The sequence below is a fragment of the Flagellimonas beolgyonensis genome (assembly GCF_003992615.1).
Taxonomy (GTDB): domain Bacteria; phylum Bacteroidota; class Bacteroidia; order Flavobacteriales; family Flavobacteriaceae; genus Flagellimonas; species Flagellimonas beolgyonensis.
In genome coordinates this window covers 57,672-481,654 of the sequence record NZ_RZMY01000006.1, presented here as the reverse complement: position 1 = coordinate 481,654, position 423,983 = coordinate 57,672, and the positions used below count along the sequence as shown (strand labels likewise).

The following is a 423,983-nucleotide window of genomic DNA, read 5'->3' as shown; positions in this document are numbered from 1 at the left end:
CCCCCCCGCTACCGCTAGTCTTTTTGTGCTGAGCCTGTCGAAGCTGGATTATTCGTGGCAATTTAGGGTACCAAATTGATTTAGTTGAAACAGAGCCATGGTAAGGTGCCATGGCTTTTGTTTTGGTAAAAGAATTGGTATCAATTAATGAGGTGTGATTAAAAGTTTTGTTGAGAGAATAACCATGATCATTATAAATTACGTTCCAAAAACATAGGTGGATTAACTATGCATCAAATTTTAATAAGTAAGATATTGCTTCAAATTAATAGATATTAATATTTATTAAAAATAAGTATGTTTTTTATCGAAAAAGCAGAAAAATAGTATTAAATTTTTAAAAAAATAAATATGTTTGAGAAGCCATCCCAAATTGGCTACCAATAAACATTAACCTTAACCTACATTTATGGAGTTCCGTAATTATCTCCGATTGGTAAATGAATTGATTCAAAAATCAGCTTTTACCTTTTTCAGCATCTCATTTTTTTATTTCACATTGCCGCTACACCATATCTAGGTAGTCCTACGGTTTTAAAATTTTTATTCCCTGTTTCACCTTACAACTTAATCCACTAAGCACATTTAAATAAGTTGGAGTTTAAACAAGGATTGCTATCAAGCAATTTCAGTATAATCACAACATTCTAAATCTAATATTCTTCAATAGACAAGTGATGAAAAAACTATATCATTTAGCATTGCTATTTATTTTTTTACAAAGCAATAAGTTTTATTCCCAAGAAGGAAATCACGGAGGGTTTATAAACCCTATTCCAGACAATTCCATAACAGCATCTCCTGATGTAATGGCATTTCAGAAGTTCAATGCACTCCCTGTAAACCTATATACAGGTAAGATAGATTTGAGCATACCCATTTATGTAATCAAATCAGGCAATATTACCGTACCTATAACTTTAACCTACAACTCAGGGGGGGTTAAAGTGGATGACATTGCCTCTTCTGTTGGAACGGGTTGGAACATCAATGCAGGTGGGAGCATTGTTAGAAATATAAAAGACCTCCCTGATAATGAGGCAGGTTTTTCGCTCAATGCAGAAAATGATTGGGACCTCGGAATGATTTTACAGGGTTGGATTGCTTCCTTGGGTTATAATCGAAAAGCGGGGTGTGCATCTCCAAGAGAAATAGTTACTGAATGGTCATCACAGAACAGACATGCAGTATATTATGAGGACGTTGTTAACTCTAGCAACAATGTACCTGGAGGTAACCCGGCTGGCTTTGGTTTTCAGGTAGATGATTTGTCACCGGACGTATTTATGGTCAATGCTCCGGGACTGAGTACTGAATTTACATCTATCAACACTTCCAGTTTGTGTATTTATCCAAACAACAATGATGGGTTTACTACCACTTTTTTGGACAATAGCGGAGCTAGAATGGATGCTTTGGAAGTTGATGTTAGAAATGTCGATGGATTTGGATTTTATGCGCCAGGGAATCCTGGGAGTCACTATGGGAGAATGACTTATCCCATTATGGATTTCTTTAATTTTTTGATTTCAGATGCCAATGGACTGCAATATAAGTTCGATGAGATAGAAGTAAGTGAAAGCTTTTACTCTCCCTTGGAACCCCAGCCGTCCGGGACTTTAAATAGTTGGAAAAATACCTGGGCTACGATGGAAGCACTGAATTATAGGAAACAGATCCATACATGGAATGTCTCAGAAATTAAGGATAAAAAAACAAATCGTATTGTAAATTTTTTATACGAAAGCTATGCTAACAGTGAGGTGGTCGAAAACACGTTTGTCAATGACCATGTTATGGCCAGTAACGGCCCTACTTCTTTGAACCAAAACAATTCCTGTTTTTTTGCTCACAATACATTTAGTATAGGAAGGTCTGCAGAAGATCCCTATCTCGGAGCTTTTGAAAATTGGGAAAAGCATCCATTGCGAAAAAGATTGCAAACCATTCAATTTGATGGGGGATTGGTTGAGTTTATTTATGCCCAGAATAGGACTGACTATCTGGGAGAAAAGGCATTGACCGAGATAAGGGTAAAAGATTTCAACAATAAGCTGATAAAAACAGTAAAGTTCCGATATGGTTATTTTGATTCCAAGGAAAACTGCAGTGGACCCGAGTGCAAAAGGCTGCGATTGGATGGTGTTGACATTGAGGATGGATTGGGAAACAAGAACAGTTATGGCTTTGAATATGACTATGTCAACAAACTTCCTAAGAGAGGTTCGTTACAACAAGATTATTTAGGCTTTTACAACAACAATGGGGTTACAGGAAATTCCAACTCAACAACGACCTACACACCAAAGCTTTATTTCTACCCAAATCAAGGGCAACATTCCATATTGCCGTTTCAACGCACGAACGCTCCAAATTATCAATTGATTCCCGGTAGTGTCGATCTAACGCCAAATTCCTATTCTTTGACCGGCCTGTTGAAAAAAGTGGTCTATCCTACTGGTGGATCCTCTGAGTTTATATATGAAAACAATACGTTCAAATTCATGGGAGAGGAATATGTTGGTGGAGGTGCAAGAATTGCTTCCCAAACCCTTAAGGACGGTGCCAACATTGTGAAGAAAATTGATTATGAATATGAAGAAGCAGATGGCAGTTCGTCGGGTTACATCAATAACATACCAATTTATGGTTATCCCCATCAGTTTCAACTTTCTCCATTCTCTCTCTATGAAGCGGCTGTCTATGACAAACCAAAGGGAGGTGTCGAACTTACAACGGGAAGTTTTGTGGGATACTCAAAGGTGGTAGAAAAGGAAGTGGGAAATGGGTTTACAGAATACCATTTTACTTCTTCAAAAAACAATGGAAATATTCCTGAGGGTAGAACCCCTACCAATGGACATCAAATCTTTAGTGTACAAAATAGTTATCAGTGTAGCGATGCAATAATAAATAATAGTGGTTATCCATCCATTACGTATCAAAACAATGATTACCAAAGGGGTAAACCGATATATAAGAAAGTCTATTCAGAATCCAACGTACTATTAAAGAGTGAAGATTTTGGGTATTTGGACAAAGTTTATGCAACACAAAATCTCCAAAAAAATGTAAGAATCCGGGCCACGGAATATAGTACTGGCATTGATGCCTATGATGTACAGTCGCACATGCTCACGGTAACCAGTCAACTTAAAGTGGCCAAACAATTGGGTACCTCTTTGACCGAATCGTTGTTTAACTCCGGAAACCAATTGGTAACCCAGCAATTAATGGAATATAAGACCTCTTTTCCTATTTTGGATAAAAGAACCATTATCGATAGTAAAGGGGACAATTATGTAACCAACTATACCTATGTTCTGGACAAAAATCCAACGGAGTCATCGGTGATACAGGGACTTTATGACCAAAATAGGATTTTTGAACTGCTGGAAACTGAGAACAGGAAGAATGTTGCTTTGCTTAGCAAAGAAACGATGGTCTACAACAATTTTTCAAACCTTATTCTGCCCGCCGAAATAAAAAAACTGAAACAAAATGGAACAGAGTTTACCGCTTTTCAATTTTTGGATTACGATTTAAAAGGGAATCTGGTTGAAATGACCCAAACCTCAGAAGGCCCCCATGTATACTATGTTTGGGGATATTACCATCAATATCCAATTGCCAAGATCGAAAATCTGGATTCAAGCAATATTGATGCAAATATTCAAAATTTGATCAATGCTGCTGTTACAGCTTCCAATGCAGATGATTCAGTCGCGGATGAGAACATTTTAAGAACTGCCTTAAATAATCTCAGATCCAATCTACCTACCTCAATGGTAACCTCATATACGTATGACCCCTTGGTTGGTGTGACAAGCATAACAAATCCTAACGGTTTAACGACCTATTATGAGTACGATTCTTTTAATAGGCTTAAGAATGTTAAGGACAACGACCAAAAGCTGTTAAACGATTATCAGTACCACTACAAAGGACAGAACTAAAATACATGACCATGAAAATTTTCAATACTACCATAAAAGTATTGTCGACAAAAACGATGATACTTTTGACACTATTCCTCTATATCCACACAATCAATGCACAGGACAATAATTATATCTATGGTACTTGGACCTTTTCCGATGGGCCCTCATTCTCACGGATGTCCTTAGATATCAAGCAGCACACTGATACCATACCTGGTCTAAAAGCTGAAATCTTATCTGCATACACAGGTAGGCGTATGACTTTTTCACCCAATGGTGATTTTGAGCAGAGCATGGCAAGTGGGGAGCGATTGTTCGGGAAATGGGCAATTATTGGCAATGTACTCGAATTGTACGACCCACAGGGAAACTCATACAGTTTGTTGATTGGTGAGATCAAATCGAACAGATTGGTATTGATACCGCCAACTTCAAATGATGCCAGGCCCATTTTACCCGAACTATATTTCACCAAAAACTGATCATGTTATGAATATTATTCTAATAAAAAATCTTTTTAAGTTGGTACTGGGTACCACGCTCTTGTTAATGATCAGCACGGTACATGCCCAATTTACCATGTACGGCCCGACCAGCATGTATCAGGGAGAATCAGGATATTTTAGTATAAGCGGCCCATATGCCATCTCCTCTACACAATGGAGTGTTTCTAGCGGTGGCACCATAAATTACAGTTCATCCAATAGTGCTGCGATAACTTTCTCGAGCACTGGATCCAAAACGGTTTCTGCTACGGTTCGGGATACGTATTATAACTATTATTATTTGAGCAAATCCGTGTCTATTGGGGTGAGGAACCCTAATAACCCTACAATTTCCAGCAATGGTTGCGGTACAGCAACATTGACTAGATCTGGATCTCCACCAAGTGGTATAACCTGGTATTGGCAGGGCAAGAACAGCTCCGGGACAAGTACAACTAAGGGCAGCGGATCGACCTATACCCCAAATGAGGGTAACGGCACCTACTATATCAGGGCTAGAAGTAATTCAACTGGCCAATGGAGCACCGGATCAGGCTCGGTATCAGTCACCATTGCAAACTATACTGCCGGTACAATCGGAAGCGCACATACCATATGTTATGGCGGCAACCCTTCAAATTTGACTAATTCATCCAGCGCTTCCGGCGGCAGTGGTGGCTACAGCTATCAATGGCAATATTCAAGTACAGGAACTTCAGGGTGGACAAACATAAGTGGTGCAACTGGAACTTCTTATGACCCCCCATCGGGACTAACAGCAAATAGATGGTATCGACGAAGTGTGGTTTCATGTTCTGGTCAGACCAAATATTCGAACACTATCATGGTAACTGTTTGGCCCGATTTATCAGCAGGGGCTATTTCTTCACCCTCACCGATATGTTATGGTGGCGATCCAGAAAACATAACCGTACTATCTTCAGGTGGGGGGAATGGAACCTATAACTACCAATGGCAATATTCCAGTGATGGCAGTACGGGTTGGACAGATATATCTGGAGCAACCGGAGCCTCTTATAATCCTCCAAGCGGTTTGACCTCTACACGGTGGTATAGAAGACGGGTCCAATCCTGTTCGCAGACCAAATACACCTTGGGTACAGAAGTAGTGGTTCGAGATGAAATTCTGGAACCAGCAGCGCCTTCTATATCAAGTGTTTGCGGAAGTGTCACATTGACCAGGTCCAACCCACCTAGTGGTATAACTTGGTACTGGCAGGCCACGGAAAATGGTGAGAGCACAAACAATTCTAATGTTACCCTTACCTTATACAATGGACCATCCTATTATCTAAGGGGAAGGAACAGTTTTGGGTGCTGGGGCCCCGCACGTACGATTACATTTACAGTGGACCAACCAGTTACTTGGTATGCGGACATCGATGGGGATGGATTTGGAAATCCTTCTTCAACGCTTTCCGATTGCACTCAACCTGCCGGTTATGTCTCGAACAATTCCGACTATGACGATTCCACAAATAGGATCACCAATCTGCCACCCCAGACCTTTTATCTGGACAAAGATGGGGATGGATTCGGCGAAGCCGCACCGACCATTTATGCAAGCTTTAAGCCCCTCGGCTATGCCAACAACACGTTGGATCAATGTCCAGATGTTCCGGGAGCGACCAACGGCTGTGATTACCAGTCTCCGGTCTTTAGCGATGAAAATTATATTTATTCCAGGACATATCAATCTGAAATGGCTTCATCTGTGGATATAAAGACCAACAGGGATGTGTTGGAGGGTATAAGCTATTATGATGGTCTCGGCCGTTCTAAACAGCAGATAGCAATTAAAGGTTCCATATCGAAAGCCAGTACGATCAGCCCTAATTATCCAGCAGGATGGGTCATGGACTGGACCGAAGGGGCCACAGCAACACCATTCTTCAACAGAAATGGGAATGCTGCTGAGAACAATATAATTACTGGTCCCGATCCTTTCGGGAAAAGTGCCCTGATCTGGGCCTGTGGAAACGATCCGGCGAACAATGGTGATGGTGGGTGGAACACGGACTATATCACCGTGGACAAGACCAAGACCTATCGCTATACGGTTTGGGTCCGCAGGGATTTTTCGCAAGACGGAAGAACTTACCATGGAACCCAAAATGTGGACAATCTGGGCGGAGGTGCCAATACAAACCCTTATTTTTTTTATGGTGATCTTCCCCAATTGGGAGAATGGTATCTTTTGGTGGGTATTGTACATCCCTACACCTATTCTGGATCTGTGAATGGATCTGGCATAAGCGGGGTGTACGATATGCAGGGGAATAAAGTATTGGACGGTACCGAGTTCAAATGGGGATCGTCGACCACCACATCACGGTTCAGGAGCTATCTGTATTATGCCACGGATGTCAATGTACGGCAGTATTTCTATCAGCCCATTTTGGAAATTGTGGATGGCAACGAAGTGCCTTTGGCGGACATGTTTGATAATGGGGGTTCCTCAGATTTAATTTCCCATGTATCATATGACAGTTTTGGACGGCAGGACAAGGAATGGTTGCCCTATCCGGAAACCTCTGGTTCATTGGGCAGTTATCGAGGGGATGTTTCCGCAACCACCCAACAATACTATCAGGGCAAATTTGCACAGGACTTTACAGGTTTGGCCACCAACCAGGTGAACGCCTATTCCGAAAAGGACTTCGAAGCGTCTCCCCTGAGCCGGATTCTAGAACAGGCGGCACCGGGCAAGGATTGGCAATTGGGCGGCGGACATGGCATCAAGTTTGACTATGAAACCAATACCACCAGCGAGGTACGTCTGTACAATGTTACCCACACGGTGTCCAATAACACCTATACCCCTAGTTTGGTGGCCAACGGCCATTACGCTGCGGGAGAATTGACCAAGAATGTCATCAAGGATGAAAACCACGATGGTACCGCCAACAAGCTGCATACCACGGAAGAATTTACCGATAAGCTCGGCAGGGTGGTGCTCAAACGGACCTATGCAATGGTGGACAATGTCGTAACGCAACATGATACCTACTATGTATACGATGACTATGGCAACCTAACCTATGTATTGCCACCTTTGGTAGATACCTCCGATGGGGTGTCGGCCCCTGAACTCAGTGAGCTTTGCTACCAATATAAGTACGACCACCGTAACCGCTTGGTGGAAAAGAAGATACCGGGCAAGGGATGGGAGTACATCGTTTATAACACCTTGGACCAGCCTGTACTTACCCAGGATGCGGTGCAACGTCCGAACAAACAATGGCTCTTCACCAAATATGATGCCTTTGGCAGGGTGGCCTACACTGGGCTGCATACCCAGGCAAATGTTATTAGCAGGGAAACCATGCAGGGCTATGCTGACAACACAACAACATACGACCAATATGAGAGCAAACAAGGTAGCTCAACCACTTTGGCGGGAACCACGATATATTATTCCAACAACACGATTCCACAAACCATTACGGAAATCCATACCATAAACTACTATGATGACTATGTGTTTGACAGACCGGGGCTGAGCCTTCCGGTTACGGTTTTGGGACAAAATACCACATTGGAGGTAAAAGGCTTGGCCACTGGGACAAAAGTGCGGGTGTTGGGCTCCAATGATTGGATAACCACGATGCTGGGCTATGATGATAAACGAAGACCCATTTGGAACAAAAGCACCAATGATTATTTGAACACCTCCGATCTAGTGGAAACCAAATTGGATTTTATCGGCAAGGTATTGGAGACCAAGACCACCCACCAACGTACAGGGTATACCGATATCGTCATAGTGGATACCTTCACCTACGATGATCTGGGCAGGTTATTGACACAGAAGCAGACCATTACCGGGCAACCAGAGGAAACCTTGGTGAACAACGGTTATGATGAACTCGGCCAGTTGGCCACCAAACAAGTGGGTGGCGGCCTGCAAACGGTGGACTATACCTATAATGTGCGGAGCTGGCTGAAACAGATCAACGACCCGAACGCGTTGGGCAATGACCTCTTTGCCTTTGGGATCAATTACAACACCCAGGACCATGGAGGTGCAACCCTGTACAATGGCAATATTGCTGAGACCGAATGGAAAACCGCCAATGACAACACCTTGCGTTGGTACAAGTATGGTTATGATGCTTTAAACCGATTGGATAATGCCCAAAACTGGAATAACAGTTATAATCTATCCTATGTTACATATGATAAAAATGGCAATATCATGTCGTTGAAGCGTCATGGTTGGCAAAACAGCAGTAATTATTGGGATATGGATGTTTTGGATTATGATTACGACAGTGGCAATAAACTGTTGAAAGTTACCGATACTGGCAATAAAACGTACGGTTTCAAGGAACCAATCTCCACAACAGGTAACGATTACCGTTATGATGCCAACGGAAACTTGGTGATGGATAAAAATAAGGGGATAGGTGCCGACTTGGTCGATGGCATAACCTATAACCATCTGAATCTTCCTACAAATATTGATACGGGATCCGGAACTATTTCGTATGTTTATGATGCTATAGGCACCAAATTGAAAAAGGAGGTGTCTGGAGGAGGTTCTCTGACAGAATATGCAGGCGGCTTTATTTACCAGGACAATGTATTGCAGTTTTTTGGCCAACCAGAAGGCTATGTAACCCCTAATGGTATGGGCGGGTACGACTACGTGTACCAGTACAAAGATCATTTGGGCAACATACGCTTAAGCTATGTGGACAATGGTGGCACATTGGAAATTGTGGAGGAAAGCAACTACTACCCTTTCGGGCTTACGCACAAAGGGTATAATAGCCTTCCTATTTCTCCATTGGGCAACAGCGTGGCACAGAAGTGGAAGTTCGGCGGGAAGGAGTATGATGATAGTTTCAACGAGGCCCTGGCCACCTACTACTTTGGTGCAAGGAACTATGACCCGGCATTGGGAAGGTGGATGAATTTAGATCCCTTGGCGGAGCAGATGAGAAGGCACAGTCCGTATAATTATGCGTTTGATAATCCAGTATTCTTCATTGATCCGGATGGTATGGCTCCCTACGGTTATGCCGAGTATTCAGGTAATTTTAGTTTTGGTTTTGATGCCCAAGGGAATTTTTCGGCTGGAGGAGAAACGGGTGGTTCTCAAAGTCAACAAGGGTCTAAAAGTGGCGAAAATTGTTGTGGAGGTGATGACGGTAGTGGTATTTTTAAATGGTTGGTTGGCTCAATAAATCGATTGTTCAGCGGTATAGGTTCAGATGAAAGTCTTGTTCAAGAGAGTAAGAAGGATATAGATCGTGTTACGGAAGGAATGAAGGATGGAGCCAGAAACATGAATCAAGTGTTTGAAGCTTCCGATTTGGCGGGTGTATCCTCTCCAGCGAGATTAGCTGCTGCGGTTTCAAATGGTGAAATGTCAGTTTCCGAGTATTATGCAACAATGAATGAATATTTGGGGACCGATAATAGTGTTGGTGGAGATGTTGCAATGTCAGCATTGTTTTTTACTGGTACTGGGGGAGAAGGTAAGGCAGGTGTATCAGTTATTTCGCAGATTGGAGAAAGATTTCCTGGATTTGTGCCATTAGTGAGTAGAATCGGAGGATCTGCCAGTAAGAGTGAAATTTATCCAGCATTACAGAAAATAGCACAGGGAGAATGGATTAAAGTTTATCAAGGTGGACATATTAATGGAAAGGCAACAGAGATACATTTTTATATTCATAAGGCAACAGGTCTGATTGCCAATCCGAAAACAAAATATTCACGACAAGTTCAAAAAGTTTTAAAAGATTTGGGATATTATTAATTATGAAAACAAGTAGCATATTTGAAAAGTTGGAAGAGTTAGGATTTTCAGACTTTGAACTGGAGATTTTCAATTTGTTAGAAGAATCATTTACTGACTTAACTCCAGAAAAAAGCAATGATTATTTAACCATAGATGAATATTTTGGTCTCGTAAGAAAAATTTATCCAGCTAAAGAGCAAATAACAAGTCATAAATTGACTAATTATATACGGCAATCAAGGGAACGAGGAGAAGACTTGTTGTTTTTAGATGGCCTAAGTTCACTTGCTAAATGCTTAAAGTGCTATGGTGGCAAAGATAATTTGAAAGCATTCGAAGATTGGTTTCTTAATAAAATAAACAAAATTGAAGACCTTCCTCACCACCACTAGTCCCCCCTCGCTCCCGCTAGTCTGAGACTAGTGGTTGGAGTATAAGTGAACAATATAAAAAGCCATGGCTGTGAATATGGTCATGGCTTTTTAATGACCAAAAGTTATAATCTTGAAGTAGCATTAGGTGACATTTACAGTTGTTTCAGAATTGCAGATTTTTCACACAACACTTTTGGGAAAAAAGCGTTATAATCTTACCAGAATCTGAGTTAATGAGACCTACACTGACCATTTTGCTGTTGGCCTTGACGCTGAATGCCTGTGGCCCCATGCGCCAACTGCAACAGGTGGCTTCCCAATTACCGATGATTGGTTCCGTCGGGAAACACCAATCCCAATTGTTTAAAAAGGAATTTCAAAAAATGGGGGAACCTACTTTGGTGTCGCCTATAGCTGTATCCGTTCAATCGGTTCCTTTTACATCGAGTATGCTGGGCAAATATGCCAAGAACCGTGAAAAGCAAGGTTTGGAGCCTTTGGCTATGGAAAGGGATACGACCAAAAATACAATGCCCAAGTATTTTAAAATGATAATTACGGATGTTGTCGGCCTTGTGGAACAATTGAACCAATCTGATAACGCCCCATTAAAAAAGTATTTGAAGGAGGACACCGATTTGGTACTGTTGTCCCAAATTTCATTTGTGGCCCAAGTGGAGGTGTCCGATAAAATAAAGGCTTCCGATCGCTTTGTTTTGACTACGGATCGGGACGGAGCACTAAGCCTGCAATTTGAATCGGGAGCTACCCTTAAAATAGCCGATTTGGAGGTCTTCGATTTTGAAACGGCCAATTTCTGCTGGAATAAGGACAACAAGGCCCGACTACAAATAGCCCACATCTTGATGGACGGGAAAACCTGTCCGGGAGATACCGAGGCCAATCCCAAAAAACTGGACAGAACACCGGATTATTTAAAACTATGATCAAGAAAAGAACCTTTTTAGCCATGGCCCTTTTGGTCGGGCTGGCAAGCTGTGACGATATTCTGGTGGTGCCGGACATTTCGGAACAATCTGTGATCATCCTCGCACCAATGGATGGCAGTGCATTGACGGCCAATAGCGTAAACTTTAATTGGGAAACCGTGGATGAAGCCACAGGGTATCGCATTCAAATTGCATCGCCCAATTTCCCCCCGCTCCCGCTAGTCTTCGACTAGTGGCAGTGAGAGTGAGTGACAATAACAATAAATATAAAAACAAAAGCTACGGCCGTTAGTTCGGTTGTGGCTTTTGTATGACCAAAACAGGCATTTGTCAATTAGCGATTCAGGAAAAGGGGGTAATGGTTATCTTTTTTGGATGAGCCGTAACTATAAATTCCATAATCCAAATGGCATCTATTTTGTTTCTTTTGCCACGGTACATTGGGTGGATGTCTTTGTAAGGGAAGCATATTTTAAAGTGCTAGCGGAAAGCGTGGAACATTGCAGAAAGGAGAAGGGCATGGAACTCTTTGCCTATTGCTTTATGCCCAGCCATGTGCATTTTATTTTTCGTTCCAAATTGGGTGACCCTTCGGGATTGTTGCGCGATATTAAAAAGTATACTTCAAAAGTGTTGGTGAATGCCATACAACAACATCCAAAGGAAAGCAGAAAAGAGTGGTTGCTTCCCATGTTTCAACAAGCTGGAACCGATAAGGAAAACAGTGTCAATTATCAATTTTGGCAACGCCACAATAAACCAATCGAGCTTTGGAGCCCTTCCGTTATCAAACAAAAACGAGACTATATACACAACAATCCTATAGTGAGCGGTTTTGTGACAAGTCCGGAAGACTGGAAGTACAGCAGTGCAAGAAATTTAAATGGGGATTATACTGTTTTGGATTTGGATGAACTAGGTTTTTTGGAATAGTCTAATTTAGTACCACAAGATGCAATCTTGCGGTAGCGGGGGAGAATTAAAGGTTTTGGACGCAAATAGAGGTAGAGACGAAACAATACACTCTAGGGTTCCTAGAAGAAATTGATTTTAATTTAAAACTTCAATAATGATGAGAAGATTCATTTTAATGGTTTTGCTTTTAAGTTTTATTGGTTGTCAAAACAAGGATACTCCATTGTATACTGCAATAGAGAGTATAGAAAAATCTTGGTCAACGGAAGAGCTTAAAGATTTTGCACAAAAACCAGATAGCATAGCTTTATTAGATGAGCATTTTGATAAAGCAATGGTTTTTAGAAATCAAGAATTGCATAGTCCAAATGACTCAACTTTGCTTAATTATTTTCATTCTTTGGGTATTTATCATGAAGATTATATGTCGAGTATCGTATTTGCTTCTTTACATAAAAAATTGAATGGCAAACCTATTGATATAGATGCACAAATAGCCAATATACATTCTATCATGGCTGACGAGAAGCAACGGAATGACAAAAATATCTCAAGGGCAAATGGTTATTTTTCTAAATATAATGTTGGAGACACAATAGTTATCAGAATGCCTATTGAGAAAGGTTCTGCATATAGTCATAACTATCCGCAAGAGAGCAACTGGGTTTATAACGATAGCTTGGATTTATTGGTAATAGGGCAGATACTTTCAAAACATGAAGAAAACGATATCTCCGATAAGTCGTTTGAGATAAAAGTTCTGTCCAAAAATAAGGATAGTGTCAAAATATTAATGGAAGAAATTCATGTAGGTGACGAGATGAAAGTAAATCTTCTTAGAAATATAATTGAGAATGTCGATTAATTGATGGGTAATGTGGTAAAATAGTTGTTTTTCCGATTATTTAATTTAAACTATTAAAAGCCAGTATTTTGGATGCTCCCCAGCTACCGCTAGTCTTCCTGTGCTGAGCCTGTCGAAGCATGACTAGTGGCGGTAAGAGTGAGCAAAATAGAGTTAGAAAAAAGCCATGGCCGTTAGTTCGGTTGTGGCTTTTCTTTTTTGACCAAGTTGTATTGTAAAGTACATGAAGGTTAGTGGAAAGATTTTTGATTTTGAATCAAAACCGTTTTTGGAATGATTAATTTACCACAAGATACAATCTTGCGGTAGCGGAGGCTTTATGAATTAGTTTAATTTATTACCATATGATGCAATCTTGCGGTAGCAGGGTATTTGACAACAAAAATGGGGCAGTTCGTAGAAAAAATGCTAGGTGTTGCAGGAAAAATCCTATTTTAGTCCTTTAACACAATGTAGCCCTAACTTGAACCTACGCAGCCTAATCATATGCTTTGCACTTTATGTATGGAGTGGCACAGGAGCCTATGCCCAACTAGAGGCATCCATATGGTATTTTGGCAATAATGCAGGTCTCGATTTTCGCAGTGGTGCCCCGGTGCCGCTGTTCGATGGTCAGCTATCCACCAAAGAGGGCTGTTCCGTTATTTCCGATGCTAATGGCAGTTTGCTGTTCTATACCGATGGTAGCGATGTATGGAACAAAAACCATGCGATCATGGACAACGGCACCGGATTATTGGGGTATTTTTCATCTACCCAGTCCGCCATTATTGTTCCAAAGCCCCAAAATCCCAACAGTCATTATATTTTTACATGTTGGCAGTTCAATGGGGTCAATTATTCCGAAGTGGATATGACGGCAGCCGGTGGTCTGGGTTCGGTAGTGAACAAAAATGTGCCGTTACTGCCGGTAGATGCCGATGGAAAACCCACTTTTGCTGCAGAAAAGCTCACAGCGGTAAAGCATGCCAATGGCACGGATATTTGGGTGATCGGGCATGGGTATTACAATGACCTTTTTTATGCCTGGCGTGTTTCCCCAACTGGTGTGGACCCCAATCCCGTGGTGAGCGCGGTCGATAATGGCCTTGCTACACAACCGGGATTAAGAGATCCCATTGGGTATCTGAAAGCTTCACCGGATGGCACCAAATTGGCCATATCGTATTATAGGGTTTCCGTAGAATTGTTGGATTTCGACAATGCAACCGGTATGGTGTCCAATCCGGTAGTCCTTGGGGGAAACCGTTTCTTTTATGGAACAGAATTTTCTCCCTCGGGCAAGTTGCTCTATATCGCCGAAGAGAGAGGCAATGTTTACCAGTATGATCTTACAGCACCGGATATTCGTGCAACGGAGCTCAACATCAGTGGTGATGTAACGGATAGCGGTGCATTGCAGTTGGCCATCGATGGCAAGATCTATTGCACCAATAACGAGAAACAGTATTTAAGCGTAATTCATAATCCCGACATTCCGGGTATGGGCTGCCAGTATGAACTCAATGCGTTGGATCTAGGAGATCGAGAGGGATATTTGGGCCTTCCCCCTTTCATTCAATCGTATTTTTATTCCGGGGGCATTTTGGCAGAAATTGCCTGTTTTGGGCAACCCACGCAATTCGAAATGGGAATCGAAGACCCCATCCTTTCCATTTTATGGGATTTTGGTGACGGAAATACCTCTACCGATGAAACTCCGGCCCATACCTATACTGCAACCGGCAATTATATGGTTAGCGCAACGGTGACCACCGCATCGGGAACCTCGATAAGCACAAAGGATATTATTGTCAACGATATGCCCGTAGCCCATGAACCAACCGATATTGTGTATTGTTCCATGGAAGGGCAGGCCGAAACCAATTATTCCCTTTCCCAAAAAGATGCGGAGATTCTCAATGGGCAAGATCCCAATCTGTATCAGGTCAGTTATTATGCCACTGAAACAGATGCCGAAAATGATACCAATCCATTGTCCTCGAGCTTGGTGCTCGATGGCACGGACAAATCTCTATTTGCTAGGGTCTATAACGTACTTAAAACAGAATGCTATGCGGTGGTAGGGTTCGATGTGATTGCAGTTCCTCCACCACAAATTGAGCTGGAAGATAGATATGTTATTTGTCCCGATGCCCCGGAATTGGTATTGGATGCCGGTGATTTTGAAAGCTATGTTTGGGAAGATAGTGATGGTAATACAGTTGGTAGCGAGCGGATTTTCAATGTACAAAGCTTGGGAGTCTATACCCTGACAGTCACAGAAACCAAGTATGGCGTGACCTGTTCAAGTGCCAAACAATTTGAAGTGTTTTCTTCTGGAGCTCCTGAGGAGATGAACATAGAATTGGGCGGTTTTTCGGACTATGTCGATCTTACCATAAATGCCACTGGTGTTGGGTATTTCGAATATTCGATTGATGGAACAAACTATCAGGGTTCCAATAATTTTAAAGTGCTTCCCGGAAAATATACGGTTTTCGTAAGAGACCCCCTGGGTTGCAGGGAGCTGAGTGAAGAAGTGGTGGCGATAGGGTACCAACGGTTTTTTACCCCGAATGGCGATACTGTGAACGAAACTTGGAACATTGTGGGCGGGGAACTGTTCCCAGAGTCACAACTGTTCATTTATGACCGCTACGGCAAATTGCTAGTGCAGTTTTCACCTTTGTCACCAGGTTGGGATGGTCGTTTTTTGGGCAAACCCATGCCTTCATCAGATTATTGGTTCAAATATATTTATGATAATGGTAAAATTTTCACAGGTCATTTTACCCTACGACGATAATTTGCTTAAATAAAGGTTTTTCATACAACACTGGGGTGAAAATTACGTTAACTAAGTACCAGAATCTTAGTTAATGAGACCTATACTAACCATTTTGCTGTTGGCCTTGACGCTGAACGCCTGTGGCCCCATGCGCCAAATGCAACAGGTGGCTTCCCAATTACCGATGATCGGTTCCGTTGGGAAACACCAATCCCAATTGTTTAAAAAGGAATTTCAAAAAATGGGGGAGCCTACTTTGGTGTCGCCTATAGCTGTATCCGTTCAATCGGTTCCTTTTACATCGAACATGCTGGGCAAATATTCCAAGAACCGTGAAAAGCAAGGTTTGGAGCCTTTGGCTATGGAAAGGGATACAACCAAAAATACAATGCCCAAGTATTTTAAAATGACTATTACGGATGTTATCAGGCTTGTGGAACAATTGAACCAATCTGATAACGCCCCGTTAAAAAAGTATTTGAAGGAAGACTCCGATTTGGTGCTATTGTCCCAAATTTCATTCGTTGCCCAAGTGGAGGTATCCGAAAAAATAGAAGCCACCGATCGCTTTTTTTTGACTACGGATCGGGACGGTACACTCAGCTTGGTATTTGAATCAGGAACTATCCTAAATATGGCCGATTTGGAGGTCTTCGATTTTGAAACGGCCAATTTCTGCTGGAATAAGGACAACAAGGGCCAACTACAAATAGCCCACATATTGATGGACGGGAAAACCAGTCCGGGAGATACCGCGGCCAATCCCAAAAAACTGGACAGAACACCGGATTATTTAAAACTATGATCAAGAAAAGAACCTTTTTAGCCATGGCCCTTTTGGTCGGGCTGGCAAGCTGTGACGATATTCTGGTGGTGCCGGACATTTCGGAACAATCTGTGATCATCCTCGCACCAATGGATGGCAGTGCATTGACGGCCAATAGCGTAAACTTTAATTGGGAAACCATGGATGAAGCCACCGGGTATCGAATCCAGATTGCCAGCCCCAATTTTGAGAATGCCGCCCAGTTTGTTCTGGACAGTGTGGTGGAAGTGGATTCCCTGGGATATGTGGACCCGAGGTTGGGGCAAAACCTATTGAACGGAACCTATGAATGGCGTATTAAAGCCTTCAATAGCGCTTATGAAACCAGTTATACCACCAGTGCATTTTCAGTAAACGGGGATGCCAATTTTGACGCAACCCCACCCAATACACCACAATTGGTAGCACCGGCCAACGGGACCTCCCAAGCAGAAACAACAGTCAATTTTTCGTGGACCCGCGAAGATGTGCCGGGAACCACCGAGCGCGACAGCATTTTTATTTATGAGGATGAAAGTTTATCCGTGTTATCCTCCAAGGCTATTGGCGCCAACAAAACGTACGGGACCAACTTGACCACAGGTACTTATTATTGGAATGTAAAGGCTTATGATACAGCAGGTAACGAGAGTAATCCATCCAACATATTTAATGTGACTGTGAATTGAGCAAAAACGTAAAGACATATGTGCTTCTGGGCCTCGTATTGATCATCTGGGGCATCATCGGTTATAAGGTGGTAAAGACCCTGTCGCCGGATGAAGATCCATTGCCAACATCCAAGCCATTTGCATTTACTCCGAAGCCTTTAGCTGAAAAGGATACCTTTCGTTTAATGGCCAATTATCGAGATCCTTTTTTAGGCACCCTGCCCCAGAGTGAACGAAAACCAGTAAAACAACAAGTTGCAAAGCAACCGGTCCAAAAAAAGAATATTGTGTATTCCGGTTCGGTTGCCCAAACAGGCGACTCAAAAACCTTGTTTTTTGTCACCATTGACGGGCAGCAACACCTGATGTCCAAAAATGAACAGGCTGATGGTGTAAAATTGGTTACTGGAAATGGGGAAGAGATCAAAGTACGCTATGGCGGCATAACGGAAACCATTTTACGTTCCCAATGATTGGAATAAAGAAAATAAAGGCCGGAGCATTGCAGTTTGTCCTCTTTATCGGGGCCATTATTGCCGTCCTGTTGATGGCATTTGTGATGCTCAGTCACAGCCATACCCTTTTTAACAAGAAAACGGACATCACCATAGATTTGATCCAGACAACGGACAGGGGAATGACCCAATCCTTTGAACAACCACTGGAAACAGGCAAAACCTGGACATTGCTGGAGGAAAGCACCATAGGAATCCATACCTCGGTCCAAAAATCCTTTTGGGGTATGCTGGAAAAACGAACAGTTGTTTCCAAAAAGGGAAAATTAAAGTTTACCAAAACCGGCTTGGTCGGCCATAAAGAGGAAAATCGAGCGGCCCTTTACCTGCAAGATGACAACCGGCCCATGGTCATTGCTGGGGATGCCAAGATCAATGGGAATGCCTATTTGCCCGAACGGGGCATTAAAATAGGGAATATACAAGGGTTTGGCTATTCCAAACCACAATTGGTTTACGGGCATCAAAGGCAAAGCAAATCAAGGCTTCCGGAACTGGAAAAAGGGATGGTAGGACAATTGAAGCAATTGACGGCATCAGGGTTTATACTTGCAGGCAATGATCTCAGGTTAAAGACGGGAGCAATGGTAAAAAATGGCTTTCAACAAGAGACCCAGATCATTCAAGGTGTTAATGTTGATTTGGAAAGCATATCCTTGACCGGAAACATTATGGTTTGGGCTTCCCGCCAAATCAAGGTATTCGATACAGCAGTGCTTCAAGATGTTGTTTTGATTGCGCCAGAAATACATATTGCTGATGGAGTCAATGGTAATTTTCAGGCATTGGCGAGCGAACAGATTACAGTGGGCAATAACTGTAATTTGGTGTATCCAACCATCTTGGCGGTGCAGGAGACCGGAAGATTCAAGAGGAATATGGATATGTCTTCGGAACCGTCATTGGTCATAAATTCGGGGTCTAGAATATCCGGAACCATGCTCTTTCTAACTGGTAACGATGCCCAAGAATTCACCCCTGACATTAAAATAGATACGGATACCGTGGTATTTGGAGAATTATTTTGTGAAGGGTATTTGGAGTTAAAAGGTGAAGTTTTCGGGAGTGTTTATACCACAGCTTTCATCGCTATGGCAAACGGAAACCTGTACCTAAACCATTTGTACAATGGCCGAATTGATGCCAGTTTGTTGCCCATGGCCTATGGGGGATTGGTGTTTTCTGAAAAATCAGCAAATCAAGTGATGAAATGGCTCTATTGAAAAAGATAAAGGCATCCACATTAATGGAAACATTGGTGGCCACGGTCTTGATCGTCATTGTTTTTATGATGGCGAGCATTACGTTGAATGCCCTTTTTGCCAACACAGTAACAAACAATACCCATGAGGTGGAACAAGAGTTGTTGTTCTTGAGGTACCGATATGAAAATGGGCAATTGCAACTGCCTTATTATGATGAATTGGGAGATTGGGAGATTATAGTGGAGGCCCGTGAATGGAACTCCAAAAACCAAGTGTTTTTTTCAGCAAAACACCTTGAAACAAAAAAGAAGGTCTCGATCAAGTTGTAAAATGAATTGGAAACCCCATAAAATAAAAGCCTTTACCTTGAACGAAATGCTCGTGGTTTTGTTGATCACCAGTCTTGTGGTGGGCATGGCATATAGCGTGCTCCGATTGGTGCAGATTCAAATGCAGGGGATAGCATCCAATTATGAACAGAACACCGAGTTGAATTTGTTACGCCAAAGCCTTTGGATCGATTTTAACCAAAGCGACCGAATTTGGTTCGACAGTTCCAAAAATGAGCTGTTGTTGGCCAATGGGTTGAAGGAGACCCATTATATGTTCAAAGAAGAAGCAATAATCAAGGGTAAGGATACTTTTTTTATAAATATTGCTGCAATGGAAAGGTATTTCAATGGTAAAGAAAGCATCTCGGGTGAAATTGATGCCCTGGATTTGTACACCACCAAAGATCAAGGTAATCAACGGGTATTTGTTTCCAAAAGAAATGCAGCAACCAGTTATGTAAACCGATAAGATGGGATTTAAACTTGAACAAACCTTGGATAAAAAAGCGCCTGTTTCTATGGAAAATCAGGGGTTGGACCGATGGTTGAAGAAAGAAATCACACTTTTTGGTTCCTTTTTTAATAACAAGCGCAAGGAAGAATTTTACAGCGAAATGGCCATTTTGTTGAAAGCTGGGGTACAGCTTCGTGAGGCGTTGGAGTTGCTCAAGGAAAATCACAAAAAGGAGAAGTTTCAGGTGTTTTTTGGCCAAATGGTATCCGAACTGGACAAGGGATCAAGTTTTTCAGAAGTACTTAAAACCAGAAAGGAGTTTACCGAATACGAGTTCCATTCGGTACAAATAGGAGAGGAGAGCGGCACGTTGCCAACCGTGTTCCAAGAACTGGCCGCTTTTTTTCGACAAAAGAACGAACAGCGCCGAAATTTGGTCAACGCGTTGACCTATCCCCTGATCATTTTGAGTACGGCCATATTGGTGGTCGTTTTCATGCTTCGCATGGTGGTCCCCATGTTTGAGGATATTTTTAAGCAAAACAAAGTGGAGCTGCCCACCATAACCCAATGGATCATCGCGGTGTCCAATTTCATCAAGGACTATGGCGCACTTGTTGTTTTAGTTGTTGGTATTCTTTTATTGCTGAGGAAACCCTTGTTGAAAAATGAGCAGATAAAAAGGAGGAGGGACTATTTGCTGTTGAAAGTTCCATATGTGGGCAATTTTGTACGTTCGGTCTATTTGACCCAGTTTACCCAAGCCGTTGCGCTGTTGACCTCTTCCAAAGTACCCATGTTGAACGGCATCCAACTGGTGAAACGGATGATAGGTTTTGTGCCATTGCAGGATGCATTGGATAATATGGAAACCAGGATAATGAAGGGTGTGGCGCTACATGAGAGTTTGAAGGGCAACAGGATGTTCGATAACAAGATGGTATCGTTGATCAAAGTGGCTGAGGAGACCAATCAAACGGAATACATCTTTGAGAAACTGCACCAGCAATACGCTATTGAGGTGCAACAAAAATCCAAAATGCTGTCGACCATTATGGAGCCTTTGATCATTGTGGTCATCGGGATATTTGTGGGGGTGATTTTGGTGTCCATGTATTTGCCTATGTTCCAACTGAGCACGGTTTTGGGTGGATAAAGGTTTGGTTAATTTTATTTGGTACTGTTTGAATTCGAAAGAGATATATTTGAATATGGAAAGCCTACAATGTTTAAAAAGAGACCAAAAAGGTGACCAATAATTGACTCTTTGATAGAAGTAATTGGTTTACAGCGGGATATGCAATAATTTAACTTTCTGCCACCATCCCCAACTTAACTTATTTAAGTGAAATCAAAACACTGTTAATCTTATGATTTTCAGTATTTTGTGTTTTTAAGCATATCGTTTGAATTCATTTAAAACCATTTAAAATCATATCAAGCGTGTTCCCATCGGGAGCAAACACTTACAGTTCTTGTTGTAACTTTAAATGACCTTTAGAACCATTTTTCTTGTGTTTTGACTTTCACAGTATTTACACTCTAAAAGGTTACAACATGCAGAAAAAAAATCATTTAACAATCAATTCCTTTACAAGGAAGCACAAGGTGCAATCCGAGAACCGGATTGTCTATTGTAGGATGACCATTGATGGCGAGCGCACCGATTTTAGCATAAATCGGGAAATCAAAACCAATTTATGGGATAATAGCCGTAAAAGGGGCAAGGGATTTTCCAATTACGTTGTCTCCCTTAACAAGTACCTAGATCAAATATATACTGGCTTACATGAGGCCCATAGTCTATTGATGGCAGAAGATAAGGTAATTTCCCCTTTGGCCATCAAAGCAAGGTTCTTTGGGGAAGATGAGGGGGGGCAAAACATTGAAACAATTGATTGCCTACCACAATGGAACCATGCACACTTCTTTGCGCCCTGAAACCACAAAGAACTACCATATTACCGAACGGTGGATAAGCCTATTTTTAAAAAGAGGAATATGGGGTGGAGGACATAAAACAACATTGCGTAAAAACCATAGTTTTTTTAAGGTTTTTATGTAGTGGAAAGTCTTTGGATTTATCTACCTTCCATCATTCCCCTCCCAAAGCTTTTTTAAAGAAAGAAATTCTAATCAAAATTTATCATGGATCCATTCATGGTAAATACCAGGAATTTACAATGAAAAGTCCAACCTAATTCTGACTAGTTGTAAGTTCTGTAATGTTTATAGCGATAATAAAATCAAAAGGATTTTTCGTTGGTTCCAACAAAGAGGCTTTCAATGAGTGGCGTCAAGTTGGTGCTAACACCAATCACCCAAATCTATAAGGTAGATAACCTAAACAAAATCATTAAAGAAGGTCATTTAATTGACTCTTTTGTGATAAAACCAAAAAATGTTATGGCCGACCAATAAATCGCATCCATCCCATTTCTAATTGAATGAGAAATGAAACAACCTTTTAATAACTAAAGATTCAAAAATTATGAGTACGAAAAATCAATTCATTCCAGAGCATCCCAATGGTAAGATTTTACACATTAAAACCGAGCAAGACTTTCTAAAGTATCTCGAAAAAGAGGATTTACAGACATTGGGCAATTCATTGCCGGATGATCAAAAAGTACAAGACCTGTTCCCTTTTTATATAGAATATGTTGAAGAAAAGACTATTCAAATAACCAAAGACGAAGTATTTGATACAACGGCAAAAATTTTCAAATGTGACCGGCTTTCTTTTGATGGCGGCAGTATAACTTCCTATGTGCATTTAGTGATAGATGCAGGCACTACTGAATTGATAAAGCCTAGTGATAAAAATGACTATCAAATCATGGTTACTGGAACCAATGGCAATGATGGAATAACAGTTACCGGGGATGGGCCTCCAGGAAAGAAAGGGCCAGATGGAGACAACGAGACGAATAAAAAGGGTGGTGATGCCCATGATGGAAAGGCACCTACAGGAAAAGGCGGCACTGGTGGGGATGCATACGATGGGGGCGATACACCGCTATCCAAGTTGACTTTGGGTACCATTTCATTGAAAGGTACGGATGTGCTCACCGTAATCGCTCAAGGTGGTAGTGGGGGAAATGGCGGCAAAGGCGGCAAAGGCGGCAAAGGTGGAAAAGGGGGCAAAGGAGGTAATGCAAGTTCTACCAGTTGTTCGGGTTATAACGGTGGTAAAGGAGGCGATGGTGGCGATGGTGGTATTGGTGGCGATGGTGGGGCGGCCGGAAGTGGAAGCAAGGCAAATAACGAGATGACAATTTTGATCAACACCAATGCCGATAAGGACAATTTGTCTGCTATCCAAAATTATGGTAAAAAAGGAAAAGTCGGGGTAGGCGGGGACCCGGGTGATCCGGGAGATTTGGGGCATGGTGGCACAGGATCGGCATGTGGTGGAAACAAAGGGCCCGATGGAGTTGATGGAGGTAGCGGAACCAAAGGAACCGATGGTGCTATTGGTAGTGATGGAACACCGCCCCCTCTTAGTGTTAAAATTAAAAACCCCTCTTAGAATAATTCAAAAACTTTGAGACCCTATGGAACGTTTTAGTGCTTGTGAAACATTGTCCAAAAATCAGGTATCTGGAAATAACCGATTTAGTATCGAATACCTGAAAGTTTCTTCATTTGAAGAAGCCAAAATATTGTTTGGCAAGATCTCAAAACAAGAGCGTTCATGGCGAGGGGAAAAGTATTTCAATGCCATACTCAAATCATCGCGGTCGCGACTTGGAATTGGAGAGCACGATAGGGCGGAAAGCTACATTTTTGGCAATGGAGCTTTTCCCGAAGGCGATAAAAAATCACATGAACGCCATTTTCCGATACCTGTAAAGGTAATGACCATAGATGAGTTATACCTATCGCCGTTTGAAGTACTCGATCTCAGTACAACTGCAGATGAGTTTCCCTGGGATGTTGGTCATAGGGAAACCTATGTGTACTTAGTGGTTAAAAAATTGATAATCAGTCCCGAATGCAAGCTTTTGGTCAAGGATAATGTGTTTGTGATGGATTGCTTGCAAGCAATGGGAAACCATTTAAACGGAAAGCAGGCCATTATCGAACTTCGAGGAACCAATTCAAAACAACACGGTACATCAGAAATTGAAACCTCCATGAACAGGACTAAAAAAAATGGTGAAAATGGAAGGGATGCTGACCCATTGAAACAAGAATCGACACCGCTTGGTACAAGATGGGTTCGGGGTACCATTGAAAACAAAGGTCAAAATGGGACGGATGGGGAAAAAGGCTTTGATGGTACCAAAGGAGCCAATGGAGGGATGCTTTTATTGTCGGATATCCGGTTTGGACAGTTGAATGGATTTTTAAACAACAGCATTAAAATATTGGCAGGGGCCGCATCGGGATTGCCGGGAACCAGTGGAGGATCTGGTTCGAACGGAGGAAATGGAGGTGATGGAGCCTCGGGAGCCTTGACAACGTTTGGTTTGGTTGAAGGTTGTGAAGGCGGTTCCGGAGGCCATGGCGGTGATGGGGGTAAGGGAGGAAAAGGAGGTAATGGGGGACTTTGCAGCGACATTTTTGTTTCAGTTCCACACCGAAAATCCCACATTTTCGACATCCAAACTTTTGACTCACTTGGAGGCAAGGGAGGAATTGGGGGAATGGGAGGAAAAGGAGGTAAAATAGGAAGGAATGGAGACTTTTACAAGGACAAAAATGACCCTTCACTATCCAAAGACGGTAAAGATGGGGCAAAAGGTATGAGTGGTTCAAACGGGAAAACGAGGTCTGCTCCAAAGGTCCATATATATGAAAACAACTAATTAAATTAACCAAGTAAACTGAGAATTATGATAAACGATTTTTTTACACTCGAAGTTGTAGAGGACATAAACGATGAAAATGATAACAAAGTTGGAATAGATATCATTACCTACAGGTATCTGAAATTGCGCAACACTAAGAATTTACAGGATTCCAACACCTATTCGGTGACCGTGAAGCACCGCATTTTCGTCAATGGTTCCGGGTGGAAACCCAATGCAGATTACCAAAGTAAGGGATTTACCAATTATCCAATTATGTTGACCGTTAAATCCGGAATATTGGGTATTAGCGATACCAAATCCAAAATATTCATCAAGAGAATATTTCCAAAGACCATTAATGCCACTGTTGAACAAAGCAATAACCTTTCAACGGGAGATTCAAAATCACAAACAAAAGAAATCTCCTCCGGTTCCAGTTCATCGAACGTGAACACATTTGGAATCAATGTGACCGGAGGTTGGTTCGGTGATGGGCCTGTGGCCACAATTTCCCTGGACTACTCCCATAGTTGGGAGAACAGTCATAGTCATGGCTCGAGTGTTTCCAATGCCAATGCAAGGGACATCCAGGCCGCATCGGGGGATGAAATGAGCGTGAAAGATTGGTCTGCCTACTCATCCATACTCAATATTGACAATTCGGATACCAATTATATCGGTGAAGTGGTCCAATGGAATTGGGGACAAACCTTTCCATGGAATATATTTGATTACAATGAACCATCCTCAGGAACTGATATACTCTTACCCCAGGACGTTGAGGCGCGTTTGCTTTATTCCAAAGAAATAGCGGACAATCAATATGAGAACATTTTGCTGCCACCCAGTGAACTCGCTCTTTTTGGCCTCGATTTTACCATGGCCGCTGAATGGCAAGTAACTTTCCCCTCACCACTAACATCCATCGAACAATTGAAATTTCAACACGAGGTGCAAATAGTTCGTGGCAATCATCAAATGACAAACGGAGGTTCAAACAGTCCGGCATCACTTGTCACATTAATAAAGCCGGACAATCTGAATACCTTTCAACAAACAGATCCAGTGGATATTGGAAAATATTCCCTGATTCCTTTATTGGAAGGTCAGCGTACGGGGAGAGGATTGGGTTTTCAAAAAAACCTTTTTGATATAGCCCCGGCCAATCCCGCAACAGAGTTCAAAATAAGATCTAGGGGAAATGATTTATTGGTTACTGGTTCAGGTTTTGGTCCTTCTATGTCTGCTTCGTTCAAAAAGGGCTATACAGGTTCCGGAGCAATTTTAAAAATTGCATTTAAAGTTGCGGATTTGCGAACTCAGTATGTGTTGAACCTTAAACATTGGATGGGTCCGGCCGGAGGTGGTGTTGTTTTGGAATGTAAAATCAATGGGAATACAACAAAAATCAATGATCTGGATTTGGAAGGACAGGGTTCATCAAACAACCTCAGTCAATTGGATCTTCGAAATTTTGATTTGAAGTCACCGAATTTTCATGACTATTTGGTCTTGGGATGGAATGAAGCGGTAATCACAATCTTACCTCAGGATTCGGCTGTTGAATCTGAATATGTAATCTCCGCTTTGTCCATTGAAGGATAAGAAGTCAGGTCTATTGTCATGCATTCCAAAAAGAAAACGGATAACAGATGTGTTTGGGAAAGAAAAAGAAGCAAAAATTAGATGAAGATGAAAGTTTGGTAAAACCCAAGCTGAAACGTTCCGCAAGCCAGGCAGAACTTGTACGTTCCAATAGTTATGTTGGTCTGGATGAACTAATGACAAATTCTTCAAGGAAGATCGTAAGTACCGGAGATACAAGTCTTGCAGAAAAAAAACAAAAAAAAATTAAAGTTGCTGGAGAGGAGGAAGACGAAGAGTTAAATGATGAGGGTTTAGTGGATGTAAAAGCGGTGGATTTCAGTGTTATTGGGGTATTTTCACGCGAAAATAGTAAACAACATGGTGTTGAATGGTATAAGAAAATGCAACCAGACACCAAAAATCATCCCACTAAGTCTTCAAGGCTAAGAGTCGACGAAAATGAACATGACAGTCTCCTTGATCGTCAGGCCAGAACTGAAGTGACAACTGGTTTTTCAGATCAGGTAAATGAATTGTTTAGGGACAAATGGATACCTCATGTTATCGTAGTTCTTGAAGGGGAAACCAAAGATGAGCCCATTACTCTCAGTACAAGGGTGCAAGATAAGGATATAGATCTTTCATATACCCGATCCAGGTTTTTTGAAGGTAAAATAAACAGTGGTAAGCGTAAAGAGCATAGAAGGGACATGACCGTTTATATTAGGGACGATTTGAAAGGAGTTTATACGGTTACAATTGAAGAAATTCCTATTGGAAAAGGAGTCCAACAGGCCTTCGGAATCAATTATCGGACGGAAGAAGGTACAAACTACAGAACACTTGTTGTTCATATGAAAAATGAATTTGCTTCTCAAAGTGATGTTAAAACTACCCATCAAGCATTTGAGGATTATGCAAAGGAGGCGCTAAAAGGAGACAATCCCATTGTGGTCACTGGTTATATTGGGGATACAAATTTTAATGATCCAATGTACCCCAATTCAGTCGCTTCAATGGGTGGACATTCGTCAAAAGGAGAAACGCTCAATCCAGAAGGTAGTGGTTCAGTTAACGAAACAAATTTTATGCAACACATTCCTTTGGGTGAAGGAAGTATTAAACACAGTGTTCGACAGCCGTCTACTTTGAATTATGTTTTCCCGGACACCAATCCCGCAGTTGATCATCCGAGTATAGTTGGATATACAGCTCACTCTAGTAAAATTCACGGCAGGGATTCAAAATTTAATACCGCTTACTATGACTAGTGTTTTCTTTTTTGAAAAACCACTAAACGGTATTGCTCAACTGGTGGCCAAACATCTTCAACGGGCAAAGGTTATGGTGAAGGTGGTCCCTTGGTTGACCTTGCTTTCCACCGCAATGGTGCCCCCCAGTCCGGTGATTTGGTTGTGGACCAGATAGAGACCCACACCATGGCTGTCTGCTTTGTCATGAAATCGTTCGTTCAACTTAAAAATATTGCGCCCGACTTTCTCCATGTCCATACCCAGGCCATTGTCCGAAAAGTGGAGTGTTTGGATCCCGTCCCGCACTTCCGTCCTTATGATAATCCGTGGGGGTATTCCTGGCCTAGCATATTTTAGGGCATTGGTCATGAGGTTCAAAAAGATACTCTCCAAATAGTCAGTTTTGAATCGAACACTTGGGAGGGCGGAGAAATCTGTGGTACACTGTGCGCCCGCTCGTAGTATCATCGCGGAGATGGAGTTCAGTACCTTTTTGAAGACGACCTCGAAATCCACGGTTTCCAAGGGCTCACCGACCAGTTCTTCCATTTTATAGGTATCGAGTTGACCGGTCATGGTATTTTTCAAGCCCTCTGCCGATTGCTTGATCAAATCGAGTATTTCCAAGGTCTGCGAGTCATGCACCTTTTCCTTGTCGATCAAATGCACTAGGGACAGCATATTGTTCAGAGGAGCCCTGAGATCATGGGAGGTGGTGTAGTTTTGTCGTTTGAGCCTTTCATTTGACCTGGAAAGCCTATGCAAGTGGATGGCCCTTTCTTGTTCCAACTTCTTGATATGGGTAATGTCCTTGGCGATGGCATAAATCAGCTTTTCCTCTTGAACCGGAATGGAGGTCCAATACAACCAGACCACTTGCCCGGATTTGGAAAGGTAACGGTTCTCAAAATTGACCAAGGGCTGGCCGTCCATCAATTTTTCCCGGTGTTCCGAGGTGAGTTCAAGGTCTTCCGGATGGATGAAACTAAAGATGGGCCTTGATTTTAGTTCCACTTCGGAATAGCCCAAAAGTTGGGAAAAGGCTGGGTTTACCTTGACAAAATGGCCGGTGTGGTCCGCAATGCAAAGCCCGTCCACGGACTGGTTGAAGAAGGGTTCAAGACTGGGTTCTTTTTGTTTCATGATCCAAGTTTTTGCGCTTTTTTATTTGGTCGGTTGTGCTGATACACCCTTATCATTCATGGGACCCTTGTATCGGGCCATCACTCTCGTTGGTCGATCTTGTCGGAGATGAACCGATCCAATACGTTTTCATCCAAGGGTTTTTCCAAGAACGATCGGACAAAGGGCATGGCATCAGTGATCTGATGGTCACGTGGATCGATTGAAGAGGTCAGAACATGGATATTGACCTGTAAGGTATCTATTTTTGGCGCAATGGCCTCCAGAAATTCCCAACCATTCATTATTGGCATGTTCAGGTCTAGGAAAACAAGGAATTTGGTTTCGGGATGTGCACAAATGTGGTCCAATGCTGTTTGGCCGTTGTAAAAAATTTTGATCGGCATACCGGGCAACTTGGACTCAATGATGTTTTGGTGTACAAAATTGGTAATGGCGTCGTCATCAATCAATAGAATTTCCATGGTCATGGTTATTATGGGTTATGGCAATAATTTTATGAATTTCGGAGTCGATTTCCGTTACGGAATCTGATATCAACCTAAGCAGTTCCGCATTGGAGATGGCGCTTTCTCCCTTGGTTTGGTAGAGTTTCAGCAGTGCCATGATGCGGGTGAGGGGGGAACGGATCGCATGGGACTGTAACCAAGCAATCTCGGCAAGTGCCTTGTTCTGCAATTTGATCTGTTCCAGTTGGTTTTTAACCACGGTGACGTCCATGACAGATCCGATGGTGCGAATGGGCCTGCCTTCACTGTCACGCTGAGTATGGAAGGTGTCGGTCACATACCCTATTGTTCCATCGGAACCCACAGTTCGATAGTCCAGTGAACCGCGGCGTCCGTTCTTGGTGTCCAAGTGCTGGACAAGTGCTGTCCATACCAGGTCCTTGTCATCGGGGTGCACTCTTTTGAACCAGGAACTTTCCTTTAGGAATTCTTCCTTGGCCAATTGCTCTTGATTGTCTTCTGTCATATGGCTGTAGGTCAGCACTTTGTTTGTATGGTCCACTTCCCAGATGGTTTGGTTGCTGGCCAACATGGCCAGAAGGAAACGGTCGTTGCTCATCTTCAGCTGCAGTTCGTACTCCTTGCGTGCGGTGATGTCCTGTATGGTACCTTCCAGATGGGTCGGGTTGTTCGCATCGTCCACCATCAGTTGGATTTCCTGTTGGACCCATCGCGTCTCACCATGGGCCGTGATGATGCGGTGTTCGAAGCGCATGACCTTCCCCGGTTCCAAATGGTCCTTGGGGTCGTCGATAAGCAGAAAACGGTCTTCGGGATGGAATGTGTCGATCAAATTTGCCATGGTCGGGATAAACTCATCAGGGGTGTAGCCGTGAATGGCATAAGTTTCCCGGCTCCATTCCGAGATATCGGAGGACAGGTCTCTACGCCAATAACCCAATTTGGCGATGCGCTGGGCCTGTTGCAACCGTTCATTGGCGCGTTGGAGTGATAGTTCTGCCCGTTTTTGTTCCGTTATGTCCTTGGCCACGGCCAACACCAGTTTTTCCCCTCGGTTGATGGTGCTGGACCATACAAACCAACGCTCTTCCTCAGTGGTGGTGACCATACGGACCTCATTGCCATAATCGATATCATCGCTCACCCCATTCTGGAACTTTTTCGCCAGTTTGGGCCTATCGTCCTCATGGATAAAGGTTTGATAATGTTGGCCCACAAGCATTTCCATGGAAACACCAAGTATCGTTGCCAAGGCTTTGTTGGCTTGCTTGATGGTGCCGTCAAAACCGAGGATACAGAACGGGTCTGGGGAGATTTCAAAAAACTCCCGGTATTCGTCTTCAAGGATCTTTTGTTTTAGGATGCCACCCAAATCCGTTCCCAGCCCATCAAAAAGGAAGGAATGGTCTTCCAGGACTGTCTTGTCCATATCGGTAAACAGTAAAAAGCAGCCCAAAAAATCATCTCCAGTGATTAGGGGCACGCCAATGGCGGTACGCAGACCCGACTCCCTGGCGGCTTTGGAGCGGATGAAACTCGGATGGCTGTCGATGTTTTCCCATATGATGGGCTCCTTGGTTTTCCAGATTATGCCGGGCAAACCCAACCCGATGACCAGGAAATCCCGAAGTGTCGATTTTTGGAGGAATAGCTGTCCCTTTTTTCCATGATGGAAATAGGAAGCCCGGGTGAGTTGGTCACCGTCCTTGGAACGCAGCCAAATCTCCCCCAAGGTCACATTGGAGGCCAGTACCAGCTTTTTTAAGGTCCGGCGAAGACCGACCTTAAGGTTTTTGGCATTGGCCAGTGTCTTGGTCAGATCCAGTGCAAGTTCACGCTTCCTCTTTAGATGTACTTGTTGCGTCACGTCGGAGGTATTGGCAACGAGCCCTTCAATGGTGGGTTCCTTCAAGTGGTTGGTTAATTTGGTCTCCATCCATCGCCAAGTGCCCTTGGCATGCCTGACCCTATAAGGGCCGGTTTCGACATGGGTTTCCCGCTTGGCCCTTTGCAGGGTCGCGAGCAGTACACCCTGATGTTCCGGGCAGACTATGGTGGTGAAATGTTGGCCCAGTAAAGTATCCTTGGCATAGGCCAATTGGTTATTATAGGTAGGGGAGGTATATTTGTACCTTCCCTCCGAATCGATGATGGCGATCAGATCGGTCCCCTTTTGTACCAAATTCCGGAATCTTTTCTCATTGGCCCTTATATTTTCGATTGCATCGGTCTGGGCGATCAAATGGGAGAGGTTGGATACCAGGCTGTCCAGCAGTTGTTTTTCCGCCGAATGCCATTTACGTGTTTTGACCAGGTCTTCCAAGCCGATAACCCCCCTGAACCTGTTATTCACAAATATGGGCAGTACCAAAATGGATTTGAGGTTTCTCCCTGTAAAAAGCTCACGAAGAACCACATCCTCAAGATTTTCTATGGACTGTTCGTACTTTCTACCTTTTCGTACGGGTCCCAAAATTTGTTGTAACAAGGGGTAGGGTAAGTGTTGCCCCTGTAGTGCTTCGTCCCCCATATCCATCCCTTCCAACGATCTATAGGCCTTTAAGGTTATCGTTGCATCCGCGGGGTCACTTTGATAGAAGTAGGCCCGGTGCACCTGAAGGGCCGTACAGATAATGGTAAAGCAGCCTTCAAGGGCTTCCATCCAATTGGAATTACGAATCAGATGGGTATTTATTTCAGAAATGGCCTGGAATATGCGTTTTTGGAACAACAACCGTTTCTCGGAAGCAATGGTTTCGGAAATGTCAGTGGCCATGACCAGTTCCGCTTTGCGACCGTCGTAGGTGACCAGATTGCCACGCAATTGGACCGGAAAAACGGTCCCATCTTTTTTAAGGTGTCTATAAAAACCCTCTTTGAAGCTTTCCGAATCCCGACGATCGATCAGTTCCATGGCAGCTGATAGTTTGGTAAGGTCCTCAATAGGACTGATATCGGCCAGGGTCAGGGTGAGGAACTCCTTTTCGCCATACCCATAGTGCCGAATGGCTTCCCTGTTCACCTTTAGGAACTTCAGGGTCTCAACATCGTAAATCCATAAGGGATTGGGACAGAAATCAAAGAGATCGTCCGCAGAAAAATCTGTTGGGGTTTGGTCGGGGAACATTCTATCGTTTTGGGCTTGGGTCAAATCGCTATTTGGGGTCCGGTACAAGGTCTTATAGTACATGCCGGGGGGCTATTGCCCAAAACTGCAAATTGATCAACCATGTTTTTTTGGGCTTCCATGAAAGGAGTAGCCAAAACGATGATGTCCGAATCGGACCCAATGACGACAGGGGGGAACAATGTCATTAGTTTTTTTGGTTTGGATATGTATTCAAATATACATCTTTTGATAGGTTTTGTGGTTTGGTCGTTTCCAAATGTTGTAAATGATCGCCTACAGGTTGTGTATGGCTCCGAATCCATTGTCCAGGGCATTGCAAGACCATACGGATAAGACGCATCAATTGTACAGTTTTCCCTTGTGGTCCATGTAAAAACGATTTTCTTCTTTGTTCCGAACAATGGTCGATCCATAGAAGCAACCTTTTAAACCTAAAAGTATTGTGTAAAGAATATCTGTCAGTGCACTACCCATTATTATTACCATTATTTCATACTGTTCGTCCGTCAGATTAAGTAATCTAATTGACCAATTTCTGATTCAGGATTTTTTGATAGGTATTCTTTAAAAATATCCTGTTTTTCGGTGTAAAATGGCTTTACAAATCCCTCTATGTTCATCGTTTAATAGAGCTTTAGTAACGGCCTGGGCCATGTTTACGATGTGGGATATCCCTTTTTGGGAAATCTGACACCATGAATTATTGCTGTTTTTTGATGAGTTGATCCTGAGATAAACTTGATATGGATTACTTTCGTTGATCGTATAACCATTCCATCATCATAGTGTCGTTATAGGCTGCAATCCAGGCAAAATGTCCTGTTCTGGGATATTGTGTATACCCTGGATGTCCCCCTGCTTTTGTCAAGCCTTCAACCATATTTCGGGATAGAACGGGATCAACGGCTCCATCAAGCGCCCCATGGAATATCCAGATAGGGATATGTGAGATGGTTTCTGATTTGGACGGGTCACCCCCACCGCAAACGGGTACTGCTGCAGCAAACAAATCAGGATATCGGGAAATAGCATCAAAAGTACCAAACCCGCCCATGGAAAGCCCAGTGATGTAGATTCGGTTGGTATCCACGGGCATTGTCTCGATTGCATGGTCAATGAGTTCCTTTAAAAGTTTCATTGGTTTGCTGGGGGTGGGCAGAAGTGACATATCCTCCCGGGAAAAATTTCCCCATTGCATATCCGTTGGACATTGAGGGGCAATTACTATGGAAGGATGCATTTTCATATGTTGGTCCGATGCAAAATTTAGCACACCCCATTTCAATTGGGCCTCATTATCATTGCCCCGTTCACCGGAACCATGTAAAAAAATCACTAGGGGATATTTGCTTATTGGGTCATAATCTGACATCAGCTGTCTATATTGTAATGTATCCCCATTTGCACTGATATATTTCTCATAACTGAAAAGTGAGGATTGTGAAAAGGATTTGGCACTATTTAACAAGCAAAATAGAATTATCAATAAAGTGGTTGGTTTTGATTTTAATAATTTCATTTTTAGTGTTTTAGATAATGATTTATAGTATGGCCGCCAACAATATCGCGTAAGATTAGAGGCTGGCTTCTTTTTACATGCTTTGCGGTTTTAAACTGACCTTTGTTCGTGTTCAAAAGCTAGTATTGATTTTTAAGCTGCAATGGTTTATAAGCTGTGTTGTATCTAAGATATTCATTTTTAGTTACCCATTCCTAAGTAAAGTCATTGACTTCGCCCAAATGGTCGATCCATTCTTTTTTATGCCGGAGTTATCCGTTATGGTCTACATAAAAAAATGTTCGCAGCTTGGAAATGCTTTGTAGGTCAAGTTGTCCTTGCCTTTCCTTAAGAACTTGAGTTTTGCATAATCCATGGGAATCGTGCGGTAACAGGGGTATCTGCCACTGCCCCTATCATTTACCGTTTTTAACAGGCCAACTGGATCATTGGTATTTCTCCGCTCTTTTCAACAATTTTTCCAACCCGGGTTCATTCGGGTCGTGTGGCAAACCCGGATGGATGCACATGGCCGGGCATTTCTCCGCTGCAGCAACGATCTTTGCGAAAGTGTCGCCTTTGGGATTGTGCACATGGGCTTGTTTGTCACTATTGTATTTAAAAACATTGGGTACCGCATTGATACAATCGTTGCAAGAAGTACATTCATCGCTTTCCACCCAGGCCACTTTACTCACCGATACTTCTTCTTGTGGTGTTTCCTTCGGAGCCGGCACTGTTTCAACTGATTCCTTATCCGCTTCCAATGTTACGCTCACGGGCACCGGAGCGGTTGAATTGACCGCAAGGCTGGCCAAGTCAGTTTTTCCCTCCACGAGTGCAAAGAGTATATTGTGAATGGCTTTTTCTATGTCACCGGATCTTTGGGTTTCAAACTCCTCGGATAATCGCGCTTCCAGTTCTTTTAATTCTACTTCCTTGGCCTGTGTCCACTCAGCTTTGGACCTCGACAACTTGTTTTCAAAATGCTGGCTCTTGATACCCCCGAGTTCCTGTAAAAAACGCCAATACTCCAGCCTACTTCTGATCCGTTGAAGCCAGGATGCAGGAATGGCCGCCCTATGCAGTTTGTAGTCCTCATCCACTACCTGAATGATGGGTATCTTTCCAATCTGGGACTCCGGATCGGCTGAAAGATAGTCTACTACAGATACCAGATTTTCGTTTTGATACCAGTCGGGAATTATCTCAAGGGCTTGCATATTGTGCGTTTCCATTGCAAGAAAATCCGCTGAGCTCAGACTAATTTGTTCCGTATGCTTTCCACCGGGAATTTTGATTTCCAGCACTTGATTTGGATATAAGAGATCGCATTGCGGATTGTCCTCCAAATTGAAATGGCTTCCAAAATCCATTCCAGCCTCGATATCGTAAGTCAGGCGTGGAAACTGCCGGCTTTCGATTGCCCTATGGATCTTGATGTGACAACCGGGGGCATCTTCCGATCCGGCATTCGGTAGCAATACGTTCCAGAGTACCGGTGCGGTGGCGTTCAGACCATCACGTATGGCATTTTCAAAAGCATGGGGATCTTCAATACTTCCCTGGTACACATAGGCATTTCTGCGAAAGATGGCCAGTGATGCAATTTCTAGTGCGCTTTCTTCCAACTCAGAAGCTACGACAGGTAAATTGATGTCGTTCAATGTATTGATGGCGAAAACCTTAACAAAGGCACCGTCTGACAACATGGAAAGAAAATCCTTTGGCTGGTCGGCAATATTGCGACTCTCGTCAATGACTAGGACAGGGGGAAAATATTTGATATCCCCAGAATTCAGATAGGACGGCGCGAATCCTGCAAAATAGGCATCGTGCAAAGATGCATCGTAGGCCTGTCCTATCTCAAGCTCCGCCAAACGCATCGCCCGGATCAGTGCTACAAAGTTTGCCAATTCCTTTTTTAAATAGACTTTGGCGTGCGATATGGCGTCAGATTCCACAACTTCAATAGTTGCCTGACCAAACACCTCATTAAGGTGGTAGCTTTCCAGTAGTTTTTTTGTAATAAAGATTTTATTGGGATGCTCTGAATAAGATTTCACAGCGTTGGAAAGTACTTTTATGCTATCCCGAATTTGCTTGAGTCTCGCCTTTGGCAGATTTGAACTAACCTTGCGAGGTGCCACATCCTGTACTTCGTCTAAAGACAAAAGGTCCTTGGCAAACTCAAAATGCGTACTGTCTTTTTCCTGGCCCTTATCCTGAAGGTCGACAATTTCATCCAATCCGGATAGTTTCCGTTGCATATCAACAATGAACTCTGAAAAGGTGGCAATTCGCGCTTTCAAATGAATATGGAGCAGTTGAAAAGGTGTCCGTGCACCAAAATCCATGATGGGCCCTTGGTAGGATAAGAGCTTTTGTTTTATTAGATCTAATTGTTTTTGCAAATCCTTGGGCGTATCGTCTCCCAAAGCATTGCCCAATATTTCCATCAATTCATGTACCTGGGGGCCATAATTAAGTTCCGGTTCAGCCACTTGCAATTTCCCTTGCAGTGACAAGAGGATGGAGGGGAGTTTCTCGATTAAGACTTTACTGATGTCCGCAGCACAATGATCTGAGATCAATACTTCGAGTCGCTCTTGAAGGCTGCAGAGATTGCTTTTTTCCTGATCGAATAGTACCGGATAGCGCGTGGCAGGTACTATGCCCCGCAAACAAGGGGCGGACAAAATCGGAGCCACGTTACTATTTTGGCAAAAGTCCGTTTTTACGCCCTGTACAAAGTACTTGTGCAATTGATCGCGATAGCTTTTCAATTCCTCATGCTGAGGTGCGGGTTCTTGCTCTCTTGCAACCACGACGTTCCTATCGGCATAACAGTCGAGGATCCGATCCGCATATGAATTATTTATTTCGTTCATTCCACTGAATTACTAGTACTATATTGGTCCAATAAGGATTCCAGATTCTTCTTTTTTTCTTCAACGCCCATTCCGAGATTGTGAGCTCCATATTCATCATAGCGGGCGTTGTTGGTATTTTGATATAGCAAACCGATTGGAATGCCATTATTGATCTCTGCGTGTTCCCTAGCCTTGTGAATATTGGAAGGGTCGTGCTCGATCACTCGACCAAAGGCTTCCCGTGCCTTTGGTTTCAGATTGATTCCATTTTCGTGTGAGAGCAGAATAAGGTTTTTCGGGTCGACAGCAATATCACCATACAGATCGCGCATAAATGCAGGGCACCGTTGAACGATGCGCACAAAGGCGAGGCCGGGATGCTCTGCCGCTTTTCGTATGGTCGCATAGAGGTGGGCAGAATTCCAATCCACGGTCTGCGCCACGAAGGAGACATTGGCCAATCCCAAGGTAGTTTGTATCGGGTTAATCGGAGGAAGGATGGAACCCCTAGGGTGCGTATTGGAATGGGTGCCCAAGGGGCTGGTGGGTGAAGTTTGTTTTTTGGTCAAACCATAAATGCCATTATCAAAGAGCAATGCCACCATTTTCATATTGTACCGAATGGCATGTACCCAGTGTGCTGCACCAATTGAGCAACAATCCCCATCTCCGGTAACAACAAAAACGTTGAGGTCCGGTCGTCTGAATTTCACACCACTGGCTACCGGGAATGCTCTTCCATGAAGGCCGTGAAACCCATAGGTTCCCATGTAATGTGGAAATCGACCGCTGCATCCGATCCCGGAGACCACCACTGTTTTTTCAGGTTCATATTGCATGTCCTTGCAGACGCGCTGTACCGTGGTGAGTATGGAGTGGCCCCCACAACCCGGACACCAGCGGGCTACGCCTTTGCCATAATCCTCCATACCATAATCATGGTCAAGGGAGGGGATAGAACATAATTCATGAGTTTGTACAAGCATACCATTACAAGTTTTTATACGTTGACTTCAGAGTTTTCAATTTTCAATTCGCGCTTGATCATTTTCAATACCTTTTCAGGGTTCAGGGGTTGCCCGTAGACATTGCTGAAACAATCGATATCCATGAGTGTTTTTGCCCTAAGGAGCCATGCCAACTGGGCATAGCGGCGATTCTCCTGAGTGACCATCGGGTTGCCCAGCGTATCGCTATAATTGATCTCAACAGTGATGACCTTTTTGAATCTTTTGAAGATATCAACCAACCCAGGAACGATTGGAAAGAGAAATCGCAAGTGCAGACTGCTTACCTTTAGTCCTTCGGCACGGGCATCGGCTACGGCTTCCTCTATGGCACCAAGTGTAGATCCCCAACCAACCAGCAGAATATCACCTTCCGGGTCACCGTTGATCTTTGGTGGTTTAAGGCTTTTTTGGAAAGAGGCGATCTTTCGGCTTCGGCTTTCGACGCTGGCCTGATTAATCTCGGGGTCGTATGCCACCTTTCCCGTCTGTCCATGGGCCAGTCCCGTTACGGTATACATACCGCCTTTCTGCCCCGGAATCGGTCTTTTACTGGTTCCTGTATTTTCATCCCATTCAAATGGCATGGCCCCATCCTTCCAAGGGCTCTGATCGATGGGATTGGTCAGCCACAAGGGGTCGATTTTTGGCCGCGGGAAGGGTTGTACCCCTGTTGCCAGGTTCGCATCACTCAATAATATGACGGGCGTGCGGAACGATTCGGCAAGCTTGCGCGCCAAAACAACAAAGTGAAAGCACTCTTCGATAGTAGCGGCTGCAAGCACGATTTTTGGGGCATCCCCTGCCTCCCCGTAGATCGCTGCCAACAAGTCGCTCTGTTCAACCTTCGTTGGCAATCCGGTAGAGGGCCCCCCTCGCTGAACATCAATGATCACGAGTGGGATTTCAGCCATGACGGCCAAACCGATAAACTCGGTCTTGAGCGCCAATCCCGGTCCCGAGGTAACCGTTACTGCCGGTTTTCCTGCGAAGGAAGCACCGATCGCAAATCCGATCGCAGCAATCTCATCTTCTGCCTGATGCACGATACCCCCGACCCTTTCAAAATTTTCGGCAAGGTGATGGGATACGGATGTCGCAGGTGTAATCGGATACATCGAACACAGTTCAATACCCGATGCCATGACGCCCATACTGAGGGCTTCATTTCCGTTCATGACCACCATATCATCATCCACATCCATCGGCGTCACCTCGTAACGTAAGGGAAGATGTTCCCTGGCCCAATCATATCCCGCATGCAACAACTTGATATTCAAATCGATTACCGCATCGGTTTTCTTTTTAAAGATTCTTCGGATCTGATTCTCGGCCTTGGGGATGTCACGATCGTACATATAGCAGAGCAGGCCCAATATCCACATGTTTTTACCTTTGCGGGGATCGGGCATTAGTTTCAGACATTCCTCTTCCATGGGAATCTCGACCACCTGAATGCCCAATTCCTTAAATTCCAGTAGTGCTTGCGAGTATTGCTGTCTTATGGATTCCTGTTCGCTTTTGGCCCATTTATTCTCGATAAACATTAGGGTATTCCCATTATAGGCATCTTGACGGATCCGACCGTACAGCACCTGCTCATTGAGGGCAATCACTAGATCGGCGTAATTTCCCATATTGCTCACTTTATCGGAACCGATACGCACCCGGATTCCGGAGGCGCCTTCTCGGGAACGTGCGGGTGGTTGTATTTCTGCCGGAATAATCTCAACGGTCCAAACGCCATTTCCCATTTTTGCGGAAATTGCCCCGAAGCTCTGTCCACATTTTTGGGCTCCTTCGCCTGAATCGCTTACAATTTCAACAATCGCTTGTTTGATTTTTCTGGGTTTAATCCGGTCGCCCTCGTTCAAGATATCACCGCTTACAATGTGATCCATATTGTCTTGGCTTTTTGATTATAAACAGCTTCAAAGTAGCAAAAACCAAATTTGCATTTAATGATATATATCAACATTTAAAATTATGGATCTAAAGAACTCCTCGACCCTATGGGTAGGAGTAGTTTATAAACTTATGGAATGACCTTAGTTCGGTTATCCCGACAAAATGAGGTAACATGCTTTCCTTTTTTAATATGCTTGTGCCACCTGGACCCACTGCATTTGACCGGACAATTCTTAAGAGCATTAAAGTTTTTCAATGACAGCCCTAATTCAAAATGATTGGATTCAACAAATCAAAGTTCAAATGAACAATGGAAGTGGAAAGAATATCACAATTGATTGAAGGTGTAATAGAATCAGATTTATTTAAAAAAACTTGAAAAAGTAAATTGTAATTATCCCAATCTGAAACATGAAAATCACATTTGGAATTTAATTTTAGAGGAACTTAATAAAGGGTTCTAAGGAACAGATGCAAAAGCTTTTGCTGAGCATCCTAGGGAAAAAAAACTAGAGTTGACCTCAGTATCGTCAATAAGAATAATGCTAAAACTCCAATCAAGATCGAGTTTGAATTTCAATTTAGTGGAGATTTTAAAAATTTGGCTGACTGTAAATCTTCAACTAAAAGTGGAACCTATCGGCACGCTCCATTTGTCTTTTGGTCTCTTCCTCGACATCTTGGATCTGCTTTTATTCCATTAAGCCCCCAACCGCTAGACTTACATTGTTGAGCAAAGTACGTTCATCTTCCAAAAAAATCGCTTTCTGAATACTTTTGGCGGGGATACCCTAAGGCAATGTAACCTTCCACCGTATTGAACATTTTGACCTTGGCCGTCAATAATATCTTGCGTAGTTTAATAATACAATATATTATTATTGTTTTACAATAATTTATTATATGTTTGCAGAAACATTATAGTTGTAATCAATAATGAAAAAAACAAAAATCCTATCCAAGATTTTATATGCCGTTACCAAGGGGCTTGCTTGGATCTATTTGGTAATCGGGCTTTACGGGAGTTTCGCTTGGATGACCAAAACCAATATCCAGACCGTTGATACCACAACGATAATCAATTATCCTTTTACCGATAGATCTTTTTTGATATTGGACAACGATCAGTCGTATTTTCTCTTTGCTTTTTTGCTACCTGTTTTATCCTATACGCTGTTTTTTTGGCTGCTTTCCAAGGTATTTAGGGTCTTTTTTCAACAAAAGCTTTTTACCCAAACCAACATTAAACATTTAAAGCGATTCTATTTGGCCAACATTATATTGCCCATAGTTGTGGTTGCCTTTTCATCGTTCTTTATCCAAATTGAGAAAGGCATATTCGTCATGATCGCGTTACACCTTTTTTTGGGCATTTTTATATTCATCATTTCAGAGATTTTCAACCAAGGGCTATCCTTACAGAACGAACAGGACCTATACATTTAAGCCATGCCAATTATTATAAATATTGATGTTATGCTTGCCAAGCGAAAAATAAAGAGCAAGGATCTAGCGGAAGAAATTGGCATTACCCCTGCCAATTTGTCCATCCTCAAAAATGGAAAGGCGAAGGGTGTCCGTTTTGAGACCCTTGAGGCCATCTGCAAGGCCTTGGACTGTAAACCAGGGGACATCATTGACTATGTAGCGTAGTTCCTTCAACATATTTAAATCATGAATACATTAAAAATCAATAATGTATCCCTTGTGTACAGCAATGGGTACAAGGCACTTACTGCCTTAAATCTAGAGATCAACAATGGCATATTTGGGTTATTGGGACCCAATGGTGCCGGTAAATCCTCCCTTATGAAAACCATTGTTGGAATGCAAAAACCAACAGAAGGCACTATCCATTTTAATGGTGTGGATGTGGTCAAAAACCCAATTGATATTCAAAAACATCTAGGTTTTTTACCTCAATATTTTGGAGTGTACCCTAAAGTATCCGCTTATAATCTATTGGAACATTTGGCCAAATTGAAAGGTGTCGGCAATGCCAAACAACGGCATGGTCAAATCATGAATTTATTGGAACAAGTGAATTTGACCGATGTTAGGAACAAAACGGTACATACGTTTTCCGGTGGAATGAAACAACGTTTTGGGGTGGCACAAGCGTTATTGGGAAACCCCAAGATTGTAATTGTGGATGAACCCACTGCTGGCTTGGATCCCGAGGAAAGAAACCGCTTCAATATGATGCTCAGTGCCATTGGCGAGGACATCATCGTTATCCTATCGACCCATTTAGTGGAAGACGTGAGAAATTTATGCTCACAGATGGCCATCATTAAAAATGGACAGGTTGTTTCGCAAGGATCGCCGAGAGCCTATCTACGTGAGCTTTCCGGTAAATTATGGAGCAAAGCGGTCACTCAAAAGGAGTTGGAACAAGTGGAATCCAATCATCAGATCATACACAGCCGTTTGGTTGAACGGGTGATGAAGGTTACCGTTTTTTCCGACGATTGCCCTGCCGGTTTTACGCCCACAGACCCTAGTTTGGAACATGCCTACTTTGCCCATTTAAACACTGCTGTACTGTGAGAACCATTTTTTTGAACGACATACACGCCATTGGCAACCAAAAGGCGACTTACATTGTTTTACTGGTTTTGTTGGGTATCGGTTTCATGGCCGGTTTTAAATTCCATATTTCGGTGGGCGATGGGCTGGCTGCCAATGCATCCTATTCAGTGGGGTTTATGATAGGGCTGCTGAGCCTTACCAATATTTTAATCGCGACCATTCTGGCTTTTTCATTGCTGTTCAAGGAACAGGATGCTAATTTCGGTCTGATAGTTTTCTCCACCCCCATCAAGAAGAAAGCATTTGCGCTAGCTCGTTTCTGCTCCTTTTATCTATTTACGCTGTCTGGTTTTTTTATGCTGATCGTAGGTTATGCACTAGGGCTTCATCTTACGGAAGATACCGATTTGATGCCAGGTTTTCGATTGTGGCATTTTGGCTACCCCTTCTTGTTATTCGGGGCTGTGAATGCTTTGGCAGTCTGCAGCATCCTGTTTTTTGTGGCACAAAGATTTAAAACCAAATTATTGGTGGCCATTTCCGGGGTATTGCTCTATGTGCTTTACATGGTCGCCCTTATGTTTTCCAATGCACCGTTCATGGCACAAGCGTTGCCACAATCCATAGGGGTACAATGTGTTTCTGCCTTGGTCGATCTATTTGGGCTTTCCGGATACTTTTTTGAAGCTAGGAACCTTGATGTCCATCAACGGAATAATCAAGTCGTACCGCTAACCAATCTATGGCTCATCAACAGGTCGGCTTTAACACTTTTCTCCTTGGGCGTGGTATATTTTGGGATACGTGCCTTTTCATTCCAACCTCGATTTAAAGGGAAATCAAAAAAAAAGATAAGTAGCGTAAAACGAAGCTATCTGGCGCACTCTTATTACACCGTGTCGACGGTATTCGGAAAAACATCAAAATGGCAAGCAATACTGTCTTTTATGAAAATGGATTCGATCCATGTATTCAAAAGCATTGCTTTTGTGTCCGTATCCCTATTGTTGCTGTTTTATGTCGGTGTGGAAATGTTTGATGATATCAACAAGGGAGTTCGTTTACCACAACTCTATGCCAGTTCCGGTCTTTTGGCACAAACCATCAACAGCACCTTTTTTGCTATGGGAAGTTTGGTCCTGGTTTATTTTGTGAACGATATCTTTTGGAGGAGCGAGGCCAGCGGGTTTTCCATGATCGAGAGAACGACCTTCCATGCGATGGAAAAGCGTGTTGGACATTTGGGAAGTATTATGCTCTTGCTGTTTTCCCTTACTTCACTAATGCTTTTAGAAGCCATTACTTTTCAATGGGTGTTCCGGTTCCCTTTTTTTGATGGGGAAGCCTATTTAGGGGTATTCGTTTTTAACACCCTACCTTTGTTGCTCTTTGCACTTTTCTTACTTTTTATAAATACCATTTGCAACAGTAAATCCATGGCTTTGGGTATTTCCATGATATGTTTTTTACTCCTCGCCACCCCTGTTTCCAAAAGTATAATTGCCAATTCGTTGTTTCGGTTTATCTCCGGCTACCGGGGAACGTACAGCGACTTCTTGGGCTATGGGGCTTACCTATATCCCTTCCTTTGGCGATTGGCCTTTGGCTTTTCGTTGATCGGAGCTGTATTCCTGCTCCACAACCTTGTCAAACTTCGTTCCAACAGATTGGCCACCGGTTTTGGGATTGCCCTATGTGCATGCCTTGCATTGATCAGTAGCATGCAGTACCTGGAAAATCACATTCCCAAAAAGGGAAAGGAGGAATTGGTTGCCGAGCAGGTATCCTATGAAAAAAAGTATAGGAAATATCAACACATACATCAACCCACCATCAAAAAAGTAACTACCCAAATCGATCTATATCCGGAGGAACAATCCTATACGGTTGCAGGGGAATATGTCTTAAAAAACACACACCGTAAACCAATCGATTCCATGTTGATTACTGTTCCCGAAGAAATGGAGATTGTATCCCTTGTTTATGCCTACGGAAATGAAAAAGTCAAAATTGAAAATCACGTATCGGAGTTGATCGTTAATCGGCCCATTCAGCCACAAGATTCCGCAACACTGATGTTTGAAATCGCTTATAAATGGCAGGCCATAAATGGCCACCATCCCTTTAATGCCATTGTTGAAGATGGATCGTTTTTGCGAATCAGCCGATACTTTCCACGATTTGGATACGATGAAGCAAGGGAACTATCCGATGTCCATTTACGAAAAACACATGGTTTGGGAAAATCCACCGAACTGCGGAAACTGGAAGCACTCAAGGAAATAAAGGATGATGCCGTTGATCTTACAATGCAAATTTCCACACCTGAAAATCAAATCGCGATAGGTACCGGGGCATTGACAAAACAGTGGCATGTTGATGGAAGGGGGTATTATGATTACACCGCCAAATCCATTCCGTTCCGTTTTGCACTTTCTTCTGGAGCCTATAAAAGGAAAAGTGTTGAGCATAACAACATCAACATTACGGTATATCATCATCCATTGCACAAAAACAATGTTGAACATCTATTGGAAAACACCAAACTTACCTTGGACTACTGTGCTGAAAATTTTGGTCCCTACCCTTTTAAGTCCATCACGTATTCAGAGGTCTCATCGTTTACCCAGGGTTTTGCCGGGACTGCTTATCCCGGAACCATTTTTATGACTGAGCACATGACGTTCAATGCCAATCTCAACGCCGCGGACAATCAAGATGTAGTGAATGAACTTGCAGGCCACGAGGTTGCCCATTTTTGGTGGGGCACCAATCAGATTGTACCCGACCTCAGGGAAGGGTATTCCATGCTAACGGAAAGTTTGGCCATGTACACCGAAATGATGATCTATAAAAAGATGTACGGAAAGGAAAAAATGAAGGAACGCCTGGCCATACATCAACAAATTTATGATGCAGAAAAAGGCCTCCATGTAAAAAAATCCTTGCTAGAGGTGGCTCCGGGCGATACCTATTTGGCCTACTCCAAAGGAGCTTTGGTATTTGTAAGGTTGAGTGAACTGATCGGGGAACACCAATTGAACAGGGCCTTGAAATCCTTCCTTGAAAAAAACAAGTATCCGAATGCACGTCCGATTTCCTTGGACTTATTGGAGGAGATACTGGCCGTGAGCGATACTGCTGATCATGCACAAATAAAATCACTTTTTGGCCGGAACTAAAGTTGTATCCAGTAGAGTGCAAATAGGAAGTGGCGGCCCTAACGATTTGTATAATTTGTATCCAACGATTAAAACGGTTGGTAGCTACCACCATAGTGTACCATGCTCTCGCCCGAGCTTCTTGCCTTTTCAAAGTAATCTTATCATCTTTACTTTCGCCGTATGGTTATTGGCAGGTATACTGGGGGCATTGCGCTCTATAAAACATGAATAGTTGCATTTAGAGCTGTCCATAAAGGGTTACACTATCACTGGACTTGCCCAAGAACTGCAATCAAATATTTCCTTGTGGATACCCCAAGTCCTCAATTTCAACAGCAATCAAAATGAAATCAATTATAACCCCATAATCTAAATGGGTTCCGGGATTTTCAAAAGTGGAGGGCTGTAATTTCAACGACATAAAAATGATTTAAATCTTCCCACAACCGAACTACCCAACCTAGGTTTATGAAAACTATTGACACTGATCTGTAAACTTAAAAGGGTAGTTATCATTAAATTTTAGTTGTTGTGAAGACATTGTTATACAGACAAGGTCCAAACGCAACCTATTCATAGTGGTTGTTGGTTTTAAGTTCCTTTTATTCGGTTGTACGACAGATGAAATCACAACGTCCCAAGAAATTCCAACTTGTTTATACTCACAATTGCGCATTGGAACATAACGGACAAACAGCAATTTGATGATACTTGGAAAATAACTCCGAGTTAGGATTGGTATATTGCCAAATCTGAAAATTCGAGATCGAATATTTAAGAAAGTTTCCAAGGCTTTGAAGATGCAAAATTAAAGTCCTTTGGTATCATTGCTGTCCCACTCCCTTTTTTAGTGGCATATCATTTTTATATGTTGCAATGTATTCAAGACGCAAAAAGGTTCTGATCAACGAAAGTCGTATCCTTGCCTTTTTGCTTTCAAATAATTGGTTTTAGACTTCAGATAAAGCTTTTTGCTCAAAGATTAATTACTTATTGGTCGCAAATCGGTCAGCAATTCTATTTACAAGGGTTTTTTGTTTTTTGTACACTTATTTGATTTCATTTAAAACCAAATAATAGGTGTGCAATTAGGCGTGCAGGTTCTTAAATTTCAGTGCTTGTTTCTGATTTACAATGACCTATAGTCATAAGGATGGTTCAGTCATAATTATTTTTCGTCAGCCATTTTAATTCACATTTCTTTAGTTACTCAATAACCACAATTTCACAGAATTTTTTAATAGCATTTAGGACTCAAGACTTTCGTGGAGCATGGAGATCAGTTTGGATTTGGTCAATGGTTTGATGATATAATCCGTAACCTCACTGATTGATTTTGCACGCTGCATATCCCGAGGGTCGATTGATGAGGACACCACAAAGATCACCACCTTTTTGCCAATTCTTGGTCTAAAGCGCAAATACTGCTCCAAGAATTGCCAACCATCCATTATGGGCATGGTCAGATCCAACAGAATCACATCGGGAATCTGTTCAATATCATGGAGTGTCGCCTCCAAAAAATCAATGGCTGCCTTTCCATTGGAAAAAAGCTTTATGGAATTGACCAGGTTCAAACTGTTCAAGGTCCTTTGGACTATAAATTGATAGGTATCGTCGTCATCTATCAAGTAAAGTGTATCTATTGTTTTCATAGGGTCATTTGGCATTAAATTTTATAAAAAAAGTGGTCCCCCTTCCTTGTGTGCTCTCCGCATATATCATACCGCCAACGGCTTCAATTTGGGATTTGGTAATGAAGAGCCCAAATCCCTTGGCATCAGGATTATCGTGAAATGTCTTTCGAAGACCGAACAATTTATGGCCTTGGACCTTCATATTGATTCCAAGTCCATTATCGGCAAACTCTAGCCAGGTACTCCCTTCCCTTAGGTAGCTTTTTATCCGTATCTGTAATTTTCTCTTTGGAGACTGATATTTTATGGCGTTGCTGAGCAGGTTTTGAAAAATGCTGTCAAGGTATTTCTTGGGGTACTTTAAGTCCGGCACCTCATTAAAATCATGGTGAACCTCAATGTCTGGATAGAGCACTGCGACGTTCAAAGCTTCCATGGCATTTTCCAAACAGTCCTTGAAACTAAGGTTCACCTTCTCTATATCAGTATCCTGCCTAATTTGCAGGGATTCCACAAGTTCATTGAAGGTTTCATTTAAAAGGTGGACCGGTTTCACCAGTCTTCCTATCAACTCTTTCTGCTCTTCGGAATCATCACTCTCCTGAATCATTGAGGTCAATAACAGTAAATTGGATAGGGGTGCCCGTAGATTGTGGGATACGATAAAACAGAAATCCTCCAATTGTTTGCTTCTGCGCACCAACTCCAGTTCTTGATTCTTTTGTTTGGTAATGTCAAACCGAATGGAGACGTATTGGTAGGGTTTGCCCGAAGCATCGAGATAGGGAACAATCGTTGTGGCGACCCAGTAATAGGATCCATCTTTGGCCCGGTTCCTGATATCGTCGCTCCAAATATTTCCACGGGCTATCGTCTTCCAAAGATTACGGAAAAACTTGGGCTCGTGGTAACCAGAGTTGATAATACGATGGTTTTGACCCAAAAGTTCTTCCCTTGAATATTGTGATATTTCGCAGAACTTGTCGTTGACATAAGTAATGTTCCCCTTGATATCGGTAAAGGCCACGATCGCAGATTTGTCCAAAGCAATCTTTTGCTGTTCCAATTCAGTGAAAATTCCTTCGAGATACTTGAACAATTGTATTTTGTCTGAATTCTCTGAAAGCATATCAAAAAAGTAGATTTAATCCAATTGGGGCAACCTTTAATCCCACAATTTACGAAAATACTTACAAAAAAACCTGTATAAAATACATAGTAGTAGACTTTTACCTATCCATAACTGTATGCAACCCGATATTTGGGAAAGTTTATAGCCTTTCCTAAATTGGGGCTATATGAATTTACAGTTCAGAATGTTGAACAATTAATTTTTGTTTTTAATGAGTGCGTTCGAAATACTCTTAAACAATTTTAAAAGTATACTTTCCGAAGTCAGTTTGATATTAGTCGATCAATTTGTATCCAAAACCAGGGCCATCACATAGGAGGTAGCTCCCATTGAATATTTCGTTGTTGTTCAAAATGGAAAAATGCTCCTTGAGGGAACCTGTACAATTTTGAATTAAATAGCTATCTTTTTCATATTCAAGTTCATAGTACTTCGAGTCTTTTGATTGGGTCAAAAGGTAATTGCCTTTGGCAATACTGGTACTGTCTGGGTACACCCTTCTTTTGACAAATTGATTGTCGGATGAAAATTCAATGAATTCATTAAATTCTAAATTCTTCTTTTCGATAATTTTCCCCGATAAACCCGTATTTATGTATTGAAGCTCAAAAAGTAGGTTACCTTGATTGTCCATACCTTCATCTGAACTATCACAAGATTGATTGATGATTAAAGAAGACAATAGAACAAGTAAGGCTAACTTTTTCATGAAGAAAAGGAATTGATTTAATATCTATAAGATACATTGAAAATCAAATCGTTGCTTGTCTAATAAATGTCTTAATTAGGGGTGTTAAACTCCCATAAGTTTTGCCTCTGAATGTGCCGATTTGAACACGGTACAGGGTTGGGTTAACTGGTCCAAATCAAAAATGTAAAATACTAAAAATCCACTATTTATGTTATAAGGGATTGGTCTGCCACCCTGACTTGAAAATTAAAGAGTTGCACTTTTACAATTGCAACTCTTTTTTAAGTACAAATTCTGCACAAAATCGCGTTTTGGGCAATTTTGTAATACAGGTTATATCTGGAACACTGTTTTAGTTTCGTAGTGAAACCATCCCAATGCCTTCAACTTTCCATTATATTGATAGTACCCCGTTTATCGGCTGATCAATTGCTGATTGCAAAAAAAAATTGATTTTTTCATTAAGAAATTTGTTTGCCTTACGACCATTACCTCATAATCGGACCTTAAAGATTGGGCAAGGTTCTCAGGGTAATCTCAATCACATAATCTCCAATGAGACAACGTTCATTGGGATTTCAATCCAAAATTTGGCCTTTGAATTTCAGTAGCTCATAATTAATGTCCTTACTAATTAACCCATAAATAACAATCTATGAAAAAATTATTTTCGATTAATCTCACTTCAATTTTTATTTTGCTGTTCGCGGTAAGCAATACCGTCACCGCCCAACTTAATTTTTTGCCCCGAGGCAGTCAAGCTGCAACGGTTATCCAACGTGTCGGCATCACCGATATCACAATTTCATATTCAAGACCCAGTGTAAATGGAAGGGAAGTTTGGGGCACTTTGGTTCCTTACGGAATGAACAATCTTGGAGGAACTGCTCCGGAGTCTCCTTGGAGAGCAGGCGCCAATGAAAATACTGTTTTTACCACCACACATGATATTATGATCGAGGGTAAGCCCCTGCCTGCAGGTAAGTATGGTCTTCATATGGTAATTCATGAAAATAACACAGCGACCATCATTTTTTCCAATAATTACTGGTCTTGGGGAAGCTATGCCTATGATCCTACAGAAGATGCCTTACGGGTCGATGTTGAGACCAAAAAAATACCACATGTTGAACAGCTTGCCTACACATTTGAAAATGTCGCGGCAGATTCGGTTGTTGCATCGTTGAACTGGGCCGAAAAACAGGTTCCTTTTAAAATAGGGGTGAATAGCACCCAAATTGTTCTGACCGAAATCCGCCATCAATTGGAGGATGTGGTCGGTTTTAGTAGACAGAGTTGGGAACAGGCCGCCAATTTCGCCCTAAACAATGGGGGAGACCTCGAGGAGGCCCTGGATTGGGTCAACATAGCCATAGAGGGACGCTTTTTTAGCGAGAGAAACTTCAATAATTTACAGATCAAATCGCAGATATTGGAGAAGCAAGGAAAATTAAAGGAGTCGAAAGAACTGATGGAGGAAGCAATACCATTGGGAACCGTAATGCAAGTGCACAATTACGGTAGGCGCTTGACAGCCCAAAACAAGCATGAGGAGGCTCTGGAGATTTTTAAATGGAATGCCAAAAAGCACAAAGGGGTTTGGCCAGTAGATTATGGTTTGGCCAGTGGGTACTCTGGCGTTGGAAACTATAAAAGTGCACTTAAGCACTTGAAAATAGCCAAAGACAAAGCGCCCAATGAATTTGTTAAGAATGCCATAAAGAAAAGCATAACCAAGCTGGAAGAAGATTTGGGTGCCAACTAAGAACAACACAACAAAGCCCAGTTTTAAACTGGGCTTAATTTAATTTTTGTAGTTCCAACAAGATGGCTGTCCATACTTCAATGCATTAGATGTAACAACCCGTTTGAACATAGTTTGATTCGTACAATGTTAAGTCCAACCAAATATAAACTTAAGCGATTCTTATGGAGGCTATTGTTCTCTTTTGTTTTTGGTTGTTTACTGGTTTTAGCGACCCTATTCTTGTCTGAAGAAATTTCCTGGGATCAGTTCAAGAATACCATTTGGAATATCTTGTCAGCGTTGATCAGGGCTTGGCAGTTTTGGGTGTTTATCATGCTGCTAATGGGCATGGTGGAGGCTATTGCATACTTTGTCAACGTGTACAAAAATGGAGGAATTGTAAGGTTGGTCTATCGTTTCACAGGGTTGGTTATCGCACCAGTAGTGGTTTTGATGGTTCTTTTCAACTTGTCCCAATCCTATGTGAACGGAGAGGATTATGAGTACACTTGGAACCATACAGTGGAAAACATTTCGGAATGTGCCAGCAGTGCCTATGAAAACGATTATAAACAACGTGGTATCCATGTTTTTGGTAAGATCGATGACCTAACCTTACGACCTTTGATCCAAAACAATATTGAATGGATTACCCTAGCCCCCTTTATCGGACAAAACCATGTTGAGGGTAGTTTGAACAACTTATCATTGGATCCAAGGCAACGGAATAAGGATTCCATACTTATAGAAAAAATCACGTTGGCCCATAATCGTGGACTTAGCGTTTTTTTAAAACCCCATATCTGGTTATCCGAAGGGGATGGCAAATGGAGATCGGACATCTTTCCAAAAAATGATAATGTGTGGAAATCATGGTCGGCCAATTACCAAGAACACTTGTTGCATTTTGCCAAAATAGCGGAGCAAAATGGAGTTGAGTTGTTATGTGTCGGAACCGAATTAGCCCGTCTCTCTACCCAAAAACCTGACTTTTGGAAACAGTTGATCGCCAAAATCAGAACGGTGTATTCCGGGCAATTGACCTATGCGGCCAACTGGGACCAAGAATATGATATCATATCCTTTTGGGAGGATTTGGATTTCATCGGAATTCAGGCTTATTTCCCTTTGGTTGGAAATGGAAAAACCAACTTAAAGGATATGGAAAATAGTTGGAAAAAGTACTCGAAGAATATAAAAACGGTATCCCAAAAATTCGACAAACCGGTGATTTTCACGGAACTGGGATATAAAAGTACCGAAGATGCTGCTGCCAGACCCTGGAGATGGGTCACGATCTATGATCGATTGTTCACCAAAGTTTCCTTTAAGACCCAAGCCATTGCATACAGGGCATTTTTTAATACCATCTGGAAGGAGGATTGGTTTTATGGGGTCCACATTTGGAAATGGCAAGCAAAAGCGTCCAATGGAATTTTTGAAAAGAATCACGATTTTACCCCGCAAAATAAACCTGCCCAAAATATCATTGCAGCAGGATTTGCCACGAAAATTGAAAAGTGAACTTTCAAGTTAGGAAAGTAAAAATTCCTTATCTCCAAAATCTATGGCCAAACCTTTTTGTTTCTTCTCGGTTTCCGGGAGAATTTCCATGTTATCCCAAATACCGGTGGACAAAGTTTCGGCATAACTTTTTGGCAACCCGTTGTCCAACATCAACTGTTGGGTTGTCCTATAATCATATTGAAAATGATGGTGTGTATATTCCAAACACCCATTGCTATCGTCAAGGATCATGTACCAAACCCTAGGGGTGCCGTCGTTGGCAGGCATACCGATTACTCCTGGATTCAACCAAACACCATTTTGTGATATATTACTAAAGGGCAAACCGCAATGTCCGGCAATAATGATATCACTCGCCGTATCCTTAAACTGTGATTCTTTTTTGGCCAATGGAGTGGACTTGAAGATATATTTGGAAATGTTTCCATAGGAGCCATGGACTACCATAATTGTCTTTTCTCCATAGGTAAATGTCAAATAATCAGGAAGTTCGGCAATCCATTCCATTGAATTGGTGGATAATTGGTTTTTGGCATAGGGATACCACATTTTTGAAAAAATATCGCAACGCCCTCCGGTTTCAAAATCACATCCGCAGTCTTCTTTGTCGTGGGCCAATTGGAACTCCACGTTACCTGCTATGCTATTGGCTCCCCATTTCTTGAACCTTTGGATGGTTTCTTCCGGTTGTGCACAATACCCAACAATGTCGCCAGTGCAGATACAGTTTGAAGGGTCTATTTTTTCACGCTCCGCAATCGAAATCAAGGTTTCCAACGCTTGCAGATTGCTGTAAACACCCCCGAAAAGAAGCATTTTTCCCGTTTTTTTGCCCAAATGCGCTATTTTTTTATCCATAGTGGTAACAAATACATAATTGTACAACTCAATATTCCCCAAAAATTCACCCACAACAAATCTGCATATTTTCCCGAGGAAAAGATCAAACTTTCTGGAAATACATCAAAAACCAACACGATACCAAAGAGAATTCCACTAATGACGCTGAGATAAAAGCTCATTTTTGGCGGTTGTTGCTTCCAAAACATAAAAATTGGGGTTAAACCTATCACCATGGTGCCGCTTATTGTAGTAGCTGATAGAATTTCAGCATTTAAAAAAACAGGAATGGTTCCCAGAATAGCGATCACGATCATGGCCAACCTACCGAAGGAAATACTGTTTCCCAGATTCAGGTCCACTGCCAATAACTTGGAAAAAGAGGAAAATGTGGAGTCCAAGGTGGAAGCAGCGGAAGTGATCATGATCAAGTTGATGATCAACAATGTAAAAATACCAAACGATTTTCCAACCGCGACCGCTGCTTGGCCTGTAAGTCCACTATGTTGGGCATAAATACCTATAATGCTGAACAGTACAATACACAACCCCCCAACTATACTTGCCCAAAGAAAACTTTTCAGGGTAACCTTTGGAGAACTCAAAAAGCCCCGGTCCGTGAGCACAGGGTCATGAAAAGGATAACTGAAGGATTGAAGAACGGCAGCAAGCAACAAATTCAGTCCCGTATCAAAAGACCATGCTCCCGAATTAAGAACGGTCTGGGCGGAAAATGAAATGTCCGCACTAAAAACATTCCACAATATGATGATCAACAAGACGGTGAACAACACCATTTGAACACCATCTGTAAATATGGAACTACTAAGGCCACCTTTCAGCGCATAGGCGAGGGTGAGCACGGTAAAGACCATGATGGACAAGTAATAAGAAGTGGATCCCGTATTTCCAAAATAGGAACCGATGACCATGGTGTTACTCCAGATTTCGTTGAACAGGCGAATAGTGATCAAAACGGAAAATAGGGCAACTGCCCCTTTCCCGAACCGAGAGGTCAGAAAATGATGGATGCTGGTAAAGCCCCCCAATTTTCGCATTCGATAGATAATAATTCCGGCTACGGCAAATGAAAGGTAGTAGGCGGCATAGGCCATACCTCCCACCAAACCAAACTCCAACCCTAAATTAGCCGCATTCGTGATGCTTTTGGCAAAGATCCATGAAATAACCAAAGACCCCATCAGCATAAGGCTGTTCGGGGTCTTCCTGTGGTTTACGGCATTAAAAAATTGATCCGTGTTTTTGGCCATGGGCGAAACAAAAAACAGCGCCATACTGGATATGATTACCAAGGTCCATTGCCAAAATAGTACATCAATCATGAGTAGTGATTTCAATTTTCATCCCACCAAACAGGGATATTGATGCTGTTGCCATCGGTCCGTGAAGCGGCATCCTGATAATTGACACTGTTGAGTGCCTCTTCCTCCGCAGGGTAGGGCATACGGACAGGTATCAAATCGTTGTTCAAACTGGCAGAGAGTGTTTTGAGTTGGGGAAAACCTGTACGGCGATATTCGATCCAACCTTCATATCCATTGATCATGTTCGCAATCCATTTTTGGGTGATTATTTGTTCAATGGATGCATCTCCCCCCGAACCATAAGGTGCGCTGACAGTCAAATAATCGGTAGGGAGTTCCACTTGCCAATATTCAAAGGCTTGGGCAACCCCGGTTTCATAAAGCTGCTGCGCGCTTGCGGTTATCAATCCACGTTCCGCGGCTTCCGCCAGCAAAAAATGCGCTTCCCAGCTCGTCATAAAATTAGCATCCAGATCACCTGTGTTTTCCCTGAAAATGGTTCCGGCCAATGAATAATCTGCCAATGCCACTGTGGTCTGGGATGCATCGATACCGTTCAGCAATCCGTTGAATTCCCCAGAATCACTATTGGAAAATGGTCGAAAAAGAACGGAAATTCTTGGATCGTTCAGGTTTTTTAATTGCTCTTCCATGGTTTCGGACAGCACAAAATTATTAAAGTCCCCGATCCTTAGTCTGGCCAATCGGAAGTTATTGGGCTCCCCATCGGTAAAATTGAAAATGGCATTTTCTGAATTCCCTTGGATATACTTCCCGGAATCATAAATGGTCTGCAATTTGGTTGAAACATCCAATTTATTGGAAATTCGGAGCAGTGCTTTTATCTTTAGTGAGTTGGCAAAACGAATCCAACCTTGTAAATCTCCGCTAAAAAGAATATCACCCTCCAAAGCAATACTTCCTGTATAGTTTTCCAATGCAGCAATGCCCTTGTCCAAGTTATCCAGGATTCCCTCTTCACCCGTATATATCAGTTCTTGATCGTCATATTTTGGGGTAACCGTGCCATTTTTCCCCTGAAAAGCTTCAAAATAGGGGACATCACCGAACAAGTCCGTCAAGGCTGCTGCCATGTACGCTTTCATGATTCTGGCAGGACCTTCATAAACCGAAAGGGTTTCATTCTGTAGGGAAAGCTGTAAAATGGTTTCATTGTCCCTTAGGTTTTGATAAAAAATGGGCCATGGATTTCCGCCCAATTGGGGCGACTTCAGATCATGCCGATCAAAAAGATTAAAATCGAGGGCCGTGGTATACTGTCCCAACAGGTTGCCCGCGGTGAATCCTTCGTAAGACATTTGCTCTCCATAATCATAAATTACCTGACGTAGCAGCAGGCTGGGTTGCACGGATAAGGGTTGGTTGGGATTGGTGTTGATTTCTTCAAAGTCTTTTGTGCAAGAAACCAGCAATACCGTGATCAGTACTATATAAATGTTTTTCATCTTTTTCACTTTAAAAATTAAACCCTGCTTTAATTCCAATACTACGGGAAGTTGCGTAGGACAGGTCTTCGACCCCTCCAACAAAAGTGTTGCCTTGAACGGCAAACTGCTCTGGATCAAAATGCGGGTTTTCGGTAATGGCAAATAGGTTTCTTCCGATGAGGGACAGTCTCAAACTTGCGCTTGACCCCAACAAAGGGAAACGATCGAACGTATAACCAACCGACAATTGTCTCAATTTTAGAAATGAAGCATCATAGATATTGTTCTCTTCATGGTTGCGGTCATAATATTGGCGGTAATAGCTTTCTGCAGAAACTGCAACGGTATTAGCCTCATAAACCGGGCTGGATTCTGTTCCCACATTGACCACCCCTTGGGGTACAATCCCTTCTACTGGACGAAAGGCCGTTTCTGCCAATTGCCCTCCCACATTACCCAAGGACCTGGTCCGGGAAACGATGATACCGCCTTGTCGCCAATCCAATAGAAAGCCCAAGTCCCAATTTTTGTATCGGAATTGGTTGTTGAACCCTAAAATAAAGTCTGGGTTATAGTTGCCCAGTTTTTTGAGGTTGTTGTCCGGGATGAACCGGCCTTCCTCCGTTAGGATAAAATCGCCATTTTCATTTTTGAGGTAACCCGTGCCATACAAATCCCCAATTCGGCCTCCTTCTTCCACCTGTATGAAAACGGTTTGATTTTGGCTGTCATAAATTCTTGAGAAAGCCAATGTCAAGCGTCCTGCCTCTTGGGGCAAATCCTCTACGGTAGCCCGGTTCCTGCTAAAATTGAATGTACTGTTCCAACTAAAGTTTTCATTGCTGAAGGGTGTAATACCTGCAATGATTTCCACTCCTTTGGACCTGACTTTACCGCCATTTACAACCTGTTGGGTATATCCGGATGATATACCTATCGGGAGTGAAATGATTTGATCTTTTGTAACAGCATTGTAATAGGAAACATCAAAATTGAGACGATCGCCAAAAAAACGGACGTCTGCCCCCACTTCAAAAGAAGAGGTTTGTTCGGGTTTCAGGTTTGGGTTGGCAATTATCTCCTGCTCACTAAATGTGGGTTGTCCATTATAAGGGGTACGAGCCACAAAAGCCCCCGAGGTTTGGTATGGATCGGTATCATTTCCCACTTGCGCCCAACTGGCCCGAAGTTTTGCAAAAGAAATGGCCTTGGGTAAATCCATGACATTGGACAGGATGAAACTTGAAGAAACGGATGGATAAAAGAAGGAGGCATTATCCACAGAAAAGGGTGTGGCCAAGGCACTGGACCAATCATTCCGTCCGGTAATGTCCAAGAATAGAAAATCCTTGTAGCCAAATTTGGCCAATCCATAAAAGCTATTGATGCGTTTGTTGGACTCAAACTCAAACACCTCAATAGGGGAGGCCGCATTGGACAATCTAAAAATTCCCGGTTGTGCCAAACTGGTGGTCTGGGATTGTGAGGTAATCGCTTTTTGATCCAAACGATTTCCGCCAAGGGAAACATCGACATTTATGTTCCCAAAGGTGTTTTTATAGTTGAGTAAAAAGTCGGTATTGATTTCCCGATAAAATACGTCATGTTCGGCATAGGCCCCGTTCGCAAATCTGTTGGAACTGAAGGAACGCCTAAATTGCCGGAGCTCGTTGGAATAATCCATTCCTGTTCTGAGCGTTGCGGAAAGGTGGTCGGAAATGTCATAGGAAGCAGAGACATTTCCAAATACCCTATCACGGTTAAAGGAGTTTCTGTTTTCATACAGGATAAAGAAAGGATTGTCAAAGAAGGTGTAATTGAAGGAATACTGTTGTAGTCCTTCCAACCCCGGTTGCCAATAATCCCTCAGACTGTCAATATTGAGTGAGCGAGGGCCCCAGGCCACCAAAGAATAGTTCACATTTTCAGAACCATACCCGTTGGAGGGTCTGTTGTCACTATTGGAATTTACATAACTAATGGACGAATTGATGCGCAACCGATCTACCGGTTCAAATGTTAACCGCGTAGCAATGGTCTGTCGGTCTAGATTAACCCCTGGGATGATCGACTCACTTCGCAAATCGGTGAAGGAAAGTCTGAGATTTCCTTTATTGAACCCGGAGGAGATGGCCAGATTATTGATGAAAGTGGTTCCGGTTTTATAAAAATCCTTAAGGTTGTCGGGGTGTGATCTAAACTCGGTTGGTTCAATGGGAAGCCCATTATATAGTGAGGTATCGCCCCCTCTTACCACGGTGCCATCTGCCAAGGTCACAGGACTATCAAACTGGGGGATGAGGTTCCCGACATCCAATCGTGGTCCCCAACTATAGGTGATGTTGTCACTGACTCCGCCGCCAAGACCATCCACATATTCAAAAGCTCCGGATTGACCTTGACCGTATTCATTCTGGAAATCGGGCAATTTAAAGGCCGAATCCACAAAAAAACTGGTATTGTAACTTATGCCCAACCCTTTTGTGTTTTTTCCACTTTTTGTTTCAATGACAATGACCCCGTTGGAGGCCCTTGTTCCGTAGAGTGCCGCCGCACTTGGACCTTTTAGTACTGAAACTTCGGCTATGTCATCAGGGTTTACTTCCATGGCCCCGTTTCCAAAATCCACCTCCTGAAATCCGGCCGCAGCTTCGTTGGTGAAATTGAAAACCGAGTTGTTGTTTATGGGGACTCCATCCACTACGAACAATGGATTATTATTGGAAAAGGAAGCTTCGCCCCTAATGCTTATGCGAGAAGTGGATCCCACCCCAGTGGGACCTTGGCTAATGGTAACCCCGGCCAATTTGCCGGCCAAGTTGTCCAAGAAATTCACAGATTTGACTTCCGTGATTTCCTGGGCATCAATACTTTGTACCACATATCCGAGCTCTTTGGTTTCGCGTTTCAAGCCCAATGCAGTCAGTACAACTTCATCCAATTCTTCCGAATCTTCGATCATTTGTACATCGATTGTTGTTCTATTTCCAATGGTTATGACTTGGGTTTGGTAGCCCAAAGAGGAAAATTGCAGCATTCCCCCATCATTTGATAGGGTGATACTATAGTTTCCCGATTCGTTTGTTATTGCCCCTATTTCTGTATCTAAAACGGTAATGTTAACATAGGGAATCGGGTTTTTGTTGACATCTGTCACCGTCCCGACAACGGTTTTTTGCGCATGTACGTATGCTGTAGCCAGCAACGCAATGGCGAATGCAATTTTTTTCATTCAGTTATTGTAATGATTGTTATGATGGGAGATCTTTCCCGTTGGTTTCTAAAATCTGGTTAAAGGTTTAGAAACGGCGAACCTTTGTTGTAGTGGAATGCAGGAAAGGATTGTGATCTAAAAACAACCTTTTTTAGGCTCAACCTGCGTTTTCCCACTCTAAGTCGATTCAATATCCTTACAATGGCAAAAGGAATTTCTTTGTGATGTTCCAGTAGCTGATTAATGTCTTCTACCGAATCGATGTCATGTAGCCAAGGGAGTAAATGAATACTGGAACCCAGATTGTGCAATACCCCAAGAATTTTACGGAACAGGCCAAACTGTTGCCAGGGAAGTCTTATAAAAAGCTCGGCGCTGAATTTGGAGCGGTGCAATCCCATTACGTAGAACCCGCCATCAGAGCTGGGACCCAAAACGATTTTCCCTTTTTGCAGCTGTCTGTAAACTTCCAGTAAATGGGATGATTTTAACTGGGGGCTGTCGTTTCCAATGGCTATGACATTGTCAAAACCTTTATCGTAAATAGATTGGATGGCATTGGCAAAACGTTCTCCGAAACTAGCTCCCTGTTGCTCTTTTTCTGAAAAGTGATAAAAAGGAAGCCCGGTTTTTTTTACCGTACGCAAAGTGTGCGAGGTAAGTTCTTCGAAAAGTTTGGACTCGTGTATTGATTTCTTCCTGCTAATTTCTTCTTCTGCAGAATTTGCAAAAATCAATATGGCCGTGTCTCTAAAAGTCATGTTACCTGGTTGCATCACATACAATAAGTCAGGAAAACGGTAAAAACTTACATGAAATGGCATCAATTAGGTAAAGAAAGTCCACCATATTCATCCACCAATATTCATTTTATTTTAGGGATTTTTGAACAGTTTCCTGGGCATTATTGAAGTTGAGTTCCTGTAATTGGTCAGTATGGATGCCGAATAGAAAGGCCGATGGAAATTGCTCCCCATCGGCCTTTGCAAAACATGGTTATTTAGTTTTTGAAAACGTATCAATCCAAATCCCAGAACAATGGACTGTCCAAGGTATCGCCATTGCTCAATTTTGAAACAGCCGCGGCTCTATTGGCACTGTTCAAGGTTTGAAGGGACACTGGGTACCTCAATCTTTTGGGTAGATCATCAATGTCGACCCCAGCAATGAACGTATAGCTACTTTCTCCTGCAAATCCAGCTTGGATACTCGGCAAGGTATAGGTCTGGTTCGGTAAAAACAGAAAATCGGGGAAACCGGTTCTTCTGTATTCGGCCCATGCTTGGTGGGACTGCATATATAGCGCTATGTATTTTTGGGTGAGCACATTGGCTTCCGATGCGGGCGGTAGGTTCGCCATATAGTTGTCAACAAGATTTTGCGGTGCCCCCCATTTTTCCATTGATGCCCGTACACCGGCTTCGTATGCTTCCTGTGAAAAGCCTTGGTATTCGGAGATTAGGAAGGCAACCTCCGCATATTCCATTAAAACTTCACCGAAATCGGGTCGAATGACCTTGCTGCTGGCAAACGAATAAGTGGTGAATGGAAGGGAGTTTACATTTTGATAAGCATAAGGTACTCCAATATAATCATCCGGGTTTTCACTTCGACCATAAGAATTTTCCTGTATACTTTCAATGGATGCTCCAATAGGCGCGGCCATTTCAAACAGCCTAGGATCCATAGGGAAAGTCCCAGCGTTTCCTTTCAAAATATCAATAAATGGTGCAGCTACAGCAAAATCCGTTCTACCAATAAAGGCATTCCACCAAGGAGCTGCATTTACATCGGCTGTCTCGTACTGTTGAACGGCATTGTCATCATTGGAAGTAAAGACGCCATCCGCCAAAGCAGTATCAATGGCACTGGACGCGGTGGATGGGTCTACTTCCATGAGGTACGTGGCAACCCTTAAGATCAATGAGTTGGCAAATTTCTTCCATTTGGAGGCATCGCCATTGTAAATATTGTCCCCAGAAGTGAATACTGGTTTGGATTCGTCCAACATATCCGCCGCTTGTCGTAGTTCATTCAGGATATCCCTATAAATCTTTTCTTGGTCTGCCAAAACAGGGGATAGGACATTGTCGATTTGAAGGGCTTGAAAATCCTCATCATCCGAACCAAAAGAGTAATAGGGCACATCTCCAAAGGTATTGGTCAGTTGATGAAATAAATAGGACAACATGATCCGTGCGGCGGCAATTTGGTTGTCATTATCACCGACTGCTGCTGCCAATTCCCTTGTTTCCTCGTCAAGGTTTAATTCGATGATGCTTTTAAGGTCGGTAGCAACCCTATAACTATTGGTGTAAATGGATTCAGAAGAAGTTTCCCGATAAAGGTATCTGTCCTCATCGGCATAACTGTTTTGTCCCCAATATTCCACCCAATTTAAAGTTAAACGACCGGAATTAAAGGCACTTCGGCTAAAATCCATGAACTCTTTGGTTGCACTGTTGAAAATAGTGTTGGTAGGCACAATCTCCGGATCGTTGGGATTGATGTTGATCTCGTCCAGGGAATCATTGTCGCAAGAGGATATGAGCATCGCAACAAATGTCATTCCCATTAGAATATGGGTTTTAATGATATTTTTCATTATAGTTGTTTAAAATTTAAGTTGTAAGTTCAGACCATAGGTTCTAGTGGATGGCAATGATCCCCCTTCGGTTCCTTGAATGTTTCCACTTCCACCTGAGGCTACCTCTGGATCAAAATTGTCATTGTCCAACCCCCAGATGAATAGGTTTCTTCCAAATGCGGTTAATCTTAACGAATTCGCTCCAATTGGTTCAGTCCATTTTTTTGGCAATGTATAGCCCAAGGTTACCTCACGAAGTTTAAAATAGTCGGCATCAAATACGTTTTGTGCTGCAGGTCCAAAAAAATGATCTTGCCCCCATTGTTGTGCGGATATAACCTGGGTGTTCTCAGAGGTATTTGATACGGTATAGGAACCATCATCATTAAAGACCACATCTCCTTGAACAGCATCAATAACAATTCCTTCTTCTCGTATATTGTTGGCCGCTGTATCTTCCAAGATACCAGAATAATGGCCAAATACGTTGGTCAACGAACGATATTTACCACCTTTTTGGACATCGATCAGAACACTTAGATCAAAATTCTTGTAGCGAAATGAGTTTCTGAAGCCCATGTTATAATCAGGCAAGATAGATCCAAGATTTTGGACGGTATTGGTTTGTAGGTATCGGCCGTTGCTCCCGACAACCCTTCTACCATTGTCATCGTAAATAAAATCCGTTCCCCGAAGAACGCCATAAGGTTCACCCACAACGGCATTTAGTGTTATCCCCTGAAATGGCAGTGATGCAAGTTGAAGGGTTTCCACCCCGGGCAGCAATTCCAATAGCTTGTTTCTGTTCCTCGAAAAGTTCCAAGTAAAATTCCAATCAAAATTATCCGATTGGATAGGAGTGATGTTTACCAGTGCTTCAATACCCTTATTCTCAAGTTTTCCCGCATTGGAAACGGTGGAGCGGTATCCGGTACTGGCATCCACTTGGACCGGGGTGATCAAATCCTCCGTAGTTTCGTTATAATAAGTGAAATCGAAAGAAATGCGGTTGTTCAACAGTGCCATTTCCAATCCGACTTCCCATGTGGTTTTTTCCTCAGGTTTCAAATTCGGATTCAGATTGCTGTCAGGTTGGCTGTAACGAATGGTGCCCAAGAATGGCTGACGGCTTGAGTATACATTTGCCAGTTGATAAGGATCCGCGTCACTTCCTACTTGGGCATAACCTCCACGGATTTTACCAAGGGACAGCCAATCCAGATTTAGTAATTGGGAAAATACGATACTACCATTTATTGATGGATAAAAGTAGGAGTTGTTATCCTCTGGCAGGGTAGAGGACCAATCATTTCTACCGGTAACCGTTAAATAGGCAAAGCTATTATAGCCGAACGATACCGAACCAAAAACTGAGTTGACCCGTTTGCGCTCATCGTAATCCTGTATGGTGGCATTTCCGTTGGAATTTTCCAGATTATAGATGTTGGGAACGGCCAAGCCCCCATTGGTATTACCTAAGAGACTATTGAACCGGTTATCCCTTCTGTTGGCACCAATAAAAGTATCCAAAGAAAGCTTGTTGCCAAAAAAGGTATTGCTGTAATTTAAAATGAATTCATAGTTCAATTCCAAAAAATCACGATTGGCTTCCCCGTAGCCAGACTGGGATTGCGAACCTTCGGCTATTTGTGTACTTATGCGGGAGTCGTAAGAATCCCCATAAACCTTTGCTGTGAAGTACAAATCATCCCTAAGGTTGTATTTTAACCCAATGTTTCCATAAAATCGGGTTCTGCGGTCCTTGGCAATATTATTGTTCAATACCCAATAAGGGTTATCGGTAAAACGAGGAGTGGGATTATCATAGGCTGTTCGGTTCCAAGTTCGTTGGGTACCATCGGAGAGGACATAATTCTTTAATCGGTCCACATCCAGTTGGGTTTGACCAAATTGTAAAAATTGAAGTGCTACACTATTGGATGAATAACCCACAGCTGGCCTGTTAAAACCATCGGTAACGGTAAAATTGGCACTGGAACTGATTTCCAGTTTTTCCGAAGGTTTGATGGAACCGTTAAAGTTCAAAGTAGTTTTGTCCAGTTCACTATTGGGAACAATACCTTTTGACTGAGTGTTGTTCACTGAAAATCGGGTTTTTGCTTTCTCGTTTCCATAAGAGAAGGCTACACCATTGTTGACGCTTACACCGGTATTGAAAAAATCTTCTTTGTCCGCTTTGGGATAAACCCATGGTCTAGGGGTCAAATAATCATCGGCAAATTCCGGGTCAAAGGCATCCCAATGCAACACCAAACGATTGGGATCGAAACGGGGTCCCCAGCTTTCATCGGTGGCATAGTCCACAATATCATACGTGACACCGTTTATGGTTGCTTGTCTGAAATCGGACTGACCTATTGTATTTGGGTTTCCGGCACCCCCTCCGTACAGTTTCTGCACTTTTGGGAAAATGTTTACATCATCAAAGCTGACACCGGAATTGATCACAATCTCGGATTTTCCGTTTTTTCCAGACTTTGTGGTGATGATAATGGCTCCATTGTTGGCCCGTGCGCCATACAATGCAGCGGCGGCACCTCCTTTCAAGATGTTCATGCTCTCAATGTCGTCCGGATTGATATCGAAACCGGTATCGCCAAAGTCATAACCTCCACTTCCGGTTTGTGTTGCCGTGGTGTTGTAGTTACTGTTATCCAAGGGAAGCCCATCAACCACAATGAGGGGCTTGTTATTTTGGGTTATCGATCCAGCACCTCTCAACAATATGCGGGTGGATCCTCCCAAATTTCCACTAGGTGTCGTAATCTGGGCTCCAGCAACGCGGCCGCTTAGGGCACTAAGGGCATTGGACTGCCTACTTTGGGAAACATCGTCCCCACCAACCACCTGCGTGGCATACCCGAGGGATTTTTTCTCCCGAGAAATACCAAGGGCGGTGACCACAATCTCATCCAAAGCCTGTGCATCCTCGAACATTTGAACATCGATTCGGTTGGGAGCACCAATTGTTCTTAGGACATTCTTTAATCCCAAATAGGAAAACATTAGTACTTGGCCCTCCTGGGCGGTTATTTGATAGTTTCCATCAAAATCGGTTTGGGTTCCACTTTGGGTTCCCTGTACAATAACATTAACACCGGGAAGTGGCACGCCGAATTCGTCCGTTACCACCCCTGAAACGGTCTTTTGCTGGGCATTCAATGAAGCCCAAAGCCCGAAAATCAAAATAAATAGCGTTTTTTTCAAAGTAGTTCGTTTTAATTTGTATTAAAGTGAACTTGGCAAGGGCCATTGTAAAATGTTGTTAGTACTAGTTCAAAACGAGAAATTTTTAGTGCTAATTAAAAAAAGTAGTACAGTTATAATTTAATGACCCTTTTCCAAGATTGGGACGCAAAGTAGGAGTGCGGAATTATTTTAGAGTAAATGTTTGTCTAAGCAAACGATGTCTGATAAAAATTAACCTTTACTTTGAAAAATTTTAGTATTGCTCCTTAAATAAACTGAGTCTTCTTACGTGCTGATATTCATTTGATTGTGTGTTCACTTTTGTGTCGGGCCCGTTTGGATCATAATGTGCGTAAGGGTGGTTTGTTCACGTTTTTTTATGATTTTGATTTACCATAGATGTTGGAAAGTACGCGACAAATAATGAGCTGTCAAGGTGTGTCTTCTTGGGTTTTGTCGTTTGGTCAACCATTGTCTGTAGAACAATTTCCATCCTCAATTTGAAAGTTGTCCACGAAAATACCTACTAATATTTTAGCGAAAACCATCCTATAAAAAAGGATGCTCAACACAGATTTGAACACTATTCCTTTATTCGTTTCTTGAAGCAGGGAACCAAAAAAAGAACTATGGAACAACTATATAGATACATTGAACAGTACGTGGAATTGTCTTTGGAAGATAAATGGCTTTTGTTGTCCCACACTTCCAAGCGTACCTATTTAAAGGGTCAATATATTGTACAGCAGGGTGATGTGTGCAATTATGAAAACTTTGTTTTGAATGGGTGTACGCGCACATTTTATTTGGACAAGTATGGCAATGAACATGTGGTAATGTTTGCCATACGGAATTGGTGGACAGGGGATATGGGCAGTTTTACAACAAGGACACCTGCATCGTACCATGTACAATGTCTTGATGATACCGAAGTGATCCAGTTTACACATGAAGGGCTGGAACTGTTGTACCAAAAAATTCCCCAGTTGGAACGTTTTTTCAGATTGATTGTTCAAAAGGCATTTGTTGCTTCAGAAAAAAGGGTCATTGCCAATTTCTCTAAGACCGCACGTGAAAGATATTTGGAATTCTTGGCCAAATATCCTGAAATTGAACAGTTGGTGCCCCAATATATGATCGCTTCCTACCTTGGTATTACCAAAGAGTTTCTTAGTAAAATCAGAAGCGAACTCAGAAATGAACACGTACACCATGTTAATCTAGATTAATCTTATTTTTTAAACTAGGTTGTTTTTCCATTAAGCAGTTTGGAACAATTTTGTCTTTAGCGAATTATAAAAAAATTACTAAAGATGAAAAAAAACGCACTTAAAGGATGGGGACTGTTCCTCATGCTACAGGTAGCAGCAATTGGATTTGGTCAAAACACGGTTTGGAAAGTTGATCCATCACATTCCACCATAGGATTCTCTATTGACCATTTGGTGGTTTCTGAAACGGTAGGGGCATTTAAAGACTATACACTGCAGGTTGTTGCAAATAAACAGGACTTCTCTGATGCCAAGATCGACTTGGTGATACAGGCAAACAGCATAGACACCCATGATCCCAAAAGAGATGAACATTTAAGGAGCTCTGATTTTTTTAATGTGGAAGAGTTTCCCAAAATAACATTTAGTGCGGATGGTTTTGACATATCCGATAAGAAAACCTATAAATTGATCGGTACACTTCAAATGCATGGGGTTACCAAACAGATTACCTTGAATGCCAAATTTGGGGGCATAGTGAAAGATCCGTGGGGAGGTACCCGAGCCGGACTTAAAATTTGGGGTGAGTTGGATCGCTATGATTTTGGGTTGAAGTATAATTCCTTATTGGAGGCCGGAGGTTTGTCCATTGGAAGAGAGGTTCGGATCGAATGCCGTGTGGAGTTGATCAAGAGCTAAGGGAAATGGTCAAGCTTTAATTTTGATAGATGGTGTGGCCTTGACGGTTCGAAGTCGTGATTTCTTCGGGCCGTCACCCTTTATTGTGGACCCCATTTTCCTTAAATCTAAATTTGGTCGGTTCATGTCCTAATTGGACAAAACTAAAGTTACAGCTTTTTCGATTTAAAATTTCCAATTTCAATTCTTCTGCCCAAAAGGGCATGGGAAGAATAAGTAATCGCAAGTGATGTGTGGTGGCCGCTTGCTTGGTAATGCTCCACCTTACACTAACTAAGTATAGCAATTATAAAAATGAACTGTTTCATGGTGATTGCAAATCAAGATGTATTAGATCTTGGGACCAACATGGCTATCCGGTTTTCTATTAATAACTTGATCATTGGATGTACTGGATTGTTAGGTGTTTTGTATTCCTTTTATCTATTGATCAAGGATAAAGGGTATAAACGGCCCATTGGTTTTCTTGGTTTTTTTCTATTGGGATTGTCTGTTTCACTTTTCGAGATTTACTTATTATGGACAACTCCGTTGGATTATCATCCCATGGTGTTGTTTTCCAAGGTGCTATTTTTTATTTGGGCTCCAAGTTATTACTTGTATGTTCAGAGTGCACTGGGTAAACTGTCTAACAGGACCTTTATACACTACTTCCATTACACACCTTTTATAGTGCTGTTTCTCGGAATTATATTTTTTGGTAATTACCATACCCAAAATGAAAGTGGAAGGATTCTTTTATTTGACTTGGTGAACAGTTTGGAATTAAAGGGGATTTATACATTTCTCTATGTGCTGTTTACCGGTAGAACCATATTAAGAGGCAAAAAAGGATTGGACTTTTTGCAATCGATATCCTTGGGTGGGCTTTCCTTTTTTATGGTTTGCATTACCATTATTTTGTCGGCAAGGTCACTTTTGGTCGATAGTGGAAATATGAATCAGTTATTGATCTATGTTTTGGTTTTATTGGTTATGGGATGTGTCTTTCTAATTATTTTCATACATCAATATCCATTTGGCAATCAAGATTCTTATTCCGGTGATACCAAAGAAGAAACAAAATATAAGCACTCCCCATTGACTCAGGATATGGTCAATGTTATAGGTGCAAATTTGTTGGACTTATTGAAGAGAGAACAGGTGTTCTTGGATCATTCAATTTCGTTGGAGAAGGTTTCCGAACTGGTGGATACAAATCGGTATGCTGTGTCACAGGTGATCAACCAGAAATTTGGCAAAAGTTTTTATGAACTTATCAATGATCATCGGATAACTTATGCCACAAAAGTGATGAAACAACAGGCCAATCGGAATCCAGGCCCTTCAAAACTAAAAATCATCGACCTTGTTTACGACTCGGGTTTCAATAATAAGGTATCATTTTACAAGGCATTCAAAAAAAGGAAAGGGGTAACCCCAAAAGTCTATTTGGAAATGGTTCTTGAAAAGGAGGAGATTTGTTGAAAAAGGTTCTATTTTCTCCCAGTAATTCATTTCTCACTACTTTAGGTGCCACAATCGAATAATTAAAGTAGGGCAATGGGCATAAAATTGTGTTTTAAGGCAAAATGAGAGCTCACAACACTAATGAAATAACCATATTGAAATATTGGTTTGCCTATTGATATCTGCAGTTTACATTTTTAAAATGGCTGTAAAATCACTGCTGATAGCATAGCGTCTTTATTTACCGGCCCCCAAGCAGAATTGAAGGTTTAAAAACAATGTATCATGGTACCATCGGATCTTTTTTCTCCTGTTCAGAAAGTACTCACTGACTATACCGATTTTTCTACAGAACAACTTCTTCGGATCAGGAAAGCATTTAAGGTAAATTTTCTCAAAAAAAAGGAATATTTGCTTCAACCGGGTTCCAAGGCAGATTCCCTTTACTTTGTGGTTGAAGGATGTGTTAGGGTTTACAGGCTTGTGAGTGATCGTGAGGTAATCATGCAGTTCGGTATCAAAGGTACTTGTGTCAGTGACCTTCAAGGATATATCGGGGAAAAACCATCCGAACAGTTTATACAAGCAATAGAACCATCTGTGGTGCTCCAGATCCATAAGGATAAATTGGAAAGGTTATTTGATGAGATACCTCCATTGGAACGTTTCTTTAGAATAAAGTTTCAAAATGCACACAGTGAATTACAGGAGCGTCACCACCTAAATTTAAGTATGGGGGCCAAGGAACGTTATGAAGAATTTCGTAAACGTTTCAAGAATTTGGAGCAACGTGTACCGCAATACATGATCGCTTCTTATTTGGGTATGACCAAAGAGTTCCTCAGCTACATTCGAAGGTCAAATTAGTTTTTTAAGATATCTTCTTTTTTTTCGGTTTTGGCGGAGCAAAATTTGCCGTTCAAATCGAAAATATAAATCATGAGAAGAAAAATTTTGACTTTTACAGCAATCGCGGCTTTATCCGCCAATTTGTCCGTGGGACAAGAAAAAGTTGGGAAGAGTCCGTGGGGGAGCAATGACCAGATTGGGACTTTGAACATGATGACAGATGCATCCAAGTTGCAAGCATTAAAATCTGTTGGTACGGGAAAAACCTATGATTTGGGGGTGGAATACTTTGTTGGAATGCCTGGTTTCAATTATTTGGGCGACCCTGAGTATCAATTTTGGAATACCCATACACCCCATGGCACCTTGGTGGACAATCCCAATTATCAAGGAGATGCCATGAATAAAAAGGTGAGTTATACATCGGATGCCATTTCCATGCTGACCCATTCTGGCACACACATTGATGCCTTGAACCATTTCGGGCTCAACGGCCAAATTTATAACGGTTTCTCCGCAGAGCAATATTTGGGAGACAAGGGTTGGAAAAAGGCCGGAGCCGAAACCATACCACCTATTATTGCACGGGGCGTATTGATCGATGTGGCCGGGTATAAGAACAAGTCGGTGTTGGATAAAAACTATAGGATAAGCAAGGAAGATCTAAAGGGGGCTCTAAAAAAACAAAAAGTGACCTTGAAAAAAGGGGATGTGGTTTTGATTCGTACCGGTCAAGCCTCCCATTACAATGATGCGAAGAAATATTTAGATCAGTATCCGGGAGTTAGCCTTGATGCCGTAAAATGGTTGGTAGAGGATCAACATATCATGATCTTGGGAGCGGATAATTTAGGTCTTGAAGCTTTCCCTTCGGTTCAACCAGGGAACTGGGTGCCTGTACATTGTTACTTACTTGCCGAAAAAGGGGTTATGTTCATGGAACAATTGAACTTGGAGGAAATTGCTTTGGACGGCATTTATGAATTTGCATTTGTAGCATCTTCCATAAAATTGCGAGGTGCAAGTGGTTCACCAATGAGGCCAATCGCATTGCCTTTCAATAGAAGGGCCGAATGACATATGTAAATTTAGTCATGGTAGTGAAGATCCATTGTTCAAGGGGCAATCGATCTTCACTCCTTTTATTCTTGTTAGTATTCTTTTGCGCTGCCGACTTAAACAAGTATGGGTATCTTTAAAATGGAAATTGTATGTCCACGGTCCATTTAACAAGGAAAAGATCGGTAATTATATTGTTTTTTATTTTGGTCAATTCGTTTGTACATGCGCAGGAGCCATTGAATTCCGGTTCAATAAATGTTAATGGCAAAAGCATTTATTACGAGACCTATGGATCGGGGGAGCCCTTGGTGTTTTTGCATGGCTATGGTCTGTCTTCCCAATCGTGGAAATCTTATGTAGCCAGTTTTGAAAAGGACTATAGGGTGTACCTGATTGATTTGCCGGGACATGGGAAGTCGAGTAGGTTTATGGAAGATTTGTCCTTCCGAGATATGGCCGCAGATGTAAACCAAGTGTTGGTTCAATTAGGACTATCCAACGTTAAGGCCATTGGATTTAGCTTTGGCGCCGATATACTTTTCCAATTGGCCTTGATCAATCCGAAAATGGTCGATTCGATGGTCAGCGTTGGTTCCACAGGGTCTTGGGATATTAATGATTTTCCGGAACTCAAAAAGACTTTTACCTATGCGAATAGGGATAAATTCCCTTGGCTGGTGGATTCCCAATCCAATGAGGAACAAGTGAAATTGGTTTTGGAACAGTTCCAAAACTATACCGTCTATCTTACCGATGAACAACTGCAACACATTCGGGCACGGGTGTTGATCGTATCGGGTGATAACGATCCGGGAGTGGATTTACAAGAAGTGGCAAGACTCAAAGCATACCTTCCCCAATGTGATATATGGATATTGCCCCATGTGGGGCATAGTGCCCATACCGGAGAAAACAAATCTGATTTTGTTGAAAAATCCTTGGCATTCTTGGCAGGGAAGTAAAGATATCGCCTTTCTTCCTAAGAAGACTACTGTCTACAAATTGTCTTTGCCCCCCCCTTTTTTTAATGTTCATTCAAAAACACAAATAAAAGTTAAATAATACATACAGACTTGTCTGAATAAATAAGATCAATTTTCTTTGGACCAAGATTCTGGTGCTTGATGATTTAGCGAAATGGCCATCTGGAATCTGGGGGCATAATAATAGTCCAATACAGCCCAAAAATTTGTGACTCACAGATCTAATCAATTAAAATTCTAAACAGATGCTAAGACGATTAATACTTAATAACATATTTTTTCTAACCATTGGCCTAATGGTGTCATGGCAAGGCCAAAGTGCATATACCAACAATAATAAAACCGTAAATATGGGCGAACCAACCAAGTACAAAAAGAAAAGAATCAATGGAATCAATATTTTTTACCGAGAGGCAGGGAACCCTAAAAATCCAGCCATTATTCTCTTGCATGGTTTTCCAACCTCGTCCCACATGTATCGAAAGCTGCTAGATGAACTTGCGGATGACTTCTATTTGATTGCTCCTGATTATCCAGGATTTGGGGAAAGTGATTTTCCCTCACAGGATACCTTCTTGTATACTTTCGACAATATAGCAACAATCATGGGTAAGTTTGTCAAATGCTTTGATTTGCAAGAGTACGTGTTGATGATCCAAGACTATGGCGCGCCCATAGGATTTAGGATTGTCACGGCTGATCCGGGAAAGGTAAAGGGTATCATCAATCAGAACGGAAATGCCTACGAAGTTGGATTGGGCAAGGCTTGGCAAGGTATTCGAAAACTCTGGGCCAAAAACAGCCCAGAAAATAGGGCGGCCCTTTTGGCTGCGTTTTCCTTGGAAGGCTTAAAATGGCAATATACCCACGGCACCAGAAACCCGGAAAACATCAACCCCGATACATGGCAACTGGATTTTTTAAGACTGTCTCGTCCAGGTGCACATGAAATGAATCTGGATTTGTTTTATGATTACCAAAATAATGTAAAACTGTATCCCCAGTGGCAAGAATACCTTAGAAAGTATCAACCCCCAATGTTAATTGTGTGGGGAAAGAATGATGAATTTTTTCCAGAATCCGGGGCGAAGGCCTATACCAAAGACTTAAGAGATGTTGATTACAATGTGTATGATACCGGGCATTTTGCCCTTGAGGAAGAAGGGGAAGCCATTATCGAGAAAATACGTTCATTTATGGCCAAATTGTAACTAGTTATGGCACATCAAAAACAGGAAGTTAGGGATAGGATACTTTTGACGGCGGATAGATTGTTCCAGGAACAAGGATTCAACGAAACGGGTATCAATCAGATCATAAATGAGGCCAAAATTGCAAAGGCCAGTTTATACTATCATTTTAAGTCCAAGGAAGAATTATGCGTCGCCTACTTGGAACAACGCAACCGCATTTGGAACGAAGCTTTTTATGAATTTTTGAAGAACAAAACGAACAAGGTCTTGGCTGCATTTGACTTTTTGATCGATCGTAATTTAGCGGATGATTTCAAGGGTTGTAGTTTTCTAAATATGCTGTCCGAAACAAGTCCCGAAAAGAAGCAGATCTACGACCTGATCCAAAGCCATAAGAGTGGGCTGCTGCTTTTTTTCGAATACGAACTTAATGATAAGGAGTTGGCTTATGTTATATATTCGCTATTTGAAAATGCCATTATTGAAAGTAAGCTGTACAGAAGTCAAGATCCTATATATCGGTTAAAAAAATATGCCCAAAAATTATTGGAACGATAAAACACATTGGGGAGGCTGATGACCGATCTGCCCACCATCGGTTTTAAAGTTCCAATTCATAGGCCAAATTACTTTTCTTTTTAAACCCCAATCTTTGATATAGTTTTTTGGCCCTTTGGTTGTCCGGGGTAACTTCAAGTTGTAAGCAGACCACTTCTTCCATTTTTGTTGCGATAACATATTGAACAAACCCTGTCCCTATTCCTTTAGAACGATAGGGTTCAGTTACGTAAAGCTCGTCAATATGTATCACAACACCACCATATTCATTGCTCCAAAAGTTGACCAATATCGCATACCCGATAATTTCGATACCTTCTTCCATCACAACCACTTTGCCCAGATCGGGTTTTTGGGAAAGGTGCATAAGGGTGGCCATGGCCTTTTGCATGCTCATGGCCTTGGGTCCTGGGTCTTCCGAATATAGCTGTATCATAAGTTTACAGATATTCGTATAATCCGCAGGTTTACTGGTTCTAAATCGGATTGGCATGGAACAGGTCGTTCAAAATAATCATTAACCCTAGGTCGTTGGATAGGAATTGGCATTACTAAAAATCACTTGGAAAAATTGATGACGAATGCCACGTAACACCATCAAATTTCGTTCAATTTTCCGAGGAAGTTAGATAGAGCATTCCAATATTCATCGGCCCCTTTTTGACCGATCCAAACGGCCCTAGATCCATGAAAACCCTCAGATTCCGGTATGTATTGCATTTGATCATCGTTCGTTTGACTTTTTTCCAACAATTCTTTCAAGTCTGTGGACTCCTCTTTCGATGAGGTAACCAAAAAAGGCTGTTTAATTTTAGGAAAAACAGTTCTCAATGAAGGCAATTTATCGCCAAAATAATCTCCAGGACTGAAGGCTATCACTCCCTTTACCTTGTTGTTATGGGAAGCAATATGAAGGACCAGCCCAGCTGAATAGGAACTGCCCCAAAGAATGATTTTCTGCCCGTACTTTTTGGAAAGATAATCGATTGCCGCTTCAATATCCTGAAGGGCATCGGTAAAGCCTACCTTGGTCTTATTTTCATTCTTTGCCAATTCATGTGTCTCATTCATTTTACCTGCAAAGCTTCCGCCCGATCGTTGGTCCAATGCCATTGCATTATATCCCATTTTGTTGAGGCGTGGGGCAATATCCGCATATTCAAATTTGTTGTAACCTGCTTGGTGGCATAACAGAATCACTGGCTTTTCAGATCCGATGTGATAAAGATTGCCAGTAACCATTAGTCCATCATTGGCCTTAAAGGTGACCGTCTCCTTATTATAGGAAAAAGTAACCTTGCCAGGGTCCGGTACCTTTACGCTGGATTGCATCTTTTTTTGCTGTTCCAGTTGTTGTTTGACCAAGTTGTCCACAAAATCAATTTTCCAAATTTTGCCGTCCGCATCTAAATGGATATTGGATTCACTTACGCCCAATTGTTCAAAATCATACCTCAATTTAGTTTTTCCTTTTTCGGATGCAATGATTTCCAAACTATTGAGTTTTGGCAGCTTGGTTACTATATTGGTCAGGATGGGCAGGGTGTTTTTGGGTGGAAGCGGGGCAAAACGCAACGAATCACTTAAAAAAGGTTGTACTGAAGTAAGACTTTTTTGGTGAAAACTGTTCTCAAAAGCCCGTACCTGAGGCTTGTAGTCTTGTGCGTTTATATTGGATGCGATGAAAAATACGACCAAAAGCATTCCAAGTCCGAGAAATAGTTTCGATTTTTTAGGTTTGGAATCGGAAAGATAAAGGATACACCCCACCACAAAGCCAATTTGCAACATATCATGGAGCCATGTTCCGTTGTCCAGGGGTAAACTCCCGATTCCGGCCAAAATCAATACGGCACCAATTCCTTTTAACCATTTACTTGTTTTATTTTTTTCCATTATTTATTGGTTTTACCCAGTAAGTTTGTTTTGGTAGTCAAGAATTACACTTTTGGACTATTTTTTTTTAAGGTCTCCGCATATTGGTTCAATCGGTCCAAATAGGGTCCAAATTTCAGACGATGAATCAGCTTGTTTATAAAATAGGACACCATACCAATTCCTATCGGCAGAAAAAACAATGATATGGTTTTCATATTTATCCCTAAATCGTAATTCCTAAAAGCAAAACCATAATAAACCCATGTGCCGATTAAAGGCGTTGCCAGCGTATCAGAGAGCAGGTTGAACCGGAGTGCTTTGTTCATTGCAGCAATAAACGTTTTAAGATTTTGCGCCAAACTTTCCGAAGATTGCTCTAAAGCTGCAATTCTTGAAAATGCCAGAACATTGAAATAGAGCATGGCCAAGATCAATAGTACTAGTAGCCCAAAAAGAATGATGGATTCTTGAATGGAAAAAATGGGATGCAGGGGATTGTTAACTGGATTGTATATAGCAATGAGCAACAGAATGATTGAGGCACAAAGGGAGAGTGCCCCAACTGAAAACTTGATTATGAGACCGTTCTTGATTTTGGAAATTTCCGATTTTGACTTCCCGTGTATCAGATTAAATAACTTGTCCTTTGGTACCGTATCGTGTTCGTAAATATCCTTTTGATAAATACTCCATGCCAATTTTAAGGTTGTCATTTCCATATTACTCATTTTTAAAAGTCTTAGCAATTTTCTTTCGTATCCTTGTCATTTTTACGCGAACGTGGTTCTGCGTGATTCCCACTATTTTTGCGATTTCCTCATTGGGTAGTTCATCCAAGTGGAGCAGCATTATGGCTTTTTCCACCTTGTCGAGTTTTGCAATGGCCTGGTGTAATCGTTGTACCATTTCATTGTCAAATTCCTTGTTATTGGATGGTTGTGGTTCTTTGAATTCGTACGCTTGCAAGAAAAAATATTTTCGTTTTTTCTCCTTTTGAAAATCTTGGATGGCAATGTTTAAGGCCACCCGGTACATCCATGAGGAAAATTTGGATTTTCCCTTAAAGGAGGGGTAAGACCTCCATAATTGCAGCATAATTTCCTGAAACAGGTCTTGTCTGTGGATTTCGTCATCACAATACAACCGACAAACCTTGTGGATGATTCCTTGGGACTCATTCACACGATTCATGAATTCCATTTTGTTTGTTTTCGACTTGGTCAAGAAAAGATTGCGTTTTAGAGGGTACCCTGTCTATAGTGTTAGTTGAAAAATGAGGGGTATAATTACAGAACATTCGAACTTTTTCAACATACGTTTGTTCCCAATTAAACGATTCGGGCATTGGTTTTATAGCGCTCCTGTGGCGTCCAATTCACCTGTTGTTGTTCGTCTAGAGGATTTTTAAAAACTAAAAACCTCCAAAAGAACTCTGGGCTCCTTGGAGGTTTAAAGGGTAGTTGGTCATTATTTCCCCTTACATATTCTTTCCTTACCTAGGTATGGATTGGTCTAAATTGATAGCTTGTCTTCGAAAAGATCAATATTCAAAGGAAATACCCAAGGAAAAAGTTGGACCATCATATACATTTCTCCGTTCTACGATGAACCCGGCATAATCGGAATAGGCAGCGATCAAGCTCATGTGCTTGCCTGTTTTGTAGATGGCATTGAATCCGTAAGACGTAAAGGTAGTACCCTCCCCGTAAAGAAACGATCCCCCTTGGTTACCTTCCCCTGATGAAAGTTTTTCCAGTATTCGGAGCTTTCCGATCAAATAAAGTTTTTCAAAGAAAAGATGCCCGATTTCTCCACCAGCTTGAAACTGGTTACTAAAGGATTCGGTCCTAAAATTGATTCCGGTGTAAAGACTTGCATACGTTTTGCCCTGCCCAAAGGAATGGGAGCCCACAAGCGTGGTCCAAACATTGAACTCACCATCCGAAGTGGGTAAATTGATACGGTCAAAAGTGCCCAAAGCGTTGGGCTGCTTTGATCTTGCAAAATTGGTCCCATCATCTGTCGGTATTTCGAAATCGGCCTGTATGGCAATGGGCAGCTCATTGAACAATTTATATTTTAGACCTGCTTTTAAGCTACCAACACCCGCTACGGTTTCTGTGGAATTGAAACTGTTCAAGATAAGTGCAGGCAAATCCACTAGAGCGGTTAGGCGGTTTGTTATCCCATATTCACCATACAAAATAAGGGCGCTGCTGTTGAACCGGCTCCCACTGTTGAACAAGGTCCCTTCGGTCGAATAGTAGTCTCTGGAAGAGTAATGGGATATGGAACTTTGTACATAAAAACTTTTTGCTTTCCGTGTCCATCCGCTTTGCGCTTGGAGCTGGGGAATAATGCTTACCAACACTACGATGGCATACCAGTATTTTTTCATTAGAGTCCTGTTTTTGGAATTAAAAAAAGCCTCCAGAAACATGGCCAAATGTTTGAGATTGCTCTCGGGCCATGTTTGTGAAGGCATTAAAATTTTTTACTTTATTGGAGTTCGGCGTTACCAAACGGAATGTTAGCCGTGGCGCACCATAAAATAACGTGCGTAAATTTTGCTTCCGGTGCTCCATTCAACCGGATGAACATTTCACCATTGTTTTCCACGTTACCGATCAATCTCAGGTCAGGATTTCCATTGGCAGGATCTGCAGTGTAGGTATCCGAGGTGGAGAAATAAATGGCTACTGTACCTGTGCCCAACTCAGTGGTAAAGTTTTCGGCAAAGCGCAAAAAGTTGGTTCCTTGTGAATCAACACCCAGTTGTACGGTTCCTTGGGTTGGCGTTCCGCTTTCGGCCACCAATGATCCCTCACGACTCACCTGAAACGTGCCGACGGGTACGGAAGTGTCAATAGTGATTGTTTCACCGTCGTCATCTGAACAGCTTACCAATACAAAGGCAAATACTGACAAAATACCCGATAACATTGCAAATTTTCTTTTCATCAATTTAATTTTTAAATAGTTAGGATTTAGATTTTGAAAAATCAGTTGGATCATTTTGATCCCTGTTTTATTTCGAGATCAAACCTACAGGTAACCTATCACAAAAATTTCACGGTTATGTAACAAAAGAATTTCTGGGTGAACGACTAAACTTCAATGAAAGGGAACACTACGCAAAGTGTGAATCACATAAAATGGCTGCAGTTCGAGAAGAATTGCAGCCATTTAATGGTTTTAGGATGATTTTTAAATCGAATCGTTGGGTTCGTTGTAGATTTCTTGGGCAGGTTTCAAGGCAATGCGTTCAACGACCAATCGTAAGGATAGAAAGTGATAGGTGTGTCTGATGGTATTTTCTTTTTTCTATACGGATTGATGAAATCCAGAAAACCTTTGCCATTTTTTTTAAAATCACCCTCGTACCATTCAAAAATTTGGGATAGTCCCACATTACCATCCTGGAGCCTTATAAACTGTGGATTGTTTAGGGAATACGCTGTTTGTTGCTGTAATTGGCTATCCAGTGTCTCAGGCAAATAAGCCTTGTTTATAATAGGGGGACAACCCTTTCCGGCACAGACCAGGGCAAAATGAAAACGAGGTTCGTTAGGAAATGTCGCCCGTAAAAGTTTGTTTTCAATATCGTTCAAAGTAAGGTTCCTTCCACCAACAAAGTGGGTCTTGGCATCAAAAAAGCCCGGGACATCCAACGGGGAGTTGATAGGGTACGCCTCCACAACACTTTTAATCACCAGTAAATTATAGGCGTTGATCCAGAAGGCCTGGTAGGTTTTTGGATTTTTTGTGCTAACCGATACTTCTCGTGCTATCTCCAACAAATCGGTCATTGAATCGGGATGCTTTTTGATCTTCTGGTACGCTACCTTACCATCCTGTACATATTGACCAAAAAAAGTATCGGCCTTTTTAAAGAATTGGGAAGTATCCTGTGCCTTCCCCAATGTTGAAATCAACAGTAGGAAAAGAAGAATTATTGGTTTGTTGGTTCTCATGTAATTTGTTTTTGTTATGCGTGTTTTCATTATCCTTCTAAACTTTCATTGCTGTTTTGGTTATAGGTCGCTTTGTTTTGATAAGTGATTACAAATGAAATGGTAATATGTTTCAAAAAAGTCACAAAACCTTCAAATTATAGGGCATTGAAGATTTTCGGAAAGTACATGGCCACTATTGGCAACGGCGTAGCCATTTTAAACTTTATGGTGAGGATTCCGTGATAATTAACCCGTTACTTCGTGGAAACTAAAAACAAAGGAAATGGAAAGTGCACCCAATAGGTGTCCTTTTCCAATACTCCTTTTAAAAAAATCAAGTTTGAAGACAGTGCAATTATTGCTTTTACTTTTTTTGGGAAGTTCAATTTCCACAATTCATATATCAGATGTATCAAAGGAGTATGTAAGGAACTATTATGGGAACGGCACGCTTAAATCGGAAGGATGGCTAGATGTCCAAGGGAAACAAGATTATTGGAAGTTTTATTATGAGAATGGAGAGGTGATGCAAATGGGACACTTCAATAACAATTTAAAGCGTGGGTACTGGTATTTCTATACCTCCAATGGTATTTTGGAAAAGGAAGGCCATTTTATAGATGGAAAGATGAATCTTTGGTGGCTGTTTTATGACGTAAATGGTCAGATCGATCATAAATGTCAACTCAAAAATGGTCAAAAGAATGGTTATTGTTTAAAATATGACCATGAAGAGATCACCTCTGCTGAAAAATATAGGAATGGAACAAAAATTAAGGAGTGGTTTGATTTCGATAGTTTTCGCAAGGAGAATAAGCTTTCCGATCTTAGGTAATGCCCAGTACGGAATACAGGAAGTTGGAACAAACCCATTTTTTGCCAGAAGCCAGCATTGCATACATACTTGGAATTCTGAACAGAGTGCACAGCTAGATATTTGAGCGATAATTTGTTAGGGTTGTCCATAAATGGGCAAGGCAAAACTGAATGCCGTTCCTTCGTTGGGATTGCTGATCACCGTAATGGCACTATCATGTATATCCATTATTTTTTTTACAATGGCCAGTCCCAAACCTGAACCTTCATGCTCTTTGCCTGTTTTGGTCTGTCGGTAACGCTCAAATATCAAAGGCTGGTTTATCTTATCGATCCCTGGGCCCGAATCTTGGATAATTACCCTAACATGGTTGTTTGTTGTCTCGACCTTAACTTCAATTTCACCATTGTTGGGGGTGAACTTGATGGCGTTGTCCATCAAGTTTTGTATGGCCCGTTCCACTAAAGAAATATCTGCAAAGACCAATGGCACCTTATCCGGGATATTTATTTTAAAATTGATATTCTTTTCCTCGGCCAAAAGGGAATATTCCCTGTGTATATCATTGGCTAGCTCGCTGAGCAGAAATGGTTCTTTTTCAGGCTGGATCTGATTGGATTCCAATTTGGAATACTCGAATAACTGAGCGATCAATTTGGAAAGACGCTCGCTACCGGAGGATATGATCTTAATATAATTTTGTTGCTCTTCCTCGGACAGGGTATTCCCCTTCATATGCAAAGTTTCAATATACCCTTGTATAATGGCAAGGGGAGTACGGAGGTCATGGGAAATATTGGCTATCAATTCTTGCCTTAATTGCTCCACCGATTTTATTTTTTCTATATCTGCAAGGATGGTATCGGCCATATTGTTATAGGTTGTTGCTACATTGGCCAAGTCCGTTTTATCCGCATTCTGGATGCGATATGTCAAGTCACCTTCTTTAAACCGCCTTGCGGCAAAAATGATTTCACGGAGGCTTCGGGTAAGATACCAAATGGCCAAAACCCCCAGAAGCGTGGCAAAGAAAAGAGTTAGCAAGGATCCTCCAAGGCCGATATGGACCAGGTAACCGTTGTATAGGTCGTTTCGAATGGCCCAATAATCGTTTCCGGCCAGTAAAATGTAGATATAGCCTTCGTGTCCATTTTTATGGAATTTGGCTGCGGAGAAAATGGTCTGCCTCCCTAAATTTTTTGGATCATCGCCCAAAACATATTTTTTTCCATCGTTACGGATAAATGTATGAATGGGTTCCAAATCCACTTGTATTTGGTCTGTATTCGGCATATTATGATCCAGTACCACAGAATACTGCACATGCCCTTCGGAGTCCAGCAAGTACACCTCAATGGCCCTGTTAACGGCCATCATATTGTGCATAATATCACCGAATAGCGCCTTATTAACAGCTCCGGTCGAATCGAAAGGTTGGTTGTTGTTGAATTTTTCCGTTATCAGATCTTGGGCAAGACTGGCGTTCAACCGCTGCGTGGTTTGGTAGTAGTACTGATTTGAAAAATAGATTGAAGTAACGGTATAACCAATTCCCGCCATCAAAATAATGGTAAAAAAGGATAGGATCAGTTTTACAACAAATTTTGTGGTAAGAACATCGCTTCTCATATACAAAGGTTCAGGATTGGACCAATTCTTCGTTGAACTTATACCCAACTCCCCAAGTGGTTAAAATGAATTTTGGCTTTCCCATATCCGGTTCAATTTTGGAACGAAGGCGATTAATATGGGAATTCACCGTATGTTCGTATCCATGAAAATCATAACCCCAAATCATGTTCAACAATTTTGAGCGATCATAACTTTTACCCGGGTTGGAGGACAACAAGACCAATAATTCAAATTCCTTGGGCGAAAGATCAACGCGCCGACCTTCCAAGAGCACTTTCCGCATTTCAATATCTATGATCAAGGAATCAAATTGCAGCGTTTTGCTATTTTCGGTGGGATCCTCCAGTTTGTCCATTTGCTGTCGCCTAAAAATGGCCTTAATACGAGCGATAAATTCACGCACACTGAAAGGTTTGGTAAGGTAATCGTCTGCGCCTACCTCCAGTCCCAGAACTTTATCGATTTCTTCGGAACGTGAGGTTAACATCATAATGGGGGAATGTATTTCGTTGGCCCTCAGTTGTTTGCAAACTTCTATTCCATCCATCTCAGGCATCATAATATCGAGTATGATCAGGTCTGGATTTAGTTCCATTGCCTTTTGGAGGCCCTTGGATCCATTTTGCTCCGAAACCACGTTGCAATCCAAGTCTTGGAGATGGATCTTTAATAGTTGCACGATTGCCAAATCATCTTCAATGATCAATACATTCTTCATTACAGGCGAATTAAAAGGTTTGTTCGGATGAAGGGTAACCACGTTCTAAATGTTTCAAATCCTACAGTAAGTCCACCCAATTGGATAATCTTTACAGGAATTTTACATTTTAACAGAATGCCGTGGTGATCACTTGGTTTTGGCTGGCAAACGGTAATCCCTGCCATTGACAGTACCCTTGGCCCCAGAATATCCATTGAAGCTGATGGCTTAATCGATTCCGGGAAGTCAGTCGATCAGGATCAGTTTTGCTATTTGGGTTATGATCTCTTGTCTGAAATCTTCATTGTAATCACAGTTGGCCAGCAAAACTAGACCGATGTTTTCATTGGGAAACATGATAAGGAAACTTCTAAATCCCTTGTCGCCACCATAGTGCCCCACTGCAAGGCGTCCCAAAAAATCATAGCGTTGAAAGCCTAGACCTATATGTATTTGTTGGTCGAAGGAAGGTTCAAGCATCTTATGGTAAATGGAGTTGGATTTTTTTGGGCTGACGGTTTCAAGAAACCAAAGCATCCAACGACTCAGATCTTTGCTTGATGCGTTCAAGGTACTGCTCGGGGCATGCTCCCTGGTATAGGGATACACCTTTCTGACAAATGGTTTACCCGTGATTATTGATTTGGAATGGGGATAGGTTCTTAACGAGTCGGGAATCTTGTCATATCGAAAGTCACTATAGGACATCCCACTTGGATCCAGGATGTTTTCTTTAACATATTGCTCAAAATTGATTCCAGAGACTTTTTCCACAATATACCCAAGGAGATCGTAACCCAAATTGCTGTAATGGTATTCAGAATAAGGTTCTGAGCGGAGCTTAAGGTTTAATCCTTGCACGTACAGGGCTAAGCTTTCCTCTGAAGTATGATGGTTTTTCCATTGGTAATTTTTAATGTCAGGTAGTCCTGATGTATGGTTCAATAAGGTACCTATGGTTATATTCCTTATTTGTTCATCCTTGATCCTTAATCCCGGGACAATGTCTACAAGCTTGCTTTGCAAGGAGATTGCATTTTTTTCAACAAGCTGGGCAATTGCAGTTGCTGTGAAAAGCTTACTGATGGAAGCCGTGTGGAAAATGGAATTCTCGTTTACGCGAATGTTGCTATCGAGTTTGCCAACACCGTAACCTTTTGCGTATAGTAGGGAATCATTTTTGACCAGGCCAATGGACAGTCCCGGAATATGATATTTGTCCATCGTATGGACAATGATTGAATCAACTTTGTAATTCAGGGCGTGACCATTGGGAGAGGGGTCTTTTACTTGTCCGAAAGAAGCAAATACTTGAATAAAGAAATATAGCGGTAATGTTATGGTACGTAGTTTCATCAAACTTAACTATTTGGTAAAATTCTTTCGTTTACAAAAGTTTTTAATTGGTATAAGCTTTAAAAAATATATCCATTTCCAAAGTTGGAAATGGATATACTATCAAGGGAATTTAATTTAGATATGAACAACCATAAATCACAATACTATACATTACCCACATGTACAAAAAGTTTGTTCACAATTTTCCATTCCCCATCAATCTCTGTCAATGACAGAAAATCATAATAATTATAACCCAGCATGGGCACATGTAATTTGGCAATGGCCACGTGGCCCAATACTTCAATGGCCAAAATCTCCATTTTAAAGGTCTCTTTCAACTCACTTGGACTTTTTCTGTTTTTAACGCCCGCAAGGTAATCTTCCAAGGATTTCCGATAAGATTCCCCATTAATGTCACCAAACAGGACGCATTCTGCGTCAAAAGCCTTTTTGAGTTTGTCGATATCTCCAAAGAAGAGCCCATCAAAATATATTCTGATGGTCTCTTCTATCTTTCTTACACTTTTGTCGAACATAAAGCTATAAACTAACCTATGGCATGTCCAACAGAATGTCCACCACCCACATTCAAGGTATCTCCGGTAACAAAATCGGCGTAAGCCAGATAATATGCAGCGTGCGCAATTTCCTCTGGTTCGCCAATTCGGTTCAAAAGATGCAATCCTGCCAAGCTATCGGCATCCTCAACACCTATTTTTCCTTGAAGGGGGCTTCTAATGATACCGGGTGCAATGGTGTTCACACGAATGTTGTCCTTTCCAAATTCCGCGGCCAAGTGCCGGGTCAAGGTATGTATGGCAGCCTTACTTGCCAAAGGGGCGGAGCATGGGAAACCGGCTATGGCATGATCCACAAGTACAGTTCCGTTGTTGATGATTGTTCCTCCGTGTCCTTGTTTCAACATTTGTTTTATGGCTGCTTGGGAAGTAAAATAAGTGCCCTTAAAATTGATGTCCATGTACCTGTCAATATCCGATTCCTCCACTTCAAGGAACGGCTTTGGTGCAAAGACCCCCGCATTGTTGATCAACACATCCAATGTGCCAAAATTGGAAATCGCTTCTTGAACCAGTTTTTCTCCAACTTCTTTGTCACTCACATCACCAGGAACCATTACTGCATTTTCGGGAGCCCCGAATTCTTCGTAGGTGGCCCTTAATCTGGATTCGTTCGCTGAGTTCATCACAACATTGTTACCTTTCTCAATGAACAGTTGGGCAATGGCCTTGCCAATACCGGTCGAAGCACCGGTTATGATTACCGTTTTGTTTTTCATGTTATATCATTTTTAATTTGGGACAAAGTTCTTATCCAACCGATAAGATGAAAAGGAGGCAAATCACAAATTCGATGTGACCTCCATCACTTTGAAACGATAGAACAAAGGAGTATTAGCTATGTAGTCGACTGAGTGTTTCCCGAGAAACACCGAGATAGGAAGCAATGAGCCTTTTAGGGATACGTTGCAGGAGTTGAGGGTACTGTTCAAGAAACAGATCATAACGTTCCTTCACAGAATTTTTCAGAAGGGACAATATCCTATTTTGAAGTGCAATCCGGCCCAATTTGCTTTTTTTGGCCCAGAATCGTTCCATTTTATGCATCTTGGTGGTCAGTATTTCCCGATTTTCGTATGTGATATAGAGCAATTCACAATCTTCCAAACAATCTATTGAGGTTTTGGATTTGGTTTTTTTTACAAACGATTCATAATCGGTGATCCACCAATTTTCCAGACCAAATTGAAGGATATGCTCCTTTCCCGTTTCATCTAAAAAATAACTTTTTAAGCAACCTTTTATGACCCAGTATTCCTTGTCTACAAATTCCCCTTCTTGGACGATGTATTGGTGCTTACGTCTTTTGATATGCCCAAAATGGCTCAACACAAAGTCAAATTCCTCATCTGTGAGCGGAACAATCTCCTCGATATGTGTCCTCAATGGGTGTTTCATTATATATCAAAAAATTGAAATACAGCCTGCATACAAATATAGACAAGAGTTGGCCAAGTTGCGATTTCAAACCTTGATGATGATACCGGTTTGATTCTGCAGATGGGATCCCAAAAGTCGTAAGTATGGATTTGTCAATTCAAAATTAACAAGTCCAATTGCCCTCTCGCCCCTCAATTCAGTTTTATTGCAACTGTATAAAGAGTGCTCCTCATTCACGCTTAAGAATCAAAAAAGGGGGAAGGCTGCCATGTTGCCCAAAGTAGCATCGCTTTTGTACGCGTGGAGCTTTCTTGCCAAAGTTGGTTGTAGGCAATTGATATTTATATGTGTCCGGGAACAAGTCTTATCAAAGGAAAAATTCGCCTTTGAGGATAATTTTGGCCGTACTCTCGATAATGAGTCTGTGGCCATCAATGAGTTCCAATTTCATCTTTCCCGTTCTTTTGGAGCATTGAAAACAATTCAAGATTTTCTTTCCCAATCGTTCACTCCAATAGTTGGCCAGGAAAGTTTGAACGGCACCCGTTACCGGGTCTTCATTAGTACCGCTCCAGGGCCAAAAATAGCGGTATTCATAATCAAACCCTGCTGTCATTGATGGAGCGGTTACAAGGACCCCGTTGATGGAATCGTGCGATTGATATAAAGCAGTAAAATCCGGCTGTAATGCCCTGAGTTGACCAACATCTTCAATGTGGATCATCAGAATCTTCATTTCCCTGTTGTATCGTACGTTGATGGTATGATTCAATCCAAGGGAATTGAGCAGGGAATTTGATGCCTTTTCAGGTTCGGTCCCGTATACCGGAAATTCCATTTGGATCTGGTCACTGGCCCATTGGATGAACAAATCCACCTGGTCAATGTTTATCAAATGGAGATGGTCGGTTTGGGTGTTTTTTTCAAAAAGTACCTTTGCAGCCGCTAGGGTGGCATGGCCACATAATGGGATTTCCATTTTGGGAGAAAAAAAGCGTATCGCAAAATGGTCCGTCCTGTCCCTTTTATGTACGAATGCGGTTTCGGAAAATCCCAACTCCGCGGCAATCGAGAGCATATTCGAGTCACCCAACGGCCTTTCGACCAAACAAACACCTGCCGGATTTCCACTGAAGGCAAGGTCGGTAAAGGCATTTACAATATATATTTCCATTTTTTGAACATTACTTTGTGGACTAACGAGGGTCGCCACAAACCCTGATAAAGCCATACGGATACCCGTGACAATCCTACCTTTTCTGTGTGGCGAAGTTGCGGGCCAATGCGGTTACCGATTTATGCCACTGAATGCATGAAGTTACGAATGTCCACTATGATGCTCGACCCCTCTTCCTCCAGGGCGAAATGTCCTGTGTCATATATATGACACTCCACGTTCTTCACGTCTTTCTTGAAAGCTTGTGCACCCGATTCCGGGAAGAACATATCATTTTTGCCCCAAACCACCAACACCGGTGGCTGGTACTCCCTCAAATATTGCTGCCATTGGGGATAGGCAGTCAGGTTGTTTCGATAATCATAGAAAAGATCCAAATGCGCCCTATGGGCTTGGGGCCTGGATAACTTCAATAGATCCAGGTTCCAACAATCGGGGTTTACCAGTTCAGGATTCCGGGTACCATGGGTATAGATCCATTTCAACCCTTCAACACCAAAATAGGACAATAGAGCATTTTCAGTTTCTTCATTTTGGTTGGCCCAAAGTTCCCTGATTCCGGCCCATCCTTCTCCCAATCCTTCCTCGTAGGCATTGCCGTTCTGTGTAATAATGGCTTTGATCTTTTCAGGGTGGGCGGTAGCAATCCTAAAACCGATCGGGGCCCCGTAATCCTGCATCATAATGGAAAATTTGTCCAGGCCAAAACTTTCGATGAAGGCATCCGTGACCCTTGCCAAATTATCAAAGGAGTAGGTAAAAGTACTTGGATCGGGAAAATCACTCTCACCAAAGCCTGGATAATCCGGAGCGATCAAATAATAGGCATCCGCAAGTCCATCCAACACTTTTCTGTACATGTGGGATGAGGTCGGAAAACCATGTAAGAGTACAATGGCAGGATTGTTAGGGTTCCCTGCTTCCCGATAGGCGATTTTCATACCCGCTATGACCTTGCTTCTGTATGCTATTTGCTGAACCATTTTTCAAAACTTTTCAATTGTACTTATGCTTGATTTCAGAATATAGCTCTCCCTGTACTCCCCAATTGTCGATCGGTACTTCATCGATGACCACGTGGGTCGTTTCGGGTCTTTTGTTCAAAATGTCCACAAGTAACTGTGTTACCCCTTTGATTAATTCCTTTTTTTGGGTTATTGTCACGTTTTCGTCGGTAATCTTGATATTGACGTATGGCATGATTTTTAATTTTTAGATTTTACACAAAATTCCGTTTCTATATTTCACTGGGAAAGGAGATGGATCACAAAATAAATGTGATTTGCATCACACTTTTCCAGCTGAAATTTGTTTGGAAATGTTTCATAACGTGGTAATTGGTTTTTGCTGTAAAGAAGGAGATTTGTATTGTTCAACTATTGGTCTTTTTTGTTCATGACATCAGTAAGTAACACCCAAAGAACAAGAAGAAACGCAACTCCGAAACCTAAAATACCAATGTTAATGCCGATCAGGGTTTTCTCACTTCCATCCAAATATTTCATGGAACCACCATAGCTTTCTTTCAGTACAAAGGCCAAGAGAAATCCACCCATGACGATCAAACTTAAAAGGCAGCTGAAGCGGGTGTCATTTTTGACCCAAACAAGCCATAAACACAGTATTCCGATACTTGAATTGGTCAACAGTTGCCATACCTCATGTATTTTGGCATGGGGTGTCCAATCCGGATTAAAGACATGGGATGAGTTGATTTCCAAAATGGGAACAACCAGGGCAAAAAGTACAATACCGAAAGTGATCAGGATTTTTTTCATTTACCTTAAAGTTTTAACGGTTGGCTAATTCCTTCCGGCCATGACACCTCCATCCACATCCCATACGGCACCGGTAACCCATGAGGCTTGTTCGGACAATAAAAACAGAATGCAGTTTGCAATGTCTTCGGGGGAACCGTTTCTTCCAACGGGGTGAAAGCCATTGAAGTTTTCCAATGCCTTTTCCGCTTCGTCCTTTCCGCCAAACACGGCATAATATACCGGAGTTTTTACCACTGCTGGGGAAATGGCGTTCACCCTTATGCCGTGATCTGCCAATTCCATGGCCAAATGCTGGGTCAAAGAGTGCAATCCCGCTTTTTGCATGGAATACGCCGAAGAAGGGGTTGCCTTTACCGCTTGTTTAGCCCACATAGAACCGACATTTACGATTGAACCACCATTGTTGTCCTTCATTTTTGAAGCCACTGCTTGGGTCAGAAAAAAGAATCCTTTGTTCAGATTCAAATACGAGTTATAATCCTCCTTGGTGTGTTCCAGGAACGGTTTTGGGAAAAATATGCCCGAAGCATTCACCAAATAATCGATTTTGTCCAATGAACCTATCTTTTTTATCAGACCATCCAATTGATCACTGTTAGTGATATCAAATTGATGTTTAATAAGATTTGGATGATCTTGGACCTTATCAGTATTGCGGCCCACAATGTGGACTATGGCACCTTTTGAAAGTAATTGTTCACTTGTGGCCATTCCTATACCACTGGTTCCACCAACAACGATGGCCACTTTGTCCTTGAAGTTTTCCATTATCTTTTTCTATTGTTTGTTATTTTATGCTGTTTTTTTGAACTAAAAGTGGGTTTGAAATGACGGGAATTACCATGAGTTTTTGGATACCCTAAGCGATATCGGCCATTTCATTAAAAACACTTTCAGTTTCTATTTTTAGCGTGGTAAAAAGTTCTTTGGCGGTTTTGTTCTTGATCAGGGGAGCAGATTGGCCGCACCAAAATGAAATTAATTCCAGCTTATTTTGTTGAAGTGCAGCGTTGCGAAGTGGTCGCATGAATAATCCTTGAATGGGATAGGGTGCTATCCTCGATGCATCTTGCAATGTTTCTTGCGCCACTATACTATCCGTTCCCCTAGCCAGGCGACCCGTAAAAGATTTGGTCAGCACGGTTTTTTCCGCTTTTTGCGAAAACAATACATTTTTATGTGCATGGGAAGCATTTGATTCCTCACAGGCCAAAAATGCAGTTCCGATTTGCGCCCCTTTTGCACCAAGAACCAAGGCAGCAGCAATTCCTCTTCCATCTGCAATCCCTCCGGCGGCAATAACCGGGATTTTAACGGCATCCACCACCCGGGGTATCAACGAAAGACCACCGATCAAGTTGTTTTCAGGTTCATCTGCAAAAGCGACCCTGTGTCCTCCTGCCTCAAATCCCGTGGCCACTATGGCATCAACCTTGGCATCCTCCAGCAAAACTGCCTCTTCCACAGTGGTGGCCGTCCCCAAGCTTAAAATGCCACGCTTTTTACATTCCTTGAGCACGGATTCGTCAGGAACACCATATACGAAACTGAAAACAGGAGGTTTTGCTTTTAAAATCGCTTCCAACTGGCGACCATAAGAATGGTCTTCGGTCAAAACAGGTTTCTCTGGAACGGGGATATTCAATTCATCAAAGTAAGGTTTGAAAACTGCCTTTGTCTTTTCAAAATCTTGATTGGAAAAATCGTTATAACTATCGTTTTTAATCCAAAGATTAATGGAGTAGGTTCCTTTGCATTTTGACTTTAGCTGATTGTTCAAGGTTAAAATTTCATCATGGCTCAAATGGTGTGCCCCAAAAGAACCCATGCCCCCTAAATTGGTTACCGTGGCCGACAATGTTATGGATGAATACCCACCACCAAAGGGCCCTTGTATTATGGGGTAGTGGATTTTCAATGTACGGGTCAAATCATTTTTCCAATTCATTTGTGTCGAGTATTTGGTAGAAGATGCTTTTTAGATAGAAAGTTGATCAGCGTTTTGCTTCAACGACCATGTTGTAAAGTAGTGCTACGGCTTCCTCGGATGATTGGGGATTTTGACCCGTGATCAGATTCCCTTCCTTTACTACAAAGGAAGACCAGTCCGGACCCTTTTGGTAGATGCCCCCGTTATCCGTCAACATGTCTTCCACCAAGAAGGGAATAACCTTGGTAAGCTTAACGGCTTCTTCCTCCGAATTGCTGAAACCCGCCACTTTTTTTCCTTTAACAAGGGGATTCCCATTTTCATCCTTTACGTATTTTAGGGCACTTGGAGCGTGACAAATCAACGCCATGGGCTTTTTACTCTTATTGAAAGATTCCAAAAGGGCGATGGAGTGCCTGTCATTGGCCAGGTCCCAGAGTGGACCGTGTCCACCCGGGTAAAATACAGCATCATATTGTTCTTCTTTCACAGATGATAGTTTCAAGGTGTTTTTTATCTTGTTTTGAGTTTCATTGTCTTTGAAATAACGTTTGGTAGATTCTGTTTGGAAGGATGGATCGTTACTTTTTGGGTCAATTGGCGCTTGGCCTCCTTTTGGGGTAGCTATCGTAATATCAACCCCTTTGTCTTTAAGGAAGTAGTAGGGAGTGGCAAATTCTTCTATCCAAAAACCTGTTTTCTTGCCCGTTGTACCAAGTTCGTCATGTGAAGTAAGGACCATCAATACTTTTATGTTCTCTTGTGCAGGAACCTTGGCCATACAGAAAACCAATAATGCCAGAACGGTAGTCAAATTTTTCATGTGTGCTATACTTTTTGTTTAAAAAATATAGACACAAAGATTGGAGGAAGTTGTTGGAATGGGAAGGACGCAAGTCACGTTTTAAAAGTGATTTGGGTCACATAAATTGGGATAATACCAAGATTAAAACTACTTTTTTTACAAAAAGGTGGGGCGGAAACCGCGGAAATTTAGCTGGCGCCAAATGCCCGTACTCCAGTTTTATAAACCCAGCTTGTCCATTTTTTCTTTTTCATATGTGGAATCTTCAGCCGGATAGCGAAGCAACCGATCATATTTCCCTGAATCTTTAGCCAAAGCATAAATTAAACTCTCACCCGCATAATTGGGTTTGCTGGAATATATGGGGTCCGTAAAGGCTTCTTTTGTGGAAATAACCATCCAACCTTTTTGTTTGAACATATCAATCAAATCATCGATGAAAAGGGCCGACAATAAATTATGGTGCAACAAGAGATTGTGTTTGATGTGCCTCCCGTTGATTTGATAGGAAAGATTTTCATAAAACTGGGCGCGTTCCCAAATGTGGGCTAGATAGAAATCCCTGTATGGGGCTAGATCCGTGTTGCTGTCTTGTTTTAATTTTTGGATAAGGCGACTATCAATATACCAGTCAGATGCATCAATGGTTACGTAGCCGATGCCATAACAAAGGGAATCCAAAAATTGACGCATGGCCGTAACTTTTTCTGGCGAGTTTCCTTCTTTCAAATAGGGAAACCGGAACAGTTTTTTATAGTTGATATACGAGTTGATCAAGGAATCGGTACGCAGGATTTCCTGTTTGAACCCGGTAATGGTCATCTTGGGGTCGTTGTAGTTGGGATGGTTCCAGGTATGGTTGGCAATTAAGTGTCCGTTATTGTCCCAGGTCTTCAATAAATACTGTCCTCTATCCGTGTCTTTTCGATTGCCGGCAACAAAAAGGGCGGCGGTTATATTTGCCTTGTCCAATTTTTGTAACAACATCCCGTTCCAATCCTCGAACTTATGGCCCGGCCTATGGGCCAGGGAACCATCGTCAAATGTAAAACTGATGGTTGGCCGCGTTTGTGCATATATCAGTTCAGGGGTAATACTGAAAATGAAAATTAGAAAGAGAAGGGGTTTAATCCAATTTGTCATATTGCTGTCCTTTTTTTCCTTTGTATTTCTTTTGATTGAACAAATAGCTGAAGGCCACATTCAATTGTGGGGTTCTGATCTGCGTGATCAATGATTGCTGAAAATCTTTACCCTTCGTCGTGATGTTGAATTTCCAGGTATTGAAAACATCCTTCGCATTTATGGTGAGCAATCCTTTGTTGTTGAACATTTTCTTACTTAGGGCAGCATCCATTCTATATACGGCTTTTCGTTTAAATTGCCCACGTTCATTACCTCCCCTAAAACGATGTTGTAACTGCAATTTTAAGGATTCCGAAATATCGAAATTAAAATGGAGTCTTCCTATTGAAGCAATCCCCTTACTATTGAAGTTTTTGTCTTGATATTGCCCTACCTGTTCAAAATAGGATGCCGAAAATGCCGTGTACAGATTGAACCAAGTCAATGGTTTGTGCGAAGCGCTCAACTCCAGTCCCAAGGTTTTACTTTTTCCAATGTTTACCTTGGTGCTCCTATATACTTCGTGGGGTTCTCTGTCTATGTCAATGGTCACTTTTTCAATAAAATAATCCTGGATATCATCCGAATGTCGGTAAAAAAGAGTCGGTGTAACAGAAAATGAATCACTAAAGTTGCCATTGTACCCCAATTCCGAAACAATGGCATAGGTTGGATTCACCGTTGGATTGCCCACTCGTATATTCCGCGAATCATCAAAAGATGAAAAGGGTATTAAGGTATTTTGACTGGGACGACTTATTCTTCGGGAAATCGATAATCTCACACTGTGCCTATCGTTAAAACCAAAATCCAAATACCCAGATGGAAACAGGTCGGTATAACTGATTTTTTCGTTGGAATCACTGGTGGCGACGACAATATTGGTGGTTTCCGAACGCAGTCCCAATTGAAAGGAAAGTTTGTCGAAACGTTTTGCGTACTGGGAGTAGAAAGCCAATATGTTTTCTTCATAAACCGTATTGTCCGTAAACTCAGGAATGATAAACATGCGATCCATGTCCTTTCGGGAAACTTCAAAATCATTTTCAATTTTTATATTTCCGTTGCGCATCCCCATTTCCAATTGAGAAGTTTTGGAGAATGGATGGATCCAATCCAGGGAAAATATATGTCTTCTTTCCTCAACATTATTAAGAACACGGTCTTTGTTCAGAATGGATGCATCGGGAAAGATGATGCTGTCCAAAATGGTAGAGCTACCCTTCTCGTTGGACAACTGTTCACTAAGACCAAAATCGATTACTGAACCCTTGTTGTTCAGCTGAAGTTCATAATTCCCTCGTATTTGAACAAAGTTATTCCGATATGCCTCTGCACCATTTCGGGTTGAAATTGCGGTAATGGCTCCATTGGACAAATCGGTATATTGAATGTCGTTGCGATTGTCCAATTCTGCAATGCGGTATGTGAGGTCCACCGTAAAGGTGTGCTTTTCATTCAAGCGCCATTTTCCGCCTAGGTTGTTCAATACATAAAACTGCTCCAAAATACGCTCGGAAGTTTGTTCGAAGTCCGGTGCGGATGCCACAAAATTATCAACTTCAAGCTCGCTCCATGCCCTGGGCTCCGAGTAACCGAAACCACCATTGTAGTACCAACTTGTTTTTTCGCCACCTTGATTCAGATTGACATTCAACCCCGAATTGATACGGATTCCGGAGAAAACCTCGGCACTTCCGGTAAATTGTTTCTTTTTCCCTTTTTTTAGCACCACATTAATGATGCCTCCTGTGCCATTTGCATTATACCTGGAAGAAGGGTTGGTGATCACTTCAATCCTATCTATCGAGCCGGTCGGGATTGTGCGTAAAAATGCCGCGGTACTTGTAAGTCCGCTCACATGGCCATCAATGAGTATCTGAACATTTCCATCGCCCCGTATACTCACGGCCCCATCCACCTCCACTTGCACCGAGGGAAGGTTCTGCATCACATCTACCAAGCTCCCCCCACTTACTTGCAAGTCTTTTGCAACATTATAGACCTTTTTGTCCAGTGCAATTCGTTGAAGACCATCAGCTTTCACGATCACTTCATCCAGGGCAATATCGGTTGAAATGACTATGGGGCCAAGATCGGTATTTGCGGCTGTCTGTGTCAAATCGACCTCTTTTGCATAGGATTTAAGGCCAACTACGGAAACTTCCATGTTATACAACCCCTTATTCAAATATATTTTGAACTTGCCATCTTCGCCTCCCAAAACTCCTACAATGGTACTATCAGCGGTTTTGGTCTTGAAAATTACACTGGCATATGGCACCGATATGCCCTGTGTATCCAATATGTGCCCGGTTACTTCAATTTGCTGGCCCCATAGCATTGAGGATGTCAGTAAAAATAGGAGATGAATCAAAAAGGGGAGGGGAGATTGTCTTTCCATTTTGGGCAAAGGAATTCCTGGCGGCACAAAAACCGCTTAAGAAGGTTACTACTATTTTTGGGAAACTTAACTTATGGTAGCCCCGTCAACTTACTTTTTAAAGAAATCAGAGGGATCCAGATGTTGTTGGTTTTTCCGCACCTCATAATGCAAATGGTAACCAGAAGAGAGGCCGGTTGTGCCAACATACCCAATTACATCTCCTTTTTTGATAGAAAAATTGGCTTCAGTCGCAAAACCATCGAGATGGGCATACCAAGTTTGAAAACCATCTGCATGATTGATGATGACCAAATTTCCCCAATTTCCATCAAGTTCTGCTTTGGCTATGGTACCGTCGGCTGTGGCCAGAACAGGAGTGCCCTTCGGCGCTCTGATGTCAACACCTTGGTGTACTATAATTTTACTGGTTTTCGGTTGCCTTACCTGTTGCCCAAAAACACCCGTAATAGTATTGGGATCATATTTTTGCAAAGGAAATATGGAAGGCGGCTCAACTTGGATCATTTCTGTTCCGCTTTGGACATTCGGCAGTTGTGGTGGAGCGGCATCAGGAACATTAAAGCCAAGGATAATGGCAACTACGCCAAATAGTAGGAAGGCATAAGCCAATGAATAATGCTTTTTCGATTGGTTCTTTGTAATCATGTCGATTCGTTTTTTGATTATTAAATTGTTGAAATAACTCAAGGAATGATATTCTTTTGCTCGGTTGATGTTATCTAGGATCAGACCAAGGTAATCGGACTTTTTTATCTCCATTTTAAGCACATGTGCATCAGCTTGGTATTCGTGTAAGGCCTTAAGGGTCTTGCGATACGTAGCTGCTATGGGATTGAACCAAAACATTGCCGTATAGAGTTGGGTGAACACAAGATCAAGGGTATGCCGGTGCTTGATGTGGGCCACCTCATGCTGTAACACCATATGGTTTATATTTTCAATTTCACTTTCTGGAACAAAAATCCAATGGAAATAAGAAAAGGTTGATGATAAATTGGTCAATAACAACTCATGACCATTATAACGGTGCTTCTTTGCCTTATGCTTTATTCCCAATATTTGTTTTGTTGCTACAAGCGACCGTACCAACACGAATACAACCCCGGCTAGATAAATTGAAAGCAACAATTGAACAAAATCAAGGTGGTGCAGCCATGACCCGGCTTCCGAAATTTCATGGTTTGTTACAATTTCAAAAAATGGGGCCCCTTCTGGTTCCAACATCAATTGGGGCAATGGTGAGACCAAGGATTGGGTATTGATTTGTTGGATCAGTCCGGTGATATCGATAAGAGGAAGCAGTAGGGACAACAGAGGTAGGGACAAAAGAATGGCCCTATTGACCTTATGGAAAGTAAGCCCACTCACAAAGATTCGGTACATACCGAATAATAGCGTAAAAACCACAGAAGACTGTAGTAGATATAATAGAAAATTACTGGCCATCCTTTTTCAGTTTGTCTATTTTCTGTTCCAACAATGACTTGATTTCTTCCAACTGGCTCAAGTCAAGATCTTCATTCTCGGTGAAAAAGTTGACGAATTTCACCTTAGATCCGTTAAAGAAATTGGTGACCACCGTGTTCAATTGCCCCTTAAAATAACGTTCCTTTGAAAACACCGGGGCATATTGCCTTATTTTACCAAAACTTTCATATTTCAGAAAACCTTTCTTCACCAAAACCCGCACCACTGTTGAGATTGTGGTATAGGCAGGGCGCGGTTCGGGAAATTGTTCCACAATATCTTTTAGGAAAGCTTTTTCCAGCTTCCACATGTATTGCATAACCTGTTCTTCAGCTTTTGTCAGTTCGTTCATGAGGTAAATATAATTCAAATTTTTAAATACGACTATAAATATAGTAATATAACTATAAATATAGTAATATATCGATTTTCATTTTTTTAAAGGATGTTTAAATGGTCTTAGCTATACCATCACGTTTGGACAATTTGGAAGCAATGATACTTATGATGAACAGCTGCGTGACATGAAACAGCATCAGTGGCAATAGCATAATACCGATAGAGAATGAGGCTGGGAAAAGGATGCTGGAGAAAACTGTGCCATGCACCAAGGATTTTTTGGTGCCACAAAACTGGGCGGTAATAGTGTCCTCAATAGAAAATTGTAGTTTTTTGGACAACCAGCCAATGGAGAAATAGACCAAAAAGAAGAGCAGTAGCACCGCCGCATAGATCAAAATGAGTTGCTGTATCTCCACCGAATCAAATACACCGTCCTCAAAGGAGTGTACAAAACTTTTGTAGATGATCAACAAGATGACCAGTTTGTCGAATGTGGTTAGAAAAGTACTGTAGCGCGACGCAAAGGCACCCAAATAACGATGCAGCAAAAGACCAACGGCAACCGGAAAAAGAATTTGCAGGGTTAAGTTGGTGTATACCTCCAAAAAACTAAAATCGCCCGATTGCTGTTCCAAAAAAATACCCATCCAAAGTGGTGTTACCAGAATACCGATCAAACCCGAAATACTCGCATTGAAAATGGCGGCCGGAATGTTGCCTTTGGCAATGGACACCATCACCACGGAGGAGGATACCGTTGATGGGAGGGAAGCCATAAATAAAAACGCCAACCAAATATCAAAATATGCCCCTGACTTGAAAAGTGGGTAAAAGGTAAGAACAAGCAAAGGGAAAAAAATAAAGACAATGGATTGCACCAATAGGTGTAATCGCCAATTTTTTAAGCCTTGTCGTATTTTTTCCGGATTGAGTTTTAGCCCATAAAAAAAGAAAATCAATGATATGCCCACCTTGGAAATGGTATCCAACGGAACCGTACTATTCCGGCTTGCAGGACCTGGAAGAAAGTAGGCCAAAAGTATTGCTATGATAATGCCTACAACAAATCTGTCGATTTTAATCGATCTCTTCATGCTTTTACTTTGGTGATGGCACTGCTATATGGATTTTTCACAACAAATACAGTTTGAAATCTAACTCGGGCCAATCCTGCCAAGTCACAAAGTAAAACCATATAAAGGTTAATGTTATTGCTTTTGAAAAGAATTTGGAAAGACTTGGTGGAAAAAGGAATAGTCTCTTTCCAGAGTTGTCTCGTTGAATAATCTGATGTGCGCCATTAACTTCTCTGATGATTAGGAATTTCCCATAGATCTGCTGCCTTTTCGAATGATTTTTTTACTTGCTTCCCCTTTTGTCACCGTTCCATTATCTTCCAACCAAACGATGGCACCGGTGGGACACCGCTGAATGGGCACTTTGGTATTATGGTTTTCGGCATAATTGATAACCGGGAGATTGTTTTTCATGGTAATCAATTCACCAGGTGCGTCCATGGCACATCTGCCGCAGGCCGTACAGCCCACCTGACAATCCTCGAGGATGGCCTCGCCGTGTTCGAGGTTTTTACAGGCCACCCAAAGGTGACGGCTAATAGGTTGAAGTGAAAATAGGTCTTTGGGGCAAACTTCCACGCAATCGCCACAGGCGGTACATTTGGATGGATCAACTACGGGTAACCCATGTTCGTTCATGGTAATGGCATCAAAATCACACACCGTTTCACAATCCCCATGACCCAAACAACCCCAAAAGCAACCCTTGCCACCACCCGAAACCAAGGCGGCAGCTTGGCAACTTTTAACGCCCACATACTGGGCACGATTGATGGCCACGTTCGTTCCGCCGGCACAAGCGAGACGTGCGACCCTTTTTTCTTCGGCACCCATAGCCACACCGAGAAAGTTCGCAATGGCCAGTCTACCCTCATCTGAACTCACCGTACATTTTCCGGGCAGTGCTTTGTTGTGAACCAATGCTTCAGCGAAAGGCCGGCAACCGGGAAAACCACAAGCACCACAATTGGCATGGGGCAGCATGTCCTCAACAGTGTCAATGCGGGGATCTTCATTGACAAAGAGCTTCTTGTTTGCAACAATGAGCATTATTGCAAGCAATAGGGTTAACCCTCCGAGTGCGGCCACTGCAATGATCACGGACATATCAATTCTTGTTTAAATTCATTTAGTTCTCCTTTTCAACCTAGCGCAATAATGGTTAAAAAATAATTTCGGCCCATTTTCTTCCGGCAATCAACTCCGCTTTGCGAAGTCTCCATTTTTCTTCGGAACCCAAAATGTTGGCAAAGGCCTTATTGAGTTTGTCCAAAATGGTTTCATATCCGGCAACATACACATAGGTATTGGTCTGGTTGAGCAATTTCTTCAATTCCTTGGTTTGTCCTTCCAGTGCTTTTTCAAGTTCAATGGGGTCTGCCCAATGGGGACGTGGACTCAATGCATGAAATGCTTGGAATGTAGCCTCATCATAATAATTGGTAAGGTCACCATCCTTGTCGTTGAGGTACAGCAATTCCAAACCGCTGCGTGCCCCATAAAATAGCCGGATTTGCCCTTTCCAGTCCTTCACATTTTTATAAATGTGTTTAATAAAAGCGCGGAAGGGGGCAATGCCCGTACCCATGCCGATGAGAATCAAATTGGCGGTTTTGTCCTCTGGTACCCTAAAAGGCAATTGGAACGGACCGGTAACTGTGATTTCATCCCCTTTTTTTCTGTCGCATAAATAGTTCGAGGAGACACCTTCATATTCTTCACCGCTGAATTCATCCACATAGGAGCAGCGTTTCACGAGCATGGTAATTTGTGGGTTGCCATTGGCATGCTTGGGTAAATCGGCCACACTGTATAGCCTATGGTGCAGCTCGTTTCCAAATTCACCATTGGATTTCACCAATACGCCGAAACTTTGGTCGACTTCGCAGTCGAATTTCGGGTCTTTAACTTCAAGTACGATCTCACGCACTTCATCGGTGTCCAAGGGCGTTAACCGCACCGTGTTCTTAACCACCGCCTTATACCTTTTTTCGGTATCAAAATCTGATAAATGTGCCATTTTAGTATGTATTGTGTTAGGTATATTTTTAGTTGCCCATCTTTTTTAATACGCCTTTTCAGGCTCCGTGTGTTCGTTGTCCTTTCGTTCGCATATGCCTGTGCAGCCACAATTGGAACAGCTCCTTCTGCCCGCCAAAACATCGTCTTCAAAATATTCTTCACGGAAGGTCTTTTTCCACAAGGTCTGCACCAGTGCCCAAACCAGTACAATGGTTACCGTTAAGCCAATTCCTATAACAAGTGATTTGATCATCTGTATCTAATTTAAGCGCCGAGACCTGCAAAGCCCATGAAACAAAGTGATAATATGCCAGCGATGAACAAGGTCAATGCCGTTCCTTTCGAAATACTCGGTACTTCGGCAAAATTCAGTTGTTCCCGTATGCCTGCGATCAATACCAAGGCCAACATAAATCCTGCGCCAGCACCAAGGGAATAGACCACGCTCTGTAAAAATCCGTAGCCCTTGCTCGTTTGGAACAACGCCACAGCAAGTATGGCACAGTTGGTGGTGATCAATGGGAGAAATATGCCCAGTGATTTGAACAATGCCGGACTTATTTTCTTAATGAACATTTCCACCAATTGAACCGTGGAGGCAATCACAACGATGTAACTGATCAATTGGAGAAACGGTGCATTGATACTAACCAAAAATGCATGGATGCCATAAGCACTCATGGAACTGATCAACATCACGAACATGACGGCGCCACCCATTTTGGTGGCCGTTTCCATTTTGCCCGATACGCCCAAGAATGGACAAATGCCCAAGAAATAGGCCAGAACAAAGTTGTTGACCAAGGCAGCATTGAGAAATATGGTTCCTAAGGATTCTGTATTCATGATTTGGCTTTTTTTGTTTGTACCTTATTTATGACCAACAACCAAGCTGCCAAGGTGAAAAATCCACCGGCGGGCAATATCATCACTATCCAACTTTGATAGCCTTCTGGGAAAATGGACATGTCGAAAATTGAGCCATTGCCGAGTATTTCCCGGACGGCCCCGAGACAAAAAAGTGCGAATGTGAACCCCAAACCCATGCCCAAAGCATCCAAAATAGATCTGCCAACTGAATTTTTCGAAGCAAATGCTTCGGCCCTGCTCAAAATCAAACAGTTGACCACGATAAGGGAAATAAAGGCACCCAAGCTTTTGTGCAGCTCCACACTGATGGCCTGTATGGCATAATCGGTTACCGTAACAAAAGTGGCAATGATGAGTATGTAGGAGGCGATCCGAACTTGTTTGGGCACAAAATTTCGTAACAGGGAAACCAAAATGTTCGACATCAACAAAACAAAAGCAGTGGCCAAACCCATGGCGAGGGCATTTTCGGCTGTATTGGTGACCGCCAAGGTTGGGCACATGCCCAATACCTGTACAAATACAGGATTGTCGCGCCAGAGTCCTTTGATGAACTCATCGGTGGAGGTCACTTTTTGTTTTTCATTGCTCATTGCTTTCCTTTTTATAGTTTTCGTATAGCACAGGAACAACATTTGATGTGCTTTCGCCCAGGATATTCCCTACAGCCCGGGAAGAAATGGTGGCTCCTGTTATGCCATCGATCTCCCAATCATTTTGTTTTTGGCCTTGCTTCACGGTTATTATTTTGTTCCGAAGCTGGCCGTCTTTAGAAATACGCACGTCCAATGCCTTAAAATTGTTTTGAAACTGTTCGTCCTTTGCGATTTTATCACCAAGTCCTGGGGTTTCCTTGCTTTCCAACACCTGAAATCCTATAATGGTTTGTTTAGCAGGATCGTATCCGTACAAAACCCGGATGAGGTCAGCATAACCTTGACCGGATGCTTCCACGGCATATCCCACCAATTTTCCATCGGAATCATGGCCAGCATAAAGGGTGGTTTCGGGTTTGTCACCTTCTTGAATTTCGAAGAGTTTTCCATCGGCAGCCACACCAAAAGCCTGGGTGTTGACCGTTCCTGGAAGTACTTCAAAAATGGCTTTTTCCAAGGCCTCGGCTTTTAATCGCGTTACCCGGGGCAACGTCAACTCAAATGACATCACGATTAGAAAAGCGCTGATGACACCAATCCCGACCATGGCCAGCAGCATTTTTTTACTGTTCGCAGGGTTTTGCATTTTTATGTTGGAAGCTTCACTCATGCGGCTTTCATTTTTTGTTGGGTTCCATAAACCCGATTTTTTATGACCGAATCAATATGCGGTGATATGGCATTTGTCAAAAGGATGGAGTACATGACCCCTTCCGATAAACCGCCCCAAACCCGGATTACAATGGTCAAAATGCCTATGATGCCACCATAGATCCATAGACCGATCGGCGTAATTGGAGACGAGACCATATCAGTTGCCATAAAGACGGCCCCCAGCATCAGACCCCCGGAAAACAACATGAACCAAGGGGAGGGATAGACTTCACTGTTGATCAGATAAAGGATGCCACTCAACACAAAGGCGCTGGTCAATACAGCTACTGGAATCCGCCAGTTCATCATGTTTCTGGCAATCAGGTACAGACCGCCCAAGATGATGATCACTGCACTGGTTTCACCAGCGGAGCCACTGATTTGGCCAAAGGCCAATTCTGCTGTTGAAGTAGTGATGCCATCAAACTTAAAGGCCGCTAACGGGGTTGCACCGGAAATGGCATCAAATTTCGGTTCCATGAAGGGTAAAGTCAATATCGAACTGGCAACGGATGAAAATCGATCGGGCAGAAAGGCGGGATGCCAAGTGGTAATAGCCACGGGAAAGGCAGCTTGCAAAACAGCCCTAGCAACCAAGGCCGGATTGAACACATTATAGCCCAATCCACCGAAGATATACTTACCCAATGCTATGCCAATTACACCGCCAATAAAAGCCATCCACAAGGGAAAACTTGGAGGCAAAGTGAGTCCCAATAAAATCCCGGTGATAACTGCTGAATAATCGCCAACAGTGGTCTCTTTTTTGGAAATTTTGCACAACACATGTTCGGTCAAAACACTGGCGAACGTTGCTGTGGCAATGACCAACAAGGCGTTTATTCCAAAGGAATACACAGAGAAAAACACTACGGGTAACAAGGCCCAAACCACATTTTTCATGATTTGGTTTGTGCTTCGCCCTTTAAAGATGTGTGGCGATGTGCTGATATCCAAGGTTTTTTTAAGCATGGGCTTTCTCTTTTTTTTCGGCTTCCCGTTTTCGAACTATCCGTTTTGCCTGTCTGAAATACTGTACCAATGGAATGTGGGACGGACAGACATAGGTGCAGGAACCACATTCAAAGCAATCCATGAGGTTAAAATCCGATACCATTTCGTCATACGCCTCAAATTTTGCCAAAATCCCCAGTTTTGAAGGATTCAATAAAATGGGACAGGCATCTACACAAGCACCACATTTGATGCAGGGGTAAATGGTGGTTGGTCGGTTGACCTCTTTTTTGGTGAATACCAAAATACCGGAGGTACCCTTCACGATGGAAATGTCCAAATTGGAAACGGCCATCCCCATCATCGGGCCACCCATATACACCTCACTGATTTCCTCATCAACACCTACTTGTTCCAAAACAAATCGCAAAGGCGTTCCTACAGGAATCAGATAGTTGCCCTTCTTTTTTACCCCGGGTCCAGTAATGGTAATCACACGTTCCTGAATACCGCGACCATGGGGCAACAATCGACCTATTTCAGCCGTGGTGGCCACATTGACCACCACAGCTCCCACTTCTATGGGCAGTTTGCCCGAAGGGATTTCTGTTCCCAGAATGGAGGTGATCAACATTTTTTCGGCCCCTTGCGGATATTTTACCGGTAGCACCTGCACCGTAACGGGCAAATCCTTGGGGAGATGTTTCGTCAAATGATCGGCGGCATCTTGCTTGTTGGCCTCAATACCGATAATAGCCCTTTCCGCTCCCGTCACTTTCAACAAGTATTTGATACCCATAAAAATGTCGGCTTCCTGCTCAAGCATAACCCGGTGGTCCGTGGTTAGATAGGGCTCACATTCCACACCGTTGATGATCAGGGTTTCGCATGTTTTCCCTTCCGGAATTTTCAATTTGACATGGGTCGGAAAGGCGGCACCACCCAACCCTACAATTCCGGCATCCTGGATGCCTTGCAAAATTTCTTCGGGTGTGGCCGTATCTGGATCTATCGGATTTCCTTCCAATACTTCTTGGGTTGAAAAAGGAAAAGCTTCCAGATAAATACCGGTTGACATCTTACCCGATATCGTCGGAACATTGGCAATTTTCCGCACTTTTCCCGAAACAGGGGCATGCAGGGGAACTGACACAAAGCCATTGGCCTTGGCCAATAATTGGCCCCGCTGCACTTCCTGACCCTCCCTTACCACTATTTCCGAAGGAGCACCAATATGCTGGGCCATCGGTAAAATAATGACTGGAGCAAAAGCAAACTGTCTTATGGGCAGTCCACTTGTTTCGTCCTTACTTTCGGGAGGATGTATTCCGTGCTTGAACGTGTTCTTATGAAGATTGAAAAGCGCCATTATGCTATAGGTATATCAATTATACTTTTCAGCTCGACTTATCCATTTCTCAATATCTTTTGCAGAACGTTCGGCCGGTAATCCTGGATGAATAACCCCAGCTGTACATTTTTCCGCGGCTTTTACCAAGTCCTCATAAGGTCCGGCCTTCGGATTTTTGATATAGGCCTTATTGTTTTCGTTGTATGCAAAAATGTTTGCGTTGAGTTTAATGCACTCATCACAAGAGCTGCATTCATCGGTTTCCAACCACGGTGCCATATATTCCCCATTCGATGGTTTTTCAGCAACGTCCACGTCTTCGGTCTTGGCTGGTTGGGACAATGCCATTTTCAATAAGCCGTTGCCATTGCCTCCTGCCAATTGTATCAATCCTTGGGCGATATTACTGACCACCTCGGTCCGTATTTTTTCTTCGAGGTTTTCTTCTTCTTGTTTTTCGGGTTCGGCTCCTGCAATGTCTCGCAGCATCAACCAGAAATCCCTGCGTTCCTCACAGGATTCCACTATGGGTTTGGCCACCAAAACCCGGCTGAGTTTCTGACTTCTGTCCACAGCCCAGATGTAGGGGAACTTGCCTTCACGTCCGTTTTCATCCAACTCCAAAAAGTCCACCAAAGGCATCATATTATCATTCCAAGCGCTGCGAGGCACTTTTCTGAAGTGTTTTCTGAATCGTGCTTCTGTCAACGCAAAGTCCGCAAAGGTCATCGGCAATTGCATGGTGCGTTCCTGGCCGTACTCCAAATATTTCAAATCATAAGTGGGCCAGATTTGGTCTATGGCAGGGTTTCCTGATAGATCAAATGCTTCACGTGCTTTTATACCATTGTCGGGATTGTATCTGAAAAGGGGATAGGCCCTGGATTCGACCGCCAATTTGGCTTGGTTGGCCCCTTTATCGTCAGCTACACCATGTTCGGGTTGACAAGTGGTGTATAGGTTGAACAATGCAGGTCGCTTGGTCATCAATCCGTCGATGAATCCTTCGATCATTTGGCTGGTGTTCGCCAAGGTGGCCTGCATCACATAGGTGTTTCGGTGTGCCATGGCAATAAGACCTATTTCTTTTCGAGGCTCGCTTTTGCCTTTCCACACCTTGCCGTATTGGGCCATATCGGAAACTTGACCGATAAATCCGGATGTACAGGCTTGTCCACCCGTATTGGAATACACCTGGGTATCCAAAATGATGACTTTGATCGGTTTGCCCGAAGCCATCATACGGGATAGGTTTTGGAAGCCGATATCGTACATGGCACCATCACCGCCCAAGGTTACCACGGGAGGACAGAGTAACCATTCTTCATCCGTAAATTGTTTCCAAGTAAAATAGGTGAAGAAATCGTCATGTTCCGATGGATTGTATTTGCCTGCCAGTTCCAATTCCGCCTTACGGATGGTTCTAAAACCATCGGCCATTTTGGCCATATGTCCTTCAAATACACCCATCGCCATGGAAGGTGAATCTTGGAACAAATGGTTGGCCCAAGGGAAGGGATAGGGGTTGAACGGCCAGGTACTGCCCCAAACAGAGGAACAACCTGTTGAATTGAGAATACCCATGTTGGAACGACCCTTTCCGGTGGTGCCATTGGTGTATTTCCATTTCAATCTGTTCAATTGAGCCAGTAGTTGGGTCACGTTGCGCAACCATTCTTGATCAATGGGTTCGCCTCCATGTTCAGATTCCAGTCTTCGGGTGATTTCCGACATGGTCAAATCCGAATTTTGCATTTCGGAAACGATTTTGGCCATGGTATCCGAATCGGCCAAGTTCACACGCTCCATCAATTTTCCTTGGATGTGTTTTTCCAGTTTGTCGGTCAACTCTTCCAAGTAGGCCATATGTTTTTCTATGCGTGGTTGCATAAGGGATTCCACGGTAGCAGTAAAAATATGCACCACGGATTTTTCGGAACAACCCAAACAGGCACCATCGCCACTGGCAAAATTCAAGTAGGCATCTTTGTTCAACAGGATGGTTTCCAGCGGACCTATTTTTTCTTCAAGGTCATCGATGCGATTGAATTTTTGTGGGGTATTGGGCAAGTCCAACCAGAAATCCCATTCTTTGTTCAGTTTGGCAATAGATCCTTCGGTCTGTGGTATTTTGATCAATGCATCATCGTTACAAACGTCTACACATTCCATACATCCCTTACAAGTGTTCGGATTGATGGTGATACTGAATAATCCGCCACTGTTTGCTTCTTTTTTCTCGTGCAGATCGTAGTAAGGCCGGGTCAATGCAAAATTGAATTCGCCCAACTCTTCCTTGAACCAATCAAATTCCTGGGTCATTTCCTTGCTGTTGCCCAGTTCGTCCAAGGTCATATCTATGGCATGTTGCATAAAGTCATTTACTGTGGCTCCATTTTTGGAGGAAGCAAACAATTTTCTAACATGCCCTTCCATTTTACGGACTGCTTTGGGCAAATGTTCCACCTTACCGTGGTTGTTTTTGACACGTTTCACGATGGTGTCGAAAACATCGGATACTTCACTCACCAATCCTGGAATGGCCGTATCGGGACAAATGGTATAGCAATTTCCACACGCGGTACAATTGTTTGGAATCCATTGGGGATGTTCAAACCGAATTCCGGTCATGTTTCGGAACACGGAGGTTACAGCGGGCATCACACTTAAACCGATAAATGGATCGGTAAGGTTGTCGTTGCCCATTCCTTGCAAGTAGAAATTACCGGTCTGCTCCCAAAAACGATGGATATCACTGAGCTGTGATTCACTTTGTGGGATTTCTTTCATCAGCCTTGGAATGGGAAGGGTTTCTTTTACACTGCCATTGGCCTTGTGTCCGGCACCCAAAACTTTGTTGGTAATTTCATGGACTTCATCAAAGCCACGTTTGACCACGCGCATGTTGTCATCAACCACGCGTTGGCCCTTCGATCCAAACTTATGCTGTAATTGGTCTTCAATGGCCTTCAATAATTTTTCATCGGACAAACCGGATTTTTCCATTAAAGGAGAGGCGGCGAAAAATGCCCCTTGGAAGGCAATGCCTTGCATACGTAACTGCAATTCGGGGTCGGTGGCCTCTTCACGGGCAATTTTAAAGCCATCGATATAGAACACATGAATATCATTGTTGATGATCATTTTTTGGTAGTGTTCTGGAATATCGGCCCAAACTTCGTCAGGTGTTTGTTTATCACTTTGAATAATGAAGTTTCCTCCCTTTTTCAAACCGGCCAGTGCATTGGTGTGTTTAAATACATTGGGGTCGGGGGAAAGCACTACATCCACAAAATAATACTCGCAATTTATCCGAATGGGCTCAGCGGAAGCCGCCAAATAATAAGTGGTGGGTTGTCCTTTTTTCTCCGAACCGTATTTTGGGTTGGCCTTAATGTTATAGCCCAATAATTCATACAAGGTCATGGCAAGGTTCTTACCTGTTGTGATAGCGCCCCATCCGCCAATGGAGTGGAAGCGGACCGTAATGGCATCTTTAGGCATCAGGTTGGGGTTTTCGGAACCCCTGACGGACAATTCCTTTACCTTGGGATACGATTCTTGAATGGACTCCTGATAGGCTTTTTGTTTGGGGGAGTGGGGGATTTCCCGAATAAAATCTATGGAGAGGTAGAACTGTTTTTTGTGTTTGCCATCGGGCAACATATTTTCTATGGCCCCAATAATACCCTCGGGTTGCAAATCCCGGCTACCCATTCCGAAGGATCCCGAATAAATGGCGGGCATTTCGGAAATGGAATAGGAGGTCAATTCCGGATAGGCTTTATTTTTTTTGTCCCTACCATTTTCAACACACTTGTTCAAAACAGAACGGACTTCTCGAGTGATGGGAGAATCCACGGCCAATGGTTGGTCCAAACGTTCCAAAATGGTGACCGCTTTTTTGCCTTTCAAGATCTCACCAAGCATATCGGATGGGAATGGGCGGAACATGACAAGGTCCACCACACCCACTTTTATGCCGCGAGTTTCACGCAAATAGTCAACAACGGCTTCGGCACTGGGCACCAAACTTCCCTGACCCAAAATCAGGTAATCGGCGTCATCGGCCTTATAGGTCATCACTCGTTGGTATTTCCTTCCGGTCAGCTCAAAATATTCATCAAAAGCGCGATCGGTCAACTCTTGGATGTGATCGAAGAAGAACGGACGTTGGGCGGCAACGCTCTGCATGTAGGAATCCTGGTTTTGTACAATGCCGGCCATCACAGGGTTGTCCACATCCCACAATTCGGGAATTCGGCGACGTGTCTCGCCGTATATGATGCGTTGGGCCGGAGTAGGAGTTTTGATGATATCGTCCGGTCTGCCCAAATATTCTTTGATCAATTCGCGTTCGGGCAAAAGGAAGGATTCGATCAAGTGTGTGGTCAAGAACCCATCCTGCGCGATGATGCCGGGGGTAAGTGCCAGTTCAGCAATGCGGTGTGCTATAATATTAAGGTCGGCAACATGCTGTGCCTTTTTTGCAAACATTTGGAAAAACCCGGTGTCATCAATGGCATGGTAATCGTCATGGCCCGCGTGTACGTTCAGTGTCGATTTGGTCATGGCACGTGCTCCGATGTTCAAGACGTAGGTTAGGCGTTTACCCACGGCGGCATAAAGGGATTCGTGCATGTAGGCAATACCTTGCCCAGATGAGAAGTTGGAAGCCCGCAACCCTGTCATGGAAAGACCAGCCGTGACCGCTGCTGCGGCGTGCTCCCCTTCGGGTTCAATAAAAATCAGCGGTTTTCCGGAAATGTTCAAATGGCCTTTGGCAGCCGCATCTGCCCAATACTCACCCATCTGTGTGGATGGGGTAATGGGAAATGCCCCCGCCGCATCTGTGGATTCACGTTCGCACATAATGGCGGCCGTGTTTCCGTCCATCGCAACCGGTTTTCCGGGATATTTATATTTGGATGATTTTTTGTCTTTGCTCTTTGTTACGTCTTTTTGAATTCCAATTTTCTGCAGGACTGACTGGCTCATAATATGAGGATTAATGTTGTGGTATATAAGTGAGGTACGCTTTCAAAATTTTTGGTTTGGGACTCCTGCCAGTTGTTTGGCATAGGAGGCCAGGTCAATGCAGCTTTTCATACGACTGTATTCTGCACTGTATTCATCGTCCCTAGAAAATGTGATGGGGCCCAAATCAAAACTGTGGAATGTGCTGCTGATGGTTCGGCATTTGTCCAATAAGTTTTCCACGGTATCTTCCTCGTTGAAATTATTCCCGTGTTTTAATAGAAACCCTTTTAAATAATGGGATATGGATTTTCGGGCACTTCTGCATACCATATATGGTACCACATCTTCTGCTGGTCGATTCAATTCACTTTGGGCCGCCTCAAGAAATTGATCAGCCTGCTCGAACTTGGTATTGATTTGATCGGTGTCCATTGTAATAAATTTTGTCTAACAATTGGGAACCATGGAATTGTTAGGAAATTTTCTTAAAATTATTGAAACTAAGATGTTCATTTAATGACATTTATCAGGAAGCATTTAAAAATCAAAGTGGAGAAGGGAATGGTAAAGCCCAATGGGATTTCTTACCTAAAATTATTTTGCTTTGTTTTGCTGCTGACTCTGGTAATTTTGGCTTGTAAGCAAAACAAAAGGGAGACCGAATCTTTTATGGAAACCGAAAACACCCAACAACACAGCAATTTTTTCAGCAAAAGCATTTTTGGGAAAATGCCCGATGGATCCATAGTGGAAAAATTCACCTTGATTAATGCCCAAGGCATGGAGGTGGACGTGATTACCTATGGCGGCATCATTACTCGTTGGACCGCTCCCGACAAGAATGGACAATACCAGGATGTGGTTCTTGGTTTTGAAGATTTGGAATCCTACGTGGAGGGCAACCCATTTTTTGGTGCATTGGTGGGCAGGTATGCCAATCGAATTGCCAAGGGCACCTTCACTTTGGAGGGAGAAACCTATACATTGGCCCTAAACGATGGTGAAAACCACCTGCATGGCGGTAATAAGGGGTTCGACAAGGTAGTGTGGAAAGCTACACCCAAGGTCACCAAAACAGGTGCAGTTTTGGAACTGACCTATACCAGCCCAGATGGGGAGGAAGGTTATCCGGGTAATTTGGAAGTAAAGGTAACCTACGCCTTGACTCCTGAAAATGCACTGGACATTCAATATGAGGCCAGCACCGATAAACCAACCATTGTAAATCTTACTCAACACAGCTATTTCAATCTTTCCGGGGATTTTTCCCAAAGCATTGAAGACCACGAACTGGTTTTGCATGCCGATGCCTATTTGCCCGTGGACGACGGTTTGATCCCGACCGGGGAAATTGCTCCGGTTGCAGGGACCCCATTTGATTTTAAGCAACCCAAACCCATTGGAAAAGATATCCAATTGGACAACGATCAATTGAAATTGGGAAAGGGTTACGATCATTGTTGGGTGTTAAATGAAAGGGAAGATGGCTTTGGACGGATTGGTTATGTGCACCACCCAGAGTCGGGACGGTTCTTGGAAGTGTATTCGAACGAACCCGGTGTCCAGCTGTATAGCGGTAACTTTTTGGATGGCACGTTTTCGGGTAAAAAAGGCAATGTTTTTGGAAAACGGGCGGGATTTTGTTTGGAAACTCAACACTTTCCGGATAGCCCGAATCAACCCAGTTTCCCCAGTGTTCGCTTGAATCCGGGCGAAACCTATTTTTCAAGGACCCTTTTTAAATTTTCTGCAAAACCCTGAATGCAGTATACGATGATTGGATTGGAAATGTCGTTCCAAATCTGTTTATAAAGGTTATAAATCCAACTATTCATTCCCTTTGATATAGGTTTGGGAAGAAATGTTACCAATAAAATCATATCATGATTTGTCATGGCCCGTGCTGGGTATTTTAGAAAATAAGTCTTGTCTTGTCCTTTTGTGAAGATGGGAAAAAACTGATTTTTATTCCGTAAGTTGCAGGTAGCAATCAACTAAACAAACATAAAAATGGCAAAAAATGCGCTTGCTCACCAGCCGGTGGGAGTTGCCCAGTTATGGATTTTCATGCGCAGGTATTTCCTATTCCTATTTAGTACCACACTTTTTTTTCAAGGGTATGGTCAAATTCAAAATGATTCCTTGGCTATCGTCCAATTACTGGAAAGGGAATCGTTGACCTGGCGAATGGGCGATATTGAAGGCCATGCAGCTTGTTGGCAAGAACGGCCATATGGTCGCATTTTGGTGGCAACAGCAGATGGCAGGGCTATCGATGTTCCGGTTTCCACGATCATCGACCTGCCACCCACCATGTTCGGCAATGGCGGCTTAGCCATCCATTCCAACTATAAGTTGAGCATCGGAGCGGATCGAGCTTGGGTAAGCCATGATGAATTGTCGATAGATAAATTTGGCAAGGAGACCTCGACCTATGAAATGCGGATGTTGGAAAAGGTGGACGGGAATTGGAAATTGGTAGGACAGTCCATTATCGCTTTTGACCCCATCAAAAAAGACTCCAAAATAGATACAACAAGTCACATACAAACTGTGGATATTACAACAGGTCGCATTGAGACAATTCTATCCTTAAAAGAGCATTTTGAGGCGCCCAATTGGCACCCTGATGATTATTTGATCGTAAATAGCAGGGGAAAATTATTTACGCTCGATCTTGCCACCAAAGCTTTAAAGGTATTGGATTCGGATTTTGCCGATAAATGCAATAACGACCATGGCATTTCGCCAGACAGCCAATGGTTGGCCATCAGCCACAATGATACTTCCGACCCATCACCAAAATTGTATAAATCGGCCATGTATGTCATGCCCATTTCTGGAGGTACCCCTAGAAAAATTACCGATCAGGTGCCTTCCTATTGGCACGGATGGTCGCCCGATGGAAAGACACTGTCCTATTGTGCGGAACGCATCGGCAATTACGATGTTTACACCATCGATATTAATGGCGGCAAAGAAAAAAGACTGACCAAAACCCTCGGACTGGATGATGGACCTGAATATTCACCCGACGGAAAGTATATCTATTTCAACTCCTATCGCACAGGACATATGCAAATCTGGCGTATGCGGGCCAATGGGTCCAAACCAGAACAATTGACTTTTGATGAAAACTCCAACTGGTTTCCACATCCTTCACCTGACGGGAAATGGATCGTTTACATTGCTTATACCTCCGATCAAAAAGAAGCCCATTTATTCGGAAAGCAGGTCAAACTTCGTTTGATGAATTTGGAGACCAAGGAAATCAAGGATTTAACCCCTGAATTTTTCGGTGGACAAGGAACCATCAATGTTCCGTCTTGGAGTCCAGACAGTAAGAAAATTGCATTTGTCAGCTACTCAATTAACTAAACATCATAAAACAAATCACTTAACAATGAAGAACAATAAAAATGCCAGAAGGCGGTTTTTGCGTCAAATAGGGGCGACTACCTTAGCTTCTGCAGCCACTCCCTTTGCATCTTTTGCTGCCGAGGAAAAAGCGGAGGAACGCATTTTACGCTACGAAAGAAATTTTACAGCCAATGATACGATTCGTATTGGGGTCATTGGTTATGGGGTGCAGGGACATTTTGATTTGAACTCCGCCCTTAAGGTTCCTGGGGTCGAATTGGCGGGTATTTGCGATCTATATACGGGAAGGGTCGAAAAGGCCAAGGAACAATTTGGCAAGGATATGTTTACCACCAGAAACTACAAGAATCTTTTGGACAAGGAAGACATTGATGCCGTTTTGATCTGTACCACTGATATTTGGCATGCACGCATTGCCCTTGATGCCTTGGCAAAAGGCAAGCACGTATACATTGAAAAGCCCATGATCTATAAAATAGACGAAGGCTACCCGATTATGGAAGCGGCCAAAAACTCGGGCAAAGTATTTCAGGTGGGCAGCCAGCGGGTGAGCAGTGTGGGTTATGCCAAGGCGAAAGAACTACTTGCATCGGGTGAAATTGGGGCGTTGAACATGGTGAATGCCGCATGGGACAGACAGAGTTCCATAGGTGCGTGGGAATACACCATCCCCAACGATGCCGACCCATCGACCACGGATTGGGAAACCTTTATCGAAATCACCGATAAAATACCATTCGATGCCAAAAAATTCTTTTGGTGGAGGGCCTACAAGGAATTGGGTACCGGTGTGGCAGGCGACCTGTACATCCATTTGCTGAGCGGCACCCATTTTATGACCAATTCCAAAGGACCAGAGACTATTTTCAGTACCGGCCAATTAAGCTATTGGAAGGATGGCCGTAACCTGCCCGACGTTATGTCCGGGGTGATGCAGTATCCCGATAGTGAGGAACACCCAGCGTTTCAATTGAACCTCAGGGTGAATTTCATCAGTGGAACAGGTGGACAGGAAGTCATCGAATTGATCGGCTCCGAAGGGGTCATTACCATAAATGGCGACGATATTACCCTAAAGCGTAGTGTGATGCCCGAAGCACCAGGTTTTGGCGGCTACGACTCCCTGTTTACGTTCCCCAAAAGCATGCAAGAGGAACTGACAAAGGCGTACAATGCCAAATGGAGCCCTGAACAGACCAAGCGTAAGCCGATTGGGGACATCATCTATAAAGCCCCGGAGGGCTATAGTTCCCACGTGGACCATTTTACGAACTTCTTTGATGCCATCCGAAACGGAACCCAAGTAGTGGAAGATGCCGAATTCGGTTTCAGGGCGGCAGCCCCGGCTTTGTCGTGCAACGAAAGTTATTTCAGCAAGAAAATTGTGGAATGGGATCCACAGACCATGAAATTACGTTGACAATTAAAATTAAAGTAGTGGGCCCAGAATATCCCAAACATTTTGGGCCACTATTTTTTGGCCCTCTACCGTGGGGTGTATCCCATCACCTTGATTGAGTTCGGGAATACCGGCCACATCTTCCAAAAGAAAGGGAATGAGGTGTACTTTTTCCGCCGATGCAAGATTTGGGAAGATGCCTTCAAATTCGGCTGTGTATTCCGGTCCCATATTCGGCGGAATCTTCATACCGGCCAAAATTATTTCAGCATTGGGCAGTTTGGTCCGGACCATTTCGACCATAGTTTCTAAATTGGATTTTGTTTCAGCCAAGGGAATACCCCGCAATCCATCATTGGCGCCGAGTTCTATGATAATGATGTCGATATCGTCCTCCAATACCCAGTCCAATCGATTTTTGCCACTTGCCGTGGTCTCTCCACTGAGTCCGGCATTGATCACAGTGTAATCCAATCCAAGGGAATCCAATTTTTGTTGTATCAATGCAGGAAAAGCTTGGCTCACTTCCAAGCCATATCCCGCGGTAAGACTGTCACCGAAAAAGAGAATTTTTTTTGTGGATACGGTGGGTTCATCCACCTGAATCACGCTATCGGTCTTGTCCGTGGAATTCTTCGTTGTGTTGTTTTTTTCACCACAACCCCAAAAAAGGACGAACAAAAAATAACAAAACATTAACGGCCTATGAGGGTATGGGGCTTTCTTGGTCATGATCTAATTTAGTATTTTGAAAAATTCAACCAAACGCGTGTTATGTCAAAGATATTAAAAGTTGAAAACCTCTCTAAAACCTATCGGAGTGGCGACCATGACCTCCATGTTCTCAATAAAGTTTCCTTTGAAGTAAACAGTGGTGAAACCTTTGCCATTGTGGGTCCTTCGGGCAGCGGCAAGACCACCTTGCTTGGGCTTTGTGCAGGTTTGGATACCACCGATGAAGGTGCAATATGGTTGTGTGGTCAAAATTTGGTCGATTTGGATGAAGATGGCAGGGCGCTTTTGCGAAATCAAAATGTAGGTTTTGTTTTTCAGGACTTTCAATTGCTGCCAACCTTAACCGCCGTGGAAAATGTTGTTGTGCCCTTGGAATTACGAGGGGTTAAAAAAGCGATGGATCAAGGAAAGGAGTTATTGGCAAAGGTGGGGTTGGCCGATCGGGCCAGTCATTACCCATCCCAATTATCCGGTGGGGAGCAACAACGTGTGGCTTTGGCCCGTGCGTTTGCCAACCAACCATCCATCCTTTTTGCTGATGAACCCACGGGTAACCTCGATGATGAAACCGGGACGAAAATAGAACAGTTGCTTTTTGATCTCAACAAAGAACAAGGTACGGCCCTGGTAATCGTGACCCATGATCTGGAACTGGCCCAAAAAACGGACAAAAGCATACGATTAAGATCCGGGAAAATCGAAGAAACCATAGGTTGATCATGGACAAGGAAAACAAAGCAGGGTTTTTGTGGCTATTGAAAATGGCATGGCGCGATGGCAAGGCGAGTTACGGTAAACTTTTATTGTTCGTTTTCTCCATAACTCTTGGCGTGGCCGCTGTGGTAAGTGTACAATCGTTTAGCCGATTGTTGAAAGAAAATATAGCCCAACAATCGAAAGAACTTTTAGGCGCCGATTTTCTTATTGAAAGTGATAAGCCCGTGAACGAAAAAGTGCAAGGCATTATCGATTCTTTGGGTGGGGCCGATGCCAGGGAAATCAATTTTTTGTCCATGGCCTCCTTTCCAGGTAATGAGGGCACCAAACTATTGGAAGTTAGGGGAGTGGAAACCGGTTTTCCCTTTTATGGGGATTTGGAAACCGAACCAACAGCTGCGGTAAATAGTTTCCGAAAAGGAGAAGCCTTGGTGGATGCCACCACCATGCTCCAATTTGGTTTAAAAGCAGGGGATAGCATTAAATTGGGGGCCATTACGCTGCCCATAGCTGGAGCTTTGGAAACCGTACCAGGCAGCACATCAGTATTCGGAGCCATTGCACCACCTGTGCTTATTCCTTTGGAATATATTGATGCCACTGGATTGATCCAGACAGGAAGCCGAATTGACTACAAATACTATTTTCAATCGGACGAAAACCAAGACTTGGAAATGCTGAATGATGAGCTTGGGCCTATTTTGGATGCAGAACAAGCGGATTTGGACACGCACCTTTCCGAGGCCAGACGCATGGGAAGGCGCTACGAAAACTTTGGAAAGTTTCTTAATTTGGTCGGGTTTATAGCCCTGTTGTTGGGTTGTGTTGGTATTGCCAGTGGTATGGGCATCTATGTGCAGATGAAATTGAAATCCATTGCAGTGCTCAAGTGTTTGGGAGCCTCCAAAAAACAGAGTTACCTCATCTTTTTTATTCAGATTGCCTGTATGGGCATCGTGGGAGGCCTATTGGGCACCCTTTTCGGTTATCTGCTCCAACAATTGTTCCCAGTGTTGCTAGGTGACCTAATTCCGGTGGAAGTGGGCATCACCTTGTCCCTGCAAAGTATTTTATTGGGACTTTCACTTGGTCTTGCCATGTCAGTACTTTTTGCATTGTACCCCCTAATGAAGACGTTGTATGTTTCACCCCTTGAGGCGTTGCGGGTGGTACAAGAAAACAGGTCGCGCTCCAAATTGGCGATCACGGCAGTGGGATTTGGCATTGTACTATTTGTATTCAGCTTTTCATTTTGGCTATTGGGTAATTTTCAACGCTCCTTATTTTTTGTGGTGGGACTTTTATTGGTTTATTTGATCCTTACCGGTATAGCGAATTTGTTCATGTGGCTATTGAAAAAGTTTTTCCCTCATTCCTGGGGATTCATTGCACGCCAGAGTTTGAAGAACTTATTCAGACCACAAAACCAAACATTGGTGTTGGTATTGGCCATCGGCATTGGCACCTTTCTGATCAGCACGCTCTACTTTACAAAAGATATGCTTTTGGAGAAAGCGGCCATTGAAGATCGGGCCAATAGCGCCAATATGATTTTGATGGACATCCAGACCCAACAGGTGGATGCTGTGGCAAAGACCATCGAATCTTCGGGAATTCCCGTTATCGATAAGATTCCCATTGTTACCATGCGGGTGGAATCCATTAAGGGTAGACCGGTAAACGAAATTCGCTCAGATTCCACGTCGCAAGTGAATCGTTGGATCTTGAACCATGAATTCCGAGTCACCTATCGCGATAGTATGATCAATTCGGAGCGTTTGTTGCATGGGGAATGGGTTTCCAATGTGGAAAAGAATGCCGACATCCCAATTTCGATAAGCAATGATTTTGCAAATATGGCCAAGGTCACCGTTGGTGATCCAGTGGCCTTCAATGTTCAGGGCAGGATCATGAATACGGAAGTTCGTAGTATCCGTGAAGTGGATTGGAGTAGGTTGCAGCCCAATTTTTCCATTGTGTTCCCAGCAGGAGTACTGGAAAATGCACCGCAATTTGGGGTAATGACCACCCGAACAAATAGCGATGAAGGCTCGGCCAAACTGCAACAACAATTGGTTCGGGAATTTCCCAATGTTTCCATCCTGGACCTGAAACGGATCCTTAGTCTTTTGGAGGAAATTTTGGGAAAGATTGGCTGGGTGATCAATTTTATGGCCTTCTTCAGCATATTTGTGGGTGTAGCGGTGCTCATGGGCGCCATTTATAGCAGTAAGCACCAACGTGTAAAACAAGGCGCACTGTTGCGGACCTTGGGAGCTAAAGGGGCACAGATTTTAAAAATGATTGCTATCGAATATGCCATTCTTGGCTTTTTAGGCGCTTTTATGGGTGTGTTGTTGGCAGTATTGGGCAGTTCCCTTTTGGCCTGGATGCTTTTTGAGACCACTTTTGCCCCATCATCCATACCATTTTTGATCATTCTTCCGGCAATTACGCTGTTGGTATTTGCGTTGGGAGTAGGGAACAGTATTGGTATTGTTCGCAATTCACCGTTGGCGGTCTTAAAAAAGGAGAAGGAGTAAAACGGGATCAAACCTCTATATTTTTCAATTTACCTTTTTCATTAAATTTTGGACCTATTTGGTGTAAACGTAGGGCTTGTGGTCCTAGAATACAATTCATTAAAAGAGTTTCAATTTTCAGGAACGGGAGATAACAGCCAATGTTCTCAGTTAACGAAAACGTTTTCATTTTTTCCGTAAAAACGTCATATGTAAAGTTTTTTTTATAATTTGTTGATGTTTTTTGGTAATACTTCTATTGGTTTTTTCAAATCGACACCTCAATAAAATGGTCTTTTGCCACCTTATTGAAGGGAATTCGGTCCGTTGGACCATTAAGGTACTTTCTTATAAATCATAGGTATTGTACAAATCAATTTGTACTATCTCTATGCTGAATGTGTAGAACGCGAATGGCAATGTCAACATTCTTTGATCGATCATGTTTTGTTGATGTTTCATTCTAAAAGAAAGGCTAAAAATGAACCGAAAACTAATTTTCGATGAGGATCTGCTGATTGGACAATTGAAAGAAGGAAACTCCAATGCCTTTAAACAAGTGTTCAAACTATACCATAAAGACCTTTGTAATTACATCCAGGCAATTTCAGGGAATGCCAAGTTGGCCGAGGATATCGCCCAACAAACCTTCATAAAGTTATGGGACAACAGGGAAAATCTGAATTTGCAGGAGGGTAAGCTTAAGCAATACATTTTCAGGATAGCCTACAATCAATTTGTGGATACCAAGCGAAAAAAGAAAAAGGAGTTTGAACTCCTTGAAAACCTCAAACATGCCGCCTATTTGGATTTAGTGGATACGGATGCCTCACTCTTTGAGGAAAAACTTAAAATGGTGGAACAAGAAATTGAAAATTTGCCTGAACAATGTAAGAAGGTCTTTATTATGAGTAAAAAGGAAGGGCTCAAATATCAGGAAATCTCCGACCGTCTCCATATTTCCATCAAAACAGTTGAGGTGCACATGGCCAAGGCGTTAAAACGATTACGTGCACAATTGACCATTTTCTTCTAATAGCCTCATTGTCTACAATGCACAATTCTAGACGTAAAGTCGACCTATCATCATTTTTTTTGTTAAAATTTTCAATTTGAGTAAGGGTTTTTGTAAAAACCTACGTCTGTTGGTTGTAGAGTTAAATTAATTCGAATGACCAAGCTCGATATCAGAAGAATAATTATCAGGTATATCAACCATGAAGCGACCCAAGAGGAACTTTCCATTCTTTATGAATGGGTAAAGAAGGGAAACAATGATGAAGTGTTCAAAAAGTTTGTTCAGGCCGATTTTTTGGTCAATTACCAAGATAAGAGCTGGGATTCCGAAGCGGCTTTCGAAGATTTTTTAAGATCTATTAAAAAGAACGAATCCAAAGGAGTGCGATCCATTATTGCCAGACCACATGTTTGGAAATATGCCGCAGCCGTTGTGGTGATCGTTGCGTCTTCCTTGTTTTTCTTTACCCAAAAGAATGTACAGGATAACATTGCCCCTCCAATTGACCCCAACATGATCACGCTGCAACTGGAGAACGGTGAAGTGATCAGTTTGGACCCGGATACCGATGTTACCCTAAAAAGCAAAACAGGGAATGCAGTGATATCCTTGGTTCATGGAGTTTTGAGTCAAGAAAGTGTTACCGACGAAAAAGAAATAGGTAAGGAAAACATTTTGCGGGTGCCCTACGGTAAGAAACTGTCGGTAACGCTTCAAGATGGATCGGTGGTGATGCTGAATTCTGGATCATCGCTGGTTTATCCCAATAGTTTTGAAGGTATGGACCAAAGAGTGGTCCAACTCAACGGAGAAGCTTTTTTCGAAGTGGCAAAAAATCCTGAGCAGCCATTTATAGTTCGAACTAAAGGTATGTATACCCAAGTTTTTGGAACCGTGTTCAATGTTGCCGCTTACGAAGAGGATGGTACGGAAGAAGTGGTCCTTGTTGAAGGATCTGTTGGGGTGGGCAAGCCAAATTCAGATGAAAAAGCAGGTCTTCAGATGATGGAGCCTTCCCAAAAACTTGCCAAAAGCGCGGAATCCGATACTGGCTTTGTATTGGAAAACGTAGACGTAACCCCATACATTTCTTGGACCAAGGGCATTTTGGCCTTCGAAAACGAAGCAATGACCAAGATCATAAAAAGGTTGGAGCGACAATATAACATTCAGATTGTCAATCAAAATGAAACATTGGGTGAGCGAAGGTTTACCGGTATGTTCGATGTGGAGGATATAGATCATGTGTTGAGGACAATCCAGGCCCACACCAACTTTAGTTACGAGAAACAAGGAAAGATAATAATGATAAAACCTAATAAACAATAGAGTGCCTATGATTTGAACTTAAACCAATGGACCAAAAAACAAATACTAACTAACTAGACTAATTCATTATGAGAAAAACCAATTTTAGCTGCTGTAAAGCACATAAGCTGTGCTTTGCGATGCTCTACAGTATGGTGCTGTTGCTGACCTGTAATTTTGGGTACGCCGCGGAAATGTCATGCGAACAGAATGATGTTGTTGCATTGACCATCAAAAACCAAGAGATGGGCACTGTGTTCGATAAAATCACGGAGTACACGGGTTACAAGTTTTTTTATGAAGCCACAGAGGTGGACCTAAACCGCAAGGTGACCGTTAACAAGTCCAATCTTTGTATAGAAGATTTTTTAAAAGAAGTATTTAAAGGAACAGATCTCACCTTCGAGGTCATAGCCCGACAGATTGTGGTTAAAAAACAGACCGAAGGAGCGCTTCCGTCGTTGACCCCGAAAAGTAAGATTGAACCTGACAATCCACAATCCAACCTTTCGGGCACTGTTTTGGATGAAGCTGGGGTTCCATTGCCAGGAGCAACAATTATTGCCAAAGGCACTTCAGTTGGCGCCACCACCGATTTCGACGGAAATTTTGAAATGACATTGCCCGCAGGGGTTACGGTGATACAGGTGACCTATATTGGGTACAGACCAAAAGAGGTAAACGTTGCTGGACTTACAACCGTAACCGTAACCATGCAACAAGATGCGGCAGCTTTGGAAGAGGTTGTTGTAGTGGGGTATGGTACCTTGGCAAAGACCAAAGTTACCGGTTCGGTAGTTTCCATTACACCTGAGACCATTGTTGAAGTACCGGCACTTACACCAGAAGGTGCCCTTATCGGGCAAGTTTCCGGGGTGCAGGTACAGGAGGTTTCCGGAGAACCGGGTGCTGCCCCAAACATTCGGGTAAGGGGTTCCGGATCTATCTCGGCAGGTAACGATCCGTTGTTCGTGGTCGATGGTATTCCAATTTCAAGGAATTTGACCTCGTCAAGTCAATTGGGGGGTGTTTCCAATAGACGTGCCGCTTTTCAGCCACCGACCATTAACCCTTTGGCGACGTTGAACCCCAACGATATCGAATCCATTCAGGTGTTGAAAGATGCCAGTGCTGCGGCCATTTATGGCTCCAGGGGTGGTAACGGGGTATTGTTGATCACCACCAAAAAGGGATCTAATTCTGAAGAAGGTATCTTTTCTTTTGATTCCTATGTAAGTATGCAATCCGTGGCCAATAAATTGGATCTGATGAATGCACAGGAGCTTATTGACTTTACCAGGGATGCACGGAACAATAACTACTTGGCTTCAGTGCCCGGTGCTTCCATAGATGATCCCATAGGACCAGGGGATAGGGGCAACGCTAACTATGAATTGCCCGAATCCTTTGTAAACTGGGATGGTACGGACACCGATTGGCAAGATTTGATCTTCAAGACCGGAATCGTTCAGAGCTATAATTTCTCCTATGCCTCGCCTGTGCGTAACAAAACAAGCTTTTATGCTTCCACGGGTTATTTTTCCCAAACAGGAATCATTGAAAAATCGAAGTTTGAAAGATATTCGGTGTTGTTGAACCTAAATTCGCAGCTCACTGAAAAATTGAACTTGGATCTGCGATTGGCGCCGACGGTGACCGAAAACCAAAGGGTACCGGCTTCGGCCCCTTATTTTGCGACACCCCCGGGTATCGTATACTCGGCCATTGTGCATTCTCCAACAGTGAGTCCATACAATCCGGATGGCACCATTAACCAGTTGAACAACCAATCCTACTTGGGAGGTGGTACCACAACGGCCAGTAATCCATTGGCGATCATTGAAGCGGTGGACGATCAAATTTTTCAGTTTCAGACTAGGGGAACATTGGGCTTGACCTATGATATCTTACCAGAACTGAGCTTCAAAACATTTGGAGGTGTCTACATCAACCTTTTCAACCAAGATTTTTACAGGGCCAACACCCTGTTATTCCGAAATTCTGCGGATGGAAACCCATATGGTCAGGCATCTTCATCAACAGAGACCAACTGGCTTTGGGAAAATACATTGAGCTGGAAAAAAGAATTCGGTGATCACTACATCGATGCCGTTTTGGGATATACCGCCCAAAAAGACAATTTGGCACTGAAAAGTGTGCTTGCCAACAATTATCCTGATGATCTTGTTCCAACCATAAGTGGTGGACAGGTGTTCGGTGGTACTTCGGTAAAAGAGCAATGGTCGTTGTTGTCTTCCCTTTTTAGGGTCAATTATAGCTTCAAGGACAAATACCTTTTTACAGGAACCATTCGATCTGACAAATCTTCAAGGTTCGGTAAAAATAACCAAACAGGTTACTTTCCCTCTTTTTCTGTGGGATGGCGTTTGAACGAGGAAGATTTCTTGGCCGATTCCGAGACCATTTCAGAACTGAAGCTGCGAATGAGCTGGGGCCAGACAGGGAACTTTGAAATCCCTAACTATGGTGCAGTGGGATTGTTGTCCCCACAAAACTACAACCTTGGCGGTAACGAAATCAATGGTTTGGTGCAAAGTACCATTCCCAATCCGAACTTGACTTGGGAAAAATCAGAGCAAGTGGATATAGGGGTTGAGCTTGGTTTGTTCAATAACAGGGTATTCCTTTTGGCCGATTATTACGATACCAAAACGAGGGACCTATTGTTGAACGTGGCTATTTCCTCCGTTTCTGGTTTTGAAACCACGCTCCGTAATTTGGGTGAGGTTCAAAACAGAGGATTTGAAATTGCATTGAGCACCAAAAACTTTGTTGGTGACTTTACGTGGAATACCGATATCAATTTTGCCACCAACAAAAATGAAGTACTTTCCCTGAACGAGGACAACGAGCCCATCTATTCATCGGGAAGTGCCGGTGTGCGCCACGTAACCCGTGTTGGCGATCCGATTGGTAGTTATTACGGTTATGTGGTGGATGGCATCTACCAAACTCAGGCCGATTTGGACAATGCACCTGTAGACACACAGGCACCGAACCCCGGTTTGGGAGATTTTAGGTTCAAGGACATTAATGGTGATGGCCAGATCACTCCGGATGATAGGACGGTAACAGGTAGTTATTTTCCTGATTTCACTTGGGGGGTGAACAACAGGCTTACGTACAAGAACATCGATTTTAGTTTCTTGATCCAAGGCGTGGAGGGCAATGAGATATTGAACCTAACATCGCGCCACATGAAAAATGGTGAAGCGAATTTTAATTCCTATGCCATTTTCAATGAACGATGGAGATCACCATCAGATCCAGGGAATGGCAGTGTACCAAGGGCAGATCGGGAATCCGGTAACCATGGCAACAATAACAGACCTTCATCTTTTCAGGTAGAAGATGGTTCCTATGTGCGTTTGCGTAACGTGACCCTGGGTTATACGTTGCCCACCGATAACTTGTTTGGAAACAAGATTCAAAGACTGCGTTTTTATGTAACAGGGACCAATCTTTTTACCATCACCGATTATCTGGGATACAACCCAGAGGTTAGTAATATAACCACCAGCAGTTTAACACCTGGGGAGGATTATGGTGCATTTCCATTGACCAAGTCCTTCACCGTCGGCTTAAACCTAAAGTTCTAACCTAAAAAAACGGAAAAATGAAACGAATTCTATATATAATGCTTTGTACCTCCATGATCATGGGGTGTAGTGAAGATTTTACCGATTTGGCACCCATTTCCAATAGAAATGAGGCGGACTTTTACAATTCATCCGATGATTTTGAGGTAGCCATAAATGCAAGTTATGCAGGCCTTCAGAGCACGGGCGTATATGGTCGTGGGTATTGGACCATGTTTGAAATGCGGAGCGACAATACCGACCAAGGTCCCGACGCAACAGGTTTGGCCAGGCAATACACCGAAATCAATTCCTTTACCGAAGATGCTTTGAACGAACAGGTAACCTCAGCTTGGAGCGAATCCTATAAAGTGATTGCCAATTGTAATGTGATTCTAAGCCGCATTCCAAACGTTGAAATGGAAACAGCTGCCAAGAACCGGGTTACGGGCGAGGCTTTGTTCATTAGGTCTTTGGTGTATTACCACATGGCCATTGCTTTTGGAAACATTCCTTTGCAATTGGAGCCATTTGTATCTGGTGACGAATTGGTACAGGTAAACGAGGATACCGTATTGCAACAGCTGGTAACTGACCTCATGCAAGCCGAAGAACTGCTTCCTGTTTCGTATTCGGGCAGTCTGGTAGGTAAGGCCACCAAAGGTGCAGCGGCAACTTTGCTTGCAAAAGTATTGTTGACCCTGGGCGATAATTCGGCAGCAGAAACCGTATTGCGACGCATCATTGCCAACTACGGTTATGAATTGTTGCCCGATTATGCCAATTTATGGGGTGTTTCCAACGAAAACAACGCCGAGTCCATATTTGAGGTACAGTACATCAGCGGAGGTATTGGACAGGGAAGTCTGTTTACCAACGATTTTTCACCCAGTACCGATTTGCAGACCGGTTCCGGTTTTGGCAGAAACCGTCCTACCGTTTCCATGTTGGAAGCCTATGAGGCGGGCGATTTGAGGTACGATGCCTCCATGGGCGATTCCTATGTGAATCTTGAAGGCGAAGTGGTAGAGGCCAGGTATATCAAAAAATACCAATCCGACCTTGCCATTGAAAACGACTCGGACATCAACTTTGTCGTGTTCAGGTATGCCGATGTATTGTTGATGTTGGCCGAAGCTTTGGGTGAGACCGCCGAAAGTTATGATCTGATCAATGAAGTAAGGAACAGGGCTGGATTGGCAGATATTGATGCTGCCACACCTGGCACTTTCGAGGAAAAACTGCTCCATGAAAGAAGGGTGGAATTGGCATTTGAGAACCATAGATGGCCAGATTTAAAGCGTTTTGGCGCAGTTGGCAAGATCATCGAGGCCGAACCTTTCATTACCGGTACCAGGGAATACTTTTTTATTCCGCAACGGGAAATGGACATCAATCCAAATTTTGTACAGAATTAATAATCGCGCAAAAGGCGACCAAAGATTGTTTTCATAATTGTGATTGTTTGATTGACGAGGTCCCATACCATACGCCTACTTATGAATCTATGGGCATTTTAAGAGGCTGATCACAACTGATAATGAAACAGAAAGACGGTGGTGTCCAAAGACACGGCCAGGTAACCAATTGCCATAAAACAATGAATAAATCCATTTATAAAATGAGAAAATTACTATTGACATTTTGCCTATGCTTTGCCGTTGCAATAGTGGGGGCGCAAGAAAAAAAAGTACTCAACATCATTGCCATCGGGGCGCACCCTGATGATTGTGATTCCAAGTTTGGGGGAACGGCGGCTTTGTTTGCCAAAATGGGCCATAATGTTAAGTTTTTGGCCCTTACCAATGGCGATGCAGGCCATCAGAGTATGGGCGGAGGCCCGTTGGCAAAAAAACGTAGACAAGAGGCCAAGGATGCCGCAAAGGCCCTGGGCATTGCGGAATATGAAGTGTTGGACAACCACGATGGTGAATTGTTTCCAACTTTGAACGTGAGGTTGGAGGTAATCCGAAGAATACGTGATTGGAACGCCGATATCGTGTTGGGTCTTAGACCAAACGATTATCATCCAGACCATAGAAATGCAGGGTCCGTTGTTCAGGATGCCGCCTATATGAACATTGTGCCCAACGTGGCACCGGATACCCCACCTTTGAAAAAGAACCCGGTATTTCTCTATATGAGTGATCACTTTAAAAAGCCCTATCCGTTCCAAAAGGATATTGCCGTGATAGTTGACGATGTTATCGACACCAAGGTTAAGGGACTGGCCGCCCACGATTCCCAAATGTTCGAATGGTTGCCTTGGACCAATGGCACCGATCTATCCACCATACCCACCGGTGAGCAGGAAAGGTTGGCCTGGTTAAAAGATAAATGGATGAACAGAAAACCAGATGCCAGCACCTTGGAAGTGGTGAAAAAATGGTATCCCAATGCCGATATTTCAAAGGTGAAGCAAGTGGAGTTTTTCGAAATCTGTGAATATGGAAAACAACCCACCGAAGCTGAGATCAAAGAATTGTTCCCCATGTTGGGGTCAAAATAAAATACACTGACCACCCAGGAAAATCCAAACAAATATAACCGACCACTAAATGGAGACCAGCAAGCCCAAGACCAAAAGATATATCCACCTGATTGCCTTGGTAATGATCGTGTTCTTTGTGATATCGTTCATTACCAATATTCTGAATTCGATCATTGTGGATGTAAAGGATAGTTTTGATCTGAGCCTAACATTAACAGGACTCTTGCCTTTCACTTTCTTTATTGCGTATGGAATTATGTCCATTCCCGCTGGATTCCTAACCGAAAAGTATAGTGAGAGAACCCTACTTTCCTTGTCTTTTTTGGTCATGGCGCTTGCTTCCCTGGGTTTTGCCCTATTTCCACAATACGGAGTGTTCAGTATAACCCTGTTTACCTTGGGGTGTTGTATGGCCGTTTTACAGGTCATCATCAATCCCATGCTTCGGGTGGCCGGGGGAGAAGAGCACTTTGCGTTCAATTCGGTGCTGGCACAATTGGTATTTGGGGCTGCCTCGTTCTTAAGTCCTTACCTCTATAAATATTTGGTCAATAATAAGCCTTCAACAAGTGGAACAATCGCAGAAGTATTACGTGGTTGGGTGCCTCAAAATTTGCCATGGGCATCTCTTTATATCGTTTTTGCGGCTATTTCCATGCTGCTCTTTGTTTATGTACTTGTCACCAAATATCCCAAGTTTGAAAAGAAAGAAGATGAACAGGCTGGTGATAAGAGATCCTATTGGGACTTGTTGAAGAACAAATGGACCATTCTATATTTCTTGGGCATCTTTTGCTATGTGGGAACAGAGCAGGGAGTGGGCAATTGGATTTCACAGTTCCTTTATCAGTATCATGATCTAGATCCACAGACTATTGGCGCGGACACTGTATCCTACTTTTGGGCCATGTTAACAGTAGGATGTCTGCTGGGCCTGCTGCTGTTGAAGTTTATGGACAGCCGAAAACTACTGATTTTGGCTACGGCCATTACCATTGGCAGTCTTGTTTTGGCATTGACGGGATCGCCCCAAATGGCTCTCATCGGTTTTCCCATGGTAGGATTCTTTATATCCGTCATGTACTCCATCATTTTTTCATTGGCGCTCAATTCGGTAAAGGAACATCACGGTTCGCTATCCGGCATTCTTTGTACGGGTATAGCGGGCGGAGCTGTTATTCCTTTCATAGTGGGAGGACTGGGCGAGCTGTTAACATTACGATCCGGTATGTTCTTTTTGCTGATTCCCTTGGCTTTCATTTTTACCATAGGATTTTGGGCCAAGCCATTGGTCAACAATAAGACAATAAGTCTAAAAAAAGAAAAGTGATCATGGAGAAGGAAATATTGGGGATTGACATTGGTGGGACCAAGATAAAATTGGGCAAGGTTAAGGGAAGAGAGGTCCTTAAGAGCCATATTATCGACGTTGATCCCAGCGACTCTGTGGAAGTTTCCTTGGAAAAGCTTTACGATGCAATCGATACAATAATAACCGATTCCATTGAAGCCATTGGCATAGGTGTCCCCGCCGTGGTGGATCCGGAGTCCGGTGTAGTGTATGATGTACAGAACATTCCGTCTTGGAAAGAAGTTCCAATGAAGGATTTGATTCAGGACAGATATCAAATACCCGCACACATAAACAACGACGCCAATTGCTTTGCGTTGGGTGAAAAATATTTTGGAAAGGCCATGGACCATGCAAACTGTGTGGCCCTTTCCTTGGGTACTGGACTCGGTATGGGCATTATCATTAACAACGAGCTCTACAATGGGGTTTTGTGTGGAGCAGGAGAGGTGGGCATGCTCCCGTACAAAGACAAAATTTTGGAGCATTATGCAGGTAGCTTCTTTTTTGATGGGAAGTATGGGCAATCTGCCAAGGAGTTGTATAAAAAGGCCTTGATGAATGATTCCACCGCCTTAATGGCCTTTGGAGAGTATGGTGTGCATTTGGGAGAGGCCATCAAGGCCATCCTATACATGTTTGCGCCCGAAGCCATAATTCTTGGTGGATCCATAAGTCGTGCCTACACTTTTTTTGAAAAGTCGTTGCAATCCGCATTGGACACTTTCGCCTATCAAAAACAATTGGAACATTTTAAAATTGAAACATCAGATTTGGTGGATTCGCCCGAGTTGGGTGCAGCTGCACTTTGTCTGTAATTGAATAACCTAAGTTATAAAATGAGAATAGTAACACTAATATTGCTGGCATGTTTCATATTGAAATCTTGTACACCAGCCAAACCTGGTAAACAAGTTGCCATCACCATTGAGAATAACAAGCTCGGTGCTCCTGTTACCTTGGGCATACCTTTCCCCAAAGGGGAACTACAATCGGTAGACCATGTACGGTTACTTACGTCAGACGGTAAAGAAATTCCCTGCCAGACCACAGAGGTGACCAATTGGGGACCATTGGATAACAGTATCAAATGGGCTTGGGTCTTCTTTTTCGCTGAAGAAGGTTCCGATTATATTTTGGAATACGGCGAAGATGTAGTACCCATGTTGCCCACAGAAAAGATTGTTTCAATGAACAATATGAGGCCCCAAGGAGGTATCGATGTCAATACAGGACCGATTTCCTTCTCCATTCATAAAAAGGGTAATGGATTTTTGGATGAGGTATATCTGGATTCCAATAATGACAGGGAATTTCAAGAAGATGAATTGATAGCCACCTCGCCAGAAAAGAACAGGGGCTCGTTTTTAGATCTATTGGACGATGCTGGGGTAGATTCGTCAAAAGCAGTGATCAATGAGGTCTTTCGTGAAAAAGGTTCCGGACCAATGCATTCCATATTTAGGGTGGAAGGTACCTATACCTATGATCGTCCCGATAACAATCTTTCTCCCTTTACCCTTTGGTTACATGCCTATGCCGGAAAAAGCTACATCAAGGTGTTGCATACCATGACCTATACCGGTGTACCGGATAAGCACAAACAGCAGGAGGGGCAACATGCCAACATAGCCACACAGAACAAAAAAATAATATCGGAAGATACTGAGGACGATATGGGTTGGACACAGCCAAATGATCAAATTGCAGCCTGTGGACTACAGTTCAAGTACCATTTGGATGATGATGTCAGCGTTACCATGCCTATGTTCAAAGGAAGCTGGTTGGATTCCGACTCAGGTGCTGTAATGCAAGAAGTGGCAATAAACGGACAAACTCCGGTGGAATTGCTACAGCAGGGCCCCGATAGAAAGGAAAGCACAAGTTTACGAAGCCTTTATCGGAACGGGTTTAAAACAGAGGATAACAAGGAAAGTAAGGGAGATACCCCCACATTCAGAGCAACTATTACAAAAGGAGACGAAAAAGTCGCCGAATCCCAGAGGGCCAAAGGATGGCTTAACGTCTCTGATGGAAAGCGTGGAGTTGGGGTAGGTATCAAGAATTTTTTGAAGGAATATCCAAAAGGAATTGAGATGGATCCAACAACCAAAACGTTGGTGGGAAGCATTTGGCCCAAAAACAATGGCCCCATGAGTTTTGCAAGGCACAATACTGAACCCGACGGAGAAATGTTGGATAATTTTGCCCAAGGAATCACCAAGACCACGGAGTTCATTTACTATTTCCATAACAGTGAGGAAGCTGATTCGGTAGGTCAAAAAATGGATTATGTTTTGGATGCCCCGGTCGCCCATGCATCTCCGGAATGGTATACAGGTTCCAAAGTTTATGGCAATATGGCGCCCTTTTCAACGCAGTACCCTGAGTTTGAAAATGCAATGCAGTATAAATTCGAGTGGTGGGCTTACAATCAAAAACACGAACCGTGGTACGGAATGTTCGATTATGGCGATGGTAAGACCTATTTTTTCAATGGAAACTGGGTACAATGGACCAATAACGAGCCTACTGTGGACTTTATGCTTTGGACCAATTTTATGAGGACAGGAGACCCAAAGTATTTTAATCTGGCACAGGCCATGAGCCGGCATACGATGGATGTGGACAACATACATTGGCCCAAAAAACGTACATATTTTGGAGAGATCAACGATGCCATTGACTTTTGGAACTACGAAGATGAACCAGAATCAACGCCTTATCTGGGTATAGGGCGACGACATGCAAACGAGCATTGGTATGCCTTGCTTAGTGCCCATGTTTGGATACAGGGTTGGATTGCCTCTTACTACCTGTCTGCCGATCATCGGGCGCTGGAAGTCGCCAAAATGACCGGCGATACCTATCTGAAACGAATTTGGGGTGAGCATGATCTTCGAGGAAGGCGATTATACCTCTCAGTGTTGAATTTGGTGGAACTGTATGATGCCACCAAACTTGAAAAATACAAGAAGGAATTGGATGAGCGAGTACGATTGATGTTGGAGTTCCAGGAACGTCAGGGCGGTAACCTTTTGCTCGATAGGTATGGCTATGCCCAAACCTATGTGGCCCAAGGTTTGTACAAGTACCAGCAGATTACGGGAGATGAGAAAGTTCGTAAAGCCCTTTTGGACCATGCCAGATGGGTCAGGGATGTTCCTCCACTAAACCATGAAATGGAATCCTATTTGGCCACCATTTATCCGTTATTGCTCGGCTATGAGATAAGTGGGGAAATGGTCTACTTCAATGAAGCATTGGCTCGGGCCAATGTCCTTAAAATTGGAGTGTTGCCCAAAAATCCGCAGGATTATGCCAATGCACAGGAATTCAGCGATGATTTGGTGAAGATTTCCAATTTGCCTAAAAGTGAAAAGAGATTTACCAATTGGGAAACAAATCAAGGCCTTCGCGTTTTTGGTTGGACCCACGCGTACAATATTCCTTATCTGCTGTATTGGATGGAAAATATGCATAAGAATTAGAAAATGTAATCTTCGAGGTTGGGGCGATCGGATGTTTGTTCGGCGCCCCTTTTTTTATTGTAATTACATAACCAAACCAACTGATTAAAAATGACATATAAACGTATAGGTTTTGTACTCGGACCACTTCTATTTGTGCTTGTCCATGTTTTTTTTAAAGGCGAAGGTTTATCGGAGCAAGGCCGGGATATATTGGCGGCGACAGTATGGATAGGTGTTTGGTGGATTTTGGAAGTGTTGCCCATTGCGGCAACGGCCTTACTTCCCATAGTTCTCTTCCCGCTAATGGGTACAGTGGGACTTGGTGAGACAACGGCCAGTTATGGGCACAAATACGTTTTTTTATATATGGGGGGCTTCATGTTGGCCATGGCCATTGAAAAATGGGGACTGCATAAGCGAATTGCTCTATACATTATCAAGGCTATTGGTACGAATATGTACACCATTGTACTGGGATTCATGGTGGCCACTGCCTTTTTATCCATGTGGATTTCCAATACGGCAACCACGGTAATGGTACTTCCAATGGCAATTTCCATTGTTAAACAACTCAAGGACAATCCTGCAACTCCTGAAGATGAGAATGCCATCTTTAGTAAATTGTTGATGCTCGCCATTGCGTATGCGGCTTCCATCGGGGGCATTGCAACGTTGATTGGAACCCCACCCAATCTTGTTTTTGCCGGTTTTGTGCAAAAAACATATGGAGTGGATATTACCTTCTGGCAATGGATGAAGTTTGGCCTTCCTGTATCCATTTTACTATTGGTTCTGGCATGGTTATATCTCACGCGGTTAGCCTATCCGCTAAAACAGGGACAATTTCCTGGCGGAAAAAAGGAAATTGAACGTTTGATTCGGGAATTGGGGCCCATGAAACATGAAGAAAAACTCGTTTTAACGGTGTTTGTGCTCACGGCCATCTGTTGGATTACCCGATCATTTGTCCTGCAAAAATTCATGCCGAATATTGACGATACCATCATTGCCATAGGAGCTGCACTTGTTTTGTTCATGTTGCCTACAGGTAAGGGAAGGACAGTATTGAATTGGGAAGAAGCCGTAAAGATTCCCTGGGGCATCATATTGTTGTTTGGTGGGGGCATGGCCATTGCCAACGGTTTTGAAGAAACAGGCCTGGCCAGTTACTTGGGCAGTCAAATGGCATTTTTTGAAGGCTTGCCATTGCTGCTACTATTGCTTTTGATCATTACAAGCATTAACTTTTTAACAGAGGTGACCTCCAATTTGGCAACAACGGCGATGATGCTACCCGTTTTGGCCCCTTTGGCACTTACCTTGCAAATTGATCCATTTCTGTTATTGGTGGCTTGTACTTCCGCTGCTTCTTGCGCATTTATGCTACCTGTGGCAACACCGCCCAATGCGGTGGTTTTTGGTTCTGGTTATCTTAGGATACCGGATATGGTCCGTTCAGGTATTTTGATGAATCTAATATCGATTATAGTTGTCGCCTTGGCCGTTTATCTGCTGCTACCGATGCTATGGTAATCGCAATGAAAGTTAGGGTATAGCATTTTTTGGGAAACTATTGCTAAAGACTGATTGTTCTTTCTTTGGCTTTCATTTTCAATTTAATCCCCTATTTTTATTAGCTGCAAACAGTGCTTCTGTAGCTATTTTATTAATAATTGATTGATACTAAATGAACTACCAACCCAATTCCGATCGATACAACAAGATGACCTATAACCGCTGTGGTAATAGCGGACTTCTATTACCTGCTTTTTCATTGGGTCTGTGGCATAATTTTGGCCATATGGACGACTTTGACAATGCACGGACCATCGTTCGTAAAGCATTTGATGCTGGCATTACCCACTTTGACCTGGCCAATAATTATGGTCCACCGGCTGGATCGGCCGAGACCAACTTCGGGAAAATCTTCAAATCGGATTTGGCAGCTTATCGAGATGAGGTCATCATCAGTACCAAAGCGGGCTGGAAAATGTGGGATGGGCCTTATGGCGATTTCGGTTCCAAAAAATACCTAGTCGCCAGTTTAGATCAGAGTTTAAAACGAATGGGTCTGGATTATGTGGATATTTTCTATCACCATCGACCCGATCCAGCAACGCCCTTGGAAGAAACCATTGGGACCTTGGACCTAATGGTTCGGCAAGGGAAAGCACTTTATGTGGGTATTTCCAGTTATTCTGCGGAGGAAACAACAGAAGCCCTAAAAATGTTCAAGGAATTGGGAACCCCGTGTTTGATCCATCAACCGAGATATTCCATGTTCGATAGGTGGATAGAAGATGGCTTGCTGGATGTACTGGGACAAGAGGGTGTGGGATGCATTGTTTTTTCACCTTTGGAGCAAGGCCTGTTGACCAATAAATACCTGAAGGGAATCCCAGCATCTTCCCGAGCGGCTTCAGGTCGCGGCAATGGAGCCATCGAAGCGGACCAAATAACACCGGAAAAATTGGAAACTGTCCGTAAACTTAATGAAGTGGCCCAAAAAAGAGGACAATCGCTGGCGCAAATGGCCCTCTCATGGGCAAAGCGTGATCCACGTGTCACTTCTGTTTTGTTGGGGGTCAGTCGTCCGGAACAGCTGGAAGACTCATTGGAGGCGTTGAAAAATCCAGATTTTGACGAGGCTGAATTGAATACATTGGAAAATATTCTTTCAGGAAAATCCAATTAAAAACAAGAATATTTCTAAATAAAAGTTATGTATCGTTTCCTATGGTTGTTTGGGCTTTTCGTTATCATCAATAGTACTTCATGCGGTAAAAAGGAAACGATTTCCCCACCATCGGCTTTTGGACCAATACCAACTGAGGATCAAATGGCTTGGCACCACATGGAGCTCAATGCGTTTGTGCATTTCAGCATCAACACCTTCACCGATAAAGAATGGGGCTATGGAGACGAATCCCCGAATCTGTTCAATCCTTCCGATTTTAATGTGGAACAATGGATTAGATCTTTAAAGGATGCCGGATTTAAAGGGGTGATTCTGACAGCGAAGCACCATGATGGGTTTGCCCTTTGGCCTTCGAAATTTACCGAGCATTCCGTCAAGAACAGTCCATTTATGAATGGTGAAGGGGATGTTGTGAAAGCTGTTGCCGATGCAGCCAAGAAACATGGGCTTAAATTCGGGGTCTATGTTTCGCCTTGGGATAGAAATCGAGCGGATTATGGGCAATCTTCCTATGTGGACTATTATCGAGATCAACTCAAGGAATTGTTTACAGGTTACGGACCCATTTTTGAAATGTGGTTCGATGGAGCCAATGGTGGCGATGGCTATTATGGGGGAGCCAATGAAACCCGAACCATTGATAGGCAACGTTATTACGATTGGCCCACAACCCTCAAAATGGTCGATTCCATGCAGCCCCAAGTAGTGTTCTTCAGCGATGCCGGTCCGGATTTACGTTGGGTGGGCAACGAGAGGGGAGTGGCAGGGGAAACCAATTGGAATACAATCACTCCAGATACCCTGTATGCGGGCAAAGCAGGAATTGAGAACCTTTTGCAACATGGCACCCAAGGTGGTAGCAAATGGATACCTGCTGAGGTGGATGTTTCCATAAGGCCGGGTTGGTTTTATCACGAGTCCCAAGATACCCTGGTCAAATCTCCGGAAAAGCTTTTTGAAATTTATATGACTTCAGTAGGGAGAGGATCCAATCTTTTGTTGAACATTCCACCCGATCAAACAGGACAGTTTCATGAAAACGATGTGGCTTCCCTGCAGGGATTGAGAAAAATTCTGGATAGTGTGTTCCAAACGAATTATGCAAGTACGGCAAAAATAATGGCCACCAACTTCCGCGGCAATGACGGTGATTATGCCCCTCAAAATGTCTTGGATGCTGATTTTGAAACCTATTGGGCCACCGATGATGATATAACCCAAGCTTCCATTGAACTTGAGCTGTCTTCACCCCAAAAATTGAATTACCTGATTCTTCAAGAATATATACCCCTTGGGCAGCGTATCGCAGCTTTTAAGGTACATGTGTGGCAAAATGGGGTTTGGACCGAAGTTGCACATGCAACCACTATAGGTTACAAACGCATTCTGCCATTGGGTGGGGTCGAATCTTCCAAGGTCAAAGTATCCATTACCAATGCGCTGGGATGTCCTATTCTTTCCAATATAGAGTTGTATTGATGTGAAATAGCAGCTTTGTGAGATGTGAGGTCTTTTCTATTTTCAACATTTGAGACTTCGCAAAGTTTGCAAATGGATTACTGTAATTTTGCTACCTTTAAAATCTATGGTCAGGCTAATAGAATTGAGGACAATACTGCTACTTCTTACGCTGTTTCCCTTTTTTTGTGCTTCACAAGAGTTGCCGCCTATTCAGGTTTATACACCATCGGAGTATATTGGAGAAAACCAAAATTGGGACATTTCCCAGGCCAGTTCCAAATTCATTTATGTTGCCAACAATCACAGTTTATTGGAATTTGATGGTGAACTGTGGCGAAAGTACCCTTCTCCCAATGGATCTGTGATACGATCCGTAACCACAGTAGAGGAGGTAATCTATACCGGATGCTACATGGAATTTGGCTTTTGGCAGAAAAATGGTCTCGGAAATCTGGAGTACACGTCCATATCGGCCAATTTAAAGGAGCCTTTGTTGGATGATGAGGAGTTTTGGAACATAGAAGTTATAGATGGTTCCATTATGTTCCAATCGCTCAACAGAATCTATATCTACAACACAGCTACCCAAGATGTACGCATCATTGAAGCGGAAACCGTGAAACCATTGGTCTTCTATCTGAAGAACCAAGGCATTTATTTTCAGCGAAAGGATCAAGGAGTTTTCAAGATAGCCAATAACGAAATCGAAACGGTCTCCGTACAAGAAGCTGTTCAAAATACTCCCTTGGTGGGAATTTATGAGCTACAAAACAGGTTGGTATTTATAAGGGATGATGGCCGATTTCTCACTGAAGGGCCAAACGGGACCTTGGTTCCTTGGCGAGCTGTTGAAGTTGGGGATATAGAGGGATTGAGTTTGTACAGTAGCCTGCAACTTACCGATGGAAGTTTGATTTTGGGTTCCATATCGGACGGAATCTATCATATTTCTGAACAAGGGGAACTGATTCGAAAGATCAATCAACAACAAGGGTTGAACAACAACACTATCCTGAATATGTACCAAGACCGGGACGCCAACCTTTGGTTGGCGCATGATAACGGACTTAGCGTGCTCAACCTTACCTCCCCATTCAATGAATTCAATGATACCGCAGGAAAGATAGGGGTGGTCTATACCTCGGCCCAACATAAGGGCAGACTTTATTTGGGGACCAACCAAGGATTGTTTGTACAGCAAGGCGATGATTCAGAATTTGAACTCATCGAAGGAACTGAAGGACAAGTTTGGAGTTTACAAGTTATCGATGACACTCTGTTTTGTGGTCATAATAATGGAACCTATATCGTTCGTGGAAATCAGGCCGATTTAATGGCCAATAACAGTGGCACATGGGGTATCAAAAGGATTGCAAGAGATTCCAATCGACTGCTACAGGGTAATTACAATGGAATCAGCCTATTGATCAAAAGGGATGATCAATGGGAATTGGAAGGTAAACTTGAGGGGTTCAACATATCCAGTCGATTCTTTGAGATAATGGAGGACAACAAGGTAATCGTCAGTCACGAATATAAAGGCCTTTTCACCCTTACATTGGACGATGGTTTTCAAAAAATACAAACTGTGGAACATCAAGACGGTATGGGGTACGCAACCAGTTTGGTCACATTTAACGATCAGCTTTTGTATGCGACCAACAATGGTGTTTTTTCCTGGAACCAATCCGATCAGAAATTTGAATGGAACAATGTGTTTTCCAATGTTTTCAATACGGATGGCGAAGGACCGATGAGCATTTTGATCACGGATACACAAAAAGAAAGACTCTGGCGCTTTGCTGATTATGATATTTTGTACGTTGAACCAGGTGAATTGGATGGTGTTCCGAAGCTTGCCAAAATAGCCATCCCCAGTTTTTTTAGAAGCAATTTGGGTGTATCTGGCTTTGAAAACATCAATGCCATTGCAGATGATCGGTATTTGATCGGAACCTCAAATGGTTATGTTACCCTCGACCTTGACAAGGTTACCACAAGTGATCACCAGATTCATTTGAATAAGATATCCAAGGAGTTCTATGATAGGCCTTCCGTTGAAGTGCCCTTGGATTCCATAGTCGATTTTACCTTTAAGGAGAACAACCTGCTCTTTACCTATAGTGTGCCCGAATACGATAAGTATACCGAGGTGCGCTATCAATACCAATTGGTGGGACTATACGATAAATGGAGCAACTGGTCCTTTGATGCGTTCACGAGTTTTGAAAACCTACCGTTTGGTGATTATGAATTCAAAGTGAGAGCAATGGTAGGAGGGGAGCTCACGGAAAATGTGGCAACTTATGCCTTTAACATAGATAGGCCATGGTATTGGTCCATCTTGGCCATAGTATTATATGGGCTGTCGTTTGTCGCTTTATTGTTTTTGACCCATAAGTTGTATAAGCGCTATTACAGAAAACAGCAAGAGCGGATTTTAAAGGAAAACCAGCGGAAGCTAAAACGGAAGAAGATCAAGAACCAGAAAAAGATCGTACAGATTCGAAATGAAAAGCTGGAACAGGAAATAGAGGCCAAAAATAGGGAACTGGCCGTTTCAACGATGAGCCTGATCAAAAAGAACGAATTCCTTAATGCCATTAAGGATCAATTGAAACAGGCGGAAGGACAGCAAGCCATACGGTCCGTCATTCGTACCATCGACCGAAATATCAATAATGAAGACGATTGGAAGTTTTTTGAAGAAGCCTTCAATAATGCGGATAAGCACTTTTTGAAAAAGATAAAGGAGTTGCATCCCGAACTTACCGCAAACGACCTAAGGTTGTGCGCATACCTCAGACTAAATTTATCATCCAAAGAAATAGCACCACTACTTAATATCTCCACTCGAAGTGTGGAAGTTAAACGTTATCGATTACGGAAAAAGATGGATTTACCACATGAAGATGGTTTGGTTGAATATATACTTTCTATTTAAACCCTATATAACGTCCTATTTCACCACAACATTACCTATACAATTAACAAATTTGACTCGTATCAGCGGTTAATTTTCCTCAACAGAACTTTCTGAAAGTCATTGATTTTACAGGGGTTCATTAACGATATGATAAAAATAGCTTCATTTTTTTGAGAATGTATATTTTTTGTTGAGGTTCTTTTTATGGTTTCCTAATTAGTATGGAATAGTTTGCAAATTCAAAACTAACTGCACATGAAGCGCAAACTAAGCATACTCATATTCCTTTTGGGAGTAGGTGTAATGTCCGCCCAAAATTTCACAGTTTCGGGTACTGTGTACGATCAAACAACCAACGAACCCCTGCCAGGAGTAAACGTGCTGGTAAAGAACAAGACCGTTGGTACCACAACGGATTTTGACGGAATCTTCAGTATAGAAAATATAGCTGTGGGAGACATTTTAGTTTTTTCCTATATCAGTTTTAAGTCACAGGAAATTACGGTTACGGGCTCTGATGATTTAACTGTCTACTTGCAAGAAGATGTTAGCAAATTGGATGAAGTGGTCGTTATAGGTTATGGTACCCAGACCAAAAAAGAAATTACAGGTGCCGTTACCGTTGTAGGTTCAGAAACCATTGAAGAATTGAACCCGACCCAAATAGAGCAAGCGCTGCAAGGGCAGGTGGCCGGTGTAAACATCACATCAGGTTCCGGATCGCCAGGTAGTGGATTGAACATTCGAATTCGTGGAATCTCGACCAATGGTGATAACCGTCCTTTGATCTTGGTCGATGGCAACGTAATCGAAGACCTAAGTGTCCTAAATCCTGGAGATATAGAAAGTATTAACGTGCTGAAAGATGCCACCGCTGGTATTTATGGGGTAAGGGCCGCAAACGGCGTTGTACTCATAACGACCAAAACCGGTCGTAAAAATTCGGATCTTAAGTTTAGTTATGATGCCTTCGGTGGTTTTCAGCAAACCTCACGAACTATTCCGGTATTAAATGCCACCGAATATGCCTTGATTGTCAACGAAGCCTTCGCTGCCGGTGGACAATCGGTCCCTTATCCAAATCTTTCAAGACTGGGAACTGGCACCAATTGGCAGGATGAAGTTTTTCAAAATGCACCCATAATCAACCACAACCTAACAGTTAATGGCGGTAGTGAAAAGTCTACCTATTCGTTTGGTTCCTCATTACTAACCCAAGACGGTATCGTTGGTGGAAACAAAGCAAATTTTAAACGGTACACCACACGGGTCAACTTTAATACAGATTTACTTCAAAATCTTAAGCTCACCACCAATTTGTTGTATACAGGTACCGAACGTAAAACATTGGCTGAGAACGCCATTGGATCCGTTCTTTTTAATGCATTGAACAACGCACCCACATTTGCGGTAAAGGATGCCAATGGTGAATTCACGCTCGCCGAAGGATTGGGCAACGAGGTTATCAACCCTTTGGCTCAAATTGAAAACACCTTCAACAAGACCAAAGTGGATAGACTTAGTGGTAAAGTAGCGCTCAATTATGGTTTTCTTGATCATTTTACGGCCGAAACCAGTCTTCAGTTCAACTACTCGGAGGTTCAGGGAAGAAGTTTCAATCCAACCATTTTCTATGGGTCTGGTAAAGTGTTCAACAATGTGGGGCGCAATACCCTATTCGTAAACAAGGACATTTTTAAGGATTATACGTTCGACGCCTTCGTGAACTATTCCAACACATTTGGTGAAAAGCACAATCTACAGGGAACCCTTGGTATGTCGGTATTTAGGACCCAAGGCCAGTTCTCAGGAACAACGCAGGGTTTCTTTGAAAATGAGACCACTTTTCCCGAAGCTGATATCGAGGACACAGTAGATCGAAGAAACGGTTTGGTGGATAGTGGCCTCAGCGGAAAATTTGACGAACGGCTCCTATCCTATTTTGCCCGTGTGCAATACGATTATGATGGAAAGTATTTAATTTCTGGGGTTATTCGTAGGGATGGCTCTACCAAGTTTGGTCCCAATAACCGATTCGGATATTTCCCATCCGGTTCCGTGGGATGGATCGTTTCCGAAGAAGAGTTTATGCAACAAAGCGATTTCTTGAATTTTTTGAAATTGAGGGGAAGCTATGGGATCCTGGGTAACGATCGTATTCCTTCCAACGGATTTAGAGGGGTGCTCAATGGGGAAGGCGCCTACGTCTGGAATGGAAATTTGGTGTTCGGGCAGGCTGTAGGAGTGCTTTCAAATCCAGAAATTCAATGGGAGGAACAGAAAACGTACGATATAGGGGTTGATTTGCGATTGTTCAATAATGCAGTGGACATCACGGCTGATTATTTTGACAAGACCACCGAAGGCCTGTTGTTGCAACCACAAGTATCTGGAATTTTGGGGGCTTCGGCACCCGGCGCACAACCCCCAGTAGTAAATGGTGGTACGGTTAAAAACCGCGGTTTTGAATTTGCCATCGGGTACAATTACAACCCTTCAGACGATTTTTCATTATCCATTAACTATAATGCCACTTTCTTGGACAATGAAGTGACCGAGGTAAATAATGAGGCAGGTTTCTTGCAGGGAGGGTCTTTTGGCGTTGGTCAGGACCCGCCGGCAAGGATGGAGGCCGGAAAACCCATCGGATACTTTTATGGATTGGAAACAGATGGATTGTTCCAAAACCAAACCGAAGTGGACAATCATGCCACCCAAGCCAATGCTGCCCCAGGAGAAATTCGCTTTGTGGATCAAAACAATGATGGGGTAATTGATTCCGATGACCGGGTGGATATCGGCAATCCGATTCCTGATGCAACCATGGGATTGAACCTGTCCATTACCTATAAGAACTTCGATTTTGGCGCCTATACTTTTGCTTCCATTGGCAACGAGATTGTCCGAAACTATGAAAGAAACCAACCTTTGGTCAACCGTTCTGTTTATACCTTAAACCGTTGGATTGGCGAAGGTACTTCAACCACACAACCAAGGGTGACCACAGGCGCAACATCCAATACCTTGTTCTCGGACTTTTTTGTTGAGGACGGTTCTTTTGTGCGGATTCAAAATGCGCAATTGGGGTATTCCTTTCCACAAGAAATGCTGAACAGTGTTGGCATAGACAAATTAAGGGTGTACGTATCCGCAAACAATATCTACACATTTACCAAGTATAGGGGTTACGACCCAAGTGCCAGCTCCGGCACACCGATCGGAGCAGGAATAGATCCAGGATTTTATCCAGTACCAAGAACTTATTTATTGGGCGTAAACCTCAAATTTTAGAAAGATGAAAACGAATAAAAACACATTTGAAATTATGCGTAAAGCAGCATTGTTTGTATTGGCAGGCCTTGTTCTTTGGGCATGTACTGACGATTTTGTGGATGTTGAATCGTTTGATGAGGATACCGAAAATTTCTTCAACTCCGAAGAGGACTATGAATCTGCACTTATTGCAGCCTACGATATGCTTCAATCCACCTATTTGAATGTAATGCTGGGTGAAATTGCATCGGACAACACATTGGCAGGTGGAGAAAGTGCCACCGATGTACCCGGAATTCAGGAAATTGACGATATGCAACACACACCCGTAAATGCACAATTACGGGACATTTGGAACTGGATGTTTGCAGGGGTCAACCGGGCCAACTACATCCTTGAGTTTAAGGATAAAACAGATTTTCCAAACAAGAACATCATCTTGGCCGAAGCAACATTTCTGAGGGCCTATTATTATTTTGAGTTGGTTAAATGGTTCGGGGATGTGCCACTGGCTGTGGATCAACGCTTACTTTTTGGGGCACAGAACACAGTGGACAGAACCCCGGCCGCACAAGTGTACGAACAGATTGAAAGAGATTTGATTTTTGCCTCGGATAATCTGCCGGTTACACAGGCTCAAGTGGGGCGTGTAACCAAGGGAGCGGCCCAAGCGCTATTGGGTAAGGTTTATCTGTTTCAGAATAAATTTCCAGAATCCGCAAACTATTTGGAGCAGGTAATCAACTCGGGTACCTATGACCTGTTGGAAGATTACAGCACCATGTTTGAGAACGATAATGAAAACAATATCGAATCGGTTTTCGAAGTACAATATACCGATGTGGAAGGTGCAGGGTTCGGCTGTTTGCAATGTAGTGAAGGAAACGTTGCCGTAGGGTTTAATGGTATCCGTAACTATTCGGGGCCGGTGTTCGAGTCTGGGTTTAGTTTCAATGTGCCCACCCAAGAAGCCTTTGATGCTTTTGAACCCAGCGATGTTCGCAGGGATGTAGCGATTTTGGATATTGAAGCATGGGCAGCTGCCAATTCGGATGTCTCCTATGTGGAAGGCCATGAACATACCGGTTATTACAACAGAAAATATATAGCGAGACAAGGTGACCTCAATACGGGGGATGCCAATTTGACCAACCCCAACAATTACAGGGCCATTCGCTTTGCCGATGTGCTGTTGATGGCCGCAGAAGCCTTGAACCGCGGAGATATTGACGATGCCAAAGCCAGGCAGTACCTAAATAGGGTACGCGAAAGAGCTGGTTTGATTCCTGTTTCAACTGATTTGGCAGACAATAACTTGACCAATGCCATTTATCAAGAACGTAGAGTGGAATTGGTGGGCGAAGGCCATCGCTTTTTCGACTTGGTGCGAACAGGCCGCGCAGCAGCGGAGATAGAAGGATTTCAAACACAAAAACACGAACTGTTTCCCATTCCTTCCATCGAAATAGAATTGGCGGGCAACCGCTGGGAACAAAATCCAGGGTACTAACTAAACAAAAAATCGACACATGAAATATTTAAGACTCTTATTAGTAGTTACATTGGCGGTCAATGTGTTCCAATCCTGTAAGGACGATGACGAAACCTCCTATGTATTGCAAGACATATCAGCGCCTACGAATTTGTCTGCAGTTTTTGACATTGCAGATGATGACTCTGGCGAGGTTTCGGTGACACCGACCGGTGTTGGTGCAGCCTCTTTCGAAGTATATTTTGGTGATGTGGAGAACGAAACCCCCGTGGATGTAAATCCGGGAGAAACTGTTAACCATGTTTACGGAGAAGGTGAATATACCCTACGAATTGTGGCCATAGGTACCACAGGATTGACCAGTGAGTTGAGCCGGATCGTGACCATTTCTTTTACACCTCCCTCCAACTTGAATGTGGAGGTTACCATTTCAAGCACGAATCCTTTTGAGATTACGGTTGATCCCTCCGCCGAAAACGCCACGGTATTCGATGTGTATTTTGGTGATGCCGAAAATGAGACACCTACGACTATTATGAGTGGGGAGACCATTAATCACACCTATGCCGAAGTTGGCTCCTATGAAGTACGTGTAGTAGCAAGAGGAGCTGGTGCCGCTACCATAGAATCTACCCAGACAGTCGAAATATCAGGGGCAATGGAGTCTATAACGTTGCCGATTACTTTTGATTTGGCTACAGTGAATTATGCCTTCTCAACTTTTAACGGAGCCAGTTTTGAAGTGGTGGACAACCCTGATAATACAGGGGCCCATACCATAGCTACCAAAGTAGGGGCCATTACCAATTCTGGTGCTGCCTATGAGGGGGGAGCGTTCAATTTGGGAACACCTGTCGATTTTAGTGGTTCCAATAAGACCATTACCATGAAATTATGGTCCAGCACAGCAGTGCCTGTCCTGTTGAAGTTTGAAGGCGGCGTGAACGGTGACGAACGCCAGTGCGAAGTAACGGCCAACCACAGCGGATCGGGTTGGGAGATATTGTCTTTTGATTTTGCAACGGATGCCGTTAAAAGCTATATCGATGGATCCCAGGGTGTAGGCGAGTCTTTTGTGCCCACAGGCCAATATGCGACCATGGTTATTTTTATTGATGGTCCTGGAACAACCGCAGGTACTTTCTATATTGATGATATTGCACAAGAGGGTGGGGTGGCATTGCAGGCACCCAACCTACCATTGGATTTTGAATCCGGCGATATATACGATTACACTTGGAACGGATTTGGTGCTTCAGATTTTGGCCCCATTCCAGCTGCCGTTATTGCCAATCCCGATGCCTCCGGTATCAACACCAGTGGCAATGTGGTGGAGATCAACAAGACCGCAGGCGCACAGGTTTGGGCAGGTGCCAGTCTAAATCTGGATGGTGCGATTGATTGGACAAATGGAACCACTATTGGTGTCAAAGTATGGTCACCCAGAGTGGGAACCCCAATATTGTTGAAAATAGAAGATTCCACCTCCCCTGCAGATGGCAATGGCAACCCAACAATTTTTGCAGAGGTGAGCGCGACGAGTACTGTGGCCTCGGCATGGGAAGAACTCACTTTTGACATGACAACATTTGGAGCTTTTAGCACCTCGGAATCGTATGATAGGGTAATCCTGTTCCCTGATTTTGGCAATGCGGGCAGCGATGAACTCTTTTATTTTGATGATATTACTTTGGGAGATGGTTCAGCAGGTGGTTCAGAACCTACAGCGGCTGCACCAACACCATCAGAAGGTGCCGCGAATGTGATTTCCATGTTCAGCGATACCTATACCGATGATCCCGTGGATACGTGGCGTACAGATTGGTCCAGCGCTACGTTGGAAGACATCACTGTGGCATCCAATGCGGTGAAAAAATACAGTGCCCTGAACTTTGTGGGCATTGAAACCGTTGCCAACCAGATTGATGCAACGTCCATGACCCATTTCCGTACCGATATCTGGACAGCAGATGCAACAGAATTCCGTATCAAGTTGGTGGATTTCGGGGCCGACGGTGCCTTTGGTGGTGGGGATGACGTGGAGCACGAAATCGCTATTTCCAATCCAGTTCAAGGCGAATGGGTTAGCTTGGACATTCCGTTAAGCGACTTTACCGGATTGACCACAAAGGCCAATATAGCCCAATTGATTTATTCTGCCGATCCTTCAGGAGCAACAACCGTTTATGTGGATAACGTATATTTTTACGCGGAACTACCAACAGCACCGACCAGTGCGGCACCAACTCCAACACTGAATGCTGCCAACGTGATTTCCATGTTCAGTGACGCATATACCGATGTTCCTGTGGATACCTGGCGAACCGATTGGTCCAATGCTACGTTGGAAGACGTAACTGTGGCGTCGGATGCTGTAAAAAAATACAGTGCCTTGAGCTTTGTGGGAGTAGAGACTGTGGCCAATCAGATCGATGCAACTTCCATGACCCACTTCCATACAGATATCTGGACAGCGGATGCGACTACGTTTCGAATCAAGCTAGTGGATTTTGGCGCTGATGGTGCCTTTGGTGGCGGTGATGACGTGGAACACGAAATCTCCATAACCAGCCCTGCACAAGGTGAATGGGTAAGCTTGGATATCCCATTGACAGACTTTACCGGGTTGACCACAAGGGCAAATATTGCCCAGCTGATTTATTCCGGCGACCCTTCGGGAGCGATAACCGTATATGTGGATAACGTGTACTTTCATAACTAATTAGAAAAATAGTACCGAAATGAAACAAATGATATCAAGGTTCTATAGTGTGCTGCTCCTAAGTATGTTGCTTTTGGGTTGCCAAGAAGATGAACCTACACTCCAAGCCGTAACAATACCGACCAATGTGGCATTGAACGCCCAAGTGGCCAATGACCAATCAGGAAACGTAACTGTAAGTCCATCGGCCGATGATGCCTTATATTTTCATGTGTACTTCACGCCTGGATCCGATCCAGTGGTGATTTCCAAAGGGGAATCCCACACCTTCAGATTTACAAAGTCGGGTCAATATGATACACCCATTACATTGGTGGCATTTGGAGTTGGAGGGGTAAGTTCGAGTATAACAGAGGCCGTAGCACTTGATGTTCGTTTGTTCATCAATGCAGAGACCTTGCAATTGATCGCTGGTGACGGAACCAAACGTTGGGTTTGGGACCAAACAGTGGGTGGTCATTTTGGTGTTGGTCCATTAACGAACGATTTTCCTGAGTTTTTCAGTGCCGGACCCAATCAATTGAACCCATGTCTCTATGACGATGTATTGGTGTTCAGCTATGATGCCAATGATAACTACAGCTTCACTTTGGAGCCTGGTGCCAATAATGAGACATTCATGAATTGGACGGAAATCAATCGCTTTTTCCCCGATGCTACACCACAACAGTTCAATGACGAATGTAGGGATATAACCGATCAAGCCACCTTTGCCGACAATTTTGTAATCATAGACAATGGTGACGGTACTTCCACTTTGGATGTTGGAGATGGCTTTTTGAGCTATTGGGCCGTTATTTCTGGTCAGTATCAAATAACCGAGTTAACTGCCAACCGATTGACAGTTCGAGGAATTAGTCAGCCATTTAATGGAGATGATCCATTGGCATGGTACTACAGTTTTGTTCCAGAGGATGGTGGCACTACGGGAAGTGGAGGAGACGCCTTGGAAACCATTTTTACCAACTTGGTGTGGTCGGATGAGTTCAATACCGATGGTGCGCCCGATCCGGCCAACTGGACCTATGATTTGGGAACAGGTGATAATGGGTGGGGCAACGCTGAATTACAGAGCTATACCAATTTGCCTGAAAACGTTTTGGTGGAAGGTGGTAATTTGAAGATTACAGCTAAAACAAGCTCTACCGATCCAACCTTGTATTATTTGGATGATGTGCAATTGGCCGATGCTGGTGGCAATCCTCAGACGACCATTGAGGATTTTGAAGGAACTGCGCCAGCATTTGAAAATTTCGGTGGCGGTGTAAGTCAGGTAATCGCAAATCCGGATGCATCGGGCGTGAATACTTCGTCCAATGTGGTGGAATTTACCCGATCAACGACAGCTGAATCCTTTGCGGGCTCTTATTTTGATTTAGGTTCAGCCCTGGATTTATCAGTAAACAATCGGATCAGCATAAAAACATGGTCGCCCAAAGTTGGGGCCGTGGTGAAACTAAAATTGGAAAACTCCGCCAATACATCCGAATCCTTCGAGGTGGATTTGACCACCACTGTGGCCAACACATGGGAAACACTGGTCTATGATTTCAGTGCCGCACCCAATTTCAATTACGATCGTGTCGTCTTCTTCTTTGATTTTGGTACAACAGGTAATGGTGCTTCCTATACTTCGGCACGTATCAAAACAGAAGGTCTGCAAGAGTTTACCTATGGTAGGGTGGAGGCTAGGGCCAAATTGCCCATAGGTGGAGGTACGTGGCCTGCCATTTGGATGTTGGGCAGCGATTATTTGACCAATCCGTGGCCCGCAGCGGGAGAAATGGATGTAATGGAACATGTGGGTAATCAGCAGGATATCATTTTTGGAACAACCCACGATCCAACAGCATTCGGGGGTAATGCCAATACAGGTTCAACCTTGGTGAGTGGTGTTTCCGATGAGTTCCATATTTACGAAATGGAGTGGACGGCTACTGAGATCAAGTTCGCTGTGGATGGTATAGTCTACCACACGGTACCTAACGATCCATCGTTACCCTTCAACAAGGATTTCTTTTTCATCATCAATGTGGCCATGGGAGGTACCTTTGGAGGCACTGTAGATCCCGCATTTACACAATCCACACTGGAGGTGGATTATATCAGAATGTATCAATAGAAATAAAGGTTGTCCCAGCCCTGGCAGATTTGCAAAATCGAGACTAATGTTCAGGCCGGGACAATCTTGTTCAATACCAAAATACCAGTTTAAAATTTTGTGCCCAATGAGATTATTGCCATTAATGTTGTTAGTTGCCTTGTTACTGGGTTGTAAGGATGCAACCGATGAAACCGCTGTAACTTCCCAGTCAGCTAAAAAAGTGGAATTGGTGCAGACGGATGGCAAGTATTCCTTGTTGGTGGATAAAAAGCCATTCTACATTAAAGGTGCTGGCTTGGAATTCGGAAACGTTGAAGCCCTGGCTAAGCATGGGGGCAATAGCTTTAGAACTTGGCGGACAAACAATGGTCGAAGACAGGGGCAAGAAGTGCTTGATGAGGCCCTTAAAAATGGGTTGATGGTCACCATGGGCATTGAAATGGGCAGTGAGCGTCACGGTTTTGATTATAACGATGTTGCACAGGTCCAGGCGCAAAAAGAACGGGTTCGGGAAGAGGTATTGGCACTCAAGGACCATCCCGCCCTCCTGATTTGGAGTATAGGCAACGAATTGAACCTAAATTATACCAATCCCAAAGTGTGGGACGCTGTGAACGATATCGCCAAAATGATCCATGAGTTGGATGGCAACCATCCTACAACGACCACTTTGGCCGGCATCTCCCAAAAGGAAGTGGATTACATCAAATCCAAGTGTCCCGATCTCGATATCCTATCGATTCAGATGTATGGGGATTTACCCAATTTACCCGTATTGATCCAGGAATTTGGATGGGAAGGTCCTTATATGGTCACAGAATGGGGAGCTACGGGCCATTGGGAAGTGCCCACCACCAGTTGGGGCGCACCTATTGAGGAAAACAGTACGGTAAAGGCCAATAATTACTTGAAGCGATTTGAGGGAGGTATAGCCAAAGATACCATGCAATGTTTGGGATCTTATGTTTTCTTGTGGGGAAACAAGCAGGAACGAACCCCGACCTGGTATGGTATTTTTATGGAAAATGGCAACGAAACCGCAGCAGTGGATGTGATGCATTTTCTTTGGAACGGAACTTGGCCGGAAAATCGCTCGCCGAAAATAGAAGAATTTGTTTTGGATGGGAAATCGGCATATCAAAATGTATCCTTGAAACCCGGTCAAACCTATACGTCGCTTGCAAGTATAAGTGATGGTAATGGCGATTCGTTGGAATACATTTGGGACATAATGCCGGAAAGTACCGATCTTAAAGAAGGTGGCGACCACGAAGAGCGACCAGAATCATTGATGGGACTGATCCAAGAAAGCAACAACGGACAGCTACTTTTTAAAGCTCCGGAGAAGGAAGGCGCTTACCGACTTTTTGTATATGTGAACGATGGTAATGGCCATACCGCTACAGGTAACATTCCTTTTTTTGTGAACAAATAGGACTACGCTTTCAATTTTACCTTAAGTTTTACTGATTTATCTCATTTAGCATCCCTTTCATCTCATTTTGTCATGATATAAATCATTGGATTTCAATAATTATAAGATTACATTCAGTACGAATTTTAAAGTAATATCCCGGGATTGACGAATGGATTAATTTAAATCATAAAGTGATGAAAAAGCTATTGTTTGGCCTTTTGGCCATGGGTCTGGTTTTTCCGTTGCAATCCCAAATCATTAAAACGGAAGAACTTTCTGAAGTAGTGGTGTATGCCACCAACTACAAGTATTTGAACAGCATTGACGCCAAGGAGGAAGCCTCCATACCGGTAGAAATGCTAAGGAGAAAAGTGGCAGCTTTCGATGTAAAGGAATCAGAGTTTTATCAAGATGACTATGATTTTTACAACATCAGTTTCTACATACCTGAGGGTAAGATATTGGCTGCTTACGACAAGGATGGTAAAATCATCCGTACTGTGGAACGATTCAAAGACATCAACCTTCCAAATTCTGTTAAAGTTTCAGTATTGGACAGGTATCCTGGATGGACCATTTCCAAAGATGTGTATTATGTTACCTATCACGATAAAAGTGGAGTAAACAAAAAGTACAAATTGAAATTGGAAAATGGCAGTAAGACCATTCGAGTCAAATTGGATGAAAACGGAGTCTTTTATTAAGGAATGAATCAACCTATTTGAGTTTAACCCTAAAAATTAACGAGTATGGCTGTGTTGAAAGTGATAGAGATTTTGGGGAACTCACCAGTGAGTTTTGAAGATGCAGTTCAGAACATTATCAATGAGTCCGCCAAAACAGTAAGAAACATAAAATCAGTATATGTGCAGGATATGCAGGTTTTGGTAAAAGACAACAAAATAAATGAATACCGAGTCAACGCCAAGGTTACTTTTGGTATCGAGGAGGATTAGCAATTTTGTTGAGATTTAATGTTCGGGTCCAATAGGTTCAAGCCTTTTGGGCCCGTTTTGTATTTCTCTGTTTCTTTATTGGAAATGAGTGGGTCGAGAATTTAAATTCTTTGTATATTCGGATATGTAAGCTTGTACATAACGCTAAATTGTCGACGGATAACAAAATATATTTGGATCATAATGCCACCACACCGGTAGAACCAACGGTACTGGAAGCGATGCTGCCCTATTTTACCGAGCACTTTGGTAATGCTGGCAGCGATCACGCCTTTGGATGGTATGCCGAAGATGGGGTGGAAACGGCAAGAATGCAGGTAGCCAAATTGGTGAATTGTAGACCTGTCGAAATTTATTTTACTTCTGGAGCCACAGAAGCAGCCAATTTGGCCCTATTTGGGTTTTGTGAAAATCAAAAAGTCAAGGGAAACCATATCATTACCTGTAAAACGGAGCATAAGGCCATTCTCGAACCGATGGAGGAGTTGGAAAGAAGGGGTTTTGCGGTGACGTATTTGAATGTGGACGGAGAAGGAAATATCGATTTGCACCAATTGGAGGAAGCGTTTACACCAAAGACCATTTTGGTAAGCTTGATGTATGCCAATAACGAAACAGGATTGATTCATCCCATAAAAACCATTGCTGATATTGTTCATAACAGAAATGCCGCATTGATGGTGGACATGACCCAAGCCGTGGGTAAGATCCCCGTGGATCTAAAAAACCTGGATATTGATCTCGGCGTATTTTCGGCGCACAAAATGTATGGCCCAAAAGGCGTGGGAGCCCTTTATGTCAGCAAGAAAAAACAACTAACATTGAGAAAAACCCTTTTTGGGGGCAATCAGGAAAAGGGCATGCGGCCCGGTACACTCAATGTGCCCGGTATCGTGGGGTTTGGTGCGGCAGCTGCCCTGGCCACCAATGAAATAATAGAGGAGGGCAATAGACTCCTAAAGTTACGGAACAGGTTGGAAAACCAACTTTCCAAAGTGGATGGTCTGCAAATCAATGGTCAGAAACAGGATCGCCTGCCAAATACCACCAATATTTCGATTCATGGCATTGACGGTTCAAAATTGTTGCGCCAATTCAAAAATTTAGCAGTTTCGAGGGGTTCTGCTTGCAACGCCAACTTGGTCAGTCCTTCACACGTCCTCAAAGCCATGGGCCATAGTGATGAACTTGCATTGTCGAGTATACGTATCAGTTTGGGAAGACAGACCACGGAACAAGATATTGACAATGCCATTGAGGAAATAAGTAGCGTTGTAGATCGGTTAAAAACAGTGTCCCTATGAGAGAGCTGGAAACCATACTTTCGAATTATTCGGATTTGAAATCCAAAAACATCAAATGTGTGCTGGCAACCGTAGTGCATGTGGAAGGATCATCATACCGCAGGGCTGGAGCAAGGATGTTGGTGGATGAATATGGAAATATCACTGGAGCCATCAGTGGTGGTTGTTTGGAAGGCGACGCGCTCAAGAAAGCCCTTTTTGCCCTGGAAAAGCAAGAGAATAAATTGATTACCTACGATACCAGCGATGAAGATGATGCGGTGATTGGAGCGCAATTGGGCTGCAATGGAGTTATTCAAGTGCTATTTGAGCCCGTGGATTACGGGAACAACAACAATGTTTGTGAACTATTGAAAACAGTTGTGGACTTAGAGGTCCCCTCAGTAACTTCAATCGGTTTTAATCTGGACAACACCCAAAAGCAATTGGGAACAGTACTGGTTTCCAATGGTCAAGAAGTGTTTGCGCATAAAAATTTGGGAAAAGCAACACTAAAAGTCTTGCATGAAAAAAGCCGCGAAGTCATCGAAAATGAAAGATCCAGTTTCTTGGAAATGGATGCAAATGAGGGTATGTCGCACATTTTCATGGAATTTCACCCATCACCGGTCCAGTTGGTGTTGGTAGGCGCAGGGAACGATGCCCAAATCCTTGCCCAACAGGCAGAACTTTTAGGATGGAAGGTCATTGTAACGGATGGCCGACCCACACATGCCAACAAATCGCGTTTTCTGGGATCTTGCCAAGTGATTGTGACAAAACCCGAAGCAACTTTGGAAAGTGTTCGGTTGGATGAACGGACCTGTTTCGTTTTAATGAGCCATAATTATAATTATGACCTCTCGGTTTTAAAGCTTTTGTTGGGCAAACCCGAACTCTCCTATATCGGTATTTTGGGGCCATTGAAGAAATACCAACGAATGCTCGATGAACTTGCCGATGAAGGTGTGGAGGTAAGTGAAAACGACTTATCCAAGATACATGCTCCAATTGGATTGGAAATGGGAGCGGAGACCCCTGCCGAAATCGGGTTATCCATTTTGGCAGAAATACAAAGTGTGCTCACCAATAAAACACCCATGCCGCTAAAACAGAAAAAGGCCCCCATACACGACCATCACAATTCGCAATTTCAAAAAATATCCATTTGAAACCGACAAACAACATAGGTGTGGTTATTTTGGCCGCGGGAGGCTCTACACGCTTGGGACGACCCAAGCAGTTGGTTCAGTTCAAAGGAAAGGCTATGTTGCAACATGCAATAGACCAGGTGGTTCAATTGGAAGTTGGTCCAAGTGTCGTGGTATTGGGAGGGAGCAAAGAACAAATTTCGTCAAGAATTGACCCCAAAGGTTTGCAAGTGGTGCTAAACTCCGATTGGCAACATGGCATTGCTAGCAGCATGCAGGTGGGGTTTGAACAGATATTGTCCAATGAAAGGAAGATAGACCATATCATGTTTGTATTGTCCGATCAGCCTTTTTTGGAGGTTTCCCAACTAAAACGATTGGTAAAAACGCACCTGTCGGGAAACAGGATGGCGACCTATTCCGAGTATGATGGAGTTTTGGGCGTTCCCGCCATATTTTCCCAAGCCGCATTTCCATTCTTAAAAACGCTGAAAGGAGATCAAGGTGCTAAAAAATTGACAACGATGAAAGGTTTTGAATTTGAAACCGAACCTTTTGAAAAAGGACTTTTTGATATCGACACCGAAGAAGATGTGGCCAAATTAAAAACAATTGAACAATGAAAGTAACCATCAAATATTTTGGATTGGTGGCAGAGGCTGCCGGTAAAAATGAGGAGGTTTTCAATTTTGAAGGTACGCTGACCTCCGGAGAACTAAAAAATAAATGTTTGGATCAACTGTCCATTCTGGATAGGGATTCCGTTCAAGTTGCCGTAAACCAAAATTTGGATGATACCATAGAAATAAAAGAAGGAGACGAAGTGGCATTGTTGCCACCATTTGCAGGAGGATGAACCGATACGATAGACAAATACAACTGGACGAAGTGGGCCCAATGGGTCAGGACAAATTGCGCAATGCCAAAGTGTTGATCGTGGGCGTTGGTGGCTTGGGTTGTCCGGCAGCTTTGTATTTGGTGGGTGCCGGTGTCGGTAAAATAGGACTGATGGACCACGACAAGGTTGATCTGACCAATTTGCACCGCCAAGTGTTGTTTCAGGAATCCGATGTAGGAAAACCCAAAGCAAGGGCGGCCAAAGAACATTTGTCAGCTAGAAATAGCAATGTGGTGTTTGAGGTGATTAAAGAAGCATTGACCGTTTCCAATGCATTGTCAATCTTTAAAAATTACGACATCATTTTGGATGGAACCGACAACTTTGAGACCAAATACCTGATCAACGATGCCTGTGTGTTATCCAATAAACCATGGATCTATGCATCCATTTATAAAAATGAAGGGCAATTGTCCGTATTCAATTATAAGAATGGACCGTCATATCGCTGTCTGTTCCCCAAAACGACCCGGCAAAACATCAGTTGCGAGGCAACCGGCGTACTTGGTGTGCTTCCGGGCATACTGGGAACGCTTCAGGCTGCTGAGGCACTTAAGTTGATTTTGGAAAGGGGCGAAGTGCTGTCAGGAACACTAAAACTCTTCAACATAATGTTGGGAACCGAGCAAACCATCAACATCAAAAAGAGACCTGAAGAAATTGAAGCCATACAGCAAAACGGAATTCTGCCCATCAAAATAGAGTGCGCCCTGAAAAATGAACAACAGTGGTATTTGGATGTTAGGGAAATATTTGAACAACCTAAGCCCAAAGGGAATAATGTCATCCACATTCCTTTGGGAGACATTTTATCGCGATATCGGGAAATACCAGAAGACATAGAGGTGTTGGTATTTTGCCAATCCGGAAAACGAAGTAAAAATGCCGTAGACCTATTGAAACGAGAATTTGGTTTCAACAACCTGAAAAATGTGGAAGGCGGTATAGAATCGATCATTGAAGTAGAAAAATAACATGAAAAAAGTATTTGTACAGGGGGCCATACCCCCCGAAAAAATCGCACAATCGGTGGCCAACCACCAAAGCAAGACCAACATTGGTGCCCACAGTATCTTTCTAGGGCAGATACGTGCCGATGTGGTGGATGGTAAAACCGTTGCGGCCATTGAATATACCGCCTACGAAGAAATGGCGGAAAAAGTGTTCCATGAAATTCGTGAGGCTGCATTCAGCAAATTTGATATCACCTGCGCCCACATCTATCATAGTTTGGGAACAGTAAAAATAGGGGAACTTTGTATGTTCGTCTTTACCTCTTCGGCGCACCGAAAAATAGCCATTGAGGCCACCAATTATTTTGTGCAGGAGATCAAGTCCAAAGTGCCCGTTTTCGGAAAGGAGATTTTTGAGGATGAAACCCATCAATGGAAAGTGAACAATTGATATGGTAGACATAACCCATAAAGTGAACACATTGCGCGAAGCCACTGCGGAGGCAATTGTGCGTACCAGTAGTCAGGATACCATCGATGCCCTGAAAAACAATCAGGTGCCCAAGGGCAATGTTTTTGAAATGGCAAAGGCCGCTGGCCTGTTGGGCGTAAAAAAAACACCTGATTTGCTGCCCGATTGCCATCCGCTGCCCATAGAATACACAGGAATCGACTATGTAATCAATGGGTTGGAAATTACCATTACCATGACGGTGAAAACCATTTACAAAACAGGCGTTGAGGTGGAAGCCATGCATGGCGCCAGTGTGGTGGCCCTTACCATGTACGATATGTTAAAGCCTATTGACAAGGGCGTTGAAATTGGCACTATTCGTCTCAAAACCAAGAAAGGGGGCAAGTCCTCCTTCCATATAAACACCGAAGGACTGAAAGCCCATGTGGTAGTGTGTTCCGATACCATTTCCAAAGGAAAAGGCGAGGATAAGGCAGGTGAGGCCATCATGGAAAAGTTGAAAGAATTGGGCATGACATCCGAAAAGACCATCATTCCTGACGAATCGGAACAGATTAAAAATATAGTGGAATCCAATCAGTCCGACCTGATTATATTTACAGGTGGAACGGGTGTGGGTCCCCGGGATGTAACCCCCCAGACTTTGGAGCCCTTGTTGGACATCAAATTGAAAGGCGTGGAAGAACAAATGCGAAGCTATGGACAGGAGCGCATGCCCTTTGCCATGTTTTCACGTTCCATTGCAGGGATTAAGGATGGTAAGTTGATTTTGGCACTGCCAGGTTCCACCCGGGGAGCCGTGGAATCGATGGAAGCCATATTCCCGCACGTGTTGCATGCATTTAAAGTGATAGAAGGAAAAAGACATGATTGAACATACCCCAAAAATAATTGACAATTTCGGCAGGCCACACACCTACTTAAGGATTTCCTTGACGGATCGCTGCAACCTCCGCTGTTTTTATTGCATGCCAGAGGAAGGCATCGAACTCATAGAAAAGCCCAATGTGATGACCTTGGAGGAAATCATTGAAATGACCCGAACGTTTCGTGATTTGGGGGTGCATACGGTCCGGTTGACCGGCGGCGAACCTTTGGTTCGAAAAAACTTTGGTTTCTTGGTGGAGGAATTGGCCAAATTGGGAGTTAAGTTAAAATTAACCACCAATGGCATTGTACTGGACAAGTACCTGGACCTCTTTGACAAAATAGGGTTGCGTAACATCAATTTCAGCTTGGATACCTTGGACAAGGCCAAATCGGTGTTCATTACCAAACGGGATTACTACGATCGCATCATGCAAAATTTGGACAAGGCGCTTGGGATGGACATGAATATCAAACTCAACATGGTGCTTATTAAAGGCGTAAATGACAATGAGATCAATGATTTTATTGCCTTGACAAAGGATAAGGACTTAGTGGTGAAGTTCATTGAATTTATGCCATTTAAAGGCAATAAATGGGATTGGAACAAAGGTGTGGGTAGGGAAGAAATTCTTCAAACCATAGAATCGAAATTTGGTCATATCGAGGAGCTTCAAAACCCGAAACACAGTACGTCATCCAACTTTAAGGTGAAGGGCCACAAAGGAAGTTTTGGCATCGTGAGCACTATCACCAATCCATTTTGTGATGATTGCAATCGCATTCGCCTCACGGCCGATGGCAAAATGAAAAACTGCCTTTTCGCTACTTCAGAAACGGATTTGTTGACACCAATGCGGAATGGAACACAGCTGGATGAATTGATTATCAATGCGATTAAGTCCAAAAAACACGCACGGGATGGTATGGAGGTGAAAATGGAAGCAGAACATTACGAGCAAAACCGATCCATGATTTCAATAGGAGGCTGATGGTAACTATAGAGGAAGCACTTAAAATAGTTCAACAACAGGGAGTTGCACTTCAAACTGTGCACAAACCTTTGTTGGATGCCATGGGTTATGCTTTGGTCGATGAGGTCAAGGCTCCTTTTGATATGCCAGCATTTGACAATTCCGCCATGGATGGGTATGCGCTTTGCGGCATTTTTCAGGAATATAACATTGTTGGTGAAGTGGCGGCAGGTGACACAAATTCAATCGCGTTGAAAGCAGGTGAAGCCGTACGAATTTTCACGGGAGCCAGAGTTCCGGAAAGTGCATCGGCGGTGATGATGCAGGAAAAAACCAAGGTGGAAGGAAATATCCTTTTATTGGAGGAATTGCCCAAAATGGGACAGAATATCCGTAAAAAAGGAGGCGAATTGAAGGAAGGTCAACGCGTCTTTGAAGCGGGCCATGTTTTGAACCCGAGATCTATGGGACTTTTGGGCAGTTTGGGCCTGGAACAGGTTCTGGTATTTTCCAAACCGACCATCAATTTGATTACCACGGGCAATGAATTGGTGCAACCGGGTCAACCCAAATCCGAAGGTCAGATCTATGAATCCAACAGTTTTGCTTTAACGGGTGCCATGAAGCAATTCGGATTTGAATGTCAGCAAACCAAACAGGTTGCAGACGATTTTGAAGCCACCAAAAGAAGTATCGGTGAGGCATTGCAAACTTGTGATGTGCTTTTGCTCTCAGGGGGCATTTCCGTGGGGGATTATGATTTTGTAAAACAGGCGCTGGAGGAAAACGGGGTTGAGGAGTTGTTTTATAAAGTGTTTCAAAAACCGGGAAAACCTTTGTTTTTTGGAAGAAAGGCCAATCAATTTGTGTTTGCCCTGCCCGGTAATCCTGCATCTTCCCTGACTTGTTTTTATATCTATGTGTTGCCAATGCTTCAAAAATTGAGTGGTTATTCGGAGCTTGGGCTACCAAGCTATCATTTTCCCATGAAACATCCCTACGAAAGTCGATTTGACCGTCCCTCTTTTTTAAAAGCGGGAATTGTGGACGGATTGGTAGAAATTTTGGATGGTCAGGGCTCTTCCATGATCCAATCCATGGCATTGGGTAATGCCTTGGCCTTTGTGGAAGCAGGAGGGAAAAGGGCAGCTGGGGATTTGGTGGAATGCAAATTGATTTCCTGATATGTCCGTGGAATACCTACCCATTGTTTTCTTTTTGATAGCCCTTTTTTATAGTTCCGTTGGTTTTGGTGGGGGATCTAGCTATTTGGCCATTCTCAGTTTGTTTCTGACGGATTTCTATGAAATTCGTTCCACTGCTCTAATCTTGAACATTTGTGTGGTTACCATTGGCACCCTTGTTTTTATAAAAAATAAAGTGTTCAATTTGAAAATGTTCTGGCCCTTCTTGGTCTTCAGTATTCCCTTTGCGTATTTGGGTGCTCAGGTGCGGCTTTCCCAAAAGGCATTTTTCATGGTTTTAGGCGGTGCATTGATTTTGGCCGGGGTTTTTATGCTGCTTCGCTTTATCAAGAAAAAATTCGATTCCAAGGAATTTTCCAACTCCAAAAAAATTATTTTGGGCGGTAGTATTGGCCTCCTTTCCGGGATTTCCGGAATTGGTGGCGGTATTTTTTTATCCCCCGTGCTCAATTTATTGAAGTGGGCCAACCCCAGGGTTGTGGCTTCCCTTGCATCCGTTTTTATTTTGGTGAATTCCATCTCAGGCCTCATCGGATTGCATGTGGCCGGCACTTTTAAACTGAATCAAGGTCTAATGGTGCAATTGATCATTGCAGTGGTTGTTGGAGGTAGTATAGGATCCTATCTGTCCAATAAAAAATTCAACCTGAAATTTTTGGGCATCTTGACCAGTATTTTGGTGTTGTACGTGGGATTACGGTTGATTTTGCTACACGGGTTTGCCATCAAAATTTAATGTCCTTTATCACTTTTAAATAAGTTTCATGAGTTGCTGTTGTTCGGAGCTCAACGTTTGGGATAGTTTATGACTCAAATCGTTGAATGCGTTCAATACAGCTTTACCGGTTTCCGTCAATTCGGCACCGCCACCACTAGTTCCTCCTTTGTGCAGCACCACGTAGGGTTGTTTTCCTTTATGGTTCATATCATCGACCATGGCCCAGGCCTTTTTGTAGGACATGCCCATGACCTTGGCCGCTTTGGAAATGGAACCTTGCTCATGGATGTGTTGTAGCAGGACAGCACGCCCCGGCCCAAAAAACTTTTGTCCATCAACATCGATCCAACAGCGTAGCTTAATGTCTGTTTTTCTTTCCATTTCAGAGGGTTTTGGTGCAAACGGGGTGTTCTACACTAAATTACGGATTAATTCAGTCTTGAGTCAATAGGTTTCTAATTATAGAAATAAACAGGGCAATGCCCGTCTCTATTATTTCATCGGGGAAATCATAATCGGCGTTATGCAGCGCAGGGGTGTTGATGCCTGCTCCCAAGCCAAACATGGCACATTTGTAGGTCTTGGCGTACCAACCAAAATCTTCCCCAAATTTAAAGGGGTGGGGCTTTTCGATAAGGTTTAGATTTAGTTCTTTCGCCGCTTTTTTTATCGTAGTGCAACATTCCGGGGCGTTGTTGCTTGCCGGGAAATATTCGATCCATTTCGATGTATGGTTCAACCCATATTGGGCACAAATCCTTTGCACGATATCCAAAACATTTGTTTTCAACAGCTCCATCTGTTTGTTGTTCCATGTTCGTAGCGTATAATGCAGTTCGGCATCCGCCGGTGAAATGCCATATGCTTTTTCGCCCATGCTTAGGTGAACAGGGGTGAGGAGGGCAAAATGATCATAGGTGGGATCCGTGACCTTCAATCGTTCCATATCCTGTATGATTTGTGATAAGGCCAAAGCAGGATTTATCCCGTTTTCCGGTTCAGAGGCATGGGATTCCTTCCCTTTGAGGGCAATGATCAGACTGATGACTTCTGCCGAAAATCCTTTGGAAGGCAATATGATACTGTGCAAAGGTTCTTTGGGGATGTTGTGCAGTGCAAACAGGTAATCGATATTCAATGCTTTGAACGTTTCATTAGTAACGATGTTTTCGGCACCCTTTCCGGTTTCTTCGGCCGGTTGAAAAAGCAAGACTACCTTACCATGAAGGTTTGGCCGTGATTCCAACCAAAACAATAATCCGGAAACGATGGCCATATGGCCATCATGGCCACATTTATGGGATACTCCATTAGTTTGTGATTTATGGGAAAATGTATTGGTTTCCAGAATGGGCAGTGCATCCAACTCACACCGAATCGCAATGGTTTTTCCTTTTTCGGCGAATTCATAAACCACAGCAAAACCCGTTTCTCCCAAATTCTGGATTTGGGCTGAAGGTCCATGTTCCGCAACAAACTTTTGAATGCGCTTTTTTGTGCTATGTTCCAAACCCGACAGTTCCGGGTGGGCATGAAGCTCTTTTCGTAAAATAAAAATTTCGGGACGGACCATGGTGGCATCTTTGGACATTGTCAACTTTTGGGAGCAGGTCTTGGGTTGAAATTTGCTTGAACTTACCCTGCTTTTTGCATAAATATAAATGAAATTGGGCCTAGTGGCCTTTGTTTTTTACAACATTTACTTCAGGGATAAATTGATTATTATCAGGTGTGGCAAAAGCTGAAAATTGTAGTTTTATCAGTAGTATTCCTAACCAAAATGATGGACACCACCTTTCCGTTGACCGCGGGCTTGATAGCCTCCATACTGCATGTTATTGCCGGTCCGGACCATTTGGCGGCAGTTGCCCCCTTCGCCATTGAATCCAAGCGGAAAGCATGGAAAATCGGACTTTTTTGGGGCATCGGCCATTTGGTCGGGATGATTGCCATCGGACTTTTGTTTGCGGTTTTTAAAGAGGTGATTCCTGTGGATGCCATTTCCAAATACAGTGAGCAATTGGTCGGGTTCGTTTTGGTCGGGATAGGCTTTTGGGCCATGTACCGTATCTTCAAAAAGCGAAAAAAGCACAAGCATTTGCATGTTCATGCGGAAAACACACCTGTGATCCATACCCATGAGCACAAACATGATCAATCAACCTCACATCACCATTCGCATAGCGAAAAATTGAAACAGAATAATCTTGCGTCCTTCTCCATTGGTATTTTACACGGTTTGGCCGGTATTTCACATTTTTTGTTGTTCCTTCCCGTTTTGGGTTTTGAAACACAAGCCAATTCGATTGCCTATATTATTGGTTTCGCAGCGGGAATACTTGTGGCCATGATCACCTTTGCCTTTGTAATAGGTAAAGTATCATCCATCGCAAAGAACGGGCATAGTGAAATGTTCTTCAATGGTATTCGAATGGCGGGTGGACTTTTCGCCATTGTAATTGGAGTTTATTGGATTTTCAGTTCCTAACAGATTCGTGGCAGTTGTTCGCCCAGCAAAGGCGTTACCATCCGTTTGCCACCAATGATGCTATGCATGACAACTTTTTTGGGATGCTCGTTGGTAAATTCACCGATACAGGCCGCCCTTGGGCTTTTCTCATGATTTTTCATGAGCGCCAAAACATCCTCAGCGATTGCTGCAGCGACGATGGTGACAAATATGCCTTCATTGGCCACAAATAGAGGGTCGAGACCCAAAATTTCACAGGCTGCGGCCACTTGGTCATCCAACGGTATCTCCGTTTCCTTGATGGAAACGCCCATAGTGGTGTCGTTTGCAATTTCAGATAGTACACTGGCCAATCCTCCTCGGGTTGGGTCACGGAACAAATGGATCTGATCCCCAAAGGCATCCAACAGATCGTTCACCAAAAAGTTAAGGTTGGTGGTATCACTCAAAATAGTGGATTCAAATTCCAGCCCATCGCGTTGCGACATGATGGCCATGCCATGTTGGGCCACTGGGCCACTGATGATGATTTTATCCCCTGCTTTTATTTTACCGACTGATATATGCGCTTTGGGATGCACTTTGCCAAAGCCAGTGGTGTTGATAAAGATTTTATCGCCCTTACCACGTTCCACGACCTTCGTGTCTCCCGTAATGATCTGTACTCCGGCAGTATCGGCCGTTTTTTTGATGGATTCCACGATTTTTACAAAATCATCCATGGGCAAACCTTCTTCCACGACAAACGCCAGGGATAGAAATTTGGGGTCTGCGCCGCACATGGCCACATCGTTCACCGTACCGTTCACGGCCAGTTCCCCTATGTTCCCTCCTTTGAAAAAGATGGGGGACACCACAAAGCTATCGGTGGAAATGGCAAGTTCCCCATCCACTTTAATGATCGAACCATCGTGTTTTTGGTCCAGATAAGGGTTGCTGAAGGTTTCAAAAATGATTTGATCCAAAAGGTCACGGGTCATAAGGCCTCCGCTTCCATGACCCAAGTTGATGGTTTCGTATCCTATATCTTTTCGGCCCATGGTTAAGATGGTATTAAATTGTTTGAAAAATGGTAATAGGCCGCACAAGCACCTTCAGAAGATACCATGGGTGCTCCCATGGGATTGGCGGGTGTGCATGCTTTTCCAAATTGTTCACATTGGTGTGGCTTTTTAATACCCTTTAGGATTTGGCCCGCAATACAGGCCGAATTTTCGGGGGTAGTAATGGAACTAATTTGGAACTTGGTTTCGGCATCATAGGCCAGAAATTCCTTTTTTAGTCGGTACCCGCTGTTGGGTATGGTTCCAATGCCCCGCCATTCCCGATCGGCTATTTCAAAAACGGAGGCCATCATGCTTTTGGCTTCCACATTTCCTTCCTCCTTCACCACACGGGAATATTGGTTTTCCAATTTGAATTCCCCTTTTTCCAGTTGTAACAACGCCATGTAAATGCCCTGAACCAAATCAAGGGGTTCAAAACCTGTGATCACAATAGGTATTTTGTACTTTTCAACCAAAGGGTAGTATTCTTCCATGCCCATAATGGCGCAAACGTGACCAGCTCCCAAAAAAGCATCGATAGTGCTGAGCTCATCGTCCAAAATTCCTTCCATGGCAGGGGGAACAAGTACATGTGAAACCAAAATGGAGTAATTGGTGACCTGTTCTTTTTGCGCATGCAATATAGAAAGTGCATTGGCCGGTGCCGTGGTTTCAAACCCAACGGCAAAGAATACCACCTCCTTATCGGGATTTTGTTTGGCAATATTTACTGCCTCCAATGGCGAATACAGAATACGTAGGTCACCTCCATTGGCTTTGGCTTCCAACAGACTTTTTTTGCTTCCTGGTACACGCACCATATCCCCAAAAGAGCATACAATTACCCTGTTTTCCAACAATTCAATGGCCTTGTCAATAAGGTTGAGGGGGGTAACGCAAACCGGACAACCTGGACCATGAATCATACGTACATTTTCTGGCAACAGGTTAATGATGCCATTTTTTACCAAGCCGTGGGTTTGCCCCCCACAAATTTCCATGATGTTCCAAGTTTGTGTGGCTGTTTTCTCAATAAGGTCCAAGTATTTTTTGGTGGCCTCCAAGTTGCGATATTCACTCAAATACTTCATGGGTCAAAGTTTTACGTTTTGGTAGTACATCAATTGCCCGAAAGAGATGTTTTCATCGTTTGGACTTAAGTTACGATTAAAATATAGCTTGTATTCGGTGCCGGCCAATTCTTTTAGCATATCCACCAAAACAGTATTCTGAAAAACACCACCGCTTACTGCAATTACCTTGACGTTGGATTGCACTGCCATTTTAAGGATAATGTTTGCCAAGGTGAACAAAAAATTCGCAATGACTTGCTCTTTTTGGGTTCCATTTTTAAAATCAACGTACAAATTATTGAAGAGTTCCTGGGTAGGAACAATTCCATTTACCATTTCCGAGGCATAGACTTGGCAATTTTCAAGCCTATAATCGATGATTTGATTTTCCAGAATAATGGCAGCTTCTCCTTCATATGTATTATAGTCGCAAAGGCCCAAAAGGGAAGCCACGGCATCAAAAAGGCGACCTACCGATGAGGTTTTAAGAGATGCCTTTTGCTTTAATTGATTGTAAATGGAGATTTCTTCTTTGGTAAACTTTTGTTTGATTTCATTCTGCATGGCATCATTGGCCAATGAAAAAAATGACATTCTGGGTTCCTTGGCCATTTTATCGCCTGCAAGCCAATCATAATATTCAAAATGCCCAATACGTTCCATGACCGCGTCTTGGTATGTAAAAAATTCTCCGCCCCAAATTTGTGCGTCGTCACCATAGCCCGTTCCATCCCAAACCACCCCAAGTATGGGTGATTTTTTATCATAAAGTTTATGTTCCCCCAAAACCGAGGCAAAGTGGGCCTTGTGGTGTTGGATCTGATAAAGTTTTACATCGAATTTTTTTGCAAGCTCCATGCCGTATCGGGTGCTGTTGTAGTCAGGATGTTTGTCCACCAATACAACTTCGGGTTGCTCTTCAAACAGATTGATGAATTTTTGGGTGGTCTGCATATAACGATCAAAGACATCAAAATGATCTAAGTTACCGAGATATTGACTGATATAGAGGTAGTCGTTGGGCAGAAAGGCAACTGTACCTTTCAAATGCCCGCCCATGGCCAGGATTTTTTGGCCTGTTTTCACGTCCGCATCAAAGTTGGGGCTGAGTCCCCTTGATCGCCTGAATATGATTTTTTCTTGGTAACGGTCACTGTATTTGACCACGGAATCATCTTGGGGATTGCTGATTTTTAGGTCATGGTCCAAAAAGTAATCGGCAACTTTGGCCAATTCCTTATGCGCATCTGCAGCATCACTGATAATGGGAGAAGCATGAATGTTGCCGCTGGTTGCCACAATGGGGATTTGCAGTTCGTTGGCCAATAGATATAGGATACCGGAGTAGGGGAGCATTACCCCCAATTGGTTCAGGTGGGGAGCCAGTTCAACTAGGGCAAGCGCACCGCGAAAACCTGTTCTTTGAAGGATTACAATTGGACTTTCAGGGGATGTTAAGCAGTTTTCTTGATCCGTATTGATTTCTACTTGCTGTTTTAAAAGTTCCAGCGATGGATACAGAATGGCAAAGGGCTTCGTGGGTCTTTTTTTTCTTTCCCTAAGTTTTTTAATGACTTCCGTATTGTTGGCATCGCAGCACAACAGGTAACCACTGGTATTTTTGATGGCAACGATTTTTCCCTGTTTTATGAGGTCTGAGGTCTTTTTAATCGGGTGATCTGTTGCAACAACCTCCCCATTGGCAGTGGATAATTGAAGCGTAATACCACAATCCGAACAGGAGTTCGTTTGCGAATGGAACCGTCTGTCTGATGGATTGCCATACTCTTTGGCACACGAGTCACACATGTCATAAGTGGCCAAATTGGTATGATCCCTTTCGAACGGGAATGTATTGGTGATGGCCCATCGGGGACCACAATTGACACAGGTGGTGAAGGGGTAGTGGTACCGTCGGTTGTGCTTGTCGACAATTTCAGATTTGCATTCGTCGCAAATGGCAAAATCCGGAGTTAACTGTAGGTTCAGTTTTCCTGCTGTTTTTGAGGGAACAATGGAAAATCCATCAAATGCCTTGTACGTTGTTTCAGTAAGTTGGTGTTCCTTGATCTTGGAGGCCTTTGGAGGTTGAGTTACCAATATGCGATAAAAGGAATGTACCAGATCTTTATCGCCGGTGAGGTCAATGATTACCCCTTCCTCATTATTGGAAACGGTGCCGTCCAATTGGAAAGTTGTGGCCAAATTGAAGACATGGGGTCGAAAACCAACCCCTTGGACACGGCCGGTCAGTACTATTTTATACGTTTTTGGCACCTTATGTGAATTGATCGTGCAAGGTTGCTGCCAGCGACAATATTTGGGTTATGGTCGCAGGTATTGCCTTTTCAACTTTTGGCGCCAATTGGGTGGTCATGGGTTCAACCTTTGCAATCGATATGGTAAACAGATGCAGATCAGGAGTGTTCTCCATCAGGTACACTGCTTCGATCATATCTTTCAGACCTACATCGTGAACGCTCAAAGCCGAGGGAAAATCACAGGCGAATTTTGGGCGGATCAACGATATGGTGCCTTCTTCCTTGCCATCCATGGTGGCATCAACAAATATGATTTTAGAATAGCATTCAAAGCAATTGAGCAACAGAAATCCACCTGTGCCGCCATCCAGAATGTCAATATAGGAGGGTAGTTCCATGGTATCCATCGATTGGATCAAATGTACACCGACTCCTTCATCGCCCATGAGGAAGTTGCCTACCCCCAGAACCAAAATACTCTTTGACTTGTCTTTTTCAAAGAAAAAGGCATCACTGCTGACGGCAACAGGTTTTTTGTCCAGTTCGGACAATGTGTTTACGGATTTTGTCATTTTCAATTATTAATCAATGATCTCAACGGGTTCCTCATCCAACAATTCCTCAATTTCTTCTTCATCCATAACCTTGTTGAGTCGCTCTTCACAAACAAATTTATAGCCTCCGAACATGGAGGATACTTCGCCACGTCCTTCAAGCCAATCGTGGTAAAACACCAGATATACATGGATCAAAGTGAACAATATAAAGAGCCAGGTTGCAGTATGGTGAATGGTTCGCACAATAAAATCCCCGCCCATAAAGGGCACCACCCAACTGAACATTTTGGGCAGCCACCAACCGGCAGTGTCGGAATAGAGCCCAAAGCCTGTGAAGACCTGCACCAGTGCCAATAAAAATAGCATTGCATAGGAGAAGGCAGCTACACTGTTATGTCCGATACTGATGTCCTTGATATCCGGTTTTTTCTCATTGGCAAGGAATACATCCACTTTTATGACATGCAAAAAGTTATGCCACATTTTTTTGCTGAAGGGCCAAAAGGCGCGCCAACTGGAAAATTTATTGCCCACAAACGACCAATACACCCTTAGGATCATATTGAAAAAAAAGACATAGGCCGTGGCAAAGTGAATGAACCGTACTGTTCCGAACCAATAACTGGTACTGGCCTCTGCGCTTGACATGATGGCGGGCGGATTCGCAATGATGAAACCCGTAGTGGCCAAAATGATGATTGAAAGCACATTGATCCAGTGAAAAACCCGTACCGGGAGCTCCCAAACATAAACCCTTTTAAAACTTCGTGTTTTCATGGTTCCTTGTTTTTCTATATTTCGCAGCTCGAAACGTTCTGTACTTGTGAAAGATGCTTACCATGCTCATCGTACAAATGGACGGCACAGGCGATACAGGGATCAAAGGAATGTATGGTCCTGATGATTTCCAAAGGCAATTCTGGGTCGGCAACCGGCGTTCCCAAAAGCGTGGATTCATAGGCTGATCGTTGGCCCAAGGGATCCCGTGGCGATGCATTCCATGTGGAAGGGACCACCAATTGGTAATTTTCCGTTTTGGCATCCTTGATCTTGATCCAGTGCGCCAAAGCTCCCCGTGGTGCCTCGGTAAAGCCTACTCCCTTGGATTCGCTTTCCCAAAGAGCTGGATCACGTTTAGCGGCATTGGCCATTCGGGTATCCCCATTTTTGATGTTTTGTAACAAGGTGTCATAAAACTCCATGGTCCAATTGGCCACTAATTGGGTTTCTATACCCCTGGCTGCTGTTCTTCCCAAGGTGGAGAACAAAGCGTCAACCGGTACATCCAAGTGGCTCAAGGCACCGTTCACGGCCTCTTGGATTTCCTTGTTGCCTCTGGCATAACCTACCAAAAGTCGGGCAAGTGGTCCAACTTCCATCGGTTTGCCTTTCCAACGAGGCGTTTTTATGAAACTGTATTTTTGGCTGACATCCAATTGGTCATAGGGTGGTTTTGGACCAGAGTACTTGATGTTGGTCTCGCCATCCCATGGGTGTTTTCCCTGATCTCTTCCTTCAGCATAATCATCATACCAGGAATTGTTCACAAATTCGGCGATGTCATCATTTCTGTGATCGACATCGTATACTTTGGAGAGGTCCCTATCCAGAATAACCCCTTGTTGAAACTTAAAGGAGGAGATATCGCCATAACCATTGGTTGGAAAATCACCATAGGCCATATAATTGCCAAATCCCTTGCCAATGGCTCCCCAATCTTTATAGAAGGAAGCGATGGCCAACAAATCGGGAATATACACTTGTTCTATAAACTGTTTGCCTTCTTCCAGCAATCGTCCTACATAGGCCAGTCTTTCCGCATTGAGCCCACCCGGACTCTCGGTGTTAATGGCACAGGCCATACCACCCACCAAATAATTGGGGTGGGGGTTTTTACCACCAAAAATGGTATGCACTTTCACAATTTCCTTTTGCCATTCCAAAGCTTCCAGATAATGTGCCACGGCCAACAAGTTGACTTCGGCCGGTAATTTCATTTGGGGGTGGCCCCAATAGCCATTCGCGAAAATGCCCAATTGGCCACTTTCCACAAACTTGGTTATCCGTTTTTTGATGTCCGAAAAGTAGCCCGGTGAGCTTTTGGGCCAGTTGGAAATACTTTGGGCTATTCGGGATGTTTCAACAGGGTCTGCCTTTAAGGCATTCACCACATCAACCCAATCCAGGGCATGCAGGTGATAAAAGTGTACGGTGTGGTCGTGCATATACAAGGCACCTTCCATAATGTTCCGTACCATTTCTGCATTGGGAGGTACTTCTATGCCCAAGGAATCTTCAACGGCCCTAACGGATGCCAGTGCGTGTACGGTGGTGCACACGCCGCATGCACGCTGTACAAATGCCCATACATCCTTGGGGTCCCGTCCTTTGACAACATTTTCAAGTCCCCGTACCATGGGGCTGGAACTATAGGCATCGGTAATGATGCCATCTTTTACCTCCACCTCTATTCTTAAATGTCCTTCAATCCGGGTAATGGGATCTACTACAATTCTATTCGCCATGATATTTTTATTAAGAATCCAATTTCTTTTCGTTTTGTTTAGCACGAGTGGTTCTGCTACGCAGCTCTTTTCGTTTGGAAATATTGGCGGCTACGGCATGAACTGCCAAACCACCTGTCACCACTCCGGCAGCTACCTTGCCGATGGTATCGGCGGAGCTTTCAATGCCAAAGCCGGCAAGTCCGGTCAAACGCTCATAAAATGGGCCGTTATCCCAGAAATTTTCTTCACTACAACCAATGCATCCGTGACCGGACTGTATGGGATAACTCACCCCATTGTTCCATTTGATGGTACCACAGGAGTTATAGGTCATCGGTCCTCTACAACCTACTTTGTACAAGCAGTAGCCATCCTTCGCATTTTGATCGTCGAAGGTCTCGGCAAACAATCCTGCATCATAATAAGGTCTTCTATAACAGGAATCGTGAACCCGTTTGGAGTAAAATGCTTTGGGTCGGCCCAATCCGTCCAATTCGGGCAAGCGGTCAAAAGTGATCAGGTGTACAATGATACCTGCCATGACCTCACCGATGGGCGGACATCCGGGAACCCGGATAATGGGTTTGTTCTTGATGATCTTGTGAATGGGAGTAGCATCTGTTGGATTGGGATAGGCTGCCTGTACACAACCATTGGATGCGCAACTGCCCCAAGCAATAATGGCCTTGGCCCCCTCGGCCGCTTCCAACAACAGTTCTTTTGCAGAACGACCGGCAATACAGCAATAATTGCCATCGTCACCCAAGGGAACGGAACCCTCCACACAAAGAATGTAATCGCCCTTGTATTTTTCCATGGTGGCATGTTTGGCTGCTTCGGCCTGATAACCCGAGGCCGCCATCAAGGTTAAGGTGTAGTCTAGGGAAATTTTGTCAAGGATAATGTCCGACACAATAGGATGGTCCGATCTAATGAATGATTCACTACAACAGGTACATTCCTGGTAATGCTCCCAAATAACTGGTATTCGGAAAGTGTTCTCAAGGGACTTTGCCACCTGACCGATCATAGAAGTTTCCAAGCCCATATAGGCTGCAATGTAGGTGGCGAACTTCATGAAATCGCGTCTGCTGTATCCCTGCTTAATAATACTTTCGTAATAGGTTTCTTTTACTGATTTTTCTGTAGCCATGGCCCAAATGTTTTAAACCTGAAGAAATTTTTTTAAAGGGTTAACGCTAAAAGTACCTATAAATCAGCGCCTTAAATATGACGAAAGTCATGTTGTCCAAAATTGATTTTGAATAATATTGTTAATTGTAAAATCCCTAAAGGGGCAGTAAAGTTGTTTTGAAATGCACGAGTTGTCGGTTGCTATGGGCATAGTGAAAATAGCTGAGGATGAAACCAAAAAGGCCAAGGCCCAAAAGGTAACCTTGATAGAGCTCGAAATTGGCACTTTGGCCGGCGTCGAATTTGAATCCTTGGATTTTGTTTGGCCCTCGGCCGTGAAGAATACCGTGTTGGAGCATGCAGAACGAAAGATCGATGTAAAGAAAGGATTGGCCCTTTGTGCAGACTGCGATACCGTTTTTGAGGTCCAACATTTTTATGATTCCTGCACTCATTGTGGTAGTAATCTTAAAGGGATTCTACAAGGAAAGGAACTGAGGGTAAAAGCCCTGGAAGTCATATAAAACATAAAACCAAAACCTATGTGCGGTACTTGCGGATGCGGAAGCGAAGAAGGCGGGGCTAAGATTGTAATGCCCAATACCGGAAAGAAACACCAACACGGCGATCATATCCACTCACATGGTCACAATCACAGTCATGACGATCACCACCATGATCATGAGGGACATCATCACCATCACCATGCCCATAGCCATGACGGCCACCATCATCATCATCACGAACACGACCACAGCCATAGCCATAAAACGGTGCTGGAAGTGGAACGTGACATTTTGCAACAAAATGAGATCATGGCAGCCAGGAACAGGGGGTATTTTGATGCCAAGGACGTTTTTGCCCTAAACCTGGTAAGCTCACCGGGTTCAGGTAAGACATCCCTTTTGGAACGCACCTTGAAGGACCTTAAGGACAAAATTCCGTTTTATGTGATCGAGGGCGATCAACAGACATTGAACGATGCCAATCGGATAGCAGCCCTTAATGTGCCCGTTATCCAAATCAATACAGGAAAAGGATGCCACTTGGAAAGCGATATGATCCATGATGCCGTAAAAAAGTTGCACATTCAAAACAATTCGGTTTTGATGATTGAAAACGTGGGCAACCTGGTGTGCCCGTCCATGTTCAATTTGGGCGAGCATAAACGGGTGGTTATCGTTAGTACCACTGAGGGTGACGACAAGCCCATAAAGTATCCGGATATGTTCCATACTTCGGATATCTGCATCATCAATAAAATTGATCTTGCGCCATATTTGGATACCAATGTAGAAACGCTTAGAAATAATGCCCTGCAGGTAAACCCAAACCTCAAATTCTTTGAAGTATCCGCTACCAAGGGAACGGGTATGGAACAATGGTACGATTGGCTGGAACAGCAAGTACAAGTGACATCCGAAAATCATTAAAAAAGCAAAATCATGTGTTTGGCAATACCCGGAAAACTATTGGAAATAACGGCTACTTTGGATGAAACCTTTCGAGTGGGAAAAGTTTCTTTTGGAGGTGTAAAGAAAGACGTGAGCCTGGCCTTGGTGCCGGAAGCAAAGGTGGATGATTATGTGATGGTCCATGTGGGCGCGGCCATTAGCGTGGTTGATGAAGAAGAAGCAAAAAAAACATTCGAGATACTAACCCAATTGGGAGAATTGGACGAATTGAACCAACTGCCGGACCCTACCGGCTAAAACATAAAAAGGTGCCTTACTTTGAGCTTAAAAAGGATGAAATTACTTTTCCACCTGCCTATTTTGCTGATATAGATGGGCTGTTGGCCGTTGGGGGCACCATGTCGGTTGAGCGTATGTTGCTGGCCTATAACAACGGAATTTTTTATTGGCACTATCCGCTCAAACACATCAAGTGGTGGTCACCCGACCCCAGGATCGTTGTACGTCCCGAATCCTTTGAAATTCCCCAAAAAAGATGGGAAATGTTGAACCAAGAGTTCACGGTTACCGTTGATACGGATTTTGAGCAGGTGTTACGTGGTTGTCAGCAAGTATATAACCTTGAAGGGCAAATGGACAACAGCTGGCTATCGGAACGGATGGTGCGCATATTTATGGAATTGCATACGATGGGTAAAGCACATTCCATAGCTATTTGGAAAGATGGAAATCTTGCCGGGGGACTCTTTGGGGTCGCCATTGGCAAACTCTTTTTCGGCGAATATTTGTTTACCACCATGGCGGGTGCCGATGAGTTGGCCGTTTTGTGTTTGATAGATAAATTGAAACATCAAGGCTATCGGTTACTCGATATGCAAAAACAGACTTTTTTCTTTCCGGGTATTGAATATGACGAAATGCCCCGATTGGAGTATGTGGACATCTGTAAGGAAAATGCCAAGAAGTACAAGGATGTCCCCAATGAATTCTAATTAAAAAACAAACCGTTATGAGACTTTCCTTTGCAGAACACATTCAAAACGCCAATGTACTCTTACATGAAAACGAGGTGGAAAAGTCCATTGAAAATTATCGTGAGGCATTGCAGTCCGCCACAACTCCAGAACAACAACTTCATTTGAACAGTGTTTTGGGCCGGCTGTACCAAAGAACAAAAAAACCTACGAAGGCCATTGAAGCATTTACAACCGCACTTGATCTGTTAGAAAGAAACCCCTCATTGGGCAGCTTGGCGGATAAGGCAGCCATCTTGAACAATATTGCAGCCATTCAGGCTGAATCGGATAGGGTAAATGCCATTGCAAATTACAAGAAGGCATTGGAAGTTTATGCCGAAATGGTAGACAAAGGGGAAACAGAATTTCTTCCACATTTGGCAAATACCCAATTTGCCCTGGCTGAAGTGTATGCCAAGAAAAAGGAGTATTACTTCGCCAAGAAACAGTACAAAGAGGCCATTAAAATTTACGAGGGATTAAAAGACCCGGCCTATTTGCGGTTGCGCGCCAGTGCCCATTATCAGTTGGGCAATATTTATACGGAAGAATTCAATCTTTTTGATGCCAAGGTCCAATATGGAAAGGCACAGCAACTTTTTGAACATTTGATAGGGGATGGGGATGAAGCTTTAAAACCCTATTTGGCGGCCGTTCTCAATAATTTGGCCGTTACCTTCAACGCAATGGAAGAGCCCAAAAAGGCGGTGCAGTATTATGAATTGGCACTTGTGGCCTATCAGGAACTGTCCGATCTCAACTTCGACATCTTCCAACCTTACGTGGCTTCGACCTTTAACAATTTGGGCATCGTGCATTCCGAAATGCAACAATTGGAACAAGCCATTGCTTACATGAATCAGGCCGTTGACCGTTACAATGAATTGGCAGATGTAAAGCCTGAAGCCTATACACACTATTTGGCCACGGGCCTGCATAACTTGGGGTTGTTCCATTTTGAGTTGGGACATATGCAACAAGCAAATGACTATTTTGGCCAAGCATTGGAGATAAGAAGACATTTGGCTATGGCACAGCCCATGGATTTTGATGCCGATTTTTGTGCAACGGCCATGAATTTGGTTGAACTCTATCAAGCCCAGCTCGAAAACACCCTAGATTTTGGGTATAAGTCCAAAGCGTTGGCCCTTTTGAATGAAGTTCAGATACGATTGCAAAAATATGGGGATGATCTGCCAGTGATCAAAACCATGAAAAATGATAGCAAGCACTATTTGGAGTACTTTTCCGGTATTTGTGAAGAAAATCTATCGCTTCATCACGTTTTAAGGAAGGTGAATCATTTGAAAGAACAAATCGATGAGACCATCGATCTCAAGGAAAAAATGGCTTTTCAAGAGGAAATAATGCACATACTGGACGAAAATCTCAAGAAATATCCCCATAACGATCGCTTGCAATATGAACTCGTATTGTCACATGTGAACATAAGTTGGCTTCAGCTGCGACTTCAAGATTACCAGAAAGCGGAGCAAACCATACTTGATGCAATAACTTTTAATATTCCCTTACAATCCCTAACCTGTAATTTGGCGCATTGTCATTTGTTACAGGATGATTTGGATAAGGCTTTGGAGCTTTATCTGGAATTATCGCAACAAGTGAATACAGCGAATGAAAAATACAGCGAGGTCATCATCAAGGATTTCGAAATCTTAAGGAGGGATGGTATTGAACACCGTGGTTTTGATCTAGTGATTGAGCGTTTGAAATAACCCCAATTGTATCTATAAAAAGAACCGACCAAAAAGTGTTGAGGTTTGTTGTAACAAATCTGCACCTTTTGGCCGGTCCCCGTTAGATATGAAAAAGGTATCGTTATGTAATTTTAGATGAACAATAGATGGGTTCCTTCTTGATCGGCCCTATTGTAAAAATCGCCTATGGTCAAGATACCATCCAAATCATCGATCAGGTCTTCTTTTTCCAAGTGGAACATGTCCACTGCCAACTTACAGGCCCATAGTTTGCATCCGGAATCCGAAAGGATTTCCAAGAATTCGCCAACGGGTGGCATGTCCAATTTCTCCATTTCCTTCTTCATCATTTTGGTCGCCAAGGCTTCCACACCAGGCAATCCGCCCAACATGGTGGGCATGTGCATGGCAGGGTTACCCACTGTGGCCACATGAAGGTGCTCCAATTTTTTCTTTTGGATGGCTTCCAAGCCAAAGAACGTGAAGAATATTTCGGATTCAATGCCTTCCATTCGTGCCCCATTGGCCATCACAAAAGCGGCGTATACATTTTCTAGGGTGGCTTTGGAGAGTATAAAAAGCATCTTTTTTACTTTAGTATCGCTCATTACCGTATGTTTAAAATTGTTTTGTATTCAGTTTTTTGTTCAACCACGGCCGTAATTAGATACAGCTCTTTGGTTTTGGGATACCGGCAATCATGGTTGCTTTTTTCAAAGGTCCACCGGGAAATAGGGCGTAAAACTCCTTGATGTCGAGTACACCACTCTTTTTGATGCCTCGAATGGAAAGGGGTTCTTCGTTTTTGAACTGTTGTTGGATGTAATCGATTACTTCCCAGTGTTTATCGGTCATATCGATGCCCTGTTCTTTTGCTATCTCTGTTCCAATCTCTTTGTTCCATTGGGAAAAATCGGTTAAATATCCTTCTTGGTCCACTGAAATTGTTGCTTGTCCTATTGTCTTGTCCATTTTTGTATGTATTTAGGTTTTTTATTATGCTTTGGAATCTTCAAATTTTTTGCCCTTTTCGCTCATAGTCGCAGATACGAAGGGGATATGGATGCCTTTGATCAGCATGTTCCAGTAGATCCACCTGAAGGCCATTTTGCCCATGTGGTTTGTTCTACTTTCCTTCAACAGGTTCAAAGGTCCCACACCAGGGAAGGGGAATGTTCCTTCAACAGGTTCGTGGGTATAATTGAAGTCGATCAAAAGTGCTTTTCCACCACCGGTTTCAATGAAACAGTTGGCATGGCCATCGAACTCTTCTTTTAAAGGTTCTCCTTTGATGTACCTCAAGATGTTCTCTGTCAATATTTCGGCTTCAAAGTGTGCCACGGAACCGGCTTTGGAAGCGGGTAGGTTGGTGGCATCGCCCAAGGCGAAAATATTTTCATAATCTTCGGTCTGCAACGTGGCCTTATTGGTGGGCACATAGTTGAGGTCATCACCCATTCCGGAACGTTCGATCAAGGCATCGCCCATGTTGGTGGGCACGGTGACCAAGATGTCGTATGGCACCTCAGTTTCGGCATAGTCGATTATTTTGTTGTTCTCATAATCCACTCGTTCAATGTTGAAGTCGGTAACTTCCTTAATGCCTTTATCGGTCAACAAATGGTGGAGTGCTTCGGTAGCTTTTGGCTTAGTAAAGGCTCCGCCAAGAGGGGTTACAAAAGTGATGTCCACTTTGTCCCGCATGCCTTTGTTCTTAAAGTAGGAATCGGCCAAGAAGGCAAATTCCAAGGGAGCTACTGGACACTTGATGGGCATTTCGGTGATGTGGACCACCAATTTACCACCTTCCCACTCACGGAATTTGTCACGAAGGGCCTTGGCACCTTCGTAGGTATAGAAATCAAAAACACTTTTGTGCCATTCAGGACCTTTCATACCCTCAATTTCTTCGGGTGCGATTTTGGTACCCGTGGCAATGATCAAAATATCGTAATGAAGTTCAGTGCCATCGTCAAGAAGAACCTTATTTTCCTCGGGTTTAATGATCTCGATTTTCTCATTGATGTAATTGACACCTTTGGGAATAAATTTGGCACCTTTTTTCTTTACTTGTTTGGTAGTGTAAATATCAAAGGGGAGAAACAAAAAACCCGGTTGGTAATAGTGGGTTTTATATTGGTCCACAACGGTGATTTGCCATTCGTTTTTTGGAAGCTTGGAAACAAGATGGTTGGACATCATTGTTCCGGCTGTTCCTGCTCCCAATATGACTAAATTTTTCATGATTTCTGGTTTCTAAGAATTACAATGTAAAAGTACTTAAAGGGGGTAATCGCTAATATGACAAATGTCAGTTTTCGAGGTTTTTTAATGTAACCTAGGTTACATAACCTATTGTTTTTTAATTAAATAGGTTCATTTTAAGGGCTTTAGGTCCAAATGGGGGTTAATGGTTTGGACGAATGTCCATTAATACTTTTTCATGAAAGTTTGGTGCATATTTAAATAAACCTGGAATTAAAATGACATAATGGGGCCTTCACCAGGATGTTTTCAATACCACCTATCCGACCGTTACTCCGAAAAAGTAGCCGACCAAGGCGGTTACCCCCATGGCGACCGTTCCCCAAAACGTAATTCGAAGTACAGCTTTCCACACGCTGGATCCCCCGGCTTTGGCCGCCATGGCTCCCAACGTGACCAGAAATATGATTCCGAAAACATACAGGTAATACTCCAAATTTTTAAGCGGCAACAACATGGCAACAAACAAGGGCAATAATGCTCCGAAGGTAAAGGAAGCTCCCGATGCCAAAGCCGCCTGTATCGGTTTGGCCTGATTAATGTCATTGATGCCCAATTCATCCCGTATGTGGGCGCCCAAAGCGTCTTTTTCGGTAAGTTCCTTGGCGACCAACTCTGCTGTTTGCCGTTTAAGTCCACGTTCCTCATAAATACGGGTCAACATTTCCAATTCCATCTCGGGCATTTCTTCCAATTCCATTTTTTCCCGTTCAACATCCGACTTTTCAACATCGGTTTGGGAACTTACCGAAACATATTCGCCAGCTGCCATGGATAGGGCTCCGGCAACCAAACCGGCCAATGTGGCCAATATAATGGGCTCTTTACTGGTACTGGCCGCAGCCACACCTATGGCAATACTGGTGGTGGACAAAATACCGTCGTTGGCCCCCAAAACCGCTGCCCGTAGCCAATTGCTACGTGTAATGTAATGGGGGCTCAGATATTCGTCGAATTCCGTTGTGTTATTTTCCATTTAATTCCAATTATATATCCCTAAAGGAATTTTTACTACATAGGATATTGTCAAAAATCGATTTCCAACGAAATGGGGCAATGGTCAGAGCCCATGATCTCCGAATGAATTTTGAATCCTGTGATTTTATCCATCAATTCGGAACTGACCAAGAAATAATCGATTCGCCATCCCGTATTGCGTTCCCGCGCCTTAAAACGATAGCTCCAATACGTATAGGCAACTTCATCGGGATGCAAATGCCTGAAAACATCCACGAACCCGGCGTTTAAAAAGTTGTCCATACCATCAATTTCCACCTGGGTATAGCCGGCCGTTTTGTTGTAATTGGATTTATCATTCTTTAAATCGATAGCTTGATGGGCCACATTCAAATCGCCACATACGATCACGGGTTTTTTGGTTTCCAATTTTTTGAGGTAATCCAAAAAATCCGCATCCCATGTTTTTCGATAATCCAAGCGATCCAATTGCTGTCCCGAATTGGGCACATAGACATTAACCAAATAAAAGGCATCAAATTCCGCACATTGTATGCGGCCCTCGGTATCGTGTTCGGCTACGCCCATATCATTTTGAACGGTTATCGGCTTTGGTTTGCTCAATAATGCCGTACCAGAATACCCTTTTTTTTCGGCGGAGTTGAAGAATGCCTCATAACCGGTCATCTTGGCCAGTTCATTTTCAACCTCGTGGTCCTGTGCCTTGGTCTCTTGAAGACAGAGTACATCGGGCCCAAGCGCATCGATGTTCTTAAAAAAATCCTTTTTGGCCACTGCCCTGATACCATTGACGTTCCAAGAAACTATTCGCATAGGTTATTTTTTATTGAATTGGATTACCTTTTAAAGATAGGCAAACCAATGGTGCTTGCGAAATGAAAATATCGAATGCCTAGTTCCAATATTTGGTCAGAAACTGATAAAATTCCTTTTTAAGGTCGGTATAGATCCATCGTTCATCTTCCATGCTGGTCCTGATTTCCAGATGTTTTTTAACAAAAGGGACATCCAAGGATACCATGCCCATTTGACTGTGTCCAGCGATATTGGTCTCGTGTTCTTCAATAGTTTCCTTCAGTTCTTCAATCACGTTTTGGTGCAATATGAATTCGTTTTGATAGTGTTCCAATTTCTCCAATACGTCCTTGTCATCATGGAATGTTACCAAATCTTCCAATCTGTTGTTGAACGATTTTAATTCATCTTCCCAAAATTCAAGCTCATTTTGCCATTGTTTGTGTTCAAAATGCAGATCTGAATCATAAATTACTGCTATTTTCATGGTATTTGTTTTTAGGGAACAGGAAATTGGTGTTCCCTGTTCAAGTTTTATTATATCAATTTGTACTGATGTGCTGCCGCACATAGTTAAGATCGATGGGGTTTCGGCTTTCCTTTGAAAGGATTTTTTCACCCCTTTTGCCCAAAAGTTTTTCCAGGTCATCTTTCTCGACCACCTCTTTTTTCAAAAGCAATTTTGCCAGTTTTTCCAATTCTGTTTTATGGATCAGCAAAAGATTTTTGGTGCGTTCATAGGATGTGGTAACCAAATTTTGAACTTCCTTGTCAATCAATTTGGCCATGTCCTCACTATAGGGTTTGCCCAATAAGCGTTCGTTGTTGCCAGTGGAATCGTAAAAGCTTATCGGCCCAACTTTTTCATTCAATCCATAATAGGCAACCATGGTATAGGCCTGTTTGGTCACCTTTTCAAGGTCATCGAGTGCACCGGAAGATATTTCATTAAAAATGACTTCTTCGGCCGCCCTGCCGCCAAGGGAAGCACATAATTGATCAATAAACTGGGCCTTGGTCACAATTTGCCGCTCCTCGGGAAGGTACCATGCAGCACCGAGCGATTTTCCGCGGGGTATGATCGATACCTTGACCAAGGCGTCCACATGCTCCAAATACCAACTGGATACCGCATGTCCGGCTTCATGATAGGCAACGATTTCCTTTTCCTTGGGTGAAATAATCTTGCTCTTGCGTTCCAATCCACCAATTACCCGGTCCCTAGCGGTCATAAAATCTACGTGTTCCACTTTCTTTTTTTTCTTGCGGGCAGCGATCAGTGCGGCCTCATTACAGATATTGGCAATGTCTGCTCCAGAAAAACCAGGGCTCAGTTTGGCCAATACTTCCACATCCACATCCTTTGCCAATTTCAAGGGGCGCAAATGCACTTTAAAGATTTCCATCCGTTCGGCTTGGCTCGGAAGCTCGAGATAAATATGGCGATCAAACCGACCGGGACGAAGCAATGCTTTATCCAACATATCGGGCCGGTTGGTAGCGGCCAGGACAATGACGCCTGTATTATCTCCAAAACCATCCAGCTCGGTGAGCAATTGGTTAAGGGTACTTTCCCTTTCGTCGTTGGCCTGCAGGGCGTTGAGTCGACCACGCGATCGGCCAACAGCATCGATTTCATCAATAAAAATGATACTGGGCGCTTTTTCCTTGGCCCGTTTGAACAGGTCACGGACGCGGGAGGCTCCCACCCCCACAAACATTTCCACAAACTCTGAACCCGACATATTGAAAAAAGGCACCTGTGCTTCACCCGCTACAGCCTTGGCCATTAATGTTTTTCCAGTTCCCGGTGGGCCTACCAATAAAACTCCTTTGGGTATTTTGGCGCCCAATCGTGTGTATTCTTCGGGATGTTTCAAAAAATCCACGACCTCCATAACCTCCGCCTTGGCTTCTTTCAATCCAGCAATATCTTCGAAGGTAACAGAACTTTTACCTGGCTTTTCGGTTAGTCTTGCCGTGGACTTACCAAAATTGAACAACGAACCGCCACCTCGGCCACCACCTCCCATGCGCCGGAGCATGAACACCCAAAAAATAACAAACAAAATCAATGGGAACAGCCAAGAAAAGACGGTGGTCCAGTTGGTGCGGTTTTCATAACGCACATCAATTTTTTCGGTCTGTCCCAAACTTTTCTGGGCACTTTGCAGCTTGTTCTCAAAACTTTCCACAGACCCAATGGTCATGAAGTAGTGTGGGCCGGTTTCTGAAGCGAACAAACGATTTTTGGAATCCTTGAACTCTGGTTTGTCCAGAAATTCTTTTTTCAAGTAGATTTCGGCGGTTTCCTTATTGACCACAACAATTTTGGCAACAGCATTTTCAGAAAGTAGGGTTTCTTCAAATTTGGTCCACCCAATTTCTTCGGCAGTTCCCATTTGATTACTGAAAAAAGGAAAGAACAAAATGATTATCAGTACAATCCAGTAGATCCACCCCACACCTTTACTTCCAAACGGAGGCCGGGGACCGTTATCCGGCTTTTGGACATTTTTTCCAGATTCTTCGATTTGGGGGTCGGTATCCATCTTTCTCAATTTAATTCAATCCGCAACGTATCAAATCTAGGCAACCCATGGATTACCTAAAATGATAAGGATCATGTGAAAGATTTCCAGTTATGGCAGAATAGTATGTCCAATGCCATCTCGGAATCGGAGAAAAACTTACAGTTTGTCAATGGCCCTGGCCAACATTTCCCGTACTTCATTTGCAATTTGCCCAAGCGCTTCATTTTTTATGGCCATCATGGATGCCGTTGGATCTACAGCTGCTACCTCGATGCTCCCATCCTCATTTTCCCTGACAATCACATTGCAGGGCAGCATGGTACCGATCTTGTTTTCGGCTTGTAACGCCTTATGGGCAAAGTTGGGGTTGCAGGCTCCCAATATTTTGTAGTTTGGAAAGTCCACATCCAATTTCTTTTTAAAGGTGGCCTTCAAATCAATTTCCGTCAAAATTCCAAAACCTTCTTCCTTCAAGGCTTGGGTTATTTTTTCCACAGCCTCTTCCATTGAGGTATGTTGTAGCGTGGTGCTGAAATAGTAATCCATGTTGATGTATTTTAAGTTTATTGGGGTTGGTTGTTGCAATTGCCATCCAATACCCCTTGTTCATTTTATTCAGTGTACACAAATTTCATGGGTTGGGCAAAACTTCCCAATGATTTCCATCAGAAAGCAAGACAAAGACGGTATTAGGACTGATCTATATCATTAATAGCCTTGCCGATGCATTGTAAATTTAGGGATACAGTGTAAAAATGTGATGGATCATGGAAACAATGCAAGACCAAAAGTTTGTGGAATTGGACACCAGCATGCCCATTTGGGACCACATGTTTACTGTTGCGCCATTGATCGTGGTGGGCACCAAGGAACAAGATGGGTATGATCTGGCTCCAAAACATATGGCTACACCAATGGGTTTCGACAACTTCTTTGGTTTTGTGTGTACGCCCCGTCATGGCACGTATCAAAATGTGAAGGTGACCGGTGAATTTACGGTCAGTTTTCCGACGCCTCATCAAATTGTCACAGCTTCATTGAGTGCTTTGCCAAGAACAGATGGTATTTCCAAATCCCAACAGATTATTGAGTCCCTACCGTTGATCAAAGCCACCTCCATGGATGCCCCGTTGATCAAGGATGCCTACTTGTATTTGGAATGCGAACTGTTCAAGATCATTGATGGTTTTGCTGAAAACAGCCTGATTACAGGAAGGGTAAAAAAGGCCTATGTACATCACGATTATATGCGGCTTTCTGAACTCGATGAACAGGACCAGATCAGGGACAATCCCCTTTTGGCCTACATTGCTTACGGACGCTTCGCAGAAATTCACAAGACCTTCGCGTTTCCCTTCCCCAAAGATTTTAAACGATGAAGACCGGCACTGCTCATATTGCCCAAGAAATTTTGGACCATTTAAATGGCCACCAAAATGAGATGAATTCCTTTTTGATGGAATTGGTTCGTATGGAAACGCCCTCCAAGCAGCCTGAAACGCAATCATCGATTCTGAATTTTATCGGGAAAAGATTAAAGGAATTGGGATTTTACGTACTGATTATGCCCGGCAAAAAAACTGGGGGCTACCTGTTTGCTAGACCTTTGGTAAGGAACAAGGATAAGCCCTTGCAATTGATAATTGGGCATTCCGATACCGTTTGGAAGCTAGGTACACTCGAAAAAATGCCGATAAAGTCGGAAGGGAATACTATGTATGGTCCAGGTGTGTATGACATGAAAGCTGGACTGGCCCAAATGATCTTTGCCCTAAAAGCCATTAAAGATTTACAGTTGGCCACCACCCATACACCAGTGGTTTTGATCAATTCCGATGAAGAAATTGGAAGTTGGGAATCCCGTTCGGCGATTAAACGATTGGCCAAGATCAGTGAACGCGCCTATATTTTGGAGCCACCACTTGGTTTGCACGGCAAACTGAAAACAGCCAGAAAGGGCCTTGGCCGTTTTACCCTAAAAGTAACGGGGAAGGCAGCCCATGCGGGGTTGGACCCACAAAAGGGAGTCAATGCGATTGTAGAGTTATCCTATCAAGTGCAAAAGTTGTATGCCATGAACGATTTCGATCGTGGAATAACGGTTAACGTAGGCATGATCCAAGGCGGTGTCTCGGCCAATGTTGTAGCACCCCAAAGTACCGCCGTTGTGGATGTTCGCGTGCTTAACAGGGCAGATGGGGAGCACATTACCAAAGAAATATTGGCCTTGGAACCCATGCTCCCGGATGTTAAATTAAAAGTGGAAGGAGGAATGGGCAGACCGCCCATGGAACGCACCGAAGGCAATCAAATACTCTGGAAATTGGCAAAGGCAAAAGGGGCACTATTGGGGCTTGATTTGGAAGAGGCCACCGCTGGAGGAGGTTCTGATGGCAATACAACCAGCATGTACACGGCAACTTTGGATGGATTGGGTACTACTGGCGATGGTGCCCACGCCGATCATGAGCACATTTTACTGAAAGATTTTCCAGTCCGGACAGCATTGTTGACCCTATTGTTGTTGGCAGACGAAGAATACAATTAAAAAAACAGCATCATGGACCACAAGTATATTTATGCATCCCTGACGCGGATTTCAGATTTGGCCGAAAAGGGCTTTGAAACCAAAGCATTGCCCAGAAAAAAATGGGAGACAGGGGATTATGTGGTCAGTGAAATAGTGAACGAAGGGGGGGAAAGCCTCCAAATAGAACTGCCCAATGGTCGAATGCGGGGGGTGATTGCCGGTGAACGAATAGTAGGGGCATTGGGTGAACGTTTTGCAACTTTGGAAGCTACAGGAAGCTGGCGCAATGTGGCCGATGATTTTAAAATGACCGTTTTAACGGGTGCTGGGCTCATGGGTAAATTGACCTCCAAATCCATGTTCATCCCGAAAATGATTCAAGTAATATATCGGGGCCATGCCTTTAGGAATGGTGAAAAATTGACCATGAACGATTTTGTGGAAACCATCCCCGACATTCCGTATAACACTCCCATTGTGCTGTTTGTGGGTACTTCAATGTCGGCCGGAAAGACTACCTCAGCCCGTATTGTCACCAATATTTTCAAGCAGGCAGGGTATAAAGTAGTTGGAGCCAAACTTTCAGGGGCGGGCCGTTACAAGGATATTTTGGCCTTTAAGGATGTGGGTGCCGATACGATTCTGGATTTTGTGGATGTTGGGCTTCCTTCGTCCATTTGTCCAAAAGAGATCTATCAGGAAAAGTTTCAACAGATGCTCAACCGGATGGCCCGGATAAACGCGGATATAGCCATCGTTGAAATTGGAGCCTCTCCTTTGGAACCGTACAATGGCGACATAGCCATCGATGGTCTGCGGGATCATATCAAATGTACTGTACTGAGTGCGTCCGATCCCTATGCCGTTTACGGATTGATGAAGGCCTTTGACATTGTTCCCGATATTGTGACCGGGGTTGCCTCCAACACGCTTGGAGGGGTGCACATGGTAGAAAAATTATGTGGAGTCAAGGCACTGAATCTCATTGATTCCACCACCACCAATGAATTAAAGAAAATCTTGACAGTCAAAACAGGCCTGTCGCTCAAACCAAAATGAAACCGACCGCCAACGCACAACAATTGTTGAATGCCAGGTACCTTTTAAAGGATGCCGAAGGAAGGATTGTGGAAACACCAAACCAACTTTTTAGAAGGGTGGCCAATTTTATTGCCAGCGCAGAATCGTTGGAGCAAGAGGTATGGGCCAACCGGTTTTATCAAATCATGTCCGACTTTCTATTTTTACCAAATTCCCCGACCTTGATGAATGCCGGGCTGCCCAATGGACAACTCAGTGCATGCTTTGTACTGCCGGTTGAAGATAGCTTGGGCAGTATTTTCACCACGTTGAAAGACATGGCACTGATTCATCAAAGTGGTGGGGGAACAGGCTATAATTTTTCCAAACTGCGGCCGCATGGCGATTTGATCAAGATGTCGGGCGGCGTTTCTTCAGGACCTCTGGCATTCATCAAAATATATGATACAGCGACCGAGCACGTGCGGCAGGGTGGGAAGAGAAGAGGTGCAAACATGGGCATTTTAAATGTCGACCATCCAGACATCGAGGATTTTGTCAAGGCCAAATCGGTAGGGAACAACCTTCAAAACTTTAACCTTTCTGTGGGCATTTCCGATGAATTTATGAAAGCTGTTAAAACGGACGAGAATTGGGAACTGATCAATCCGAGAACCAAAAAAGTGACCAAAACCATCAAAGCGAAGGGGCTTTGGGATTTGATCGTGGCCCAAGCTTGGGCCACTGGTGACCCTGGACTCATCCTCTTGGACACCATCAACCGATACAATCCGGTACCGAAGGAAGGTCCAATTCAAAGTACCAATCCGTGTGGGGAGGTTCCCTTGTTTGAATATGAAAGTTGCAATTTGGGCTCCATTAATCTTTTCAAAATGGCACGCCAAGAAAACGGGATTTGGGGAATCGATTGGATCATTTTGGAAACAACGGTAAAAACCGCCATCCGTTTTTTGGACAATGTAATCTCCGTAAACCACTACATGTTGCCACGAATAGAGAAGGCGACTAAGAATAACCGAAAAGTGGGCTTGGGAGTTATGGGATGGGCGGAACTTTTGGCTCTTTTGAACCTTCCTTATGCTTCGGATGAAGCGGTGGCCCTTGCCGAAAAGGTGATGCAGTTTGTACAAGCCAAAAGTTATGAAGCTTCAAAGGAACTTGCGGAGGACCGAGGGGTTTTTCCGAATTGGGAAAAAAGTGTCCATTACCCGAATAGCTGCCTTCGCAACGCCACTTGCAACAGTATTGCCCCCACCGGGAGCATTTCCGTGATTGCGGATACCTCCTATTCCATTGAACCGCTGTATGCCTTGGCCTACGAAAGGGTGGGCATTTTGGAAAATGAAACGCAGATGGAGATCAATCCTGTTTTTGTGATGAAGATGAAGCAACTGGGTCTGTGGGATGAAAAATTAAAAAATGAAGTGATGGCTCAGGGTAGTATTCAGCATCTGGGAACTCTTCCAATTACATTGAAGAAAGTGTTCGAAACGAGCCTAGAAATCCCTTGGGAATACCATTTGTTGCACCAAAAAGCATTTCAAAAATATACGGACAATGCCGTGTCCAAAACCATCAATCTGAGCCAAGGAACCAACAAGGAAACCATTTCGGAAATATACTGGACCGCTTGGGAATATGGTCTGAAAGGCATTACGGTATACAGGGATGGCAGCAAGGCCAACCAGGTTTTACAGGCCTGTGGTCTCAACAAAAGCCCCAATTGTTGAATACTATTTAAAGGATGAACCATTTTTAAAGACAAAGAATGTATCGGAACAAGAAAATAAAATTACTGTTGCCCCTTTGGGGCATGGGATTTTTTGTGTTGTTCTATGTGTTGGCCTCATTGAATTATCCTGGTGGTTCACGAACCAATCCCGATGCGGTGGGGTTCAGTTTTTGGAACAATTACCTGTGCGATCTGTTGGATATCCAAACCTTGAATGGAGATTTTAATCCGGGGAGAACATTCACATTGGTGGCTTTGTTCATGCTCTGTGTAGGTTTGATGGTGTTATGGCTGCATTTGCCCAAGTTGTTCAATACCAATGTTGGTAACAACCATTTGGTTCGAGCAACGGGGATATTGGCTTTGGTGTTGACCATGGCCATGCCATTGGGCAATCATGATCTAATGGTTCGCGTAGCCGGGGTAGCCGGGTTGATTGCTTTGATATTGGTAATGTACGGCCTGTTTAAATCTGGCCAAACTTTTTTGGTACGGTTTGGCACCCTTTGTTTGGTCGTTTTTTTGGCCAATTATCTTATCTATGAAACCGGTGCCTATTTGGAGGCATTGCCGGTTATCCAAAAATTCACCTTTGTGTTTTTTATGGCCTGGTTTGCCTGGATGAATTTGACCCTTTACCAACAGGAAAAGTCCCGTTGACTAGGAAATGGCCGCAGCCAAGGCAATTTCCACCATATCCCGAAACGTGGTTTCACGTTCACGGGCGCTCAAGCTCTCTTCAGTGACCAAGGAATCCGAAATGGTAAGAATGGAAAGCGCTTTTACATTGTATTTGGCCGCTATGGTGTACAATCCGGCTGTTTCCATTTCCACACATAATACCCCATAATCGGCCCAAAGTTTGTATTCGTCCGGGTTGTCCCCATAAAATTCATCCGAAGAAAGTATATTGCCTGCTTTTATGGGAATGTTATGGGTTCGGGCATAGTCCACCGCTTTTTGGAACAGCTCAAAGTCGGCTGTTGGGGAGTAGTCCGAATTAATGAACCTCGAATTGTTGATTCCCGAAGTGGTGGAAGCCGACATGGCCAAGACCACATCATTGAGTTTTACATCTTTTTGATACGATCCCGCAGAGCCTACTCGAATTATGTTCTTTACGCCATAATCGTTGATAAGCTCATGAAAGTAGATCATGGAAGAGGGCATGCCCATACCGCTACCTTGCACAGATACCCGTTTTCCTTTGTAGGTGCCGGTATAACCGAGCATCCCGCGGATTTTATTGTAACAGAAGGCATCTTCCAAAAAGGTTTCCGCAATCCATTTGGCGCGCAAGGGATCTCCTGGCATTAGTACCGTTTCGGCAATTTCTCCTTGTTTTGCTTCAATGTGTATGCTCATCGGTTTGTTTTAGTTCAACAAATTTGGTCCGGAAGAAGTTCCGATTCGGGAAACCCCCAATTCAATATATTTCAGTGCGGTAGCTTTATCCTTAACCCCTCCCGAAGCTTTGATTTTTGCTTTTTCGCCAACGGCTTTCTTCATCAAAATAACATCTTCGAAAGTGGTACCCCCCGAGCCAAAACCCGTAGAAGTTTTTACATAATCGGCACCCGCTTCGACGGCCATATTGCAGGCGGTCACTTTTTCGTCATCGGTAAGGTAACACGTTTCGATGATGACCTTCAAGATCTTGGTTCCAATGGCATTTTTTATGGCTTGGATCTCTTCCCGAACCTCATCCAATTTTCCAGATTTTAACCACCCCACATTGATGACCATATCGATTTCATCCGCTCCATTTTTAATGCAGTCCTTCGCTTCAAAAATTTTCGCCTCCATGGACATGGCACCCAAGGGAAAACCAATCACGGCAGCTAGTTTTACATCGGATTCCTTAAGTTCTTGTTGAGCCAAGGGTACATGGCAACCGTTCACACAAACCGCATAAAAACCAAATTCCTTGGCCTCCTCACAGAGTTTTTTGATGTCGGTCAAAGTAGCGGTGGGCTTTAAATTGGTGTGGTCGATATAATCGGATAGGTTCATTTTAAGCCTTTAACAACAGTTTGAGGTTAAATATAGTCATCATCTCCGATCTGTTGGTGCCTGCGAAGGAACTTGCAATGGATTCCGCTGTATCCAAGATCAATTTCTTTAATTCTGGTGTGAACTTTTCCGGATGTTCCTTGTAAAACTCCTTGAACTCCTTAAAATATTCCTGTGCCTCTTTTTCTTCCGCTTCCAACCAATCAAAAACAATTTCTATTTGAAAGGCGGCATCGGTGTCGTATTCGTCTTCAAAATTATCCACCTCCAACCATTTTTGCCTGACAAACTTTCGCAATCTTTTCGTTTCAACGGGCCGCACATTGTCATCGGCCATGGCCACGGCATAGAACAATTTGCCTAGATTTTGGTAAAATTCGTTTCCTATTTTTTGAGAATTGAGCATGATTTTAAAATTTAGGTTCAACAGCGTAAGACCCGCCAACTTGATGGTAAAGTTGGCGGGTTTTCATGGTTTAATTGCTTCTTCTTTTTACCGTGGCATTGCTTCGCCCCCTGTTCGCATTGTTGTTTTGGTGGTACCGTTGAATGTCATCGTCATAATAATTGCGTACCCTTTCATAGCGGTACCTATTCAGGTCTTGGTTACGATATTGGGCAGGCAATACATTTCTGCGTACCCATACACCTCCATCCAAATACACATACATTCGGGTATTCAAATCATAATAAATACTGATTTCAGGGAAGAATACATAACGCACGGTCTGGACCCTGTGGGGATAAAACCATGGTGGGGGAGGATCGGCCAATCGATGGGAAACAATAACAGGGCCACAAGCCTGTGTCCCCAATAAGGCGATAAATAGTCCGAGGTAAAATATGATCCTTTTCATGATACATAGATTTTGAAAGGGAAAGGTACTTTAACATCCCTTGCGAATAAATGACTTGTATCAGTGTGCATCATTTACGGTGTGTTAGGGATGGTGGTAATAAAAACAAGAAATCAGACCGTTATTGCGATGATATTGGTCATTTTTAGGCTAGATCAAGGGTGGTATATTTGATAAAAGGCCAGAAAACAGTGCGGTTAGGGTATAAGCAATAGATATGATCGACAAAATAAAACGGTTCTTTATCGAAATAGGAGATGTATCCTATTTCTCGGCCCGTTTCTTCAAACAGGCCATAAATCCCCCTTTTGAATTCAAGGAACTCTTGCGCCAATGTTACCAAGTGGGCAACCGATCGTTGCTATTGGTGGCGACCACGGGTTTCATCATCGGATTGGTGTTGACCCTACAAACACGCCCCACTTTAATTGAGTTTGGAGCCGTTTCCTGGATGCCGAACATGGTTGGAATATCCATAGTTCGGGAGGTAGGACCCGTAATCACCGCTTTGATCTGTTCCGGAAAAATCGCTTCAGGATTTGGGGCCGAATTGGGCTCCATGCGGGTCACCGAGCAGATAGATGCCATGGAGGTTTCAGGGACCAATCCGTTCAAATATTTGGTGGTGACCCGAGTATTGGCAGCAACCTTAATGTTGCCCCTTTTGGTCATTTTTGGTGATCTGATTGCACTTTATGGTTCTTCCTTGGTCGAGTATTTTAAAGGGGACGTCTCCTTTCGATTGTACTTTAACACCGTTTTCGATGCCTTGTCCTTTGGGGACTTGATACCGGCCACAATCAAATCCTTTTTCTTTGGGTTTGTAATTGGTATAACCGGTTGTTATAAGGGATATACCACGGGAAGGGGCACTGCCGGTGTGGGCATTGCGGCCAATACAGCAGTTGTTATGGCCTCGCTACTTTTATTTGTGGTGGATTTTATTGCGGTGTTCGTTTCGGATATTTTTTATGAATTGTGATGAAGGAACAGGAAAACATAGGGAACACTGAACTGGATACCACCAATGAAGAAGTGGTAATCAAAATCCAGGATCTCCGCAAGAGTTTTGGGGACAACCAAGTATTGCGGGGTTTTGATATGGAGCTACGGAAAGGGGAGAACTTGGTGGTGATGGGCAAGTCCGGTTCTGGCAAGTCCGTTATGATCAAATGTTTGGTGGGCCTAATGTCACCGGATAGTGGTTATGTCGAGGTCTTGGGAAAGGACATCAACACGTTGGATCAAGTGGCTTTGGATGAACTGCGGTCCGATATCGGCTTTTTGTTCCAAGGCAGTGCACTATACGATTCAATGACGGTTCGGGAAAATTTGGAATTTCCCATGCGGAGGCACCGTAAAAAGTTTGAGGGTATTCAAGATACCTTGCCCTTGGTGAAGGAAGCGCTGGAAAATGTAGGTTTGGGACATACCATGGATTTAATGCCCGCAGAGCTTTCAGGGGGTATGAAAAGGAGAGTGGCACTGGCAAGGGCCATTATTTTAAAACCCAAATTGATCCTTTACGATGAGCCCACAAGTGGATTGGATCCCATAACTTCGAAAGAAATCATCGAATTGATGCGGAGCATCCAGAAAAAATATGGCACATCGGCATTGATCATTACCCACGATGTGGATTGTGCAAGGGTAATTTCGGAACGAATGATCTTATTGGTGGATGGTGTCAATTATGCAGAGGGCACCTATGCCGAACTGATTCAATCCGAAGATCCAAAAGTGAACGCTTTTTTTAAAAAATGATATGACAGCAAAATCTTCCATACAAAACTTGAAACTGGGCATTTTTGTGGTCATCGGCACCATTTTGATTCTCATTGCCTCCTACTTGATCGGAAACCGCCAGAATATGTTTACGCGGAACTTTACCATAAGTGCGGTGTTCAATAACGTGAACGGCCTTCAGGTGGGCAATAACGTGCGTTTTTCGGGTATCAATATCGGTACGGTAGATCGCCTGCAAATGGAAAATGACACCACGATATATGTGTTCATGAAGGTAGAGGAAAAGATGCAAAAATTCATCAAGCGCAATGCCATAGCCACTATTGGTTCCGATGGATTGGTGGGCAGTATGTTGGTCAACATTGTACCCGGAACAGGTGAGGCACCCATGGTGGAGGATGGCGATCAATTGGAATCCTACAGTAAAATAGGAACCCAAGACATGCTCAAAACCTTGAACGTGACCAACGAAAATGCCGCTCTGTTGACTTCGGATCTACTACAGGTTACTCAATCCCTCACACAAGGGAAAGGAACGCTGGGACGCTTGCTGAATGATACCATTATGGCCAACGATCTAAGCAAGACCATCAAAAACCTGAAATATAGCAGCCAAAAGGTCAATACTACGTTGGATGAATTGCAAAAGGCTGTACAGGCCTTGGAAACCAATGACAATATTGCCGGAGTTTTGTTATCGGACAGTATTTCTGCGTCCAAATTGAGGCATATCATCGAAAATTTGGAAATTTCAAGTGAACAGATCAACAAAGTCACAGAGGATTTAAGTAGTGTGGTGGGCAATATGAAGGAAGGTGAGGGTATGCTGAATCTGGTGGCCAAGGATACCGCCATGGCCAACCAATTGATGCGGACCATGCAAAATATTGAGGAAGGCACGGCCAAGTTCAACGAGAACATGGAAGCACTCAAACATAATTTTCTCACAAGGAGGTATTTTAAAAAATTAGAGAAAGAATCAAACTAAGGTATTTTGGAGAAACAATATTTCGAGATCACCAAATCGACCGGTGAAAAGGTCAGGTTTTCAATGGCAAAACTGGAAAAATCACTTAAACATAGTGGTGCCAACGATGCCTTGGTCGAGGAAATCGTACAGCGGGTGCAGGAGGAGCTTTATCCTGGCATTACCACACGGGAAATACATAATCGGGCATTTTCCATGTTGAAGAAAAAAAAGTCCGTTTATGCCTCCAAATACAAATTGAAAAAGGCCATTTATGAACTGGGACCTTCAGGTTTTCCGTTTGAACGGTTCATTAGTGGTATACTGCACTATTCGGGATATGAGACCAAGGTGGGCGAAGTACTGCAAGGAACTTGTGTGCCCCATGAAATAGATGTTTTGGCCTATAAAAATGGAACCCTCAATATTATCGAATGCAAGTTCCATGGGGAGGACGGGCTCAAGTGCAACGTAAAAATTCCGTTGTACATCAACTCAAGGTATAACGACGTGAAAGGACCCTTGGAATCTAAAAAAGATAAGCATTTTGAGAATACTTTGGGATGGGTGGTCACCAATACGAGGTTTAGCATAGATGCACATGATTATGGGAAATGTGCGGGCCTGTACCTGCTCAGTTGGGACCATCCAAAGGATGATGGTCTGAAGGAGCGAATCGACCGATTACGTCTATACCCCATTACGGTTTCCACCTTGTTGAGCAATCGGGAAAAACAATTTTTGTTGAATAGGGATGTCGTTTTGTGCCGCCAGTTGGTACACGATAGTTTTTATCTGGACCACCTTGGTGTTTCCAATGGCCGAAAACAACGCATATTGAATGAGATGAAATCCTTGTGCAACCTTTAAAATATGATGAGAAAACTGCAAGTACACTTTTTGGGGGCTTCGGGCACCGTTACAGGATCCAAGTTCTATTTGCATACCGATGAAATCAAAATCTTGGTGGATTGTGGCGTGTTTCAAGGTATTAAGGAACTGCGGCAACAAAACAGGGAGTCATTGCCCATCAATGTGGCCGAAGTGGAATATGTGCTGCTTACCCACGGCCATTTGGACCACTGTGGTTACTTGCCCTTACTCGTAAAACAAGGGTTCAAGGGAACCATTTTGGGTACCGCGCCCACTCTGGAAATCGCAAAAATTATTTTGGAGGATAGCGCCAAAATACATGAAGAGGAAGCGGAACGGGCCAATAAGGAAGGGTATAGCAAGCACGACCCAGCTTTACCTTTGTACACCCAAGAAGATGTAGTGGCCACCTTGCCCTTGTTTAAAAGTATTGATGAAGGGGAAAAAATCCAGCTTTCCGAGCATTGCACCGTCAGCTTTCATTTTAACGGACACATTATTGGCTCCACCTATATCGAAATTGACCTTTTTGGTAAGATTTTGGTCTTTTCAGGGGATGTGGGCAGGCAGCACGACGACCTCTTGGACCCACCCAAAAAGCCCCAATGGGCCGATTACTTGTTTGTGGAGAGTACCTACGGCGACAAATTGCATCCCCAAGAGGATGTGGAAGGAATATTGAAAAACTTAATTGATAGGACCATAAGGGAAAGGGGCATATTGATCATCCCTTCCTTTGCTGTGGAACGCCTGCAGTCGCTCATGTACTTTTTGTGGCGATTGTACAGTAAGAACAAAATACCCAACATTCCCATTTTTGTGGATAGCCCAATGGGCATCAATGTGTTGGAGGTCTTTGCCCAATTTCCGGATTGGCACAAACTTTCCATGGCCGATTATCACAATATGTGCTCGCATGTAACCTTGGTAAGTTCGTATCGCGAGACATGGGAAACCATTGATGATCCAAGGCCAAAAATTGTAATTGCGGGCAGTGGCATGGTCACTGGGGGACGGGTGCTCACCTACATCAAACAATTGGGCGATTTAAGGTCTTCCACGATTCTGTTGGTGGGTTTCCAAGCGGAAGAAACCCGGGGTCGTAGACTTTTGGAGGGTGCCGCCGAATTGAAGATGTTCGGTAAGTATGTCCCTATAAATGCAAAAATCGAACATTTGGAAAGCTTGTCTGCCCATGCCGATCAGGCCGAATTATTGCAATGGATGGGCTCCATAAAAAATATTCCGGAAAAGGTGTTTCTCATCCATGGGGAAAAGCCGTCTATGGAGGTGTATAAAACCAAAATTCAGGAGAAATTTGGGTGGCATTGCCAGATTCCGGAGTTGCGTGAAGTGGTCGAAATTATGCTCTAACCGTCTAATGGATCATAATTTGATGCCGTAGCTCAGGTCACCGGCATCCCCAAGTCCAGGAATAATGTAGCCTTTGTTGGAAAGTGTGTCATCCACTGCTGCAATCCACAAATGCGTATTGCTCGGAAAATCCCGTTCCACCTTTTCAACACCTGCCCTCGATCCAATCACCGAAATGATATGTATCTGTTTTGGGGTTCCATGACTTTTTAGCGCTTTCAGCACATTTTCCAATGTTTTACCCGTGGCCAGCATGGGGTCGGTCAACACCAAAATTTTCCCATCCAAAGGTGGGGCGGCAAAATACTTCACTACCACCTTAAAATCATCATCATTGTTGGCATGGTACCTGTAAGCAGAAATAAAGGCATTTTCGGCACCATCAAAATAATTCAATATGCCGTGGTGCAATGGCAATCCCGCTCGTAACACAGAACAGAGCACTAATTTATCTTGGCTCAAACTGGTTTTTTTGGTACCCAAGGGCGTGGTTACCACCGCAGGTTTGTACTCCAAAGTTTTACTGACTTCATAGGCCATTACCTCACCAATGCGTTCGATGTTTCTTCTAAATCGCATGGCATCCTTTTGTATCTCCACATCCCGTATTTCTGCGATAAAGGTGTTCAAAATGGAATTGGTCTGGTCGAATTGGTGTATGATCATTTCCTTTGGTTTTGGTCCTTAAAACACATAAAGGTAATGTTTCGAAAAGAAGTATCCATATCAAGTTCTCCTGATAAAGATCATTGGAAAACTTCCTCATCTTTTTTTTACTTTGAAGTAGATTTAACGGAATGGAAAATCGCGAAAATGTCGCGATTACGATGCATTAAATTCTTATACTGTTATGGAATTTATTGATTATTACAAGGTTTTGGGGGTCGACAAAAAGGCCAGTACGGACGATATCAAAAAAGCGTATCGGAAATTGGCCAGGAAATACCACCCTGATTTGAACCCAAACGATAAAGAGGCCGAACTCAACTTTAAAAAGGTGAATGAGGCTAATGAGGTGTTGTCCGACCCGGACAAACGTAAAAAATACGATCAATACGGAAAGGATTGGCAACATGCCGAGGAATTTGAAAAGGCAAAACGTTCCCGGTCCCAAGGTCGGCAACAGGATTTTTCGGGGTATACCTATTCCCAATCCGGGGGTTCCGCCCAGGATTTTTCCGATTTTTTTGAATCCATGTTCGGAGGTTCCGGTGGATTTAGCTCACGTCGACAAAAAGTACGGTATAGGGGAGAGGATTATCATGCGCAACTACAGCTATCCTTAACCGATGTGCTAATGACCCAGAAACAGACCATTACGGTCAATGGCAAGAACATCCGATTGACCATTCCAGCCGGGATAGAAGATGGCCAGACCATAAAAATTAATGGACATGGAGGACCTGGTTTGGAAGGTGGTCCTGCAGGCGATTTGTATATCACCTTTTCCATTGTGAACAATACCGCTTTTAAACGCGACGGTGCCGATTTGTTCAAAACAGTGGAAATACCATTGACAAAGGCCGTACTTGGCGGCGAGATTTTTGTGGAAACCCTTTCCGGAAAAGTCAAGTTGAAGGTGGCTCCGGGCACCAACAACGGTACCAAGGTAAAACTGAAGGGAAAAGGATTTCCGAGGTACAAAAAGGATGGGCAATTTGGGGACTTGATATTGACCTATTCTGTCAATATTCCTAAAAATTTGACCCAAGAGCAAAAATCGCTTTTTGAAGCGCTGGAAAAAACCAATTTAACCTAGGACCATGGAAAAAGAAAACTACATCTCAATACGGACGTTTTGCCAATTACACGGCGTTAGGGAATCGTTTGTGCATTCCATGTGTGAATTTGAAATAGTGCGTGTCGATCAAAAGAAGGGCGAGGCCATGCTCCCCACGGAGGAACTTCCACTTTTGGAGAAAATGGTGCGATTACACAACGAGTTGGACATCAATGAAGCGGGAGTACAAGCAGTGTTCCATTTGTTGCAGCAGGTAGAAGACCTTCAGAATGAGGTGGCCATGCTCAAGCGAAAACTGGATAGACTCGATTTCTGAATCAGTATTTTATTATGGCACCATCCTCCATTTCAATGATGCGGTCCGTACGCTTGGCAAAATCCTCATCGTGGGTGACGACCAAAAGTGACAACCCCTGATCTTCCTTCAATCTTTTAAAGATATTGAAAACGTTCTCTGAATTGTGACTGTCCAAATTTCCAGTGGGTTCGTCTCCCATCAAAATAGCGGGTTCGTTGATCAGGGCCCGGGCAATGGCCACCCGTTGTTTTTCCCCTCCCGATATCCGATACGCTTTTTGATGTGCCAAATGTTCAATGTGCAGCATCTTCAATTTGTCATGTGCATCCTGTTCAATCTCTGCCAAAGTTTTTTTGGCCAATTTTTTGGCAGGAAGCATCACATTTTCCAATACACTGAACTCGGTCAATAAATAATGAAACTGAAAAACAAAACCAATCGATTCACTACGAATCCGGGAAAGTTCTTTATGGGACTTGCCCGTTACCAACTCATTTTTCAAAAACAGTTCCCCGGAATAATCGGTATCCATCGTCGAAAGTATATAAAGAAGTGTGGACTTTCCACAGCCGGATTTGCCCATGATCGTTGTAAATTCACCCTTCTTTATCCCAAAGGATATGTTTTTGAGCACATGGAAATCCTTGGGCTTATGAAAATGCTTGTTGATATTTTTTGCTTCCAGTACAAAACTCATGTTCCTCTCAAAATTGCTACGGGATCTATTTTTTTGGCCCTGTTGGAGGGAAGGTAACCGGCAACAAAGGTCGAAATCAATGCAAAGCTGATACCGATGCCATAATAGGCAATATTGTAATTTACCGGAAAGGTGGTTATGGTTGGTAACGCTTCGGTTTCAAAGGGGGTTTGATCTATCAATTTGGATAGCACAAAACCGATGATGAGTCCCAAAACACCACCGATCAATCCAATGATCATGGCCTGGCTCATGAAAATATGCTGTACATCATTCCCGGAAAATCCGGTGGCCTTGAGAATGGCAATATCCTTCATTTTTTCATAGATGAGCATGTTCAGAATATTGTAAATGCCAAATCCGGCAACAATGAGCAGCGTAATGGAAACGGCATAGGTGATCATATTTCGGATATCGGAACCGGTTTCGAACTGGGCGTTTGCCTCATTGATGTCCACCGCCTTGGTTTTGAACTGTTTTTCGAGCTTTCTGGCCAAGGGTTCCGCGTCGGCAATGTTGTTGAGCTTAATATTGATGTCGGTCACATAATTTTCCGCCTTTCCCAAAATACGTTGCACCGTTTTTAGGTTGGCAAAGCTTTGTACATTATCGATTTCTGCAATGCCACTCTGATAGATGCCTACGATCTTTAAGGGGAAAATGGTTCCGTCCACCGTACTGATCTGCACCCTATCACCAACGGCAAGCGACATTTTATCGGCCAAACCAGACCCAAGCAATATACCGTTGTCATTATTTTCCAAGGCTTCCGGGGTACCTGCAACAATATTGTCCTGAATATTGGAAAGTCGTACTTCCTCCATGATATCTACACCGACCAAATTGCCTCCCAACTCTATTGGGCCGGACAGGTAGAAAATCTGTGCCCTCAGTTGTGGGGTGGCCCCTTTTACCTGTGGGTTTTTCTTCAGGTAATCCAAAATGGGGAGCGCATTGTGGATTTTTTTCTGGCTCTGCTTCGGTTTAATGGAGTGGACCACATTCAACGGATTGGCCACATTGCCCAATAAATCCACGGGTTGTTTGTCCGAAGGCCTGATCTCATTGTACAAATGAATGTGCGGTGTCTGGTTCAATACAAGGTCGTCCAGCATGGCATTCAGTCCGGTCATGAAACTTACCAGGGTAATATAGGCACCGATACCAAAGGTAACACCCAAGGTTGCGGTTACCGTGGACTTCATCTTGGTCAAAAGATGCGTTTTGGCAATGCCCAATATAACTTTCCAATTGATCATTGTTCCGGTTTGTAAATGGCAGTTTGTTCGGAAAGTCCATCTAATACTTCGACCAGGTCCAAATTATGTAGGCCAATCGTAATTTCCCGTTCCCCTTCATCCGTCAGCACTTTGGAATCATCGATAAGATATTCCTTTGGAATGGTCAGTGTTTCTTTCTTTTCCTGTATTACGATATTGCCCTCTCCCGATAGCCCGGGATAGAGCACATCTGGTGGCGAAACAAAAACAGCCTCCACTTTAAACGTCTGTGAACTTGGGTCCTTTCGGGGGTAGATTTTGTCCACTTTCGCCTCAAACACTTGGGAGTTGTACGAATCCAAGGTCAGGTACACTTTTTGGCCCAATCGAACTTTCACAATGTCCACTTCGTCCACCAACAATTCGATGATAAAGGTATCGCTTCGGCCTATGGCCGCCACAGGCTCTACCGTGTTGATGATTTCACCGGGATTTTTATTGATGGCGTAGACCTTGCCGTCAATTTTGCTAACAATGGTAAAATCCTTGGTGTTGGTCATGGATGTTTTATAGTTGTTCTCCGCTTGTTGCAATTGGGTGGCCAGTTCATTTTTGGTTCTATTGAATTTTTGTTTCAAGAGGCCGTAGTTGTTCTGGGCAAGTTCATAGGCCAATTTTCGGTTATCAAATTCCACTTTGGAACCTATGTTCTGGTCCCAAAGATTTTTTTGCCGGTAATAATTGATGGAGTCGTTCAGCAATTGTAGTTCCGCGGCTCGAATTTCGTCTTCTATACCTTTGAGCACCGCTGCACTGCCACTATAATTCTCACGGGCCAATTGAAGGGCCAATTGAGCGTTTTTGAGGTTCAGTTCGGGAGAAGTGTTGGTGATCTGGAGCAGTTGCTGCCCTTTGGTGACCGTGTCTCCTTCCTCTACCCAAACCTTGTCCAAAATACCCATAACAATGGAATAGGCTTGGTATAGGCTATCCGGTTGCACGGTGGCCGAGGCGTACACCGATTCGGTCAAAGGTCGTTTTTGAGGAAAAATTTTATCCTTGGAATCCTTACAGGAAAGGAAGGCGACAAAACTGAACACAAAAACAAATGTTTTTTTCATTGGATGTCGATTGTGACATCAAATTACTAAATAAATCAGGTTTCTATCCTATGAGATAGATCAGTATTGCTGTTGACAGTTTAGCTTTTCGATCTTCTTCATTTTTGAATTCGGGACAAACAGAAGGGCAACCTGACCTAAGTCATGGCATACTTTGATGCATTGGGTTACATTTAAAATCAAATTGGTAATCATGGCAACGGTAACTGGCATCGGTATTTTAGATCCCTCTTTTTCGTATCAATGGCAGGCACCCATTGCGTTAACCGCTGACATCATGAAAAAAATATTGGTACCCATCGATTTTTCGGAGTTTTCGGCCTATGCTTTGGAAATGGCCGCCCAACTGGCAAAACAACATGAGGCAGGTATCCTAATTCTGCACATGATTGGTCTGTCGGATTCCGTTCTGGCCAATTCAGAAATAGCCGAAGAGCAAGAAGCCAAATATTACTTGAAACTGGCCAAGACGAAAATCAAGGAGTTCACTGAAAAGGAATATCTAAAAGATGTACCCGTGGATGCCATCATCCAAAACTACAAGGATTTTGCCGAAGTCAATGAAGTGGCCAAGGAACAAAATTGCGATTTGATCGTGATGGGGTCACACGGTACCAGTGGTTTGAGTGATTTATTTTTGGGTTCCAATGCCGAAAAGGTGATCAGGACTGCAGAGGTCCCCGTGCTGGTGGTCAAACAACATCATAAAGATTACCAATTCAAAAAAATTGTTTTTGCCTGTGATCTAAGAACAGAAAATGTCCCTGCATACATTAAGGCCAAGGCATTTGCAGATATGGTATCGGCCAAATTGGAAATTGTTTATGTGAATACGGCCGGCGCCAACTTCTTGGGGTACGATGATATCGACCAAAGGGCTGCACAATTCAGCGCTGCTGTAAATCAAAAAGTAGCGGTACATTATTATAACTACATTACCGTAGAAAAGGGAATATTCAACTATTGCATTGAAAATAAAGCCGATCTTTTGGTCATCCCTACCCACGGACGCAAGGGATTGGCCCATTTTGTGGTGGGCAGTCTGGCCGAAAATGTGGCCAACCATGCCAAATTTCCGGTGATGACGGTTAAGATCTAATCAAGGATTGAACAAAAGCGAAAGTCTGCCCAACAGTACCAATTCCGATTTGTTACTGCCCGCAAAAGAAGCGGCAATGGCTCTTGCGGTCGACATTGCGAGTTGTTTGATGTTCGGCGTGAACAACACGTCATTTTCTGTATAAAAGGCTTCAAACTCTTCATAAATTTCTTCAGCATCCTTTTCATATTCCAACAACCAGTCAAACACCGTTTGAATTTGGAAAGCAGCATCCGAACCAAATTCGTCCTCGATATCATCGACATCCAGCCAGTGATCTCGAACCACCTCGTTCAACTTTTCCAACTCTTTCATGTGAACACTATGGTCGGCCATGGCAATTGCATAGAACAGTTTTCCCAAATTTTGGTACATCTCATTGCCTAGCTTTTTCTTGGAATACAACATGGTGTAAATTTTTACTGCTAATATCGCATAAATATACTCAGCCAAAAGGTTTTTGGCCATGATCAAAATCAGTATTTTTATAGAGGATCATGGAACTGTTTAAAGAAATAGATGTACTTGAATTGTTGTCGGAAGTGATTTCCGAGGGCATCTTGGTGGTGGATACTGATCATAACATCATTGCAAGCAATGCCAGGGCCAATGGTATGTTCGGCTACCCATCCAATGCATTGAACGGTCAACCTTTGGAGATGCTCATTCCCATTACAACAAGGGAACGGCATAGCTCATTGGCATCCCATTTTTTTGCCAAGGGGACTCCTAAATTAATGGCCGATGGGGTCGCGCTGGTCGGTTTGCGTAAGGATGGTGGGGAATTTCCTGTGGAAATTAGTTTAAATCCATTTGAGCTATCGGGAAAGAAATATGTGATGGCCTTGATCATGGACGTTACCGAGAAACGCAAGGCCGAGCAGACCATCGATTATTGGTTCCAGATTTTTGACGAATCCCTTAATGAAATTTACGTCTTTGATGCTGAGACCTTTGTTTTCATCAATGTAAACAGGGGAGCGCAGCTCAATTTGGGTTATAGTCTTCGGGAGATGAACCAAATGACGGTTTTGGATATAAAACCAGACCTTACCCGAGAAGTCATGCAGCGGTTGGTATCCCCTTTGATATCCAAACGTAAGGAAAAGGTGATTTTTGAAACCGTCCATCGGCGAAAGGATAGCTCCATTTATCCTGTTGAGGTCCATTTGCAATTGTCCAGTATTGGCAAAAGAAAGGTTTGTGTGGCCATTGTATTGGATATCACCGAACGAAAAAATTATACCCAACAACTGGAAAACAAAGTTGAGGAACGGACCTTGCAGCTACAATCGGCCCTTCAAGCGGAAAAAAAACTCAACGAACTGAAGACCAAGTTCCTTTCCCTGGTTTCTCACGAGTTTAAGACGCCTTTGGCCAGTATATTGACCTCTACCTCCTTATTGTCGAAATATACGGAGACGCATCAACAGGAAAATAGGGACAAACATATTGCTACCATCAAGTCCAAAGTGAAGCATCTGGATAATATTCTATCCGATTTCCTATCGATTGAACACTTGGATACCGGAAAGGTCAATTACAACATTACGTTGTTTCCCTTGAGCAAAGTGGTGAACGAAGTACTGTACGACGCCAATATGTTACTGAAAGAAGGCCAGCGCATACAATATCCACAGGACATTGACGGGTTTATGGTCGAGTTTGATGAAAAAATCATGGCCTTGTCCCTTTCCAACCTGATCCACAATGCGATCAAGTACTCCCCCGAAGGTGCCGGAATTTCCCTGCAAGTGAACCATGTGGATGGTTATCTCAGAATTGATATCCACGATGCTGGGTTTGGTATACCGCCAGAGGACCAACCCTTCATTTTTGATCGGTATTTTAGGGCCAGTAACGTGTTGACGGTTCAAGGGACCGGAATTGGGCTCAATATCGTGAGGCAGCACATGCACAATTTGGACGGGAATGTTACCTTTAAGAGCGAATACGGTAAAGGTTCAACGTTTACCTTGTATATTCCAACAAAAATCAAGGAAGGATGAAAAAAATACTCTTGGTCGAAGATGATACCTCTTTGCGGGAAAATGTCGAGGAACTACTATCGCTTTCTGGGTTTAGGGTTATAGCGGCTTCCAATGGTAAACTTGCCATTGAAATGGCCAAGAAAGAACTTCCGGACCTGGTATTGTGCGACATAATGATGCCCGAAATGGATGGCTACGAAGTATTGCAACAGCTTTCATCGTACGAGCACACCAAATACATTCCCTTCATTTTTATTTCTGCAAAAACGGAGCGGCATGAAGTAAGAAAAGGGATGAACTTGGGAGCCGATGATTATTTGACCAAACCGTTTGAGGAAGAGGAATTGCTGTCCGCTATTCAGGCCCGTTTGGGAAAGGCCGAGGATATGAAACATGTTTTGGGCGGTGTTCGAAAAGGACAAAATGGGGAAAATGACATTAGAAACCTGAACGAGCTTAAGAATTTCTTCGACGACCATGGCCAATTGTTCAACTACAAAAAAGATGAGACCATTTATACCCGAGGGGATCATTCCAACATGGTGTTTCTTATATTAAAAGGTGCCGTGAAAAGTTGTGGTTTGGATGAAGAAGGTAAGGAGCTGATTACTTCGCTGTATTCGGAAGATGATTTTTTGGGATTCACTTCACTTACCGAGCACTTGCCCTATCAGGAATATGCCATCGCTTTGGAAGAAACCGAATTGGCCGGGATTTCCAAAGATCGGGTCCGATCCATTTTGGAAGGCAACAAGAATGTTTCCCTCGAACTGATGGATGTCATTGCAGGCGACCTTGTAAATATTAAGAAACAGTTGTTGCAAATGGCTTACAGCTCGGTTCGAAAGAAAACTGCCCAAACCCTTTTGTTGTATTCCAAGGCCATGAACAGGGGTAAGGAAGCCCCATTGAAGATTGCTCGCAGTGATTTGGCAGGTGTTGCTGGCATTGCCACGGAAAGCCTTATACGTACTTTATCAGACTTTAAGAACGAAGGGCTCATCGCCATAGAAAACCGGAATATCCTTGTGTTGGATTGTGAAGCCTTGGAACGGGTGCACTAAGTTCCGGTAAACCATCCTTTGCTCCTGATAATTATCATTCCATGTGTTTAACGGAATCATAAACTTGTGGTCCTATTCACGTGTAGGATGAAGAATATTTTGATTCCAACGGATTTTTCGGAAAATTCCATAAATGCTTTAAAGTATGCCCGAGAATTATATTCGGATATATCGTGCAACTTTTATGTCTTGTATGTGGGTACAATTTTGGACCAAAATAAAGATGCGGGAAACCCAATTGAACTCGAAAATAATGAGGGGCCAAACACGAAGGACCAGCTGATAGACCTGGTTGACGAAACCCGTAATCAAAATACAACCGTTGGTCATCATTTTTACACACTTCACGAATATGGCTTTTTTGTGCCCACTATAAAAAAATATGTGGAGGGACATCGCATCGACTTAATTGTTATGGGCACAAAAGGAGCATCGGGGCTGAAGGAAAAAGTAGTGGGCAGCCATGCCGGTGATGTGATCACCAAAATTCAGTGCAATACGCTGGTGATACCGAACAACGCCCCGATAAAAAAACCAATCGAAATTGCGTTTCCTTCGGATTTCAATATGTTCTATTCCCATCCGATCTTACGGTCCATGACAGAATTATTGGAGTTGGGCAATGGTTCGCTTCGGGTAATGAACGTAGTCCAAAACGGAGACGAACTCACAACCGAACAAGAGGCGAACAAGGAATTTTTGTTGGATTATTTGGAAGTATCCTTTCCCAACCGATACAGTGTGCACTCCCTGAGCAACCAAAGCGTGAAATCGGCCATTCAATGTTTTGTGGAAAGTAGGGATGTGGATATGATGGTGATGGTGGCCAAGAACCTGAATTTCATCCAACAAATACTTTTTGATTCCCTTGTGGAACAGATAAGTTTCCATACTAAGATTCCCTTCTTTGTGATCCACAAATAAGGTTGGACCTAGGATAGATTCGCTCGTAAGGTGATGTAAGTCATGGTTTACATTCAGGGTCTTTCATAGCTTTGTTGGAGTTGGAACGGTTAAATTGTAATACCATGATGCGAGTCCTTTTGCCCACCGATTTTTCCGAAAATGCGTTCCATGCGATTTCGTATGCCGCCAAGTTTTTCGAAAATTCAACCTGTATATTTTATTTGGTGCACACCTATACACCACCTGTTTATCGGGTCGACTATGCTATGGGAAGTCCAGGCGAGTTGGGTCTCCCCGACGAGTTCAGGTATCTGGCCGAGGAACAATTGGAAAATACCCGAAAAAGAATCAAAAAGGCATTTGACAATCCCAAGCATTCCTATGTCACTCACGCTGCGTTCAATAGGTTGGAAGATGAGATTTTGGACGTGGTTCAAAAAGAGAACATCGATTTGGTGATCATGGGTACACAAGGGGCAACGGGTGCCAAGGAAATTCTTTTCGGTTCCAATACAGTACATGTGATGAACAAGAGCAACGTGCCCGTTATTGCCATTCCGGCCGACTATGGCCTTCATGCTCCCGAACGCATCCTGTTTCCAACAGATTTTGAGATTGATTTTGATCGGGCCAATCTTAATTTCTTATTACAATTTGCCAAAATCGGACATTCCAAGGTCTATGTGCTACATGTTTCTGCACCGCAAGGGCCTACAGAGGACCAAGAGAACAACCGAGCCAAAATGGAAGGAATGATGTTGGAACAAAACCATGAATTCTTCAACCTTCCGGACCAAGGATTGATTGAGGCCATCAACGCCTTTCAGCAAGAACATGCAATCGACCTAATTGCGATGGTACGCAACAAGCATTCGTTTATGGAACGATTGTTCGTGGAGCCTATCATTAAAAATATGGGGCTGCATAGCAGTATTCCATTTATGGTCCTTCCTTATAACCTTTAAAATAAATGCCATGTTGCACGTATTGGTACCCACCGATTTTTCGAACAATTCCTATAATGCCCTGTTTTATGCTACTAAATTTCTAAGGGACAAGGAAGTAACATTTCATTTGGTAAACGTATGCGGATCTTCCGATACAACGGATGAAGAACGGGTTAAAATCGCATCTTCCGAAGGATTGGATGCCATGGAGCACCGACTGGTAAGGGATGTGGGCAATAACCCCCACCATTTTTTTGATAAAGTGTCCCTCTGTTCCGACATGACCAAAGGGGTTGCGGACTACGCCAAGGAACATGATGTTGATGTTATGGTGATCGGCAATAAGGCCAAAGAAGAACTAAAGCACATACTTTTTGGAACCAATGCCATGCAATTGGTGCGGGAGGTGAATAACTGCCCCATTCTGATTGTTCCCTTGGAAATCGATTTCAAGATCGTGGACAAGATTGCCTTCGTGTCCAACTTTAATCAACCCATTTCCAAACCAAATGTGGATGCACTGCTTTTTTTCCGGTCCATTATGGACAGTTCAATTGTGCCCATGGGCATTGAGGAAGATAAAGGAACCGAAGAAATGGATAAGAACAAATCGATGTTTCTCGAATCGATTGAACACTACGCCAATAAAGAGGTAAAACTGCCCATCTTCAAGGACAAAGTCAACACCATTCAGGAATTTGTGGAACTTTGGAACATTGATATGCTGGCCATGGTCTACTACCCTCACCACTTCTTTTTAGAGTTTATAGGCAAGGGCATGATCAAGGAACTGAACACAAAGCTCTCGGTCCCATTTTTAATACTTCCAGGTACGGCAAGTTGACCTAAATCATAGTTTTTTTCTTTTTACGGGTTTAGTTTTAAGATAAACATTTGTAGCCATGGACAAGCGCGTATTGTTACCCACCGATTTTTCGAAAAATGCTTGGAACGCCATCAAGTATGCCTTGGCATTATATGGTGATGTACCATGTGATTTTTTTATTCTTCACGCATTTAACGTTTCTGGGTACACATTGGAAAACATGAGTGTTCCGGAACCGGGTGAACCCTATTTTGAAGCTGCCAAAAATGAATCGGAAGAAGGTTTGCAGCGCACATTGGATATGTTGAAATTGTTGCCGGAGAACCCAAAACATCGTTTCCATACCATCAGTACGTTCAATAGTGTGTCCGAAGCAGTACGGTATGCAATCGACACCAAGGATATCGATATCATTGTTATGGGCACAAAGGGCATCACTGAGTCCAAGGCCCGAATTTTCGGCACCAATACGGTCAATATCATGGAACGCATTAGGCAATGTCCCGTAATTGCCGTTCCAGCCGATTATACCTATGTGCCGCCCAAGGATATTGCTTTTCCAACAGATTACAAGTCCAATTTTAAAAAGAAAGAAATTGGATACTTGATGGAGATTGCCAAAATGCACGACGCCAAGATCAATGTGGTACATATCGATAAAAACAAGGATGGCAAGTTGAATGCCGTGGAGAAAGCCAACCAAAAATTGTTGCAGGATATTTTGGAGGGCACCGATTACGAATTGCATTTTCTTCCTGCAGTAAAAATCAGCAAGGGTATCAACCTTTTTATTGAAAGCAGGCATTGCGATATGATCGTATTCTTGAACCGTAAACACCTGTTCTTTGGTAGTATACTCTCCAATCCATTGGTCAAGGAAATCGGTTATGATCCCCAAATACCGATTTTGGAACTGAATGATAACTGAAAAATTATAGTAAGATGAAACAGATAGGAATTTGGTTGGATAAGCAAGAGGCCCTTGTGGTTGTCTTGCAGGACGGAGCGGACAAAATGGAACGTATTCCTTCCGAATTGGAATTCTTTAACCCCAAAGGCGGCTCCCGTTCCAAAACAAGATGGGGCCCACAACAAGTGGTGCACGATAGCAAATATTTGGAGCGTGAAAAACACCAGCTTAAAAGATACTTCGACAAATTGGCAGAAGCCGTTGAAGATGCAGATCAATTGGCGCTGTTCGGGCCTGCGGAAGCACCGGAGAAGTTCAAGGCCGAACTGGACGAAAATTATCCTGAACTGGCTGCTAAGGTCATTGCGGTTGAAAAAGCCGATAGTCAGACCGATAATCAAATCAAAGTATTGGTCAAGGAGGCTTTCGGTATTGATGCCAGGTACCAATGAACCATTTTTGAAGCTGATTTAAATCATTGCCAAAGATTGTTTCCCATCGTAATTTAGAAGCTGCCCTGTACTAAAGGCATTATCATGATCAAGGAGAAAAAAATAGGGGAAATGCACGATAGGTTGCTAAAATGGCGATCCTATCTTCATTTTATCAACGATGAGATGGCCTTTATTGAAAAGTTGCTCAACTCCTATGTTTTTGAACCCCGAACGCCCAACCTGTTCGAGAAATTGGAACATTTTAAGCAGGGATTTGAGCAGTCCAAAAAGGAAAAGGACAATTTGCTCGAGACCATTAAGGAGCACGAAAGACATTTAGGTGGTATTGTGGAATGCACCCCACACAACCACGATACAGGTTACCATGAAAAGCACAGGGACCTGGAAACATTGATGCACAAATACCTTGAGGACTATCTTAAGCTCAAGGGTGAAGTGTACCACTATGCAGGTTCCGTATTAAAACGGAAAAAACCGTTGAATTGACCCCAAGCGATTGGCGATGTAAAATAGCTTCGCCAACACGAGAGCACTATAGTATTAATTAAAAAACATATTGGTTATGTCACTTGTTAAGTTGAACAAAAAGCGATTCCCATGGAATGAAAGCTTGACCGATTTCTTTAATCGCGAACTGTTCGTGGATGATGATTTTTTCAATTTGGAAAAATCCCATCCCAGCATGAACGTAAAAGAACACGACAAGGATTTTGAAATCGAATTTGCGGCCCCAGGGTTCGACAAAAAAGATTTCGATATCACCATGAAGGATGATGTCTTGGAGGTTTCTGCCCATAAGAGCAAAGAGGAGACCGAGGAAGACGAAAACTACACCCGAAGGGAGTTCAATTACAGTGCGTTTACCCGCACTGTACAATTGCCCAACACAGTAGATCGCACCAAAGAAGTAAAAGCGGTCTACAAAAATGGCATCCTTAAGCTGAACCTATTAAAAATGGAAGAAGCCAAGGAGAACAAGAAAAAGGTGATCGAAGTAGTTTAAAAAATTGTGCGGCAGATGGCAGCCACCTGCCGCACACAAATGCAGTAGCTATGAAAACAAAAACGCACAAGGGCACTTTTCGGGAATGGCTAAGTCCCGAAGAGCTTCACGAAGAATCCAAGAAATGGATGTCCGAGCTCAATTTCTCCAAAGATGAACAGGACTTCTTGAACGATATGGTGAAGGATTATACGCTGGATATCATTGATTCGGATATGTTCAACATTGTGCAACCTGTGGTCGAAACCTTGAACAAATCGGAAAAGGAAGTTGAGGACATGTTGAAGAAGGTCCGGTTGCATGAAAATCAGTTGCAGATCATGGTCGACGAAGTGAACCAAAATAGAATGGAAAATGCCTATTTGGATACCCATGCAGACCTTGAAAAGGAACTGGGCCGTTACTTTGAAAAATATAGGGAGGCAAAGACCAAAATATTTGACATCATTTCGCAGGTCATTAAACGAAAAAAACAAAAGAGATTACTCAATTAGTTTCTATTAGAAGTAATGCTAAAATGAAAGTACTGGTTTACAGCGCGAAGGACTTTGAGATTGACTATCTCAAGAAGGCCAATGGAAACAGGCACAAACTCAGATTTGTGCCCGAGGCACTCGATGCCACCACGGCTGTGATGGCCGCGGGGTACGATGCTGTTTCCATTTTCTCGAACGACGATGCCTCTTTGGTGGTACTCGAAATCTTAAGGGAATTGGGAGTTAAGTATCTTGCCTTAAGATCTACCGGCTACAACAATGTCAGTATCAAGTCTGCCAAGCGCATTGGGCTTAAGGTGGCCTATGCCCCAGAATACTCCCCACATGGTATTGCGGAGCATACTGTCGGCCTTTTATTGGCCCTGAACCGAAAATTGGTACAGGCCAATGCCCAAGTAAACCAGTACAATTTTTTGATTGATGATTTGGTGGGATTTGATCTCTATGGTAAAACAGTGGGTATTTTTGGCACCGGTAAAATTGGTTCCATTTTGGTAAAGGTTTTCCATGCTTTTGGATGTCGTGTTCTGGCCAACGATCTAATGCGGAACCATTATTTGGAAAGCCACTACGACGTGGAATATCTTCCCTTGAAGGAGATGTGCAAACAATCAGATATCATCAGTATCAATGTGCCTTTGACGCACGAGACCCACCATATTTTCAATGCGGAACTTTTAGGTTTATTAAAGAAAAATGCATTTCTCATCAACACGGCAAGAGGGGCGATCGTAAAAACGAAAGACCTTCTAAAAGTATTGAGAAATGGTCAAATACAAGGCTATGCTGCTGACGTTTACGAATTTGAAAGGGGCATATACTTTAAAGATCTTAGCCAAAATGGCATCAAAGACGAACTGTTGATAGAACTTTTAGCAATGCCCAATGTGCTTTTGACACCACACCAGGCATTCGCAACACATGAGGCCTTGGAGCGAATAGCGAATACCACAATCGATAACATTGATTGTTGGGAAGAGGGGAGAAGTTGCAAAAACGAGTTGGGTTATGAAACCTTTGTGTCATAACAAAGGACTCAACAACTTGGCAAACCCTTCGATCAGCTTATTGGTCCAGGGCCTTTGTTTGAATTGCTCATAATCGGCGAGCATTTTAGATTTGGCGCAATCCTCCAAAAAATCCGATTTCATCTGTTGGCACAGCTGTTGATCGTACACAAAAGCTTGGGCCTCATAATTTTGCTGCAGACTTCTATTATCGAGGTTGGCCGTGCCAATGCTCGCGATTTCATCATCGCATAACATTACCTTGCTGTGCAGGAAACCTTCTGGGTGCAAATAAATCTTTATCCCAGCCTTTAAATAGCTTTCATAATAGGCCCGAACACACCAGTCCACCAGTTTAATGTCAGTAGTAGTGGACATCAACAAACGCACGTCCACCCCACTTAAGGCGGCTGTGACCAATCCCTGTAAAATGGCATGGTTGGGGATAATGTAGGGGTTCACGATGTACAGATACTTTTCCGCACTGTTGATGATGGAAAAATAGACCTGCTCCATTACGTCGAAATCATCATCGGGGCCGCTGGGGACAATTTGAAGGGCTGTTTTTGGTCCTTCATCCATGGTAATGTTGAAGGAAGAGATATCCACTTCCTTCCCGCTGGCCAAATACCAGTCGATAATGAAGGTTCGGTTCAGAAAATCCACGGCCTCACCTTCTACCTTTAAATGGGTATCGTGCCATTTGCCCAAAGAGGGATCTCCCTTTAGGTATTTGTCGGAAATATTGATACCGCCTGTAAAACCCACTTTGTTGTCCACCACAATGATCTTTCTGTGGTTTCTATAGTTGAGCGAAGAGAGGAACCGACCAAATCGAAAGGGGAGAAATTGTGCAGTTTCGACCCCCATTTTTTTAAGGGATTTCAAATACTTCCTGCTCAAGGAATAACTGCCAATGCCATCATACAACAACCGAATGGTTACGTTCTCGGCAATTTTCCGTTCAAAAATCTTGAGCAATTTATCGGCCAAAACACCCTCTTCGAAAATATAGTATTGGAGATGAATGTGATCTTCGGCAGCTTCCAACGCCTGAAATATGCTCTCAAAAGTGATCTTACCATCCTTCAACAGAGTGAGGTTGTTGGCGCAGGTAACAGGACACTTGGCCGTGTTGGTGATCAATCGGGCTATTTTTCGTTTGTTTTGGGTAAGTTCTGGCCTGCAGGACGCATAGTTCAATGCATCGCGGAAACTGAACTTGAGTTTTTGGGAAAACAACTTGCTTTTTCTGCGGTTTCTTCCAAAGAGTAAATAGAGCAAAACACCACCTACTGGAATCGTAAAAATGGCCAAAAGCCAAGCCAATGTTTTACTGGGCCGTACACCGTTCAATAACAGGCTCACCACCATGATCAAGGCAATCAAAATGTAAATGGCGATAATTATGGGTATGACCATCTTTTTTACTTTGACATTTTAACAAAGATAGGATACTTCGTTTTTAGAAATTATGACATAAATCCATAGACCTCTTCGTGTAATTATGGTATTGTTGAAAAGAAAAAGAAAGTCAGGTGTTGCTTTGCAGTTGATATATTTTTGACTGGAACTTCTATATTTCATAGTACATTTAAACTTTAAATCCCTCAGGCCGATGCGTGCAATTGTGTATGAAAAATTTCAAGGTCCGGTAACAGTACAAAATGTGGCCGACCCGATCCCAAAAAGCCATGGTGTGGTTGTACAGGTAACAGCAACCGGACTTTGCCGAAGCGATTGGCATGGTTGGATGGGTCATGACCCAGATATCGAACTTCCACATGTGCCCGGGCATGAACTCGCGGGCATTGTGGCCGCTGTGGGCAAAGATGTCAAAAATTTTAAAGTAGGCGATCGGGTCACCGTTCCTTTTGTATGTGGCTGTGGGACCTGCCCACAATGCCATTCGGGCAACCATCAGGTCTGTGACCATCAAACCCAACCGGGTTTTACACATTGGGGCTCCTTTGCCGAATATGTGGCCTTGGATCATGCCGATATCAATTTGGTCAAGCTTCCCGATGCTATCAGCGATGTGGCCGCTGCGATTTTGGGATGTCGGTTTGTAACTTCTTTTAGGGCCGTGGTAGATCAGGGAATGGTACAAGGGGGTCAATTTGTAGCCGTGCACGGTTGTGGGGGTGTGGGTTTGTCCGCGATTATGATTGCCAATGCCCAGGGAGCTCAGGTGATTGCGGTGGACATCAATGATGAAACCCTTAAAATGGCTTCGGATTTGGGAGCCATGGCGACCATTAATGCCGCTTCATCCAAAGATGTGGTTGGGCAGGTTCGAGAGCTCACCAATGGTGGTGCACACGTGTCCTTGGATGCATTGGGCAGTCAGGCCACCTGTTTCAATTCCATTGCCAACCTCAGAAAACGGGGTAAACATGTCCAGGTCGGTCTCATGACAGGTGACCATCAACACCCAAAGGTTCCTATGGACAAGGTGTTGGCCAATGAACTGGAAATTATCGGCAGTCACGGCATGCAAGCGTTTAGATACGAAGCGCTCCTTCAAATGATCCAAGAAGGAAAACTCCAACCTGAAAAATTGGTGGAGCGGACCATTTCCTTGGAAGACATTTGTTCTGAATTGCCCATTATGGACAGTTTCAAGAACAGAGGAGTATTGGTGGTGGATACCTTCAACTAAAGCTACAACTTGTCAAAAATAAAGTCGACGCCCATTTGTGCATGAAGATCGGTCGTGGCCAAAGTGGGGATATTCACATCATCCGATTTAAAGAGCAAGGGCAGTTCGGTACAACCTAAAATAATACCATCGGCGCCCCGGGCTTGCAATAAGTTGATTTGCTCCTTAAAAAAGGATTTGGCTTCTTCCGAAAAGATGCCCTGGGTCAGTTCTTTGGAAACATATTGATGCGCTTGTGGAATATACTTCTCATCCGGAATAATAGTCTCAATTTGATAGTTTTTCGAAAGCACTTTGGGAATGAAGTTGCCCGTCATGGTAGGTTTGTTTCCCAAAAGACCCAATTTTTTCAGCCCTATTTTTTTTGCCGCTTTCCCGGTAGCATCGGCGATATGGAGGATGGGAATTTCAATTTTGGGCTGCACAAAATCGTACACCATGTGCGGGGTATTGGCACAGATGATGATGGCATCGGCACCCACTTCCTGTAATTTCAAGGAAGTCTCCAGGTATTTTGCATTGATCTTTTCCCGGTTTTGTTCCCGCATCAACTCGATATTGATGCTGTGGATGATCAATGGTGGATTGGCCTGTTCACCAATCACCTTTGCAGCCAATTGGTTGATCAAACGATAATATTCAATAGTGGAGTGCCAAGACGTGCCCCCAATCATTCCTAAGGTTTTCATGGTATTTCTGCTATTTTCAACATAATTGAATCTGTAACAAAATACATAAAATCAATACAAATCAAATGATCGAACTCATTGTTGGATGAGGAATTACGCTATGGACATTTGATACACTGGCCTAGTGGAAAAAATCGGGGTTTGATTTCATTTGGTCAATAATTGAAGGATGTTGTTTAGGGAATTTAAGTAGTCGTTCAGGGATTTTAGGTTAAAATTAACATAAAACCTGAAGGGCACTGTTTATTTTTAGGAACCCTTGAAAATTGAAGGTGTGACTTTTAAGCCAATGAACTGCACCGTCAATCAAAAAACAAGTAAATCAGATAACCGAAACATATGAAAAGAAGAAGCTTTGTGCAGTATGCCGGTTTGGGAGCGGGGGCATTGATGATGCCTTCCCTGATGTTGGGAAATGAGATCCCGACAGAAGCACTCCTCGAACCAGGCATGGATGTTGTACTTAAGAAAAAAATGGCCGATGTTGCCCTTAACACCGCAAAATCATTGGGTGCTACCTATGCGGATGCACGAATTGGCCGTTATTTGAACCAATATGTCTTCACCCGTGAGGACAAAGTCCAGAATGTGGTGAACACCGAATCCTTTGGGATTGGTATCCGGGTAATCGCCAACGGAACATGGGGATTTGCCTCTACCAATGATGTTACCGAAGACGGAATCAAAAATGCAACCCAACAGGCGGTGGCCATAGCCAAGGCCAATGCCAGGATTCAAAAGGAGCCAGTTGTGTTGGCACCTGTGGAGGCTTACGGAGAGGTTTCTTGGAAAACCCCCATCCAAAAAGATTTTAAGGAAGTACCCATTTCCGAAAAAGTCGATTTGTTGTTGAGTGCCAATGCGGCCGCCATTGATAATGGCGCCAATTTTGTGAATTCGGCCCTCTTCATGGTCAATGAACAAAAGTATTTTGCGTCTACCGATGGATCTTATATCGATCAGGACGTTCACCGAATTTGGCCCACCTTCAATGTAACAGCTATCGATCGTGCCGCTGGCAAGTTCAAGACCCGTCAGGCCATGAGTGCCCCAATGGGTATGGGTTATGAGTATATGGATGGTTTGGCCTCTGAAAAACTTGAAGGTCCAGAGGGCATCAAGCTATACAGAAAGAGCTATGATATTGTGGAGGACGCTACCATGGCAGCCATCCAGGCCAAACAGAAGCTGACCGCTAAATCTGTTGAGGCCGGTAAATATGACTTGGTACTGGAACCCAACCACCTTGGTTTGACCATCCACGAATCGGTGGGTCACCCCTTGGAGTTGGATAGGGTACTGGGTTACGAAGCCAATTACGCGGGAACCAGTTTCGCTACCTTGGATAAATGGGAAACCAAGAAATTCAATTATGGCAGCGACATCGTAAATATTGTGGCCGACAAGACCCAAGAGGGATCTTTGGGTGCCGTGGGTTACGATGATGAAGGCGTTAAGACCAAAAAATGGGATTTGATCCGCAACGGTATCCTTGTGAATTATGAGGCCATCCGTGATCAAGTACACATGATCGGTCAAAACGAATCCCATGGTTGTTGCTATGCCCAAAGCTGGGAAGATGTCCAGTTCCAACGTATGCCCAACGTATCCTTGGAGCCGGGAACCGAAAAGTATTCCTTGCAGGATATGATCAAGGATGTGGAAAAAGGAATTTACATTTTGGGCCGTGGATCGTATTCGATTGACCAACAGCGTTACAACTTCCAATTTGGTGGAACCATGTTCTACGAGATCAAAAATGGGGAAGTAGTGGGTATGCTCGAAGACGTGGCCTACCAATCGAACACCCAGGAGTTCTGGAATTCCTGTGCCAAAATCTGTGATAAGGACGATTACCGATTGTTCGGTTCTTTCTTCGACGGAAAAGGACAACCTTCACAGATCAGTGCGGTTTCCCACGGAAGCTCCACGACAAGGTTCAATGGAATCAATGTAATCAATACAGGTAGGACCATTTAAGGTTTATTCATTATAAATACGAAGACAATGGCTATATATACAGAAGAAGAAGCAAAAAAGATCTTGGAAAAAGCATTGAGTTTTTCCAAAGCCGATGCCTGTGAAATAAACCTAAGTGGAAGTAATAGGGGAAACATCAGGTATGCACGAAATACGGTTTCCACGGCAGGATACCAGTCCACCCAAAGTTTGGTGGTACAGGCCAGTTATGGAAAAAAGGTGGGAACTGCGACCATCGATGAATTTGATGATGCCTCCCTTGAAAAAGTGGTGGGCAGAGCAGAGGAGTTGGCCAAATTAGCGCCGGAGAATCCCGAATTCATGCCACCTTTGGGCCCACAGCAATACGATGCCTCCATTACGTACAAGGAAGCCACGGCAAAAGTGACTCCTGAATACCGTGCCGAAGTGGCCAGCAAGAGTATTGTGCCCGCGGCCGCCAAGGACGTTACCGCTGCTGGGTTCTTGAATGATGGGGAATCGTTCTCCGCCATGATCAATTCCAACGGATTGTTCGCCTACAACAAATCCACCAATGTGGACTTTACGGTGACCATGCGTACCAACGATGGTACTGGTTCCGGTTGGGTGACGCGAGATTTCAATGATATCAATAAGTTTGATGCGGCAGAGGCCTCCAACGTTGCCATAAACAAGGCTGTGATGTCACGGGAAGCCCGTGCCATTGAGCCCGGTAAATATACTGTGATCTTGGAACCTGCGGCTGCTTCAGATTTGTTGCGAAACATGATTTTTTCCTTCAACGCACGTTCTGCCGATGAGGGACGAAGCTTTATGTCCGCTCCGGATGGAGGCAATAAATTGGGACAAAAGATAGTGGACGAAAGGGTCAATCTTTGGTCCGATCCATTGCATCCTGATGTACCTACCTCCACTTGGAACGGTGAAGGTATGCCGTTGAAGAAGACCCATTGGATCGAGAACGGCGTGGTTAAAAATTTGGCCTATGACCGCTATTGGGCTGGACAAAAAGGAGTAGATCCTGTTCCTTTCCCAAGCAATGGCATTATGGAAGGTGGCGATGAAAGCCTTGAGGATATGATCGCCGGTACCAAAAAAGGTATTTTGGTGACCCGTTTTTGGTATATCCGAAGTGTGGATCCACAGACCTTGCTCTATACTGGTTTGACCAGGGATGGAACGTTTTATATTGAAAACGGACAGATCAAATATCCCATTAAGAACTTTAGGTTCAATGAGAGTCCGATCATCATGTTGAACAATTTGGAGTCCCTCGGACAACAAGTGCGAGTGGATGGTAACTTGATACCGTATATGAAGATTCGTGACTTTACGTTCACCAGTCTTTCGGATGCGGTGTAAAAATCCGAATAAACTGAAACTGGTGGTGCGGCATAAAAGCCCTCCGCCAGTTTTTATTTTGGAACTGGTTTAGCCAATACCCTTTATGGCCCTGAACAACGAATTCTTTTTTACACGATTGCAATACGAATCCGGCGATTGGGACGTGGATCAACGGATGCCTTCCAATCTGCTCAATTCTTTGGTGGAGTATACCACCTTAAAGGTGGACACCCAGGAAAAGATCATCACACTGTCCAGCGATGACATCTTCAAAAGCCCATTTTGTTATATCTCGGGCCATAAATTGGTCCAGTTTACCAAAAAGGAACGGGAGAATTTTGAAAAATATGTCCGCAATGGCGGTTTTGTATTTGCCGACGATTGCAATCACGATATTGATGGTCTCTTTGCCAAATCCTTTGAACGGCAAATGGAAGAAATCTTTGGACCGGGCGAACTGAAAAAGATTCCCAACGACCACGAGATCTATTCCATCTTTTTCGAGTTTGAGGATGGGCCACCGACCACCTCCCAAGAATTGAACGGCTGGGGCGACGATTTGGTACATGACTATCTCAAGGCCATTATGATCAATGGTCGAATAGGGGTTTTGTACAGTAACAAGGATTACGGTTGCGAATGGGATTACGACTTTAGAAACAAACGATGGTATAAAATAGACAATACCCGATTCGGGGTCAATATTGTGCTCTATGCCCTAACCTCATAACCACTGAAGCATTGGACAAAGAATTACAACAAATTGCTACTGAAGTTGAAGTGCTCTCCGATAAGCTGAAAGCACTCAAAAAAGAAATTGGAAAGGTGATCATCGGACAGGATGAAACCGTTTCACAGCTGCTCATCACGTTTTTGGCGGGCGGACATGCCCTGCTGGAAGGTGTTCCGGGTCTTGCCAAGACCTTGATGATTCGTACCTTGGCCAACGCCATCGACCTAAAATTCAAACGGATACAGTTTACGCCCGATCTTATGCCTTCGGATATTATCGGGACCGAAATTTTGGAAGAGGACCATACCACGGGCAAAAAGTTCTTCAAGTTCAACAAAGGACCCATTTTTTCCAATATCATTTTGGCGGATGAGATCAATAGGACCCCGCCCAAAACCCAGGCGGCCCTTTTGGAGGCCATGCAGGAATTTGAGGTCACGTACGGGGACAATACCTATGCCTTGGATCGACCTTTTTTCATATTGGCGACCCAAAACCCCATTGAACAATCGGGAACCTTTGTGTTGCCGGAAGCCCAACAAGACCGTTTCCTATTGTACATCAAGATCGGTTACCCTTCCGATCAGGAGGAAACCGCCATTTTGAAAGCCACGACCGGAACGGCCAAAGCCCAATTGAACAAGGTCATTTCCGGAGCGGATATTGTTCGGTTGCAACAATTGGTTCGTGAGGTATCCATCAGCGATAATCTGATCCAATACGTAAGCGATGTCATTCGGGCCACCAGACCCGACACCACCACGGTGGAGTATATGAAACAATGGGTGGATTGGGGAGCTGGACCCCGAGCTGGCCAGGCGATGATCTTGACCGCCAAGGCCAATGCCTTGTTGGAAGGTAGGTTGGCCGTTACCTTGGACGACTTGAAAGCGGTGGCACTGCCTGTGCTGCGCCATCGGGTGTTGGTCAATTTTAGAGCTGAGGCCGAAGGCATTACTTCGGATGAGGTCACGCGTCAGATCTTAAAAGCGGTTCGCGTGAATGATGGCAATTAATTGTTTATCAAAATAAGGGTTTATACAAGGGATTTACATGAGTAGCAAAAGTTTAATTTTTATTGTTGTTCTAATCATTGGAATTCATTCTTATGGACAGAGCCCTAATGTCATAATTCAGGTTAATGATGAATTAATTATTTCTGGAATTGCACAAACAAAGATTAATATAAGCGAGGGAGGTTTTAATAAGAGTTTCTGGGTTGATTATTTCCCTGGTAAGTTGATTTTAAGTCAAAGTGCATGGGAAATGATAAGAAAGGATTCTATTGGGACTTTTGAATTTCAATTTGATTATTACACTTTCAAAGGTCAAAAATCGGAAATCAAAAATTTCAAAATAGTTTTATCAAAAAGTCTGTTATGGGGGGATTATTTAATTATCAATATATATGACTTTCGAGATAGAAAATATCGCAAATGGTATGGTCCCTATACTGAGAAAGATTACTTAGTGGAATTAAAGTATCCTAATGGACCTATTTATGCTAGATATAAATAATTAATAAGTTTAAAATGGCCTCACGAGACTACCACGACTTATTGAAACCTGAAGTCATCAACACGGTGTCGGGACTTTCCCTGATTTCCCGTATCGTGGTGGAAGGTTTTCTTTCCGGCTTGCACCGGAGTCGTAGTGTGGGCCCGGGCATGGAGTTCAGTCAGTACCGTGGCTATGAACCGGGGGATGACCCGCGATTGCTCGATTGGAAAATGTTGGCCCGATCGGGAAGGTACTACATCAAACAATCGGAAGTGGAAAGCCAGGTCAGCGTAAAGTTCATTGTGGACGCCAGTGCATCCATGGAACACGAGGAAAACGGAATATCCAAATTTGAATTTGCCCGGGTGCTGGTCGCCTGTTTGGCACATTTGGCCCAAAAGCAGGGCGATCCCGTTGGACTTTTTGCCTTGAATGAAAACGATTTTGTGAGCATTTATCCCAAAGCCAACCAAAAACATTACAACAGGTTGTTGTTGGAGTTGTTGCAATTGTCCACCAAAGGCAAATGGCCCCAATTAGCGGTGGCTTCCAAAAAAATCCATTCCCAGAATACCCGCGAACTCATTTTCTTTTTGACGGATATGTACGAGGAGGACACCGAAATTTCCGGTTTCGTGAAAAACCTAAAAACCAAGAACAACGACGTGGTGGTTTTGCAGCTCATGTCGGGCTCCGAAATGGATTTTACCTACCAACGGTCGGTGACCTTCGAGGATTTGGAAACGGGTACCAAGGTGAAAGTGGATGTGGATCGCGCCAAGGAAACGTATTTGGCCACCTTGCATCAACGGATTGCCGATATCAAGGAATTTCTGCTTTCCCAGGGTATCCATCATTATCTGTTCCGAATGGACGATCATTTGGGCAATGCTTTGCAGTTATTTTTAAAAGAACGCGCACGATTGAATTAATATGGTTTTCAGCAATCCATCATATTTATGGGCTTTATTGGGACTTTTGGTCCCCTTGGCCATTCATTTATGGAGCAAAAAGGAAGCGAAAACCGTAAAAATCGGCAGTGTGCAGTTGTTGGAGGAATCCAACTCCAGACAGTCGAGCAGCATTCAATTGAACGAGTGGCTGCTGCTCTTGTTGCGCATGTTGATCGTATCCTTGGTGGTCTTTGTAATGGCAGGGCCCCAATGGTCATCGAACCATACCAAACAGCAACTGGCCTATGTGGTGGAGCCTTCGCTTTTGGAGCGTACTGAAGTAAAAAAGGTCATGGATAGCTTGGCTTTGGATTTTCCCGTGTATGTGCTGCAACCCGGATTTTCAGCTTGGGAAGGTGATGCCGACGCAATCAATACTTCCGAAACTCCCGATTATTGGCAATTGGTGCAGCAGATGGATTCCTTGCCATCGGATAGTCTGGTCATTTTTACCAAAACAAGTGTACAGGGATTCAAATCCAAGCGACCTTCAACCCAAAAGAAACTGCATTGGGTGGTGATGGCGTCCGATAGCGTCCAAAATACTCCGATTGGAGCTATCGAACATGCGGATGGCATACAGCTGATCACACAATTGGGCAACAGCGAACAAACGTACTTTAAGAAGGAAGCGCTGACCGATGCTGAAATGGTTCAACAAGCGAATGACAGTCTTCAAGGGACTAGGAACGGGGAAAATTTCCGGGTGCCTTTGATGAAAAGCGATACCATCAAGATTCAAATCGTTGCCGATGAAGGATTTGAAAATGACAAAAAGTTTATTGAAGCTTCATTTTCAGCAATTTCAGGCTATTTGAAGCAGCCTATTAGCATTAAGGACAATAACGGCGACAGCAACCAGAATGTGCCGGATTTGGGTATTTGGCTTAGTGAATCCATCTGTGATAAAGATGGACGTTGGTTGGTATTTCAGCCAGATTCCTTCGCGAGTCAATTGATAGCACCAGATCCAATAGCCAATCACTACTACTTGACCGCCCGATTGAACACCCAGAATACCCTCGATGGACATTTAACGGAACAACTGTTGGACCTGCTAGATCTGGATTCGGAATGGAAATCGATAGTATCCAAACATGATATGCGACAACTGGCTGTGGACGAGCTTCGCCCGAAATATGTACAGGCGACCTCCAAAAAAGAACGGGCTTCCTTTACCGACGTTACCCCTTGGTTATTGGTGTGTTTGGCCGTATTGATGATAGTGGAACGTTTAATGGCTTATGTAAAGAAACAATAATGGCAGCGCAGCAATTGATACGGTTCAAGCAACGATGGCAACAACTCCTGTATGTGGAGGGGGTGTTGTATGCCTTGGGTGCAGCCGGATTGGTTTACTTAGTGCTACATTCTTTGGGTTATGGTTTGTTGACCTTTGCCTTGACCATGATCATCTTTGTGGTCGTGCGAAAACCATGGAAAATTTCTTTGGACAATACCATTGCCTATGTGGACGCCCATGTGCCCCAAGCAGGTTTCAGCAGTGGTTTGTTGACCGTGCCACAAGAGCAATTGAACAATCTTTCCAAATTACAGCGCTATCGGGTGGAAACCGCGTTGCAGCCTGTTTTTGCAACGTTACGTCCGCCCCAAAACCTTAAAAGTGCGGCCATGGTGTTTGTTGCTTTGGTTTTGACAGGTTTGGCGGCCCGATTGGTGATTGAGGATATGGCCGCTAAAAAGGAGGGTTCCGGTCGGCCCCAGGAAATCACATTTGCACCTGTAGATTCGATGGAGACTGGTGTTAAAGCGCCAACTTTGATTTCCACACAGATCAAAGTCGTGCAGCCCTCCTATACGGGCATTCCAAATCGAACCACCAAAGATCCCAACATTAAAGCGGTGCAGGGCTCCCAAATTGCTTGGCAATTACAATTCGAAGGTGAAGTGTTGGAAGTCCGATTGGATCGGATGGGAGAAATTTCGGCCTTTTCAAAAACAACGAATGGCTATGCATTGACCCAAAAGTTGGAGAGTTCGGCATTTTATAGTATTTCCTACAAGGATGAAAATGGCAATTCGTATGTGACCGATCTGTATTCGATGGAGGCCATTAAGGATGAAGCCCCCTATGTGGCTTTGGAAGGACTTGACCAATACAACTATTTTGATTTTGACGATGATAAAAAACTGTTGCTGGATACCCGAATTGCCGATGATTTCGGTATTTCGGATGCTTATATCGTGGCCACGGTGAGCAAGGGATCGGGAGAGTCTGTAAAGTTTCGGGAAGAAACAGTCCGATTTGAGGAATCGTTTACCAAAGGAAAAAAGCAATTACAATTGAACAAGACCTTGGACCTCGACCAACTCCGCATGGACCCGGGAGATGAACTGTACTTTTATGTGGAAGCCATCGACAATAAAATGCCCTCGTCCAACATTTCGCGCAGCGAAACCTATTTTGCGGTGATAAGGGACACGGTATCCGATGCCTTTGGAGTGGAGGGGACCTTGGGTGTGGATTTGATGCCGGATTACTTTAGGAGTCAGCGCCAATTGATCATCGATACCGAAAAATTGATAAAGGACAAGCCCAAACTTTCCGAATACGATTTTAAGTTTACCAGTAATGAGTTGGGCTTTGACCAAAAATCCCTTCGCTTGAAATACGGACAGTTTATGGGGGATGAAACCGAAATGCAAGCAGCCCCGGGCCAAGTGAGCAGTACAGAGGAAGATCATGCAGATGAAGGAGGGGAGGAGGATCTGTTGGAGGGGTATAGCCATCGGCATGATAGCGATAATGAGCACAATCTGGTGGAGGAACACGATGAAGAAGCCGAAGGGGAGGAGGCAGAGGACCCTTTGCACGACTACCTGCACAACCATGAAGATCCTGAGGCCTCCACCCTGTTTGAAAAATCGTTGAAAGCAAAGCTTCGGGATGCCCTCAACATTATGTGGGACGCGGAACTCTACCTGCGACTGTACCAACCGGAAAAATCGTTGCCTTACCAGTACGAGGCATTGAAACTGATTCAAGAGATAAAAAATAGCGCACGGATCTATGTGCACCGCATCGGTTTTGACCCGCCACCGATCAAGGAAGAAAAACGGTTGACCGGGGATATCAAATCGATTTCCAATTTTGATAAAAAGGAAACGTTCGATTATGAACTATCCTTTCAATCTACAAGACAAACGGTTGCCCGATTGGAACAGCTCATACAAGAACAGAGCAGCATCACGAATCAGGACCAAATTCTTTTTCAGGAGGCGGGCAATGAATTGGCTGCGCAAGCCGTCGACAACCCATTGAAATATGTGAAGGTACTCCAGGGATTACGAGACCTTTCCAAAGTATCCCATCAAAATGTGGAGCATTACCGATTGGTGCGTAAAAATGTGTTGGCTGTTTTACCGATGGTCGAGAACAACCCGGGCCATGTGCCGCAGTATCAAGATGAAATCAACAAGTTGTATCTAAAAGCATTGGAAGCCAATGATTGATGGACTTACTTTTCTCAACCAAAAGCTACTGCTTCCGATTTTACTTGGTGGGATACTGGTATTTGGTTTTTTCGTTTGGAAGGAGTGGCCGCAAAAGGGGGAGCGCAGGTTTTGGATCAAACTGGCGATTGGCTTTATTGGATTGGTAGCCTTGGCCTTGCTCGTTTTGAAACCTGCCGTGCCGCAAATGGTTTCAGGTAAAAAATCCATCATTCTGACTGAAGGTTATCGCCAAGCACAATTGGATAGCCTCACCAAACTGTACAAACGTATCTCCATTGAATCGTATCAACCGGGCAAACTATTTTCCAAGATCAATCCCAACGACACCTTGTTTGTGCTGGGCTATGGTCTGGAACCTTTTGATTTTTGGTTGGTGGAGCAAAATAAGGTTGATTTTCTGGGTGCTGAGCCATTAGTGGGTTGGACGGCCATCCATTACAAACCGGTCATTGAATTGGGTGATATATTGAGCTTACAAACGGAATATACCCAAAGCAAGGAGGGGCATTGGGCCCTCTTGTACGATAACGGGGGCAATGCATTGGATTCGGTGGAGTTTTCAGGAGAGACCCTTCAGAAACTCACTTTTAAAGTGGAACCCAAAGCCAGTGGTCGATTTGAATTTGCGTTGGTGGAAAAGGATGCCCAAGGCGAGGTGATTTCCCAAGAACCGATTCCTTTTCAAGTGCTGGAGCCGGATCCGTTGCAGGTTTTGATCATCAATACCTTTCCCACCTTTGAGACCAAATACCTGAAAAACTTTTTGGCCGAAAATGGCCATGGGGTGGTGGTCCGCTCCCAATTGACCAAGGGCAGGTACAAATTTGAATATTTCAATACAGAGGCTGTGCCCGTTTACCAATTGTCGGAAAATGAATTGCAATCGTTTGATTTGGTCATCATCGATGCAGATTCGTATTTGGAATTGAACAAGAATTCTAGGGAAGCATTAGATAAAAATGTTAAGGATGAAGGACTGGGATTGTATGTTCAGCCCAGTGGGCCACTTTTTAATCAAGCCGGTCGCAAATTCCCGTTGTCTTTTGAGCGGGATGGGGTTCAAGAGCTACGAATTGAAGGAACGCAACAAACATTGGAAAAATTCCCATTTCGTTTAAAGGAAGAAATACTGGTGGAACCGATTCAGTGGGATGCAGCCATGGTTGGTGCTTTGGCAAGACAGGGAATGGGAAAAGTAGGAACTATTTTGTTACAGGATAGTTATCAGCTTATTTTGGACGGAAAGCAGGAAATGTACAGTGCACTTTGGTCCACAATCGTTGATGCAATGGCGAAAACCAAAGTTGTCGGCACAGCTTGGGAAACAAAAACCCCATTTCCCAGCGTGGATCAACCCTTTCAATTTATCCTAAAAACAGATAGGCTGGAGCCGGAGGTATCATCTGGACGGGGCACTGTACCCCTGTTGCAGGATTTGCAAATACCCACCCATTGGAAGGGTACCACTTATCCCACGACTGCTGGATGGAATGCACTTGCAATGGCCCAAGACTCGTTACCCGCGTTTTATTATTATGTCTTCCAAAAGGATAGCCGCAAAGCGGAACATCAAAAGTGGGTCCAGCAGCTCAACCAACGTCAATTTGGTAAGATGGGTACTAAGGCAGATACTAGGGATTTGGTAAAAAAGAGGGCACCGTTAAACTCCATTTGGTTCTTTATAGTGTTTCTTTTGTGCATGGGATGGTTATGGCTTGAGCCCAAATTGCACTATTGAGTTTACGATCAAGCATCAATCTGTATCCTTCTCGCTTCTTTTTTTCTTGCTCATCCCAACGATAAAGAGCAATCCACCAATGGCAACCAAAACATTGCCAAAGTAACCTGCCGTTTCCCTCAAGGAAGTGGTGAAGACGATTCCAAGAGCGATCACCACAATTCCGAGGTAAATAAATTTCTGGTATTCGGCTAATTTTTTCATTTGAATCTGATTTAATATTTCACTGCCTTCAGTTTGATTCTTATTCTGCAAATTTTTATTTCTCAGAGGTCCTTACTGCACTTTTGAACTGGGAATCCATAAATAATCAAGCGCATCGTTCTTTACAATCAGGAAAACCGCCAATGCCCCGATCAGGGTGGCCGGAAATCCGGAACCAATACCGAGGGGAGCTATGGCCAAGAAAAATAGGATGGCTCCGATACAGGCCAGTTTCACCCACCAACCGCGCAATAACATTCCAATGGCGATCAAGGCTTGCCCCATTGCAATTCCGGTCACCATGGGTACGATATTAGCTTTGAACGTAGTGTTGATGAAATTCGAATAGAGATCCACCGGCGTTAATGTGGCATAGATCAAATAGTCACTCGGGCTATTATGTGCCGTGGTATAATTGAACCAGCTTGCCCAAGCAAAAAGAATGAAAATGAGCAGCCTGGCCAGTCTTGTTTTTTTTAGGGCGGCAATCAATACGAGGATGGCAAGGCCATTGCTTACACTCCAGAGAATCCAATATTCTTTCAACAATTCCATTTTTGTGTTACTTGATATGGGCCAGATTTTGGATGAGTTGTGCACACCCAGCATTTTGGATGTACCTCGTATGCGCTGAAATGGTTTCAAACTTTCTTCCAGTAATTTTAGAACATAATAGTTCTGAATGGGTCAGCTGATAAAACGTGCTTAGGGTTTCTTGGGCATGGGGATTGTTCATGGCCATTTTTTTGGGTACATCGTTGCACCATTTCAATGACTTTAACCATATAGCGGCTGCCAAGGCACCACATCCACCACCGCTCAAGCCCAATCCTCCTGCAAACCCGGCCACCATGATGGATTCTTCCTCACTGGCTCCCATTTTTTTTGCCACTTCGGTAGCACAGCTCAAACAAGTATCGGATGGGTATGTGGAATCATCTGAAAGCCCTTTTAGAGCGGCATTCACGGCTTCGGGAGCCCAGTGCTGTGCCAGATTGTAACAATGTAAAAAGCGACCAGATACAAAGTATTTGGCCATGCTCAGATTGTTTGAAAAGTCGCAATGTGTAATCTCGTGGCAGTTGATGGTGCCTTCCCTTTCTTTGAAAGATTCCATCATTTTTTGCGTGGACAAAATGGCAACCGCAATGGCCTGATCAGGGTTTTCAAATCTGCGATGGGCCTCAGCTCCAACAGCCAAGGAAGCTCCCCAAAGCATCCCACATTGATGGCCCTCTTGCATAATTCCACCGGCCAAGGTATCGGAGGCACGTTCCTCTATAGGTTTGATGTTACCAAATTCACGATTTAGTATATGGAAAAACGTACGGGAGCAGGTACCCGATTTAAGGAATACCTTTCTGCCGTCCCTTGGGCCATCCCTAGTACTGGTTTTCTCTAAATCCATGACCTATAATTTTGAATTTCTTAAAAAGGTAAGAGCCTTTTGTATGGAATCCTATGACATGGATTAGTTTTCTAAAATCGAATAATGGTTCATGGCAATAAACTGGTCAACCTCAGTAAAAAATCAGGTGGCATCCTGTTTTTCCAGACATTGGTTTGAGCCAAAAATTTTGATTACCTATTGGTATCTCCAACTGGTTAAATCGGCTCCTGCAGGCGCACTTTTCCAAATGCGTTCCATGATTTTGGGCAAATACATCGTGTTGTACCGCAGTCGGCTGATGGCATTGGGCTGGTCAGGGTCGCCGTTCCAGCAATGTTCCGCACGGTCACCGTACAAAACCTCACCTTCATAATATGGTTCCGTGGTGCTTTCCAAAAAGTCCTCCATCAAATACACCGCATTGTTCAAATAGTAATTGTCCATATCCCCACAATAAATATGGATCTTGCCCCGTAGGTTTTCGCCCAATTTGTCCCAATCGCGTTCCAAAATATAGCGCAAATCATAATTTTCCTTCCAATATTCGGCCACCTCGTGATCGATTTCCCCGGTCATTTTATCCCAGATTCGAACCGGATAGCCATCCTCACCCTGTGGCGAATAGGTGGCTTCCCAAATGTCCCATTGCTGGCCGGAACGCGATTTGTCGCCCAATACCAGCTCTAAATGGTTACCCTGCCGAAGTGTGGATTGAATATCGCCCAAATAATTACGATGGGAGGGGACCTCCAGTTTTTTGTGTGCGGAATCGTAGTAATAGGCATTGTCATCCTCATAAATATTGGTAAGGCAGTAGGCCCTAAAGTCGATGGGGTCGGGGCAAGCGGCAAAACAACCGTTGTATTCCTCAGGATATTTTACCTGAACGGCTAGTGCTTCCCATCCGCCGGTTGAACCGCCATATAAAAAGCGGGACCAACCCTCTCCAATACCTCGGAACTGTTCTTCGATATAAGGAATGAGCTCGTAGGTGATGGCATCGCCGTAAGGCCCCTGACTGGCAGAGTTGACCGCGTAGGAGTCATCATAATAAGGGGTGGGATGCTGAATTTCAATGATTAAAAAACGGGGGAAATCGGGTTCGTTCCAACGTTGGTAAAAATCAAAGGCTTCTTGTTGCTGAATGATGTTGTATCCGTCCAGATCAAACCGTGCCGAGTATTCCGGTTCCAGATTCGGGTCGGGTGGCGTGGTCCGGAATCCACCAAAATCACTGGGAAAATGTCCATGAAAAACCATCAACGGATATTTGGCTTCGGGATGTTTGTCGAAATCCTTCGGCAACAAAACATGGGCACCCAAATACATGTCCCGTCCATAAAACTCGGATAGTTTTTCTGATTTTATTTTGATGTGTTTGATCCATTCGGTATCCTCTGGCTCAGGGATGGGTGGAATTTCTTGATCCATGACCACGGAAACATTTTCAATCCCTTTTTCACCTACGGTAATTTTGAAAGGTTTACTGTATAAATTCCCGGGCGATCGGTTCCATTGTTGGCCCTCTCCGTTGTCCATGGGCAATTTTACGGTGTGACCTGTGGAAAGGTTGAAGGTTTCGTAGACATGCAACAGGGCTTGAACATTGTATTCACCAGGCGGTACTTCGGCCAGACTGGGGTAGGGATATCCAAAAATACTCTCGTCAAACGAAATGGATTGCCCCGGTGCCATGTTGTCCACATTCATTCCAAAAATGAGTTGGGTGGACAGGCCATCGTTGATTTGAAATCGAGGCTCTTTACTATCATCCGAAGAGAGCATCAACAATAGGCGGCCATCCTTCTTTTCTGCGCTAATGTTTGTATCGAAGGATACATTGATGCTATAGTTGGATTTGGTGGATTGTTCGCAGGAAAGCAATAGCAAGGCGGAACCGCATGCTGTAATCAATAAATGTTTCATAGTGGTTGGTATTGTATTGTAAAAGATACTCCATTTCAACCATAAATCAATAAGTGCCAGGGTATTTGTTGGAAAGTTGGGAGCGCAGATGGTTCAATCCACATCGTAGGTATACTCATCCGGTTCGATATGGATGAGTACATGCCCTAGGTTCGGAATTTCTTTTCGGAGATAATCTTTAAGATTATGTGCAATCCAATGACCTTCCTCCACCGAAATTTTGCCATCGACGATCGCGTGTAGATCCACATGGTATTTCATCCCGGATTTTCTGATAAAGCATTTTTCCGTGCCGATAATGCCATCAACCTCCATTGAGGTATCCCTGATTTCTTGGATAAGATCGTCGTATTGGTGTTCATCCATAATTTCACCCAAAGCAGGTCTAAAAATCAGGAAGGAATTATATAGGATAAAGGCGGAAGCCAACAATGCCGCCCAATCATCGGCAGTCTCATAACCTTCCCCAAAAATTAGGGCAATTGAAATACCAATAAAAGCCATTATCGAGGTGATGGCGTCACTGCGATGGTGCCAAGCATCCGCTTTTAGGGATGAGCTATGGGTTTGGGTACTCTTTCGGATCACGATTTGATAGGAGACCTCTTTCCATAAAATGATGGCACCTAGAACATACAAGGTCCAGGATTCAGGGGTTTTGTGGGGTGTCCGTATGTGTTGGATGCTCTCGTAGGCAATAATAGTAGCCGAGGTCACCAAAAAGGCCACTACAATGAAGGTAATCAGGGGTTCAATTTTTCCGTGGCCATAGGGGTGGTTTTCATCGGCCGGTTTTTTGGCGTATTTCAAACCGACCAAGACCAAAAGGGACGAGAATATATCCGTGGTGGATTCCATGGCATCGGCGATAAGGGCGTAGGAATTACCGAAAAAACCTGCAAGACCCTTGATCAGCGCCAGACTTGCATTTCCAAAAATACTGAAGTAGGTGGTGCGGATAGCGGTCTGTTCGTTGGATCTTTCTTTCACTATGGCCAGGGTTTACTAGGGCTTGGGAACGCAAATTATGTATTTTCCCGAAGATACTATGGTAATATGTCCTATAAAAAATCCCGGCGCTTACAACTTGGCAAGGCCGGGATTTATAAAAAAACAGAATGGTTAGGTATTATGTTATTTCTGAGCTATTGCAGCCTGGGCAGCAGCTACCCTGGCAATAGGTACTCGGTATGGAGAACAGCTCACATAGTTCATGTCAACGGTTTGACAGAATCCAACAGAACTGGGTTCCCCACCGTGCTCGCCACAGATGCCCACTTTTAGATCTGGACGGGTGGATCTTCCGCGTTTGGTACCCAATTCGATCAATTGGCCAACGCCTTTTTGATCCAACACTTCAAAGGGATCAGCTTTCAAAATGCCTTTTTCCAAATAAATGGGCAGGAATTTTCCGGAATCGTCCCTAGAGTATCCAAAGGTCATTTGGGTAAGGTCGTTGGTACCGAAGGAGAAGAAATCCGCAATTTCTGCTATCTCATCGGCAACCAAGGCGGCCCGGGGTACTTCAATCATCGTACCCACTGAATATTCCACGGTATCCTTGCGTTTTTTGAACACTTCTTGAGCAGTGTTGTCGATTACCTCTTTTTGTTGCCTGAACTCTTCTACGGTTCCTACCAAGGGCACCATAATTTCCGGTTTGGTGATGATGCCTTCCTTCTTCAGGTTCAATGCGGCTTCCAAGATGGCTTGGGCCTGCATTTCAGTGATTTCGGGATAGGTATTGCCCAATCGACAGCCACGGTGACCCAACATGGGGTTGAACTCTTCCAATTCGGCCACTTTGCTTTTAACTGATGCCAAGGAAATATGAAGATCATCGGCAAGTTCCTTTTGTGTGGCCAATTGGTGGGGCACAAACTCGTGTAATGGGGGATCCAACAACCGCACGGTTACGGGATAGCCTTTCATGGCTCTGAAGATGCCTTCAAAATCGCCACGCTGCATGGGTAAAAGTTCTTTCAAAGCTTGTTTACGACCTTTAACGGTATCGGCCAAGATCATTTCGCGCATGGCCTTGATACGGTCCACCTCGAAGAACATGTGTTCCGTACGGGTCAATCCGATGCCTTTTGCGCCAAAGTTACGGGCAATTTCAGCATCTTTTGGGGTGTCCGCATTGGTGCGTACCTCCATTTCGGCATACCCATCGGAAAGTTTCATGAGTTCGGCAAATTCACCGCTCAATTCAGGTTCTTTGGTGGCCACTTTTCCTTCCAAGATGTTACCGGTAGATCCGTTGATTGAAATCCAGTCCCCTTCGTGGTACTCATGGTCGCCCACTTTTAAGGTTCGGGTTTTGTAATTGATTTTCAATGCACCGGCACCGGAAACGCAGCATTTACCAATTCCCCGTGCAACAACAGCAGCGTGGGAGGTCATACCACCGCGGGCAGTGACAATACCTTTGGCCACGTTCATGCCTTCCACATCTTCAGGGGAAGTTTCTATACGAACCAAAATGCTGTTCTTGAATTTACTGGCCTCATCGGCAAAGAAAACGATCTGACCTGTTGCAGCTCCCGGTGAAGCGGGAAGTCCTTGGGCAATGACATCGGCTTCTGCAAGTGCATCGGGGTCGAAGATGGGGTGCAATAATTCGTTCAGTTTATTTGGCTCTATGCGCATTAGGGCCGTTTTTTCATCAATCAATCCTTCTTTTAAAAGGTCCATGGCAATTTTGACCATGGCTGCTCCCGTACGTTTACCATTTCGTGTCTGCAAGATCCAAAGTTTACCTTGTTGAATGGTGAACTCCATGTCTTGCATATCCTGATAGTGGGTTTCCAGTTTGTTTTGGTATTCGAACAGTTCTTTATAGATATTGGGCATCAATTCTTCCAAGGATGGGTATTTTTCCACGCGTTCCTCTTCGGAAACCTGGGCCAATTCTGCCCATCGCTGTGAACCCAATAAGGTAATTTGTTGAGGGGTACGTACACCGGCAACCACATCTTCCCCTTGGGCATTGATGAGGTATTCCCCGTTGAATTTGTTTTCACCAGTACCTGCATCCCGGGTAAAGCATACCCCAGTTCCAGAATCCTCGCCCATATTACCGAACACCATGGCCTGAACGTTTACGGCAGTACCCCAATCTTCTGGGTAGCCATGCATTTTTCTGTAATAAATGGCCCGATCCCCATTCCAGCTATCGAATACTGCAAGAATGGCGCCCCATAACTGGTCCCATGGGTTGGAAGGGAAAGGTTTGCCTGTTCTTTTCTTTACAATATCCTTAAAGTCGTAGACCAGGTCTTGCAAATCTTGCACGGTAAATTGGGTATCGTGTTCAATACGTCGTTTATCCTTTAAATGATCGATTATTTCCTCAAAGGGATCCAAATCGTCCTTGGATTCAGGTTTAAGACCCATAACCACACTACTGTACATTTGGATGAACCTTCGGTAGGAATCCCATGCAAAGCGGTCGTTGCCCGTCATTTTGATCACACCTTTGATCGATTCGTCGTTTAGACCAAGATTCAATACGGTATCCATCATGCCGGGCATGGATACCCGGGCACCGGAGCGTACCGAAATCAGTAATGGGTTTTCGTCATCACCAAAGGTGGCGCCCATGGTTTCCTCGATGCGTGTAATGGCATCGCGAACTTCGGGCTCGATACGTTCAATGACTGCTTCTTTACCATCCTGATTGTATTGTGTGCAGACCTCAGTGGTAATGGTGAAGCCGGGGGGAACGGGTATTCCGATTCGACTCATTTCGGCCAAATTGGCTCCCTTGCCACCGAGCAGGTTCTTCATGTCACGGCTTCCATCGGCCTTTTTATTGCCAAAAGAATAGACACTGAGTTGGTTTTCTGTAAGTGTTTCCATCTTGATTACCTATTAGAAGTTGATAAGTGCTAAAATTCTTCTGTAAAATTAGCCGCTTACCTTGGGGCAGAACATGATAAAAATCAGGGTTTTACCGTAAGGCGATAGGATTGGGGCAGAATGCTTCGTATAGTCCCATAACAAAGGAACCCCTGTCATTTTTAGCGGTTTGATGGAGTCAAAAAAAGCAAAAATTAGGGTGTTAGATGGTTAAAAATCAATGAAATATAAAAATTATGTAACTTTAGTTACTTAAATATCAAGTAGTTGCGAAAATACTGACAATTATCATCTTTTAGGATTCTTCCCTGTATGAACTTTGTCGCAACAAAACCAAAATACTATGCAATCACAAGTCACAAAAAAGAAATTATCCTTCAAGGCGGTCATTCTCCTGATGACCATGGGCCTCATCCCGATAGCTCTTTCCGCCCAAAGCTATCAGATCAGTAAAAGTGAAGGGGAAGTTACGGTAACCGGAACCTCGACCCTGCACGATTGGGAAGAAGTGGCGGAACAGAAATCCGGAACCATTGCAATCGATCCCTCCGGTGAACTTCCAAGCATCAGTTCCTTAAAATTCACTGTTATGGCCGAAAGCCTAAAAAGCGGTAAGGATGCCATGGACAAAAACACCTATAAGGCGCTTAACACTGGTAAGTACAAGGAGATCGTTTTTCAAATGGATGCCGTAAAAAGCATTTCACCTGTTGTTTCTACAAGTAACAAATACAAGGTGGTGGCAACCGGAAAGTTGACCATTGCGGGCAAGACAAACACAGTAGATCTACCTTTTGATCTTACCCTAAACAATGGTAAGGTACTGTTGAATGGAAAAAAACCATTAAAAATGACCGATTTCGGTATTGAACCGCCCAAGGCACTATTGGGAACCATTAAAACCGGTGACGAAATCGAGGTGCACTATAAAACAGTTTGGCAATAAAACAATCACGTAAATCAATAAATAAATCAAATACTCAACTAAAAAATCGATAACAATGAGAAAATATGTAAAACACGGACTATTGGCTGCTGCATTTCTTGCCGGCCTTATGGGCTATTCGCAGAATAGACAACTGGACAACTTTCGTTCTCCCGACAAAAATGGCATAAACGTTTTTGAAAGCCCAAAAGATACAATGCTCACCTTTGATGGTGTGAAAGTTAGGGTAGGTGGTTCGTCCACACTACAGTTCCAAGCATTGGACCATGAAAACTCCGGTGCAGTGGATTTGATCGAAATTGGCGATAACTTCAACTTGGCAACCGCCAACTTGGATTTGGATGTTGCATTGGCCAAAGGTGTTCGTATGCACCTAAGAACCTACTTGTCATCCAGGCACCACCCAGAGCCATATGTAAAAGGTGGTTATTTACAAGTGGACAACTTGGATTTCATCAGCCCCGGATTCTTGGAAGAAGCGATGAAATACTTGACCATTAAGGTTGGGCACATGGAAAACAACTATGGTGATGCCCACTTTAGAAGATCGGACAACTCCCAAGCCATATACAACCCATTTGTGGGCAACTTGATCATGGATGCCTTTACCACTGAGGTTGGTGGTGAGGTGTACTTCAGGAAAAATGGTTTCATCGGTATGTTCGGTCTATCCAATGGTAAATTGAACCAAGCGGTTACCAATCCCGATCAAACAGGTGCTTCCATCTTGGCCAAATTAGGTTACGACAAGCAATTGAACGATGATTTCAGGCTTCGCTTGACCGGTTCCTTGTACAGCACAGGAAAAGCAAGTAGGGTGTATTTGTACAGCGCTGACCGTGCAGGTTCCAGATACTATTTGGTTATGGAAAATACAGAGGCTTCTGCTACCAGTAACTTCCGATCTGGCCGTTACGACCCAGGAATGCGAAATGAGATCACTGCTTTCATGATCAATCCATTCGTAAAATACAAAGGATTGGAATTCTTCGGAACTTTTGAAACCGCAAAAGGTAAAGCTGATGCCGAGACCGACAAAAGAACTGCCACCCAATTGGCCGGTGAGTTGATCTACCGTTTCGGAAACAATGAAAACTTCTACATAGGAGGTCGATACAATACCGTGGATTCAGAAGATCCTTCTGGTTCCGATATCACCATCAATAGGACCCAATTGGGCTTCGGTGCCTTCTTGACCAAGAACATCTTGACCAAGATAGAGTACGTGAACCAAACCTATGATGGCTACGATACCACCAGTATTTTCCACGACGGAAAATTCAATGGGGTTTTATTGGAAGCTGTGATAAGTTTCTAAGGAGATTGGTTTTATGACGAAGACCTGGGGCAAATCTTGCCCTGGGTCTTTAAATCGTAAAAATTCCTATATTTAACTGAACCATGTTATCCACAATTTCACATATCACCAAAACATTCTGGATAGTTACTATCCTTTTTATTGGGTTGGGCCTTACCGAACCCGAGCGGGAAACCACGGTTCGTGTTGCTCCCGAAAGTGAAGTGGTCATATCCGGTACCACCAACGTGAACCAGTTTACCTGCACGTACAACTTGGAAGAATTGGAACTGCCCATTCGGTTGGTTTATGACGACAAGAAAGAACAGATCCAATTTAAAAATGCCAGGTTAAAACTGGCCAATGACTGTTTTGATTGTGGCGGCAAGAACATCAACAAAGATTTTAGGGCCTTGCTGAAATCGGAACAATATCCCGAAGTGGAGCTTAAATTGCTCCATGTCGATCCCCCTAACAACGACCAACAAAAAATAGGAGTGGGCATGGAAATAAAAATAGCTGGCGTTTCCCGAGTTTATGAAACCAAATTGGATTGTGAATTGGAAGGGAATATTTGTGTGAAAGGTACCTTGCCCTTAAAATTGACCGATTTTGGTCTTGAACCACCCAAAAAAGTACTTGGTATGATCAAGGTGGATAATGAAATAAAGGTGAATATTTCTCTCCAATTGGACGAAGTGTAAAATAATAGGTACTCATGTATTAAATCCGTTGTGATGTTTGCATCCAACGGATTTTTTAATTTGATGGTTTTCAATTGGGGTTTTATAACAATGTCGATTAATTTAATTACGGTTAATGGACTATCTTGTAAGCCATTTGAAACATAAATTAACTACAAACATTAATGATGGATACACTTTTAAAAACTAAGGGCAAAGCCCTTTTTACCACAGCTATTTTTGTGTTTTTCGCCATGGCGATGCAAGCCCAGGAACATTTTGGTGGTTTGGCCCTGTATACAGTTAGGGACAATATGGGGGAAGACGCCAAAGCTACTTTGGAAAAGGTTGCCGAAGTCGGGTATGCCTATGTGGAAGCGGCCGGTTACAACGAAGGTAAGTTTTATGGGATGGAGCCCGCCGAGTTCAAAGCCTATTTGGAGAGCCAAGGTTTAAAACCTGTGAGCACCCACATGGGCATGGTGACTTTGGACAATGCCGATCAGCTGATTGCAGATGTGAAGGCTGCAGGTTTTGAATATTTTACCATTCCGGTTCCACCAATGGGCATGTTTACCTTTGATCGTGAAACCCGGACCATGGGTATGAAAGGCACTATGGAGAATTTTGTGAGTGTATTGACCACAATTGGTAAAAAGTGTGAAGCCGCTGGGCTCAAATTGCTGTACCATAACCACGATTTTGAATTTAAAGCAAATGAGGATGGTGTAGTGCCAATCGATTATCTTTTGGAGAATACAGACCCCAAATATGTCAATTTCCAAATGGACCTGTATTGGGTAACCCGAGCCGGGGCAGATCCCGTGGCCTATTTTGAAAAATACCCTGGAAGGTTCAAGTCATGGCATGTAAAAGATATGGATGAGGAAGGTAAATTTGCTCCTGTGGGTGAAGGAACCATCGATTTTAAGCGGATCTTGGATCAAAAGGAAACTTCTGGGATGATGAAATATTTTGTTGAACAGGATCAGTCATGGGACAAAAAGCCCTTGGATGTGATCAAGATCAGTCATGAAGGCCTAAAGGAAATCGGATTTCATTAAAAATGGTGTTGACGGTTGATGGCCCATGGGGCCAAAATAGTCAAGAATTAAAAAAAAATATTTTTTACAACCGTTCACATTAGTATCTTTGCACCCGCAAAGTGGGTCGCGTAGCTCAGCTGGATAGAGCATCTGCCTTCTAAGCAGACGGTCGAAGGTTCGAATCCTTCCGCGATCACAAACAAAAAGCCCCGGGAATACCGGGGTTTTTATTTTAGGGCCATTTAATTGTACAAGCCTGATTTATCTAAATGATTTAATCCATACAGAGATTTCCAGTACTCAATCATTCATTTTCAACAGCCAAAATAGTCCTAAACCCCAAATGTTCCATGCCAGAATCGGGGCTAGTGGCCATTCGGGCACTTATTCGGTAACTGGCACAATAGGAGGCACTGCATAAAAAGGACCCCCCTTTGATCACTTTCTCTTTTACATAAGGATTACTTGAATTGAAAGCCTTGTCGGCTCCTCTTGGATTGACTGCGGCTTCTCCTTTTGCCTCCAATTCCTTATAATAGTTGGTGTTGTACCAGTCGTTGGTCCATTCCCATACATTGCCTGCCATGTCATAAAGTCCAAATTCGTTCTTTGGATAGCTCATTACCGGTGCTCTGCGTTCGAAACCATCGGCCTTGGTATTATTCACGGGGAATTCCCCCTCCCAGGTATTTGCTTGGGCACTCAACAATACAATATCGTTCCCCCAAAAAAAACGATGGTCGTTGTTTCCTCCGCGGGCTGCGAACTCCCATTCAGCCTCAGTGGGCAACCTTCTTCCAGCCCATTCGCAATAGGTGATTGCATCTTCCAGGGCAATATGCACCACCGGATGGTCTCCCTTGTCCTCTATGTCGCTCTCAGGGCCATTTGGGTGTTTCCAGTTGGCTCCTATTTTCCATTCCCACCATTGGGAATAGTCATTCAGATTGGGAACGCTGGATTTAGTTTTTTTGAACACCAGCGAGCCGGGCTGTAAAATGGAATCGTGAGGCTTTGGTGTTCCCACAGGTAATTGCTTTTTCATTTCTTCCCAGTCGATTTCGCGCTCCGCCACCGTCTTATAACCCGTTTCCTTCACAAACTTGGCAAATTGGTCATTGGTCACTTCGTGAATATCCATAAAAAAACCATCAACATGTACCTTATGGGCCGGCTTTTCGTGCATCATGGCCATTTTATCCTGTGGTACAGATCCTTGCATAAAATCACCGCCCGGTATCCAAACCATATCTTCGGGTGCTTCAAATGGTGGTTGTCTCAACCTGCTTTTTTCAAGCAAATCGTTGTTGTTTTTCCGATTATGTGTTTCATCTACCGGTTGGTGCTTGCAATTTGATAGGGCGAACAAAAGGACCGCAAAAAGCACTATATTTTTTTTCATGGCAATTTTAAATGTAATCAATATTCCCCATTATGCTCATTATCTCCACAACGCTTTATATCGGAGGGTTTTAATTGAATCTCCATACCACTTGTTGTTTTGAGCCATTGATAAAAGAATTTCAACATCACTTGGATAGTTTCTGGCATTTCCGACCTTTTCACTAAAATAATATTTTAAAAATTTAATAATCAGACATATATAAAGATACTTTCACTGCCTTCCAAGCAGACGGTCAAAGGTTCGAATTCTTCCGATACCTCGAAAAAGGCACGCTTAATTAATCTTGTTTTTTTGGTGGGCTATTCGATTTTAAAGACGCAATGGATGCCATACTAGATTTCCCATCTCTTTTTAAACCTTCAGATAGCTGGAAGTATTTATGAATATAATTTGTACTGTTATGGCAGAACTTGTTAGAATCGTTGTTTCCACATTTGAACATTTGGATACTTGCAAATGAATTGCTCTCTTTCAAACCTTTTTTAAACGCGTTATTACATATTCCATTCTTTGTTTGTGCAACTAAATCAGTCGTTTACAGAATTATTCCATGGTTCAATTGATTTTTGAATTATCTTTTAAATCGGATTGATTTTGATTTTATCGAAAGAGGGTTTCAAGCAGATATGTGAACATTAAGCTCTTTCAACCAATCCCATGATAAAATGAATAAACGCTACAAACACCATACGATATGAAAAAATTGACCAAAGCAGACATTAAACAAGAGGTATTCGACCTATATGATGATTATGCCCACAACAAACTTCAGCGAAGGGAATTCATAGAAAAATTGGGCCTGTACGCCGTTGGTGGCATAACGGTGGCCTCCTTGATGAGCTTTTTGATGCCAAATTATGTGGATACGATGTTGGTGGACAAGAACGACCCCAATTTGGATTCTGGCTATATCACCTATAATTCTCCAAAAGGGGCAGGTGAAATGAAGGCTCTATTATCCAAACCCAAAAATGCAGAGGGAAAACTTCCTGGTATTGTTGTGGTGCATGAGAACCGAGGATTGAATCCTTATATAGAGGATACTGCCAGAAGGGCTGCCCTGGAAGGGTTCATCACCATTGCCCCCGATGCGCTTACGCCCTTTGGTGGGTATCCAGGTAACGATGATGAGGGCAGGACCATGCAACGCGAACGGGACCGCAACGAAATGTTGGAGGATTTTATAGCGGCATTCGACTATTTGAAGGCCCACGAAGGTTGTACGGGTAAAATTGGCGTGGTCGGATTTTGTTTTGGGGGATGGATTTCGAACATGATGGCAGTAAAGGTCCCTGATTTGGCCGCAGCCGTTCCTTTTTATGGCGGTCAACCCACGGAGGATATCGATAAGATCAATGCCCCACTCATGTTACAATATGCAGGCTTGGACGAACGCGTAAATGTAGGCTGGCCAGCTTATGAGGAAGCCCTAAAAAAATACGGCAAGGAATATTCGGCCTTCATGTACCCGGATGTCAACCATGGATTCCACAATACCACCACCCCAAGATACGATAAGGATGCAGCGGAACTGGCATGGCAACGCACCATGGATTTCTTTAAGGAGAAATTGAGCTGAAAGTAGTTCTTAATTCCTAAGATTAGTGCTGCATATCAAAAATCGCAGCGGCTTTTTGGGCTACTTTAATGCGAACATCCGATGAGTTTCGCCGTTGGTAGGCAGCTTTGGTCTTAAAGGCCAAAACGGTCTCGATGGCTGGATATACGGTTATGTTCTGTCCCATGGCACCTTTGGCAGAATAGGCTCCTTCATAACGTTTATCCTCCACATTTTGCCAAAGCCACCACATGTAGCCGTAACCATAATATACACCGGTGCCTTGGAACACGGGCACATTGTTATTCAATTCTTGATAGGTGGTGCGTGTCTTCAACATTTCATCCACCCAAGAGGTACTTATGACCTGGGTGTTCTTCCATTTTCCTTTGTTGAGCATCAACAGGCCCAAACGGGCCATATCGCGGGTGGAAAACCACATGGGGTACGCCAAATATTTTGATACGGAAGTGTTGCCTTGTTTCTGTTGCAGGGAACGGTCCCAATCTTGCATACCGAGTGGATTGGCCAATTGCCGTTCCACTTCGTCATAGATGTTTTTGCCAGTTTCCTGCTCAAAAATGTATCCGGCCACATTAAAGTCCCAATTGCTGTACAGCCAATGGGTGCCAGGTTTCACCGAGCCACGCTCAGGGGCATATTCCTGCATGCCGCCAGGATATCCTTCGGGATGGTAAACGCCCGATCTGGCCGAGATGATGTCCTGTACCGTAGCTGTTTCTTCTATGGGCAGAATACCTTCCACATCGTCAATGCCCAATTCCTTGATGGTCTTATTCAGTTTGATGGTACCATCTTCCACATACTGTCCATACAGCATGGAAAGCACACTTTTTCTGATGGACGCGATATAGCTCAATTCTTCCACGTCCCCAAAATCAAAAACCACTTTGCCCTTGTGTACGATCATTAGCCCTGTGATCACTGTGCTATCCGTCAGGTATCTCCGGAAGGCCCTGGATTTTTCATTTTGCCACGGCTTGGCTTCTTCTTCGTTTGCCTGGTGCCAAACCCTGTCTGGGAAGGTTTGGGCCATCCCGGGCACCATGGACCCCATAAAAAGGGAAATATAAAGGAGGTGTCGTAGTTTCATAGGAATCAGTTTAGCTATTTTGTTTTTACAAACCAAAGGTTGCGCACCCTGCCGTTGGAAATCCAAACACCGTTTATTTCACCATTTTCTCGATTGAACTTCAAGTGCGATAGCGGAAATCCCCCTTCCAATAGATCTTGTCTTCGTTGTATCAAGGGTATTTGGCCATGCCGAATGTGATGCGCGTATAATTTCTCCTTTTCAAAATGGATGGTATAGGTGGTTGCAATTTCAGGACTGTAATAGGTGCCCATATAGCTTTCGGCGAGTTGAGGGGTTAGGGGTTCTTCCTTAAATTTTGAAAATACCATGGGCTTCCCACTTTCTGGTCGAAAGGTCAATTTGCCATTATTGAATTCAATGGTGGATGCATTTTCTGGATCTGTGTTGACAAATACAGTTTCTTTTATAGGTAGATAGGCTGAATTCCCGTTGCCAAAATATAAGGTATCTCCCTCAAAGACCACTTCCCGCTCGGTATAGGTGTCGCCATCTAAATACAATCCTGCATAAGATTGCATTTTACCTTCTGAAACTGGAACAACCTTTACAGCTTTGGTGTCTGGTCCTCCAAAAAGTACCTTGGCAATTTGGTTGGACTTTCCAGCGGGCCCTGAAGAAGAGAAATTCGTGGTAATGGCTATGCTGGTTTTTTCATCGGGAAATACAGCAATATTTGCCCTGAAACCACCAATGGAACCACCATGTCCCACCCGTTTTCTACCCAAGAAATCATCCACGACCACACCAAATGCGTAGTCGTTGGGGCTGCCATCGGTTAGTGGGTCCAAGGTCTGCATCATAGCAAAGGCCTGTTCCCAACCAGGGGTAGTGTCGTAATAATTTTTCAAGTAAGTCAACAAATCTTCAGTTGTAGTATGCATGTTTCCCGACCCCACATATCCCCAATATTCCACGGAACGCACAAATCCATCCTTGGTTTGGTTGTATGATGTGGCATTGTTGGGTACAATTCGATCGTAGGCATCTTCCACATAAGTATCCATCATCCCTAAAGGGATGAATACCTCCTTTTTCATATAATCCACAAAGGGAGTGCCTGTGACTTTCTCGATAATGTTCACCAAAAACATATAACCTGTATTGCAGTAGAGGTATTCCGAACCGGGTTCAAAGTTCAATTCGGTTTGTTGGGCAATGAGGCGGTTCAAATCGACATTGGTGCGTGTATCATCGTCGCGCCATCCCGCCAACGCAAAAAGAGCATGTAGGCTTCGCAATCCACTGGTGTGGTGCAGCATATGCCTGATGGTGATATCGTGTCCAAAAGGAGCAAGCCCATCAATGTATTTATCGATGGTGTCGTCAATGGAAAGTTTTCCTTGTAGATGCAATCGAATGATGGCCAAAGCACTGAACTGCTTGGAAACCGAAGCAACATTAAAGCGCGTTCCGGTTGTATTAGGTACCAAATATTCCATACTGGCCAACCCGAATGCTTTGGAGTAAACCACTAGATCACCTTGCATTACCGCAATGGCCCCTCCAGGATGGTTGGGTCGGCTCCAGTCCAAAAATAAACTATCGATACGTGCAGATTGTTCCGGGGTCAACTGGGCCTGTACACCTAGACACCCAATCAACAGTACCCATACAATTGCTTTTTGGAACAGCTTTGTCATCGCTTTATTTTTCGAGTCCGGCTTGGGCCAATGTGATTAAAAGCGCCAATTGTATGGATTCATCCCCTGGCTCATCGTTCAGGAACCATTCGTGCAGGGAATGGGCTCCACCACCTTGGCCACCACGACCAATGCACACCGAAGGGATGCCTTTGGATACCGGAATATTGATATTGGTGCTGCCCCTGCCCAAAACGGGAGTGCCACCAAACACTTTGGTGGCGGCCATGGTCCGTTGGATCAAGGGTAGGGAAGGGGAAAGCTCCCCTGAAGGCCGATCACCGATTTTGATCAATTCATAGGTTACTTTATCCCGAATACCACTTGCATTGTATTTGGTAATGGCTGTTTCCACCGAACTTTTGAAAATAGCCTCTATCTCATCCAAGTTCTTTGGGTCAATGGCACGCATATCCACTTCCATCCACGATTCAAAAGGAATGGAGTTAACCGAGGTTCCCCCGCCTATGCGACCCACATTGAAACTGGTTTTTGGGATATCACCCGAAGTATAGGCCCATGCCGCCTCTGAAAAATGGGCGATGGCACTACCAAGGGCATGATGGGGATTGGCCAAACCGAAGGCGCCCCACGAGTGACCACCATTACCCTTTACCACCAATTTATAGCGTTTAGAACCTAAACCAGCATTGCTGATCCGTCCCAATTCACCGCCATCAATGGCAATCCAGGAATCAATGTTCAACCCAGATTCATTGAACATATATTTCATTCCACGCAGGTCACCGAGGCCTTCCTCGCCCACAGAGCCAACAATGAGCAGGTCTTTTGAAGTTTTGATGTTGGCCTTATTCATGGCCTTGAGCATGCTGATGAGCATGGCCAATCCTCGGGTATCGTCGCCAATACCAGGGGCTTTTAAGGTATCGCCCACTTTTTGCACGGTAACATCGGTGCCTTCGGGGAAAACCACATCCAAGTGTGCATCGACCCCAACGTAACCTGGTTCGCCGGATGTACCTTTACGTAGCCCGATCACATTACCTACCTTATCCGTCCAAACACTATCGATGCCTGCTTCTTTGAGCATGTCTGCAAACACCTTTCCCCGTTCGGTTTCTTTGAACGGCGGTGCCAGGACTTCGGTCAACGTGATCAAATTTTGGGTGGTTTCATCCTTTTGATTGGCAATCGTTTTGAAAGCAGCTTGCACTTGTTTGGCTTTCGCCAATTTTTCAACTTCCTTGGTGTATTTTTTGTCCACAGTTGTGCTTTCTTGGGCCAAAAGTGGGCTGGAGAAAATGCCTAATGCAAGCAAAAGGACTGGTATGAGTCGTTTCATAAAGGTGGTTTCTATTGTTTTCTTAAAACTGTTCCTGATTTAATATCCTTAAATTCCCCATTGTCCACGGCCAAACCGCCGTTAACAATTACATATTCGATGCCTTCGGAATATTGGTGTGGTTTTTCGAAGGTGGCTTTATCGATCACAGTTTCGGGGTCAAAAATGGTAATGTCTGCGCGCATCCCTTCCGCTATACTGCCCCTATCGGATAGGTTTAGACTTTGTGCTGGCAAATAGGTCATTTTGCGAAGTGCCTCGGAAAGGGACAAAGTGTTTTTCTCACGGACATAACGGCCCAAAACCCTTGGAAATGTGCCATACCATCTCGGATGCGGGTGTCCCATTCCGGGTTCGACCAATCGGCCGTCCGACCCGATCATAGTCATGGGATGTTTCATGATGCGTTCCACATCTTCCTCAGCCATGGCATGAAAAACACAGGAAGCACCTCCGTTCAATTGTGCTTGGATGACCATATCGGCCCCATTTTCCACGGAAGGCTCTAAATTGTTCTGTTCGCACCAGTATTTTAAGGTTTTCCCTTCCAACTCGGGGGCCCATTCCACTTTGGCGAACTGTACCCTGTCCAAATCGGAACCCCCTCTGTCGTTTAGGATATTGAAAACGATCCCATTCTTTATACTGTCCTGAAGTATGGGATCTTCTGTTCGTTTTATAAATGCTTCCTGTCCACCGGCCCTGGCCCAACTGGGAATCAAAACGGAGATGCTGGTATAACTGGCATCATAGGGATATTGGTCCATTTTTATATCCAAACCTTTTGCCCTGGCGGAATCCACCATGGCCAAGGTGCGTGCACTTTTGCCCCACATGGGTTTTCCGATCGCCTTGTGGTGGGTGAGCACCACGGGAATATTCGCTTGTTCAGAAATTTGAATGGCTTCGGCAACAGCATCGAAAAGACCCAACCCTTCTTCCCGAAGATGGGATGTGTAAATTCCGCCGTAAGAGGAGGCCACCTTGGATAGTTCAATCACCTCATCCACTTTGGAAAAGGCACCGGGAAGGTATTTCAAACCTGTGGAAATACCAAAAGCCCCATCTTTCATGGCACTGTCGATTTCCGCTTTCATGGCCACCAATTCTTCTGCTGTAGGGGCGCGGTTTTCCAAGCCCATGATATTTCTTCTAACTGTATTATGACCGACCAAATAGGCAACATTCATACCTATCCCTTTCCTTTGCAAACTATCCATGTAGGGTTTCAAGGGATAGGGTGAACTGCCGTCGGGTCCTCCCAAAGCCGTCGTCACACCTTGACGCACATGGCTTTCACAGGAATTGAGTTCCATTAGGGGTTCCAAGTGGGTGTGCATGTCAATAAATCCGGGAGATACCGCTAGTCCGGTCGCATCAATAATTCGATTGGCCTTGGCATTGTCCAAATCCCCGATGGCCACAATTAGGGAGTCTTTAATGGCAATGTCGGTAATCACGGGATCCCCACCTTTGCCATCGTAGACCGTTCCGTTCAGAATGACCACATCATAGGTGGTAGTTGGGCTGCATCCCATAAGGAACACTACAATAAACAATGGAATGAATCCATGGAATAAATTGGAAAGGGTTGGTTGTTTCGTTTTCATGGTAAGGTTATTTCAGATGTATCCAAAGATTTTAGTTGACCCAAAGCGGCTTGCAATTTTACCGTTAATGGGCCCATGTTGTCATTGTGGTAATAAATATGATCACCTATTTGTGCAATAGCTGCTATTTGTGTGGTTGTTCCCGTAAAAAAGGCTTCGTCCATAGTGTGTATTTCCTTTAACGATACCGGAGTTTCAACCAGCGGAATATCCATCTCCTTGCATAGTTGTACCACAATTTTTCTGGTAATGCCATCCAGAATATGTTCATTGGCAGGATGGGTGATCACGGTGCCATCCTTAACAAAAAAGATATTGGTATGGGAGCCCTCGGTGATTTCACCATTCCTGACCAAAATTGCTTCATCGGCATTGTCTTGCATAGCAGCCTCGTTGGTCATGATATTGCCCAATAATGATATGGATTTGATGTCGCACCGGTGCCATCTGAAATCAGGTGCCACAATGGCTTTCATATTCTTGTTGTTAATGTATGGCAAAGTATAGGGGAGGGCATACATCATCACGGTTGGCGGTATCCCTTTGGGATATGCGTGTTTTCTTGGTGCCACTCCACGGGTTACCTGCATATAGATCAAACAGGATTCCTGTTCTAAATGGATGGCTTTAAGCAGTTTGGGAATGTCGCTTTCCAATGTGTTCACATCGTATGAAATTCCGATTTTCCCCAGATTCTCCTGTAATCTATCCAAATGGGCCTTTTTATAAAAAATGCCATTCTCCAACTGGACCATCACTTCATAAATACCATCTCCAAACAGAAAACCGCGATCGAACACGGATGTTTTGGCATCGTTACTGGCTACGATTTCACCATTTAAATAGACCTTTTCGGGGAAAGTTCCTTTGGGTAACATGTAAGGTTGGTTTTAATCAAAAGTTGCATTTTGATGCTCCATCATCATGCTTTGTGAAGGTAAATGATCTTTTTCAATTGGGAAACCGCACGATCTTCTTTCGTGGCATAAGGGAGAAGTTTTTATGAATTTTCATATTGAGCATTGGGGTTTTGAGTTTTCCTGATTTAAATAGGTGTATATTTTACCGTTAATGGTTTGATAAATCCCTAAGGTTTGTGTTATTTCACCAAAAACAGTGCTTATGACCATTTTTGTGGATATGGATGAGGTGATGGCCGATGCCTACAATGCCCACATTGAAATATATAACCAAGAGCACAATGCCCAATTGACCAAAGAGGACTGTTATGGCAGGGAGGTTTGGCAATGTGTGCCCGAAGCCCATCAACAGTCCATTAAGGACCATACCCATCGGGTCGGTTTTTTTCGGGATATGAAAGTTATTCCGAACAGCCAGGAAGTGTTGCGGGAACTCAATCAAAAATATGAAGTGTATGTGGCTTCCGCTGCCATGGAGTTTCCGAATTCGTTACGGGAAAAATCGGATTGGCTCGATTTGCATTTCCCATTTATTCCCTGGCAACAACGTATTTTGTGCGGACATAAATATATTTTGAAAGGGGATGTATTGATTGACGACCGAAGTCGTAACCTGCATACATTTGAAGGCAGGCCCATTATCTTCACCTCGCCCCACAACGTGCACACCACAGACTTTGAAAGGGCAGAAAATTGGTTGGAGATTGCTGAAAAATTACTGTGAAAATGAAAAATCAAAGGATCAAGGTCACGTTTAAAATTTTGTTGTTTAGTGCACTGCTATTTATGCAGGCTTGTGCTGGACAATCCCAGTTGGTGCTGAATGAAATCGAAACGGTTACCAAGGAGCAATTCGAATATTATCTGTACTATCCTGAAGAGTACAATGAAAACGAAGAACAGGATTTCGGCTTGTTGTTGTTTTTGCATGGCGGTGGCGAAGCTGGTAGGGATGTAGACGAAATCAAAAAAAGTGGTCCACCCAAACTTTTGGCCGAGGGTAAACAGTTTCCCTTCTTGATCTTGGCACCCCAGAATCCACATGAGCGCAAATGGTGGAACACGGAAGCAATAAAGCAATTATTGGATACTGTGGTAAAACAAAATCGGGTTGATGAAAGTCGCATTTATTTGACCGGATTGAGCAGGGGTGGCAGTGCGGCTTGGGAAATGGCCACCCAATATCCCAATACCTTTGCGGCAATGGCCGTGGTTTGCGGAATGGCCCCATTACCCTATGCGCATTGGATCGATAAATCGATGCCAATTTGGGTATTTCATGGTGAAAAGGATGATGTGATAGGGGTAGAAGAATCCGATAGCATGGTGGAAAAGTTGAAAAGTATGGGGTACGATGTAGAATATACACGCTATAAAGATGCAGGGCACGCCATATGGGGCCGAGCCTATACCACGGATTCCCTATATACTTGGATGGCAAAACAGAAACGAGCGAAACGATGAGGGTTGCACAATTTGGTATTGTTTGTTGTATTTTATTCATGGTGGGGTGCAGGGATAAACCCCAGCCAAAAAACCAAGAAATTGAACTTACAGAATCCGATGTGGAAGCGGTGTCGGATTCAATTTCTGAGAAAAATATCCCGGAATACTGGACATTCGAGGGTCTTGCGGACACCACATTTGTGCGTTTGGCGGATTTTAACGGGGATTTCGCCTATGATCTCCGCTATGCCACGGAGAACAACTTTTTAAAGGCCAAAGTGTACGATTGTGCGGAATGCTATACCCGTGTAAAAACAGCCAAGGCTCTTATAGCTGCCAATCAAGATTTTTTGAAGCAGGGGGTGAAGATAAAGTTTTTCGATTGTTATCGCCCCAATTCAGTACAGTACAAAATGTGGGAAATTGTGCCCAACCCTCAATATGTGGCCAATCCTGACAAAGGATCTATCCACAACAAAGGGGGTGCCGTGGACATTACTCTGGTAGATTTGGAGGGCAATGAATTGGACATGGGCACGGACTTCGATTTTTTTGGCAAGCGCGCCTATCACGATAATACGGATTTGCCACAACACATTTTGGATAATAGAAAATTATTGAAGGAAACCATGGAAGCCCATGGTTTTTGGTCGATCCGCACGGAGTGGTGGCATTATAACCTATCGGCAGCTTCCAACGATCCCGTGGCCAATTTTAGATGGCCCTGTAGCAACTAACGTTTTGTGCAGTGCAACACCACCAAATCAGTATTGGACAGCGTTGTAAAAAATAGATAGTCGTTGCCGCCATCCTTTATTTTATGTTTTTTACGAATGTCAGCCACCGAAATTGGAAAGTTACGCGTGGTGATGTTGGCTTTTTCCAATACCAAGTCTTTCATGGATTTTTTGGAATAGGACACTTGGCGTTGTATTTCAAATCTTCTTCCAGGAAAGTCCATTAATTTGGATGATGTATACAAATGGGAGGAAGGATGTAATTTTTGCAAAGCAAAGGCCTTGGCAACAGATTTGAACCCCCCGGATTTTAAGATGGCGGCATTGGGTTCATAGAGATAGGTGGCGGGAGCTCCATAGTCCACTTTGGTAATGGCCTCTTCGGACAGCATAAAATCGAAAGTGTCGTTCTTCGGTGGATTCAAATTGATGGTTTTCATGAAAACGTCACCTCTGTAATCGTTCTCCAAAACAAACAATAGTTCCTTCACTTCATTCGCTACGGCCACCACATGAACCTCCTTCACAAAATTCAGTTCATTGAGTCCTTGTGTAATGTCGAGCAAGGGTGAGGATTTTACCAGTACGTTTTTGGTTTTTTCAAAAAGAAGGTGAAGGTGTTCGGGGAGGTTGGGGAGGCAATCCTCCAACAAAAAGACTTTTCCCTTTTTATCGTCGCGTCTCGAGGGGTCCACATAGATCCAATCAAAACTTCCGTCGTGCTCCCTTAAAAATTGAATGCCATCTTGAGGTATACATTCGATGTTTTTATGACCTAAGATTTTAAAATTATGGGCAGCAATTTCACTTAGATTTTGGTTCACTTCGCAGTGCAACACCCGTTCCATTTTTTTGGAAAAAAAATAGCTGTCCACACCTAAACCACCCGTAAGGTCCAATAGGTTTTTGCCACTTACCAAACCAGCTTTGTAATGGGCCGTAACCTCAGAACTGGTCTGTTCGATATTGAGTTTGTTTGGGTAATAAATGTTAGGGGAGTGGTACCAAGTGGGCAGTTTTTTTTCACACTTTTTTTTGGCCTCCAACTGTTCGGCCAACTCTTTTTGAGAGATACCCTCAAACTGGGGTTTTTGCAATAATACTGACACGATGTCAGTATTCAAATTATTTAATATAAATTCCTGTACACCAGTATTTAAAATCAATTTATTCAAAGAGATGCTATAAATTTTTGGTCAATTTTTTCACAAAGGAATTTTCCGCTAGAAACTCCTTTAAAACCACCTTGATTGCGGTGTATCCCGGTACGGCTATCACCATTCCAACGACCCCAAAAAGCAATCCGGCAATGATGATGACCAAGAAGATTTCCAGGGGATGCGATTTCACACTTGTGGAAAAAATAAAGGGCTGTGAAAAGAAGTTGTCCACCAACTGACCGATGACCAAACCAATAAAAACATAGAGTGCTTTTGGCAAGAGTACCGAGCTAAAATCCGACCCCAAAAAACTGGTCATGGTAAGGGTGATCATGATCACGCCACCAATGATCGGACCAACATAGGGTATGATGTTGAACAACGCACATAGAAAGGCGATCACAATGGCGTTTTCCACACCAACGATCAAAAGGGCAATGGTGTAAATCACAAACAAGATGAACAATTGCAATAAGATGCCCGCGAAATATCTGGAAAGCAATCCATTGATCTTGTCGATGGATTTAACCATGTTACTTTCCTTGTTGTCCGGCACAAAAACCAAAAGACCGTTTTGAAGCAATTTGCTATCCTTCAAAAAGAAAAATGAAATGAAAAGCACGGAAAAAAGTCCAACGCTGAAGGTGCTCAAAGCGTTGACAAATGTGTTCAAAAAGTTGGGAATGAAACCAAGGTCGAGCCCCTTAAGCATACTTTCCTCGATATGGGATTCTTCGATGAGTTCGTTCACATTCCCCGAGGTAGCCCCAAAATATTCCAAAGTTTGCAAATACAGGGTATTGATGTTCTCCTTAAGATCTTCAATATCGAGCAAGGAAAGATTTCTTCCTTGTTCGGTGATCAATGGAATGAACAAGGCCAATATACCCAAAAACAGGGACAGCATTAAAACCATAGTAACTACAACCGCGAGTGTATTCGGGAATTTCAACCGTCGACGTAAAAAAAGGACAATGGGCCTACCCAAAAGGGCAATGACCGCAGCAATGGCCAAATAGGCCAGTACCGATTGAATTTTATAGAGGAACAGGGCAAAAAGGACAACACCGACCAATATGGCCACGGCCCGCAAGATTCCGTTGGCGATGGTTTTCGAGTTCATGTATCAGCTTTTAAAGGCATATTCCACAATATTGGCACCCATCTGCAGGGCTTTCAGACGAATTTCTTCGGGATCGTTGTGCACTTCAGGGTCTTCCCAGCCATCGCCCAAATCACTTTCAAAAGTAAAAAGCAATACCAATCTTCCTTGGTCAAAAATCCCCAAAGCTTGGGGACGTTTGCCATCATGCTCATGTATTTTCGGAAGTCCGTCCGGAAACGCGAATCGTTGATCAAAAATTGGATGGTCGGCCCCCAATTCTTCCAATTCCTTGTCCGGAAAGACCTTTTTCAGCTCCCGTCTCAGATAGGGCTCCATACCGTAGTTGTCATCGATGTGTAAAAAACCACCGGACAATAAGTACGTTCTCAAGTTTTGTGCTTCCTCATCCGTAAAAAATACATTCCCATGCCCGGTCATATGAAGGTACGGATATTTGAAAATGGAGACACTGCCTGTTTCCACGGTTTCAGGCTCCGGATTAATTTTGGTGCCGATATTGGCGTTGCAGAAAGCGATAAGGTTGGGCAGTGCCGTTGGGTTGGCATACCAATCGCCCCCGCCCCCATATTTGAGGATGGCAATCTCCTGGGCATTGATGGCGCCCATCATAAAAAAAGTTAAAATGAAATACCACTGGGTAAGTAGTTTCATGGAGTTGCGATTAATACAGTAATTCAAATGTACAGTATTCGTGATTAAAAAAGCCATCATCGTCTCATTTACCTTTTTTGCCCTGTCGTTAGGGACACTTTACACAGCCTACCAAGGCAGGGATTTGTTGACAGACCCAGCGAATGACGCTGTAGTCGTGTTGGAACTTTTCACTTCGCAAGGGTGCTCCAGTTGTCCGCCTGCCGATGCCTTATTGGAACAAGTGAAGGAGGCTTACCCAAGTTCGGTGTTTGCACTGTCCTATCATGTGGATTATTGGGATTATATTGGTTGGAAGGATCCCTTCGGAAGTGAGAAAAATACCGAGCGGCAACGGATGTATGCCCAAAAATTCAATCAGCGAAGTCTATACACCCCTGAAATGGTGATCAATGGCAAAGAGCATTTTGTAGGGTCCAATGGGTCGGTTTTGAAAGAAAAACTGCAATCCTATCTGGCCAAAACCCCATCGGTTCGGGTTTCGATCACTAATGTCCTTACCCATCAAGACAAGATTACATTTTCTTATGCGCTTTCTGATGAATTGATAGATAAACGTTTGCGTGCGATTTTGGTCTTGGATCAAAAGCAGACCCAGGTCAACCGTGGTGAAAATAAGAACCGTACGTTGCGAAACAGCAATATTGTGGTTGAAGAAAAGTACTTGTCACAAAAAGGTGAAACAGGGTTTAGCTCCATTTACATACCTGAAACAATTTTGAAAGGGGACCACCTCAGTTTACTATTGATTGTTGAAAACGAAAACAGGGATGTATTGGGTGCCTCCAAAAAGACAATCGACCGTTAACTATTGATCATGGCCACAACGCTGCAAGCCACAATGGCTGCAGTTTCGGTCCGAAGACGGTTTCTGCCAAGGGAGATTGGAACATAGCCCTTTTTCTTGGCTGCATCAATTTCATTTTTTGTGAAATCGCCTTCCGGGCCGATCAAGATGGTGCAGTCCTTATCGGTGACCACTCTTCTTTTGAGTTCCATTTTCTCATCTTTCTCGCAATGGGCAATGAACTTGAGTCCGGTTTGTTCCAGTTCCAAAAACTCCTGAAAGGTCATGGCTGGGTTCAATTTAGGCAACGTCGTCTGCAAGGATTGTTTCATGGCAGATTGCAATACGCGTTCGATCCGTTCCATTTTAATGCTTTTGCGTTCCGATCGGTCACAGATTATGGGGGTGATTTCATCCATGCCTATTTCCGTGGCCTTTTCCAAAAACCACTCAAATCGGTCGTTCATTTTGGTGGGTGCCACCGCCATATGTACATTGTATCGTTTGGGCACCGATTTGGTGACCGAGGTAATTTGCGCTTTACAACGTTTTTGGTCGGGTTCCAAGATTTGGGCTTCGAACAAATAGCCTTTGCCATTGGTGATATGGACAATGTCGCCTTCGGATTTTCGGAGTACACGGGTAATGTGCTTGCTTTCGTCCGGAGGAAAAACAAACTGTTTTACACTATTGTCCAGTTTGGGATTGTAGAAAAGTTGCATAGGTCACAGTTTGCTTTTGGCATGTTCCAGGCCAAGTTCAATAAATAATTGGAGTTGTTCCTCGGTCTTGAATTCCTCCAGGGCAACAAAAATGAATTCTTTCATTGGCTTTCCCGTAAAATCCATGGGTCGAACATGCGCTTGATCCAATAACGGCTGCATTTTATTTTCAAAAACCCGCACCATCAGTTCCTCTTTCACCACACCTACCGTCATCTTGCCCTTGTACAGGAAAGCGATGCCCCCGAACATTTTCTTTTCGGTAAAAGGCTCTGGGATCAGCGCGATGGATTGGCGGACCCGATTGGCTATGTCTTCATTAAACGCCATTGATATGGATTGATGAAAGAAAGTTAGTGAATAAAATTGAATGCACTTTCCTTAACTTCCAATGGCATAACGGGCCTTTGCGGCCACATTTTGCTGGGTAAAATCGCCCCTTTTATATTTGAGATAGCCCACAATTCCGATCATGGCAGCGTTGTCGGTACAAAACTCAAATTTTGGGATATAGGTTTTCCAGCCTTTGGTTTCCTCGGCCTCCTTAAGCCTAGACCTAATTCCGGAATTGGCAGCAACCCCACCTCCAATAGCCACTTGGGTGATTCCGGTTTGCTCCACTGCCAGCTCCAGTTTCTCCATCAAAATTTCCAAAATGGTATGTTGTACAGAAGCACAGATATCGTTGATGTTTTGAGCAATAAAATCTGGATTTACCTTGGTTTGTTTTTGTAAAAAATAAAGAATACTGGTCTTGAGTCCACTGAAACTAAAGTTGAGTTCTTCAACCTTTGGTTTGGGAAAATCGTAAGCAAATGGATTGCCCAATTTGGCATATTTATCCACCAAAGGGCCACCGGGGTACGGTAATCCCATCAATTTGGCACTTTTGTCGAAAGCTTCCCCAACAGCATCATCCAAGGTTTCACCCAGCACTTCCATGGTAAATGGATCGGACACCTTCACAATTTGGGTGTGCCCTCCGCTTATGGTCATGGCCAAAAATGGAAATTGGGGTTGGGACATACTTTCCTCCTCAATAAAATGGGCCAAAATATGGGCTTCCATGTGGTTTACTTCGATCAACGGAATGTCGAGGCCAAGGGCCAGCGACTTGGCAAAAGAAGTTCCCACCAGCAATGAGCCCATTAATCCGGGACCTCGCGTAAATGCTATGGCAGAAAGCTCTTTTTTATCGATATTTGCTTTGGCCAGTGCTTGGTGTACCACGGGGACTATATTTTGTTGATGCGCCCTCGATGCCAACTCTGGGACCACACCGCCATATTGCTTGTGTATTTCTTGTGTTGCTACCACATTGCTGAGTACCTTTGCATTGCAAAGCACTGCTGCAGAAGTATCATCGCAGGATGATTCGATTGCCAGAATATATTTTTTTGGATCTGTCACAGGTTTTGGAACAAAATTTGGTCGTCAAAGGTAAAACATAAAGCCCTATCAAAAAACTTCGAAAAATACTGTTGCGCATCCTACTGGCAATCCTGCTGATCATGGTGTTGGGCTCCTTGGTGCTTTCCATGCCGGTGGTGCAGACCAAATTGGCCAAATATGCCACAGATTCGTTGAACGAGGAGTTTGGCACCAATATCCAAATCGATAGGGTAAGTCTTTCCCTTTTTAACCTGAACACCGGGATCAAAGGGATTTATGTGGAAGATTACAAAAAGGACACCCTTTTCTACATTCATAAATTGACCACTTCCATTTTGAACCTGCGCAACATGGCCAACAACAAAATGGAATTTGGTGATGTGGAAATTGATGGACTGGTTTTTAATTTGAAGACCTACCTCGATGAATCCGATACCAACCTCGATGTATTTGTTGCCAAATTGGACGATGGCCAGCCACGTGATCCAGGAACGCCTCCTTTTTTCCTCTCTGCGGATGAGATACAGATCAATAGTGGAAAGTTTCGATTGATTGATGAAAATCTGGAAAAACCAAAGGTGTTGGATTTTAGTGATATCAAAATCGCATCCACCGATTTTCAAATATTGGGTCCTGATGTCTCTACTAATATCCAAGATTTGTCCATGCAGGCAAGTCGAGGTATCCGACTCAAAAAATTGGCAACGGATTTTAAGTATACCAAGGAACAAATGCGTTTTGATTCGCTGTTGATCGATACCGATCAATCCGAACTGAAGGGCAATTTGGTATTCAACTATAATCGGGAGGATTTTGCGGAATTTTTGGACCGTGTGCAATTGGAGGCCTATTTTACAGAGTCCACGGTGGCGCTTAATGAAGTAAATACCTTTTACAATGAGTTCGGCCAGGATAAATTGGTCAATTTCACAGGAGAGTTCAGTGGTGTGTTGAACCAACTTAAGGTGAAGGATTTGTTTTTGTTCACAGACAATACCGGTATCCGTGGTGATTTTCAGTTCAACAATATGTTCAGTGCCCAAGCACCTTTTGTGCTGAAGGGCGATATAGACAATCTGACATCCAGTTACTATCAGCTTCGTGGTATTTTGCCCAACATTTTAGGAAAAAACATACCGGAATCGGTGCAAAAGCTGGGCCAGTTTACCGTTCGGGGAGATGCAGAGGTAACAGAAACCTCCATTGATGTGACCGTGAACCTGAACACCGTTTTGGGGGATAATTATGTGGACCTTCAAATGACAAATGTCCAGACCATTGAAGACGCGTCCTATATCGGCTTTATTTCGTTGATGGATTTTGACCTTGGAGGTTTTGTGGGCGATGCCCAGCTGGGAAAGACCTCCTTGGATATGAATGTGGAAGGAAAGGGTTTTGTGGCTGAAAGCCTGAACACCGAACTGATCGGCGAAATCTATAAGCTGGAATACAACCAATACGAGTACAATAAGATCAAGGTGTCCGGAATTTTAAAGGACCAACTGTTTGATGGAACCTTGCTTTGCAACGATGATAACTTTAGGTTCGATTTTAAAGGCTTGGCCGATTTTGGGGGGCGCGAGAACAAGTTCAACTTTATCGCTGCGGTGGATTATGCCGATTTGAAAAAATTGAATTTCATCCAGGACAGCATTTCCATTTTCAAGGGGCACATCAACATGGACATTGAGGGCAATAACCTCGATGATATGGCAGGTCTCATGGTTTTTACCAACACCACCTATCAAAACGCCAACGACACCTATTACTTTGAAGATTTTACGGTGAATTCCACCTTTGACCAAGATACCATCAGAACTGTCGAGATCAACTCACCCGATATCATCACGGGGTACATGAAGGGTAAGTTCAAGGTAAACGAACTGGGACACTTGGTTCAAAATTCCATTGGTAGCATTTATACCAATTACAAGCCTTTTGAAATTTCTGGAGGACAGGAATTGGATTTTAATTTTAAGATCTACAACAAGATTGTGGATGTGTTTTTTCCGGAAGTGGTGTTCGATGCCAATACTTTTATCCGTGGCAGCATAAAGGCCGATGCCAGTGATTTTAAGCTCACCTTCAAATCTCCGAGTATAGCGGCCTACGGCAACCAGTTTGATAATATTGAACTAAAGATAGATAACAAGAACCCCTTGTTCAACACCTTCGTATCGGTGGAGGATATGTCCACCCGATATTACGACATCAAGGATTTTAACCTGATCAACACCACACTAAAAGACACCCTGTTCTTTAGAACCGAGTTTAAAGGGGGAAGCGAGTACAACGACAGTTACAACCTGAACTTTTACCATACCTTCAATGCCAACAACCGATCGGTAATCGGACTTAAAAGATCGGATGTCAGTTTCAAGGGGAATACTTGGGTATTGAACAAAGATGGGAACAACAAGAATAAAGTGACCTTTAACAGTTCCTTGGACAGCATCACCATTGAGGACCTCGTGATGGACAACAACAACGAGGAACAAATACGTTTGCGAGGGGAATTGGCAGATTCAACGTACAAGGATTTGGATCTCCAATTCAAATTGGTATCGCTCAATAAGATCACGCCGGCTATAGACAGCCTTAAGATGAACGGGGCCGTGGATGGCTTTCTGAACATATTGCAAAAAGATGGCAAGTACCTGCCCACTTCCAGTCTGAACATTCAGAATTTTAGTGTGAACGATATTCATTTGGGCGATTTGGAAGTTGGGATCTTTGGCAATAACGATCTAACTGAATTTGGGGTCAGTACGTGGTTGAACGATAATGGCAAAGAAAAACTGAGTGTGAACGGCAAAGTGACCAACATCAACAACAAACAGGATTTGGATTTGGTGGCCAATTTCACCGACTTTGCCCTAGAGCCCTTCAGTCCGTTGGGTGAGGATGTCATTTCCAATATCCGAGGTAAATTGAACGGAACGGCAAATATTACCGGGGACGTCAATAACCCATCCATCAATGGGTTGGTTACGCTGAATGAGGCAGGTTTGGGTATACCCTATCTGAATGTGGATTATAATTTTGCTCCTTTATCCAGGGTCAGGTTGTTCGATCAAACCTTTTATTTTGAAAATGTCGGCCTTTCGGATGTTCAGGAGGGTACCACAGCAACTCTCGATGGCACCATTAGCCATACCGGTTTTGATGATTGGTACTTGGGGTTGGATGTGGACACCGGCAATGACCGATTTATGATCCTGAACACCGACTATGATGAGGAAGCACTGTATTATGGAACAGGATTCATCAACGGTACAGGTAGTATTTATGGGCCTACCGACGCCTTGACGATATCCGTGGATGCGACTACTGCCAGAGGTTCTTCATTAAAAATTCCTTTGAGTGATGTGACCAGTGTGGGTGATTATTCTTTCATCAACTTTATAAACAAGGGAGGCAATGGTTCTTTGGAAGAAGAAAGAGTTTTGGAGGACTATCAGGGATTGGAGATGGCTTTTGACCTTGCCGTTACCCCCGATGCCGAGGTTGAAATTGTAGTGGACCAATCTTCGGGAAGTTCCCTAAAGGGAACGGGAGAAGGAATTTTGTTGATCGAGATCAATACCAATGGCAAGTTCAATATGTACGGGGAATTTGTCGCGGTAACCGGGGAGTACAATTTCAAATATGGGGGAGTCATCGATAAAAAGTTCAAGGTAAGGCCAGGAGGCACCATTTTATGGGAACGTGATCCATTGGCGGCCCAATTGAACCTGGAAGCGGTGTATTCCTTGAATGCCAACCCGGCACCTCTTTTGGACAATGCGGGCTACACCGGTAGAATTCCCACCGAGGTGGTCGTACGTTTGGATGGGGAACTGGAAAGCCCGAACGTGAATTTTGATATTGAATTCCCGGGTACCAATTCTGTGGTACAATCGGAGTTGCAATACCGATTACAAGACCCAACGATAAAGGAACGAAATGCATTTTTCCTTTTGGCCCAAGGCACGTTCGTTAATCCACAATCCGGTATCAACCAACAGGCGGTGACCGGTAATTTGATTCAGACAGCATCTGGGCTCTTCAACCAGATATTGGGCGGCAACAATGATAAGTTCAATTTGGGATTGTCCTACGAGCAGGGTAATACCAATCCAAATGCCGATACCCGTACCGAAAACAGGATCGGGGTTACAGTGTCTACTCAAATATCGGACCGTATCTTGGTGAATGGAAGGGTAGGAGTACCGGTCGGCGGTGTTTCGGAAACCGTGGTGGCCGGTGATGTGGAGGTACAGGTGCTGCTGAATGACCAGGGAACACTGAGTGCCAAAATATTCAATAGGGAAAACCAGATTCAACAGTTTTTGGCAGAAAGGCAGGGCTATACTCAAGGAGTTGGTCTTTCCTACCAAGTGGATTTCGACAGTTTTCAAGAGTTGATGCAAAAGATTTTCCAAAAGCCACCTAAACCTGAGGAACCAGCCAAAAAAGAAGTGCAACAGGAAATGTTGGGTAACGATGGCCTGATTCGTTTTTCACCCAAGCCCGATAACCTCCCAAATCGAAGATAATCGCATTAAATTTTTTTACGTTTTCGACCGAAAATTTTACGAAAACGTTTGAGAAATGACTTGATATTAAATAAATTATCAAGCGATTCATAAATTGAATAAAGTTTCCTAGTTTTGATCTCTTAAAATTTTTAATGGCTTCAGAAATTAAAAAAATCGCAGTTTTTACATCCGGAGGAGACTCTCCCGGAATGAACGCGGCCATCCGTTCGGTAGTCCGTACCTGCGCGTATTTAGGAAAGGAATGTGTTGGTATCTATAGAGGATATCAAGGAATGATAGAAGGCGATTTCAAGCCCATGGATGCCCGTAGTGTGAACAATATCATCAACAAGGGTGGAACAATCTTAAAATCGGCCCGTTGTGAGGAGTTCAGAACACCGGAAGGAAGGAAGAAAGCATACGACCAATTGAAGAAAGAAGGTGTGGATGCCTTTGTGGTGATCGGTGGAAACGGAAGCTTTACGGGTGCTTTGAAGTTCAATGAGGAATTTGGTTTTCCAGTTATCGGTATTCCGGGTACCATAGACAACGATATCCTAGGTTCATCCTACACGATTGGTTTTGATACCGCAATCAATACGGTAGTCGACGTGATTGATAAAATTCGCGATACCGCCAGCTCCCATAACCGATTGTTCTTTGTGGAAGTAATGGGTAGGGATGTGGGCCATATTGCATTGAACGCAGGAGTAGGGGCCGGAGCCGAAGAAATATTGATCCCAGAGCAAAATTTGGGATTGGAGCGTTTATTGGATTCCCTAAAGCGCAGCAAGGCCTCTGGAAAATCCTCAAGTATTGTAATTGTTGCCGAAGGGGACAAAATTGGAAAAAACGTGTTCGAGCTAAAAGCGTATGTGGAAGAACACCTTCCCATTTACGATGTTCGGGTCTCCGTTTTGGGACACATGCAACGCGGAGGCAATCCAACTTGTTTCGATCGGGTTCTTGCCAGTAGAATGGGGGTGAAAGCCGTGGAAAGTCTGTTGGAGGGCAAATCCAACCTTATGGTGGGCATCAGGGATACCAAATTGGTGTTGACCCCATTGGCCGAAGCCATCAAAGCGCATACAGAAGTAGATGAAGAACTCATAAGAGTATCTGATATAATGACAACTTAATTTAAACACAAAAAAAGTAGCAATGTCAAATTTAAAAATAGGAATAAACGGATTCGGTAGAATTGGAAGGTTGGTATTTAGGGCAACCGTAAAAAGAGGTGATGTGGATGTAGTGGCCATCAACGATTTGTTGGATGTGGACCACCTTGCCTACTTGTTAAAATACGACTCTGTACACGGTCAGTTCGATGGTACAGTGGAAGTGAAGGATGGACATTTGGTGGTGAATGGGAAAACCATTCGAATTACAGCCGAGCGTGATCCGAAAAACTTGAAATGGGATGAGGTTGGTGCAGAAATCGTTGCAGAATGTACCGGTATCTTCACCACATTGGATATGGCGCAGTCCCACATCGATGGTGGTGCCAAAAAGGTAGTGATCTCCGCTCCATCCAAAGATGCCCCTATGTTTGTAATGGGTGTAAACCATAAAGATGTAAAGCCATCCGATACCATTATTTCCAATGCGTCTTGTACCACCAACTGTTTGGCCCCGATTGCCAAGGTGTTGAACGACGAGTTCGGTATCGCAGAAGCGTTGATGACAACCGTACACGCAACAACAGCTACACAGTTGACCGTCGATGGCCCTTCAAGAAAAGATTACAGAGGCGGTAGAAGTGCCCTTTTGAACATTATTCCAGCTGCTACCGGTGCCGCCAAAGCAGTGACCAAAGTAATTCCTGCCTTGGAAGGAAAATTGACCGGTATGGCATTTAGGGTGCCAACCGCTGACGTTTCTGTTGTGGATTTGACCGTTCGTTTGGAAAAGGAGACTTCCTATGAAGGCATCAAAGCGGCCATGAAAAAAGCTTCCGAGGGTGAATTGGCCGGTATTTTGGGCTACACCGACGAATTGGTGGTTTCCCAAGATTTTGTTGGCGATGTCAGAACATCCATTTTTGATGCCGATGCAGGTATCGAGTTGAACTCCAAGTTCTTCAAAGTGGTTTCTTGGTATGATAACGAAACCGGATATTCCAACAAATTGGTAGAATTGGCGCTACACGCGGCAAGCCTATAATTTAGTATCTTACACTCTACTGTCCTGAGAGGGGAAAACTTCCCTTCTCAGGATATTCAACCTAAAAATTTGACGTATGGTTCTTATTGTTGATAGTGGCGCAACCAAATCCGATTGGATTGCATTGGGCGACGATGGTGAACAATTGTTCGTGACACAGACGTTGGGCCTTAGCCCAGAAGTACTTACCAAGGAAGTGATCGAAGATCGATTGGCCAACAATTTTGAACTTTCCAAAAACAGGGAAGAAGTACGTCAACTATACTTTTACGGTGCAGGTTGTGGTACCGATAGAATGAAGAATTTTTTGAAGGCCATCTTCAAGGATTTTTTCCCTAATGCAAAGGCTGAGGTACGGGAAGATACCTATGCCGCCATCTATTCCACCACCAAAATTGGAAGACAGGGCATTGTTTGTATTCTCGGGACTGGTTCCAACTGTAGCTATTACGATGGGCACCAATTGATCCAAAAAGTAACATCCTTGGGCTATATCTTGATGGATGATGGTAGCGGTAATTTCTTTGGCAGAAAATTGTTGAGGGATTATTACTTCCATAAAATGCCACAAGACCTTGGGATGAAATTTGCCAAGGAATACGATTTGGATGCCGACGTAATTAAAGACCACCTGTACAAACAGCCCAATCCAAACACCTATTTGGCCACTTTTGCCCGTTTTATTATCGAAAACAAGCAGCATCCTTACTGTAAAGGGGTTATCGAGAAAGGCCTACAGCAATTCGTGAATAACTACATTATGCAGTACGAGCTGGCCACCAAGGTGCCAATCAGTTTTGTGGGCAGTATAGCCCATTTTCTTCAAGACGAACTGGAAGCTTGCCTGGAACGCAACGATTTGATTTTGGGTGTTATCCGCAGAAGGCCCATCGAAGGACTAGTGGAATTCCACAAAGAGACTATTTAACCGCGATCATCGAAATTTCCACGTTCACAAACTTGGGAAGATTGGCAACTTCCACGGTTTCCCGTGCGGGTGCTGTATCTGCATCAAAGTAAGCCCCGTAGGCTTCATTGATATCGCCAAATTGGTGCATGTCCTTTATGAAAATTGAAGTTTTCACCACATTTTCGAAAGTCATCCCCGCTTCATCAAGAATAGCTTTCAAGTTCTCCATGGACTGTTTTGTCTCTTTTTTAATATCGCCGGAGACCAGTTCACCGGTTGCTGGGTCAATGGGAATCTGACCTGAAATATAAAGAGTGTCCTTGATCAAGGTAGCTTGGTTATACGGTCCGATCGGAGCGGGAGCTTTTGGGGTATTGATGATTTTTTTCATGAAAGCAAATTGAAATTCCCAAGCAATTTAGGCAAAATAATTATCGATTGCTAAAGGGCTGGCTTCGGTTTTCCCACTTAAGGTCGCTTAGTATCGAACTCTTGATACCAACGAAGAAATACCAACGTTCAAATCGACCGAAGGGAGTCCAGTCAAAACTCAATTTAAAACTTCCCAAATCCCTTTTGAAAGCAAATCGGGTATCGGCAAAACCTTTGTTTTTCAAATCATAACCAGAATTAAAGCCAACCTCCCATTTTGGGGAAAGCTGAATATTTCCAGAAAACATTAGGGAATGATTGGTTAGTTCTTTTTGTCTGTTATTGTTATTGTAAGTGGCAACATAGGTGAATCGAGCATCCCATGGTAAATTGTTGTTGTACAACGGTATCTCCTCATCATTGGCACTATCTTCATTTCGGTTGAAGTGTCTGTCGCCGGTTTGTGCACCTTCAATTTCAAAAGGGTTGGCGCCGTAGTCCGGTGATTGCTCTTTCTCTTTACCATCTTTTTTCTTTGCTCCTCCTTTTTGGAACATTTCACTGTTCAATGAAAATCCTGTATTGAATCGTGCCGATGTCAAGCGAGCCAATCCCCCGCCATTTTTAATATTAAGCGTATTGATGCGCCGACCGTTGTTGTCTATCGCATAGGGATCAAAGGAAGCGGCAAAGTTAATTGGTACGTTTTTTATGATCTCGGTGGCACCACTCAAGCTAATGGGGCTTAATTTAAGTGAGTCCGCTTCAAAATTATAGCTTGTAGATAGCGAGAGGTTACTAAGTATACTCACTTTTTTTGGTTCCGTTGCCGTAGAATCCCGGTCTCGGACCTTGGCTTCAAGAGTGTTCTGTAAACTAAAACTTATGGCGCTTCCCCGGTTTAAGGATGGCCTGCCGTACAAACTGGTTTCATAGGGGGTATATTGTACATCTTCACCATCACCATCAATATAGGTTTCATAAAATTTTTCAAAAGAAGGGGTATAGCTATAACTAACAGAAGGTCGCATCACATGTCGAATGGCCTGAATTTTTTTGTTGTCACCAAAATTCCAAGTTCCATAAAGTGTTGTACCGATGCTGGCACCCATGCTATAGCGATTGAACCGATCAAATCCGGGAATAGTATCCGTAACAACCCTGTCCAAGTCTGCATCATATTCCCTTCGTATGGTTTCCAATGTCCAAACATCCTCGTAACTGCCACTTAAGCTCACACTAAAATACTTGGCGACTTTGAAGTTGGTGCCGATAGGAATCCGATGGCGTGCACCAACCCGGGCATCATCAAACATTTTACTGGTAAAAAAGTCTTCTTCCGTAGTGGTTATGCTGTTCTGCGCATTGGCATCGTATTGGAAGTTGATGTTTTGAATAATGCCTTTTTTAACCCCGTCCCGCTTTGCAAAAGGAAATATTCGCTCCATACTAGCCTGGAAAGTTGGGAGCGACATGTTTATGGTCTGTGTCCTGGAGTTTTGCGTATGGCTCAGGGTCAAACTCGTGTTGACCGATGGATACGCAGGAAACGTTTTGGAATAACTTATGGACGACGCAAAAGTGTTGGTCTGTGTATTGTTCCTGTTAACTTGGTTGAGCGAGTTGGTATAAAACTGACTGCTACCCAGGTTTACAGATGCCGAAAATCGGGAATTGGGACTTGCCTTGGTATCCTGGGTGTGTGAGATTCGGATGTTATAGTTGCTTGTTCGGTTGTAATCGTCAAAACCTTTTTGGCTTTGAATTAAATTCTCGTAACTGAAACTAATATTGCCCTTGAATTTATACCGTTTTGAGTAAATGGATTGTCCGCGGAAACCATAGCTCCCATTGGTATAAAAGTCCCCGGTCAAACTTAAGTCCACATAATCGCTAATGGGCAAATAATAACCACCGTTCTGGATAAAATAACCCCTACGCGGATCGTTGCCAAAAGTGGGGAACAGGATTCCGGCCACCCGTCCAGTGGTCAACGGAAAATAGGCAAAAGGCAGTGCAATGGGTGTGGGTACGTCCACAATGTACATGTTGCTATAACCGGCAATGATTTTCTTTTTGGGCACGAACTTGGCCTTTCTTACCCTTATATAGTAGTCTGGATCTACAGTGTCCTTGGAAGTGGTTAGTTTGCCCTCGCTCAAAAAATATACAGAATCGTTTTCTTTTTTGGTGACTTCGGCATAGACCTTCATGGCATCGGCACCCAATTGACCAAGACCGGCCTGTTGTTCGGTCCTGGAATTCCAAATTAAAGCTTTTTGTGTATCGAAGTTAAAGCGAATGGAATCGGGCCTTACCTCATTATCTCCTTGTTTGAAAAAGGGAAGTTGGGAATAATTGCCCAACGAATCCTTCATCCGGCCGGCATAGACTTCATTTTTCACATAATCCATTACGATGATACCCGCCGTTAGCTCGGTATCCTGGTAATAGATTTCAGCTTCGTCATACAGATAAATTTTGTTGTCCTTTTGGCTCATTTTCACATAATCCTTCGCTTTGTAGCGAATCTTGTCCAAGAGCATCGACTGTTTTTTGGGAACAGTGTCCACTTCGATGGTATCCACTTTTATGGAATCGTTCAAAATGTTGGTAGGCAACAAGGGTGCTTTAATGGAATCGTTGGCAACCTTAATGGGCAAGGGTGTAATTCGGTCTTCCTGAGCGCTTAAGGTAGCATTGCCGCATAGAAGAACAAATAGGAAAACTAGAAGATGTTTATTTGGTTGCAACGTGATAAATCCTATTTTTGTGCTAGTTTGGCCCAGTTTTTGGCCTCAAACTTACATATATTTTTTGTTCTACTTATGGCGGATTACGATATTTTTAACCTAAACGGAACACTATAATTACTCAGTTCTTATGAATAAAAGTCGGATAGCATTTTTAGTTTTCAGCCTCATTTTTTTAACGATGACTTCTTTTGACGGGCCTGATGACAATTTGCCGCCGAAAGATAAGTTTATTGTTGTTCTCGATGCGGGCCATGGTGGGCATGACCCCGGGAACATCGGCAATGGGTATTTGGAAAAGGAAATTGCTTTGGCCATTGTGTTGAAAATTGGAGAAGAATTGTCCAAGCAATCCGATATAAAAGTGGTGTATACCCGTAATGATGATACGTTTGTGGATTTGTTCGAGAGGGGACAGATTGCCAACCAAGCCAACGCCGACCTTTTTGTTTCGGTGCACTGCAATGCACACAATTCCGATGCATACGGAACAGAGACCTATGTGCTCGGACTCCATGCCAACCGCCAAAATTTTGAGGTGGCCAAAAAGGAGAACTCCGTAATCTATCTCGAGGATGATTATGAGCAAAAATATGCGGAATACGATATCAATTCCCCGGAGTCCGTTATTGGGCTTACCATTATGCAGGAAGAGTTTTTGGATCAAAGCATTCAGTTGGGGAAAAAGCTTCAGGATAATTTCACCAAATCCCTTAAGCGGAAAGATAGAAAGGTAAAACAGGCAGGTTTCATCGTTTTGCACCAGACATTCATGCCCAGTGTTTTGGTGGAAACGGGTTTTTTGACCAACAAGAATGAAGGCAGTTATCTGCATTCTAAAAAAGGACAAAACGAAATGGGCAAGGCCATCGCATCTGCCATTTTGGATTATAAAAAGGAAATAACCCTTGGCATTGCCCCATCTGAGGAAATAGCCAAAATTGAAGATGCTGAGGTGCCCGTGAGCGTACCCGACGATATCAAAAAAGAGGAGGTTGTTACAAAGAAAGAAGTCGTTAGTGCACCAAAAGAGGAATCAAAAACCGTTGTAACTGACGCTGCTTCCAACAAATCCGATGTGACCTTCAAGGTACAGATCATGGCAAGTGCCAAGAACATTGCTTTGAAAAGTGAAAATTTCAAAGGCTTGGACAACCTGTCCAAGGAACCATACAAAAATTTGTACCGATATATGTTCGGTAACACAAGCTCCATGGCTGAAGCTGAAAAACTGAAGGCCCAAGCCGATGCAAAAGGCTATACCACATCATACATCGTAGCATACAAGAACGGAATCCGTATACCCATTTCCGAGGCGCTCAAGTAGATCTGTTCAACATGGGTCGTCTTGTGAAAAATATTCCTAATTTTGTTTAAACCATAAACCGAATCTATTGAAACTAACCAGGGAAGCCAAAACCGGGATTATCATTGTGGCGGGAATTGTTGCCTTTATTTTTGGGCTCAGTTATCTCAAATCTTCACCACTCTTTGATAACAGCAAAACATTTTATGCCATATACGACAATGTTGGAGGCCTTCAATCAGGAACCCAGGTATCTATCAATGGATATAATGTGGGAAACGTGACCAGCATCAATTTTAAGGATAGCTCGGGTAAATTGGTGGTCACATTTTCAGTAAGCAATGAATTCGATTTTTCAAAAAACAGCGTTGCAGAACTTTTCGACACAGGTATCATAGGAGGAAAGGGCATCCAGATCATTCCGGTTTTCGACCAGGCCGAAATGGCCAAATCGGGTGATACCCTACAGTCCAAGGTTAAACCAGGAATCACCGAATTGGTGCAACAAAAACTTACCCCTTTGCAAATGAAGGTGGAAGGAGCGGTATCCAATGCCGATTCCCTCTTAATGAACGTAAATGAAATTCTCGACGACCCCACTAAAAGGCAACTCAAGGAAACCATTGTTGCTTTGAATCAGTTGGTGAAATCCTTTAAAGGCAGTGCCGATAACTTGAACGTGCTTATGGAGAACAACAAGCAACAATTGGATAGTTCCTTAAAGAATGTGAGCACCATAACGTCGAACTTTGCCCAACTTTCCGATTCGTTGGTCAACGCGGATTTATCGGGTACATTGGCCAGTTTTCAATCCACGGTTGTTAAATTGAATGGCATACTCGAAAAAATTGAAAAAGGGGAAGGGTCTTTGGGCAAATTGCATAAAGATGATGCCCTCTACAATAACTTGGCGGAGGCGTCTAGGGAACTGGACCTGTTGTTGCAAGATTTCAGGCTAAATCCAAAACGCTACGTTAATGTGTCGGTTTTCGGTAAAAAGCAAAAGGACTATACCCTGCCCGAAAATGATCCCGCAGAACAAAATCAAAATCAATAGATGGAATACGTGCCAAATATCCTATTCGCCATTGCCCTTTTTGTGGGCATTGGGTTTTTTGTTCGCAATGTAAAAAAACTGTCGCGCAACATTAAGTTGGGTAAGAATGTGGATGTTAGTGATAACAAATCCCAACGTTGGAGAAATATGGTGAGGATTGCACTTGGCCAGTCCAAAATGGTCGTGCGACCCGTTGCGGGATTCATGCACATTATCGTGTATGTCGGCTTTATCATCATCAATATTGAGGTGTTGGAAATTATTTTGGATGGTTTGTTTGGAACGCATCGCTTGTTTGCTTCCCTGGGTTCCATTTACAATTTCCTGATCGGCTCTTTCGAAGTGTTGGCTTTTTTGGTAATTGTTGCCGTTGTGGTCTTTTGGATCAGACGAAACATTATACGATTGCAACGGTTTATCAAGCCCGAAATGGAAGGATGGCCCAAAAAGGATGGGAACATGATCTTATACATCGAATTGGTGTTGATGACCTTGTTCTTGACCATGAACGCAGCAGATTCCCAATTACAGCAATTGGGTGCGGAACATTATGTGCAAGCAGGAAGTTTTCCCATTAGTCAGTTTATAATGCCATTGTTGGACGGTTTGTCCGCTTCAACATTGATTTTCATTGAACGAACAGCTTGGTGGTTGCATATTTTGGGCATCTTGGCCTTTTTGAACTATCTCTACTATTCCAAACATTTGCACATCTTGTTGGCTTTTCCGAATACCTATTACGGCAAAGTGAAGCCCAAGGGTGCACTCAACAATTTGGAATCGGTTACCAATGAGGTCAAACTGATGATGGACCCGAACGCCGATCCATTTGCGGCACCTCCTGAAGGCACTGAGACAGCCGTTCCAGAAAAATTTGGCGCTTCCGATGTAATGGATTTGAATTGGGTGCAACTATTGAATGCCTACACCTGTACGGAATGTGGTCGTTGTACCTCGGAATGTCCGGCCAACCTGACCGGAAAGAAATTATCGCCCCGTAAGATCATGATGGATACCCGCGATCGCTTGGAAGAGGTGGGTAAAAACATGGATGCCAATAAAGGAGAATTTGTACCGGATGGCAAGCAATTGCTCGACGATTATATCAGTAGGGAAGAACTTTGGGCCTGTACTACCTGTAATGCCTGTGTACAAGCGTGTCCCGTAAGCATAGACCCCTTGTCCATCATTATCGAAATGCGTAGGTTCTTGGTCATGGAGCAATCCGCTGCCCCGATGGAATTGAACAACATGATGTCTAACATAGAAAATAACGGAGCCCCTTGGCCATACAATCAAATGGACCGTTTAAACTGGGTCAACGAATAAATCTAAAACAATGAGCGAACAATTGAAGGTGAAAACCATGCAAGAGTTTATGGCGGAAGGGAAGCAACCGGAAATTTTGTTTTGGGTTGGTTCGGCCGGAAGTTATGATGATCGTGCCAAAAAGATTTCAAGGGCTTTTGTGAAATTATTGAACAAGGCCAATGTGGATTTTGCCGTTTTGGGCTCGGAAGAAAGTTCTACGGGAGATGTGGCCAAAAGGGCGGGCAACGAATTCTTGTTTCAAATGCAGGCCATGATGAACATTGAATTGCTGAATGGCTATGAAATAAAACGAATCGTTACCTGTGACCCACACTCTTTCAACACGCTCAAAAATGAATATCCAAATTTGGGAGGGAATTACGATGTACTTCACCATACCCAATATCTAAAGGAACTCATGGACGCGGGCCGATTGACCTTTCAAGGGGAAACCTATAAAGGAAAACGCATCACCTTTCATGATCCCTGTTATTTGGGAAGGGCCAATACGGTTTATGATGCCCCAAGGGAAGTACTGGCCAAAACCAACGCCGAATTGGTGGAAATGAAACGGCACAGGACCAATGCATTATGTTGTGGGGCAGGAGGAGCCCAAATGTTCAAAGAACCTGAAAAAGGGAATATGGACATTAACGTACTGCGCACCAAAGATGCTTTGGAAACCAATGCGAATATTATTGCAACGGGTTGTCCCTATTGCAATACCATGATGACTGACGGCATTAAGGCCCATGAAAGGGAAGACAGTGTCACCGTTTTGGATGTAGCCGAACTTTTAGCAAACTCACTTTAATATGTTAGTTGATTTTAACGAATTGCCCGATCACAGTCGAATCTGGATCTATCAGTCCAATAGGGGTTTCTCCGAAGGTGAGTTGCAGGAATTGGAGCAAAGCCTGACCGAGTTCTTAAAGCAATGGACCGCCCATGGGAGCGATTTACATGCCGGATTCGAGATTAAATACAATCGATTCATTGTCATTGGCTTAGACCAAAGCAATGCCAGTGCATCAGGTTGTTCTATAGATGCCTCTGTACATTTTATCCAAGGTTTGGAGCAAAGGTTCCAAGTGGAACTTTTGGATCGCATGAACGTATCCTTTAAACAGGGAGAATATGTGGCCTACAAGTCGTTACAGGATTTCAAAAAAATGGCGAAAGAGAAGGCTGTTTCTCCCAATACCATAGTTTTCAACAACTTGGTCACGACCAAGCAGGAATATTTAGACAGTTGGGAAGTGCCTGCAAGTGAAAGTTGGCACTCGCGTTTTGTCTAGGAAGATGCTTAATTTATCTTAATTTCCGTGCATTCTTCGATGAAATGCAATATTTTTATCCCTATAAAGTTCATGTCCTAGACAAGATATTTATGCGGATAAACCTCTATTTTTCCCTTTTAATTTTCATTGGTTTACAAACATTTGGTCAAAACAATCCATTGATTGTCAAGGATTCTGTGGCCCAAATGGCATGGGTGGAAAACCAGTACAACAACATGTCGTTGCAGGAACGCATCGGCCAGTTGTTTATGGTAAGTATAGCCTCAAACCAGGATAAATCCGCAAGTGATAAAATTAAAACCTTGGTTCGGGAGCAAGGTTTGGGCGGGGTCATATTTTTATCGGGTAGCCCGGTAAAACAGGCCCAAATGACCAATAGTTTTCAATCGGAAGCCAAAATTCCCTTGTTGATTGGAACGGATGCCGAATGGGGCTTGGCCATGCGTTTGGATTCAACCTATGCCTTTCCCTGGAACATGACCTTGGGTGCCATACAGGATAGCAATCTGGTCCGGAACATTGGAAACCAAATAGGGAAGCATGCCAAACGATTGGGGGTGCATATCAATTTTGCTCCCGATCTGGATGTGAACAACAATCCCAGAAATCCGATAATCGGAAACCGTTCCTTTGGAGAAGATCCCAAAAAGGTCGCCAAAAATGGTATTGCTTTTTTAACGGGAATGGAAGCTGAGGGAGTCATGTCCAGTGGCAAACATTTTCCCGGACATGGCAATACGGCGACAGATTCACACAAGGCTTTACCGGTAATAGAAGGGTTTAAGGAAGAATTGGATTCCATTGAGCTATTACCTTTTAAAAAAGCTATTGCACACGGTTTGAGTTCTGTGATGGTAGCCCATCTGAATGTGCCCAGTTTGGAAAGCAGGGAAGGTTATCCATCTACGTTGTCCAGGTCGATAGTAACCGATTTGCTTCAAAACGAATTGGGATTTAAGGGGTTGGTAGTTACGGATGCCCTTAATATGAAAGCGGTATCCGAATTTGTGCCAGAAGGAGAGGTGGAACTGGAAGCATTTTTGGCCGGTAATGATTTGCTGTTGATGCCCCAGAACGTGGCCAAGGCCAATGAAAAATTGATGGAGGCCTATAATTCAGGAATCATATCCGAGGAACGCTTGGCGTTTTCCGTAAAGAAAATATTGATGGCTAAGTACAAGGCAGGGTTGAACAATTATCAACCCGTACCCCTTGAAAACTTGTATGAAGACCTAAATTCCATTGAAAACGAGGTTATCCATGAAGCAGCGATGGAGGGAGCGCTTACCGTTGTAAAAAACAATTTTGCGCTCATGCCCATCAAAAAGCTGGACATCAAAAAAATGGCCTACGTGCATTTTGGGGATGCACCTGGGGACGCATTTATAAAAACATTGAACAAATATGCCGAAGTCACGCCGATCAGTGCAAAGGATATTGCAGGCTATCGGGACCAATTGGCGAATTTTAACCTGGTCATTATTGGGTTCCATAAGGACAAAACCAGCCCTTGGAAGGACTTTAAATTCACGCAGACGGAATTGTATTGGTTGGAGGAGATTGCGCGTTTACGGACGAGCAATACCATTTTAACGGTATTTGCCAAGCCCTATGCGCTTTTGGATGTGGCAAATTTTGATGCCATTGACGGTGTGGTCATGGCTTACCAAAACAGTGACATTGCCCAAGAAAAGGCGGCGGAATTGATTTTTGGGGCCATTGGCGCTAGCGGTAAGCTACCTGTTTCCGCCCATGCCGAGTTTCCCGTAGGAACAGGTATTGCCTTAAAGCCCATTCAACGTTTGGGCTATAGCATTCCGGAAAGGGTGGGAATGAGTTCAATGCTTTTGGCCGCGGTGGATTCTTTGGTACAGGATGGGCTTGATTCCTTGATGTTTCCCGGGGCACAGGTTTTGGTGGCCAGAAGAGGCAAGGTCATCTATGACAAAAACTTTGGAAAGCCCACCTATGATTCAAACAAGCAAATCACAGATTCGTCCATTTACGATTTGGCGTCGTTGACAAAGATATTGTCAACACTGCCTATGATCATGAAGATGGAGGAAGAGGGCAGGATCAGTTTGAACGATACCTTCAAGGATTTGATACCAGAATATGCCGATACGGAGTTAAAGGATGTAACCGTGTTAAAAGCACTGTCCCATTATGGCAGATTACCCTCTTGGATCGCTTTTTACTTGGACACCTTGAACAAAGATAGAAAGCCGTCAAACGAATTTTATAGAAACAATCCTTCGGAAGCATTTCCGTATAAGGTAGCAGAGCAATTGTATCTCACCCGTTCGTATAAGGATTCCATATACAATCGTATTGGCCGGCAAAGTTTAAAATCGAACCGTTATCGGTACAGCGATGTGGGCTATTACGTTTTCAAGGAATATATAGAGAGCACCTATCAAAAATCCATTGACGTTTTGATTGATGAATTCCTTTTTATACCTATGGGACTGCAGCGAACATTGTATAATCCATTAAGAAAATTTGACAAGGATGAGATAGTTCCGACTGAGGAGGACGACTATTATCGATACCAGACCGTTCAGGGCTATGTGCATGATATGGGAGCGGCCATGCAAGGTGGAGTAGGAGGCCATGCCGGACTGTTCAGTACGGCCAATGAAGTGGCAAAGATCATGCAAATGTATTTGCAGGGAGGCTATTACGGGGGAGAGCGTTTTTTGAATGAACGCACCATCCGAAAATTCAATACCTGCTATTTTTGTAATAATAATGTGCGTAGGGGCGTGGGATTTGATAAACCACAGTTGGAGGATACAGGACCGACCTGTGGCTGTGTTTCGAGAAAGAGTTTTGGGCACAGTGGTTTTACAGGAACATTTACCTGGGCCGACCCGGATGAAGAAATTGTGTATGTATTTCTATCCAATAGAACTTATCCGTCAGCCACAAATAACCTGTTGATCAAGTCCGGTTTACGAACACGGATCCAACAGGCAATTTATGATTCCATTATACGGTAGGCATTGAATATTGCCTTAGATTTGTTTTTATGAAGATTGCAATTGTATGTTACCCAACCTTTGGAGGTAGTGGTGTTGTGGCCACAGAATTGGGTATAGCCCTTGCGGGCAGGGGACATGAGGTCCACTTTATTACCTATCGGCAGCCGGTTCGGTTGGAGTTGTTGGGCAACAACATTCATTTTCATGAGGTTCACGTTCCCGAATATCCGTTGTTCCATTATCAGCCTTATGAGCTTGCGCTTTCCAGTAAATTGGTGGATACCGTCAAACTTTACGATATAGAGGTGCTTCATGTGCACTATGCCATTCCCCATGCTTATGCCGGGTACATGGCCAAAAAGATGTTGCAAGAGTCCGGGATTTTCATTCCAATGATCACCACCTTACACGGAACGGACATCACTTTGGTGGGCAAACACCCCTTTTATAAACCTGCGGTTACCTTCAGTATCAATAAATCGGATGTTGTTACATCGGTTTCGGAGGCATTGAAACAAAGTACTCTGGAACTTTTCGATATTGAAAAAGAAATTGAGGTAATTCCCAATTTTATTGAAATCTCCAAATACCGAAACGTGTATACGGACTGCCAACGATCTATGATGGCAAAACCGGAGGAGCGGATTATAACCCATATCTCCAATTTTAGGAAGGTAAAACGGATTCCCGATGTGATCAAGGTATTTCACCAAATCCAGAAGGAAGTCCCGGCAAAATTGGTTATGGTCGGTGAAGGTCCGGAAAAGGAAAAAGCTGAACAATTGTGTGATGACCTGGGCTTGAAGGATAAAGTATTGTTTTTGGGGAACAGTACCGAAATTGACCGCATCCTTTGTTTTTCCGATCTCTTTTTGTTGCCATCGGAAACGGAAAGCTTCGGATTGGCCGCATTGGAAGCCATGATCAATAAGGTGGCCGTTATCTCCAGTAACACGGGTGGCATTCCTGAAGTGAACATTGATGGAGTATCGGGCTATATGGCTCCGGTTGGTGATGTGGAAACCATGGCGCGAAAGGCCATCGAAATCTTGAGGGACGATGCGATTTTGGAGAAGTTCAAGGAAAATGCGTTCAAGGTAGCATCCAAGTTCGATATTGTACATATATTGCCCATGTACGAAGAAATTTATGATAAGGCGTACAAATCCAGGTTTAAGAATACTTTTTGATGATGAAATGGTTTTTTTTGATCGTTTTGGTAACCTTATCCTCTTGCAGGGCACAAAAGGAAATTAAACCTATGGGAAAGGAAATTGATGGCTTGGAATTGATTGAACATCAGGAAATGGGCCCCTTTCTTTCTTTTGATACGCAAGTGGTCCGAGATGTAAAATCGTTGCGGAAAATTTATACGGAAATCAACAAAACACGAAAACCGGGTCTTCCCGTTCCCGACGTGGATTTTTCAAAAGATATGGTGGTTCTGGTCTGCTTGGGTGAGCAAAAAACGCAAAGGAATTTACTACTGTCCGTACTTAAAGAGTCGGATGATGAGACGGTGATTGCGGTGGAATCCAAAGAGGTGAAATCAGCCAAAACAGAATTGTCCGGATCGACCACCTATCCCTTTTATCTATACAAATTGCCGATTATCGATACCTCGGTTTCTTTCCAACCCATTGAAGAATAGGTTTGTAATTTTTCCTGTTGCTACTTGTCGAATAATATCGCACTTGAAAGTGCAAAGTTTAGCTTTTAAAAAGGTTGAAATAACTTTGTAGTCGAAATCCTCAAATCGAATACCATGAAAATTTCAAGACTCGCCTTATTGGCAATCACAGTTATTTTATCGACATCCGTTTTCGCCCAGGAGGTGGAAATGACCAAAAAAGACAGTATCGTGCAAAGCTACTGGTTGGTAACCCTCGGAACCAACATTGTGGATGATTCCGGTGATGAGTTCGGCGAGCTTTTTGATCTGAGCGAAGGTTGGAACATGGTACCTTATCCATCAAGGGTGAGTGTGGGCCGTTATTTCAAAAACGGTCTTGGATTGGAAGCCATAGGTAGTTACAACAAATACAAAGAAGGCAAAATAATTGATGGCAACGTAAACCCAGAAGATATTGATTATTGGGCACTTGATTTTAGGGTAAGCTATGATTTGAATATGATTCTGGGCGAAACAGGATTCTTTGATCCTTATATTGGAATTGGAGCAGGCTATACCGATGCCAATAATCAAGGCAGGGGAACCTACAATGCCATTATTGGTTTCAGAACATGGTTTTCCGACCATTGGGGATTGGATTTGAGTTCTACCGGTAAATGGGCCATGGATACCGAAAATGCATCCAATCACATACAGCACGCCCTCGGTGTAGCCTATAGGTTCGAGGTAGAAAAAGGACTTTCTAGAAAGGGACAGGAAAAACTGGCCTTGTTGCAAGAAATGGAAAAGGAGCAACAGCGTAATCAGGATTCCATTGCAAAGGCTGAAGAGGAGGCCCGATTATTGGCCGAGCGCCTACAAAAAGAAAAAGAAGCCGTTGAAATGGCAGCTGCCGAAAAAGCCAAGAAAGATGCGGAAGAAGCCCGTCGTGCAAAACTCCAGACCCAGATCAGTAATTTGGGCAATGTGTACTTTAAGTTGAATTCTTCCTACTTAACAAATCAGGACAAAGAATTGTTAGATGAGTTAGTTGCCATTATGGAAAGTGAGCCCAGCCTTATGATTAAGGTCACGGCCCATACGGACTCCAGGGGGGCAGAAAAATACAACCAATGGTTATCGGAGCGAAGGGCTGAAAGAACTGTGGAATATGTACTTTCCAAAGGGATTTCTGAGGATAGGATAAACCATGAAGCATTTGGTGAAACCAGATTGGTAAACGAATGTAAGGATGGGATTTATTGTACAGAGGACAAACACGCCCAGAACAGAAGGTCAGAGTTTGTAATTGAGCAATACTAAATGCAAGTCCCTTATCGATAAAAAGTCATTTTTAACGAGTATCTGGAATAATAAAGAATTAAGGGTTTATTTTCAACGATCAAACAACCAAAACCTAAAAGCAGTCCCCCTTAAACAAATTGATGATAACATGGTCATACTTGGATTAAATTATTTTTTCCATGACTCCTCTGCATGTATTGTAGAGAATGGTCAACTTAAATCCGCAATTGAGGAGGAACGTTTAAACAGGGACAAGCACACAAGGGAATTTCCCAAACTATCTGCCCAAAGATGTTTAAAAGATGCAGGTTTATCCTTTGAGGATGTAGATTATATTGCTGTTTCCATTAAACCGAAGCACAATTGGTTCAATAAAGTGATTTATGTGCTTTCCTATTTTTTGGGATTACTCAAATCCAAAAATTTGATGCGTTTTGTTGGTCATCATGTGGGACATACTTATTTGATGCAACGAAACTTTTGGGCTTGGTATAATGAGAACTGGAGAAAAAGCAACAAAAAACCAAAGGTTTATTTTATTGAACATCATTTGACCCATGTTGCCGGTTCATTTTTAATTTCGCCCTATAAAAGTGCTGCCTTATTGGGCATAGACGGTTCGGGTGAATGGGCCACTACTTGGATAGGACACGGAAAGGATAATCAGATTACTAAAATTAGCGAGAATTTTTTTCCACACTCCTTGGGTTCATTTTATGAAGCTGTTACCCAATTTTGTGGATTCAAGCCCAATTATGATGAAGGCAAAACCATGGGATTGGCGCCTATGGGAAATCCTGACACTTATTTGGATGAAGTTAACAAGATAATCAGTGTGGATTCCAAGGGAAGGTTTGAGTTGGACTTGAGCTATTTTAACTTTCAATATTTAGCTACCAAAAGGTACTCCGATAAATTTGAGGAGATTTTTGGACCCGCCCGTAAACCGGATGAGAAGTTTACACAAAGGCATCAAGATGTTGCGGCAGCTTTTCAGAGGGTCTTGGAAAACAAGGTTCTGGAAATTTGCGATATCTTATATGAACAAACGAAGGAGGATTACTTAGTCATTGCTGGTGGTGTATCCCTTAATAGTGTAATGAATGGAAGGATTGTTCGAGAAAGCAAGTTCAAGGATGTTTACGTAATGCCGGCGGCAGGTGATAATGGAACTGCTCTTGGAGCTGCATATTACGTGTATAATGGGATATTGAACAATCCAAGAAATTTTGTTCATGACAATCCTTATTTAGGAACATCATATACCAACGAAGAAATAAAAGCTGTTTTAGATGGTGCCAAATTGAAATATGAGTATGTGGAGGATATTTGTGATAAGGCAGCAGAGCTTTTACAGCACGGAAAAATAATTGGATGGTTTCAAGGAAAAATGGAAGTAGGGCCTAGAGCCTTGGGAAGCAGGAGCATATTGGCAAACCCTGCTTTTCCTGATATGAAAGATAAGATAAATGCAGAAGTGAAGTTTAGGGAGGCCTATAGGCCTTTTGCTCCTTCAGCAATTGTGGAGGCCAAGGATGATTTTTTTGATCTTGAGGTTGAGGCGCCGTTTATGCTAAAGGTGTGCAATGTGCTTGAAGAAAAACAAAGCGTTATTCCTGCCGTTACACACGTAGATGGAAGTGCACGATTGCAAACGGTCCGAAAAGAACTACACCCCAGATATTATGAAGTAATTGAAAAACTTGGATCAAAGACCGGAGTGCCCGTTGTACTGAATACGAGCTTTAACATTCAGGGTGAGCCAGTTGTGGAGTCCCCGAAGGATGCCATAAGGTGTTTCTGGTCGACCGGACTCGATGCCCTCGTCATCGGAAATTACGTTTTATCCAAATAACTATTATTATAAGTCTATGTTGTTCAACTCGTTGGAGTTTTTTATTTTCTTGCCAATAGTATATGTTGCCTATTGGTTTCTGAACAAAAGGTCCCTTAAACTCCAAAATCTTTTGCTATTGGTAGCCAGTTATGTTTTTTACGGCTGGTGGGATTATCGATTTCTATCCCTGATTCTTTTTTCAACTGTGGTGGATTATGCAGTTGGGCTTGGAATGGCCAAAAGTACCGATCGGCATAGAAAACGTGTATATCTTTGGATAAGTTTAATCTGTAATCTGGGTCTTCTGGGCTTCTTTAAGTACTACAACTTTTTTGTTGATTCCTTTGTTGAAGCCTTTTCCTTTTTCGGGCACCACATAGATAATGTTTGGACCCTCAATATTATCCTGCCAGTAGGTATTTCATTTTATACTTTCCAAACACTGTCATATTCTCTTGATATTTACAAGGGACAATTGAAACCTACCAAGGATTTTGTGGCCTTTGCTGCTTTTGTGAGCTTTTTTCCTCAATTGGTGGCCGGTCCTATTGAGCGGGCATCCAACCTATTGCCGCAAATCACAGGAAAAAGAAATTTTGATTATCGCCAAGCAACCGATGGCCTAAAATTGATGTTATGGGGCTTGTTCAAAAAAGTTGCCATTGCGGATTCCTTGGCTCCCATTGTGGACGATATTTTTACCAATGCCGCGGATTACCCATCCTCAACCCTTGCCTTGGGAGCAATATTTTTTGGCTTCCAGATCTATGGGGATTTTTCAGGTTATTCAGATATCGCCATTGGTACTTCAAAACTTTTTGGAATAGAGCTTATGTCCAATTTTAAGTTTCCTTATTTTTCAAGGAACATTGCAGAATTTTGGAGAAGATGGCACATTTCACTTTCCACTTGGTTCAGGGATTATCTCTACATACCCTTGGGTGGATCAAAGTATGGCATGCAGAAAACCATCAGAAATGTATTCATCATTTTTGTTGTCAGCGGGTTTTGGCATGGTGCCAATTGGACCTTTATTGCGTGGGGCGCTTTACACGCGCTGCTTTTTATTCCCTTATTGGTAATGGGTAAAAATCGTTTGTATGTCAATAAATCATTGGGTTCCAAGGCACTTATCCCCAGGTTGGGTGAAGTTGGGAAAATTGTACTGACCTTTATTCTGGTGAGTATAACTTGGATATTCTTCAGGGCACAGACCATATCGGATGCCTTGTCCTATATTCTACGTTTGTTCGGTGATTTTTCATTTGCGTCGTACCAGCACCCCATGGGGTATAGGATGATCGATTTTTATGTTTTGCTCATTGTATTTGTCATTTATGAATATCTGATCCATGAGAACGAAAGATTACCAGTTCCGTTCAAAAACAGGATGGTCCGGTTGTTCGTTTATATAATGCTGTTCTTTGGGCTACTTTTGTTCTATGATAGTGGAATGGATAGGTCGTTTATTTACTTTCAATTTTAATGGAAATGGTAAAATTGGTTTCAAAAATACTTTTGTACTTCATCATATCGCTAGTAGTACTCGAGATATTGGTCAGGGCATTTCATCTCTATAATGATAGACCAGAACGATTTGTGGATAATGATAGTCTGAACAAATGGGTGCCAGGCCAAGAAGGGTATTCGGTTTACGGCAATCGCCGGCAGGTATTTGCAAAATATCACATTAATTCATCGGGGTACAACTCATACCGTGAATTCGAGCCTTCGGAGGATGGGGTTGAGGTCGCTTTGATTGGGGACTCTTTTATTGAAGGGTTCCATCAAGATTACGATAATTCTATCGGAAAAAAAGTGGAGAACAATCTAAACGGCAAGGTGGAGGTATTTGAATACGGTCATTCGGCCAACGATTTGGCGGACCAATTGCATACCATACAAAGTTATTCGCAAGAATTTAAAGCCATCGATTACATTGTGATATCCATTCGGTATGAAGATGATTTGACCAGGGGAGCATATAAACCCATTAACCGTATTCCAGGCTATGGTTTTTTAAAGTATAGCAAGCTATTGGTCTATGTACAGGATATTGGATTGATCGACCCCGCTAAACGGATGGTTGCCAAGATTTTGGCTTTTAAAAATAACAGAACCAAGAAATCCGAAACTACTGAAGCTCAAATCGACTTGTCTACCACCTTTATCAATAACTTTAAAAGTTTGATCGATAGTTACGGTTTGGATAAAGATAGAACCGCCTTTCTTTTAGATGGAAGCATCACCGATCAGAGATTTTTGGATTATCTTAAGGATGAAAATATAGATGTCATTGATTATGCCCAAGTGTTTTATAACGATAATGTGCCCAAAACCCTAATTTTCGACCAACATTGGAATAACAAGGGAAGGACGTTGATTGCTGATTTGATTGCGGATTATGTCAGTATGAAGGAAGAAAATAAGTAATTGAAAATATAAAAACGAAGCGTTTTGAAAATCGTATTACTAACATCAACATCATTAAGAAGTAAAATTGCCTATCCCTATCTGAGAGATAAATATGATATTTCTGGTGTGGTCATCGACAATTCAAACAAGGTGTTGAAAATAAGGAGGCAGAGAATTAAACGCCGGATTAAGAAGATGGGAATCTTTACGGTTTGTCAACAATTTTTATTTTGTCAAATGGTGATTCCAATGCTAATCCGGGTAGGTAAACGCAGAATCAACGAGATAGTTGGAAAGTTTAAAATAGAAAATCCCATAGGTCATGAAGAGGCCATCGAAGTGGAAAATATCAACGATAAGCGAACACTTGACTACCTAAAACAAAAAGCACCGGATTTAGTCATTGTCCACGGCACGTCAATTCTTTCATCGAGTACTTTGTCCCATATTGATTGTCCAATTATCAACTTTCATATAGGAATCACGCCTCGTTATCGTGGATTGCATGGAGGTTATTGGGCCTTATACAATAAAGATGAGGAAAACTTCGGATCAACGGTCCATTTTGTTGATTCGGGGATAGATACGGGAAATGTGATAGTCCAAAAAAGAATCAAGCCTACCAAAGCCGATAATTTTTACACTTACCAGATTTTGCAGACAGTTGGATGCTTGGATTGTTTTGACCATGCAATAGAACATATCAATCAACGAACACAGACAGCGAAGAAAAAAAAGACCAACAAGAAAAAGGAAGTTTCGAAGTTTTATTCACACCCGACAATAACCCAATACTTTTATGGCAGATTATTTTTGGGAGTTAAATAAGTATATGTTAGTCAGAAATGTACAATTAACAGTGAAATAAGGAAACATGTACCAGCAATATATCAAAAGAACAATCGATTTTTTAGCCGCAATGATTGGACTGGTATTTCTTTTGCCTGTTTTTTTGGTGATTTCATTGCTCTTGGCCCTTACCATGGATGGAAAGGTGTTGTTCACCCAATCCCGAGTTGGTAAAGGGAACAAAATCTTTAAGGTTTTTAAATTTAAGAGCATGAACGACAAAAGGGATGCCAATGGAGAACTTTTGGCCAATGAAGAACGATTGACAAAGCTTGGCAGATTTATTCGTTCCACATCATTGGACGAGTTGCCCCAGTTGTTCAATGTAATAAAAGGCGACATGAGTTTTATTGGCCCAAGGCCACTTCATGTAAGGTATCTGGACTATTACACTGAGGAAGAAGTAAAACGACATTTGGTACGACCCGGAATAACCGGACTGGCCCAAGTTTCTGGAAGAAATGCCCTGAATTGGGACAATAGGCTCCAGTTGGATGTGGCGTATGTAAACAATGTTTCACTATTTGAAGACATGAGGATATTACTTTTAACGGTAAAAAAGATTTTTAATACTTCGGAAATCAAGTCTGAGGGCATTGAGTCATTGGATGAATATAGGGATAGACTTTTATTGGAAAAGGAGGGAAGCATATGATTTTTGAGGTTTTTGACGAGAAAAAGTGGGATTCTGTCCTTTTAAGGATAGGACACTACGATTTTTATCATACATTCAAGTACCACTTTTACAATCGGAAAAGTGAAGAGGCCCCCATCTTAATTGTTTATGAGAACAACGGAACATTGATTGCGTTCCCCTTTTTAAAAAGGAGCATTGATGATGAATGTTCTGATTTGACCTCGGTCCACGGAAAGGTTGGACCCGTTGCCAAAATTGCGAAATCGACATTTGACAATACTGATTTTAAAAAGGAATTTGAAGAATACCTGATAGATCATAATATTGTATCAATATTTTCCAAACTAAACCCGTTTATCAAGGGACAGCACGCAATATTATCTGGTTTGGGCGAAATTGTCTGTACAGGAGAAAACATGTATTTTGATCAATTGGAAAGTGAGGAGGAGCAAATAGAACAATACAGTAAAAGTACCAGGAAAAAAATTAGAAGACTTCAGGAGTACGCAATTGTTAGGGAGTGTGAAAATGATGAAGAAATTGATTTTTTCATAGAGCAACATTATAGGAACATGGAGCGGATTGGCGGTTCTGAAGAATATTTCTTCTCCAAGGAATATTTAAAAAGCTTATTTGAGTATGAAATGGTGAACGCCAAGATTCTGTTTGCTGTGAACACGGAGAACAATGAGATAATGGCAGGTAAGCTAAATGTGCAAACCAATCAAATTGTGGAAAGTGAAATTGGCTGGACTGTGGATAAATATAGGGACAACAGTCCAATGGCCATTTTATGGGACGAGGCCAGAAGAATGTTCAAAAATGAAGAGATTGTTTGTATCAACATGGGCGGAGGTCCTGGAGGCAGAAACGGCGGGGTCATGTTGGGCAAAAGAAGGTTTACCAAGCACTATATAAATTTCCATATTTGGAAATATATTGTGGATTTGGAAAAATATAATGCATTATGCTCGGAGGAACAGTTGATTTCGAATTCGGACTTTTTTCCGAAATATAGATCTTGAAATTCAAAAAAAAAAGATGGCTGTGAACATATTATTCACTTGCGCAGGTAGGAGAAACTATCTGATAAATTATTTCAAGGATGCCCTTAACGGTAAGGGAAAAGTTGTTGCAGTGGACAGCAATTTAATGGCCCCGGCTTTGGTTGATGCAGATTTGGCCATCAAAGTTCCAAGTATTTATGATTCAAATTATATTTCTGCACTTGAGAATGTGATCAAGGATCATGATATCAATGCGGTAATTTCGTTGAACGATTTGGAACTCCCTATTTTGGCGGCAAATCGAAGCAGGTTGAGTTCACCATCTTGTAATATAATCATCTCTAGCCAAGAGGTAATCGAAATTGGTTTCGATAAATGGAAGACACACCAATTTATTGAAAGTATTGGATTGAATTCTCCTATGACCTTTATCAATTTTGAAGACGCAGTAAACGCTTTGGATGATGGAGCGCTTAATTTCCCAGTTGTCATAAAGCCTCGTTGGGGAAGTGCTTCCATCGGTATTGATTTTCCAGAGAATATGGAGGAGTTGGAACTGAATTACCGGCTTTTAAAAATTAGATTGGAACGAACGATATTGAAAAAAGTAAGCCAGCAGGCATCGAACGAAGCAATCCTAATTCAAGAAAAGGTGGATGCCGTTGAGTATGGAATGGATATTTTGAATGATTTTGATGGCAACTATTATGGAACCTATGCCCGAGAAAAAATTGGTATGCGCGCTGGAGAAACGGATAGGGCGCGATCTGTTTTAGATGATAATTTAGAAAAAGTTGGTAGGACTATTGGGAAAAACTTAGGCCATATCGGCAACTTGGATTGCGATGTTTTTTATGCCAATGGACAGGTTCATGTGCTGGAATTGAACCCACGCTTTGGAGGTGGTTATCCTTTTTCGCATGAAGCAGGTGTCAACATAGCGGCCATCTATATTGCCTGGCTACAAGGCAATACAGAAGTGGATTGTTTCGACAACTATGAAGCTGGGAAAATATTTTCGAAGTGTGACCGACTAATGGAAATTGGACGTATCAATGTTCCAATTGAAACCATAAAAATGAGAAGGTAACCTATCCGAACAATTTTCAATTGGATTTTCAATGGGTAACCATACCGGTTCTTACTTTTTTAGTCCACTGTTTTTTTGTTGTATTCTTCTATATTGATCAAACGGAAGCATAGGCCCTTGCATAAGAATAACATCGGAACCTTTAAGTACTTTTTGTGCTGTCTTCAGAAGAATTTTTAGATCTAAGAAAAACGACATATTTTCAACATATTCCACATCTTTTTCCAATTTCTCATCCCAAGATATTGCATTACGACCGGAAACCTGTGCCAATCCAGTAATGCCCGGCCTGACTGTATGTCGAAGTTGTTCTTTGTGCGTATAATAAGGAAGGTAGTGTACACGTAAGGGCCTTGGACCAATCAGGCTCATGTCTCCTTTAACGACATTGATCAATTGTGGAATTTCGTCCAGCGAAAATTTACGCATAAAATTACCCAACTTGGTAACACGTTCATTATCAGGTAAAAGATTGCCATCGTTATCGCGGGCATCGGTCATGGTCTTGAATTTCATAATCCGGAACACTCTTTCACCCATGCCCGGTCTCTCTTGGAAAAAGAAAGGAGAGTCTTTTGTGGTTATGATCATGTATAGATAAATTAGTATAAATACAGGAGATAAAACGAGAAGTCCAATTGAGGATATTAAAAAATCCAAAAACCTTTTAATGTAATTTTTATACAATGTACTCAATCTTGTTTTAAACTTGATGTTTGGCCATAGCAGTAATTAGCACCAATTGAATCAGGGTGTTAAATTATGATGATTAACAGTCTTGATGACTTTTCCAGGATTACCCACGACCACGGCATAATCGGGTACATCTTTAATGATGACTGCTCCAGCGCCGATCACGCTTGATTTACCTATCAATTTCACCCCTGTCATCACAATGGCACCAATACCAATAAAGCTCTTGGATTCAATTGTGATATTTGCTCCAATATTTGCTCCTGTGGAAATAAAACAACCTGTTTTAATTGTTGTATGATGGGCAATATTGGCATTTACGCTAATTATGGTAAAATCACTGATATTTACATTGGTCCAAATAAAAGAGTTTGCATGCAATACACATCCCTGACCCAAAGTGGCTGATTCACTTATGATTACGGAAGGATGTATTAAGTTTGGTAGAAATCCACCTTTTTCTACAATAATTTTTGAAATGTGACTTCTAATTGCATTATCACCTATTGCAACTACAAAATTGTTGTTTTCAACATCGATTTTGTTAAAATCAATGTTTCCTAAAACTGGAACAGAGTTTATATAATTCCCATGTTTAGATTTGTTATCATCGTAGAATCCAAGAACTTCATAGTCCAATTGGGTGACAAGTTCATATATAACTTCTCCATATGTTCCAGATCCTATGATTGATATTTTCTGTTTCATTGGTTTTAACTTGAGGTTAAGCGATTAGGAATGTTCCTTAAAGGTATGAATAATGTGTTTTTATTTGGGCCACTAATTTATGTTATAATAACTATGCTTCTCGTACCAAAATCGTTATTGCTATATTTTACTTAATAAATAGTTCATTGTAGCAATTCAAAATTTCTTGGTGAACATACTCACGTGAGAAATTATCTATCATGAACTTTCGAATTTCTTCTGGGGATTCTTCTATTTTTGTGGTTATTAGTTCCACCATGGCCTTGGTTAGGGCCTCAACGTCCTTTACGGGTACTATCAAACCATTTTTATTATTTCTTATTAGCTCATTGCATCCATTGATATCGGAAACAATGGAAGGAATTCCCATGGTACAGGCTTGCATAACTACATTTGGAAAACCTTCACGATAACTGGGAAATGCCAGAGCATTGGAAATAGCGAAAAATGGTCTAACGTCTGCTTGCCAACCAACTGAAATTATGGAATCATTACTTTCAATATTTTGTTCGGTTTCAAGGGAAATGGGATCCAGTTGTTTTTCATGCCCACCTACCAAAATTAATTTGATATCATGGAATTGTTTTCTGGTATCAATAAAGGCTTCGACCAATTCTTGCACACCTTTATCTTTAACAATTCGCCCTACAAATACAAAAACAAAATCGTTTGGCTCAATATTCAGTGATCTACGGAAATTTGCTTTAAAGTCCTCGTCATATAATTTGGGATCAAAATAATTTATGTCAATTCCATTGGAACTACCATGGCCAATTACTTTAAACTTCCAGGGCTTTGCATACTTCTGTTCCTCGACAAATTTATGAAGGCCGAATGAATTGGGATATACATGGGTTGCACAACCGTAGGTCAATTTTTCTACAAAATCCAATATGAGTCGTTTTAATCCTGTGGCTTCCATAAGAGGTAAGCCTGCAATGGTATGCAATCTGTGTGGAACACCTGCAAAATATGCTGCCATCATGCCCAAAGTGCCTGCTTTGGGTGTATGGGTGTGGACAATATCAGGTTTTTCAGACTTAAAAATTTTGTAAAGAGTCCAAAGTGCCTTTAAATCATTAATAGGAGTTATTTTACGGGTCATTTCAACGGGATAGGTCTTGATACCTTCCTGTATGCCAACCTCAGCAAGCCTGCCTTCTCCAGGTGAGGATATCCCTACCACCTCAAAATATTGACTCATGAATCTGAGTTGTCCACGGAGTAACCCACCCAATGAGTTGGGAACTGTGGTTATACGAATTATTTTTCTCTTTTTCTCTGCCATTCTAGTGGTTGAAGGAAACTAATGAAATGAAATTCCAAAATGAAGTATTTAATTGAATAAAATAATATTTCACAAAAAACTAAACGTTGATTATATGGTGCTAGTATTTTGAAAATATTTATATGGTTTGGTTTATTGGTTTTTGACAGTTTTCTACAATTTTATTTAAACGATAATTTCTCCCATAATTTTTTCATAAAATGATTGAACACTTCGTTTTTCGAGGTATTCATTAAAAATTGCTCTTTTAGCACTATTATCGTTTACCATTGCATTTTCCATGGAAATTGCCAGCGCTTCAACATCTTTTGTCGGACAAGTGTAAATGCCAGGAATTTTATCAATCCCACCAGCAGACAGGGTACTTACCACTGAATTGTTTTGTGACATCATTTGTAAAAGTACGTTTGGAAAACCTTCAATTCGGGAAGACATGACACAGGATTGAGCCATTTTGAAAAAAGGGAAAACATTCGTCTGAAAGCCCTTAAGATATACCCTGTTGTTTAAATTAAGTGCTTTGATTTTTTCTTCCAGAAATGGTCGTTGAGCACCTTCTCCCAAAATATAAAGGTTCAACTTGGGCCATTTGTCCTTTATCCTTTCAAATGCGTCTATTAAAATATCAAATCCCTTTTTTGGATGTAATGACCCTGCTGCAACAATATATGGTGGACTTTGGCTTAATTCTGGCATTGGTACCTTGGATTTTTCTGCAATATCTTCTAGATCGATCGGGTTTTCGATTACAACTACCTTTTTACTTCTCAACCAAGGAATGGATTCCAATAACTGTTCTTTCATGAACACTGTTTGGCAAATGACCAAATCTACCTTTTGATACCCAATTTTGTAGCCCAATTTATAACGTTGCAATTTTATACCCTTCAATAGTTTGAATATCGAATTTGATTCCCGAACAACAACCTTGGTTTTTTTTAAAAAGCCTATTCTTTTAAACAATCCTACGGCACTATTTATCAAGGTTTGGGTTGAGAAGGTATATCTGATCCTGTATCTGGAGAACACAAAAATTAAATAAGGATAAAGCAAAAGAAAATTTAGTTTTATCCACTTGGGACCAAACGGAAAGTAAACAACCTTGCCCTTTTGCTCCATAAATTCCCAGCAACCCATATTTTTTCTGCCAAGGCAAATCATCATACAATAGTGATTTTGCTTCACTAAATTTTTAAAAAAATTGATTTGCTGTAATTCCGACCCTCCACCAAAAGTGTCCGATAGGACAATTCCAAACCAATCTATATTATTTTTCTTTTTAGCCAAAACTTCAAATTTGCTTATGGGAAGAGGAATTTTTTTAAATCCTCGGCATAATTTTTATAGTAAAATGAGTTTATTGAGGTTTTCTCTGCATTTGCGCTGATAGATGCTGAGAGACCGTTAAAGTTGTCTATGATATAGGCAAGTTTTGCCTGCATGGAATCGTTGTCGTTAGGAGGCACGATAAATCCATTTATTCCATCTTCAATAAACAATGAATTATCGCTTACATCAGTAATGAGAACCGCTTTTTTTTGATTTAGGTAATCCGATAATTTTGTGGAAAATCCATAATGGTTTTGCAATGTGTATCCTCTAGGTATGACCAAAAGATTTTGTTGCGACAAGAAGGTGTTCAGTTCTTTGGTGTTTAAATTGCCATGGTAGACCAAGGAAATATTGGAAGTACCCTTCGAACTCTTAATGAGATAATTTTTATATGCGGTGTCCACTGGACCGCAAAGGTTAAATTGTATATCATATCCCTTTGTTCCCAAATTCAAAAGTACCTGGATGAAATTTTCCAAATTTTCCTTGAATGGTTTAATACTCCCCGAAAATCCTATATTAAACCTCCCGTTTTCGGCATAGGAAATATTGGAAGTCTCCAGATTATTAAAAGGGTCTGTCAGTATCGGTACTCGTAATGTTTGATTATTATATTTCATGCCATACTTTTGAATGGCCGTTGAAATACAGATCAATCCCGAGTAGCTTTTTAGAAAAACCTGCATTATCGAAAACGTGTTTTTAAACATTAGTTTTTTGAACGAATAAACAGGTTTCCTTACATCATATTTTCCCTCATAAGCGGACGAGTATTTTCTGATTTCGTTCAGTTCATTAAAAACACGTTGTCCCTTGAGACCCTTTAAGTAAATTAGTGACAATATTTCCAAATAAATGAGGGGGGAAGGGTAGAACAGAAAACTACTTTCAGCAGGTTGTGATTTTGAAAATCGATATAGGTTGCGCAAAAAAGTGATGGTTCCAAATAAAGATTTAGTGTCTTTTTTATGAGTTTGGACCCAGATATTGGTATCTACTTCGTTAAAATCTGAATGTTTGATCGTATTTGAACAGCAACTTACCAAATAAACAGATACTTTTTCTTTGGCAAGTGCCTTGGAATAGTACAACATTCGAGTTTTTCCAGCACTGTTTTTGGTGAAGTCGAAGTTACTGTAGATGTATAGTTTTTTCTGCACCTATGTGTTGGTTTTATTCCAGACAGTTCTGTTCACGTATCCTACGTAGGATATGATTATCCTTACCACTTTTTCACTGACATTGGGCATGCTATAATCGAAGACTTGTCTAAAAGTTCTTCCAGGATTTCTTTCCTGTACTTCTAAAGCAGCCAATCCTTGCATAATGCGTTCAGGGTTTAAACCTACCATCATTACAGATGCTTCTTCCATTGCTTCAGGTCTTTCGTGGGCCTCGCGAATGTTCAAAGCACGAAAATTCATGATGGAAGATTCTTCGGAAATGGTACCGCTATCGGATAAAACAGCATAGGAATTCAATTGTAGTGCATTGTAGTCCGAAAATCCAAGGGGTTTCAGAAATTGAACCAGTCTATGTGTTTTAAAACCAGTTTGATCGATCATGTTACGTGTTCTTGGGTGGGTCGATACTATAATGGGCATTTTGTAGCTCTCCGCAATTTGGTTCAATGAGGTGATAAGTCCTTCAAAGTTTTTTGGGTTATTGATGTTTTCTTCCCTATGCGATGAAACAACAAAATAGTTGTGCTTTTCCAAATTCAATTTCTGAAGCACATCGGATTTTTTGATTTTGTCTTCAAACTTATGCAAGACCTCGAACATAGGACTTCCAGTTTTAATAATACGATCTGGAGGAAGTCCTTCCCTTAACAGATATTCGCGTGCAATATCACTATATGTTAAATTGATATCTGCAATATGATCCACAATTTTACGATTGGTCTCCTCTGGAACCCTTTGGTCAAAGCACCGGTTTCCAGCTTCCATATGAAAAACGGGGATTTTCCTTTTTTTGGCAGGTATGGCACAAAGACATGAATTGGTGTCGCCCAATACCAGAAATGCATCGGGCCTTATATTTTCAAGGATTGGATCAATGGCTATCAAGATTTTGCCAACGGTCTCCGTAGCATTTTTACCGGCTGCGTTCAAGAAAATATCCGGTTTTCTTATTCCAAAGTCCTCAAAAAATATTTCATTCAGCTCATAATCATAATTTTGACCAGTATGTATCAAAGTATGATCAACGGCAGTATTGGCATCAAGTGCATTCAAAACACAGGCCAACCTGATTATTTCAGGCCTTGTGCCTACAACAGTTACAACTTTAAGTTTTTTCAAAAGCCTATTTTTTAAACGTTTTCAAAATATGTATCAGCATCATTTGGATCAAAAGGTTCGTTAATCCAGAAAAGCGTAATCAGTTCGGTGTCACCAATATTTTTGATGTTATGTGTGTACCAAATCGGCATATCAACATACGCGGGTTCATCCCCATCAAGTTCATAGTTTATTACTTGATCAGTGCCAATTTTACGCAATTGAATACGAGCTTTTCCTTGGATTACGGCAAATCGCTCTGCCTTCCGGGTGTGGTAATGATTGCCTCTAGTAATTCCGGGAACGGTGGTGGAAAAAGAAAATTGACCACTGGTCTGCGTTCTGGCTATCTCTACAAAACTACCCCTTGCATCAGTGTGTTTGGTGAATTTAACCGGATAGTGATCTGTGGGAACATAACAACGAAAAGTATTGAAAAGGTCCTTTTCGAAAGATTCATCCAAATTGGGAAAAATACCCTTTTCCATGTAATCGGATTTGAACCGGGTCAAAATGGAAAGAATTTCGGAAACTTTTTTGAAATATTGCGGAGGTACTACAAGCTCTTCCGAATAATTCCCAAGTTTCTCTGTTGCTTCCTCTCCGTTAATTGCCCCGATTATTTTTGAGACCAAATAATTTACGTATACCAGGCCTACCTCCCCATCATTGATGATTTTGGGTGTTTCTTCTCTTGCTATTTTATAACAGAAGGTCGCCACCACAGAATTGTAATTGGGTTTCCCAAACGGTCCAAAAACGTTAGGTATGTTGATGGAAGTGAATTTGGTTTGGTGCCGTTCTGCCCAATCTCGAAAAGCCTCTTTACCTTCTTTTTTGGATTTTCCGTATAGATTATCCCTTGATTCCTGAAGGGAGGAAGAAAACAAAATGTGTGGTTTACAGCCCGTTCTAATGCAGGCATCAATGAGATTTTTGACCAGTGATACGTTGGTATTGTATATCACATTGGCATCCTCATGCCGGTTCATGGCAGCTAGATGGACTATAACATCACAAGTGGAAACAAAATTTTCAAGTTCTTCTTCTTTTTCAAAGAAACTCTTATCAAATGGGACAAGTTCGAAGCCTTCACTTATATGAAGGGTATTATATAGGTGATTTCCAACAAATCCCGATTGGCCCGTTATACCAATTTTTTTCATGTGCTTTATCTAATTTATTTTCCACGTATCAATATTAAATCGATAATCGTCTTTTTTGGATTCTTCAACGGTCATATCTGAAAACACCATTAAAGAGGAATCATTCTCCAAAGGCCTGAATGCAGTGGCAGATCTTTTATCTATACAAAGTAACTTTGGTTGTGCGGCATCCAAGACAAAAATATTTGGCTCCATCTCCAAATCTGGATTTTTAAAATCAGTGACTGTAACCACAAAAACTTCATATCTCCCCCGTGCACAAAAGAACCACTTCCGTTCCAATTGGTGTCCTTGCCAACCCCTTAATGTTTTGTTCTCTCCAGGCTGGATTATGTACAGCCTTTTAATATCCGCCATATTGAAGTCATTGTCATAAAATAATTTACCACGTTGGTCTTCAAAAAGGTTGAATTGAATTTCTTTGGTCATTACTTTACAGGTTTTCCTGAATATAGTCCAATCCAAGCAACAATGATTTTAAATCATCCTCCTTTAATCTATTGGTATTATGGGAGTGATAATCCTCAATTGCACTGATATTGGTTTCGCCTTCAGAAAAGTACCGGCTATAGTTTAAGTCCCTGTTGTCTGCTGGAATTCTATAGAATTCGCCCATATCCTCGGCTTTTTGCATTTCCTCCCTGGTACAAAGGGTTTCATAAAGCTTTTCACCGTGTCGGGTACCAATGATTTTAATATCACTGTTCGAGGAAAAAATTTCTTTAATAGCGCTCGCCAAATCTCCAATAGTGCTTGCTGGGGCTTTGTTCACGAAAAGGTCACCTTGGTTACCGTGCTCAAAGGCAAATAGCACCAAGTCCACCGCATCTTCCAGCGACATTAAAAAACGGGTCATGTTGGGGTCTGTAACTGTAAGAGGCTTATTTTCTTTTAGTTGATTTACGAACAAAGGAATCACTGAGCCCCTTGAGGCCATGACATTGCCGTATCTGGTGAGGCAAACAGTTGTTTTGTCTCCAATGTTTCTCGAAGCGGCGACAGCAACCTTCTCCATAAGTGCTTTGCTAATACCCATGGCATTTATGGGATAAGCTGCTTTGTCTGTACTTAAACAAATAATTTTTTCAACACCATTTGCGACAGCGGCATCAATGGTATTTTGAGTCCCAAAAACATTGGTTTTTGCAGCTTCCAATGGAAAGAATTCGCACGACGGAACTTGTTTTAAGGCGGCAGCATGAAATACATAATCCACTCCATGCATGGCTCTTTCTATGCTATTATAATCTCTGACATCACCAATATAGAACTTGACTTTGTTGTTCTTAAGTTGGTTTCTCATGTCATCCTGTTTCTTTTCGTCCCTGCTGAAAATCCTGATTTCTTTAATATCTGTTTGCAAAAAACGATTTAAAACGGCATTTCCAAACGATCCGGTTCCACCTGTAATCAACAAAGTCTTATTCTTGAACATTTTTGTGTTTTTTTATAAAATTAGTATAATAGCCAAGCATCAATAAAAAATATAGACAACTGGCCAATATTTTAGTTACAATTGCTCCGGTAACCAAAAAATATTTGACCAGAAGTACATATCCCAATACATTAACGATACCCACAAAAAAAGCTGCATTACGTAAGGTGACACCTTCACCCTTTGCTCCGAGAAATCTGTTTATCAAATCCCCAAGGCCATGAAAGATAAAGCCAATGATTAACCAACTGGCCATACCTGTCACGGGAGCGAAACTTTCCCCGTAAAAAAAGATGACCACCCAATCGATCAAAAGATAAAATGCCACCAATGCCAATAACGAGACCAATAAACTGAATGCAAATACTTTTCCCGGAATTTTGGACATATTGGCAAATTGTTTAAAGAAGGTATTTCCCAAGACGGATGGGATAACCAAAATGGGATTACAAATGGTCAAAGCCAACATATAAAACCCTACTTGGGTATTATCCATAAAAAAAGAAATGCTCAAACCCGCAATATGGGTTGTGGCCACTCCTGCCAAACTGCCAATATAAACCGGTTTACCGTTGGTTTTATTTTCCAGCAACAATTCTTTGTAAAGGGAGCGACTAAATTCCAAGATGGGTTTCAATCTTATGAGTTGAAAAACAATCACCAAGAGAAGGCATGAGTAATAAATGGATAACAGAAGGGTAACGTTTATATCAACATAATTTTTGATGCCATAAATTATGAGTAGATATATGGATGCTGGCAATATGCTCAAGAAAGCCATTTCATAAATACGATGCAAGCCTTTTAAAAGTAACAAAATTGCAAGTTGGGCGGAAATTGCCATTACAATAAACAAACAATTTCGAATAACAGGACCAAGGGCGTTTTCAAAAAAGTAGGGCTCTAGCCAAGAGAATATCAAAAAAATGATCATTCCAACAATTGAAATACCTCCAAGTATGTAGACGAACAGGCCAATAAACTTCTTTTCCTTTGTATCATCTGAGTTAATGGCCACCAATCGTGAAATTGATATGAAAAGACCTACCGAAGTTAAACTGGCAATAAATCTGGCAACGGTTTCTATGAATTTAAAATCACCAAATAGTTTGGGGCCTAACAATGAAGTGTTCAAAATGCTTACCAAAACATTTAGTGGTATACTCAGAAAACTGGCACCATACATTACAATTACCTTTCGCCAGGTGTTATTGATCTTCATGATAAATTATTGCTTAATTTGTAAAGGACCCTACCTAGGATTATGGTGACAATAAAAAAGAACAGATCAATTGTCATTGTAGTATAAATGGCCAACCCCAATAATGCCAGAAGCCATAGAATGAGTACAAAGCACTCAACTTTTGTTTCATAGGAAAGGTTTTTACGCAATAGCATTTTAATGGGTAAAATACCAGTGAGATAAAAATAGCACAGTACAGGTATCAAACCACCCCACCATAGCAAATAGAGCCATTGGTTGTCAATGTAATAAGCCTCTTCATATCCTGCTCTATAAGAGACATTCAACCCTCCTCCCGTGATAAGCTGCCAAAAATCCAATTGACTTAAAAAAACTTCAATTTGTTTGGTTCTTGTATCATTGGTCCCTCTATTAACAAGTAATTCCAATGAAGTACTGAATATTTCTGTATTGATCACGAAAAAAGTAACACCCAAAATCCCCAATCCAAGAATAACAAAATAATTGGTTTTGTTTTTGGTGTGGTAAAAATCAAATATCAACGTGATAAAATAGATTATCAAAAAGGATCTTGTTTGTGTAACCAAGGCCAAGATTATCCCCATGACCAAGATGAAAACCCGTAACCATTGAAGCTTTTTATTGGGTTTTAAAATCAGAAAAAGGTAGGGCACTATCCAAATCATATTCACGGCATAAACCCTGTATTTGGCCAAGGCTTGTCCTCTCCACATTCCAACACCAAAATCGATAAAGCTATATATTGTAATTATAGAAATGAATAGTGTGCTAATAACCAAGAATTTCTTAAAAAAAGCATAGCGATTATCATTGTAGGATACAAACAGCAGGCCAAGACAAACCCAAGTGCCAATTCCCTTTTCATCCATAAACTGGGTCATATTGGTGATATCGCCGCCACTAACAACAAAATTAAGTGATATGTATGCCAATAGCAGCAAATAGGCAAAAAACACAGAAAAGTGATATTTTGAGCGTGCCAAAAAAATGGAAATAAATACCGTTAAAAAAACGGCGACTACCGAAAATATACGAAGGAACCGTTCCGGTCCTAAGGAGTTGTTTCCAAATGTGAGGTAATTGTAGAGTCGTTCTTGGGCAAAATACGCGAAAAACAAATTGAAGAACAACCCCATAAACAATAATATGGATACAATTCGTTCAACTTGCTTTTCGTTATTCAATTTAGTTGTTGGTTTGGGGTTGATTTAAAAGATTTTAATCAAAGTCTTTTGGCCTTGCCCTTCTCCAAAATAGATTTTACATCATACACTACGCTATTTGGATTGGTTATCGCTCCCATATCCAAGTCTAAAAATTGGTTGTGGGCTACGGCAAGGATAACGGCATCAAACTTTTCTTCAGGTAAGGTTGTTCTTGTTGCAATGCCATATTCATGCATAACTTCTTCTGGCGAGGCCCACGGGTCAACAACAGTGACGTTTGTTCTATAGGAGTTAAGATGATGAATTACATCAATAACTTTGGTATTTCTAACATCCGGGCAGTTTTCCTTGAAGGTAATGCCCAAAACAAGAATTTTCGAATCTTTTACCTTCAAATCGTTGCCGATCATTTGTTTGATGGCTTCTGAAGCAACATATTCACCCATACTGTCATTGATTCTTCTTCCAGATAGGATGATCTCGGGATGATACCCCAACTCCTGAGCTTTTTGGGCAAGGTAATAGGGATCTACTCCAATACAATGTCCCCCAACAAGGCCAGGTTTAAAGGGCAAAAAGTTCCATTTGGTGGCAGCAGCTTCCAATACTTCACCGGTGTCAATACCCATAAGGTTGAAAATCTTTGCCAGTTCGTTTACAAATGCAATGTTGATGTCACGTTGCGAATTTTCAATTACTTTGGCTGCTTCGGCAACTTTAATTGAAGGGGCCAAATGCGTACCGGCCGTAATTACTTTTTTGTAAAGGGAATCGATTATTGTGGCTGCTTCAGGGTTGGATCCTGATGTTACTTTCAATATTTTTTCAACGGTATGGTGTTTATCTCCAGGATTAATTCTTTCAGGAGAATATCCCACAGAAAAGTCCTTGTTAAAAACCAGACCGCTATATTTTTCCAAAATGGGCACACAATCTTCCTCGGTTGCCCCAGGATACACGGTAGATTCGTAAATTACGATATCATTTTTTTTTAAAACCTTGCCTACAGTCTCACTGGCTTTGATTAAAGGAGTTAATACCGGTCTGTTGTTTTTGTCCACAGGCGTTGGGACAGTAATAATAAATATGTTGGAATTTTTGATGTCTTCGGGGTTGTTGCTGCAAAATAGGCCCACCTCCTCATTATTGGAATTTTTGAGGACAGATCGAAGAATTTCTTCATCCACTTCCAAAGTGATGTCCACCCCAGATTGTAATTCATTTACCCGAGTACCGTTAATATCGAATCCTGTTACGGAATATTTGGATGCGAAAAGGGCTGCTAGAGGCAATCCAACATATCCCAAACCAACCACTGTAATACTATGATTTTTCATTATGTCTTATTTTTTTCCTATCTGAAAGTATTCAAATCCACTTTCAATTAGTTTGGCATGATTGTATTGGTTTCTACCATCAAAAATGATGGGTGCTTTCAATAGTTTCTTTATTTCATCGAAATCTGGAGAACGAAACTCTTTCCATTCTGTCAACAATATCATGGCATCAGAGTCTTTTAGCGTTTCATATTTTGAATCAAAATAGCTTACCCCATCAATATTTTTAAGGTAAAACCCTTTAGCCTCTTGCATGGCCTTTGGGTCGTATGCATTTATTTTGGCTCCACGTTTTGCCAACTCTTTTATTATGTAGATGGCAGGTGCTTCTCTCATATCGTCGGTTTCTGGTTTAAAAGCCAAACCCCAAACAGAAAATGTAAAATTGGATAGATTTTCTCCAAAGCGGTCGATTACTTTTTTGGCAATAACCAATTTTTGTTCATTGTTCACATCCTCAACGGCCTTAATGAGTTTGGGGATGTATCCGTTTTCTTCGGCCGTTCTTTGGAGTGCCTTTACATCTTTGGGAAAACATGACCCCCCATAGCCACTACCGGGATAGATGAAACTATATCCAATACGGCTGTCCGATCCAATTCCGATCCTCACCTTGTTTACATCAGCGCCAACCAATTCACAAATATTGGCTACTTCGTTCATGAAGGAAATTTTGGTGGCCAGCATTGCATTTGCCACATATTTGGTCATTTCAGCAGATCTAACATCCATTGTGATTAGCCGATCCATGCTACTCCTGAAAAATGGAGCATATAGGGCTCTCATTTTTTCAGTAGTACTGACATCGTCAGATCCTATGACAACCCTATCCGGTTTCATAAAATCGGAAATGGCATCACCTTCCTTAAGGAACTCAGGATTGGAAACAACACTGAATTCTATCTCTAGGTTTCGTTTTTTGAGTTCCTTAGAAATGGTTTCCCTTACCTTATCAGCTGTTCCGACAGGTACCGTGGACTTGTCGACCACGATGATTGGTTTGGTTATGGTTTTTCCAATTTCGGTGGCAACGGCAAGAACATATTTTAGGTCAGCCGACCCATCCTCTCCCATGGGTGTTCCAACGGCAATGAAGGCCATATCTGAATCATCCAAATGATTTGCTAGTTCCGAGTCAAAGAAAAGCGTTTTGTTTTCAATATTTCTCAGAACCATTGGTTCCAAACCGGGCTCGTAGATTGGAATGATTCCCTTTTTTAGTTTTTCAATCTTGTCTTGATCAATGTCAACACAGGTTACTTTATTGCCCATTTCAGCAAAACAAGTTCCACTTACCAAGCCGACATAACCAGTGCCTATTACAGTTAATTTCATTGTGATTTAGTTTTGTTTTAGGTTGCTCCAATACCAGTCCACTGCCTCTTTCAGCCCTATTTTAAAATCGAACTGGGGGTCATAGCCCAATAAACTTTTGGCTTTATCAATTGATGCCAGTGAATGTGGGACATCACCATCCCTAACCTTACCATATTTAGGTTCTATATTCTTTATGGCAGGGTCGTATTCCCCTAAGTATTCCACAAGAAGGTCAAATAAATCCTGAATCGTGGTTCTATCCCCACATGCTACGTTATAAATTTGATTAACGGCATTTTTATCTTCGGAGACAATAGATCTGATGTTCATTTCAATGACATTATCGATATATGTAAAATCCCTGGAATAGTTACCATCACCGTTTATTGTTGGGGATTCATGTTTCATCAATGTCATGACAAATTTTGGGATAACAGCTGCATAGGCGCCGTTCGGGTCTTGTTTTCTTCCAAACACATTAAAATACCGTAATCCGATGGTTTCAATACCAAAAGTTTTTGCAAAAACATCAGCATAAAGTTCGTTGACATATTTTGTGACCGCATAAGGCGATAACGGTTTTCCTATTACATCCTCAACTTTGGGCAGACTCTTGGAGTCACCATATGTTGAAGAACTTGCTGCGTATACCATTCGTTTTACCCCTGATTCTTTAACCGCCCATAACATGTTCAAAAAACCTGAAATATTTACCTCATTGGTTTTCATTGGATTATTGATTGAGCGAGGCACGGAACCCAATGCGGCCTGATGGAGAACAAAATCAATTCCTGTGCAGGCTTGCATACAGGTTTCCAGGGTTGTGATGTCACCTTCAACAAATTCGAAATTGGGATGCGCTAATAATTTTTCAATATTGGTTTTTTTTCCTGTTGAGAGGTTATCTAGACACCTAACCTTATTGCCGTTTTCCAAAATGGATTCGCATAGGTTGGAGCCGATGAATCCAGCACCACCGGTAACAAGAATAGATTTATCTGAATTTAATTTCAAATGTTTGATGTTCATTTTTTATTTTTTAGGACATTCATGCTTGAATAGTTACTAAAATCAAGTTCGGGGGCCGAAATATAAAATTATAGTTAAGGAAAAAATAATTTCCATGTTGTTTACGGATTTTTGGACCCGGTTTGTCCGTAATAAGTTTTGTACCAATTGATGAACGCTTTGACCCCTTCTTTTATTGGGGTATTGGGCGAATATCCATAATCTTGTATCAAAGCATCAACATTTGCCCATGTTTTTTCCACATCGCCAGGTTGCATATCCATCATTTTTTTCTGTGCTTTCAGTTGTAGCTCTTCTTCGATGGTTTGGATAAAATCCAATAATTTTACAGAGTTGTTATTCCCAATGTTGTATACTTTATAAAGTTCCGAGGAGTTATTATCCCTGGTATGCTTATCTTCAATAATGCGCACAACACCTTCTACGATATCGTCTATAAAAGTAAAGTCACGCTCCATTTTGCCCTCATTGAAGACTTTTATGGGCTCACCAGCTAAAATTGCTTTGGTAAACAAAAACATCGCCATATCAGGTCTTCCCCAGGGGCCATAAACAGTAAAAAATCGTAATCCTGTAGTTTTAAATTTGTATAAATGGCTATAGGTATGTGCCATTAGCTCATTACTTTTTTTGGATGCTGCGTACAGACTGATTGGATTATCAACATTGTCTGTAACTTCAAATGGAATTTTGCTGTTTAGTCCATAAACACTGGAACTACTCGCATATACGAGATGTTTGACGCCATTGTTTCTACAACCTTCTAGAATGTTCAGGAATCCCACAATGTTACTGTCTATATAGGCCTGCGGATTTTGCAAACTATAGCGTACACCAGCTTGAGCTCCCAAATTACAGACCACTTCTGGCTTTTCTTTTTCGAATAAATCAGCAATGGCCTTTCTATCCTCCAAATCCATTCTAATAAATTGAAATTTTTCCGAAAAAACGTCGCTGTAACAATAGGTGTTGAAATGCTCTGCATCACTATGCGTTATGCCCAATTCCTTCAGTCTATCGAACTTAAGGTTAATGTCGTAGTAGTCATTGATATTGTCCAGGCCCAAAACAGTATGTCCCCTTTCCAAAAGCTTTTTTGAAACATGGAAGCCTATGAACCCAGCGGCTCCCGTCACCAAAATTTTCATAGTAAAGTAATTGCCTGCAAATATTGGAAAATCAAATCAAAGTAGATTTATAACTAGGGGTATTTTGTTCAATTGCCGTATAATTCGTTGAATGGCCCGTTAAAATGGAACAGGGTATAAAAATATGTTAAAACAGACCCCATGCCATACTTTTTTGAAGAATGCAAGGGCATATGTTAATGCTTTGTTATTAAAAGATGCAGTTTGTCGATATAACGCATCTTAAACGTTAAAATAACTCGATGAAATGGTCCATTTCCTCGATATAATACGTATTGGTTCTGTGTAGATTTGAAAAACAAACTGACAAGAGGTTGAACATAATATACTTGATTTGACGCGTATTGTGCATTTCATCGAATAAGTGGGTTTTTCGTCTATTATTTTTTTGCTAATATTTAATTTTAAATCCCAAAACGTTAATTATCATGAAATACCCCAACTCATACTTCATGTTTTTATTTTTATTTATTGCCATAATCTTCTCTTCCTGTAATAAGGACGAGGATTTGTTTGTAGAGGCGGTTCAGGATAGCATTGATGAAGAAATTGTAGACCAATCTAATCCTATTAATGATACGCCTGATGTAAATCCAGTAAATGATTCTACAGTTTCAACAGATTTAAAAGCGTTTCCAACAGCTTACGGTGCTGGATCCTATACCACTGGTGGTAGGGGAGGAAAAGTATTGTACGTAACCACTACCGAGGATACCGGAGCCGAAGGCAGTCTTAGGTGGGCCATTTCCCAACAGGGTCCACGAATTGTTGTTTTTAAAGTGGGTGGCGTTTTTGAATTAACAAGAGGTAGGTTAAAATTAGGACCTCTTAACAACGACCTTACCATTGCTGGCCAAACGGCACCAGGGGATGGTGTCACTATTTCTGGTGATTATCTACAAATGAGCAATGTGGATAATGTTATCATGCGCTATATTAGATTTCGCGGTGTCCAAAATGGTGCCTACCAAGCGGACATCATAACGGGAATTGATTGTACAAACATTATAATTGATCACTGTTCGGCCAATTGGGGGAGGGACGAAATATGGAGTTTTACTTCCTCAAGAACCATAATAGGACAGGTTACAACTGGCAATATTACAATTCAAAGAAGTATTCTGGCAGAAATGGACCCGGATCATAGCACTGCAAGTCTGTACGGAACAATAAGTGAGGAATACAAATCCAATTCAGGAGATTTTTCTTGGAATCAGAACTATGCCTATAACATAAGTCATAGATTTCCAAACACATTGGGTACGGGTAAATTTGAAATTAAGAACAATGTAGTATACAATTGGGCCTATAGATTGACTTCAGCGTATTACGGGGCGGAAGTAAATCAACAAAACAATTATTATAAAATGGGCCCTAGGACTTTAAGAAATGCAAACGGAAATGAGGGTGGAGATCTATACGGTGTTTTTAACAGGGTAGGTAATAGTGGTACGGAACCAACTATTTACGCTAAAGGAAATATTGTGCCAGGGGTAATAGACGATGTTAATGCAGATAATTTTGAAATGTGGCGTTGGTTTATGAATACAGACGGCAAATCAAGACAGAGTGTTGTGCCACGAACCATGGAAAAGTCTACCGAACCACAGCCATTGGGTAGCTCTTTGCCAATGTTGGCAGCTGCGGAAGCCTATAATTCGGTGTTGAGTGATGTAGGTGCAAACAAAAGCTTAAATGAAGATGGTTCGTACAGAATAAATTTAGATAAACTTGATTCTGAATATATCAGTGCCGCTTGGAACAATAGTGGAAGCAGTGCCTATAGAAGTGTTTCAGAATGGGTTTTGCCATCATATGACAATCCAAACAATACCAAACATTATCTAGATTCTGATAATGATGGGATGCCCGACACTTGGGAAGTTGCCATGGGATTAAACCCTAACGTTGATGATAGTTCCGGTGATTTGGATAATGATGGTTATACAAACATTGAAGAGTTTATCAATTTGGTGGACCTATAAGATTTAAGCAAACTTTATTGCCCAAAGCCTACTGATTTCAGTGGGCTTTTTGTTTTTAATCGAGAATTTACAACATATAACGAATTGTCAATTCGATAGATTGATGGAGTTTGGGATTCGTATTAACTTAGCATCAAATGTTAGACCTAACCATGCAAACTACTGTGCTTAAAAAAATTTGGTTATCACCTCCCCATATGGGTGATAACGAACAGGCTTACGTAAAAGAGGCCTTTAATACCAATTGGATAGCCCCATTAGGCCCCAATGTTCAAGGTTTTGAAACTGCAATCGAAGAGTTTGTCGGAAATAATACTTATGCCACTTGTTTAAGTTCCGGAACAGCAGCCATCCATTTGGGTCTTCAACTACTTGGTGTTGGCCCTGGTGATGAGGTACTTTGTCAAAGTTTTACATTTGCCGCTTCAGTTAATCCCATTACTTATTTAGGGGCTTTCCCAATCCTTATCGATAGTGAGAGGGATACTTGGAATTTATCTCCTGAGCTCGTCGAAAAAGCAATTGAGGATAGATTGGCATTTGGCAAAAAACCCAAGGCCATTGTTGCGGTCCACCTTTATGGAATGCCCTATAAAATAGAGGAAATCCATGCTATTGCCAAGAAATACGATATTCCGGTGGTTGAAGACAGTGCTGAGGCACTTGGAAGTTCCTACAATGGTATAAATTGTGGCAGCTTTGGTGATATCGGAATATTATCTTTCAATGGAAATAAAATCATCACAACTTCTGGTGGCGGTGCCATGCTCTGTAAATACCAAAGCACCAAGGACAAAGCAGTGTTCCTATCTACTCAAGCAAGGGATAATGCCCCACATTACCAACACTCTCAAATAGGCTATAATTATAGAATGAGTAATGTGCTGGCTGGTATAGGTCGGGGACAGATGGAAGTTTTGGAGGACAGGGTTGCGGCAAGAAGAAATAATTATCAATTTTATAAGAAGCAACTTTCTGAGGTACACGGCATCTCATTTTTAGAGGAGCCAAACGGAGCATTCTCCAACAGATGGCTTACTTGCATACTTACAGATTCGTATGAGACTAGGGAGGCTTTGAGAAGGAACCTAGAAAAAGAAAATATCGAATCAAGACCTTTATGGAAACCTATGCATTTACAGCCGGTGTTTGAACAAACAATCTCTTATGCCAATGGGGTAAGTGAGGATCTCTTTAAAAGAGGACTATGTCTGCCAAGTGGCTCCAGTTTGGAAATAGAGGATTTGGAAAGAGTATGTCAAATCATTAAAAACGGATTAAAATGATCAGGGAATTCTTTTATAGGAGCGGAAGGAGATATGCTTCAAAATGGACCGTTTTGATCATTGATTTAGGGATTGTTTCCGTCTCGTTCATTTTGGCATACTTCATAAGGTTCAATTTGAGTTTCAACTTTGATGTTCAAAGGCTATGGACCCAGTTGCCCATAGTTGTTTCACTATTTTTATTGGCTTTTTTTATATCGGGTAGTTATAAAGGTGTAGTGAGGCATACGGGTATAAAGGATGTATATGCAATTTTTAATGCAGTATGTTTGGCCAGTATTGGGGCAATTGCTGTGGTCATGGTTAATAGATATTCAGGGTTTGATAATGAATTTACTATTCCGTTATCCATTATTATAATTAACAGTCTTCTTACTTTCATTGCCCTTGCGGCTTCAAGATATGTGTTTAAGATGAGTTATGAGGCACTCATGAATAGAAATGAGGCCCCAACAAAAAACTTGGTGATTTATGGTGCTGGCGAATCTGGGATCATCACATACAATACCTTGACCAACCATTCCAAAATGAGGGCCAGGGTTATTGGGTTTGTTGATAACAACCAGCAAAAGGTGGGAAAACAAATTAACGGAGTCAAGGTATACGACAAGTCTGTATTGACCAGGGAATTTGTTAAGTTCAACAATATCTCAGAGGTCATTTTTTCTATACAAACCATTAATCCCAAGCAGTTGAGAACTTTGGTCAACGAGATTGTAGATCTTCCAGTAAAAGTGAAAATAGTACCTCCGGTAGAAGATTGGATCAATGGTGAGCTTAAAATTTCCCAAATAAAGCGCGTACAAATTGAAGATCTTTTAGATCGCCCACCTATTGAGATTAGAAATAGCAAGGTTGAAAAAGACTTTGATGAAAAGGTTATTATGGTTACTGGCGGAGCCGGATCAATTGGGAGTGAGTTGGTACGGCAAATATGCAAGTACAATTATAGGACTCTCGTTGTTGTAGATCAGGCAGAATCTGCATTATACGATCTTCAGCAGGAGTTGAAACAAGCTGGATTTTTCAATTTTGTTCCCATTGTCGGAGACATAAGGGACAAAAACAAAATGCGGGTACTGTTTGAAGAGTATAAGCCGGACCGAATTTTCCATGCTGCTGCATATAAACATGTCCCACTTATGGAGCAGAATCCGTATGAAGCCGTGAAAATTAATGTAGCCGGAACCAAGACCATTGTGGATTTGGCCGTTGAATATGATGTGGAAAAATTTGTTTTCGTTTCCACGGACAAAGCAGTTAATCCTACCAATGTAATGGGGGCGACCAAACGCATTGCAGAAATGTACATTAGCTGTCGTCAACAAGAAGGTAAAACAAAATTCATAACCACCCGATTTGGAAATGTGTTGGGCTCTAATGGTTCTGTTATTCCATTGTTCAGGAAACAAATCGAAAAGGGAGGTCCCTTAACGGTAACCCATAAGGACATCACTCGATACTTCATGACCATTCCAGAAGCATCCCAATTGGTTTTGGAAGCAGGTGCTATGGGGCAGGGTGGAGAAATATTCATTTTTGACATGGGGGAATCTGTGAAAATTATGGATTTGGCCAAAAACATGATCAGACTTTCCGGCTTGCATTATCCTGATGATATCGATATCAAAATTACTGGGTTGAGACCAGGAGAAAAGTTGTATGAGGAACTTTTGGCCAACGGAGAAAATACGCTACCAACTTACCATGATAAAATTATGATAAGCAAAGTCCGTGAAATTGATTATGGGGCAACCAGAAGTATGATTGATGAATTGTGCATTTCCAATCTATTCTTTAAGGACAATGTGGTACAATTGATGAAAAGTATTGTACCGGAATACATTTCCAACAATTCCGATTTTTGTAAATTCGACAAAAAGGAACCACAAACGGATTTGAATAAGAAATCTGAAGTGCGGTTTTCTGAACTCAACAACTAAAAATGAATCTTCCTATGTTCCAAAAATTTAAACCAGCATTAATTGCTGTCGTTAGTGCATGCTTTGCTATCTCGTGCTCTCCTTCCAAAGATGTGGTCTATTTTCAAGATGCTGCCCAATTTGAAACTTTGGTGGATGATAATACCTTCACCACAAAATTCAAAGTGGATGACTTGGTCAGTATTCACATTTCTACATTGGACCCGGAAGCAAGTGCTCCGTTCAATTTGTACAGAGGTGCCGAGGAAGGCACGGGAATGCGTCCTGAGCAGGTGAATTATTTGGTTGATAAAAACGGAGAAATTGATTTTCCGGTAATTGGAAAAGTAAAGATTGAAGGACTCTCTCCAAGTGAGACCAGGTCTCTGCTCCGCGAAAAATTAAAAGATTATTTAAAGGATCCCATTATCAACATAAGAATCAGAAACTTTACGGTAACTGTTCTTGGTTCGGTTAACAGGCCGGGAACCTATCCCATTAACGGGGAGCAAATTACAATAATGGAAGCCTTGGGCTATGCAGGTGACATTAATATCAAAGGTAGGAAGGACAATGTAATGGTGATTCGGGACTTTGACGGAACAAAGGTTTATAACCGAATTAATCTCAATCAAAAGGAAGCACTCAAATCTCCAGTGTACTATTTAACCCAAAATGACGTGGTATACGTTGAGCCCAATAAATCGGGGAAATCCCAATCAAGCCTCGATCAAAGAGCCTCTATAGCAATTTCCATAGTATCAACTTTAATAACTTCTGCAGTTATTTTACTGACCAGAAATTAAATGGTTCGAAAAAGGAAATGAACATATTCTCAATCAAAGCATGAATAAAACAGCTGAATTTAATTTAAAAGAATTAATCAATTCTTATTTCAAGTATTGGAAGTGGTTTGTCTTAAGTGTTCTTTTTTTGTCACTTTTAGCTTTCATTTTTTTGCGCTACTCTATTCCCAAGTACAGTGCTACTGCGAAGATTCAGATTTTAGAGGAGAATGGGGCATCTTCCGAGTTGAGTGTTTTACAGGATCTTGATGTCTTCTCGGCAGGGAAGACCAAAATTGAAGACGAAATAGAATTATTAAAATCTAGAAGCAACTACATTCAAGTGGTCAAAAAACTGAGACTCAATGTTAGATATTTTGTTTTGGGGAATTTAAGAGATGATGAATTATATGGCGAAGATTTTCCTTTTACGTTAAATTTTATTTCCCCGGATTCAGTTGTAAATAAATCGAGACATATATTTTATGTTGATCTAGATTCAGATACTTCTTTTCAATATGGAGAGGATATCGATGCTCCATTTAAAAAGTACGATTATGGTGCCAAAATAAAAACCAAGATTGGAGATTTAATTTTGGTGCCCAATAATCAATATTTAAGTGAGTACAAAGGGAAAAGGCTAAAGGTGGATATAAATCCAATTCCACAGATTGCTGCTTATTACAGGGAACAAACCCTTGTGGCTCCTTCTGATAAAATGTCCAATATCGTAAATCTATCTTTGGTAGATCCTATCCAAGAAAGAGCTATTGATGTAATTAATGAATTAATTTTAACAAATAATCAAAACGCAGTTGATGATAAAAAGGCAATTGCGGATCGTACCACAAAATTCATCAACGATAGGATTACCGAAATTTATAGCAATCTTTCCTCGGTAGATCAGACAGCGGAATCCTTCAAAGAGAGTAGGGGAATAGCTGATTTGGGATCGCAATCCAATGTGAATTTTACCCAAAGTGCGGCGAGTGAAAGACAGTTGCAAGATGCCAGTATTCAATTGAATATTGCCAATTCCATGAAAGACCTTATAAGTGATCAAGAAGGATATGATATTATTCCCACCAATGTTGGTCTAAGCGATCCTGGCATAGCCAATGCCGCACAACAATACAACACCTTGGTCGCTCAAAGGAATCGATTATTGGAAAGTTCCAATGAGAAGAATCCTGTAATTGTAAAATTGGACCAGCAATTGGAAACCTTAAAAAGGGGAATGCAGTCCAGTTTGAACAATGTTACCAACAACCTAGATTTGCAAGTTAATAGCTTGAGCAAACAATTGTCTCAAATTAATTCCAGAATATATGCTGCCCCAAGTAATGAACGTGCTCTCAGAGACATTTCCAGACAACAGCAAACAACCGAATCCCTTTATTTATATTTATTGCAAAAAAGGGAAGAATCACAAATCACCTTCGCTTCTGCAGCACCAAAGTCCAAAATCGTGGATTCGGCCTATGGTTCAAATTTGCCAGTTTCACCCAAACCAAGAATTATATATTTAGCGGCGATTATCATCGGGTTATTGATTCCTTTTTCAATAATCTACATTAAAGATTTGTTGGATGATAAAGTTCACAACAAATTGGATTTGGAAAAACTGGTGGGTGATGTCCCCGTTCTGGCAGAAATTCCCAAAATAGGAAGAAAAGAGGTCAAACTGGTCCAAAAAGATGATCGTTCCGTGCTGGCCGAGTCATTACGAATTTTACGTACCAATATCGATTATGTTTTAAGAACAAGGAAATCTGGCGAAAAGGGCAATATCATTTTTGTCACGTCAAGTGTCCCTGGAGAAGGAAAGACCTTGGTTTCGTCCAATCTCGCAACAATTTTTGCCAATACCAATAAGAAAGTATTGTTGATCGGGGCCGATATTAGAAACCCTAAGCTGTATACATTTTTCTCCAACGATGACAGCTCCAGCAATGTGAAACTTGTTAGGGAAGCCAAAATAGGTCTCACGGAGTATCTCAATAATCCAGATCTTAACCTGAAGGATATTCTTGTGCCAACCACTGTAAATGCAAACACCATTGATGTAATTTATTCTGGTAAGATACCTCCAAATCCCTCTGAATTGTTGATGTCGGATCGGATCAAAACCCTATTTGAAAGCGTATCTGAAGTTTACGATTATGTTATTGTGGACACAGCTCCTTTAATGGTTGTGACAGATACTTTATTGATCAATCAATATGCCGACCAAATCCTGTACATTACCAAAGCTGAAGTTACAGAGAAGAAAGCCTTGGAATTCCCACTAAAGTTGATCCGCGAAGGTAAACTCAAAGGACTTTCGTTTGTGGTGAACAATGTAAAACAGGCAAATTTAGGCTATGGTGGCAAATATGGTTATGGCTACGGCAAGTCTGTTAAAAAGTGGTGGAGTTTTTCCTAATCAGAAAAAGGAATAGATTGTATTTTCAATAACTGGCAATAAGTGTTTGAGTTGTTTTTTCGAGACTCTGGTCTCTTTTAATAATTGAAGCTGTCGCATATTGTGCACGTCGGAACCCACAAAGTCGATTTGTCGATCTTCCAATAGTTTGCAAGCCATTTTGGTTGCCGCATCTCCGTAGGAGTCCGGATTAAGGGATAACAAGTTCATTTGAAAAAGAATTCCTGAGGCCTTCATGGCCGGATACTTACCATACTTCTGGTGTAGGTACATGTATCGCTCAGGATGCGCAAAAATGGGAAATAATTGGTTTTGTCCTATTTTCTCCACTGCCAAATCAAAATTAAAGGAGGGCTGTAAATAGGACATTTCAATCAAAATGTACTCTTTGTTTATCGGAACCACTTGGCCTTGCCCCAATAAATTCTCAAAGTTGTCGTCGATCATGTGTTCGGCAGCATACTCCACAATTGGATTCAAATCGGGAACTTTCTCCAAATGTTGGATTAGTAAATCATGTGCAGCTTTGATTGTTTTCGGAGTGTTGTCATATTGGTTGTGCATGATGTGTGGGGTACAGATTAGCTTTTTTACCCCCAATTCCGAAAAACCACGCAACAGTTCCACGGATTCCTGCACCGTTTTGGCACCATCGTCAATACCCGGAAGAATGTGGTTGTGAATATCCACCAATCCATGCAAGTAGTCGGCCAAATACACCTTCCTGTGGAAAAAATCGAACATGTCTAAAATTTGGATTGCAAAGATAAAGGATATGTATCGTTAATTTTAAACGAAGGAGTTCAAATTAATTCGTTGGTGCCCCTAAAACAAAGAACCGGTCTTTTTCGACCGGTTCAATGGATTCACTACTTTATTTCTTTAACTAAACTCAAGTACGAATATAGGGCATAGATCAATGGTAACGGATTAACAAAAGATCAAAAGGATTAACGAAAGATTAATAGGGGTAACCAAAAGGTAAATCCCTGCTGTTTTTTTGTTTATTTAGCACCATGCTCTCCAAAAGAAACATTTATGTACTTGTTTTTGTTGTGTCCGTCATTGGACTATTGGTGGTACAATATCAATATTTAAGGGTAGGCCTAGGTTTGGCGAGAGCACAGTTTTCTGAAAAAATTGACAAGACTCGTACCGACATCAATCAGGAACTGGCAGAGTTGAATTCGCTAACATACACCATCGGAAATGTCATTTTAAAGGATACCTCAGAGGTAAGGATAGGGTTGGATAGCCTAGAAAAGACGGCTCAGTACTATTTAAACGATTATATCTCTTATCAGTTGGGCGTATCAGGCATCGATGCGCCATTTACCTATTCTTTATTTGCCCGTGATTCAACGGTTTATTTGAGTTCGGTTAAGAAGCATTTAAGTGGGGAGGACAGGCTTACTTATCCTATTAAAATTGAAGGTTATTTACCGGAGCTTCTAAAGAAGGACATTGTGCTTGAATTGGGATTTGACGATCTAAACAAATATTTTTTAAGCCAGTTGAAAGGATTGACCATACCGGGGCTCATTTTCTTGTTGGCTATAATTGTTGTTGTAATTTGGGTGCTTCGTTCCTTTTATTGGCAAAGAAACATTATTACCACCACCAACGACTTTATCAATAATTTGACACATGAACTAAAAACCCCTGTTTTCTCTATCGGCCTGGCGAGCAAAATTTTGGAAGAGGATATCCCGGAACAAAAGAAACCGATTGTTGAACTGATAAGGCGGGAAACCGAACGATTGAAACAACATATCGACAAGGTTTTGGAATTGGCCAGTCTGGAATCGGGCAAGAAATTGATGCAGTTCGAAATAATCGACTTTAAACAGGAATTGGAGCGAATCTGTCAGGATTTTTCGTTGATCGCCAAAAGTGAAAACATTGAATTTGAGTATCAATTGGAGGATGGCAATTATACAATCAAGGCCGAAAAGTTCCATTTGGAAAACGTAATTGCCAACCTGCTCGAAAACGCCAAAAAATATGCCGATGAGCCTGTAGTCCGACTCAGGGCGCAGTTAAAAAACAGGCGGTTGCTCATTGCCATTTCTGACAATGGCCCGGGCATTGCCAAATCCGATTTGAAAAGAATTTTCAGAAAATACTATAGAGTCAAAAATGGAGATGTCCACAAGGTGAAAGGCTACGGACTCGGTTTGGCCTATGTGCAAAAAATTATTAGAATGCACCGGGGAAGCATTTCGGTGGATAGTGAACTGGGAAAGGGTACAACATTTACCATATCCCTTAAATTGAATAGCGATGGACAAAAAATATAGATTGATTTTGGTGGAGGACGACCCCTCACTTGGATACCTGTTATCCGAATATTTGGGTATGAAGGATTTTGATGTAACCTGGACCAAGGACGGCCAAAGTGCATTGGCCAAAATGGAGTCCAATGTGTTTGACTTGGCCATTTTGGATGTTATGTTGCCGGATATGGACGGTTTTGAGCTTTCACAGAAAATAAAGGCCCTAAATCCAAATCTACCTTTCCTGTTCCTGACTGCTCGCTCATTAAAAATTGATGTGCTCAAAGGATTTGCCATGGGGGCCGTGGACTATTTGAAGAAACCCATTGATGAGGAAGAATTGGTCGTTCGGGTCAACGCGTTGTTATCCAGGTTGGTTGCCGAAGAAAAGGAGGAAGAAATCGCACAAAATTATCAAATTGGGGACTATACACTGAATACGGAAAATTTTGAACTACGTTATAAAAACCAACCTATTAAGCTAACGGGAAAGGAATTTGACCTTTTGGCCCTGTTGGCCAAAAATCAGAACCAGCTTTGTCCACATAAGGAGATTTTGACCACCATTTGGGACAAGAACGATTATTTCAATAAAAAAAGTTTGAACGTATTTGTCTCGCATCTTCGCAAGCACCTATCCAAAGATTCCAGGATCAGTATCGTTAATGTCAACCGGCGTGGTTTTATGCTTCGGGTGGAAGAATAAATATTTAACGGGCATGGCTTGGTTTTTGAGGTAGGAATAGTATAGAACCACAAATCTTGTTCCCCATGTTCCGATTTTTCCGAAATAAAGAATCTAAACCCGACTTACAACAGTTGGATTGTTTGTATCGACAGACAGTCTCCCAATTACCGGTTAATGAACAGATTGCCTATTGTACCCGATTGATTGACCGTACTAATTATCAATTGCAACAGCCTTGTCCCAAAAAGGATTCAAAATGCCTGAAAGAACTGTTGCTGGCAGCCATCGCCGAAATAGATAAACTGGAATTGATAAGGCAAGTAAGTTGAAGGATATCGTTATTGACTTAAATCAATCATTTTTTTTGCCCTTGGCCATAGTTTTGTAAGCCTTTATAACAATTGGTTTATGAAACGATATGCACTGATTTCTGGTGTAGCCTACCTATTGATATTCGCAACGGGGTTCTATGCTAATTTTACCGTACTGGAATCCTTGGTCGACTGGGACAATATGGCCAATACCACTCAAAACTTTGTCCAGTTTCATTCAAATTTGGGATTGGGGTTGCTGGCTTTTCTTGCCATGCTATTTTTTGATGGGGTGTTGGTATTCACACTATTCCCGTTAACTCAAAGTGCCCATAGAAAACTGACCTACGTGGCATCCAGCTTACGCATGTTGCATGCGATTGGCTTTGCCATCGGCTTATTTGGGCTGTATAAAATATATCGCACGACCACAAATGTCAAATACCAGGGTATTGAAGGGCTGGAATGGACGATTCAACAGGCTTTGCATCATTTTGATACCGTTTGGACCATAGCCTTGGTCTTGTTTGGCATTCATTTGTTCCTATTGGGCTATTTATCCATCAGGTATAGTGCCTTCCCAAAATTAATCGGTTTGTTTTTGGTGGTAGCGGCTTCGGGCTATGTGGTCGAAAGCGGTGCCAAACTCTTTTTGCCATCATATTTTGACTATAGGCACCTATTTGAATACATAGTTATCTTTACCGGGATATTAGGGGAGTTCACACTTACTATTTGGCTACTTGCCAAGGGTTTTCTTGGTTTCAAAAGGAAAGAGGCATAGTATCACCACAAAACTTGTAACAAATTCAGCATTTGGAGTCTAACGGATTAGAGTAAAGTCAGGTCCAACAATAATCATTTAATGCGCAAGCATGTTGATTCAGATTTATACCTACAAAATAAGAACATTTTGAAAACACGATTAGACCCCAATAAAAAATACCCCATGATAATGCCTGATGGCACTGAGATAAAGACCGTGGTTCATTTAAACCAGGTAATCGACCATCCAAGAATCCAAATAGGCGACTTCAGTTATTTTGGGCATTTTGAGGTTTTGGATAATTACGCCGGTTTTTTGGCTCCCTATCTTTTTCCATTGAGTCCGGAAAAATTGGTCATGGGCAAGTTTTGCCAAATTGCCCATGGGGTGCGTTTCATCACCAGTTCGGCCAACCATTTTATGGGTGGGTTTTCGACCTATCCGTTCAACAATTTTATGATGACCCCAGAAACCACCATGGATGAAATACAGGCGATGTTCCAAGTGTCCGAGGCAAAGGGGGATACAGTAATCGGCAATGATGTTTGGATTGGAATGGAAGCGGTGATCATGCCCGGGGTTACTATTGGTGATGGCGCCATAATTGGTTCCAGATCGGTTGTGGTTAAAGATGTTCCCCCGTATACCATTGTAGGGGGCAATCCGGCCCAGCCTATTAAAAAACGTTTTGACGATAGCGTAATACATGCTCTGTTGGAAATTCAATGGTGGAACTGGCCTATTGAAAAAATCGAAAATAATTTGGAGGCCATATTGAACACAGATGTCAAAATTCTTAGGGATATCGCGTAAAATGCAGTAAGTTTAGGATAGCTAATTGCAATTCAAATTCCATGAAGAAGACTATCCTATTTTTTACACTCATTTTTTTATGCACCCATGCATTTGCCACGGAAACGAAGCTAATGGTCCGTGCCAAGGCCAAAGATGCCAAGTTTGTGGGCAGTTCCATCGGTGGAGCGCATGTAATCGTTAGAAATGCCATCAATGGACAAATTTTGGCAGAAGGGACCACCCAAGGCAGCACTGGGAATACCGATTTGATCATGAAGACAGCCAAGGAGCGATTTGGCCAAATTTCGGAGGAAAGCACGGCAGGTTTTTTGGCCATTGTTGATATTGACGAACCCACTTTTGTGACCATTGAGGTCATATCACCCATTAATAAAAGAAATGCACAAGTACATGCCACCACAGAATTATGGTTGCTGCCCGGTAAGGACATTCTTGGGGATGGGGTAGTGGTGGAGATACCCGGATTCGTCATTGATATTTTAAAACCGAACACCCATCAGTACATTCCATTGGCTTCCTTAAAAGAAACAGGGTTGGATATCAAGGCCAACGTTGTAATGATGTGTGGTTGTCCCATCGAGGAAGGGGGCTTATGGGATTCCAAAATGATGGAAGTCACGGCCTTTCTTAAAAAAGATGGTAACCTTATCAAGGAATTACCGCTTAAAAATCTATCCCGCAACCTATTTGAAGGGAATGTTGCCATTTCTGAGGCTGGCACCTATGAGCTAACCGTAACGGCCTATAATGCGACCACGGGCAATACCGGAGTGGAAAAGGTAAACTACGTGATTACCAACTAAAAATCTTTTGAAAAAGGCACTGTTCATAAAAGTGCCTTTTTTTATTTCCTCCTTTTGATATGAAAAAAATCTTCCTTTCGAGTGTCGTGATGGCCATATTGGTGATGGGCTGTAAAGAAACGGAACAAACCCCTGAACTTTTGGATGAAGGCATTCCATTGGCAATGGCCGATTATCGGAAACAGCAGGTTTCCAATGTGGTGTACGACCTTTCTTTTGAAATCCCCGATAGCATTTCAGCACCTATTCCCTCCCGGTTAAAACTTCATTTGGAGTTGAACGATTTGAAGCAACCCTTGTATCTAGACTTCAATGCAGATGCTGCCCTGTTGCACGGACTTATTGTGAATGGAAAAACTCAGGAAATTGAACATCAAAAGGAACATTTGATCATATCCGAGGGATTGCAACTTGGGGACAACACAATTGAAATCGAGTTTCATGCAGGAGAACTTTCCTTGAACCGTAACGAAGATTTTTTGTATACCCTTTTGGTGCCAGACAGGGCAAGTACCCTATTCCCCTGTTTTGACCAACCCAATATCAAAGGCAAGTACGTTCTTTCTGTTTCGGCGCCTTCGGACTGGAAGGTTTTGGGCGGAGCCCCGTTGGAGTCGAGTCATGTGAATGGCGATCGGATTCAATATGAATTTGGGGAGAGCGACCCCATGAGTACCTACCTATTTTCGTTCGTTGCCGGTAAATTTGAAACTCAAACCGAAAATCCGGGTCTCTTCAATATGGAATTTCTTTACCGGGAAACCGATTCAGCAAAAATTAAGTCGAGTGTCATCCCTGTTTTTGAACTGCATCAAAAAGCCATCGACTTTTTAAAGGACTATACCCAATACGATTTTCCATTTCAAAAACTCGATTTTGCAGCCATTCCAGGGTTTCAATATGGGGGAATGGAACATGTGGGGGCCATTCAATACCGACAATCAGCCTTGTTTTTGGATGAAACCGCCACGGAAAACCAACAATTAAGCCGTGCCAAACTCATAGCACACGAAACGGCCCATATGTGGTTTGGCGATCTGGTTACCATGGATTGGTTCAACGATGTGTGGATGAAGGAGGTGTTTGCCAATTTTATGGCCGATAAGATCATCAATCCCACATTTCCTGATATCAACCATAGGTTGAATTTTATGAACTCCCATTATCGCGGGGCCTATGGCGAGGATAGGACACGGGGTACCAATCCCATCAGGCAGCAGTTGAACAACCTGAAGAATGCCGGAAGTTTGTATGGTGGCATCATTTACAACAAGGCTCCCATTATGATGCGGCAACTGGAAGCGGCCATCGGCGAAAAGGAATTTAAGGAAGGCATACGGGAGTATATCGCCAAGTACGCCTACGGCAATGCCACTTGGAACGATTTGGTGGATATTTTGGACCAAAGAACGCCCAAGGACTTGAAAAAATGGAGTGAAGTTTGGGTAAATCAATCAAGTAGACCGGTATTGTCGGAATCCATTATTTACCAAAATAACAAAATAACCTCCTTTACACTTTCCCAAAAGGCGGAGGACGGTAGTGATAAATTGTGGCCACAAACTTTTGAAGTGGCGCTGGTTTACCCAGATAGCACCTACACGTTGGAGGTTTCCATAACCGATAAAAAAACCGAACTAAATGGGGCAAAGGGTTTATCTGTCCCACAGGCCATCATTTACAATTCCAATGCCTTCGGTTACGGGGTGTTCCCAATGCAACCCGATGATGTTAAGATAATTCCTGGTTTAAAAGATGAGGTGGCAAGGGGCTATGCCTATTTGAACATGTACGAAAATGTGCTTACCGGTAATTTGGAGGTGAAAAAGGTAATGCCCGTTGTACTGCAGGGCATTCAATCCGAAACCAACGAACTCATCCATGGACTACTTTGTGGTCAGGCTTCCGGTTTATTTTGGGGCTTTTTGTCACCGGAAGAACGGGAAATTGTGCAACCGGATATGGAACAGGTACTTTGGAAGGAACTCACTGAGGGCAAGCACACATCGAATTTTAAAAAGAACATCTTCAATCTTTGGAAAGGTATGGCATATTCCAAAAAAGGAAAGGAAAGGTTGTACCGCGTTTGGAACAAGGATATGACCATTGCCGACCTGCGGTTGAACCAAGATGACTTTACCAACATGGCGATGGGTTTGGCACTTTTTGGGCATGAAGCATCCGATGTTATTTTGGAAACGGCGAAGGAGGCCTTGACCAATCCGGATAAGATAAAACGATTTGAATTTTTGAGACCCGCCCTATCATCGGATGTTTTGGTCCGAAACCAATTTTTCGAGTCATTTCGCGATGCCAAAAACCGTGAGAAAGAAGCTTGGGTACTGACCGCCTGTGGCTATCTTCATCATCCGTTGCGGCAACAGGAGTCAGTTACCATGGTGCCCCTGGCTTTGGATTTGTTGGAGGATATCCAAAAAACCGGTGATATCTTCTTTCCAAAGCGCTGGTTGAGTACCACAGTGGGCCAATACCAATCTGGGGAAGCCTTACAAATGGTTGAAATGTATTTGGAAAGTCGTCCAAACTTAAATCCTTCACTCAAAGGCAAACTACTACAGGCCACCGACGACCTGTACCGATACCAAAATTTGCTGGGGAATTAGTTTTTTTGGGAAAGTCTTTTTCGAATTCGACTCAACGATTCGGGTTTAACGCCCAAATAGCTTGCTAAATAATATTGGGGTACCCGTTGTAATAGGGCAGGTTGATGCTTCATGAGGTTCAAATAACGTTCTTCGGGGGTTGAGGTCATGAACCGGGCCAATTTTTCTTGCTGCGCACCAAGTTCCTCTTCGATGGAAACACGGCAAAGCGATTCGAAACCGTCCACTTTTTTAAAAAGTTCCTGCTCCATTTCATACGTGAGTACGGCCAATCGGCAATCTTCCACACATTCCAAATAATGGTTGGCTGGAATCTTCAAATTGTAGCTCTGCAACGAGGAAATGGCTTCTTCTTCCAAATAAAACTCTGTGGTGCGTTCTTCCCCATCAATTACATAGTACTTGCGCACAATGCCCTCAATGTTAAAATAGGATTCCCGCGATATCTGTCCTTCGCGAAGTAAAATTGATCCCTTTTCAAAAGATTTGATGGGTATGGAGGATGCAATGATTTCCCTTTCTACACCACTTAAGGGAAGGAACCGGGCAATAAGATCTGCGATTTCATTCTTCATGGTGCGCTAAAATTACCCAATTATTTTATACACAGATGGTTAAAGAAATATTGACTTTTATTACCGTTGAAGTATGTAACATTTGTTACATAATAATTAACATAAATATCTGATAAACAATTATATATATGATTGTTATCATAGATTTTTCAGTTTCATGAAATTAACTTGCACAGTGATTTTTTAAAGTTCGAGTACCATGAAAAAAATTGTATTGATGGTGATTGCCGTTCTAGGAACAGCAACACTTATGGCACAGGATAGGGATAGGGACAGGCTCCAGGATCCCGATCAAGACCGAGACCGTGATCGTTTAATGTTGGTTGACGGAGATGTACTGCAAATCCGTGATCGCGACCAAATTCGCTTGCAAGACCCCATTACGCTAAGCGATGGAACGGTTGTTAATCCAAATGGAACCTATATGACCCGTGACCGGGACAGACTTAGGTTAAAAGACGGTGAATGTTTGGATAATGATGGTATCAAATACCGTAACGAATACCAATACCGTTACAAAGTAATGCAAGCAGATAAAGGCTTGACCAATGCACAGATCCAGGAACGAAACCAAAACAGGTTCCAGGTAATGCTCATTGATGGGGAACTTTATCAAATTAGAACCCAATCACAAAATAGATTGCAACAACGATTGGAGTTGGCCAATGGCGGCGCCATTGATCCCGATGGTTCTTATATGAACCAAAATCGTCAGCAATTGAGGCTTCAAGATGGTGAATGTTTGAACCTAAACGGTGAAAAGTTCACCAACATGTACCAACATCGTAAAATGATGCTTCAAAAAAACATGAAGAACATCAAGAACATGAAGTCCAAAAAAGCCAATCTTCAAAAGAAGAAAGGTGGACAGATCATGTAATTGACTTTGGGTTCGGGGCCATGCCACCTAGTACGGTGGCATGGCTCTTTAGCCATCAAAATGTTGGGTCATGAAACAAATTGTTTTCTTCTGTTTAGCGCTATTGGGCACATTTTGGGCCTACGCCCAAAAAACGACCCAAGAAAAAACCAATGACGAGTCTTCCTATTTCTTGGTGGACATGAGTTATATGAACGATGCCGTTTTTATGGGGCGCAGGGATTCCATTGCTGCACCTTATCTTCTACCATCCATTGGTTACTATGACAAGTCGGGATTTTTTGCCGATGCAACGGCGTCCTATCTTACCAGCTCCGATGAACAACGTATCGATTTATTTTATTTGACCGGAGGGTATTTGTTCGATACCGACAAATGGAGTGGCGGTATTTCCGGAACAGCGTATTTCTTCAATGAAGCAAGCTACAATGTGCAATCTGAGGTAGTGGCCGATATTACTGGATTGTTGAGTTATGATTTCAAGGTATTGGAATTGTCTGTTTATGCCAGTTCCTATTTTAACAAGAATAGTTCTCCCGACCTCTTCTTGGGATTCTTGGCCGATAAAACCATCTATGCCTTCGAGCGGAATTTAATGATCACGCCCCGAATTTCAGTATTTGCTGGATCTCAATACTTTTATGAAGAGTACTATACCACCAGTCGGTTGGGCAGTAGGAAGGGTACAGGCAGTGGAAGTGGTCAAGGAGGTACGACCACGGAAACCATTACCAATGTGGAAATCGCAGAGGCCTCCGAATTCAATATTCTGAACATGGAATTGAGCCTACCGATACAACTGCATCAAAAACATTTTATCTTTTCATTTACCCCCACATGGGCGTTTCCCCAAACCAGTGCCACCCTTACCACGGACGAAGGTGTGTTTGAGGAGGATTTGGAGAATGTATTTTACTGGTCCTTGGGAATCAGTTATTGGTTCAATACCAAAAAGAACAATTAGGATTTAGTCTTTTTTGGGTAAGTACAATGTAAAGGTTTGGCCCTGTGTTTCTATGGCATCCAAGTGTCCCATAAAGGATTTGTCCTTCTTCAAAAAGTGAATGTGCACAAAACTGTCGTGATGGGTGTAAATCCCCTGATGGTGATCCGAATAAAATCCGATCAATTCCCCTTTGGTTCCTTCAAAAGAAAATTTTTGTGATTTTATCCCTTCGCGAAATCCTTCAACATCAGGGTTTCTCGGAGTAACAATATGTGCCGTCAATCCATCAAAAGTGCCTTTTATCCGAAAGGGAAATGGTTGATCGGTATCATACCCATTTGCCATTGCGATTTTGGCGACCATATCTTGAATGTCTTGGACGCTTTTGAAGTTTCCTTTAATGTTGAACGATTTCCATTGATCAACATGGGCATACACAAAAAAGGGAGCGCGGATATCCCAGCTTTCTCCCACTTCGTAACTGCCCTCCACAAAAGCAGTGGCAAAGTAGGGCGTGCCGTCCACAACGGTTATTTCGCCCTTCATTTTATCGTAGGGTCCCATCCCGAACAAATGGGATTTATTGGGAATGGAATCCAACCACATATTGTAGTCATAGGTGTTTCCCATGGCATTCATGGCACCTGAATAATGCACATGCGGCATTTGGGCCTGTAGGTTGATGGTGAATAGCGCAATGGTAAGTAAGGAGGCAAGGAATTTTAAGTTCATTGTTATGTTGAATTATAAAATAATGTTGAAAAGATAGCCCGAAAGGATGATGCAGAGCATCACCACGCCGAAAAATATGCCGATCAATTTAAAGGTCATCACTTTTTTGAGCAACATGGCTTCGGGCAATGAAAGCCCCACAACGCCCATCATAAAGGCAATGGCCGTACCCAAGGGGATGCCTTTTGCCACCAAAACCTGGACAATGGGTAGGATACCGGACGCATTGGAATACATGGGAATGGCAAGGATGGTTGCAATCGGGACGGCGAGGAGGTTTTCCTTGGCCATGTATTTTTCAAAGAAACCTTCGGGGATATAGCCGTGCATCAACCCACCGATAGCAATACCGATAATGACATAGGGGAGGACCCCTTTCAATATCTTTAGGGCTTCCTGCCAAATAATGGGCAAACGTTGTTTAAATGATTGTTTTTCGGCCTCAAATCGCTCTTGATCACGTTGTGCATTGTCCAACACTTCCTTGGCCCAAGGTGTGAGGTGTTTTTCCAATCGTAACTTTTGCAAAATCAGCCCGGAAATTGTGCCCAAAAGAATGCCGCTAAACACGTAAAGGATGGTGGTTTTTACCCCGAACAGTCCTACAAAAAGACCTATGGCCACTTCGTTCACCAAAGGTGAGGTCACCAAAAAGGCAAAAGTGACCCCTAAGGGAATACCACCCCTCACAAATCCTATAAAAAGCGGTACGGATGAACACGAACAAAAGGGGGTAACCACACCAAATAGACTTGCCATGAGATATTCGGCACCGTATAATTTGTTTCTTGACAGATAGTTCTTGACCCTATCAATAGGAAAATAGCTGTTCACAACGCCCATTAAGAAGACCACAGTGAACAACAACAGCAATATTTTGATACTGTCGTAAATGAAGAAATCCAAGGCTTTGGCCAGATGGTCTTCAGGGTTCAATCCCATGACGCCATAAACCAGCCATTGGGCCATATGTTCCAGCCAATCAAACATTTGGTTAAGCAATTTATGTTATCGCAGGAAGGCCAGTACTTCATCCTTGGAGGGAACGCGTCCTTTGAGGACCACATTTCCGTCCACCACCAATGCAGGGGTAATCATTACATTGAATTTCATGATGTCTGCAATATCTTCCACTTTTTCCACCGCAGCATCTATTTGATGTTCAGCGACCACATCTTTTACGACTTTGGTCAAATTTTGACATTTGGGGCAACCGGTACCCAAGATTTGAATGGAGTGTTTCATCGTTTTCCTGTTGAATGTTTACTCAATAATATTTATCGAATTTCATCGCAAATTTACGATGGGACGGTACGGAAAACTGTGACTTTTATCACATTGGTAAAAATTAGAGGTGTTGGAGGGGAATGCAGGTTTAAAAAATTAGACCCTTTGTAATGTTTTGACTTTACTTGCGTCTCCATGTCAAAAGATGATTCCTTTTGGAACAATTATTACACCCTTTTAAACAAGAATCAGTTTTTGATACGGTTTAAGTTTGGAATGAACTTAGAGGAACGCATCAACTTCAATTATCTTAAAACGAACTATTTTAAATGAAAACTTTTAGATTAAAATTAAGCATCACACTAGTATTTATATGTTTTGTAACCTTTGGGGGCTTTGCCCAAATTGCAGAAAAAATTGAAACTACCACGGAAAATCAACTTTTGGGTCTGGGTACCTATCATACTCTAAAGTCTGGGATTTTAAATGAAGACAGACCGGTTATAATCTATCTTCCAAATGAGTACAAAGAGAATTCAGAAAATTATCCTGTACTCTACTTGTTGGATGGACTTGGGAACATCAAACACCAAGTGGGTACCATGGAGCTTTTAACGGAATCCGGAATAATTCCCCCCATGATCATTGTTGCCATTGAAAGTTTGAACAGATCTAGGGACTTGACCCCTTCCAAAGCCGGAGGGGATGTCTATGGAGGTGTTAGCGGAGCCGGTATTCCACAAAGTGGCGGGGCACCTAAATTTCTTGATTTTATAGAGAAAGAACTGATGCCCTATGTGGAAACCAATTTTAGAACCCATCCTTTTCGTTTACTGGAGGGCCACTCGTTTGGCGGTCTGTTCACAACGTTTGCCATGATGGAAAGGCCCAGTCTTTTTGATACATACATCGTTCAATCCCCCGCATTGTGGTGGAACAAGGAAGAGATGACCCAAAAGGCCAAAGGTTTCTTTTCAAAAGATGCCAGCTTTAACAAAACGGCGTATTTCGGTATCGGTGGCGGCGATGGTTGGGGAATGCGGCAGGAATTGATCCACTTTGTGGATGTGCTAAAACAGAGCGCCCCCGACGATTTTAAATGGATGCACGAGGAAATAGGGGATGAAGGCCATGACGATGCTCGGCTGCTATTGAATTATTACGGGTTGAAGTTTGTGTTCAACAATTTAAAGTTATCCAAAGAGACACTAACCAATTTTACGGAAGAAGGATTTTTAAAAGATGAGTTGACACTAAAGAAAAAATATGGTAACAAAGTCAGGAGACCTGCGGGAGACTACTTCGATTTGTTTTCAACATTGATGGACGAAGGCAAAGACCTGGAGGCGATAACAGTGTTGAAAAGAGCTGCCGAGGCATATCCAAAATATGCGGTGCTACAGAAAACGTTGGCGCAATTGTATGAAAAAACAAACCAGATAGATGAAGCCATAACAGCCTTGGAACAAGCAATCCTGATTTCCAAAAAATTAAAATTGGGACAAGAGGATGGCTATCAAATGGAAATTGACAGGTTAAAAAAGACAAAATAATGTTATGAAGATCCTTTTATTGATGTTTGGTTCACTACGGATGGTTATCGTTTAATCCAAACAATCTCTATTGAAAAAATGCTCGGGTCAATAATGGTGATCATCTATTGGCCTGGGCACTTTCTTTTTTTGACTAATTGTATCTGTCATCTGTTTTTTGAAGTAATTCTTAAATAATAACCGTCGGGATCTACCAACCTGAAATCTGTTAATCCCCAAGGTTGGGTTTTTAATGGACCATGTAAAGGATAACCGCTTGATTCCACCTGTTCATATACTTCAGTGACATTATCCACTTCCAAAACCAATTCTACACCATACCCTTTTTGAATCGTACCGTCTTTAGGGTTGAAATGATGGTCTTCGGAAAGTTTACTGAGGGGCCCAATCCCTAAGGTGACATTTCCTTTTTTCACCGGTTGATAGGAATGATTTATTGCGGTGCCTTCCATTTTAAAGTCCAATACCCCGGTATAAAAATCCACCGATTTTTCCATGTCTGAGGTGAATAATTCCAACCTTAGGTTCATACCTGCCTCATGGGGTTGTTCCTGCTTGGTCGAGCAGGATACCATTAAAATCAGTGATGAAACGAATACAGCTAAAGCAACTCTCATTTGATGCATTTTTTTGTATTGATCAATAGCAATATAACGTTAAAGTTTTTGCTTTGATTGGCCAATCAAAATTATTTCCTGCAAACCTATGGTAGAGAAACTATAATAATCTTAACCTACGTTAAGAATGGATGGTTGGGAAGTTTAAAATGCATTTTCATGCCTTCGTGGGTAGCCTTGAAACCTAAGGATTCGTAAAACCGAATGGCATCGGGGCGTTGTTTATCAGTGGTCAGTTGCAACAAATGGGCACCCCGCTCCTGAGCTCTTTTTATGGCCCATTCAAACACCACTTTTCCAATGCCGAGTCCCCGATGATCCTTGTGCACACGCACCCCTTCAATCTGTGCGCGAATGCCGCCTTGGTAGGTTAAATAGGAGATGAAGGTCATCTGAAACACGGCAATGATCTGTTCTTCTTCATTTTCAACCACGATCAATTCTTGGTTTGAGTCCGAATCGATTCGCTCAAAGGCATCGTAATAAGTTTTAGGAAGGGGAACCGTGTAGTTTTCCCGTTTGCTTCCTAAGGCATCGTCAGCGATCATTTCAACTACAGTCGGTATATCCTCGATGGTTGCTTTTCTGAATTCCATCATCTTTCTCTCTTTTTGCTCTCTTTGTTCAATTATGGTCCTTCTTCAAAGTTAATGCGGTTTATTCTTGAATCTCCTTGGCAGACAACATCTTACGGCTTAAGGACACTCCATGAATGACTACTTGTTCAATAGAATTGTATGCCGTGATGTCCTCCAACGGATTTTTGTTCAGAATCAATAGGTTGGCTTTTTTTCCGGTTTCAACAGTGCCAAAATCCTTGTCAAGTTTAAACGCTTTGGCATTATCAATGGTTGCCATGGCCAATATTTTTCCTAAAGGAATAGCTGCTTGCTCCATTTCCAACATTTCCAAATACCCATTGTAGCCCGGAGGATTTCCGTAGGTTGGCGATGACGGGGTATCGGTGCCAAATAAGATGTTACCGCCATGGTCATGCAAATATTTCAAATTGGTTTTCCCTTGATTGGAAATTCGGTTGAAATTGGCTGCAATGATGTTTTTGGGAGCACCGCCAAACACATTGGCATACATTCCATCTACATTTAATTTATAATACTCAATGAGTACTCTTGGCAATACATGTTCCAACTCAGGGACATTCAAAAAATCAGGATTGGTAAGTGCGTTCAACCCATTGATTACTTGTAAGGTGGGCATGTAACCTACCTTATTTTCAATTTCGGTATCCAAGACTTTTTTGATTTCCTCTGGAATAACTTTGGTGGAATCCAATCGATGATTGCCCCAGTTCCAAAGGCCGTGGGCGATTACATCCACTTGGGCTTGCCCCAGAAAATCATGTGCTTCCAAGGAATTTCCATGGACGGCCAGCACCAAATTATTGTTATGGGTTTCCTGTCTTATTTCTGCCATAAGCTCTTTGGAAGGAGTTGGGAAAGGGGGTTGGGTGGGGTCAAAACCAGGTTCGTAGTACGTTTTTAAGACAATGGCACCGGATGCAGCTATCCGTTCGGCAACAGCTTTGGGAGTGTGGTTTTCCTTTACATATTTTTCGGGGATGGGATAGTCCTCATTTTCTTGGTAAATGAAGTTGGGGATTTCATCATTCCAGTTGGAAAGTCCATAACCATTCCCAATAACCGCGCCCCCACCTGCAAAATAAAGGTCGGGCCTAATTTCAGCCTTTTGAAAATCAGCCAATCTTTCAGGTTTGGTGGTCCCCAAATCAATCAAGGTAGTATACCCAAAATAGAGATAACTTTTGGGAAGTTGCTCTTTAAATGTTGTGACAATTTCAGGGTTTTGTAGCTCCTCCTCATCAGACAAGGCATCGGTACCCGTAACATGCACATGGCTGTCAATAAGCCCTGGAATGACATATTTTCCCGTAGCATCGATGGTCTTGAAATGCCCATTTATGTTTGGTTTATCCGTTCCAATGTAAACTATGCTATCCCCGTTGATCACAATAAAGCTTTCAGGAGACAAGGCTTGGTCTTCCGGGGATATGATTCGGGCGTTTTCAATGACCAACCCGTTTGTTAATTGAATTTCAGTTTTTTGTGTTATGCAAGAAGCTAATAGGAATATGGATAAAAGGTATAGAAATGTTCTGTTCATTTAAATTTTCTTGGATTTAGTTAATCTTATTGAGTTTTGATATATATGTTTCCAATACGGGTTCATTATTGGCTTTTGCAATTTGAATGGCTTTGGAGTAATATTCCTTTGCTTTTTCGATTTTTCCGATGGCCTTCAAGCAATTCCCCATAGAAAAATGTAAGATGGAGGCATCTGGGAACTTTTGAAGGCCCAAATTCAATGTTTCGATGGTTTCATCCAATTTGTCATTTGCCAAATAGTAATTGGCAAATCTATCGAACCATCTGGCTTGTTTGTAATAGTCCTCCATAAACTTTTTTCCATCAAATTCTAGCATGAACAATTCAAACATTTCAAAATTACTCTCGTTGAGCGCCTGTACCAACAGATAATGTTTGGTATCGGCATGGATGTCTTCTGAGACCTGATACTTTTCTCCTCTTTTTCTATAATGCTCCTTGAGTTTTGGGATTCCTCCATAGGCTTCAAATTCGTCAAGGGAATAAAACCGAATCGGGCCATAATCACCAAAGAATAATTTCAACCCTTCATTTATGGTGGTTAGTGGTGTAGTATAATGATTCTCGGTTTCAGAAAGATTAAATTTCCATTGTACATTTTTTATGGGGTGTTCTTTAAAAAGGGAATCCAAAGAATACATCGAGTCCAATGCCCAATTTTCAACGGTGCCCAAAACAGCATACAGTTCTGCAGGTCGATCAGTATGATTTTTGAGCCTTTCGCTTACACCCTGCAACCTTTCTTTTGAAAAATGTGTTGGACTGGCCAAAAGAAACCCTTGGAACATGTTGGGCTTTTCCATAAAAATTTGAATGCCCAAACCTGCTGCCATTTCCCAACCAAAATAAATCCGTTCATCGAGAGTCCTGTATGTTGAGTCAATTTCAGGGATCAATTCTTTTTCCAAGAATTCGATAAAGTTTGAAGATTCTTGATAGAATAAGGTTCGCCTATGTTGCGCATCCGTTTGAATTCCAACAACAATGAATTCTGGCACAAATTCTTGCCATGAAAGATTTTGTTGAAATGTCACACCGTTCAAGAAATACCGTTGGGCATCAACGATATACAGAACCGGATACTTTTTTGAAGTACGCCCATACGCTGTGGGCAGGTATATTTGAATTTCCCGTTCCTCCTGTAAAATATGGGAATTTAGAATGGTTGAACTTCCATAAAACCCTTCTTGATCCGTAAGTTGGCCATGGATGGTGTTTATGAAAATTACCAGAATTATGGTGACTCTGATTTTTCCCATTTTATTTTTTTCTTAAAGTGGTCATGAGCAATATAAACGCAATTCCGAACCCCAAAATGCCAATATTGATCCCGAAAAGGGTTTTTTCGCTGCCATCCAAGTATTTCATAGATCCGCCATAAAGCGCTTTTAAGCCAAATGCCAATAAAAACCCACCTGTGACGAGCATACTCAATAGGGCGCTGATTTTTGTTTCTTTTTTTACCCAAACCAACCACAGGCATAACAGTCCAATGCCGGAATTGGTAATCAATTGCCATACTTCATGGATACGCACATGGGGCGTCCAATCCGGGTTGAACACATGGGTATCGTTGATTTCCAATATTGGGACGGCAATGGCATATAGCAGAATACTGAAGGTGATGATACATTTGTTCATTTTTTGATGGTATGTTATTTCAATTTCATATGTAAAATGGGGTAGGGCTTCCCTGATCCATCCAATGCGGACCTGCCAACCACTTCAAAACCTTGATTACGATAAAAACCAAGTGCCTGTTCGTTCTGTTCATTTACATCCACTTTTTGCACCTCAAGAGCTATAATGGCGTAGTCCAACAACTTTTTACCAATACCCATGCCCCTGTTTTCGGGATGGATGAATAACATCTCGAGGTTTTGTTCGGCAACACCCAAAAAGCCAAGAATTTTACCCTGCTTGTTCCTGGCACATCTGAGCTCAACAGCATCCAAATAGGTGTTGAGAACCAAAGGTCGAAAATAGTGGATGTCCTCCTCTTTCAAAAAATGGTGTGTTGCCCGTACCGATGCTTCCCAAAGGTCAACAAGGGTTTCGTACTCCGATTTTTGAACGATATCTATTTTAAAAAATTTCATAGGCCAATCTATTTAATTATGTCCATAAAAAAGGCCAAAAGTTACTTTAAAGGAGGTAATCTTTAATTGACTTGTGTTAATAAATAGATTTGGCCCATGTGCACTAAGCAGTTTGTACTTTTTTGTTCCAAACCCCTGTTTTGCCCGTCTCATTTACATAGTCAACAAAACTTTTTGGTTTGCGTTTCAGTACCTTTTCAATGTCGTTGCTGATTTCGGATACCATCGGATTTCCCAATACTTCGGTAAACAAATATTCAATCAACCAGACAAAGTCTGAAGGAATCCCCTGTTCTTTCATGGTTGTTACATATTGATCAATGGTAATGGACATGAAATCGATATCGCTGTTCGTGGCCTTGGCAATTTCAGCAATGGCTTCTTTAAATGAAAGAGTGGTTGGTCCCGTAAGTTGATAAATCTGGCCGTTGTGTACATCGTGAAGCAAAGCTTCCACCACCACATCGGCTATATCTCCCGTATCTACATAAGGAACTTGCACATTGGCCTGTGGAAGGGCAACAAATCCTTGCTGTATGGGTTCCAATAAGAAGCTTTCACTGAAGTTTTGGCTGAACCAGCTGGCCCTAACAATCGTATGATCCAAACCAGAGTGTATGATCACCTGTTCACACAATTCAGCTTCCCGTTCTCCTTTCCCAGAAAGCAGCACTACTTTTTTCAGGTTCTTTTTCTTTGCAATGGAAATAAGTTGTTCTATGGACTGCAAGGCTCCTGGTACGGCTAGGTCAGGTTGATAGGTAATGTACATTTTGTCCACCCCTTCTAGCACATCTTCCCAGTTTTCAGCATTATTCCAATCGAATGCCGGTTGGGATGACCTTGAACCGATTCTCACATTTTGATTGAGCAGTTGAAGACTATCAACCACTTTTCGTCCGGTTTTCCCGGTTCCTCCAATAATTAAAAAAGTGTCTTTTTTCATGATTGTAAATTTGTATTTGTATTGATTTGATTTTGTAATAGACTCAGAATCAGCAGTAAAAATGAAAGTGTGGATGTAACTGTGCGTATCAAATGCAGCCTGTTCCATTTGGCCTCAAACAGGTTCCGTATTTCGTTCAATTGTTTTGGGGTTGCCACTTGTAAATCTGTTTTATCCAGTATTTCGTTGAGGGGTACATTGCCGAAAACCGTGATGACCACCACACCCGCAACATAGAGTATTCCAGCTGCAAAAAGCATCCAAAACACCAGATTAGGTTGATTTCTATGGAGATACACATTGGCGATGTGTGTAAGTAAGGGTCCAAAAAAGACCAAAAGAAGCATTGGGTTTATGATGGCCCTGTTCATTGCTTGGAAGGCCTGCAAATATCCAAGATTGTCCAAGCGGCCTATTCCTGGCGTTACGGCGTTGGTCCAAGTAAAGCATAGACCTGCGGTTAAACCTGTTAGTAAAATTGTACTGATCAGTGTTAGCGTGTTGATTGAAAATGTCATGGCTGTTCATCGTTTGTTAGATTGATTGTTGTTGTTCAGGTCGTACTTTGATGTACCAATAGATCAGGGACACCAATAGGAATTCAAAGGCAATCAGCCAGAAATCCAAGGAGCCAAAAAAGCTGGTATAACTTCCACCAAAAGGTATGATCAAAAGGGGAACGGTAAACAATGCATCCAAAGTGGCACTGGCCAATAACATCAGCAATCCCAGTTTCAATCCATGGGTCGATTTCACTTTGCGATAATAGATTTGGGATGCAAACCACACCAAAGGTGGTACCAGCAATGCCAATCCGATATTGGCCTGTGCATAGCGGTTTTCCATCAATGGCAGTTCGTATAGGGCGGTAAAGGCAGTTACGCCAAATATCCAGACCAAGGTTCCTGTCAGTAATGCTCTTGTAGTGTTCATTTCTCCTGTTTTTTTGGATTACAGGACAAAACTACCTTGAAGGTCAAGCCTTTATTTATTCCAAAAGGAGTATGATTTGTTGGAAAAGGAGTTTACTTGATTTGGCTGGGACGGTAACCAAATTTTTTCTCGAAAGCGTTGGAAAAGGAGCTCAAACTGTCGTAGCCCACTTGCCATGCGGCCTCCTGAACGGTGGCATCTTGGTTCCGGATCAGGTCATGGGCGGTTTTCAAACGTTCGTTTTGTAGGTATTTGAAAACAGGGAGCCCAAAAAGTTCTTTGAAGTTCTTTTTGAGGTTATAGCTGTTCAGGCCAATTTGACGGGAGAGTTCGGATAGGGAAGGAGGGTTGTCCAGATTGTTGAGCAATAGTTCCTTGGCCATGTACAATTTGTCCCGTTCCGTTGTATTGATTTTCTCGGTTTGCAATAGGGCCAATTGTCCAAAGAAATGGGACAACAGGGCTGTCATTTGGCTGCGGAAAAACATCATTTTTGTCTTGCCGTGATATTTCATGTTGAATACCGAATCCACAATGCGGTCCATGTCCGGTGTCATATAAAATTGTGGGCCTTCCACATAGTGATCGGAGGGGTTGACCAGCTCATGCAATAATGACGAAAAGATTTCACCTTCTTCATTTGGCAAATTATCCAAGTTTCGGATTGATGTGGCAATCAGCACACAACGAAGGGGTTTGTCGGGGGATACGGTATGTTCAAATTCAACTTTGCCATCCGCATAAAAAGAGAGGGCCAGTCCTTTTGTATAATTAAAGGCTTTCACCTTTTGGCCATACTTGACCTTAAGGTCAACATTTCCTGAACCATAAAAGGCCACAGCGATAACAGGTTCATCAAAGTGACATGAATCCACGGTCACGCCATCGGTGGAAGCTTCTTCCACCAAAATGGTAAAATCGTTGATATTGATGAAATCCCGTGTCATCTCGTTATGTTGTTAAAGATAAGGAATTGCGAAAAAGCAACTTAAGTGATGGTCTAGGCGACCAATCCATCGGGCTTTGCTTATTTCCCGATGCAAAAGTTGGAAAAAATATTGCCCAACAGGTCGTCCGTGGTCACACTTCCGGTAATTTCTCCCAAGTGATATAAGGCCTGTCGGATATCGATGGCCATGAGGTCGCTTGAAAGCTCCATCTCCAACCCTTCTTTCACTTTTTGGATTTCTTCCAGGGCTTTTAAAAGGGCATCGTAATGTCGGCTATTGGAGATGATGGTGGTGTCGCCGCTTAAGGCTCCGGAATCAACCAATCCCAAAAGATGACTTTCCAATTCCTTGATTCCCGTACCATGTTTGGCCGAAAGGAAAAGCACATTGGGGATTTCAATTTTTAGTTTATCAATTTGATGTTGGTCCAGAAGATCCATTTTGTTACAAATGGGCAAGATCTGTTTGAGTGGATATCGTTCCTTGATTTTTTCCAACTCCTTACTATCAACATGTTGCCCGTCGAAGAGGTAAATGATTAGTCGGGCCTTTTCAATTTTGTCAAAGGTGCGTTCGATGCCGATTTTCTCCACCACATCTTCGGTTTCCCGAATTCCAGCGGTATCAATGAACCTGAAATTTATCCCGTTGATACTGATATGGTCTTCCACGGTATCACGGGTGGTGCCGGCCACATTACTCACTATGGCGCGTTCTTCATTGAGGAGAACATTGAGCAGAGTGGACTTGCCCACATTGGGTTGGCCTACAATAGCCACCGGAATGCCATGTTTGATGACGTTACCAAGGGCAAAGGAATCAATCAGTTTTTTGAGCACTTCGCTGATTCGGTTCAGCAATTCGTTGAACTGGGTTCGGTCTGCAAACTCCACATCTTCTTGGGAGAAATCCAGTTCCAACTCAATCAATGAGGCAAAGTTCAACAGCTCTTCCCGTAGCTTTTGGATTTCGTTGCTGAAACCACCCCGCATCTGTTGAATGGCAATATCATGGGCCGCCTCACTGTCACTGGCTATCAAGTCGGCGACGGCCTCGGCTTGGCTTAGGTCCATTTTGCCGTTGAGGAAGGCCCGTAGGGTAAATTCACCGGGCGATGCTGCCCGACAGCCTTTGCGGAGCAACAATTGAATGATTTGCTGTTGTATGTAAGGCGAGCCGTGACAGGATATTTCAACCACGTTTTCGCCGGTGTAGGAATGGGGCCCCTTAAAAAGGGAAACCAATACCTCATCCATAATTTTCCCATCATCGATAATATGTCCCAAATGGATGGTATGGCTTTTTTGCTGAACCAGCTTTTTCCCTTTAATAGATTGAAAAAGTAGATCCACGAGGTTAATGGCATCCGGTCCGGAAACCCGAATAATTGCAATGGCACCCGTTCCTGAAGGTGTTGCCAAGGCTACTATGTTATCGGAGTTCAACATGGGTACAAAAGTACGAATAAGTGGGCAGCTGTAACATTATTAGCGAATTGTATACTGATAAGTTGAATCATCAAAATCAATCAAAAATGGAAGTTATAAATGAAAAAGTAGTACGTACGGACAATACCTTGCTTGCCATTACGCACCTTACCCAGTTATTGGGTTATGCCATAGGCTTCGGAAGCCTTATTGTTCCTTTGATTCTTTGGTTATCTTCCAAGGATAGGGTAGAAGGAATGAATGAACACGGAAAGTCGATCATCAATTTTCAATTGAGCCTCATCCTTTATATCATTATAAGCATTCCTGCTATTTTGCTTCTTGGATTGGGAATTTTGACTCTTATTGCAACCGCAGTTATAGGTTTTATCTTACCCATTGTCAATGCAGTAAAAGCAGCGAATGGGGAATCACCTTCCTATTTTATGACAATACGGTTTATATAGGATCACTATTTTCAGATGCAATCAAGAAATTCTCAAGTTTAACCAATCGTTCTGTAAACAGTTTTTTATACGATTTACACCCTAAATGATAGAATGTCGATACTTTGCTTTTAAGCATCATGATTGTACTTATGATGTAGGAAGCCATTTTTGATATTGTATTCCTTTCAGGATAAATGACTTGAGTATGATATTGATAAACGGCGTTGGAAAATTTCATCTTGTAGTCAAATTCGCCCCATCCTGTATCCAATAGTTCAATGCCGTTTTGGTAACACCAATTGATTTGTTCCACAAACATTTGCCTGCCCAAACTATAGTGGTTGTACGTATTGTTAAAGGAAGTAACTGCAGCAAACATTACATTTCTGAAATGATAGCTTAACGAAATGGCAATAGGTTCAGAATCGCTGTAAACAACAAAAAAGGATGCCTTTTTATCATGAATATCTTGATAAACGGTCTCTTTATAAAATGACCACTTTGTAAGCGCAAAATGCTTTCGATTGTTCTTGGTGAATCTACTATGGATGAATTCCTCAAGCTTAATGAACAGTTCTTCGTAGATTTTGCGGTCTATTTCACCAAAATAGATTTTGACTTGAACATTATGATCACGTTTTAGGCGCTGGTAATCCTGTCTTAAGTTTTTGAATGGTTTTTTGCCCAATTGGTTTCGTAAAAAATCATTGGCGTTTGTGAACTCTGGAAGATACATGGCATAACCAAGCCGATAAGTTTTTGTAAATGCTTTTAGTCCATTTTTTAGGGCTTTTTGGTCTTGAAGTACAAATGGTGGAATACAATTAACAATATGTATGTCATTGTCCAAATCTCGATTTGGACTTACGTATTCCTTTGGTACATTTTTAATTTCAGAATAAAATTCGGGGAGTTTGCCTTTTTCAAAAAAATCAAAGTAAAAGCTATGGCTCTTTATTTTGGGAATTCCCATAAACTGATGTATTCAAAAATGTGATTGCTATTGGGTATTGAATTAAAAATATAAAAAAGGGACATAGTTTACAATGCCCCTTTTTAGGTAATGATATATATGAATTCTTAATTCGAAAATTCAAAGTAAGTGGCCCAGTTTCCTCCTGGGAAATCACATCCATCGGCCCAGGCAGTTTCATCACATGGGCTACAATTTAATGGAGTTGGAATGATCAAAGGTTGTACTCCCTCAGAAATAAGGATTACTCCAGTTACATCGCCACATTCTGCGGTAAAATCTGAACCATTCTCCAAAGCCAGTGCTACCAACTCATCCACATGGGCGGGTGTAAAGCCACCAAGGCTGCATTCCTCACAATCCTCATCTTCAATGTCATCCAATAATTTCCAAATGGCAAATTGCAAGTCACCATAGGTATAAGCTGTAGCAGTGGAAGGGCTCAACTCACCAACAATGGTCTGATTCAACAACCAATTCACCAATCCAAAGTTTTCAGGATATTCAAATGCCCCTTCAGGTAATTCGTCGTTAAGTGAGTAAACATTGGCAGTATAGCAGTTGTTAAGACGAATCGGTGAGTCGTTGTCTATACACCATGCACCATAACTGCCCGCCAAACCACCTTCGGCGATGGTGATGTTCAAATACGCATCGGGCCCTTGGTTAACAGTACAGAATTCCACTGTTTCAGGCAAATTGGCCGTAATGGTCTCCGGTGAATTGGTAACACATTCCACATCAGCATGGGCAGCTATATATGGACCCTTGCTTGTTGGAACTTCGTAGGTAACCGTTTTCACACAGTCGTAGGAATCATTGTATTCAAAATTTCCATTTTTTGGGTTCCCGTTCGGGGTCATTGGAAAATCTTCTGGAGTATTTACAACGGATAGGTGTGTTGAAGTAATGCACCAATCGGAATTGGTAATTTCATAGGTGATAATATAATTGTCACCTTCTTCGATCACAGTTAATTTACCAACTTCCATGGTCTGGCCTGCATACAGAATGGCCTCAGATTTGGCACAATCCTGTGAATAATCAAATGCAACGGAGTTACTGTTTTTGGCAACTTTGCTTTTGGCATCCACGCTACTCAAATTCTCGTCGCCAACCGGTTCTACTTGGCAAGAATTTAAGGTGAGTGCAAAAATCGCAATTACAGCTAGTGTTAATTTTTTCATGTTCAATGGTTTAAGGTTTCTAACGTTAATTCGTTAAAATTATGCAAAACTGAACCTTAATTGCTTTAATTCCGTTGAACGAAAAGAAACATCGATTAATGGTATCCAAATTCTGGAAACTTTGAGAACCAGCGTTTTATGTGTAGGAAATATCCTAGTTGTTTAACATTACGGGCATCACCAACATGGTCACGTGCTCCCCTTCATCCAAACCATCAATAGGAGTAAGGATGCCGGCCCTGTTGGGCAGGCTCATCTCTAAAGAAACATCGTCTGAAGATAAATTGTTGAGCATTTCAACCAAAAATCGGGAATTGAAACCAATCTGCATGTCATCGCCTTGGTAGGAGCAGGATAGCCTTTCTTCAGCCTTATTGCTATAGTCCACATCCTCTGCGGAAATATTGAGCTCAGCGCCTGCAATCTTTAGTCTTATCTGGTGGGTGGTTTTGTTGGAGAATATGGAGACCCTTCGAACGGAACTTAGAAATTGGTTCCGGGAAATGGTCAATTTGTTTGGATTTTCCTTTGGAATTACCGCTTCGTAATTAGGATACTTTCCATCAATCAAACGGCAAATCAATTCGGTATCGTCAAAAATGAATTTGGCATTGCTATCGTTGTACTCAATGGTCACTTCGGATTCGGAACCCGACAAAATGCCCTTCAATAGGTTCAACGGTTTTTTGGGCATAATGAATTCTGCCACCTCGGATGCAGAAACATCCTGACGTTGGTATTTTACCAATTTATGGGCGTCGGTGGCCACGAACGTAAGGTTCTCTGGTGAAAATTGAAAAAATACACCGCTCATCACAGGGCGAAGGTCATCGTTGCCCGCTGCAAAAATGGTTTTATTAATGGCCGTGGCCAAAATATCGCCCAACAAGGTGGTGGAACTCGGATTGGAAACCTCCACCGCTTTGGGAAACTCCGCACCATCAGCGTACGCCAGGGCGTATTTACCATGGTTGGAACTAATTTCCACGGTATTGTTGTCCTCAACCACGAAAGTCAAAGGTTGTTCAGGGAATGTTTTCAAGGTCTCCAATAGAAGCCTGGCGGGCACCGCAATCATACCTTCAGAATCGGAATCTACCTCAAGCACGGAACTCATGGTCGTTTCCAAATCGGAGGCGGAGACCGTTAATTGATTTTTCTTCAGGTCGAACAAAAAGTTGTCCAAGATGGGTAAGGTGTTGCTATTGTTGATAACTCCTCCCAAAACTTGCAACTGTTTCAATAAATAGGTACTGGATACAATAAACTTCATCAAAGAAATTCTTTAGAATTGGCGCCCAAACCGTTTATATTCCCATAAACTGGGCGATTAAAATCGATAAAAGCAAATATATTTTAAATGGTATTAGCAAAGAAACAAATTTATCAACAGCTAACCGCTGAATTTCTGCTTTCGGTAATAGCTGAAAAACAGACCAAATGCAAGGGTCAACACTACTGGTAGGCCAATGTTTATCAACTGCCATTTGGTTCGTTGGTCAGTAATTTTTTTCACATCGAGCAGGGGTATGGAGACTCGCTTGTTCCTAATGTTGATCAAACCTGTATTGTCCAACAGATAATTGGTGCAGTTCACTAAAAATTCCTTGTTGCCGTAAAAACTACTGGTCCATTTATCATAGCCCAATTCCAAGGGGCGTCCATTACGAAGCTGGTTTTTGATGACATCCCCATCCGAAATCACGATCATTTTGTTGGCCGGACCGTTTTCTGAGGCTCCATTCAAGTCCAGTGGTTTAATCCTATTTTTATACATGGAAGAAAAATCTCCTTCAATAAGAACGGCCAAGGGTTGATTACCACTGGTATAGGTGGATTGGTCCGGTTGTTGATTCAGAATATCCAAGCTGATTTCCCGAGGAATGCCATCGGTCTTTGATAACGGCGAACTGCGCAACAACACTGTTTTGGTATAATCGTTTTCCAAGACTTCGATAGGGCTTGTAAACTGATACCGTACGGCCTCCATGTTGGTGTTTATCGGATGGTCGTTTCGCGAGAACACCATAGGGTTATAGTACCATGGCAAGGGGTTGTACTGGGAATCGTTGCCTTCACCAGTGGCCAAAACAATTTGGGTAAAGTAAAGGTCGTTCACCAGAACTGGATTGATACGAACCCCGTAACTGAAGAAAAAGTCCTTTAGGTTCAGTTCCCTGGGCAATGCAATGGCACTACCGCCACCGGCATAAATACTGTCCATTTCCATGGCCACTTGATCTACCAACCACAGGGATTTGCCCCCTTGGACAATGAATTGGTCCATCACATATTTTTCAGCATCGGTAAAGGGTTGTGTGGGTTTGGCGATCAAGGCCAGATCAAAATCGTTCAATTGATCCAGCACTTTTTGGGGATTACTCGCCACAGAATCCAACGTAAATGCCCCAATATTGTAATAATCGCGAATGGTGGTCAAATAATCGGCAATAAAAATGTCGTCCAATTCGCCGTTGCCCTTTATCACCGCGATACTCTTCTTCTCGGTAATGCTCAATTTGGTAAAGGCATCGGCAAAGGCATATTCCAACTGTTGCACCGAATTGTTGATCCGTTCCTCGGAATTGGATCCCAGTTTATTTTTTAGCAATGGCACCTTAACCGTTTGGTCGTTGTAATTGACCATGGCCCAAGGAAACACCAATTCGTTCGAAACCTTGCCATTTTCCTCCACTGTGACATTGGCGGGCTGCAATCCAAGGCTTTGGAGTTGGGCAATGGTCTCTTGGGCTTTGGTTTCATCTTCCAAGGGATCGATGAGATTGTAGCTGATATTCTTGTTCTTTGCCACGAACGACTCCATCAACTGTACCGTTTCCGATTTCAGTTTAGAGAATTCGGCAGGAATGTTCCCATCCAACAAAATATCGATGATTACCGGTCCATCAAATTTTTGCGCCACTTCCACGGCAGGTTCGGATAGTGTGTACCTTCGGTCTTCGGTTAGGTCGAAGCGAGTGTATATAAAACCGGCCAATAGGTTCAGCAACAAGATGGCAATGAAGGCCTTCAGCATGGATACAAGAAATTTCCCCATTATCTAGGCAATTGGTTTAAACGTTGGTAGGTCAAGTAGAGGAACAATAGGGTAAGTGAAATAAAATACACCAAATCCCTTGTATCGATCACTCCCCTTGCAATACTATCAAAATGGGATTTTGCACCAAAACGTTGCAACAATTGTTGTGTTTCCCCATCGCTAAAAAGTGATGACAGGGCATCGAATCCGTTAAAGATCAAAAAGACAATCAAAATACCGACCAAAAATGAAATGATCTGGTTATCCGAAAGGGTAGAGGCAAAAATGCCGATGGCGGTATAGCTGCCAATCAAAAACAGCAGTCCAAAATAAGATCCCAAAACAACACCCAAATCATAATTTCCGGAAATCATCCCAAGACTCGATATGGCAAACACATAAATGATGGTTGGAACAACGGCAATGACACACAACAGAAAAGCGCCCCAAAATTTACCGAGCACCAAATTCCAAACCGAAATGGGTTTGATGAGCAACAACTCCAGCGTGCCCATTTTCCGCTCTTCCGAAAAACTTTTCATGGTGATGGCAGGAACCAGAAAGATAAAAATCCAGGGGGCCAGCAAAAAGAAGTTCCCCAAATCGGCAAAACCGTAATCGAAGATGTTATAAGTTCCTCGAAATACCCAGAGAAACAGACCATTCAGCAATAAAAAGGACCCCACGATCAAATAACCGATAGGGGAAGTAAAAAAGGATCGTACCTCTCTCTTAAAAATTGCAAACATTAAGATGGGTTTGTAGTTTGTAATCTATTGACGCTCCATGCTTCGGGTTTATCGGCGAACAGTTTTTTGGTCTTGCCCCAAACCGTTTTAAAAAATTCAGAATTTCGGTAGTGTTCCAAATCCGACGCCTTGTCCCAAAAACTATAGGTGAAAAAGATACAGGGATTATTGATATCCTGGTACAATTCCACCATGTTGCAGCCATCAAAAGCCAATATTCCGTTTTTTGATGCATTAAAGATTTGCTCAAAACTAGGAATATTTTCGGGTTTAAAAGTCAGTTTTACGATGCGTATCAGCATTTACTGGAAATTTATGGTTACTGTGTCCCGATAATTCAATCCAAGTAGGGTAGAGGCACCGCCCACCGTATTCAGGTCACTTTTGTATATGGCTAACTCAATATACCCCGCAGAGTTGAACAGGGCCAAGGCATCGCCGGGTCCCTTTCGCTGCACACGGTCTAGGCTAAAATTAATGATACCGTTGTAACTCTGATGCACCTCCTTGATCTTCGTGGTTCGGGCAATGATCTCGTAGTTTCTGCCATTTCTGTAGGCCTCAAACAGATTTTTTTGGATATTGGTGACAACGTTGCCATAGTTGTCAATGTAGATCACATTTCCAGAAATTGTCTTTCCTTCGTTGATGACACGGGGTTCAAATTCGCGAAGCTCCCGAAGTTCATGGAACGGTCTGCCAATCACCTCCAATTTACCACCACGGGCTATATGGCATGCAACGGGCACAAAAATATGCTGCTCCGGAAAGGCATCGACTTGGACATTTGGCAACTGTATTTCCACCACCTTTTCCGGTTTGATTTCTGAGGTGATCAAGGAAATGACTCCGGTGTTGGCACTAATGAAATAATGGCCGTCCACCAAAACCACGATATGTTGGTTTTCCGGGGAAATTTCGGAATCCACCCCCACAATATGAACCGAACCCTTCGGAAAGGAAGTGTAGGCGTTTTTAAGGATGTAGGCACACTCCTGAATGTTAAATGGACTGATGGCATGGGAAATATCAACAATACGCGCGTCGGGGAGATTGTTCAAAATGGCCCCTTTTACCGCACCTACAAAGTGATCTTTGTAGCCAAAATCTGTGGTTAAGGTTATGATTGCCATGCAATACTGTTGATATGTTTTTCTGCCCTCAAATTGATTTTTGGTTAAGTTTGTGTGGTAAAATTAATTAAAAAAGAAAGAACACGATTCTTCAAAAACAACTGTAACACCTCACTTTTTTTGAACGAACTAATAATAGAACTTACAGACATCAGTCCCCAGGATTTTTTTGGACAGCAAAACGCCAATATCGAGCTGCTCAAAAAATATTTCCCAAAACTAAAGATTGTGGCCAGGGGCAACAAGATCAAAGTATATGGTGACGAAGAACTCTTGGAGGAATTCGACAAGCGCTTTGATGAAATAACGGGACAATTTGCCAAGTACAATAAGTTGGATGAGAACATGATCGAACGCATCTTGACCAGTTCCAGCCAAGAAGAATATACCTCCTCCCAAAGCAGTGGCGATGTCTTGGTGCATGGGGTCAGTGGAAGACTGATCAAAGCCCAGACTGCCAACCAACGTAAAGTGGTGGATGCCTGTAAAAAGGACGATATGGTCTTCGCCATTGGTCCGGCAGGTACAGGAAAGACCTACACAGGGGTGGCTTTGGCCGTGAAAGCCTTGAAGGAAAAACAGGTGAGGCGAATCATTCTTACGCGTCCAGCAGTGGAAGCAGGAGAAAACCTTGGCTTCTTGCCCGGTGATCTTAAAGAAAAACTCGACCCCTACATGCAGCCTTTGTATGATGCGCTTCGGGATATGATACCCGCCGAAAAATTGGCCAAATATATTGAGGATGGTACCATTCAGATTGCGCCAATGGCCTTTATGCGTGGACGCACCTTGGACAATGCCTTTGTGATATTGGACGAAGCCCAGAATACCACCCACGCGCAAATGAAGATGTTCTTGACCCGGATGGGGAAGAATGCCAAATTCTTGTTGACTGGTGATCCAGGCCAGATCGATTTGCCCAGAAGGGTGATATCCGGCTTGAAGGAAGCCTTGTTGATCTTGAAGAATGTGGAAGGGATCAGTATCATTTATTTGGATGATAAGGATGTGATCCGTCACAAATTGGTGAAAAAGGTTATCGATGCCTATAAGAACATCGAGCACCAAAATCAATTTTAAATTATGGGAATGAATACGTTAATGTCCACGGATTTCAACTTTCCTGGACAAAAATCGGTATATAAGGGCAAGGTGAGGGAAGTGTACACCTTGGAAAATGATGTTTTGGTGATGGTGGCCACTGACCGACTTTCGGCTTTTGATGTGGTCATGCCCAAGGGGATTCCATACAAGGGGCAGATCTTGAACCAGATTGCCACCAAAATGATGAAAGATACCGAGGACATTGTCCCCAATTGGTTATTGGCAACACCAGACCCCAATGTTGCAGTGGGTAAAGCCTGTGAGCCCTTTAAGGTGGAAATGGTGATACGGGGCTATCTTTCCGGTCATGCAGCCAGGGAGTACAAAGCGGGTAAACGCATGTTGTGTGGAGTACCTATGCCCGAAGGGATGAAGGAAAACGATAAATTTCCGGAACCCATCATTACCCCTGCCACCAAGGCGGAAAAAGGGGATCATGACGAAGATATTTCCAAAGAAGATATACTTAAACGAGGTATTGTTGCTCCAGCCGATTATGAAGTGTTGGAAAAATATACAAGGGCCCTATTTCAACGGGGTACCGAAATTGCCGCAAAGCGTGGCTTGATCTTGGTGGATACAAAATATGAATTCGGCAAAACCAAGGATGGGGAAATCGTATTGATCGATGAAATCCACACCCCCGATTCTTCCAGATACTTTTATGCAGATGGGTATGCCGAGCGTCAGGAAAGGGGAGAGGCCCAAAAACAACTTTCCAAGGAATTTGTGCGGCAATGGCTCATTTCCAATGGATTTCAAGGATTGGAAGGGCAAACGGTACCCGAAATGTCCGACGACTATATAACTTCTGTTTCCAATCGTTACATTGAATTGTATGAAAATATTACGGGCGAATCTTTTGAAAAAAGTGATATTTCCCAATTGCAGGAGCGTATTTATAAGAATATTATGGCTTATTTGTCCAAATAGGGTAAAAATTGCGCTCTCCTCAATTATTGCGTGGTGTTTTTATTGTTTTCACTGTTTTAAATCCAATTTTTTGTAAAATAATCATGCTAAAATGGTATATTTATGCTAAATAAGTATATCCATTATGCAAAGTTGTCCGAATTGTTCATCTACTGAATTCACCAAGGCGGGGGTAATCAAAGACAGACAGCGCTATAAGTGCAAATCCTGCGGTTATTATTTCACGGTACCCAAACTGGGCAAACAGATTGATGACTACTTTGTCAATAAGGCACTTCAATTGTATTTGGAGGGGTTGACCTACCGGGAAATCGAACGTATTCTCGGCGTTTCCCATGTATCGGTTATGAACTGGGTACGGAAATACAACATCAAACGTCCCTACAACTCCAAGTACCATCCCACCTATCGAATCCTGAATTATAGTGAGCTGCAGAAATATTTTCAAAACCCCGATAATCTGAAAGGTGCAGGTCAGTTGGTGACTGAGTTGGGGGATAAGTTCATGCTCATTAAATGGGATCGCTTCAAGGATTAACTATACAAAATTAGCAAAAAGGTATATCCTTTTTTCGTTCAGTAGATTTTTTTTGGATGTTCGTAAGGCACATAACTCTCTAACATCCAAACTGAAATGAAAAAAATCCTTCTCGGAATGGCGTTTGTTCTTTTGACCATTCCAACAGCATTTTCACAAGGGAACACCGAATACACCGGTGGTTACAAGATCAATTTTAACGAAGATGGCTCCAAGTATCTTCGTATCATCGCATGGGGGCAATTTTGGGCCCAGTACAGTGACGATGTCCCCGACGACGCCAGCAACCTTAACCTAAGTGTTAGGCGTGCAAGGGTGCTTACCTTTACCCAATTGAACAAAAAATTCTTGATCCTGACCCATTTTGGACTCAACAGCTTGAACGGAAGCAATTTGAGCCCAACGGGAAAAGGGGAGTCTTCCCAATTGTTCTTTCACGATTTCTGGGGCGAATGGACATTGGGGAAGAACGTTTCCGCAGGGGCAGGGCTACACTACTGGAACGGTATTTCCCGTTTGAACAATAGTAGTACCCTAAACTTCATGACCCTCGACAATAACCGCCAATCCTGGGCAGCCTTGGGTCTTAGTGACCAATTTGCCCGACATTTAGGCGTGTATTTAAAAGGAAAGTTGGGACGATTGCAATATCGCGTTTCTTATAACGAGGCCATTACAAATACCTTGGATGCCAGTAACGACCCCACACCAAACGGAAGAGCGGTGTATCGAGGCCGGGAATTGTTGGGCGCCGGTGAGGCAGGAAAAGTGGTGCAAGGTTATTTCGATTATCATTTCTTGGATGAGGAGTCCAACTTCCTACCTTACAAGGTCGGTTCTTATTTGGGCAGCAAAAAGGTATTCAACATTGGAGCTGGATTCCTGAACCATAGAAACGGTGTGGTCGTGATGGACGGCACCGGAAACATGGAAGGTGAAGATGTGAACATTTTTGCAGTGGATGCCTTTTACGATGCACCACTTGGTGATGACGGTTCTGCAATAACTGCCTATGCCGTGTATCAAAATAACGATTATGGTCGTAACTTTAACTTGGGTCCTTATGGTACAGGGAACATGGTTTATGGCCATGTAGGGTATTTGATTCCGGGACCTGCCACCAAATCTCGCGTACAGCCTTATTTATCCTATCAAACTAGGAACATTGATGCCATTGATGATAATGCGACACGATTGGGCATCGGTGCCAACCTGTTCATGACCGGACACCATTCCAAGTTGACCCTGGAGTACGCCAACTCCAAAGTGGGCAGCGCGGATGGTACGGGAGTCATTACATTGCAAGCACACATCTATTTATAAAAACTAAACCAACAAATTATGTCAGAAAAACAGCAAAAGGCCACGGCCTATTGGAAAGAGAACCTAAGATATTTGGTCATTCTGTTGACCATCTGGTTCTTGGTCTCCTACGGAGCCGGCATTCTCTTCAAGGATGCTTTGAACAACATTCGCTTGGGCGGATTCAAACTCGGGTTTTGGTTCGCACAACAAGGATCAATCTATGTATTTGTCATCCTCATTTTTGTCTACGTGCGCTTAATGAACAAGCTGGACAAGAAATACGGCTACGACGAAGATTAACCAACTAAAAAAACTAAGATTATGAGTGTACAAGTATGGACATATCTACTGGTGGGCATCACCTTCGCGCTTTACATTGGCATCGCCATTTGGTCCAAAGCGGGCTCTACCAAAGAATATTACGTTGCTGGTGGTGGGGTTTCCCCATTGGCCAATGGAATGGCCACCGCGGCCGACTGGATGTCGGCAGCATCATTCATCTCCATGGCGGGGATCATTGCCTTTGCCGGGTATGATGGGGCGGTGTATTTAATGGGTTGGACAGGGGGCTACGTGCTCCTCGCACTGCTCTTGGCGCCCTATCTACGGAAATTCGGAAAATTTACGGTTCCGGATTTCATTGGGGAGCGTTATTATTCAAAAACAGCTCGAATTGTTGCCGTTATCTGTGCCTTGATCGTTTCCTTTACCTATGTGGCAGGACAAATGCGCGGAGTGGGCATCGTGTTCTCCCGGTTCTTGGAGGTTGATATCTCCACTGGGGTGATCATCGGTATGGTCATCGTATTGTTCTACGCCGTTTTGGGTGGAATGAAAGGAATTACCTATACCCAGGTGGCACAATATTGCGTGTTGATCTTTGCCTTTATGGTTCCTGCCATTTTCATTTCGTTTCAAATGACAGGTAACCCCATTCCACAATTGGGCATGGGAAGCACCGTGGCCGATGGTACATATCTGTTGGATAAATTGGACGGACTTAGCCGAGAATTGGGATTTGCGGAATATACGGATGGATCTAAAAAAATGGTGGATGTTTTTGCCATTACCTTAGCTTTGATGGTCGGTACAGCGGGTCTACCACACGTAATTGTCAGGTTCTTTACCGTAAAACGGGTTAAAGATGCACGAAAGTCTGCTGGATGGGCCCTATTGTTGATCGCCATTCTTTACACCACTGCGCCAGCGGTTGCTGTATTTGCACGTACCAACCTGATCGAAACGGCAAGTGAGCAAGAATATGCCAACATGCCACAATGGTTCAAGAACTGGGAAGAAACGGGATTGTTGAAATATGAGGACAAGAATGGAGACGGCAAGATTCAATATGTGGGTGCTCCGGAAATCAATGAGTTGACCGTAGATCGTGATATCATGGTATTGGCCAATCCTGAAATTGCCAATCTGCCAGCTTGGGTGATTGCCTTGGTAGCCGCTGGAGGTTTGGCAGCAGCCCTTTCAACAGCCGCCGGATTACTTTTGGTAATTTCTTCATCGATTTCCCATGATTTGATCAAAAATGTTTTCAACCCGGAACTTTCCGAAAAAGGAGAATTGTGGGCCGCCCGTATTTCGGCAGCAGTTGCTGTGGTAATTGCAGGGTACTTCGGTATCAATCCTCCCGGCTTTGTGGCCGCGGTGGTGGCACTGGCCTTTGGACTCGCGGCAGCATCGTTCTTCCCGGCCATTATCCTTGGAATTTTCTATAAGAAAATGAACAGCAAGGGAGCCATAACGGGAATGATCGTGGGTATATCCCTGATGCTCTTCTACATGCTCAAGTTCAAGTTTGGCATATTTGACGGTGGAAAAGAAGCCGTAGCCGGCCTTCAGGATAAGTGGTGGTTCGGTATTTCACCAGAAGGCTTTGGTACCATAGCCATGTTGGTCAACTTTGCGGTGGCCTTGGTGGTAAACCGATTTACTCCAGAACCACCTGAAGAAGTTCAGGACATAGTGGAGCACATAAGAATACCTAGCGGTGCAGGTGAAGCATCGGCACATTAATTTAGTTGGTTGTGATAAGCGGTGCGGGATTAAATTTCCGCACCGTTTTTTGTAAATTGAAGAGCCAACGAATCACTGAAAAATGAAGAAAAGGCATCAACAGAAGCTGATTGTAATTTCGATTGTTCTATTTTTTTTATGGAACGTTCCCTTTATAACCATTTTTGATGGTGATACCCAATTCATGGGTTTTCCAGTGCTTTATGTTTTCCTTTTCTTAACCTGGTTGGTTGCCATCATACTGGCGTACATCATTTTAAGAAAGTTCTATGAGTAATTACGCAATCGGACTTGTTATTGTGATGTATTTGGCCATGCTCTTTGTGTTGGCCTATTTTGCTGAAAAAAATCCAAGGGGCAAATGGACGAACAATCCCTATGTCTATACGTTGTCGTTGGCAGTCTATTGTACTGCTTGGACCTACTACGGAAGTGTGGGTATTGCATCAAGGTCAGGCATCAGTTTTTTGGCCATTTATTTGGGGCCTGTAATTGCACTACCACTTTGGATTGTCATCATGCGGAAGGTCATTCGCATTTCCAAACAGCATAAGATTTCCAGTATCGCGGATTTTATCTCCATGCGATATGGCAACAATAGATCCTTGGGAGCCTTGGTGACCATAACCTGTTTAATGGCGGTTATTCCATACATTTCTTTGCAGTTAAAGGCAGTGTCTGAAACCTTTTCACTGATGTCTTCGGAAAACAGCTATGTGTCGTCCGGCTTTCTGGACGATTCAACTTTTTACATTGCTTTACTTATTGCTGTATTTGTTGCTTTTTATGGTACATTGTCCACGGACACCTCACAACACAAAAAGGGAATTATTGCCACAGTAGCCTTTGAATCCATTTTAAAATTGGTGTTTTTTCTGGTCATAGGGGTTTACGTGACCTATGTATTGTTCGATGGCACAACCGATTTATACCAAAAGGCATCCAATTTTGTCAATTTTGATCAACTGACCCAACTGGGCGGTTTGGAAAACGGTTTTAATTGGTTGTTTACCATTTGTCTCTCGTTTTTTGCGATTTTCCTGTTGCCTCGACAGTTTCATGTGGCCGTGGTTGAAAACGACAACGAACGCTATCTGAAAAAGGCAATATGGTTGTTCCCATTGTACCTTTTGCTCTTCAATGTTTTTGTCATTTTTATTGCTTGGGCGGGGAATATTGGCTTGCCCAATGGGGTGAACCATGATTATTATTCCCTGTTGTTACCACTTAAGGAAGGAAATACGGCCCTGGCCCTTATGGTTTTCATCGGTGGCTTTACCGCTGTCATTTCCATGATTGTTGTGGCCACTTTGGCCCTTTCCACCATGGTGAGCAATAACGTGGTAATTCCGTATGGCTTCATCAAGACCTTGGTCGAAGGCAATCCGGAAGAAAATACAAAGCGGATCAAAAATTTAAGGCGCGTGGCCATTTTTATGCTGATCATCATTGCCTATTTTTTCTACGTGACGTTCTCGGCCCAACTCTCCCTATACTCAATAGGTTTGATCTCCTTTGTGATGATTTCCCAGTTGGCCCCGTCATTTTTCTTGGGGTTGACTTGGAGAAGGGGAACGGCGAAGGGAGCTGAAATTGGCATTTTGGTCGGGTTGGCCATTGTGTTCTACACGTTGTTGTTGCCAATCATCAGCCAAGTGGTCATGCCCAATGTAAAGTTTGTGGAAGAAGGGTTGTTCGGTTATTCTTGGTTACGACCTGCCCAACTGTTCGGGTTGGATTATTTAACCCCGGAGAGCAATGCATTTCTGTGGAGCATGGCAGCCAATACCCTGTCTTTTGTTACTTTTTCATTGCGAACTAAAGGTAACTATAGGGAACGTAACTATGCTGAAATGTTCGTGAACCATGAAAATTATGAGAACCTTCAAGAAGGAGCATTTATCTGGAAGGGAGAAGCGTATGTGGCGGACATTAAACGATTATTGAGTCGGTTTTTGGGCGAGGATCGCACCAACAGGGCACTGCGTCTTTTCAACCGTAAGTACAATATCGCCGAAACAGAGGAAAAGGCGGATGCCCGATTGATCAACTTCTCAGAGAAACTGCTCACAGGAAGTATTGGCGGTGCTTCTGCAAAAATCCTGTTGTCTTCGGTGTCCAAGGAGACCCCGATCAGTTTGGTGGAAGTCCTCAACATTTTGGAAGAGAACAAAGAGACGAAGGCCAACAATAAACTGTTGATCGAAAAATCGGAACAGCTCTCGGCCATGGCCCATCAATTAAAGGATGCCAATGAGGAACTCCGATTGCAGGATAAAATGAAGGACGAATTCCTCGATACGGTTGCCCACGAGCTCAAAACGCCGGTCACCTCCATAAAAGCCGCTTCAGAAGTCTTGGTGGATGAAGATATGCCCACGGAACTTCGCAAGCAATTTTTGGAGAACATCAATAGGGATACCGACAGGTTGGACACCTTGATCCGGAACATTCTGGATTTGGAAAAACTGTCCAATGACAGGACGGAGTTGGATATAAGAATTCACAACATCAACAAAACCATTAAAAAGGCCATTAAAGGGGTAGAGCAAATTGCGGCCAAAAAGGAGGTGAAGATCAAGTTCAAGGGTAGTGAAAAGGTGGAGATTCCCTATGACGAAGACCGAATTTTGCAGGTATTGACGAATCTCCTATCGAATTCCCTTAAATTTACGGAACCACGCAATGGAACCATAAAAATTGATCTCGAAGATCAAGGAAGTGCTTTTGCTGTTGTTGTTGAAGACAATGGCAGGGGGATTCCCCAGGAAGATCAGGGTTTCATTTTTGAAAAATTTTATCAATCGAAGAACCAAAACATCAAGAAGCCCCAAGGCAGTGGTTTGGGGTTGGCCATTTGTAAAAAAATAATAGAAGGCCACAAAGGAAAAATTTGGGTCGATAAAACATTTGACAAAGGGGCACGATTGGTCTTTACATTACCGAAGAACGATGAAGAAAAAAATATTGATAGTGGATGATGAACCCAACATAGTGATGTCGTTGGAGTATGCTTTCAAAAAGAAGGATTTTGGAGTGTTCATTGCCAGGGACGGTACCGAAGCACTCGATATTGCAGAGCGGGAACGACCCAATATCATTTTGTTGGACATTATGATGCCACAAATGGATGGGTACGAAACCCTAAAACTAATACGGGAAAACAAAGAACTCGTTGACACCAAAGTGGTGTTCCTTTCTGCAAAAAGTAAAGAAAAGGATATTGAAAAAGGAATGCAGATGGGAGCGGACGGTTATATGACCAAACCCTTTTCCATCAAAAAGGTGATCAGCGACGTGGAAGAAATGATCAAGTAAAGTTTCAAATGATGCGATAGATTCAATAGATGCTAGGCATTTGAAATGGAAAAATAGAACATAGTAACTAATTAACTAAACGTAACATTGAATGAGTAATTATCATATCAAGCATTTGGAAGAATATTTCCAGGTGTACCGAAAATCGGTTAGGAACCCAGAAGCATTCTGGGAAGAAGTGGCAGAAGAACACTTCCTATGGAGAAAAAAGTGGAATTCGGTGTTGGATTGGGATTTTACCAAACCCGAGATCAAATGGTTTGATGGTGCCCAATTGAACATTTCGGAAAACTGTATTGATCGGCATTTGAACATTCGGGGCGATAAGACAGCTATTCTTTTTGAGCCCAACGATCCCAATGAAGAGGCCGAACACATCACCTACAGGCAATTGCACGAGCGTGTTTGCCGATATGCCAATGTACTTAAAGATCAAGGGGTAAAAAAAGGTGACAGGGTAGTGGTTTATTTGCCCATGATACCAGATTTGGCCGTGGCTGTTTTGGCCTGTGCCCGAATTGGTGCGGTTCACTCCGTTGTTTTTGCTGGATTCTCTTCAACAGCCTTGGCCACGCGGATCAACGATTGTGGAGCAACAACCGTATTGACTTCCGATGGCTCGTACAGGGGGAGCAAGACCATAGACCTTAAGGGCATTGTGGACGATGCCTTGGAGCAATGCCCAGGGGTAACCAAGGTATTGGTCACCAAACGAACCGGTGGTGAAGTAACCATGAAAGAAGGGCGTGACCTTTGGGTGCAACCTTTGTTGGATAAAGCCTATGGGGATTGCAGTCCAGAGATCATGGAGGCTGAAGACCCCTTATTTATTCTATATACTTCGGGCTCTACCGGAAGGCCAAAAGGAATGGTGCATACCACTGGTGGCTACATGGTGTATACGGCCTACACGTTCAAAAATGTGTTCCAGTACAAAGAGGAGGATATTTATTGGTGTACGGCGGATATCGGTTGGATTACGGGACACTCTTACATTGTGTATGGGCCATTGGCCAATGGCGCCACTTCGGTCATGTTTGAAGGCGTGCCTTCCTATCCGGATTTCGGAAGATTTTGGGAGGTGGTCCAAAAGCATAAGGTAACCCAATTTTACACGGCCCCAACCGCCATTAGGGCTTTGGCAAAGGAAAATTTGGATTATGTGACCAAATACGATTTATCCAGCCTTAAAGTGTTGGGTACCGTTGGGGAACCTATTAACGAGGAAGCCTGGCACTGGTACAACGATCATGTGGGCGATAAACGATGTCCCATTGTTGATACGTGGTGGCAAACGGAAACAGGTGGCATTTTGATATCACCAATACCTTTTTCAACACCGACCAAACCCACTTATGCCACCTTGCCCATGCCTGGTATTCAACCCGCATTGATGGATGAATCCGGCAAAGAGATCAAAGGGAACCAAGTGGACGGAAGATTATGCATCAAATTCCCATGGCCTTCCATAGCCAGGACCATTTGGGGCGATCACCAACGTTATAAGGATACGTATTTCTCGGCCTTCGAGGGCAAATATTTTACAGGTGATGGCGCTTTGCGCGATGAAGTCGGCTACTATCGAATTACAGGTAGGGTAGATGATGTGATCATCGTTTCTGGCCATAACTTGGGTACGGCACCGATAGAAGATGCCATAAACGAACACCCAGCTGTGGCAGAATCCGCCATTGTTGGCTTCCCACATGACATTAAGGGGAATGCACTGTATGGATACATCATTTTGAAGGAAACCGGGGAAACCCGTAATCGGGAAAATCTGGCCAAGGAGATCAATCAGCTCATAACCGAGCATATTGGTCCGATTGCCAAACTGGATAAAATCCAATTTGTTCCTGGTCTTCCCAAAACTCGAAGTGGTAAGATCATGAGGCGTATTTTGAGAAAAATCGCATCCAAGGACACCAGCAATTTGGGGGATACCTCCACACTGTTGAACCCTGAAGTGGTCGAGGCCATCATGAAGGAAAGTCTTTAATTAAAGACCAAATTTTAAAGGGCCTTGTCTTTTGATGAGGTCCTTTATATTTTTTGGCTTCAGTCTTTCCAAAATACGGAGCAACGCTATGGCCGTTATATAGGCATCTCCCAGCGCCGTGTGCCTATCTTTTTTGGAAATACTGAACTTTTCGGCCAAATCATCAAGCGTGAACCGTTCTTTACGTTCAACCACACTCGATACCAATAGTGTGCGCTTGTACAGCAGTTCGGTATCCAAGGTCTCGTTTTTTAATTTAGGGAGTCCGTTCCTTTGCAGGGCGGCATTGATCATATTTACATCAAACTTCACATGGTGCCCTACCAAAATGTAATTCTTTGCGTATACCAAAAATTGCTTCAGCGCATCCAGTTCGATGACCTTGTTTCTTCGCGACCGTTTTAAAATACCATGAATCGGGGCACTTTCAGCGTTATAATGTTCCTGCTCAATATAAACCTCAAAAATGTCCTTTACCGCAATACTGTTGTCCATCAATTTTAGGGCACCAATGCAGAGCATACGGTCTTTGGTCAAACTAAAACCGGTCGTTTCCGTATCGAGGGCCACAAATACATTTTCCTTGATGTCTTCAGGAAGCTTTTGTTGGAAATGCGCCTCATAGTCCCACCAGAAATCTGGGAGTTCCAATTGCTTCTTTTTACCAAAAAGCCACATTAGCGAATCAGGTTTTTGACTTGGAACCGTATTTCGATCAAGGATTGGATTTCCTTGATGGTCTTAAAGGTTCGTTTCAACTTTATTTTCTCTTCCTTGTTCAACCGTTGCAGTTCAATATAACGACCGGAATCGTTGTGCAACAAACCCTGTTTGGTCCTGAATTTCAGAAGGGCTTTGCTGGCATACGAACAGGCCTGGAACAATTCTTTGTTGTTTGGCTCCAGTTCAGCCAGTTTTTCATAACGTTCGGCCGTGTTGTTGATCGATTTGATGGAATGGGAAAGTATGAGTACACGCGCTGCATCGATAATGGGCATTAGGGCTCGCAACTTTAGATCGAAGAAATCTTTGTGCTCCCCATCCTGTTCCACCAAAAAGTCCCTGAAAAATCCTGAAGGAGAAGGGTTTTGCAAAGCCCCGCCCGCCAAATGTGTCAAAAATTGTGGAAACATTCTGGCGTGGTCAAAAATGCTGTCCGACAGTTCATCCGCCAGTGTACGATCTCCATAAGTGATGTTGTAGTCAAAGAAAATGGAGGACAATAAAATTTCATCGGGTCCGGGATTGTTGATCCATCTGCCGGTGACTTCCTTCCATTCCCACAGACTATGGCACCAAGCTGGGTTGGATGCCATCATCTCGGCCGGACAATATTCAAAGCCGATGGTATTCAAGTCGGTAGAAATTAGACTTGCCAATTTTAAAAAATAATATCTCGTTTGTTCCAATTCATCTGCTGGAACATCCGCAAAAAGGATAGCATTATCCTGGTCGGTGTTCAACAGTTGTTCCCCACGTCCTTGACTTCCCAATGTCAACCAAGTGAAGGGCACCGGGGGCTCCGATGGCATTTTTTGAAGGGAAAGCTCGATGACCCGTTTGGTAGAGGCATCGTTAAGCTCCGAAATGATCTTGGAAACCAATCCAATGGGAATGTTCTGGTCCAAATAGCCCTGCAACAGATTCATGATACCATGTCGTATCTTTCGTAGCACCTTGGCATCCATTGCTCTTTTTATGGCACGCAGAAGTACAGCTGGATTATTGCCAAGGGCCACCATTACATCGTGTTTGGAAAGCAACCCTACCGCTGGGGCATCGGGGGTACCATCTTCGGTAAGTATCAAATGGCTGATATTGCTTTTCATCATGGCCATTTGTGCCTGTGCCAAAGTAAGTTCGGATGGGTAGGTGATTATGGGTGACGACATAATGGTCTTGGCCGGTTCGGTAATGGGACATTCCCCTGTAGCCACTTTTTTTCGTAAATCCTTATCGGTTATGATACCAACGGGAAGTCCATCCTTGATCACCAAGATACAGCTCACATTGTTTTTTGCCATGGTGGTGGCCAAATTCATGATCTTGGTCCCTTCGGTACAGGTAATGAGGTCGGTGGAATAACTTATCGGCTGCAGGTCCAATATTTTGGGATCCAATTTTTCAGCGGTGTCACCAGACCCGTACAGTTTGCCACGATGCTTAATGGAGTAGGGGTTACGGGTATTGGAGGCAAAACTTTCGATCAAAAAATTGCCCACCCGTTTGTTTTCCAGGGCCAAGGGTTTAAAATGCTTTATGGGTACGGCATATAAAATGGTCTCTTCATGCGCTCGGGCTTCCAGTTTATAGCTTTCATGGGCCAATAGTGGGCGAAGGCCAAAAACGTCCCCTTCATCACAAATATCCAGAATTTGGGAGGAGCCTTTTTTGGTTAGGGCAATGGCCCCTTTGTTCACCACATAAAAATGTTCATGCGGCGCTTCCTTTTCTGTAAATACAATGGCATTGTTCTCTTTATGAAGAATCACCACTTCCATGGACAGAATATCCAATTGTTTGGAGTCCAATGCATTGAAAGGGGGGAAACTTTTGAGAAAATCGGCAACGCGTTCGGAAATCGTGTTCTTCATGGCAACCTAAAAATAAGGTATAATTTGATGATCACCACATGAAACAAACCAAAAAGAAGCGTGCAAATCCGAAAACAATTCCGACTACTTTTTATTGTAGGCTCGTATCATCAATATCGCCCATAGGGCAACCAGCAAGAAAACAACGATTGAAAACCAAAAAACGATATCATTTGCTGTCATTGTCCACCAGTTTTAAGTAAATCATGACACCTAAAAGGGTGGGTGCCCAAAGGCCAATAAAAAGCCCATGTTCTTTGTCGCCATTAAGAAAAAGGTATTCCGCCACAAGAATGATCAACGCACACAAGGCCAGCATCAATAGGTTGGCGGCTCCTAATTTTTTGAAGTAATTCATATGAAGGTTGGTTTAATACCTTGAAGGTAGGAAAAAAAAACGCGGAAAAGCAAAAAAGCCATTCAACTGCAGGCAGTTAAACGGCTTTGTTTTGTGTAGCGAGAGGGGGACTTGAACCCCCGGCCTCCGGGTTATGAATCCGACGCTCTAACCAGCTGAGCTACCTCGCCATGGGCATATTTTGCGGGTGCAAATATATACTTTAATTTTTGCTGAATCAAAATTCGGGATTAATTTATTATTTGATATTTATTTTTTTATCTTCCCAAACTATATCAAATGTTGAAAGGATAAATCGAACGAACTAATGAGTGATAAGGTAAAATTCGAAATGGAGTTTGTCATCCATGCTTCGCCTCAGTTGCTTTACCAATATATTTCCACACCATCCGGACTTTCCGAATGGTACGCCGATAATGTGAATTCCAGGGGTGAGATGTTCACCTTTATATGGGATGGTTCAGAGGAACGGGCTAAAATGCTAAAACGCAAGAGTGAGGAATTTGTGAAGTTTGCGTGGGAGGAAAATGAGGACGCTTCCTTTTTTGAAATGCGCATTATTGTGGATGAAATTACCAAGGACGTTTCCTTGTTCATAACGGATTTTGCCGAGGAGGACGAAGTGGATGAAGCCAAAATGCTTTGGGAGAACCAAGTTTCCGACCTAAAGCAAGTATTGGGGTCCACCTAGGTTCAATTCCCAGCTAAGCCGTATATTTGGCCCTGATTTTTCAAGGCGAGATACATGGTCAACTTTAATGGCAATTTCTTTACCAACGATACCGCAATCCTAACCCACAACAACCGTGGACTCAAATATGGCGATGCCGTTTTTGAGACCATGCGCTACGTAAATGGCACCCTTTTCTTTTGGGAAGACCATTATTTTAGGCTCATGGCCAGTATGCGTATTCTTCGTATGGAGATACCCATGGAATTTACCTTGGAATTTTTGGAAGAGGAAATCAAGCGGACAACAATGGAGAATACGGCCGAAGGGGATGCTTTTCGTGTTCGGCTGACCGTTTTCAGAAATGATGGCGGATTGTACGCCCCGGCCACAAACAATGTTTCCTATCTTATTGAAACAACACCGCTGGAATCCCCATTCTACCTGGCGAAGGAAGAAGCCTATGAGGTGGAATTGTTCAAGGATTTTTATGTGAGCAAGGATATGCTCTCCAACTTAAAGACCTCCAACAAATTGCTGCACGTGGTTGCCGGGGTATATGCCCAAGAAAACGGCTATGCCAATTGTCTTTTGGTGAATACGGACAAAAATGTGGTTGAGGCCATAAACGGAAATCTTTTTGTAGTCAACGATAAACAGATAAAAACAGCTCCGTTAAGTGATGGGTGTTTGGATGGCATTGTTCGGAAAAAATTGATGGAAATTATTGATGCTTCTGAAAATTTGGAATTGTTGGAAGCGTCCGTTTCCCCTTTTGAACTGCAGAAAGCCGATGAACTGTTTTTGACCAACAGTATTGCTGGGATTCAATCCATCACTAAATACCGAAAAAAGGAATTCGGCAATGCCATTGCCAAGGGATTACTGGCCAAATTAAATGCAAAGGCCCGATTATCGTCTACTAATTGAGCGAAGGATTTTCCGGGGCATTGGACCATAAAAGGTAATCACCGCCCAATTCCACCATATTTTCTTTCCAAAAGGCGGAGGACGATTTTTGCAACAAATTGCTTTCGTACTGGTTTTTGATCACCACCCAGGATCGGGAAGATAGCTCTTGGTCCAACTGTTGAGATCCCCATCCGGAATAGCCCAAGAAGAATCGAATGTCTTCCTCGGTTATGGTGCCACTGTTTATGAGTTCCACAGTTTTTTCAAAGTTGCCACCCCAAAAAATGCCGTCGGCAATCTCCACACTGTTTTCAATGAGGTGGGGCACTGTGTGAATAAAGTAAAGATTGTCCTGCTCTACAGGTCCACCATTGAACACTTGGAAAGGAATGGTGATATCGGAAACAAGATCGCAAATGGTATAGTCCAGAGGTTTGTTCAAAATAAACCCAACAGAACCTTCCTCATTATGTTCTGCCAAAAGTACCACCGAACGGTTGAAGGAAACATCCCCTGTGAGCGATGGTTCCGCAACAAGCAATTTCCCCTTCTTTGGCTTATGGCTCACCATTTTCATAGGACCCCTGTTTTAAATTTAACATAATATACAATATTTCCCATAAAACCAAAACCCTTAAAACAAAAAAGCACTTCCTTGTGGGAAGTGCCTTTGTATATTCAAAAGGTAATTGATTAGTTTACAGCACCGCTCAATTCAGCTCCTGCTTTGAACTTTACAACGTTCTTGGCAGCGATCTTGATGGTCTTACCAGTTTGAGGGTTTCTACCTTCTCTGGCACTTCTTTTGGAAACTGACCAAGAACCAAAACCTACCAAGGAAACTCTGTTTCCTTTTTTAAGTGATCCCTCTACATTTCCCAAGAAAGATTCCAATGCTTTTTTTGCTGCTGCCTTAGTGATGCCAGCATCAGCTGCCATAGCATCGATTAATTCTGTTTTGTTCATAATGGAATTAAATTAATTGTTGTTAAAATAATTTTAATGCTGAACAAATTTATACGGATTTGCCAGTAACGCAAGTAAAACCTAGGGAAATAGGGCTTTTTGTTGATAACTTCAAACGTTTGTTGATAAAGTCGGAAAAAAATGACAAGATTTTGCCAGCCCACTCATAGCAAGGGATTAGCGAAGATGGGCGTCCTCCTCAAGTTTTAATCCGTTCAAAACTTCCGTTACCTTCATGCGCCGTTTGCCCGGAAGTTGTAATTCCAGCAATTGAACGTAGCCCTCTTTGACCGCCACTTTAATCGATTTTTTGTCCACCAATAGTTTTCCAACGTTGTAGTTGTGGGTTCCGTTTTCGGGTTGGGTGGCAAAAATCTTGACCTGTTCCTCCTTGTCGCCATTGAACAAGGTAGACCATGCCCCTGGGTAGGGACTTAGGCCCCGAACCAAATTATGGATGTCGTTTATTGATCTGCTCCAATCGATCTCACAAGTCTCCTTATGGATTTTTGGTGCTGATTTTAAAGCAACACTTTCATCCTGTTTTTTTAAATCGACTGTTCCATTGGCTATTCGTTGGCAAGTCTCCACCACTAAGGACGCCCCGGTTTCCATCAAACGGTCATGAAGGGTGCCGGCATTGTCCTCAGGTGTGATCGGCACTTTCTGTTGCAGGATAATAGTACCGGTATCTATTTTCTCATCAATAAAAAACGTAGTAACCCCTGTTTCGGTCTCTCCGTTTATGATGGCCCAATTGATGGGTGCAGCTCCGCGGTATTGTGGAAGGAGGGAGGCATGGAGGTTAAAGGTGCCCAAGGCTGGCATTTGCCACACCACTTTGGGCAACATACGGAAGGCAACCACTATCTGCAGATTGGCATTAAGGGATTTTAATACCTTCAAAAATTCCTCATCCTTAAGATTGGTGGGTTGCAAAACTTTTAATTGCTGTTGAACCGCAAATTGTTTAACGGCGGATTCCTGTACTTTTCTTCCTCTGCCTGCAGGGCGGTCCGGTGCGGTGATTACCCCGACCACCTCAAAATCGGCCTCCAAAATCTTCTTTAAGGTGCCCACGGCAAAGTCCGGGGTACCCATGAAAACAATTCGCAACGTATTATTTTTTGACATATTCATTTTTGAAATTTAGTTGGACCTTTCCATCTTCCAACAGAAATTGAAGCGCTTTCAACAATTCTTTTTCATCCGCTCCGGTGGCACTTTCCAACTTTCGGGATGAATGCGGCCCTAGGTCAAGCAATTCCAAAATACGTTCCTCCAACTGATGGGGAGAGGTTCGCTTGCCCTTGGCGGTACAAATATCGCACGTACCACAGTTTTCGTGGGTATCCTCCCCAAAATATTTTAATAGGTATCGGCTTCTACATTCCTTGTTGTTTTCAATGTAGCCCAACATGGCTTCCAAGTTGTATTGTTTTACCGCATTGAGTTCCTTTACCTTTTTGGCAAATACATTAATGGTGACATCATCTTCCCGAGGCACCAAAAAATGGATTTCAAGATCGCTGGATTGATTATGGTAATTGACAATACCATCATTGGCCAACTGTTGAAAAATTTCCTTGAGTTGGGTTTCCCTCATCCCCGTTTTCCGATGGAGCAGGGAAAGGTCGATTTTTGTTTCATAATCGGTGATGCCCCCATAGGTGCGCAATACCGTTTGGATGATTGGCGCCGATTTTCTGTTTTTTTCCAAATATTGAAAAATTGCCGCTTTTGATGCTACAAATTGCAAGGTAGTCTTCTCCTGAAATTGCTCCGACAGCGACAGAACGGAATTTTGATCTAAGATTCGAAGGGCATTAAAGGCCAAATTCGGTTCCAGTTCATAGCGTTTGCAAAATGCATTGAATTTAAAGGCCATGGGTTCCATGACCAATTCACCATAGGAAACCTGAAAGTAATTGTTCAGGTTGGAGTACACTTTTTTGACAAAGGCAACATCGGGCAACGCTGCCAAAAATTGTTGACGTGCCCTTTGCTTGTCCTCCTCCGAGGTCAATACCATTGCAATCGATGGCTTTCCGTCCCTGCCGGCCCTTCCAGCTTCTTGATAATAGCTTTCCAAGCTATCGGGTATTTGATAATGGACCACAAACCGTACATCCGGCTTGTCCACGCCCATTCCAAAAGCGTTGGTGGCCACCATGGTCTGGATGGTGCCGTACAACCAAAGGTTGAGCTTGTCTTCTTTCTCGGATTTGGTCATACCACCATGAAAATGGGCGGCGGAAAATCCATTTTCATTCAAAAACTTGGAAAGTGAAACGGACATTTTTCGTGATCGCACATAAACAATGGAGCTCCCCGGTACCTTGCCCATGTAGTTCTTCAACTGAAAAAGTTTGTCCTCGGTACGTTTTACGATAAATGCAATATTGGATCGGGAAAAGGAATCCTTAAAAATTTTAACCGGGGACAATTTCAGGTTTTGGACAATATCGTCCACAACCCTGGGTGTGGCGGTTGCTGTAAGGGCGATCATCGGAACCTGGGGCACAAGTTCCTTCAAAATGGCGCATTGTAAATAGGCAGGTCTAAAATCGTTTCCCCATTGCGAAATACAATGTGCCTCGTCAATGGCGATCAAGTTGACGTTCATTTCCTGAATCCGCTCCTGGATCAGGGGTTGTTGCAATCGTTCAGGGGATAGGTACAAAAATTTATAGTTGCCATACAGGCAGTTGTCCAGCAAATCGTTGAGTTCGTCAAAGGGAATGCCACCAGTAAGTGCAATGGCCTTTATGCCCTTGTTTTTTAATTGGTTTACCTGGTCCTGTATCAATGCCACCAATGGTGAAACAACAATACAAAGCCCTTCTTGGGCCATGGCCGGAACTTGATAGCAAATGGACTTGCCACCCCCAGTGGGCATCAGTGCAAGTACATCCTTACCGGATAGTACACTTTCAATAATGGAGCTTTGGGACCCCCTAAAGTTGTCATGACCCCAATATTGCTGTAAAATAGCCTGTGTCTCTTGCACTAAAACGTATTAATGGTTTCCAAGATAAAATCAATCCTTTTCTGGACTGCATCTTTTGGCACTTCGATGGGGTTATAGCCAAATTGGGTATAGGTATTCATTAGGGCATGGTGCAGGTGTACCGCCTCTTCAAACGACTCCAAGCGTTCGCTGTCCGAAACATAGATTTCTGCCCATGGCGGAACCATAAAAACCAAATCGTACCTGTGGTTTTCACAGGGTTCAATAAATTCCCTGTCATAGCGCTGCCCAAAAAAATCCATATAGGCAAGTACATCTGGAATTCCCCTATCAAAAAAGCTAATGGGTTCCTTGGTTTGCAACGCTTTTTTATAATGTTCCGTTCTGCCGTACAGCAGGTCTTTGTTGAACTGAAGGGCATCATCCACAAAAACCAATGGGTTACTGATATGGGCATGGGATTCACCTTCCAGTTTTGCTTTCGAGGTCATATCACGGATGATTTCATGAAAACAATGGAAGCCCTTACGCTCCAAACCATTTACGATGGAGGTTTTGCCCGTTCCCGGTGCCCCGGTAATCACAACTTTTTGCTTGCCCAAGTAGAATAAATTAGCTGTGCAAAGTAATGAAATAGGAATAAGGAAAAAAAATTGGGGGGGATGGCCTATATTTGTAAAAACTAATGGCATGGAGAAGGATAACACGGAAGAGTTTTATGAAAGGTTGAGGGAAAAATTACTGGAAAACACCAGTTGGCCATCCGATTACCTCTATAAATTTATTGTTCCAACTGATGAAGACCGCATTGCCCAAATCCATGATATTTTTGATAATACAGGTGCTGTAATAGAGACCAAACAATCTAAAAAGGGAACGTATACCAGCATTTCCATCACCGTCAATCTGAGTCATCCCGACGAGGTGATTATGAAATACAAAGAAGTTTCAGTGGTGGAAGGGGTAATATCACTTTAGGCAAGGTTTGCCATAATTTTATTATTTTGCAAGCGTTAATTTACTGGACTTCCCGATTAACATAAATCTTAAGACATTTAATTTGAACTTAGTAGAGAACCTAGAATACAATACAGAGCGTGCAAAGCTCCATATTCCCGAATATGGTCGTCATTTTCAAAAGATGGTGGACCAAGCCGTAGCCATTGAGGACCGGGAAGAACGGAATAAAGTGGCCAAGGCCATCATCAGTGTCATGGGAAATTTGCAGCCCCACTTACGCGATGTGCCTGATTTTCAGCATAAATTATGGGACCAATTGTTCATTATGTCCGACTTTAAGTTGGATGTGGACTCCCCATTCCCAATTACTTCCAAGGAGGTTTTGCAACAACGTCCAGAACCATTGGACTACCCCCAAAATCATCCCAAATACCGTTTTTACGGGAACAACATAAAACGGATGATAGATGTGGCCGTAAGTTGGGATAAAGGTGATATGCGCTCCGGATTGGAGTATGCCATTGCCAACCACATGAAAAAATGCTACTTAACGTGGAACAAGGATACAGTGGAAGATAGCGTCATTTTTGGACACCTAAAGGAAATGAGCAATGGTGAAATCGATTTGGCCAGCGACGGTGAAAATTTGACCGAAAGTGGACAATTCCTTAAAAACAGACAGGCCAAGTCCAATAGAAGTGGCGGAAGTAGCGGAAATAAAAAGGGCCAACGCAATCGTAAAAAGCGCTATTAAAATCCAAAATAGTACATGGGTACATTTCGAATAGAGGGTGGCCAACAACTACATGGCGAAATTACACCCCAAGGAGCAAAGAACGAGGCATTACAGATTCTTTGTGCCGTATTGCTTTCAGAAGAAAAAATAACAATCAACAACATTCCCGACATAGTCGATGTGAACAAGTTGATTGCCTTACTCGAAGATTTGGGTGTGAAGATCCAGAAAAAAGGAAAAGGTTCCTATACGTTCAAATCCGACGATATCAATTTGGAATATCTGCAATCGCCCAAATTTAAGGAAGATGGCAGGGCACTTCGCGGTTCCATTATGTTGGTGGGTCCTTTGTTGGCCCGATTTGGCAAGGGGTATATTCCCAAACCGGGCGGTGATAAAATTGGCCGACGAAGATTGGACACCCATTTTGAAGGATTCATAAAACTGGGTGCCAAATTCCGATACAATCGTGAAGAGCATTTTTATGGTGTGGAAGCGGAAAAGTTGAAAGGCACTTACATGCTGTTGGACGAGGCATCGGTTACTGGAACCGCCAATATAGTTATGGCAGCAGTTTTGGCCGAAGGCACCACTACCATCTACAATGCAGCCTGTGAGCCCTATTTGCAACAACTCTGCAAGATGTTGAACCGGATGGGCGCAAAAATTTCAGGTATTGGCTCCAACCTGTTGACCATTGAGGGTGTAGATAAACTAGGTGGTACAGAACACACCATGTTGCCCGATATGATCGAGATTGGTAGCTGGATCGGTTTGGCCGCCATGACCCGAAGTGAACTTACCATCAAAAATGTGAGTTGGAACGATTTAGGGCAGATTCCCACAGTTTTCGGAAAATTGGGCATCACCATTGAGCGAAGGGATGACGATATTTTTATTCCCAAACACGAGAAAGGGTATCAGATTCAAAATTTTATTGACGGATCTATTTTGACCATTGCCGATGCGCCTTGGCCAGGATTGACCCCCGATTTATTGAGCATTATTTTGGTTGTGGCCACACAGGCGAAGGGAGAAGTACTCATTCACCAAAAAATGTTTGAGAGCCGCTTGTTCTTTGTGGATAAATTGATTGACATGGGCGCCAAGATCATACTTTGTGATCCCCATAGAGCTACGGTTATCGGTCATGATTTTAAATCCACTTTAAAAGCAACGACAATGGTGTCGCCCGATATTAGGGCAGGAGTTTCCCTGTTGATTGCGGCGCTTTCGGCAAAAGGTACTTCGACCATTCATAACATTGAGCAAATAGATCGCGGTTACGAGAACATCGATGAACGTTTACGGGCCATTGGTGCCAATATCGTGAGGGTTTAGTAGGACTTGTTAATGGTTTTTCGGGATGAGGATGGTAACCCGTGTGCCGTTTTCCAGATTCTCGATGGTTACCAGTTCCTGATCGGAGAACCGTTTGAGCATCTCAATTCGTTTGGCGGTAATGGACATGCCCCTTGATGGTCTCTGTATAGTTGTTCCCTCCGATTTCTTGGTTATTCCAACCCCATTATCTTCAATGATGCACTCGATATATTCGTCCTTATCATTAAAGATTATTTTTAACTTTTTCTCACCTTCTTTGGGCATCAATCCGTGGATGATCGCATTTTCAATATAGGGTTGCACCAATAACATGGGGACCTCATATTCCTCTACATCCAAATTTTTGTCCACGGTAAAGGTGTACTTAAAACTATTATCGAACCGAAGACTTTCCAGTTCTACATAAATCTTTAAAAGTTGGATTTCTTCTTTTAATGAAAGGTTGATATTGATGGAGCTTTCCAACACCTGGCGTAATAATTTGGCAAACTTGGACAGGTATTTTAACGCATTCTTCTTATCGTCCGTATTGATGAGATACTGAATGGAATTGAGGGAATTGAAAATGAAATGAGGGTTCATTTGGGCACGAAGCATCCGTTTTTCCAATTCTTGGTTCATTTGTCCGATGAGTTCTTTTTGTTCCGAGATCAGTACTGTTTTTTCGTGGAGTTCCCTGTTCGATTTTATTTTGTTCCGCAAACCAAAAAACAAAAGTCCGGCAGAGATCAATAATAGTGCTGTGATCAAGGATAAGTAAACAATCCGTTTGTTGTTCGCCTCAATATCGGAACTGAGCAATGCCATTTGTAGTTGGTTCTCTTTTAACTCTTTATCCTTAATGTATACCTCATGTTTGATTTGTAAACTTTGGATTTCCTTGATTTTAGTTTCATTTAGTAGGCTATCCTTATATGCCATGGATTGTTTTAGGTGTTCGATTGCCTTAGGATATTGGCCCATGGCCTCATAGATTTCATAAGCTTGGAAATGTCCCTCCTTTTTTTGTGCTGTTTGACCAATGAGATCAAGGGATTCCAAATTTTTCTTGGAATATTCGATGGCTTTGCTATAATTCCTCCTTTTGAATTCAAGCTTGGCCAAGTTCTGATAAGCAACGTTTATTTCCTGTTGAAGGGACATTTGTTTAGCAATTTCCAAGGATTTGAGAAGATACTCCTGTGCAAGTTCCAACTGGTTTAAAGGAATATAACAGTTACCAATATTCCCGTATACAATGCATAGATCCCATTTATCATCAACAGATTTGAAATAATCGACCAACGGTAAAAACTTCTCCAAGGCTTCATTATAACTATCATTTTTAAGATATAAAACACCCAAATTTAAGTTTACCTTATGTTCCATATCCTCACGATTGTCACCTTCGTAAACTTCCAAGACTTTTTCATAGCTCTTTTTTGCTTTCTCATCCTCATTCATTAAATCGTATAAAACACCAAGATTCATGTAAACAGATGAATTTCCTTTTGTTATCCCCAATGAGTCATAAAGTTCTAGCCCTTTCAAATAATATTCTTGACTTTTGGGATAATCACCAATCCGTTTATAAACGATTCCCATTCCATTGTAAACACTTTGAACATAGTAAAAATCATTATTTTTCAACGCAAGGTCCAAGCATTGATTTAGATAGCTGAGGGATTCCACATAGTCATCAGTCATGCCGTAAGTGGCGCCAAGAACGTATAGCGCTTTGATCTCACCAGCCACAAAACCAATTTCTCTAGCTTTCTCCAAACTTTTAAGGCCATATTCAACGGAATTTTCCTTGCTCATAGAGCGGGAATGGATACTCATTTTTCGCAATAAATTAATCTGGGTGGTATCATTTGCCGTTGCCATCAAGTTTTGCAGACTGTCCACTATATGGGCTTGACCAAAACTAATAAAGTTGCACAGGAGGACACTTACTAGGAGGATAAAGGATGAGATTGGTTTCATTGGATTCTAGGTTGGTAACCCAATTTATTACTTTTTGGAAACCAATTTGTTATAATTCACCAATATTTTAACTAAAAATCAATCATTTATAACAGTTTAGGTACATTGCATAGGCATGGTAGCCCATTTTTGTGCTTTAGATCCAGTAGTACTAATTTCTCGAAATGACTCGGGTGATTGATTAACTTTTCTCCACCAGTTTACCATCAGGATACAAGGCAAAGCGGCCTTTATCTTTGTCATGGACATGGTCGGGATAGGGCCAGGGCCATCCCCCAAATTGGGTGAGCCTGTATTCTTCCATTGCCTTGTGAATTTCTTCTTCGGTGTTCATTACAAATGGGCCGTATTTCGCAACCGGCTCAGCTATGGGTTTGCCCTGTAACAACATAAAATGGGCAACTGAATCACCTGTTTTTAAAGAAACTTCTTGGGTTGGGTCTAAGGCAATACCATATCCGGATTCGATGGTTTTGCCTTTAATTTGGAGGGGATTGCCCTCATAAAAATAAAGGGTCCTGTTAATTCCAGCCGAACCTTTGGGCAAAACATATTCTGAATTTGGCGCAATGTGCATGTTCCAAACGGCCACCTCATTTTCGGGGTCTGCGGCCCATGAATCAGGGGCAGGTGACAGTGCTTCCGTATCCCTATACTTCCCGGCCACCACTTTTATTTTGGCGTTTTCTTCTTCGACAATCGGAATATCCTCGTGCCATAGCATTTTAAAATGGGGTTCCACAAACTTGCTCTTCTTTGGCAAATTCAACCAAATCTGGAACAACTCCAAGGGATTTTCCTCCGTATCCTTGAGCAAGGGAAACATTTCAGAATGTTGTACACCACTGCCAGCGGTCATCCACTGCACATCACCTTCACCAAATCGCCCGGCAGCTCCCAACGAATCCGAATGATCACAATAGCCTTTGTTTACAATGGTGATGGTTTCAAAACCTCGGTGGGGATGGTACGGGAATCCCGGAATACTTTGGCCATGGTACATCCGCCATTTTTGGGAAGGATCAAAGTCGCTGCCCAAATTCCGGCCCTTCAAAAGAGTGGAATCTGGACCCATGTCGCCATTGCCTTTTGGAAAATGGTCCAAGTGATACACACTGAACAGGAAAGGATCTTGGGTTTGCCAGGGCGTGCCCAACCGGAAAATTTGAAGTATGGGGTTATCCATTTTACATTGATTTTTGCTGCTAAAATTGGTTATGCAATTTCGTCAAAGTTCGGCAGAAATAAAAGAGCCTGCTTCACGGGCAGGCTCTTCATACATATTAATTTTTACCAGGGATGGGTGGTGGGCCATCAATCATGGCCTCATACTTTTCATCCCCTTTTCTGGTTTTATATTCTTCTTTTACTTTTTCCACCAATTTGGCATCATCGAATAGGTCGAACATGGTCATCCCCATGGCTTTGGCTGCATGGATCATTCCTTTGTGGCCAATGCTCATGCCACCACAGGCCACAACAGCCCATGAATGCCAGGGCGTTCCTTTGGGTGCAACGGTCACACCCAAATTGATGTTGGGTACGTTCCAGCTCACATCACCAACGTCGGTAGATCCACCTCCGGGCAAATCTTCAGTTTCTTTTAAGGGATGCACTTCTCCGTCCATTCCTACTTCGGGTTTTCCAGTAGCTTTTTGAATGGCCTTTCCAAAAGTGGTTTCTTCTTCGGTATAGGTGATCGGACCCAATAGTTCGAGGTTGTTCTGCATGATTTCGCCCCCGGCCCGGTTCACCAAAGTTTCATAAATACCCGAGACCAAAGAAATTTTGTAATCCACATTGGCCATGATGGCAGCACCTTCGGCCATGGCCTTTACACGCTCATAGGTGGGCAACATCACTTTTCGTTTGGGATCACGGACCCTGACCCACAAACGGGCATAATCAGGCACAACGTTCACCACTTGTCCACCATCCTGAATGTGATAATGGATACGGGAGGTGGGCATAATGTGTTCCCTATAGTAATTGATACCGGTAGTGTAGAGTTCAAGCGCATCGGAAGCACTTCTACCGTTCCAAGGGTCCGCAGATGCATGGGCAGCCTGTCCATAAAACTCAACGATGAAATCAACCAAGGCAAGTCCGCTTTGCACATCGGCTTCAATTTCGGCAGATGGATGCCAGCTTACGTTCACATCCACGTCGTCCCAAAGACCTGCTTCCACCATCCATACTTTACCAAAGAATTTTTCCTCTGCAGGAGTTCCAAAAAACTTTACGGTTCCTTTAATGTTTCCGGCCTCGATTTGTTCCTTTATGGCAATGGCGGCACCTAAACTGGCGGCACCAAACATATTGTGTCCGCAACCATGGCCTGGGGCACCATCGATTCGCGGGTCTTTGGTGGGAGTCGTATTTTGCGATAGTCCGGGTAGCGCATCGAATTCACCCAAAACGCTGATCACAGGTTTTCCAGATCCATAAGTAGCAATAAAAGCAGTTGGGATATTGGCCACGCCCCGAGTCACGGTCATTCCGTTTTGCTCGGCATAATCGGCCAACAGTTTGGACGAACCGGATTCTTCAAAAGCGGTTTCGGCCAAGGCCCAAATGGAATCACTCAGTTGTATTAGTTTTTCTTTGTGCTTTTCAACGGAGGCGATGACTTCCTTTTTGTCCTTTGTCATCTTCTGAGCCATACCATTGAGGGATAGCAGCCCTAAAAGCAAGAGGGTCGATAATCTTTTCATTGTGTTGGTTTAAAGTTAGTTAGTACCGTTTCACATTGAAATATGGCCTGTATATAGCAGCCTTCGATTTTCAATGGGAACTAAAATTACTGAAAAAGCATCAACCAACGGCCTCTTTGTAGGTGTTTAGGCATCTTTCCCTGGCCTTTTTGTGGTCAACAATAGGGGAGGGATAGGTAAGCTCTTGAAGTTCAGGTACCCATTTGTTGATATATTTTCGATCCTTGTCAAATTTTTCAACCTGGGTCATAGGATTGAATATCCTAAAATAAGGCGCAGCATCCACGCCACTGCCCGCGGCCCATTGCCAATTGCCCACATTGCTCGCCATTTCATAATCCAATAATTTTTCGGCAAAATAGGCTTCGCCCCAGCGCCAATCGATCAGCAAATGCTTGCACAAAAAACTGGCCACCAACATGCGTACACGATTGTGCATGTACCCAGTGGCATTCAGCTCCCGCATTCCGGCATCCACAAGGGCATAACCGGTCTGTCCATTTTTCCAGCGCTCAAACTCCTCCTCATTGTTCCGCCATTGAATGAGGTCATATTTTGGTTTAAAGGCTTTGCTCACAGTGTGGGGATAATGCCATAAAATTTGCATGAAGAATTCACGCCAGATCAATTCGTTCCAAAACGTTTCTTTTTTGGAACCAATGGCCTTTTTCACCATTTTCCTGATAGAAACGGTACCGAACCGCAGATGAGGTCCCAAATGGGACGTTCCGTAGTCCAATGCTGGATAATCGCGGGTATCCCCATAATTTCTGACCAAATCGGCCGAAACATCAAAATCCGGAATCTTGATATCCGAGGTTTCAAAACCCAGATTTTCCAGTTTTATGGTGGGCAATGTTTTGGATTGGAACAAGTTGGAGTCCAACAATGCCAGTGTATCATAATCGACCAAGTGGACGGAAGGGTTGAAATTTTCCTTCCATTTCTTCATATAAGGTGTATAGACCACGTAGGGATCACCATCATTTTTCACCACCTCGTCCTTTTCAAATATGACCTGGTCTTTAAAGGTTTTGAAAGAGATGTTTGACTGGGCCAGTTGCTCCTGGACCTGTTGATCCCGTTTTTTGGCGTAAGGCTCGTAATCGTGGTTGGTATACACGGATTGGATATCGTATTGCTCTATCAATTGTTCAAAAACGACCTTGGGTTTACCTTTGTATTGGGCAATTCCGCTACCATGGTTGGTCTTGAGCTTGGTGTGTAATTTTTGTATACACTGATGGATAAAAGTTAACCGAGCGTCATTTTTGGGCAGGTTTTCCAGAATTTCAGTGTCGAATATAAAGATGGGCAACACAGGATAATCGGATTTAAGAGCCTGATAAAGGCCCACATTATCATCCAAGCGTAAATCCCTACGAAACCAAAAAACAGTGATTTTATCCTTCATTAATGCACGTTTAAACTAGACATGCCTCCATCAACACCAACAATCTGCCCTGTGATCCAAGAGTTTTCGGAATCGAGCAAAAATGCAGCTGCATTGGCAATATCGGCAGCAGAGCCCACTCTTTTCAATGGATGTCTATCAGCCATCATTTCGCGTTTTTTGTCATTGCTCAACAAACGCTCCGATAAGGGAGTGTCCACTAACGAAGGAGCAATCACGTTCACGCGTAATTTTGGTGCATATTCCGCGGCCATGGCCCGTGCATAGCCTTCAATGGCCCCTTTCGCAGCGGCCACGCTGGTATGAAACGGCATTCCTGTTCCTACGGCCACCGTACTGAAAAATACCATACCAGAACCTTCTGCCATACGGTTAACAATGGCCTTCACAGTTTTTACCATTCCAAAGAAGTTTAATTCCATGTCAGTTCGAAAGGTATCCAAATCCATCATTTTAAATGGTTTTAGATTGATGCTTCCCGGGCAATATACAAATCCATGCAATTGATCGGGTAATTGTTGTTGTGCAAGGTCTTCGGAGAGCACATCAAAAGGGATATGGGTCACATTTAGATTTGCCAACGCTTCATTTGATCGGCTGGCTACATAGACATTGTGTGTTTGGGAGAGCTTTTTGGCCAATTCCAATCCAATGCCGTAGGAACCACCCACAAGGAGTATATTTTTAGTCATGTTTATATTTTTCGTAGTGCCAAATAATTTTCTTCTTTTTCCATTTTCCCAAAAAGTTCAATGAGTTTGGCTTCTCTATATTTGAAGATTTTTTGGAGTTGTTTTTTGACCATAATGGGATGTACCAAGTCACCCAAGAAGCCCATCGGCAGTTTGTAATCCACAATATCTTCCATTTCAACACCTCCGGGAATTTCTTTTATAAAATGCTTGTGGTGCCAAAGCGCATAGGGACCAAACCGCTGTTCGTCAACAAAATACTCCCCATCTTTAACATGGGTTATTTCGGTAACCCATTTGGTGGAAACCATGGGAAAGGGTTTTACGATGTATTGGATGATCTGACCTTGGTACATGTTCCGGTCGGCGCCAGAAAGTATATGAAAACCCATATGATCAGGGGTAATCACTTTTAAATTTTTTGGATCAGATAGAAAATCCCAAGCTTCTTGCTTTGATATGGGCAACAGTTGCTTCGCATGCAGTTGGTAAAGTGTCATACCTATTTTTCAACAAAATTACGGTAAATATGTTTAACAAATATATAAAATAATTAAACAAAAAGTCAAACTTTGTTTAAATGGTAAGCAGTTGATGATTTTTACTTTAAGGTTTCTTTAACATTTGACGGATTGCTTTATCTTTAGCTTTGTTCGATTAAACCATAAATCACTATTCTATGAAAAAATTAGTTTTACTTTCTTTTGTTGCCCTACTTTCTTTTGGTGTAGAGGCACAGATACAGACACCTGCTCCCAGTCCGTTTTCCAAATTGGAACAAAAAGTGGGACTTACCGATGTAACTGTTGAATATTCACGACCCAACATGAGGGGGAGAAAAGTCTTTGGAGATCTTGTACCCTTTGGCGAACTTTGGAGAACCGGGGCCAACAAAAACTCCATTATCACTTTCAGCGATGATGTCACCATCGAGGGCAAAGCCGTTCCTGCTGGTTCCTATGCTATTTTTACCCGACCAAATGAGGCTGTATGGGAAGTAATTTTTTATTCGGATACGGAAAACTGGGGCACACCACAAGAGTGGGATGCCTCCAAGGTAGCTGCTACCGTTAAGGTTGAAACCTATACCATGTCCGAATCGATTGAAACGTTTACCATGACCATCGATGACCTGTATAACAATGGCGCCACATTGGGTATCCTTTGGGAAAACACCTATGTAGGCGTAAAATTTGTGGTGCCAACTGTTGAAAAGGCCCTAGCCAGCATTCAAGCTACCATGGCCAACACGGCAGATTTAAAGGCCAACGATTACTTTGCTGCGGGATCTTATTATTTCAGCGAAGGCATGAACATGGAGCAAGCCAAAGAATGGGTCGACAAAGCCGTTGAAATGGACGGGGGTAAAGCCTATTGGATGATGCGGACACAATCTTTGATCTATGCCAAATTGGGCTTTATGAAAGGTGCTGTGGAAGCCGCCAAGAAATCATTGGTAGCCGCTCAAGCTGCAGGCAACCAAGATTATGTTAAAATGAACAAGGATTCGCTCAAGGAATGGGCTGAAATGTAATCATAACATAATGCAAGAAAAACCCACTTTAGCGAGTGGGTTTTTTTATTCCGCTACGGGGGCATTTCCCAAGAAATTATCAAAGGCCTGAGTGATTATGGCCAAAACTATCACCAATACGCAGCCAAAGGCGTTCAACCACAAATAGGACATCCAATCCAGATTAAATCCAATGATCACAATGATCTGGGTTACAATGGCCGCCACAAAAACGGCATTGCCCTTCACAAATTTGAAGAAGAAGGCCAGCAGGAAAATACCAAGAACGTTTCCGTAAAAAATGGAACCGATGATATTGACCAATTGGATCAAGTTGTCAAATAAATTAGCCACATTGGCAATGGCAATGGCAATAATGCCCCAAAGTAGGGTAAAGCCTTTAGTGGCCATTAGGTAGTGTTTGGGATCCCGTTCTTTCTTTTGGTTCCTTTTATAAAGATCCAAAGCTGTAATGGTGCCCAATGCGTTCAATTCGGAAGCGGTGGAGGACATGGCCGCAGACAAAATAACGGCTAACAGGAGACCTATTAACCCAGTGGGCAGATTGTTCAGGATAAAATGGATGAACACATAATCCTTGTCGTTGGTCTCCACTACGGTATTGGCTTGATTGATCAATTCCTTGGCCGTATCCCGACTTGCCCTTTCCCGTTCATTAATTTTTATGATGTCTTGTTTGGCCTGTTCAATAGCATTGTATTCCTTGAGTTCCAAAGCGGTGGAATAGGCATTTTGGGCGATGCGTTTTTCCATTTCCAACTTTTGATGGTCTTCCTCCAAAGCCTGGTAGTCCTTGGCATATTCCGAACTCATCACAGCCTCGGTGGCTGCTGGGTTAAAATTCAACGGTGAAGCATTGTACTGGTAAAACACAAATACCATGGCCCCAACCAACAGGATGAAAAACTGCATCGGTATTTTAAAGATTCCGTTGAACACCAACGCTAATTGACTTTCCCTGATCGATTTTCCGGAAAGGTAACGTTGCACTTGGCTTTGATCGGTACCAAAATAGGCCAATGCCAAAAAGAAACCACCGGTGATGCCACTCCAAAAGGTATATCTGTTATTGGTATCGAAGGTGAAATCCAAAATGTCCAATTTATTGTTCGCCCCTGCAATCTTCAAGGCTTTTCCAAAGGAAACATCAGTGGGTAGGGCTCCTATGATAAAGAAAAAAGCAAAGAACATCCCCAACATAATGATGAACATCTGCTGTTTTTGGGTAACGCTAACTGCCTTGGTTCCACCGGAAACCGTATAGATGATCACCAAAATACCGATAATGATGTTCAAGGTGCGAAGGTCCCATCCCAATACGGCCGACAAAATAATGGATGGCGCAAAAATGGTGATACCTGCAGCCAATCCGCGTTGGACCAAGAATAAAATGGCGGTAAGGGTTCGTGTCTTTAAATCGAATCGGCCTTCCAGCATTTCATAGGCGGTAAAGACCTTTAATTTTTTATATATGGGAATGAAGATCAAGCAGATCACGATCATCGCCAAGGGTAGTCCAAAGTAGAATTGGACAAAACCCATACCATCATGAAAAGCTTGGCCCGGTGTTGATAAAAATGTAATGGCACTGGCCTGGGTGGCCATAACCGAAAGGCCTATGGTCCACCATTTCACATTGTCACCACCACGAACGTAATCGTCTACATCCTTGCTTCCACGGGTTTTCCAAACCCCATAGGCAACAATAAACAAAAGGGAACTACCAAGAATGATCCAATCGAGTAAGGCCATTAAGGATTCTAATTATTTAATAACATGATGAAGTAAAATATCAAAATATAAATGGCATTTAAAAGGATTACGATGGTGTATTCCTTTTTCCACTCCATTTTATTGTCCATACTAACCTTTGACATTACTTTCTTTTTTTACTTCACTTTTTCCTATGGAAAGCATATTGGCGAAGAGTTTGTACGCTCCGGAAACGCCAGCAGGGAGTTCCCTGAAAAAGCTCAACCCAGTGTAAATATAGTGACCTTCACCATAAGGTGCTACTAAAATACTTCCCTCGGTGGCAGATTCTCCTTCGTCGCCCATGGAAAGTATAGGTGTAAACTCACTGCTCCATTGGCTTGGAAAGTACAATCCCCGCTCCTGTACCCATCCGTCAAAATCACTTTCTTTAATGGCATTGGGATAATTGACCAAGGGATTGTTGGGTGCTACGATCTTCACTTCGGAATTCTCATCGGTTACCCTGTCTCTGGATAACGTAAGGTCGTATGGTGCAATGTTTTCAAATTGGCTTGCCCACCTGCCTGCAGTGTTATATTGCACAATCATGGTTCCGCCATTTTTTACATATTCGAACAGCACAGGTTGTTTGTATTTTAGATCATCCAACACATTATAGGCTCGAATACCCATGACCACCGCATCATATTTATCCAACACGCCGGGTTGAAGGTCGTCGGTGTCAATTAGGTGCACTTGGTACCCAATTTGCTCCAAACTTTCCGGTACTTCATCTCCAGCGCCCATAATGTAGGCGATGTGCTCTCCGGATTTTTGGATGTTCATCCGCACAATTTTTGCTTCTGATGGCATAAGAATGGATTGCTTTGGGATGTGGTCATAATTGATTTCCACAAGTTCCTTGCCAAACGTTTTGCCGCCAATGGTAACCAACGGGGCTATTATTCCCTCGCTATCCGAATTTGGTGGTGTAACCTTAAAAGTAACCGTTACTTCCTGTCCTTTTTGTGGAATGTTTATAGGAATGTTAGCTGGTGTCACCGACCAGCCTGCCGGATGTTTCAAGGATACATTTCCGGCAACATTGTTCTTTCCGGCCCTCACTTTTACATTGATGTCCTTGCTCTCCGCGGTGGCAAAAATGAGGACTTTTTCATCAATTCTGGAGGTCGCTGCAGGCAACACTGCAAGTGGCTCATACAATTCCCCTTTTTCAGGTTTTGAAAAACGGTGGACCACAGGTTTATCAAATGCAATTTCTGTTCCGCCAATATTCAAAAAGAAAGTTGCGGTAAGGGCACTGGGTGTCTCGGGTTTTCCAATCAAAAGTTGGTCATTTACGGCATAGGTTCCCAAGGTTCCTGCCTTATTTAACCAATAAGGGCTGGTATATGCAGTAGATACGGGAACTTCAAAACTTATTTCCAAATTTTGTTTTTCATTGTTTTGCAAAGTACTATTTGGACTGATGGAGGTATTGCCTCCGATCAATTCCACCTTTTTCAGTGAGATGGGTAGACGGCTTCTATTCACCACCTCTAGATTTACTTTGGTTGTTGAGCCCGGAGTTGTGGAACCTTCCTCTGCACTTGCCTCCAAATAAAGTCCAGCAGATGCCAAGATGATGTCCTTCAATTGTTTGCTTTTTAATTCCTGCCAGTAGGGTTCTTTAACATTTTGAAGCAGTTGGTAGGCTTTTACCAATTCCGGTACATGGACCGAGGGATCTTTAAAATTAAAGTTTGCCTCAATGTTGTTCAAAATGGCACCTACAGGTTCTCCTCCTGCAACACGGGACCATGTTGTGTTAATGCCATCGAAAAGATCATTGTTTTTGGGCATGTCACCTTTTAGGAGTTCAATATACTCTTCAGAAGTTCCCCTGGAAGTCATCATACCGAATCCCTGGCAAAGGTGCTGACTTCTGGCCAGTGCTGCTATCTCATTGTTGGAAAGGCCCAAATCGGGATAATAGACACCCACATCCAACTTTAACATTCCGGATTTATCCGCTGCTTCAAAATTTTCGCGACTGCCATATTGCCACCAAGAGGTATTGTAAAAAATTCGTTTGGGTTGCCAAGTTGTGGTATGATCTAACTGCTCTGGATAGGCGTTTGGGTCGTTTGCCAAATCGAAAGCCTCCATGCTCAACATCGCGGACGACGTATGGTGGCCGTGTGTGGAACCAGGGGTTCGGTGATTGAACCGGTTAATGATCACATCGGGTTTGATTTGCCTGATGGTCCAGACCACATCTGCAAGCACCTTGTCCTTATCCCATATTTTTAGGGTTTCGTTCGGGTGTTTGGAAAAACCAAAGTCATTGGCGCGGGTAAACCGTTGTTCACCACCATCAATCCGTCTTGCGGCCAAAAGCTCCTGGGTACGCAATACGCCCAAAAGTTCGCGCAACTCCGGACCGATCAAGTTTTGTCCGCCATCGCCACGGGTCATGGATAAATAAACGGTACGCGCATTGGCTTCGTTGGACAAATAGGAGATCAAACTGGTATTTTCATCGTCGGGGTGGGCCGCTACATACAAAGCGGTTCCCAAAAAATTGAGCTTTTGAAGGTCGTGATATATTTCCGAGGAAGAAGGTTTATCCGGTTTTTGGGCAACAAGGTTGGAAACAGAAACTACTATACACAGAAAAAGTACCCAAGGGTTTCTCATGGTTGGTTTTTTAGTGGTTGTTTCAAATATAATGCGTTTGCTTTCGGCATTTGATTTCTTTAGAACAGTTTTAACAAGGAACATATGCAGTAACTGTAAGGGTTAAAGGCCCAAACTATCCCTTAAGAATAGATCTTGGTTACTATTTTGACCCCAATACGCTGTTTTCATTCGTTTTAATTTGGTAGCCTTTGTGGTCAATAGTTTGGCATTGGGACCAAAACCACTTTTAAACTCTTCGGTCCAACTTTCAATGGAGTAAGGGAAATCAGTGGTAAAATTGATGATCAGGGTGCGTTCCAAATCAGGATAGGTTAAAATGTAGGTGGTTATTCCATCTTTTTCGGAAATACTGCCCATGGCTTGGTAGGCCTTCAATTCTTTATGGCCCAGACGAATAAATTCCAAGGCTGGAATCACCTCGAGTTCCCCGGTTGGCAAATCCGTTGGATCAATGCGGACCTTGGTCCATATTTCGTTTTCCAAAATCGCTTTGTCCATATTGAAGTGTTGATCGGCTTCCCCTTCAAAATAGGAATGTGAGGTAAACTCAAACTGTTCACGATTGTTGATTTGGGAATACACATGCCCACACCATTCCTGGACCGACAAGCTGGTCTTTAATGCATGTTGGTTATCATACACCGGATAGAAAGTACTGTTCATGATGGAGTAGGGATAAATACCCGTTAAAAACTTTTTGGTGGCATTCAATTTCAAAACCGATATATTTTCTGGGTTTTGCCCATTGGCCTTCACCTGCTTTTCGGGTAAAAAGGGTTCTGTTACGTAAATGAGTACCGCTTTGCCATCCCGTAACTCGCCATATCGGGCTTGCTCAAGCGTGTAGGAAGTGAGTTCTGCTTCACCAGCATACCAATAACTTTTAAAATCGGACGAAAGTGGTTTCTTGGGTGTTTCCGCTATTTTAACCGCTTTGGAATTTTCTGATTTTTCTTCAGTTGGGATATTCGATTTTTCAGCACAACCAAAAACAAGGCTGGTACAGCATAAAATGTGAATTAATTTGAAATTGTGGAAGATGGGTTTCATGATTGCCTTTTTTTCAAAAATAAAAACTAAAATTCAACTTCTGGGAAACTTAACTTTTTGTAATGCAAGCTAAAACCGTAGTTTTGCAAAATAATTGATAAGCTAAATAAGGTATGCAGCAGATCGAGTTGATGGCGCCCGCAGGTAATTTTGAATCCTTGCAGGCGGCTTTGGACAATGGAGCGGATTCTGTTTATTTTGGGGTGGAGCAGTTGAACATGCGAGCCAGGGCCTCCATAAACTTCACTTTGGACGACCTTCCCGAAATTTCCAAAAGGTGCAAGGCGAAGGGGGTACGAACCTACCTGACCTTGAACACCATTATTTACGACCACGATCTTTCCATCGTTAAAACCTTGTTGAAGAAAGCCAAGGAAGCCGATCTTACGGCCATTATCGCTATGGATCAAGCCGTGATCGCCGCTGCACGTGAACTTGGATTGGAAATTCATATTTCTACGCAGATCAATGTGACCAATATTGAGACCGTTAAATTTTATGCGCTTTTTGCGGATACTATGGTCCTCAGTCGGGAACTTAGTCTACGCCAGGTAAAGAAAATTACTGAACTGATTGAAAAAGAACAGATCAAGGGACCCTCAGGCCGTTTGGTGGAAATCGAGGTTTTTGGCCATGGTGCGCTATGCATGGCTGTTTCAGGGAAATGCTACATGAGCTTACATTCGTACAATTCTTCGGCCAATCGAGGTGCTTGTAAACAAAACTGTCGTAAAAAATATACCGTTATCGACCAGGAAACCGGATTCGAAATGGAACTGGACAATGAATACATCATGTCCCCAAAAGATCTGTGCACCATCGATTTCTTGGATCAAGTGGCCGATGCCGGTGTAAAGGTCCTAAAAATTGAGGGTAGGGGCAGAGCCCCCGAATATGTGGCCAAGGTGATCAAATGTTACCGACAAGCCATCGATAGCCTATATGATGGTACCTATGATAAAGAGAAGGTCATCACTTGGATGCAGGAATTGGAAAAAGTATACAATCGTGGCTTTTGGAGCGGGTACTATTTGGGACAAAAATTGGGAGAATGGAGCAAAATTCCAGGTTCCTCGGCGACCCAAAAGAAGCTTTACATTGGAAAAGGAGCCCACTTTTTCCCAAAGACCAATATTGGGGAATTCAAGATAGAGGCTTATGACATATCCATTGGCGACACCATTTTGATTACCGGTCCCACAACCGGTGCCAAGGAAATGAAGGTGACCGAAATGTTGGTGAACGACGCCGAACTTTCCACGGGTAAAAAAGGCGACTCAGTGACCATACCATTGGATTTTCGCATCAGACCATCGGATAAACTATACAAGATTGTAGAAAATAAGGTCGAGGCCTAATGGTGGTAATAACCTTGCAGCGCGATAAGTGCATCGGGTGCAATTACTGTGTGGAAATGGCTCCCGAGCAGTTTGCCATGTCCAAAAAAGACGGTAAATCGGTGTTGTTGCATTCCAAGAACAAAAAAGGTTTTTTCACGATTAAATCCCACGACGAGGGCATCTTCGATAATTGTGAACAGGCTTCCAAGGCATGTCCAGTAAAAATTATTTCGGTTAAAAAAACTTAAAGCGACATCAGGGTTTCATATACCAAATGGGTGGGTAGCCCCACTACGTTGGTATACGATCCTTTAATTTCGGAAATGCCGATCATGCCGATCCATTCTTGAATGCCATAAGCTCCTGCTTTGTCGAACGGTTGGCACTGTTCAATGTAAAAATTGATTTCGGCATCACTAAATTCCTTGAATTTGACCATGGTAATGGCACTCGCCACTTTTTGGAAACTGTGAGTCGTGAAACAAACAGAGGTAATCACTTCGTGCCAATCTCCAGAAAGGGTGCGCAGCATTTGAAAGGCTTCTTCGGGCGTTTCCGCTTTTGCCAAGGATTGACCCTGATACCAAACCACGGTGTCGGAAGTAACCACGAGATCCTGTGGCCGTAGTTCTTGTTTAAAGGGTTCAGCTTTCAATTGGGCCAAGTATTCGGAAATTTCTTGGCCTTGCAAATGCGTTGGATAGATTTCATCCACGGATTTGGGCCGTACCTCAAACTCAAGGCCCAAGTCTTCAAAAAATCGCTTACGTCTGGGCGAACCTGACCCTAAAATAAGATGGTATCCCTGTAACTTTTGTTTTAACGGATTCTCAGTCATTTTTGGCACTGAAATTATCGTTCCAATCGCCGCGAACCTTCAATACCTGCTCAATAATGTCCCTCACACAGCCTTCGCCACCGTTTTTGTGGGATACGTAGTCGGAAATGGCCTTTACCTCGGGCACCGCATTTTGCGGGGCTGCAGCCAAAGCCACCATTTTCATGGGAGGGATATCCGGCAGGTCATCGCCCATATACACCACCGTGTTGGGATCGATGTTGTAGATGTCCAAATACTCTTCCAAAGGGTCCTGTTTATGATGGGCCCCCATATAAAAATCGGTTACACCAAGGCCTTTCAAACGTTCCTTTACCCCTTCATTGGTGCCCCCGGTGATGATGCAGACATTATACCCTTTTTGAATGGCCGTTTTTAACGCGTAACCATCCTTTACGCTCATTTTACGTAACAATTCACCATTGGTGGTGATCAACACGGTGCCATCGGTAAATACGCCATCCACATCAAAAACGAAGGTGGTAATGTTGCCCAATAGTTCTTTATAGTTCTTTTTCATAGGTTTCTTTTATGGCAGTGCTCAAAAGTGTATACAGTGTTTTTTTATGTTCATCGGTCAATAACTCCAAGTGCATTTGCATGCTTTCTTGATCATTTCTTCTTGCGGGTCCCGTTTGCGCTTTTTTGGGCGACATGGTCTGCACTTTTTGTGCGGTTTCCAAAATCAATGGTTTCAAAAGTTCAAAAGAAACATCATTTTCAAGGCAAAGCGATTCACCTACACTATAAAGGTAATTGGTGAAATTGTTCACGAAAACCGCTGCAAGATGCAATTTTTTTCGTTGGACGGAATCTATTTCCTGTACGTTTTCAGACACGCATCTTCCCAATTGGGTCAACACTTCCAAGGATTCATTGTCGCTTGCTTCAACACAAATAGGAATGTTCTTAAACTGGATGGTTCGCCCTTTGCTAAACGTCTGAAGTGGATATAACACCCCTTTTTTTGCGGCTTTAATAACATCCAATTCCATGGCACCCGAAGTATGGGCCACAATGCCTTTTTTTTCGGCAAGGAAGCCGGATACTTCCCCAATGGCGTCGTCTTTAACGGCAATGAGATATACATCTGCTGTAAAAATTTCGGTAAAATCGTTGGAAACGGCACAATGATGGGAAAACCAGGACAAATCGTTCAAGTTTCGGCCCACCACCTGTATAATTTTGGCCCCTTTCGCACTGGAAAAGGCCTCGAACAAGTGCCGGGCAAGGTTTCCGGTCCCCAAAAGAACTACGTTGAGCATGGCCAAAACTACAAATTTACCGTATATGGAGCGTAATGGGAATTAACAATTATCTAGCATTATTTATCCCATTCAAATCGAAGTAAGTTGCAAAAAGGCCGTATTTTTGCAAGCCGAAAGCAGACTGAATTTCCATGATCGACATTCTTAAAAAGACCCTGTTCTCCACAAGACTTATGGCTGTACTATTTGTGGTTTTTGCTGCGGCAATGGCCATGGGTACCTTTGTGGAAAGTTGGTACAGTACCGAAACAGCCCGAATTTACATTTATAACGCCACTTGGTTTGAGGCCATCATGGTCTTTTTTGTAATCAATTTTTTCGGGAATATTTATCGATATCGACTGCTCAGTTGGAAAAAATGGCCCGTACTACTGCTACACCTATCTTGGATACTCATCATTGTTGGGGCATTTGTTACCCGATATATCAGTTATGAGGGGATGATGCCCATTCGGGAAGGAGCAACAGAGAACAGAATTTATTCGGATAAGACCTACTTGACCGCTTTTGTTGATGGAGACATTAATGGGGAAGCTAGACGGCGGGTGTTGGAGGATGCCATTTTGGTCACTCCAGAAGGTATGCGGAGCAGTTTACCATGGAAATCCGATTTTAACGGACAGCCCTTCACCATTTCGTATGTTGATTTTATCCACGGTGCTAAAAAAGGGTTGATTCCAGATGAAAATGGTACGGAGTTTCTTCAAATAGTAGAGGCGGGCAATGGTCAACGTCATGAGCATTATCTCGAAAATGGCAAAGTGGCCAGTATCCATAATGTGCTTTTTGCCCTGAACAATGAAACTGAAGGTGCGGTAAATATTTATTATGATGCCGAAAATGGTTTTCGAATCAAATCGCCGTTCGAAGGAAATTTTATGCGCATGGCGGACCAGTTCCAGGGCGAAGTGATTAACGATAGCATCCAACCCTTGCAACTTCGGTCGTTGTACAACATGGCCGGCATGCAGTTTGTAATTCCCGACCCCATCATAAAAGGAAGTTATGGCATTGTAAAAGTTCCGGACGAGGAAATAACCAAGGTGACCCAAGATGCCTTGGTAGTGGCCATTTCGGCCAATGGGGAAACCAAGGAAGCAAAGCTTTTGGGCAGCAAGGGCACCACCAACTTTTCGGAACCCATTACAGTGGGAGGATTGGACTTTTCAATGAGTTATGGTTCCAAAATTTATGAATTGCCGTTTTCCATCGAACTGAATGATTTTATCGCGGAAAAATATCCGGGTACCGAAGTAGGTTACAAATCGTTCATGAGCAAAATTACCGTTCACGATGAGCGTTCGTTCGATTATGATATTTTCATGAACCATGTTTTGGACCACAAGGGGTATCGCTTTTTTCAAGCCAGTTTTGACCCAGATGAGAAGGGGACCATCCTTTCCGTAAACCATGACTTTTGGGGCACTTGGATCACCTACATTGGGTATTTCTTGTTGTACATTGGACTGATGGGTATCATGTTCTTTGGAGAAACCCGCTTTAAGGATCTGCAACAAATGCTCGAAAAGATTAAAGAAAAAAAGAAGGCCCTTATCGCTATTGGGACACTTTTGGTAACACTTGGATCCTATGGGCAGACCCAGACTCCGACAACGGATCACGATCATTTGGTAGCTCCTACCCAAGCACAAGTGGATTCGGTCATTCAAAATACAAAAGTTGCCAAGGAGCATGCCGAAAAGTTCGGCGCCTTGATTATCCAAGATGAAAATGGTAGAATGAAACCCATAAATACTTTTGCTTCGGAATTGTTGCGAAAGTTAAGTGGGAAGAACACTTATAGCGATATGACATCTGACCAGGTTTTCCTGAGTATGATGTTGAATCCAGGCGCATGGTACAATGTGGAGTTTATTGCCTTGGGAAAAAAGGAAAATGACAGTATTCGGAAAGTGATCGGAGTACCGGAAGCCACAGAGTTTGTGAAAGCGACGGATTTCTTTGATGCCAACAACCAATACAAGTTACGTCCGTATCTGGAAAAAGCGACCGCAACCAACAATCCCTCCAATTTTGAAAAAGATTTTAAAAAAGTAGGGGAGCGGTTGAGCCTATTGAACATGGCCCTTTTTGGTGATATGGTCAAAATATTTCCCTTGTTGGATGATGAGAACAATAAATGGATCTCAGCCATGGAATATCGATCAGGTGAGTATCAAGTGCAAGACTCCTTGTACGCCAATTTCATCAGGAATTCCATTCCATTTTATTTGAATACCCTACAAAAATCGATACAAACAGGAGATTATACCCAGCCGGACCAATTTTTGGAGGCTTTTAAACAGAACCAGAAAAACCACGGTTTTGAAGTATTGCCGTCCGACAACAAAATAAAGACCGAGATCATTTACAACAAACTGGATCTGTTTAACCGATTGTACAGGTACTACGCCATGGTCGGGGTGCTCTTGTTCTTTGTACTTATCGCCAAGATTTTTAAGGAAAGAAAGTTCTTGGATGCCTTTGCCTATTTGTTGAAGGGCACCATCATTCTGTTCTTTATTTGGCACACCATTGGGTTGGTACTACGTTGGTATATTTCGGGGCACGCCCCTTGGAGTGACGCCTACGAAAGTATTCTGTATGTTTCTTGGGCCACCATGGGCATTGGTTTGGCGTTGGGACGTAAAAGTGAATTGACCATTGCGGCCAGTGCGTTTGTGACTTCCATGTTGTTATGGATTGCCCACCAAAGTTGGGTAGACCCCGCCATTGCCAATTTGGTACCTGTATTGGACAGTTATTGGTTGATGATTCACGTTGCAGTCATTGTTGGTAGCTATGGTCCATTTACCGTGGGGATGATCTTGGGTGTGGTCAGTTTATTGTTGATGGTATTGACCACCGAGAAGAACAAGAAGCGAATGGATCTTAATATCAAAGAGCTTACCGTGATCAACGAATTGGCCTTAACGGCCGGGTTGGTTATGTTGACCATAGGAAACTTTTTGGGCGGTCAATGGGCCAATGAAAGCTGGGGCCGTTATTGGGGTTGGGACCCCAAAGAAACTTGGGCATTGATATCCATAATGGTGTACGCCTTTGTGCTACATATGCGTTTAGTGCCGGGTTTAAGAGGTAAATGGGCATACAACTTTGCCTCCATTTTGGCCTTCGCCAGTATTATGATGACCTATTTTGGGGTTAATTTCTATTTGGTGGGGCTTCATAGTTATGCCAGTGGAGACCAAGTAATCACACCTTCTTTTGTGTGGTATACGGTAATTGGTGTGTTCATATTGGGAGGAATCAGTTATTGGCGTTATAAAGTGCACTTCGCCAAATAATTAAAAATTTCTTTCAACTTCGAAAAAAAATTGCATCTTTGCTTCATCATGAAGTTATAAGAATTATGTACGCGATAGATGTCACCATTGGCTTTACGCCAAAAAAGTAACCCAAACACTTCTGGGTTGTACTGACATTACCATACTTTTTCCACACATAATTCTTTTACAATGACACATCACAATACCATCTCTTTTAAAAAACTTATTCAATATTTCTGGATAGCTGTATCCGGAAAGGAAACCGAATTTACCTCCGGGAGCATTCGTAAGGCCATTTTTATGCTTTCCATTCCCATGATCTTGGAAATGCTCATGGAATCCATTTTCGCCCTGGTCGATATAGCCTATGTCTCCAGTGTGAGCGTTAATGCCGTTGCCACCATTGGGCTTACCGAATCGGTGATCACCTTGGTCTATGCACTCGCCATCGGGTTGAGTATGGCGGCCACAGCCGTTGTGGCCCGTAGAATAGGTGAAAAGGATGTTCAGGGAGCACGGATAGCCGCCGTACAGGCAATCAGTTTGGGGGTAATGATCTCGATTGTCATCGGTATCATTGGTATTCTGTATGCCAAGGATATTTTGGCCTTGATGGGTGGCGAACCCGATTTGATCGAAGAGGGTTTTGGCTACACCAAATTTATGATCGGAGGCAATATCACTGTTGTATTGTTGTTCCTGATCAATGCCATTTTTAGGGGAGCAGGAAATGCATCCATTGCCATGTGGGCCTTGGTGCTTTCCAATGGATTGAATATAATCCTAGATCCCATGTTCATTTTTGGGTTTGGGCCCATTCCCGAATACGGGGTAATGGGAGCGGCCATTGCCACCAACATTGGCAGGGGTTCTGCCGTAATCTTTCAATTGGGAATCCTATTTTTTGGTTGGGGCAAAATCAAGCTGGTGCTTCAAGATTTGGTCATCAACCTAAAGGTTATGGTTAACTTGATCAAGGTGTCTTTAGGGGGTATTGCCCAATTTTTGATCGGAACTTCCAGTTGGATTTTCTTGATGCGGATCATGTCCGAGTTCGGCAGTGAGGTATTGGCAGGATATACCATCGCAATCCGGGTAATGATGTTTACGTTGATGCCTTCGTGGGGCATGAGCAATGCCGCAGCCACATTGGTTGGTCAAAATTTGGGTGCCAAACAACCTGACCGCGCGGAGATTTCAGTCTGGAAAACCGGTAAGTACAACGCCATTTTCATGGGGATTGTTTCCTTGATCTATCTCATTTTTGCCAAGAGTATCATCACTTGGTTCAATGCCACGCCCGAAGTGGTCAAAAGTGGTGCCCTCTGTTTGCAGGTAATCGCCGCAGGCTACATTTTTTATGCCTATGGCATGGTGGTTAGCCAGGCGTTTAATGGAGCAGGGGATACCCGCACACCGACCAAGATAAACCTGATCTCGTTTTGGTTGTTCCAATTGCCCTTGGCCTATACCGCTGCCATTGTATTGGAATGGGGCGCAGTCGGTGTATTTGTGGCCATAACCTTGGCCGAGGTGGTACTGGCCATCATCGCCATGGTCTGGTTCAAAAAAGGAAACTGGAAGCAGGTACAAGTATGATGGGTTTCGTATCTTTAACCTAAAGATTGACCCATATGAAATCAAACAAGACCAAAGGAATAAATACCGTTTGTACCCACGAAGGGGAATTGGAGGATAAGCAGTTTAAAGGAGCGGTGTCTCCCCTATATATGAGCACTTCCTACCAGTTTGATGATGTTGATGTAAAACGATACCCACGATATTACAACACGCCCAACCAAGAGGCGTTGTGCAAAAAATTGGCAGCTTTGGAACATGCCGAGGCTGCCTTGATTTTTGGCAGTGGCATGGCGGCGGTCAGCACCGCTTTAATTACCTTTTTGCAAGCAGGCGACCACGTGGTCCTGCAACAGACCATTTATGGAGGTACCTATCATTTTGCGGTTAGCCAATTTGAACGGTTCGGTATCAGTTATTCGTTTACCACAGGTTGGGAAGTTGAGGATTTTGAAAAAGAAATCCAACCCAACACTAAAGTGTTGTACTTGGAAACGCCATCCAATCCTTTGTTGACAATCACCGATGTTAAAGGGGTGGCAAATTTGGCCAAAAAGAAAGGAATCCTTTCCATGATCGACAATACGTTTGCAAGTCCTGTGAACCAAAATCCCATTGACTTGGGAGTGGACGTGGTGATTCACAGTGCCACCAAATATATGGGGGGTCACTCCGATATTTGTGCTGGCGTGGTTGCTGCATCGCAAGAGCATATGGATAAGGTATGGCAGACCGGAATTTGTTTTGGTGGAAGTTTGAGCGATTACACCGTTTGGTTGTTGGAACGTAGTATCAAAACCATGGTGCTACGCGTTCGGGCACAGAACGAGAATGCAATGAAAATGGCGGAATACCTGTATCAAAGTGAGGATGTGGACAACGTGTATTATCCTGGATTGCCATCCCATCCCGGACATGACGTGGCCAAAAAACAAATGAAAGGATTCGGTGGAATGTTGTCCTTTGAATTGAACGCGAGCATTGACACCTCGTTGTTTTTCAAGCAATTGGAACTTATTAAGCCGTCCATGAGCTTGGCCGGGATTGAAAGCACCATGCTTTCGCCGACAAAAACATCGCATGCGCTAATGAGCGCAGAGGACCGTGCCAAACAAGGCATTAAGGATTCATTGATTCGGTTTTCGCTGGGCATTGAAGAAACGGAGGATTTAATAGCAGACATTGAGCAGGCCATAGCAAAGGTCAAGGCGATGTCCGTTACTGCATAATATTATGAAATTAGACATATTAGTATTCGGCGCACACCCCGATGATGCCGAATTGGGAGCCGGGGCTACCATTGCAAAAGAGGTTTCCAAAGGAAAAAAGGTAGGAATCGTGGATCTGACCCGAGGTGAGTTGGGTACCCGGGGATCCGCGGAGATACGGGATAAGGAAGCCGCCAATGCCGCCAAAATTTTGGGTATTGCCGTGCGTGAAAACATGGAATTTGCCGATGGTTTTTTTGTGAATGACAAGGACCATCAGTTGGAACTGATCAAGATCATTCGCAAATATCGACCGGAAATTGTGTTGTGCAATGCAGTGGATGATCGTCATATCGACCATGCCAGGGGCAGTAAATTGGTGAGTGATGCTTGTTTTTTAAGCGGTTTGGTTAAAATAGACACCAAAATGGACGGTGATGATGTCTGGCAAGAGGCTTGGCGCCCCAAAGTGGTGTACCATTACATCCAATGGAAAAACTTGGAACCTGATTTTGTAGTTGATGTTTCAGGATTTATTGAGAAAAAGACGGAAGCCATTATGGCCTATTCTTCCCAATTTTATGATCCCAACAGCGATGAGCCCGAAACACCCATCAGTAGCAAAAACTTCACCGATAGTGTCAATTATCGTGCTAGGGACCTAGGACGGATTATAGGTGTAGAATACGCAGAGGGATTTACGGTGGAACGGTTTGTGGCTGTAGATAGTCTTGGTGATCTGATTTGATCAACTCGCCTTTTGGTATCTTTTTTCGGCTTTGGGAACGGTAAAAAAGAAGGTAGTGCCCTTTCGTGGTACACTTTCCAACCATATTTCACCTTTGTTTTTCAGGACCATTTCCTTGCACAGTGACAATCCAAGACCTGTACCTTTTTCATTGTTGGTTCCGTAGGTGGTAATATTGGTGGAATTCTTGAAAATCTGTTTTTGAATTTCTTCGTTCATACCGATACCCGTATCCCGAATGGAAACTTGCAACATTTCCGATTTTTCCTCTGCTTCAATAGTAATAAGTCCATTGTCCGGAGTGAATTTTATGGCATTGCTCAACAGGTTTCGGATAACGATATCAATTTGATTCTGATCGGCCCAAATAAGGGGGTTCTCCGGTAATTGGTTGATAATTTTTATCGATTTGCTTCCTGCCAATTCGGATAATAGCTGAATATTGCTGACAACAATTTTGTCCAACGATACCCTTTTGGGTTTGGTGACCACACCGTTCAATTGGTTTTGCCCCCACGAAAGCAGATTGTTCAAAGTAAACGATATGTTCTCCACATCTGTCTTGAGCTTTGGAATGAAGGATAGGAATTCATTTTTTGTTATTTCACCTTCTGTAAACATGTTCAATAGACCATGCAAGGCTCCTATCGGACCACGAAGATCGTGGCCAATTATGGAAAACAACTTGGTTTTGGTCTTGTTGATTTCATGCAACTCCGCTTCCCGCTCCGCAACGGCTTGGGATTTTTCCTTGAGTTTTTTGTTCAGTCGCTTTTGAATTTTCTCACTCCTTCGAATCACAAAGGTTATGATACTCAAAATCAAAAGGATGATAATGGAAAAATAAATATAATTACGCTGTTTGGCGAGAGCGACTTGGTTTGCTTCAATCAATTCCTGTTTTTCCTGCTCATAATGCAATTTGGTCTCCAAAAGAGACAAACTTTGCTTGTTCTTGTCCTTGAACAAGGAATCCGAAAGGGATTTAAATGTTTCGAGATACGCTAGGGCCTGGGTGTCCTCACCTTTCTTTTTATGTAATTTGTACAAGGTCTCGGAACAATCGATTTGTCCTTGAAGTGCCTTTATCTGTTTGGAAAGTTCAAGGCCTTTTAGTGCATAGACATGGGAAAGACTGTCTCTACCCAAACCCAAATGCACCTTGGCCATTCCGTTCAGCAATTGAATTTTAATCCTATCGTCCTCTATTTGATCATTAAAAAGCATATTGCTCTGATCGTACCAGTATAGTGCCCATTGGTATTTTTCTTGGTCGAGGTAGATATCTCCTTTTACCTCATAGGCATACGCCAACCAATCGTATACTTTGTATTTTTCAAAAGTGCTAATGCTCCTATTAATGTTGAACATGGCGTTTTTATAATCCTTTGCATCCTTATATAAGGAAGCCATGTTACTCTGTGTTTCCGCATCAATCACCTCGTTGCCCAACTCTCTATTGATTTTTTGAACCGTGTCGTAAAACATAAGGGCGTTCTTAAAATCCTTTTGATCGGCGTATAGACCGGCAATGTTTTCGTTGAGTACCGAAAGCATTTGCTGTTGGTTTATTTGTCGGGCCAGATCTATTGCTTTAAGATTTAGGTTCAAAGCCTCAGCGTAGTTGCCTTCAAAACTATAGTTTTGGGCCAAGGTGTTCAAAATGGCGACTTCAGATTCGATATCTTCCATTTCTCTGGACAGGTCCAATGCTTGGTTAAACAGTGGCATTGATTTTTTTCGTTCCCCTTTGTTGTAATAGTAGCCTGCCATGGCATCCAATCCCTTGATCTTACCATAGTTATAATCGATGGCGTCACTGTATTCATAAGCTCTTTTGGAGATGGAATACAAACTGTCATTGTCAAGATACCTGTAAGAATAGGCAAGACGCAGCAATAAATGGATATGGGTCGTATCTTTCGGGTTAAAAGTGTGGGTCGATTCCAACCGGTGTAATCTATAGGCTAGACTGTCCCTTTTACTGGTTTGGGCACTCAATGTGGTAACAGAGAGTAGCGCGCACCAGAACACTACTAGAAGTGTTAGTAGGTTATTGCTTTTGGACGTGAAACTTTTTTCTGACAGCAAAAGGTTGAACTATTTGTGGCTAATGTAATTTTAGACGCGAAAATTGGGAATTTATTGTTGTGAAACGTCAAAAATAGTGTGTTTGGTCTTGAAAAACATGCATTTCATCGATGATTTGGACGGTTTGGTTAAAAAGGTTGCAATGAGTGGATTAGGTAAAGGGGTGTAGGTAAATTTTCAAATCGTCAAAAATAAATGGAGGGAAGTTTCAAAATATTTTGGATGAATCAATACAAAAAAGTATTTTTGCATCCGCTTTAAATGGTGGTTGTAGCTCAGTTGGTTAGAGCGCTGGATTGTGGTTCCAGAGGTCGCCGGTTCGAACCCGGTCTTCCACCCTTAAGTTGATAGAATCCCAAACCGTAAAGTTTGGGATTTTTTTATGCTTCAAAGTTATCTGTAAAGACACCGATGCAATATCGGCAATTGGTATACCTCAATGAAATGTAATACCATCTTGAACTTTTCTTCTTTAGAAGGACTAGAAAAATACTATTCTTAATTATCTGGTCTTCAATAAGTTTATTGCCCATACTGTTAAGAACAAGAATAAAAAGGGCGAAATGGGGTAGGGGTTTTAAAATTTGGGTTGTTCTAATTGAAATCCCTGTAAGTGGGATTTATTAATCTCTTAACCTCACTCAATGAACTTACCTAGAAAAATACTCATCGTTGTTTTGATTATGATGGGTTCCGTTGTCCGATCGCAAGACTTAACGGAAAATTTAAAAGTCTGGTCGGGAATAACACTGAAATATGGTATTTCAGATGATTTTGATCTCCGATTTGGCCAAATGTTCAGCTACAATGTTTCGCCTACCGAGTATAGCTTTTCCCAAACCAAATTGGCATTGTCGTATCGAATAAAGAGAAGGACCTATGTTGAAGCAGGATATGTGAACGGCTTGTTCAACGATTCGCGCTCTCTTCGTAATCAAGGCGTTAATACCGAGATGTTCGGAAAATTGGCCATTGGACGGGTCTTTGCTAATTTTTCATATCGACATGATATTGTGAAACGACTTTCTTTGAGACACGACCCCGAAATCCAATACTTTTTTAATAAACTGGAAAAATACCAAGTACGGGGCGTTTATGCTGCTCGGTTAATCTACAATGTGCGAAGATCCAGTTTGGCTCCGTATTTGGAAAACCAATTCTTCTATTACACAGGAGGTGATATCGGAAGTGGCATCAAAAGATATCGTCTTAAACCAGGTGTCAACTTTAATCCTTTCGAAGACTTTCCAATGGGGGTCTCCATATACTTCATTATTCAAAAAGAATTCAATACCGAATTCTTGCCCGAAAACGATTATAACGTATTTGGTTTTAACCTTTCATTCACCCTTAAATAACCCGCGATCATGAAACTTCATAAAATAAATCCAGCAGGTCTAAAGAAGTCAATAATCTGTAAAAATGTTACCAGTACCCTGATTGACAAATCCATTAAGCGAACCTATATGCCCAAAGCAGGTGATGTGGCCATTTTTAGGGTGAAAGAAATTGGAAAACATACTAGAATCCAGACCACAAATGGCAATAACCGATATATTTTGCCCGGCGATCTGATAATGGCCACATTTGGCAACAGATATGCGACCGAACAGTTGGAGGGCTATGTTCCCACAAAGTACTCTTCCAATTACCACATACTGGGACAAGGCGGGGTTGTTGGTAAAATGGCTTCCATCCATAACAAGTTTGAACTGATAGGCCCAACATCTTTAAGCTTGGTTGGCTATGTAGTGGACGAATCGGGCCAAGTGGTCAATTCCAAATACTTGGGCCATGAAGCCCAAATGGAATACATTTCACCCCGTACCATTCCGATTCCGAAAGTAATTCTTTCACTGGGAACAAGTATGGACAGTGGAAAGACAACTTCAGCTGCCTTTTTAACAAGGGGTCTTAAATTGGCCAAGAAAAAAGTGGCCTATATTAAATTGACAGGCACGGCTTATACAAAAGATAAGGCCATGGTTAGGGATTATGGAGCGAAAATGTCCTTGGACTTTTCGGATTTCGGATTTCCTTCAACCTACATGTGCTCTACAAGGGAGCTTTTGATTTTGTACAAATACTTGCTGGAAAAGGCCAAAAGCATTTTCCCCGATTTTATCGTTGTTGAAATAGCCGATGGATTGTTGCAAAGGGAAACCGCAGCATTGCTGAAAAACAATGTTTTTGCCGAAAATGTGTATGGTGTGCTGTTTTCTTCGGCCGACAGTATCAGTGCGATTTCCGGAGCCAATATGTTGAAGGAACTCAATTATAACATTATTGGGGTCACGGGACTTTTTACGACCAGCCCTTTGTTGGTAGATGAAGTACGAAAGCAATCCGAATACAAAGTATTGCTGGGCGAAGATCTGATGTCAAAAGAAATAATCGATACTTTAGGGCAAAATATAAAACCGGAAATTTTTGAAAACAAAGTGGCAGCTAATAACGGACTTTGCTAAAAGCAACAGCTACTTGTTTTTTGCCACTTTTTTAAGTGGCCTCATCTACAATGTGCTAACATTGCTGATTCCCATCAGTATTGGGAGGTTTTACGAATTCAATTTCGGTTTTTCCTCGCATAGATTGCAGATTATTAAATCGGTCCCTTTTATCAATACCAAGGATTTTACCGAATTTCTGATCTTCTTTTTCTGTATCGTGGGTATTCGCTTTGTGTTCGAATATATCAATAAATACCTCATAGGGCTTATATGCGAAAAATTCGCAAAGGATCTACGGGAAAAATTGTTTGCCCATCAACTGCAGATAGCCTCGGAAGTTTATGATCACAAGGGTATTGGTAAATATTTGCTCCGGTACAGCGGGGATTTAAGCAGTATCCAAAACTATATTTCCAGGGGGTTGTTACGATTTACACAAGACGTTTTTTTGATAGGCATCTTGCTGGTCGCCATTGCATACATCGATGTAAACTTGGGTCTTATTTTAACGGGATCCATTGTGCTATTTTCCCTAATCCTGTTTTTCATCAATAAGTTGTTGTACGTTACTTCTGTAAAGCGCAGAAACAAACGTTCGCAGATGTTGTCTTTTATCAATACACGTTTAAGAGGCATCCATACCATAAAGGCGTTCAACAAATATACCCCAGAGGAAAAACGATACAGAAAGCGCTCCGAAGAACTACTGGAAATAGGTAAGCAATACCAAAAAGTGTCCAGCGCCATACAGGCGGTCATTCCTGCATTGACCTATTTCATGCTCGGAATTTTGATGACCTACATGTATTATATCAAAAGTACCAAAGATACCACGGTGGACCAATCGGCCCTGTTGATATTGATACTTTTGATCATCTCTTTCCTTCCCATATTTAGAAGGGTACTGCGGGTGAGCATTGTTTGGAAACTTGGGAACATCTCGTTCGAAAAATTGATAAATATTTTCTCTTTAAAGTCCGAAAACACCTTGGAGTTCCAAAATGTGGACTTGTCGAAAAGGAAAATAGTGTTCAAGGAAATTTCCTTTGAATACCCCAACTCCGATCGAGAGGTTTTTAAAAATGCGTCTTTGCTCATTGAGCCGAGGAAAACCACCATCATTATTGGAAATTCGGGTGCCGGTAAAAGTGCTTTTGTGGGTCTTTTGCTCAAAATGTACCTTCCCGCCAAAGGAAGCATCACGTATGGTAGTTATACAATTGATCAACTTTCGGAAAAGACCATTCGTAAAAATATTGCCGTTGTATCCAAGGATTTTCCACTTTTTGGAAAGGACGTTTATGAAGCTATCGTCTATGCCAGAAAAAAGGATAAAAAGCACAAGGCGGCTTCCCTTTTACAAGACCTTCAACAATTTGAGCACCCCAAGGATATGTTGACGCTAAATGATAGGATTGGGGACTTGGGCAACATTTTGACCGGCAGTCAAAAAAAACTATTGATGTATTGTCGCGCTCTTTTGACCAATAAGCCCATTTTACTGATCGATGAGCCCTTCAAAGAATTAAACCCTGCTACTCGGGACTATATCAAATCCCTTTTGAACGGACTTAAAAACAAAAAAACAATCTTAATGCTGGATAAAAACCCGATTGAAGGGTTGACCCCTGATCGCAGCTATGTAATAAAAGAGAACAAGTTTGTAGAGCAGCAATGACAATTCTTAAATAGATATACTTAAAGGTGTCCTATTTTGGTGTGGCTTTGGTGCCAATTGTTTGCATAACCTTAAATGGAATACGTCCCAAGTTCAACTGCTTGGGATTTTTGTTACGTGAATTTTTAAATTTTAACCACTTTCTTTTGCCTTTTTTCCATTCGTCAATTCAAAAAGGCCATCCATCAATTAAGCCCCACTATACACATCAATTGGATTATTTTCCCACACAACCAGCGATTTTTCTTTATCGACCAATCAGAACACTTTTATGGGAAAAAGAATCTTATTGTTTTACTACATGTATTTTTTAGTACATGGTGTTTCCGCCAGTATTAATTGCAAAGAAAGTGACTCAATTTCATCTAATCCATCTGCCCCAAAGTCCAAAATAATCACACGGACTTTTTCAGAATTGGACGATCAATTAGCTCCAAGCCTACCCTCATTAAAATTAGAAGTAAGTGATTTGGGTAAGGAATATATCAATACGTTTTTACCAAACACGACAATTGGGAAACAAAGGGACCAAGCCAGGGCCGTTTTCCAAAAACTTGAGACCACCCAAAACTTTGTCAATCTCATTGCACCAAATGATTTGGTAACACTTCCCATTGGGGTTAAAAAGGAAATTGGGACCATCATGTATACAATGGCCATCAGTAAGGCCAAAATTACAACTGAATATACACAGGTCACAGCCTTTGTTCATATTCGAATACCGCAATCCGATGAAGACGGCAACCCCATAGAACTATTTTTTGGCGCGGACAATATTAAAATTTCACACCAAGGAGGTATATATGGAGATGCAAACCTTATACTGTTGGGGGATATTGGTATTCCGATCAATGGTGGCAATGGATTAGTGGGGTTAAAAGGTGGGTTTATGATGGATACAGGAAATGTTCAGGACCTAACCTATGTTACCATTGATTGCGGAGGCTTTAAGGAGTTGGGCGTATCAGCCGATCTACTTTTTTCCAGAAACATATTGGAGCCAGTTGATGCCAATTACGAGGTAATTCCGAATGAAAATGTGCAAGGACATTTTCAAACTGTAGTGGGGGATTGGAATGATATTTTAGTTGAAATTGATTTGCCACCCTTTCAGTTGGCCAAACCACAAAATGTTGATGGATCAGGCAAGGCAGGGATTATTTTTACTATAAAGAATGCCGTATTCGACTTTAGTGATGTCAGAAATTCACCAAGTGTACAATTCCCTGCAGGGTATCAACAATATCTAGTTTCTGGAAACGAACAGTTGTGGAGAGGGGTATATATTAATAATGTACAGGTTATTCTGCCCAAACAATTTAAAAAAAGAAATACTGATGAGCGGGTTACTTTCCAAGCATCAAACCTGCTGATAGATGGCTTGGGTGTTTCCGGAATTTTTTCCGCCGATAATGTGTTGCCAATTGATGAAGGTGATGCATCCAAGTGGCAATTCTCCGTAGATCATATAGAAGCTGAATTGCTTGCAAATACCTTGGTTGGGGCAGGATTTAACGGTAAAATTCTTTTGCCCCTTACCAAAGAAGCAACACCTGAAGAGGGTAGTGATACAACGACACTCAACCAAAGGGCACTAAGTTATGAAGCCATCATCGATCCTGTAAATGATGAATACCTACTTTCTGCCAAAGCCAACGATGCAATACCTTTTGATGTGTTTAAGGCAAAGGCAACGATTACGGCCAATTCGTATGTGGAGCTGCGTGTTTCCGAAAAAAGATTCAGGCCCAAAGCAGTACTTCACGGTAATTTGGCCATTAAAGGCAGTAACAATACATCCGACCCAAATAAGGGAACCGTTGATTTTAAAGGGATTACTTTCCAAAATCTTCAACTCCAAACGGTCTCACCTTATTTTCAAGTGGATTATATGGGGTATAATGGTGATGTGAAGTTTGCCAATTTTCCAGTGACTATATCTGATATTGAATTTACCTCCAGTAATACCACTGCTGCTCTAACCTTTAATCTTGACGTGAATATGATGGAAAAGGGTTTTGCCGGAAACACTACGCTTTCCATTGTGGGCGGTTTCAATGAAAAGGACGGTCTTCATCGCTGGCGTTTTCAAAAAATAGAACTGAATGAAATATTTGTGGAAGCTGATCTGGGAAGCATCCAAATCAGCGGCATGATAGATGTTAAAAGCGACGACCCGGTTTATGGTGATGGTTTTTATGGGGAACTGGGAGCCACTTTTAATGGAATAGCCGTGGATGCTTCGGCATGGTTTGGCAAAAAAGATTTTCGTTATTGGTTTGTGGATGCATACGCAGATTTATCACAGTCTATAACACCCGCTTACATTGGTCCGGCCAAGGTAAATGGTTTTGGAGGGGGAGCTTATTACAAAATGAGCAAAAAGCCAGGGGAGTATTCCGCTATGATCCCTTCGGGACAATCATATATCCCCAATGCAAACAATGGATTGGGGTTTAGGGCACTTATCGGATTTGCCCTTGCCAATGAAAAAGCCTTTAATGGTAAAGTCGGTTTTGAAATGGACTTCAACAACCATTTTGGGCTGAACCGTGTAATGTTCTTTGGAGAGGGACATATTGTAAAAGCACTGGATTTTGAGTTTGGGGAGAAATTCAAGCAAAAGCTACAGGGCTTAGAGGAAAACATCAATGCTTTTGGGGAAAACAACCCGACCATGCAACGCCTCAAGGAAACCAACTTGGTTAATTACAGTAAGGTGAGCTTTCCACAGGAAGGTTTGACCTTTGATATTGGAATCGATGCCCATTTTGCCATGGAGATGGATTTCCAACATAGTACGTTCCATGCTGAACTGGAAATCTATGTGAATACACCAGGTAACTTTTTTCAAGGAGTGGGTCCACGAGGTAGGGCCGGTTGGGCAGTTTTTCATATAGAACCTGATGAGTGGTACTTGCATATTGGAACACCTGAAGATCGAATTGGCTTAAAATTGGGATTGGGCGGCTTTAGTTTACAAAGCACTTCTTACTTGATGATCGGAGAAGACCTTCCGGGAAGTCCTCCACCGCCTCCAATTGTTGCCGAAATCCTTGGGGTAGATTTGGCTCAATTGGATTATATGCGAGACCTAAATGCCTTGGAAAGCGGTATGGGCTTTGCCTTTGGTGCAGACTTTAGTGTAGACACTGGCGATATGACCTTTTTGATATTCTATGCACGGTTTCAAGCTGGATTGGGCTTCGATATCATGATAAAAGATTATGGCGAAACGGCATGCAAAGGCAGTGGACAGATCGGTATTGATGGTTGGTATGCCAATGGACAGGCGTATGCTTACCTGCAAGGCGAACTCGGCATTAATATAAAATTGATGTTTGTGCGCAAGAAAATACCCATAATCAAAGCAGGTGCGGCTGTCTTATTGCAGGCGAAATTACCCAATCCGGCATGGTTTAAAGGATATTTGGGCGGACATTTTAACCTTCTCGGTGGACTTGTAAAAGGTCGTTTCAGGTTCAAGATAGAATTGGGCGAGGAATGCGAAATAGTTGGTGGGGCACCCTTAGGTGGACTTAAAGTGATTTCCGATGTAACTCCAAGAAATGGTACCAACGAAACGGATGTATTTACGGTGCCCCAAGCAGCCTTTAATATGCGTATTAATCATCCATTTGAACTGGAGGATGATGAGGGGGTAAAAACCTACCGAATTCTTTTGGATGAGTATACGGTTACCAGCCAAGGGAATACTATAAATGGTGACTTGGAATGGAACGAGAACAACGATTTGGCGAACTTTATATCCCACGATATTTTGCCCCCCAATTCACCCATTCATGTAAAAGTGGCCGTAAGTTTTCAAGAAAAAAGAGGGAACGGATGGGTTACTTTAACCTATGAAGGAAAACCTGCCAAAGAACTGGAGGAACGTAGCTTTACCACGGGTGAAGCGCCGGATTATATTCCATTGACCAATGTGGTTTACTCGTATCCTGTGGTCGACCAACAGTATTTCTATCAAAATGAAAGGAACTCGGGCTATGTAAAATTAAAACGTGGACAACCCTATTTGTTTGCACCTCAGACCGATTGGGTACAGGCCACAAGGTTTACAGCGGGCAACCAAAGCTTAAGTGTGGACGAAGTGTCTTACAATGTTTCGGATAAAATGATCCACTTTGATTTTCCATCGCTACAGAATCAACAAACCTATAGCTTTAAATTATTGAGCACATCCCCGCAAGTGGCATCATCAGGGAGTGCCAATGAAAATTATGCAGCACATGGCACCGAGCAGGAAGGAAACTCAATTGAGGTTCTAAACAGAGAAATAAGCACAACGGCCCAAAAGGCGAAAGAAACAGAAATTTTGGCTTATGAGTTCTCGACCAGTCAGTACAACACCTTTAAGGAAAAGGTAACTGCCAAAAAGATCGACCAATATTTATTGGATCCCATAACCTCCAATGTACACGCTTTACAGGTAGATGTGATACCATCGGAACGTTTTGACAAAGAAGAGTTACTGGGCGGTAAGTATACAGATGGAAAACCAATGATTGCTAGGCAAGCTGTCTTAAGTGATTCTTATTACCATGAAGCCATTGATCCGCTCATTTATGAAGGGTATCCATTGGAATCCCGCTTTACAGTGGACCGGGATGTTAATGAATTGGGCTTACCGCCTAAACGGGGTGTGGATATTATTACATGGTACATTTCCTATTTGGAAACCAATCCCAATTATTCTTTGTTGGATAGAAGAATACCCTATCGTTATAACTTGCCTTTTTATTACAAACAGGACTTCATCGATATTCAGTATAAAGTGGTAAATGCCTACCTGCATGAACCTCAGAAATATCAAACCCAAATCCATAAATACAATTACATCATCAATGGAATTATGCCGCCCATTCGCGCTGGTGACTACAAAGTAAAGTTTCAGTACATCCTACCGGGAAATATAGCGGGCACCTCCCAAATTTTTAACTATAACAATCCCTACTAATGCCAAAATCAATGAACCTACCCTTGATTTTAAGAAGTTCTTTGCTGATGGCTGTATTTGTATGTCTGTCCACTGACCAAGTATACGCCCAGCAGGATTCTTTGGCGGTGGAAACGCCTCAGATTGTGGTTATGGCCCGTCCGCAAAAATATGGTGAAATAATGCTCCGGTGGGCCGTTACAACTCCATTGGCGTGGCGAAAACTCAATGCGCATGGTTATGAGTTAAAGCGATACACGGTAACCAGGAACAATGAGACCCTTCCATCTCCCATAGAAAAGTCGTTGGGAATCTTTTTGCCCAAACCATTGGAGGAATGGATGCCATTGGTAGAGATAAACGATAATGCGGCGGTTATGGCACAATCCATTTATGGAGAGGGATTTGATGTTGAAGGCATGGACCAGCTATCTGCCATCATCAATTTGGCCGAAGAGCAGGAGCAACGGTTTGCTTGGGGATTGTATGCGGCCGATCAAGATTTTGAGGTGGCACAAATGGCAGGTCTCGGTTATATAGATCATCATGTGGAAGCCAATGAAAAATATGTATATCAAATAACATCGTTGGTTCCTGAGAGTATTTTGAAAGTCAACAAAGGTGGGGTGTTCACTGGTCTTCAGGATTATGAGGAATTACCAAAACCGTTGGATTTGGCCGTTGTTTTTTTTGATGGCAAATCTATGTTGAGCTGGAACTACGCTATCCACAATCAAATCTACAACAGCTACTTTGTGGAAAGGTCTGTGGACGGGGTCAATTTTGAAGGATTGCACGATTTGCCACTGACCAGTCTTAACAACAGTGAAAAAACCGACCCGTTACGGATGTTCTATACGGACTCCATTACCAACGGGCAGACCTATTATTACAGAATCAAGGGAAAAACACCTTTTGGAGAAATAAGTCCCGCCTCGGAAGTGGTTTCTGGAATTGGCGAGAAGAACCTGGCCTACGTACCCCATATCACCACGAAATATTTTGAAGATGACAAAACCGTGTTGTTGGAGTGGGAGTTTATGGAAGAGGGGAATAACCTGATCACTGGATTTGAACTCAACCGAAGCGATAACGTAGACGGAGCCTACAAAACCGTAGTAAAAAATATTCCGCCTGAAGCTCGTAAGGTACGGTATAACGGCTTGATGCCAACGAACTACATGACCATAACTGCCTTGGGCAAAAATGGTAGTAAGCGGACTTCGTTTCCCGCTTTGGTCCAACCCGTGGATTCCATTCCGCCCGATAAACCCATAGGGTTTAAGGGAGAAGTGGACAGTTTGGGTGTGGTGACATTGACCTGGACTCCTAATACCGACAAGGATATTCTTGGGTATCGTGTTTTTAAAGGAAACAATAAGGAGGAGGAATATTCACAGATTACGGTTTCTCCGCACCAAGGAACTACCTATTCCGATAGTGTTTCGGTAAAGAACCTGAACAGTAAAGTGTATTACCAACTGATTGCTGTCGACCAACGCTTCAATATGTCCGAGCCTTCCGAGATTTTGGAACTTAAGAAACCGGACTTTATCAAACCCACCCAACCTGTGTTTAAATCCTACAAGATTAATGATGGAAATGTGAACCTCACTTGGGCCAATAGCTCCAGTGAAGATGTGGTTCGGCATGAAGTATATCGAAAGGAACGGGATAATCTGGAGTGGAAACTTGTTTATACGCTGAACAGTGGGCAGTATACAGATAGCAGTATGCAGTCCACTGCCCAACTGTCCAGTGCCTCCCCGCCTGCTAAACCCCTGCCTACTGAACAATGGACAGATAAAAATGTAAAAGAAGGACAACAGTACAGTTATACCCTTATCGCCGTTGACGACAGCAAATTGGAATCGGACCCCGCACCACCACTTACGGTAATTGTGCCCAAGACCAGTTTATCTCCCCCTTTAAAAGGACTGTACGGCGAAGCGGATAGGGAAGCGGGAACCATAACAATCCGATGGAAACCGTATACCGAACCCAATGCATCCAAAATAGCTATTTACAAAGGAGTACAAGGTAACCCCATGAGTTTGTTAAAGGAAATTCCTGTGGATACCAAAGGGATTGTGGATGGCAAAGTAAAACCGAACAATACCTATGAGTATCTGTTTCGGGTGGTGTTTAGGGATGGTAGTGTGAGTGAAGTTTCAATGTTGGACATAAAATATTAGAGTGATGAAAAAAAATGTTTGCTTATTAATTATCTCTTTTACTCTATTTCATAGCAATTATCTTTTTGGCCAATACTATGAGTCACAAATTACCATCACATTGGATGGAGGTTTAATGTTTGATGAAAATCCAAAAGGATCAGATATTATTTTTTTGGGTTATTCATTTTATAATAGCGAAAGTTGTTCACCTCCAATAGATGCCATAGTAACACTTAATAGTTATAATGTTTGTGGAAATAATTTGAAATTTCCTATTTTTTCTAATTTTTTTGGTTTTTCCCAATCTTTCATAACCGATTTTAATCCTTTTTCCGCTGGTATTTCTGGAAGATTGGATGTGCATACTGGTATTGCCTTAAAACAAGGATTGCAAAATGCAGGTACTAACTTATTTAGTGTGAACTATGCCTATGATATTCCAAACTTTGAAGAATGTACTGAATACTTTGACTATGATAACAACACAAACATAATTTCCTCTATTAAGGTTAGAGTGGCTGAGCTTGGTAAAAACTTAAAAAGTTTGAACCCTCAATTTCAAAATGATAATTCCATAGGTTGTGGTGATAACATTGACTTGAAAGTTAATGCCTGTGGAATTAACTCCCATTATGCGTTCGAATATCAAATATGGGATGTAAATGATCTTATACAGGATTGGGAGGAAGCTATTCCTTACGGATATCATGGACCTCCAAGTCTGGGAATTGAAGATTTGCCAGGAGCTGAACCTGGTTATTCAATCATTATAAGACTTAGATACGTTGAAAATGAATCAAATGACAGTAATGATTATTCTGATATACTCACATTTGTCTTTGATTCTTGCTCCCCAGAACTCCTTGACCTAACCCCCCACAAAACTTCCTGCCAAGGAGCTAATGATGGCAGTTTTACGATGACTGTGGATAGGGATTTAGATGAAAATATTAATGAAGAACTGGTTGTTTCAGTTTATGATGCAAATGACATAGATGGTGGAATTTTGGAACAAGAAGACACCACAGTTTTAATTGATAACCAAAACAATACTTTTTCATATAAGTTTTCAAATATTTTAAAGCCCGGAGAGTATAAGATTAAATATCAGACCCATCCTAAGGGTCAAGCCGATGAACCTTGGGATAGCCTAGAGATTTCCGATGACTCGTTTTTCGTAGAAGACCCTGACCCAATAATCTTTTCCCTCCAACATCTAAACGATGTTTATTGTAATGGAGGAAGTGATGGCCGTTTTAAAATTACGGCCTCTGGTGGTTCGGAAGAAGGGAAATATCAATATAGCATCGACGGGGGGAACTGGATGGATTTTAGCAACCCCAACCTCAACACCCAAATTGTTAATGGTCGGTCCCAAGGGAGTTATACCGTAGCCGTTCAACGGGTCAATGGCAACATTACCTGTGCAGGACAAGATGATGGTGGGGACAAAATCCTTATTGATCAGCCGCTGGAATCTATATCAGCCGATCTTTTTCAATATATTGAACCCACCGCCTTTGGTTTCACTGATGGCAGTATTACCGTAGATGTTTCAGGGGGTACACCTTTTCCAAACCAAAGTTATACCTATACATGGCTTGATGAAGCGGATAATCCTATCAATACCAGCTCCGCAGAGTACGTAAATAATGTATACCGCATCACCTTGGAAAACGTAACCGCAGGAACCTATCTTTTACGGATCACAGATGCCAACTACAACCAAGCGGACGACAAAGGCGGTTGTGTCTTTATTCAGGATTTTGAGCTGCCCGGACCTCCAGAACTTCAATTGACCGTTGAGGAATCTATGCCGATTTCCTGCAATAGCAACAATGATTACAATAATCCGTCCAACGATGGTGAGTTGACCGCCATTGCTTCAGGTGGGGTGCCACCTTACAAATATTCTTGGAGTAAAAAAGATGAAAACGACGAATGGCAGGATGTCCCGAATAATGACTCCAACATTATCGGTAATCTTGAAGCGGGCGAGTATGCAGTAAATGTAATAGATGCCAATGAAATTACAATTGGAACCTATGTGAACAACATACTACAACAGGCCAACCCCGTAATCTATAAGTTGGAGGAACCTGAACTCCTCACCGTTCAAATAGAAAAAACGGACATTAACTGTAATGGAGGTGCCGATGGGACAGCCACCGCAATTGTTAGTGGCGGAACACCCCCTTATGAATATTTTTGGTCAGCCGGGGCAACAACTCAGACGGCTGAGGGCCTTTGGTTGGGTAGCCATTCCGTTCATGTGTTTGATGCTTTGGGCTGTGAGGCCAAAGCGGATGTCACTATTGGACAACCCGATACTCCAGTAACCATTACCAACCCCGTATATGTGGAACCTACCGCCAATGGCTTTACCAATGGCAGCATTACGGTTCAGGTAAACGGCGGAACGCCCTTTAACGACAACACTTACTCCTATGAATGGCGGGATGCCGGAAACAACCTTATCAATACTACCACCGCAGAGCCTACCCCTGACGGCTACACCATACTAGTGTTCGACATTCCCGCAGGTACTTACACCATCACTGTAACCGATGCCAATTATGCAAATGCTGTTCAAAATGAAGGATGTACCTATATTGCTGAGTTAGTTTTGGAAGAGCCACCTGCTTTAGCGTTAAGTGTGGAACAAACCATGCCCATATCCTGTAATGGTGGTAACCAATTCAATAATCCGGCCGATGATGGACAATTGATGGCCATCGCATCAGGTGGAGTACCCTTTAACCCCTTGATTGATGGCCTGTACGCCTATAGCTACACTTGGAAGAAAAAGGATGGGCAGAACAACTGGCAAATCATTCCCAATGTTACCGGGAATGTGTTGGACAATGTGGCTGCCGGCGAGTATGCGGTCAATATCAAAGATGCCAACGGAATTATTTTGGGCACCTACGTGGACAATATATTACAAGAACCCATGGATTTTGAGTATCCGGTCGCTGAAACGGAACCCATTGTATTGCAATTGGATAAGATGGATGTTTCTTGTTTTAACGGAAACGACGGTTTTGCATCGGTGTCCATAGAGGGCGGAATGCCTCCTTACAAAGTTTCATGGTCTTCAGGAGCCAACTCCGAAGTTACGGAAAATTTGACGGCTGGAACCTACTTTGTCTATGTCAAGGATTTTTATGGTTGTGAGGTAAGTGGTCAGATGACCATAGATCAGCCCGAGGAATTGGTGATCCATATAATAGATACGGTTGCTCCCACTTGTTATGATGCCAACAATGGAAGCATCTCTGTTGCGATTTCTGGCGGAATCCCTCCTTATACCTATCTATGGAACAGCGAAGAAAATACCTTGTCACTCCAAAATTTAGGTGAAGGCACCTATACCCTAAACGTGATGGATGCTATTGGTTGCGTTACGTCAAAAGATATTGAGTTGACGGCACCTTTTCCAAGTGCAGTTGATTTGGGCGAGGACAGAACGCTTTGCAACGGACAGGAACACTATTTGGATATTTCGGTGGATGACCCGGCCGCAACATATGTATGGACCTCTAACAACGGGTTTTCCAGTATTTCGCCCCAAGTCACGCTGTCCAACCCTGGAATTTATACAGCCACCGTGACCAATAGTTTGGGTTGTTCGGGAAGTGATACCATACAAATTGCAACTGTGGAAGTACAAGTTGATTCCCAGTTTTTGATTACATCACAAGCCTTTGCAGGGGAAGAAGTGGTTCTGGTAAATACAAGTAACCCCATAGGAACTAATGAGGAATGGGTTTTTCCTGATGAAGCAATAGTTGTTGAACAAAGTAAAGGCATGGCCATTGTCCGTTTTGATGACCCAGGGGCTTACGAAGTGGGTCTACGAAACTATCAAGGTGAATGTTACCAAGATGTGACCAAAACAATTATTGTGGCAGCGGCAAGGGAACTGCCAGATATCGGGGATGCGCTATCACCTTTCATCAAAGAGTTTAAAGTATATCCAAACCCATCGACAGGCTCATTTACCGTTAGGGTGTCCTTCCAGGAAAAATCAACGGCATCCTTGCGGATTTTTGGTTTGACCACAAATCATGTATTCAGCGAACAGCAATTTACTGGCAGTGCCGTGTACGAGGTGCCATACGCCATGGATCTGGCTTCGGGCGTATATCTCTTGTTGCTGGAAACTCCCAAAGGAAGTGAAATCAGAAAGATTGTGATTCTATAATGCAAAGCATTAAATACATAGCCGTTGTTGTATCAATTTGGCTTTTAACATCGTGTGCCAAGGAAGTGGCCCTGCCCATTGATGCGGATTTTGGGGTAGAAGTGGAGAACAACGATTATTCTGTTCCCGTGCGAGTAAAGATTACGAACCTAACCGAAGGTGCGGATACTTATTCATGGACTTTTAAAGGGGGAGTACCGGCATCTTCCACTGACAAAAACCCGGGCACCATTCTTTATACGGCAAGTGGGAACTATACCATTTCCTTGGAAGCATCGAACCAGGACGGAACAAAAGAAGTTTCCAGTTATCAAATTACGGTTGACGATGCGATTGTACCGGATTTTCGAGTGAACATAGAGAACGATGCGTTCCTACCTATGATTGTTAACATGGAAAACCGAACAACAGGGGCAACCAATTATCAATGGACGTTTGAAAATGGGATTCCACCCTCTTCAACAGTGGCATCACCACAAAACATTGTTTTTAATGAACCGGGCAACCACATCATAACCCTAAAAGCTGGAAATGGTAGAGAAACAATCCTGGTTTCCGATACGGTTATGGTAGCCCCTGATATTCTTGCTGATTTTGATATAGTACCTGCTTTTGAGGACGATGATTTTCAAGCCCCGGTTACCTTGAACTTCAAAAATAAAAGTATTAGCGCTACCGGGTTCGAATGGAAATTTGGTACCGCCGCCCCATCCTCCAGTTTGGAAACCAACCCAACCATTGCCATAAATGAACCCGGTGTCCATCAAATCAAACTCAAAGCTTTCAACAGCAAGCGAAGCCATACCATTAGCAAGGAGGTTACAATATATAAAAACACCAACCTTAGGATATTAAGGGATGTTAAATTGGGAATCAGTACTGCCCATCATACCAATCAAGTGGGTGCCTTGTATTCCACATTGACCAGGGAAGTATATGATGCCGCCAGTGTTCCATTGGATCAAGGAAGTAGTATCGATATCGCTTTTTTCGCATTGAATCAGGATTTCAACTTCAACAAGTTTGTATCTCCGGATGAGGTTTCAGATTATACGTTCGAACCAATCCCCGATGCAAAGCATACCAAAATTATCAACCTACAGGAATCTTGCGAATGTGGAGCATCGCTCTCAGTTATGGAGTTCGATGCTATGGAGGACGATTCACTACTTGGTGTGTTGAATATTGAAGAAACCATCGGCGGGATTCAGGATTTTGACAACACCGTGGTGCCTAGGATAGTACTTTTTGAATTCTGGGACGGTAGAAAAGGGGCCATTAAAGTAAAGGAGTTTGTTCAGGATGGCACGAATTCACATATCGTAGTGGATGTTAAGGTGCAGAAACAGTAGGCAGTAGGCAGTGGGCAGTAGTCAGTAGGCAGTGGGCAGTAGTCAGTGGGCAGTAAGCAGTAAGCAGTAAGCAGTAAGCAGTGGGCAGTTAAGAGTAGTATAAAGGCAAGATAAAATGATGTTCAAAACATTAAAAGCATATCAAAAAGGGTTTCAACTGGCCATGGCGGTTTTCGAGGTGACCAAAACATTTCCGAAAGAGGAGCGCTTTGCTCTAATAGATCAGATCCGAAGAAGTTCCCGGTCGGTATGCTCAAATTTGGCGGAAGGGTATCGAAAACGATTGTATATAAAACACTTCACGGCAAAACTATCCAATGCGGATATGGAGAACACCGAGACTCAGGTTTGGTTGGATTTTGCACTTACCTGCGAATATATTTCCAAGGACGTTCATGATCAATTGTACGAACAATCATTGGAGATAGGAAAGCTTTTGGGATACATGATTCAGCATCCTAATAAATTCAATAACAGATGAAGAATGTTTTTAAGTCAGTAGAAGGTAGTAGGCAGAAGGTAGTAGGCAGTCGGCAGTTTTCAGTCAGCAGTGGGCAGTTTTCAGTGGACAGTATGCAGTGGGATGTATGCAGTTATTTTAGAAAAACCTTAAAAATACTGCTCTTTGTTTACTGCTATCTGCTAACTGTAACAGCATCCGCCCAAATCTATCCGGTACAGGCCACGCCCCAAATAGTGCCGCCCTACAGTTTTAAACTGTCCGATTACACCACGACCACCCAAGAAAAACTGTTTTTGAACCTTCTGTTGACCGATGCCCAGGAATCGGGAAGGCAGGTGCGATTGAAACTCTTCGTTGAAGGCCCCGGCATCAATTTCCAGTCCACGGACTTTGTTTCCGGTGCACTGCCCATTGTCCTTAACGGGGGAATCAACCTACGCCTGACCAATCTGGACCTGCAGCCCTATTTTAAACCGGAGAATCTGGTGGGAATCGGTCCCAAACAGTACAGCGGACAGCTGCCCGAAGGGCAGTACCGTTTCTGTTTTGAGGTGTACGACCAATTTTCTGGCCAGCGGATATCCAACCGCAGTTGTGCCCATATATTTTTGGTGCTCAACGACCCGCCCCTGCTCAACGTTCCCTTCCGTGGCGACGTGGTCACGGCCCGGCAGCCACAGAACATCATTTTCAACTGGACGCCAAGGCACATCAACGCACCCGCAGTACAGTACGAGTTCACCCTAAAGGAACTGTGGGACACGGGCATGGACCCACAGGCCGGCTTTTTTGCCGCACCGCCACTGTACCGGACCACCACCTTTGCCAATACGCTGCACTATGGTCCCGCACAGACGCCCCTTTTGGAGGGCAGTACCTACGGCTGGCAGGTCAGGGCCTTTGTGAGCGATGGCTTTACCGAGACCTCCCTGTTCCGCAACAACGGATTGAGCGAGATCTACCACTTTACCTACCGGACCGATTGCCCACCGCCCCGGTTTGTGCTCTCCAAGGCCGAGAACTCCCAGACCGTAAAGATCAATTGGCAAATGGGCGAGCACTTGCGCTACCGGGTACAGTACCGCAAAAAAGGCTTTGGGGAAGATGATTGGTTCGGGCTATGGTCACGGACGAACGAGGCCACCATCCGCAACATGGAAGCGGGCACCGTGTACGAGTTTAGGATAGGTGGGGACTGCAACCCGATCCAAGCTTCGCAACAAGTGGGAGATGAGGGATTGGCCTATTCCGCGATACACGAGTTCACCACACCCACCGAGGACGAGATGGCCTACTACAATTGTGGCATCCCGCCCGAGATTGAAATTGCCAATCAAGAGCCTTTGCCGCAACTGGATCCTTATGAAGTATTCACGGCGGGGGACTTCCCAATTGTCGTCAGAGGGGTATCGGGAAACAACGGCTACTTTACAGGTTGGGGCTATATCACCTTGCCGTTTTTGGAAAAATACAAGGAAGTGATTGATGCAGCAAATATTGTTAGTGGGGGAGAAGTGAACATTGGCAAATTCAGCCGTATACGGGTGGAGTTCGAGAACATTAAGATCAACACCGATTACCAGTTGGTGGAAGGCATGGTGGAAACCAGCTATGATGCAGAATGGTCTGGGATTGTGGATGTGGATCAGGCGATTGAGGATATAAAAATGACTTTGGCTCAATTGGTCGAGTTGCTATCAAACATTGGTATTGATAGTGCCACACGAGAGAACATCAAAACGTTGACCGAAATGATGGTGCAACAAGCTCAAGAAGAACTACCACAACCCATCGCTGAAAAACTACAGGCAGCCACTGAAAAGATGAACGCTGCTAAAGAACAGTATGATTTAGCGATTGCAGGTGGAAATCAAGAATTGGCCGATCAAGCAAAAAATGATTTTAAAGCCGCACAGAGCGAACTTAAAGATGCAGAGAAGGAACGGGACGATTTCTTAAAGGCGTATGCTTCCATCATCAAAGATGCTTTAAAGAAAATTGTGAGTGAAAGTGAAGATAATTTGAATAATGGATTGCATCAATTTGGTGAAGAAAGCATTGTAGTGACCGAAACGGGTGAAACCTTGGATTTGAACGCTCCCTGGTTGGACCAATTAAACAATGTGTTGCAGCCAGTTGCAGCTAACACTAGTGAACAGGATTTGCTAAAACATTTTGAATATGAACGTTGGCAGATGTTGAACTATATATCCACAAACCTGCAAACAGACGAAGGCACCCAAGAACTGGGCAATTTATTGGAGAATGAAGGAGAGAAGTTAGGTATTTATATCTACAACCGATTGGAAGAGAACGCAAAAAGAAGTGAACTGATTTTTGAAGTTAAAGAAATACTCATAGAAACCATTACAGAAAAAATAGCCCTATCTACCAAACTCTTTTAGAAAATGAAAAACTTAACCTTCTTTGCCCTATTATGTTGGGGCTTTTTATGCCATGCGTCCCCTACCCCTAAGGATACCATTTACACCAGTATGGAAACCTTGATGAGGGAAGTAAAAACCACGAAAAAGAAAACGGCCACCTATTATCTTCATCTTTCCACCTCAGATGACAAGGAAGTAAAAGTACGTATAGATTTAAAGCAGATAGATGCTGAAATACCTCTTTACAAATCGGAATCTTTTGACATCAAGAAATTGATGGCTCTTAAAGAGGAGAGCTTAACCCAACCCAACCAAAAGTTGGAAATCATTGATAGTAAGTCAAAGGAATGGAAGCGGCTGACAAACGAAGCAAACGCCTTGACCAAGGAACTTAATGCTCTAAAAGCAGATACGTTGTCTCTTGATTCCACGGCCATTGCGAAGGCAGAAGCAGATTTACAAGATAAAATAAAGGATTTTAAAAAGGTCGATGCGGAAGTGACAAAATTATTCAAAGAATACGAAGCTATGATGGACAACCTTATGGGGAACTTGCGCACGCAGTATAATGAACGTTTGGTTATGGCTATGGCGGAAGCCTATGAAAAAATTGAAAATAAAGAAACAACTTTTAAGAGTGTTGACGATGATGGAACTTTCTGGGATATACGTTTGGACCTTCTCAAAATTGATGCAACACGGGAAATGAAAATACCACGCCGTAGAGCTGGAGGAGGTGAGACGACCGAACAGATTAAAGCGGGAAAGCTCTATTACCTTTTGCATTTTGCAGAATTTGGAGCTTGGTATGAGGAGGATGAGGTTAAGAAGGTGTTTAGTGCCATAAAGTTGAGCGAATTTCATATAAACCCCTATCTGGTGGATAAACAATTTGGGCTGGTCTGTGATGATCAGTACCGCACACAGCACTATATAAATAGTGTGGTGGATTATAAGAATTATACAGGAGGTATAATTGAAAAAGATGACTCAAAGTTTGAAGACATTTTTTTAGAAGATGTACAATGGGTAAGCCAAATTGATAATATGTATAAAGGAACAAGTTGTTGGAAATGGGCTTGTTGTAATCGAGCTAGCAATGAAATTTTAAAAAGAAGTGGAACTGGCACAGATAGATCTAAGCAGGTTGTCATTGCTCAAAGCTCTCAACAGGATTGTGGAAACATTACAATGAAAAGCAAAGAAGAATTTGAGGAAGGAATTAATATTTTAAAAACCTCCTTAAAAGAACATAAGTTGCCAATATTGATAGGGGTTCATCATCCTAAAGCTATTAAAAACAAGGATAAAGATATTATTGGTTGGAAAGAAGAATGTTCAGGGAATACTCCTAGTATAACAAATCATTATGTAGTTGTTGTTGGAATGGGTTATGATGAACAAAGGGAGCAAAACTATTTTAGATTTTATGAGGTGGGAACATCTATCTTGGGAAAAGGAACAAGTACAAATAACAAACTATATTTAGATGAAAACTTGAAAATTTTAAAGGGAACCACAGAATACAAATCAACCCCTGAATACTATTATATAACTACAGAAATAAGAAAAAATCATGAAAAATCATACTGAAAAATCATACAGAATGAACTACTTAATATTAATTGTTTTAATATTTACTCTAGGCTGTTCTTCCCATGCACAGGAAGAATCCTTTAAAAACAAAATTTCTGATGAACAATTTAGAGAAATAATCAATGGAATAAGTAAGATTAAAGATTATGGAATGAACAATTATCGATTTACAGATTTAAATAAACCTAAATCGGAAGGTGACGGTTATGAGTTTAACCAAATGCAGAGCGAGAAGTATCTCGGTTTTCCAAAGGATAGTCTTTATGATCGAGTAGAGTACTATAACCACGATGAGGATATTCGAACTTATGGTGAGACAAAGGAAATATTTCCCTACTCATGGATTAAGTCATTTTTGTCTGAAAATTTGGTGTCTCTATTTGTTGCCAAGTCTAACGGTGTTAACGATGGGGATTTAGATATGTATTATCTATTCATTTTGGATTACGAGGGAAAACTTGTAGATCATATTATCTTATCCAAACAAATGATAACGTATGATGGTATTCGACCAAACCATTTTGGTTTTTTAGATAAGAACCATTTTAATAGGTATATCTATGATTCGCGTGAAATACATAATGGTAAAAAAGTGACATTTGATAATTTCTGCATTATTGAGAAGTATGAAATAGATAATAATGGAAAAATAAATCTATTGGAAACCATTCAACGAGATTTAAACGATGACCCTAAATTGAATTATGGTAGATACTTGGACTTAAAAGAAATCCCTAGCGATGATCCAATGAGAAAATTTATTGAGTGATTTCACCGCTAGCGCGAGGACCCTCGCTAGCGCGAGCCTCTTGGCTCGTGCCCTAAACCGTGATTAAGCATAAAAAAATGATTGAACATATATGAGCCGTAAGTACAAATTCCGCAATCCAGAGGCAGCTTACTTGGTGGGCTTTGCCCGACATTGGCATAATTAAAATTAAATATCTATCATGATCTAACACCAAAAACAAAGCGCAGCATAACCCTCAAATCAATTTTCTTCCAAAAAGGAGTATGGGAGAAAATAACTAGTAACCATTAAAAAATTTACTTATGCTACGTAAAAATTATGCAGTACTTCATCGAGAAAAGCGTTGTAACGCTAAAATACAGGCCAAGTTCTGTTTTTCAGTACTAATTGTCCTTTTGACGCTATTTTGTTCATGCAGCAAGGATGATCCAAAGGAACAAGAAGTAATAGTAACTGTCCAAACTGAAGATAAGACCTTCACAATTGATGAGAACCCTACGGAAAACCAATCAATAGGAACTGTACCCGGCACAACAAATAAAGGGAGTGTAACATTTTCCATTATCGAACAAATACCTGTTGGTGCTTTTAGTATTGATCCTAAAACAGGTCAATTATATGTGGATAAGACTTCCATTTATGATTTTGAAACAAACACCAGTATTACCGGAAGAATAAAGGTGGAAAATGGAAACATTTCTAAAGAAAGTGCCATTGTTATCACCATAAATGATGTGGACGAAGATATATTCGTTGGTAGTGTTGAGTTAAGAAATCAAGAAGAGGTAGATGAATTTGGCCTTAAGAAGTATAGGGAAATAACAGGGGATTTTAAAATAGGATATGACGAGGATTCTGAAAGCCCTATCGTTGATTTATCCAGTTTAAAAACAATAGAAGCGATCGGAGGTACTTTGTGGGTATCTGGAACTACTATTCTAAAATCTCTGGAAGGGTTAAATATTGTATATGCTTATAAGTGTGTTATTTCCAGCAATACAGAAATGGAGGATATAAGTTCCCTACAAGGTATTATGGTCAATAGTTTCATTAACGTAAGTTATAATCCTAAAATAACCTCACTTGGTGTTTTTTCCGATATTGAAAGTTTGGAAAGTGGAATTGAAATCACAGAAAACAATTCCCTAACAAGCTTACAAGGATTCAATAATTTGATTTCGACAGGAGGGGGTATAAAAATTGCTCAAAACGAGAACTTGAACAATGTTTTTGATTTGAATTCCCTCACAACGATTGGAGGCTCCCTGTTCTTTAACAATAACCCTAACCTTATCAACTTGAATGGATTGAATAATCTTCAAACGGTGGAAGGTGATTTATGGTTATTTAGAAACGAACATCTTTTTGATATTAATGGGCTTCACAATTTGACTTTTGTAGGAGGGGATTTGTTTATTAATAATTGTTTCAATTTACAAAATATTGAAGGGCTGGCAGGTATAACTTCATTGAAGCATTTAAAATTATATAATTGTAAATCTCTACAGAATTTAGACGGTTTGGTAAATCTAGTTTCTTTGACAGAGCGCTTAACAATCCAAAATAATGAGAAATTGAACGATTTTTGTGGACTTAAAACGATATTCAATAATGGTTTTTCAGGTGTGTATACAGTAACGGAAAATTTATTTAACCCAACAGTTGAAGATATGCTAAATGATAATTGTAGTAACGAATAGGTTCAATATGATTTAAAATATAATAACAAAACGCAGCATAACCCCAAATCAATTTTCTTCCAAAAGGAAGTATGGAAGAAAACAACCATTAACCATTTAAAATTTACTTATGCTACGTAACAATTACCTAATGCTACTATTGGCATTGTGCATTACCACCACTTATGCCCAAGAAAAACTCTGGGAAATCAATTTAAATGAAAAACTCTACAAAGTAGGCTGGATAGAACAGACCAACGATGGTCTTATCTTGGCCGCGGGTGCCAAAGGCCTTATGGCTTTGGACAATAATACTGGAGCCGAAGTTTGGTATAACGAAACCCTTAAAGCTGTGGACCGAAATTCTTTTATGAGCCTCCCTGAATTGCCTATGTTTTATGCCGAATACGCCCCTGTTATTGGAAAAACCAGAGGTGTTCTCGTGAACTCCAGTAATGGGGAAATTTTATTTGATACCAAGGAAAGTGGACACAAAGTAAGGGGATTTACCATTTATCCGGAACAGGCCATGGTCTTGTTTGAATTGATACAAGATAAAACAAGGTATCTCATGAAATTCAGTCTTAGGACCTGGAAGGAAGAATGGATGGCCCCTGTTGGAAAAAACAAGGAAAATCTTTTGCAAAAAGCCTTTGGGGGAGTCTCGTTTGTAGATCATGAACCACAGTTCGACCAAAATGGAAACATGATCATAGGCATAGATGACCAAATCTATTCAATAAACCCAAAAGATGGAAGTCAACTGTGGCAGTATGAAGCTGATAAAAAAATCAAGGCCTTGGTGTATTCTGCCATTAGCAATAGCATCTATGTAGGTGTGAAGAAATCCAATAAGCTAACCATCCTTGATCCCAGCTCCGGAGAAGATATTACCCCGGGAAAATTAAAACTACGGGGATACATGATCGATTTGGTCCAGGATGATGACAGCGACAACTTGATATTGGTGGAATCCGAAGGGTTTAATATTCTAGACCCCAATACCAATACGCTTTTATGGAAAAAAAGCTATAAGATCGATCCCTTAACAGAGGTGATTCCCAACGGTACCGACTTTATCGCTGTGGGCAAGGGAGAAAAAGTTAGTTTAATGGATAGGGTAGATGCAAGCGGCAAGAAAGTTTGGGACACCAAAATAGGGGGCTATGCATACTACACTAGCTTAACGGACAAAGGTGTAATGTACATTTCTACCGAAAGATCCAACATTATAGACTACGAAAAAGGAAAGGATGTTTGGAAAAAAGATGTAAAGTTCCGTTCCATACCGGCAGTAACTTTTGATGAACAAGAGGACAAAGTTGTCATTTTTGAAAATGGAAATGGATACAAGTTCGATTTGAAAACAGGTGATATCTATCTTTTTGCCGAGAATATTGATTTGGAAAAAGTATCCAAAAAAACACCATTGCAAGCTGAGTATGTTCGAAATGAAGGCTATTTTTTGTTTACCGACCAGCATGTATCACTGTTGTCAAATCAAGGTAAATTGGTCTACACGGATTATTATGAACCCCCTTCGACCACAGATGCACTAATGGCCTTGGGGAATTTTGCCGGAAGCGCATTTTTAGGAGTGGATTTGGATATTGCCGGCTCCATTGAAAACATTAACATGCTTACCGATTTGTCCAACGGAGTATATCGAAATAGCTTGGACCAGAATGGGGCAGGGCAACAAACATCTTTGGTTGCTGGACTTTATGTGGATGATGGTCATACCATGCAACCTGTCCTGGAAGTAACCAAAACGCGCTATTTTAATTCAAAACAGACTCGAGACCATCATTTTTTGGTGACCAAAATAAAAAGTGAGACCGCTCCGACCAAACATTCCATTTTGATGGTAAATAAAGCCACAGGGAAAATAGAAAAGACCATTGATGTAATGGACAAAACCCCAAATTACCTTGTTGATGATGTTGACAGTAGGGTATTTATCAATCAAAATAACGAATTGCTGACGTCTTATCAGTTTTAAAACCGGAGCCTTTTTTAAACATTGCTTATCTACTCTTGAGCAAGGAACAAACCAGTTTCAACCTCAAGAGTAGAATACTGCTTGAATTTGCAAATGCCTCCCAATCTTCTACTAGTCCATGTCCTTATATTGTATAAAAACATCTTGGCTCACGCTGTTATTTTTCTTTTTTGTTACCGTAGCACTGGCCCAAACAGTCGACTTGGAGACCTTGGGCAAAGGCAAGGCCTTTAAACTGGGTGGTGGAATTTCTTCCAATGGTGTATTTTACCATGCCAACCAAGAACAGGGCAGGCAACCATTCACCTACTTTTTGCAGGGCAACCTCAATATATCTTTTTACCAGTTCAGTATGCCCATCAGTTACAGTTATTCCAATCAAGGGGACCAACTCAACTATAATTTACCATTTAATTTAAATAGATTGAGCCTACACCCAAAATACAAATGGATTCAGGGACATATTGGAGACGTAGCCATGAGTTTTTCCCCATATACTTTGAACGGACACCAATTTACAGGGGGAGGAGTGGAGCTCACCCCGAACGGACCCTGGAAAGTAAGTGCCATGGCGGGCCGATTGTTAAAAGCAACTGAGTTTGATGGTGGGGAACAGACCCTGCCGGCTTTTCGGAGGATGGGCTATGGACTAAAAGTAGGATATGAACAGGAAAGATACAGTGCAGGGGTTATTGCGTTTTATGCAAAGGATGCTATAAATTCCATTGGTTATGTTCCGGATGAGCAGCATGTGACGCCCAAAGAAAACATGGTGTTGAGTTTGGAGGGATCCTATAAAATATTGGAAAATTTGGAAGTTAATACTGCTTATGCCACATCAGGCATGACCCAGGATTTACGGGCTGATAAGTTTAAAGGCGGTCAAGGAAATCTAGCAGGCTTTTTTTTAAACGATAGAATTTCCACGGAGTACTTTGATGCCATCCGCGCGGGATTGGACTACAGTTTTGATACATCCACTTTGGGGATAACATATGAGCGCATTGCACCCGGATATGAAACGCTGGGCACCTATTTTTTCAACAACGATTTTGAAAACATTACGTTGAACACAGGAACAGTTCTGTTTGATAATAAACTCAACTTGGCGTTTAATATCGGATATCAACGGGATGACCTTAAAAATAATAAAGAACGTTCCATGTATAGAACGGTAGGTTCTTTAAATGCCAACTATAACCCTTCAGAAGTACTGACGATAACAGGCTCTTATTCCAACTTCACCACATTCACCAATGCCAAAGTGGACCAGTTTGAAGTGATAAATGATGACAATTTACTCGATAATCAATATGATATGCTGGATTATAAGCAATTGGCACAAAATGCAAATATCAACATCAACTATTTGCTTTCCAAAAGGGAAGATGTGCATCAAAACTTAAATGTCAACTATGCTTTGGCCGATGTGTCCAATGCTGAAGATGGAGTAGTCCGGATAGGGAACGCTTCAACCTTTCACAACGGTAATATTTCATACACTTTGGGATTTCCAAATCGAGAAATGAATATTACATCTGCCCTAAACGGCACAATTAATACCATTGGCATGGAAAATGCATCAACCTGGGGCCCTACATTAAACATCTACCACAAGTTTTTTGAGAATACTTTGATTACAAATTTCGGCGCATCCTACAACACAAGCAACTTGAGTACGGCAAATACCAATGTAACCAACATAAGGGCTAACTTGTCTTACGTGCTTAAAGAGAAACACAACTTTCATTTGAACGTAATACAATTGTTCAAAAAATTGTCAACAGGCAACACAAGCGAATTGACCCTAACATTCGGGCATAGTTATAGTTTTTAAGGCAAAAAAAGCCCTTAATTATTAAGGGCCTATTATGCAATAAGAGTGTTGGATGCTAGTCTGCAGCCTTGTCCACAACCAGTCGGGTTGACCTATTGGCAATTTCCCACGCTGTGTGGAAAATCAATCGGGCACGGTTTTCCAACAGATCATAATTTATTTTGTCCGGGGTATCGCTGGGTCGGTGATAATCCGCATGCGTCCCGTTAAAATAAAAGATGATCGGAATATTGTTTTTCGCAAAATTGTAATGGTCACTTCGGTAGTAAAAACGGTTGGGATCGTTTTCATCATTGTATTTGTAATCAAATTCAATGTTGGCGTATTTTCTGTTTACCTCTTCCGATAAATCATGGAGTTCGGTACTCAATTTATCCGATCCGATCAAGTACAAATAATTTCTGGATCCCTGGTAATCGGGGTCGATTCTACCGATCATATCGATGTTCAAATTGGCCACTGTTTCTTCCAACGGGACAACAGGTTCAATGTCGGTGTAATATCTGGAGCCCAACAATCCCTTTTCCTCTCCGGTCACATGAAGAAATACAATGGAACGTTTTGGTCGCGCTCCGGCATCAACGGCCTCTTTAAAGGCTTGTGCAATTTCCAAAAGACCAACAGTACCTGAACCATCATCGTCGGCACCATTGTTTATTTGGCCATCCGCTGTAATTCCGATATGGTCCAAATGCGAAGAAATCACAACATACTCGTTGGGTTTTTCACTTCCCCTCAATAGGGCAACCACATTTTCAGAGCTAATGGTATCGTTTCCACTGGTCACATCCAATTTCACGTCGGCCTGTACCATGGCTGGTTGGTGGTTTTCGGTAATATCCGATTTTAAGGCACTGGCCGATTTTTCATCCAAAATGACCAAAATATTTTCGGATCGGTCTGCAGCAAGCTCCATGCGTCCCGAATTATTGGTCCGCATATAAGAGAAATAGCCTTTGTACCGTGGAAAATTGGTGGGGTCAAAATACAGAATCCCTTTTGCTCCCTTTTCAAGGGCCAACTCCGCTTTTTTGCCCATTCCTTCGGACATGTTTCCCCATGCCGATTTTTCATCGGTACCGGAAATGATGTAGTTGCCATCGGCATCCATGGGCTCACCGGCGACGGCGAGAACCAACTTCCCTTCCACATCCAAGCCGGTGTAATCGGAATAATCCCCTTCTTCAACTCCGTAACCCACATAGGCGATATCGGTAAAATATCCTTGTGCGGCACCAAAAGTGATCACATGTTCACCTAAAGGAAAATCGGTGTTGTTAATGGTGATTTTTCCCTGTGGTGCCTTGGAAACTTCGAGTGGCACTTCCTGAAAATAGTCACCATTTTCTTTGGCCGCAGGAATGTTGTGCGATTGGTAAAATGATCGAATGTATTCAACAGCCTTTTTTTGTCCGGGCTTTCCGGTTTCCCGTCCTTCAAATTCGTCCGAAGCATAGGTATACAATAGGGCCTTTAGATCCTCTTGGGTTATGGTTTCTGCAAAAGGGACAGGGTCAACAACTGGAGTTGCCTTTGGCGCTTCCGTAACCGTTTTTTGCGGGGTATTGCAAGCCATCGCAAGTCCCAAGAGAAATAATGCTGTTTTTTTCATGTATGGATTGTTTTCAAAATTTCCCAAAAATAGGTAAAAGATTACGAAAGAAATGGAAGGGAACTTATTTACTTTCGACTGGCTTTATGTAACTTGGCTCCTTGTTTTTTAGAGGTATTTCTAACCCCAAAACTAATCGGTAAATGGGCAATTCTAAAAAAGTGATCGTAGTTGGCGGCGGTATCGTTGGGCTGTCCACAGCCTATTTTTTGCACAAAGAAGGGCATCAGGTAACGGTGTTTGATAAATCCGGAATTGATTCCGGTGCATCGTTCGTCAATGCAGGTTACTTAACCCCCAGTCATATTATTTCCTTGGCCGCACCCGGTATGATCAACCAAGGCCTCAAATACATGTTCAATTCGGCCAGTCCGTTCTACATGAAACCTAGACTAGATCTCGATTTTATAAAATGGGCATGGTACTTTAAAAAATCATCCACTAAGGAAAAAGTGGATAAGGCGATGCCAGTGATCCGCGACATTAACCTTTTGAGCCGTGATTTGTTCGAACAGATTCAAACCTCAGGGGATTTGGGCGATTTTCAGATCGGGGATCGGGGATTGCTCATGTTGTACCAGACCGATGGTGCCCGTGACCATGAATTGGAAGTAATGGAAAAAGCCAAACCCTTAGATCTTATAGGTAGAGTTTTGGATAAGGAGGAGTTGAAGGCTTTGGAACCAAATGTGGATATCAATGCCAAAGGAGCCATTCTTTGGGAATGTGATCGACATACTACACCGCCTCTAATTATGGCCAAAATGCTGGCATATTTGGAAAAAAGCGGGGTGTCCATCCATAAAAATGAGGCTGTTTTGGATGTTACCGTGACCCATGGGCGAATAACGGGTCTAAAAACTGAAAGGACAGCATACCAAGCTGATGAATATGTTTTGGCCGCAGGATCATGGACCTCGGACTTGGGCAAAAATTTGGGCCTGAAACTGCCATTGCAAGCAGGCAAGGGCTACAGAATAAACATGGAAGCGCCCACTGGTATAACCATGCCAGCCATTTTAATGGAACGAAAAATTGCCGTTACGCCCATGGAAGGCTTTACTCGGTTTGCAGGTACCATGGAGTTTTCGGGAATTAACCATAAAATAAGAAAAGAGCGGGTGGAAGCCATAGCACAAGGCGTGGAACAGTACTACGCAGGTTTGAAGGTTTCGGAAGCGGACAAGAACAATGCCCAATGTGGATTGCGACCCGTTTCGCCAGATGGATTGCCCTATATTGGAAGACCGAAGGCTGTTAAAAATGTAGTCGTAGCCACAGGGCATGCCATGATGGGGTGGAGTCTTGGACCCGCAACGGGCAAAATGGTGACCGAGTTGATTTCGGGAGATAAAACTGCGATGGACATAGCGCCGTTCAATCCGGATAGGAAATTTTGAAAGATACTTTCTCCTTCAAGAAATTTTGGGCATAGAGTGTGCTATATATTTTTTAGTTGCCTTATTAAGAACTAATTTTACAGTATGAAAATGCTTCGCTCCACACTCACCATTCTTTCTTTATTCCAAGTAGCCGGGATTTGGGCACAAGAAGTCAAGATTTTTTCTTTGACCGATTTTGACCTAAAAGGGAAGGTCAAATCCTGTTTGGTCATCACCGATTATGGACGTGAACTTTTTGAGTTCAATGAAGAGGGCTTTTTAACCAAGACCATCACCCAATACAACGAAACAGACCAAGATATTACGTATTACAAATACAACCAAGGTGAATTGGTGGAGAAGCGCATGGAAAGCTACAAAAACAATGCCCTGGACGAGTCCACTTCCATGGCCAATTTTTACACCATCGATACCGTTCCGACCAGAAAAGTGGTGGAGGATATTGTTTCCTATGACAAACAGTTTTTAGAAAGGGAGGAATATCAATATGATGACCAAGGAAAGTTGGTACGGATTATATCTTCCAATGTTGATGGCGTGGACGAGACCACATTTCAATATACACCCTTTAAAAACGAACTTACGGTGAGTACGTTCACCAATGGCATATTGGAAAAATCGGTGCGTACTTCCGAAAGAAAATCTGCTAAAGGTAATCACAAGGTGGTATTGACCAAGGAATATTTGGATGGGGAACCCAACCGGGCCACCGAAGAAGTGTTCAATGAAAATGGACGTTTATTGACCACAGAGAATTTCTTGTATGATATCAGTCAAAAGGAATTTGTATCGCAAAAAAAATTCTTCTACAGTTATAAAGATGGTGTGTTGGATAAAGTAACCACTAAGACCTTGAACACAGAAGCAGTCGATTCCTATATCTTCCAGTTTGATAACCACAGTCCTAAAAACTGGGTCAAACAAATCGTTACCCCAGATAACAGTTACACTACGCGTGTTATCAAGTACTACCCTGAAGAAGAAGTCAACGCTGAGGCAAACAAGTAGGGGTTTGGATTAATTCAGCAAGTCATGGATCAGGTTTGGTTTTACCCCGTGTCCACCCGTAAAAGTGATGATTTCTGCCTTGCCTTTGAATAGAGTTTCAATTTTTCGTTTTTCCATTAGTAACCGATCAGGGGTCAAAAATTCATCGGCATCACCATATACCAATTTAATTTTGGTCGTATCGAAGTCCACAAATGCCAAATCATCTTTGGTGAGTTCATTTGGGATTCCACCAGCGTACAAAATAACTTGTCTACAAGATCTTTTGGAGTTGGCCCACCAACGCGTTGCCACAGAAACACCTTGGGAAAACCCAAATAAAATAAGGTTTAGGTTTTCAGGCAGCTTTTCGGCTTCCAGGACAGCTTCAATGTAAGCGAGCACATTATTGATGTCCATTGTGGTGTTCTCCTTGGTCAGCCAACTGGCCCCAACGTATTTGTACTCGTTTTTTAAATAATATTTGGATGGAGCCTGTGGTACGATCAAATAATTTTCCTCTGGATCCAATCCATCAAAATACTTCACAAAAAACCGGCTAAGGTAACCTATGCCATGAAAGACCAACCAAACATTCTTGGTCTTTTCAGTAATTTGGTTTTGTGTCAGGTAGGTATTTTCAGTGGTATAGGTAACGGATTTTTCCAAGTGGGGCATAATCAAGAAAGCTTAATTCGGTTTTGCAAATGCTTTGTGTAATTTTACAAAAAATACAAGGATGAACGAGCACAAAGAGAAAATTCTGTCCATTTGCAATCAGATTACCAAGGATACGTTAATGGAAACCTTGGATATCACCTACATTGATGTGGGGGAGAATTTTCTATTGGCACAAATGCCCGTTACCCCAAAGGTGCATCAACCCGACGGTGTCTTGCATGGCGGAGCTTCTGTGGCTTTAGCCGAAAGTGTTGGCAGTGCGGCCTCCTATATTTTTTTGGATGCAAAGGAGTTCTTTGTCCGAGGTATCGAAATAGCCGCCAATCATGTAAAATCCATAAAAGAGGGATATGTGTATGCCAGGGCATCACTCTTGCACAAAGGTCGGACAACCCAGTTATGGGAGATTAAGATCACCGATGGGGAGGGGAATTTGATCTCCAACTGCAAATTGACCACTATTGCTTTACCCAGAAAATAAGTAGACATCCCCTATGTTTGATAATATTGCCACTGCCTTGCAAAAAGGTCTTCCGTTTTGTACCTATCGAAAACCGCACGATACCATTGTGACCGGTGTTTTTCAACAGGACAAGATGTTGGTACTTGCTGATGATTTTACGGGAAGTGGATTTGTTTTTGCGCCCTTCAACAAAACATCGGGAGCCATCCTAATCAGACCGGATAAGCTTTTGTCGGTCGATGTCACCCCTGAAATCACAATTGAAAACAAACCAGTCGAGGTTTCTGAAGAGGGAAAGCAAGGTCATTTGGAACTGGTGGAAAAAGGCATTTTGGAAATCAAAAAAGGGAACCTGATCAAGGTGGTCCTTTCCCGAAAAATAGAGGTGGAAACGACCAAAACACCAATTGCGTTGTTCCAAAACATGTTGGCTCAATACCCAACTGCATTTTGTTATCTGTTCCATCATCCTAAAGTGGGGATATGGTGTGGCGCCACCCCAGAAACTCTTATGGCTATTGATCACGGAAAACTACGTACCATGTCACTGGCTGCCACCATGCCGGTAGTTGGGAATTCTGACCCACAATGGGGCGCTAAAGAGCGAGAGGAGCAGCAAATGGTTTCAGATTATATCGAATCCAATTTGTTGCCATTAACGGAATCCCTTCAAATAAGCCAAGCAAAATCCGTGAAAGCAGGAAGCCTCTGGCATTTACGTTCCGATGTGGCCGGCAAGATGGCTGAGGGGATAACCTTGTCCAATGTTTTGCATGCCCTGCACCCGACTCCTGCGGTATGCGGTATTCCTACGGTTCCTGCCAAGGAATTCATTCTGAATAATGAGGGTTACGACCGTTCTTTTTACACTGGTTTTTTGGGTGAATTAAACCTCAAGACCCAAGGCGAGGCAACATTTTTTGTCAACCTTAGATGTATGGAATTGATAGGGAACAAGGCCCATATTTTTGTTGGAGGCGGCATTACAGAAGCTTCCGATCCGGAAAGCGAATGGACGGAGACCCAAAACAAGAGCCGTACCATGCTGAACATCCTGTAAGAAGTTGTTCCTAGGTTAGGGGAATAGGTAATTCAGATGTATTTTTGTAGTCCATGATGTACTCAGATATTCCCGCTGCACAGACCTTGGTACTTCAATTTAAAGCCAAGGGAATAAAACACATTGTAATTTCACCTGGATCACGGAACGCTCCGTTGACCATCAGTTTTACCAAACATCCATTTTTCGAATGTTACAGCATTGTTGATGAACGATGTGCTGCATTTTTTGCATTGGGTATGGCACAACAAACAGGGGAGCCCGTTGCCGTGGTCTGCACCTCCGGAAGTGCATTGTTGAATTATTATCCAGCCATAGCCGAGGCATTTTATAGTGATATTCCATTGATTGTGGTTTCGGCAGATCGTCCTAGCTACAGAATCGATATTGGCGATGGACAGACCATCCGTCAGCAAAATGTATTTGAAAAACATATTGGGTATTCGGCCAATTTGAAACAGGATGTATCCCATGCGGCACATTTGGTGGCGAAGTATGGCAAATCGTTGTTGAGGGATAGCCAAGAATCCATCCAATCCTTTAACGAGCAAGAAATTGTTAGGGCCATTGCCACTGCAACGGACAATAAAGCGCCTGTACATATTAATATACCCTTTGAGGAGCCTTTGTACGGTAGGGTAGAAGAACCATCCATAACCTTGGGAGAAGTAAAATATAAGCAAGAGGAAGAACTTGGTAATGTGGACTGGTCTGAACTATCTGAACTATGGCGGAAGAGTACCAAAAAAATGATTTTGGTGGGTGTGAATCCTCCCAACGCTTTGGACGAAACCGTCATTGAGCATTTGGCTTCGGATGGTAACACCTTGGTATTTACCGAAACCACCTCCAACCTACACCATCCCGAATTCTTTCCCAGCATCGACAGTATTGTAGCGCCCATTGAAAAGCGGCAAGACAGCGAGGCTGTTTTCATGGACCTGCAGCCCGATCTACTGATTACATTTGGCGGTCTTATCGTTTCCAAAAAAATCAAGGCTTTTTTACGAAGGCACCAGCCCAAACACCATTGGCATATTGATCCGAAAAAGGCGTACGATACGTTTTTTGGCCTAACCAAACATATACAGACCACACCCAATCATTTTTTTGGACAATTAGGTGCTGGTCCAACAGCACCGAGTCCTTATAAAGTAAAATGGGAGTCGGTAAAACGAAAATATGAGGAAAAGCGAAAGGACTATTTGAAACAGATTCCGTATTCTGATTTTACCGTTTTCGATGACATTATTGGGGCCATACCCAAAGGGTATCAAGTACATTTGGCCAATAGCTCCACGGTGCGATATGCCCAATTGTTCGCTATGGATCCATCCCTAAAGGTTTTTTGCAATAGGGGCACCAGTGGAATAGATGGCAGTACGTCTACCGCCATCGGGGCTTCTGTGCACAGTTCATCGCCCACGATATTGATTACCGGTGATCTCAGTTTTTTCTATGATAGCAATGCCCTGTGGAACAATTACCTGCGACCCGATTTCAGGATCATTCTAATCAATAATGAAGGCGGGGGAATATTCAGGATCCTGCCTGGCCAAGAAGACACCGATGAATTTGAAACCTTTTTTGAAACCCGTCACCAATTGAACGCTTCCCAATTGGCCGTGATGTACGGATTCGAATATGAAAAAGTGGCTGACCAGGATGGGTTGCGAACCAGTTTGGTTGATTTTTACCAAGATTCCGGACGTCCCAAAATTTTGGAAGTCTGCACCCCAAGAACAGTGAATAATAAAATTTTGCTTGGCTACTTCGATTTCATATCTTAGAACCTGAGCTATTACTAATAAAGAACACTAATCGATTATGAGCAAAAGAGACGAGCTTATCGTAAAATATGCAGAAGACATCAAGAACAAATTTGGAGAAACGCCCAATATGGATCTATTGACCAAGGTGGCCATTGGTTTGGGACCGGCCATTTACAATTTGGATGCCTCCAAAGTATCCGGTTCGGATGAAAAGGAACTGGAAACCGTGAAGAACAACTTCTTGATCAAAAAATTGGGGTTGAGTGATGGTCCTGCCCTAATGGATGCCATTAATAACGTTATTTCAAAATACGGGTCTTCCGAAAAAAACAAGCACAGGGCCGTGATTTATTACATGCTTACCAAGCATTTTGGTAAGGAGGCTGTGTACAATTAAAAAATCAATACATTGAAGGAAGCTGTCCGTATGGGACAGCTTTTTTTATACCTTCAAATTACAGTTACCTTTGGCATATGATAGAATTGGGAAATTACAATACCCTTACAATACTCAGGGGTACGAGCGTAGGGCTCTTTTTAGGGGATGATGAAGGCACCGAAATTCTGTTGCCCAACAAATATGTGCCGGAAGATTTCAAAATCGATGCTCAGTTGGAGGTGTTCTGTTATCTCGATCATGAGGAGCGGCCCGTTGCCACCACCTTACAACCGAAAATTGTGCGCAACGGTTTCGCGTATCTTGAAGTGGTCGAGGTAGGGGAGTTCGGGGCATTTTTGGATTGGGGGTTGGAGAAACAACTTTTTGTGCCTTTTAGGGAACAGACCCAACGGATGGAAGCCGGAAAAAAATATGTGGTCCATTGCTATATGGATGAAGAGAGCATGCGCTTGGCCGCCTCCAGCAAGGTGGAAAAGTTTCTGTCAAACGCCACCATCGAACTGGAGGTCAATGATGAAGTACAACTTTTGGTATATCGAAAAACCCCATTGGGATGGGAAGTAATTGTAGAAAACAAACATAAAGGACTAATTTTCGATAGCGATATCTATAAACCGATACATATTGGCAGCACGCTGAAAGGTTACATCAAGAAGGTGCGTGAGGATAACAAAATAGACATCTCCCTGCAACCCATCGGAGCCAAAATGTTGGAGCCAACGGCCAAAATTATCCTTGATAAACTTCACGAGAACAAAGGCTTTCTGCCCTTGCACGACAAATCTTCGCCAGACGCCATTACGCAGGTACTGCACTTGAGCAAAAAAGCGTTCAAAAAAGGAGTGGGCATTTTATACCGCCAACGTATGATTGATATCAGGGCCGATGGTATTTATCTAACAGAAAAGTAAGTCCTTCAATTTGATAATAATCAGTTTTTTTCTTAGGTTAAATATTATACATTTGTAAAAACACACATTAACTGATTGGCTGTTATGCTTTTAGCATAATTTAAAATCTATAACCCCCTGAGAATATGCCTTTTATTGAAGAAAGCGACTTGTTGGACCTTCATAAGGATATCGATAAGGCCCAGATTATCAACGAACGACTACTTGATCAGATCAAATACAAGAACAAAGACCTGCGCAAATTAAAGATACAGCGCAACATTCTTTTGGGCTTTGTCGGACTATTTGTGATCGGTACGTTGGCCATTACTTCATTCACTGCCGGATTGAGCAGTAAGCAGGCCATGGAGAACCAAAACCACTATTTGGTTTCCATCGACAGTTTGGATGCCATCAAGACCCGTATCGACAATTTGAAAATGCAGAACCAAGAGCTCAGTTTGGTGAAGGAATTCTATCTGGCCAAGGAGTTTTTGAACAGGGAGAAAATATATTCCGTACAGGTCAAATCCTTTGTGGATAACAATGTGACCTTGGCTTCCGAGGCGTTGACCAACACCCTTTTTGTGAAGACCAATCCTTTTTATGCCTATTCC

General features: G+C 42.7%; 360 protein-coding genes and 3 tRNA genes (1 of these 363 only partly in view). 199 read left to right on the top strand and 164 right to left on the bottom strand.

Features of this window, described 5'->3' with window-relative positions; genetic code table 11:
• Positions 1-677 precede the first annotated feature (677 nt).
• The 21 genes from EO131_RS05765 to EO131_RS05665 all read left to right on the top strand — a co-directional run bounded on the left by EO131_RS05765 (position 678) and on the right by EO131_RS05665 (position 27,712).
• Entirely contained in the window at positions 678-3,956 is a 3,279-nt protein-coding gene (locus EO131_RS05765; protein ID WP_127019798.1) for an RHS repeat domain-containing protein, read from the top strand.
• Between the two features lie 11 nt (positions 3,957-3,967).
• Positions 3,968-4,423, top strand: coding sequence for a hypothetical protein (locus EO131_RS05760; protein ID WP_127019796.1), 456 nt, complete (start codon positions 3,968-3,970; stop codon positions 4,421-4,423).
• Positions 4,424-4,430: 7 nt separating this feature from the next.
• Positions 4,431-10,217 carry a DUF6443 domain-containing protein gene (locus tag EO131_RS05755; protein ID WP_164731623.1) on the top strand — a complete coding sequence of 1,929 codons (5,787 nt, stop codon included), beginning with the start codon at positions 4,431-4,433 and terminating at the stop codon, positions 10,215-10,217.
• 2 nt (positions 10,218-10,219) lie between these two features.
• Complete coding sequence (locus EO131_RS05750) at positions 10,220-10,591, top strand: hypothetical protein (protein ID WP_127019792.1); 372 nt, start codon at positions 10,220-10,222, stop codon at positions 10,589-10,591.
• 215 nt (positions 10,592-10,806) lie between these two features.
• Entirely contained in the window at positions 10,807-11,520 is a 714-nt protein-coding gene (locus EO131_RS05745) for a hypothetical protein (protein ID WP_127019790.1), read from the top strand.
• A complete protein-coding gene (locus EO131_RS05740) occupies positions 11,517-11,756 on the top strand; it encodes a hypothetical protein (RefSeq protein ID WP_127019788.1) in 240 nt (79 codons plus the stop codon). The genes EO131_RS05745 and EO131_RS05740 overlap by 4 nt, the downstream gene beginning before the upstream one ends.
• A gap of 142 nt (positions 11,757-11,898) precedes the next feature.
• The gene (locus EO131_RS05735) at positions 11,899-12,456 is read left to right on the top strand and encodes an REP-associated tyrosine transposase (RefSeq protein WP_127020080.1); all 558 of its coding nucleotides are present in this window, start codon (positions 11,899-11,901) and stop codon (positions 12,454-12,456) included.
• A 136-nt stretch (positions 12,457-12,592) separates the two neighbouring features.
• The gene (locus tag EO131_RS05730; protein WP_127019786.1) at positions 12,593-13,303 is read left to right on the top strand and encodes a DUF6794 domain-containing protein; all 711 of its coding nucleotides are present in this window, start codon (positions 12,593-12,595) and stop codon (positions 13,301-13,303) included.
• A 463-nt stretch (positions 13,304-13,766) separates the two neighbouring features.
• Positions 13,767-16,091 (top strand): T9SS type B sorting domain-containing protein, encoded by a 2,325-nt coding sequence (locus EO131_RS05725; protein ID WP_127019784.1) that lies wholly within the window; start codon positions 13,767-13,769, stop codon positions 16,089-16,091.
• 73 nt (positions 16,092-16,164) lie between these two features.
• Positions 16,165-16,878, top strand: a complete 714-nt coding sequence (locus EO131_RS05720; RefSeq protein ID WP_127019782.1) for a hypothetical protein — start codon at positions 16,165-16,167, stop codon at positions 16,876-16,878.
• A complete protein-coding gene (locus tag EO131_RS05715) occupies positions 16,875-17,567 on the top strand; it encodes a fibronectin type III domain-containing protein (RefSeq protein ID WP_127019780.1) in 693 nt (230 codons plus the stop codon). Before EO131_RS05720 ends, EO131_RS05715 begins: the two co-directional genes overlap by 4 nt.
• A complete protein-coding gene (locus EO131_RS05710) occupies positions 17,564-18,022 on the top strand; it encodes a hypothetical protein (RefSeq protein WP_127019778.1) in 459 nt (152 codons plus the stop codon). Before EO131_RS05715 ends, EO131_RS05710 begins: the two co-directional genes overlap by 4 nt.
• Positions 18,019-19,287, top strand: coding sequence for a hypothetical protein (locus EO131_RS05705; protein WP_127019777.1), 1,269 nt, complete (start codon positions 18,019-18,021; stop codon positions 19,285-19,287). Before EO131_RS05710 ends, EO131_RS05705 begins: the two co-directional genes overlap by 4 nt.
• The gene (locus EO131_RS05700; RefSeq protein WP_127019775.1) at positions 19,275-19,598 is read left to right on the top strand and encodes a hypothetical protein; all 324 of its coding nucleotides are present in this window, start codon (positions 19,275-19,277) and stop codon (positions 19,596-19,598) included. The genes EO131_RS05705 and EO131_RS05700 overlap by 13 nt, the downstream gene beginning before the upstream one ends.
• Before the next feature lies 1 nt (position 19,599).
• Positions 19,600-20,070 carry a PulJ/GspJ family protein gene (locus EO131_RS05695; RefSeq protein ID WP_127019773.1) on the top strand — a complete coding sequence of 157 codons (471 nt, stop codon included), beginning with the start codon at positions 19,600-19,602 and terminating at the stop codon, positions 20,068-20,070.
• 1 nt (position 20,071) lies between these two features.
• Complete coding sequence (locus EO131_RS05690) at positions 20,072-21,211, top strand: type II secretion system F family protein (protein ID WP_127019771.1); 1,140 nt, start codon at positions 20,072-20,074, stop codon at positions 21,209-21,211.
• Between the two features lie 401 nt (positions 21,212-21,612).
• Positions 21,613-21,996 (top strand): Arm DNA-binding domain-containing protein, encoded by a 384-nt coding sequence (locus EO131_RS05685; protein WP_127019769.1) that lies wholly within the window; start codon positions 21,613-21,615, stop codon positions 21,994-21,996.
• Positions 21,997-22,546: 550 nt separating this feature from the next.
• Positions 22,547-23,587, top strand: a complete 1,041-nt coding sequence (locus EO131_RS05680) for a hypothetical protein (protein ID WP_127019767.1) — start codon at positions 22,547-22,549, stop codon at positions 23,585-23,587.
• A 25-nt stretch (positions 23,588-23,612) separates the two neighbouring features.
• Positions 23,613-24,869 carry a hypothetical protein gene (locus EO131_RS05675; protein ID WP_127019765.1) on the top strand — a complete coding sequence of 419 codons (1,257 nt, stop codon included), beginning with the start codon at positions 23,613-23,615 and terminating at the stop codon, positions 24,867-24,869.
• Positions 24,870-24,896: 27 nt separating this feature from the next.
• A complete protein-coding gene (locus EO131_RS05670; RefSeq protein ID WP_127019763.1) occupies positions 24,897-26,459 on the top strand; it encodes a hypothetical protein in 1,563 nt (520 codons plus the stop codon).
• 53 nt (positions 26,460-26,512) lie between these two features.
• Positions 26,513-27,712, top strand: a complete 1,200-nt coding sequence (locus EO131_RS05665; RefSeq protein ID WP_127019761.1) for a hypothetical protein — start codon at positions 26,513-26,515, stop codon at positions 27,710-27,712.
• 57 nt (positions 27,713-27,769) lie between these two features.
• On the opposite strand, the gene EO131_RS05660 is transcribed toward EO131_RS05665, so the two are convergent.
• The 7 genes from EO131_RS05660 to EO131_RS05630 form a co-directional block, all read right to left on the bottom strand.
• On the bottom strand, positions 27,770-28,837 hold the full coding sequence (locus EO131_RS05660) for a PAS domain-containing sensor histidine kinase (protein ID WP_127019760.1): 1,068 nt from the start codon (positions 28,835-28,837) through the stop codon (positions 27,770-27,772).
• A gap of 80 nt (positions 28,838-28,917) precedes the next feature.
• Positions 28,918-29,301 (bottom strand): response regulator, encoded by a 384-nt coding sequence (locus EO131_RS05655; RefSeq protein WP_164731622.1) that lies wholly within the window; start codon positions 29,299-29,301, stop codon positions 28,918-28,920.
• Entirely contained in the window at positions 29,282-32,497 is a 3,216-nt protein-coding gene (locus EO131_RS05650) for a PAS domain S-box protein (RefSeq protein WP_127019758.1), read from the bottom strand. Before EO131_RS05650 ends, EO131_RS05655 begins: the two co-directional genes overlap by 20 nt.
• 688 nt (positions 32,498-33,185) lie before the next feature.
• Positions 33,186-33,773 (bottom strand): carboxylesterase family protein, encoded by a 588-nt coding sequence (locus EO131_RS05645; protein ID WP_164731621.1) that lies wholly within the window; start codon positions 33,771-33,773, stop codon positions 33,186-33,188.
• Positions 33,774-34,381: 608 nt separating this feature from the next.
• Complete coding sequence (locus EO131_RS17310) at positions 34,382-36,826, bottom strand: ferredoxin (protein ID WP_127019754.1); 2,445 nt, start codon at positions 36,824-36,826, stop codon at positions 34,382-34,384.
• The gene (locus EO131_RS05635) at positions 36,823-37,794 is read right to left on the bottom strand and encodes a thiamine pyrophosphate-dependent enzyme (RefSeq protein WP_206512847.1); all 972 of its coding nucleotides are present in this window, start codon (positions 37,792-37,794) and stop codon (positions 36,823-36,825) included. Before EO131_RS05635 ends, EO131_RS17310 begins: the two co-directional genes overlap by 4 nt.
• A gap of 14 nt (positions 37,795-37,808) precedes the next feature.
• A complete protein-coding gene (locus EO131_RS05630; RefSeq protein WP_127019752.1) occupies positions 37,809-39,716 on the bottom strand; it encodes a 2-oxoacid:acceptor oxidoreductase subunit alpha in 1,908 nt (635 codons plus the stop codon).
• Positions 39,717-40,659: 943 nt separating this feature from the next.
• On the opposite strand from EO131_RS05630, the gene EO131_RS05625 reads away from it, so the two are divergent.
• From EO131_RS05625 to EO131_RS05610, 4 genes are read left to right on the top strand one after another with little or no spacing between them, the layout of a single operon-like run.
• Positions 40,660-41,169, top strand: coding sequence for a DUF2975 domain-containing protein (locus EO131_RS05625; RefSeq protein WP_127019750.1), 510 nt, complete (start codon positions 40,660-40,662; stop codon positions 41,167-41,169).
• 3 nt (positions 41,170-41,172) lie between these two features.
• Positions 41,173-41,376 (top strand): helix-turn-helix domain-containing protein, encoded by a 204-nt coding sequence (locus tag EO131_RS05620; RefSeq protein WP_014034008.1) that lies wholly within the window; start codon positions 41,173-41,175, stop codon positions 41,374-41,376.
• 21 nt (positions 41,377-41,397) lie between these two features.
• The gene (locus EO131_RS05615; protein ID WP_127019748.1) at positions 41,398-42,273 is read left to right on the top strand and encodes an ABC transporter ATP-binding protein; all 876 of its coding nucleotides are present in this window, start codon (positions 41,398-41,400) and stop codon (positions 42,271-42,273) included.
• Complete coding sequence (locus tag EO131_RS05610; protein ID WP_127019746.1) at positions 42,270-45,437, top strand: ABC transporter permease/M1 family aminopeptidase; 3,168 nt, start codon at positions 42,270-42,272, stop codon at positions 45,435-45,437. Before EO131_RS05615 ends, EO131_RS05610 begins: the two co-directional genes overlap by 4 nt.
• Positions 45,438-45,711: 274 nt before the next feature.
• Here EO131_RS05610 and EO131_RS17375 read toward each other — a convergent pair whose 3' ends face one another.
• The 4 genes from EO131_RS17375 to EO131_RS05595 form a co-directional block, all read right to left on the bottom strand.
• Positions 45,712-45,840, bottom strand: coding sequence for a hypothetical protein (locus EO131_RS17375; protein WP_262707780.1), 129 nt, complete (start codon positions 45,838-45,840; stop codon positions 45,712-45,714).
• An 826-nt stretch (positions 45,841-46,666) separates the two neighbouring features.
• A complete protein-coding gene (locus EO131_RS05605; protein ID WP_127019744.1) occupies positions 46,667-47,074 on the bottom strand; it encodes a response regulator in 408 nt (135 codons plus the stop codon).
• Between the two features lie 4 nt (positions 47,075-47,078).
• Positions 47,079-48,185 carry a PAS domain-containing sensor histidine kinase gene (locus tag EO131_RS05600; RefSeq protein WP_127019742.1) on the bottom strand — a complete coding sequence of 369 codons (1,107 nt, stop codon included), beginning with the start codon at positions 48,183-48,185 and terminating at the stop codon, positions 47,079-47,081.
• A gap of 277 nt (positions 48,186-48,462) precedes the next feature.
• Positions 48,463-48,897, bottom strand: a complete 435-nt coding sequence (locus EO131_RS05595; RefSeq protein ID WP_127019740.1) for a hypothetical protein — start codon at positions 48,895-48,897, stop codon at positions 48,463-48,465.
• 637 nt (positions 48,898-49,534) lie between these two features.
• On the opposite strand from EO131_RS05595, the gene EO131_RS05590 reads away from it, so the two are divergent.
• Together EO131_RS05590 and EO131_RS05585 are read left to right on the top strand one after the other, a co-directional pair.
• Positions 49,535-50,644 (top strand): DUF2911 domain-containing protein, encoded by a 1,110-nt coding sequence (locus EO131_RS05590; protein WP_127019738.1) that lies wholly within the window; start codon positions 49,535-49,537, stop codon positions 50,642-50,644.
• A gap of 273 nt (positions 50,645-50,917) precedes the next feature.
• Positions 50,918-52,150 carry a glycoside hydrolase family 113 gene (locus EO131_RS05585; RefSeq protein ID WP_127019736.1) on the top strand — a complete coding sequence of 411 codons (1,233 nt, stop codon included), beginning with the start codon at positions 50,918-50,920 and terminating at the stop codon, positions 52,148-52,150.
• Positions 52,151-52,159: 9 nt separating this feature from the next.
• Here EO131_RS05585 and EO131_RS05580 read toward each other — a convergent pair whose 3' ends face one another.
• The 7 genes from EO131_RS05580 to EO131_RS05550 form a co-directional block, all read right to left on the bottom strand.
• A complete protein-coding gene (locus tag EO131_RS05580) occupies positions 52,160-53,011 on the bottom strand; it encodes a metallophosphoesterase family protein (protein ID WP_127019734.1) in 852 nt (283 codons plus the stop codon).
• Positions 52,996-54,333 carry an SLC5/6 family protein gene (locus tag EO131_RS05575; RefSeq protein ID WP_127020076.1) on the bottom strand — a complete coding sequence of 446 codons (1,338 nt, stop codon included), beginning with the start codon at positions 54,331-54,333 and terminating at the stop codon, positions 52,996-52,998. The genes EO131_RS05580 and EO131_RS05575 overlap by 16 nt, the downstream gene beginning before the upstream one ends.
• 14 nt (positions 54,334-54,347) lie before the next feature.
• A complete protein-coding gene (locus EO131_RS05570; RefSeq protein ID WP_127019732.1) occupies positions 54,348-55,784 on the bottom strand; it encodes a SusD/RagB family nutrient-binding outer membrane lipoprotein in 1,437 nt (478 codons plus the stop codon).
• Between the two features lie 10 nt (positions 55,785-55,794).
• A complete protein-coding gene (locus tag EO131_RS05565) occupies positions 55,795-58,998 on the bottom strand; it encodes a SusC/RagA family TonB-linked outer membrane protein (RefSeq protein ID WP_127019730.1) in 3,204 nt (1,067 codons plus the stop codon).
• Positions 58,999-59,057: 59 nt separating this feature from the next.
• Positions 59,058-59,741 carry a TIGR04282 family arsenosugar biosynthesis glycosyltransferase gene (locus EO131_RS05560; protein WP_164731620.1) on the bottom strand — a complete coding sequence of 228 codons (684 nt, stop codon included), beginning with the start codon at positions 59,739-59,741 and terminating at the stop codon, positions 59,058-59,060.
• Between the two features lie 257 nt (positions 59,742-59,998).
• A complete protein-coding gene (locus EO131_RS05555) occupies positions 59,999-61,585 on the bottom strand; it encodes a SusD/RagB family nutrient-binding outer membrane lipoprotein (protein WP_127019726.1) in 1,587 nt (528 codons plus the stop codon).
• Between the two features lie 9 nt (positions 61,586-61,594).
• Positions 61,595-64,795, bottom strand: coding sequence for a SusC/RagA family TonB-linked outer membrane protein (locus EO131_RS05550; RefSeq protein ID WP_127019724.1), 3,201 nt, complete (start codon positions 64,793-64,795; stop codon positions 61,595-61,597).
• Between the two features lie 611 nt (positions 64,796-65,406).
• On the opposite strand from EO131_RS05550, the gene EO131_RS05545 reads away from it, so the two are divergent.
• From EO131_RS05545 to EO131_RS05510, 8 genes are all read left to right on the top strand, one after another.
• Positions 65,407-66,006, top strand: coding sequence for a Crp/Fnr family transcriptional regulator (locus EO131_RS05545; protein WP_127019722.1), 600 nt, complete (start codon positions 65,407-65,409; stop codon positions 66,004-66,006).
• An 84-nt stretch (positions 66,007-66,090) separates the two neighbouring features.
• Positions 66,091-66,687 (top strand): YceI family protein, encoded by a 597-nt coding sequence (locus tag EO131_RS05540; RefSeq protein WP_127019720.1) that lies wholly within the window; start codon positions 66,091-66,093, stop codon positions 66,685-66,687.
• 306 nt (positions 66,688-66,993) lie between these two features.
• The gene (locus EO131_RS05535) at positions 66,994-68,154 is read left to right on the top strand and encodes a helix-turn-helix domain-containing protein (RefSeq protein ID WP_164731619.1); all 1,161 of its coding nucleotides are present in this window, start codon (positions 66,994-66,996) and stop codon (positions 68,152-68,154) included.
• 267 nt (positions 68,155-68,421) lie between these two features.
• Entirely contained in the window at positions 68,422-69,003 is a 582-nt protein-coding gene (locus tag EO131_RS05530; protein WP_127019716.1) for a Crp/Fnr family transcriptional regulator, read from the top strand.
• Positions 69,004-69,075: 72 nt separating this feature from the next.
• On the top strand, positions 69,076-70,062 hold the full coding sequence (locus tag EO131_RS05525) for a cyclase family protein (protein WP_127019714.1): 987 nt from the start codon (positions 69,076-69,078) through the stop codon (positions 70,060-70,062).
• Between the two features lie 134 nt (positions 70,063-70,196).
• The gene (locus tag EO131_RS05520) at positions 70,197-71,009 is read left to right on the top strand and encodes an alpha/beta fold hydrolase (protein ID WP_127019712.1); all 813 of its coding nucleotides are present in this window, start codon (positions 70,197-70,199) and stop codon (positions 71,007-71,009) included.
• A 371-nt stretch (positions 71,010-71,380) separates the two neighbouring features.
• Positions 71,381-72,241 (top strand): alpha/beta fold hydrolase, encoded by an 861-nt coding sequence (locus EO131_RS05515; protein ID WP_127019710.1) that lies wholly within the window; start codon positions 71,381-71,383, stop codon positions 72,239-72,241.
• Positions 72,242-72,247: 6 nt separating this feature from the next.
• Positions 72,248-72,781 carry a TetR/AcrR family transcriptional regulator gene (locus EO131_RS05510; RefSeq protein WP_127019708.1) on the top strand — a complete coding sequence of 178 codons (534 nt, stop codon included), beginning with the start codon at positions 72,248-72,250 and terminating at the stop codon, positions 72,779-72,781.
• A gap of 43 nt (positions 72,782-72,824) precedes the next feature.
• Here the strand turns inward: EO131_RS05510 and EO131_RS05505 are convergent, their stop codons facing one another.
• From EO131_RS05505 to EO131_RS05475, 7 genes are all read right to left on the bottom strand, one after another.
• Complete coding sequence (locus EO131_RS05505) at positions 72,825-73,217, bottom strand: GNAT family N-acetyltransferase (RefSeq protein ID WP_164731618.1); 393 nt, start codon at positions 73,215-73,217, stop codon at positions 72,825-72,827.
• A gap of 161 nt (positions 73,218-73,378) precedes the next feature.
• Complete coding sequence (locus EO131_RS05500; RefSeq protein ID WP_127019704.1) at positions 73,379-74,677, bottom strand: alpha/beta hydrolase; 1,299 nt, start codon at positions 74,675-74,677, stop codon at positions 73,379-73,381.
• Between the two features lie 44 nt (positions 74,678-74,721).
• Complete coding sequence (locus EO131_RS05495; RefSeq protein ID WP_127019702.1) at positions 74,722-75,378, bottom strand: hypothetical protein; 657 nt, start codon at positions 75,376-75,378, stop codon at positions 74,722-74,724.
• A gap of 1 nt (position 75,379) precedes the next feature.
• Positions 75,380-75,850, bottom strand: a complete 471-nt coding sequence (locus tag EO131_RS05490) for an RNA polymerase sigma factor (RefSeq protein WP_206512845.1) — start codon at positions 75,848-75,850, stop codon at positions 75,380-75,382.
• A 349-nt stretch (positions 75,851-76,199) separates the two neighbouring features.
• Positions 76,200-77,057, bottom strand: coding sequence for a hypothetical protein (locus EO131_RS05485; protein WP_127019698.1), 858 nt, complete (start codon positions 77,055-77,057; stop codon positions 76,200-76,202).
• Between the two features lie 101 nt (positions 77,058-77,158).
• On the bottom strand, positions 77,159-77,620 hold the full coding sequence (locus EO131_RS05480) for a DM13 domain-containing protein (protein ID WP_127019696.1): 462 nt from the start codon (positions 77,618-77,620) through the stop codon (positions 77,159-77,161).
• A 290-nt stretch (positions 77,621-77,910) separates the two neighbouring features.
• On the bottom strand, positions 77,911-78,633 hold the full coding sequence (locus EO131_RS05475) for a DUF547 domain-containing protein (RefSeq protein ID WP_127019694.1): 723 nt from the start codon (positions 78,631-78,633) through the stop codon (positions 77,911-77,913).
• 331 nt (positions 78,634-78,964) lie between these two features.
• Between EO131_RS05475 and EO131_RS05470 the strand changes: the two genes are divergently transcribed.
• Positions 78,965-79,450, top strand: coding sequence for a toxin-antitoxin system YwqK family antitoxin (locus EO131_RS05470; RefSeq protein WP_313790027.1), 486 nt, complete (start codon positions 78,965-78,967; stop codon positions 79,448-79,450).
• A gap of 117 nt (positions 79,451-79,567) precedes the next feature.
• Here the strand turns inward: EO131_RS05470 and EO131_RS05465 are convergent, their stop codons facing one another.
• The 28 genes from EO131_RS05465 to EO131_RS05330 all read right to left on the bottom strand — a co-directional run bounded on the left by EO131_RS05465 (position 79,568) and on the right by EO131_RS05330 (position 109,092).
• The gene (locus EO131_RS05465; RefSeq protein WP_127019692.1) at positions 79,568-81,061 is read right to left on the bottom strand and encodes a sensor histidine kinase; all 1,494 of its coding nucleotides are present in this window, start codon (positions 81,059-81,061) and stop codon (positions 79,568-79,570) included.
• 10 nt (positions 81,062-81,071) lie between these two features.
• On the bottom strand, positions 81,072-81,782 hold the full coding sequence (locus EO131_RS05460) for a response regulator transcription factor (RefSeq protein WP_127019690.1): 711 nt from the start codon (positions 81,780-81,782) through the stop codon (positions 81,072-81,074).
• Between the two features lie 228 nt (positions 81,783-82,010).
• Positions 82,011-83,120 carry a serine hydrolase domain-containing protein gene (locus EO131_RS05455; protein WP_127019688.1) on the bottom strand — a complete coding sequence of 370 codons (1,110 nt, stop codon included), beginning with the start codon at positions 83,118-83,120 and terminating at the stop codon, positions 82,011-82,013.
• 146 nt (positions 83,121-83,266) lie between these two features.
• Positions 83,267-83,641, bottom strand: coding sequence for a nuclear transport factor 2 family protein (locus EO131_RS05450; protein WP_127019686.1), 375 nt, complete (start codon positions 83,639-83,641; stop codon positions 83,267-83,269).
• Between the two features lie 11 nt (positions 83,642-83,652).
• On the bottom strand, positions 83,653-84,402 hold the full coding sequence (locus EO131_RS05445; RefSeq protein ID WP_127019684.1) for an SDR family NAD(P)-dependent oxidoreductase: 750 nt from the start codon (positions 84,400-84,402) through the stop codon (positions 83,653-83,655).
• A gap of 115 nt (positions 84,403-84,517) precedes the next feature.
• Positions 84,518-85,081 (bottom strand): Crp/Fnr family transcriptional regulator, encoded by a 564-nt coding sequence (locus tag EO131_RS05440; RefSeq protein ID WP_127019682.1) that lies wholly within the window; start codon positions 85,079-85,081, stop codon positions 84,518-84,520.
• A gap of 349 nt (positions 85,082-85,430) precedes the next feature.
• Positions 85,431-86,237, bottom strand: a complete 807-nt coding sequence (locus EO131_RS05435; RefSeq protein ID WP_127019680.1) for a PhzF family phenazine biosynthesis protein — start codon at positions 86,235-86,237, stop codon at positions 85,431-85,433.
• Between the two features lie 122 nt (positions 86,238-86,359).
• Positions 86,360-87,223, bottom strand: a complete 864-nt coding sequence (locus EO131_RS05430) for an alpha/beta fold hydrolase (protein ID WP_127019678.1) — start codon at positions 87,221-87,223, stop codon at positions 86,360-86,362.
• A 13-nt stretch (positions 87,224-87,236) separates the two neighbouring features.
• Positions 87,237-87,440: a tautomerase family protein gene (locus tag EO131_RS05425; protein WP_127019676.1), complete on the bottom strand. Its 204-nt coding sequence runs from the start codon at positions 87,438-87,440 to the stop codon at positions 87,237-87,239.
• Positions 87,441-87,616: 176 nt separating this feature from the next.
• Positions 87,617-88,018, bottom strand: coding sequence for a hypothetical protein (locus EO131_RS05420; protein ID WP_127019674.1), 402 nt, complete (start codon positions 88,016-88,018; stop codon positions 87,617-87,619).
• A 24-nt stretch (positions 88,019-88,042) separates the two neighbouring features.
• Entirely contained in the window at positions 88,043-88,789 is a 747-nt protein-coding gene (locus EO131_RS05415) for an SDR family NAD(P)-dependent oxidoreductase (protein WP_127019671.1), read from the bottom strand.
• Between the two features lie 91 nt (positions 88,790-88,880).
• Positions 88,881-89,969 carry an NAD(P)H-dependent flavin oxidoreductase gene (locus EO131_RS05410; protein ID WP_127019662.1) on the bottom strand — a complete coding sequence of 363 codons (1,089 nt, stop codon included), beginning with the start codon at positions 89,967-89,969 and terminating at the stop codon, positions 88,881-88,883.
• Between the two features lie 46 nt (positions 89,970-90,015).
• The gene (locus EO131_RS05405; protein WP_127019660.1) at positions 90,016-90,774 is read right to left on the bottom strand and encodes a type 1 glutamine amidotransferase domain-containing protein; all 759 of its coding nucleotides are present in this window, start codon (positions 90,772-90,774) and stop codon (positions 90,016-90,018) included.
• A 201-nt stretch (positions 90,775-90,975) separates the two neighbouring features.
• Complete coding sequence (locus tag EO131_RS05400) at positions 90,976-91,899, bottom strand: polysaccharide deacetylase family protein (protein WP_164731617.1); 924 nt, start codon at positions 91,897-91,899, stop codon at positions 90,976-90,978.
• Positions 91,883-94,225: an outer membrane beta-barrel protein gene (locus EO131_RS05395; RefSeq protein ID WP_164731616.1), complete on the bottom strand. Its 2,343-nt coding sequence runs from the start codon at positions 94,223-94,225 to the stop codon at positions 91,883-91,885. Before EO131_RS05395 ends, EO131_RS05400 begins: the two co-directional genes overlap by 17 nt.
• 150 nt (positions 94,226-94,375) lie before the next feature.
• Positions 94,376-95,734 (bottom strand): M23/M56 family metallopeptidase, encoded by a 1,359-nt coding sequence (locus tag EO131_RS05390; protein WP_127019654.1) that lies wholly within the window; start codon positions 95,732-95,734, stop codon positions 94,376-94,378.
• Positions 95,724-96,107: a BlaI/MecI/CopY family transcriptional regulator gene (locus EO131_RS05385; RefSeq protein ID WP_127019652.1), complete on the bottom strand. Its 384-nt coding sequence runs from the start codon at positions 96,105-96,107 to the stop codon at positions 95,724-95,726. The genes EO131_RS05390 and EO131_RS05385 overlap by 11 nt, the downstream gene beginning before the upstream one ends.
• A gap of 97 nt (positions 96,108-96,204) precedes the next feature.
• Entirely contained in the window at positions 96,205-97,191 is a 987-nt protein-coding gene (locus EO131_RS05380) for a bile acid:sodium symporter family protein (protein WP_127019650.1), read from the bottom strand.
• 222 nt (positions 97,192-97,413) lie between these two features.
• Complete coding sequence (locus tag EO131_RS05375; protein WP_127019648.1) at positions 97,414-98,280, bottom strand: RnfABCDGE type electron transport complex subunit B; 867 nt, start codon at positions 98,278-98,280, stop codon at positions 97,414-97,416.
• 55 nt (positions 98,281-98,335) lie between these two features.
• On the bottom strand, positions 98,336-99,193 hold the full coding sequence (locus EO131_RS05370) for a ferredoxin reductase domain-containing protein (protein WP_127019646.1): 858 nt from the start codon (positions 99,191-99,193) through the stop codon (positions 98,336-98,338).
• 45 nt (positions 99,194-99,238) lie between these two features.
• A complete protein-coding gene (locus tag EO131_RS05365; protein WP_127019644.1) occupies positions 99,239-99,448 on the bottom strand; it encodes a hypothetical protein in 210 nt (69 codons plus the stop codon).
• A gap of 11 nt (positions 99,449-99,459) precedes the next feature.
• Positions 99,460-100,041, bottom strand: coding sequence for an electron transport complex protein RnfA (locus EO131_RS05360; RefSeq protein WP_127019642.1), 582 nt, complete (start codon positions 100,039-100,041; stop codon positions 99,460-99,462).
• Positions 100,038-100,658: an electron transport complex subunit RsxE gene (rsxE, locus tag EO131_RS05355; RefSeq protein ID WP_127019640.1), complete on the bottom strand. Its 621-nt coding sequence runs from the start codon at positions 100,656-100,658 to the stop codon at positions 100,038-100,040. The genes EO131_RS05360 and rsxE overlap by 4 nt, the downstream gene beginning before the upstream one ends.
• A complete protein-coding gene (locus EO131_RS05350) occupies positions 100,648-101,331 on the bottom strand; it encodes an RnfABCDGE type electron transport complex subunit G (protein ID WP_127019638.1) in 684 nt (227 codons plus the stop codon). The genes rsxE and EO131_RS05350 overlap by 11 nt, the downstream gene beginning before the upstream one ends.
• Positions 101,328-102,347 (bottom strand): RnfABCDGE type electron transport complex subunit D, encoded by a 1,020-nt coding sequence (locus EO131_RS05345; protein ID WP_127019636.1) that lies wholly within the window; start codon positions 102,345-102,347, stop codon positions 101,328-101,330. Before EO131_RS05345 ends, EO131_RS05350 begins: the two co-directional genes overlap by 4 nt.
• Positions 102,340-103,698: an electron transport complex subunit RsxC gene (rsxC, locus tag EO131_RS05340; RefSeq protein ID WP_127019634.1), complete on the bottom strand. Its 1,359-nt coding sequence runs from the start codon at positions 103,696-103,698 to the stop codon at positions 102,340-102,342. Before rsxC ends, EO131_RS05345 begins: the two co-directional genes overlap by 8 nt.
• Before the next feature lie 15 nt (positions 103,699-103,713).
• Positions 103,714-108,678: a 2-oxoacid:acceptor oxidoreductase family protein gene (locus EO131_RS05335; protein WP_206512844.1), complete on the bottom strand. Its 4,965-nt coding sequence runs from the start codon at positions 108,676-108,678 to the stop codon at positions 103,714-103,716.
• 42 nt (positions 108,679-108,720) lie between these two features.
• The gene (locus EO131_RS05330; protein ID WP_127019632.1) at positions 108,721-109,092 is read right to left on the bottom strand and encodes a HEPN domain-containing protein; all 372 of its coding nucleotides are present in this window, start codon (positions 109,090-109,092) and stop codon (positions 108,721-108,723) included.
• A gap of 84 nt (positions 109,093-109,176) precedes the next feature.
• Here EO131_RS05330 and EO131_RS05325 point away from each other — a divergent pair, with 84 nt between their 5' ends.
• From EO131_RS05325 to EO131_RS05315, 3 genes are all read left to right on the top strand, one after another.
• Entirely contained in the window at positions 109,177-110,421 is a 1,245-nt protein-coding gene (locus tag EO131_RS05325; RefSeq protein ID WP_241243798.1) for an aldose epimerase family protein, read from the top strand.
• 249 nt (positions 110,422-110,670) lie between these two features.
• Positions 110,671-112,038, top strand: a complete 1,368-nt coding sequence (locus EO131_RS05320) for a TolB family protein (protein ID WP_241243797.1) — start codon at positions 110,671-110,673, stop codon at positions 112,036-112,038.
• Positions 112,039-112,063: 25 nt separating this feature from the next.
• Positions 112,064-113,461 carry a Gfo/Idh/MocA family protein gene (locus EO131_RS05315; protein ID WP_127019630.1) on the top strand — a complete coding sequence of 466 codons (1,398 nt, stop codon included), beginning with the start codon at positions 112,064-112,066 and terminating at the stop codon, positions 113,459-113,461.
• Between the two features lie 9 nt (positions 113,462-113,470).
• Here EO131_RS05315 and EO131_RS05310 read toward each other — a convergent pair whose 3' ends face one another.
• Positions 113,471-114,136: an arylesterase gene (locus EO131_RS05310; RefSeq protein WP_241243796.1), complete on the bottom strand. Its 666-nt coding sequence runs from the start codon at positions 114,134-114,136 to the stop codon at positions 113,471-113,473.
• Between the two features lie 78 nt (positions 114,137-114,214).
• On the opposite strand from EO131_RS05310, the gene EO131_RS05305 reads away from it, so the two are divergent.
• From EO131_RS05305 to EO131_RS05155, 31 genes are all read left to right on the top strand, one after another.
• Positions 114,215-114,892, top strand: coding sequence for an ABC transporter ATP-binding protein (locus EO131_RS05305; protein ID WP_127019626.1), 678 nt, complete (start codon positions 114,215-114,217; stop codon positions 114,890-114,892).
• A gap of 2 nt (positions 114,893-114,894) precedes the next feature.
• A complete protein-coding gene (locus EO131_RS05300) occupies positions 114,895-117,435 on the top strand; it encodes an ABC transporter permease (protein WP_127019624.1) in 2,541 nt (846 codons plus the stop codon).
• Positions 117,436-117,895: 460 nt separating this feature from the next.
• On the top strand, positions 117,896-118,450 hold the full coding sequence (locus EO131_RS05295) for an RNA polymerase sigma factor (RefSeq protein WP_127019622.1): 555 nt from the start codon (positions 117,896-117,898) through the stop codon (positions 118,448-118,450).
• A gap of 135 nt (positions 118,451-118,585) precedes the next feature.
• Positions 118,586-119,761, top strand: coding sequence for a FecR family protein (locus tag EO131_RS05290; RefSeq protein WP_127019620.1), 1,176 nt, complete (start codon positions 118,586-118,588; stop codon positions 119,759-119,761).
• 68 nt (positions 119,762-119,829) lie between these two features.
• Positions 119,830-123,360 (top strand): TonB-dependent receptor, encoded by a 3,531-nt coding sequence (locus EO131_RS05285; RefSeq protein ID WP_241243795.1) that lies wholly within the window; start codon positions 119,830-119,832, stop codon positions 123,358-123,360.
• Positions 123,361-123,377: 17 nt separating this feature from the next.
• Positions 123,378-124,757 carry a RagB/SusD family nutrient uptake outer membrane protein gene (locus EO131_RS05280; protein ID WP_127019618.1) on the top strand — a complete coding sequence of 460 codons (1,380 nt, stop codon included), beginning with the start codon at positions 123,378-123,380 and terminating at the stop codon, positions 124,755-124,757.
• 203 nt (positions 124,758-124,960) lie between these two features.
• On the top strand, positions 124,961-125,848 hold the full coding sequence (locus tag EO131_RS05275) for a PIG-L deacetylase family protein (RefSeq protein WP_127019616.1): 888 nt from the start codon (positions 124,961-124,963) through the stop codon (positions 125,846-125,848).
• Between the two features lie 49 nt (positions 125,849-125,897).
• Complete coding sequence (locus tag EO131_RS05270) at positions 125,898-127,160, top strand: MFS transporter (RefSeq protein WP_127019614.1); 1,263 nt, start codon at positions 125,898-125,900, stop codon at positions 127,158-127,160.
• A 2-nt stretch (positions 127,161-127,162) separates the two neighbouring features.
• Positions 127,163-127,999, top strand: a complete 837-nt coding sequence (locus tag EO131_RS05265) for an ROK family protein (protein WP_127019612.1) — start codon at positions 127,163-127,165, stop codon at positions 127,997-127,999.
• Positions 128,000-128,020: 21 nt separating this feature from the next.
• Positions 128,021-130,672 carry an exo-rhamnogalacturonan lyase family protein gene (locus EO131_RS05260; RefSeq protein ID WP_127019610.1) on the top strand — a complete coding sequence of 884 codons (2,652 nt, stop codon included), beginning with the start codon at positions 128,021-128,023 and terminating at the stop codon, positions 130,670-130,672.
• A gap of 90 nt (positions 130,673-130,762) precedes the next feature.
• Positions 130,763-132,187 (top strand): SLC13 family permease, encoded by a 1,425-nt coding sequence (locus EO131_RS05255; protein ID WP_127019608.1) that lies wholly within the window; start codon positions 130,763-130,765, stop codon positions 132,185-132,187.
• Between the two features lie 154 nt (positions 132,188-132,341).
• On the top strand, positions 132,342-133,349 hold the full coding sequence (gene mgrA / locus EO131_RS05250) for an L-glyceraldehyde 3-phosphate reductase (RefSeq protein WP_127019606.1): 1,008 nt from the start codon (positions 132,342-132,344) through the stop codon (positions 133,347-133,349).
• A 27-nt stretch (positions 133,350-133,376) separates the two neighbouring features.
• Positions 133,377-134,831, top strand: coding sequence for an alpha-L-fucosidase (locus tag EO131_RS05245; protein ID WP_127019604.1), 1,455 nt, complete (start codon positions 133,377-133,379; stop codon positions 134,829-134,831).
• A gap of 106 nt (positions 134,832-134,937) precedes the next feature.
• Positions 134,938-137,757 (top strand): helix-turn-helix and ligand-binding sensor domain-containing protein, encoded by a 2,820-nt coding sequence (locus tag EO131_RS05240; RefSeq protein WP_127019602.1) that lies wholly within the window; start codon positions 134,938-134,940, stop codon positions 137,755-137,757.
• A gap of 237 nt (positions 137,758-137,994) precedes the next feature.
• Complete coding sequence (locus EO131_RS05235) at positions 137,995-141,030, top strand: SusC/RagA family TonB-linked outer membrane protein (protein ID WP_164731615.1); 3,036 nt, start codon at positions 137,995-137,997, stop codon at positions 141,028-141,030.
• A gap of 4 nt (positions 141,031-141,034) precedes the next feature.
• Positions 141,035-142,522, top strand: a complete 1,488-nt coding sequence (locus EO131_RS05230) for a RagB/SusD family nutrient uptake outer membrane protein (RefSeq protein WP_206512843.1) — start codon at positions 141,035-141,037, stop codon at positions 142,520-142,522.
• A 19-nt stretch (positions 142,523-142,541) separates the two neighbouring features.
• Positions 142,542-145,226 (top strand): PKD domain-containing protein, encoded by a 2,685-nt coding sequence (locus tag EO131_RS05225; protein WP_127019600.1) that lies wholly within the window; start codon positions 142,542-142,544, stop codon positions 145,224-145,226.
• Positions 145,227-145,245: 19 nt separating this feature from the next.
• Positions 145,246-147,348 carry a glycoside hydrolase family 16 protein gene (locus tag EO131_RS17305; RefSeq protein ID WP_241243794.1) on the top strand — a complete coding sequence of 701 codons (2,103 nt, stop codon included), beginning with the start codon at positions 145,246-145,248 and terminating at the stop codon, positions 147,346-147,348.
• A gap of 106 nt (positions 147,349-147,454) precedes the next feature.
• Positions 147,455-148,765 (top strand): glycoside hydrolase family 2 TIM barrel-domain containing protein, encoded by a 1,311-nt coding sequence (locus EO131_RS05215; protein ID WP_127019598.1) that lies wholly within the window; start codon positions 147,455-147,457, stop codon positions 148,763-148,765.
• Between the two features lie 176 nt (positions 148,766-148,941).
• Complete coding sequence (locus EO131_RS05210; RefSeq protein ID WP_127019595.1) at positions 148,942-149,451, top strand: LolA-like protein; 510 nt, start codon at positions 148,942-148,944, stop codon at positions 149,449-149,451.
• A gap of 45 nt (positions 149,452-149,496) precedes the next feature.
• Positions 149,497-149,703 carry a dodecin family protein gene (locus EO131_RS05205; RefSeq protein WP_127019593.1) on the top strand — a complete coding sequence of 69 codons (207 nt, stop codon included), beginning with the start codon at positions 149,497-149,499 and terminating at the stop codon, positions 149,701-149,703.
• A 149-nt stretch (positions 149,704-149,852) separates the two neighbouring features.
• Entirely contained in the window at positions 149,853-151,007 is a 1,155-nt protein-coding gene (locus EO131_RS05200; protein ID WP_127019591.1) for a cysteine desulfurase family protein, read from the top strand.
• Positions 151,004-152,158, top strand: a complete 1,155-nt coding sequence (locus EO131_RS05195; RefSeq protein WP_127019589.1) for an XdhC family protein — start codon at positions 151,004-151,006, stop codon at positions 152,156-152,158. The genes EO131_RS05200 and EO131_RS05195 overlap by 4 nt, the downstream gene beginning before the upstream one ends.
• Entirely contained in the window at positions 152,155-152,760 is a 606-nt protein-coding gene (locus EO131_RS05190) for a nucleotidyltransferase family protein (protein WP_127019587.1), read from the top strand. The genes EO131_RS05195 and EO131_RS05190 overlap by 4 nt, the downstream gene beginning before the upstream one ends.
• Entirely contained in the window at positions 152,757-152,993 is a 237-nt protein-coding gene (locus tag EO131_RS05185) for a MoaD/ThiS family protein (protein ID WP_127019585.1), read from the top strand. The genes EO131_RS05190 and EO131_RS05185 overlap by 4 nt, the downstream gene beginning before the upstream one ends.
• A complete protein-coding gene (locus EO131_RS05180) occupies positions 152,990-154,009 on the top strand; it encodes a HesA/MoeB/ThiF family protein (protein WP_127019583.1) in 1,020 nt (339 codons plus the stop codon). The genes EO131_RS05185 and EO131_RS05180 overlap by 4 nt, the downstream gene beginning before the upstream one ends.
• 1 nt (position 154,010) lies before the next feature.
• The gene (locus EO131_RS05175) at positions 154,011-154,439 is read left to right on the top strand and encodes a molybdenum cofactor biosynthesis protein MoaE (RefSeq protein WP_127019581.1); all 429 of its coding nucleotides are present in this window, start codon (positions 154,011-154,013) and stop codon (positions 154,437-154,439) included.
• A gap of 1 nt (position 154,440) precedes the next feature.
• Positions 154,441-155,337, top strand: coding sequence for a bifunctional molybdenum cofactor biosynthesis protein MoaC/MoaB (moaCB, locus tag EO131_RS05170; protein ID WP_127019579.1), 897 nt, complete (start codon positions 154,441-154,443; stop codon positions 155,335-155,337).
• Positions 155,330-156,322 carry a GTP 3',8-cyclase MoaA gene (moaA, locus tag EO131_RS05165; protein ID WP_127019577.1) on the top strand — a complete coding sequence of 331 codons (993 nt, stop codon included), beginning with the start codon at positions 155,330-155,332 and terminating at the stop codon, positions 156,320-156,322. Before moaCB ends, moaA begins: the two co-directional genes overlap by 8 nt.
• Entirely contained in the window at positions 156,322-157,488 is a 1,167-nt protein-coding gene (locus EO131_RS05160; protein WP_127019575.1) for a molybdopterin molybdotransferase MoeA, read from the top strand. Before moaA ends, EO131_RS05160 begins: the two co-directional genes overlap by 1 nt.
• 1 nt (position 157,489) lies before the next feature.
• Entirely contained in the window at positions 157,490-158,245 is a 756-nt protein-coding gene (locus tag EO131_RS05155) for a sulfite exporter TauE/SafE family protein (RefSeq protein WP_127019573.1), read from the top strand.
• A gap of 15 nt (positions 158,246-158,260) precedes the next feature.
• Here EO131_RS05155 and EO131_RS05150 read toward each other — a convergent pair whose 3' ends face one another.
• Both EO131_RS05150 and EO131_RS05145 read right to left on the bottom strand, forming a co-directional pair.
• Positions 158,261-158,608 carry a winged helix-turn-helix domain-containing protein gene (locus EO131_RS05150; protein WP_127019571.1) on the bottom strand — a complete coding sequence of 116 codons (348 nt, stop codon included), beginning with the start codon at positions 158,606-158,608 and terminating at the stop codon, positions 158,261-158,263.
• A gap of 52 nt (positions 158,609-158,660) precedes the next feature.
• Entirely contained in the window at positions 158,661-159,818 is a 1,158-nt protein-coding gene (locus EO131_RS05145; protein WP_241243793.1) for an amidohydrolase, read from the bottom strand.
• Positions 159,819-160,007: 189 nt separating this feature from the next.
• Between EO131_RS05145 and EO131_RS05140 the strand changes: the two genes are divergently transcribed.
• Positions 160,008-160,715 carry a sulfite exporter TauE/SafE family protein gene (locus EO131_RS05140; protein WP_127019569.1) on the top strand — a complete coding sequence of 236 codons (708 nt, stop codon included), beginning with the start codon at positions 160,008-160,010 and terminating at the stop codon, positions 160,713-160,715.
• Here the strand turns inward: EO131_RS05140 and hypE are convergent.
• The 7 genes from hypE to EO131_RS05105 are packed head-to-tail and all read right to left on the bottom strand — an operon-like array spanning position 160,712 to position 169,294.
• Positions 160,712-161,737, bottom strand: coding sequence for a hydrogenase expression/formation protein HypE (hypE, locus tag EO131_RS05135; RefSeq protein ID WP_127019567.1), 1,026 nt, complete (start codon positions 161,735-161,737; stop codon positions 160,712-160,714). The two genes, EO131_RS05140 and hypE, sit on opposite strands and share 4 nt — an antisense overlap.
• Positions 161,738-161,739: 2 nt before the next feature.
• Positions 161,740-162,834, bottom strand: coding sequence for a hydrogenase formation protein HypD (gene hypD, locus EO131_RS05130; protein WP_127019565.1), 1,095 nt, complete (start codon positions 162,832-162,834; stop codon positions 161,740-161,742).
• Positions 162,835-162,837: 3 nt separating this feature from the next.
• A complete protein-coding gene (hypF, locus tag EO131_RS05125; protein WP_164731614.1) occupies positions 162,838-165,093 on the bottom strand; it encodes a carbamoyltransferase HypF in 2,256 nt (751 codons plus the stop codon).
• A 1-nt stretch (position 165,094) separates the two neighbouring features.
• Complete coding sequence (locus EO131_RS05120) at positions 165,095-165,649, bottom strand: hydrogenase maturation protease (protein WP_127019561.1); 555 nt, start codon at positions 165,647-165,649, stop codon at positions 165,095-165,097.
• Positions 165,650-165,658: 9 nt separating this feature from the next.
• On the bottom strand, positions 165,659-166,411 hold the full coding sequence (gene cybH / locus EO131_RS05115; protein WP_127019559.1) for a Ni/Fe-hydrogenase, b-type cytochrome subunit: 753 nt from the start codon (positions 166,409-166,411) through the stop codon (positions 165,659-165,661).
• A gap of 14 nt (positions 166,412-166,425) precedes the next feature.
• Positions 166,426-168,159, bottom strand: a complete 1,734-nt coding sequence (locus tag EO131_RS05110) for a nickel-dependent hydrogenase large subunit (protein ID WP_127019557.1) — start codon at positions 168,157-168,159, stop codon at positions 166,426-166,428.
• Positions 168,160-168,169: 10 nt separating this feature from the next.
• Positions 168,170-169,294 (bottom strand): hydrogenase small subunit, encoded by a 1,125-nt coding sequence (locus tag EO131_RS05105; RefSeq protein WP_127019555.1) that lies wholly within the window; start codon positions 169,292-169,294, stop codon positions 168,170-168,172.
• A 163-nt stretch (positions 169,295-169,457) separates the two neighbouring features.
• Between EO131_RS05105 and EO131_RS05100 the strand changes: the two genes are divergently transcribed.
• Genes EO131_RS05100 through EO131_RS05080 form a run of 5 tightly spaced genes read left to right on the top strand, consistent with a single transcriptional unit; the run spans position 169,458 to position 173,442 of the window.
• Entirely contained in the window at positions 169,458-169,799 is a 342-nt protein-coding gene (locus EO131_RS05100) for a hydrogenase maturation nickel metallochaperone HypA/HybF (RefSeq protein ID WP_127019553.1), read from the top strand.
• A gap of 18 nt (positions 169,800-169,817) precedes the next feature.
• Positions 169,818-170,708: a hydrogenase nickel incorporation protein HypB gene (gene hypB, locus EO131_RS05095; RefSeq protein WP_127019551.1), complete on the top strand. Its 891-nt coding sequence runs from the start codon at positions 169,818-169,820 to the stop codon at positions 170,706-170,708.
• 12 nt (positions 170,709-170,720) lie between these two features.
• A complete protein-coding gene (locus EO131_RS05090) occupies positions 170,721-170,987 on the top strand; it encodes a HypC/HybG/HupF family hydrogenase formation chaperone (RefSeq protein WP_127019549.1) in 267 nt (88 codons plus the stop codon).
• Positions 170,988-170,998: 11 nt separating this feature from the next.
• Positions 170,999-171,682 carry a leucyl/phenylalanyl-tRNA--protein transferase gene (locus EO131_RS05085; RefSeq protein ID WP_164731613.1) on the top strand — a complete coding sequence of 228 codons (684 nt, stop codon included), beginning with the start codon at positions 170,999-171,001 and terminating at the stop codon, positions 171,680-171,682.
• 17 nt (positions 171,683-171,699) lie between these two features.
• Complete coding sequence (locus EO131_RS05080) at positions 171,700-173,442, top strand: tetratricopeptide repeat protein (RefSeq protein ID WP_127019545.1); 1,743 nt, start codon at positions 171,700-171,702, stop codon at positions 173,440-173,442.
• A gap of 113 nt (positions 173,443-173,555) precedes the next feature.
• On the opposite strand, the gene EO131_RS05075 is transcribed toward EO131_RS05080, so the two are convergent.
• The 8 genes from EO131_RS05075 to EO131_RS05040 form a co-directional block, all read right to left on the bottom strand.
• The gene (locus EO131_RS05075) at positions 173,556-174,032 is read right to left on the bottom strand and encodes a DsrE/DsrF/DrsH-like family protein (RefSeq protein ID WP_127019543.1); all 477 of its coding nucleotides are present in this window, start codon (positions 174,030-174,032) and stop codon (positions 173,556-173,558) included.
• Positions 174,033-174,087: 55 nt separating this feature from the next.
• Positions 174,088-174,396, bottom strand: coding sequence for a TusE/DsrC/DsvC family sulfur relay protein (locus EO131_RS05070; protein ID WP_127019541.1), 309 nt, complete (start codon positions 174,394-174,396; stop codon positions 174,088-174,090).
• Positions 174,397-174,420: 24 nt separating this feature from the next.
• The gene (gene sqr, locus EO131_RS05065) at positions 174,421-175,668 is read right to left on the bottom strand and encodes a type III sulfide quinone reductase, selenoprotein subtype (protein WP_127019539.1); all 1,248 of its coding nucleotides are present in this window, start codon (positions 175,666-175,668) and stop codon (positions 174,421-174,423) included.
• Between the two features lie 280 nt (positions 175,669-175,948).
• On the bottom strand, positions 175,949-176,665 hold the full coding sequence (locus tag EO131_RS05060; RefSeq protein ID WP_127019537.1) for a VIT1/CCC1 transporter family protein: 717 nt from the start codon (positions 176,663-176,665) through the stop codon (positions 175,949-175,951).
• A gap of 50 nt (positions 176,666-176,715) precedes the next feature.
• The gene (locus tag EO131_RS05055) at positions 176,716-177,480 is read right to left on the bottom strand and encodes an exodeoxyribonuclease III (RefSeq protein WP_127019535.1); all 765 of its coding nucleotides are present in this window, start codon (positions 177,478-177,480) and stop codon (positions 176,716-176,718) included.
• 79 nt (positions 177,481-177,559) lie between these two features.
• On the bottom strand, positions 177,560-177,949 hold the full coding sequence (locus EO131_RS05050) for a hypothetical protein (RefSeq protein ID WP_127019533.1): 390 nt from the start codon (positions 177,947-177,949) through the stop codon (positions 177,560-177,562).
• Between the two features lie 55 nt (positions 177,950-178,004).
• Entirely contained in the window at positions 178,005-180,014 is a 2,010-nt protein-coding gene (gene ftsH / locus EO131_RS05045; protein WP_127019531.1) for an ATP-dependent zinc metalloprotease FtsH, read from the bottom strand.
• 138 nt (positions 180,015-180,152) lie between these two features.
• Positions 180,153-180,542, bottom strand: a complete 390-nt coding sequence (locus EO131_RS05040; RefSeq protein WP_127019529.1) for a DUF302 domain-containing protein — start codon at positions 180,540-180,542, stop codon at positions 180,153-180,155.
• A gap of 221 nt (positions 180,543-180,763) precedes the next feature.
• Between EO131_RS05040 and EO131_RS05035 the strand changes: the two genes are divergently transcribed.
• From EO131_RS05035 to EO131_RS05015, 5 genes are read left to right on the top strand one after another with little or no spacing between them, the layout of a single operon-like run.
• On the top strand, positions 180,764-181,375 hold the full coding sequence (locus EO131_RS05035; protein WP_127019527.1) for a flavin reductase family protein: 612 nt from the start codon (positions 180,764-180,766) through the stop codon (positions 181,373-181,375).
• Positions 181,372-182,544 (top strand): M20 family metallopeptidase, encoded by a 1,173-nt coding sequence (locus EO131_RS05030; RefSeq protein WP_127019525.1) that lies wholly within the window; start codon positions 181,372-181,374, stop codon positions 182,542-182,544. The genes EO131_RS05035 and EO131_RS05030 overlap by 4 nt, the downstream gene beginning before the upstream one ends.
• A 12-nt stretch (positions 182,545-182,556) precedes the next feature.
• Positions 182,557-183,585 carry a hypothetical protein gene (locus tag EO131_RS05025; protein WP_127019523.1) on the top strand — a complete coding sequence of 343 codons (1,029 nt, stop codon included), beginning with the start codon at positions 182,557-182,559 and terminating at the stop codon, positions 183,583-183,585.
• Positions 183,582-185,297, top strand: coding sequence for an adenosylcobalamin-dependent ribonucleoside-diphosphate reductase (locus EO131_RS05020; protein WP_127019521.1), 1,716 nt, complete (start codon positions 183,582-183,584; stop codon positions 185,295-185,297). The genes EO131_RS05025 and EO131_RS05020 overlap by 4 nt, the downstream gene beginning before the upstream one ends.
• A gap of 38 nt (positions 185,298-185,335) precedes the next feature.
• Positions 185,336-185,959, top strand: coding sequence for a hypothetical protein (locus EO131_RS05015; RefSeq protein WP_127019519.1), 624 nt, complete (start codon positions 185,336-185,338; stop codon positions 185,957-185,959).
• On the opposite strand, the gene deoD is transcribed toward EO131_RS05015, so the two are convergent.
• The 4 genes from deoD to EO131_RS04995 all read right to left on the bottom strand — a co-directional run bounded on the left by deoD (position 185,960) and on the right by EO131_RS04995 (position 188,169).
• The gene (deoD, locus tag EO131_RS05010) at positions 185,960-186,664 is read right to left on the bottom strand and encodes a purine-nucleoside phosphorylase (RefSeq protein ID WP_127019517.1); all 705 of its coding nucleotides are present in this window, start codon (positions 186,662-186,664) and stop codon (positions 185,960-185,962) included.
• A gap of 9 nt (positions 186,665-186,673) precedes the next feature.
• Positions 186,674-187,312, bottom strand: coding sequence for a deoxyribose-phosphate aldolase (deoC, locus tag EO131_RS05005; protein ID WP_127019516.1), 639 nt, complete (start codon positions 187,310-187,312; stop codon positions 186,674-186,676).
• A gap of 1 nt (position 187,313) precedes the next feature.
• Positions 187,314-187,718: a hypothetical protein gene (locus EO131_RS05000; RefSeq protein ID WP_127019514.1), complete on the bottom strand. Its 405-nt coding sequence runs from the start codon at positions 187,716-187,718 to the stop codon at positions 187,314-187,316.
• 70 nt (positions 187,719-187,788) lie between these two features.
• On the bottom strand, positions 187,789-188,169 hold the full coding sequence (locus EO131_RS04995; RefSeq protein WP_127019512.1) for a hypothetical protein: 381 nt from the start codon (positions 188,167-188,169) through the stop codon (positions 187,789-187,791).
• A gap of 217 nt (positions 188,170-188,386) precedes the next feature.
• On the opposite strand from EO131_RS04995, the gene EO131_RS04990 reads away from it, so the two are divergent.
• The 5 genes from EO131_RS04990 to EO131_RS04970 are packed head-to-tail and all read left to right on the top strand — an operon-like array spanning position 188,387 to position 193,129.
• Positions 188,387-189,151, top strand: a complete 765-nt coding sequence (locus EO131_RS04990) for an MlaE family ABC transporter permease (RefSeq protein WP_127019510.1) — start codon at positions 188,387-188,389, stop codon at positions 189,149-189,151.
• On the top strand, positions 189,151-189,933 hold the full coding sequence (locus tag EO131_RS04985) for an ABC transporter ATP-binding protein (protein ID WP_127019508.1): 783 nt from the start codon (positions 189,151-189,153) through the stop codon (positions 189,931-189,933). The genes EO131_RS04990 and EO131_RS04985 overlap by 1 nt, the downstream gene beginning before the upstream one ends.
• Position 189,934: 1 nt before the next feature.
• Entirely contained in the window at positions 189,935-190,903 is a 969-nt protein-coding gene (locus EO131_RS04980) for an MlaD family protein (protein WP_127019506.1), read from the top strand.
• A gap of 6 nt (positions 190,904-190,909) precedes the next feature.
• The gene (locus tag EO131_RS04975) at positions 190,910-191,752 is read left to right on the top strand and encodes an ATP cone domain-containing protein (protein ID WP_127019504.1); all 843 of its coding nucleotides are present in this window, start codon (positions 190,910-190,912) and stop codon (positions 191,750-191,752) included.
• 6 nt (positions 191,753-191,758) lie between these two features.
• Positions 191,759-193,129: an MBL fold metallo-hydrolase RNA specificity domain-containing protein gene (locus EO131_RS04970; protein WP_127020056.1), complete on the top strand. Its 1,371-nt coding sequence runs from the start codon at positions 191,759-191,761 to the stop codon at positions 193,127-193,129.
• Positions 193,130-193,141: 12 nt separating this feature from the next.
• Here EO131_RS04970 and upp read toward each other — a convergent pair whose 3' ends face one another.
• Positions 193,142-193,795: a uracil phosphoribosyltransferase gene (upp, locus tag EO131_RS04965; RefSeq protein ID WP_127019502.1), complete on the bottom strand. Its 654-nt coding sequence runs from the start codon at positions 193,793-193,795 to the stop codon at positions 193,142-193,144.
• Between the two features lie 184 nt (positions 193,796-193,979).
• Between upp and EO131_RS04960 the strand changes: the two genes are divergently transcribed.
• Entirely contained in the window at positions 193,980-194,888 is a 909-nt protein-coding gene (locus EO131_RS04960) for a DnaJ C-terminal domain-containing protein (protein ID WP_127019500.1), read from the top strand.
• Between the two features lie 4 nt (positions 194,889-194,892).
• Positions 194,893-195,186, top strand: a complete 294-nt coding sequence (locus tag EO131_RS04955; RefSeq protein WP_127019498.1) for a chaperone modulator CbpM — start codon at positions 194,893-194,895, stop codon at positions 195,184-195,186.
• 1 nt (position 195,187) lies between these two features.
• Here the strand turns inward: EO131_RS04955 and EO131_RS04950 are convergent, their stop codons facing one another.
• The 3 genes from EO131_RS04950 to EO131_RS04940 are packed head-to-tail and all read right to left on the bottom strand — an operon-like array spanning position 195,188 to position 198,206.
• On the bottom strand, positions 195,188-195,865 hold the full coding sequence (locus tag EO131_RS04950) for an ABC transporter ATP-binding protein (RefSeq protein WP_127019496.1): 678 nt from the start codon (positions 195,863-195,865) through the stop codon (positions 195,188-195,190).
• The gene (locus tag EO131_RS04945; RefSeq protein ID WP_127019494.1) at positions 195,862-197,124 is read right to left on the bottom strand and encodes an ABC transporter permease; all 1,263 of its coding nucleotides are present in this window, start codon (positions 197,122-197,124) and stop codon (positions 195,862-195,864) included. The genes EO131_RS04950 and EO131_RS04945 overlap by 4 nt, the downstream gene beginning before the upstream one ends.
• Positions 197,121-198,206: an efflux RND transporter periplasmic adaptor subunit gene (locus tag EO131_RS04940; protein WP_127019492.1), complete on the bottom strand. Its 1,086-nt coding sequence runs from the start codon at positions 198,204-198,206 to the stop codon at positions 197,121-197,123. The genes EO131_RS04945 and EO131_RS04940 overlap by 4 nt, the downstream gene beginning before the upstream one ends.
• A gap of 193 nt (positions 198,207-198,399) precedes the next feature.
• Between EO131_RS04940 and EO131_RS04935 the strand changes: the two genes are divergently transcribed.
• A complete protein-coding gene (locus EO131_RS04935; protein ID WP_241243792.1) occupies positions 198,400-199,305 on the top strand; it encodes a universal stress protein in 906 nt (301 codons plus the stop codon).
• On the opposite strand, the gene EO131_RS04930 is transcribed toward EO131_RS04935, so the two are convergent.
• The gene (locus tag EO131_RS04930) at positions 199,306-199,773 is read right to left on the bottom strand and encodes a hypothetical protein (protein ID WP_241243791.1); all 468 of its coding nucleotides are present in this window, start codon (positions 199,771-199,773) and stop codon (positions 199,306-199,308) included.
• 29 nt (positions 199,774-199,802) lie between these two features.
• On the opposite strand from EO131_RS04930, the gene EO131_RS04925 reads away from it, so the two are divergent.
• The 11 genes from EO131_RS04925 (at position 199,803) to EO131_RS04875 (ending at position 208,932) form a co-directional block, all read left to right on the top strand.
• Positions 199,803-201,314, top strand: coding sequence for a sensor histidine kinase (locus tag EO131_RS04925; RefSeq protein ID WP_164731612.1), 1,512 nt, complete (start codon positions 199,803-199,805; stop codon positions 201,312-201,314).
• Positions 201,311-202,360: a response regulator gene (locus EO131_RS04920; RefSeq protein WP_127019490.1), complete on the top strand. Its 1,050-nt coding sequence runs from the start codon at positions 201,311-201,313 to the stop codon at positions 202,358-202,360. Before EO131_RS04925 ends, EO131_RS04920 begins: the two co-directional genes overlap by 4 nt.
• An 87-nt stretch (positions 202,361-202,447) precedes the next feature.
• Positions 202,448-203,284 carry a universal stress protein gene (locus EO131_RS04915; protein WP_127019489.1) on the top strand — a complete coding sequence of 279 codons (837 nt, stop codon included), beginning with the start codon at positions 202,448-202,450 and terminating at the stop codon, positions 203,282-203,284.
• A gap of 104 nt (positions 203,285-203,388) precedes the next feature.
• Positions 203,389-204,231 carry a universal stress protein gene (locus EO131_RS04910; protein ID WP_127019487.1) on the top strand — a complete coding sequence of 281 codons (843 nt, stop codon included), beginning with the start codon at positions 203,389-203,391 and terminating at the stop codon, positions 204,229-204,231.
• 10 nt (positions 204,232-204,241) lie between these two features.
• On the top strand, positions 204,242-205,057 hold the full coding sequence (locus tag EO131_RS04905) for a universal stress protein (RefSeq protein ID WP_127019485.1): 816 nt from the start codon (positions 204,242-204,244) through the stop codon (positions 205,055-205,057).
• 58 nt (positions 205,058-205,115) lie between these two features.
• Positions 205,116-205,967, top strand: a complete 852-nt coding sequence (locus EO131_RS04900) for a universal stress protein (RefSeq protein WP_127019483.1) — start codon at positions 205,116-205,118, stop codon at positions 205,965-205,967.
• A 14-nt stretch (positions 205,968-205,981) separates the two neighbouring features.
• On the top strand, positions 205,982-206,401 hold the full coding sequence (locus EO131_RS04895; RefSeq protein ID WP_127019481.1) for a hypothetical protein: 420 nt from the start codon (positions 205,982-205,984) through the stop codon (positions 206,399-206,401).
• 84 nt (positions 206,402-206,485) lie between these two features.
• Positions 206,486-206,890: a hypothetical protein gene (locus EO131_RS04890; RefSeq protein WP_127019479.1), complete on the top strand. Its 405-nt coding sequence runs from the start codon at positions 206,486-206,488 to the stop codon at positions 206,888-206,890.
• 76 nt (positions 206,891-206,966) lie between these two features.
• A complete protein-coding gene (locus EO131_RS04885) occupies positions 206,967-207,407 on the top strand; it encodes an Hsp20/alpha crystallin family protein (RefSeq protein ID WP_127019477.1) in 441 nt (146 codons plus the stop codon).
• A gap of 50 nt (positions 207,408-207,457) precedes the next feature.
• A complete protein-coding gene (locus EO131_RS04880; protein WP_127019475.1) occupies positions 207,458-207,901 on the top strand; it encodes a hypothetical protein in 444 nt (147 codons plus the stop codon).
• 23 nt (positions 207,902-207,924) lie between these two features.
• On the top strand, positions 207,925-208,932 hold the full coding sequence (locus tag EO131_RS04875; protein WP_127019473.1) for a 2-hydroxyacid dehydrogenase: 1,008 nt from the start codon (positions 207,925-207,927) through the stop codon (positions 208,930-208,932).
• Here EO131_RS04875 and cls read toward each other — a convergent pair.
• Complete coding sequence (gene cls / locus EO131_RS04870; protein WP_127019471.1) at positions 208,927-210,333, bottom strand: cardiolipin synthase; 1,407 nt, start codon at positions 210,331-210,333, stop codon at positions 208,927-208,929. The two genes, EO131_RS04875 and cls, sit on opposite strands and share 6 nt — an antisense overlap.
• Positions 210,334-210,529: 196 nt before the next feature.
• On the opposite strand from cls, the gene EO131_RS04865 reads away from it, so the two are divergent.
• Entirely contained in the window at positions 210,530-211,573 is a 1,044-nt protein-coding gene (locus tag EO131_RS04865; protein WP_127019468.1) for a zinc-dependent alcohol dehydrogenase family protein, read from the top strand.
• Positions 211,574-211,575: 2 nt separating this feature from the next.
• Here EO131_RS04865 and EO131_RS04860 read toward each other — a convergent pair whose 3' ends face one another.
• Positions 211,576-212,262: an aspartate/glutamate racemase family protein gene (locus EO131_RS04860; protein WP_127019466.1), complete on the bottom strand. Its 687-nt coding sequence runs from the start codon at positions 212,260-212,262 to the stop codon at positions 211,576-211,578.
• A gap of 339 nt (positions 212,263-212,601) precedes the next feature.
• Between EO131_RS04860 and EO131_RS04855 the strand changes: the two genes are divergently transcribed.
• The 9 genes from EO131_RS04855 to EO131_RS04815 all read left to right on the top strand — a co-directional run bounded on the left by EO131_RS04855 (position 212,602) and on the right by EO131_RS04815 (position 223,969).
• On the top strand, positions 212,602-214,242 hold the full coding sequence (locus tag EO131_RS04855; protein ID WP_127019464.1) for a TldD/PmbA family protein: 1,641 nt from the start codon (positions 212,602-212,604) through the stop codon (positions 214,240-214,242).
• 27 nt (positions 214,243-214,269) lie between these two features.
• Positions 214,270-215,586, top strand: a complete 1,317-nt coding sequence (locus tag EO131_RS04850; RefSeq protein WP_127019462.1) for a TldD/PmbA family protein — start codon at positions 214,270-214,272, stop codon at positions 215,584-215,586.
• Positions 215,587-215,677: 91 nt separating this feature from the next.
• Positions 215,678-216,298 (top strand): DUF4159 domain-containing protein, encoded by a 621-nt coding sequence (locus EO131_RS04845; RefSeq protein WP_127020048.1) that lies wholly within the window; start codon positions 215,678-215,680, stop codon positions 216,296-216,298.
• A gap of 11 nt (positions 216,299-216,309) precedes the next feature.
• On the top strand, positions 216,310-217,317 hold the full coding sequence (locus EO131_RS04840; RefSeq protein ID WP_127019460.1) for an AAA family ATPase: 1,008 nt from the start codon (positions 216,310-216,312) through the stop codon (positions 217,315-217,317).
• Positions 217,318-217,354: 37 nt separating this feature from the next.
• Complete coding sequence (locus tag EO131_RS04835) at positions 217,355-217,819, top strand: hypothetical protein (RefSeq protein ID WP_127019458.1); 465 nt, start codon at positions 217,355-217,357, stop codon at positions 217,817-217,819.
• 14 nt (positions 217,820-217,833) lie between these two features.
• Positions 217,834-218,733 carry a DUF58 domain-containing protein gene (locus EO131_RS04830; protein WP_127019456.1) on the top strand — a complete coding sequence of 300 codons (900 nt, stop codon included), beginning with the start codon at positions 217,834-217,836 and terminating at the stop codon, positions 218,731-218,733.
• Between the two features lies 1 nt (position 218,734).
• A complete protein-coding gene (locus tag EO131_RS04825; RefSeq protein ID WP_127019454.1) occupies positions 218,735-220,015 on the top strand; it encodes a BatA domain-containing protein in 1,281 nt (426 codons plus the stop codon).
• Complete coding sequence (locus EO131_RS04820; RefSeq protein WP_127019452.1) at positions 220,015-222,228, top strand: tryptophan-rich sensory protein; 2,214 nt, start codon at positions 220,015-220,017, stop codon at positions 222,226-222,228. The genes EO131_RS04825 and EO131_RS04820 overlap by 1 nt, the downstream gene beginning before the upstream one ends.
• Entirely contained in the window at positions 222,221-223,969 is a 1,749-nt protein-coding gene (locus tag EO131_RS04815) for a hypothetical protein (protein ID WP_127019450.1), read from the top strand. The genes EO131_RS04820 and EO131_RS04815 overlap by 8 nt, the downstream gene beginning before the upstream one ends.
• A 15-nt stretch (positions 223,970-223,984) precedes the next feature.
• Here EO131_RS04815 and EO131_RS04810 read toward each other — a convergent pair whose 3' ends face one another.
• The 6 genes from EO131_RS04810 to ppdK all read right to left on the bottom strand — a co-directional run bounded on the left by EO131_RS04810 (position 223,985) and on the right by ppdK (position 231,350).
• A complete protein-coding gene (locus EO131_RS04810; protein ID WP_127019448.1) occupies positions 223,985-224,173 on the bottom strand; it encodes a hypothetical protein in 189 nt (62 codons plus the stop codon).
• A 72-nt stretch (positions 224,174-224,245) separates the two neighbouring features.
• Complete coding sequence (locus tag EO131_RS04805; protein ID WP_127019446.1) at positions 224,246-224,728, bottom strand: hypothetical protein; 483 nt, start codon at positions 224,726-224,728, stop codon at positions 224,246-224,248.
• Positions 224,729-224,735: 7 nt separating this feature from the next.
• Positions 224,736-225,581, bottom strand: coding sequence for a C-GCAxxG-C-C family protein (locus EO131_RS04800; RefSeq protein ID WP_127019444.1), 846 nt, complete (start codon positions 225,579-225,581; stop codon positions 224,736-224,738).
• Between the two features lie 177 nt (positions 225,582-225,758).
• Positions 225,759-227,489 (bottom strand): alpha/beta hydrolase-fold protein, encoded by a 1,731-nt coding sequence (locus EO131_RS04795; RefSeq protein ID WP_127019442.1) that lies wholly within the window; start codon positions 227,487-227,489, stop codon positions 225,759-225,761.
• Positions 227,490-227,582: 93 nt separating this feature from the next.
• Positions 227,583-228,479 (bottom strand): cation diffusion facilitator family transporter, encoded by an 897-nt coding sequence (locus EO131_RS04790; protein WP_127019440.1) that lies wholly within the window; start codon positions 228,477-228,479, stop codon positions 227,583-227,585.
• Positions 228,480-228,623: 144 nt separating this feature from the next.
• Positions 228,624-231,350 carry a pyruvate, phosphate dikinase gene (gene ppdK / locus EO131_RS04785; RefSeq protein WP_127019438.1) on the bottom strand — a complete coding sequence of 909 codons (2,727 nt, stop codon included), beginning with the start codon at positions 231,348-231,350 and terminating at the stop codon, positions 228,624-228,626.
• A gap of 343 nt (positions 231,351-231,693) precedes the next feature.
• Here ppdK and EO131_RS04780 point away from each other — a divergent pair, with 343 nt between their 5' ends.
• The 5 genes from EO131_RS04780 (at position 231,694) to EO131_RS04760 (ending at position 235,518) form a co-directional block, all read left to right on the top strand.
• Positions 231,694-232,296 (top strand): YceI family protein, encoded by a 603-nt coding sequence (locus tag EO131_RS04780; RefSeq protein ID WP_127019436.1) that lies wholly within the window; start codon positions 231,694-231,696, stop codon positions 232,294-232,296.
• A 55-nt stretch (positions 232,297-232,351) separates the two neighbouring features.
• Positions 232,352-233,614 carry a hypothetical protein gene (locus EO131_RS04775; protein ID WP_127019434.1) on the top strand — a complete coding sequence of 421 codons (1,263 nt, stop codon included), beginning with the start codon at positions 232,352-232,354 and terminating at the stop codon, positions 233,612-233,614.
• A gap of 83 nt (positions 233,615-233,697) precedes the next feature.
• Positions 233,698-234,297 carry a YceI family protein gene (locus tag EO131_RS04770; protein WP_127019432.1) on the top strand — a complete coding sequence of 200 codons (600 nt, stop codon included), beginning with the start codon at positions 233,698-233,700 and terminating at the stop codon, positions 234,295-234,297.
• A gap of 164 nt (positions 234,298-234,461) precedes the next feature.
• On the top strand, positions 234,462-235,340 hold the full coding sequence (locus EO131_RS04765; protein ID WP_417935599.1) for a sugar phosphate isomerase/epimerase family protein: 879 nt from the start codon (positions 234,462-234,464) through the stop codon (positions 235,338-235,340).
• 104 nt (positions 235,341-235,444) lie between these two features.
• Positions 235,445-235,518 (top strand) — tRNA-Arg (locus tag EO131_RS04760).
• A 108-nt stretch (positions 235,519-235,626) separates the two neighbouring features.
• Here EO131_RS04760 and EO131_RS04755 read toward each other — a convergent pair.
• A complete protein-coding gene (locus tag EO131_RS04755) occupies positions 235,627-236,724 on the bottom strand; it encodes a formylglycine-generating enzyme family protein (protein WP_127019430.1) in 1,098 nt (365 codons plus the stop codon).
• 697 nt (positions 236,725-237,421) lie between these two features.
• Here EO131_RS04755 and EO131_RS04750 point away from each other — a divergent pair.
• Positions 237,422-238,306, top strand: coding sequence for a dienelactone hydrolase family protein (locus EO131_RS04750; RefSeq protein ID WP_127019428.1), 885 nt, complete (start codon positions 237,422-237,424; stop codon positions 238,304-238,306).
• A gap of 22 nt (positions 238,307-238,328) precedes the next feature.
• On the opposite strand, the gene EO131_RS04745 is transcribed toward EO131_RS04750, so the two are convergent.
• Genes EO131_RS04745 through EO131_RS04725 form a run of 5 tightly spaced genes read right to left on the bottom strand, consistent with a single transcriptional unit; the run spans position 238,329 to position 244,833 of the window.
• Entirely contained in the window at positions 238,329-239,399 is a 1,071-nt protein-coding gene (locus EO131_RS04745; RefSeq protein ID WP_127019426.1) for a serine hydrolase domain-containing protein, read from the bottom strand.
• Between the two features lie 14 nt (positions 239,400-239,413).
• Positions 239,414-241,042, bottom strand: a complete 1,629-nt coding sequence (locus EO131_RS04740; protein ID WP_127019424.1) for a serine hydrolase domain-containing protein — start codon at positions 241,040-241,042, stop codon at positions 239,414-239,416.
• A gap of 4 nt (positions 241,043-241,046) precedes the next feature.
• A complete protein-coding gene (locus EO131_RS04735) occupies positions 241,047-242,345 on the bottom strand; it encodes a M20/M25/M40 family metallo-hydrolase (RefSeq protein ID WP_127019422.1) in 1,299 nt (432 codons plus the stop codon).
• Between the two features lie 11 nt (positions 242,346-242,356).
• Positions 242,357-243,955, bottom strand: a complete 1,599-nt coding sequence (locus EO131_RS04730) for an N-acyl-D-amino-acid deacylase family protein (RefSeq protein ID WP_164731610.1) — start codon at positions 243,953-243,955, stop codon at positions 242,357-242,359.
• Positions 243,952-244,833: an aminotransferase class IV gene (locus EO131_RS04725; protein ID WP_127019420.1), complete on the bottom strand. Its 882-nt coding sequence runs from the start codon at positions 244,831-244,833 to the stop codon at positions 243,952-243,954. Before EO131_RS04725 ends, EO131_RS04730 begins: the two co-directional genes overlap by 4 nt.
• Positions 244,834-245,077: 244 nt before the next feature.
• On the opposite strand from EO131_RS04725, the gene EO131_RS04720 reads away from it, so the two are divergent.
• Genes EO131_RS04720 through EO131_RS04710 form a run of 3 tightly spaced genes read left to right on the top strand, consistent with a single transcriptional unit; the run spans position 245,078 to position 247,058 of the window.
• Positions 245,078-245,599 (top strand): 5' nucleotidase, NT5C type, encoded by a 522-nt coding sequence (locus EO131_RS04720; RefSeq protein ID WP_127019418.1) that lies wholly within the window; start codon positions 245,078-245,080, stop codon positions 245,597-245,599.
• 2 nt (positions 245,600-245,601) lie between these two features.
• Positions 245,602-246,339, top strand: a complete 738-nt coding sequence (locus EO131_RS04715; protein ID WP_127019416.1) for a carboxylesterase family protein — start codon at positions 245,602-245,604, stop codon at positions 246,337-246,339.
• A complete protein-coding gene (locus EO131_RS04710; RefSeq protein WP_127019414.1) occupies positions 246,336-247,058 on the top strand; it encodes a M15 family metallopeptidase in 723 nt (240 codons plus the stop codon). Before EO131_RS04715 ends, EO131_RS04710 begins: the two co-directional genes overlap by 4 nt.
• On the opposite strand, the gene EO131_RS04705 is transcribed toward EO131_RS04710, so the two are convergent.
• The 3 genes from EO131_RS04705 to EO131_RS04695 all read right to left on the bottom strand — a co-directional run bounded on the left by EO131_RS04705 (position 247,055) and on the right by EO131_RS04695 (position 249,995).
• The gene (locus tag EO131_RS04705; protein WP_313790026.1) at positions 247,055-248,167 is read right to left on the bottom strand and encodes a THUMP-like domain-containing protein; all 1,113 of its coding nucleotides are present in this window, start codon (positions 248,165-248,167) and stop codon (positions 247,055-247,057) included. The two genes, EO131_RS04710 and EO131_RS04705, sit on opposite strands and share 4 nt — an antisense overlap.
• Before the next feature lie 73 nt (positions 248,168-248,240).
• The gene (locus EO131_RS04700) at positions 248,241-249,341 is read right to left on the bottom strand and encodes an AI-2E family transporter (protein WP_127019410.1); all 1,101 of its coding nucleotides are present in this window, start codon (positions 249,339-249,341) and stop codon (positions 248,241-248,243) included.
• 3 nt (positions 249,342-249,344) lie between these two features.
• Positions 249,345-249,995, bottom strand: a complete 651-nt coding sequence (locus EO131_RS04695) for a DUF4159 domain-containing protein (RefSeq protein WP_127019408.1) — start codon at positions 249,993-249,995, stop codon at positions 249,345-249,347.
• A 40-nt stretch (positions 249,996-250,035) separates the two neighbouring features.
• On the opposite strand from EO131_RS04695, the gene EO131_RS04690 reads away from it, so the two are divergent.
• A complete protein-coding gene (locus tag EO131_RS04690) occupies positions 250,036-250,803 on the top strand; it encodes a DUF1223 domain-containing protein (RefSeq protein ID WP_127019406.1) in 768 nt (255 codons plus the stop codon).
• Here EO131_RS04690 and EO131_RS04685 read toward each other — a convergent pair.
• From EO131_RS04685 to tsaD, 3 genes are read right to left on the bottom strand one after another with little or no spacing between them, the layout of a single operon-like run.
• Positions 250,800-251,504 (bottom strand): 16S rRNA (uracil(1498)-N(3))-methyltransferase, encoded by a 705-nt coding sequence (locus tag EO131_RS04685; RefSeq protein ID WP_127019404.1) that lies wholly within the window; start codon positions 251,502-251,504, stop codon positions 250,800-250,802. The two genes, EO131_RS04690 and EO131_RS04685, sit on opposite strands and share 4 nt — an antisense overlap.
• 3 nt (positions 251,505-251,507) lie before the next feature.
• Positions 251,508-251,834: a TfoX/Sxy family protein gene (locus EO131_RS04680; RefSeq protein WP_127019402.1), complete on the bottom strand. Its 327-nt coding sequence runs from the start codon at positions 251,832-251,834 to the stop codon at positions 251,508-251,510.
• A 51-nt stretch (positions 251,835-251,885) separates the two neighbouring features.
• Positions 251,886-252,914, bottom strand: coding sequence for a tRNA (adenosine(37)-N6)-threonylcarbamoyltransferase complex transferase subunit TsaD (gene tsaD / locus EO131_RS04675; protein ID WP_127019400.1), 1,029 nt, complete (start codon positions 252,912-252,914; stop codon positions 251,886-251,888).
• Between the two features lie 128 nt (positions 252,915-253,042).
• Here tsaD and EO131_RS04670 point away from each other — a divergent pair, with 128 nt between their 5' ends.
• From EO131_RS04670 to EO131_RS04655, 4 genes are all read left to right on the top strand, one after another.
• Entirely contained in the window at positions 253,043-257,434 is a 4,392-nt protein-coding gene (locus EO131_RS04670; RefSeq protein WP_164731629.1) for a translocation/assembly module TamB domain-containing protein, read from the top strand.
• 134 nt (positions 257,435-257,568) lie between these two features.
• Positions 257,569-258,555 (top strand): 6-phosphofructokinase, encoded by a 987-nt coding sequence (gene pfkA / locus EO131_RS04665; protein ID WP_127019396.1) that lies wholly within the window; start codon positions 257,569-257,571, stop codon positions 258,553-258,555.
• Positions 258,556-258,577: 22 nt separating this feature from the next.
• On the top strand, positions 258,578-259,579 hold the full coding sequence (gene gap / locus EO131_RS04660) for a type I glyceraldehyde-3-phosphate dehydrogenase (protein WP_127019394.1): 1,002 nt from the start codon (positions 258,578-258,580) through the stop codon (positions 259,577-259,579).
• A 76-nt stretch (positions 259,580-259,655) separates the two neighbouring features.
• Positions 259,656-260,507, top strand: coding sequence for an N-acetylglucosamine kinase (locus EO131_RS04655; RefSeq protein WP_127019392.1), 852 nt, complete (start codon positions 259,656-259,658; stop codon positions 260,505-260,507).
• On the opposite strand, the gene EO131_RS04650 is transcribed toward EO131_RS04655, so the two are convergent.
• Entirely contained in the window at positions 260,500-260,880 is a 381-nt protein-coding gene (locus EO131_RS04650; protein ID WP_127019390.1) for a RidA family protein, read from the bottom strand. The genes EO131_RS04655 and EO131_RS04650 overlap by 8 nt on opposite strands.
• A gap of 40 nt (positions 260,881-260,920) precedes the next feature.
• Positions 260,921-263,614 (bottom strand): putative LPS assembly protein LptD, encoded by a 2,694-nt coding sequence (locus EO131_RS04645; protein ID WP_127019388.1) that lies wholly within the window; start codon positions 263,612-263,614, stop codon positions 260,921-260,923.
• A 130-nt stretch (positions 263,615-263,744) separates the two neighbouring features.
• Here EO131_RS04645 and EO131_RS04640 point away from each other — a divergent pair, with 130 nt between their 5' ends.
• The 16 genes from EO131_RS04640 (at position 263,745) to EO131_RS04565 (ending at position 282,325) form a co-directional block, all read left to right on the top strand.
• Positions 263,745-264,941 carry an N-acetylmuramoyl-L-alanine amidase family protein gene (locus EO131_RS04640; protein ID WP_127019386.1) on the top strand — a complete coding sequence of 399 codons (1,197 nt, stop codon included), beginning with the start codon at positions 263,745-263,747 and terminating at the stop codon, positions 264,939-264,941.
• Positions 264,942-265,008: 67 nt separating this feature from the next.
• Positions 265,009-265,977, top strand: coding sequence for an MlaD family protein (locus EO131_RS04635; protein WP_127019384.1), 969 nt, complete (start codon positions 265,009-265,011; stop codon positions 265,975-265,977).
• Positions 265,978-267,306 carry a 4Fe-4S dicluster domain-containing protein gene (locus tag EO131_RS04630; protein WP_127019382.1) on the top strand — a complete coding sequence of 443 codons (1,329 nt, stop codon included), beginning with the start codon at positions 265,978-265,980 and terminating at the stop codon, positions 267,304-267,306. It abuts the gene before it with no gap.
• Positions 267,307-267,316: 10 nt separating this feature from the next.
• Positions 267,317-268,102: a (Fe-S)-binding protein gene (locus tag EO131_RS04625; RefSeq protein WP_127019380.1), complete on the top strand. Its 786-nt coding sequence runs from the start codon at positions 267,317-267,319 to the stop codon at positions 268,100-268,102.
• A gap of 1 nt (position 268,103) precedes the next feature.
• Positions 268,104-268,586 (top strand): ABC transporter ATPase, encoded by a 483-nt coding sequence (locus EO131_RS04620; RefSeq protein WP_127019378.1) that lies wholly within the window; start codon positions 268,104-268,106, stop codon positions 268,584-268,586.
• Between the two features lie 92 nt (positions 268,587-268,678).
• Positions 268,679-271,591, top strand: a complete 2,913-nt coding sequence (locus EO131_RS04615) for a glycoside hydrolase family 3 N-terminal domain-containing protein (RefSeq protein ID WP_127019376.1) — start codon at positions 268,679-268,681, stop codon at positions 271,589-271,591.
• Between the two features lie 29 nt (positions 271,592-271,620).
• Positions 271,621-272,763, top strand: coding sequence for an N-acetyl-alpha-D-glucosaminyl L-malate synthase BshA (bshA, locus tag EO131_RS04610; RefSeq protein ID WP_127019374.1), 1,143 nt, complete (start codon positions 271,621-271,623; stop codon positions 272,761-272,763).
• Complete coding sequence (locus EO131_RS04605; RefSeq protein WP_127019372.1) at positions 272,763-273,224, top strand: hypothetical protein; 462 nt, start codon at positions 272,763-272,765, stop codon at positions 273,222-273,224. The genes bshA and EO131_RS04605 overlap by 1 nt, the downstream gene beginning before the upstream one ends.
• Before the next feature lie 114 nt (positions 273,225-273,338).
• Positions 273,339-274,508: an OmpA family protein gene (locus EO131_RS04600; protein WP_127019370.1), complete on the top strand. Its 1,170-nt coding sequence runs from the start codon at positions 273,339-273,341 to the stop codon at positions 274,506-274,508.
• A 130-nt stretch (positions 274,509-274,638) separates the two neighbouring features.
• Positions 274,639-276,345, top strand: a complete 1,707-nt coding sequence (locus EO131_RS04595) for a carbamoyltransferase family protein (RefSeq protein WP_127019368.1) — start codon at positions 274,639-274,641, stop codon at positions 276,343-276,345.
• A 16-nt stretch (positions 276,346-276,361) separates the two neighbouring features.
• Positions 276,362-277,813: an MBOAT family O-acyltransferase gene (locus EO131_RS04590; protein WP_127019366.1), complete on the top strand. Its 1,452-nt coding sequence runs from the start codon at positions 276,362-276,364 to the stop codon at positions 277,811-277,813.
• A gap of 5 nt (positions 277,814-277,818) precedes the next feature.
• The gene (locus tag EO131_RS04585; RefSeq protein WP_127019364.1) at positions 277,819-278,760 is read left to right on the top strand and encodes an SGNH/GDSL hydrolase family protein; all 942 of its coding nucleotides are present in this window, start codon (positions 277,819-277,821) and stop codon (positions 278,758-278,760) included.
• Between the two features lie 24 nt (positions 278,761-278,784).
• Positions 278,785-279,570, top strand: a complete 786-nt coding sequence (locus tag EO131_RS04580) for a formyl transferase (protein WP_206512842.1) — start codon at positions 278,785-278,787, stop codon at positions 279,568-279,570.
• Positions 279,571-279,616: 46 nt separating this feature from the next.
• On the top strand, positions 279,617-280,246 hold the full coding sequence (locus EO131_RS04575; RefSeq protein WP_127019362.1) for a sugar transferase: 630 nt from the start codon (positions 279,617-279,619) through the stop codon (positions 280,244-280,246).
• Positions 280,243-281,253 (top strand): hypothetical protein, encoded by a 1,011-nt coding sequence (locus EO131_RS04570; RefSeq protein ID WP_127019360.1) that lies wholly within the window; start codon positions 280,243-280,245, stop codon positions 281,251-281,253. The genes EO131_RS04575 and EO131_RS04570 overlap by 4 nt, the downstream gene beginning before the upstream one ends.
• Before the next feature lie 16 nt (positions 281,254-281,269).
• The gene (locus EO131_RS04565) at positions 281,270-282,325 is read left to right on the top strand and encodes an ATP-grasp domain-containing protein (RefSeq protein WP_127019358.1); all 1,056 of its coding nucleotides are present in this window, start codon (positions 281,270-281,272) and stop codon (positions 282,323-282,325) included.
• A 51-nt stretch (positions 282,326-282,376) separates the two neighbouring features.
• Here EO131_RS04565 and EO131_RS04560 read toward each other — a convergent pair whose 3' ends face one another.
• The 15 genes from EO131_RS04560 to EO131_RS04490 form a co-directional block, all read right to left on the bottom strand.
• Positions 282,377-282,985: a sugar transferase gene (locus tag EO131_RS04560; RefSeq protein WP_313790025.1), complete on the bottom strand. Its 609-nt coding sequence runs from the start codon at positions 282,983-282,985 to the stop codon at positions 282,377-282,379.
• Between the two features lie 87 nt (positions 282,986-283,072).
• The gene (locus tag EO131_RS04555; protein WP_127019354.1) at positions 283,073-283,726 is read right to left on the bottom strand and encodes an acetyltransferase; all 654 of its coding nucleotides are present in this window, start codon (positions 283,724-283,726) and stop codon (positions 283,073-283,075) included.
• 127 nt (positions 283,727-283,853) lie between these two features.
• Complete coding sequence (locus EO131_RS04550; RefSeq protein WP_313790024.1) at positions 283,854-284,930, bottom strand: glycosyltransferase family 4 protein; 1,077 nt, start codon at positions 284,928-284,930, stop codon at positions 283,854-283,856.
• A gap of 249 nt (positions 284,931-285,179) precedes the next feature.
• Positions 285,180-286,301, bottom strand: coding sequence for a glycosyltransferase (locus EO131_RS04545; RefSeq protein ID WP_127019350.1), 1,122 nt, complete (start codon positions 286,299-286,301; stop codon positions 285,180-285,182).
• 14 nt (positions 286,302-286,315) lie between these two features.
• Complete coding sequence (locus EO131_RS04540) at positions 286,316-287,506, bottom strand: glycosyltransferase (protein ID WP_127019348.1); 1,191 nt, start codon at positions 287,504-287,506, stop codon at positions 286,316-286,318.
• Entirely contained in the window at positions 287,507-288,649 is a 1,143-nt protein-coding gene (wecB, locus tag EO131_RS04535; protein ID WP_127019346.1) for a non-hydrolyzing UDP-N-acetylglucosamine 2-epimerase, read from the bottom strand. It lies immediately after the preceding gene.
• Between the two features lie 11 nt (positions 288,650-288,660).
• Entirely contained in the window at positions 288,661-289,794 is a 1,134-nt protein-coding gene (locus EO131_RS04530) for a polysaccharide biosynthesis C-terminal domain-containing protein (protein WP_127019344.1), read from the bottom strand.
• Positions 289,795-289,803: 9 nt separating this feature from the next.
• Positions 289,804-290,223 carry a WxcM-like domain-containing protein gene (locus tag EO131_RS04525; protein WP_127019342.1) on the bottom strand — a complete coding sequence of 140 codons (420 nt, stop codon included), beginning with the start codon at positions 290,221-290,223 and terminating at the stop codon, positions 289,804-289,806.
• 4 nt (positions 290,224-290,227) lie between these two features.
• Positions 290,228-291,229, bottom strand: coding sequence for a polysaccharide biosynthesis protein (locus EO131_RS04520; protein WP_127019340.1), 1,002 nt, complete (start codon positions 291,227-291,229; stop codon positions 290,228-290,230).
• Positions 291,216-292,451: a lipopolysaccharide biosynthesis protein gene (locus tag EO131_RS04515; protein ID WP_127019338.1), complete on the bottom strand. Its 1,236-nt coding sequence runs from the start codon at positions 292,449-292,451 to the stop codon at positions 291,216-291,218. Before EO131_RS04515 ends, EO131_RS04520 begins: the two co-directional genes overlap by 14 nt.
• On the bottom strand, positions 292,448-293,638 hold the full coding sequence (locus EO131_RS04510) for a hypothetical protein (RefSeq protein WP_127019336.1): 1,191 nt from the start codon (positions 293,636-293,638) through the stop codon (positions 292,448-292,450). Before EO131_RS04510 ends, EO131_RS04515 begins: the two co-directional genes overlap by 4 nt.
• Before the next feature lie 38 nt (positions 293,639-293,676).
• Entirely contained in the window at positions 293,677-294,957 is a 1,281-nt protein-coding gene (locus tag EO131_RS04505) for a nucleotide sugar dehydrogenase (RefSeq protein ID WP_127019334.1), read from the bottom strand.
• 6 nt (positions 294,958-294,963) lie between these two features.
• The gene (locus tag EO131_RS04500; RefSeq protein WP_127019332.1) at positions 294,964-296,292 is read right to left on the bottom strand and encodes a UDP-glucose dehydrogenase family protein; all 1,329 of its coding nucleotides are present in this window, start codon (positions 296,290-296,292) and stop codon (positions 294,964-294,966) included.
• A 6-nt stretch (positions 296,293-296,298) separates the two neighbouring features.
• Positions 296,299-297,303: an SDR family oxidoreductase gene (locus EO131_RS04495; protein WP_127019330.1), complete on the bottom strand. Its 1,005-nt coding sequence runs from the start codon at positions 297,301-297,303 to the stop codon at positions 296,299-296,301.
• Between the two features lie 101 nt (positions 297,304-297,404).
• Positions 297,405-298,451 carry an NAD-dependent epimerase gene (locus EO131_RS04490; protein ID WP_127019328.1) on the bottom strand — a complete coding sequence of 349 codons (1,047 nt, stop codon included), beginning with the start codon at positions 298,449-298,451 and terminating at the stop codon, positions 297,405-297,407.
• Between the two features lie 452 nt (positions 298,452-298,903).
• On the opposite strand from EO131_RS04490, the gene EO131_RS04485 reads away from it, so the two are divergent.
• The 5 genes from EO131_RS04485 to EO131_RS04465 all read left to right on the top strand — a co-directional run bounded on the left by EO131_RS04485 (position 298,904) and on the right by EO131_RS04465 (position 306,854).
• Positions 298,904-300,436 carry a hypothetical protein gene (locus EO131_RS04485; RefSeq protein ID WP_127019326.1) on the top strand — a complete coding sequence of 511 codons (1,533 nt, stop codon included), beginning with the start codon at positions 298,904-298,906 and terminating at the stop codon, positions 300,434-300,436.
• 137 nt (positions 300,437-300,573) lie between these two features.
• Positions 300,574-301,722 carry a DegT/DnrJ/EryC1/StrS family aminotransferase gene (locus tag EO131_RS04480; RefSeq protein ID WP_313790023.1) on the top strand — a complete coding sequence of 383 codons (1,149 nt, stop codon included), beginning with the start codon at positions 300,574-300,576 and terminating at the stop codon, positions 301,720-301,722.
• Positions 301,719-303,665, top strand: coding sequence for a polysaccharide biosynthesis protein (locus tag EO131_RS04475; protein ID WP_127019324.1), 1,947 nt, complete (start codon positions 301,719-301,721; stop codon positions 303,663-303,665). The genes EO131_RS04480 and EO131_RS04475 overlap by 4 nt, the downstream gene beginning before the upstream one ends.
• Before the next feature lie 14 nt (positions 303,666-303,679).
• Positions 303,680-304,450 (top strand): polysaccharide biosynthesis/export family protein, encoded by a 771-nt coding sequence (locus EO131_RS04470; RefSeq protein ID WP_127019322.1) that lies wholly within the window; start codon positions 303,680-303,682, stop codon positions 304,448-304,450.
• 40 nt (positions 304,451-304,490) lie between these two features.
• On the top strand, positions 304,491-306,854 hold the full coding sequence (locus EO131_RS04465) for a GumC family protein (protein ID WP_127019320.1): 2,364 nt from the start codon (positions 304,491-304,493) through the stop codon (positions 306,852-306,854).
• Here the strand turns inward: EO131_RS04465 and EO131_RS04460 are convergent, their stop codons facing one another.
• Entirely contained in the window at positions 306,855-307,598 is a 744-nt protein-coding gene (locus tag EO131_RS04460) for a tyrosine-protein phosphatase (RefSeq protein ID WP_127019318.1), read from the bottom strand.
• 272 nt (positions 307,599-307,870) lie between these two features.
• On the opposite strand from EO131_RS04460, the gene EO131_RS04455 reads away from it, so the two are divergent.
• The 6 genes from EO131_RS04455 (at position 307,871) to EO131_RS04430 (ending at position 315,138) form a co-directional block, all read left to right on the top strand.
• Positions 307,871-309,154, top strand: a complete 1,284-nt coding sequence (locus EO131_RS04455) for a sensor histidine kinase (protein WP_127019316.1) — start codon at positions 307,871-307,873, stop codon at positions 309,152-309,154.
• Positions 309,138-309,836, top strand: coding sequence for a response regulator transcription factor (locus tag EO131_RS04450; RefSeq protein WP_127019314.1), 699 nt, complete (start codon positions 309,138-309,140; stop codon positions 309,834-309,836). The genes EO131_RS04455 and EO131_RS04450 overlap by 17 nt, the downstream gene beginning before the upstream one ends.
• 390 nt (positions 309,837-310,226) lie before the next feature.
• Entirely contained in the window at positions 310,227-310,913 is a 687-nt protein-coding gene (locus EO131_RS04445; protein ID WP_127019312.1) for a DUF4386 domain-containing protein, read from the top strand.
• Positions 310,914-311,042: 129 nt separating this feature from the next.
• Positions 311,043-311,708: a CatB-related O-acetyltransferase gene (locus tag EO131_RS04440; protein ID WP_241243789.1), complete on the top strand. Its 666-nt coding sequence runs from the start codon at positions 311,043-311,045 to the stop codon at positions 311,706-311,708.
• 41 nt (positions 311,709-311,749) lie between these two features.
• Positions 311,750-312,514 (top strand): hypothetical protein, encoded by a 765-nt coding sequence (locus tag EO131_RS04435; RefSeq protein ID WP_127019308.1) that lies wholly within the window; start codon positions 311,750-311,752, stop codon positions 312,512-312,514.
• A 59-nt stretch (positions 312,515-312,573) separates the two neighbouring features.
• Complete coding sequence (locus EO131_RS04430) at positions 312,574-315,138, top strand: M1 family metallopeptidase (RefSeq protein WP_127019306.1); 2,565 nt, start codon at positions 312,574-312,576, stop codon at positions 315,136-315,138.
• Here the strand turns inward: EO131_RS04430 and EO131_RS04425 are convergent.
• The gene (locus EO131_RS04425; RefSeq protein ID WP_127019304.1) at positions 315,135-315,713 is read right to left on the bottom strand and encodes a Crp/Fnr family transcriptional regulator; all 579 of its coding nucleotides are present in this window, start codon (positions 315,711-315,713) and stop codon (positions 315,135-315,137) included. The genes EO131_RS04430 and EO131_RS04425 overlap by 4 nt on opposite strands.
• A 199-nt stretch (positions 315,714-315,912) precedes the next feature.
• Between EO131_RS04425 and EO131_RS04420 the strand changes: the two genes are divergently transcribed.
• Positions 315,913-316,593, top strand: a complete 681-nt coding sequence (locus EO131_RS04420; RefSeq protein ID WP_127019302.1) for a DUF6799 domain-containing protein — start codon at positions 315,913-315,915, stop codon at positions 316,591-316,593.
• Positions 316,594-316,663: 70 nt separating this feature from the next.
• Positions 316,664-317,557 carry a hypothetical protein gene (locus EO131_RS04415; protein ID WP_127019300.1) on the top strand — a complete coding sequence of 298 codons (894 nt, stop codon included), beginning with the start codon at positions 316,664-316,666 and terminating at the stop codon, positions 317,555-317,557.
• 3 nt (positions 317,558-317,560) lie between these two features.
• Here the strand turns inward: EO131_RS04415 and EO131_RS04410 are convergent, their stop codons facing one another.
• Genes EO131_RS04410 through EO131_RS04400 form a run of 3 tightly spaced genes read right to left on the bottom strand, consistent with a single transcriptional unit; the run spans position 317,561 to position 319,516 of the window.
• Complete coding sequence (locus EO131_RS04410) at positions 317,561-318,271, bottom strand: acetolactate decarboxylase (RefSeq protein WP_127019298.1); 711 nt, start codon at positions 318,269-318,271, stop codon at positions 317,561-317,563.
• Positions 318,272-318,283: 12 nt separating this feature from the next.
• Positions 318,284-319,261 carry a permease gene (locus tag EO131_RS04405; RefSeq protein WP_127019296.1) on the bottom strand — a complete coding sequence of 326 codons (978 nt, stop codon included), beginning with the start codon at positions 319,259-319,261 and terminating at the stop codon, positions 318,284-318,286.
• A gap of 18 nt (positions 319,262-319,279) precedes the next feature.
• Positions 319,280-319,516, bottom strand: a complete 237-nt coding sequence (locus EO131_RS04400) for a thioredoxin family protein (protein WP_127019294.1) — start codon at positions 319,514-319,516, stop codon at positions 319,280-319,282.
• 311 nt (positions 319,517-319,827) lie between these two features.
• On the opposite strand from EO131_RS04400, the gene EO131_RS04395 reads away from it, so the two are divergent.
• Positions 319,828-321,051 carry an alpha/beta hydrolase gene (locus tag EO131_RS04395; protein WP_127019292.1) on the top strand — a complete coding sequence of 408 codons (1,224 nt, stop codon included), beginning with the start codon at positions 319,828-319,830 and terminating at the stop codon, positions 321,049-321,051.
• 146 nt (positions 321,052-321,197) lie between these two features.
• On the opposite strand, the gene EO131_RS04390 is transcribed toward EO131_RS04395, so the two are convergent.
• From EO131_RS04390 to mnmE, 11 genes are all read right to left on the bottom strand, one after another.
• Positions 321,198-321,668, bottom strand: a complete 471-nt coding sequence (locus tag EO131_RS04390) for a VOC family protein (protein ID WP_241243788.1) — start codon at positions 321,666-321,668, stop codon at positions 321,198-321,200.
• 116 nt (positions 321,669-321,784) lie between these two features.
• Positions 321,785-322,267 (bottom strand): GNAT family N-acetyltransferase, encoded by a 483-nt coding sequence (locus EO131_RS04385; RefSeq protein ID WP_241243787.1) that lies wholly within the window; start codon positions 322,265-322,267, stop codon positions 321,785-321,787.
• 58 nt (positions 322,268-322,325) lie between these two features.
• Positions 322,326-323,810, bottom strand: a complete 1,485-nt coding sequence (locus EO131_RS04380) for an amidohydrolase family protein (RefSeq protein WP_127019290.1) — start codon at positions 323,808-323,810, stop codon at positions 322,326-322,328.
• Positions 323,811-323,826: 16 nt separating this feature from the next.
• Complete coding sequence (locus EO131_RS04375) at positions 323,827-325,071, bottom strand: alpha/beta hydrolase-fold protein (RefSeq protein ID WP_127019288.1); 1,245 nt, start codon at positions 325,069-325,071, stop codon at positions 323,827-323,829.
• 1 nt (position 325,072) lies between these two features.
• A complete protein-coding gene (locus EO131_RS04370) occupies positions 325,073-325,453 on the bottom strand; it encodes a hypothetical protein (RefSeq protein ID WP_127019286.1) in 381 nt (126 codons plus the stop codon).
• Between the two features lie 14 nt (positions 325,454-325,467).
• The gene (locus EO131_RS04365; protein ID WP_127019284.1) at positions 325,468-325,911 is read right to left on the bottom strand and encodes an acetyltransferase; all 444 of its coding nucleotides are present in this window, start codon (positions 325,909-325,911) and stop codon (positions 325,468-325,470) included.
• A gap of 103 nt (positions 325,912-326,014) precedes the next feature.
• Entirely contained in the window at positions 326,015-326,857 is an 843-nt protein-coding gene (locus tag EO131_RS04360; RefSeq protein WP_127019282.1) for a Rossmann-fold NAD(P)-binding domain-containing protein, read from the bottom strand.
• The gene (locus EO131_RS04355; RefSeq protein WP_127019280.1) at positions 326,854-327,375 is read right to left on the bottom strand and encodes an anthrone oxygenase family protein; all 522 of its coding nucleotides are present in this window, start codon (positions 327,373-327,375) and stop codon (positions 326,854-326,856) included. Before EO131_RS04355 ends, EO131_RS04360 begins: the two co-directional genes overlap by 4 nt.
• A 16-nt stretch (positions 327,376-327,391) precedes the next feature.
• Positions 327,392-327,790, bottom strand: a complete 399-nt coding sequence (locus EO131_RS04350) for a DUF5367 family protein (protein ID WP_127019278.1) — start codon at positions 327,788-327,790, stop codon at positions 327,392-327,394.
• A 92-nt stretch (positions 327,791-327,882) separates the two neighbouring features.
• A complete protein-coding gene (locus EO131_RS04345; protein ID WP_127019276.1) occupies positions 327,883-328,737 on the bottom strand; it encodes a helix-turn-helix domain-containing protein in 855 nt (284 codons plus the stop codon).
• A gap of 80 nt (positions 328,738-328,817) precedes the next feature.
• On the bottom strand, positions 328,818-330,188 hold the full coding sequence (mnmE, locus tag EO131_RS04340) for a tRNA uridine-5-carboxymethylaminomethyl(34) synthesis GTPase MnmE (protein WP_127019274.1): 1,371 nt from the start codon (positions 330,186-330,188) through the stop codon (positions 328,818-328,820).
• A gap of 86 nt (positions 330,189-330,274) precedes the next feature.
• On the opposite strand from mnmE, the gene EO131_RS04335 reads away from it, so the two are divergent.
• Positions 330,275-330,634, top strand: coding sequence for a DUF4870 domain-containing protein (locus EO131_RS04335; RefSeq protein ID WP_127019272.1), 360 nt, complete (start codon positions 330,275-330,277; stop codon positions 330,632-330,634).
• Here EO131_RS04335 and EO131_RS04330 read toward each other — a convergent pair.
• The 7 genes from EO131_RS04330 to EO131_RS04300 all read right to left on the bottom strand — a co-directional run bounded on the left by EO131_RS04330 (position 330,627) and on the right by EO131_RS04300 (position 337,698).
• Positions 330,627-331,589: a GNAT family N-acetyltransferase gene (locus EO131_RS04330; RefSeq protein WP_127019270.1), complete on the bottom strand. Its 963-nt coding sequence runs from the start codon at positions 331,587-331,589 to the stop codon at positions 330,627-330,629. The genes EO131_RS04335 and EO131_RS04330 overlap by 8 nt on opposite strands.
• 107 nt (positions 331,590-331,696) lie before the next feature.
• The gene (locus EO131_RS04325) at positions 331,697-332,776 is read right to left on the bottom strand and encodes a hypothetical protein (protein WP_127019268.1); all 1,080 of its coding nucleotides are present in this window, start codon (positions 332,774-332,776) and stop codon (positions 331,697-331,699) included.
• Positions 332,777-332,930: 154 nt separating this feature from the next.
• Positions 332,931-334,049, bottom strand: a complete 1,119-nt coding sequence (gene dnaN / locus EO131_RS04320; protein ID WP_127019266.1) for a DNA polymerase III subunit beta — start codon at positions 334,047-334,049, stop codon at positions 332,931-332,933.
• A 120-nt stretch (positions 334,050-334,169) separates the two neighbouring features.
• A complete protein-coding gene (gldG, locus tag EO131_RS04315; protein WP_127019264.1) occupies positions 334,170-335,834 on the bottom strand; it encodes a gliding motility-associated ABC transporter substrate-binding protein GldG in 1,665 nt (554 codons plus the stop codon).
• Entirely contained in the window at positions 335,834-336,565 is a 732-nt protein-coding gene (gene gldF, locus EO131_RS04310) for a gliding motility-associated ABC transporter permease subunit GldF (RefSeq protein ID WP_127019262.1), read from the bottom strand. Before gldF ends, gldG begins: the two co-directional genes overlap by 1 nt.
• Positions 336,565-336,867 (bottom strand): putative quinol monooxygenase, encoded by a 303-nt coding sequence (locus EO131_RS04305; protein WP_127019260.1) that lies wholly within the window; start codon positions 336,865-336,867, stop codon positions 336,565-336,567. Before EO131_RS04305 ends, gldF begins: the two co-directional genes overlap by 1 nt.
• Positions 336,868-337,698 (bottom strand): SAM hydrolase/SAM-dependent halogenase family protein, encoded by an 831-nt coding sequence (locus EO131_RS04300; RefSeq protein WP_127019258.1) that lies wholly within the window; start codon positions 337,696-337,698, stop codon positions 336,868-336,870.
• Between the two features lie 120 nt (positions 337,699-337,818).
• Here EO131_RS04300 and EO131_RS04295 point away from each other — a divergent pair, with 120 nt between their 5' ends.
• The 9 genes from EO131_RS04295 (at position 337,819) to acs (ending at position 348,923) form a co-directional block, all read left to right on the top strand.
• A complete protein-coding gene (locus EO131_RS04295) occupies positions 337,819-338,778 on the top strand; it encodes a PhoH family protein (RefSeq protein ID WP_127019256.1) in 960 nt (319 codons plus the stop codon).
• A gap of 9 nt (positions 338,779-338,787) precedes the next feature.
• Positions 338,788-339,735 (top strand): phosphoribosylaminoimidazolesuccinocarboxamide synthase, encoded by a 948-nt coding sequence (locus EO131_RS04290; RefSeq protein ID WP_127019254.1) that lies wholly within the window; start codon positions 338,788-338,790, stop codon positions 339,733-339,735.
• A 124-nt stretch (positions 339,736-339,859) separates the two neighbouring features.
• On the top strand, positions 339,860-340,273 hold the full coding sequence (locus tag EO131_RS04285) for an IS1/IS1595 family N-terminal zinc-binding domain-containing protein (RefSeq protein WP_127019252.1): 414 nt from the start codon (positions 339,860-339,862) through the stop codon (positions 340,271-340,273).
• Between the two features lie 96 nt (positions 340,274-340,369).
• Entirely contained in the window at positions 340,370-341,596 is a 1,227-nt protein-coding gene (locus EO131_RS04280) for a hypothetical protein (RefSeq protein ID WP_127019250.1), read from the top strand.
• A gap of 18 nt (positions 341,597-341,614) precedes the next feature.
• The gene (locus EO131_RS04275; protein WP_127019248.1) at positions 341,615-341,878 is read left to right on the top strand and encodes a DUF4212 domain-containing protein; all 264 of its coding nucleotides are present in this window, start codon (positions 341,615-341,617) and stop codon (positions 341,876-341,878) included.
• A gap of 21 nt (positions 341,879-341,899) precedes the next feature.
• On the top strand, positions 341,900-343,606 hold the full coding sequence (locus EO131_RS04270) for a sodium:solute symporter family protein (protein ID WP_127019246.1): 1,707 nt from the start codon (positions 341,900-341,902) through the stop codon (positions 343,604-343,606).
• A 269-nt stretch (positions 343,607-343,875) separates the two neighbouring features.
• Entirely contained in the window at positions 343,876-346,587 is a 2,712-nt protein-coding gene (locus EO131_RS04265) for a sensor histidine kinase (RefSeq protein WP_127019244.1), read from the top strand.
• A complete protein-coding gene (locus EO131_RS04260; protein WP_127019242.1) occupies positions 346,559-346,924 on the top strand; it encodes a response regulator transcription factor in 366 nt (121 codons plus the stop codon). Before EO131_RS04265 ends, EO131_RS04260 begins: the two co-directional genes overlap by 29 nt.
• A gap of 91 nt (positions 346,925-347,015) precedes the next feature.
• Entirely contained in the window at positions 347,016-348,923 is a 1,908-nt protein-coding gene (gene acs, locus EO131_RS04255; protein ID WP_127019241.1) for an acetate--CoA ligase, read from the top strand.
• On the opposite strand, the gene EO131_RS04250 is transcribed toward acs, so the two are convergent.
• The 4 genes from EO131_RS04250 to EO131_RS04235 all read right to left on the bottom strand — a co-directional run bounded on the left by EO131_RS04250 (position 348,924) and on the right by EO131_RS04235 (position 352,045).
• A complete protein-coding gene (locus tag EO131_RS04250; RefSeq protein ID WP_313790022.1) occupies positions 348,924-349,574 on the bottom strand; it encodes a 3'-5' exonuclease in 651 nt (216 codons plus the stop codon).
• A gap of 26 nt (positions 349,575-349,600) precedes the next feature.
• Complete coding sequence (locus EO131_RS04245; RefSeq protein ID WP_127019237.1) at positions 349,601-351,517, bottom strand: DUF294 nucleotidyltransferase-like domain-containing protein; 1,917 nt, start codon at positions 351,515-351,517, stop codon at positions 349,601-349,603.
• A gap of 169 nt (positions 351,518-351,686) precedes the next feature.
• Complete coding sequence (locus EO131_RS04240) at positions 351,687-351,875, bottom strand: hypothetical protein (protein WP_127019235.1); 189 nt, start codon at positions 351,873-351,875, stop codon at positions 351,687-351,689.
• A gap of 96 nt (positions 351,876-351,971) precedes the next feature.
• Positions 351,972-352,045, bottom strand: a tRNA-Met gene (locus EO131_RS04235).
• Between the two features lie 137 nt (positions 352,046-352,182).
• Between EO131_RS04235 and EO131_RS04230 the strand changes: the two genes are divergently transcribed.
• Complete coding sequence (locus tag EO131_RS04230; RefSeq protein WP_127019233.1) at positions 352,183-352,566, top strand: START-like domain-containing protein; 384 nt, start codon at positions 352,183-352,185, stop codon at positions 352,564-352,566.
• A 54-nt stretch (positions 352,567-352,620) separates the two neighbouring features.
• Positions 352,621-353,475 carry an aminotransferase class IV gene (locus EO131_RS04225; RefSeq protein ID WP_127019231.1) on the top strand — a complete coding sequence of 285 codons (855 nt, stop codon included), beginning with the start codon at positions 352,621-352,623 and terminating at the stop codon, positions 353,473-353,475.
• On the opposite strand, the gene EO131_RS04220 is transcribed toward EO131_RS04225, so the two are convergent.
• The 5 genes from EO131_RS04220 to EO131_RS04200 form a co-directional block, all read right to left on the bottom strand.
• A complete protein-coding gene (locus EO131_RS04220) occupies positions 353,468-354,028 on the bottom strand; it encodes a YqgE/AlgH family protein (protein WP_127020034.1) in 561 nt (186 codons plus the stop codon). The genes EO131_RS04225 and EO131_RS04220 overlap by 8 nt on opposite strands.
• Positions 354,029-354,150: 122 nt before the next feature.
• Entirely contained in the window at positions 354,151-354,423 is a 273-nt protein-coding gene (locus tag EO131_RS04215) for an HU family DNA-binding protein (RefSeq protein WP_072879184.1), read from the bottom strand.
• Positions 354,424-354,600: 177 nt separating this feature from the next.
• Entirely contained in the window at positions 354,601-355,563 is a 963-nt protein-coding gene (fmt, locus tag EO131_RS04210; protein ID WP_127019229.1) for a methionyl-tRNA formyltransferase, read from the bottom strand.
• Positions 355,544-357,433, bottom strand: coding sequence for a RecQ family ATP-dependent DNA helicase (locus EO131_RS04205; protein WP_127019227.1), 1,890 nt, complete (start codon positions 357,431-357,433; stop codon positions 355,544-355,546). The genes fmt and EO131_RS04205 overlap by 20 nt, the downstream gene beginning before the upstream one ends.
• Positions 357,433-357,996, bottom strand: coding sequence for an AAA family ATPase (locus EO131_RS04200; RefSeq protein WP_127019225.1), 564 nt, complete (start codon positions 357,994-357,996; stop codon positions 357,433-357,435). The genes EO131_RS04205 and EO131_RS04200 overlap by 1 nt, the downstream gene beginning before the upstream one ends.
• An 88-nt stretch (positions 357,997-358,084) precedes the next feature.
• Between EO131_RS04200 and EO131_RS04195 the strand changes: the two genes are divergently transcribed.
• From EO131_RS04195 to murA, 3 genes are all read left to right on the top strand, one after another.
• Positions 358,085-358,372: a DUF493 family protein gene (locus EO131_RS04195; RefSeq protein WP_127019223.1), complete on the top strand. Its 288-nt coding sequence runs from the start codon at positions 358,085-358,087 to the stop codon at positions 358,370-358,372.
• 82 nt (positions 358,373-358,454) lie between these two features.
• On the top strand, positions 358,455-359,108 hold the full coding sequence (locus EO131_RS04190; protein WP_127019221.1) for a DUF4290 domain-containing protein: 654 nt from the start codon (positions 358,455-358,457) through the stop codon (positions 359,106-359,108).
• A 15-nt stretch (positions 359,109-359,123) separates the two neighbouring features.
• Positions 359,124-360,431 (top strand): UDP-N-acetylglucosamine 1-carboxyvinyltransferase, encoded by a 1,308-nt coding sequence (murA, locus tag EO131_RS04185; protein WP_127019219.1) that lies wholly within the window; start codon positions 359,124-359,126, stop codon positions 360,429-360,431.
• A gap of 9 nt (positions 360,432-360,440) precedes the next feature.
• Here the strand turns inward: murA and EO131_RS04180 are convergent, their stop codons facing one another.
• The 6 genes from EO131_RS04180 to EO131_RS04155 all read right to left on the bottom strand — a co-directional run bounded on the left by EO131_RS04180 (position 360,441) and on the right by EO131_RS04155 (position 367,719).
• Entirely contained in the window at positions 360,441-362,399 is a 1,959-nt protein-coding gene (locus EO131_RS04180) for a tetratricopeptide repeat-containing sensor histidine kinase (RefSeq protein WP_127019217.1), read from the bottom strand.
• A 181-nt stretch (positions 362,400-362,580) separates the two neighbouring features.
• Positions 362,581-363,585 (bottom strand): pirin family protein, encoded by a 1,005-nt coding sequence (locus tag EO131_RS04175; RefSeq protein WP_127019215.1) that lies wholly within the window; start codon positions 363,583-363,585, stop codon positions 362,581-362,583.
• A 97-nt stretch (positions 363,586-363,682) separates the two neighbouring features.
• The gene (locus EO131_RS04170; protein WP_127019213.1) at positions 363,683-365,113 is read right to left on the bottom strand and encodes an amidohydrolase; all 1,431 of its coding nucleotides are present in this window, start codon (positions 365,111-365,113) and stop codon (positions 363,683-363,685) included.
• 100 nt (positions 365,114-365,213) lie between these two features.
• Positions 365,214-366,527 (bottom strand): cryptochrome/photolyase family protein, encoded by a 1,314-nt coding sequence (locus tag EO131_RS04165; RefSeq protein ID WP_127019211.1) that lies wholly within the window; start codon positions 366,525-366,527, stop codon positions 365,214-365,216.
• Positions 366,527-367,219, bottom strand: coding sequence for an SDR family NAD(P)-dependent oxidoreductase (locus tag EO131_RS04160; RefSeq protein ID WP_127019209.1), 693 nt, complete (start codon positions 367,217-367,219; stop codon positions 366,527-366,529). The genes EO131_RS04165 and EO131_RS04160 overlap by 1 nt, the downstream gene beginning before the upstream one ends.
• Positions 367,220-367,221: 2 nt before the next feature.
• On the bottom strand, positions 367,222-367,719 hold the full coding sequence (locus EO131_RS04155) for an SRPBCC family protein (protein ID WP_127019207.1): 498 nt from the start codon (positions 367,717-367,719) through the stop codon (positions 367,222-367,224).
• A 179-nt stretch (positions 367,720-367,898) separates the two neighbouring features.
• Between EO131_RS04155 and EO131_RS04150 the strand changes: the two genes are divergently transcribed.
• Positions 367,899-368,753 carry a DUF2911 domain-containing protein gene (locus EO131_RS04150; RefSeq protein WP_127019205.1) on the top strand — a complete coding sequence of 285 codons (855 nt, stop codon included), beginning with the start codon at positions 367,899-367,901 and terminating at the stop codon, positions 368,751-368,753.
• Between the two features lie 45 nt (positions 368,754-368,798).
• Here the strand turns inward: EO131_RS04150 and EO131_RS04145 are convergent, their stop codons facing one another.
• The 3 genes from EO131_RS04145 to EO131_RS04135 all read right to left on the bottom strand — a co-directional run bounded on the left by EO131_RS04145 (position 368,799) and on the right by EO131_RS04135 (position 374,201).
• The gene (locus EO131_RS04145; protein ID WP_127019203.1) at positions 368,799-370,505 is read right to left on the bottom strand and encodes a sodium:solute symporter family protein; all 1,707 of its coding nucleotides are present in this window, start codon (positions 370,503-370,505) and stop codon (positions 368,799-368,801) included.
• Positions 370,506-370,616: 111 nt separating this feature from the next.
• Positions 370,617-373,148: a PIG-L family deacetylase gene (locus tag EO131_RS04140; RefSeq protein WP_127019202.1), complete on the bottom strand. Its 2,532-nt coding sequence runs from the start codon at positions 373,146-373,148 to the stop codon at positions 370,617-370,619.
• Positions 373,149-373,250: 102 nt separating this feature from the next.
• Positions 373,251-374,201, bottom strand: coding sequence for a septum formation inhibitor Maf (locus tag EO131_RS04135; RefSeq protein WP_241243786.1), 951 nt, complete (start codon positions 374,199-374,201; stop codon positions 373,251-373,253).
• A gap of 113 nt (positions 374,202-374,314) precedes the next feature.
• Between EO131_RS04135 and EO131_RS04130 the strand changes: the two genes are divergently transcribed.
• Together EO131_RS04130 and EO131_RS04125 are read left to right on the top strand one after the other, a co-directional pair.
• On the top strand, positions 374,315-375,559 hold the full coding sequence (locus EO131_RS04130) for a peptidase U32 family protein (RefSeq protein WP_127019200.1): 1,245 nt from the start codon (positions 374,315-374,317) through the stop codon (positions 375,557-375,559).
• A complete protein-coding gene (locus EO131_RS04125) occupies positions 375,559-375,789 on the top strand; it encodes a ferredoxin (protein WP_127019198.1) in 231 nt (76 codons plus the stop codon). Before EO131_RS04130 ends, EO131_RS04125 begins: the two co-directional genes overlap by 1 nt.
• Here the strand turns inward: EO131_RS04125 and EO131_RS04120 are convergent.
• Genes EO131_RS04120 through EO131_RS04110 form a run of 3 tightly spaced genes read right to left on the bottom strand, consistent with a single transcriptional unit; the run spans position 375,786 to position 377,644 of the window.
• The gene (locus tag EO131_RS04120) at positions 375,786-376,379 is read right to left on the bottom strand and encodes a Maf family nucleotide pyrophosphatase (protein WP_127019196.1); all 594 of its coding nucleotides are present in this window, start codon (positions 376,377-376,379) and stop codon (positions 375,786-375,788) included. The genes EO131_RS04125 and EO131_RS04120 overlap by 4 nt on opposite strands.
• A complete protein-coding gene (locus tag EO131_RS04115) occupies positions 376,372-376,899 on the bottom strand; it encodes a KdsC family phosphatase (RefSeq protein ID WP_127019194.1) in 528 nt (175 codons plus the stop codon). Before EO131_RS04115 ends, EO131_RS04120 begins: the two co-directional genes overlap by 8 nt.
• Positions 376,883-377,644: a Rossmann-like and DUF2520 domain-containing protein gene (locus tag EO131_RS04110; protein ID WP_127019192.1), complete on the bottom strand. Its 762-nt coding sequence runs from the start codon at positions 377,642-377,644 to the stop codon at positions 376,883-376,885. The genes EO131_RS04115 and EO131_RS04110 overlap by 17 nt, the downstream gene beginning before the upstream one ends.
• 134 nt (positions 377,645-377,778) lie before the next feature.
• Between EO131_RS04110 and EO131_RS04105 the strand changes: the two genes are divergently transcribed.
• The 4 genes from EO131_RS04105 to bshB1 all read left to right on the top strand — a co-directional run bounded on the left by EO131_RS04105 (position 377,779) and on the right by bshB1 (position 384,471).
• Entirely contained in the window at positions 377,779-380,955 is a 3,177-nt protein-coding gene (locus EO131_RS04105) for a cytochrome c biogenesis protein (protein WP_127019190.1), read from the top strand.
• A 171-nt stretch (positions 380,956-381,126) separates the two neighbouring features.
• Complete coding sequence (locus EO131_RS04100; protein WP_127019188.1) at positions 381,127-382,536, top strand: MATE family efflux transporter; 1,410 nt, start codon at positions 381,127-381,129, stop codon at positions 382,534-382,536.
• Positions 382,537-382,571: 35 nt separating this feature from the next.
• On the top strand, positions 382,572-383,744 hold the full coding sequence (locus tag EO131_RS04095) for a trans-sulfuration enzyme family protein (protein ID WP_127019186.1): 1,173 nt from the start codon (positions 382,572-382,574) through the stop codon (positions 383,742-383,744).
• A gap of 4 nt (positions 383,745-383,748) precedes the next feature.
• A complete protein-coding gene (bshB1, locus tag EO131_RS04090) occupies positions 383,749-384,471 on the top strand; it encodes a bacillithiol biosynthesis deacetylase BshB1 (RefSeq protein ID WP_127019184.1) in 723 nt (240 codons plus the stop codon).
• Here bshB1 and EO131_RS04085 read toward each other — a convergent pair whose 3' ends face one another.
• Complete coding sequence (locus tag EO131_RS04085; RefSeq protein ID WP_127019182.1) at positions 384,472-386,562, bottom strand: tetratricopeptide repeat-containing sensor histidine kinase; 2,091 nt, start codon at positions 386,560-386,562, stop codon at positions 384,472-384,474.
• 263 nt (positions 386,563-386,825) lie between these two features.
• Between EO131_RS04085 and EO131_RS04080 the strand changes: the two genes are divergently transcribed.
• The 15 genes from EO131_RS04080 to EO131_RS04010 all read left to right on the top strand — a co-directional run bounded on the left by EO131_RS04080 (position 386,826) and on the right by EO131_RS04010 (position 414,098).
• A tRNA-His gene (locus tag EO131_RS04080) sits at positions 386,826-386,901 on the top strand.
• A 305-nt stretch (positions 386,902-387,206) separates the two neighbouring features.
• Entirely contained in the window at positions 387,207-387,920 is a 714-nt protein-coding gene (locus EO131_RS04075) for a hypothetical protein (RefSeq protein WP_127019181.1), read from the top strand.
• Positions 387,921-387,929: 9 nt separating this feature from the next.
• Entirely contained in the window at positions 387,930-389,030 is a 1,101-nt protein-coding gene (locus tag EO131_RS04070; protein ID WP_127019179.1) for a hypothetical protein, read from the top strand.
• Complete coding sequence (locus EO131_RS04065; protein WP_127019177.1) at positions 388,993-390,690, top strand: ABC transporter transmembrane domain-containing protein; 1,698 nt, start codon at positions 388,993-388,995, stop codon at positions 390,688-390,690. The genes EO131_RS04070 and EO131_RS04065 overlap by 38 nt, the downstream gene beginning before the upstream one ends.
• A gap of 271 nt (positions 390,691-390,961) precedes the next feature.
• Complete coding sequence (locus EO131_RS04060) at positions 390,962-395,668, top strand: hypothetical protein (RefSeq protein WP_127019175.1); 4,707 nt, start codon at positions 390,962-390,964, stop codon at positions 395,666-395,668.
• An 11-nt stretch (positions 395,669-395,679) separates the two neighbouring features.
• Complete coding sequence (locus EO131_RS04055) at positions 395,680-397,842, top strand: fibronectin type III domain-containing protein (protein ID WP_164731609.1); 2,163 nt, start codon at positions 395,680-395,682, stop codon at positions 397,840-397,842.
• A 901-nt stretch (positions 397,843-398,743) separates the two neighbouring features.
• Entirely contained in the window at positions 398,744-402,031 is a 3,288-nt protein-coding gene (locus EO131_RS04050) for a T9SS type A sorting domain-containing protein (protein WP_206512841.1), read from the top strand.
• Positions 402,031-403,383, top strand: coding sequence for a PKD domain-containing protein (locus EO131_RS04045; protein ID WP_127019168.1), 1,353 nt, complete (start codon positions 402,031-402,033; stop codon positions 403,381-403,383). The genes EO131_RS04050 and EO131_RS04045 overlap by 1 nt, the downstream gene beginning before the upstream one ends.
• Positions 403,384-403,498: 115 nt before the next feature.
• Entirely contained in the window at positions 403,499-403,864 is a 366-nt protein-coding gene (locus EO131_RS04040) for a four helix bundle protein (protein WP_127019166.1), read from the top strand.
• Positions 403,861-406,251 carry a hypothetical protein gene (locus tag EO131_RS04035; RefSeq protein WP_127019164.1) on the top strand — a complete coding sequence of 797 codons (2,391 nt, stop codon included), beginning with the start codon at positions 403,861-403,863 and terminating at the stop codon, positions 406,249-406,251. The genes EO131_RS04040 and EO131_RS04035 overlap by 4 nt, the downstream gene beginning before the upstream one ends.
• A gap of 3 nt (positions 406,252-406,254) precedes the next feature.
• Positions 406,255-407,826, top strand: a complete 1,572-nt coding sequence (locus EO131_RS04030; RefSeq protein ID WP_127019162.1) for a hypothetical protein — start codon at positions 406,255-406,257, stop codon at positions 407,824-407,826.
• Positions 407,810-408,598, top strand: coding sequence for a hypothetical protein (locus tag EO131_RS04025; protein WP_127019160.1), 789 nt, complete (start codon positions 407,810-407,812; stop codon positions 408,596-408,598). Before EO131_RS04030 ends, EO131_RS04025 begins: the two co-directional genes overlap by 17 nt.
• Before the next feature lie 284 nt (positions 408,599-408,882).
• Positions 408,883-410,280 (top strand): cadherin repeat domain-containing protein, encoded by a 1,398-nt coding sequence (locus tag EO131_RS04020; protein ID WP_127019158.1) that lies wholly within the window; start codon positions 408,883-408,885, stop codon positions 410,278-410,280.
• 109 nt (positions 410,281-410,389) lie between these two features.
• Positions 410,390-412,261 (top strand): outer membrane protein assembly factor BamB family protein, encoded by a 1,872-nt coding sequence (locus tag EO131_RS04015; RefSeq protein WP_127019156.1) that lies wholly within the window; start codon positions 410,390-410,392, stop codon positions 412,259-412,261.
• 118 nt (positions 412,262-412,379) lie between these two features.
• On the top strand, positions 412,380-414,098 hold the full coding sequence (locus EO131_RS04010; RefSeq protein ID WP_127019154.1) for a hypothetical protein: 1,719 nt from the start codon (positions 412,380-412,382) through the stop codon (positions 414,096-414,098).
• A 55-nt stretch (positions 414,099-414,153) separates the two neighbouring features.
• On the opposite strand, the gene EO131_RS04005 is transcribed toward EO131_RS04010, so the two are convergent.
• A complete protein-coding gene (locus EO131_RS04005; RefSeq protein ID WP_127019152.1) occupies positions 414,154-415,710 on the bottom strand; it encodes a M28 family peptidase in 1,557 nt (518 codons plus the stop codon).
• Positions 415,711-415,853: 143 nt separating this feature from the next.
• Between EO131_RS04005 and EO131_RS04000 the strand changes: the two genes are divergently transcribed.
• Positions 415,854-417,110 carry an NAD(P)/FAD-dependent oxidoreductase gene (locus tag EO131_RS04000; RefSeq protein ID WP_127019150.1) on the top strand — a complete coding sequence of 419 codons (1,257 nt, stop codon included), beginning with the start codon at positions 415,854-415,856 and terminating at the stop codon, positions 417,108-417,110.
• A gap of 84 nt (positions 417,111-417,194) precedes the next feature.
• Positions 417,195-418,121: a hypothetical protein gene (locus EO131_RS03995; protein ID WP_127019148.1), complete on the top strand. Its 927-nt coding sequence runs from the start codon at positions 417,195-417,197 to the stop codon at positions 418,119-418,121.
• 9 nt (positions 418,122-418,130) lie between these two features.
• On the opposite strand, the gene EO131_RS03990 is transcribed toward EO131_RS03995, so the two are convergent.
• Entirely contained in the window at positions 418,131-418,778 is a 648-nt protein-coding gene (locus EO131_RS03990) for an alpha/beta hydrolase (RefSeq protein ID WP_127019146.1), read from the bottom strand.
• Positions 418,779-418,839: 61 nt separating this feature from the next.
• Here EO131_RS03990 and EO131_RS03985 point away from each other — a divergent pair, with 61 nt between their 5' ends.
• From EO131_RS03985 to EO131_RS03960, 6 genes are all read left to right on the top strand, one after another.
• Positions 418,840-419,262 (top strand): PaaI family thioesterase, encoded by a 423-nt coding sequence (locus EO131_RS03985; RefSeq protein WP_127019144.1) that lies wholly within the window; start codon positions 418,840-418,842, stop codon positions 419,260-419,262.
• A gap of 13 nt (positions 419,263-419,275) precedes the next feature.
• On the top strand, positions 419,276-420,304 hold the full coding sequence (locus tag EO131_RS03980) for an isochorismate synthase (RefSeq protein WP_127019142.1): 1,029 nt from the start codon (positions 419,276-419,278) through the stop codon (positions 420,302-420,304).
• 53 nt (positions 420,305-420,357) lie between these two features.
• Positions 420,358-422,094, top strand: a complete 1,737-nt coding sequence (menD, locus tag EO131_RS03975; RefSeq protein WP_127019140.1) for a 2-succinyl-5-enolpyruvyl-6-hydroxy-3-cyclohexene-1-carboxylic-acid synthase — start codon at positions 420,358-420,360, stop codon at positions 422,092-422,094.
• A gap of 37 nt (positions 422,095-422,131) precedes the next feature.
• The gene (locus tag EO131_RS03970; RefSeq protein ID WP_127019138.1) at positions 422,132-422,473 is read left to right on the top strand and encodes a DUF2853 family protein; all 342 of its coding nucleotides are present in this window, start codon (positions 422,132-422,134) and stop codon (positions 422,471-422,473) included.
• A gap of 77 nt (positions 422,474-422,550) precedes the next feature.
• Positions 422,551-423,387, top strand: a complete 837-nt coding sequence (locus EO131_RS03965; protein WP_127019136.1) for a CvfB family protein — start codon at positions 422,551-422,553, stop codon at positions 423,385-423,387.
• A gap of 125 nt (positions 423,388-423,512) precedes the next feature.
• Positions 423,513-423,983, top strand: partial view of an SPOR domain-containing protein gene (locus tag EO131_RS03960; RefSeq protein WP_127019134.1) — the 5' portion only. 129 nt of this gene lie beyond the right edge of the window; only the first 471 of its 600 coding nucleotides appear in the window; its start codon is at positions 423,513-423,515; its stop codon lies off the right edge, out of view.

Excerpts from the sequence above, each read along its gene's own strand:
- EO131_RS05765 (WP_127019798.1), top strand. The coding sequence starts at position 678 with ATGAAAAAACTATATCATTTAGCATTGCTATTTATTTTTTTACAAAGC.
- EO131_RS05760 (WP_127019796.1), top strand. The coding sequence starts at position 3,968 with ATGAAAATTTTCAATACTACCATAAAAGTATTGTCGACAAAAACGATG.
- EO131_RS05755 (WP_164731623.1), top strand. The coding sequence starts at position 4,431 with ATGAATATTATTCTAATAAAAAATCTTTTTAAGTTGGTACTGGGTACC.
- EO131_RS05750 (WP_127019792.1), top strand. The coding sequence starts at position 10,220 with ATGAAAACAAGTAGCATATTTGAAAAGTTGGAAGAGTTAGGATTTTCA.
- EO131_RS05745 (WP_127019790.1), top strand. The coding sequence starts at position 10,807 with ATGAGACCTACACTGACCATTTTGCTGTTGGCCTTGACGCTGAATGCC.
- EO131_RS05740 (WP_127019788.1), top strand. The coding sequence starts at position 11,517 with ATGATCAAGAAAAGAACCTTTTTAGCCATGGCCCTTTTGGTCGGGCTG.
- EO131_RS05735 (WP_127020080.1), top strand. The coding sequence starts at position 11,899 with ATGAGCCGTAACTATAAATTCCATAATCCAAATGGCATCTATTTTGTT.
- EO131_RS05730 (WP_127019786.1), top strand. The coding sequence starts at position 12,593 with ATGATGAGAAGATTCATTTTAATGGTTTTGCTTTTAAGTTTTATTGGT.
- EO131_RS05720 (WP_127019782.1), top strand. The coding sequence starts at position 16,165 with ATGAGACCTATACTAACCATTTTGCTGTTGGCCTTGACGCTGAACGCC.
- EO131_RS05715 (WP_127019780.1), top strand. The coding sequence starts at position 16,875 with ATGATCAAGAAAAGAACCTTTTTAGCCATGGCCCTTTTGGTCGGGCTG.
- EO131_RS05705 (WP_127019777.1), top strand. The coding sequence starts at position 18,019 with ATGATTGGAATAAAGAAAATAAAGGCCGGAGCATTGCAGTTTGTCCTC.
- EO131_RS05700 (WP_127019775.1), top strand. The coding sequence starts at position 19,275 with ATGGCTCTATTGAAAAAGATAAAGGCATCCACATTAATGGAAACATTG.
- EO131_RS05695 (WP_127019773.1), top strand. The coding sequence starts at position 19,600 with ATGAATTGGAAACCCCATAAAATAAAAGCCTTTACCTTGAACGAAATG.
- EO131_RS05690 (WP_127019771.1), top strand. The coding sequence starts at position 20,072 with ATGGGATTTAAACTTGAACAAACCTTGGATAAAAAAGCGCCTGTTTCT.
- EO131_RS05685 (WP_127019769.1), top strand. The coding sequence starts at position 21,613 with ATGCAGAAAAAAAATCATTTAACAATCAATTCCTTTACAAGGAAGCAC.
- EO131_RS05680 (WP_127019767.1), top strand. The coding sequence starts at position 22,547 with ATGAGTACGAAAAATCAATTCATTCCAGAGCATCCCAATGGTAAGATT.
- EO131_RS05675 (WP_127019765.1), top strand. The coding sequence starts at position 23,613 with ATGGAACGTTTTAGTGCTTGTGAAACATTGTCCAAAAATCAGGTATCT.
- EO131_RS05670 (WP_127019763.1), top strand. The coding sequence starts at position 24,897 with ATGATAAACGATTTTTTTACACTCGAAGTTGTAGAGGACATAAACGAT.
- EO131_RS05660 (WP_127019760.1), bottom strand. The coding sequence starts at position 28,837 with ATGAAACAAAAAGAACCCAGTCTTGAACCCTTCTTCAACCAGTCCGTG.
- EO131_RS05655 (WP_164731622.1), bottom strand. The coding sequence starts at position 29,301 with ATGGAAATTCTATTGATTGATGACGACGCCATTACCAATTTTGTACAC.
- EO131_RS05650 (WP_127019758.1), bottom strand. The coding sequence starts at position 32,497 with ATGTACTATAAGACCTTGTACCGGACCCCAAATAGCGATTTGACCCAA.
- EO131_RS17310 (WP_127019754.1), bottom strand. The coding sequence starts at position 36,826 with ATGAACGAAATAAATAATTCATATGCGGATCGGATCCTCGACTGTTAT.
- EO131_RS05635 (WP_206512847.1), bottom strand. The coding sequence starts at position 37,794 with ATGCTTGTACAAACTCATGAATTATGTTCTATCCCCTCCCTTGACCAT.
- EO131_RS05630 (WP_127019752.1), bottom strand. The coding sequence starts at position 39,716 with ATGGATCACATTGTAAGCGGTGATATCTTGAACGAGGGCGACCGGATT.
- EO131_RS05625 (WP_127019750.1), top strand. The coding sequence starts at position 40,660 with ATGAAAAAAACAAAAATCCTATCCAAGATTTTATATGCCGTTACCAAG.
- EO131_RS05620 (WP_014034008.1), top strand. The coding sequence starts at position 41,173 with ATGCCAATTATTATAAATATTGATGTTATGCTTGCCAAGCGAAAAATA.
- EO131_RS05615 (WP_127019748.1), top strand. The coding sequence starts at position 41,398 with ATGAATACATTAAAAATCAATAATGTATCCCTTGTGTACAGCAATGGG.
- EO131_RS17375 (WP_262707780.1), bottom strand. The coding sequence starts at position 45,840 with ATGTCGTTGAAATTACAGCCCTCCACTTTTGAAAATCCCGGAACCCAT.
- EO131_RS05605 (WP_127019744.1), bottom strand. The coding sequence starts at position 47,074 with ATGAAAACAATAGATACACTTTACTTGATAGATGACGACGATACCTAT.
- EO131_RS05600 (WP_127019742.1), bottom strand. The coding sequence starts at position 48,185 with ATGCTTTCAGAGAATTCAGACAAAATACAATTGTTCAAGTATCTCGAA.
- EO131_RS05595 (WP_127019740.1), bottom strand. The coding sequence starts at position 48,897 with ATGAAAAAGTTAGCCTTACTTGTTCTATTGTCTTCTTTAATCATCAAT.
- EO131_RS05590 (WP_127019738.1), top strand. The coding sequence starts at position 49,535 with ATGAAAAAATTATTTTCGATTAATCTCACTTCAATTTTTATTTTGCTG.
- EO131_RS05580 (WP_127019734.1), bottom strand. The coding sequence starts at position 53,011 with ATGGATAAAAAAATAGCGCATTTGGGCAAAAAAACGGGAAAAATGCTT.
- EO131_RS05570 (WP_127019732.1), bottom strand. The coding sequence starts at position 55,784 with ATGAAAAACATTTATATAGTACTGATCACGGTATTGCTGGTTTCTTGC.
- EO131_RS05565 (WP_127019730.1), bottom strand. The coding sequence starts at position 58,998 with ATGAAAAAAATTGCATTCGCCATTGCGTTGCTGGCTACAGCATACGTA.
- EO131_RS05560 (WP_164731620.1), bottom strand. The coding sequence starts at position 59,741 with ATGACTTTTAGAGACACGGCCATATTGATTTTTGCAAATTCTGCAGAA.
- EO131_RS05555 (WP_127019726.1), bottom strand. The coding sequence starts at position 61,585 with ATGAAAAATATCATTAAAACCCATATTCTAATGGGAATGACATTTGTT.
- EO131_RS05545 (WP_127019722.1), top strand. The coding sequence starts at position 65,407 with ATGGAACAACTATATAGATACATTGAACAGTACGTGGAATTGTCTTTG.
- EO131_RS05540 (WP_127019720.1), top strand. The coding sequence starts at position 66,091 with ATGAAAAAAAACGCACTTAAAGGATGGGGACTGTTCCTCATGCTACAG.
- EO131_RS05535 (WP_164731619.1), top strand. The coding sequence starts at position 66,994 with ATGGTGATTGCAAATCAAGATGTATTAGATCTTGGGACCAACATGGCT.
- EO131_RS05530 (WP_127019716.1), top strand. The coding sequence starts at position 68,422 with ATGGTACCATCGGATCTTTTTTCTCCTGTTCAGAAAGTACTCACTGAC.
- EO131_RS05525 (WP_127019714.1), top strand. The coding sequence starts at position 69,076 with ATGAGAAGAAAAATTTTGACTTTTACAGCAATCGCGGCTTTATCCGCC.
- EO131_RS05520 (WP_127019712.1), top strand. The coding sequence starts at position 70,197 with ATGTCCACGGTCCATTTAACAAGGAAAAGATCGGTAATTATATTGTTT.
- EO131_RS05515 (WP_127019710.1), top strand. The coding sequence starts at position 71,381 with ATGGGCGAACCAACCAAGTACAAAAAGAAAAGAATCAATGGAATCAAT.
- EO131_RS05510 (WP_127019708.1), top strand. The coding sequence starts at position 72,248 with ATGGCACATCAAAAACAGGAAGTTAGGGATAGGATACTTTTGACGGCG.
- EO131_RS05505 (WP_164731618.1), bottom strand. The coding sequence starts at position 73,217 with ATGATACAGCTATATTCGGAAGACCCAGGACCCAAGGCCATGAGCATG.
- EO131_RS05500 (WP_127019704.1), bottom strand. The coding sequence starts at position 74,677 with ATGGAAAAAAATAAAACAAGTAAATGGTTAAAAGGAATTGGTGCCGTA.
- EO131_RS05495 (WP_127019702.1), bottom strand. The coding sequence starts at position 75,378 with ATGGAAATGACAACCTTAAAATTGGCATGGAGTATTTATCAAAAGGAT.
- EO131_RS05490 (WP_206512845.1), bottom strand. The coding sequence starts at position 75,850 with ATGAATCGTGTGAATGAGTCCCAAGGAATCATCCACAAGGTTTGTCGG.
- EO131_RS05485 (WP_127019698.1), bottom strand. The coding sequence starts at position 77,057 with ATGAAAAAATACTGGTATGCCATCGTAGTGTTGGTAAGCATTATTCCC.
- EO131_RS05480 (WP_127019696.1), bottom strand. The coding sequence starts at position 77,620 with ATGAAAAGAAAATTTGCAATGTTATCGGGTATTTTGTCAGTATTTGCC.
- EO131_RS05475 (WP_127019694.1), bottom strand. The coding sequence starts at position 78,633 with ATGAGAACCAACAAACCAATAATTCTTCTTTTCCTACTGTTGATTTCA.
- EO131_RS05465 (WP_127019692.1), bottom strand. The coding sequence starts at position 81,061 with ATGAGAAGCGATGTTCTTACCACAAAATTTGTTGTAAAACTGATCCTA.
- EO131_RS05460 (WP_127019690.1), bottom strand. The coding sequence starts at position 81,782 with ATGAAGAATGTATTGATCATTGAAGATGATTTGGCAATCGTGCAACTA.
- EO131_RS05455 (WP_127019688.1), bottom strand. The coding sequence starts at position 83,120 with ATGAAACTACGTACCATAACATTACCGCTATATTTCTTTATTCAAGTA.
- EO131_RS05450 (WP_127019686.1), bottom strand. The coding sequence starts at position 83,641 with ATGTTCGACAAAAGTGTAAGAAAGATAGAAGAGACCATCAGAATATAT.
- EO131_RS05445 (WP_127019684.1), bottom strand. The coding sequence starts at position 84,402 with ATGAAAAACAAAACGGTAATCATAACCGGTGCTTCGACCGGTATTGGC.
- EO131_RS05440 (WP_127019682.1), bottom strand. The coding sequence starts at position 85,081 with ATGAAACACCCATTGAGGACACATATCGAGGAGATTGTTCCGCTCACA.
- EO131_RS05435 (WP_127019680.1), bottom strand. The coding sequence starts at position 86,237 with ATGGAAATATATATTGTAAATGCCTTTACCGACCTTGCCTTCAGTGGA.
- EO131_RS05430 (WP_127019678.1), bottom strand. The coding sequence starts at position 87,223 with ATGGTTCAGCAAATAGCATACAGAAGCAAGGTCATAGCGGGTATGAAA.
- EO131_RS05425 (WP_127019676.1), bottom strand. The coding sequence starts at position 87,440 with ATGCCATACGTCAATATCAAGATTACCGACGAAAACGTGACAATAACC.
- EO131_RS05420 (WP_127019674.1), bottom strand. The coding sequence starts at position 88,018 with ATGAAAAAAATCCTGATCACTTTCGGTATTGTACTTTTTGCCCTGGTT.
- EO131_RS05415 (WP_127019671.1), bottom strand. The coding sequence starts at position 88,789 with ATGGAAAACTTCAAGGACAAAGTGGCCATCGTTGTTGGTGGAACCAGT.
- EO131_RS05410 (WP_127019662.1), bottom strand. The coding sequence starts at position 89,969 with ATGAATTGGAAAAATGATTTGACCCGTACATTGAAAATCCACTACCCC.
- EO131_RS05405 (WP_127019660.1), bottom strand. The coding sequence starts at position 90,774 with ATGAAAAATTTGACTACCGTTCTGGCATTATTGGTTTTCTGTATGGCC.
- EO131_RS05400 (WP_164731617.1), bottom strand. The coding sequence starts at position 91,899 with ATGACAAATTGGATTAAACCCCTTCTCTTTCTAATTTTCATTTTCAGT.
- EO131_RS05395 (WP_164731616.1), bottom strand. The coding sequence starts at position 94,225 with ATGCTATGGGGCCAGCAAATTGAAGTAACCGGGCACATATTGGATACA.
- EO131_RS05390 (WP_127019654.1), bottom strand. The coding sequence starts at position 95,734 with ATGGCCAGTAATTTTCTATTATATCTACTACAGTCTTCTGTGGTTTTT.
- EO131_RS05385 (WP_127019652.1), bottom strand. The coding sequence starts at position 96,107 with ATGAACGAACTGACAAAAGCTGAAGAACAGGTTATGCAATACATGTGG.
- EO131_RS05380 (WP_127019650.1), bottom strand. The coding sequence starts at position 97,191 with ATGAAGAGATCGATTAAAATCGACAGATTTGTTGTAGGCATTATCATA.
- EO131_RS05375 (WP_127019648.1), bottom strand. The coding sequence starts at position 98,280 with ATGTCCGTGATCATTGCAGTGGCCGCACTCGGAGGGTTAACCCTATTG.
- EO131_RS05370 (WP_127019646.1), bottom strand. The coding sequence starts at position 99,193 with ATGGCACATTTATCAGATTTTGATACCGAAAAAAGGTATAAGGCGGTG.
- EO131_RS05365 (WP_127019644.1), bottom strand. The coding sequence starts at position 99,448 with ATGATCAAATCACTTGTTATAGGAATTGGCTTAACGGTAACCATTGTA.
- EO131_RS05360 (WP_127019642.1), bottom strand. The coding sequence starts at position 100,041 with ATGAATACAGAATCCTTAGGAACCATATTTCTCAATGCTGCCTTGGTC.
- rsxE (WP_127019640.1), bottom strand. The coding sequence starts at position 100,658 with ATGAGCAATGAAAAACAAAAAGTGACCTCCACCGATGAGTTCATCAAA.
- EO131_RS05350 (WP_127019638.1), bottom strand. The coding sequence starts at position 101,331 with ATGAGTGAAGCTTCCAACATAAAAATGCAAAACCCTGCGAACAGTAAA.
- EO131_RS05345 (WP_127019636.1), bottom strand. The coding sequence starts at position 102,347 with ATGCTTAAAAAAACCTTGGATATCAGCACATCGCCACACATCTTTAAA.
- rsxC (WP_127019634.1), bottom strand. The coding sequence starts at position 103,698 with ATGGCGCTTTTCAATCTTCATAAGAACACGTTCAAGCACGGAATACAT.
- EO131_RS05335 (WP_206512844.1), bottom strand. The coding sequence starts at position 108,678 with ATGAGCCAGTCAGTCCTGCAGAAAATTGGAATTCAAAAAGACGTAACA.
- EO131_RS05330 (WP_127019632.1), bottom strand. The coding sequence starts at position 109,092 with ATGGACACCGATCAAATCAATACCAAGTTCGAGCAGGCTGATCAATTT.
- EO131_RS05325 (WP_241243798.1), top strand. The coding sequence starts at position 109,177 with ATGACATTTATCAGGAAGCATTTAAAAATCAAAGTGGAGAAGGGAATG.
- EO131_RS05320 (WP_241243797.1), top strand. The coding sequence starts at position 110,671 with ATGGCAAAAAATGCGCTTGCTCACCAGCCGGTGGGAGTTGCCCAGTTA.
- EO131_RS05315 (WP_127019630.1), top strand. The coding sequence starts at position 112,064 with ATGAAGAACAATAAAAATGCCAGAAGGCGGTTTTTGCGTCAAATAGGG.
- EO131_RS05310 (WP_241243796.1), bottom strand. The coding sequence starts at position 114,136 with ATGTTTTGTTATTTTTTGTTCGTCCTTTTTTGGGGTTGTGGTGAAAAA.
- EO131_RS05305 (WP_127019626.1), top strand. The coding sequence starts at position 114,215 with ATGTCAAAGATATTAAAAGTTGAAAACCTCTCTAAAACCTATCGGAGT.
- EO131_RS05300 (WP_127019624.1), top strand. The coding sequence starts at position 114,895 with ATGGACAAGGAAAACAAAGCAGGGTTTTTGTGGCTATTGAAAATGGCA.
- EO131_RS05295 (WP_127019622.1), top strand. The coding sequence starts at position 117,896 with ATGAACCGAAAACTAATTTTCGATGAGGATCTGCTGATTGGACAATTG.
- EO131_RS05290 (WP_127019620.1), top strand. The coding sequence starts at position 118,586 with ATGACCAAGCTCGATATCAGAAGAATAATTATCAGGTATATCAACCAT.
- EO131_RS05285 (WP_241243795.1), top strand. The coding sequence starts at position 119,830 with ATGAGAAAAACCAATTTTAGCTGCTGTAAAGCACATAAGCTGTGCTTT.
- EO131_RS05280 (WP_127019618.1), top strand. The coding sequence starts at position 123,378 with ATGAAACGAATTCTATATATAATGCTTTGTACCTCCATGATCATGGGG.
- EO131_RS05275 (WP_127019616.1), top strand. The coding sequence starts at position 124,961 with ATGAGAAAATTACTATTGACATTTTGCCTATGCTTTGCCGTTGCAATA.
- EO131_RS05270 (WP_127019614.1), top strand. The coding sequence starts at position 125,898 with ATGGAGACCAGCAAGCCCAAGACCAAAAGATATATCCACCTGATTGCC.
- EO131_RS05265 (WP_127019612.1), top strand. The coding sequence starts at position 127,163 with ATGGAGAAGGAAATATTGGGGATTGACATTGGTGGGACCAAGATAAAA.
- EO131_RS05260 (WP_127019610.1), top strand. The coding sequence starts at position 128,021 with ATGAGAATAGTAACACTAATATTGCTGGCATGTTTCATATTGAAATCT.
- EO131_RS05255 (WP_127019608.1), top strand. The coding sequence starts at position 130,763 with ATGACATATAAACGTATAGGTTTTGTACTCGGACCACTTCTATTTGTG.
- mgrA (WP_127019606.1), top strand. The coding sequence starts at position 132,342 with ATGAACTACCAACCCAATTCCGATCGATACAACAAGATGACCTATAAC.
- EO131_RS05245 (WP_127019604.1), top strand. The coding sequence starts at position 133,377 with ATGTATCGTTTCCTATGGTTGTTTGGGCTTTTCGTTATCATCAATAGT.
- EO131_RS05240 (WP_127019602.1), top strand. The coding sequence starts at position 134,938 with ATGGTCAGGCTAATAGAATTGAGGACAATACTGCTACTTCTTACGCTG.
- EO131_RS05235 (WP_164731615.1), top strand. The coding sequence starts at position 137,995 with ATGAAGCGCAAACTAAGCATACTCATATTCCTTTTGGGAGTAGGTGTA.
- EO131_RS05230 (WP_206512843.1), top strand. The coding sequence starts at position 141,035 with ATGAAAACGAATAAAAACACATTTGAAATTATGCGTAAAGCAGCATTG.
- EO131_RS05225 (WP_127019600.1), top strand. The coding sequence starts at position 142,542 with ATGAAATATTTAAGACTCTTATTAGTAGTTACATTGGCGGTCAATGTG.
- EO131_RS17305 (WP_241243794.1), top strand. The coding sequence starts at position 145,246 with ATGAAACAAATGATATCAAGGTTCTATAGTGTGCTGCTCCTAAGTATG.
- EO131_RS05215 (WP_127019598.1), top strand. The coding sequence starts at position 147,455 with ATGAGATTATTGCCATTAATGTTGTTAGTTGCCTTGTTACTGGGTTGT.
- EO131_RS05210 (WP_127019595.1), top strand. The coding sequence starts at position 148,942 with ATGAAAAAGCTATTGTTTGGCCTTTTGGCCATGGGTCTGGTTTTTCCG.
- EO131_RS05205 (WP_127019593.1), top strand. The coding sequence starts at position 149,497 with ATGGCTGTGTTGAAAGTGATAGAGATTTTGGGGAACTCACCAGTGAGT.
- EO131_RS05195 (WP_127019589.1), top strand. The coding sequence starts at position 151,004 with ATGAGAGAGCTGGAAACCATACTTTCGAATTATTCGGATTTGAAATCC.
- EO131_RS05185 (WP_127019585.1), top strand. The coding sequence starts at position 152,757 with ATGAAAGTAACCATCAAATATTTTGGATTGGTGGCAGAGGCTGCCGGT.
- EO131_RS05180 (WP_127019583.1), top strand. The coding sequence starts at position 152,990 with ATGAACCGATACGATAGACAAATACAACTGGACGAAGTGGGCCCAATG.
- EO131_RS05175 (WP_127019581.1), top strand. The coding sequence starts at position 154,011 with ATGAAAAAAGTATTTGTACAGGGGGCCATACCCCCCGAAAAAATCGCA.
- moaCB (WP_127019579.1), top strand. The coding sequence starts at position 154,441 with ATGGTAGACATAACCCATAAAGTGAACACATTGCGCGAAGCCACTGCG.
- moaA (WP_127019577.1), top strand. The coding sequence starts at position 155,330 with ATGATTGAACATACCCCAAAAATAATTGACAATTTCGGCAGGCCACAC.
- EO131_RS05160 (WP_127019575.1), top strand. The coding sequence starts at position 156,322 with ATGGTAACTATAGAGGAAGCACTTAAAATAGTTCAACAACAGGGAGTT.
- EO131_RS05155 (WP_127019573.1), top strand. The coding sequence starts at position 157,490 with ATGTCCGTGGAATACCTACCCATTGTTTTCTTTTTGATAGCCCTTTTT.
- EO131_RS05150 (WP_127019571.1), bottom strand. The coding sequence starts at position 158,608 with ATGGAAAGAAAAACAGACATTAAGCTACGCTGTTGGATCGATGTTGAT.
- EO131_RS05145 (WP_241243793.1), bottom strand. The coding sequence starts at position 159,818 with ATGTCCAAAGATGCCACCATGGTCCGTCCCGAAATTTTTATTTTACGA.
- EO131_RS05140 (WP_127019569.1), top strand. The coding sequence starts at position 160,008 with ATGATGGACACCACCTTTCCGTTGACCGCGGGCTTGATAGCCTCCATA.
- hypE (WP_127019567.1), bottom strand. The coding sequence starts at position 161,737 with ATGGGCCGAAAAGATATAGGATACGAAACCATCAACTTGGGTCATGGA.
- hypD (WP_127019565.1), bottom strand. The coding sequence starts at position 162,834 with ATGAAGTATTTGAGTGAATATCGCAACTTGGAGGCCACCAAAAAATAC.
- EO131_RS05120 (WP_127019561.1), bottom strand. The coding sequence starts at position 165,649 with ATGACAAAATCCGTAAACACATTGTCCGAACTGGACAAAAAACCTGTT.
- cybH (WP_127019559.1), bottom strand. The coding sequence starts at position 166,411 with ATGAAAACACGAAGTTTTAAAAGGGTTTATGTTTGGGAGCTCCCGGTA.
- EO131_RS05110 (WP_127019557.1), bottom strand. The coding sequence starts at position 168,159 with ATGGCGAATAGAATTGTAGTAGATCCCATTACCCGGATTGAAGGACAT.
- EO131_RS05105 (WP_127019555.1), bottom strand. The coding sequence starts at position 169,294 with ATGGCTACAGAAAAATCAGTAAAAGAAACCTATTACGAAAGTATTATT.
- EO131_RS05100 (WP_127019553.1), top strand. The coding sequence starts at position 169,458 with ATGCACGAGTTGTCGGTTGCTATGGGCATAGTGAAAATAGCTGAGGAT.
- hypB (WP_127019551.1), top strand. The coding sequence starts at position 169,818 with ATGTGCGGTACTTGCGGATGCGGAAGCGAAGAAGGCGGGGCTAAGATT.
- EO131_RS05090 (WP_127019549.1), top strand. The coding sequence starts at position 170,721 with ATGTGTTTGGCAATACCCGGAAAACTATTGGAAATAACGGCTACTTTG.
- EO131_RS05080 (WP_127019545.1), top strand. The coding sequence starts at position 171,700 with ATGAGACTTTCCTTTGCAGAACACATTCAAAACGCCAATGTACTCTTA.
- EO131_RS05075 (WP_127019543.1), bottom strand. The coding sequence starts at position 174,032 with ATGAGCGATACTAAAGTAAAAAAGATGCTTTTTATACTCTCCAAAGCC.
- EO131_RS05070 (WP_127019541.1), bottom strand. The coding sequence starts at position 174,396 with ATGGACAAGACAATAGGACAAGCAACAATTTCAGTGGACCAAGAAGGA.
- sqr (WP_127019539.1), bottom strand. The coding sequence starts at position 175,668 with ATGAAAAATTTAGTCATATTGGGAGCAGGAACAGCCGGAACAATGATG.
- EO131_RS05060 (WP_127019537.1), bottom strand. The coding sequence starts at position 176,665 with ATGGAAAATAACACAACGGAATTCGACGAATATCTGAGCCCCCATTAC.
- EO131_RS05055 (WP_127019535.1), bottom strand. The coding sequence starts at position 177,480 with ATGCGAATAGTTTCTTGGAACGTCAATGGTATCAGGGCAGTGGCCAAA.
- EO131_RS05050 (WP_127019533.1), bottom strand. The coding sequence starts at position 177,949 with ATGAAAATAGCAGTAATTTATGATTCAGATCTGCATTTTGAACACAAA.
- ftsH (WP_127019531.1), bottom strand. The coding sequence starts at position 180,014 with ATGGATACCGACCCCCAAATCGAAGAATCTGGAAAAAATGTCCAAAAG.
- EO131_RS05040 (WP_127019529.1), bottom strand. The coding sequence starts at position 180,542 with ATGGATTACTATTTCAGCACCACGCTACAACATACCTCAATGGAAGAG.
- EO131_RS05035 (WP_127019527.1), top strand. The coding sequence starts at position 180,764 with ATGGAAACAATGCAAGACCAAAAGTTTGTGGAATTGGACACCAGCATG.
- EO131_RS05030 (WP_127019525.1), top strand. The coding sequence starts at position 181,372 with ATGAAGACCGGCACTGCTCATATTGCCCAAGAAATTTTGGACCATTTA.
- EO131_RS05025 (WP_127019523.1), top strand. The coding sequence starts at position 182,557 with ATGGACCACAAGTATATTTATGCATCCCTGACGCGGATTTCAGATTTG.
- EO131_RS05020 (WP_127019521.1), top strand. The coding sequence starts at position 183,582 with ATGAAACCGACCGCCAACGCACAACAATTGTTGAATGCCAGGTACCTT.
- EO131_RS05015 (WP_127019519.1), top strand. The coding sequence starts at position 185,336 with ATGTATCGGAACAAGAAAATAAAATTACTGTTGCCCCTTTGGGGCATG.
- deoD (WP_127019517.1), bottom strand. The coding sequence starts at position 186,664 with ATGAGCATACACATTGAAGCAAAACAAGGAGAAATTGCCGAAACGGTA.
- deoC (WP_127019516.1), bottom strand. The coding sequence starts at position 187,312 with ATGAACCTATCCGATTATATCGACCACACCAATTTAAAGCCCACCGCT.
- EO131_RS05000 (WP_127019514.1), bottom strand. The coding sequence starts at position 187,718 with ATGCTCAATTCTCAAAAAATAGGAAACGAATTTTACCAAAATCTAGGC.
- EO131_RS04995 (WP_127019512.1), bottom strand. The coding sequence starts at position 188,169 with ATGAAAAGGATCATATTTTACCTCGGACTATTTATCGCCTTATTGGGG.
- EO131_RS04990 (WP_127019510.1), top strand. The coding sequence starts at position 188,387 with ATGATCGACAAAATAAAACGGTTCTTTATCGAAATAGGAGATGTATCC.
- EO131_RS04985 (WP_127019508.1), top strand. The coding sequence starts at position 189,151 with ATGAAGGAACAGGAAAACATAGGGAACACTGAACTGGATACCACCAAT.
- EO131_RS04980 (WP_127019506.1), top strand. The coding sequence starts at position 189,935 with ATGACAGCAAAATCTTCCATACAAAACTTGAAACTGGGCATTTTTGTG.
- EO131_RS04970 (WP_127020056.1), top strand. The coding sequence starts at position 191,759 with ATGAGAAAACTGCAAGTACACTTTTTGGGGGCTTCGGGCACCGTTACA.
- upp (WP_127019502.1), bottom strand. The coding sequence starts at position 193,795 with ATGATCATACACCAATTCGACCAGACCAATTCCATTTTGAACACCTTT.
- EO131_RS04960 (WP_127019500.1), top strand. The coding sequence starts at position 193,980 with ATGGAATTTATTGATTATTACAAGGTTTTGGGGGTCGACAAAAAGGCC.
- EO131_RS04955 (WP_127019498.1), top strand. The coding sequence starts at position 194,893 with ATGGAAAAAGAAAACTACATCTCAATACGGACGTTTTGCCAATTACAC.
- EO131_RS04950 (WP_127019496.1), bottom strand. The coding sequence starts at position 195,865 with ATGAGTTTTGTACTGGAAGCAAAAAATATCAACAAGCATTTTCATAAG.
- EO131_RS04945 (WP_127019494.1), bottom strand. The coding sequence starts at position 197,124 with ATGATCAATTGGAAAGTTATATTGGGCATTGCCAAAACGCATCTTTTG.
- EO131_RS04940 (WP_127019492.1), bottom strand. The coding sequence starts at position 198,206 with ATGAAAAAAACATTTGTTTTTGTGTTCAGTTTTGTCGCCTTCCTTTCC.
- EO131_RS04935 (WP_241243792.1), top strand. The coding sequence starts at position 198,400 with ATGGCAACGGTAACTGGCATCGGTATTTTAGATCCCTCTTTTTCGTAT.
- EO131_RS04930 (WP_241243791.1), bottom strand. The coding sequence starts at position 199,773 with ATGGCCAAAAACCTTTTGGCTGAGTATATTTATGCGATATTAGCAGTA.
- EO131_RS04925 (WP_164731612.1), top strand. The coding sequence starts at position 199,803 with ATGGAACTGTTTAAAGAAATAGATGTACTTGAATTGTTGTCGGAAGTG.
- EO131_RS04920 (WP_127019490.1), top strand. The coding sequence starts at position 201,311 with ATGAAAAAAATACTCTTGGTCGAAGATGATACCTCTTTGCGGGAAAAT.
- EO131_RS04915 (WP_127019489.1), top strand. The coding sequence starts at position 202,448 with ATGAAGAATATTTTGATTCCAACGGATTTTTCGGAAAATTCCATAAAT.
- EO131_RS04910 (WP_127019487.1), top strand. The coding sequence starts at position 203,389 with ATGATGCGAGTCCTTTTGCCCACCGATTTTTCCGAAAATGCGTTCCAT.
- EO131_RS04905 (WP_127019485.1), top strand. The coding sequence starts at position 204,242 with ATGTTGCACGTATTGGTACCCACCGATTTTTCGAACAATTCCTATAAT.
- EO131_RS04900 (WP_127019483.1), top strand. The coding sequence starts at position 205,116 with ATGGACAAGCGCGTATTGTTACCCACCGATTTTTCGAAAAATGCTTGG.
- EO131_RS04895 (WP_127019481.1), top strand. The coding sequence starts at position 205,982 with ATGAAACAGATAGGAATTTGGTTGGATAAGCAAGAGGCCCTTGTGGTT.
- EO131_RS04890 (WP_127019479.1), top strand. The coding sequence starts at position 206,486 with ATGATCAAGGAGAAAAAAATAGGGGAAATGCACGATAGGTTGCTAAAA.
- EO131_RS04885 (WP_127019477.1), top strand. The coding sequence starts at position 206,967 with ATGTCACTTGTTAAGTTGAACAAAAAGCGATTCCCATGGAATGAAAGC.
- EO131_RS04880 (WP_127019475.1), top strand. The coding sequence starts at position 207,458 with ATGAAAACAAAAACGCACAAGGGCACTTTTCGGGAATGGCTAAGTCCC.
- EO131_RS04875 (WP_127019473.1), top strand. The coding sequence starts at position 207,925 with ATGAAAGTACTGGTTTACAGCGCGAAGGACTTTGAGATTGACTATCTC.
- cls (WP_127019471.1), bottom strand. The coding sequence starts at position 210,333 with ATGGTCATACCCATAATTATCGCCATTTACATTTTGATTGCCTTGATC.
- EO131_RS04865 (WP_127019468.1), top strand. The coding sequence starts at position 210,530 with ATGCGTGCAATTGTGTATGAAAAATTTCAAGGTCCGGTAACAGTACAA.
- EO131_RS04860 (WP_127019466.1), bottom strand. The coding sequence starts at position 212,262 with ATGAAAACCTTAGGAATGATTGGGGGCACGTCTTGGCACTCCACTATT.
- EO131_RS04855 (WP_127019464.1), top strand. The coding sequence starts at position 212,602 with ATGAAAAGAAGAAGCTTTGTGCAGTATGCCGGTTTGGGAGCGGGGGCA.
- EO131_RS04850 (WP_127019462.1), top strand. The coding sequence starts at position 214,270 with ATGGCTATATATACAGAAGAAGAAGCAAAAAAGATCTTGGAAAAAGCA.
- EO131_RS04835 (WP_127019458.1), top strand. The coding sequence starts at position 217,355 with ATGAGTAGCAAAAGTTTAATTTTTATTGTTGTTCTAATCATTGGAATT.
- EO131_RS04830 (WP_127019456.1), top strand. The coding sequence starts at position 217,834 with ATGGCCTCACGAGACTACCACGACTTATTGAAACCTGAAGTCATCAAC.
- EO131_RS04825 (WP_127019454.1), top strand. The coding sequence starts at position 218,735 with ATGGTTTTCAGCAATCCATCATATTTATGGGCTTTATTGGGACTTTTG.
- EO131_RS04820 (WP_127019452.1), top strand. The coding sequence starts at position 220,015 with ATGGCAGCGCAGCAATTGATACGGTTCAAGCAACGATGGCAACAACTC.
- EO131_RS04815 (WP_127019450.1), top strand. The coding sequence starts at position 222,221 with ATGATTGATGGACTTACTTTTCTCAACCAAAAGCTACTGCTTCCGATT.
- EO131_RS04810 (WP_127019448.1), bottom strand. The coding sequence starts at position 224,173 with ATGAAAAAATTAGCCGAATACCAGAAATTTATTTACCTCGGAATTGTG.
- EO131_RS04805 (WP_127019446.1), bottom strand. The coding sequence starts at position 224,728 with ATGGAATTGTTGAAAGAATATTGGATTCTCTGGAGTGTAAGCAATGGC.
- EO131_RS04800 (WP_127019444.1), bottom strand. The coding sequence starts at position 225,581 with ATGGATTTAGAGAAAACCAGTACTAGGGATGGCCCAAGGGACGGCAGA.
- EO131_RS04795 (WP_127019442.1), bottom strand. The coding sequence starts at position 227,489 with ATGAAACATTTATTGATTACAGCATGCGGTTCCGCCTTGCTATTGCTT.
- ppdK (WP_127019438.1), bottom strand. The coding sequence starts at position 231,350 with ATGGAAACACTTACAGAAAACCAACTCAGTGTCTATTCTTTTGGCAAT.
- EO131_RS04780 (WP_127019436.1), top strand. The coding sequence starts at position 231,694 with ATGCAATCACAAGTCACAAAAAAGAAATTATCCTTCAAGGCGGTCATT.
- EO131_RS04775 (WP_127019434.1), top strand. The coding sequence starts at position 232,352 with ATGAGAAAATATGTAAAACACGGACTATTGGCTGCTGCATTTCTTGCC.
- EO131_RS04770 (WP_127019432.1), top strand. The coding sequence starts at position 233,698 with ATGTTATCCACAATTTCACATATCACCAAAACATTCTGGATAGTTACT.
- EO131_RS04765 (WP_417935599.1), top strand. The coding sequence starts at position 234,462 with ATGATGGATACACTTTTAAAAACTAAGGGCAAAGCCCTTTTTACCACA.
- EO131_RS04755 (WP_127019430.1), bottom strand. The coding sequence starts at position 236,724 with ATGAAAAAAAATATAGTGCTTTTTGCGGTCCTTTTGTTCGCCCTATCA.
- EO131_RS04750 (WP_127019428.1), top strand. The coding sequence starts at position 237,422 with ATGAAAAAATTGACCAAAGCAGACATTAAACAAGAGGTATTCGACCTA.
- EO131_RS04745 (WP_127019426.1), bottom strand. The coding sequence starts at position 239,399 with ATGAAACTACGACACCTCCTTTATATTTCCCTTTTTATGGGGTCCATG.
- EO131_RS04740 (WP_127019424.1), bottom strand. The coding sequence starts at position 241,042 with ATGACAAAGCTGTTCCAAAAAGCAATTGTATGGGTACTGTTGATTGGG.
- EO131_RS04735 (WP_127019422.1), bottom strand. The coding sequence starts at position 242,345 with ATGAAACGACTCATACCAGTCCTTTTGCTTGCATTAGGCATTTTCTCC.
- EO131_RS04730 (WP_164731610.1), bottom strand. The coding sequence starts at position 243,955 with ATGAAAACGAAACAACCAACCCTTTCCAATTTATTCCATGGATTCATT.
- EO131_RS04725 (WP_127019420.1), bottom strand. The coding sequence starts at position 244,833 with ATGTTACCCAAAGGAACTTTCCCCGAAAAGGTCTATTTAAATGGTGAA.
- EO131_RS04720 (WP_127019418.1), top strand. The coding sequence starts at position 245,078 with ATGACCATTTTTGTGGATATGGATGAGGTGATGGCCGATGCCTACAAT.
- EO131_RS04715 (WP_127019416.1), top strand. The coding sequence starts at position 245,602 with ATGAAAAATCAAAGGATCAAGGTCACGTTTAAAATTTTGTTGTTTAGT.
- EO131_RS04710 (WP_127019414.1), top strand. The coding sequence starts at position 246,336 with ATGAGGGTTGCACAATTTGGTATTGTTTGTTGTATTTTATTCATGGTG.
- EO131_RS04700 (WP_127019410.1), bottom strand. The coding sequence starts at position 249,341 with ATGAACTCGAAAACCATCGCCAACGGAATCTTGCGGGCCGTGGCCATA.
- EO131_RS04695 (WP_127019408.1), bottom strand. The coding sequence starts at position 249,995 with ATGAAACTACTTACCCAGTGGTATTTCATTTTAACTTTTTTTATGATG.
- EO131_RS04685 (WP_127019404.1), bottom strand. The coding sequence starts at position 251,504 with ATGCAACTTTTCTACAATCCCAAACTGGACAATAGTGTAAAACAGTTT.
- EO131_RS04680 (WP_127019402.1), bottom strand. The coding sequence starts at position 251,834 with ATGGCGTTTAATGAAGACATAGCCAATCGGGTCCGCCAATCCATCGCG.
- EO131_RS04670 (WP_164731629.1), top strand. The coding sequence starts at position 253,043 with ATGCCGGTGGTGCAGACCAAATTGGCCAAATATGCCACAGATTCGTTG.
- pfkA (WP_127019396.1), top strand. The coding sequence starts at position 257,569 with ATGGCTTCAGAAATTAAAAAAATCGCAGTTTTTACATCCGGAGGAGAC.
- gap (WP_127019394.1), top strand. The coding sequence starts at position 258,578 with ATGTCAAATTTAAAAATAGGAATAAACGGATTCGGTAGAATTGGAAGG.
- EO131_RS04655 (WP_127019392.1), top strand. The coding sequence starts at position 259,656 with ATGGTTCTTATTGTTGATAGTGGCGCAACCAAATCCGATTGGATTGCA.
- EO131_RS04650 (WP_127019390.1), bottom strand. The coding sequence starts at position 260,880 with ATGAAAAAAATCATCAATACCCCAAAAGCTCCCGCTCCGATCGGACCG.
- EO131_RS04640 (WP_127019386.1), top strand. The coding sequence starts at position 263,745 with ATGAATAAAAGTCGGATAGCATTTTTAGTTTTCAGCCTCATTTTTTTA.
- EO131_RS04630 (WP_127019382.1), top strand. The coding sequence starts at position 265,978 with ATGGAATACGTGCCAAATATCCTATTCGCCATTGCCCTTTTTGTGGGC.
- EO131_RS04625 (WP_127019380.1), top strand. The coding sequence starts at position 267,317 with ATGAGCGAACAATTGAAGGTGAAAACCATGCAAGAGTTTATGGCGGAA.
- EO131_RS04620 (WP_127019378.1), top strand. The coding sequence starts at position 268,104 with ATGTTAGTTGATTTTAACGAATTGCCCGATCACAGTCGAATCTGGATC.
- EO131_RS04615 (WP_127019376.1), top strand. The coding sequence starts at position 268,679 with ATGCGGATAAACCTCTATTTTTCCCTTTTAATTTTCATTGGTTTACAA.
- bshA (WP_127019374.1), top strand. The coding sequence starts at position 271,621 with ATGAAGATTGCAATTGTATGTTACCCAACCTTTGGAGGTAGTGGTGTT.
- EO131_RS04605 (WP_127019372.1), top strand. The coding sequence starts at position 272,763 with ATGATGAAATGGTTTTTTTTGATCGTTTTGGTAACCTTATCCTCTTGC.
- EO131_RS04600 (WP_127019370.1), top strand. The coding sequence starts at position 273,339 with ATGAAAATTTCAAGACTCGCCTTATTGGCAATCACAGTTATTTTATCG.
- EO131_RS04595 (WP_127019368.1), top strand. The coding sequence starts at position 274,639 with ATGGTCATACTTGGATTAAATTATTTTTTCCATGACTCCTCTGCATGT.
- EO131_RS04590 (WP_127019366.1), top strand. The coding sequence starts at position 276,362 with ATGTTGTTCAACTCGTTGGAGTTTTTTATTTTCTTGCCAATAGTATAT.
- EO131_RS04585 (WP_127019364.1), top strand. The coding sequence starts at position 277,819 with ATGGTAAAATTGGTTTCAAAAATACTTTTGTACTTCATCATATCGCTA.
- EO131_RS04575 (WP_127019362.1), top strand. The coding sequence starts at position 279,617 with ATGTACCAGCAATATATCAAAAGAACAATCGATTTTTTAGCCGCAATG.
- EO131_RS04570 (WP_127019360.1), top strand. The coding sequence starts at position 280,243 with ATGATTTTTGAGGTTTTTGACGAGAAAAAGTGGGATTCTGTCCTTTTA.
- EO131_RS04565 (WP_127019358.1), top strand. The coding sequence starts at position 281,270 with ATGGCTGTGAACATATTATTCACTTGCGCAGGTAGGAGAAACTATCTG.
- EO131_RS04555 (WP_127019354.1), bottom strand. The coding sequence starts at position 283,726 with ATGAAACAGAAAATATCAATCATAGGATCTGGAACATATGGAGAAGTT.
- EO131_RS04550 (WP_313790024.1), bottom strand. The coding sequence starts at position 284,930 with ATGAGTCAATATTTTGAGGTGGTAGGGATATCCTCACCTGGAGAAGGC.
- EO131_RS04530 (WP_127019344.1), bottom strand. The coding sequence starts at position 289,794 with ATGAAAAAAATTGGTATAACGGGCCAATCGGGATTTGTTGGAAATCAC.
- EO131_RS04525 (WP_127019342.1), bottom strand. The coding sequence starts at position 290,223 with ATGACCAAAGAAATTCAATTCAACCTTTTTGAAGACCAACGTGGTAAA.
- EO131_RS04520 (WP_127019340.1), bottom strand. The coding sequence starts at position 291,229 with ATGTTCAAGAATAAGACTTTGTTGATTACAGGTGGAACCGGATCGTTT.
- EO131_RS04515 (WP_127019338.1), bottom strand. The coding sequence starts at position 292,451 with ATGAAGATCAATAACACCTGGCGAAAGGTAATTGTAATGTATGGTGCC.
- EO131_RS04505 (WP_127019334.1), bottom strand. The coding sequence starts at position 294,957 with ATGAAAAATCATAGTATTACAGTGGTTGGTTTGGGATATGTTGGATTG.
- EO131_RS04500 (WP_127019332.1), bottom strand. The coding sequence starts at position 296,292 with ATGAAATTAACTGTAATAGGCACTGGTTATGTCGGCTTGGTAAGTGGA.
- EO131_RS04495 (WP_127019330.1), bottom strand. The coding sequence starts at position 297,303 with ATGAACATCAAACATTTGAAATTAAATTCAGATAAATCTATTCTTGTT.
- EO131_RS04490 (WP_127019328.1), bottom strand. The coding sequence starts at position 298,451 with ATGAAAATTTTGGTGACGGGAGCCGCTGGGTTCATAGGCTTCCATGTT.
- EO131_RS04485 (WP_127019326.1), top strand. The coding sequence starts at position 298,904 with ATGTTTTTATTTTTATTTATTGCCATAATCTTCTCTTCCTGTAATAAG.
- EO131_RS04480 (WP_313790023.1), top strand. The coding sequence starts at position 300,574 with ATGTTAGACCTAACCATGCAAACTACTGTGCTTAAAAAAATTTGGTTA.
- EO131_RS04475 (WP_127019324.1), top strand. The coding sequence starts at position 301,719 with ATGATCAGGGAATTCTTTTATAGGAGCGGAAGGAGATATGCTTCAAAA.
- EO131_RS04470 (WP_127019322.1), top strand. The coding sequence starts at position 303,680 with ATGTTCCAAAAATTTAAACCAGCATTAATTGCTGTCGTTAGTGCATGC.
- EO131_RS04465 (WP_127019320.1), top strand. The coding sequence starts at position 304,491 with ATGAATAAAACAGCTGAATTTAATTTAAAAGAATTAATCAATTCTTAT.
- EO131_RS04460 (WP_127019318.1), bottom strand. The coding sequence starts at position 307,598 with ATGTTCGATTTTTTCCACAGGAAGGTGTATTTGGCCGACTACTTGCAT.
- EO131_RS04455 (WP_127019316.1), top strand. The coding sequence starts at position 307,871 with ATGCTCTCCAAAAGAAACATTTATGTACTTGTTTTTGTTGTGTCCGTC.
- EO131_RS04450 (WP_127019314.1), top strand. The coding sequence starts at position 309,138 with ATGGACAAAAAATATAGATTGATTTTGGTGGAGGACGACCCCTCACTT.
- EO131_RS04445 (WP_127019312.1), top strand. The coding sequence starts at position 310,227 with ATGAAACGATATGCACTGATTTCTGGTGTAGCCTACCTATTGATATTC.
- EO131_RS04435 (WP_127019308.1), top strand. The coding sequence starts at position 311,750 with ATGAAGAAGACTATCCTATTTTTTACACTCATTTTTTTATGCACCCAT.
- EO131_RS04430 (WP_127019306.1), top strand. The coding sequence starts at position 312,574 with ATGAAAAAAATCTTCCTTTCGAGTGTCGTGATGGCCATATTGGTGATG.
- EO131_RS04425 (WP_127019304.1), bottom strand. The coding sequence starts at position 315,713 with ATGAAGAATGAAATCGCAGATCTTATTGCCCGGTTCCTTCCCTTAAGT.
- EO131_RS04420 (WP_127019302.1), top strand. The coding sequence starts at position 315,913 with ATGAAAAAAATTGTATTGATGGTGATTGCCGTTCTAGGAACAGCAACA.
- EO131_RS04415 (WP_127019300.1), top strand. The coding sequence starts at position 316,664 with ATGAAACAAATTGTTTTCTTCTGTTTAGCGCTATTGGGCACATTTTGG.
- EO131_RS04410 (WP_127019298.1), bottom strand. The coding sequence starts at position 318,271 with ATGAACTTAAAATTCCTTGCCTCCTTACTTACCATTGCGCTATTCACC.
- EO131_RS04405 (WP_127019296.1), bottom strand. The coding sequence starts at position 319,261 with ATGTTTGATTGGCTGGAACATATGGCCCAATGGCTGGTTTATGGCGTC.
- EO131_RS04400 (WP_127019294.1), bottom strand. The coding sequence starts at position 319,516 with ATGAAACACTCCATTCAAATCTTGGGTACCGGTTGCCCCAAATGTCAA.
- EO131_RS04395 (WP_127019292.1), top strand. The coding sequence starts at position 319,828 with ATGAAAACTTTTAGATTAAAATTAAGCATCACACTAGTATTTATATGT.
- EO131_RS04390 (WP_241243788.1), bottom strand. The coding sequence starts at position 321,668 with ATGAGAGTTGCTTTAGCTGTATTCGTTTCATCACTGATTTTAATGGTA.
- EO131_RS04385 (WP_241243787.1), bottom strand. The coding sequence starts at position 322,267 with ATGATGGAATTCAGAAAAGCAACCATCGAGGATATACCGACTGTAGTT.
- EO131_RS04380 (WP_127019290.1), bottom strand. The coding sequence starts at position 323,810 with ATGAACAGAACATTTCTATACCTTTTATCCATATTCCTATTAGCTTCT.
- EO131_RS04375 (WP_127019288.1), bottom strand. The coding sequence starts at position 325,071 with ATGGGAAAAATCAGAGTCACCATAATTCTGGTAATTTTCATAAACACC.
- EO131_RS04370 (WP_127019286.1), bottom strand. The coding sequence starts at position 325,453 with ATGAACAAATGTATCATCACCTTCAGTATTCTGCTATATGCCATTGCC.
- EO131_RS04365 (WP_127019284.1), bottom strand. The coding sequence starts at position 325,911 with ATGAAATTTTTTAAAATAGATATCGTTCAAAAATCGGAGTACGAAACC.
- EO131_RS04360 (WP_127019282.1), bottom strand. The coding sequence starts at position 326,857 with ATGAAAAAAGACACTTTTTTAATTATTGGAGGAACCGGGAAAACCGGA.
- EO131_RS04355 (WP_127019280.1), bottom strand. The coding sequence starts at position 327,375 with ATGACATTTTCAATCAACACGCTAACACTGATCAGTACAATTTTACTA.
- EO131_RS04350 (WP_127019278.1), bottom strand. The coding sequence starts at position 327,790 with ATGAACACTACAAGAGCATTACTGACAGGAACCTTGGTCTGGATATTT.
- EO131_RS04345 (WP_127019276.1), bottom strand. The coding sequence starts at position 328,737 with ATGACACGGGATTTCATCAATATCAACGATTTTACCATTTTGGTGGAA.
- mnmE (WP_127019274.1), bottom strand. The coding sequence starts at position 330,188 with ATGTTGAACTCCGATAACATAGTAGCCTTGGCAACACCTTCAGGAACG.
- EO131_RS04335 (WP_127019272.1), top strand. The coding sequence starts at position 330,275 with ATGGAAGTTATAAATGAAAAAGTAGTACGTACGGACAATACCTTGCTT.
- EO131_RS04330 (WP_127019270.1), bottom strand. The coding sequence starts at position 331,589 with ATGGGAATTCCCAAAATAAAGAGCCATAGCTTTTACTTTGATTTTTTT.
- EO131_RS04325 (WP_127019268.1), bottom strand. The coding sequence starts at position 332,776 with ATGAAAAAATTAACACTAGCTGTAATTGCGATTTTTGCACTCACCTTA.
- dnaN (WP_127019266.1), bottom strand. The coding sequence starts at position 334,049 with ATGAAGTTTATTGTATCCAGTACCTATTTATTGAAACAGTTGCAAGTT.
- gldG (WP_127019264.1), bottom strand. The coding sequence starts at position 335,834 with ATGGGGAAATTTCTTGTATCCATGCTGAAGGCCTTCATTGCCATCTTG.
- gldF (WP_127019262.1), bottom strand. The coding sequence starts at position 336,565 with ATGTTTGCAATTTTTAAGAGAGAGGTACGATCCTTTTTTACTTCCCCT.
- EO131_RS04305 (WP_127019260.1), bottom strand. The coding sequence starts at position 336,867 with ATGCTGATACGCATCGTAAAACTGACTTTTAAACCCGAAAATATTCCT.
- EO131_RS04300 (WP_127019258.1), bottom strand. The coding sequence starts at position 337,698 with ATGGCAATCATAACCTTAACCACAGATTTTGGCTACAAAGATCACTTT.
- EO131_RS04290 (WP_127019254.1), top strand. The coding sequence starts at position 338,788 with ATGAATACGTTAATGTCCACGGATTTCAACTTTCCTGGACAAAAATCG.
- EO131_RS04285 (WP_127019252.1), top strand. The coding sequence starts at position 339,860 with ATGCAAAGTTGTCCGAATTGTTCATCTACTGAATTCACCAAGGCGGGG.
- EO131_RS04280 (WP_127019250.1), top strand. The coding sequence starts at position 340,370 with ATGAAAAAAATCCTTCTCGGAATGGCGTTTGTTCTTTTGACCATTCCA.
- EO131_RS04275 (WP_127019248.1), top strand. The coding sequence starts at position 341,615 with ATGTCAGAAAAACAGCAAAAGGCCACGGCCTATTGGAAAGAGAACCTA.
- EO131_RS04270 (WP_127019246.1), top strand. The coding sequence starts at position 341,900 with ATGAGTGTACAAGTATGGACATATCTACTGGTGGGCATCACCTTCGCG.
- EO131_RS04265 (WP_127019244.1), top strand. The coding sequence starts at position 343,876 with ATGAGTAATTACGCAATCGGACTTGTTATTGTGATGTATTTGGCCATG.
- EO131_RS04260 (WP_127019242.1), top strand. The coding sequence starts at position 346,559 with ATGAAGAAAAAAATATTGATAGTGGATGATGAACCCAACATAGTGATG.
- acs (WP_127019241.1), top strand. The coding sequence starts at position 347,016 with ATGAGTAATTATCATATCAAGCATTTGGAAGAATATTTCCAGGTGTAC.
- EO131_RS04245 (WP_127019237.1), bottom strand. The coding sequence starts at position 351,517 with ATGAAGAACACGATTTCCGAACGCGTTGCCGATTTTCTCAAAAGTTTC.
- EO131_RS04240 (WP_127019235.1), bottom strand. The coding sequence starts at position 351,875 with ATGAATTACTTCAAAAAATTAGGAGCCGCCAACCTATTGATGCTGGCC.
- EO131_RS04230 (WP_127019233.1), top strand. The coding sequence starts at position 352,183 with ATGAGTGATAAGGTAAAATTCGAAATGGAGTTTGTCATCCATGCTTCG.
- EO131_RS04225 (WP_127019231.1), top strand. The coding sequence starts at position 352,621 with ATGGTCAACTTTAATGGCAATTTCTTTACCAACGATACCGCAATCCTA.
- EO131_RS04220 (WP_127020034.1), bottom strand. The coding sequence starts at position 354,028 with ATGGTGAGCCATAAGCCAAAGAAGGGGAAATTGCTTGTTGCGGAACCA.
- EO131_RS04215 (WP_072879184.1), bottom strand. The coding sequence starts at position 354,423 with ATGAACAAAACAGAATTAATCGATGCTATGGCAGCTGATGCTGGCATC.
- fmt (WP_127019229.1), bottom strand. The coding sequence starts at position 355,563 with ATGAATATGTCAAAAAATAATACGTTGCGAATTGTTTTCATGGGTACC.
- EO131_RS04195 (WP_127019223.1), top strand. The coding sequence starts at position 358,085 with ATGGAGAAGGATAACACGGAAGAGTTTTATGAAAGGTTGAGGGAAAAA.
- murA (WP_127019219.1), top strand. The coding sequence starts at position 359,124 with ATGGGTACATTTCGAATAGAGGGTGGCCAACAACTACATGGCGAAATT.
- EO131_RS04180 (WP_127019217.1), bottom strand. The coding sequence starts at position 362,399 with ATGAAACCAATCTCATCCTTTATCCTCCTAGTAAGTGTCCTCCTGTGC.
- EO131_RS04175 (WP_127019215.1), bottom strand. The coding sequence starts at position 363,585 with ATGGATAACCCCATACTTCAAATTTTCCGGTTGGGCACGCCCTGGCAA.
- EO131_RS04170 (WP_127019213.1), bottom strand. The coding sequence starts at position 365,113 with ATGAAAAGATTATCGACCCTCTTGCTTTTAGGGCTGCTATCCCTCAAT.
- EO131_RS04165 (WP_127019211.1), bottom strand. The coding sequence starts at position 366,527 with ATGAAGGATAAAATCACTGTTTTTTGGTTTCGTAGGGATTTACGCTTG.
- EO131_RS04160 (WP_127019209.1), bottom strand. The coding sequence starts at position 367,219 with ATGACTAAAAATATACTCCTTGTGGGTGGTTCCTACGGCATTGGATTG.
- EO131_RS04155 (WP_127019207.1), bottom strand. The coding sequence starts at position 367,719 with ATGACACTTTACCAACTGCATGCGAAGCAACTGTTGCCCATATCAAAG.
- EO131_RS04150 (WP_127019205.1), top strand. The coding sequence starts at position 367,899 with ATGAAAAAATTAGTTTTACTTTCTTTTGTTGCCCTACTTTCTTTTGGT.
- EO131_RS04145 (WP_127019203.1), bottom strand. The coding sequence starts at position 370,505 with ATGGCCTTACTCGATTGGATCATTCTTGGTAGTTCCCTTTTGTTTATT.
- EO131_RS04140 (WP_127019202.1), bottom strand. The coding sequence starts at position 373,148 with ATGAGAAACCCTTGGGTACTTTTTCTGTGTATAGTAGTTTCTGTTTCC.
- EO131_RS04135 (WP_241243786.1), bottom strand. The coding sequence starts at position 374,201 with ATGAAACCCATCTTCCACAATTTCAAATTAATTCACATTTTATGCTGT.
- EO131_RS04130 (WP_127019200.1), top strand. The coding sequence starts at position 374,315 with ATGCAGCAGATCGAGTTGATGGCGCCCGCAGGTAATTTTGAATCCTTG.
- EO131_RS04125 (WP_127019198.1), top strand. The coding sequence starts at position 375,559 with ATGGTGGTAATAACCTTGCAGCGCGATAAGTGCATCGGGTGCAATTAC.
- EO131_RS04120 (WP_127019196.1), bottom strand. The coding sequence starts at position 376,379 with ATGACTGAGAATCCGTTAAAACAAAAGTTACAGGGATACCATCTTATT.
- EO131_RS04115 (WP_127019194.1), bottom strand. The coding sequence starts at position 376,899 with ATGAAAAAGAACTATAAAGAACTATTGGGCAACATTACCACCTTCGTT.
- EO131_RS04110 (WP_127019192.1), bottom strand. The coding sequence starts at position 377,644 with ATGCTCAACGTAGTTCTTTTGGGGACCGGAAACCTTGCCCGGCACTTG.
- EO131_RS04105 (WP_127019190.1), top strand. The coding sequence starts at position 377,779 with ATGATCGACATTCTTAAAAAGACCCTGTTCTCCACAAGACTTATGGCT.
- EO131_RS04100 (WP_127019188.1), top strand. The coding sequence starts at position 381,127 with ATGACACATCACAATACCATCTCTTTTAAAAAACTTATTCAATATTTC.
- EO131_RS04095 (WP_127019186.1), top strand. The coding sequence starts at position 382,572 with ATGAAATCAAACAAGACCAAAGGAATAAATACCGTTTGTACCCACGAA.
- bshB1 (WP_127019184.1), top strand. The coding sequence starts at position 383,749 with ATGAAATTAGACATATTAGTATTCGGCGCACACCCCGATGATGCCGAA.
- EO131_RS04075 (WP_127019181.1), top strand. The coding sequence starts at position 387,207 with ATGAACTTACCTAGAAAAATACTCATCGTTGTTTTGATTATGATGGGT.
- EO131_RS04070 (WP_127019179.1), top strand. The coding sequence starts at position 387,930 with ATGAAACTTCATAAAATAAATCCAGCAGGTCTAAAGAAGTCAATAATC.
- EO131_RS04060 (WP_127019175.1), top strand. The coding sequence starts at position 390,962 with ATGGGAAAAAGAATCTTATTGTTTTACTACATGTATTTTTTAGTACAT.
- EO131_RS04055 (WP_164731609.1), top strand. The coding sequence starts at position 395,680 with ATGAACCTACCCTTGATTTTAAGAAGTTCTTTGCTGATGGCTGTATTT.
- EO131_RS04050 (WP_206512841.1), top strand. The coding sequence starts at position 398,744 with ATGACTGTGGATAGGGATTTAGATGAAAATATTAATGAAGAACTGGTT.
- EO131_RS04045 (WP_127019168.1), top strand. The coding sequence starts at position 402,031 with ATGCAAAGCATTAAATACATAGCCGTTGTTGTATCAATTTGGCTTTTA.
- EO131_RS04040 (WP_127019166.1), top strand. The coding sequence starts at position 403,499 with ATGATGTTCAAAACATTAAAAGCATATCAAAAAGGGTTTCAACTGGCC.
- EO131_RS04035 (WP_127019164.1), top strand. The coding sequence starts at position 403,861 with ATGAAGAATGTTTTTAAGTCAGTAGAAGGTAGTAGGCAGAAGGTAGTA.
- EO131_RS04030 (WP_127019162.1), top strand. The coding sequence starts at position 406,255 with ATGAAAAACTTAACCTTCTTTGCCCTATTATGTTGGGGCTTTTTATGC.
- EO131_RS04025 (WP_127019160.1), top strand. The coding sequence starts at position 407,810 with ATGAAAAATCATACTGAAAAATCATACAGAATGAACTACTTAATATTA.
- EO131_RS04020 (WP_127019158.1), top strand. The coding sequence starts at position 408,883 with ATGCTACGTAAAAATTATGCAGTACTTCATCGAGAAAAGCGTTGTAAC.
- EO131_RS04015 (WP_127019156.1), top strand. The coding sequence starts at position 410,390 with ATGCTACGTAACAATTACCTAATGCTACTATTGGCATTGTGCATTACC.
- EO131_RS04010 (WP_127019154.1), top strand. The coding sequence starts at position 412,380 with ATGTCCTTATATTGTATAAAAACATCTTGGCTCACGCTGTTATTTTTC.
- EO131_RS04005 (WP_127019152.1), bottom strand. The coding sequence starts at position 415,710 with ATGAAAAAAACAGCATTATTTCTCTTGGGACTTGCGATGGCTTGCAAT.
- EO131_RS04000 (WP_127019150.1), top strand. The coding sequence starts at position 415,854 with ATGGGCAATTCTAAAAAAGTGATCGTAGTTGGCGGCGGTATCGTTGGG.
- EO131_RS03995 (WP_127019148.1), top strand. The coding sequence starts at position 417,195 with ATGAAAATGCTTCGCTCCACACTCACCATTCTTTCTTTATTCCAAGTA.
- EO131_RS03990 (WP_127019146.1), bottom strand. The coding sequence starts at position 418,778 with ATGCCCCACTTGGAAAAATCCGTTACCTATACCACTGAAAATACCTAC.
- EO131_RS03985 (WP_127019144.1), top strand. The coding sequence starts at position 418,840 with ATGAACGAGCACAAAGAGAAAATTCTGTCCATTTGCAATCAGATTACC.
- EO131_RS03980 (WP_127019142.1), top strand. The coding sequence starts at position 419,276 with ATGTTTGATAATATTGCCACTGCCTTGCAAAAAGGTCTTCCGTTTTGT.
- menD (WP_127019140.1), top strand. The coding sequence starts at position 420,358 with ATGATGTACTCAGATATTCCCGCTGCACAGACCTTGGTACTTCAATTT.
- EO131_RS03970 (WP_127019138.1), top strand. The coding sequence starts at position 422,132 with ATGAGCAAAAGAGACGAGCTTATCGTAAAATATGCAGAAGACATCAAG.
- EO131_RS03965 (WP_127019136.1), top strand. The coding sequence starts at position 422,551 with ATGATAGAATTGGGAAATTACAATACCCTTACAATACTCAGGGGTACG.